We start from the raw sequence: 461,373 nt of genomic DNA, 5'->3' as shown, positions 1-461,373 counted from the left end.
GCTTCGAACGCCTTGCGTTTATCCACGAAGCCTTCATGAAAATCGCCTGCTGCATCATCTGTTGGCGAAAACTGAAGAACTCATTTTTTTAACGCCTGTAAGTGGTTTCGTTCTTGCGCGCACGTATGAAAGTCGAATTCTGTCAGGTATTCTTAATGCCCTCGAATTCATGCGTCTACGTGCCATCCGGCTATACCCCCTTTACCTGCTCGGGCTAATCGCCGGTGCAATCTCCGCATATGTGCTCTGGCGGTACGGCGCGCAGCCCACCGACCATCCTGTGCTGAAGATCGGCGGCGAGTCCCTTGTCGAGCTGCTGATGCTGCCTGTACCTTTTGCACATCAGCTGTATCCAACGAACGGACCTTGTTGGTCCCTGTCTGCCGAACTGGCTGCCAACGCCGCGTATGCATGCTTTCTTCCCCGATTGACGACGCGCGTCTTGACCGTCGTTATTGTCGTTATGTGGTGCGCGGTTCTGGCGATCGTTATGCTCGGGAACTTCGGCGAGGGTTACGCGTGGAAAGGCGCGTACGTTGGCATGGTGCGCGTGATTTTTTCGTTTTCGATCGGCGTTTTGATCCACAGACTCGCACCCAGTACACGCTTCAGAAGCAACGCTGGCGCGCTACTCATCGTTGCACTCGCATTTCTTATGACATTTGTCAACGTACCTGCGCGTTTCGATACGTTTTATGTCCTGGCTTCCGTCACTGTAATAATTCCCGCAATTACGTGGTTCGCAGTGCACTGCGAGCCATCGGTGTCAGTTCGCCGGGCTTGCCTTCTTGCCGGCTCCGTGTCATACGGAATGTATGTACTACATGAGCCAATAGGCACCTTCCTCCAAATCGTTCTTAGCCGTCACTTCCACCTTTCTTCATCGGAAATGATCTTCACGAGCATTCCATTTCTGGCTGGCATGGTTGCTCTGGTCGCAGCTCTGAACCCATATGACGCCAAGTTCCGTCGCATTCTATTGCAGTACGCCACGCCGCGTGATCGGCAACATAGCAACATAAACTTGACCACGACGGATTAGCAAAATCCTTTTAGGGCTCCGAGCGTAGTCGACCACTGAAAACCATGATTTAAAAAGCCAGTTTTCAAGTTTGAAGTGCAACGCCCTGACTCGTTTAAGGTGTTGCCATGGAAAAACGATACCAACAACTCCAGCCCGAAGAGCGACTGGCGATCGCCAGCCTGCGTCTGCAGGGTTCAAGCATACGAGCCATGGTCCGTATGCTTGAGCGTTCGCCTTCAACCGACGCCCCGCCAAGCTCGACCCGCAAGGGGTGACATGGCGTATCGTCCTCACGCTGCTGGACTGGAAATGGCCGCCTCAGCAGATATCGGGTACGCTCAGACGTATGTACCTGAATGATCCTTCCGAGCCGGTCTCGCACGAAACCATCTACACGGCTATCTACACCCCTCCGTATGCGGAACTGCGTCGCCAGCTCATCGCCTGTCTGCGCCAACATAGCAGCGATCGCACCCACGAAGTCGAGGCAAAGACCGACGCGGCCGGATCCCCGACATGCTCAGCATTCGCATGCGCCCGCCCTAGGTGGATGATTGCGTGACGCCGGGGCACTGGGAGGGCGACTTCATCAAGGGCGCCAATAATGCCTCTGCCGTTGGCGTACTGGTCGAACGCACCAGTCGCCTCGTGCTGCTTGCCCGGATGGACGATGCGACGGCTGACTCGGCGCTCGCGGGTTTCTCTGCCAAATTTAATTCCATTGCCGCGCCGCTACGGCAGAGCTTGACGCAGGATCAGGGCAACGAAATGGCGTGTCACGACAAACTCGCCGCTGCGACCGGCGTAAAGGACGCGGTTCTCAGGCGTCAGATGGTAAATACACAATGACTAAACCATCAGTCACGCTTGCCACTCCGCTTTCCCAAGCATATGATCGCGCGGCGATAGATTGAGAGATATTGTTCGCAAACATTCTCGACCCGGAATTCATTTATACCGATGCGACTTCGTTGACGATACGATTCTCGCAGTTCATGGTTATGCAACATCATGCATATCTCATCGGCAAGTGTTTCCGGATTTTTTACTGGCACCAATACACCCGCGCGCCCAAAATCAAGCATCTCGGGATTTCCGTCGACATCCGTAGCAATGATCGCGCAGCCGGCCTCCCGCGCCTCTACCAATGCCAATGCACCTGACTCGTTGTGCGACGCCAGGACAAACACATCCGAATTTCGAAGATAGGAACGTGGATCTGAGATAAACCCAGTGAAGCGAACACGTTCTTCCAGCTTTAAATCGTGCACAAGTGCTTCCATAGCGGGTCTATCCGGTCCGTCACCGACCAAATATAGGTTGCTCTCCGGAAATCGACCATTAACTAATGAAAACGCCAAAATCAGATCACGAATACCTTTGCGCTCATACATCCCGGCAACAGTTACGATGCATGGGCGCTCCAGTGTCTCTGCGGAAGGCAACTCCATCTGCGAACGACGGGGTGAACCGATCGTTCCATTTCTGACGACCTCGATCTTCGATCTTGATATTCCACGATTCCGCATGGACTTTGCAACATCCTTTGTGACACAAACCACGCGATCACCCAACCTCATAAGAGATGCGCTTCTTTGAAAAACATTGTGCACAGTCGCTACTAACACATAGTTGCGCTTTACGGCAGCAAATCGACCGATCAGAATGCCAGTAACCATATGTGCATGCACAACATCAGGTTGACACTCGCGCGCCAATTCTCGAAATGCACGTATCATGGAAAAAATTCGCCATAAGCGAGATGACTGTGGCAACTGAAACGTCCTGACCCCGTGACGATTTAACAATTCATCGAATTCTCCGCCCGATGTAGCAACAATGACCTCATTGCCAGCGTTGGCTTGAGAACAGGCCAAGTCAACCATCATGTTCACAATTCCATTGCCGGAATTTCTGATATGGTTCGCCAGATGTACGATACGCATTACTAATTATCCGATTAAATCGAACCCACTTCCAAACCCGACGTTTCAGTTTGAAAATCGACTGATTAAAGACTGCATTATGCCGCTTATAATTTTATCCTCTCCCATATGTATCCTCGAACCTGACTATGTCATCCTCGCCAAGATAGGAACCTGATTGCACCTCGATCATCTCAAGTTGAATCCTGCCCGGGTTCTCAAGGCGATGAATCACACCCAATGGAATATAGGTCGACTGATTCTCAGAAATCGTGAAGCGTTCTTCGCCACGGGTGATAGATGCCGTACCACGTACCACGATCCAATGTTCCGCGCGATGATGGTGCATCTGCAGCGACAACTGTTCGCCCGGATTCACTACGATTCGCTTCACCTGAAAGCGCTCGCCCTTATCGATCGAGTCGTAATACCCCCAAGGCCGATGAACTTTCCGGTGATTGACCGTCAATTCACGGTGGTTATCGCGTATCCGCTCAACGATCTTTTTCACATCCTGCACTGCGGATCTATCCGCCACAAGGATTGCATCCGGTGTCTCGACAACGACAATATTACTGGTACCCACACATGCGACAAGCCGATCGACGGAGTGCACAAGTGTTGACGACGCACCTTCAAATATGACCGGGCCATTGCCTCTGCTTGCGTTCCCTTGCGAATCTTTGTCCATAACTTTCCATATTGCGTCCCAGGATCCAAGGTCGGACCATCCTGCATCGACGGGAACAACAACGCCTTTGCAGATCGAATCACGACGTCCAAACTTTTCCATCACTGCGTAATCTATCGAGTCCGACGGCGACGATTCGAATGCATCCCGCTCCAACCTGAAAAAATCTCGGTCCGAGCTTCCGTTTTTGTACGCCGAATAGCACGCCGAATATATTTGTGGATGGTAGTGATGAATCGCTCTCAACCACACTGATGCGCGCATGATGAAGATGCCGCTATTCCAACAATAATTCCCTGACTCGAAGTATTCCTGCGCGACTTCGAGTGACGGTTTTTCTACGAATCCGTCCAACCATCGGATCTTCTCGTGACTATCGACTGTCGAACCAAGACGGATATAGCCGTAGCCCAGCTCCGGGCCGTCAGGCATCACCCCCAGCGTTACTACGTCCCCTTTCTCGGCATGTGGAACGCCTGCATCGACCGCTGACTGAAATGAGTGAATGTTGTCGAACGAGTGGTCTGCTGGCATCACAACCATAATGCCATCATCGTGTAGTGCAACGATCGAAAGAGCCGCAACTGTTAAAGCCGGCGCAGTATTTCTGGAGGACGGTTCCAGAATTATCCTGTGATTCCTTCCGCAGACGCGCAACTGCTCCGCAGTTTCGAAGCGATGCTCTTCATTGCATACGACAGTCAACGTCTGATTGACCTGGATACTCGATGGGAGGTTATCGAGCCGTTTCACCGTGGACTGTAGTAACGAATCTTCGCCTACTAATGGAATCAGTTGCTTCGGGAACCGCTGCCGTGATACCGGCCACAGACGTGTGCCCGATCCGCCTGCGAGAACCACCGAATGAATCGTAAGTGGCGTACCTACGCTCTCGCTCTTCCGCGATTCGTCGTCAGCTTTCAGAAGTTCGACAGGCTCTCTCATTTTGGTACTCATTGTTTGTTACTTCTTGATAGTTAAGTAGGCGAAATCAGGGCGATCTACGCTAAGACTTTGGTGAAACGCCCTGTCCCCGCCACGTTCGCCAGAATGCGCTCGACGCCCTCGACGTACGTCTGCGTACCGAACTTGCGCACGGCCGTCTGATAGCCGCGCGCGACGAGCCGATCGCGCAAGGCCTGATCGGAGCGCAACTCGGCAAGCGTATCGGCGAGCGCATGCGCATCGCCCGGCGTGCACATCACGCCGTTCACGCCGTCGTCGATGATCTCCGTCACGCCGCCCGCGCGCGACGCCACCACGGGCCGCTGCGCGAGCATTCCTTCGACGATCACGCGGCCGAACGGTTCGGGCGTGATCGACGTATGCGCGACGACATCGACGGCGCACATGCACGCGGCCACGTCGTCCTGGAAGCCGAGAAAATGCACCCGCTCTTCAAGACGATGCGCCGCGACGAACTCATGCAGCTTCGCTTCGTATGCGTCTTCGCCAAACAGCGGTGCACCCACCAGCACGGCATGCATGTGCGGATTGAGCACCATCGCTTCGAGCAGCACGTGCTGCCCCTTCCATTGCGCGAGCCGGCTGAACGAGCCGACGAGGAAAGCATCCTGCGGCAAATTGAGCCGCGCGCGCAGCACGCTTTGCGGCACATCGCGCAGCGCATTGAACGGCGCGCTGGAAATGCCGTTGAACACGACGTCGATGCGCTTGTCGCCGAACTGCGTCAGATCGGAAAACGCGCGCGCCGATGCGGCCGAATTGGCGATCACATGCGCGAGGCCGAACTTCGCGCACCACTTGATGATCGCCAGCTGCTTGCCGCCGAAATGCTCGGGGCTCACGATATCGCGCAGATGCCAGACGACGGGGCGTCGCGCGAGACGTCCCGCGATCGCGCCGATCACCATCGCTCGCTGCGTGTTCGCGTAGATCACGTCGCTGTCACGCGCACGCGCGACCGTCGCGCGCACCAGCGACGCGACGCCCTTCACCGCTTTCGCCAGCGGCGGCGTGCCGCCCTGCTTGCGCACTTCGCGTATCGCGCCGGGATCGAGGACATCGACGGCGACGCCTTCGCGATGCAGCGCCACGCGAAACGGGCCGTCATCGAACAGCACGACCTGCACGCGCGCCTTGAGCGCCTTCACGATCTCCAGCAGCGACAGTTCGGCGCCACCCATCACGCCGCTCTGATCGATCGCGAGCACGCGCAATGCACTCGTTTCATGCTTCTGTTCTTTGCCGATGACGGGCGGATCGTCGGAAGGCAGCGACGCGCCGCGCAATGCCGGCACCGACTCGCGCACGAAGCCGAAGAAGCGCTCGCGGAAATGGCGGATCGAAAAACGCTCGGCATTTGCGCGGCAGTCGGCGGGCCTGAAACGCGCGGGATCGCTCGCGAAATGCTCGACGGCATCGATGATCGAATCGGTCGTCTGTTCGTTGAAGAAGATGCCCGTCGGATGCGATTCGTACTGGTCGCGCACGGTTTCGAGCGCCCCGCCCTTGCCGTAAGCGATCACGGGTGTGCCGCAGGCCTGTACCTCCACCACCGAAATGCCGAAGTCCTCTTCCGCCGCGAACACGAATGCCTTCGCGCGGCGCATGTGATCGCGCAGCACGTTGAAAGGCTGATAGCCCATGATCTGCACGTTGGGCGTCGCCTTCTCGCGCACCTTCTGCATGTCGGGACCGTCGCCGATCACGACGAGCTTGCGCTCGGGCATCTTCGCAAACGCCTCGACGATCAGATCGATCTTCTTGTACGGCACCATGCGCGACGCCGTCAGATAGAAATCGTCCTTCTGTTCGCAGAGCGAGAACGCCTCGACATCGACGGGCGGAAAGATCACTTCGGATTCGCGCTGATAGACCTTGCGAATGCGGCGTGAAATGAACTCCGAGTTCGCGACGAAGGCATCGACGGAGTTGGACGTGCGGATATCCCAGTTGCGCATGTAGTGCAGGATGAGCCGCGCGAATGCGGACTTCGGTCCGCTCGTCAGCTTCGACTGTTGAAGGTATTGATGCTGCAAATCCCACGCGTAGCGTATGGGCGAATGCACATAGCTGATATGCACCTGGTCCGGTCCCGTCAGCACGCCCTTCGCGACGGCATGGCTGCTCGAGATCACGACGTCGTATGCGGACACGTCGAGCTGCTCGATCGCGAGCGGCATCAATGGCAGATACGAACGGTACTTCGTGCGCGCCATCGGCAGCTTCTGGATGAACGACGTCGTCACCGTTTTACCGCGCAAAAACGTGCGGTCGTCGAGAAAATCGACGAGGCTGAACAGATCGGCATCCGGAAAGCACGCGACGATCTGTTCGAGCACGCGCTCGGCGCCCGCGTAAGTAACGAGCCAGTCGTGAATGATCGCGACGCGCACGGGGCCGACGCTGCGCGCGCCGCGTCGTTTCACGGGCGTCGCAGGTGGCCTGGAAACGGGCGTGGTGGGGATGAGATCGTGGCCTGCATCGCGCGTCACAGGCGTGGGACGCAGCAGGTCTTCTTCAACGATATCGTGGTTCATGCGCTATTCCTCGGATTGAGTCGCAACTTCAGACGCGCAAGCAGCGAACGCGCAAGATCGCGCAATGCAGGGGTCATCGTGAGCGACCAGGCGACGTTCGCGCTCACGACGAGCGCGCCCGCGGCAATGGCCATCGGCAGGCTGGACAGCAAGGTGGCGAGCCACAACGTGCCCACCAGGAAGACGAGATGCGCGCACATGTCGAGCACGATCGGACGCGCGTGAATCGCGGATAGGCGCAACAGCACGACGTAATCGAACAGCCCGCGCGCGGCGACCACGACAGCGGCACCCGTCAGCCCGAAATGCGTGATACCGAACCACAACGCGCCCGCGAAGAACGGCAGTTCGAACAGGCCAAGACGCGCAGCGGAAGCGGGATGCACCTGCGATTGAATGAGGATGCGCGCGAGGTTCGCCTGACCGACGAGCCACACGGAGATGATCAGAATGCGGCCGACAGGCCCTGCCACGTCCGCGATTTCGCTGCCGACCCACGCACGCAGGAACGGTTCGAGCACGATCATCGCGACGAGCGCAACGGGCGTGAATACGCCGTTCAGGAACTCGAGCGACTGCCGCATGATGACGTCGGCATCGTCGCGGCCGACTGCGGAAAGCCGCGGGAATAGCGTGCGTTGCATTGCCGTGGGCACGATGTTCAGACGCGTGACGAGGTTCTGCGGCACCGTGTAGTACGTGACGAAGCGCGCGCCGAGACTCGTGCCGAGCATCACGCGGTCGAGCGATTCGGCGACCACACTCGTGATGCTTGCAATCAGCATCCAGCTGCCAAATTCAAAAAGCTCTCGAGCTACTGCATACCTCGGTCGGTATATGCGCCGGATGCCGAGCACGTCCAATGCCGCGCGCCCGAGCAGGACCGCCAAAAGGAAACGAGTAATCACAGCGGCCGCGAGCACGTTCTGTAACGTCGGGCCCATCATCCATGCGGCCGCGAGCGGCAGCAGCTGAAACAGGAAGGTGCCGAGCGTCTGGTTCGTGTTGTAGATGCCGAAGCGTTCCGCGCCGTTGATCGCACCAGCGAACACCCACGACACGTTGGCCAGCGGTATCGCCACCGCCAGCCAAGGCAGCGCCATATAGACCTCGTGCTGCAGTTCGGGCGACACCTTCGAGAAGTACGCGGTATAGAGCGCCGCGCCGAAGTAGATGACGAGCCCGCCGACGATGCCCGTCGCCAGATTGAGCCACGTCGCGCTCCAGAACACCTGTTCGCAGGCATCGGCGTCGTTCGACGCGCGCGCCTTCGAGATGTGATTCTGCGCGGCCATGCTCATGCCGAGATCGAGGATGCTGAAGTAGCCGATCAGCGTCCAGACGAGGCTGATCACGCCGTAGCGTTCGACGCCCAGCAGCTTGATGTACGACGGCACCGTGACGAGCGACACAAACGTCGGCAACACCAGTCCGATCAGGTTGATCACTACGTTTCTTAGGATGCCCTTGTCCATCAGATTCCTTTTGAGTCAGTCATGCGTTGCCGGTCTTGCACGGACGGCGTTTAGGCGACGATTCGTAGTTGAGAATTTCATCGGGAGCTTGCAAGGCATCCACCCTCGGTAAGTGATGAGAATTCGTTCCTACTACTCCGTTTCCACTTCAGATAATTAAGTATTTCTAATCTAATATTAATCGATCATCTCCTTGATTTAACTGCATCGCGTCGCCTCTCCGTTCGATTCGGCAGCAGACATGCGTGCGAATTTCAAACTCTCCACATACAAGACACTTCAGAGGATGAACACCATGGCGGCTAAATCATTGCATCCTTTTTTCAATCCTTATCGATTGACAAGCACAGCAAGGTGATTTCATTACGGTCAGTAGGCGCCGACAGCCTCTTCGTACACCTTGGCGACCTTCTCCGCGATCACAGTGTTATCGAAATTGACGCGCGCATATCGGCTGCACGCGTCCGCATCCGGCAGCCTCAGCGATCCGTCGAGAACCTGCCCGAGACCATCGGCGATAGCGTCGGCGCCCGTCGACGGCAGCACCAGATCCTGCGACAGCCCCGCCACCGCTTCAGGCAGCCCACCTACGGGCGTCACCAGCACGGGTGTGCCCGACGCCAGCGATTCCACCGTAATCAGGCCGAAGCCTTCGAGCGCCACCGTCGGCACGACGCTGATATCCGCCGCGCGATACAGCGCCGCGAGATACTCGTCGGGCACGAAGCCGAGCAGTTTGACGTTGTCGCCGAGGCCCGCATCGTCGATGCGCTGCTGCAACTCTTCGTGCAAACGGCCCTTGCCCGCGATCAGCAGCAGCACATCCGGATTGCGGCGCTTGACGATCTTCACCGCGTCGATCAGATCTTCGAGGCCCATGCGCCGCACGAGACGCCGCACGGCCAGCACGATCGGACGGCCGAGCGGCAGTTGCAGGCGCAGCCGCGCTTCGTTCTGCATGAGGGGCAGATTGAACTGGTCGACGTTCACGCAGCCCGGCACGACACGCACGCGATCGGCGGGAATGCCGTAGCGCGACGTGAGAATCTTGCCGAACGCATCCGACAGCACGATCAGCCGCGACGAACGCACATACACCGTCCGTTCGAGATACCTTTTTATGCGTCGCCCCAGCGAACCTGGGCCCTCGACGTGACTCTCTTCCGACCAAGGGCCGTGAAAATGGGAGATCTGCGGAATGCCGCGCGTCACGTCGAGACCCGGGAACGTGTACAGCGCGAAGTGCGACGAGATCACGTCGGGGTGCTGCTCGCGAATCTCGCGGCGCAGCGCGCGGCGCGCGGCCATCAGGCGCAGCGGCAGCGATTGCGCCGCCGAACCGAAGCCGTTGATCGCGCCGTTCGTGTCGTGCGCGACGCGCTCCGAGCCCGCGACCACGCCGCGCACTTCGACACCCGCGCCGGGCAGCGCGCCGATCAGCGAGTAATACATGCGGTCGAGACCGCCCGCGCGCTCGGGAAACCAGTGCATGCCGATTTGCAGCGACTTGATGGACCGAGATCGAACCGTGCCCTTTTCCATTGTCTATAAATTCTTCAAACGCAATACGTTACCGCGCGCACCCGCGCGTTTGACCCTGATATTTGCCAAACCAGACCATTCGCTTATTCGCAACCAAATAATTTTCTTTTATAACGCATACAAAATTCTCCTTTCTATTCGAATAGCCAAACGCTTACCGTCATATTCCTCTCCATGACCACGCAGCATGAATAGAGAAAATACTTCCGAAGAAAAGAAGGCCAGCCGTTCCCACGAGGGAGTTCGTGAACAAAAGCATCGAAACGACAGCGATCGCAATCGAGGTATTCGCAGATGCAAAATTATCGGAAACGATCCTTCGCGACTTGGAAACAGCACCTATCAAGACCAGAATGACTCCAGCCATATAAAGCAGAGTGCCGGGCCAACCAAGGACAAATGGAATATTCATCACTCCACTATCAAAGTTGCCATACTGCCCAAGCTGACCACCGTCGCTTGTAAGCTTTGTAGCCGTTCCAGTAGAACCTAGACCCTGACCTGCCACGTCGGTAAAGGCGGTACCTGCAAATTTCGAATAAAAATCGTTACGTACGGTATAGCTATGATCGTCTTGTATATCAAAAATGGTTTGCAATCTCCCCCCCGTGCGTTCTGCAACGGGACCGATCAGCAGCATGGGTGCGGCCAAAATCAAGAAAATAATAAAATTCTTCGTAATGCGTAACCGTTGATTGTTATCTGAATTCCAAAATCGAAATAGAATCGCAACTGCCCAGCCTCCCCAAGCCGATCGAACAAGCGACAGGCAGAACGAAAGAAACCCGAATACACCCGCAATCCAGCGAATTTTATGCCTGACTTCCATGGCATAAATGCTACCTGCCATTATCGTAACTGCGAAGGGACCGGGTGAATTCATAGTGCTAAAAACACGCACACCAAACGGCACTGGATCTCCTATCGAATTCATTTTCGAATATGACATCCAGAACGTATCCCATGGAGGCATTAAGCAATATTGCGCTATTCCGTACACACCCATAATCAACATACCGAGAATTACGGCATGAGTGATAGATTCGCGAATCTCGGAATAGCGATTCGCATACGCCATAATATGAAAACCAATTAGAATCGGATAAACCCAGTTTGCAAGATCGTATAATGCAGCCACGGGTCCGTTCGAAGCGGCTCCCACCAAGAATGCGTAGGCAAGTCCACAAAGCATTAGAAGGACTGGCAAGCCACGCCGTTGCGCGAGAAGGCCGTGGAAGCGGACTAGCGAAAGCGCGCTGATCACAGTGACCGCAACCGGCGCAATTTGAACGACGCTCGTCGACGTGTAGGTACCTTTCAACCAGTCGGCGATTCGCCGAACCTCTGGGCTCAGAATCCAGAGCCACCACACGTAGCCAACGTACTTGGCGGGGCTTCTAAAGTACAGCCACAGGCCAAGCGCGATGGATAGCAACGGGAACGTAAATGTGAGCACCGTTCCTTGCCGTGCGATCATTAGCGCTGCCGTTACAGTCCATAATAGTATCGGAGCGAGCCAGTCCTCACGGTTTCTAGTGACACCGCCAGAGATAGAATTGTTCCTCTTTCGTATCACTAATGACATCGCTCACATTCCTTCATCTATCTCGTTGACTTCCAAGTTCGTCTATCGTCGACCAGCATCTTTACCCGCTCGCGCTTGCAATTGACGTACAACCATAGAGAATGCGCCGGCTGGAAAGAAAGAACACGTCATACATGCGCGCGTGCCAAGTTGGAATTTTCTCGATTTTTCAGAGGTTCGCGGAGTGCCTTCCGAGTACCCGAGCGTATCGCGCGCCAACGTGCGATACGGCTGCGCCGCTGTCTCGACAAGAGGGCGAGCAACACATGAACGACCCCGGGATACGCACGCGTACCGAGAAGTGCATACCACCACCATGCAATGATGCGATGGAGCGGAGATAAATGTTCTCTGAGTGTGAGATGAAGGTTATATGCGGCATTGCACATCGCTGTTAGTGTCGGCGCGTCCCTACGATCTTCGTCGAATCGCTCTGCGGGGAAGTGATCTACTGCTACAAGCGGATCGTAAACAACTTTCCAGCCGGCCCGCTTCACATTCAGGCTAAACGCCATGTCGTTGTGAACTTGCGCGCCGATGCCACGCAACCGCGTATCAAACCGGAGATTTCGAATTGCGTCACGCCTGTAGCTCATGTTAGCTCCCTTTAGCACATCTACCTCGCGAGCTTCTCCGACCCCTAGATGATGATTTCCGATCACCTTTCCGGAAAGCGCAATTTTCCCCACGACCATTCGCTCTCCCTCTATGATCTGTCCGCCCATATGCATCCAGTCGCGTCCACCAAGTGCGCCAAGGCATTGATCGGATTTGAACCTTGCCGCTATGCGCTGGATCCAGTCGGCCCGCGGCGCAGCGTCGTCGTCGGTAATGGCAATAATGTCGCCCGTTGCGATATCGAGCCCCAGATTCAACGCCGCTACCTGTCCGGGCGCGTCACTCAATAAAACGCGGAGAGGAAGTTTACCGCTACTCACTTCCTTGTCCAAGATTGCCAAAGTGGATATGTCGTCAGGACGCGCGACGACTACAAGTTCATCGCAACGGCGAACCTGACCTTGCAAAGCTTGAAGACATTTTTCAAGGTCCGCTGGTCGGCGAAAGGTTGGAACCAGCACCGTCACCTTCATTTTCTCTTTCCTTTAAAGTGCACTTAGATGCTCGTACTTAGATATTGGTGAACAGAACCATATCCGTATCGCCTAAATGACGACACTCCGTTGAGTATCCCGCCATTCAAATTAATCCCGCCGATTTTTAGGCGCTTGATTGCGTCAGCGATCTCCCGTTGACGATGCATGCCGGCTCGCAGAACCAAGAAGGTTGAACCAGCATGTTCAGCAACAAGTGCCGCATCGGTAACTGCAAGAATCGGGGGAGTATCTATAAGAATCACGTCATACTTCGATTCATACTCAGAAAGAATTGTCGAGAACCTTCGTGATGCTAGCAATTCCGCGGGATTTGACGGTCTCTTACCACAAGAAATAAAGTAAAGATTCTGAAAACTTGTCTCTCGAACCGCATCTACGACACGAATTTGACCAGCCAAAAGTTCAGCGAGTCCGTTGATTGCAGATCCGCCGATATAACGCTCAAGGGCTCCTCTGCGCATGTCTGCATCGATCAGCAAGACCTTCTTTCCCGAATTCGCAATAAGGACTGCAAGGTTAACTGCCAAGAAGCTCTTCCCCACCGCCGCGACTGGACCTGTCAGCACGACAATCCGATTACGCGCATCCATCATCGTGAATTGTAGCGACGTTCTAAGACTGCGGAGACTCTCTACACAGATATCCGTTGGGTTGGCGTCGGCTAATACCGCCTGACGTCGATCGCTTTCGCTTCCCTTCGCATCAATTTTCGCATGATGATCACTCAACGGAACAATTCCGCAGATCGGAAGATTGAAAGCACGCTCGATTTCCTCCGCATCTTCAATTCCTTTAAATAATCTCCTTCTGGCAAGAATCATCGATACGCCTAGAATCATTCCAAGCACGATCCCTGCCGATAAGATCAATGTCTTTTTTGGCCTAATCGGTGTCCCCGCTCTCAATGCGAGATCAACGATCTGTGCACTTCCGCCGATTCCTGCTTTCTGCATTGACAGTTCTTGTTCGCGAGTGAGCACGAGTTCGTAGATTGCAGCTGCAACCTTCGCATCGCGCTGCAATTTCACAGCTTGAATCTCGGTTTCCGGTAAGGCTCGGAAGCGAAGATCAAATCGATCGCGCTGCGCTTGCAGCTCTGCCATTTGCTCATGCGCCGCTTTGAGTAGAGGGTGATCGTCTCCAAAGCGTTGCTCAAGTGCCGCGACCTGCAGGCGGACCGCGGAAAGCTGTTGCTCATACTCAATGCTCCCGGCAAGATAGATCTTGGCCTCTTCTCCTGCCGTGATAGAACCAGATCGCCGTTGATATTGCGCCAACGCAATCTCCGCTTTGTCCAACTCCGCTCGCAATCGAGGTTCTTCGCTCTTCAGAAATGACAACATATTTTGAGCGTTTGCCTGCTTGCTCTCGACGTGATGGCGAAGATAGGAGTGAGCCAGATCGTTGGCGACGTCCGAAGCGAATGTTGGATCTTCGCTTTCCATTGAGACGTCAACGAGGCCAGTCAACTTTCCTTGCTCCTGCACCTGCACAGATTTTCTGAATTCATTGATTGCGTCAACATCATTGATTCGAGTGATGAAAAACCGTGTTCCTGGTCGCGCGATAAGACGATGGATTAGTATGGTCACCCCATGACCGCTAGCGGGTTGATCTACGTGACCTCGAATCAGAAGTTCTCCATCCGGACCGGTCAGTTGGTACTGTCCAGCACTTTCAGCCGTGAGAATCAGTTTCTTGGCCTCTAGTTCAAGCGGTACCTGGATGCTTTCGACGTCAACGATCTCGCCCCCCCAAGCAAATGAGGGCAAGCCAAACCAAGCGGGCGACAGCTCACCGGGTGTAGCAAGAAAGCACGCTATCGAACCAAGTATAGGCACCCTATTTGGTTCGATACGAAAATTAAGTTTAAATTTGCTGACAACGGGCGCCATGACATCGCGACTTTGGATGATCGCGATTTCCGCGTCGCTCGGGATTGGCGCCATCACACTTGCGACGCTACTTAGCTGTGTCAACTCTTGAGTGGAGTCGTCGCCTTGTTCGATTTTTATGAGTGCGTCCGCAAGATAGACAGGCTTAGCGAGAAGACAATAGATTCCCGCCAGTGTGAGTGCAACGATGATAAAGCCAACCAGCCACCATATATCCTCTGCGATGACATGAACCAGATCCCCAAGGACGACTTCCTCATCGGGATCGGGTCGGACGCGGGAATTCGAACTCCCGCTTCGTTCTACGTCTGTATTCACAACAACTTTTCCAGAAAAGTGGAGACAGGGATATAAACCTTGCGCGTCGATGCGTTGCACAACGGTTAACTCGTCCTCGTAGTGACGTCCCAATGTCAGTTTTCAAACATGTCCTAGCGGGTAAGCTGCTTCAGATAAAAGAGCGTTTGCAAAGACGGCAGCACTTGCTGCAAGACGCGATTGAAGGTCGTCGACGATGCTGTTCCCACATAAACCACATCCATTGGCTGGAGCTGGAATTGCGTGGATAACATGATTGACTCGGGTTGGGTCATGTCCAGATGAAAGACTTCCGGCGTCGTCGGCTTCTCTTTCATACCTCTCATCACATAGATCTGTCGCGGGTTTGCATCGGTATCCAGAATGCCGCCTGCCTGCGTTAATGCGTCAGCGATAGATAAGCGCCCCTTGTACATTGTCAAAGGAGTTGGAGTCTTCACCTCACCCATCACAAATACCCGGCTATCAACACGATCCGGCACGTTAATCACATCGCCCGGTAAAAGCGATACGTCTTGCGCCATATCTCCCTTATCAAGCATACGATTTAAGTCAAGCAAATAGAGGCGCTTTTTTCGTATGAGACGGACTCGCTGAAGATCTGCGTCGACCGTATTTCCACCCGATCGTGTAATCGCATCAATCAGCGTCAGTGGAACGTCGCTAATCGCCAACGGACCCGGCACCTTCACTTCTCCAGTGACTTGAACCTTCTGACTGCGAAACGACAGCACACGCACATCGATCTGTGGATTGCGGATGAATCGAATAAGGCTAGCGGCGACCTGTTCTCTGATCTGAACGACTGTTTTTCCTGCGACCGAAAGGCGGCCCGCATAAGGAATGAAAATGCTTCCGTCAGCGGCCACGGTCTGACCGTAGGGATCAGACTGTCCCGGCAGTGCTGTTGTGTACGGTTGCTGCAATGCGCCGGCCAACGTTTGAGTTGTGTTACCACCTGCTGAGTACGTGCCTGCGGTTGGCGTAGTCAGTTCGGGATGGTCCCAAACCGTGATTCCAAGGATATCCTGCGGTGCGACGCGATATTCATACCTACCCACGCTTGTCAGCGAGTCGATGTTATTGCTTTGCAGACGCTCGGCCTCCGCTTGGGTTCCGACCTGCTTCGTAATCAGCTCAGCGTCGATCGATTTGACGGGATATACGTCGCTTGATTGGCCAGATGAATGCGTTTCGAGCCTAGACGTATCAAGGTAATTACCGGGTGCGCTAGCACAGCCGGACACGAGCGCCACGACGGCCAGACTTCCAACATATCGCTTCAACATATACGGTCAATCCAACTTTCTGCACATCGCTCGATCAAATTCAATGTCTCGCGATACAACGATTCGGCCTTTCCATAAGGGTCAGCCACATCGATCCCTGCCCACTTGCCCAGCGCGAACACCTTTCCACGAGAGGTGGGTTGCAGAGCTTCAATTTGTTCAATCTGATTTTTTTCGGCGACAAGCACGAGATCTGCGTCGATCACCATTCCTGCCTGGAGGCGCCGCGAGTAATGCTCGCCAGTCGGCCATCCCCGCGCAGCAAGCTCAGACTGCATCACGGGGTCCATTCCCAGCCCATCGAACGCTCGAATTCCGGCCGATCGATAGACCACTCGCCTTGCGGACTTTCTCTCGTGCAGCGCGTTGAAGACCACTTCAGCGGCAGGAGATCGACAGATATTTGCGTAACAGACAATCAAAACATTGGAGAACATGCGCTTCCTCGGAGTACCAGCTCACAGTCGACGTCCGTTTCGTAGCTGCAAGAACAAGCTCTGTTTTCATTCATCCGAGCAAGCAATCCCGTCTTTCGTCTTTACTATCGGCAATTCGGACACCAACAGTCTGGCGACCGACCGAGTGGTACTCGATTCCCGCCTGCCACATGGCAACCGGTTCATACAGATTGCGGCCGTCGAAAATCAACGGCGTTTTGAGCTGCTTCTTCAGATGTCCGAAGTCCGGGCTCTTGAATTCCTTCCATTCCGTGACGATGACGAGCGCGTCGGCGCCTGTGAGCGTCTCGTCCTGTGTGCTCTCGAAATGCAGACGCGCCTGTTGATCAGGTGCATTGGCCAGATCGAGCGCGAACACACGCTTCGCTTCCGTCGTCGCGACGGGATCGTACGCATGCACCGTCGCGCCGCGCGCGAGCAGTTGCGCAATCACGCGACGGCTCGGCGCTTCGCGCATGTCGTCGGTGTTCGGTTTGAACGACAGACCCCACACGGCAAACGTGCGGCCACTGAGGTCTTCACCGAGCGCGCCTGTAATCTTGCGCACGAGCACTTCCTTCTGCTCGTAATTGACGCCTTCGACGGCTTCGAGAATGCGCAGGTTGTGGCCCATTTCCGCGCCTGTGCGAATCAGCGCTTGCACATCCTTCGGAAAACACGAGCCGCCGTAACCGACGCCCGCGTACAGAAAGTGATAACCGATGCGCGGATCCGAACCAATCCCGCGTCGCACAGCCTCGATGTCTGCGCCGACGGTATCGGCCAGGTTCGCCATTTCGTTCATGAAAGAGATACGCGTCGCGAGCATCGCGTTGGCTGCGTACTTCGTGAACTCGGCCGAACGCAAGTCCATGTACAGCGTGCGTTCGTGGTTGCGGTTGAACGGCGCGTACAGACGGCGGATATTCTCGCGCGCCTTGTCACCGTCCTCGTCGTTGTCCACGCCGACGACGATGCGGTCCGGCCGCATGAAGTCATCGACAGCCGCGCCTTCCTTCAGGAACTCGGGGTTCGACACAATCGAAAAGCCGTGCTGCGCGCTGTTCTTGAGTCCGCGCTTCGCGAGTTCCTCGTCGATCACCGCGCGCACCCGCTGCGCGGTGCCAACGGGCACCGTCGATTTGTCGACGACCACCTTGAACTCGTTCATCGTGCGGCCGATGTTGCGGGCCGCTTCGAGCACGTACTGGAGATCGGCGGAACCGTCTTCATCGGGCGGCGTGCCGACGGCGATGAACTGAACCTCGCCATGCGCTACGCTCGCCGCGACATCGGTCGAAAACGTGATGCGTCCTGCCGCGCGCGAACGCGCGATGATTTCCTGCAGGCCCGGCTCGTGAATCGGCATGCCACCGTTGTTGAGAATGTCGATCTTGCGCGGATCGACGTCCAGACAGAAAACATCGTTGCCGACTTCGGCAAGGCATGCGCCCGTGACAAGACCTACGTAACCCGTGCCGATAATGGTGATTTTCATAAGCGCCCTGCGATCCTCACATTCAAAACGACACGGCCGAAAAAGCGGCATATCAAAGCACGACGATGACGGATAACTCTCCGCCCCAACGAGGCGCCAAATATACGAACCCTCACCTTCAATTTCCCGCCAATACCCGAACCGTTTTCGCCACCTCTCCATCTCGTTTTTCAAAGCCGTCAACACCCCCAACACGATCCCGCCAACCACTTCCACACGAAAAACGCAATAAGGATGAACTCTGAGAGATAATATCGGTCAATCCGAGGGTCACGCGTGCGCATCGAGCAACTCGCGCACGGCATGGAGCAGCACCGGCAGCAACCGCACCAAAGCACCCATTCCCCGCTTCCCCGAAACCGCGCTGCGCGTTACCCGCGCACCGTCTCGGAGAGGCGTTTTGCCGAAAAAGCAGAAAACCGCATGCAGATTTCAAAAACCCGACTGATCGAGCTGGACTTCTTCCGAGGGCTGGTTCTTGTATTTATCGTCGTCGACCACATCGGCGGCAGCATCCTGTCGCGCGCGACGCTGCACGCGTACGCACTCTGCGACGCCGCCGAAGTCTTCGTCTTCCTCGGCGGATTCGCGACGGCCACCGCCTACGCTTCGCTCGCCAACCGCCACACGGAAGCCGACGCGCGCAACCGTTTCTTCAAGCGCTCGCTGGAGTTGTATCGGGCGTTTCTGGTCACGGCCGTCCTCATGCTGCTGGTCAGCGCCGTCATGAGCGCCTTCAGCATCGATGCGCCCAACATGGCCACGACCGATCTCGACGACATGATGGACACGCCCACGGCCGTCCTGCGCGATATCCTGCTGTTCCGCCGCCAGCCCTATCTGGCGTCAGTGCTGCCCATGTACGCGTTCTTCGCTTTCGCCGTGCCCGCCATCCTGCCGCTCGCGCGCAGCAAGCCGTGGCTGCTGCTCGCCGGCAGCCTCGCCGTGTGGGGCATCGCGCCGTCCATGCTGCCGCACCTGCCCGTCGCGGAAAATGCGCAATGGGATTTCAATCCGTTCGCGTGGCAGCTGATGTTCGTGCTTGGTGTGATCGCGCAGACGCAGCCTGTCTATCAGCGCGTAAGCGCGCATCGCTATGGCTGGCTGGTGACGGTGCTCGCGTGCGGTGTCGTCGCGGCCGCCGCGTGGTTCAAGCTGGTGGTGGAAGTGGCGCCGCTCGACAGCAGCCTGAAACAGAATCTGTCGTGGTTGCGCGCGGTGAATTTCCTCGCGATCGCATGGCTCGTCGCGAACATGGTGCGTCTCGGCTGGGCCAGGACGATCGCGCAGCGCCTGCCGTGGATCGGCCTCGTCGGCCGCAAGGGCCTGTTGTGCTTCGTCGCCGGCACGGTGATCTCGCTCGTCGTGGACTCGCTGCTGTACACGGCCACCGACGGCTATCTGAACGTGCCGCTCGGCCTCGTCGCCGATGCCGTCGCAATCGGCTCGCTGCTCGCCGTCGCCAAGGCGTCCGTGCCGATCTCGCGCGTATTGAGCGTATTGACGTTGCGCCTGCGAGGCTCGGGCCCCGCCTGATCCTTGCCGATCAGGCCATCATCGACGCGCGGCTCAGCGCTCGATCCACTCGGTCCAGAGCACCATCAGCACCGTCATTAGCGCCGGGCCGACGAACAGGCCCAGCAGGCCGAACGTCTCCGCGCCGCCGAGAATCCCGAACAGCACGAGCAGGAAAGGCAGCCGCGCGGAGCTGCCGATCAGCACAGGTCGCACGAAATGCTCGGCGACGAACGCGACGACGAAACCGAACACGACGAGCCCGATAGCAGGTATCAGCGCACCCTGCTCGACGAAGATCCACAGCGCCGCGCCGCAGAACACGACGGGCGCGCAAAACGGCAGCATCGCCGCAACCGCCGTCACGAAGCCGAGCAATGCGGCATGCGGGACACCCGTCAGCATGTACGCGAGCAGCAGCAACGCGCCCTCGCCGATCCCGACGACCACCAGCCCCGACACCGTCCCGCGCACAGCCGCCGCCATCCGCTCGGCCAGATGCATGCCGTCGTAACCGAACGCGCGCCGCACGCCCTTCATCAGTTCGCCCGACAGCTTCGGCCCCGCCTGAAAGATCACGAACAGCGTGACAAGCATGAAGCCAAACAGCATCAGCGCGTGCGCGGCGCGCGCGCCGAAATGCCGTCCGAACGTGACGACAGCCCCGCCGTGCAAGCCCTTCATCGCGGGCGAATCGCGCAAAGGCTGACTCAGATTCTCCTGCCACCAGTTCACGATCTGCGTCGCGCCGTACGGCAGATGCTGGACGAAATCCGGCACGGGAATGCCGTTCTCCTGGACGCCGTGCGCCCATTCGATCAGGTCATGCGCCTCGGATGCCGCCTGCGCAATGCCGATCCCAAGAGGCAGCAAAAACAGCAGGCCGATCGCGATCGTCAGCACCGTCGCGATCAACGTCGAGCGTCCTTTGAACAGCCTGTGCTCTTCGATCCGGTGAAACGCCGGCCACAACGCAATTGCGATCACGCAAGCCCATGCGATCGCGGGCACGAAGTCGCGGATCACCCAGAGCGCCAGCGCCACCATCACGGCATACAGCGCGGCCGACGCGATTCGCTGCATCTTGCGGCGATTCGGCATGTCGGCTTCGGATGGAACGTCGGGCGGGCGTCGATTCATGTGACCTCGTGAACGGGTTCGATGCGCGTTCAGCAACGGCGCATCGCTATGATGATGCAGGCGGAACGCATCCGCAGATGCGAGCACACGGGATGCCGCGCGCGGCTTCTCCGGCTTCCGGGCCGCCCATCTTATCGGATGCGGCCCACGCCCGGATCAGCCCAAAATCGCTCCCGCCCTTTTCTGCCGTTCATACAACAGTTCGTTGCATTTTTGCGTGTAATCGATTCGACGGCCCGCAAATCCGCTTTTTACCGTTCGCGTACACGCCGGCTATCTCATTATTGCGGAATCGGGAACAGTGTTTCTACGCGGGCACAATGGCTCTCACGCGCGCGCGGGACTAAATTCGGCACACCACAACTACGGAGCCGACCATGACGACCCTGGACTGTTTACCGTTGATCGGCGCCAACGGCTTGCGCATCGAGATTCTCGAGCATTCGGACACGACCCTGGTGATCCGCTGGGTCGAACCCGGCCGCTGCCATTACGGGGAGCAGCGCTGGCGCCGCCGTTCGGCGCATACGTCGGGCACGTGTGCCGTCTCGCGCCGCAAGATCCGTCGCGGCGATGCCGTCTTCAAGCCGGCCGAACGCCCCGCGCCCACGAACGCCTCCGCGATGATCGCGGCCGAAGTGCTCGAACAGGCGTTCGCCGTATAGCCAACGTTTCCCGTAACAATCGACCTCCGACGCAACAGCTGAGCCGCTCAATCCGCCGCGTGTTCGATCAGAAAGCGGCACACTTCGCGATGCATCCATTGAACGCCAGGACTCGTCGCCAGCGCGCGCCACGAGCCGTGCACGAGACCCGTGCCGACAGGCGCGTCGGCACGCCCGCCCGCCGCGCCGATGCGTTCGGCGAACACGCGGGCATCATCGCGCAACGGATCGTGTTCGACGCCGATCGCGAGCGTCGGCGGCAATCCGTCATAACGTGATGCTTCGAGCGGCACGGTCCACGGATACGCGGACCGTCCACCCCAGTACAGCGCGCCGTAGCGCCGCACATCGGCAAGCGTGAGCATCGGCGCGTCGGCCTCTGTATCGCGCGCGGGCGATTGCGGCTCGACGCTCAGCATCGGATAGACCAGCACGATACCGCGCACGCCGGACACGCCTTCGTCGCGCAAACGTAGCGCGACACTCGCTGCCAGCGTCCCTCCCGCGCTGTCGCCCGCCAGTTGCAGCGAGCGCGGCAGCGGACCGAACGGCAATCGGCCATCGAGCGCCGCGCGCGTCACGGCGAGGCAATCGTCGTGCGCAGCGGGCGCGGGATGTTCGGGCGCCAGCCGATAATCGACAGCCACGACGCACAATCCCGTATCGGCGGCAATGCGCGCGGTAATCAGTTCGTGACTCGCGAGCGAGCCGACGACGAACCCTCCGCCATGAAAATACAGCAGCGTGCCCGTCGAGTTCGCGCGGTCGCTTGGCGCGTACAGCCGCAACATGAACGAGTGTCCGCCATCAGGCGAAGTGAACAGCGCGTCCTGAGTGGTCACGCCGTCAGGTAACGGCGGCGTAAACGCTGCCGCTAACCGCTCGTACATCGCGCGCTGTTCGGCTGGTGTCGTTGCAGCGCGATCCGGCGGATAAAGGCGCTTCGTGCGTTCGACGAATGCGACGATCTCGGGTTCGAGCATGGCGCGCTCCGTGTGTCTGTCGTTTACTTCCGCGTCTGGCCCGGCAATCCGATCACACGCCCGGCATAAAGGGCGGCAGGCAGCGCCGCCTGCGCATCGACCAGCGCCCGCACGCGCGTCTCGACATCGGCGTCGAATGCGGCGGAACGCGGGCCGCTCGTATCGACGTGCAGCAGCATCTGCTCGCCCGCCGCAACGGGCTCGTCGCCATCGCCGGAAAACATTTCGAGGTACAGGTGCATGCGCTTGGCGTCATGCGCGAGCACGCGCATTTCGACGCGCACCTTCGCGCCTTCCTTGATTTCGTGCAGATAGTTGATGTGCGCTTCGAGCGTATAGATCGAGCGGCCGCGTGCCTTGCGCACCGTGTCGTCGAGTCCGATCTGGTCGATCAGCGCATCGGTGGCGAAACTGAAGATCAACATGTAGAACGCGTCGCGCAGATGGCCGTTGTAGTCGACCCACTCGGCGCGCACGACGTCGTGATACGCAGGCAATTCCGCATGTCGCGGCATGGCGAATGTCTCCGTCACTTCGATTTGAATTCTGGCGCGTGCGGCACATCTTTATCGATGCCCCGCACGCGCCGATGATACGCGACCTTATTCGTCGGCCCGCAAGCCGTGACGCACTTTGGTTTCCGCGATCGCGGACAGCACGTTCGTGATGCACTCGTCGCGATAGCGTTCGAGTTGCTTGATCGAACGCGGCCCGACCTGCTCCGCGGTTCCATCGACCACGCGATCGATCAGCCGATCCGTCAGCTTCGGCGCAACGAGCTTGGTCCACGGCAATTCGAGCGCGGGCCCGAACTGCTGCATGAAGTGCCGCATGCCCGCGTCGCCGCCCGCGAGCGTGTATGTGAGGAACGTCCCCATGAACGACCAGCGGATGCCCGCGCCAAAACGGATCGCATCGTCGATTTCGCCCGTCGTCGCCACGCCCTCATCGACGAGATGCAGCGCCTCGCGCCACAACGCTTCGAGCAGACGGTCGGCGATAAAGCCGGGCACTTCCTTGCGCACATGCAGCGGCCGCATGCCGAGCGTGCAATAGATCTGCATCGCCGCATCGAGCGTCGACGGCGCGGTCTGTTCGCCGCCCACCACTTCGACGAGCGGCAACAGATACACAGGGTTGAACGGATGCCCGACGATACAGCGCTCGGGATGCAGCGCGCGTGCATAGAAATCGGTCGGCAGCAGGCCCGAAGTCGATGACGCGATGATCGCATCGGGCTTCGCGGCGCGGCTGATCTGATCATGCAGCGCGAGCTTCAATTCCTCGCGCTCGGGTGCGCTTTCCTGAATGAAATCTGCTTCTGCGACACACGCCTCGATTGTCTTCACGAAACGCAAGCGCTCTTGCGATGCGCCCTCTGCCAGTCCCACGCGTTCGAGCGCGGGCCACGCATTGGCGACGTTGTCGCGCAACTGCTTCTCCGCGCCGGGCGCCGGGTCCCACGCGATCACGTCGAGCCCGTGTGCGAGCGCACGCGCCACCCAGCCGCTGCCGATCACGCCCGCGCCGATTGCTGCAAACGTCTTGATGTCGGTAATCACTGCCATTGCCGATGATCCTCTGGAGATGTTCAAAGCCATTCAATGCTCTTCAATGCGTCACGCAAACTGCTCGACGGCACGCCTTTCGAGCAGCCGTTCGCCGAGTGCGGGTAGACCGAGTTTCCTGCGGCCTTCGGCAGGTGTCAGCGCACGGCCGCCGAGCCGCTCGATGATCTCGACAGCGCGCGTGACGAGCGACCCATTGCTCGCAGGCACGCCCTTGTCGAGCCAGATGTTGTCTTCGAGACCGACGCGCACGTGACCGCCGAGCAACATCGCCTGAGCGAGCATCGGCATCTGCATGCGACCGATGCCGAAGCCCGCCCAATGCGCACCGGGTGGCAGGTTGTCGACCATGGCTTTCATCGTTGTCGTATCGGCAGGCGCGCCCCAGGGAATGCCGAGGCACAGCTGAAACAGCGGCGGCGCATCGAGCAGCCCTTCTTTGAGCAATTGCTTTGCGAACCACAAATGCCCTGTATCGAAGATCTCCAGTTCCGGCTTGACGCCGAGTTCCTGAATCCGGTGTGCGCCTGCACGCAATTGCGCGGGCGTCGACACATAGATGTAGTCGCCATCGCCGAAATTGAGCGTGCCGCAATCGAGCGTGCAAATCTCCGGCAAGAGTTCTTCGACATGTGCAAGCCGTGTCAAGCCGCCGACCAGATCGGTATTCGCGCCGAAGCGCATCGGGTCTTCACCCGGGCCGATCTCCAGATCGCCGCCCATGCCCGCAGTCAGATTGATGATGACGTCGGTATCGGCGGAGCGAATACGGTCGACGACTTCGCGATACAGATTCGGATCGCGGCTGCCACGGCCCGTCTTCGGATCGCGCACATGGCAATGCGCAACGGTCGCGCCTGCTTTCGCAGCTTCGATCGCGGCATCGGCGATCTGTTTCGGCGTGACGGGAATGGCGGGATGCTTGCCGACGGTGTCCCCTGCACCCGTGACAGCGCAGGTCACGATCACTTCATGGTTCATGCGTGCAATTCCTCGTGCAATGTCTGCTAACGGTTGGATCTGAAGAGTCGCAATAGAAAAGTACTCTTCGTTTGAATGCCTGACTTCAAAGACCGAGATACGCCTTCACTGCGGGCAAGCCGTCCTTGCCGTCATATGTCTTCACGCCCGCGAGCCATTCGTCGAGTACTTGCGGGTTCTTTTTCAAATAGGCTTTAGCGGCCTCGGCGGGTTTCTCCTTGTTCATCACCGACTGCATCACCACGTTCTCCAGCTGAGTCGTAAAGCGCAGATTGCTCACGAGCTTTCCGGCATTCGGGCAACGCGTCAGAAAGTCTGGCGACGTCAGCGTATAGACGCGCGCTTCGCCGTCATTCGGACCGAACACGCCTTCGCTTCCGCTCAGGTACTTCATATCGATCTGAATGTTCATCGGATGCGGCTGCCAGCCGAGAAAGACCACCCATTTCTTCTCGCGCACCGCACGTTCGACCGTGACGAGCATGCCCGCCTCGCTCGATTCGATCAGCTTGAACCCGCCAAGCCCAAACTGATTGGTCGCGATCATCTTCTGAATGGCGGCATTCGCGCTGCTGCCCGGCTCGATGCCATAGATCTTTCCGTCCAGTTCCGCACGATGCTTGGCGATATCGGCAAAGGTCTTCAGGCCCGCGTCGTATTCATAGCTCGGCACGGCGAAGGTCGCTTTCGCGCCCGTCAGATTCGGCGGCTGCAACACGTTGATCGATTTCGCATCGACGAAAGGCGCGATCGCCTTTTCCTGCACGGGCCACCAGTAGCCAAGCGATACATCCAGCTGCTTGCTCTTCAGCCCGGCAAACGAAATCGGCACGGAGGCCACCGTCGTTACCGGCTGATAGCCCAAGCCTTCGAACACCGTCGACGCGAGCGCCGTCGTCGACGTGATGTCGGTCCAGCCGATATCAGCGAAATGCACGGCGCGGCAGCTCGGCGGATCCTGCGCGAGCGCAGGCAACGACAGTGCCGCCAGAAGGCCGGCAAGACATGCGGAAACAGCCTGGTTGATCCACTTCATGACGATCCCCTTCGACACGGCTCCAGTGTTTTTGAACGCCCGCAACGTGGGCGGCGAGTGACGCGATCTGACAACGACGCGATGTGCATTAAAGGTACAAATCCATAATCCGGCAAAATCGACCGGCAGCGACCCGTTCTTGCTTGCGCGCGACCATGAGGGAAAACCAGCATCGCGCGATTTGTGCACTGCGCCATTCACAGCGCTTATTTTTGGCGCCTTGCTGCTTTGCATGCTGCTTGCTACGCTCGCCGGATTCGACGAATCCGGCCAATCTCATCCCCGACAATCGAGCGATGCCCGAAGACATTTCGTTTCTGCTGCTGCCGGGCTTTTCGGCCATCGGCTTCATGTCCGCCATCGAGCCTTTGCGCGTCGCGAACCGCTTTCGCGAGGATCTGTACCGCTGGCACATCCTGAGTGTCGACGGTCAACCGGTGACCGCAAGCAACGGCATTTCGCTGAATGCAGAAGCCGCGTTTAGCGATATTCATCATGCACAGACGGTCTTCGTCGTGGCGGGCTTCGAACCGCTCGCGTGCTATAGCCGCGCGCTCGGCGACTGGCTCAGGCGGCTGGACCGCGCGCACGCAACGCTCGGCGGCATCGACACGGGCGCATTCATTCTGGCGGAAGCGGGACTGGTGCGTGCGACAGACAGCGTGACCTTGCATTGGGAAGCGCTCTCGGCATTTCGCGAGCATTTCCCGTCCTTGCAGGCGAGTGACGAACTATTCGAAATCGGCGATCGGCGCATTACGTGCGCGGGCGGCACGGCATCGATCGACATGATGCTCGACCTGATCTCGCGCAGTCACGGTGCCGCGCTCGCTTCGTCTATTTCAGAGCAATTCGTCGTGAGCCGCATCCGGCAGCGTTCCGATCATCAGCGCATGGAAATCGCCGCGCGCTACGGCGTGCACAATCGCAAGCTGATTCAGGTGATCGGCGTGATGGAACAGAACATGGAAGAACCGCTTGCGCCTGCCGATCTGGCGCAGGAAATAGGCGTCACACGTAGACAACTCGAACGATTGTTCTGCTCATCGCTGAAAGACACGCCGACGCATTTCTATCTGCAATTACGGCTCGATCGCGCGCGCGAGCTGTTGCGGCAAACGGATATGTCGATCACGGCGATTTGCGTCGCATGCGGATTCGAGTCGCCGTCGCATTTCTCGCGGACGTATCGCGCGCGATTCGGCATGAGTCCACGAAGCGACCGCAGCCCGCCGCATCACGGCGCGGGTAACAGAAAGCATCCGACACACGAGGCGGCTGCGTCTTGATCAGTCGTTCATTCGGTCTGCTTTGCCTATGACAGGCAAAGCAGACCGGCAAAAGTACTCAAAGCCAATCAGAACGAGTGACGCATGCCAATGCGCACGTCGGATTGCGTCGTCGTGGTGGACGGCGTGAAGCTATAGCCGATCACCGCATCCACACCGCTCGACGCCTTCAGATAGTCGCCTGAAATATAGACGTCGGTACGCTTGGAAAGCAGATAATGCGCACCGAGCGAACCCTGGTTCCAGTGATGGCCTTCGAAGTTCGTGTACTGATAGCCGCCGATCACGCTGAACGCGGGCGTTACTTGCCAGCTTGCGCCGCCTTCACCGACTTTCATGTGCGACGTGACGCCGAGACCCTTGATCGTCGTATAGCTGAAGTTGCCCATCAGCGTCACGTTGCCGATCGCGTAGCTCGTGCCGATGCCGAACGTGCCCTGCTTGTCGACGGGGAACGGATTGCTGGAGAAGAGATCGGTTCGCGCGCCTGTTGCTGGATCGACGGTGACCGTCTGCTGGCCAAGGAACGTGTGTACGCCCAGCATCGCGTAAGGATCGAATGCGTAGATGCCGTGTGGATTGTTCAGCTGCGTGTACGCCGTACCCACTGTGAACGGTCCGTTCGCATAGTGCGCGCCGACGCTCCACGCGCTGTCCTGGTGGAAGTCGCCCGCGACATTGCCGAACGAGTACATGCCGCCGAACATGAAGCCCGCGAATTCATTCGAAATGAATTTCACCGAATTGGGCAGACGGTCGCCATTGAAACGGTCGAAGTCGCCCTGGTGAATCGCATAGCCGCTAGCCCATGCCGAGACGTTGTACAGATACACCATCTCTTCCGTCATATCCAGCTGATTACCGAACGACAGCGTGCCCCACTGGTTCTTCAGCCCCACATACGCCTGACGCCCGAACAGCGCGCTGCCGAAGCCCAGTTGTCCATTGCCGAGGTGAAAGCCGCTTTCGAGCACGAACAACGCCTGCAAACCGCCGCCGAGATCTTCCGTGCCTTTGACGCCGAAGCGGTTGCCGTATGAAATACCGTCGTCGAACTTCACGACATGCGAGCCGCCCGTATTGTTGACCCACGTAATGCCCGCGTCGACGATCCCATACAGCGTGACGCTGCTTTGTGCATGACTTGCGCCCGAAACTCCGGCGAGCGCGAGCGCAACGCCTGTCAGTGCTGCGGCATTCAGCTTTTTCATTGTATCGTTCTCTCTTGCCTGGCTATGAGGGGATAGGAATGCGAAGCGCACTCCGCGGCGTGTGCAACTCGCACCACGATGAAGGCACAGTACAAATCCATTTTTCGTTCGACTCGACCAGACACGACACACATTGGTCTGATAGCGACACGTCGAGCGAAAAGAAATACATGCGTCACAATTGAAAAGCGCGCGGCTTGACGGCACCGCGCGCTTTTAAAATGTACTGGGAGTGGCGCTTCAATGAATGCCGAGTTGCGCCTGTACTGCCTGTAGTCCGTCAGCGCCGTTCGCCGTCGTCACGCCCTTGAGCCAGATATTTAACAAAGTGGGATTGCTCTTTAGCGCATTCAGCGCAGCCGTATTGATGTCCACCTTGTTCTGCAACACGTTCGCAATGATCTGGTTTTCCATGTCGACATTGAACGTCATCTGCTGGAACAGCTTCGCGAGATTCGTGCACTGCCCCGCAAAGCCCGGACGCGTGACCGTATTCACCGTCGCGCCGCCATAGTTCGGGCCGAAGTACGCGTCGCCGCCCGACAGATAGGTCAAATGGAATTTCGTGTTCATCAGATGCGGCTCCCACGCGAGGAACACGATCCACTGCTTGTCGCGCACAGCCCGCTCCACTTGCGTCAGCATGCCCGTTTCGCTCGATTCGACTACCTTCCAGTCGCCGAGTCCGAATGCTTTATCCGAAATCATCTTCTTGATGTTCTGATTGGCGGGCGCGCCAGGTTCGATGCCATAGATCTTGCCGTTGAACTGATCTGCGTGTTTGACGAGATCGGCAAACGAATGCACGCCCGCCGCCGCCACATAGTCCGGTACGGCGAGCGTGAATTTCGCATTGGTCAGATTCGCGTGCAGCACGTCGATCGAATGCTCGTCGACGAACGGTTTGACGAGCGGCCCTTGCGCGGGCATCCAGTTACCGAGAAACACGTCGATTTGACCTTTTTTCAGGCCCTGATACGTGATCGGCACCGACAGGTTCGACACGTTCTGCTGATACCCCAACGCCTTCAGCAGCACGCCCGCCACTGCATTCGTCGCGTCGATGTCAGTCCAGCCTGGGTCGGCCATCCGCACCTGCGTGCAGCTTTGCGGCTCGGCGGCCTGCGTCGATCCCGTGAAAGCCATGCCGAATGCAGAAAGCATCAAAGCAGCTTTGACAAGCGAACTTCTCCAGCGTGTGTTCATCGTGAGGCTCCCGTATCGAGTTGTCTTCGTTACCTGTCTGTCAGCGCGCAACGACGCGCGGATAACGCGCCATCGCTTCGAGCGTGTCGAGTTCGATGTGATTGCGCATATAGCGCTGGCTCGCATCGGTGAATGGCTGCCAGTCCCATGAGCGGATCGCGCCTTGCGTCGTCGCTTCGAAGTGAAAACGGCGGCGACGCTGGCTCGCGAGCACGGCTTGATGCAGTGCGGGAATGTCCCAGCGCTGCGCGACTTCATTGCGAAACGCTTCGACGAGCGCGGCGGCCGCCGGATCCTGCGCGAGATTCACACGCTCTTGCGGATCGTCGGCGAGATCGTAAAGCTGATCGGGGTCGACGGGCGTATGAACGAACTTGTACTTGCCGCGACGGATCATCATCATCGGTGCAATCGCGCCTTCCGCAAAGTACTCGACGATCGCTTCGTCATGACCGCCGTCGTTGTGCAGATGCGGAACAAGGCTATGGCCGTCGACGGTATCGGGCCATTCCGTGCGGCGTGTGCCCGTCGCCATTTCGACGAGCGTCGGCAGAAGATCGACATGCGATACCGACGCCGCCACGCGGCGCGCATTGAACTGCTTCGGCGCATGCACGATCAGCGGCACGCGCACGCCGCCTTCGAAGCACGTCATCTTGTACCAGAGCCCGCGTTCGCCGAGCATTTCGCCGTGATCGGACGTGACGATGACGATCGTATCGTCGGAGAGTCCCGTTGCCTTGAGCGTGTCGAGAATCGCGCCGAATTGCGCATCCACGTATGAAAGCGCGCCGTAGTAAGCGTGCCGCGCGTTGCGAACCTGTTGCTCCGTGGGCGGCGTAATGTCCGCTTCGTAGACGTCGCGCAGACGCTTCGAATGTGGATCGCTTTCTTCGCGCGTGAGCGAGACGCGCGGCATGTCGATCTCTTCATCGCGATACATGTCCCAGTACTGCTGCGGTATCGCGTAAGGATCATGCGGATGCGTCAGCGACGCGACGATGCAAAACGGCCTCACGTCGCCGCCCGCCGCGCGTTCGCGCACGATGTCGTAAAGCTTCTGGCGCGTAGTGAACGTCACTTCGTCGTCGAAATCGAGCTGATTCGTGCGCACGCACGGTCCCGCATCCAGTACCGAACTCATGTTGTGATACCAGCTGGGCCGCACGTCGGGGCGATCCCAGTCCGGCACCCAGCCGAAATCGGCGGGATAGATGTCGGTGGTCAACCGCTCTTCGAAGCCGTGCAACTGGTCCGGGCCGCAGAAATGCATCTTGCCGGAGAGGATCGTCCGATAACCCGCCGCACGCAGATAGTGCGCGAACGTCAGCGTTTGCGCGGGCAATTCGGCGGCATTATCGTAAGCACCGATTGCAGCGGGCAGTTTGCCCGCCATCATCGAAAAGCGGGACGGCGCGCATAGCGGGCTCGCGCAATAAGCAGAGTCGAACACGACGCCTTCTTGCGCGAGCGCATCGATGCGCGGCGTCTGCGAGACCTGATTGCCGTATGCACGCAACGCGAATGGCGTCATCTGATCAGCCATCAGGATAAGGATATTCTGCTTTGTATTAAGGCTCATGGGCGGGGCGGATTAGAATCGTACGGTTACGTTCGGTGCGCAGTGCTCGCAGTCGTGCAGCAAGCAACGCATTCACTTCACTATTGCCGCTCATTAATCCGTTGTGAAGGCGGCGTGCGCTTATCGGCCCATAAGGGGATGTTATGCCGGGACCAGATCGTCTTCCGCCGATGCAGGCCTTGTCGGCCTTCGAATCGGCCGCGCGCCTCGCGAGCTTCACGGCCGCCGCGCGCGAACTCGGCTCGACGCAGCCCGCCGTGAGCCAGCGCATCGTGCAGCTCGAAGAAGATCTCGGCGCGCCGCTGTTCGAGCGCGGGCATCGCGGCGTGACGCTGACGCCCGAAGGCGTGTTGCTGTACGAAGCCGTGCGCAGTGGCCTCGACACGATCCGCGAAGCCACCTCCGATATCCGCGCGCGGCGCGCCACGGGTGCATTGACGATCCTCACCGACGCCGGCTTCGCCACGTACTGGCTGATGCCGCGTCTCGCGCGCCTCAAGGCGTCGATGCCCGGCGTCAACGTGAAAATCGTCACGTCGCAACTCGGCTACGATCCGCACCGCGATCATGCGGACATCGCGATCGCTTTCGGCGACGGACACTGGCCGCCCTGCACGTCCACGCGACTGTTCGCCGAAGCCGTCACGGCCGTCTGTTCGCCCGCCTTCCGGCATCTGCACCCACTCGTGCATACAGCCGCCGACCTCGCCGCATTGCCGCTGCTGCACGTTCAGCCGACGCAGCCCGAACGCTGGCTCGCGTGGAATAGCTGGTTCGCGGCGTACGGCCTCGCCGCGCCGGAAGAAAGCCAGGGCATGATGTTCAACAGCTATTCGCTCGTCGTGCAGGCCGCGCTGATGGGCCAGGGCGTCGCGCTCGGCTGGACGCCGCTGACGGACGAACTCGTCGCGACGGGCCAACTCGTGCGCCTGCTGGACACGCCCGTGACGACCGAGCGCGGTTATTACCTCGTCTGCCCGCCCGCGCGCCCGGCGCCCGCCGCCGTGCCGCTGTTCCGGCGCTGGCTTTTCAACGAACTGGTGGACGTGAGCGAGCACGCGCACGCCTGACGTTCCGATACCACGAGCACGGCGCATCGGTTCTATGCGCGCGCAAATTGGGCTGATTTACTTGATCATCCCGCTTGCCGCGCCGCGCTGCGCCGCACGACACTGGTTCGGCCTTGCGGGAATCCCATATCGAAGACAGAGGATCCGCATGCCCGCCACCGATCGCCCCCAGCAGTTCGCGCTGACCATTTCCTGCCCGAGCGCCGCCGGACAGGTTGCCGCCGTCGTCGGCTTTCTCGATCGGCACCACTGCTATATCGACGAACTCACCGTGTTCGACGACGACATCAGCGAGCGCTTTTTCGTGCGCTGCGTGTTTCATGGCGTGGCGAGCGCGCCCGAGGCGGCGCTGCATATCGACGCGCTGCGTCGCGAGTTCCGCCCGATTGCCGCCGACTTCGACATGGCATGGGCGATGCACGACCTCGACACGCGGCCGAAAGTGCTGATCATGGTGTCGAAGCTCGAACATTGCCTCGCGGACCTGCTGTTCCGCTGGCGCATGGGCGAACTGAAGATGGACATTGTGGGCATTGCATCGAATCACCCGGATTTCGAGCCGCTCGCCGTGCAACACGGTCTGCCGTTTCATCACCTTCCTGTGACGCCTGACACCAAGGCGCAACAGGAAGCGCAAATTCTCGATCTATTCGAATCGAGCGGCGCAGAGTTGATGATTCTCGCGCGCTACATGCAGATTTTGTCGGATGAAACGAGCCGCAAGCTCGCGGGCCGCGCGATCAATATCCATCACTCGTTCCTGCCCGGCTTCAAGGGCGCGCGGCCGTATCACCAGGCGCATGCGCGCGGCGTCAAGCTGATCGGCGCAACGGCGCACTTCGTCACCGACGATCTCGACGAAGGCCCGATCATCGAACAGGAAGTGCAGCGCGTCGATCATTCGTATGGTCCGGAGCGCATGCTGGCCGTGGGCCGCGACGTCGAATGCATTACGCTGGCGCGCGCGGTGAAGGCGTTCGTCGAACGCCGTGTGTTCATCAATGGCGATCGAACTGTCGTGCTTTAACGTACTCTCAAATGCCCTGAAAACAAAAGCCGCCGCGCTGCATCGCAGACGCGGCGGCTTGCATTCAGCGCACGCTCACACGAACGGCTTCGCCAGTTGATGCGCGAACCACACCACGAAAACGGCTAGCAGCAACGCGCCGTACGGCAGCAAACCACGCAAACCAGCGGGCCGCGCGCCGCCCTTCCACTCCATGTCCTGCTGCATGCGCGCCGGAAAGCGCCCGCGATCCTGCACGTAATGGCGGAACATGAACACGGGCACGATCAGCAGCATCGCGATCAGACCATTGCGCATCGTTCCCAACCCTTGCATGTCCGCACCCGCGCCGATGAACGCGAGATCCAGATAGCCGCACAGCGCGCCCGCCGCGAGCAGCCACGCCGGGCAACGAAACGGACGATCGGCATCCCCGCGATCCAGCCGATGAATCCAGCCCGATTGCAGATTCAGAAACACGAAGATCATGTAGCAGACGTTCGAGATCGACAGCACCGTCATGTAATCCGACATCAGCAGCAAGATCAGATTGAAGCCGAGATCGGTCCACATCGCGCGCGTCGGCGAGCCGTGTTCGTTGACGTGCGACAGATACTTCGGCAGCCAGCCATCGACGGATGCCTGATACAGCGTGCGCGACGAGCCCATCATCGACGTCATCACGATCAGCAGGATGGTGAGCATCAGCATCACGACGACCACGTCGAACACGATTGCGCCGCCGCCCACCATGTGCGCCATCGCAGCCGCGACGCCCGTGCCGTCGGCGATCTTCGGATCGAGCATGCCCTTCGTGCCGAGTACGCCCTGAAACGCGAGCGGCACGAGCGTCATCACGAGCAGACACGCCATGCCCGACCAGAAGATCGCCTTGACCGTGTCGGTGCGCGGATTGCGGAATTCGCGCGTGTAACAGACGGCCGTCTCGAAGCCATACGCGGCCCAGCCCGCCATGAACATCGCGCCGAACGCCATCGTGATGCCCGCGCCGTTCCACGAGCCGAATACCGATGCCGTCACGTTGCCTTGCGCATCGTGTCCGAGCGGCAGCAGCGGCCACAGATGCGCAGCGGGCACATCGCCCGTCACGAACGGCACGATACCGACGATCAGCAGCGGCGCAAGCGATGCAATGCCCAGAATGCGCTGCGTTTTAGCGGCTTTCGATGCACCGCTATGCTGAAGCTTGAATGTGATCAGCAGAAAAATCGCCGCGATGATGAACGTCGCGTTGATACGCAGCGACAACCCCTGCTTGATGAAACCGAGATCGAGCAGCGTCAGACGCCATGTATTGATCGCGGCATCGGGCGCATAGAGACTCGACAGCGCGTAATTAGCGGCGAGTCCTGTGCCCAACGCGAGCATCGGCGACCATGCGAGCCAGTTGCACCACACGGAAACGGGCGCGATCGTCTTGCTGTAACGCACCCAGGCCATCGCGCCATACACGGACGCGCCGCCCGACTTGTGCGGGAAAAGCCCTGAAATTTCAGCGTAGGTTGCGCTTTGAATGAGGCCCATCAGGATCGCGGCGACCCAGAATGCCCACGCAGGTTGACCGATCGTCGCCGATACGCCGCCGATCGTAAACAGCACGCCGCCGGGCACGCCGCTCGTCACCCAGAATGCATCTTTCCATGTGAGGCCGCGTTGCAGCGAATGGCCTTCATGTGCGGCGCTTTCGCCTGCACCCGTGCTCGATCCTTCGATACTGCGCGAGCGCAGTCTTACCTGATCCATCCAGAGTCTCCCTCTTTAGAAAGAGCCTGCGCGCTGGCTGGAACACAAATAACCGGTGACACTGCGATACCGATGCGCGCGCAGCGCATCGGCATTGCCATAAAAACGCTCGTCAAAACGCGCTAGAGAAGGACGGTCATTGTGCTCCGCCTACCCAGCTGTTCACGCGGTCGCCGTGTGCGGCGATCCACGATCCGGCTGCGTCGGCAGGCTTGGCGCCGTTCTCCGTCGCCAGCATGACGCTGTCGATTTCGCCCGGCTTCCATTGAAATTTCTTCAGAAACGCGACCACTTGCGGAGCCTTCGTATCGAGGCCCGGATTGACGACGCTATCCACGTGCTCGGATTCGCCGTACACCTTCTTCGGGTCTTCGAGGAACTTCAGCTTCCACTTCGCGAACATCCAGTGCGGCACCCATCCCGTGACGATGACAGGTTTATTGGCATTCATCGAGCGCGCAAGTTCCGCGGTCATCGCACTGCCCGAACTCGGCATCAGTTGATAGTCGAGGTTATAGGCCTTGATGGCTTCGCTCGTTTTCTTCATCACGCCTGCGCCGGCATCGATACCGACGATGCGGCCCGAGAAGTCGGCCTTATGCGCCTGCAGATCACTGATGCTTTTCTCGGGGACGTCAGCGGGGACGATCAGGCCGATCTTTGCGTCGGTGTAGTTAGCACCCAGGTCTTGCACCTTGCCTTTGAACTGATCCCAGTAGGCGCCGTGCGTGACGGGGAGCCACGCCGACAGCGTCGCATCGAGATCGCCGCGCGCGACGCCCTGCCACATGATGCCCGCTGCGACGGGAACGAGCTGGACCGGATAGCCGAGACGTTTCTCGATGATCTGAGCGGCGACATTCGAGGTGGCGACGCTGTCGTCCCAGCCTTCGACGTAGCCGATCTTGATGGTGGGTTTCGTGTCAGCGGCTGCCGTTCCGATCGCCGTCATCGATGCAATCAGTGCCCCGCATAACATCAGTTTTTTCAGGTGCTTCATGGTCGATCTCCTTTGGGCCGCATGCGCGGTGTGGTTTTAGAATCGCTAAACAGAAAGTTCATAGTGGTCGGGTTTGCGACGGTTTTTTGTCTGTATGCGACTTGGTTTTTTTATGTCTGCGACGCCAGTCGCCATTCTTTGCCTTTTTGCTTTTTTGCCTTTTGCTGCGCTGGCATCCGCGGTTTCGTATCGGTTTGCTAGCGTCGCCCCTGTGCGGGGCGGCACCTACTTTTCTTTGCAGCGGCAAAGAAAAGTAGGCAAAAGAAAGCCGCTTTTGTACCTCCGGTGCCTGTCAGGATAGCGCTTCGGCATGCTGCAGTTGAGCCATTGCGCAGCAACGTCCCCACTCTGTAGAAAGCCCGTAGTCAACCGCGCACGACGCGAAACCCACACACAGTCTGGAGCACATACCGCCGCAATCGAACCGACGGCGAACACACAAAAAACAAACAAGCCGACCGAATGTGCCCCGGGTGGATGTCATCTTTCGCGCCGCGCGCGCCTGACTGCGGGCTTTCTACGGAGCGTTTGTGTCACTGCGCGACCGCTCAAAGACCGTGTGCCGTGGCGTTATCCTGGCAGGCACCGGAGGTTTGAAGCGGCTTTCTTTTGCCTACTTTTCTTTGCCGCTGCAAAGAAAAGTAGGTGCCGCCCCGCACAGGGGCAACGCTAGCAAACCGACACGTCAACGCGGATGCCACCACAGCAAAAAGCAAAAGGCAAAAAGCAAAGCATGGCGACTAGTGTCGCAGACAAAAAACCCTTACTTATCGACCACAAGATCACTCAACGGCTTGCTACAACACAGCAGCACCATCCCCTGATCGATTTCCCGCTGCCGGATCCCACCGTTATGCTTCATATCGACCTGTCCAGACACAAGCTTCACCTTGCATGTCCCGCACATGCCTTGAGTACATGAAGCCGGCAACCGAACCCCAGCCTGGCGTGCTGCATCAAGCACATGCTGCGTAGACCCACATTCAATCGACCGATTACTCCGCGTAAAGCTGACGGCAAAAGTCTGAGTACCGTTTGCAACCTCAGCCTTATGCTCGGCTTCGAGCACTTCAGCAGCAACAAGTGGCTGAGCCTCACTCAAAGTCTCGAACGAAAAACTCTCCTCGTGATACTGCTTGCGATCGAATCCCGCCTCATCGAGCAGATCACGCACGGCCTTCATATACGGTGCGGGCCCGCACGTAAAAATCTCGCGCTCCATGAAATCAGGCGCAATCAGCTTGAGCAAAGGCAGCGTCAAAAACCCGGTAATCCCCGGCCAACTCGTCCGGGACCCAACCCGCTCACACACAAAAGAAGTTCTGAAATTCGCCTGATTCGAAGCAATCAGATCGAGTTCGCGAGAAAAGATGATGTCATCCGGCGTACGCGCGCTATGCACGAAGACGATATCGCGATCTTCACTCAGTTCATGATGCGCGCGGCTCATCGACATCAACGGCGTAATGCCCGAGCCCGCCGACAGAAACAGGTACTTGCGCGCCGGATGTCGCGCACAGGTAAATTCGCCCGCGGGACCGAGCACGCGGATGCGTGCGCCCGCCTGCAGGTTGTCGTGCAGCCAGTTCGACACCTTACCGCCCGGCACGCGCTTCACCGTGATCGAAATGGTATGAGGCCGCGTCGGCGACGACGAAATCGTGTAGCAGCGATTGATCGTCTCGCCTTCGATTTCGAGTTCGAGCGTAATGAACTGGCCCGGTTCGTACACGAACGCACGGCCTTCCGGCGAGCGGAAGAAAAAGCTCTTCACGTCATGCGTTTCCTGACGAACCTGGCAGCAGACGAGCGTTTCCTCCTCATCGCTCGTCCAGCGCGCCGGCAACGCGCTCCAGAATTCGGGCTTCGTCACGCGGCTTTCGACGGGTTCGAAGGTTGCTCCATCGCGCATCATTGCTTGCTCCATTTGCCGCCAGGCATCCGGTCGGTCTTGTCTGAAGGCGCGTTCAAACGGCCTTGATGTTGAACGTGCGCGGCTCCGAAGCCGAGCTGTCGATATGCGCAGCCACGCGCCGCACATACCAGTCGCTGAACTTCTCGACGAGCCCTTCCGTGAACGGCGAATACGGACCCGGCTCGTACGCGCTGCTGGACGCGCCGCGCTGCGAGAATTCGACGAGCGCGCGGTCCTGGTCGTTGGTCGCGTTCCACACGGCCGTCAGATTCGCGACGTCGTAATCCACGCCTTCTTGCGCGTCCTTGTGCACGAGCCACTTCGTGCGCACCAGCGTTTCGCCTGCCGACAACGGAATCACCGAGAACGTCACGATGTGATCGCTCATGAAGTGATGCCACGAATTAGGCTGCGTCCAGAACGACAGGCCGCCCAGGTCCGCTTGCCGGAATTCGCCAAGCAGCTTCTTCGACGCGACCTTCGCGTCGAGCGTCTGCGATTCGCCGCTGCGATCGAGCGGCAGGCGCTGCGTGCGGAAACCCGTCACATCCGACAGACGATCGATTTCGACGGAAGGCAGGTTCATTTCCTCCCATTCCTTCGTACGCTCGATGCAGGTGCGCTCGAACGCATCCATGCCCTCGGCGTTCGCGGGCGAACGCTGATATCCGAAGCCGTATTCGTAGAGAGAAATGGTCAGTTCCGGATGGTTCGCGACGCAGTGGTAGCACTCGCGGTTGTTCTCCATCGTGAGCTTCCAGTTGCCCTTTTCGATGATGTCGATCTGCGCGGCGATCTTGCAGTTCGGCAGATCGTGGGGCAGCAGATACGGTTCCATCGCGGCGCGCATCACGGCGAAATCGACGGGCGGCGTTTCGGCGAGACACACGAAAATCAGGCCCGCGAGGTTCTCGACGTGCACGCTCTTCAGGCTGTGCTTGCAGCGGTCGAACTGTTCGCCCATGTGCTCGGCGAACATCAGATCGCCCGACAGGTTGTACGTCCAGCTGTGATACGGGCACACGATATTGCCGACGGAGCCTTTATCTTCGTTGCACAGGCGCGCGCCGCGATGGCGGCACACGTTGTGAAATGCGCGCACCTGCATGTCGTCGTCGCGCACGATCAGGATCGAATCGTGGCCCAGCTCGACGGTCACGTAATCGCCCGGTTCGGGAACGTCGGGTTCGACGGCGACCTGAATCCAGTGTTGACGGAAAATCGCATCCATATCGAGCTTGAAGATTTCATCGCTCAGATAGAACGGCGCTTCGAGGCTGTAACCGTTCTTGCGCCGATCGACGAGCGCCTGAATGTCTGCCGATACTTTCATGTGTGCTCCGGGTTTGCGAGGCCGTGTGGGTGCGGCGCAAATCAGTAATCGATGAGTTGATGCTCGCGCAAATAATCGAGTATCACTTGTGCTTTTTCGACCGAAGTCCCTTCAATTACGACGCTTCCGCCGCGGCTTTCCGTGGTCGTCGCGGACAGCATGCGGGCGTGTCCCGAGCGCTTTTCGGCGGCCGCGAGCCGGACCGGTTTGCGCGTGACGGGCGCGACCTTCCATTGCGCCGATTCCGAGTCGCTGACCGCTTCCGTGCGTTGCGGCTGGATCGACCCCGCGCGCAGGCGCGCGTAGGCATAGCGCGGCGTCACGCCGGCGAGCGGATGTACCGCGACGACGGCGGGCAGCGCGACTTCCACGCGACGGCGCACGCCTTTCGGCAAGAATTGCCGCACCGTCGCGCGGCCGCCTGCCACGGTCACATCGACGGCCGTGCCGACGAGGGGAACGGACAACGCATCGGCGAGACGGTAAGGCAGCATGCCGCTGTCGAACGCGCCTTCCGCGCAGGTACCCGTCAACACCAGGTCGTAGCCTTTCAGGCGCGCCGCAAGCAGGCTCACGGCGTCGCCGTCAGCACCGCAGGTCAGCACGTCGACGCGTTCCGCGCCGAGCGCCAGATACTCTTCGAGTGCGGGATTACCCGGATCGCCCGCATGCAGCACATCCAGCCGCGCCGCGTGCTGGCTCGACAGTTGACGGCCGATTTCGAGCGCGGCGGCATCGTTGCGGCTATAGCGCGCGACGCCGCTCACAGGGTGCTTGCCGACCGACACGAGCACCGCGATTTTTTCGAGCTTGCCGTTCATGCCGCGACTCCTTCGACGATCGTATGAGCAAGGGGCGTAGCGGCGGCGCCACGGCCCGAGCGGGCGCGATCGATCTCGTCGATCAGCGACGCGATGGTCGCCTGCGTATCGCCGATGATCGTCAGGTTCGCGCGCTTGACGATGGGCGCGCTGCCGTCCAGGTTCACCGCGATCACATGGCGGCAATCCTTGATGCCCTGCAAGTGCTGCACGGCGCCCGAAATGCCGAACGCGATATAGACGCTCGCTTCGACGGTCTTGCCCGTCGCGCCGATCTGCTTGTCGCGCGTGAACATGCCGTTGTCGACGGCGACGCGGCTCGCGCCGATCGCCGCGCCGAACGTGCTCGCGAGCTTTTCGAACGCCGCGACATCCGTCACGCCGTTGCCCGCCGATACGATGAAGTCGGCTTCTTCCAGCGCCACCTGCGCGGCGTCGATTTCCTCGATGCCGAGATCGCGATAGGCGCCCGTCGATGCCTCGTTCAGTTGCGCGAGCGCCGGCACATCGAGCCGCTCGCCTGCGCCGACGAACGGCAGCCGCGTATCGACTGCGCCCGCCGCCAGCAGGATCACGTCGGGAAGCGCGCGCGTCGCATAGGCCTTCTTCGCCTGCGCATACGTCGACACTTCCTTCCCGTCGATCTGCACGACATGCGTCGCGATGCTGGCGCCCGCGAGCGCGGCGTAGCGACGTCCGAGATCGCCGTCGCCCGTCGCGTTGTCGGGCATGAAAATATGCGCGGGCGCAAGTTGCGCGACACAGGCCGCGACGGCCTGCACTTCGCGTTCCGGCGCGAACGTGCGTCGGTCGAACGAAGGCAGTTCGATCACCTTGTCTGCGCCGAGCGCGGCGGCGTCGTCCTTCAGTTCGCCCAGCACGAGCAATGCGACCTGCGTCGTCGCGTCCGCGATCAGCGCGGCAGCGGCGAGCGCCTGACGCGTGTGATCGTCGAGACCGCCGCGGTCGCTGTGCGCGACGACGAGCAGCGTGTGTTGCGGCGTTTGCGTCGTGCGCAGCGTTTTGGCTGCGGCGTGGCCATGCGCGCCGGCCTGCAGCGCGTGGTCATACGACGCGCCCGCCACATGTTCCGCGCCGAGCGTGATGCGCTTCAGCCCTGCTGCCGTGATGACGAATGGCCGGCGCGGATCGATACGTTTGATGGTCGTATTCATCGTTCACTCCAGCGCCGCGGCGACGAGTTCGGCAACATCGAGCACTTCCGGACGCGGACCGACCACGCCTTCGAGCATCGCCGTGCAGTTCGGGCAACCCACCGCGACCACGTCCGCGCCGATCGAGCGCGCATCGTTGATGCGGATATCGGGAATGCGCTGCTTGCCGGGAATATCCGTCAGCGGCGCACCGCCGCCACCGCCGCAGCAACGTCCACGCTTGCCATTGCGTTCCATCTCGACGACCTTGATGCCGATCGTCTTCAGCAACTGGCGCGGCGCTTCCGTTTCGCCGTTGTAGCGGCCCAGATAGCACGGATCGTGATACGTGATCTTCTTGTCGTTGAACGCGGCGACAGCCTTCGGCGCCAGCTTGCCGCTCGCGACCAGTTCCGCGAGGAACGTCGTGTGATGCAGCACGTCGTAACGACCGCCGAGCGCGCGATATTCGTTGCGCAGGCTGTGCATCACGTGCGGATCGGCGGTGACGATGCGCTTGAAATTCAGCGCGGCCAGCGTGCCCATCATCTGCTTCGCCATACGCTGGAATGTAGCTTCGTCGCCGAGACGGCGCGCGACGTCGCCCGTATCCGTTTCCTGCGCGCCGAGCACCGCGTAGTTGACGCCCGCCTTGTTCAGCACCTTGACGAGCGAGCGCAGCGTGCGCTGATAGCGCATGTCGAACGCGCCTTCGCCGGCGACGAGCAGCACGTCGACGGGCTTGCCAGGCTGCGCGATAGGTGAACTCAGATCGACCGACCAGTCGTAGCGCGCCGCCTTGTCATAGCCGCCCATCGTGCCTGTCTCGCGCAGATTCGCGAGCACTTCGGGGCCCTTGCCCGGCACGGTGCCGTGCACGAGCGTCTGATTGCGGCGCATATCGACGATGGCATCCACATGCTCGATCAGCATCGGGCATTCGTGCACGCAGGCGCGGCACGTCGTGCACGACCACACCGTATCGGCTTCGATCAGGCTGGAAATGATCGGGCGCTGCGGCTCGCCGCCATGCTGGCCGACCTGGATGCCGGGCGTCGGGCTGCCTGCATACGCGCTATCCGTTCCGCCGACCATGCCCGTCACGAGATCCTGAATCAGCTTCTTCGGATTCAGCGGCTGGCCTGCTGCAAACGCGGGGCACGCGGCTTCGCACTTTCCGCACTGCACGCACGCATCGAAGCTCAGCAACTGATTCCAGCGGAATTCGACGGGCTTGCCGACGCCGTATTCATTCTGTTCGAGCGCGGGCGCTTTGAGTGCCGTCGGCGGAACGGCCTGCTCTTTGCGCACGTCGCCTTGCGCCGCGAAACGCTCCTGACGCGGATGAAACGCGAGGTGCAAGAGACCCGCCAACGCATGCTTCATCGGACCGCCGCGCGCTGCGCCGAACGTCATCGCGAACGCGCCCGCTGCGATCAGCACCGCGAAGATGATCGCGAGTCCGCCGGACATCGCCGACGCCGGCAACAGCGTGTACAGCAGCAGACCGAGCGCGAACGAGCCGAGCAGCCACGGCAGCGTATTCCACGGACCACGCGACAGACGTGCGGGCACGTCCTTCGCATGACGGCGGCGCCACACGAACACGGCGCCCACCAGCATGATCAGCGCGGCCAGAAAGATCAGCCGGTCGAGCCACGGCGAATAGATCGCGAGACCGTAGTTGAGGAAGACGAGCGCGAATGCCGCAATCGCGCCGCCCGCCGTCGCGACGTGCGTCTTCGCGATGTACGGATCGCGCGCGACGACATGATGCAGATCCACGAAATAGCGCTTCGGAATGGTCAGCAGGTTGGTCCAGCCGAATGCGCCGGCTGCCGTTGCCCGTCCGAGACGCCAGTAAGCCGACCGCTTTGCGACCGCGAACGCAAGGCCGGCAACCGATACCCACAGCAGCGCGGTGATGAGGAACGCCGGGCTCATCGTCAGAAATCCTTGCAAAGACGCAGCGCGTCGTAGATCGCGCCGTGGATGTTGTGCATCGAAATGCAATCGCCGACACGGAACAGCAGGAAGCGACCGTTGCCGAGTTCTTCCGACAGCGACGGTTGCGGCTCCGCTGCAAAGAGCTTGTGCACGTCGACCTGACCGCGATTCACCGACTCGTTCTTCAGCTTCCAGTACAGCGCGTCGTTCGGCGTGCTGCCGTTTTCGATCACGACCTGATCGACGGCGCGCTCTTCCTGTTCTTCCGTGTACTCGTTGCGGATCACGGCGATTTTCTTGCCGTCTTCCTCATACACGCGATCGAGCCAGTAGTTCGGCGTGTGGATCACGCCTTGCGCATAGAGCCGTCGATAGAAGATCGGGAACGTGGTGCCGCCCACGTCGTCGGCCACTTTCACATCCGGCGTGACGATTTCGACCTTTGCGCCACGGCTCGAAATGAAATCCGCGACGCCCGCGCCTGCATGCGTGCTGACGCCGTCATAGACCAGCACGTTCTGACCCGGTTCGACCTTGCCCGAGAGGATGTCCCACGAACTGACGGCCAGCCCTTCTTCGACGCCCCATGCGGGCACCTGCTGCGTGAAGCTCGAACCGCCTGTGGCGAGCACGATGATGTCGGGCTTCTCGGCCATGATGGTCTGTTCGTCCGCTTCGACACCGAGGCGTCGATCGACACCGAGCCGCTTCGTTTCCATATCGAACCAGCGCACGATGCCCGCCATCTGCTCGCGTTGCGGCGCTTTCGCAGCGAGCATGATCTGCCCGCCGACGGCATCGCTCTTCTCGAACAGCACGACATCGTGACCGCGCGAGCGCGCCACGCGCGCCGCTTCGAGTCCTGCGGGACCCGCGCCGACCACCACCACCTTCCGGCGCGGACCGCGCGTCTTTTCAATCACATGCGGCATCGTCGCTTCGCGCGATGTCGCGGCGTTCTGCACGCACAGCACATCGAGACCGTTGTACTGGCGGTCGATACAGTAGTTCGCGCCCACACATTGCTTGATTTCGTCTTCGCGGCCATCGCGAATCTTGATGACCATATGCGGATCGGCGATCTGCGCGCGCGTCATGCCGACCAGATCGACCATGCCGTTGGCGAGCAGACGTTCCGCTTGCCCTGCGTCGCGAATGCTTTGCGCGTGCATCACGGGCAGCTTGACCACCGACTTGATGCCCGCCGCGAGATGCACGAACGGCTCGGGCGGCAGCGCCATCGGCGGCATGCAGTTGGCGAGCGTGTTGTGCGTGTCCGCGCCCGAGCCGATCACGCCGAGGTAATCGATCAAACCCGTTTCCGACATCGCCTGAGCGATTTCCTTCAGTTGCGCGTGGTCGAGACCGTCTTCATGGAACTCGTCGCCGCACATGCGCAGGCCGACGCAGAAGTCTTTGCCGACGGCTTCGCGCACGGCTTGCAACACTTCGACGCCGAAGCGCAGACGGTTTTGCAGCGAGCCGCCCCATTCGTCGGTGCGGAAGTTGGTGCGCGGGCTCCAGAACTGATCGATCAGGTGCTGGTGCGCCGCTGAAATCTCGATGCCGTCCATGCCGGCATCTTTCACGCGCTTCGCGGCCGTCGCAAAGTCGGCGATGATCCGGCGGATTTCTTCCACCTCGATGATCTTCGCGTTGCCACGGTGCACGGGCTCGCGTACGCCGGACGGCGTCATCAGATGCGGCCAGCTTTCGCCATGCCATGCGGAGCGGCGGCCCATGTGCGTCGCCTGAATCATGATCTTCGCGCCGTGACGATGCATCGCTTCGGCCAGACGCGACAGCGGATCGATGACCTTGTCCGTCGACAGATTCACCGACTTCCACCAGCCTTGCGGGCTGTCGATCGACACGGGGCTCGACCCGCCGCACACGGCGAGGCCGACACCGCCCTTGGCCTTTTCCTCGTAATAGCGGATATAGCGGTCGCCGGGCAGACCGCCCGGTTCGGCGTACACCTCCGCGTGCGCGGTGCTGACGATACGGTTGCGCAGTGTCAGCTGGTTGAGGGTCAAAGGTTTGAACAGATTGGGGTAACGCATTGCAGGCGACCTCGGGCGGTGTTCAGTTCAGGCTCTATCTCTATGCGATCAGCAGCTAGTGAGCGATCGGCGACACTTCGAATACACAGTGATCGTGATGCTCGGCTGCGCATTGCACTTCTTTCGACTGCGCGCGCGGCGCGTTCTTGCCGCCGTCAGTCGTGTCGTTCACCCAGTCCATTGCACCCGCGAACCAGCCGGCAAACATGTAGCAAAGCTTGCCTTCCTTGCCGGGCTGCGCGAGCACGAACGACGAGTGATGCAATTCAATCTTTGCGTGCGCCGTCGACGGATCGGCTTCGACGATCTTGAAGAGACCCCAGCCGCGTTGCGACAGGCGGTTCAGGTAGTGCTCGAACACCGCCATGCCGCTGAGTCCGTGCTGCTTTGCTTCCTTGTCGCACCAGTGATACGCGGACTTGTAGCCGGCCTTGTAGAGAATCTCGGCGTAGACATCGCGGCCCAGCGCTTCTTCTACAGCCGTGTGATTGTTCGTGAAGAAATGGCGCGGCACGTACAGCATCGGCAGCGCGTCGGTCGTCCAGACGCCGGTGTTCGGATCGACATCGATCGGGAGTTGCGGTTGCATCGCGGGTTCCTTGTTGTGTCTTTGCAGGTTGACTTAGACGTTCCAGACTTCGCCGAAGAAGCGCATCCAGTTTTCGCCCATCACCTTCTTGATGCGCGACTCGCTCCAGCCCGCGCGCTGCATCGCGGCCGTCAGGTTCGGAAATTCGCCGATCGTGCGGATGCCTTCGGGATTCACGACCTTGCCGAAATTCGTCAGACGGCGATAACGGCCTTTGTCGTGCGTGATCCAGTCGAAGAATTCGGTGCTATAGCCTTGCGTGAAGTCCGTGCCGATACCGACCTTGTCTTCACCGATCACATTGATCACATAGTCGATGGCTTCGAGATAATCGTCGACGTTCGCGTCCGGGCCTTTCTTCAGGAACGGCGAGAACATCGTCACGCCGACGAAGCCGTTGGCATCGGCGATCTCGCGCAGCTGGTCGTCCGTCTTGTTGCGCGGATGATCCTTGAGGCCCGACGGGCAGCAGTGCGAGTACGTGACGGGCTTCTTCGAACACGCGATCGCATCGGAAGAAGTCTTCGCGCCGACGTGCGAGAGATCGACCAGAATGCCGACGCGGTTCATCTCCTGAATCACTTCCTTGCCGTAACCCGAGAGGCCGCCGTCCGGTTCATAGCAACCCGTTCCGACCAGGTTCTGCGTGTTGTAGCAAAGCTGCACCACGTTCACGCCGAGTTCCTTGAACACTTCGATATAGCCGAGGTTGTCCTCGAACGCATACGAGTTCTGGAAACCGAAAATGATGCCCGTCTTGTTCTCTTTCTTTGCGCGCAGGATGTCGTCCGTCGTGCGCACGAGCGTCAGGATCTCGCTGTACTCGCGGATCTGCTGCTTCATCTCCGCGATGTTGTCGATCGTCTTCTGAAAGTCTTCCCACACGGAGACCGTGCAGTTGACCGCAGTGACGCCGCCCTTTCTCATGTCCTCGAACACCGAGCGCTCGAACTTCGAAATGTTCAGACCGTCGATGATGATGCTGCTGTCGTGCAGGTTGCTCATGGTTGACTCCGTAGCTGTGGGGTTTTTGACGGACGGTTCGCGGCTCAGTAGATCGGGAAGCGTTCGCACAACGCGAAGATTTCGCGGCGCACGCGCTGCTCGGTGGCGGCATCGCCATCGGGATGCGTGCGCAGCGCGTCGAACACTTCGAGAATCATCCGGCCGACATCGCGGAACTCCGCGACGCCGAAGCCGCGCGTCGTGCCTGCCGGCGTGCCGAGTCGAATGCCCGAAGTCACCGTCGGCTTTTCCGTATCGAACGGAATGCCGTTCTTGTTGCACGTGATGCCTGCACGTTCGAGCGCCTGCTCGACCTGCGTGCCCTTCAGACCCTTCGGGCGCAGATCGACGAGCAGCAGATGGTTGTCGGTGCCGCCCGTGACGAGATCGACGCCGCCGTCCTTCAGCACTTCACCGAGTGCCTGCGCATTGGCCAGCACGCTATCGATATAGGTCTTGAAGCTGTCTTCGAGCGCTTCGCCGAACGCGACCGCCTTGCCCGCGATCACGTGCATCAGCGGGCCACCTTGCAGGCCAGGGAAGACAGCCGAGTTGATCTTCTTCGCGATGTCTTCGTCGTTGGTCAGCACGAAGCCGCCACGCGGACCGCGCAACGTCTTGTGCGTGGTCGACGTCACGACGTGCGCGTGCTCGACGGGATTCGCATGACGGCCCGCGGCGATCACGCCTGCGATGTGCGCCATGTCGACCATCAGCTTCGCGCCGACGCTATCGGCGATCGCGCGAAAACGTGCGAAGTCCAGTTCGCGCGGATAGGCCGAGAAGCCGGCGATGATCATCGACGGCTTGTGCTCATGCGCGAGCTTTTCGATCTGGTCGTAGTCGACGCGCATCGTTTCGCGATTCACCCCGTACTGCACGGCGTTGAACCACTTGCCCGACAGCGCGGGCTTCGCGCCGTGCGTCAGGTGGCCGCCCGCATCGAGCGACATGCCGAGAATCGTGTCGCCGGGTTTGGCGAGCGCGAGCATCACGGAGCCGTTCGCCTGTGCGCCCGAGTGCGGCTGCACGTTGGCGAAGCCCGCATTGAAAAGCTTCTTGATGCGTTCGATTGCGAGCGCTTCGACTTCGTCGACGAATTCGCAGCCGCCGTAGTAGCGCTTGCCGGGATAGCCTTCCGCGTACTTGTTCGTCAGCACCGAGCCTTGAGCTTCGAGCACTGCGCGCGACACGATGTTTTCCGACGCGATCAGTTCGACCTGCGACTGCTGGCGTTCGAGTTCCTTGAGGACCGACTTGCGCACGGCTGCGTCGCGCTCGGCGAGGGGCTGCGAGAAGAATGGGTTGGCGTTCGACATGGCTTCCGTTCAGTTGACCGTTGATGACTGAAAAGCGACTGAAAAGCGAAAAGAGAGTGCGGGGCCGCCGTCCCTGATTCCGCTCTATCCCTTGCCTGGACTGGCTTTGCACTACCTCCACCGTTGGCTCTATTCTTGTCTTTCGCCTGACCGGTCAATTTACGATTTCAGACGCGTTCTTTACCTTTTCCGCCATGCAAGTCCGTTTTGGACAAGTGATCGCTCGTGCTAATCGGCGGCGTCAATTAATCGAATTGGAGCGATGAGTTGATGGTGCATTGCAGCGTCCCGTCCACAGCACGCGACAGAACGGGCACCGTTCGGGAGCGGCGCAGGCTCATGGACAGTGCGGACCTTGCACAGCGCAGGTGCGCTGGCGCGAATGCACTGCCGCATGCCGGTTATCCAGCCAGGGTTTAGCCGTATGGCATGCTTGTTGCGCTCGCTCGCAGAATAAGAAAGGCCGTTTCCCCACTCGGCCGTAACAGAACATCGAGCTGAAGGAACGCCCGAACCATGTCGCCCGATCGCACCGCGTCGTTGTCGCACTTCGCGTTCATGCCGCTGCCCAACTTCACGATGATCGCGTTCACGAATGCGATCGAAGTGCTGCGCATGGCCAACTATCTGAGCGGGCAATCGCTCTACCGATGGTCGATCATCAGTCCGGACGGCGGGTCCGTCACGGCGAGCAATGGTCTGTCCGTCGACACGGGCCCGGCCGAATGCATCGGCACGCCGGACATCGTCTTCGTGTGCGGCGGCATCGACGTGCAGCGCGAGACCACGCCTGAGCATCTGTCGACGCTGCGCCGCTTTGCGCGCGCGGGCGTCGCGCTGGGTAGTCTGTGCACGGGCACGTATGCGCTTGCGAAGTCGGGCTTGCTGGCGGGTTATGCGTGTGCGATTCACTGGGAGAACATGTCGGCGCTGAAAGAAGAGTTTCCCGACACGCGATTCCTTAAAGAACTCTTCGTGATCGATCGTGATCGCGTGACATGCACCGGTGGTGTTGCTCCGCTCGACATGATGCTGAACCTGATCGCCGCGCGTGTCGGTACGCCGCGTGTCACGCAGATTGCCGAACAGTTCATCGTCGAGCATGTGCGCGACAACAGCGCGCAGCAGCGTATGCCGTTGGTGGCGCGGCTTGGGTCCGCGAACAAGTCGTTGTTCGAAGTCATTGCGTTGATGGAGAACAATATCGAAGAGCCGCTTTCTCGCGAAGAGTTGGCGCGGCTCGCGAATATGTCGCAGCGGCAGTTGCAGCGGTTGTTCCGTGAGCATTTAGGCATGACGCCTACTCACTACTATCTGACTTTGCGGCTGCGCCGCGCGCGTGAACTCTTGCTGCAGACTGATATGTCGATTATGCATATCACTATGGCTTGTGGGTTTCAGTCTGCCTGTCATTTCTCCAAGAGCTATCGCGATGCTTTTGGGACCGCTCCTACTCGGGAGCGGCGTAAACAAGTTGCTCCGTTGGCGCATCCGGTTATGGATGTGCTTGTTGGGGCGCCGTTGCATGCTTGATGGTTTTTTGTCTGCGACGCTAGTCGCCATGCTGGTCTTTTTTGCTGCGCTGGCGTCCGCGAATTCGTATCTGCGCTTCATGCGTTGCCCCTGTGCGGTCTTTTGATTTTTGCTGCGCTGGCATCCGCGAATTCGTATCTGTGCTTCATGCGTTGCCCCTGTGTGGTCTTTTGATTTTTGCTGCGCTGGCATCCGCGTTTTCGTAGCTGTGCTTCATGCGTTGCCCCTGTGCGGGGCGGCACCTACTTTTCTTTGCAGCGGCAAAGAAAAGTAGGCAAAAGAAAGCCGCTTTTGTACCTCCGGTGCCTGCCCGGATACCGCTTCGGCATGCTGCAGTTGAGCCATTGCGCAGCTACGTCCGCACCCTGTAGAGAGCCCGCAGTCAACCGCGCACGGCGCGAAAAGCCCCCACACAGTCTGGAGCACATACCGCCGCAATCAACTGACGGCAATGCAAAAAAAACGTGCTGACCGAATGTGCCCCAGGTGGATGTCAACTTTCGCGCCGCGCGCGCCTGACTGCGGACTTTCTACGGAGTGTTTGCGTCACTGCGCGACCGCTCAAAGACCGTGTGCCGTAGCGTTATCCTGGCGGGCACCGTAGGTTCAAAAGCGGCTTTCTTTTGCCTACTTTTCTTTGCCGCTGCAAAGAAAAGTAGGTGCCGCCCCGCACAGGGGCAACGCGAGAAGCACCGATACGAAATCGCGGATGCCACCGCAGCAAAAAGCAGAAAACCAAAAAGCGAAAAAAACCGGAATGCCGACTAGCGTCGCAAACAAAAAAACCCAAACCTTGACCCACACCAGGCACAATCCCTGCGCGATTTGCGCGCAACCGCACACTGAGCTAAGGTGAACGCTGCAAGCGCGACGTGCCGCCGTCGCCAGTCACCCCTTAGAGGAATCTCAATGGCTGACACCGACAACGACCTGTCGCAACTGAACTCCACGACAATCGCGCCGCAGCAATTCTCCCTCGACGTCCTTCTGGAAAAGTACGCCAAAGGCGATGAACGCACAGCCGACGACGTCTACCGTCGCGTCGCGCGCGGCGTCGCCATGGCCGAACCAGAAGCACTGCGCCCCGCAATCGAAGCCCGCTTCGTAGAAAACCTTCAGAACGGCGCACTCGGCGCAGGCCGCATCATGAGCGCGGCAGGCGCCGGCATCCAGGCGACACTGATCAACTGCTTCGTGCAGCCAGTGGGCGACAGCATTCAGGGCGTCGACGATCAGGGCCTGCCCGGCATCTACGTCGCGCTGCTGCAAGCGGCCGAAACAATGCGACGTGGCGGCGGCGTCGGCTATAACTTCTCGGCGATCCGCCCGCGCGGCGCGCGTGTGAAAACAACGAGTTCGTCGGCCTCAGGACCGTGCAGCTATATCGACGTGTTCGACGCATCGTGCCGCACCGTCGAAAGCGCAGGATCGCGCCGCGGCGCGCAGATGGCCGTGCTCGATTGCACGCACCCCGACCTGCTCGAATTCATCGAGGCGAAACATTCGAAGGGCCGCTGGAACAACTTCAACGTCTCCGTCGCCGTCACCGACGAATTCATGCAAGCCGTCGAAAGCGACGCGACGTGGCAACTCGTGCATCGCGCGGAACCGACGCCCGCGACGCGCGCAGCCAACGATGTGCGTCAGCGCGACGACGGCATGTGGGTCTACCGCGAGTACCGCGCGAAAGACATCTTCGATCGCATCATGCGCTCGACGTACGACATCGCGGAACCCGGCGTCGTGTTCATCTCGCGGATGAACGACGACAACAATCTGCGCGCCGTCGAAGCGATCCGCGCCACCAACCCGTGCGGCGAACAGCCGTTGCCGCCTTATGGCTGCTGCAATCTCGGTCCGCTCAACCTGACACGCTTCGTGCTCGATCCGTTCGCGCAGCGCCACGGCGGCAAGCCGTCGTTCGACTGGGATGCGCTCGCGCAGCGCACACGCACCCACGTGCGGTTTCTCGACGATGTGCTCGACGTCACGCTCTGGCCGCTCGAACAGCAGTACGACGAATCGCGTGCGAAGCGGCGCATCGGCGTCGGCTTCACCGGACTCGGCGACACGCTCGTGATGATGGGCCTGCGCTACAACTCGCAGGAAGGCCGCGATTTCGCGGTGCGCATCGCGAAGCTAATGCGCGACGAAGCGTATCGCGCGTCCGTCGAACTCGCGCGCGAACGCGGCGCGTTCACGCTCTTCAACGCAAAGCATTATCTGGAAGACGGTACGTTCGCGTCGCGTCTGCCCGACGACATCAAGGACGCAATCCGCAAGCATGGCATCCGTAACAGCCACCTGCTCTCGATCGCGCCGACGGGCACGGTCAGCCTCGCGTTCGCCGACAACGCGTCGAACGGCATCGAGCCCGCGTTTTCGTGGACCTACACGCGTATGAAGGTGATGGCGAACGGCAGCCGCGAGCAGTTCGCCGTCGAGGATCACGCGTACCGTCTGTATCGCGAAATGGGCGGTGACGTCGGTCATCTGCCGGACTATTTCGTCAGCGCGCTCGAAATGTCGGCGCGCGATCATCTGGACATGATGGCCGCCGTGCAGCCGTACATCGACACGTCAATCTCCAAGACCGTCAACGTGCCCGCCGACTATCCGTTCGACGCGTTCGAAAACCTCTATTTCGATGCGTGGAAAGGCGGGCTGAAAGGTCTCGCGACCTATCGTCCGAACGAAACGCTCGGCGCCGTGCTGAGCGTGACGCCCGAACCCGCGCCGACGGCCGACGATGCGCTCGCCGAAGCCGATCTCGATCCGTTGCGCATTGCCATCGATCATCGGCCCAAAGGCGAATTGCCCGCAATCATCGAGAAGGTCGAGTATCTGACGGCGGCGGGCAAGAAATCGCTGTATCTTGCCGTGTCGTTCATCGAGGTGACGGGGCGCGTCGGCGGCGAGGAAGTGACGATCGAGCGCCCTATCGAGTTCTTCATTCCCGCCGGTCAGCGCGACGAATCGCAGCAATGGATCACGGCGACGATGCGCTCGCTGTCGCTGGCTGCGCGGGGCGGTTTTGTCGCGCGCAATCTGCAGGACTTGCGCAAGGTGTCGTGGGATCGCGGACAGGTCAGACTCGGCGACGTGCAGCGGCTGGACGGACATCGTTCGCCGCGCTGGCACGATTCGGAAGTGGCCGCCCTCGCGTATGCGATTCAGCAGATCCTGCACCGGCGCGGCTTTCTCGATGCAGAAGGCAATCAGGTGCCGTCGCGCCTTCTGTCGCGCCTGCCCGGCGACGACGCGAATCGCCATGTATCGGCTGCGGACAACGTGCTTTCCATCGCGGAAGGCTCTGCCGATGAAGCACGCAGCGCGCAGGAACTGCGCACCATGCATGGCCGTAAGTGCGGCAATTGCGGCGCGAATGCGGTGATTCGAAAGGATGGCTGCGATTTTTGCACGGCGTGTGGGGAGATTGGGGCGTGCGGATGAGCCCGCAGGAACGACGAGTCTGACGTTCCTGCATCGTGCCGCGAGCGTCATTCAACTCTTCACATCACTGCAAGTACTTCTTTTTCTCAGCCGCCGTCAACGACGTTCTGTCGATCGCTTCGAGCCGCCGTTGTGTGACGGCGATCAACGCATCGGCGGGCACGCACGCACGGCAGTTGTAGGTTCTGATCGTGCCGTCCTCGCCCGCCGCGATGACCGTGTTCTTGTCGTTGCCGAACGCAACGGCAAAGATGGTCGCCTGATGTCCGTAAAACACCGACACCGCCCGGCCTGTCACGGTATCCCACACTCGCACCGTCTGGTCCTCGCTGCCCGTCGCCAGCCATCTTCCATCCGGACTGAAAGCGAGCGCGGTGAGCGCCGCCGTATGGCCGCCCATTTCCGCCGCCGATATCTGAAGCCCGGTGTGCCGCGCGAAGATGCGCACCTTGTGATTGCTGTCGACGGTGGCGATCACGTCGTCATTGGGACCGAACCAGGCGCCTTCCACCGAGCCGTCGTGCCCCGTCAGGTTCGAGACCAGATTCCAGTGCTGCGTTTCCCACACTCTCGCCGTGTCGTCCGCGCCCACCGAAATCGCATACTTGCTGTCGCGGCTGAAGTACACGTCCTTCACTCCACCGATGTGTCCCGTCAATGATTTCAGCGGCGTCCGCGCCTGCGACGTGAGATCGAACACATCGATGACTGGCGCGTCGTCGTTCTTTCCCGGCCGGCAGGCGGCCAGCCAGTGCGCGTCGGGACTGATTGACGCACACGACGCATCGGCAGGCCCTTCGCGCTCCGAGAGCAGTTTGTTGCCGTCCGCGAGGCTCCACACCTTGAACACTGTCTTGTCGTCGGCCTGCTCGTAGGTCCAGACGTGAGTGCTGTCGGTGAACGCCGCCGCCGTCAGACTCGTGCCGGCAAACGGGCCAAGCACGGCGATCGGCTTGCCCGTGCCCGCGTCCCAGACTCTCGCCGCGTTGTCCGCGCCGGACGTGACGATGCGGTCGCCTTCCGGACTGAAGTAGACGCGGGGCTGCGCCTGACCCTTGCCGCCGAGCCTCGCAATGAACGCGCCCGTCGCACGTGACCAGATGCCCGCAAAGCCCTTGGAATCGACTGCGAGCAAGGTCTTGTCGTCGGGCGAAATGGCCGGCAGAAAGTCTGGATTCGGCGCCCTGACTGCACGCTGGTCCGCACCGCTTGTCGCCATGAGCGTCTCGACACCCACCTCGGGACCATCCCAGATCCGGGCAGCGCCGTCCCGGCTCTTCGTGACGACGAAGTGCGAATCGTCACTGATGCGGGCATCGGTGACAAACCCCGCAGAGAACGTTTCGACGACGACGCCCGCTTCTGCGTCCCACAATCTCGCCGTTCCATACGCTCCGACCGTCACGATCCAGCGACCGTCCTTGCTGAAGTGCGCGACTCTCACTTCGCCGTCGTAGCCATCTTTGCCGGGATTCAATTCACGCCAGCGCTTGCCCTGGAGAGGCAATATCCACGCATTGCTCTTCGTGCTGAAGAGAACCTCGCCACTGTCCGGGCTGAATTCCGCCGATACCAGTTGCAACCCCTCGGGAATTTGCGCCGAGTCTCTTACGCCGGGGTCGTCGGCGGACCAGATATCGACGCTCTTTTTATCCGTGATGGTCAGAAGCCGCTTCGAGTCCGGACTGTAGGCCATCGTGAACACTTGACCGGGATTCGCTATCGTCGAGACATGCTCCCCAGTATCTGTCCGCCAGAGAACGGCCGGGCTGTCCTTGCCGTAGGTGACGATGCGGGTGCCGGCCGGGCTGAAGAGCGCGTATCCGCCGTGCGACGGGCCATCCGCGACGATCGGCAGCGGCGTACCCGTGCGTGCCTCCCATACATGCAGCTGATTGTCGCTGCCCTGCGCGAAAACGTACTTCGAGTCGGGGCTGAACTGGAACCATCGCAGGCTCGGCACGAAATCGAAATTCACGGGCAGACGCTGCAACGGCTGGCGCTGCCAGATCTGCACCTGGTGATCCCGCGTCTCCAGCGCGATGAAGCTGCAGTCCGGGCCCAGCTTCGCATTCACGACGCCTTCCTGCGGTATCGGCGTGATTGTGCCCGTCGCCGTCTCTACGAGCCGCGCGCCGCCTCCAGAAGGAAGGAGTTGCAGGCCGTAACCGCCCGCGCAGGTCCTGAATCCTGCGCCCGTCGCGCCGGCAATCGACACGGGCCGGGAAGACGGATCGGCGGCATGCAATTCGAGCGTCGTGTGCTTCGCGTCATCGGTTCGCGTGAGCTGGACCCGCCCATCCGGCAAGAGCTGCGCTTGCGCGTCCTTGCCGCCCATCTGCATGCGCAGCTTGCTCGTCAGCGACGCCTGCTGCAACGCGCCCTCGGACTGCGGCGTCGATGCCCTGCGTTCTGCCTCGAGCGCGAGCAGAAGCGCAAGCTCGGCATCTCGCCCGGGCTCCGTCTGCTGCAGCGCGTAATCGGCGATTTCACGCGAACGCGCCTGATTGCCCAGTTGCCAGGCCTTCAACGCCAGACCGCCCGCCACGATCACCAGCAAGACCAGACCGACGCTGATCCAGACCATCCGCCGCGACCATATTTCGCGCTGCTGGGCGGCACGCGTCTTTTCCTGCACGAGCTTCTCGTTGGCCTCGCTCTTCGCGAGAAAATCCATCGCCGTCTCGAAGTCCTCGGCGCTTCCATAGCGCGCCGCCCATGCCTTGCTGGGCGCGCGCTGCTGACGCCACTTCAATGCCTCGTCGAGATCGGGGTTCGTCCAGAGCGCGGCGAGCTTGAGCTTCCAGAGTTGCGCCGTCTGCACCAGACGCCGGTACATCGCAGCCGACGACGCCTCCTCCTCGACCCAGCGAGCGAGCGTGCGCCACTGCCGGATCAGGCTTTCATGGCCGATGTCCAGCACGGACGCGGCATCGATCGGCGCGGGAGGCGGCGGCGTCAGAAAGCTCCGGTCCTGCTGACGCAGCGCCTGCGCCACGTCGAGGACCTCTTCCACAGGCACACCGGCGACGGCCGCGATATCGTCGACGCGCGCCGGATGCCGGATGTCCCGCTTGCCGACGCTGCGCTCCGTCAACCGGCTCAGCATGACTCTGGCAATGTCCTGCTGACGCTCGGTGAGGCTGGCGAGCACCTGGTCCGCGTGGCTCGACAACGCGTCCGACAACGCCCCGACGGCCTCGTAGTCCGCCATCGTCATCTCGCAGGTCGCCGTCATGGCCGCCTGCGGATCATCGGGGGTCGACTGCGCATGACGTTCGCCGACCCGTCCCCACATGCGCATCAAAGCGTGCTGCAACAGCGGCAACTGGTCCGGGTCGGGACCGATCTCGTTGAGCAGGTGATTCACCAGCACGGGTTCGACATCGCCGCCGAACACCCGCGCCGGGCCGACGATCGCAGCGCGGATCTGCTCGCGCGTCAGTCGCGGCGTGAGGTACTGGCTTTCGTTGATGGCCTCGGGCAGCCCCATGAACAGCGCGCATTCGCCGAGGAAATCGGAGCGCATCGTGATGACGACGTAGACAGGCACATCGCGCTGCATCGCGCTCGTCAGCAACAGATGGACGAAGGCATCGGCATCATTGGCATTGCCCTGCTCGCGAAAGCGGAATATCTCCTCGAACTGGTCGACGAGCAGCAGCAGATTCGTATCGGGCGGCAGATGCGCTTCGTTGAGTATTTCCGCGAGACCGTACGGTCCGCATCGCAGCATCGTCTGCAGGACGGCCGCCGCACCCGGATCGTCGCCCCACTCCCGCCCGAGCGCGGATGGCGCGAGCAAGGCTTCGGCGAGGCGCTCGATGGGCCGGTCTCCCGGACGCATGTCGGCGATGCGCCAGTCGGTCCCTGCGTCGGCGAGAAAACCCGTTTCCAGCGACGCGAACATGCCGGCTCGCACAAGCGAAGATTTGCCGCATCCCGACGGCCCCACCACCGCAACGAAATGCGAACGCTGCAATCTCTCGAGCAGCGCATCGGTCTGTTCTTCGCGGCCGAAGAAGATCTCGACTTCGTCGTGCCGGAAGGGGCGAAGTCCGGGGTAAGGGCCCGTCGCCAGCATCGCGCCCACTTCGATGACGATGTTCATGGCGCTAGCCTCGCAATGCCGCGATGAACTCGCGCAAGATGTCGGGCCGGATGCCGTTGCGCCAGTCGAGGCTGTGCATGTTCGGCACCTGGAAATCGACGCTGGCTTTCTCGGGCGGCGGCCCATCCACGAGTCCCATCGCGATGAGCGGGCTCTCGCGCTGACTGATGATCTTTCTGCCCTGCGCATACTGGCGCCGGACCCACGCGACGGGCGCGCTGCCGTACACGAGTATCAGTCCGTCGCAGGTACTCAATTGCGTTTCGAGGTCTTCGCGCACGTCGGCAACTTTCGCGCTTTCGTCGGACAGCGGCAACGACGAACCGATGCCTTCGTCGCCGAGCAGCTTGCAGACGGCTCTCGCCAGCTCGAGGTCCGGCGTCGCCGAATTCACGAACACGTGAATGTCAGAAGCATGGCTCTTCTTCTCGGTCGCCTTGCGCGCCGGACGCAGCGCCTCGTCGATCACCGCGCGCTTGAACTCTTCGGTGCCACACATGCGCACGTCGGCGCCCATCAGCAATTCGTAGTGCTCGGGACAGGTCTGCTTCACGCTTTCCAGATCGACCTCGCGGGCCCGCCATTGCAGGATCGGCAAACCTGCCTGGCGCGCGGCGTCGCACTGCACGGCGGGGAGCCGCATCGGCCAGCCGGGCGGCCGCTTGCCCGGCAAGCCGCCCAGCAGTTGCACATAGGCCTTGCTCTGTGCGAGGTCGGCCGTCATCCGGCGTCGGTACTCCGTCATGTCGTCGCGCGGATACCAGGCTTCCGGCAGCACACGCAAACCAGCCTGCTTCGCGTAGGCATCGAGTTCGTCTCTGAGACCGTCGAGATCGTCGGTGACTTCAGCGAGATAAATGGCGGGCGACGCAAGCGGCGAGACGGCGTCGCTCGAATGCAGGGATTTCAGACGCTTGAGCTCGCGGGCAAGATCGACGCGCAGCCTCGTGAGTTCGGAAATATAGTCGTCGCCCCGCGTTGCGTCGCAAACGGGCATGCCGAGCGTGCGCGGGTTTCCGTTTCTGTCTTTAGCCCAGAAACGGCACGGCAGAATGGCGCCGATCTCGGCAGGCAGATCGTCGCGGTTCAGATCGTCGAGATCGACGCGAAACATGCGCGAACCGGAGCGCGCTTTTTCGCGCACGGCGCCATGAAACGCATTGCGCTCGCGCTTGCACCATTCCGAGCCCAGATAGCCTGGCGACGCGACGACCAGCAGCGTCGCGCTGTTGCGCAACGCATCCTCGATGCTGCCCGCGAACGCTTCGTTGCAGGTCAGCTCGCGGTCCATCCAGATCGACACATCCCGGCAGCCCAGTCCCCGGTCGAGATAGTTCTTCAGATCGTCGACGAATGCGGTGACCCAGCCTTTTTCCGTGCCGAACGGCGTGTTGTCGATGTGCGCGTAGCTGATGAAGATGTCGTGTTCGTATCCGGTCACGTAGCCCATGGCGGCTCCGATTCAGAGAACCCTGCATGTCGTGCCGGCTCGCGCGCCGAGGTCCGCTTGCGGGCAACGGTATGCCGACGATATGAGCTTACGAATGCAAAACGAAATCCGCGAAATCTATTTGAATTGTTGTGCGGACAATCCAACAGATCAAGTTGACCTGTTGATGCGGGAGCGCACTGTCGATGCAGCGTTTAAAGGATTCGCCGGACGCTGCACAAGTTTGCTCGAACGAACGTACGTTTGGCTGGTGTCGCTGGAAAGCGCGCGAAGTGTGGTCTATTTTTTCAAGGTCACAACAGGCATTCAAAGAGAGTCCCACATGAGCCGACGTGTCTTTTACTCCTACTCTCATGTCGATGCGGAATTGCGGGCCAATCTCGCGTCCCATCTGGCAACGCTTGTTCAACAAGGGAAGATCGAGGAATGGCACGACCGCAAGATCACCCCCGGAAAAGACTGGGATCAGGAGATAAGCGATGCATTGGAGTCCGCGGATATCATTCTTTTGCTCGTCAGCGCCGACTTCCTTGCATCCGAGTACAGTTTCGGCGTCGAGGTCGACCGGGCGCTTGCCCTCGTGAAAGAAAAAGATATCCACGTTATTCCAGTTCTGCTTCGGCCATGCTTGTGGGAGGAGTCCCGTTTCAGCGCACTGCAGCCTCTGCCGCGAAACCAGCAGCCAGTGACTTCATGGCCCTCGCGCGACGACGCGTTCAAAGAGATTGCACGCGAAATCGGCAACCTCGCTTCCCAGCCTCGGCCACAGAGGACGCCGGTCAATACGGCGGCGGTTCGTGCCGATCAGACCGCACAGAGCCTGGAGCTCATTCGCGAGCAGATCTATGCGTACGCGCGTCTGTATGAAATGACCCGACAGCGGATGTCAGCATCGGCGGAGCGGACCGCGCGTATGGAACAGATATTCCAGAGCATGAAATCGATCGCGGTGAGTTGCTACCCGATGCTTTCCGAGTTATCCAGCAGTCGCGCGCCCGGAGAGCGCCTGGCCGCGATAGCGATACTGCAGACATTCGCTACGGCCCAGGCGCTTCCTTTTCTGGTGAAGATGATTGGATCGGAAAAGCCTTTTGTCGGGTATCAGGCGGCGAAGGCGCTCAAGCTGGCCGTCGAGCGCCTCGATCCGCGTGTACATCCTCAACTGCTGCAATCGATACTAGACGCACAAGCCGCAGACGCTATCGCGATGCTGGGACACGATACCGATCGTGTGAAGCTGCTGCGCGAGGCCGAAAGGGAGTTGAGAGCGCACATGAAGGCACTGTCGACGCCGGGCGAAGGGTGACGCAATCGACGCCGGTTCGCTCCCAACCGAACCGGCGCGCCCAGGTTTAGCATCAACGCATGCCGCAATCGATATCAAGCGTCATCGCATTCAGATAAGCGTTCTCGACGACGTGCCGCACCAGCGCCGCAAACTCCTGCGCCTTGCCCATCCGGCGCGGGAACAGCATCTTGTCGATCAGCCCGTCCGAGACCTTCGCCGGCATGCCCGCCGACATGCCCGATTCGAACAGCCCCGGCGCAATCGACACCACGCGAATGCCGTGCTCGGCGAGGTCGCGTGCGATCGGCAACGTCATCCCCATCACACCCGCCTTGCTGGCGCTGTAGGCGGCCTGCCCCATCTGCCCCGCCCGCGCCGCGCCCGACGACGTGTTGACGATCACGCCCCGCTCGCCCGTTTCGGCCGTGTCGTTGCGTGTCATCGCGAGCGCCGCGTGGCGGATCACATTGAAGGTGCCCGTCAGGTTCACGGCGAGCACACGGTTCCACACATCCATCGGAAACAGCACGCCCTTCGACACCGTCTTGCATGGCCCGAGCACGCCCGCGCAATTCACCGCGACGTGGATACCGCCATGCACGCCCACCACGGTTTCGATCGCCGTCTGCACGCTCGAATCGTCGGAGACGTCGACGGCGATGCCCGTCATATGCGGACCGAGCGCGTCGTCGAGTTGCTGCTGTTTCAGGTCGAATCCCACGACCGTCGCGCCCGCCGCCTTGAGCGCCTTGCACGTCGCGAGTCCGAGACCCGATGCCGCGCCCGTCACCACGGCTACCTTTCCTTGCAGATCCATCGTTTTTCCTCCTGCGCGCTCAGAAGCGATGCGCCATGCCCAGCGCCACGAGTTCCTGCGACGCGTTCGGTCCGCTTGCCACGCTGCCGGGCCAGCTCATCGTCGCGACGCCGTTGTTCTTCATATAGCCGGCGCGCGCATAGAGCGTCGTGCGCTTGGACAACGCGTGATCGGCGCCGACCTGAATGCCGAGCGTGTTTTCATGCACACCGCGCGTCTTGCGCTGGATTCCGGCGATCTCGACCGTATCGGCGGACGTCGCCTGAATGGTCGCGCCCACTTCCGCAATGCTGTACGAGTTCGCCGCGCCAAGCGCCGCCGCCACGGAACCCGCCGGTGCGTCGACGGAACGGTTGTACGTGTAGTTGGCCTGCAGATTCACAATGCCGATGCGATACGCCACGGCGCCCGTGAAACGCTCGGTGTTCAGCAGATTGAGCGACCTCGGCAAGCCCGGCAACGTCTCGCTGCCGCCCAGCTGCTTCTGATACGCCAGCCCGATGAACGCGCTCGCACCCGTGTACGTCAGCGCCAGGTCGTACATATTGCCCGTCGATGTCACCAGCGGCTGGGTCGTGGTCGCCGCGAAACCGTACATCGCGTACAGCTTCATGCCGCCGAGCACAGGCGACTGATACACGATCGAATTGCTGCTGCGACCGGCGGCAGCAATGGTGGCGACCGTGTGCCGGTCGAGCGTGCTGGCCGCCGCCGACAGTGGCGACAAGACCTCGTTGCCGCGGAAGGGATCGGTTGGATAGACGGCCCAGAAAGTCGGCTGATACTGCCGGCCGAACGTGAGCGTGCCGTACCTGTCGTGCGCGAGGCCCACCCATGCCTGACGATAGAACAGCGCCGAACTGTCGACGAACAGACCGCCGTTATTGATGGTATAGCCGTTCTCGAGCTGGAATATGCCCTTCAATCCGCCGCCGAGATCTTCACTTCCCTTGAGTCCGAAGTTCGATCCGCTGCTGCCGCCGCTGCGCTCCGAAAAGGCATGTTTAGCGCCATTCCCCTGATACTGAAGGAACACGTCCGCTACGCCATACAGCGTCACTGAAGACTGCGCCGCCGCCCCTCCTGCTGCGACAAGCAACGAAGCACCGCAAACTCCCTTACCAAACCATCGCATGCATGTCTCCTTCGTTTATTATTCGCATCCCGAAAGGATGCGGATCGTGCGATTCATGCGTGATCGCATGCCGGACTGCAGCGTTGCGATCTGTCCCGCGCTTCGATGGCCGTGCTCGGCCTCCGCGCACGGCAAAGAATAGGCTTTCATTTTTCGGGTATCGCCCCCTCAAGAATAGGGGGCACGGCGCGCACCTCCGCTCCCTATCATTGGCCTGACGCAACGAATCAGGACACCCAATGACATCGAATAAACAAGGCCCGCTTACCGGGCTCAAGGTGCTGGAAATCGCGGGGATTGGACCGGGTCCGTTCTGCGGCATGCTGCTCGCCGACCTGGGCGCGGACGTCGTCGTCGCGGAGCGCGCCGAGACCGCCGTCGATGCACTCGACCTCGGCGATACGCAGATCGCGAATCGCGGCAAACGCTCCGTATCGGTCGATCTGAAAACGCCCGAAGGCGTCGAAACCGTGTTGAGCCTCATCGAGCATTGCGATGCGCTGATCGAAGGCATGCGGCCCGGCGTAATGGAGCGGCTCGGTCTCGGCCCCGATGTCTGCCTGCAACGCAACGGGCGGCTCGTCTATGGCCGCATGACGGGCTGGGGTCAGCACGGTCCGCTCGCGCACGCTGCGGGGCACGACCTGAACTACATCGCGCTGTCGGGCGCGCTCTGGTACGCGGGACAACCGGGCGAAGCGCCCGTGACGCCGCCGAGTCTCGTCGGCGATGTCGGCGGCGGTTCGATGTATCTGGCTGTCGGCTTGCTCGCGGGCATCCTGCACGCGCGCGCGACGGGTATCGGACAGGTCGTCGACGCGGCGATCATCGACGGCAGCGCGCACATGACGTCGTTGCTGCTGGCGTTGCAGGCGTCGGGACAGATGCACGAGCAACGCGGCCAAAGCCTGCTCGACGGCCCGCACTGGTACAACACCTATCGCTGTTCCGATGGCGCGTTCATTTCCGTGGGATCGCTCGAACCGAAGTTCTACCGCGAGTTGCGCGACAAGCTCGGCCTCGCCGCCGATCCTGCGTTCGACAAACCCTACGATCCGCAAGCCTGGCCGCAACTGCGCGAGCGCTTCGCCGCGCTGTTTGCGAGCCGAAGCCGTGACGAATGGTGCAGCCTGCTCGAAGGCAGCGACGCGTGCTTCGCGCCCGTGCTGAGTCCGGAAGAAGCCGCCGATCACCCGCACATGCGCGCACGCGGCGTCTATACACGCGAAGGCGGCGTGCTGCAGCCAAGTCCGGCACCGCGCTTTTCCTCCACGCCCGCCGGCACGCCGGGCCCGATTCCGCGGCGCGGCCAGCACAACGACGCCGTGCTGCGCGACTGGGCGGCCCGTTGATCCGGGCTTCCTCGCAACCGTCACCCAACACACGCAACTCCTGATCGAGGCATAGCTGAAATGACCGACATGTCGAATGGATTCTTCACCGAAGAACAGACGCTGATCCGCGAGACCGCGCGACGCGTCGCGAGCGAGATCGTCGGCCCCACTGCCGCGCAGCGCGATAGCGAATCGGCATGGCCGCGCGATGAACTGAAGGCGCTTGCCGAGCTAGGCTTTCTCGGCATGCTGATCCCCGAGCAATACGGCGGCACGGGCGCGGGCGTGCTCGACTTCTGCCTCGCCCAACACGAAATCTCCAAGGTCGACGCGGGACTCGCGACGATCGTCCACGTGCACAACTTCACCGCGCTGTGCATCGCCGAACACGGCACCGACGAACAGAAGCAGCGCTATCTGCCCGCGATGGCAGCGGGCAAATCGATCGGCGCATTCCTGCTGACCGAGCCGCATGCGGGTTCCGACACCGCTGCCTTGCGCACGAGCGCGCGCCGCGACGGCGACCACTTCGTGCTGAACGGCACCAAGCAGTTCATTTCGAACGGCAGCGAAGCGGGCGTCGGCGTCGTGTTCGCGATCACCGACAAAGCCGCCGGCAAACGCGGCGCAAGCACGTTCCTCATCGACCCGAGCGCGCCTGGCTATCACGTGACGCGCGTCGAGAGCAAACTCGGCCAGCACACCGCGCACACGGCGCAGATCGCGCTTGAAGACTATCGCGTTCCGGCGGCGAATCTGCTGGGCGCGCAAGGCGACGGCTATCGCACGGTGATGGGCGGTCTGTGCGACGGCCGCATCGGCATTGCGTTCATCGCGGCGGGTGTCGCGCAGGCGGCGCTCGATGCAGCCGTCAAGTACGCGCGTGAGCGCGAGGCATACGGCGCGCCGCTTATCGCACTGCAAGGCGTCGCTTTCGATCTCGCCGACATGGCCGCGCAGGTGGATGTCGCGTGGCAATACTGCCTGCACGCGGCGCGTTTGCGCGATGCGGGTGTCGACTGCATCAAGGAAGCGTCGATTGCGAAGCTGTTCGCCAGCGAGATCGCCGAGAAAGTGTGCTCCGACGCGCTGCAGATTCACGGCGGCTACGGCTATCTGACCGACTTCCCTGTGGAGCGCTATCTGCGCGATGTGCGCATCACGAAGATCTACGAAGGCACCAGCCATATCCAGAAGCTGATCATTTCGCGTCACTTGGGCTGACGCAGCCAGAAGCTAAAAGCAAAACCGCCGCATTTCTGCGGCGGCTTTCTGTTCATCCGGCGCTCGCGATCACTACGCGCACACCAGCTTCAGGAACGCTTGCACCTGATGCCCCGATTCATCGTAGGCTCGCGCGGTGCCCCAGTTCGCGATCTGGCCGAAGTGCGCGGCGACACCTTCCGGCGTCACATCCTGATCCGCCAGCAGCACCGGCTCCGTTTCGACGATCGTCGCAGCCGCAAACGCGCCGCCGCCTGCCGCGATGACCGTCTTCGAGGGCGCATCTTCGCTCGCGAGAAACAGCACTGCCGGCGTCACGCGTTCCGGCTGGATACGTTGCAACATGGCTTCCGGCAAGATGTCGGCCGTCATGCGGGTCGCGGCGACGGGCGCGATCGTATTCACGCGAACGTTGCTCTTGCGGCCCTCGGTGGTCAGCGCGTTCATCAGGCCGATCACCCCCATCTTCGCCGCGCCGTAGTTGGCCTGCCCGAAATTTCCGTACATGCCCGAAGATGACGTCGTCATCACGATGCGTCCATAGTCCTGCTCGCGCATGACGTCCCACACCGCCTTCGAGCAGTTGATCGAACCCATCAGGTGCACGTCGAGCACGGCCACGATATCCCTCATCTCCAGCTTGGCGAAACTCTTGTCGCGCAGAATGCCCGCGTTGTTCACCAGAATATCGACGCGCCCGAATTCGGACACCGTGCGCTTGACCATCGCTTGCACCTGCTCATAGTCGGCGACGTTCGCACCGTCGGCGATAGCGATGCCGCCTGCCTTGCGAATTTCTTCGACCACGGCAAGCGCGGCCTCCGACGATCCGCCCGTGCCGTCACGCGCACCGCCGAAGTCGTTGACAACGACATGCGCGCCGCGCGCCGCGAACGCAAGCGCGTGAGCGCGGCCGAGGCCCGCCCCCGCGCCCGTCACGATTGCCACCTTTCCGTCAAAGCGAATACTCATGCTTGTGTCTCCAGACTCGTTGTCGTTGAAAGAATGTCAGGGAAAGAGCCGTGTGATCTGTTCGGCGATGCAGGCGGGCTTTGTCGCGCCTTCGCATTCCACCGTCATCTCCACCTTGATCTGCGCACCGCCGCGGCCGATGTCCGTCCATTCGATCAGTCGGAAATGCGCACGCAAGCGGCTGCCGACAGGAACGGGCGTGATGAAACGGACCTTGTCGAGCCCGTAATTCAGGCCGCTTTTCGTTTCCTTGATCTCGAATGCGGTCGCCAGAAACGCGGGCAACAGGCTCAGCGTGAGAAAGCCATGCGCGATGGTGCCGCCGAACGGCCCTTGTTTCGCGCGCTCGACGTCGACGTGGATCCATTGATGATCGCCCGTCGCGTCCGCGAACCGGTTGACGCGCTGCTGGTCGATCAGCAGCCAGTCGCTGCTGCCGATCGGTTCGCCGACGAGCCGTTGCAGATCGGCAATCTTCTCGAAGCTCTTCATGCGTGATTTCCCTTTTTAAGCAGATCGTTTTGCAGTTGCGCCGCGCAATGCGCGTCGTGCGCATCGCCGTTGCCGAACAGCACCTCCGCGACGACGGCACGCTTGTAGTAGTGACCGACCTGGCATTCCTCCGTCATGCCCATGCCGCCATGCAACTGGATAGCCTGTGCACAGACGAAGCGCGCCGCACGGCCGATCAACGCCTTGGCCTGCGACACCGTTCGCAGCCGCGCCTGTTCGTCGTCGTTTTCGATCGACGCGATCAGCGCATAGAGCATCGAGCGCGCGATCTCCTTTTCAGCGGCCATATCGGCCATCCGGTGTTGCAGCGCCTGGAAGCTGCCGATCGGCACGCCGAATTGCTTGCGCACTTTCAGATAGTCGGCGGTCAGCTCGATTGCGCGTTCCATCCCGCCGATCAGTTCCGCGCACAGCGCGGCCGTCGCGTGCGCGAGGCCATGGCGCAACGCCGTGAGCCCGTGGCCCGGCACACCGAGCACGGCATCGCGCGTGACCTGAACGTGCTCGAACGTCAGGTCGGCGGCAAAGCTGCCGTCGTGCAGCGGCAGCACGCGGCGCGTGAGACCCGGCGCGTCGGCATCGACGAGAAAGAGCGTGATGCCGTCCGCGTCCGGCGTGCGCGCCGACACGATAAAACTGTGCGCGTCCGCGCCACCGGGCACCAGCGTCTTGCCGCCCGTGAGCGCATAGCCGTTCGACACGGTCTGCGCCCGCAATTCGACCGATTCGGGAAGCCCGCGCGACTGCGCTTCGCTATACGCGAGTGCGAACTTGCGCGAGCCATCGGATACGTACGGCAGCCAGCGCTCGCGCTGTGACACCGTGCCGGCCGCGAGCAGCGTCTGGGACGCCAGCACCGCGCAGCCGAGCCATGGCTCCAGCACGAGTCCACGGCCGAGTTCCCCGGCGATCAGTACCGTCTCGATCACCGTGCCGCCGAGGCCGCCGCACGATTCGGGCAACGCCGCCGCCAGCCAGCCGTTCTCGGCGATGGTCTGCCAATGTGCGGCATTGGATTTGGAGCGCGCCTTGATCAGCGAGGCACGCGCTTCGAAGCCATATTCCCTGTCGATAAAGCGGCGCACGCTGTCTTGCAACAGTTGCTGTTCTGCATTGAGTTTGAAGTTCATGATCGGTCCGCTCGCTCAGAGTTGAAAAAGCATCTTCGCGATGATTCCGCGCTGGACCTCGCTTGTGCCGCCATAGATCGTCGACGCGCGGCGGAAGAACATTTCGTTCGCGATGCCCCGCCCCACGTCCTGGAACGGCAACGCATCGCCATCGCAGGTGTCGTGCGGCTCCGGATACGCGACGGCGCCATGATCGCCGAGCGCTTCCACCATGAATTCGCTGATGCGCTGCTGCAACTCTGTGCCCCGTACCTTCAGGATGGAGCCCAACGCGTGCGCCTCGGCGCTGTGGTCCTGCTCCAGTGCCGCGACGCGCTTGACCATCATCGCGACCGCTGTCACCTCTGCTTCGAGGCGAGCGAGCCGCAACGCGAACTCGGGCCGTGCAATCAGCGGTTCGCGGCCGGCCCGTTGCGCAGTCGCGAGTTTGCGTAGCTGGATCAGATAGCGGCGCAGCAGCGGCAACTCGGCGGCGCTCGCGTGCTCGTTGTTCAGCAGAAACTTCGTGATCGTCCAGCCGTCGCCTTCCGAGCCGACACGGTTGGCAACGGGCACGCGCACGTTGTCGAAGAACGTCTCGTTCAGGTGATGACAGTCATCGATGCTGCGGATAGGACGCACCGTGATGCCGGGCGTCTTCATGTCGACCAGCAGAAAACTGATGCCCGCCTGCTTCTTCACCTCGGCGTCGGTGCGCACCAGCAGGAAAATCCAGTCCGACTCATGCGCATAGCTCGTCCAGATTTTCTGGCCGTTGACCACATAGAAGTCGCCGTCGCGCTCGGCACGCGTGCGCAGCGACGCGAGATCCGATCCCGAACCGGGCTCCGAGAAGCCCTGGCACCACAGACGATCGCCGTTCAGAATGTGCGGGATATGAGCCGCTTTCTGTTCGTCGGAAGCAAAGGCGTTCAGCACTGGCCCGAGCAGTTTGTGCGCGAAACCATCCTGCGTCGGCGTGCCGGCCGCCACGCACTCTTCGTCGAATATCAGACGCTGCAACACGGACCAGCCAGTGCCGCCGTCCTGATTCGCCCAGTACGGCGCGGCCCAGCCTTTCGCGTTCAGGATCTTTTGCCAACGCACGAGATCGGCGCGCATCGAACGCACGCTGCCTACCGGCTTGCCAGCGAGATCGGCGGGCAGATTCTCGCGCACGAACGCGCGCACTTCAGCGCGGAATACGTCGAGTCCCGCATCGGGTTGAAAATCCATCGACGTCTCCTCAGTTGCGGTACATCGTGACGACACACGCGCCGCCGATCCCGACGTTGTGCTGCAACGCGATCCGTGCGCCTTCGACCTGACGGTCGCCCGCAGCGCCCCGCAACTGCTGGACGAGTTCCGTGCACTGCGCGAGCCCTGTTGCGCCGAGCGGATGCCCTTTCGACAGCAGCCCGCCCGACGGATTGACGACGTAACGTCCGCCATAGGTGTTGTCGCCGTCGTCGATGAACTTCGCGGCGCCGCCTTCGGGACAGAGGCCGAGCGCTTCATAGGTAATCAGCTCGTTGTGCGCAAAACAGTCATGCAACTCGATCACGTCCAGGTCTTCCGCGCCGATACCCGCCTTCTCATACACCTGGCGCGCCGCATGCGCCGACATGCTGAAACCCGCGACGTCACGCAGATCGTCGCCTTCTAGCGATTCGGGACCATCCGTCGTCAGCGCCTGGCCGGCGATCCACACGCGCGCATCGAGGCCGCGCCAGTTTGCGTACTCTTCGCTGCACAGAACGGCGGCCGCGGCGCCGCAAGTCGGCGGGCAAGCCATCAGACGCGTCATCACGCCCGGCCACATCATCTGATCGGCCATCACGTCCTCCGCCGCCAAGACCTTGCGAAATACCGCAAGCGGATTCTTCGCCGCGTGCTGGCTGGCTTTCGCGCGGATCTTCGCAAAGCTTTCGAGCGGCGTGCCGAAGCGCTTCATATGCTCCATGCCCGCGCCGCCGAAGATGCGCAACGCGGGCGGCACATCGGATGGCACGCCGAGACGGTCGCACTGGCTGAGGAACAGTTCCGAAGGCAAAGGACGGTCGTTGAAGTAGCTGCCGAGCGCGCCCGGATTCATCTGCTCGAAGCCGACCACGAGCGCGATGTCGAGTGCGCCTGCCTCGATTGCCTGGCGCGCGAGGAACAAACCGGTCGAGCCCGTCGAACAGTTGTTGTTGACGTTGATGATCGGCAGACCCGTCATGCCGACGTGATAGAGCGCGCGTTGTCCGGCCGTCGAGTCGCCGTAGACGAAGCACGCATAAGCTTGCTGGATGGACTGATAACTTACGCCGGCATCGGCCAGCGCGAGCCGCGCGGCGTGCGAGCCCATCAGATCGTATGTTTCACTGGCGCCGGGCTTGGTAAACGGAACCATGCCCACGCCCGCGACGACGACTTTGCGCGTCATATGTTCTCCTTCCGTTGTTATGATTGCCATTCCGATGAAACGGCGTGCGTCCATCATAGGCAGACGCACTGCGTGCCGCGCCCCCTCGTTTGAAGGGGGCGGGCACGGCGCATTCGTGGTGCGATAAGTGCCTCTCCGAAGAAAAAAATGGTTCTTCGCCGACAGCGCGAAGAACCACAAAGACCGGACGACAGAGGCAAGTCCGGCCGCACTTCCCCTTCCTAGGCGAAAGCTGAAACGCCCGTCAACGAACGCGCGATGATCAGTTGCTGAATTTCCGTCGTGCCGTCCGGGATCGGAATGATGATCGCCTCGCGCAACAGCCGCTCGACGTTGAACTCTTTCGTGATGCCATTGCCGCCGTGCAGCTGCACGGCGTCGCGGCACACCTGGACGGCGGCCTCCGTCGCGAACGCCTTCGCCATCGACGACTGCATGTCGCAACGCACCCCCGCGTCGATCAAGCCGAAGACACGCTGGCACATCAGGCGCGCCGCGTCGACCATGATCGCCATGTTGGCGATCTTCGCGGCGATCAACTGATGCGCCGCGATCACCTTGCCGAACTGCTTGCGCTCTTTCGCGTACTCAATCGAATCCTCCAGCGCGGCTCGCATGATCCCGACGGACAGCGTGCCGACGTGCGCACGTGCGTTCTCGAACACCTTCATCGTATTGCGCAGGCCGTCGCCTTCGTCGCCGATCAGATTCGTGGCGGGCACGCGCGCGTCCGTGATGAAAATCTGCGCGGTCGACTGCGAGCTGAGCGCGATCTTGTCGATGTTGCGCGACTCATACCCATGCTCTACGCGGTCGATCAGAATATGCGACAGCCCTTTCTCGCCGCGCACCGTGCAGATCAGCACATCCGAATAGACGCCGTTGGTAATCCACGTCTTTTCGCCGTTGATGACGAAGTGATCGCCGTCGCGTACCGCGCGCGTCTTGAGTTCGGCGACATTCGATCCGACATCGGGCTCGCTGATGCCGATCGAGCCGAAGATCCTGCCCGCGAGCACGCCTGGCATGTACTTTTCGCGCACTTCGGGACGCGCCTTCGTCAGCATCATCGCGAGGCCCATGTTCAGCATCACGCACAACGCGACGTCGCACGAGCAGGCCACCAGCTCTTCGAACAACATGCCTTGCATCGTGAACGTCCAGCCCATGCCGCCGTACTCGGTGGGAATCGTGCAGCCGGGCAGGCCGAACTCGGCGATGCGCTGCGTCAGCTCGCGCATCTTCTCTTTTGGAATGAAGCGATCGCGATACGTCTTGACGACAGGCTTGACTTCGGCCTGAAGAAACTTGCGAAAGCTCTCGACGGCCAGGTTCTGCTCTTCGGTTGGCAGTTGATACGGCATGTTGATTTCCTTTTTTGATTCGTTGGGTTCAGGCACGCCCGAAGATGCCGATATGGTCGATGCTTTCCTCGACGCCCCACAGACCGCCGCCATTGCCCTGAATCGCAAAGCGCGCGCCTTCGACCTGGCGCGGGCCGCATTCGCCGCGCAACTGCTGAACGAGTTCGAAGATCTGTCCGAGGCCTGTCGCGCCGATCGGATGGCCCTTCGACTCCAGGCCGCCCGACGGATTGACGGGCAATCGTCCGCCGATCGCGCTTTCGCCCCGCTCCGCCATCACGCCGCTCTCGCCCGGCTTGCACAGTCCGAGGTTCTCGCACAGCGCGATTTCGCCGATCGCCGACGCGTCGTGCAGTTCGGCAACGTTGATATCGTCGGGGCCGATGCCCGCTTCGTCATACGCCAGCTTTGCGGCGTGGACCGTGATGTGATTGGCGAGGTCGTCTCCGGCGCGGTGCGACGCCGAGCGGACGATCGTAGCCAGCACGCGCACCGCGCGATTGCGGTTGAAGCCGTAGCGCTTGAGCGCGGACTCCGTGCATAGAATCGCGGCGGCGGCACCGTCCGAGATCGGCGAACACATCGGCAAGGTCAACGGATACGTAATGGGCGGGGCGGCCATGATCTCGTCGATCGACATCGCCTTGCGATACTGCGAGCGTTCGTTGTGCACCGAGTGGCCATGATTCTTCGACGACACCGCCGCGAACTGCCGCTGCGTAATGCCGTGGCGATCCATCAACTGACGCCCGATGCCCGCATACACATCCATGAACACGCTGTACGGCTTGTCGGACGTCGTGCCGGGCGGCACGGTGACGCCCTTGCCGAGTTCGACCATCTGCGCCGCGTTCGCTTCCGCCGTCTCGACGTCCCACGCGGAATCGAACACGGAGAACATGCGGGTCTTGTCGTGCGAATACATTTTCTCTGCGCCGACGGCCAGCACCACGTCGGCCATGCCCGCGCGCAGTTGCGTCACGGCAAGGTGAAACGCGCTGCTCGCCGACGCACACGCGGACTCGACGTTATGAATCGGAATGCCGCCGAAGCCGAGCGGGATCAACGCGACTTGCCCGCGGATCATGTGCTGGCCCTGCATGTGGCCTTGCGTCGTATTGCCGAAGTAAGCGGCCTCGATCCATTTGCGCTCGCAGCCCGAATCCTTCAATGCGTCTTCGACGGCCCATGCCGTGAGTTGCTTGACCGACTTGTCGAGATGACGGCCGAACGGCGTCATGCCCGCGCCGACGATGTAGATGTTTTCCATGGTTTTAAAGGTATGTTTGTCGTTGATTTCGCGGTTCGTCTCAGCAGCCCTTGAACTGCGGCTCGCGCTTTTCTGCGAACGCCCGCAGTCCTTCCTGGACATCGTATGAACGCTGGTGATTGCGCAGTTCCAGCAACTCGTGGCGCAGAGCATCGGCGATGCTTTTGTCGGCGGCTTCGTTGGCAACCCGCTTCATGCGCGCAAGCATGAGCGGGCTCTTTTTCGCCAGCCGTTCGGCGAGCGCCTGGGCACGCGGTTTCAGTTCGGCGTCGGCGAGCACTTCGTTCACGAGCCCATAGCCCTTCAGTTCTGCCGCGCTCATCGCGTCGCCCGTGAAGAGCAAATAACGCGCGACGTTCGCCGGCACCTTGCGCGGCAAAACGGCAGCGCCGCCCGCGCCGGGAAACACGCCGAAGTTCGAATGCGCGTCGCCGAGACGCGCCGACTCCGCCGCCAGCACCAGGTCGCAAGCCAGCACGACTTCGAGGCCGCCTGCGAGCGCGAGACCGTTGACGGCCGCAATGACCGGCTTAGGAAACGCACGCAACGTGTCGAAGAACTCGACGATCAGCTCCAGGAATTCACGCTTGCCCGGCTGCATCGGCTCGGCCGCTTCGATCAAATCGGCGCCCGCGCAAAACGCGCGACCGTTGCCCGTCAGCACGACGACGCGCACGGCGTCGTCATTGCGCCATGCGTTCAACTGTGCGGTCAGGCCCGTCGCCAGTTCGCGATTCAGGCTGTTCATGGCGGCCGGTCGATCCAGCGTCAACCAGCCAACCGAGCCCATCAATGACTGAACAAAACTCATCTCCCCTCCGGATATAGGCAAACGCCCTTTCTTGACGATGCGCTTGCGATAAGTTAGGTTCAACTATCTTATTTATCACCCCTCGTTCTGAGGGGGACGCGGATATCCGCCGGCCAGCAAGGTCGACAACGACGGCTACATCATCGGCCGTCTGACCGACCGACATCGACTGTTGACGTTTTGATTACGACCTTCGCCAAACATCTCGTATCGACCCGCTTCTCGCCACCACGCATCGGCGCGCGATACGTCGAACGCACTCATTTGCTCGCGCAACTACGCCGCATGCAACAGTGCCGGCTTGCGCTCGTCACGGGCAGCGCCGGTTACGGCAAAACGACGTTGCTTGCGCAATGGCGGCAGGCGAGCCTGAAGGCCGGCGCGGACGTGGCGTGGCTGTCGCTCACGGCCGACGACAAGGGCTACATCGACTTCTGCACCGCGCTCCTTGCGGCTTTGCGTCGATGCGGCCTGAGCGTCGAGATGGACCTGCCGCTCGAAGAAGCGAGCGCGGCGGCAATGGATGCGTCGATCGCAGCCGTCGTCGAGGCCGCCGTCGATCTGCCGAAAGAGCTTTACCTGTTGATCGACGACTACCATCACGTCGAAGCGCCGCTCGCGCACAAGTTCATGCAGAAGCTGCTCGATCACGGGCCGGGCAATCTGCATCTGGTGATCGCGTCGCGCGTTGCGCCGCCGCTCAGTCTGAGCCGGCTGCGCATGATGGATCAGATCGTCGAGGTGGATAGCGCGATGCTGCCGTTCGATCTCGCCGAAACGCGCCGGTTCGTCGACGACAATCTCGGCGCGGGCAAGCTCAACGCGGACGAGCTGACGCTGATCCACGAACTGACGAGCGGCTGGCCGTCGTGCATTCAGCTGACGGTGATCATGCTGAAAAACCGGCCCGAAACGCGCAACATGCTGCGCGATCTCGTATGGCGTTCCAGCGATCTCCAGACCTATCTGAGCGAAGAAGTGATCGCGCATCTGCCGCCCGAGCTAATGCGATTCGCGGAGGCCGTGTCGGTGTTCCGCCGTTTTTGCGCGCCGCTCGCCGAGTTCGTCACGGGTAACGACAACGCCGCCGATCTGCTCAAGCGGATGGAAGATGAGAATCTTCTGATCATCCGAGTCGATTCCGACGATCGCTTGAGCTGGTTCCGATTTCATCCGCTATTCGGCGAGTTTCTTACGACGCGTCTCGAGCGCGACGACGCGACTGTCGTGCGCGAACTACATCGGCGCGCAAGCCGCTGGTTCTCGGAGCATGGCCTGCTGACGGAAGCGGTCCGGCACGCGAGCGCGGGCGAGGACGTCGAGTTCGCGGCGTCCGTCATCGAGCGCGCCGCGCCCGCCACGTGGAGCCTCGAGTACCTGAGCCCCACGCTCCATCTGCTGGAGCATCTGCCGGAAGAGACCTTGTTCACGCATCCCCGGCTGCTGTTCATCGCGTGTCTCACCGTCGCGCTGACCACGCGGCCGACGAAAGCCAGAGCGTGGGTGGCGAAACTGGAGGCGAACGCATCGTCGGCGCCGCCCGAGATCGCGCACAGCATTCCGTTGATCCACGCGGCGATCGCGTTTCAGGACGACGACACGCAGCGCATGATCGATCTTCTGGAACCGCACCGCGACGCGCGCCTCGAAAATCCGTTCCTGCAGTACATGCGGCTCGCCGAACTGAGCGCCGCCTACAGCGCGGCCGGCCGCTACGCCGATGCGATGCGCCTGCTCGCCGCCCATCCGATCCCGCCCGCCGACGAGGACAACGACATGGCGCTCGTCGCGCAAACGACGCGCGCGACGGCGCTGCTGCTCGAAGGCAACGTGCGCGAAGCTGAGCGCGTCGGCTCGGCGCTGCTCGCGCGCTCGGTGCAGGCCGTCGGCCGGTACTCGATCAGCGCGAACATCTGCGCGTGCGTACTCGCCGATGCGTACTACGAACTCGACCGCATCGACGATGCACGCGAAACCATCGCCAACCGGCGCGGGCTGCTGCAGTCTTCGGGACCGGACGTGACGATCCGCGCGTCGCGCTGCCGCGCACGGCTCGATCTGCTGCAGGAAGGTGCCGACACCGCGCTGACCTTCGTGCAACGGCAGATCGCGCATCTGCACAGCATGCATCAGACGCGCTCCGTCGCCCACATGCAGGGCGAACTGGTGCGCGTGCTGCTCGTCAAGGGCGACCGTGTGCGCGCAAAGGAAGTGTCGGCGTCGCTTGACGAACTCGCGCTCGCCTATCCTGCGGAACGCGGCCTGAGAGCGGAGATTCCGGCGCTCGCGGCACTTGCCCGCGCGCGCGTGCTGCGCGACGAGCGTCCCGACGAAGCGTTGCGCGCGCTGCAAGCCGTGCGCAGTCACGCCGACGCGTTCAAACGCGGCCGTCTCGTCGCGCTAACGGATCTGCTGTGCGCGCTCATCCACGCCGGGCAGAAGAACGCCGATGCCGCCCACGCTTGCCTCGTGCGCGCCGTCGAAGCCGCGCAGCGGCTCGGCATGGTGCGTACGATCGTCGATGAAGGCGCGCCCGCTGCGGCGTTGCTCGCGAACATGGTGCGCGAGAAGAAGCTGACGGGCGCGGTTTTGCAATACGCAACGACTTTGCTCGACAAATTTCCCGAAGACGCGGTGCCCGGCTCTCCGGTCGGTACGCGTCGTGGTCAGGGCGCGTCGAAACTGCAACCCGTATTGACGCAGCGCGAAGTGGAAATCCTGACACTCGTCGCGCAAGCCATGTCGAACAAACGCATTGCGCTCGCGCTCAATATCACGCTCGAAACCGTGAAGTGGAATCTGCGCAATATTTTCGCCAAGCTCGGCGTGTCGAGCCGCTATGACGCGATGATGTGGGCGCGCAAGCGGGAACTGATCAAGTAGCGGTGTTCGATAACGCGTCTCACGACGCCTTGACTAGCCCCGGCGGTTTCCACTCATGTCGTGCGGCCCGTTCGTCGGGCCAGTAGTTGCGCAGCATCAGCGAGAACGCCCCGCCCTTTGGCGCGGGCAGCCAGTTGCTCTCCTTGTCCGCACCCGGCGATTCGGCCTGCAAATAGAGTGTCAGCGAACCGTCGCTGTTGTATTTCAACTCCGTGTTACGGGTACCGAGCGAATAGCGGTTTAGTGCATTCGGCACGAAGAAGTGATGCTCGTCGTAGAGCGTCAGCGACCAGAATCCTCGCGTCGGCGGCAGATGGTCTTTTTCGAATGTGATCGTGTACGCGTTGTCGCCAGTCAGACGCACGCCCGATGCGTCCAGATCCTCGTAGTAATACTTCGTCTCGTTCGGCGCATTGACCATGATGTTCGATCGCGCGACGGCTGTGCGCGTGAAGTAGTCCGTGCCGAACTGCGCGCCGTTGCCGATGGTCGTCCAATGATGCGGCAAGGGCACGCCCCAGTTTCGAAACTGAAGCAACGGCGCAATCAGTTCTTGATCCGCCTTCTCTGCCTCGTCGATCATCGCCTGCTTCAGTGCGGGGTCGTTGTGCGCTGCGTCGATCACGGCCAACACTTGCGCATAGCGTGCCTGTTCGCCGGGCAGCGGCGGTGCGTCGGCCAAAACCGTCGGCAACTCGTCGAAGAATGCCTGGGGGCGCACCCAACGCGTTTCGCCTGCACTGGCCTGCGACGGCTGCGGAAACTTGCGCACGGTACGCCAGTCATGATGCTTCATCGTGCCGTCGTAGTCGGCGAGCGGATAGACGTCCACGCCCGAAATCAGCTGCTGGATTGCTGCCTTGTCGGCGGCCGTGTCCGCCTGAAAGATGCGCGGCACGATCATCGCCGTCGATGTATCCGCGCGAAACACCTGAACGATGCCCTTCGGAACGCTGCCCTTCCAGTCGCGGCCGACGACCATGTAGAAGCCGGGCTTGCTGCCATACATCGAGCCGAGCCGCGCGAAATCGTCCGTCCGGAGATCCGCCAGCTGATAGACCCAGAACCGCTTGCCGAAATCGGGCACCTGAATCACGATGGGGCTGACATCGAGCGCAAGAATGCTCGCGCCGTAGACGACGTCCTGGTTCGGGCAAGCGACCCAGCGCTGCGCGGGCTCGATATAGTCGCTCAGCATCGACAGGCGGTTCAGAGGCGCGAGCGGCACGACCCCGCCGAAAAGCCCCGGCTCGGGCGCCTTCTGAAACGCGAGCCGCCGGTTGTAGAGATTGACCATCGGCCATGCCCAGAACCACGCGTCGCGCGCGACGAGCCGGGCGTAAGGTTCGGTGATGCGGACGTTCGCATCGGGACCTGAAGGCGAGGCCACGGATGGCGGCGGCGCAGTTCCACTCGCCGCTGCATCTGCGGCGAGCGGAAGCAGACCGAGCAAGGCCGCAACGCCGAGTGGCCAGACCGGTGAAAACATCCTCGAAACATGGCGCATCTGTCCTCCCCGATCCTTCCGTTCACACGACGGCGCTCAGACCGCCGTCCACCGCGAGAACCTGTCCCGTGATGTGCTTGCCCGCATCGCTTGCGAACAGCAGCGCGGCGCCCTTGAGGTCTTCTTCGTCGCCCAGACGCCGCAGCGGCACGCGCGAGCACATGTACTCGACACGCAGGCGCGCCAGCGAGCCCTCCGTCATCTTCGTCGGAAAGAAGCCGGGTGCGAGCGCATTGACCGTGATTCCATGCTCGCCCCATTCCGCGGCGAGCGTGCGCGTGAAATTGACCACGGCGCCCTTGGACGTGTTGTAGGCAATCGTCTCCATCGTGCCCGGCGCATTGCCGGCCAGCCCGGCGATCGACGCCACGTTGACGATACGGCCCTGCCGGCGCGGAATCATCGAACGCTTGCCGATCGACTGCGTCAGCAGAAAGAGCCCGCGCACGTTGAGATTCATCACCTTGTCCCACGCGTGCAACGGGTAGTCTTCGGCGGGCGCGCCCCATGTCGCGCCCGCGTTGTTGATCAGGATGTCTACGTAGCCGAGCCGGGACAGCGCGTCGTCGGCTAGACGGGCGATGTCTTCGTCGCGAGCGGCGTCGGCGACGATCCAGTCTGCTTCGATGCCGCGCGCCCGAAGACGGGCGGTCGCTGCCTCCAGTTCGTCGCGCTTGCGGGCAGCGAGCAGAAGTTTGGCGCCCTGATCGCCGAGCGCTTCGGCAATCTGCAAACCGAGTCCGCGAGAGCCTCCCGTCACGAGCGCCGTCTTGCCGCGCAGGTCGAATAGCCTTTTTGCTGTGTACATGCTTTGTCTCCTCCGATATGGACCGCGCCAACGAACGCGCGTTGTGCATGGATCGCGGGCGCGCCCTTTTCCTTGATCAGGCGGGCAAGTTAATCACCTTCCGCGGCACTCGCCGTCCCCTCTTTACGAGGGGGCGTGCGCGCTGGCGTGCTTGCTATTCTCGGGAGCACCCGCGGGTCAAGCCATGCGTCCGGGCGAGAAAAAACGCAGGCAGCAACCCCACATCAAGGAACAAGGAGACCCATGCACCGCCTCATCACCACTCTGCTGATCGCGGCCTCCGCGCTGGCAATCTTCGCGCCCCAGACGATCGCCGCGACCGCGACCATCACGGAGCCGACCAGGGTCGAGGGCCTGCCCGGCTACAACCAGCCGAACCAGTACCTGGCCAAACGTCCCGTCAAGCTGGCGGACAACATGGAACCCGTCATCGACAACGCGGACCAGACCAGCGAAGCGCGCCGCAAGCTCGCCGCGCTGCAGGACAAGACGGGGAAGCGGCCGAACATCGTCGTGTTCCTGCTCGATGACGTCGGCTACAGCGACTTCGGCTTCAATGGCGGCGGCGAAGCCGTCGGCAACGCGACACCCGATGTCGACCGGATCGCGAATCAGAGCCTGGTTCTCACGTCGGCGTATTCGCAGCCAAGTTGCTCGCCCACACGCGCAACGATCATGACCGGCCAGAACATGGCCCATCACGGCATTCAGGTGCCGCCGATGTACGGCCAGCCCGGCGGCCTCGCGGGTCTGACCACGTTGCCGCAGTTGCTGTCGCGGCTCGGTTATACGACCCAGGCCGTGGGCAAATGGCACATCGGCGAGAACGAAGGCTCGCAGCCGCAGAACGTCGGCTTCGACGACTTCCGCGGCTTCCTGTCGGTGTCGGACATGTACACCGAATGGCGCGATCCGCAGTACAACCCGGAAGTCGCGCTGAGTCCGGACCGCTATCGCTACATCCTCAATCTGCCGTTCAACAAGAGCGACGTGCATGCGGTGAAAGGCGGCAAGATCGAAAGTCTGTACGAGATCAATACCGACACCATCAAGGATCTCGATCAGAAATGGCTCGGCTACACGGTCGATTTCCTTAACCGGCAGAAGCAGGCCTCCAAGCCCTTCTTTCTGTACTATGCGCCGCGCGCTTGCCACTTCGACAACTATCCGAACAGCTACTACCTGGGCCGTTCGGCGGCTCGCACCAGCTATGGCGACTGCATCGTCGAAGTCAACGACATGTTCCGCAAGCTGATCGATACGCTCGAGGCCAACGGCGAACTGGACAACACCATCGTCTTCTTTGCCTCCGATAACGGCCCCGAAGAAGAAGTCCAGCCCGCCGCGCGGACGATGTTCCGCGGCGGCAAAGGATCGACGTGGGAAGGCGGCGTGCGCTCGCCGTTCTTCGTGTACTGGAAAGGCATGATCGAGCCGCGCCGTTCGGACGGCCTGTTCGACTTCGCGGACATCTTCAACACGTCGCTGTCGCTCGCCGGACAACCCGGCGCGGCGGCGGGCAAGCTGGTTGCGCCCGACGCGTACATCGACGGCATCGATCAGACTTCGTTCCTGCTCGCCGGCAAGGGCGCGTCGAACCGGCGCAGCGTCTTCTACTTCTGGAACGACGAACTGTCTGCCGTCCGGGTCGACGAGTTCAAGTTCATGCAGAAGGTGCAGATCGCCGATTCGGTCACGCATCGTGGATATAACGGCGGCTTTGCCGGCACGCTCGCGCCGACATGGACCGGTCTGGTGTTCAATCTGTACGCCGATCCCAAAGAGCAGGAGTCGATTGCGATCCGCCACATTCCGATCAGCGTGCCGCTCGTCGTCGAGTTGCAGCGCTATCGCGAAGTGTTGAAGAAATATCCGCCGCGCCATCAGATCTCGTTGAAATAACCAGACCGCGCCGCCGTTCGCATGAACGGCGGCGCAATCGCTTTGTCACGTCAAAACATGAAGCCAGAGAATCGACGCAAATGCTGCGTCGGCGCCGCCGTACTCGTTGTTGCGCTGACCGGCTCGGCGATCGCCGCCTATCAGCACCATCGCGCGACGCCTGCTCCACTGACGCTCGGCGACGGCCGCACAGGACCCGCCGACATGGTCTGGATCGCCGGCGGCGCGTTCACGATGGGTAGCGAATACAGCCGCGCGCTGCCGAACGAAAGGCCCGCGCATCAGGTCCGCTTGCATGGCTACTGGATCGATCGTCACGATGTCACCAACGCCGACTTCGCGCGATTCGTCGCCGCGACGGGCTACGTGACCACAGCCGAACGAAAGCCTCGCTGGGAAGATCTGCAGGTGCAGTTGCCGCCCGGCTCGCCACGTCCGCCCGACGACGTGCTAGTGCCCGGCGCGCTGGTCTTCTCGGGAACCGATGCGCCTGTGCCACTGAACGATTACTCGCGCTGGTGGAAGTTCGTGCCGGGCGCGAACTGGCGGCATCCTGCGGGACCGGGCAGCGACATCGCGGGCAACGACAATCATCCTGTCGTTCAGGTCTCGTACGAAGACGCACTGGCGTACGCGCGATGGGCCGGCAAGCGGCTTCCGACCGAAGCCGAATGGGAATACGCGGCGAGAGGCGGACTCAAACAGGCCGACTATGCGTGGGGCAAGGAATTCGCGCCCAACGGCAAGAAAATGGCCAACACATGGGACGATGCCGCGCGCCCTTTTCCGGTGACGAATGCTGTCGCTAACGAGAAAGTCCAGGTCGGTACGTCGCCTGTCGGTCAGTACGCGCCGAACGGCTATGGTCTGTACGACATGGCCGGCAATGTGTGGCAGTGGGTCGCGGACTGGTATCGCGCGGACGCGTTTGGTATCGAAGCAGCAAGATCCCAGACAGCCGACGATCCGCATGGACCGTCAGATAGCTTCGATCCCGACAACGGACCCACCGCTCATGCACCTGCGCGCGTCACGCGCGGCGGATCGTTTCTGTGCAGCGAAACGTATTGCATCAGCTATCGGGTCAGCGCGCGACGCGGCACCGATCCGATGAACAGCATGTCGCACCTCGGCTTTCGCCTCGCGATGGATCAGAGCGATTGGGAAAAGAAGCAGTGAGATCCCGTCTACGTTGATGGACATGCGAATGGGGCGCGCGCCCCATTCGCCGCGCTCACTGTTACGCGTCTTCGAAAATCACCGGTTCGCCGCGTTCGGCCCACTTCGTCGCGAGCGGCATGTAACGCTCCTCGATTACCCGGCGGCGCATTTTCATCGTCGGCGTGAGACAACCGTTCTCGGCGGTCCACGATTCCTTGACGACCACCACGAACGCCAGCTTCTCGTGCTTCTCCAGCTTTGCGTTGGCGGTTTCGAGCAGCGCCGCCATCTCCATCTGCAGCGCTTCGCGGCTGCGCGTATCGAACAGCTCTTCGCGTGCGGCAGCCGATATCAGCAATAGCGCAAACGGCTGCGGGTAGCCCGCGCCCGTCACGCACACCGATTCCACCTTCGGATGACTCAGGAGATTCTCGATCGGCGTCGGAGCGACGTACTTGCCCTTGCTCGTCTTGAAGATTTCCTTGACGCGCCCGGTGATCTTCAATCGGCCCGCTTCGTCCAGTTCGCCGCAATCGCCGGTACGGAAAAAGCCGTCCTCGGTCCTGCTTTGCGCAGTCAGATCGGGTTGACGATAGTAGCCGAGCATCATCGTCGGCGACTTGAGGAGAATCTCGCCGGTGTCGTCGATCCGGCATTCGACGCCCGGCATCGCTTGCCCGGAGTAACCGGGACGCACCTGGCCGGGGCGGCTGTAATGGGAGTAGGAGAAGTTCTCCGTCATACCGTACACATCGAGCAACTCCAGCCCGAGCGCACGATACCAGGCCGTGATCTCCGTCGGCAGAGGCGCCGAACCCGTGAACGCGAGCCGCGCGGCGTCGAGCCCGAGCATCGCGAGAATGTGCTTGCGCAGCGCGTCGCCCGCGGGCGACGTCTCGTGCACCAACGCCTGCTGGCTGACAGACAGCTGCCCCATCACGGCCTGATAGAAGCGCGTCCACAGACGCGGCATCGAAATGAACGCCGTCGGACGGGCGCGCTGCAAGTCCTGCGAGAACGTGGCAAGACTGTCGTTGAAAAACACGCGGAAGCCGTGGCACAGCGAGTTGGACTCGACGAACGAACGCTCCGCCGTATGTGCGAGCGGCAAATAGGACAGCACGCGGTCGCTCGTGCCGAAGTCGCAGAACGCACCGCTTTCGACGGCATACGCGTAGATCGCGCCGAAGCTGTGCATCACGCCTTTCGGCTCACCCGCACTGCCCGACGTATAGATGATCGTGGCGAGTTCGTCCGGCTGCGGCAGGTGCACATCCTGCAATGGTGCGTGCTGCTCGACGATATCCCGCCACTGCGTCGCTTCGGGCAAGGGCGGCGACATCGGCAGCGCGACCAGCGGTGCATGCGATTGCATCGCGTCGCGTACCGCATTCCAGCCCTCGGCTGCGGCATCCAGCTTGCCGACGAAAGTCAGACGCACGTCGCAATGTTCGAGGACGTAACGCGTCGTCGCCGCGCTCGCGCCCGGATAGAGCGGCACCGACACGTGTCCCGCGAGCCAGATCGCAAGATCGGCGATGATCCAGTGCGCGCTGTTCTTGCCCATGATGGCGATCGCGCTCTTCGGCGGCAGCGCCTGGGTACGCAGCCACGCGGCCATGCGCCGCGCCTCGTCGCCGGCTTCCCGCCAGGTGTAATCGGCGATGCGCCCTTCGGGCGTCGACTCGGTCAGGTAGATCGCATCCGGCTGCACGCGCTCCCAGTGCAGAAACCTGTGTACCAGCGTGCTCGAGTATTTGCCGCTCATGACTTGTCTCCACTTCCTGTTCGTCCTTCAGGACGTTTTTTTAGCCATCCGCAATGCATGCGTCCCGGCCGGCTATCTCCCGGCATGACTGCGTATGCAACCATACGCAGTTATCGGATGCATTTCGCCCACCCGTTTCTGGGGGGCTGGCATCGTGTATGCGTCAGCGTGTGCAACCGCCCGGAAGTGAAGGCTGAGGGCACTACAATGTAGGTGAGATTCCGCCGAACCAAGGTGACCGGAAACGTGATTGTCTCCGCTGCACATCAGGTCATGTCTGCGCTGCGCCGCCATTCGTATCTATGGTTGGCGGGCGTCTCGTTTGGTCTGGTCTGCGCGCCGCTGTCCGCGAAGGAACCCGTCAAACGGCATGTCCGCGAACACGTCCACGCGCGCGCCGACAGCCGCCTGCCAGCCGCCCTGTTCTATTCCTATCCACCCGTTCCATCGACCACCTATGCGCCGCGCCACCATGTGCGCCCGTATGCGCTGAACATGCCGTTGCGCATCGATCAGCCGGGTTACGGGCGGCGCGAACGCTACGGCGCCACGCCGGATTACGGGCGCTTCCCATACGGACAGGTAACGGGCGGCGCGCAATTGTCGGGGCCCGGCGGCACGCAGGGCGATCAGGGTTTGCCCGCATATCCGCTGAGCGCCGATCCGGCGGCCGGTGCATCGTCCGTGACCAGCGACGACTGGAGCTTCTCGGCCAGTCCCGTCATCAATCTGAATCATTCGCACGAACGCGGCGCCACCTTTTCGATTCGGCACGACTTTTGACGCGATGGCAAGGGCATCGGCAACGTTCTCGGCACGGACGAAAAAAATGCTGCGTTCCTCGTCAAAGGAAACGCAGCATCGTCCAGCTTGAGGACAGAGGAGACTTCGACCTGCTACCCGCGTCTTGCAAACCAGCCGGTTTGCATCACGCAGCCTTCAGCAAACCATGCGGATCGAGGACGAACTTGCGCGGTGCACCGCCATCGAACTGGCGATAGCCATCGGGCGCGTTATCCAGCGAAATAACCGTCACGTTCACGATATCCGCGATAGGCAGACGGTCCCACAGAATCGCCTGCATCAGATTGCGGTTGTACTTCATCACGGGCGTCTGGCCCGTGTGGAACGAGTGCGACTTCGCCCAGCCGAGGCCGAAGCGGATCGACAGGCTGCCCTTCTTCGCGGCGGCATCGGCGGCGCCCGGATCGTCCGTCACGTAGAGGCCCGGAATGCCGATCGCGCCCGCGGGCTTCGTGATGTCCATCAGCGAATTGAGCACCGTGGCGGGCGCTTCTTCGCGCGCGCCGCTGCTGCCGTGGCCGTGGGCCTCGAAGCCGACGCAATCGACGGCGCAATCCACTTCCGGCTTGCCGAGAATCTGCGCGATCTGCTCGCCGAGCGTCGCATCCTTCGACAGATTAACCGTCTCGAAGCCGACCGCTCGCGCATGCGCGAGCCGCTCTTCGTTCATGTCGCCGACGATCGTGCACGCCGCGCCCAGAATGCGCGCCGACGCAGCCGCCGCCATGCCGACAGGGCCTGCGCCCGCGATATACACCGTCGAACCCGGCTTGACGCCCGCCATTACTGCGCCGTGATAGCCCGTCGGGAGGATGTCCGAGAGACAGGTTAGATCGCGGATTTTTTCCATCGCGCGGTCGCGGTCGGGAAACTTCAGCAGATTGAAGTCGGCATACGGCACCAGCACGTATTCGGCCTGCCCGCCGATCCAGCCGCCCATATCGACGTAACCGTAAGCGCCGCCCGCGCGCGACGGGTTCACGTTCAGGCACACGCCCGTATGCTGTTCCTTGCAAGTCTGGCAGCGGCCGCAAGCCACATTGAACGGCACGGAAACCAGATCGCCGATTCTCAGCGTCTCCACGTCGCGGCCCACTTCGACCACTTCGCCCGTGATTTCGTGCCCTAAAACAAGGCCGATTTCCGCGGTCGTGCGACCGCGCACCATATGCTGGTCCGAGCCGCAGATATTCGTCGACACCACTTTCAGAATCACGCCGTGACCGATGGCGCGTCCGCGCGGATCGACCATCTTCGGATAATCGATCGACTGCACTTCGACCTTGCCCTGCCCCAGATACACGACACCGCGATTGCTGCTCATCGTCTCGTCTCCATGTTCGTCTGAATGCGCAAAAAGGCGCTGAGTCGAGGTTAGTCCCTTTGCCCTGTGGCCCAATGTTCAAAACACGACACGCGCTTTCCTGAAACCGACATCACCGGTTCGGACGGTTTTTGTTGATTGAACGTTCAATAAAAAACAACTAGAGTGACGACTTTCGGAAGCGCTGCGAGTCTCCATGCCCAAAGTCGGAATGCGCGAAGTGCGTCGCGCGCAACTGATCGACGCCACCTTGCTCACAATCGACCAGTCCGGTCTGTCGGGCACGACGCTCGCGTCCGTCGCGCAGCGCGCGAACATTTCGACGGGCATCGTCAGCCACTATTTCGGCGACAAGGACGGTCTGCTCGAAGCGACGATGCGCCATATCCTGCGCGACCTGTGGGCCGCCACGACGCGCCGCCGCATCGCAGCGAAATCACAGCCGCGCGCGCGTTTGCGTGCAATCGTCGCGGCGAATTTCGACGTGTCGCAGGTGAGCGGCCCCGTCATGAAGACGTGGCTCGCGTTCTGGTCCGAAAGCATGCACGAGCCCGCGCTGCGCCGTTTGCAGCATGTGAATACGCGGCGGCTCTATTCGAACCTGTGCGCCGAATTCGCGAAGGAACTGCCGCGCGCGTCGGCGCGTCGCGCCGCGAGCGGCCTTGCCGCGATGATCGACGGCTTGTGGCTGCGCGGCGCGCTGTCCGGCGATCCGTTCGATACAAAAGCGGCGCTGCGCCTCGCGAACGACTATATCGACCTGCTGCTCGCACAAAGCGCCGCGTAACACCGCGCGCTGCGAAAACCACTGCATTTCAAGGAGAAAACAGATGCCCGCATACGGCCTGCAACGTCTCTACATCGGCGGCGAATACGTCGACGCCACGAGCGGTGCCACCTTCGACACCTTCGATCCCGCTACAGGCGAACTGCTCGCCACGGTCCAGCAAGCCAGCGAAGCCGACATCGAACGCGCGGTGCATTCGGCGCGCGAAGGCCAGCGCGCGTGGGCCGCGATGACGGCGATGCAGCGCTCGCGCATTCTGCGCCGCGCCGTCGAATTGCTGCGCGCGCGCAACGACGAACTCGCCGAACTCGAAATGCGCGACACGGGCAAGCCGATTGCCGAAACGCGTGCAGTCGATATCGTCACAGGCGCCGACGTGATCGAGTACTACGCGGGACTTGCGACAGCGATCGAAGGCCAGCAGATCCCGCTGCGCCCCGAATCGTTCGTTTATACGCGGCGCGAGCCGCTGGGCGTGACGGCGGGCATCGGCGCATGGAACTATCCGATCCAGATCGCGTGCTGGAAGTCGGCGCCCGCGCTCGCAGCCGGCAACGCGATGATCTTCAAGCCGAGCGAAGTCACGCCGCTGTCGGCCTCGAAGCTCGCGGAAATCTATCTGGAAGCCGGCGTGCCAGCCGGCGTATTCAACGTCGTGCAAGGCGACGGACGCGTCGGCGCGATGCTGAGCGCGCATCCGGGTATCGCGAAGATTTCGTTCACGGGCGGCGTGGAGACGGGCAAGAAGGTGATGTCGATGGCGGGCGGTTCGTCGCTGAAGGAAGTGACGATGGAACTCGGCGGCAAGTCGCCACTGATCGTGTTCGACGACGCCGATCTCGACCGCGCCGCCGATATCGCCGTGACGGCCAACTTCTTCAGCGCGGGACAGGTGTGCACGAACGGCACGCGCGTGTTCGTGCATCAGTCGGTGCAGCAGGCTTTCGAAGCGCGCGTGATCGAGCGCGTGAAGCGGATTCGCGTCGGCAAGCCGTCCGATCCGTCGACCAATTTCGGGCCGCTCGCGAGCGCGGCGCAACTCGACAAGGTGCTCGGCTACATCGACAGCGGCAAGCGCGAAGGCGCGCGGCTCGTGGCGGGCGGCGCACGCATCGTCGATGGCGAATTCAGCAAAGGTCAGTACGTGCAGCCCACCGTATTCGCCGACTGCCGCGACGACATGAAGATCGTGCGCGAAGAAATCTTCGGCCCGGTGATGAGCATTCTGACTTTCGCCGACGAGGACGAAGCGATCGCGCGCGCGAACGACACGATCTACGGGCTCGCAGCGGGCGTCGTGACGGAGAACCTGTCGCGCGCGCATCGCGCGATTCACCGGCTCGAAGCGGGCATCTGCTGGATCAACACGTGGGGCGAATCGCCCGCCGAAATGCCCGTTGGCGGCTACAAGCAGTCGGGCGTGGGCCGCGAAAACGGCATCACGACACTCGAGCACTACACGCGCATCAAGTCCGTCCAGGTCGAACTGGGCCCCTATCAGCCCGTGTTTTGAGGGAGCGCAGCATGGCAGCCAAAGAGTACGACTACATCATCATCGGCGCGGGATCGGCGGGCAATGTGCTCGCGACGCGTCTGACGGAAGACCGCGACGTGACCGTGCTGCTGCTCGAAGCGGGCGGCCCCGACTACCGCTTCGACTTTCGCACGCAGATGCCTGCTGCGCTCGCCTATCCGTTGCAGGGACGTCGCTATAACTGGGCCTATGAAACGGACCCTGAGCCGTTCATGGACAACCGGCGCATGGAATGCGGACGCGGCAAGGGCCTCGGCGGTTCGTCGCTGATCAACGGCATGTGCTACATCCGCGGCAACGCGCTCGACTACGACGGCTGGGCCGAACGAAAAGGCCTTGAAAACTGGGCTTATCTGGATTGTCTGCCGTATTTCCGCAAGGCCGAAACGCGCGACGTCGGCGCGAACGACTATCACGGCGGCGACGGCCCCGTGCATGTGACGACGAGCAAGCCGGGCGTGAATCCTCTCTTCGAAGCGATGATCGAAGCGGGCGTGCAGGCGGGCTATCCGCGCACCGACGACCTCAACGGCTATCAGCAGGAAGGCTTCGGACCGATGGACCGCACGGTGACGGCGAACGGCCGCCGCGCGAGCACCGCGCGCGGCTATCTGGATCAGGCGAAGCCCCGTTCCAATCTCACGATCGTCACGCACGCCATGACCGACCGCATTCTGTTCAGCGGCAAGCGCGCGCAAGGCGTCGTGTATCTGGATGGACAGGCGCAGATCACGGCGCACGCGCGACGCGAAGTGCTGCTGTGCAGCGGCGCCATCGCGTCGCCGCAGATTCTGCAACGCTCGGGCGTCGGGCCTGGTGCGTGGCTGCGCGAACTCGACATTCCCGTCGTGCTCGATCTGCCCGGCGTCGGACAGAATCTGCAGGATCACCTCGAAATGTACATGCAGTACGAGTGCAAGGAACCCGTGTCGCTGTACCCTGCCCTGCAGCTGCGCAATCAGCCCGCCATCGGTATCGAATGGATGCTGAAGGGCACGGGCATCGGCGCGAGCAATCATTTCGAAGCGGGCGGCTTTATCCGCACGCGCGACGACGACCCGTGGCCGAACATCCAGTATCACTTCCTGCCCGTCGCGATCAACTACAACGGCACGAACGCGATCAAGATGCACGGCTTCCAGGCGCACGTCGGTTCGATGCGCTCGCCGAGCCGTGGCCGCGTGAAGCTGCGTTCACGCGATCCGCGCGAGCATCCGTCGATCCTCTTCAACTACATGGCGGAAGCGCTCGACTGGCGCGAGTTCCGTGACGCGATCCGCATCACGCGCGAGATCATCGCTCAACCTGCGCTCGACCGTTTCCGTGGTCGCGAGCTGAGCCCCGGCCACGCGTTGCAGACCGATGCGCAGATCGACGCGTTCGTGCGTGCGCGCGCGGAGACGGCCTACCATCCGTCGTGCTCGTGTGCGATGGGTTATGACGACATGGCCGTCGTCGATGGCGAAGGACGCGTGCATGGTCTCGAAGGACTGCGCGTGGTCGATGCATCGATCATGCCACGCATCACCACAGGCAACCTGAACGCGCCGACGATCATGCTCGCCGAGAAAATCGCCGATCGCATTCGCGGACGCACGCCGCTCGCGCGCTCGACAGCGCCCTACTACGTGGCGAACGGCGCACCCGCGCGCGGCGCAAAGCAGGTTGCGCGCGCACCGGCACAGAGCATGCCTGCGCATACGCATTGAGCGGGCGCGTGCGTCATCGCAACAACGCGCAACAACGGGCAGCAGAACCCGCGATGACGCACACATACCATCCCAATGCCGAATCTGTTCTATATGACGGATTAATGGCGGCATCTACTGGAACGAACCGGCTTCGCTGATGCAGCCGGCTTCTTCCACCCTCCACCGGGGATGCCATGCCGACCACCGCTTCCGCCAAACGAGCCAGCGCTGCCGCGCGGCTCGAACGTCTGCCGTTTTCGGGCTATCACCGCACCATCTTCATCATCATCGCGATTGCGTTCTTCTTCGACTCCGTCGATCTCGGCACGATGACCTTCGTGCTCGGTTCGATCAAGACGGAGTTCGGACTGTCGAGCGCAACGGCTGGCCTCGTCGCGAGCGCGAGCTTCTTCGGCATGGTGCTCGGCGCCGCCGTTGCGGGCCTGTTCGCCGATCGCTTCGGGCGTCGTCCGGTGTTTCAGTGGAGCATGGTTTTGTGGGGCGCAGCGTCGTATCTGTGCTCGACGGCGCAGAGCGTCGATGCGCTGATCGTGTATCGCGTGCTGCTCGGTATCGGCATGGGCATGGAGTTCCCCATCGCGCAGACGCTGCTGTCGGAATTCGTGCCGACGGCTTCGCGCGGCCGTCTCGTCGCGCTGATGGACGGCTTCTGGCCGCTGGGTTTCATCACGGCGGGCTGTGTGTCGTTCTTCGTGCTGCCGCATTTCGGCTGGCGCACCGTGTTCGCGCTGCTCGCCATTCCTGCCGTGTTCGTGCTGATCGTGCGGCGCATCGTGCCCGAATCGCCGCGCTGGCTCGAACATCGCGGACGTCTCGCACAAGCCGATGCCGTGCTGGGTTCGATCGAAGCGAAGGTGATGAAATCGAAAGGACTGCGTTCGCTGCCCGCGCCGTCGATGCTCGCGGATTCTGCCGAACCATCGAAACACGGCGCATTCCGCGAAATCTGGAGCGCCGCGTATCGCCGGCGCACCGTCATGGTCTGGGCGCTGTGGTTCTTCGCGCTGCTGGGCTTCTACGGGCTCACGTCGTGGCTCGGCGCATTGATGCAGCAGGCGGGCTTCGCCGTGACGAAATCGGTGCTGTACACGGTGCTCATTTCGTTGGGCGGCGTGCCCGGATTTTTGTGCGCTGCGTGGCTTGTCGAACGTTGGGGACGCAAGCCGACGTGTATCGCGTCGCTGTTGGGCGGCGGCGTGATGGCCTATGCGTACGGGCAAACCGCATTGCACGCCGACAGCATTACGCTGCTGATCTGCACAGGTCTCGCGATGCAGTTCTTCCTGTTCGGCATGTGGGCCGTGCTCTACACGTACACGCCTGAACTCTACGGCACGGGCGCGCGGGCCACGGGCTCGGGCTTTGCATCGGCGATCGGCCGCGTCGGTTCGCTGATCGGCCCGTACGCGGTCGGCGTGGTGTTGCCCATCTTCGGACAAGGCGGCGTGTTCACGCTCGGCGCGCTGTCGTTCGGCGTGGCGGCGCTCGCCGTGTGGGTGCTCGGCATCGAAACGAAGGGGCTGTCGCTCGAAACGCTCGTGTCGCATGTCGATGACGATGCGTCAGAGTGGCGCGTCACCGCCGACGACGCGCGTTGATACACGCAGGCGCACACATCCTTTCCACTGGCTGTAACGGGCTTTCCCTCGCGTAAGCCTGTTACAGCATCCTCATCGCGCCGTGACGGCGTCGAAACACGCATGCGTTGCGCACACGGCGCAAACCGCCGCCTTTCGCTACCGTCAGACCTGTAACGACGTAACGTGATGAAACACGTCCGTAGTCAAACTGTCGTGCCATCCGACTAGCATGTGAGCACTGATCGCTCACTTGTCTACGGAGGTGTCCGAATGTTGAGCCCTCACGAACTCGCGACGCTCATGCTGTTGAATAGCCATGAGCGCCGTATCGAATCGCTCGACCCCGATGTATTGGCGTTGCGGCGCTATGAACTCGTCGAAGTGCACGAGCTTCGCGGCGGCGTTGCCGCATTGCAGATCAGCGCGCGTGGACGCGATCTGCTGAAACGTCTTGGGATGGATGCACGCCGACTGAACCGTTAGCGTCGACGCGAACGCGCTGCGGTATTGGCAGCACCCTGCTGCCGCTCGCTCACGATGTTGAACATGCTCATGCGTACCGTGATGTGCATGGTGTTTGCAGTGAACGATGACGGTTGCAGCGCGGGTTTTGCCTCGACGGGTTTTGCTTCAGCGACTTTCGCTTCAGATGCGGGACGCGGCGCGCTGTGCGGGACCTCTGTCGTCGCAGGACGCTCGACGACCGCTTCGCTTGCAGTCGCGGCGTGCTCTGTCATCACGGGCATGTCCGTGTCCACCAGACTTTCCGCCAGTTCGGGCACTTCGGCTCTGACCATGGTGTCGGCGAATACGGGCTCGCCGATGCGCGCGGCACTCGTTTCCATCACAGGCTCGCGCCGGGCTTGCCCGGCGGCATCGACGGATTGACCTGCCGACACATCGACCCATTTAGGCAGATCCGCGAGATCGACGATCGTGAGCTTGCCGCCGTAGACCGCGCCCGTGTCGATGTTGATCACGTTGTCTTTCGCGGTGACGCCCGCCACGGGCGTATGGCCGACGATCACGGCCGTCACGTTGTCGATCCGGCCCGGCGCATGCGACTGCGCACGCACGCTGTGCTTCGCCTTGTCCAGCAGACTGCGCAACGTGTTACGCGACGGCGACGGATGCGGCTGATAAGTTTTCCAGCGCGTGCGCGACCAGATCGCCTTGCGGCGCGTCTTGCCGTCCGCCTTTTCCCGTTCGATTTCGCCGACCAGCCGGTTCCAGTCGGAAACAGGCGAATCGGCGTGCACGATACCGACGAGTCCGTGTTCGGTTTCGATCTCGATCAGATACGGCAGCGAGGCCATATACGCGGCAATCTCGTTGACCCATTCGCGTTCTTCCGCGCGATCGAGTAGCCAGTTTCCGCCATTACCCAACAGCGAAAACGCCTGTTCTTCGCCGGCATGCCAACGCACGATCACATCTTCGTGATTGCCCTTCACCGACCTGATGCCATATCGCTCGACGGCTTCGAGCAGATGCTCCGACTGCGGCCCGCGATCGACGAGATCGCCGACTGCGAACAGCCGGTCGCGTTGCGGATCGAAGTTGCGCGCTTCGAGCTCCGCGCGCAGTTGCGCGAAGCAGCCGTGTATATCTCCCACGACGAAGTCGCGTCCCGAGTCGTTACGCGGATAGCGGTGAACGGCGCGATAGGGCTCTCTCATGGTTCAGAACATACAAATAACGGCATTGAACGGAAGAAAAAAAATCCGCGAAAAAATTCAAATAAAACAGATAAAAAATCGGGGCAGGTACGGTTCGAAGTGCGTGCGCTGCATGGTTGAGGCCAAGCATAGCGCGCAGAAAGTGGAAAAGGTGCTACACAAAAAAGGATTGTGTAACCGTTCGTGAGGCGCGCTGGAGATGCCTGTTTGCGAGGCTCATTTCGCCTCGCAAACAGGCGCTTCGTCAGCCGCTTATGCCGAGTCCATCCGCAGCGCGCCGGGCGTCGCCACGGCCCGCCTGGCATTCGACGCGAGCATGCGCGCCAGCAATACCTTCGAGATATGCAATTCCGTCGCCGCCGCGTCGAGCCGGCCCTGATTTCGTGCGACGGCCAGTTCGACGGCGTCCCATTCGGGAATGTCGTCGGTTTCGTCCGACGCCCGCATCATCGGCATGCTGGAGATATGTTCGAAACCCAGATCCGTCGCACTGATCAGCGGCCCGTTACTGGCCACGATAGCATGACGGATACGGTTGATCATTTCGCGCACGTTGCCGGGCCAGGTGTGCGTATCGAACGCTTCCCACGCGCACACCGAAAAACCCTGCACCTGATGCCGCGAATCGGAACGGAAGCTCTTCAGCAGATGCGCCGCGAGCAGACGGATGTCCGGGCCGCGTTCGCGCAGCGGTGGAATGACAATCGTCGCGGACGACAGCGCCGAAAAAAGACGCGCGTGCAGACGGGCTTCGTCTGCAGCGCGCTGCAGGTCGATATGTGTCGAGCAGATGATGCGCACATTGCACGCACCGTCATCGATCAGATCCGCGAGCCGTTCTTGTGCTGCAAGCGGCAGTTCGCAGATGCCGTCGATATACAGTGAGCCGCCCTCCGCCATGCTCAGGCGAGATCGCTGATTGCCCGTTTCGACTTTAGTCTCCCCTACGCCAAATATTTCCGCTTCCACGCGCTCAGGCGCGTACGCTGCACAATCGATCGAGACGAACGGCCCTTCTCTGCGCGCCGAACCCAGATGAATCGACGATGCTGTCAGCGCCTTGCCACTCCCCGATTCGCCGACGATCGTCACCGCGCGTTCGTGTTCGGATGCAGTCCGTATTGCCGCGCGCACTTCGCCCATCGAAGCGCTCGCGCCGATCATCGCAAGCGCTCCCGTATTGGCCGTATTGCCGCTCTTGTACTCGGTCGAATCAGCGGCCGACATCTCATAGGCGCGATCGAGTTCCTGCGCGATCGTTTCCGCTGCTGCGGGCAGGCGGATATAACTCACGCAACGCGTGCGCACGATGCGCCCGATTTCCGGGTCCTCGAGATGCGCATTGGTGACGACGGCGACCCAGCTGATGGCTGCACTCGAACGCGTGAGTTCGTCGACTTCATTCAGGTCGGCGGGAATGCTCAGAGAAGGAAATTCGATCAAACCTGCGGCACGATCGTTCGCGAGCAACGCGGCACCTTGTCGTTCTCGAATGTCGATGCTGCGGATACGCCATTGCAGCGACGGAAGATTTCCGTCGAGACATGCGCGTTCGGGATTGCAGACGTGATAGAGCCGTTTCAGATTTAGATTCATGGTGTGATCGGTTAGCCCGCCTCGAATGATCGAATAAGTACCGACCACTCACGTCCCCCGTTTTAACGTCAGCGATCGGTGACTAAAAAGTAGCGGAATAGCAGATGCATCAATACGGCCGGTTGTTACCGTTTGAAAACGTCTACATGCAACTTCGCGCTGCGGCATTTACGGGCGGGAAGATGGCGGCGAGCACGTGAGCCGCGCCGATAAAGCGACAGAAGGGAGATAGCGCGAATGCCGCATAACGCATCACGGTTACGCGAGTAACGATCCTTTACATTCGTAAAAATCCACTGTGGCGAACACAACACAGCGGTAATTTGTAGCGTTCCCGGCTCAGAACTTGTTCCCCATTATCCGGCTATACAACGAGGAAAATACTGCACGGCGGGCGTGACGGAAAGAAGGAACCGGTAAATCTGAATCGGTCGATTCGATTAGCGCAGTGCTTACCGGTGACTGCCGAAGACGAGGGCGCACATCATAGCGCGCAAAGCTTAAGAAATGCTGATGAAAAAAACGCAAATTCACACACAACGACGCAGCGTGTCAGCCTTACTACATAGACATAATTGTTTAGCTATCGTGCAACGAATGTTTCTTTATGGGTCGTGCGCTTAAGCAAGCCTTCAGTGTCGCCGCGAGACAATGACAGTCTCTCAGGTTCCGGCAGCATGGCCCTCGGAAAAAACCGGAATCTTTTGTGGCCGACCTTTGATGGTCGGCCTTTTTTTGCGCCACGCCATTCGCGGATCAAAGCTCGCTGAAACTCCAGCTGCCTTCGACATCGATCACCGTCTTCACCGAATTGGCCAGAAAGCAGGAGTCGTGTGCGAGGTGATGCAGATGCGCGAGCGCTTCATTGCTGGGCGCTTTCGATCCCGCGAATGCAACAGCGGGCTTCAACACGACGCGCGTGACCACTTCCTTGCCCGCGTCGTTCTTCGCCATCGTGCCTTCGGCTTCATCGCGATACGACGTGACGACGTAGCCCTGCTCTGCCGCGATCGAAAGAAACCACAGCATGTGGCAGCTCGACAGCGCGGCAACGTAGGCTTCTTCCGGGTCGACAGCGGCGGGATCCGAGAAAGGCACGCGCACGACGTGAGGCGAACTCGATGCAGGTACGATTGCGCCGCCGTCGAACGTCCATTGATGCGCGCGGCTATAGCGGTTGTCGGTGAACTTGCTGCCGTTACTGCTCCATTCGATCAGCGCCGTATGTTTGGCCATGACGTCAAAGATCCTCTGTGTGAACGATCAGATGGGTGTCAACACATCTTCGCCCGCGAAGTGACGCGTGGCGTTGGTGATGAAGTTATCGACGGAAGCGCCGGTCGATTCCGGCGACGTGCCCGCAACATGCGGCGTGAGCACGACATTGGTCAGAGGCAGCAGCGCCTGCGGCGGCTGCGGTTCGCCTTCGTACACATCGAGCCCTGCGCCCGCAATGACGCCGTGGCTCAACGCGTGCGCGAGCGCCGCCGTATCGACGACGCTGCCGCGCGACACGTTCACCAGAAAGCCCTTCGGGCCCAGCGCTTCGAGAACATCGCGGTTGATCAGATGATGCGTCGACGGTCCACCCGGCGTTGCAACGACCAGATAGTCGCTCCAGCGCGCGAGTTCATTTACGTCGGCGAAATAGCGCCACGTGGCGCCCTCGCGCGGCTTGCGGTTGTGATACGCGACTTCGATATCGAAGCCCGCTGCGCGCCGCGCAACCTTCCGCCCGATATTGCCGAGGCCGATCACGCCGAGCCGTTTGCCCGATACGGACGGACGCATCGGAAGCGCGTCGCGCCAGATGCCTTCGCGTGTTGCGCGATCGCGTTGCGGCACGTCGCGGACCACTGCGAGCAGCAAGGCCATTGCGTGATCGGCGACGCAGTCGTCGTTAGTACCTGCGCCGTTCGCGAGCACGATGCCGCGTGCGCGCGCGTGGTCCGTCGCAATGTTTTCGTAGCCTGCGCCGAGCGCGCTGACGAATTCGAGTGCGGGCATGGCGTCGATCTCTGGCGCCGTCAAGCCCGTCGTGCCGTTAGTCAACACAGCGCGGATCTGCGCGCCCTCCGTTGCGATGGCTTCTTTGCGTGCTTCGTGCGTTGGCGCGTAGCTGACTTCGAACGATGCCGCGATGTGGGTGCGACTTTCGTCGCTGAGAGGGATCAGTACCAGCAGGGATGGTTTCATGGCGGTATGGGATTGAACGCTACGCGAAGTGTAGCAACAAGAGTTGTTGCGGCGCAGTGTGGGTTTTTGCTTTTTGCTTTTTGCTTTTTGCTTTTTGCTTTTTGCTTTTTGCTTTTTGCTTTTTGCTTTTTGCTTTTTGCTTTTTGCTTTTTGCTTTTTGCTGCGCTGGCATCCGCGAATTCGTATCGGTGCTTCAGGCGTTGCCCCTGTGCGGGGCAGCACCTACTTTTCTTTGCAGCGGTGTACAGACTGGAGACATGGTTGACACCTGTACGGGGACATCGTTGACACCTGATGGTCAGGGTTTGGGAGCCTTCAGGTCAAGTTTTGCGACCCGCTGATGGGCAAACCATATCTCGATCACCCCGTCTTCCTTCTCGCTCATGCGGGCTGCTACCTGCAGCCCCTTGAGCGCGATCGATAGCTTGAGTTTCTCGCCGCGCAGGCGCACCTCGCCGCTGGCATTGACCCGCAACACTTCATCGCCGCAGCCGTATTCGGGCTCGGGCAGCCGCCCGGGCATCGCGCGCAGGCTGCACGCGTAGCGCGTGATGGGCGTGGCCATCCCCAGTGCCTCGTGCGGACGTTCGACGTTGTACACGTGCCGCCAGCGATCCAGTGCCTGCTGCATGTGCGCATGCGTGCTGAAGGTCTGCCGGTCCAGCACTTCGGCCTTCAGCGTGCGGTGAAACCGTTCGTCCTTGCCATTGGTCTGCGGGTGATACGGCCGGCTGTAGCTCACCTCGATGCCCAGCCGGATCAGCCAGACCGCGAGTTCGGTGAGCTGCCCCGGCGCGCCGGGCGAGCCCCACGGCGCCCCATTGTCGGTGTTGATGCGCGCGGGCAGCCCGTAGCAGCGGAACGCGCGCTCAAGCTCGGCCTGCACGACCTGTGTGGTCGTACGCGAGCAGGCGCTCAGCACGAGGTTGTAGCGCGAGTGATCGTCGATGACCGTCAGCGGCATGCAGCGCCCATCCTTCAGCGTCTGGACGTCGCCCTTGAAGTCCATCTGCCACAGCAGGTTCGGATGCGCGTGCTCGAAGCGCTGCCAGTGCTGGCGCTGCTGCGACGCCTGTTCATCGATGAGCCCGTGGCGCCGCAGGATTTCGGTGATCGTGGCGGGCGCGGGCACCTCTGTCTCACCCAGATCCCTCAGGCGCCGTTCGATCTTGCGTCCGCCCCAGCCATGTTCGCGACGCAGTTCCAGCACCCGCGCTTCGATGTGTTCAGGTGAGCGCAGGGGGCTGTGGTGCGGGCGTCGGGAGCGGTCGGCCAGCCCGCCGGGGCCTTCGGCCTTGTGACGGTCCAGCCACTTGTAGCCGGTCTGGCGGCTGATCCGGTAGCGCCGGCATAGCTCGCTGAATGACAGGGCCTGTGTGGCGGCCAGGCTGACGAATTCTTCGCGGAGATTCATGGTGTTTTTTGCTTCCCAGGGCATGGTTGAATCCGGGCGTTTGATTACCCGAAAGTGTCAACCATGTCCCTGTACACCTGTCAGCTATGTCTCCAGTCTGTACACAGCGGCAAAGAAAAGTAGGCAAAAGAAAGCCGCTTTTGTACCTCCGGTGCCCGCAAGGACAGCGCTTCAGCATGCCGCAGTTGAGCCGTCGCGCAGCGACGTCCGCACTCCGTAGAAAGCCCGCAGTCAACCGCGCACAGCGCGAAAACCCACACACAGTCTGGAGCACATAACGCCGCAATCAACCGAGGGCAAATGCAAAAAAACGTGCTGACCGAACGTGCCCCAAGTGGATGTCATCTTTCGCGCCGCGCGCGCCTGACTGCGGGCTTTCTACGGAGTGTTGGCGTCGCTGCGCGACAGATCAACTGCGGCATGCCGAAGCGCGATTCTGGCAGGCACCGGAGGTTTGAAGCGGCTTTCTTTTGCCTACTTTTCTTTGCCGCTGCAAAGAAAAGTAGGTGCCGCCCCGCACAGGGGCAACGCTAGCAAACCGATACGAATTCGCGGATGCCAGCGAAACCAAAACCAAAAAACCAAAGAATGGCGACTAGCGTCGCAGACAAAAAAACCATCAGTGCGAAGCACCCTTCTCACTATCAAGATGCGCCATCTGCGCAGCAGCATATCGTTCACCGGCCGCCGAGCCCTTTGGCACAGCCTTCTCGATAGCAGCGAGTTCCTCCACATCAAGCGAGACATCAAGCGCCCCGAGCGCTTCCCCCAACCGGTCACGCCGCCGCGCACCAACAAGCGGTACAACATCGTCACCCTGCGCAGCAACCCAGGCAATAGCGATTTGCGCAACAGACACACCTTTGCCATCGGCGATCCCACGCAACGCGTCAACAAGCGCAAGATTGCGCTCAACATTCTCCCCCTGAAACCGCGGGCTCATCGCGCGAAAATCGCCCTTGCCCGCGGCATTTTTCTGCCAATGCCCGCTGATCAGCCCGCGCGACAACACGCCATACGCCGTCACGCCAATGCCCAGTTCACGCAATGTCGGCAGAATCTCGTCCTCGATACCGCGCGAAATCAGCGAGTACTCGATCTGCAGATCGCAAATCGGTGTAACGGACGCGGCCTTGCGGATCGTCGTTGCACCGACTTCGGACAGCCCGACGTGCCGCACATAGCCCGCCTGCACCAGCTCTGCGATCGCGCCGACCGTGTCTTCGATGGGCACGTTCGGATCGAGCCGCGCAGGTCGATAGATGTCGATGTGATCGACGCCCAGCCGCTGCAGCGAATACGCGAGGAAATTCTTCACGGCCGCCGGGCGCGCGTCGTACCCCGTCCAGCCGCCCGCCGGATCGCGCATCGCGCCGAATTTCACGCTGATGAGCGCATTGTCGCGCCGCGACGCTGGCGCGCTCTTCAACGCCTCGCCGAGCAGTATCTCGTTGTGGCCCGAACCGTAGAAATCGCCCGTATCGAACAACGTGATGCCCGCTTCCAGCGCCGCATGGATCGTCGCGATGCTCTCGGCGCGGTCGGACGGTCCATACATACCCGACATGCCCATGCAGCCGAGGCCGATCGCCGAGCTTGCCGGGCCTGCCTTGCCAAGTTGCAGTTGCTTCATGTTCGTTCTCTCCGTGGATTCGTCGAATGCGTCGACAGCACTGCACGACGCCTGAGACGCAGTATCCGTGCAAACCGACCGTGCGATAATCCACCCCAATCCGAATACCCTGTGCGGAATTCCGAACAATGGTCGAACCCGATCTGGCCGATCTGAAAGCCTTCGTCGCCGTCAGCGCCGCGCGCGGCTTTCGCAATGCGGCGTCGACGGGCGGCGTGTCCGCGTCGTCGCTGAGCGAGGCCGTGCGGCGTCTCGAACAGCAACTCGGCGTGCGCCTGCTGAACCGAACGACCCGCAGCGTCACGCCGACGGAAGCCGGCCAGCGCCTGTTCGAACGGCTCGCGCCTGCGTTCGGCGAAATCTCGACCGCGCTCGACGCGATCAACGTGTTCCGCGACAGTCCCACGGGCACGCTGCGCCTGAACGTGCCGTCGATCGTCGCGCGCGAAGTTCTGCCCGCGCTGCTGTCGCGCTTTCTCGCCGGGCATCCCGGCATCACCGTCGAGGTGGCGTCGAACGACACCTTCATCGACATCCTCGCGGCAGGCTTCGACGCGGGCATCCGCTACGACGAACGGCTCGAGCGAGACATGATCGCCGTTCCCATCGGCCCGCCGATGCAGCGCATGGTCGCCGCCGCGTCGCCTGCCTATTTGCAAAAGTACGGCGAGCCGCGTCATCCCGACGAACTGGTGCGGCACGCGTGCATCGGCCATCGCTTCGAAAGCGGCGTGCTGGCCGTGTGGGAATTCGCGCGTGGCAATGAGACCGTGCGGATCGTGCCGAACGGGCCGCTCGTCGCGTCGATCATCGATATCCAGCGGCGCGCGGCCGTCGACGGACTCGGTATCGTCTATTCGTTCGACGAGTTCCTGCGTCCCGCGCTCGACGACGGCACGCTCGTCCCCATCCTGCATGACTGGTGGCAGTCGTTCACGGGGCCGCGTCTGTATTACGCGAGCCGCGAGCACATGCCCGCGCCGCTGCGTGCTTTCGTCGATTTCGTGCTGCGCGACAATCGCAGCCGCGATGCGGTGTGACGCAGACAGGAAAGACTCAGCGCCGCTTCCCGTACTTTTTCCAGTAGCCGAATGTGTCTTCGTGACACTCGATGTCGAGTTCCGACACGCGCGCCATCATGCGCTCCTGCGCGTCCTGCACCGCGAGGTTGTAGATCGCGGGGCCGATTTCCTCGACGAAGAAGCCGAGCAGCGCGCCCGCCTGGATGTTGCCGATCGGCTCGTCCATGTTCTCCGCGAAATAGCGCTGCAGCGAAGCGATCGCTTCGTTGCGCGTGTCTTTGTCCAGTTCGATTGCCATGCGTGTTCATCCCTGTTGCCCGCATCGGACGATGCAGCACTGCGGATGAAACAGCAAAGCGGCGCGTCCCGCAAGAGGCGCGCCGCTTTCGATGGATGCTGCAAGCGTTAGCTGTTGATGAACGCGAGCAGATCCGCGTTGACCTTGTCGGCTTCCGTTACGCACATGCCGTGCGGCGCGCCTTCGTAGATCTTGAACGTCGCGTTCTTGACGATCTTCGCAGACAGCTTGCCCGCTGCATCGATCGGCACGATCTGGTCGTCGTCGCCATGCAGGATCAGCGTCGGCACGTCGATCTTCTTCAGATCTTCCGTGTAATCGACTTCCGAGAATTCGCGGATGCACAGATACTGGCCATGCGCGCCACCTGCCATGCCCTGCGCCCAGAATGCGTCGATCGTGCCCTGCGATACCTTTGCGTTCGGCCGGTTGAAACCGAAGAACGGCATCGCGAGGTCCTTGTAGAACTGCGAGCGGTTATCGGCGACGCCCTTGCGAATGCCGTCGAACACGTCCATCGGCAGACCGCCCGGATTCGCTTCCGTCTTCAGCATGATGGGCGGCACCGCGCCGATCAGCACGGCCTTCGCGACGCGCTTCGTGCCATGTCGGCCGATGTAATGCGCAACTTCGCCGCCGCCCGTCGAATGGCCGACGAGCGTCGCGCCCTGAATATCCAACGCGTCGAGCAACGCAGCGAGATCGTCGGCGTAGGTGTCCATGTCGTTGCCGTTCGACGGCTGGTCCGAACGGCCATGACCGCGGCGATCATGTGCGATCACGCGAAAGCCGTTCTGCAGCAGGAACAGCATCTGCGCGTCCCAGGCGTCCGCATCGAGCGGCCAGCCGTGCGAGAAGACAACGGGACGGCCCGTGCCCCAATCCTTGTAGAAAATCTGCGTGCCGTCTTTCGTGGTGATCGTGCTCATCCGGTTTCACTCCATTGTGTGTGGACACATCGCGCCGCGCTGCGGCGAACAGGTTGATCGCTGGACAACGAAGCGACGGCATGCAGCGCGTCGAGCCGTTCGATTCGATGCGCGCACATACGTCGCGGCCATCCCTTCGATTATCGACGGCCATGTTACAGCGCGATAAAACTTCCTTCAGACGAAGGGCCGTCGATGCAAACCAGCGCTTCGGCAATGACGGCAAGCGCGGCTGCTTGCGCCTCAATGCGCTTCCCGTGGCTGCGCATTCGCGACGGGCACATCGTGCACATCATGCGCATCCTGCGCGGCAACGAGCGTGGGCGTGACATCGGCATCGCCCGTTTCCATGTCGTTGTGATGCGAGACGACAGCCTTGACGCCCGCTTCGGCAGCAGGCGTCGCCACATACGGAACGAAAGCCGAAATAGCGACGACGATCAGATAGGTAAACATGACGCTTCCCCTGCAACCCGCGTTGCCGCATTAGCGACTTCTCATGCAGCACGACGATTGCGATTTCGAGGCACGAAGGGGCGCACCGGCATGCCAGCGCGCTGCAGACTGATCGTCGCCTGCTTCACGGCGAAGCGCGTCGAATCGCTTCGCCGGAAAACACGTCATCCCCGAATTGCGCGTGGCGCTCGCGTGCTGTGCCGCGATGCGCGCACGTGGTCAATACGTGAATTGCGTGTACCCTCCGAACAGCATCCAGTGACTTGTATGAAGCTTTGCACCGATATCACCGACGACCGGTTAATTCGATTCGTAGGGCATGGATTTGCGAAAGTCAACTCAGCGCGTGCACAGCGAGCGGCACGCGCTACGTGATGGCGGATTCGTTCGATGACGGCACATCCTTCACCTGTCGTTCTGTTCGGCGCGTTCGACCGCCACAACTTCGGCGACATGCTGTTCGCGCACGTCGCTGCGCGTTTGCTCGCGGATCGCAGCGTGCGCTTCGCGGGACTCGCAGCGCGCGATCTGCGTGCGCAAGGCGGGCATCGCGTCGAGGTACTTCGGCAGTTGCACGAACGTGCGGTCGATCTGCTGCACGTAGGCGGAGAAATTCTTGCCTGCGATGCGTGGGAAGCGGCCGTGATGCTGCAATCGCCTGACGACGCACAGCCGTTGATCGCGTCGCAACAGCACGATCGCTTTGGATGGGCGCAACGCGTGCTCGGCACACGAGAGCTCGCGCCATATGTGGTGTCGAAGCATGAATTGCCTCATGCCTCGCGTGTTTTGTTCAATGCAGTGGGTGGCGTCTCGCTCGATGTTCGCAACGCAGCCTTGCGCGACGATGTGCTTGCCAAGCTGGCGCGCGCCGACGATATCAGCGTGCGCGATTTGCACACGCAAGCGTTGCTCGCGAAGTCAGGCATCGACGCGCGGCTCGCGCCCGATTGCGCGGTGCTGGTTGCCGAGCTTTTCGGCGACACGATCCGTGAACATGCGAACACTCAGTTCATCGCAGCGATACGCGAGGCCGCGCCCAACGGTTATCTCGCCGTGCAGTTCAGCGCGGATTTCGGCGACGACGCGACGCTCGCGCAGATTGCCGCGCAACTGGACCGTGCGGCCGACGCGCATCGCCTCGGCGTCGTGTTGTTTCGCGCCGGCGCGGCGCCGTGGCACGACGATCTATCGTGCCTGGAGCGCACGGCCGCGCGCATGCACGCGCCCTGCGTGCAGGTCTTGCATTCGCTGAATATCTGGGACATCTGCGCGTTGATCGCACATAGCCGCGGCTATCTCGGCAGCAGTCTGCATGGGAGGATCGTCGCGATGGCGTATGCGCTGCCGCGCATCAATCTGCTGCACGACGAAGACTTCGCGCGGCCATGCAAGCAGACCGCGTTCGCGCAAACATGGGAAGACACTGACGCGCCCATTGCGGTACGCGTGAGCGGGATCGCGAGCGGCATCGATGCCGCGTTGTCCGTCGATCCCGTGAAGCTGGAGCAAACTGCGTCGCGGCTCTCCAGGCTTTGTCGCGTCGCGTTTCAAACGACAGTTTCAATGCTCAGTTTCTGTCTGCGACGCTAGTCGCCATTCTGGGTTTTTTGGTTTTGGTTTTTGCTGCGCTGGCATCCGCGATTTCGTATCGGTGCTTCAGGCGTCGCCCCTGTGCGGGGCAGCACCTACTTTTCTTTGCAGCGGCAAAGAAAAGTAGGCAAAAGAAAGCCGCTTTTGTACCTCCGGTGCCCGCCAGGATAGCGCTTCAGCATGCCGCAGTTGAGCTATCGCGCAGCAACGTCCGCACTCTGTAGAAAGCCCGCAGTCAGGCGCGCGCGGCGTGAAAGATGACATCCACTTGGGGCACATTCGGTCGGCTTGCTTTTGTGTGTTTGCCGTCGGTCTGATTGCGGCGGTATGTGCTCCAGACTGTGTGCGGGGTTTTCGCGCCGTGCGCGGTTGACTGCGGGCTTTCTACAGAGTGCGGACATTGCTGCGCAATCACTCAAAGACCGTGTGCCGTGGCGTTATCCTGGCAGGCACCGGAGGTTTGAAGCGGCTTTCTTTTGCCTACTTTTCTTTGCCGCTGCAAAGAAAAGTAGGTGCCGCCCCGCACAGGGGCGACGCATGAAGGACCGATACGAAATCGCGGATGCCAGCGCAGCAAAAACCAAAACCAAAAAAACTGGAATGGCGACTACGTCGCAGACAAAAACCCGTACGGCAATACGGCGCCGTAGAATACGCGAATATTCGAACCCGGACCCGCCATGGCAAAACCCAGCCCCACTTCCGATGATCAGGAAATGTTCGACCTCGCCCCCGTAGCGCTCTGGCTCGAAGACTTCAGCGGCGTAAAAGCGCTCTTCGAAGACTGGCGCTCCCAAGGCGTAACAGACCTGCGCGCCCACATCGGCAACGATGTAGACCGCGTAGCAGAATGCGCACACCGCATCCGCGTCATCAAGGTCAACCAGAAAACGCTCACACAATTCGAAGCCGCGGATTTCAGCACCCTGACGGACAGCCTGTCGACGGTCTTTCGCGACGACATGCTGAAAACCCACCTCGAAGAGCTGTGCCAGCTATGGGCAGGCCAGGATCACTTCACGAGCCAGACGGTCAACTACACGCTCGGAGGCCGGCGTCTCGACGTGCTGCTCAAAGGCAAGATACTGCCGGGCCACGAAGAACGCTGGGACCGCGTGCTGGTGTCGACGGAAGACATCACGGAACTGGAAGGCGCGCGCCATCGCGTGACGGAGGCCGAACAATACGTGCGCGGGCTGTTCGAATACTCGCCCGTGTCGCTGTGGGTCGAGGATTTCAGCGCCGTCAAACGTCTGCTCGACGAAGCGCGCGCGGCAGGCATCACGGATTTCCGCACCTTCACCGATGTGCATCCCGAGTTCGTCGAGCGCTGCATGGCCGAGATTCATGTGCTCGACGTCAACCAGCACACGCTCGATATGTTCGCCGCGCCCGACAAGAAAACGCTGCTCGCGCGCCTGCCCGACGTGTTCCGCGACGACATGCGCCCGCATTTCCGCGAGCAGCTGATCGATCTGTGGGACGGCAAGCTGTTCCAGCAGCGCGAAGTACTCAACTATTCGCTCGAAGCCAACGAGGTCCACGTTCACCTGCAGTTCTCCGTGCTGCCCGGCCACGAGCGCACGTGGGACCTCGTACTCGTCGCGCTCACCGACATCACCGCGCGCAAGAAGGCAGAAGCGTATCTGGAGTTTCTCGGCAAGCACGACGTGCTCACCAAGCTGCGCAACCGCTCGTTCTACGTCGACGAATTGAACCGGCTGGAGCGTAAGGGTCCGTTCCCGGTGACGGTCCTCATGGCCGATCTCAATGGCCTCAAGCGCGTCAACGATCAGCTCGGTCACGCGGCGGGCGATGCGCTGCTGCGCCGCGCCGGCGAAGTGCTCGCGAAGGCGATGGAGACGCCGTTCAACGCGGCGCGCATCGGCGGCGACGAGTTCGCAATCCTGCTGCCCGGCACCGATGAACGCGGCGGCGCAGCGATGATCGAGACGATCCGCCAGCTCGTCGATCTGAACAATCAGTTCTATCCGGGCTCGCCGATCAGCTTCTCGATGGGCATGGCGACGGTGCAGCGCGGCGAGCGGATCGAAGCGGGCGTACAACGCGCGGACCTGCTGATGTACGAAGAAAAGCGCGCGCACTATACGTCGCAGGAAGCGTCGAGCCCGCAAAAGTAAGCACTTTTCTTTGCGTGGCTCGCGGCATGCTTAGTTCTTCACGGGCACGCCGTACGTGCTGACGATGCGCCGGTCCTGCTCGGCCGCAGAAAACAGCTCCCATTCGAGGCCGTTCACATCGATGTTGCTCGAATAGCCTTCGACGTCGTCGTCCTCGAAACCGACATGCCGCAATTGCCCTGCTTTTTCGGGCTTTTCGTTGATCGAGAAGTTGAGCAGGTCCGTGCGCCACATCGCGTACTGACCCGGCACGACAGCCGAGGGCGGCTGTCCGAGACGGCGGCTATAGTCGTCGATCGATTCGTCGAGATTCGCAACGGCCAGTGCGATGTGAAAGCGCTTCATGAGCGGGCTCCGTGACAGGTTAGAGATGATGCAGCGCGATCATCGTAGCCACGGCGCGCACGCCTAGCCAGATCAGCAATCATGCTGGTATCGGTGTTACCCGCCTTCCAGATTCGCTCAAGAAAAGGAGCCGCATTCGATGCTTTCCCACGTGTTCATCGGCGTCAACGATTTCGAGCGGGCGTTTGATTTCTATTCGACCGTCTTGGCCGAGCTAGGGCTCGCACTGAAATTCCGCGAGGACGAGCGGCCGTGGGCGGGCTGGATGAAGCCCGGCGTCGCGCGACCGCTGTTTCTCGTCGGCAAGCCGTTCGATGGCGAGTCTGCCGTCGCGGGCAACGGGCATATGGTCGCGCTGCTGGCGCCTGACCGTCTCACCGTCGATCGCGTGCACGCGACGGCGCTCGCGCATGGCGCCGCTTGCGAAGGCCCGCCCGGGCTGCGCCCCGAATACCACGCGAACTATTACGGCGCGTACTTTCGCGATCCCGACGGCAACAAGCTCTGCGTGTGCTGTCACGACCCCGTGTGACAGCACGGCATAACGCGCCCGCTCAATTGGTCGTCACGTACTTGCGCGCGGCCACGACGGGACGTTGAGGCGGCACGACGGGATCGAGCGTGCCGCGCATGCGCTTCACTTCATCGACGGGACTCAGGCCGAACAGGCGCTTGAATTCGCGGCTGAACTGCGACGCGCTTTCGTAACCCACGCGCGCCGCCGCCGCGCTCGCGTTCAATCCGTCCTGCACCATCAGAAGCCGCGCGTGATGCAGGCGCGTCGTCTTCACGTACTGCATCGGCGATGTGGACGTGACGGTCTTGAACTGCGCATGAAACACGGCGAGGCTCATGCCCGATTCGCGCGCGAGCGTCTCGACGTCGAGATCGCCGTCGTACTCGGTGTGAATGCGCCGCAGCGCCTTCGCAATGCGCCCGAAATGGTGCTGATGCGTGAGCGCCGCGCGGATCGCGTCGCCCTGCACGCCCGTCAGCACGCGATAACAGATCTCGCGCACGATCGTCGGCGCGAGAATGCGCGCATCGAATGGCGACACGAGCGCTTCGAGCAGACGCAAGACGGCATCGCCGAGCGGCTGGTCGAGCGGCGTCGAGTAGATGCCGCGCGGCTCGCTGTCGACGTGACCGTGCGTCTCGTTGAGCAGCATCAGCAACTCGGCGACCATCGTCAGATCGACGCGAATCGAAATGCCGAGGAACGGCTCTTCGACGCTCGCTTCCGTTTCGCATTCGAACGGCAGCGGCACGGACAGCACGAGATATTGCTGCGCATCATAGATGTACGCGTGATCGCCCAGATAGCCGCGCTTGCGCCCCTGACACACGATGACGATGCTCGGCTCGTACATCACCGGGCGGCGCGGCATCGGATGATTGGCGCGCAAGAACTTGACGCCTTCGAGCGGCGCATCCGTCATGCCCTCGGCGGGCGCGAGCGTGCGCAGCAATTCGACCATGCGCTGTTGCGGGTTGCGCTCCGCGAGCGGCGCGCCATGTGAATGTTTTGTGTCGGACATGATGAAATCCAGTCGGCGAAACCATGTGGCGTCAGAGAATATGGCTTGAAATCTAGCATTAAATGTCCTATCGCGTACGCCGCCAGGAGAATTAGGCAAACCTTCAAGACGTTCAGGTATTCCCTGGGCCACGCGCGATCCCTAACATGGGAACCCTGTCGCAAAGCCCGCTTCCTGTCCGCGACCCCGTCCACCGCCTCACATGAGTCATTCGCGCGGCGCTTCATCTGCGCTTCGCGCCCGCCGGACGGATCACGCAACGGACACTCCGCGCGCCACGGCGCACGACAGATTCATCCGCCGCGCTTTGAGGCCATCAGCAGGCCATCACCAGGCCGCTTACGGGCCGCGCGGCGCCTCGCGCAATTGCATCAACGAGCTGGAGCCTACATGACCACGACCTACGCCTTCGCCGCAACCGACGCGCAATCGAAACTCGCGCCGTTCGAATTTCAGCGTCGCGATCTGCGCGAACACGATGTACAGATGGAAGTCCTGTTTTGCGGTGTCTGTCATTCGGACCTGCATCAGGCACGCAATGAATGGAAGAACACGATTTACCCCGTCGTTCCGGGCCATGAGATCGTCGGCCGTGTGACGAACGTCGGGTCGCAGGTGACGAAATACAAGGTCGGGCAGCTGGTCGGCGTCGGCTGTCTCGTCGATTCGTGCCGCACGTGTCCGAGCTGCCAGGAAGGTCTCGAGCAGTATTGCGAGAACGGCTTCGTCGGCACGTATAACGGCAACGACCGTCAGACGGGCGCAGTGACGTACGGCGGTTATTCGACGCAACTCGTCGTCGATGAAGACTTCGTGCTGCGCGTGCCGGAGAACCTCGATCCCGCGGGCGTCGCGCCGCTGCTGTGCGCGGGTATCACGCTGTATTCGCCGCTGCGCACGTGGGGCGCCGGCCCTGGCAAGAAGGTCGGCATCGTCGGTCTGGGCGGCCTCGGTCACATGGGCGTGAAGCTCGCGCACGCGATGGGCGCGCATGTCGTGCTGTTCACGACGTCGGCTTCGAAGATCGAGGATGCGAAGCGTCTTGGCGCAGATGAGGTGGTGATCTCGAAGAACCCGCAGGAGATGGAAGCGCATGTGAACAGCTTCGATCTGATCGTGAACACGGTCGCGGCGCAGCACGATCTGAATCCGTTCATCAACCTGCTGAAGCGTGACGGCACGCTGACGCTGGTGGGTGCGCCGGAGCACGATCATCCGTCGCCGCAGGTGTTCAACCTGATCATGAAGCGTCGACGTCTCGCGGGATCGCTGATCGGCGGCATTGCCGAGACGCAGGAAATGCTGGATTTCTGCGGCAAGCACGGCATCACCTCGGACATCGAGATGATCCAGATGCAGCAGATCAATGAAGCATACGAGCGCATGTTGAAGAGCGATGTAAAGTACCGCTTCGTCATCGATCTCGACTCGCTCCGCAAGTAACGGGCAGCAGGACCCAACAGGACCGGATTCGCGCTTCACCTCTTCCTTCCAGGCCGCGCAGGACGGCGGCCTGTCCCTGCTTCCCGCCTCGCATCAGTCATTGCGTTTGCAGTACCGGCGCGCCGTCCTCATGGGACGGGGCCGCCGCGGTGTTTTCCGCTGGTTTGCTTTCGACAGGAGAGTTCCGTGATCGACCGTATTCAGGCGATGCGCACGTTCATGCGTATCGTCGATACCAACAGCTTTACCCGCGCGGCGGAGTCGCTGGAAATTCCGCGCGCGACGGCAACCACGATTGTGCAGAACCTGGAATCGCTGCTCGGCACGACGCTGCTCGTTCGCACGACGCGACGCATTAGCCTCACGCCGGAGGGCGCTGCGTATTACGAGCGCTGCGCGCAGATTCTCGAGGATATCGACGAGATGGAAGCGACGTTGCGGCAGACGCTCGATAATCCGAGCGGACGTTTGCGGGTTGAAATGCCGGGTGCGGTGGCGACTTCGATCGTGCTGCCTGCGCTCGATGATTTTCATGAGCGTTATCCGTCGATCGATCTCGCGATCGGCGTGAGTCATCGTAATGTGGATCTCGTCGGCGAGGCCGTGGATTGCAGTATTCAGCTTGGCGAGTTGCCTGATTCTCAGCTTGCGGCAAAGCGGCTTGGCACGCTGGAGCATGTGACGTGTGCCAGTCCGGCTTATCTGGAGCGCTATGGCATGCCTGAGAGTCTCGATGATCTGTCGGGGCATGTTGCTGTTAACTGCATGTCGGCGCTGACCGGGCGTGCTGTCGATTTTGATTTCGATGTGGGTGGGAGTTCGTTGACCGTGAAGGTCGATGGGTTCATCAAGGTCAGCGATGAGCATGCTTACTTGACCTGCGGGTTGCAGGGGCTTGGGTTGATTCAGCCTGCCAGGATTGCTGCTCAGCCTTTGCTTGAAAAGGGTTTACTGCGCGAGGTTTTGCCGCAGTGGAAGCCTGTTGCCATGCCCGTTTCTGTGGCCTATGTGAAGGGGCGGCGCGTGTCGCCGCGGGTCAGGGCTTTTGTTGATTGGCTCGCTGAGCTTTTTGAACACCAAGGGCATGTCGAGGCGGATTTGTCGCGGGTGAGGATGTTGATGATGAGGGGCGGCTTGCATGCCGCTTGATGCTTTTTTTTGTCTGCGACGCTAGTCGCCATTTTGGGTTTTCTGCTTTTTGCTGCGCTGGCATCCGCGTTGTCGTTTCGGTTTGCCAGCGTCGCCCCTTTTGCCTTTTGGCTGGCATCCGCGAATTCGTATCCGTACTTCATGCGTTGCCCCTGTGCGGGGCGGCACCTACTTTTCTTTGCAGCGGCAAAGAAAAGTAGGCAAAAGAAAGCCGCTTCAAACCTCCGGTGCCTACCAGGATAACGCTACGGCGCACGTTCTTTGAGCTGTCGCGCAGCAACGCGAACACTCCGTAGAAAGCCCGCAGTGAGCTGCGCGCGGCGTGAAAGATTACGTCCAGTTGGGGCACATTCGGTCGGCTTGTTTTTTGTGCGTTTGCGTCCGTTTGATTGCGGCGGTATGTGCTCCAGACCGTGTGCGGGGTTTTCGCGCCGTGCGCGGTTGACCGTGGGCTCTCTACAGGGTGCGGACGTTGTTGCGCAATGGCTCAACTGCAGCATGCCGAAGCGCTATCCTGGCGGGCACCGGAGGTTCAAAAGCGGCTTTCTTTTGCCTACTTTTCTTTGCCGCTGCAAAGAAAAGTAGGTGCCGCCCCGCACAGGGGCAACGCGAGAAGCACCGATACGAAATCGCGGATGCCAGCCAAAAGCAAAAAACAAAAACAAAAACAAAAAACCTACGACCCACTCCGCCCAGCGCGAACTCTAGCCTCTCCAACAATTCTGGCAAGAGCATCAGGACTCATCCGCGCGGCAACACCGCGCACATACTCATGATGCCGCGCATCGAGTGGCGCATCGAGATGCTGCGCCTGCAAATACCGAATCAGAGCAATCTTCCGATGCCCAAGCGCGATACTAAGATCGAGCAAAGCCACAGCAGCATGCACATCGCCGCCCGCATACGCACGCTTGAGCAACTCGGAAGTTTGCGATCGCGACATAAGATCAACCGCGTTCAGCGCAAAACAGAACCCACACGCTGAGCATCGAAATCACCCCGCGTCCAGTCCAGTTCAACACCAATCCTCCGGGTACCTTCACGAATCTTCGGCTTATACAAAGAAAGCGTCATCGCATCGAGCGCAGGAAATTCGTCGAACGACAACATCGCAATCTCGACAGCCAGCGTCTCCAGCAACCGTGTATGCGGCTTCATAGAAAGAAACTCACTCACGCGATTGCAATAGCGCTCGTAATCGATCATCGCATGCGATTCCGAAGGCTCGCAGCGATACGCAAGACTCGCGTCGATCACAACCGGCTGCGGCGCAAGATGCTCGTGCGCATGAATACCGATGCGCGTCTCCACGACAAGCTCATCGATAAACACACGCCAACCCTTGCCCCGCAGCGGCAGCGTCGACTGCACGAAAGCCGCTAACGGCTCCTCGAACGGCTTCACGACATCAGCGGCTCAGCCGCGTCGAGCATGATGCGCACGAAGTAATCGGCGAAGCTGCGGCGCACGACGATCTCGTACGTATCGTCGGCGACAGGCACCAGCACGATCGATGCCTTGAAATAATGGCTCTGCGCACACTGGCCCGGCGCAAACATGCGCGGATGCAGATCGAGCGGACAGCCGCGCGCGATCACGTCACGCACCTTCTCGCCGCTCACTTCGAGCACCGTCCAGCCACTGCCGATATCGACAGCCGATGCAAACTGCCCTTGCAGCGCCTCGACCAGCTTGTCTTCGGCAACGGCCGCCTGCGCCTGCTGCGAACGCACGAGCCATTCGTCAGGACCGAGCCACAGCACGTCATAACCATTGCCGCGCGTCACCGTGTTCGGCTTCGCAGGCGGCTCGCAGCCCGTCACGCTCTGCACGGCACTGACAAAGGCTGCGTCGCGCACGTCGCCGCGCAGACTGACGAGATCGCAAAACGCCTTCTCGCGCAGATGAAATTTCTTCGACGGCGCCGCCGTATGCTTCTTCACCAGTTCGCCGACACCTGCAAGCGGCGACTCCTGCCACGGTTGACCCGCCACTCGCTGCGCGACAGCCGAGGTTGCGCCCGGTGCATTGTTCCTTGCTTCATTCCACATGTTGACGCACTCCTTCGGTGTCGTAGAAAACGGGGCTGGCGATCTTCGCGGCGATCTGCTTGCCGCTCGACAGCGGAATCGTCACGCTTTGCCCCATCTTGTTCAGGCCGCCCTTGACCACGGCGAGCGCGATCGAACGATTCAGAATCGGGCTGTAGTAGCTCGACGTCACGTGCCCGAGCATCGGCGCGGTATCGCCCTGGAACGGACCGGCGACGATCTGGCTGCCTTCGGGAATCACGAACTGCGGATCGTCGGGAAGCAGACCGACGAACTGCTTGCGCCCTTCCTTCGCGGTATCCGAACGCGTCAGCGAACGGCGTCCGAGGAAGTCCTTCGTCTTCGCGACGAGTCCGCCCATGCCGAGATCGTGCGGCGTCACGGAACCATCCGTATCCTGGCCGACGATGATGTAGCCCTTCTCCGCGCGCAGCACGTGCATCGTTTCCGTGCCGTACGGCGTGATGTCGAACTCGGCGCCCGCGGCCATCAGCGCTTCCCATACCGCGCGGCCCATGTTCGCGGGCACGTTCACTTCATACGCCAGTTCGCCCGAGAAGCTGATCCGCATCACGCGCGCCTTCACGCCCGCCACCGTGCCGTTGCGATACGACATGAACGGGAACGCTTCGTTGGCGAAGTCGATGTCGCTGCACACCTTCTGCAAGACCTTGCGGCTCTTCGGACCAACTACGGCGAACGTCGCCCAGTGGTCCGTCACCGATGCGAGGCGCACCTTCATGTCCGGCCATTCCGTCTGCAGCCAGCGCTCCATCCACGTCAGCACGCGCGCTGCGCCGCCCGTCGTGGTCGTCATCATGAAGTGCTGGTCGGCGAGGCGCACCGTCACGCCGTCGTCGAACACCATGCCGTTTTCGTCGAGCATCAGGCCATAACGGCACTTGCCGACTTCGAGCTTGCTCCACGGATTCGTGTACATCCAGTTCAGCAGCTTCGCGGCATCCGGGCCCTGAATGTCGATCTTGCCGAGCGTCGATGCATCGAGAATGCCGACGCTGTTGCGCACCGCGAGACATTCGCGCTTCACGGCCGCGTGCAGGTCCTCGCCTTTCAGCGGGAAGTACCACGGACGCTTCCAGTTGCCCACGTCCTCGAACATCGCGCCGTTCTCGACGTGCCATTCATGCACGGCCGTCTTGCGGATCGGGTCGAGCAGATCGCCGAGTTCGCGGCCCGCGAACGTGCCGAAGGTCACAGGCGTGTAGTTCGGACGGAACGTCGTCGTGCCCGTTTCGGGGATCGTCTTGCCGAGCGCATCGGCGAGAATCGCCATGCCGTTGATGTTGCCGAGCTTGCCCTGATCGGTGCCGAAGCCCATCGCCGTATAGCGCTTAACGTGCTCGACGGATTCGAAGCCTTCGCGCGCCGCGAGCAGAATGTCGGCCGCCGACACGTCGTTCTGGAAATCGACGAACTGCTTCGGACCGCGCGCCGCTTCCGCACGGCTGCCGACGAGCCACAGCGGCTGCATCGGCGACTCGACGGCTTCCGACACCTGCGGCACTTGCGGACGCGTCACTGCATAACCGATCGACTTGACGGCTTCGATACCCGCATCGACTGCGAGACGCAGGCCGCGCGCGAGGCTGAATTCGCCCGCTGCCGCGCCGATGCTCGTTTCCGGCTGCATGCCTTTACCCGGCACGAAGCACGCCTTCGTATCGTTCCAGTGGGCCTTGCCGCCCGACTGCGCGAACAGGTGCAACACGGGGCTGAAACCGCCCGACATCGCGACGAGATCGCACTGCAGATCGGCCTGCTTCGCACCCGTCTTGCCGTTCGCATACGCGACCACTTCGACGGAGGTCACGCGTTGCTTGCCATGCGCCGTCATCACGGCGGCGTTGTTCATGATCTTCACGCCATGACGACGCGCCGCCGCCTGCAATGCGCCGCTGCCCTGTGCACGCGGATCGACGACCGTGACGCTCGCGCCACATGCCTTCATGTCGAGCGCGCACTGATAGCCGGCGTCGTTGTTCGTGAACACGACGGCATTGCGGCCCGGCAGCACGCCGAAGCGATGCACATACGTCGACACTGCGCCTGCCAGCATCACGCCGGGCAGATCGTTGTTGCCGAACACGATGGGACGTTCGTGCGCGCCCGTCGCGAGAATCACGCGTTTCGCGCGGATTTTCCACAGCAGTTCGCGCGTGCCCTTGCGCATCGACACGGGCAGATGCTCCGTCAGGCGCTGCGTCACGGTGACGAGATTGTGGTCCTGATAGCCGAACGCCGTGCTGCGCGACAGGATCTTCACATCGGGCATGCGCGAGAGTTCTGCTTCGATCTTCTCGACCCAGCTCATCGCCGAGTGTCCGTCGATCTCCGACTTGCACGACAGCAGACTGCCGCCGAGTTCGCGCTGATCGTCGACGAGAATCACGCGTGCGCCGCTGACGGCCGCCGCGTGCGCTGCCGCGAGACCCGTCGGCCCGCCGCCGACGACGAGCACGTCGCAATGCGCGTAGCACTTGTCGTAGCGGTCGGCGTCGCGTACTTCAGGCGACTTGCCGAGACCCGCTGCTTCGCGAATCTTCTCTTCGTACTTCGGCCACCATTTCGCCGGCCACATGAAGGTCTTGTAGTAGAAGCCAGCGGGCATGAAGCGCGCGAACTTCTGGTTGATCGCCATGTGATCGTGTTCGAGATTCGGCTCGGCGTTCACGCTCGACGCGACGAGCCCTTGATACAGCTCGATTTCCGTCGCGCGCGCATTCGGCACCGTGTAGGCGCCGCGTTCGAGTTGCACGACGGCATTCGGTTCGGCCACATCCGCCGTGACAATGCCGCGCGGGCGGTGATACTTGAAGCTGCGCGCCACGAAGTGCACGCCGTTCGCGAGCAGCGCGGACGCGAGCGTGTCGCCCTGAAAGCCCTGATACGTGCGTCCGTTGAACGTGAAGGTCAGCGGGATCGCGCGGTTGATGCGCCCACCGGCGCCGAGGCGGTTATTCTGGCTCATTGCTTGTTGCCCTCTTGAGCGTCAGTGGACGAGTTACCCGTTTTGAACGTGTCGTAGCCCTGGATGTTGTACGAGACGGTGTCGCGCGTCGCCATGAACCAGCGGCGGCAGCCCTGCGTGTGCATCCATTGCTCGCGATGCACGCCGCGCGGGTTCTTGCGCATGAACAGGTACTCGCCCCATTCGCGGTCGGTGAGCTTGTCGGTGTCGAGCGGACGGGCGATATCGGCTTCGCCGCCGCAGCTAAATTCGGATTCGGCGCGCGGCCCGCACCACGGGCATTCGATCATCAGCATCTTTCTATCTCCTGTCGACCAGAGTTGGCGCTTTAGCGCCTTACTCTGGTCCCATGCAACGTAGTTGCGCAGTGTGCGATTAGTGGGCCACGGCAGCAGCGCCGTGTTCGTCGATCAGATGGCCGCTGTAGAAGCGGTCCAGCGAGAACGCTGCATTCAACGGATGCGGTTCGTCGTTCGCGATCGTGTGCGCGAACACCCAGCCCGAGCCCGGCGTCGCCTTGAAGCCGCCCGTGCCCCATCCGCAGTTGAAGTACAGGCCCTTCACGTCCGTCTTGCTGATGATCGGGCATGCGTCGGGCGAAACATCGACGATGCCGCCCCACTGACGGTTCATCCGCACACGCGAGAACACCGGGAACATTTCGACGATCGCCTGCAACGTGCCTTCGATGATGTGGAAGCTGCCGCGCTGCCCGAAGCCCGTGTACTGATCGACACCCGCGCCGATCACGAGATCGCCCTTGTCGGACTGGCTGATGTACGCGTGCACCGCGTTCGACATGATCACCGAGTTGACGACGGGCTTGATCGGCTCCGACACCAGCGCCTGCAACGGATGGCTTTCGATGGGGAGACGGATGCCCGCCATATCGGCGAGCGTGGTCGTGTTGCCGGCTGCGACCACGGCAACCTTCTTCGCCTTGATGAAGCCCTTCACCGTGTCGACGCCCGTCACGCGGCCGCCGTCGCGGCGAATGCCCGTGACCTGGCAGTTCTGGATGATGTCCACGCCCGCCTGGTCCGCGCCGCGCGCGAAGCCCCATGCGACGGCGTCGTGACGCGCAACGCCCGCACGGCGCTGAATCGAAGCGCCCAGCACGGGATAACGGCTGTTCAGATTGATGGTCGGCTCGATTTCCTTGATCTGCTCGGGCGTGAGGAACTCGGCATCGACGCCGTTCAGACGGTTCGCGTTCACGCGACGCTCGGTGTCGCGCACGTCCTGCAGCGTGTGCGCGAGGTTCATCACGCCGCGCTGCGAAAACATCACGTTGTAGTTCAGGTCTTGCGACAGACCTTCCCACAGCTTCATCGCCTTTTCATAGAGCGCAGCCGACTCGTCCCACAGATAGTTCGAACGCACGATGGTCGTGTTACGCGCCGTGTTGCCGCCGCCGATCCAGCCCTTCTCCAGAATCGCGACGTTCTTCACGCCGTGTTCTTTCGCGAGGTAGTAAGCGGTCGCGAGACCATGCCCGCCGCCGCCGACGATCACCACGTCGTATTCCTTCTTCGGTTCCGGGCTTCTCCACTGCCGCTCCCAGTTCTCGTGATACGACAACCCATTGCGGAACAGACTGAATATCGAATAGCGGCTCATCGTGCAGACCCCTTCGTCGTTGCCTTGCTGGTTTCCATTAGCATTCGATGACGTTCACGGCGAGACCACCGCGCGACGTCTCCTTGTATTTCGTTTTCATATCCGCGCCCGTTTCGCGCATCGTCTTGATGACGTTGTCGAGCGTGACGTAATGCTGGCCGTCGCCCTTCAGCGCCATGCGCGATGCGTTCAGTGCCTTGATCGCGCCCATCGCGTTGCGCTCGATGCAGGGAATCTGCACGAGGCCGCCGACGGGATCGCAGGTCATGCCGAGGTTGTGTTCCATGCCGATTTCGGCGGCGTTTTCGACTTGCGTCGGCGTGCCGTTCATCACAGCCGCGAGCGCCGCCGCCGCCATCGAACACGCGACGCCCACTTCGCCCTGGCAACCCACTTCAGCGCCCGAGATCGACGCCGTTTCCTTGTAGATGATGCCGATGGCGGCTGCCGTCAGCAGGAAATCGACGATGCCGTTTTCGTTCGAGCCCGGCACGAACTTCACGTAGTAGTGCAGCACGGCGGGAATCACGCCCGCTGCGCCGTTGGTCGGTGCCGTCACGACGCGGCCGCCCGCGGCGTTCTCTTCGTTGACGGCCATTGCGTAGAGGTTGACCCAGTCGAGCATCGACAGCGGATCGCGCAGCGACTCTTCCGTACGCGAACGCAGTTGCACGGTGAGATCGGCGGCGCGGCGCTTGACCTTCATCGGGCCGGGCAGCTCGCCATGCATCTTGCAGCCGCGCTCGACGCAGGCAGCCATCGTGCGCCAGATGGCCAGCAGACCTTCGCGCACTTCTTCCGGCGAGCGCGACGCGCATTCGTTGGCGAACGTCACCTGTGCGACCGAAAGACCGCTTTCGCGGCACACGCGCATCAGGTCGTCGCCGGTACGGAACGGATACGGCACTTCGCCGCCCGCGCGCACGCCGTTCACGCGGTCGCCGTCGCGGTTCACGACGAAGCCGCCGCCGACCGAGTAATACTCTTTCTCGACGAGCAGTTGACCGTTCTCGTCGAATGCCTGGAAGCGCATGCCGTTCGGATGCACGATGCTGCCCGTGCCGCTCATCAGACGGCGGAAGAACGCGATGTGCTCTTTTTCTTCGAAGGCGATATCGTGCTTGCCGAGCAGCGACAGCTGCTTGCCCTTGCGGATCTGGGCGAGGCGCGGCTCGATCAGATCGGGATCGATGGTGTCGGGCAGATGGCCTTCGAGGCCGAGCAGCACCGCCTTGTCGGTGCCGTGGCCCTTGCCCGTTGCGCCCAGCGAGCCGTACAGCTCGACTTTCACGCGACGCACGAAGGCGAGCAGATTCGCGTCCTCGATATGCGAAGCGAAGCGGCACGCGGCGATCATCGGACCGACGGTATGCGAACTCGATGGTCCGATGCCGATCTTGAACAGGTCGAAAACGCTGACGTTCATGGAAACCTTGCTCAGTTGGGTGGGCGGAATGTCGTCGAATCGGCGAGGCTTCCGCAATGACGCCAGTACACCAAAGCGTAAAATCGGCCGATAGAACAAAAACGGCATCGACGTGGGATGGCCACGCCAGAGCGTGCTTCGGGCGCCTGGCGGCTGCGTTTTCCGGCAACTCGCTGACGGAAAAACGCAAGTCGGAGTGGATCGCGGTTCGCGGAATTGCAGGCCGGACAGGGGCGCACGCGCTTCGTATCTGCGAAAATCGGTGTCGGAAAAGGACAAGAGGCGCACGGCCGGATCGGCGACGCCAGGGTTATCCCGCGTAGTTATCCCGCGTAGTTATCCCGCGTAGTTATCCCGCGTAGTTATCCCGCGTAGTTATCCCGCGCGTGTGCGCTTTTTATTTGCTGCTTATTCGTCGTCAGCTACCGCAGGCCTACATGACACCCGTTGATTCGCTACCGCTGACATCCATCGACGCGCAGCCGAAAGAGCGCATCCGCTTCGGCATCATCCTGCTGCCGAACTTCACGCTGACGGCGTTCTCGGGCTTCGTCGACATGCTGCGTCTGTCCGCCGACGAAGGCGACTACAGCAAGCCCGTGCGCTGCTCGTGGAGCGTGATCGGCGACACGCTCGCGCCCGTGCGCGCGAGTTGCGGCATCCAGATCACGCCATGGGAAACCTTCGCCGATGCCGAGCCGTTCGACTATGTGGTCGTCGTCGGCGGGCTGCTGCATTCGGGGCCGCAGGCGAGCGACGAGACGCTGCACTTCATCCGCGACGCCGCGCGCAAGAACGCGACGCTGGTCGGCATCTGCACGGGCGTGTTCGCGCTGATGCGCGCGGGCGTGCTCGACGCGCATCGCATTTGCGTGAGCTGGTTTCACTACTGGGATTTCGTCGAGCGCTTTCCTGCCGTCAATTCGGATTCGCTCGTCGCGGACCGGCTGTTCGTGATCGATCGGCGGCGTATTACGTGTTCGGGCGGGCGGGCGTCGATCGATGTGGCGGCGGCGATTTTATTGCGGCACTTCGAGACGGCGACGGTGCAGAAGGCGCTGCGGATTCTGCTTGTTGGCGAAATGCAGAAAGGCAATGCGCCGCAGCCGCATCCGCCGGGACTGGAGCCGGCGACGCATCCGAAGGTCAAGCGCGCGATCCTGCTGATGGAGCAGCACGTCGGGCGCACGTTGCCTTTGGAAGAGCTGGCTTGCAAGCTGGATTTGTCGCCGCGTCAGCTGGAGCGGTTGTTCAAGGCGGAAACCGGGAAGAGTCCGCAGGCGTTTGCCAAGCAGGTTCGGTTGAGGACGGCGGCGTGGTTGCTGACGAGTTCGGATCGGACGGTCGCGGATATTGCTTCGAGTTGTGGGTTTTCTGATGCGTCACATCTTGGACGGGAGTTTAGGAAGGAGTTTGGGATGCCGCCTGTGATGTTTAGGGAACAGCGTGGGGGGACGCCGGTTGAGGGGGATGCTTCCCTTGCTTATGAGGAGACGTTTCCGGGAAGGGTGGATGTGTTTTGAGGATCAACCGCGAATATTGTTCTAGCTTACCCAATTTGGTGGACAGGCAGAGCGCTGAAGGGTATTGGTGATCGTTAGATAAGCAGACTCGTTATATCCATTCATCGATACACCAATGATGAACCCGACATGCCGTCTAGCTATAAGTGGTTTCTCAATGCGATCGCGGCGCTCTGCCTGACGCTTTGTCTCATCCCGCTGGCGGGCCGCATCGTATTTTCGAATTCTTTGAGCGATGCCGTTTTCACTATAGCGGCATCAGTACGCATCTATGGCGACGAAGACGTGGACTCGTTCTCCATCGAACTTTCTGTTGCCATTTCATCTGTGCTCGCGCTAATTTCCGTGCGAGCGATCAATCTGATCATCAAAAAGCCTTCTTGAAATAGAGCGCGCAGCTCTTTAATTGCAGGAACGCCTCTCGACTTGCAACAATAGATCCTGCGTGCAGTCGCCATCGCTCCCAAGTTCCGGGGGGCGAATCCACCCTTTACCCTTTTTCACAACTGCACGATTCCGCGCTGGAACAATCCTCTGCGTCGTACCGCGACTTCGAGTGATCGCGTCCATTCGCGATCGCGCCAATACCGATTCAAGTCAAGGGAGGAGAGATTGCCTGTTGCGTGCACGTTTCTACTTAACCGTAAGACGATGTCCATACTGCATTGTGAAAACATAGGTGACTTCGCAGCATTTTCAGGTAACGACGGATGGGCGAAAAACAATCCTGATGCCGCGGCGGTTCCGAAGGTTGGCCCGCTACCTCCCGGCCGCTACTACATTGTGGATCGAGGTTCGGGCGGCATTTTCACGCACATAAAGGATTCCATAATGGATTTCTGGAGCGACACGGAAAGAGCTAAATGGTTTGCTCTGTATCGTGATGACGATGAGATAGATGACTGGACCTTTGTGGATGGTGTCAGACGCGGAAACTTTCGACTCCATCCGCACGGTAGACAGAATCTGAGTGAGGGCTGCGTCACACTGGCCGACCCGGTAGGATTCTACAGGCTGAGAGACCGGCTAATTCATTCGTCTCGCATGGCAATTCCGGGCGGAAAGGGTTTTGCATACGGAACAGTGGTTGTCCGATGAGCATCAAGAAAATTTCTGCAAATGCTGTAGCCGTGGCAATCGTGTTCTTTGTGCTTTCTTTCCCCATCAGCCGAATCGTCTTTACGGACGAATTCAATTCATTTTTGAACAACGCATTGCTCAGGCTCGGCATTACCTACGAAACCGAACCCGGAGATTCAATAGTCGACGCATTTCTAATTTTGTCCCTTCTTTCATCAGTGACGACCGTCTGGTTAGGCAATTCCCTAATCAAGCTCTTACGCAGGAAACGCTCAAATGTCGAATGACACCTTCATAAAGATCGATGGAATTTCAGGCGAATCAGAAGATGCTACCCATCCCGACGAAATCCAGATAACGAACTGGGGATGGAAAATGTCGCAGCAGTCATCCATGATGTCCGGCTCCGGAGGCGGGGCGGCCAAGGCTACCGTCGAAGACCTCGTATTTTTCCACGAAGTTGACCGGGCAAGTCCAAACCTAATGTCATATTGCCTGACCGGAAAACATATTCCCAAGGTCGTACTGACCATGCGTAAGGCAGGTGGCGTTCCGCTTGATTTTCTGCGAATCACCATGAATGACGTTGTCATCACCGGTGTAGAAATGTCCGCGAGCTACGAACAAGTTCGCTTGTCATTTGCAAGCGTCAGGCAGGAGTATCTGTTGCAGAATGCCCAAGGCGGAAGCAGGGGCGTAATAACAGGGACATTCGATATCAAGCAAAACGCACCCGGCCGTTAGTGTCGCTGTTACGCGCAGCAACTATCTCGCAGAGGAGAACGCACGCGGCTGAAAGTCTTAATCGTTGCGAGCGTCAGCCGCGTCTCCTTGCCCTTGAAACCCAGCCTGTCGCCGGCTTCAAGGGCTCTATCGAGCTTCTCTTACGACTCCTCGGACCAAACCATATTCTCCCTCGCCATCATCGCAGTCGAAGCCCCAGGCCCAAACGTCCCTGCGGTGTATCCACGCGGCTTATCCCCATTCCGCTTCCACGCCTCGATAATCGGATCGACCCAAGTCCAGGCCGCTTCCAGTTCATCGCGACGCATGAAGTGCGTAAGCCTGCCGCGCACGACATCGATCAACAGCCGCTCATAAGCTTCCGCGCGACGACTCGTGAACGCCTGCTCCAGATCGAGATTCAGATTCACAGGCAGCGTGCGCATTCCACTACCCGGCTCTTTCGCCAGCATCTGCAACTGAATCGATTCGTTAGGCTGCAACTGGATCACCAACCGATTACCGCAATTACGCGGCCCACAAGGACTATTCGGCATGATCGAAAACGGCAGATCCGCGAATTCGATCACGATCTCCGACAGCTTCTTCGCCATCCGCTTGCCCGTGCGCAGATAGAACGGCACATTCGCCCAGCGCCAGTTGTTGATATGCGCGCGCAGCGCGACGAACGTTTCCGCGCGGCTATCGGGCGGCACGTTCGCCTCTTCCAGATAACCCTTCACCGGCTCGCCGCCGACAGCACCCGCCGTGTACTGCCCGCGCACCGTATCGCGCGAAATGTCTTCCGCCGTCATCGGACGCAGCGAACGCAGCACCTTCAGCTTTTCGTCGCGCACGGCATCGGCATCGAGCGATACAGGCGGCTCCATCGCGACGATGCACAACAGCTGCAACAAGTGGTTCTGCACCATGTCGCGCATCGCGCCCGTGTGATCGTAGAAGCCCGCGCGCGTGCCCACGCCCACCGACTCCGCCACCGTGATCTGCACGCTGCGAATATACGGCGCCTGCCACAGCGGCCCGAAAATCGCATTGCCGAAGCGCAGCACCATCAGGTTCTGCACCGTCTCCTTGCCGAGGTAATGGTCGATACGATAAATCTGATGCTCGGAGAAATGCTTGCCGACGGAATCGTTGATCGCTTGCGCCGATTGCAGATCGTGACCGAGCGGCTTCTCCAGCACGACGCGCGAAAATTCGTCGAGCAGACCATGCGACGAGAGGTTGTCGCAGATCGTCGTGAACAGTTCCGGCGACGTCGACAGATAGAACACACGCAGCGCATTCTGACGCGATGCTTCGGCAAGACGCTCATAGTCGCCGGCCTGGTCGACATCGACGCGCACGTATTCGAACAGCGACAGAAAGCGGTCCCATGCGGCCGAATCGAACGCATTCGTTTCGATAAACGGACGGCTCTGCTCTTCCATCCATTTCAGATAATCGTCACGCTGCCATTCGCGGCGGCCAATGGCGAGAATACGCGTCTCGGCGGGCAGGTTGCCGTGCGTGTGCGCCATGTACAGCGCGGGCAGCAGCTTGCGGGCTGACAGGTCGCCGGCGCCGCCGAAAATGATCATGTCGAGCGGGCGTTCCGGCGAAGCGGGAGCAGTGGAAGTCGTCATAGCGCGGTCGCAAAAATGAACTGCTGGGAGAAACACAAGCCGGCTCAGGCCACCCTTTCAGGCAGCGCTTACATCGTCCGGTTTGCGCGAGACGACTATGTTGCAACGTTTTCCGTTTGTTTGCACGCTTGCTGACGTGACACGGCACGGACGTTCGTTTCGATTCTTCCCTCGCAATGCGAGCGGCCTGCAGGACGACAACGGGATGAAAGCTCAGCCCACGCCCAACGCCGCGCGCGCGACGCGCCCCGCCGCCAGATCCCACGCCGCGCAGCCGACCGTCTTGAAGACGATGGGTTGATCGACAGCCGGCTTGTCCGCGAGCGCATCCTTGATGCCCGTCACCGTCGACCAGTCGATGCCCGCCTGAATGAAATCGCCCGCCTCATGCTTCGCGCCCGCCAGATCGTCGACATACAGCGCGCTGCCCGCGAGCGTGCGCACGCCGATCTCGCACATCTGCGGCGTGAATGCACCGACGCCGATCACGAGCCGATCCGCGCGCGGCGCTTCGTCGTAGACGGCCTGGCGGCTCGTCGTCAGCGTGATGACGGTATCGACGGAATCGGGAATCGTCGTGTCATTTAAAGGCTCTAGCGAGCGCACGTTGCCGCGATGCGCGTCGCAGAAAGCCTGTGTGCGCGCCGCCGATCTACCCTGCACACGAACACGCGCATCCGGATACAGCTCGCCGATTGCCTGCACATGGCTCGCCGCCTGCGTGCCCGCGCCGATCAGCAGAATGTCCTGCGGCACCGCGCGCGACAGCGTCTCGATGCCGAGCATCGTCATTGCGGCCGTGCGGCGTCCCGTGACGGTCGGGCCATCGAGAATGAACAGCGTCTTGCCCGTGTCGGGATCGAAGGCCATCACCTGGCCGTGGATCGTCGGCAGCGCGCGCTCGCCGTTGCGCGGACACACGTTGACAAGCTTGTGGATCGCGAGATCTTTGGCGGCGGCGGGCATCGACAGCATGATGCCGTTGTCGTTCAGCGGCACGACGAGCCGCTCGGGGCTCGCGACGTGACCGGCGGCGTAATCGGCGGCCGCTGTCTTCAGTGCATCGACGAGCGGGCGAAACGGAATCAGTTGCGCCGTGCCCGCGGCGTCGAAAATCGGCGTGCTGCTCATCTTGAGGCTTCTCCCTTGCGCGTTCAGCGCACCAGAAAACCGTAGGTCAGCGGATCGCGTTCATCGACGATCCAGTTCGCGAAACCGCAAATATGCGCGTCGCCTTCGATCTCGGGAATCACGGCATCGAAGCGGTCGAGCTTCGTCTCGGACAGCACGCGTCCGCGAAACACCGTGCCGATGATCGATTCGTTGACGAGCGTCTCGTCCTTGCCCAACTGGCCGCGCAGATAGAGTTGCGCGACGCGCCCGGCCGTGCCGGAACCTGTCGGCGAGCGGTCGACTTCGCGATCGGCGAACACGCAGCAGTTGGCTTGCGTCGAGCCGGCGTGGCGTGGCGCGTTATCGATGATCGTGCCGTAGATGTGGTTGATCTCGGGAATGTGCGGGTGCTGGACCTTGAACGCTTCGTTCGCGGCGCGCTTCACTTCGGCGCCGAACTGGATCAGGCGATCGACATGCGACTCGCGCACGTCGAGTCCGAACGGTTCGCCCGACGTGTAGAAATAGAACGCGCCGCCGAACGCGATATCGCCGCGCACGGTGCCGAAGCTCGGCGTTTCGACGCTCACGTCGCGCTGCCAGATGAACGACGGCACGTTGACGAAGCGCACGCTGCCCGCGTGATCGCCGTCCCATTTGACGAACGCTTCGATGAAGCCGCACGGCGCATCGATGCCGACGCGCGTTTCAGGCTCCGTGCGCTCGACCCAGCCGAGCGCGACGGCCGTCGTCGCGAGCGCGATCACGCCGTGGCCGCAGTGGTCGCTATAGCCTTCGTTGTGGACGAAGATGATGCCGAAGTCCGCGCCTTCCGAGACGGGATCGGTCAGATAGCCGCCGTACATGTCGGCGTGACCGCGCGGCTCCAGCATCAGCGCGCGGCGCAGATGATCGGCGTGTTCCTTGAGCCATGCACGCCGCTCGACGATGGACTTGCCCGGAATTTTCGGCAGCCCGCTCGTGACGATACGGAACGGCTCGCCGCCCGTGTGCACTTCTACCGTACTGATCACGCGGTTCAGCTTCATGATGCGTTCGCTCCTCGCGCGGATTGGGATCGCGGTTGCGCCTGTCGCAGTTCGGCCATGTTGTCTCGCTCCATCGTCTTTGTTCTATACTGGACAGAAATGTAGACCAGCTTTGGTTTGCAGGCAACCAGATCAAAAATTTTCTGTGTCGACTGGTTCGAATCCGGCTCACATCACGCACTTGCCCATCGCTATGGCCTCGACTTCATTTGCACTGGAACGCGCGTTTCGCCCGAAGCAGATTTACGAGCAGGTTGCCGAGCGCATGCGTGGCGATATCCGCAGCGGGCAGTTCGCGCCCGAAGCGCGGCTGCCGTCGGAACGCGAGCTGGCGGCACGCTTCGGCGTCGGGCGGCCGGCTGTGCGCGAGGCGTTGGGCGCATTGCAGAACGAAGGCCTCGTCGTTACGCGGCGCAATTCCGGCACGTACGTGTGCGCGGATGCGTTGCAGCGCTTGTCGGCGGTGTCTGCCGATGCGCATCTGCCGGACTGTGATGCGGACATCAGTCCCACTTCGGCGCTCGATGTGCGTCTGATCCTGGAACCCGCGATCGCGCGGCGCGCGGCTATGCATGCGCAGCGCGATGAGCTCGCGGAGCATTACCTCGCGCAGATGGATTCGATCGATGATGTTTCGGATGCCGGGCAGCGCGCGCTATGGAATGACAGCGACCGGCTGTTTCATCGGCAGCTTGCTGTGATGACGGGGGATGCGCTGCTCGTGAAGATCGCCGATGAAGTCGCTAAAGCGATGGATCAGCCTCTGTGGAAGCGGCTCAAGGATGATGGGATTCATGATCCTGGGCGGATCAGGCTTTATGTTTCTGAACATCGCCTGATTTATGAGGCTATCGTTGAGGGTGATGCTGACGCGGCTGCTTTTTATGTTCAGCAGCACATCATGAGGGTGCGGCGGGATATTGCGCCTAAGTAGGTTTTTTTGTCTGCGACGCTAGTCGCCATGCTTTGCTTTTTTTGTTTTTGGCTTTTGGCTTTTGGCTTTTGGCTTTTGGCTTTTGGCTTTTGGCTTTTGCCTTTTGGCTGGCATCCGCGAATTCGTATCCGTACTTCAGGCGTTGCCCCTGTGCGGGGCGGCACCTACTTTTCTTTGCAGCGGCAAAGAAAAGTAGGCAAAAGAAAGCCGCTTTTGTACCTCCGGTGCCCGCCAGGTTCGCGCTTCAGCATGCCGCAGTTGAGCCGTCGCGCAGCGACGTCCGCACTCCGTAGAAAGCCCGCAGTCCAGCGCGCACGGCGCGAAAAGCCCACACAGTCTGGAGCACATACCGCCGCAATCAGACCGAGGGCAAGTGCAAAAAACGTGCTGACCGAATGTGCCCCAGGTGGATGTCATCTTTCGCGCCGCGCGCGCCTGACTGCGGGCTTTCTACGGCGTGTTTGCGTCGCTGCGCGACAGCTCAAACACCGTGTGCCGTGGCGTTATCCTGGCGGGCACCGGAGGTTTGAAGCGGCTTTCTTTTGCCTACTTTTCTTTGCCGCTGCAAAGAAAAGTAGGTGCCGCCCCGCACAGGGGCAACGCATGAAGCACCGATACGAAATCGCGGATGCCAACCAAAAGATAAAAGGCAAAAGCCAAAAACAAAAACCAAAAGCGAAAAGACCAGAATGGCGACTAGCGTCGCAGACAAAAAAACCACTTACAACATACTCCGCGGCCTCTGCATAGTCCCATCAAAAAACCGCTGCAGCCGAAAGGCAGAAAGCTCGAGAGAAGGCCCACCATCATCGATCCACTCGGCCATAAGCCGCCCAACGACTGGCCCCATGGCAAACCCATGCCCACAAAACCCGGTAGCGATTAGCAGACCAGGAATCTGAGAAGGCGCATCAAGCACAGGAATCCCATCGGGCAGCACATCAATCAACCCAGCCCAAGACTCAACAATCCGCGCGTCCTTAAGCGCAGGAAACAACGCATGCAACTTCTGCAAAGCACGCGGCGCATGCCCGCGATTGGGCTGCGGATTCGGATCCCGAGGATGCAAAACACGCTCGCCAGCAGGCACGACACCCGGCAACCGGTCCCGCAGATCGCGAAACATCGCTCCGTTCAGATGGAAGCTGAACTTCTCGCGCTGCGTCCACAGCTCAGGCAAAAACCACTTCAACGCACGGAAGTGCCCCAACGTCATATCGACATCGACCTGCATATCATCGGCGAGATTGATCGCGCCATTCGCCCGCTGACGAATGCCGAGCCCATGCCCCCAGAACGTCGAAGCAGTAACAGCCGGCAAAGGATTCGTCCGCATGCACGTGCCGCGCACCGCCTGCTGCGGCAACGCAATGCCGAGCGTGTCGAGCAGCCGCCAGCTGGTCGCGCCCGCCGCGACGATCACCCGCTGCGTGCGGATCGTGCCGCGCTCGGTGACGACGCCCGTCACCGCACCCGCCGCCCGCTCGATGCCCACCACGCCGCAGCCCTCGAAGAATCGCGCGCCCCCTTCCACGGCGCGCGCCGCGAACGCGGCCGCCGCGCGGCGCGGTTCGGCCTGGCCGTCGCTCGGCGTGTACAGGCCGCCCAGCGCCTTGCCTTGCATGCCCCGCACATGCTGGTCGATCTGCGACCGATCGAGCGTGCGCGTGTCCAATCCGTACTGTTTCGCAACGTCCAGCCATTGCTGGAACGATGCCCAGTCCTCGTCGTTGTCCGCGACGTACAGACAGCCGCCCTGCCGCCACTCGAGATCGAAATTCAGCTCGCTTTCCAGCTGCTCCCAGATACGCATGCCCGCCATCATCAGCGGCACCTCGGCGGCTTCGCGGCCTTGCTGCCGCACGAAACCCCACGCGCGCGTCGACTGCTGGCCCGCGATACGCGACTTGTCGAGCACCACCGCCTTCACGCCGCGGCGCGCGAGGTAATACGCCGCCGCGCAACCCATGATGCCCGCGCCCGCGATGACGACGTCGGCTTGATCGGGAAACGGCGTGTCGGCCGGACTCAGATTGGCGTGCAGCGGATAAGTGGTCGTCATCGGAAGCGAAAAATGGCGCAACGAGGCAGGTAGCAAGGGACTGCATCTTCTCAAGCCCATCCGCGCGCCGCAATCCCGGCCAAAAAACGTCCGGGCGTCGCATTTGCTCATCCCTGCACCGTTGCGCAGCATCAGTCGGCCAGTCGTTCCACAGCCGAAATCGCGCGTTTACTCTCTTGCGTCATTCGTTTTGCATACATTTCGCCGTTAAAATAGAAAGGTTACGCATGAATCGGACATGCCCTCGTTCGCAACGGGCGATCGAACTCATTAAAATCGGCAGATTCGTCGAACGCACTCGATCATGCGGACACGGCGCGACACCAGGCGCGCCTGAAGTCTTGCGGTACAGTTGCTGACCCGCGAGGACAGCGTCCTTCCGGCGTGCCGCGTGGCAACGCGCTGCGGCCACGAGGTCTCGTCATATACAACTACTTACATCGACACACACTTCGCGCATGTCCAACGAAGCCACCTCAACCGATTCGCTAGCCGTCGCCGAACGCGTGCGCGAGTTGATGAGCCGTCACGGCATCGGCAAGCGTCAGCAGACCAGCGAGCTTTGCCGGATCCTCGATTTGAGTTTTTCGCAAGGCCACCGGAAGCTGCGCGGCAACAGTCCGTGGACGCTCTCGCAGATCAAGAAAGTCGCCGAGGTGTTCGGCGAACCGGCCGCGCAGCTGTTCGGCGCGCAATCGCTCGACCCCGGCATGGTGGGCGCCACCGCGCAGGAGGCCGTGTTCGCGGTCGGCTCGATCGAACTGGCGTGCACCGCGTGGATCGGCGCGCCGATCGAGGCGGGCAGCCGGCCTGAGTTCATCGCGTGGTCGAAGCTCGATCAGTGGCGCGTCGTGCGTCACGACGGCGCGCTCTATCAGAACGCGCACGAAGTCCACAAGATCGAGATTTATCCGCGCCGCGCCGAAACCGACAAGCCGCTGATCGCCGTCGTCGACGACGACCAGTCGTCCGCCGACAACCTGCGCGACTATCTGGAACGCAGCGGCTTCGCGGCCGTCGCGATCTACGGGCTCGCCGCGTTCGCGGAAACGTTGCAGACGCAGGTGTTCGACGGCGTCGTGATCGACTGGCTGTTCGGGCCGCAGACGTCGGCGGAAGCGATTCGCGCGGTACGCGCGTCGGAGAACCCGGACGCGCCCATTTTCGTGCTGACGGGCGAACTGCTGACGGGCAAGGCGAGCGAGTCGGAGATCAGCGACATCGTGCGCAACTACGACGTCGCGTGCTACGAAAAACCGGCGCGCATGGCGATTCTCGTCGCCGAACTGTCGAAGCGTTTGAGCCGCGCGTAAGCGCTGGCGGGCCTCCGTCGATAAACGCCGGTCAGCCCGCCACCGACGCCCCGTGCCGCGCCGCCAGCGCGCGCTGCACGGCAACGCGCAGCACTTCGTAGTGGACGGGCTTCGTCAGGCTGTCGAAGAACAGATCGGCTTCGGCGCGCTGCGTGCCGTCCGGCGCATAAGCGCTCACGGCGATCACGGGCGTGCGCGTGTCGGCGGGTTGCCCTTCCGTCTTCTCGTTGTATTCGGCCATGAACGCATAGCCGTCCTTGTCCGGCATATGCAGGTCGAGCAGCACCAGATCGCAGCGCCGCGCTGCGAGCCAGGCGTGCGCGTCGTCGGCCTTGGCGACGGCGGCGGCATCGCAGCCCATGTGCGCGAGCATTTCGCACAGCGACTCGCGGATCAGCTGGTTGTCGTCGACGATCAGCACCTGCGGGCGTCCTTCGCCGCGCGTCGCTTGCGGCGCGGCGGCAGCCCCGGCGGGCGCGGCGACGGATGTCACAGGAATCGTCACCGCGAAGCGCGTGCCCTTGCCTACCTCGCTGTCGACATCGATCGTCCCGCCGAACAGATCGACCAGACCCTGCACGATCGCGAGCCCCATCCCCGCGCCCTCGAAGCGCCGCGATCGCGACGAGTCGAGTTGCGTGAATTCCTTGAAGATCAGCGGAATCTGCTTGTTGGGCACGCCCGCACCCGTGTCGGTGACGACCACCGTCAGCGCGTCGTCGCGCTGTTCGAAATGCAGCGTGACCCTGCCGCGCTCCGTATAGCGGATGCCATTGGTCACGAGGTTGTTGACGATCTGACGGACGCGATGCGGATCGGAATCGACGAGGCCGATGCGCCCGCTCGCGCTGCCTTCGAAGGCAAGACCCTTCGCGCGCGCCGCCGGTTCGTTTTCGTCGACGATCGACACCAGAAGCTCGCGCGGATCGAAATGCTCGTTGCGCAATTCGAGCTTGCCCGCGCCGAGACGCGCGTAGTCGGTCAGATCCTTCATCTGCGCTTCGAGGTGGCGCGCGGCCGTTTCCAGCCGCTGGATCACCTTGCGGTCCGCGTCGGAATGGAAGTTGAAGCCGAGCAGTTCGATCGACGAAACGATCGCGTGCAGCGGCGTGCGCAGCTCGTGGCTGATCATGCCGAGGAACGCGTCCTTTGCGAGACTCGCCTCGCGCGCGGCGCGGCTCGCCTGATGCTCGGCGTCGAGCGCGGCGTGCTGCTGGAGAATCAGCTTTGTGCGGCGCCGGCCGTTCATCACCAGCAGCGCGGTCGCCGCCGCCGACAGCAACAGCAGCACCAGCCCGCCCGCGAACAGCATCCGCCGCTTCGCGATGAAGTCGGTGTTCATCGCCTCGCGATCCTGCAGATCGACGTTGCGACGGCTCTGGGCGAGGTCGTTGACTTCCTTCCAGTGCTTGCGCAGTTCCTCGACCATCTGCGAGGCGAGCGCGGGCGTCGTCGGCAGAGCGTCGAGCGACGGCTGCAATGCAACCAGCATCGCCGACAGTCCCGCGAGTTCCTCCTGCTGGCGTTGCACCGATTCCGCCTGCGCGGCAAGACGTTGCGTCGAGCCCGCCATCACGCGCAGCTTCGATTGCAGCACCTGGAAATGCAGCGTGAGCCGCGGATAGTCGCTATCGACGCCCGTCTGGTACAGCAAAAGCTGGCTTTCGAGCCGCGCATAGGCGATCTGCAACTGCGCGGCGTCCCAGTAGAAGCCGTCGTAGGTGCCCGTCACCTGCTGGGTCGCGCGGGGATTGAGGAGCGTCGAGTAGAGCAGATAGCTGATCGCCGTAATCGGCGCCGCGAGCGCGGCGATCCAGATGACGACGAGTACGACGCGGCGCAGCGGGCGCCGTCCTATTTGACGATGAGAGCCTTGATCTGCCATACGAATTTCGCGTCCGCCGACGCCCCCGCCAGTTCGCCGGGAAACTGGTCGCGCGGATAGATGAGAAACAGCGGCCCGAAGTCGCTGACCTGCAGGCGCTTGCCGTTCATGCTGTACGCGACGATCACGCCATAGCGGCCCGAGTCCGACACGGGAACGGTGTACGTGTAGTCGTCCAGCGTATGGATTTCGATCTGATCGCCGTACGCGCCCACGGTCTTGAGGATATCCGCGAGCAGCGGCCCCGTGAAGGTCGATTTGGCCGTCCAGGTCGTCGACGTCGAAATGTTATGAGCGGGCAGCGCGAGCAGATCTGCCTCGGAAAAATGAAAGACGGTGTGATCGGCGTCGTTGGTCTTCGAAATCTTGCCCTTCACGTCGAGCGCGAGCGTCGTCGCGAACGGCGCGGCGGCCGCTTCGAACGAAGCGAAAGCCAGCGCCAGCACGGACATCAGCGCCAGCACGCGCAACCATCCGTTCTTCTTGTGGTGCACTTTCAGGTCCCTCTTCTTGTGGTCTTGTTGTCAATGGTGCCGGCATTGTGCCTGACAACGCCGTCAGACAATAACGACAGCGCACCGGGACATGCCCCGACACAGAATCTTTACATGGCGTGCATAATATCGGCTCCATCTCAAAAAAAGCCGTTTCGCCGACGCGCGTCCATCCGGCACATCACACTGCGCAACATCCGTCCGTCATGAAAAAGCCGGTTCTACCGTTGACCTACGAACAGCTCGACCACTGGATCGACTCGTTGCAGCCCGCGCTGCTCGAAGAGCGCTTCGCCGCCGCCGTCGGCATTCTACGGGGCGGCGCGCCGCTCGCGTTGATGGCGTCGCACGCGATCGGCGTCCCCGTCGCGTTTCTCAGCTACGACCGTCGGGCGCGCCATGTCACGTGGGATTCGGCGCAACCGCTGCCGTCGCCGGGCTCGAAAGTGCTGTTGTGCGAAGACATCGCGGGGCGCGGTTTCACGCTGGTCGACTGCATCGCGTTTCTCGAACAGCACGGCCTGATCGTCAAGACGCTGACGGGCGCCTACGACGAAATCAGCCGCATCCGCCCCGACTACGCAAACGACGCCTCGGGCTTTTTCGCGCTGTTTCCGTGGGAGCGGCAAGCCTACACGGACGACTATCGCGAGGACTGGCTGAAAGTCGAGGCCGGTTCCACCGAGAAAATGGCGGATGACCACGAATACGCGACGTACGCGATCGATCTGGACGGCATCCTGCTGCCCGACGTGCCGCTGTCACGGTATGACGAAGATCTCGCCGCCGCTTTGAACGAGCGCGACGCGCTGCTGCCGTACGAAGTGCTGCCCGACGTCGATCTGCAGAAGGTGCGCGCGGTGATCACGGGCCGGCCTCACGCCGATCTCCAGCGCACGCGCGCGTGGCTGGAACGTCACGGCTTCGGCCATCTGGAACTGGTGATGCGCACGCCCGACACGCACGACGAAACGCCCGAAGGCGCCGCCGCGCACAAGGCGGCCGCGGCACTGCGCTGCGGCGTCACGCACTTCATCGAAAGCGATCCCGTGCAGGCGCTCTATATCGCGAAGCTCGCGCCGCTGCTGCGCGTGATCTGGTGGGACGCGCTCAAGCACAAGGGCACGCTCCTCAGCGCGTCGGCCTGGCACTGAGGCTTCACGACGCTTTACGACGCTTTTGCGGCGGCGCGCTACGCCGCCTGTTCCTTCCCTTCGCCCAGTTGCAGATGCCGCGCGGCGCGCTGCGAAGCGACCACGATCAGCTTCATCGTCGCGCGCGTCGCACCGACGAACAGCTTGCGCGCGTTGCGCTCGTCGAACGCGTCGAAATCCACTTCGCTCAGGATCACGCACGGCGCCGACTGCCCCTTGAAGCGGTAGATCGAATCGAGCAGCACGTCGCCTTCCCGATACGCGGGATTGCCGAACAGATCGTATTTGCCCGTGAAGCTGCGCAGCCGGTGCGGGCCAAGATGATCGAGCGGCCACAGCACCGAGCCTTCGCGTCCGCGAAACGACAGCACCGCGATGTCCTGCTTCCGAAAACCAAGCGCGAGCGCGTGGGTGATCGCGCGCTTGGTCGCGTCGATACAGCTGTCGGGCGTCTGGGTTTCGTCGTAGGTCGACAGCGAAATATCGGAGCCGTCGAACGGACCGCCCGCCGACAGACTGCCCGCCAGCGGCACCGTCGCGCCGACCACGTTGCGCAGGTAGTCGAGGATGTCGCGCGGACTGCGATAGTTGGTCGATTCGCGCAGCACCGTCCAGCCCGGCAGCGCGACGGGTTCGCGCATGTACAGGTTCTGCAGCGGGTCTTCGAGCCACCACCACGCGCCGCCCGGCTTCAGCAGCCGTTCGAGCGAAGCCACCCAAGGCTGCTGGAAATCCTGCCCTTCGTCGACGATCAGCACGTCGTACTGCCAGCGCTCGTCGATCGGCGTCGCGGCGAACGCGCTTTCGAGCTGCGCAAACACGTCGTTGCTCTGAAAGTCCGGCGCGCTGCCGCTTTCGCGCACGATCCAGTCGCATAGCTGGTGATAGTTCGCGATCTTCGCTTCCGGCGGCGCGACGCGCGCGATGTGATCGGCGAGCGGCCGGTTGAAGCACACGTACAGCGGCCGCTCGCCGCGCGCGACGGCGTCTTTCATCACCTGCACGGCCAGCTGCGTCTTGCCGGAACCTGCCGTTCCGATCACGCGCAGCCGGAACGGCGAGAATTCGAGCCGGCGCGCCCACGTCGCCAGCCCGCCCGCGAGCCGCGTGACGAGCGTGCCCGCCTGACCGACGAGCGCGCTCGTGTCGGGCGCGAGCGCGAGTTCGTCAGCGAGAAAATGGTGGATCTTCGACGCGCACGCGAGACGCGGCTCGTCGGCGGGCAGCGCTTCGCGGATGATGTCGATCATCTGGTCCTTGCGTTTTGCATCGACGATGCGCGCCGGGTTCACGCCCGCAATCGCCGTGTCCCGAACGACATGATCCGGGCAATACAGCAACTCTTCGATGAAATACGTGCCCGCGCCGAACTCCGCCGTGAAGCGCCGGTGCAGCCCTTCGATCGTGCGCGCCAAAGCAATCGCGACGTTGCGCTCGGTCTGCATGTAGACCTTGACGAGCCCTTTCGGCGTTTCGCGCAGGAAGCCGGTTTTCTGCTCGACGATCATCACGCGCCCCGACGGACTCACGATGACGAAGTCGGCCTCGCCGAACACCGAAAACCCTTCGTGCAGCCGCGTCCAGTGCACGCCGTGATAGACGGTGTAGTCGCGCGGCAGCGCCTCTTCGAACAGCGCCAGCGTTTCGCGCTCGCGCGCGGCGGCGCCCGTGGTGGCGAGACTCTTCCAGTCGTCGGGGACAATGCGGGCCATGCGCGCCTCGTCAAATTGGGGTGCGCCCATTGTACGCAACGCCCGTAGGGGCTTTTGCCGCTAAAGGAAAGAAAAACCCGCTTCGTGTATCGTGGGTGGTTGAACGCCGCGCGAGGCGCGGCTTGCCAACGTAGTGAGAAGAGGAAGAGGATTACCGGATGATTACAGTTTGGGGACGCGCAAACTCGGTCAACGTGCAGAAAGTCCTGTGGGTATGCGACGAACTGGTCCTACCCTACAACCGCATCGACGCCGGCCTGCAGTTCGGCCGCAACGACGAGCCCGAATATCTCGAGATGAACCCGACAGGCAAGGTGCCGACGCTCGTCGACGGCGACTACGTGCTGTGGGAATCGAACTCGATCCTGCGCTATCTGGCGATGCAGTACGGCGCATCCAGCCTGCTCTACCCTGAGGAACCGAAGGCGCGCGCCAGCATCGACCGCTGGCTCGACTGGTCGCTGACCACGCTGCAGCCCGCCGAGCGCCCCGTGTTCTGGGCCATCGTGCGCACGCCGGCGGAGCAGCGCGATAACGTGAAGCTCGCCGCCGACATCGAGAACGTCGCAATGCTGTGGAAGATGCTCGACGCACAGCTGCAAGGGCGCTTCTTTATCGAAGGCGAGAAGTTCACGCTCGCCGATGTCGTGCTCGGCGCGTATGCGAAGCGCTGGTTCGGGCTGCCGGGCGTCGATCGTCCGTCACTGCCCAATCTGGAACGCTGGTATCTGCGGCTCGCCACCCGCTCGGGCTTCAAGCAATACATCGACTTCGATCTGACCTGACATCATGACCATCTCGCTTTACGCATGGGGCACGCCGAACGGTCGCAAGATCAGCGTCGCGCTCGAGGAAATGGAACTGCCGTACGTCGTGCGGCCGATCAACATCACGAAGGACGAGCAGTTCGATCCCGACTTCCTCGCGATCAGCCCGAACAACAAGATTCCCGCGATCGTCGATCCCGCCGGGCCGGACGGCCAGCCGATCAGCGTGTTCGAATCGGGCGCGATCCTGCTGTATCTCGGCGAGAAAACGGGCAAATTTCTGCCGAAGAGCCTGCGTGACCGCGTGCCTGTGCTCGAATGGCTGATGTGGCAGATGGGCGGTTTCGGACCGATGCCGGGCCAGGTGCATCACTTCGCGGCGCTCGCATCCGAGGACGACAAACGCTACGGCCTGAAGCGCTTTTCGACGGAAACGCGGCGGCTGTATTCGGTGCTCGATGCGCGGCTCGGCAAGACGGAGTACGTGGCGGGTGAGCTGTCGATTGCAGACTTCGCGATTCTCGGCTGGGCGTGGCGGCACGAGCGCCATAAGGTCGATCTCGCCGAGTATCCGAACGTGAAGCGCTGGTACGAGACGCTGTTCGAACGTCCCGGCGTGAAGCGCGGCTTCGACGCGAAGCTCGACTGACGCGCCTCGCTTGCCGGCGGGCTATCCAGGCGGGATGAACCGTATAATCAGCGGATGAAAAACGCCAAGCCAACTGCTGCCGCCGCCTCCGCTGCACGGGAAGATGCGCATCACGCGCATGCCGCGGGTCATGACCATTCGCATGAGCACGACCCGCATCATGACAATGCACACGGCACGCCCGCTTCCCCCGAAGCGGCGCTCGCGCTGGCCGAAGAATATTGCCGCGAACGCGGCGAAAAACTCACGCCGATCCGCCGCAAGGTGCTGGAGCTTCTGCTGACGTCGGGCCGCGCCACCAAGGCGTATTCGCTGCTCGACGACATGCGCCAGATTCACCCCGGCTCCGCGCCGCCCACCGTGTATCGCGCGCTCGACTTTCTGCTGTCGGCGGGACTCGTGCACAAGATCGAGTCGATCAACGCGTTCGCCGTCTGCCACGATCTGACGCAATGCCAGCACGGCATTCTCGTCGTGTGCCAGCAATGCGGGAACGTCACCGAACTGCATCAGCCGGCGCTGCGCGAGGCGCTCGTCGCGCAAATCGAAAACGCGGGATACCGGCTCGCCGGCGACGGAATCGAGCTGAAAGGACTGTGTTCCGCGTGCCAGGCGGCGCAAGCCGCCGGCAGCTGAATTGCCCGCAAAGAACCGACAAAAGCGCCGCGCTTCGAGCGTCAGGTCAAACCGGCGGCGCGCGCGCCTATCGCATCGTGCAACAGCGTCACCAGCGCCTCGGGCGGCGCCGGCTTCGTCATGAAATGCTGGAATCCTTCGCCGATGCTGCGCAGCCGGTAGGCTTCATCGGTATGGCCCGTGAGGGCCACTGCGACCGAAGGGGAATGATCGCCGCGAATCTCGTGATCCCGCACGCGTTGAATCAGATAAAAGCCGTCCATCGCGGGCAGATCGAGATCGCAGACGACGGCGTCGGGCAACGCCCGCACAGCCGCTTCGACACCCTCTTCCGCATCCGCCACGGCGATGACGTTCGCCCCTTCCGATTCGAGCAGAATCTTCAACGATTCCCTGTTTTGCGGGTCGTCTTCAACGAGCACGATCGTGGCCTGATCGAGCCTCAATACTCCGTTCATCTTGATGTTATTGCTTGAAAATCTGGTTATGCATTCTGACGTGGTCATGATTTAACGCTTGATGTACCGCGCCAGCACCGGCAGCGGAAAACAGTTCAACGTTTCTACTCTCGTATGCACGTTCTTACCAACGGATGACGGACGCGCTGTTCGTCCACCCATCTACCCTGTTTCGCGAATTCGTCACTGCGCGCGCGGTTGCGCGGCGCATGTCCACAACTCGGAGCGCGGCGCATGTCCACAACTCGGACTCGATTTTACCCGTCGAGTTGCACGTCACTGTGCGCTTGTCCGCTTCGGCATACACGTTGACGCCCAATGGCACCGCGCCATCTTGACGATGGCGCAAGGCGCTTGCGTGACCGTCCGAAGGCAGACTTGCGAAACGCATAGCATGAAGCACAATGCGTGCCGCCTGGACGAGATTTTGCCGGAGGTAGCCTCAGGTGCGTGCGACGCCATGCGTCAGCAGCGCAACGGCATGACGCGCGATATCGGCGGCTGTGAGCTTGCGGCGTGCCGGATCGTTGCGCCACATCGACGACGTGGCGAGCGGCAGAATCGTCAGACCGATCACCGACAGAAACACCAGCGACGGCTCCAGTGCCGCGTTGATCTTGCCGTCCTTCTGCCATTGCTCGATGTACGCGATGCCGCTCTTCTGGTTCGCGTCGCCGAAACGTTCGTGCATGCGCTGCTTGAGCAGGCCGCCTTCGCTGATCACTTCGCGGATCCACAGCGACGGGAACCACGGATAGTCGCCCGCCACCTCGACGAGCCGTTCAGCGAGCAGCGTGATGGCCGCGACGGGATCGTCGGGATGCGCCTGAAACGAACCGCTGAGCCGCGCGCGCAACGGCAGAAAACGCTCGTCGATCAGCACGTCGAGCAGCTGGTCGCGCGTCTTGAAGTAGTAATGCATCATCGCGGGCGTGAAACCGGCCTCGCGCGCGACCTGCCCGAGCGTCGTATCGACGATGCCCTGCCGCGCGAACAGCGCGAGCGCCGCGTCCAGCAAACGGGCGCGCTGTTCCGGGCCGCGCCCGCTGCCGGACGGCCGGCCTGGCCTGCGGGCGACGGATGCCACGGGCGGCTCTACCGCTGCGTCACCGTCGCCAGTCTGCGACACACGCTCCATCTGACCCGAATCCCCTGCTGCTTTCCTTGCCATGACCTGTATTTGACGAACACTGGAATAAGGCATATATTAATCTGCGTGTTAATTAATTTCAAGGCAACTTGAAAGCAACGGAATCCAACATGGACAGCCCCACTCTCACCGTCGACGCCGCGCCCGCAACCAGCGATCGCCCGTCCTTGCGCGTGCTGTTTCCCGCGCTGCTGCTGGTGATGCTGCTCGCCGCGCTCGACCAGACCATCGTGTCGACCGCGCTGCCGACCATCGTCGGCGAACTCGGCGGTCTCGACAGCCTGTCGTGGGTCGTGACGGCCTATCTGCTGACGTCGACGATCGTCGTGCCGTTGTACGGCAAGTTCGGCGACCTGTTCGGCCGCAAGATCGTATTGCAGACGGCGATCGTGCTGTTCCTGATCGGCTCCGCGCTCTGCGGCGTCGCGCAGAACATGACACAGCTGATCCTGCTGCGCGCGCTGCAAGGACTCGGCGGCGGCGGATTGCTCGTCATCACAATGGCCGCGATCGGTGACGTGATTCCGCCTGCGGAACGCGGCCGCTATCAAGGCGTATTCGGCGGCGTGTTCGGTCTTGCCACGGTGATCGGTCCGATGATGGGCGGCTTTCTCGTCGACCATCTGTCGTGGCGCTGGATTTTTTACATCAACGTGCCGCTCGGCATTGCTGCGCTGCTCGTGATCGGCGCCGTGTTCAAGCCGCGTGTGGCGCAGGTGAAGCACACCATCGACTACATGGGCGCGGCCTTTCTCGCGGGTGCCCTCACCTGCGTGATCCTGTTCACGAGCCAGGGCGGCACGGTGTTGCCGTGGACGTCGCCGCAACTGTGGGGCACGCTGCTGCTTGCGTTCATCTGCATCGGCGGATTCATCTATGAAGAGCGTCTCGCCGTCGAACCGATCATGCCGCTCGAACTGTTCCGCGACCGCACCTTCCTGCTGTCGAGCGCGATCGGTTTTATCGTTGGCGTATCGCTGTTCGGATCGGTGACGTTTTTGCCGATGTATCTGCAAGTGGTGAAGAATTCCACGCCGTCGCAAGCGGGCATGCAAATGCTGCCGATGATGGGCGGCGTGCTGCTGATGTCGATCGTCACGGGACGCATCATCAGCCGTATCGGCAAGTACCGGATCTTCCCGATCATGGGCACGTTCCTCGTCGGCGTGGCGATGGTGCTGCTCACTACGCTCAAACTCACGACGCCCGTTCACGTGATGTACGCGTACATGGCCGTGCTCGGTTGCGGACTCGGCATGGTGATGCAGGTGCTGATTCTCGCCGTGCAAAACGCAGTGCCGTTCAAGCATCTCGGCACGGCGACGTCGGGCGCTACGCTGTTTCGTTCGATTGGTGGATCGGTCGGCGTCGCGGCATTCGGCGCAGTGTTTTCGAATGGACTGAGCGCGCGTCTGCAAGCGCTGATTCCCGCCGACACCGAATTGCCGCATGCACTCGGACCCACTGCCATTCACCACTTGCCGGAAGTACTTCGCAACGATTATCTGCAAGCATTCGCAGGCGCTTTGCATACGGTGTACATCGTTGCGGCATGCGTCGTGGTGCTCGCGTTCGCGCTTGCATGGCTACTGAGAGATCATCCGCTGCGCCAGCACTAAAGCCCGTCGAAAACGGACAAACGCTAGCAAACGCACACGCGTCGTTGCATGCACGAAAGGCGTGCAATCTATTATCGACGTACTCCACACATTGACAGGCCGGCCTTGATAAGCGCCGGCCTTTTGTTTGAGGACGGCGTTTCCTATGATTAATTCATGCGCTGCTGCGTTGTATTCGCGTCTATGCAAAAACCCTGATGCGCCATCGTTTTCCCCCTGAAATTGCGGCGCATTTGTGTGCGATAGGTAACAACGTCGATTGACGCGACGAACGAAAGAAACCATATTGGCACACACAGCGGCCCCGTAATGAAACGACTGGGCCGGCCGCTACCCAGCGCATGTGGATCGCGAGTTCCGCCAACTGCGAGTTTGCTTCAACTTCGATCCTGAGCATGCCGAAATGGCATCGCATCCAACTGGTTGGGGTTAAGCATGTCTGCTGAAACGTCACCTGCCCAGGGTTTTCCAACGCCGTGTACACGTTGCGGCGGCGTGCTGTACCAGCATGTCGATTTCTGTCCGTACTGCGGCGCCGACCATCCACTCGAGCCTGTTCAGCGCAAGCGCGCCGGCACGCAACTGCGCGCTGTCGAGACGCAATCGTCCGCGCCTGTCGGCCTTGCCGCCGACCTCGCCGCAGAGGGCGGCGCAGGCCTCGCGCCGCTCGTTTCGCCCGACATACCGATTCCACCCCTCGACGTCCCGCATCCGCTCTGGCAAACGGCCGGCCGCTGGATCTTCACGAAAGGCGTCGTGCTGATGCTGTTCATCGTCGCGCTCGGTTATGCGGGCTATCTGCTGCTGGGCGACAACCATCGACAGGACACAGGCAGCGACGAGCCGACGAATAGCGCGAGCACGGTGGGCGGATCTATTTCACCGTATACACCGCCGCCGACGGCACGCAATCTGCCGACTGCCAACGTAACGAACGTGCCCGTCTCGAAGACGCCTGCTGCATCCGTTGCAGTCATCGCGCCTGTCGTACCCATCGCGCCGCCGAAGCCGCGCGCGGTACAGCACTATCGCGATGTGCCCGATGCATTGCGCGCGGCGCGTGCAGGTCTCATGCACAACAGTCTCGCGGACGCGAAGACCGCGCTATCCGATGCGCTTTCCATCGAGCCGAACAACTCGGAAGCACTGCAGATGCAAAGCGATCTGAAGGATCGCGAGAACAAACGCGATGCTGCGTTAGGCGTTGCGAACACCTGTGCCAAAGACAAGCTATGGAGCTGCGTACGCGACCGTGCATCGCAGGCACTCGCCATCGATGTCACCAGCGTCGATGCGCAAGCGTTGCTCGAACGCGTGATTCTGTCGACGGGATGGAAGCCGTTGACCAGCGCAGCCACTTCTTCGCAACGCGCTGCCACGACGACGAAGGCGAACACAACGCCCGCCGTGCCCGTCAACAACACCACAGCGGCGAATGCGACAGCAAATACGGCAGCAACGAATACGGTCGCCGGCAACGGGGCGAGCGCCGTCAGCGGCATCGACGCGCAGATGCGCGCGATCCGCGAATCGGGCTGGAAGCAGCAGCCTGCGTCAGCGAACAAACAGTAGAGCACGTCACGCAATCGAGAAAACGAAGCTACTCAACGTATTGCAATGCCTGATGTAACGGAACATGCGCGTCAGCCGTTGGCGCATGCTGTTCAACACACCATAAGGTAGGTCGACCATGCTCAAAACAATACTGACGGGATTGACGGCACTGTTGAGCTTATTGATCGCGTCGCTGGTCGTGGCTGCTACGCCCGCAACCAGCGCGCACTACAAGATCGTCACGGGACAGGAGCGCGGCACCTATATCCAGATCGGCGCGGACCTCGCGAAATATGTCGCGCAGCCGGCCGGAATCGACCTCGAAGTGATGCCGTCGAAGGGTTCCGCAGAGAACGTGCAGCGCATGCGTTTCGAGCCGGGCGTCAAGCTCGCGCTCGTGCAATCGGATGTGTATCAGGCTTATCTCGACATGGCGAATTCGGGCAACGCCGACGCGGGCACGACGATCCGTCCGCTGCGCCTCATCATGCCGCTCTATAACGAAGAGATCTACTTCGTCGTGCGCAACGACTCGCCGATGAAGACGATCAACGAGATCAAGGACAAAGTCATCAGCATCGGCCCGATCGGTAGCGGCACCGCGCAATCGGCGACCACGCTCTACCATTTGATGTTCAACCAGGCCATTCCCGAACAGAACGTGCAGAGCCTTTCGAACGAAGACGCGATTGCCGCGCTCGTCGTGAAGAAGATCGACGTGGCCGTGATCGTCGCGGGACAGCCGGCCAAACTCTTCACCGACATGAATCCCGATCTGCTTTCGCAGATCCGCATTCTGCGTCTCGATCCGAACGTGTCCGAAACGACGCGCGCGAAGGAAACCTATTTTCCCGCGACGATCCGCCAGAGCAGCTATCCGAACTGGCTGAAAGACGACGTGCCGACGCTGACCGTGAAGGCCTTTCTCGTCACCTACGACTACGGCCTGCGCGACACGGTGAGCAATCTGAACCGTTTCGCCGATTCGCTGTGCGAGAACTTCGACACGCTTCAGGAAAAGGGCCATCCGAAGTGGAAGCAGGTGAAGCTCGAGTTGCCGCCGCTCACGAAAGGCTGGCAATACTATCCGCCCATCGAACGGCACTTGCGTTCGTGCATTGCGCGGCGTGCGTCAATGTCGACGGGCAACACGTCGGCGTCCGTGCAGCAGCAACAGCAGCCGTCCGCGCCGAAAGCGAACAAACGTCCGTGCTCCGATCAGGAACGTCTGCTTTTGCTGTGCGGCAAGTGACAATGCGCTAGCGCAACGGCCATAAAAAACGCCACGACGCTGAATACGTCGTGGCGTTTTTCATTGCGATGCGTTCAGCGCGGCTATTGCGCCGACACCATGCCTTCCCATCCGAGCCCAAGGCTCTTCTGCAACGCCACGTAGTCCTTGATCAGCTGCGCGCCGCTCTGGATGCGATTCTGTTCCGCCGAATAGCGCGTGCGCTCGGTATCGAGCCAGTCGAGCGCCGTCGCCGTGCCCGCGCGATAACGCTGTTCGGTCAAGGTCGCCGCACGCGTCGCGGACGATTCGACCGTGCGCAGACTGACGACGTTCTCGCGCTCATGGCCGTATCGCGAGAGCGCAACGTCGGCATCGCGCAGCGCGCCGAGCACGGTGCTTTCGTACTTCGCCTGCGCTTCGTCGAACGCGGCACGCGACTGATCGACGCGCGCCTTCGTGCGGCCGAAATCGAATGCGTTCCATTGCAGATACGGCACCGTGAGCCACGTGAAGTTGTTCTTGCGCACCAGATGCCCCGGGTCCGCAGCACTGAAACTCAAACTGCCGAACAGCGTCACCTTCGGAAACCAGTCCGCTTCGCGCTCGCCGATCTGCGCACTCTGCGACGCGAGCCGCCGCTCGGCCGCACGCACGTCGGGACGACGACGCAGCAATTGCGCCGGATCGCCGACGGCGATCGTCTGCGGCAACACGGGCAGCGGCGCGGACGCGTTCAGCATGTCGTCGAGTGCGCCGGGCTCGCGGCCCGTGAGCACGGCGAGTTCGTCGAGCGATTCGGCAATCTGCGCATCGAGCGGAATGAGCGCATTGCGCGTGTTCTCGACCTGCGTGCGCACGCGTTCCACATCCAGTTGCGAGGCGACGCCGCGCTCGCGCCGCTGCTCGGTCAGCGTCAGCACGCGCTCTTCGAGTTCCGCCGACTTGCGCACGATCGCCATGCGCTGCTGCTGATCGCGCAAGCCGACATACGCGCTGCCGATTTCGGCGGCGAGTTGCACATGTGCGTCGGCGAGATCCGCTTCCGATGCGTCCGCTTCCGCCGACGCCGCTTCGACCGCGCGGCGCGTGCCGCCGAACAGATCGAGTTCCCAGCTTGCATCGAAACCCGCCAGATACAGCGCAACGGGACCGCGTCCGCCCGACGAGCCGGAACTGCTGCCGCTCAGCGACGACAGATCGGGTTCGCGCGTGCGCAGATAGGCCGCACTCGCGCCGACCTTCGGCAGCTCGTTGCTCTTTTGCTGCGAGAGGCCCGCACGCGCCTGGCGCACGCGCGCCTGCGCGGCGCGCAGATCCGGGCTGTTGGCGATGCCCGCGTCGATCAATGCGGTCAGTTGCGGATCGCCGAGTGCGATCCACCATGCCGCGACGCTGGGCGCAGTCGATACGGCGCCGTCCGGCGCGCGCTTGAAGCTGGTCGCGTGCGTCGTGGACGGCGCGCCGTTGTAGTCGGGACCGACCGTGCAGCCCGCGAGCAGCACCGTCAACGCAGCCGCAAACGGCGACAGCATCGATCCGACGCGGGAAACATGAGAAAACCGGCGGCGCGTCACGGTATCGGCGCGCGCTGCGGCGGCGAAATCAAATAGCTTCATCACAGATATCAATGTCCGGCCGACGGCGTACCCGGTGCCGGCTTCTTGAGAAGAAAAGCGAGAGGAATGCACAGCAGCAGCGCGACCGCGAGCACGTAGAAGGTCTCGGAGAACGTGATCACGCTCGCCTGCAGCTGCATCTGCCCGGCAAGCTGGCCGAGCGCCTGCATCTTCGCGTAGGCCATGTCGCCGTGCTCGGCAAAAAAGCCCGCTGCGCTCTGCGCAATATGCTCCTGACCGACGAGCGAATTCGCCGTCACCGATTCGCGGATCATGTCGTCATGAAACGTATTGCGCCGGTCGATGAACGTGCCGAGCAGCGCGAGTCCCACCGAGCCGCCCAGATTGCGCGCCATGTTGTAGAGGCCCGCTGCATCGCCCGCCTGTTCGCGCGGCACGGCTGCCATCGACGCCTGGTTCAGCGGCATCATCGCGAGCACCTGGCCGACGCCGCGCAGCAGTTGCGACCACGTGAAGTCGTCGCCCGCGCTTTGTGCCGTCAACGAAATGTCGAGCAGACAGCTGCCTGCGAAACACGCGAGTCCGCCCATCACGAGCAGACGCGTATCGACACGTCCCATCAGACGCGGCAACACGGGCATCATCAGAAACGCGGGCAAGCCCGACATCAGCATCACCGCGCCCGATTGCTGCGCGTTGTAGCCCGCTACGCTGCTCAAGAATTGCGGCAACAGATACGACACGCAATACAAGCCCGCACCGACCGTGAAGACGATGAAGATCACGCTCGAATAACGCGCGTTGGTCAGCAGCTTCAGCCGCACGATGGGATGCTTCGACACGAATTGCGCGGCGATCAGCAGCGCGATACCGACGGCGGCGACCACACTCAGCCATACGATCATCGGCGATTCGAACCAGCGCTCGCGCTGCCCTTCTTCGAGCACCACCGTCAGCGAACTCAGACCCGCTGCCATACCGACGATACCGAGCCAGTCCGCGCGCACGAACTGCTGCCAGTTGGTGCGTGCCGTGTCCAGCCCTGCGACGAGCAGCACGACGAGCGCGACGCCCACGGGCAGATTCAAAAAGAAGCACCAGCTCCAGTCGATGTTCTCCGCGAGCCAGCCGCCGACCACCGGCCCCAGCAATGGCCCGAGCAGCACGATCAGGCCGAACATCGTCATGCCGATCGGCATTTGATGACGCGGCAGCCGCGTCGCAACGATGGTCTGCGCCGTCGGAATCATCGCGCCGCCCGCGAAGCCCTGGCCGATCCGCCCGACGATCATCTGCGGCAGGCTATGCGACATCCCGCACATGATCGAGAACAGCGTGAAGAGCGTCGCGTTGCCGAGCAGAAAATTGCGCAGCCCGAACACGCGCGTGAGCCACGCGGCGAGCGGAATCATCACGATCTCGGACATCAGATAGCCCGTCGAAATCCACGTGCCTTCCGTGCCCGTCGCGCCGATCTGCCCTTGAATCTGCGGCAGCGCGGAGTTCGTGATCGAGATATCGAGCGTCGCCATCAGCGCGCCGAGCGCGCCCGCGGCGACGGCTGTCCAGTCGGCGGCGCTCGCGTTGGCAGGCTTCGCCGCAGCTTGAGGGTGCGTCTGCGATTGCGATTGCACGGCGGCGTGCTCAGCCACGGTTGTTCTCGTGCGCGACGTGCGCTTCGTTTTCGCGTTCGTTTTCGCGTTCGATACTCGCTTCGTTATTGCGCGCATCGCGCGTATCGACGTCGACGTTCACCGACAGCCCCGGCAACAGCACCTTGCGCGTTTCCGGCCCGATATCGAGCTTGATACGCACAGGCACGCGTTGCACGATCTTCGTGAAATTGCCCGTCGCGTTCTGCGCGGGCAGCAGCGCGAACTGCGAGCCCGTGCCCGGCGAGAAGCTGTCGATCGTGCCGTGCAGTTTCGCCCCCGGCAACGCGTCGACGCGCAGCGTGACGGGCTGGCCCTTGCGCATCATGCCGATCTGCGTTTCCTTGAAGTTCGCGACGAGATACACGTCCTGCACGGGCACGATCGTCATGAAACGCGTGCCCGGCTGCGCGTATTGACCGACGCGCACACTGCGGTCGCCGACGCGTCCGTCGATCGGGCTCTTGACCATCGTGTCCTGCGCGTCGAGTTGTGCCTGGCGCGCGCTGGCCTCGGCGGCGGCCAGTTGCGCGCGCGCCTGTTCGATCGCGGCGTGCGTCGTCGGGATCTGGCGTTCGGCGCTTTGCAGCGCGGCGGCGTCGGCCGCGCGCGTCGCGCTGGCCTGGCGCTGCGTATTGCGCAGATCGGCGACGCGCTCGTTCGTCTCCGCGCCCGTCGCGGCGAGCGGCTCGTAACGCTTGACCTGATCGGCGGCGTGCGCTTCGTTCGCGATCGCGCCGTCGAGTTGCGCACGCGCCTGCGCAATGGCCGCCTGCTGCTGCGCGATTTCCGCTTCGCCGCGCAGGATGTCGGCGTGGCGCGCGGCGATCGTTGCGTTCGCCTGTTCGAGCACGGCGTCGTACTGACGGCTGTCGAGCCGCACGAGCGGCTGGCCGCGCGTGACGCGCTGGTTGTCGCCGACGAGCACTTCGGCCACATAGCCCGACACCTTCGGCGCGACCGTCATGCCGTCGGCTTGCAGGTAAGCGTCGTCCGTACTTTCGATGAAGCGCCCCACGGTCCACCAGTGCGCGCCCCACGCAATGGCGCCCAACACGGCGACGCCGCCGATAACGAGAAAAACGCCCTTCTTTCTGGACCGTTGCGCACCCGCGGCGCGCCCCGATTCCTCAACGGGCAATGTGGCTGACATGTCGACTCCAGAATTATACCGATCGTTATAATTATTCCAGTTGGTACAATTTAGTCAACAATATTGTTTTCCCGTTCCTTACCTTTTACTGTTCTGTTGTTTTTGTACTCATCCTTCAATCGACGGGACGACTCGTGATTACACGCACACCGAGACACCGCCCCGCAGCGGAAGGCGGCTATCAGCGCGGCGAAGAGACCCGCGCAAAGATCATCGAGGCCGCCCTCGGCCTGTTCGGCGAACGCGGCTTCGAAGGCGCGTCGACGCGCGACATCGCCGAGCATGCGGGCGTCAACGCACCCGCGCTCGTGTATTACTTCGACAACAAGGAAGGCGTCTACCAGGCGTGCGTCGACTACATCATGACGAGCGTCTCGGCGTATTTCGCTGATGCCGTCAACGCGGCGCAGCAGGTTCTCGACGGCAATCCGTCCGACGACGAACTGATCGACGCGTTTCGCGTGATCCAGGCGCGCGTCGCCAGCTATCTGTTCACGACGGAAACGCCCGCTACGTGGCGTCTGTTCATGGCGCGCGAACAGGCGGGCCTCGGTCCTGCGTTCAGCGCCGAGCGTCTGAACGAGCGCATGCGCAAGCCGCTGCTGACGGTGAGTTCGGAAATCGTCGGGCGGCTGCTCGGGCGCCCCGCCGACGATCCCGAAACCATCATCCGTCTGCTCGCGATCAACGGGCAGCTCGTGTCGTTCCATCTCACGCGCTGCACGGCGCTGTCCGCGCTGCAATGGAAGTCGATCGACGGCGAGCGCCTGCAGCAGTTGTGCGCGTTGATCGACGAACAGAGCGTCGTGCTGTTGCGCGCGATGATCGACATGCGCGATGCGAACAAACAGCGTCGCAAGAAGAAATGAAGCAGAAGTGAAGCGTGGCGATTCGCCGACGTATGCCTTAACGTCCCTTACAAAGACAGACAGAACGTGACAGGCTCCGGCTTTCGCAGCGCACGCGTCAAGCCATGTCCGGCGCGGCTTCGCGCGATCTTTCGCGAGCCGGAACGCGTGCGCGAACGCGCAGGTTCTGTCGATTCTGTAACACGGCTGTTAAACGCGACTTGCGTTCGATGGGTAAGGTGCGGGCTTCGCACGTCGCCGTGCAAAAACGGCGCACGCGAAATGCACAACTCATTGAAGGAGCAATCGATGCGCAAGCTCGCGATTCTGGCCGTCATGGCCGCACTGACCGCCACACTGTCCGGATGCTGGTGGGGACCGCCTCCCGGCTGGGGCGGTGGCGGCGGCCCCGGCGGCGGTGGACCTGGCGGTGGCGGTCCCGGCGGCGGACCGCACGGCGCGGTAGCCGTGCCGCATGCAACGGCACAAGCCTGATCGTTGCGCGACGCGCGCCCGGCGTTCTGCGTGCGGGCGTCGCGTGCCGCTCAATGCCGCGCGGACATCTCGCGCGGCGCGGCGGGCGGCGTCATCCCGCCTTCCGCCGCGCTCCACTGTTCGACCCACTCGGGCATCTCGGGCGAAGCGTGCGTTACGTTCGCCAGCGCGAGGAGTTCATGCGTCGGCACGGTGCCGCCGCTGCGCTTCAGAAACCGCGCCCGCACGACACCCAGCGCAACCTGCACGCCATCGCGGACAAAGCCCTGTTCGATGAACACATGCCTGTCGTCCCAACCGATCACACGCGTCGCCACGTCGTAACGATCCCAGAGTTCGAGCGAACGATGAAAGCGCATCGTCTCCAGCGTGACGACGGGATACCAGCCGCGCTTCTTGATCAGCGGCCACATGCGCGAGCGCACCATCAGGTCGATGCGCGCGAGGTCGAGAATCGTGAAATAGCGGCCGTTCGTCATGTGACGCAGCACGTCGAGATCGTTCGGCAACACGCGAAACGGCGTGACGCAGGTGTCGAGCACATGCAGTTGCCCGCGACGCGGACTCAGCATGAGTGTGAGGAACAGACGAAACAACAGGTTCATGACGACGCTCGCAGTGACGACGCCGGCGCGACGCGCTGCCGGCCCAGGAGCCCGCATGTTAATCGACCATGCGATGCCGCGACGCCCATTCGTCTAGAGCATCTCTTCGCATGATGCCGTCAGATTTGCTTCACGCCGCCGTCGGCTGCCCCCGCTGCCAGATGCTCGGTGTGCATGTCGCTCAGACGGCAAAGCAGAATCCCGTAGCCCGCCAGATGACCGAGATAGACGCTCGTGAACACGCCGGGCGCGGGCAGCGTATCGACGATCTCGCGCAACGCATCCAGTTGCAACGGCTTCACTTCCAGCGGCGCGCGCTCGACACGCAGATCGGCCACGAGCGCAAGCTTCCCGTGCGCATCCACCAGCTTCGCGAGCCCCGCAAGAAACGCTTCGCGCCATTGAGGATCGAGCGCGGCGAACTGCTCGTGAAAGGTATCGACTGTCTCCAGAAAATTGACGAGCGAGTCGAACAGTTCGTGATAGCACCAGAAAAGCGGCAAACGCACGCGATTGCGCTGCAGATGCGGCGACAGCCACGCCTGCTGCAGATCGAGCTTGAGCAGGCCGTGTGCTTCCTTGAGATCGGTGCTCGACTTTCTCAGCCGGTCGGTCATCGCCTTCAGTTCCGCGCGATCGGGTTGACCCGACGCGAGTTGCGCGAGCGCTTCCGACGCCTGTTCGTTGCCGTCGTTCACGAGCCGGTTCGCCCAGAAACCGTGATCGGGCGGAAACGCGACCTGCTGAAGAATGAAGCCGAGCAGCATGCCCAGCACCACGCCGATCAGACGTTGCTCCAGCAGCGGAAGATGCTCGCCCGTATAGAGCACGAGCGTCATCGGGATCGTGATGCTCGTCATCTGGAACAGCGACGGCCTCAGACGCACGATCGTGAAGATCACGAGCGGCAGCAGCAGCGTGCCGAGCCACAGATGCGGCGCGGTGACCCAGATCACCAGCGTCGCGATCGGCATCGCGACGACGTTCGACATCACGCGTCGATAGAAATAGCCGCGCGCGGCCGAAATCGAACTGCCGAGCGCGAGCGTCAGCATCGTCGAACTCGCGAGCGCAACGGCCGCTTCGGGATAACCGAGGTTGTAGGGAATCGAAAAGCCGATCCACAGCCCGAGCGTGAGCTTGACGTACTTGGCGTTTTCCGAAAGCGAGAAGCGCGCGAGCGCGCGGCGAAACGGCGTCAGCGGCTTGTGAACGAACGAAACGGTCGACATGATGGCTCCTGCAAGGGAGTGGGCGCTGCCTGACTTGTGCTGGTTAGTGCTAGTTCTTGCTGGGTTGCGCTTGCACCGGATTGTACCGATCCATTGCTGAAACCCGATGTCAGCGGACAGCGTTTTAGTCTCCTGGATTTCCTCACCTCCTGGATTTCCTCACCCTCCTGGATCGGCTCACCCCGGCGGCGTGCCGCGGCCATTTTTGAAGCGCTTCATTTCCTTGCGTCGCGCAGGCATAGTGAGAGGTTTCCAGCTTCGGCACACGCAATCGACACAATGAGCGAGACCTCCCCCGTCGCCGCGCCCGTCATCCGCGACGCCACCGACGCAGACTTTCACGCTATCCAGTCCATCTACGCGCATCACGTGCTGACGGGCGTCGCGTCGTTCGAAGAGACGCCGCCATCCGTCGAGGACTTGCAGCAGCGCCGCGCCGCCGTGCTCTCGCATGGCTTGCCGTACATCGTGGCCGTCGTCGACGGCAAGGTGGCGGGCTATGCGTATGCGACGCTTTATCGGCCGCGCGTCGCGTATCGCTACACGATCGAAGACTCGATCTATATGGACGAAGCTTTCCGTGGCCGCGGCGTCGGTCGCGCGCTGCTCGCGGCGCTGATCGAGCGTTGCGAACAGGGGCCGTGGCGCCAGATGATCGCGGTGATCGCAGACGGCGGACGCGGCGGCTCGTTGTCGCTGCACACGAACGCCGGCTTCGAACTGGTCGGCACGTTGAAAGCGGTCGGCTTCAAGCACGGCCGCTGGCTCGATTCGACGGTCATGCAACGCGCGCTCGGGGACGGCAGCGAAGCATTGCCCGGGGACTAAAGCGGTCACGTGGCGTTCGAAGCGATTTGCCGCGCTAGAATCACCGCATGCCCAGAACGCCCAAACCCGCGCCGACGCCTGCGACGCCGCCCGCCGCGCAGCCCAACGAATACACCGTCGACGAACTCGCGCGCGTCGCCGAATCGACCGTGCGCAACATTCGCGCGTATCAGGACCGTGACCTGCTCGCGCCGCCGGAAAAGCGCGGCCGCGTGGGCGTGTATGACGACACGCACGTGTCGCGGCTCAAGCTGATCAATCACCTGCTCGCGCGCGGCTATACGCTCGCGAACATCCAGGACCTTATCAAGGCCATCGACGAAGGCCACGATCTGCGCTCGATTCTCGGTCTGGAGAACGCGATCGGCAGCCGCTGGTCGCACGAGCGCCCCCGCAAATACTCGCTCGTCGAGCTAGCGAAAATGTTCGGCGTCAAGGGCACGCCTGCATCGTTGACGAAGACGGTATCGAAAGCGATCGAACTCGGTCTGCTCGAACGCGACGGACTATCGTTCGTTGCACGCAGCCCGGCGACGTTGAACGCCGGCGCAACGATGGCGCAAGCGGGCATTCCGCTCGCCGATCTGCTCGACGCCGTGCACGCGTCGCGCGCTCACTTCAACGCGATCGCGAAGTCGCTGGTCGATCTCGTCGTGCGGCAACTGGACCATTACGAAGCCGACGCACTGCCGCCGCCCGCCGATGTCCCCGCGCTCGTCGATGCAATCTGGCGCGTGCGGCCGCTCGGCATGGTGCTGGTCGAGAGCGAAATGAACCGTGCGCTCGAAGAAGCATCGGGCGATTATCTCGGCAACCGCGTTGCGGCGATCATGAGCAAAAAGCTCGAACGGAAGCAGGCGCGCAGCGAAACACCCGTTCCAGCGCGTATCAGCAAAAAGAAAAAATAAACGGCATGCGGCACGAATCGACGTTCGTGCCGCGCCCGCTGCGTTTGAATGCTCCGCGCGCATGCCCTTCATGCCGTCGACTGCGCCTGACCCGCGTGTTTCAACTCGACGTTCAGCGTCGCAACATCCCGCATCCATAGAGTCCGCCGTCTAAACGCGCGCCTTGCGCGCTGCCGGTTCACACCCTATCGTTACATCACTCAATGTAACAGTAACCAGTGAACACAACAGGCAAAAACAGGGAGACGGACCCGATGAATGCACGCACGATGCCACCTGTCACACCCGACAACCCGACGCTCATCGAGACGGACATCGCCATCATCGGCTCGGGCTTCGCGGGTCTCGGCATGGCGATCCGTCTGCGGCAGTCGGGCATCACGGACTTCGTGGTTGCCGAGAAAGCGGAGTCCGTCGGCGGCACGTGGCGCGACAATCACTATCCGGGTTGTGCGTGCGACGTGCAATCGCATGTCTATTCGTTCTCGTTCGCACCGAACCCGCGCTGGTCGCGCATGTTCGCGCGTCAGCCGGAAATCCGCGCGTATCTAGAAGCGTGCGTGCAGCGCTTCGGCATCGCATCGCATCTGCGCCTGAGTCATAAACTCGTCAGCGCGACCTACGATGAAGCGCGGCATCGCTGGCAGCTGCGTTTCGCGAACGGTCAGCAGTGGTCGGCGCGCGTGCTCGTGTCGGGCATGGGCGGTTTGTCGCGTGCGGCGTTGCCGGAAATCGAAGGCCTCGATACATTCGAAGGCAAGATGTTCCACTCGCAGCAGTGGGACCACGCGTATTCACTCGACGGCAAGCGCGTCGCGGTGATCGGCACGGGCGCAAGTGCGATCCAGTTCGTGCCGCAGATCGCGCCGCGCGTCGCGCATCTCGATCTGTTCCAGCGCACGCCGCCGTGGATCATGCCGAAGGCCGACCGTGCCGTGCGTCCCGTCGAGCAATGGCTGTTCCGTCATCTGCCCTTCACGCAGAAGCTGATGCGTGCGGGCCTGTTCAGCCTGCTCGAATCGCGCGCGTTTGGGTTTGCAGTGCATCCGTCGCTGATGAAGACCGCGCAGAGAATCGCCGTGCGTCATCTTCACAGACAGGTCAGCGATCCGCAGTTGCGCAAGACGCTCACGCCCGATTACACGATGGGCTGCAAGCGCATCCTCATTTCCAACGACTACTTTCCCGCGGTTGCGCGCGCCAACGTGTCGGTGAAAACGGCGGGCATCGCGCGCATCGAGCCGCATGCGATCGTCACGACAGACGGCGTGCGTCATCCCGCCGACTGCATCATCTTCGGCACCGGGTTTCAGGTCGCCGATCCGTTTCCGCCGGGTGTCGTGAAGGGACGCGGCGGCATCGATATCGTCGACACATGGCGTAACGGCGCGCATGCGTATCTCGGCACGGCACTGCCCGGCTATCCGAACTTCTTCATGATCGTCGGCCCGAACACGGGGCTCGGACACAACTCGATGGTGTTCATGATCGAGTCACAGGTCGCGTACATCCTGCGCGCGCTCGAAACGATGCAGCGCGAAAACGCTGCCGCGATTGAAGTGCGTCCGCATGTCGAGCGTGAATACAACGAGCAGATCCAGCAGAAGCTCGGACGCGCGATCTGGTCCGTCGGCGGTTGCAAGAGCTGGTATCTCGATCCGCGCAACGGCAAGAACACGACGCTATGGCCGGGCTTTGCTTATCGCTTTCGCCAGGCCACGCGCACGTTTCGTATCGACGATTACTTCGCGTATGGGCCTGCCGTTCATGATGCGGAAGTAGCACATGTAGCGAGCGCGACAGCCGAAGCAACGTGACGACAAAGGCACAAGCTCAGGGAGACAACCATGAAAAACTTCAACGACCGCGTCGCCGCGATCACGGGCGCCGCTTCGGGCATGGGCCGCTCGCTTGCGATCCAGCTCGCGCGCGAAGGCTGCCATCTCGCGCTCGCCGATCGCAACGCAGCGAGTCTCGCCGAAACAGCGCAGCTTGCGCAGGCCGCCGCGCCGCCACGCATCGGCGCGCCGATGCGCATCACGACCTGCGTGCTCGATGTCGCCGATCGCAACGCCATGTACGACTGGGCCGCCGACACCGCGCGTCAGCACGGCCGCGCGAATCTCGTCTTCAACAATGCAGGCGTCGCGCTGTCGAGCACGATCGACGGCATGGATTACGCCGATCTCGAATGGATCGTCGGCGTTAACTTCTGGGGCGTCGTGCATGGGACGAAAGCGTTCCTGCCGTTGTTGAAGTCAGCCGGCGAAGGTCATATCGTCAACACGTCGAGCGTTTTTGGCCTCTTCGCGCAGCCGGGCATGAGCGGCTACAACGCCACCAAGTTCGCCGTGCGCGGTTTCACGGAGGCGCTGCGCCAGGAACTCGACCTGATGAAATGCGGCGTTTCCGCGACCTGTGTGCATCCCGGCGGCATCCGCACGGCGATTGCGCAATCGAGCCGCATCGCGCCGAACATGGTCGGCTTCATGATCGAAAACGAGCAGCAAGGCAAGGACGACTTCGAGAAGTTCTTCATCACCACAGCCGATGAAGCCGCACGCACGATACTCGACGGCGTGCGCCGCAACAAACGACGCGTGCTGATCGGCCGCGATGCGCGCGCCGCCGACTGGCTCGCGCGCACGCTGCCCGCTGCGTATCAGGCGCTCGTCGTGCTGCAGACGCGCCGCATGAAGCGGCTCGCGCAAAAACGCGCACGACGTTCGACGGATGTCGAAGGCCGGCGCGTATAACGATGCTCAAGGAGAACACGCCATGATGCCCATTCGCCGCGACCTCCGTTTCGCCCTGCCCGCCGATCGCGCCTGCGACTGGCATCGGCTCGGCCCACACGTCACGCATTTCTTCAATGCACTCTCGCTGCTGTTCCCCGCGGGCGAGCGATTTTTCATGGACAGCGTGCGCCACTATCGCGATCAGATCGACGATCCCGAGCTGAAGAAGCAGGTACTCGGCTTCATCGGTCAGGAAGCGATGCATACGCGCGAGCACATCGAATACAACGATCTGCTCGAACGCGCGGGGTTGCCTGCGCATCGGCTCGATAAACGCCTGACGTGGTTCCTCAATCTGAATCGCAAGTTGCTGCCGCATTCGCATCAACTCGCGATGACCGTCGCGCTCGAGCACTACACGGCCATGCTCGCGGGTCTGTTGCTCGATGACGGTTCGCGTATCGAAGGTTCCGTGGAAGGTTATGCGCAGATGTGGACGTGGCACGCACTCGAAGAAACGGAACACAAGTCGGTTTCGTACGATGTGTGGAATACGGTGATGAAACCCGGCCTCGCGCGCTATCTGATCCGTACGGGCACGATGCTCGCCGTCACCGTGTTCTTCTGGCTGATCGTGTTCGATTTCCACGTCCGGCTGCTGATTCACGATCGCAAACGCGGCCACAATCTGCGCGGTTTGGGGAGCGTCGTGAAGTTTCTGTATGGACCGAAGCACGGCGTGTTTCCGGGTATCGCGCTCGAATGGCTGCGCTTTTTCAAGCCTGGATTTCATCCGTGGGATCACGATAATCGCGCGCATCTTGAGCGCATCGACGGACTGATCGCCGCCGTCGACGCCGCCAACGCTGAGAACCCCGGCGCGCTGAAAGCATCGCGGCGCGGCGTACGGGCCGCGGCATGATCCGCGATGTGCAGACCGTCGATGCAGACGGCGTTCAACTTGCAGTCTATGTCAGCGGGCCACGCGACGCACCGCCTGTCGTGCTCGTGCATGGCTATCCGGATTCGGCCGCAGTATGGGAGCCGATCCGCGCGCTGCTGGAGCCGCGTTATCGCGTGATTGCGTACGACGTGCGCGGCGCAGGCGCGTCGGATGCGCCGCGCGAGCGCGCGTCATACCGGCTTGAACGCCTCGCCGCCGATCTGAACTCCGTCGCCGATGCGACCTGTGGCGCGCGACCGTTTCATCTCGTCGGTCACGACTGGGGTTCGATTCAATGCTGGGAAGCCGTGACGAACGACGCACTGCAAGGCCGCATCGCGTCGTTCACGTCGATCTCCGGCCCCTGTCTCGATCATGCGTCGCTCGGACTGCGCGGCGATCGTGCGCAACGATCCGCGCGTCCGTTCGGCGCGGGCGTTCGACAGATGCTGAAGTCCTGGTACATCGTTTTCTTTCATCTGCCGATCCTGCCCGAACTCGTCTGGCCGCTCGGCGGTGCATATGGCTGGCCGCTGTGGCTGCGTGCGACGGAGCGCGTGCGCGCACCGCGTGACCCGGCTCAACTGCGCAACGCGTTGAACGGGCTGCAACTGTATCGCGCGAATTTCATCGAAAAGCTGCTGCGACCGCGCGCCCGTCGCGCACATGCGCCTGTCCATTTCATCGTCCCGCTGCGCGACCGCTATGTCGGATCCGCATTGACGCTTGGGCTCGACGCGTGGATCGGCCCGCATTCGCGCGATGAAATCGATGCGGGCCATTGGGTCGTGCTGCGCGACCCTAAGCGCGTCGCGGCCAGTATCGAGCGCTTCGTCGACACATGCGAAGCGTCGCTTCAGACGATCGGCAGCGTGCGCGTGAACATCGTCGGATAGTCGATGACGAGTCCGTCTTCGTCCACTTTCAGTTCCGCCGCGAAGCCCGTATCGATGCCTTCATAACGGTATTCGACGTCCGGCTCGATGCACGTATACGCCTGTTCGACTCGCAAGACCTGCAAATCAGGCACCGAAATGAACGCGACGGCGATCGGCTCGCGCGCGCCCTTCGCCAGTTGCAGGCGACGGATGGGCAGCGTGTTCGTGAACGGCGTGGCCGCGATGTCGATATCGATGCAGCCCGCGAGCGACGGCAGCATGAGACCGTGCGCGTCATGCCAGCTGCCTTCACCGTCGCCATGCAACTCGAGTTCCGCGCCACCGACCACCTTTAACCACGCATGCAGCGTGCGCCAGTGCAGATCGCATTTCACGCGATACATGAGGCCGTACGCGCGCCCGTCGCGCTCGCCGACCAGCACGCTTTCGGTGTAGAAGCCGTCGGCGCGTGCGTCGAACGCGAGATGCTCGACGCCTTCGTTCTCTTGCGAGGTCCATCGCACTTCACGCATGAATCCGTCTCCTGTGTCTGATGGGTTGGTGGTGACATCGTAGCGCGCCCAAATAGCCGCTATCAACGCACGCGCATGCCATTGGTGTATCGCGTGCCCTATGCTCGCATATCGTCTGTTTCGAACACCATTGGCCGCGCGAGTTCCGTCTCGCGCGGCTTTGTCACGTCCTCGTCTCGCTAGCTGAACCGATATGTCCGCCGCGCCTCAAGAAGAATCGCCCGATGCATTGCGCACGCTCCTGCGCAGTTTCGGCCAGATCGTCCTGCAACGGAATGCGGCGACGGGCGCGTGCATACTCGCGGCATGGCTCGTCAGCGATGCACGGCTGGCGTGCGCGGCGTTGACGGGCGCGATCGCGGCGAACGTGGGCGCTGTATTGCGCGGCTACGATTGCAACGATACGCGCGACGGATTGCACGGCTTCAACGGCGCGCTGGCGGCGCTCGCTGCGTTCACGTTCATCTCCGACGACGCCACCGCGATGGCCGTCGCGATACTCGCCGCAACCGCCGCCGCGTGGCTGCTCGGACCGTGGGAGCAGCTGTTACGCTCGCGCGGACTGGGTGTCTATTCGAGCCCGTGTCTGCTCGTCACGTGGGCATGGCTGCCGTTCGTGCATCCCGCGTTGACACATGCCGCCGCAAGCGGAACCGTTACATGGTTCGATCCGCTGCGTGGCCTGCTGACGGGCATTGCGCAGACATCGTTCGCATGCAGTGCGCTGGCGGGTGCGCTGATACTCGGCGGCATTGCGCTTTCGTCGATGCGTGCGGCGTGTTTCGCACTCCTGGGCGCAGCGCTCGCCACATCGTTGCAGTGGCTGGCGGGCGCCAATAGCGCTTCGTTCGATGCAGGCCTGTTAGGATTCAACGGTGCGCTCGTGGCGCTTGCCGTCGCCGATTGCGGCGTGCTGGCGGCGCTGGCGGGCGTGGGCGTGTCGGTCGCGCTGCAACAGGTGGCCGTGTTTTATGGCGCACCGGCATTGACGGCACCGTTCGTCGTCGCGACCTGGACGACGCGCCGCCTCATGCGCGATACTCGCCGCACACGCACGAACAGCCCGGACCGCGCGCCGGAAGACGACGCGGTGGTTGTGCATCGAAAACGGACAAGCCGCGCCGCTTTGCCGGAGCGCTGAAGCAAACCTCACAGGAGACGTCATGTCGTCGTTCGCTCACACGCCTGCGGGCCGCATTGCGCAGTCGAAGCTCATGTCGGAGGAGGAACGGCGCACGCGCGTCGACCTCGCGGCCGCGTACCGGCTCGCGGCGCTGAACGGCTGGGACGATCTCGTCTACACGCATATTTCCGCGAGCGTGCCCGACGAGCCCGGCCACTTCCTGATCAATCCGTTCGGCCTGTCATTCGATGAAGTGTGCGCGTCGAATCTCGTGAAGATCGATATTGCGGGCAACATCGTCGGCGAGAGCGAGCATCCCGTGAACGCGACGGGTTTTGCGCTGCATGCTGCCGTTCATGCCGCACGCACCGACGCGTTCTGCGTGATGCATCTGCATAACACGGCGGGCGTCGCGGTATCGCTGCAGAAGAACGGCCTGTTGCCGGGCTCGCAGCATGCACTGCGTTTTCATGGCTATCTCGCGTATCACGACTACGAAGGTCTTGCGTTCACGCCGGCCGAAGGCGAGCGCCTCGTCGCCGATCTCGCCGACAAGCCCGCGATGCTGTTGCGCAATCACGGCACTTTGACCACGGGCCGTACTGTCGCGGAAGCGTATGTGTTGATGGCGACGCTCATCAAGGCATGTGAGATTCAATTGCTTGCGCAGGCGGGGGGTGGTGAGCTGGTTCTGCCTTCTGAGGCTGTGTCCGCTCGTACCGCGGAGCAGCTTTATGATGGTGGCTCTGTTGAAGGGGCTGTCGAGTGGCCTGCTTTGCTCAGGAAGCTCGATCGGGTTGATGCTTCGTTTCGCGACTGAATTTTCTAACTTACCGCAAAGGTCATAAGCCATGCCTACTTTTCGTGTCGAACTTTTTGAAGGCCGTACCGTTGAGCAGAAGCGCCAATTCGTCGAGGCGATTACTAAAGCTACTTGCGAGTCGCTGAATGTTGAGCCTGGCTCGGTTGATATTGTTCTTGTTGATGTAAAAAAGGAGAATTGGGCGACTGGGGGGCGGCTTTGGTCTGATGTTGAGTGAGGTTTTTTTGTCCGCGACGCTAGTCGCCATGCCTTGTCTTTGATTTTTCGCTTTTTGCTTTTTTGCTTTTTTGCTTTTTGCTGCGCTGGCATCCGTGAATTCGTATCGGTGCTTCATGCGTTGCCCCTGTGCGGGGCGGCACCTACTTTTCTTTGCCGCGGCAAAGAAAAGTAGGCAAAAGAAAGCCGCTTCAAACCTCCGGTGCCCGCCAGAATAACGCCACGGCAGACGGTCTTTGAGCTGTCGCGCAGTGACGCAAACACTCCGTAGAAAGCCCGCAGTCAGGCGCGCGCGGCGCGAAAGATGACATCCACCTGGGGCACGTTCGGTCAGCACGTTTTTTTGCATTTGCCCTCGGTTGATTGCGGCGGTATGTGCTCCAGACTGTGTGGGGTTTTCGCGCTGTGCGCGGTTGACTGCGGGCTTTCTACAGAGTGCGGACGTCGCTGCGCGATAGCTCAACTACGGCATGCCGAAGCGCTGTCCTTGCGGGCACTGGAGGTTCAAAAGCGGCTTTCTTTTGCCTACTTTTCTTTGCCGCTGCAAAGAAAAGTAGGTGCCGCCCCGCACAGGGGCGACGCGTGAAGCACCAATACGAAATCGCGGATGCCAGCGCAGCAAAAAGACCAGAATCAGCGACTAGCGTCGCAGACCAACAAAAAACCACGCTGCGACGCGGTGGATTGCCGCAGATCAACAGAGCCCACCAAAAACAAACCCACCTCAAGGCAAACAAAAAACCTGACCAATATCAATGATTTACCCAAATAAGCAGCGCTAAAAAAAGCGAAACCCTGCGCCATATCGCCACATCCCGCGCCGCAGCAAAACAAACCCCAATCCCCTACGCTAGCGGTCATGCATCCACCGGATTCGGACCCATGACCACCGCAATCTCCGCCTTCGACCTCGCACGCATGCAGTTCGCGTTCACGGTCTCGTTTCACATCATCTTTCCCGCGCTCAGCATCGGGCTCGCCAGTTTCATCGCCGTCCTCGAATGGCGCTGGCTGAAAACCGGTAAGGCCTACTACAAAGATCTTTGCCTGTTCTGGTCGAAGATCTTCGCCGTGGCCTTCGGCATGGGCGTCGTGTCGGGCGTCGTCATGAGCTATGAGTTCGGCACCAACTGGGCAGGCTTCTCGTCGTTCGCCGGTCCCGTCACCGGCCCGCTTCTGATGTACGAAGTGATGACGGCCTTCTTCCTCGAAGCAGGCTTCCTCGGCATCATGCTGTTCGGCTGGCAACGCGTCAGCCCGCGCGCGCACTTCGGCGCGACGCTCATGGTCGCAATCGGCACGCTGATCTCCACCTTCTGGATCCTCGCGTCCAACAGCTGGATGCAGACGCCGCAAGGCTTCGATATCGTCGATAACCACGTCGTCCCCGTCGACTGGTTCAAGATCATCTTCAATCCGTCGTTCCCGTATCGCCTCGCGCATATGGCTATCGCCGCGTTCATCGTCACGGCGCTCGTCGTCGCGGCCGTCGGCGCCTGGCATCTGCTCAAGGGTCGGCGCGATAACGCCGTGAAGAAGATGTTCTCGATGGCGCTGTGGATGCTGCTGGTTCTCGCGCCCGTGCAAGCGTTCGTCGGCGATGCGCATGGTCTTAACACGCGCGAATATCAACCCGCCAAGATCGCAGCGATCGAAGGTCTGTGGGACACCGAAAAAGGCGGCACCGCGCTGAACCTGTTCGGCATCCCCGACATGCAGGCGGAAACGACGAAGTACGCGGTGTCGATTCCGCACCTCGGCAGCCTGATCCTCACGCATAGCTGGGACGGCGAAATCCGCGGATTGAAGAGCTTCCCGAAAGAAGATCGTCCGAATTCGACGGTCGTGTTCTGGAGCTTCCGCGTGATGGCGGGGCTCGGCGTCGCGATGATCGCTTTTGCGCTCGCCGCGTGGGCGCTGCGCCGGCGCGGCAAGCTGTACGACGCGAAGTGGTTCCAGCGCATCGCGATCGTCATGGGTCCGACGGGCTTCCTGTCGCTGCTCGCGGGCTGGGTCACGACGGAAGTCGGCCGTCAGCCGTGGGTCGTGTACGGCGTGAAGCGCACCGTCGAAGCCGTGTCGCCGCTTTCCGCGCAACAGGTCGGCATTTCGCTGATGGCGTTCGTCGTCATCTACTTCCTCGTGTTCGGCACGGGCATCTACTACATGTTCAAGCTGATGCGCACGGGCCCCGCGCTGCCGGGTCATACGCCGGAAGGCGTACCGCAAGGCCCCGAGCGTACCGCGCGCCGTCCGTTGTCTGCGGTTGATGCCTGATCCAACCCTTCCCTTCGAAAAACCCGCGAGTTAAACATGGACGTAACCGTAGTCTGGGCCGCGATCATCGCACTGGGCCTCTTCATATACGTGGTGCTGGACGGCTTCGATCTCGGCATCGGCATCGTGTTTCCGTTCTTCCCCGACGAGAAAGAACGCGACCTGATGATGAACACCGTCGCGCCCGTCTGGGACGGCAACGAAACCTGGCTCGTGCTCGGCGGCGCGGGACTGTTCGCGGCGTTCCCGGTCGTCTATTCGACGGTGCTGTCGGCGCTCTATCTGCCGCTCGTGTTCATGCTCGCGTGCCTGATCTTCCGCGGCGTGTCGTTCGAAATCCGCGCGAAAGCGAATCGCACGAAGCATCTGTGGGATCTGGCGTTCATCGGCGGTTCGACGGGCGCGGCCTTCTTCCAGGGCATCGCGCTCGGCGCGTTTCTGCAAGGCATTCCCGTCGTCGACGGCAGCTACGCGGGCGGTGCGTTCGACTGGCTCACGCCGTTCTCGCTGCTGACGGGCCTCGGTCTCGTCGTCACCTATGCGCTGCTCGGCTGCTGCTGGCTCGTCGCGAAGACGGAAGGCGATTTGCAGCGCCGCCTGCACCGCGTCGTGTGGCCGCTGACGATCGTGCTGCTCGGCTTCATCGTCGTCGTGAGTCTGTGGACGCCGCTGCAGGAACCGGGCATCGCGCAACGCTGGTTCGATGCCGGCATCTTCTGGCGTCTGCTGCCCGTGCCGTTCCTCGTCGCGATCTGCACGTTCTTCATGCGCCGCGCGGTGCGCGACCGGCATCACAACACGCCGTTCATGATGGCGCTCGGGCTCGTGCTGCTCGGCTATGTCGGACTGCTGGTGAGCCTGTGGCCGTACGCGATTCCGTCGAGCCTCACGCTCTGGGAAGCGGCCGCCCCGCGTTCGAGCCAGATGTTCACGCTGGTCGGCGCGGCCGTCATCATCCCCATCATCATCGGTTACACGACGATGGGCTACTGGGTCTTCCGCGGCAAGGTGCGTCATGGCGACGTCCACTATCACTAAGCCCGCCACCAAGCCCGCCGCCCGCTCGCGCCTGCCCGGCTGGGTATGGTTCATCGCGCTCTGGTGCGGCGGCGTGGGCGGCGCGATGACAGTCGGCTATGCGTTCAAGGCGCTGATGAACGCGACGCTGTTCGCGATCACGTAAATATCGGACGCGCGACCTGCACACCGCGCGGCCCGCACACATTCACCTTGCATAACCCGACGGGCGACCTTTCGAGGCCGCCCGTCCGCCTTCAAAATCCTTCCGCGAAGCTCGTCTACGTAGCAGGCCGCGAGAGCAACGCAAGCAACAAGCCCGCGGCTACCGATGCAGTGCCGGACAAACCAGGGAAAACCACACGCACGGACCGCGACAGCCATACCGTCACGGCTGTGCGAGCGAGACCAGAGCACATCGATAAAGTCACGCCGACGCCGTTGCATTCCGGACGGCCGGCGCGAACAATGAAGCGCAAATAACGAAGCGGACGCGCGCACCCGCCGCAAGGCAAGTGCGATGCAGCCGCGCGAAGTATCCCCCATCCGACGATCAGGCATATGATCGCGGCTTGGGAAGCACAACAAGCTGTTGCTGCATGGACGGCCCACCGCTGGTCGGGCCGCAGGGAGTGCAGCGGGTTGCGATGCGCGGCGGCGAGAGCCCGGCGCGGCGCAGCCTTGCGGACGGATTGCGCGCAACGGGGAGCGCGCGGTCCGCCCGCGTCCCGACCGACAACATGGGCACAACACCGGCAGGGCAAAAGCGGAGACATCATGAAGTTTCTTGTAGCCGACGATCATGAACTGATCCGCCAGGGCGTCAAGGGTCTGCTACGCGGACTCGATCCCGACGCCACATTCGACGAAGCCGATACCTGGGAAACGCTCGCGGCCGCCGCAAGGCCCGACGCGAACCACGATCTGGCCATCGTCGATCTTCATATGCCCGGCATGACGGGCGCTTCTTCGCTGCAAATCCTGCTGAAAGAGAATCCGGCGCTGCCCGTGGTGGTGCTGTCGGCGGAAGAGTCGCCCGACGAAATGCGCGCCGTGCTCGCGGCGGGCGCGCTGGGCTTCGTGCCGAAGCGCCAGCCGGCGAGCGTGATGCTCAAGGCGATTGAACTGGTGCTGTCCGGCGGCGCGTATGTGCCGATGGAAGCGCTCAGCCTGCTCGGTTCGCGCGATGCCGCTGCGGCGACGGCATCGGCGGAAGCGGCGTCGACGTCAAACGCCACCGCCCTCGCCGCGCAGACGACGGCCGCGCCGCCCGATGCGGCGCCCATCGTTCGCGTCGAGGCGCTGCAGCCGCATCAGCAGCATCTGCTGGAGAATTTGTCGCCACGTCAGCAGGAAATCATGCGGCTCGTGCATCGCGGCTGGACCAACAAGATGATCGCGCGCGATCTCGGCGTCGCGGAAGGCACGATCAAGGTCCATCTGTCCGTGATTTTTCGCGCGCTCGGCGTGCACAACCGCGCGACGGCGATCGCCGTGATCAACGGCTGGCTCGAAGCCGGCAAGACGCTGTAGAGAAGGGAAAAAAGAAGGCGACAGAACGTCGCCTTCGGCAGGACGCGGCTGACGCAGCCGCGTTCGATACACGCGTCAGAGCATTTCCGTCGCGAGCGTAACGCCCAGCGCCACACCGCCGATCACGCCAATCACGCGGCCCAGCAGCAGCGCGTTCAGATCCTCGTCGAGGAGGAACTGGCTGCGGCGCTCGCGCAACACCGTGCGATGCAGCACAGGCATCGGAAACAGCAACGCGCACGACAGCGCCACGGGCAGCCCCAGACGCATCGCCATGTTCGCGTGATGCTCGGCGGGAATGCCGAGGTACAGCATGCCGACCACGAACACGGTCGTCAGCAGTGCGCCCACCAGCACGCCAGCGACGAGCCTGTCGGAAGGATGTCCATCCACTTCTACACCTCATTGATTCGATTGCCGCGCCGGTCGATGTGCCGCGCGCGTGGGTTGCCGGAAGCATTCGCGGCGGCGTCACGACGCCGCCGTTATCGCGAATGGGCTTATTTCAGCAGCCAGGCATGGCGCCCGTCGATCAGACGCTTCTCAAAAAAGCGCGTGGACGGGCGTGGGAAGAGATGAGGACGACGAATACGGTGGATGAAAAACGAACACACGAGCGGCGCGGCGAGGCGCGCCTGATACCGGTTGGCAAGATCAGCCGCGCGTCGTCGCGGGCTGCTCCAAGGTCGGCGGTAAAGCCACGTCCGCGACGGCGCCCGGCTGCTGCCACAGCATTTCGAGCGTGCGGCGCAGCCGCGCGGGCGTGACCGGCTTGTGCAGCACGGGAATGCCTTGCAGCGCCAGCGCCTCCAGTTCCACCGACGCCATATCGCCCGTAATCAGCAGCGTCACGACGCGCTCGCGGCCGCGTCGCCGCAGCGCGTCGCGCACGGCACCGAGCGCCTGCGCGCCCGTCCGGTGGTTGGCGAGCTGGTAGTCGCACAGCACGGCGTCGGGCATGAAGCCTTCGTCGATGGCCTGCAGCGCGTGACGCTCGTCGGGCACGCCGCGCACCACGCAGCCCCAGCGCCCGAGCAGACTCTGAATGCCTTCGAGAATCGCCGGCTCGTCGTCGATGCACAGCACGTGGCGCCCGAGCGCCGCCGCACCGCTCGCGGCCGAATCGTTGAGCCCCGCGACGATCCTCAGCGGATCGCCCGCGCGCACCGGAAAGCGGAATACCGAGCCGCGCCCCGGCGTCGAGCGCAACTGCAGCTGTCCGCCAAGCATCTCGACGAGCCGCTTGACGGTCGGCAGTCCGAGGCCGTGTCCCTGGCGCGCGTCGCGCTGCGGATTGGCGACCTGATAGAACTCCTCGAAGATGCGCTCCTGCTCGGCCTTCGGAATGCCGATGCCTGAATCGCGCACTTCGATATAGCCGCCCTCGCGCTGCCCTGCGCGCCGGAAGCCCATCCAGATCGCGCCGCCTTCCGTGTAGCGCACCGCGTTCGACAGCAGGTTGCTCAGAATCCGCTCCAGCAGCACGGGGTCGTCGTGAATCACGGCGTCCGTCGGCGCGATGCGCAGCGCGAGCCCTTTCGCCGCCGCCTGCGGCCAGTACTGGTTGCCGACGCGGTCGAACAGTTCCGAGAGCCGGAAATGCAGCCGGATGACCTGCGTGACGCCGCTTTCGAGCCGCGCCAGATCGAGCACCTGGTTGAACAGCTGGTTCAGCGCCTCGACGTTGTTGGCGATGTTGCTCGCGGTTTTCGTGTGCTGCACGGGCGTCGCCGTCGAATCGTTCAGCGACGCCGCGAGCAGCCCGATCGCATGCAGCGGCTGGCGCAGATCGTGGCTCGCGGCGGCGAAGAAGCGCGTCTTCGCGAGGCTGGCTTCTTCGGCGACGAGCTTCTGTGCGGCGAGCGACTCGGCGAGCGCCTGCTGGTCGACGCGCGCCTGCACGACGCGCTGGAACAGCTTGCGGTAGCTCAACGCGTAAACGTTGATCGCGCAGAAGAAGAACGCGAGGACGATCGCGAGAATCGTGCGGTCGAACGTGTGCGTGCCGAAGTGCAGCACGATCGCGGGCAGTAGCAGGAACGGAATCGCCGTCACGAAGTTGGCGACGTCGAAACCGTTCGACATGAACACGCCCGCCGCCAGCGTGACGAGCATCACCGTGTGGAGGATGGGGAGATCGGTGTGCGGGCTCTGGAACGCGAACCAGATGGCGAGCCCCGGCGCGCTGTAGAGCAGCGCGCCGCGCGCCGCGTGCAGGTTGATCCACGTGCGTGGCGACACGGCTTCGGGCCAGCGCCGGTTGCACATCCACAGCGCGAGGCTCGCGCAATTGGCGAAGCCGTAGAAGATGAAGCAGGCCGCGAAAAGATGCGGATGCGGGATGTTATTCCAGTAGATCGCCACCAGCACGGCGATCGAAAACCAGTGCGTGAAGAAGGCAATCGGGTCTTGCGCGTACAGCACGCGCACGAGGTCTTCGTCGATGGCGCGCTGGATGGGATCGGCCCGCATCGTGCGGTCTCCTTGTGTTGTCAAAACCGCTGCCGATTGCACCGGCCCGGGAATAAAACCCGTTCGCCGTCCGTCATACACCGGCACCGGTACAGTCTAAAGATAGTTTACCCGTCCTGCCGGCGGTTTACCCTTCAGCTATGACTTAATCCATATAGGCGGCGCCGCGTGCAAAAAGCATACTGGTTTCAACGATTCAACGATCAAGCGCGGCCGACAGCCTCTGAAGGTTCAGCTTCAAGACTTCATTTACGCCTGTTTGTCGAGGCTCCACCGGCGGATTCCCCCGCCCCAACCGCGCGCCTTGCCCCTTACCGATGGAGGCCTTCATGGGCGCAGTTCCGAGCCAGGTTTTCGCACGCACTCTCGACGATGCCGTCCTTCCCGAGTTGTGGCGCCGCCGCACGCAGCTCACGGATGACGAAATGATGTCGATGTACGACCTCGTGAAGCGCGCGCTGCGCACCTATCACCCGCTCGAATTGCACGCGCTCGGCGAAGACAAGGAAGAGCTCGTGCATCAGTTCATCTATACGAAGGTGCTGCGTCTTGCGCCCGGACACGTCGAATCGAAAGCCACGCCGGAAAGCGCCCCGTCCAACAGCTACGCGATCTGCGCTTACTTCCGCCGTTATCTGATCGACTGCCTGCGCAGCGCGAGCCATCAGCGCAATGTGTCGATGGAACATGAAGGCATGATGCAGGAAATCGATCTGCGGGCGCAGGCGCTCGAAGATCCCATCGAAAGCGTGCTGCTGCAATACGGCCTGAACGAGCAGTACGTGCGTGAAGCCGCGCGCGACTTCATCGCTTCGCTCGATTCGCCCGAGCGCATCGTGCTCGCGGGCAGCCTCGGCTGGTGCTCGGAAGCGAAAGGCGGTCTGTCGGCGGTGGCCGCGCAGCATCGGGTGCCCTCCTATCACTATCGCGCCGTCAAACTCGGTGTCACCATGAAGAAGACGGACGACGCCGCGCAGTTTTCGAACACGAAGATCGGTCAATGGCTGCGCGACGACCTCGGCATTGAAATCGACGCTGAAAACCGCGATGCCATCCTCGTCATCTTCAATCTGCTCGCGGCAGAAGCGACGGAAGCGGCGACCGCGCCCGATAACGACGAGATGATCGAAGCGGCTGCCTGAGACCTCTATTTGACATTTGACGTTTGACAATCCGGCAGGCTCGTTCAGCGTATCGAACGGGCCTGCCGCATTTCATTCCGCACGACACTCACATCACCGCACTTTTTGAATCACGCGGATAAACGCGCGTTTTCCCTTTGCATTTCGCTGCGCGGCGTCCAGGATAAAGAAGCTGCACGCAGCGAGCCGTCTCGATCGCCAGGACTCCCCCCCGTCTGGCGCACATTCCCTATAAGAGAGGTGGTCGAATGAACCGCTTGTCCAGCGCCCTCGCGGCGATGAAGGACCATTACGAGGTGGTGGTCGTGGGTTCCGGTTATGGCGGCGCGATTGCCGCGAGCCGCATGGCGCGCGCGAAACGCAGCGTGTGCCTGCTCGAACGCGGCCGCGAATTCATGGCGGGCGACTTCCCCGCCACGCAACTCGAAGGCGTCGCGCAGGTGCAGTACAACACGGGCGTCGCGCAGATCGGCTCGCCGCTCGCGCTGCTCGAAGTGCACGTGAATCCGGACGTGAACGTGGTGGTCGGCTGCGGGCTTGGCGGCACGTCGCTGATCAATGCGAACGTCGCGCTCAAACCCGACGAGCGTCTGTGGGACGACCCGCGCTGGCCCGCCGCCGTGCGCGCGGACAAGGCGAATCTCGACAAGTGCTACGCGCGTGCCACGACGATGCTCGGCGCGACGCCCGTCCCCGACGACTACCCGGATCTGCCGAAACTCGATGCGCTCGCGCTGTCGGCGAAACGGCTCGACATGAGCAAGCGTTTCTATCGTCCGCCCATCACCGTGACATTCAAGGATGGCAAGAACGCGGCGGGCGTCGACCAGAACCGCTGCACCGGATGCGGCGATTGCAATTCGGGCTGCAATCACGGCGCGAAAAACTCGACGCACATGAACTATCTGCCCGACGCCGTCTCGCACGGCGCGCAGATTTTCACGGGCGCGGCCGTGCACTCCGTAGTGCGCGATGAGGAACGGGGCCTCTGGCGCGTCCGCTATCAGCCGGCCGATCTGAAGCGTGAGTTGTACGACGCGCCGGAAATGTTCGTCACAGCCGATATCGTCATTCTCTCGGCGGGCACGCTCGGTTCGACGGCGATTCTGCTGCGCTCGAAGGAGTCCGGCTTGCCCGTCTCGAAGCAACTCGGCGAGCACTTCACGGGCAATGGCGACGTGCTCGCTTTTGCGTTCAACACCGACAAGACGATCAACGGCGTCGGCTGGGGCACGCATCCCGCCGGCGACATTCCGCCCGTCGGACCGTGCATCGCGGGCATCATCGATCATCGCGACACGCCGAACGTGAAAGACGGCTTCGTGATCGAAGAAGGCACGATTGCTGCGCCGATCGGCCTCGGCCTGATGGGCGTGCTCGGCGTTTCGGCGCCTGCAGAAGGCGTCGAAATGCCCGACCCGGACGGTGATCCGCCGCTTGCAGACGAAGCGCGTATCGCCGAGAGCATTCTGCGCGGCCCGTATCACGGCGCGATGCGCAACACGCAGACGTGGCTCGTGATGGCACACGATGACGAAAGCGGCCAGATCACCGTCGAAAGCGGCCGTCCGCGTGTGAGCTGGCCGAACACGGGCAAGCAGGCGATCTACGAGACCGTCGAAAAGACGCTGATTGATGCGACCAGTGCACTCGGTGGCGTGTATGTGCGCAATCCGATTTCCAGCGACATGTTCCAGAACCGCACCGTCACCGTGCATCCGCTGGGCGGCTGCGGGATGGCGGAAGATGCCGCGCATGGTGTCGTCGATCAGGCGGGCCGCGTGTTTTCCGGTGTGGACGGCAACGCGGTGCACGAAGGGCTGTACGTGATGGACGGCGCAGTGGTGCCGCTGTCGCTCGGCGTGAATCCGCTGCTGACCATATCCGCGCTCGCCGAGCGCAACTGCGCGCAGCTTGCGCAGTCGCACGGCTGGCAGATCGACTACGATTCGGCGGGCAACACGGCCCCGCCGCCCGCACCGAAGATCGGCCTGCGCTTCACCGAGACGATGATCGGCACGTACTACGCAGGCGACGTCAAGCCCGAAGGCCAGCAGGACGACCGCGCGCAAGGCACGCCGATCAGCTTCACCGTGACGGTCGTGTCCGACGATCTCGACGACATGCTCGCGAATCGCCAGCATCAGGCGCATATGATCGGCACGCTGACCTGCACTGCGCTGTCGCCGCAGCCGATGACCGTCAGCGATGGCATGTTCAATCTGTTCGTCGTCGACGAAACGAATGTCGACCGGCGCAACATGAACTACCGGATGACGCTCGATACCGTCGACGGCAAGCAGTTCTATCTGACAGGTCAGAAGATCATCACGCACACGTCGCTGACGGAATTGTGGACGCAGACCAATACGCTCTACGCAAAAGTGCGCGAATCCGCTGATGAGAACGCCCCCGTGACCGGTCACGCGACGCTCATCATCACGCCGGAGAATTTCCTCAAGCAGCAGCGCACGATCGAAGTGACGAATGCACCCGATCTGGAAACGCGTCTCGCGTATACGCTGAAATTCGGCCGCTTTTTTGCGGGTGTGCTGTACACGGAATACGGCGGCGTCGCGGCGCCGCTGCAATACTTCGATCCCGATGCGCCGCCGCGCGTGCGCCGCACGCTGCGCGCGCCCGCGCCGCAGATCACCTACTTCAATACGGAAGACGGCAAGACGTTGCGGCTCGCGCGGTATCACGGCGGCGACAAAGGACCGTTACTGCTGATTCATGGCTCGGGCGTATCGAGCCGCATCTTTTCGACGGACCTGATTGGCACGAATCTCGTCGAGTTTCTGTGCGCCGCACACTACGACGTGTGGCTCGTCGATCTGCGCGTGAGCATCGAATTGCCGAGCGCGACCGAACGCACGACAGCCGACGAAATCGCGCGCTACGACATTCCCGCCGCCGTCGCGAAGGTGCGCAAATTGACGGGCGCCGATCAGATCCAGGTGTTCGGCCATTGCCTGGGCGCGCTGGCGTTCAGCATGTCGCTGATGTCGGGGCTCAAGGGCGTGCGCTCCGCCGTGCTGTCGCAGGTCTCCGCGCATCCTGTACCGGGACTCTTGCAGCGGATCAAGGCAGGTCTACATACGCCGCAGATTCTCCAGCATCTCGGCATCAAGGACATGACCGCTTATACGCAGCACGCGAAGTGGCCGCACAATCTGCTCGACGAAGCGCTGAAGTTCTTCCCCGTCGAACATGACGAAACGTGCAGCAGCCCGGTGTGTCATCGCGCGACGTTTCTCTACGGGCTGCTCTACGAGCACGCGCAACTCGACGAACAGTTGCACGCAAATCTGCAGGAGCTATTCGGCATTCATGATGTCGAGCTGTTCAACCAGCTTGCGGCGATGGTACGCGCGGGGCATGTGGTCGATGCGAATGGCGACGACGTGTATATGCCGAACATCGACGGCATGAAGCTGCCCATCGCGTTCATTCACGGCACGGAAAATCTCTGCTATCTGCCGACCAGCACCGAGATGACCTACGACCTGCTCGTCGAGCGCTTCGGTGCCGACAACTACGAGCGGCATCTGATCGAAGGCTATGGACACATCGATTGCGTGTTCGGCAAGCGCGCGGCGCTCGATGTGTTTCCGACCATCGTCAGGCATCTGGACGCGCATTGAATGTCGTGACAGTTCGTCATGAATGCCACGGCATTCATGACGAACGCACCAACGCTAGAACAGTTTCCCCGGATTCAGGATGCCGTTCGGATCGAGCGCATGCTTGATCGCCTTCATCACGGCGAGTTCTTCCGGCGAGCGCGATACGGGCAGAAACTCGCGCTTGAGCGACCCGATGCCATGCTCCGCCGATACCGATCCGCGCAGCGGCGCGAGCATTTCATAGACGAGTGCATATACGTCGTGATGATCGACGCCGGGCACGGAATGTCCGTCGACGGTCACATGCAAATTCGAATCGCCGATATGGCCGAAGAAGTACGATTCGTTGCCCGGCCATGTGCGATCAAGCGCCACGCGGCAACGATCGACGAACGCGCCGATCTCGCCGATCGGCAAGCTCACGTCGAAGTTGATCGGATCGAGCTTCACGGGGAATTCCGCCGTGCATTCGCGGATCGCCCACAGCGCGCGCGTATCGGCAACGGATTGTGCGATCACGGCATCGCGGATCGCGGTTTCGTCGAGTGCGTCATTGAGCACGTTGGCGAAGCGCGAACCGTCGTCATCGGCATCGAAGCTCGCGTGTTCGATCAGCGCGTACAACGGATGCGCTTCGTTGAAAGGCGAACGCGCGCCCGTCAGCTTCACGCCGAAATCGAAGAAATCAGGCCACATGATTTCGAACGCGCCGATGTCGTTGCCGAAGCGCGTCGAGAGTCGACGCAGCAGATTCACCGCCTGCTCGTAGTCATTCAATGCAACAAGCGCCGTGTGGCGCGACGCACGCTGCGGCTGCAATTTCAGCACCGCGCGCGTGATCACGCCGAGCGTGCCTTCCGAACCAATGAACCAGTGCTTCAGGTCATAGCCCGTATTGTTCTTCACCATCTTGTTCAGCGAACTCAACACCGCGCCGTTCGCGAGCACGACTTCGAGGCCGAGCACCTGATCGCGCGCTGTGCCCGATTGAATCACACGATTACCGCCCGCGTTCGTCGCGAGATTGCCGCCGATCTGGCACGAGCCGCGCGCGCCGAGATCGAGCGCGAGTTCGAAGCCCGCTTGCGCCGCAGCTTCCTGCGCGGTTTGCAGCGTGGTGCCTGCACGCACCGTAATGGTCGCCGCCGCGCTGTCGATTTCCTCGACGCCCGCAAGCCGATCCAGCGACAACGCGATATCGGATGCACGCGCAATCGCGCCGCCTGCGAGCCCTGTCATGCCGCCTTGCGGCACCACACTCTGGCGCGCGTCATTGCAGATCATCAGAGCGCGTGCGACCTGTTCCGTCGTGCGCGGCAGCAGCAATGCAGCGGGACGTGTCGGTTCGTGACGCGTCCAGTCCGTCATCGAACGCTCGCCGATTTCATCGCCGACACGCACGGCGTCGTCGCCCAATGCTTCGCGCAACGCGGCCAAGGTGGATGCAAGCGTTGCGCCTTCGTTCAATGTCATGCGGTTCCTTATGTCGTTCCTTGCGCTGTCGCCAGCTTCTTCCGGTAGCCCATAGAACTGTTGATGCGACCCAGAATATAGTCGCCCGCCGCGACGGGTTCGTACTTGCTGTCGCCATCCGCCGTGCCCAGATCGCGCGGATCGACGGTCGACGTGTACGTCGGATCGTAGAACGTCGCGATCGAATAGCGCTCCCGGCCCGATGCGTTGATCACGCGATGCAGCGTCGAACGGAAGCGATCGTTCGTCCAGCGCGCCAGCAGATCGCCGACATTCACGACGAAGCTGCCCTCGATGGGCGGCGCCTCGATCCACGTATCGTTCGCGATCTCGCGCACCTGCAGGCCGCCCACGCGATCCTGCCACAACAGCGTGATGCAGCCGTAGTCGGTATGCGGCGCGACGCCGAACTGCTCTTCATCCGATTGCGGCGGCTGCGGCGGATAGTAGACCATCTGCGTGCGCTGCATGCGCTTCGTGTAGCGCGACGCAAAAAAATCTTCGCTCACGCCGAGACCCGTCGCCACCGCGCGCAACAGATCCGCGCCGCACGCGCCCACTTCCTCGTAATAGCCGTACAACGCGGGCTGCAACTCGGGCATGAAATCCGGCCAGTTGTTCGGCCCACGCAGCGCCTGTCCTGCGAGCACATCGGGATCGTCCTCGGGCAACTCGAGACCGATGCTGTAGAACTCCTTGTAGTCAGGACGCTTCGCCTGATACATCGTCGCATCGCCGAGCGCATTGAAGCCGCGATGCCGGTGATTCACGGCCGCGCGCCGCTTCGTTTCGACGGGATACGCAAAGAACTTGCGCGCCGCCTGTTCCGCGCGATCGATGGCCGCTTGCGGCACGCCATGATTGACGATGTAGAAGAAGCCGATCGTCGTGCACGCATCGCGTATTTCGCGGCCCGCGCGTGCGAGCGCATCTCGGTCGCCGCTGCGCACGCCGGCCAGATCGATGATGGGAATGCGCGTCGTGGCCGCCGTAGTAGATGCGCTCGTTGCCGGCATCGCGAGACTCCTTCATATGAGAACGATTGACCTGACGATTCGATGCACACGCACTTCTTCATCGCACGCGGATCGTCGAGAGTTTCACGTTGTATATACCGCCAAAAGCGCAATCGCAAGTTGCGTTGCACCCGCATTCATTCTTCTGCACAGAGAGTGCCCGCAACATTAGGGTTTGACAGCATGCGATTATTTTTTTCGCGCAAAACCAGCGGTATATACTGCCTCGCATGACTCGCGCCCCTGCCATGTCGAGCGCGGCACCGCTTTGCCAACGGGAGAATCTCAATGGGTATCTTTGCAGGCTGGAAGTGTCGTCTCGCGATGGTGGCGTTCTGCGCCGCCGCATCCGTTGCCAGCGTCAGCGCACACGCGGAAGACCAACTCGCGAAGGTCAAGAAAGCGGGCGAGCTTGTCGTCGGCACGGAAATGCAGTTCGCGCCGTTCGACTTTCTCGAGAACGGCCAGCAGGCAGGCTTCAACAAGGACCTGTTCGCCGAAGTCGGCAAAGAACTCGGCGTGAAGGTGCGCTTCATCGATCTGCCCTGGCCGAGCGTGCTGCCCGGCCTCGAAGCGGGCAAGTTCGATATGGTCGGCGGCCCGCTCACCGTGACGAAGGCGCGCATGGAACGCTACACGTACACGCTGCCCGTCGCCGATGCCACCGACGCGTTCCTCAAGCGTGCGAACGATACGTCCATCAAGCAATCGTCGGATGTCGTCGGCAAAACGGTCGGTGCGGGTAAAGGTTCGGCACAGCTCGATCAGCTGAAGGCCTACATCGCCACGCTGCCGAAGCAGCCCGAAGTGCGCGAATACGTCGACAACAACCAGGCATATGCGGACCTCGCAGCGGGCCGCATCGCCGCCGTCGCCAACTCGATGACGAACATCGCGTACGTCGCGAAGCAGCGTCCCGAGACATTCGCCGTCGTCACGCCGCCGTTCGGCGCGAAGGTGTACTTCGCGTACTGCCTGCGCAAAGACGCGGACAGCAAACCGCTCGCCGATGCGTTCAACGCCGCGATCGTGAAGATGCACAACGACGGCCGTCTCGCGTCCTTGCAGAAGAAGTGGTTCGGCGTCGCGATGGACGCGCCCACTACGATGCCCACGCCCAACTACTGATGCCCTGATTCGCGCGGCGGCTGCGCAAGTCCATTTGCGCAGCGCGCCGTCTGCATGTCCTCTCCTGCAGGCAACAGGCCATGTTCAGCGCCCACGTTTTCGCTCAAGGTTTTCCGCTGCTGCTCCAAGCCGCGCTCGCGACCATCGGCATTTCGCTGACGGGACTCGTGATCGGCTTCTTCGTCGGGATCGGCGTGTGCTCGGCGCGGCTGTCGTCGAATGGGTTTGCGCAACGCTTCGGCGGCGCATACGTGTTCTTCTTTCGCGGCGTGCCGATGCTCGTGCAACTGCTGCTCGTCTATTACCTGCTGCCGTTTGTCGGCATCAACGTGTCGCCCATCGTTGCCGCGATCAGCACGGTGTCGCTGTGTTCCGCTTCGTATATCGCGGAAATTCTGCGCGGCGGCTTCATGAACATTCCGCCCGGACAGATGGAAGCCGCGCGCATGCTGGGTCTTTCCCCCATCGACATGCTGCGTCGCATTCAGGTGCCGCAAGCGTTCCGCATGACGCTGCCATCGCTCGTCAACGAAATGGTGCTATTGATCAAGGCGTCGTCGCTGATTTCGGTAGTCGGCGTGGCCGAGATTACGCGCACTGCGCAGAACATCGCGGCCAGCACCTACCGGCCGCTCGAAGCGTATCTCGCGGCGGGCCTCATCTACTTCGTGATCTGCGGCGCGCTGGCACTCGTTGCGCACGCCGCCGAACATCGGCTGATGCACACCTGAGGACGGCACGATGCAGCAATTCGATCCCACCGTCATTACGCACAATCTGCAGCCGATCGCAGCCGGTCTCGCGACGACGCTCGGCACGTGGATCGTCGGCGTCGTGATCGGCCTGCTGATCGGCTTCCTGATCGCCGTGCTGCAGCTCTTTTGCGGACGCTGGGCGCGCGGCATTCTGCGCGTGTATATCGAGCTGTTTCGCGGCACGCCGTTTCTCGTGCAGCTCTTTCTGCTCTACTACGGCGGACCGTCCATCGGCCTCACGCTCGAACCGTTGACCGCCGGTGTGCTCGGTCTCGGCCTGTATGGCAGCGCCTATTTCGCGGAAGCGTTCCGCTCCGGTTTTCAATCGATCCCGCGCGGTCATCTCGAAGCCGCGTCGTGTCTTGGGCTCACACGCTGGCAAGCCGTGCTGCGCATTCAGGTGCCGCAGATGCTCGTGCTGATCGTGCCCGCACTCACTAACCTGATCATCGTGCTCAGCAAGGAAACAGCCGTGCTGTCGATCGTCACCGTGCCCGAACTCACGTTCGTGCTGACGGGCATCGGCTCGGCCACCTTCGCGTTCGTCGAAACGCTGCTTGTTTTGTGCGTGTGCTATCTCGCGCTCGTCGAGCTCACGTCGCGCGCCGGCATGTGGGCGGAAGCGCGCATCGCCCGCTTCATGGCCTGAGGCGCGAACGTCAACCGCAAGCGTGACCGGAAATCATCATGAATGCACCCGTCGACATGCCCGCTTCTTCCACTCTCGCGTCGATGCAAACCAGCCGGGCACCGCTGATCGAAGTACGCGATCTGCGCAAGCGCTTCGGCGACAACGAAGTGCTGCGCGGCGTCGATCTCGACATCAACCGCTCGGAAGTGGTCTGCATCATCGGACCGTCGGGCTCGGGCAAGAGCACGCTGCTGCGCTGCCTCGCCGCTTTGGAAACGTACGATCAGGGCGACGTGCGTATCGAAGGCGAGCTGCTCGGCTATACGGAGCGCAACGGCAAACGCGTGCGTTCGTCGCAGGGCGAGATTAACCGCGTGCGCCGCAACGTCGGCATGGTGTTTCAGCAGTTCAATCTGTGGCCGCATATGACGGCGCTCGGCAACGTGATGGAAGCGCTGCTCCGCGTGCGCAATCTGTCGCGCGACGAGGCGAAGCAACGCGCCAATGCGATGCTCGAAACCGTGGGTCTTGCGCACAAGGGCGATGCGTATCCGGCGAAACTCTCGGGCGGTCAGCAGCAGCGCGTGGCGATTGCACGCGCGCTCGCGATGGAACCGCACATCATGCTCTTCGACGAGCCCACTTCCGCGCTCGATCCGGAACTCGTCGGCGAAGTGCTGCAGGTGATGAAGCAGCTTGCGCGCGACGGCATGACAATGGCCGTCGTCACGCATGAAATGGGTTTCGCCGCGCAGGTCGCCGATAAAGTCGTGTTCATCGATCAGGGACGTATCGCTGTGCAAGGCAAGCCGCAGGATGTCTTTCACGATGCGAACCAGCCGCGTCTACGGCAGTTCCTGCAAAACTACTTCGACCGCAACGCGTTCTGGTCACGCGGCGCGGACAGCGCGGACCCGGTATGAGCGCCCGCCTCCACTGACGCAGCGCACCGATGCCCGCTCCCGTCATCCGCGACAAGCTACGCACGCGAGCGCTTGCGGAAACACGCAAGCCGCGCAAGCCACGCGGGCCGAGTGTGCGTGACATGACGGCGGACACAGCAGACGGAGCGCAACCCGCCGCGCGCTACGAACAGGTCAAGCAGTACATCCGCAACACGATCGAATCAGGCGAACGCCGCGCCGGCGATCGCATTCCATCGGAACTCGATCTCGTCGAATCGCTTGGCGTGTCGAGAATGACGGTGAACCGCGCGTTGCGCGAACTCACGCATGAAGGACTGTTGACGCGCGTGTCGGGTGTCGGCACGTTCGTCGCTGAAACCAAGCCGCAATCCACGCTGCTGATGATCGCGCATATCGGCGACGAGATCCGCTCGCGCGGCCACGAATACAGCTATCAGACCGTGCTGTCGCAACGCGAAGTGGCGCCCGTCAATGTGTCGAATGCGTTAGGGCTACCGCCGGGGGCGTCGGTGTTCCATGTGATCTGCGTGCATCGCGAGAATGGCTTGCCCGTGCAACTCGAAGACCGTTACGTGAATCCCGCCATCGCGCCGGATTTCATCGAACAGGATTTTTCGACGATACGCCCTTCGGAATATCTGTTCAGCGTCGTGCCCGCACACGATGTCGAGCATGTCGTCGATGCCGGTCTGCCGAGTCGCGCGGAAGCCGAACTGTTGCAGATCGCACCCGAAGAACCGTGCCTCACGCTGATGCGCCGCACGTGGACGAGCGGTGTCGCGGTGACGTTCGCGCGCTTCGTGCATCCGGGCACGAGGTACCGGCTGGGATGCCGGTTCGTGCCGGATACATCGCAGCGGCAGGGATAAATAACGCTAGACGTTCCCGGCCAGATGAAACCGTGACGCCGGATGCCACAGCTGTACCGACGTCGCGACATGTTCGCCGACCCACGTCCGACGCTGCAGCATCAGGCAAGGTTCGCCGATCTCCATCATCAAGTGACGGCGCACGTGTGCGTTCGGCTTCTGCGCGTAGATGCGAAACTCGGCGCGCTGGATCGGCGCGAGACGCACCATGTAGTGATTCGGCGTTTCGATCGTGAAGTCCTGATTCAGATAATCAGGAAACACGCGCGGATTCACATAACGGTCTTCATACTGGATCGGCTCGCTCTCTTCGTTGTGCACGATGCGCGAGTGGAACACAGGACCTTTGGTGAGCACCAGCGCATCGAGTGCGAGCGGATCGTCGCTTGATTCGAGTGTCAGCACGCGCGCCGAATGCCGATGACCGCGCGCGGCGATTTCATCGGCGATGTTGCGGATTTCGAGCACCGTCGATTCATACCGTTGCGGCGCGACATACGTGCCCGAGCCTTGCACGCGCGTGAGCACGCGTTCCGTCGTCAATTCACGCAGCGCACGCGACACTGTCATGCGCGCGACGCCGAATTCCTTAACCAGTTCCGCTTCCGAAGGAATCAGTCCGCCCGGTTTCCACACGCCCTCTTCAATCTGCGCGATCACATAGCGCTTGATCTGCTCGTACGCGGGCATCGCCTTGCCCGGCGTCGTGCGTGCGCCGGCGGAATGATGTTCGGTAGTCTCCATGTGCCCGTTTATCGTCATGTTTGCGTCGGCCTCGTGGGTTGCACACATTCCTTATGCAGCCGATTGCGGCGCTTGCTGTGCAGCGCCTGTCGGATCGTTCGCGGCATGCGCGGCGAAGCCCGCATGATCGCCGTGCGTGGTCGCTGACGGCACGTTGCCCGACGCAGGCGGCAACGGTGGCGCGGCTTCGCCGATCATGCGGAACGCAGCGGCCATGTCGTCGGCGAGCGGACGATCGTCGCGATACGTCGGCACGATCGCGCGCACGCGACGCCACAACCCGTCCGTATGCGGCGCGCGCGGCGCATCGACGGGTTGCAGGTCGTACGCCTGCGCGGCGGCCAGCAGTTCGATCGCGACGATGCGGCCCGTGTTGTCGACGATCTCCAGCGCCTTCAGCGCGGCGGGCGTCGCGTGACACAGATGATCTTCCTGCAAGCCCGACGTGATGCCGCCATCCAGACTCGCGGGCGCGGCGAGGCGCCGGTTCTGCGCGACGAGCGATGCCGCCGTGTACTGCGCGATCATGAAGCCGGAACACGTGCCGCCCGGCTCCGCGAGAAACGCGGGCAAGCCGCTCACAAGCGGATTGACGAGCCGGTCGAGACGCCGTTCGGCCATCGCTGCGACCTGCGCGATGGCTGTCGCGAGACTGTCCATCGCGAGTGCGATCGAGGCGCCCACTGCATGCGCTTGCGAATACACACGCGGCGCATCCGGCGTGCCCGCGACGATCGGGTTGTCGGTGATCGACGCGAGTTCGCGATTCACAACTTCGGCGGTTGCATCGAGCACGTCGCGCGCCGCGCCGTGCACGTGCGGAATCGTGCGCATCGACAGCGGGTCCTGCGTGCGCTGCCCGACCACCGATGCAAGAATCCCGCTCTCGGCAAGCGCGTTACGCATGCGTTCACCGACGAGATTCAACCCTGGTGACACGCGCAATGCGAGTGAATCGGGATCGAATGCAGCGAGTTGGCCGCGCAGATTTTCGAAGCTCATCGCGGCAATTGCATCGGTCCAGTCGAGCACGCGTTCGGCGCGCGCCAACGCGAGCGCTGCAAGTCCCGTCACGCACGGCGTACCGTTGATGAGGCTCAGACCTTCCTTCGCTTCGAGCACGAGCGGTTCACGTCCGAGCTGTCTCAGTGCATCGCGTCCGCTGATCCGTTCGCTGCCGTGGCGCACATGACCTTCGCCGATGCACACCAGCGCGATATGCGCCATATGGCTCAGATAACCCACAGAACCGAACGCGGGCACTTCGGGGATATAACCTGCATCGAGCAACGCGACGAGCTGATCTACGATCTCGAGCCGCACGCCCGAATGTCCATGCGCGAAGTTGTTGACGGCGGCCGCCATGATCGCGCGCGTTTCCGCGACGCCGAGCGCCGCGCCGACACCGACCGCATGGCTCATCAGAATGTTGCGCGACAGCGCGCGCTGCTCCGACGGCGACACGATCACATCGCACAGCGCGCCGACACCCGTATTCACGCCATACGCGCGAATGCCGCGCTCGACGATCTGCTCGACCAGCACGCGCGCCGCCGTGACACGTGCGCGCGCGGCTTCGGACAAGACGAGCGGCTCGCCGGCCGCAACCGCGGCCAGTTCGCGCCAGTTCAGGGGACGCTCGGTTCGGATGACAGCCATGATGTTGCCTTTCTCGTGACGTGTGCTGCTTGGCTCGGTTGCTTCAGTTGTTTCGGTTGCGTCAGTTCGTCGTGCGCGAATGATGGCTCGACACGAACTGCCTGAATCGGTCGGACTTGAGTTCGCCGAACACTTCGTCGGGCGTGCCGTCGCATTCCGTCTGCCCTTGATGCAGGAACATCACGCGATTCGACACATGCCGTGCAAAGCCCATTTCGTGCGTGACGACCAGCATCGTGCGTCCTTCTTCGGCAAGCGAGCGCATCACGCGCAGCACTTCGCCGACGAGTTCGGGATCGAGCGCGGAAGTCGGCTCGTCGAACAGCATCACTTTCGGATGCATCGCGAGCGCACGCGCAATCGCAACGCGCTGCTGCTGGCCACCCGACAGATGCGCCGGATAATGCCCGCGCTTTTCAGCGAGACCCACTTTCGCGAGCAGTGCTTCCGCTTCTTCGACGGCTTCGGCGCGGCTGCGCTTTTGCACGCGCATCGGACCTTCGATCAGGTTCTCGAGCACCGTCATGTGCGACCACAGATTGAAGTTCTGAAACACCATGCCGAGTTGCGAGCGGATGCGATCGACCTGCTTGCGATCGTCCGGTTGCAGCTTGCCGTCCTTGCGGCGCTTCATCTTCAACGTCTCGCCCGCGAGCGCGACGCTGCCGTCGTCCGGCGTTTCGAGCAGATTCAGACAGCGCAGGAACGTGCTCTTGCCCGAGCCGCTTGCGCCGAGAATCGAAATGACGTCGCCTTCGTGCGCGTCGAGCGAAATGCCCTTCAGCACGTGATGGTCGCCGAACGACTTGTGGATGTTATGGACCGACAGTGCAACGGGTGCCGTAGCGTTCATGAGATTCTCCGGAATGGGCCGTCAGGGTGCGGCACGACGTGCTTCGGTGGCGGACGGAATCGCGCGCGGCGCGGCGTTCACAGGCATCGCGCGGAGATGCTGCGACAGACGCCGTTCGAGCAAACCAAGCAGACGCACGATGACAAAGTTCAGGAACAGATAGATCAGCGCGGCGCAGATGAACACTTCCGTCGTGCGATACGTCTGCTGGATGATCTGCTGCGCGACGCCCGTCACTTCCCACACGGTGACGAGACTCGCGAGTGCCGTCGACTTGACGAGCAACACCGCTTCCGTCGAATACGCGGGCAAACACTGACGCAATGCAATCGGACCGATGATGCGGCGCAGAAGCGAGAAACCCGACAGGCCGATCGAATAGCCCGCTTCGATCTGACCGACGGGCACGGCCATCAGACCGCCGCGAATGATTTCCGCCGTATAGCCCGCAGTACAAAGGGCCAGCGACAGCACCGCGCACACATACGGCTCGCGCAGCACGGGCCACAGAAAGCTCTCGCGGATCACGCCGAACTGGCCGAGCCCGTAGTAGACGAGAAACATCTGGATCAGCAGCGGCGAGCCGCGAAACACGAGAATGTACGCACGCGCAAAGCGATTGGGCAGCCAGTGCGGCGACACGCGCATCGTAACGATCACGAGCGACAGCAGGCCGCCCAGCACCAGCGAAGAAAAGAACAGGCCCAACGTGGTCGGCACAGCCCCGAGCAACTGGCGCAGCGTGTCGAACAGAAAGTCGAAATCGAAAGACATGGTGGCGCTCCGTCGTCAGTTGCGCGCGAAGTTGCGCCGGAAGGATCGGGCCACGCGTGCTTCAGCGTGGTTGAAGACGCGGTTCGAGAAGACCGTCATCACCAGATACAACGCGCCGCCAACAACGAAGAACAGGAAGTACTGATGCGTCGAACCTGCTGCGATCTGGCTTGCGCGCAGCAGTTCCGCGAGACCCGTCACCGAGATCAGCGCGGAGTCTTTGAGGCTCAGCTGCCACACGTTGCCGATGCCGGGCAGCGCGAAACGCAGCACTTGCGGAATAAGAATGCGGCGGGCCATCGTCATGGTCGGCATGCCGATGGAACGCGCCGCTTCGAGTTCACCCTTCGATACCGCGAGCACCGCCGAGCGATACACCTCGGCCTGATACGCGCCCGAGATCATGCCGACCGCCAGCGCGCCGATCACGAACGGCGGCACGCCGACGAAGCCTTCGGCGCCGAACCATTGGCCGACCGTCGTCACGAGCGTCGAACCGCCGAAGTAAAACAGATAGATGACGAGCAGTTCCGGCACACCGCGAAACACCGTCGTGTACAGATCGCCGAGCACGCGCGCCGTGCGAAAGCGCGACAGCTTCGCCGCCGCGATGATCGCGCCGAACACGGCGCCGACTGCGAGCGCCGCGAGCGTCAACGCGATGGTCATCAATGCCGCGAGCAGCAACACGCCGCCCCAGCCTTCCTGCCCGAAGCCGAGCGTCTCGATCAGAGCCATGGCTTACTCCTCATCCCTGCTTTCGCGGGTCGTTCAAAACAAGTCAGGCGCGCGCGATTTTCCGCGCGCGCATACGGCGGTCGATCAAGGCGTGACGTCGGTCTTGAACCACTTGTCGGAGAGCTTCTTAACGGTGCCGTCTTTCAGTGCATCGGCGATGGCCGTGTCGAACTTCGCCTTCAGGTCCGCGTCCTGCTTGCGGAACGCGAGGCCTTCGCCCGGACCCCAGATCGGGCCGCCGATCTTCGGTCCTGCCATCGAGATCTGCGCCGATTCCTTCTTGTCAGCATTGGCTGCGTAGTAGGTCACGTCGTCGAACGATGCGTCGATGCGACCATTCGCCAGATCGAGATCACGTTCCGGCGAGGTCTTGTAGACGCGGATCGTCGCGATGTCCTTGAAGCCGTCGTTGATGAATTTCGTGTAGACCGTGCCCGACTGGATGCCGATCGTCTTGCCCTTCAGCTGCTTGCGCAGTCCGTCGACGGTCGGCTGGTCCGTCTTCGCGTCGCCCGTCAGCTTGACGACGGGTGCACCCGCCGCGGCCTTCGGCAGGATCTTCGTGTCGGAGACGGCAAACGTCGCGGGCGTCGCAGCGTACGGGCGCGAGAACGCGATGATCTTCTCGCGTTCCGGCGTGATGGAGATCGCGTCCATCAACACGTCGAACTTGCCAGCCTGCAGGCCGGGGATCATGCCGTCCCAGTCTTGTGCAACCAGGTTGCACTGCAGCTTGATGCGCTGGCACAGGTTCGCAACCAGCTCGGGCTCGAAGCCGCCCAGCTTGCCGCCCGGCAACGTGAGATTCCACGGCGCGTAGCCGCCTTCCAGCGCGATCGTCACGCTCTTCCATTCCTTCGCCTGAGCGGGCGCGCCGGCGAGCGCCGTGGCCGTCAGGACCACGCCCATCATTACCTTCGACAACATAGTGCGGTCTGCCTTCTTCACCTTCACGTCGAATCTCCTTTTCGTCTGAACGGGTCCCTTCGCTCGTAGCGCGCCGGACATGTATAGACAAGTCTGCATGAGGTCAAAAATGATCGCAACTGAAATTCCCGAAAATAATTGAATTGTTCGGGTATGCCCTTACGCCAAGGGGCTTTCAACGCCCTTCTGGCCCGCACGAGCGGTCGTTAAAGCTGCGCCAGGACGGTGCAGCTGACTAGACAGGTTGGCGAATTGCGTGCCAATCGTGCACCGGATTGGGATGAAGCAGCTCGGAGCCGTCCATGCTTGCAGCGATGAAAGCCAGCTTTCATGAGACTTCCGGTTCATACGTTGGTATGGGCCGCGAGAACCTTCGGCGTGATCGGCTCATCTGCGCAGCGGCATCGCGTCAGACGGCGGAATGAACGCGTGGCGCTCGCGTCATCCGAAGGTTCTGATGATTCAACGATAGTAGGTCATCGCTCGTGCGGATGTACGGCTGGAGCGCGAGACGCCGCCGCACTACATTACGTGCATTGGCTGGCCGATCTGATGAAGAACATTCGGCGGGCCGATCTGAAGGCCCAGATTCACGCAAGAAAAAAAGTTTGGCTAGCCGGGAATGAAGTTCGACGTCGCTGTGTTTGCCTCAATGTAGCAAGCGAAAACGAAACAGATTCACAAGCAGGGCAAGACCAGACAGCTTTACGACAGCAGTTCATGCAGCAGCTTTAACGACGTTTTTTAGCTAACCCGCCCGTTCAGATTGAACGCGGTTTATTCAGGATGCCGAACCTTATTCGGCTCCATGTTCGAGCGGATCGGAAGTCTGAACACACACATCTGGAGTTACATCATGAAGAAGATCTTTGTTTGCCTCGCAGTTGCCGCTGGTGCACTCGCCGCCCCCGCTCTGAGCTTCGCGCAATCGAATGCTCCCGTCACGCGGGCCGAAGTCCGCGCCGATCTGGTTCGCCTCGAGAAGGCGGGGTATCAGCCGGCCGTTGGCGAAGACGTCAACTACCCCGCCGACATCCAGGCAGCGGAAGCGAAGGTCGCCGCGCAAGACGGTAACAAGCTGACGAACGATGCAGTCGGCGGTGTCGCGCAAACGTCCATGTCGTCGGGCAAGCCGGCTCGCAGCGCGATGAGCCACGACACGTGCGTCGGCCCCGTCAGCTACTGCAACATTTTCTTCGGCAGCTAATGGCGCGCAACTGACCCTGCGCCGCCGCTGTCACGCGCAGGGTCGTGCCCGCATCGCATTCTGGTCTGTTTCCTGTATCTGATTTACGGAGTCTCTTGTGAAAAGTTCGCTGTACATCGCCGCGGCCCTTGCCTTGTCGACCGGTCTTCTCGCTTCTTCCGGTGCGATGGCGCAAGACACCCAGGCGGCGCACGCGCCCGTCAGGAACATCGTTCTCGTGCATGGCGCATGGGTCGACGGTTCGGGCTGGAAGCCCGTCTACGACATCCTCACCAAAGATGGTTATCACGTCAGCGTCGTGCAGGAACCGCTGACATCACTCGACGACGACGTCGCTGCGACGAAACGCGTGCTCGATCTGCAGGACGGCCCGGCCATTCTCGTCGGTCACAGCTACGGCGGCTCCGTGATCACGGAAGCCGGCGTCGATTCGCACGTAGTTGGTCTCGTGTATGTCGCCGCGCACGCACCGAATGTCGGCGAAGACGAAGCTGCACTCGGCAAAGGCAAACCGAGCTATACGTCGAAGCAGCCGGGCGCGGTCGAAAAGACGGGCGACGGTTACACGTATCTGAATCCGTCCGTATTCCCGAAAGATTTCGCCGCCGATCTGCCGCTGAAACAGGCGCAATTCGAAGCGCGTTCGCAGATGCTGACGGCCGCGAAGGTGTTCTCGCAACCGCTGACGGCCGCCGCATGGACGACCAAGCCGAGCTGGGGCATCGTCGCGGGCGCCGACCAGATCATCAATCCCGATCTGGAGCGCTGGTACTACGAGCGCGCGCATAGCCACACTACCGTGATTCCGGGTGCGAGCCACTCGGTCTACGAATCGCGTCCGCAGCAGGTGGCGGCCGTGATCGAAGACGCTGCGAAGCACGCGCAGCAGCAGTAAGTAATACGCATGCAGCAAAAACGACGCGGCGCGCCCACGAGGCGCGCCGTTTTTCATGTTGCAGCCGATCTGCTCAGTTGCCGAAATAGATGTTGCACTGCGGCCCTGTCGAGCAATTGCGCGAGTGCTGCATCGGCAAGCCCGATGAGCTGCGCGTATCCGTCGCGCCGCCATACGACATATCCGTCGTGGCCTGCGCCGATGCGTTGGCATTGTTCTGCATCATGGCCTTCGAAGGCTCATTGCTCTGCGCCATATCGTCTGCCCATGTCGCGGCAGGGATGGCCATCAGCAATGCGCCCGCCAGGGGTAACGCCGTCAGGATCTTCATGTCGAACTCCTTCCATGCAGACGAATCGCCACGCCTGGCATTGCGATTCGCCGGACGCCCATCAGCGCCTGCGTCATCTGCATCGTTTCGACCGATATCCGCAAGCGCGACATCGCGCGCCGCAGCCACCCACGCTGCAGCGTGCCCTTATTGTGCATGCGATTGATTGGCTCAAGCGCCCGAGTCTGTCGGGCGGCGCAGCGCGGCGCGAAAAACGCCGGTTTTTGATGGTTTGACTATCGGCCGCGCAAAGAAGGTCCGCACTGCTGCTTCTGTTATAGACCTTTGGAACGAGACTGCAATGGCTGTTGCCGCATTGCAATGCGGCGCGCATCGACTGGCGAAGCGCGCCGCATGGTCGTTTAGCGCAAATTGGTTTTCACCAGCTCGACGATTTCATCGCCGCGTCCGTTGAGAATCGCGCGCAACATGTAGAGGCTGAAGCCCTTGGCCTGCGACAGCTCGATGGTCGGCGGCATCGCGAGTTCGTGCTTCGAGGTGACGACATCGACGAGCGCCGACCCCTGATGCGCGAACGCTTCCTTCAATGCACCGGGCAGTTCTTCCGAATCCTCGACGCGAATCGAAAAAATGCCCGCACCTTTCGCGATCTGCGCAAAATCGGTCTTGCTCAGATCGACGTTGGTGTCGAGATAGCCGCCCGCCTTCAGTTCCATCGACACGAACCCGAGCAGGCTGTTGTTGAACACGACGACCTTGATGGGCAGATCCAGCTGACGCGCGGTGAGCAGATCGCCGAGCAGCATCGACAGGCCGCCGTCGCCCGACAGCGACACCACTTGCCGCCCCGGATGCGCCGCCTGCGCGCCGAGCGCCTGCGGCATCGCGTTGGCCATCGATCCATGATTGAACGAGCCGTGCAACTGCCGCTTGCCGTTCATTGTCAGATAGCGCGCGGCCCATAGCGTCGGCGTGCCGACGTCGGCGGTGAAGATCGCATCCTCAGTCGCGGATTCGTCGATGATTCGCGTCAGGTATTGCGGATGAATCGGCGCACCGGGATCGGACGGCGTTGCGAGTTCGTCGAGATCGCGGCGCGCTTCTTCGTAGTGCGCCGTGGCCATATCGACGAACGTACGATCGTCCTTGCGCTTGAGCTTCGGCAGTAGCGCCGCGACGGTCTCCTTCACGGTGCCGACGAGGCCCATTGCGAGCGGCGCGCGCTTGCCGAGTTGCGAGCCTTTCCAGTCGATCTGCACGACCTTCGCTTCGGGCGGATAGAACGGCCGGTACGGAAAATCGCAGCCGAGCAATAGCAGCACGTCGCACGACATCATCGCGTGATAGCCGGAGCTGAAGCCGATCAGGCCCGTCATACCGACGTCGAACGGATTGTCGTACTCGATGAACTGCTTGCCGCGCAGCGCGTGGACGACGGGCGCGCCGAGCGTATCGGCGAGTTTCACGACTTCGTCGTGCGCGCCTGCGACGCCGCTGCCGCACATGATCGTGACCGCTTCGCAGTCGTTGAGCATGGTCGCGAGTTTCGCGAGTTCGCTATCGGGCGGCAGGATCGCGGACGGCGCCGTGGGATTCCACACGGGCGGTTGCGACGGCCCTTCGCTGAGCGCGATATCGCCGGGCAGCACGATCACCGCGACGCCGCGCTGCTCGATGGCTGTGCGCATCGCGCGTTCGAGCACGCGCGGAAACTGCGACGCGTTGACGACCAGTTCCGCGAAATGGCTGCATTCCTTGAAGACTTCTGTTGGATGCGTTTCCTGGAAGTAGCCGAGGCCGATTTCCGTCGACGGAATGTGTGCTGCGATTGCCAGCACGGGTTGCTGGTTGCGGTGACAGTCGTAAAGACCGTTGATCAGGTGCAGGTTGCCAGGGCCGCAGCTGCCCGCGCAGACCGCGAGCTGGCCGCTCGAGGCAGCGTCGGCGCCTGCTGCGAAGGCGGCTGCCTCTTCGTGGCGTGTGTGCATCCAGCGGATCGAACCGACCTGGTCGAGGCTGAATGCCAGGCCGTTCAGGCTGTCGCCTGTAACGCCCCAGATTCGTTTGACGCCTGCGGCGGCCAGGGTTTTTGCAAGGTAGTCCGCGATTGTGTTCTTTGCCATGTGCTTTCCATGAAAAAGGGGTTTTGTCTGCGACGCTAGTTGCTATTCTGGGTTTCTCGGTGTTGGTGTCTTTTTTTGCTGGCATCCGTGATTTCGTATCTGCACTTCAGGCGTTGCTCCTGTGTGGCATCCGCGAATTCTTTTTGGTGCTTCGTGCGTTGCCCCCTGTGTGGCATCCGCGAATTCGTAGCGGTGCTTCTTGCGTTGCCCCTGTGCGGGGCGGCACCTACTTTTCTTTGCCGCTGCAAAGAAAAGTAGGTGCCGCCCCGCACAGGGGCAACGCATGCAAACCGATACGAATTCGCGGATGCCACCCAAAAGCAAAAACCAGAACAGCGACTAGCGTCGCAGACAAAACGAAAAAATCACCACAAATAAGGCACAAACCGATACTTCACCCGCGCAGCATACTCAGCGTACCCTTCAAGCCGCTCGCAGAGCATGCGCTCTTCAAGCACAGCGCGATAACCAAGCCCAGCAACCAAAACCGGCACGCAAAAAAAACCAACCCACGATCCAAGCACCAACGGCGTGCCCAAAAGAAAAAGAATGGCCCACGCATACATCGGATGCCGCACATAAGCATACGGACCGCTGTCACTCACCTTATGCCCGCGTTCGGCCTGAATCTTCACGACAGGCGCGGCATAGCTGTTCGCGCGAAAAACCGCACGCATCGCAACCATGCTGACGAGAATAGCAAGCACGCCGACAACTTGCAGTGATGGGGATATCGACGTCCAATGAAAGCGCACGGCATCGAGTCCCATAAGAACCAGCCATGCACACCAGGCGACTGCAACGCACGCCATAAAGAACTTGTCCCACGCGCTCTGTTCGCGCTGGACAAAAGAACCGAGCCGCTCGGCAAGCAGCGCAGGATCGTAGCGCGCGAGCCACACGCCGATCCACAGACCCAGCAAGCCCATTTCGCACAGGTACCACCACGCGCCTGGCCACGCGAGCGTGCCCGCCGCGCCGAACAGCACGGCGCCCATGCCCGCGAGCCACAACACCGTCTGGATGATGAGCCGCGCGATCATGGTTGACCTATGACACCGAGCCTTCCGTCGACACGCGCCGGTAAATGTCCGCGACGTCGATATCGCCAAGCTCGATCAGGAACGTGTCGCGTAGACAGGTTTCGAGTTCGTGCGCGCTTTCGATACGACGCTCGATCGCTTCGCCATCCTTCGAACGCGCAGTCAGCCTGTCGTTGAACATCGCGAGCCGCCCTTCCGGCGTCACGCGGCACAAAACAAGGCTCGTCGTGAAGAACGACGTCGGATGCGCCGACGTGAACCAGTTCGACACTTCGAAATCGACCCATTCGGCGCGTTGCAGATCGAAGCGATAGGTCTTGAGCCACGTCTCGCCCGATTGCACTTCGAGATCGAACGCACCGTCGGGCGCATCGACGAGACGGAACGGCTCGTGCGTCGTCTGTTGCACGACGCCTGCCTGCAGGCGCAGCGGCGACGTCAGCGTGACGGCGCCGAAGCCGACGTCGGCGATCCACGGCTGATCGTCGACGGTCACCCGCAGCAGCATGTGCGTGCGCGGCGTGATCGCGTCGGGCTCGCGGCCCCACAGCACGCGCGCGATCATCGGCGTCACGTCGAAGCCGAGCTGCATCAGCACATGCGCGAACAGCCCGTTCTGCTCGAAGCAGTAGCCACCGCGCCGCCGCTCGATCAGCTTGTCGACGACGGCGGGCAGATCGAGATGAACGCGGCGGCCCGTCAGCGGATCGAGATTTTCGAACGGGATGGAGAGCGGATGCAGGCGTTGCAAATCGCGCAGCACATCGAGGGTCGCGGCTTGCGGCCCCGTGTAGCCGATACGCCTGAAATAACGATCGAGATCGAGAGTGCTGGACATCCGGTGCTCCTGTGGTCGCGGGTCGTGTTGCCCGCTGGTCATGTGGTTGTATGGGCAATGCAGGGTTCGCAGCGACAGCGTACCGTCAACGGCATGCGTCGTGCGCGATGCCCTCATGCGCGCAAGCCCATTTACAAGCGGCGAAATGGGCGCGCGCGATCATCGCATCGCGCGTTGCGGCGCACGATGGATTGCAAGGCGCGGCAATGGAGCGCGCGGTTCAGAAACCTTTGAGCGCCGACGTCGCAATAGACGGCACGCTGATGCCATGACTCGTCGCGAACTGCACGGCCGCGCTCAACGTCGACGCCAGCGATTGCAACTGCCCCGGCGCGGACTGCGCGATATACGACGCGGCCTGCGCCGACTGCGGATTCATGCCCGATTGCAGCAGCGACGACGGACTCATCTGCCCGATGCTGCCGAGGCTCGATTGCAGGCTCGAATACTGGCTCACACCCTGTCCGAGCGACGTGAGACCGCTGGTAAAGGCCTGCTTGTCGACGGGCGTCGACGAATCGGAGCCGCGGCTCGCGAACGCCTGCGTCAAGGTCTGCGACAACGACTGCTGCGTGTTGCCCACCTGCGACAACTGGCTCACGGAAGGCGTGCCGCCGCTCAACAGTCCCGACGCCTGCTGCGCCTGGCTCGCGGCGCTCGACAGACCCATCGCCGACGCGAGGCTCGACTGGCCGCTCAACACCTGCTGATTCGCGCCGACGTAGTTTTGCAGCAGTTGCCCGATTCCGCCCGAGGAAGCTGCATTGCCAGCATTACCCGACGAGTTGTTGCCGCCGATGCCGAACTGTTGCAGGTTCAGTTGCGCGAAGCTCGCGCTGCTCACGATGAAACCCGTGGCGAGTAGCGCGGCGGAAAGAATGCGTGTTTTCATGGCTGCCCTCCTGTCATGTGTCCGATGCGTGATGATCATCGCGACATGTCCGGAACGCGTCGCGTCCGGACACGTTCGGTTTGTGTCGCTTCGACACGCGCATGCGGCGTGCGTTCGCGCTTTCATCAGACGCGATCTCGCCCGGCAAAACGCGGGCCTGCTCCACTCGCGTTATGACGTAAGCGCCGCATGCGATCGTTCAGGCCCTGACGCGGGCCTCGCGCGGCTCGCGTGTAGCAGCGCGTATCGACAGATCCTGCACCATTTGTGCGGCGAGATAGTCGCAGGTCGCGCGATCCGATTTCGCACTGCGCGCGACGACGATATCGAGCGGTTCGATCACGGGCAATCCATGCTCGGCCCCGAGAATCGCGAGCCGCGACGGCACGCTGCAACGCGTGAGCGCGATCACGGAGAGGCCGGCATCGACGGTCGCAACCAGCCCGCTCAGACTCGCGCTGCTGTACGCGGCGCGATAGCGGATGCGCGCGCGATCGAGCGCGGCGAGCGTGTTCGTGCGCGCGACGCAGCCCGGCTCGTACAAGCCGACAGGCAACGGCGACACGTTGAGCACGGGCGTATCGACGGAAGCGCCCGCCCACACCATCGGCTCGCTGCGCACGAATTCGCCGCGCAGCTTGCGATCGCGCGTGACGAACGCGAGGTCGATCTTGTTGTCGGCGAGCATCGGTGCGAGCGCCGTGCTCTGCGCGCAGACGATCTCGATCTCGACATGCGGATACAGATTCGAAAAGCGCCTCAAAACAGGCGACAGCAGCGACGACACGTAATCGTCCGGCGCGCCGAGCACGACGCGCCCTGTCACTTCGGGCCGCACGATCGCGGACCACGCTTCTTCGTGCAGATCGATCACGCGCCGCGCATATTCGAGCAGCGTGTTGCCAGGCCGCGTCAGCGACAGATTGCGCGTATCGCGAGCAAAAAGCGTCGTGCCGAGCATTCGCTCGAGCCGCTTGACCTGCATGCTGACGGCCGCCTGCGAGCGATGCACGGTGACGGCGGCCTTCGTGAAGCTGCCCGTCTCGACGACGGCGACGAAGGTGCGCAGCAAATCGACATCGAACTCGGGATGCATGATTCATCAATCCAGCTTATGGAATTTCTCAATTTTATTCGTTTGTGACGCGAAGGCAACGCACGGATACTCGGATGTATTCAACGCCATCGAGGAAGTGCTGTCATGTCTTTGTCGTCTCTGTCGCTCAGCCGAAGCCAGCAAGGCGCGCTCACGCTCGCGAGCGGCGGCCTGCTGATGGGCACGATCGGCGTGTTTGTCGAGGAGGCGCGGCTGGGTGCGCTGACGCTGGTGTTTTTCCGCTGCCTGTTCGGCTTTCTGTCGCTGGCCGCGTATTGCGCGTGGAAGGGTTATTTCGCGCGCCGCTATTTCACGCGTCGCACGGTGATGCTGGCGGCGATTTCGGGCGTGCTGATGGTCACGCAGTGGGTCGGTTTCTTCGATGCGATCCATCGCACGAGCATCGCGGTGGCGACGGTTGTGTTTCATGTGCAGCCGTTCTGGGTCGTGTTGATCGGCGCGGCGCTGTTCAACGAGCGGCTGGGTGTGGACCGGCTTGGCTGGATCGCGACGGCGTTCGTGGGACTCGTGCTGGCGTCAGGGGTTGCGGCAGCGGGTTCGCTGCAGGGGCACACGAGCTATCTGATCGGAATTGGAGAGGCGCTTGCTGGCTCTGTTTTGTATGCGAGCGTTACGCTCATTGCCAAAAGTCTCGGCGATTTGCGGCCGCATTTGTTGACTCTTGCGCAATGTGCTGTTGGGGTTGTGTGTTTGCCTTTTATTGCGCCTCTCGGCGCGGAGCATATTGCGGCTTCGCAGTGGTTCTGGCTGATCGGTATGGGCGTGTTGCACACCGGGCTTTCTTATGTGCTCATCTATGGCGCACTGCCTAAGCTCACTACGCCTGTTATCGCTGTGCTGCTTTTTGTTTATCCGCTAACGGCGATTGCCGTCGATGCCATCGTGTATGGGCGCGCTCTTTCTGTTGCTCAAATGGCTGGGATGGTGCTTATTGTTGTCGCTAGTCTTGGGGTTAATCTCGGGTGGCCCCTGGTTTCTGTGTTTAGGGTTCTTGCCCTACGGCGTTAAAGGTTTTTTGTTTTGTCCGCGACGCTAGTCGCTATTCTGGCTTTTTCGCTTTTCGTCTTTTGCTTTTATTTTTCGCTGGCATCCGCGATTTCGTATCTGTGCTTCATGCGTTGCCCCTGTGCGGGGCGGCACCTACTTTTCTTTGCAGCGGCAAAGAAAAGTAGGCAAAAGAAAGCCGCTTTTGTACCTCCGGTGCCTGCCCGGATACCGCTCCGGCATGCTGCAGTTGAGCCATTGCGCAGCTACGTCCGCACCCTGTAGAGAGCCCGCAGTCAACCGCGCACGGCGCGAAAAGCCCCCACACAGTCTGGAGCACATACCGCCGCAATCAACTGACGGCAATGCAAAAAAAACGTGCTGACCGAATGTGCCCCAGGTGGATGTCAACTTTCGCGCCGCGCGCGCCTGACTGCGGGCTTTCTACGGAGTGTTTGCGTCACTGCGCGACCGCTCAAAGACCGTGTGCCGTAGCGTTATCCTGGCGGGCACCGTAGGTTCAAAAGCGGCTTTCTTTTGCCTACTTTTCTTTGCCGCGGCAAAGAAAAGTAGGTGCCGCCCCGCACAGGGGCAACGCTGGCAAACCGAAACGACAACGCGGATGCCAGCGCAGCAAAAAAAACTTACTGCGGCAAAACCTCCCCTTTAGTCTCCTTAGCAAACGGAATAACAAACAACCCAGCAACAAAAGCGATCGCGGTGAGCGCGACAGGCACCCCAAGCGTATGCATACTCAACACAGCCGCACCGAGCAGAAAATTAACCCCTGCCCCGACAAACCGCCCAAACGAAGTACAAAAAGCAAAAGCAGTCGCCCGCACACGGGTTTCGAACAACTCAGGCAACCACAAACTAAACAGCGCAAAATTGCCACCAAAGAACCCAAGCACAAACAACCAGGCAATAAAAGGAGCCAGCCCATTGGGCAAATAAAACGCCCAACCAAAGCTACCAACAATCGCCACAGCCATCCCGCCAAAATAAATAGCAAGCGTCTTCTTCCGCCCAATCCGCTCAGCAAGCGGCGGCAACGCAAGACATCCGAGTATCGTGCCGATCGACAGCAGCCCCGTCGCCATCGATGCCATCTTCGTCGCTTCAGGCTTCGCCATACCCGCGCGCGTCGCAAGCTGGATCACCGCCGACGGCTCATACACCGCGCCCGCCCACAAACCGATAATCGCAATCGTCAGCAGCGCGCACATCACCCACGTGCGACGACGATACGTCGGCCCGAAAATCTCGCGCATCGGCTTCACATGCACCACGTCGCGCGCTTCCGCCTTCTGCCATTTCTCCGATTCCTTCACGCGCGTCAAAATCAGAATCGCGATCACCACGGGTACCGCGCCCGTCAGGAACATCGCGCGCCAGCCGAAGTGAACGCCGATCGTGAAGTTGAGCGCCGCCGCCAGAAAGAAGCCCGCGTAGTAGCCCGTCTGCAGATAGCCCGCGCCCATCTTCCGGCGATCCTCCGGCCACGCTTCCGCGACGTACGTGCCCGCCAGCGCCCACTCGCCGCCGATACCCACGCCCGCAATGAAGCGATAGATCCCTAGCTCCCACACGTTGTGCGCCGTCGCCGACAGCCCCGTGAAGATCGCGAACGTGAAAATGGTGCCCGCCAGCACGCGCGTGCGGCCAAAGCGGTCCGCCAGCGGCCCCCAGATGAACGACAGCCCCCATCCCACGAGGAACAGCGCAAACAGGATCGAACCGGCCAGGCCGACGTTCGCGGGCGTCGCCGCATAACCCGAGCGCGGCAGCAATTCGGTGAGCGCCGGCGTCAACACCAGCGCGTAAATGAACGAGTCCATGCCGTCCAGCGTCCACCCCGCCCATGCACCCCAGAAGCCCGCTATCTGCGAGCGGTTCAGCGGCGTCTTGCGCCGCGCGATACCCGCACTGTCCGAAATCGATGAATTCATCATGCTCCTGCTCCTCCAAGTGCTACGGTTGGATGGGTGAACGTCGGACACAGCCGCTCCCCTGGCATGCGGGCTGCCGCATGTGTGAGAGAGGAAGCGCAATAGCGCCGTGCCTTTACGAAAGCCCCGGGTTTGTCCCGCTAGAAATTGTTCGTTTTTATATATAATATTTGATGTCATGAACAACGCAACCGATGGTTTTCCCCTGGCCGGCGCCTCGCAGGCGTCCTCGCCCCTGCTGCCCACGGCGCACGAGCCGCGGCCCAGCACGTCGCGTGTGATCGCGGAGGCGCTGCGTTCGGCGATCGTCGAAGGGACGCTGGAGCCCGGCGCGCCGCTGCGCCAGGACGCGATCGCGCGGCACTTTTCGGTCAGCGCGATTCCCGTGCGCGAGGCGTTGCGGCAGCTGGAAAGCGAAGGCTGGGTGAAGGTCGAGCTGAACAAGGGCGCGAGCGTCGCGCGGCTCACCCCCGCCGAAGCGCGCGAGATCTACGAGATCCGTTCGGCGCTCGAAAGCCTCGCGATCTCGCTGGCGATTCCGAATCACACGCCCGAGTCGCTGCGCGAAGCAGCCGCGTTGTGCAAAGCCGCCGAGAGCGAGCCGGACCCTGCCCTCTACGTGGCGCGCAACGAGGCGTTCCACACGTGTCTGTACGCGCCCGCCAACCGTCCGCAACTCGCCGAAATGATCGCGGCGCTGCACCGGCGCGGCGAGCGCTACCTCAGATTGAAATTCGGCTTGCCCGCGTACAAAGGCGAGTCCGACGCAGAACACCTGGCGATCCTGGCCGCCGTCGAGCGCAAGGACATCGCCACCGCGCAGTCGCTCATCTCGGCTCACCTGCTGGGCACGGGCGAACTGGTCTATCGTTTCTTGACGGAACGCGCGCAGGCGGAAGCCGCCGCGGCCGCGCCGCGCAGAAAGCGCGGACGGCCGGCGCGCACTCCAACCACTATCGGGAGTTGAAGCACCGATGAATCAGCGAGTCGAGTCAGCCAGACTGGAATTGGCACAGTCGATGGGAGCGCAGGCAAACCCCTCTGCGCAACGCTCCTGGACCACAAAACGCGACGAGAAACGCCGCAGGCTCGCCGCCATCGAGCCGTGGCTCGAAGACGGCATCCTGCCGACGAACCGCATCATCGATGCGCTCGAAACGCTGATTCGCCCCGGCGATCGCGTCGCGCTCGAAGGCGACAACCAGAAGCAGGCGGACTTCCTCTCGCGCTCGTTCGCGAAAGTCGATCCGCAGAAAGTGCACGACGTGCATCTGCTGATTTCGAGCATCAGCCGCCCTGAGCATCTGACGCTCTTCGAAAAGAACATCGCGCACAAGGTCGATTTTGCGTTCGCCGGTCCGCAGAGTCTGCGCGTCGCGCAGCTGCTCGAAGACGGCCAGCTGGAGATCGGCGCCATTTATACGTACGTCGAACTGTATGCGCGCATGTTCGTCGACCTCACGCCGAACGTCGCGCTGCTGTGTGCGGAAAAAGCCGACCGTCACGGCAATCTCTACACCGGTCCGAACACGGAAGACACGCCGACCATCGCCGAAGCCGCCGCGTTCCGGCACGGCATCGTGATCGTCCAGGTGAACGAGATCGTCGATGAACTACCGCGTGTGGATATTCCCGCGTCGTGGGTCGATGTCGTCGTGCAGGCCGACCGCCCGTTCGCCGTCGAGCCGCTGTTCACGCGCGATCCGCGTCACATCGGCGATTTGCAGGTGCTGACCGCGATGATGGTCATCAAGGGCATCTACGAGCCGTATGGCGTGACGTCGCTGAATCACGGCATCGGGTTCGACACGGCCGCGATCGAACTGCTGCTGCCCACGTACGGTGAATCGCTCGGACTCAAGGGCAAGATCTGCCGCAACTGGACGCTCAATCCGCATCCCACGCTGATTCCCGCGATCGAATCGGGCTGGGTCGACAGCGTGCATTGCTTCGGCAGCGAAGTCGGCATGGAAGCGTATATCGAGGCGCGTCCCGATGTGTTCTTCACGGGCAATGACGGCACGCTGCGCTCGAATCGCGTGCTGTGTCAGTTGGCCGGGCAATACGGCGTCGATCTGTTCATTGGCTCGACGCTGCAGATCGACGGCGACGCCAATTCGTCGACGGTGACGCGCGGGCGGCTCGCTGGCTTCGGCGGTGCGCCGAACATGGGCCACGATCCGCGCGGCCGTCGTCATTCGAGCGAAGCCTGGCTCAAGCTGCTGAAGGATCAGGGCGCCGTGTCGCGCGGCAAGAAGCTGGTCGTGCAGCTGGCCGAAACGTACAAGAAAGGCGGCGAGCCGACTTTCGTCGATGAGCTCGATGCCGTCGCCGTCGGCGCGAAGAGCGGCATGCCCATCGCGCCCGTGATGATCTACGGCGACGACGTCAGCCATGTCGTGACTGAAGAAGGCATCGCGCATCTGCACAAGGCGGAAGGTATCGACGAACGGCGCGCCGCGATTGCCGCCGTCGCGGGCGTGACGCCGATCGGCTTGCGCGCGAAGCCAGAAAAGACGGCGGAGTTGCGTCGGCGCGGCATCGTCGCGTATCCGGAAGACCTCGGCATCCGGCGCGGCGAAGCGAAGCGCTCGCTGCTTGCGGCGCGCAGCATCGACGATCTCGTCACGTGGTCGGGCGGACTGTATGCGCCGCCGGCACGCTTCCGCAGCTGGTGATGCGATGGCCCTTCCCTATGCCATCCCGCGCGACGCGGGCACGTTCGAGCATGCGCATGTGCGCGGCTTCACGCGTCTGTCGGACGCCGCGCTTGCCCGCTTCGCCGTCGACTCGCTGATCGAAGAAGCGCAACTCACGCCGAAGCCCGCGCTCGTCGACGGGCGCGGGAGCGGTGCGCATCGCGATCTCGACTTGCCGTTGATGCTGCGTTCGGCGCGCGCGCTCGAACCGACGTTCGCGGCGCTTGCTCGCGCGTCTCGAGGACGCACGCCGTCGATGACGCTGCGCACGGAACTCGCGCAAATCGGCCGAGCGGGCGAACAGGACATGATGCGCGCGACAGACGGCAGCAATGCGCATCGCGGCGCGATCTGGATCGTCGGCCTGCTGGTCGCGGGCGCGTCGATCGTGTCGAACACAGCGCCTGAACTGCATTCGCAAGCGCAATCCGATGTCGCGCGCGTCTGCAAACTGGCCGCGCAGATCGCCTGCTTTCCCGACCGCTTCGCCGCGCCCGCCGACAGCCACGGCGAGCGCGTGCGTCAGCGGTTCAATGTGGGCGGTGCGCGTCAGGAAGCGCAGGACGGCTTTCCGCATGTGATCGGCGTCGGGCTGCCCGCGCTGCATGCGGCGCGCGCAAAAGGTATCGGCGAAAACGCCGCGCGCGTCGACACGCTGCTCGCGATCATGGCGTCGCTCGACGACACCTGCCTGCTGCATCGCGCGGGTCTCGACGGACTGCGCGCGGGTCAACGCGGCGCGCGCGCCGTGCTCGCGGCGGGCGGCATGTCGACGGCAGCGGGACGCGTTGCATTCGACGCGCTGGAAAGCGCCCTGCTCACGCTCAACGCTTCTCCCGGCGGCGCAGCCGATCTGCTCGCCGCCACTCTCTTCATCGACAAGCTGGCGCATCACGCGGCCAGCGGGAGCTGAAACTGATGGAACAGATGACATTCGACTATCCGGCGCAACGCGCGATCACGACGCGCGCGCATGTGGGCGTCGTCGGATCCGGCGACCTCGAAGTGCTTCTCGCGCCCGCCGATGCGATGAAAGCGACCGTGACTGTGCGCACCAGCGTCGACGGCTACGGACATATCTGGAAGAGCGTCCTCGACCGCTTTTTCACGCGCTTCGACGGCGCGGCGCAGATCGAGATCAACGACTTCGGCGCGACGCCCGGCGTCGTGGCGCTGCGGCTCGCGGAAGCCGTCGAAGCGGCGGATCAGGGAGCAGGCTCATGAGCACGGCAACACTTCAGCACGCGCCCACACTGCGCGACAGCTTTATCGAACTGACGGCGCGCGAGCGCGCCCGCGCGCTGCTCGACGAAGGCACGTTCCGCGAACTGCTCGGTCCGTTCGACCGCATCGAGTCGCCGTGGCTGCCGCTGCAGGGCATCGTCTGCCAGGCAGACGACGGCGCGGTGATCGCGCGCGGCACGATCGACGGCCAGCCGGCCGTGATCGCCGCGATCGAATCGGCGTTCCAGGGCGGCAGTATCGGCGAGGTGTCGGGCAGCAAGATCGCGGCGGCGCTCGAACTCGCGCTGCGCGACTGCGAGCGCGGCAAGATCGTGCGGCCCGTCGTGCTGTTCGAAACAGGCGGCGTGCGTCTGCAGGAAGCGAATCTCGGGCTCGCCGTGATCGCCGAGATGCAGGCGGCCATCGTCGCGTTGCGGCGCTACGTGCCCGTGGTCGGCGTGGTCGCGGGGATGGTCGGCTGCTTCGGCGGGATGTCGCTCGCGGCGGGACTGTGCTCGTATCTGATCGCGACGAAACAGGGACGCCTCGGCATGAACGGCCCCGAAGTGATCGAACAGGAAGCGGGTATCGAAGAACTCGATTCGAGCGACCGCCGCCGCGTGTGGCAGATGATCGGCGGCGAACAGCGCGTGGCGACAGGACTCGCCGATGCGCTCGTCGACGACGACGCGCATGCCGTGCGCGACGCGATTCGCGCGGCGTTCGCGCACGGCGTATCGACGCCTCGCACGGAACAGGTGAGCGCGTATCTGGAGCGGCTCGCGCGTATCGATCCCGCCGACGTCACGCCGCAAACGATACGCGACGTCTTCAAGGCAACGAGCAAGGAGCAATCATGAGCGGCACGGCAGACACGCGCGGCATGCGCTGGTTCGAGGCGTTGGCAGGCGAGACGTCGACGGATGCGCCTGTGTGGTCCGGCGAGGCATCGCTGGGCGGCGAAACGGCGAGTTTCTTTTCGGTCGTGCCCGACGCGGACAATCGATTCCCACGCGCGCGCGACAACGTCGTCGGACTCGAACAGGGATGGAAGCTCGCCGAAGCCGTGCGCGCGGCGGTGGCAAAGGATGCGTCGTCGGAACACAAGCGCCCTGTCGTCGCGATCGTCGATGTGAAGAGTCAGGCGTATGGCTATCGCGAAGAGACGCTCGGTATTCATCTGGCGTGCGCAGCGGCCGTCGATGCGTATGCGAGTGCTCGCGACGCTGGGCATCCTGTCGTGGCGCTGATCGTCGGACCGGCGATGTCGGGCGCGTTCCTCGCGCACGGCTATCAGGCGAACCGGATCGTCGCGCTCGACGCGCCCGGCACGATGGTGCACGCGATGGGCAAGGAAGCCGCCGCGCGCGTCACGCGCCGCACAGTCGAAGATCTCGACAAGCTCGGCGAAACGATCACACCGATGTCGTACTCGATGGCGTCGTTCGCGAAGCTCGGCTTGCTCGACACGCTGATCGAAGGCGTCGATGCCGATGCGCCGACGGACGCGCAGATCGAACGCGTGCGCGGTGTGCTCGCCGAGGCCGTGCGTGGCGCGCGCTCGGATACGACGCGCGGACTGTCGCGGCGGCTCGAATCGGAGACGGCGAAGAAGTCGCGTGCGGCGTCGATCGAAGTGCGGCGGCGGCTCGCCGAACAGTGGGACGCTGCGTGATGCGAGTGTGCGCTGCCGCGCCGTTTGCGTCCCCGGACGTGCTCTTAGGCTGCGATACACGCTGGCACGCGCATGACATTTTGCGCGTGCGACGGCTCGAAACGTTTGACAACGAACCGGCGTGGGTCCGCGATGCATTCGCGCGCGCGCCGTTCGTCGTCGTGCGGCGGGCGCAGGCGGCGGCGGGATTTTTGGCGATTGGCGTGCGCGGCGCGGCGCGCAACGAGCGGTATGGGACGTGGGCGCGCAGCGAAGATATCGAGGCTGTTTTCAGGCCTGAAGCGTTGTTGTCGAGGGCTTCTGAGCTTGCGAAAGAGCGTGCCGCGTTGCCAGTCTTCGTCGCGTTGGATGCTCTGCGTCGCGATGCCTCGTGCTTCGATTCATTCACCTGGGGTCCGACTGGAAGCAGCGGTTTCGAACTTGCAACGGGCACGCCGACTGTCACCACAACCAGCGATCTCGATCTGTTGATACGGATGCCGAATCATTTGACTCTCGACGATGCCTCACGAATCCAGACCGCGCTCGATCAGCATGCAGCACGCACAGGCGTGCGCATCGATGCACAACTCGAAACGCCCGCGGGCGGCGTGGCGCTTACCGAATATGCGTTACGCAAAGCTCGCGTGATGGCGCGGCATGCGAACGGCCCGCAACTCGTTGCGGATCCGTGGGCGATGTCTTCTGCGCAAACGTGTCTGTAATGCTCGCTTATCTTTTCCCCGGTCAGGGCGCGCAATCCGAGGGCTTTTTGCATCGACTCGGCACGCATTCCGCCATTCAATCGACACTCGAAGAAGCGTCCGACGTGCTCGGCATTGACGTGCTCACGCTCGATACGCACGCAGCGCTCGAATCGACGGTCGCCGTGCAGACGGGGCTGCTGATCGCAGGTGTCGCTATGCAGCGTGCGCTTGCGGCAGAAGGCCTCCCGCCTGAACTGAGCGCGGGACTGTCCGTGGGCGCTTACGCAGCAGCCGTAAGTTGCGGCGCGATCGCATTCGCCGACGCGCTGCGCATGGTACGCAAGCGCGCCGAACTGATGGAGACCGCGTATCCGCATGGCTACGGCCTGTCCGCGATTGCTGGACTCACCGAACACGAAATCGAACAGCTCGCCGATGCGCAAGCGCATGAATCGCATGAACGCGTCTACGTCGGCAATGTGAACGCGCCGCGTCAGATTGTCGTCGCAGGCTCGGATAGCGCGCTCGATGCGTTCAACGCACGCGCGCTCGCATCTGGTGCGCGCAAGGCGACGCGGCTCGCCGTCAGCGTGCCGTCGCATTGCGAACTGCTCGCCGCAGCCGCCGACGCGCTGATCGACTACGCGCGCAGCGTGCCGTTTCGCGCGCCGTCGAGCGGCTACATCGGCAATCGCGGCGGCCGTGCGCTCTACACAGCGGAGGCCGTGCGTGACGATCTCGCCACCAACATGCGCTACACGGTCCGCTGGTTCGACGCGTTGACCGTGATGGTCGAAATGGGCGCAAAGGTGTTCGTCGAAGCGCCGCCCGGCCAAGTGCTGACGGATATCGTCCGCGAGCAGTATCCGGAGATGGCGGCGATCGCGGCGAGCACTTTGCCCTTCGAACGGCTCGCGCCGACTATCCAGCGACGCCTCGAATCGGTTGGCTGAAACCGATTCCTTATGCGCATAAATTTCTTAAATTTTTAATGCGCGCGTAGCAAACCGGCCTGTGAATCGCGTGAATCAACGCGGCGTCACGAAGCGGAACGTCAGGTTCACGCGTTCGCCCTGCACTTTCGGCTCTTTGGGCACGCGATGCCGCCATTCGGCCTGCGTGCGTCCCCGCATCACGAGCAGGCTGCCGCCCTTCAACTGATACGACTGCACGACGCGTGTCTTGTTGTGCTGCAGATCGAAGCGGCGCGCCGAGCCGAGGCTCACCGACGCGATCACCGGTTCGTTGCCGAGTTCGGGCTCGCGGTCCGCGTGCCAGCCCATGCTGTCGGCGCCGCTGCGATAGCGGTTGAGCAGCACGCTGTTGAACGGCGCGTTGCACGTCGCTTCGACGGCGGCTCTCAGTTCGGCGACCGCGGGCGTCCACGCCGACGGCACGTTGCGGATGCCCGAGTACACATACACGGCATCGGGCTCGCCTTGCCATGCAGTGAGCCGCGGCAACGGCACTTTTCCAGCCGGCGTGAACATCGAATCCTGCTGCCAGGCGACTTCCGCGACGATGCGCGCCAGCAGTTGCGCAGCGGCATCGGCGGAAAGCCAGTCGGGGAACCACGCCACATCGGGCGTCGGCAAATCGTCGAACAGATCGGCGGACATCGCCTTGCGATCGCGAGCGGAGCCACTCGCGACACTCTCTTTCACAGGGACCAGCGCTTATTATCCGACGCGCCGTGCTTGCGCGTCACTCGCGCGGATTGCTGTTTCATTCTCATCGCGGGCGCGGCGATCCGTGCTTTTCGTTCGACGACGCAACCTCAGCCCGTCATCATCGCAACGTAAAACACGATCGCGCCGATCAACGCGCCGACGAAGCAAAAACCCTCTTCCGCCTCGTCGCCGCGCGAGCGCAGCCACGCGGCGACCACGCCGAACAGTCCCGCTACGCCGAGCGCGACGAACACCATCACCACGTAGAAAAGCGCCGTGCGCCCGAGTTCGGAAAAGTCGATGTACCGCACGCCGTAGTAGACGCCGAGCGCCATCAGCGACAGCACGACCATAGGCAACATCACATGACTGCCTTCGTGGCCGATGTGATGCTCGCGATGTGTGAATCTTGTCGTTTTCATCGTTCGTCTCCCCCTGACCGCTAGCCGGGTTGGCTATCAAGCGCGCTTGCCGGGAGTGTCCCGCGACCCGGCAGAGCGGAAACGGGACGCGAGGCCTGCGTCCGGCAGTCACGCTCAACTTCAGAATAGTCCGTTCGGATGCCCAATTCAATAGCCATTTAATAGACATTTAATCGGCATGACGAAGAACTTCTGATGCTTTATCTGCTGCACCGCAACGTGTCCGATACAGGCCGCGCAGCGCCTTGCCCGACCGCTTCAGGCAAGCGCGCGGAAGTACTTGTAGAATGACTGGCCGCCGCTCTTCTACCGGCGTGCGCTTTCCGCGACTCACCTTCCGCGCGCCATCGGCGCCCCGCTCCCATCTATGCGCCGCCTATCGTTCTTCATCCGGATCATCATCATCGGCATCCTGCTGCACGTGTATGTCGGCATCCGGATCATTCCCGAGCTGCCTGTCGACGCCGCCGTGAAAGCGCTGTGCGCGCTGTGGCTCGTGCTGTCGGTGTTGCTGATTCCCGTCGGCATGATTGCGCGTTCGATTGAGCGGCAGCCGCTCGGCGACCGGCTCGCGTGGGCCGGGCTAATCGCCCTGGGTCTGTTTTCGTCGCTGCTCGTGCTGACCTTCGTGCGCGAGCTTGTGCTACTCGCCGTGCTCATCGTTCATGCGATCACGCCGCAAGCCGTGGACCCGGCGCGCTGGGTCATCGACAGTGCGATCGCGGTCCCGCTGCTCGCGCTGCTGTCGACGGCCATCGGCTTTTTCAATGCGCGGCGGCGTGCGCGTGTCGTGTCGATCGACGTGCCGATCGACGATCTGCCGCGCGAACTGAACGGCTTCACGATCGTGCAGATCAGCGATATTCACGTCGGCCCGACCATCAAGCGCGGTTATGTCGATGCCATCGTCGATGCGGTGAATCGGCTGGAACCCGATCTGATCGCGGTCACAGGCGATGTAGTGGACGGCAGCGTCGAGCATCTCGCCGATCACACGCGGCCGTTATCTCGGCTGAGCGCGCGGCACGGCGCGTATCTGGTGACGGGGAATCACGAATACTATTCGGGCGCCGATGCGTGGATCGCCGAGTTTCAGCGGCTCGGCCTGCATGTGCTGCTCAACGAGCATGTCGTCGTCGAGCACGATGGCGCGCAGGCGGTCATTGCGGGCGTCACCGATTATTCGGCAGGTCATTTCGATCCCGCGCACGAGAGCGACCCTGCGGCGGCGCTCGAAGGCGCGCCCGGCGATGTGCTGATCAAGGTGCTGCTCGCGCATCAGCCGCGCTCGGCGGAAGCCGCCGCCGATGCGGGTTTCACGCTGCAGCTGTCCGGCCACACGCATGGCGGCCAGTTCTTTCCGTGGAATTTTGCGGTGCGTCTGCAGCAGCCGTTCGTGGCCGGGCTCGCGCGGCTCGATAACCTGTGGGTTTATACGAGCCGCGGCACCGGATATTGGGGACCACCCAAGCGTCTGGGCGCGCCGTCGGAAATCACGCGTTTGCGTCTGGTCGGCAGCGGCGCCTGATACACGACCGCGCGTCATTTCATTGCATCACGCCGTGAGCTTTTGCTCGGGCAGCATCGATCCCGTTTCCTGAAAGCGCGCGTGCCAGGCGAACGCTTCGCGCAGCACGTGCGGCGTCTGGCCGCCGAAGCGCAGCGCATCGCGATAGTAGTCGCGCAGCAGATCGCGATAGAGCGGATGCACGCACCGGTCGATAATCAGCGACGCCCGTTCGCGCGGCGCCAGTCCGCGCAGATCGGCAAGACCGATTTCCGTCACGACGATATCGACGTCGTGTTCGTTATGGTCGACGTGCGGCACCATCGGCACGACGCTCGAAATCGCGCCGTCCTTCGCGATCGATTTCGTCGCGAAGATCGCGCACGACGCATTGCGCGCGAAATCGCCCGATCCGCCGATGCCGTTCATCATGTGCGTGCCGCCCACATGCGTCGAGTTCACGTTGCCGTAGATGTCGAATTCGAGCGCCGTGTTCAGCGCGATCAGACCGAGACGCCGGATCACTTCCGGGTGATTGCTGACTTCCTGCGGACGCAGCACGAGACGGTCGCGGTAACGCGCGAGACCGCCGAACACCTGCGCCTGGCGCTTCTCCGTCAACGTGATCGACGCGCCCGACGCGAACGTGACCTTGCCGGCGTCCATCAGATCGAAGGTCGAATCCTGCAGCACTTCCGAATAGATCGAAAACGGTTCGAACGGCGAGTCGGCGAAACCGGCCAGCACCGCGTTCGCAATCGTACCGATGCCCGCCTGCAACGGAGGCAGCGGCGACGGCATGCGTCCGCGCGTGACTTCGTGCTGCAAGAACTCGATCAGATGGCCAGCGATCAATGCCGTGTCTTCGTCGGCGGGCAGCGCAGTCGACGGGCTGTCAGGCTTGTCCGTGATGACGATCGCGGCGATCTTCTCCGGAGGAATCTCGATCGCGGTCGTGCCGACGCGGTCGCTCGGACGCACGACGGGCAGCGGATCGCGATGCGGACGGCGGCCGGGAATCCAGATGTCGTGCAACCCTTCGAGCGCGAGCGGCTGCGCCAGATTGATTTCGACGATCACCTTGTCGGCGAGAATCGCGAAGCTCGCCGAATTGCCGACGGATGTGGTCGGCACGATGCCGCCCGTCTCCGTGATCGCAACCGCCTCGATGATCGCGACGTCGAGCTTGCCGAGTTGACCGGCGCGCAGCATTTCGACCGTCTCCGACAGATGCTGGTCAACGAACATCACGTCGCCGCGATTGATCGCCTTGCGCAACGTGCTGTCGACCTGAAACGGCAGACGGCGCGCGAGCACGCCCGCGTCCGTCAACAGACTGTCGACGCCATGGCCGAGCGAAGCGCCCGTCATCAGCGTGATCCGCAGCGGCTTGCCTTCGGCGCGCGCGCGCTCGGCGAGCGCGACGGGCACCGCTTTCGCATCGCCCGCACGCGTGAAGCCGCTCGCGCCGACGCGCATGCCGTCGTTAATGAGCAGCGCTGCCTGCGCCGCCGAGGTGATCTTGCCGCGCAACGCGGCACAACGAATCCGGTCTTCGTACATGAATGAAAGTCTCTCCGATGTCTCGCTGGCGGCAGCCGAAGCGCACGTCTTGTTGTCGGTGTGCGTCGTGCGGCTGTCGCCCGATTCCGCTTTATCCCTTGATGCCACTCAGGATGACCGCGCGATGTCGCTCTGATCAGCTACCGAAATACATCACGCAGTAGCTCACGGGACCGACACACTCATTGGCCTTCTTCGCCGGTTTCGCGGCGGGACGCTGCGCTTCGGGTTGAGCGACGCGAGCCGCGTTCGCCTGGGCAACCAGCTGCGCGCTTTCGTCCGCCGGCGCCGTCTGCGCGTGCGCAAGGGCCGCGGCGGACAACGAACAGGCAATCAGGACCAACTTCAGCGCTTTCATTTCAATCTCTCCGGTGGTTTCAAAGACTGCGTAAGCAGTGATTCGACTATAGGACTGGGATCGGCGCGGATTAAGAGGGGCGGCTGGAAGTGATTCTTCCTGGTTGCAGCAAGATCAGCGCGCGTCGAACGGCGCGTCTTTGTCGAGTAACGCCGTGCGGATGAAATGCAGGCAACTCAGGATGCGTTGCTGGTCGTGCCGTCTGTCGCGATCCGTGTGTACGGTTTCAAGCACTTGCTGCACCACGCGCATCGCCGCGCGCACCGAGATCTGCGTACGGTCCGCATGCGCCTTGTCGGGACGCTCGAAAAGTTCGGCGAGATCGCGCGTGACGCGATCGAGCGATGGCTTCCAGCGGGAATGCAGATCGCCTGCATAGGTTGCGCGCTCGATTTCGCTGCGCAGGTCGATCGTTGCATGGCCGACTTCGAGTGTGACCAGCATCCATCGGAGCGCCCGACGATGCCGTCGCGAGCGCTTGGGCAACAGCATGCGCAGTTGATGCATCAGATCGTGCGTGCTCGACTGGAAGCGCTGCGCGAGGCCCGTCAACGGCGCCGTGCAGGCGAGCGTGATCTGGCTGCGCAGGTCGCCTTCGATCCGCGCGGTCAGCCACGGCATCTGTACAGGGAAAACGATCGCCGAACCGACGGCCGTGACGAGCATCGCGACGACGATCGCGACGCCGTTGTTGACCAGCAGATCGGGCGCGTAGACGACGACGTTGTCGGGTGCGGCGAGCAGACAGAAAAACACGGTGAAGCCCACGCCGTAGCCGGCCGTTTTCGTCCGCGACGCGAAGAAGGTGCCCGCCGCGAGCAAGGGCGCGAGCATCGCGCAAAGCAGCGGAAAGCCGTCGATGGCGGGGTACAGATAACACGTGACGAGATAGCCGGCGACCGTCGCGCACGCCGCGCCCACGGCCATCTGCAACGCGAGCTTCACAGGATTCGGCGCCGACGATGTCAGCGCGCACGTAAGCGCCGCGCCGATCACGGCCATGCCGCCGCTCGGCCAGTTCGTCGCGATCCAGAACGCGCTCACAGTTCCAACGACAGCCGCCGTGCGCGCGAACGTGCCCGCCACTACGAAGCCGTTCGTGCGGCTGACGTAGCGCACGGCGGGACGCTCACGCGCCGGATTGTGATTGGTCTCCAGCGACGCGTAGTTGTCGATATACCGAATGAACTCGACGATGAAGCGGTACAGCAATTCGCCCGCCGTATCGAAATCGGGCAGACATTGCGGCTCGGCAGATTCCAGCGGACGTCGCGTGGCGCGCATTCTCGCGGGCAACGTCGCCTGGAAGCTCTTGAGTCTGATTGCGACGCGCGCGGCATCGGAGGAATCGAAGCGACGCTCTTTGTGCGCACCGAGCAATTGCGAAAGCTCGTGAAAATACGGCGACGTGGCCTGTTCGACTTGAGTCGCGGCGTTGCCTCGCAAGCGCTTTCTCAATTGATGCAGCGCATGCAGGCGCGCACAGACATCCATGAATTCGTGGTTCAGCCTTGCAAGCACCTGACTTCGCGAGCGCATGCCGGGATCTTCGAACGCGGCGAATGCGCGCGTCGCCTCGAAGCCGACCACTTCGTCGACGAGATCCGCGAAATAGCGCTCCGAAGCGCCGCGCTCGACGGCCCCGTCCAGCACTTTCACGGCGAACGCACTAAAATTGAGATGCCTCGATTGCAGCGCGTTTTGCAGCGCGAGGCTGGAGCGGCGCGGCACGATCAACGCGCTGACGGCAGCCGAACAGACGATGCCGATGGCCACTTCGGCAGCACGCGTCAACGCAGCGAGAAACAGGCCATTCGGTTCCATCACGGTCGGAATGCCGATCAGCGCCGCCGTGTAGCCAGCCAGCACGAAGCCGTACCACCGAAAATGCCGATACCGGACCGCCGCCGCCACGCAAGCCCCCATCCACACCGTGATGCCGAGCATGTACAGCTCGGGCTGCTGCGCGAACAGCGCGCCCAGCAACAGCGCGGCCAGCATGCCGACGAACGTCCCGACGATCCGATAGAAACTCTTCGCGAGCACCATGCCGCTGAACGGCTGCATCAAGACGAACACGGTCGTCATCGCGGTGCGCGGTTGCTGCAGTTCGAACAGCATCGCGATTCCCAGCGCGAGCAACGCGGCCGTCACGGTCTTGAAGAGATGAAGCCAGATGAGGCCGTCGGTCGTTGCCCAGTCCTTGCCGGCATCGACGATCGCGCGCGGAATGCTAGTGCTCCATCCGAAAGTATCGGAAGACGCTTGCTTGATCGCATGCTGGCGTTTCATGGACTAATACCCCGCGGGGTTGTTGTCGGAGGAATGCGGGGGCCGAACTCACACATGCCTATCCTGAAGGCGCCGATTGTAGGAGCCGCCGATGCGGGAATTAATGGGAGGCGTCGGGAACGTCCCTTCCATATCGCTCAACAATGGCGGCCCCCGACAGGCGGACAATAACGGTTTGATGCCGATCAAGAAGGATCGATGGATACGTTACAAAATATGAGGGTGTTCGTGCGCGTCGTCGAAGCGGGCAGCTTCACGGGCGCGGCGCAATCGCTCAATACGACGACGGGCGCGATGTCGCGTGCGGTTTCAGAACTCGAGGCCCATTTGCGGACGCGTCTGCTGAATCGCTCGACGCGGCGCTTAGCACTGACGACAGCTGGTGAGAGATATCTGAAGCGATGTCAGCTGATTCTTGCTGATATCGATAATGCGGAGGAAGAAGCGAGTGGCGCGCATGAGCGTCCAGCGGGCGTGCTGCGCATGCATAGTTTTGCGAGCATTGGGCAGCATTACGTGTTGCCGGCGATTTCGCGATATCGCGCGCTGTATCCCGAAGTGGCCGTCGAGCTGACGCTCTCGCAGCAGTTGCCGGATCTGTTTGAGGGCAGCGCGGATGTGGCTGTCGTGGGTGCGTCGACGTTGCCGAACTCTGATCTCGTGTCGCTTCTTCTTGGGACAACGTTCAGCATTCTGTGCGCATCGCCTGCGTACATCCATGCTCACGATGCGCCCAAAACCCCTGCCGACCTGCTTCATCACGATTGTCTGCTGCTGAAGACGCCCGCGTTTCCCACCAGCGAGTGGACGCTCGAAGGCCCTAACGGCAACGAAGTGCTGAATGTGAATGGGCCGGTGCAGGTGAATATCGCCGAATCGCTGATCGTGGCGATACGTGAAGGTATGGGAATTGGTATGTTGCCGCTGTACGCGGCCATCGATGGATTGCGGACGGGATCACTCGTGCGCGTGCTGCCAGAGTACACGCTGCAGAAGATGAATGTTTATGCGCTGTATCCGTCGCGTAAGTTCATCGATGCGAAGACGAGGACTTGGGTCGAGTTTTTGCGGACGCATTTGCCGCAGGTTATTGCTCGGGATGTCGCGCTGTTAGGCGAAGTCGGACGGGAGGATGCGATCAGCGATGCGCTACATGCTAGTGAAGTGGGGATTGCTGGGCAGCAAGTGAAGGATTGACTTGGGAACGTGCGGCCGGTGGTTCGTGGTTTTTGTGTTGAGGCGCCAGCCGCGCTTTTTGCGAGAACGAGCGTGTGTCGCTGCATCAACGGATGCCGTTTGCGATGTGCAGTGTCTGATGGGGAAGACTGAGGTTGGACTTAATGCGAAAAGTTCGCGACCGATGCTGGAGAGCGTGGCGCTAAATTGGCGTGTACAAACGCCAAGACCCCGCTTTTGAGGGCGGGGTCTTGTCTGGGTAAGGAGCCTGACGATTACCTACTTTCACACGGGCAATCCGCACTATCATCGGCGTGGAGTCGTTTCACGGTCCTGTTCGGGATGGGAAGGGGTGGTACCGACTCGCTATGGTCATCAGGCATGACGGGTTGCTGCGTCGCGCGGGTTGGAGTCAACCTGGCGCCACAGCCAATCTGGAAGAAGCGTAAAGAGTGTGGGATGTGTTGTTTATGTTGGCACAACATCGATCTCAAACCTGAGTGTGCTTCCGAGACCCTGCGCGCAGCGCAGGGTGGGGCATCCATAAGTGCTGAAGCACTAACGGCTGCCGACACACACCTGTTATAGGATCAAGCCTTACGGGCAATTAGTATCAGTTAGCTTAACGCATTACTGCGCTTCCACACCTGACCTATCAACGTCCTGGTCTTGAACGACCCTTCAAGGGGCTCGAAGCCCCGGGGATATCTCATCTTAAGGCGAGTTTCCCGCTTAGATGCTTTCAGCGGTTATCTCTTCCGAACATAGCTACCCGGCGATGCCACTGGCGTGACAACCGGTACACCAGAGGTTCGTCCACTCCGGTCCTCTCGTACTAGGAGCAGCCCCCTTCAAATATCCAGCGCCCACGGCAGATAGGGACCAAACTGTCTCACGACGTTTTAAACCCAGCTCACGTACCTCTTTAAATGGCGAACAGCCATACCCTTGGGACCGGCTACAGCCCCAGGATGAGATGAGCCGACATCGAGGTGCCAAACACCGCCGTCGATATGAACTCTTGGGCGGTATCAGCCTGTTATCCCCAGAGTACCTTTTATCCGTTGAGCGATGGCCCTTCCATACAGAACCACCGGATCACTATGACCTGCTTTCGCACCTGCTCGACTTGTCGGTCTCGCAGTTAAGCACGCTTATGCCATTGCACTATCAGCACGATTTCCGACCGTACCTAGCGTACCTTCGTACTCCTCCGTTACACTTTGGGAGGAGACCGCCCCAGTCAAACTGCCCACCATGCACTGTCCCCGACCCGGATCACGGGCCAAGGTTAGAACCTCAAACAAACCAGGGTGGTATTTCAAGGACGGCTCCACGGAAACTGGCGTTCCCGCTTCATAGCCTCCCACCTATCCTACACAGATCGGTTCAAAGTCCAATGCAAAGCTACAGTAAAGGTTCATGGGGTCTTTCCGTCTAGCCGCGGGGAGATTGCATCATCACAAACACTTCAACTTCGCTGAGTCTCGGGAGGAGACAGTGTGGCCATCGTTACGCCATTCGTGCAGGTCGGAACTTACCCGACAAGGAATTTCGCTACCTTAGGACCGTTATAGTTACGGCCGCCGTTTACCGGGACTTCAATCAAGAGCTTGCACCCCATCATTTAATCTTCCGGCACCGGGCAGGCGTCACACCCTATACGTCCACTTTCGTGTTTGCAGAGTGCTGTGTTTTTATTAAACAGTCGCAGCCACCAGTTTATTGCAACCCCTTCACCCTTCGCCCGCAGGGGCGTCAAGCTACAGGGGCGTACCTTATCCCGAAGTTACGGTACCAATTTGCCGAGTTCCTTCTCCCGAGTTCTCTCAAGCGCCTTAGAATACTCATCTCGCCCACCTGTGTCGGTTTGCGGTACGGTCAATGTGAAACTGAAGCTTAGAGGCTTTTCCTGGAACCCCTTCCGATTGCTTCGCTCCCGAAGGAGCTCGCGCCACGCCCTTGAATCCCGTGCCCGGATTTGCCAGAGCACCTTCTCCAACGCAGCGACCGGGACTTCCAACACCCGGACAACCTTCCGCGATCCGTCCCCCCATCGCATTTCACACTGGTGCAGGAATATTGACCTGCTTCCCATCAGCTACGCATTTCTGCCTCGCCTTAGGGGCCGACTCACCCTACGCCGATGAACGTTGCGTAGGAAACCTTGGGCTTACGGCGAGGGGGCCTTTCACCCCCTTTATCGCTACTCATGTCAGCATTCGCACTTCCGATACCTCCAGCACGCTTTTCAACGCACCTTCGCAGGCTTACGGAACGCTCTCCTACCATGCACATAAATGTGCATCCGCAGCTTCGGTATATGGCTTAGCCCCGTTACATCTTCCGCGCAGGACGACTCGATCAGTGAGCTATTACGCTTTCTTTAAAGGGTGGCTGCTTCTAAGCCAACCTCCTGACTGTTTTAGCCTTCCCACTTCGTTTCCCACTTAGCCATATTTGGGGACCTTAGCTGGCGGTCTGGGTTGTTTCCCTCTTGACACCGGACGTTAGCACCCGATGTCTGTCTCCCGTGATTGCACTCTTCGGTATTCGGAGTTTGCTATGGCGACGTAATCCGCAATGGACCCATCAACCATGACAGTGCTCTACCCCCGAAGGTGATACACGAGGCACTACCTAAATAGTTTTCGGAGAGAACCAGCTATTTCCAGGTTTGTTTAGCCTTTCACCCCTATCCACAGCTCATCCCCTAACTTTTCAACGTTAGTGGGTTCGGACCTCCAGTACGTGTTACCGCACCTTCATCCTGGCCATGGATAGATCACCTGGTTTCGGGTCTACACCCAGCGACTGAATCGCCCTGTTCGGACTCGCTTTCGCTACGCCTGCCCTAATCGGTTAAGCTCGCCACTGAATGTAAGTCGCTGACCCATTATACAAAAGGTACGCCGTCACCCCTTGCGAGGCTCCGACTGTTTGTATGCATGCGGTTTCAGGATCTGTTTCACTCCCCTCCCGGGGTTCTTTTCGCCTTTCCCTCACGGTACTGGTTCACTATCGGTCGATCACGAGTATTTAGCCTTGGAGGATGGTCCCCCCATCTTCAGACAGGATTTCACGTGTCCCGCCCTACTTGTCGTACACCTAGTTCTTCCTCGCTGTTTTCGCCTACGGGGCTATCACCCACTATGGCCGCACTTTCCAGAGCGTTTGGCTAACAACGAAGATAAAGAGTACAGGCTGGTCCCATTTCGCTCGCCACTACTTTGGGAATCTCGGTTGATTTCTTTTCCTGCGGTTACTTAGATGTTTCAGTTCACCGCGTTCGCTCCACACAGCCTATGTATTCAGCTGCGGGTGACCCATTCGGGCCGGGTTTCCCCATTCGGATATCGGAGGATCAAAGCTCGTTTGCCAGCTCCCCTCCGCTTTTCGCAGGCTACCGCGTCCTTCATCGCCTGTGATCGCCAAGGCATCCACCACATGCACTTGTTCGCTTGACCCTATAACGGGTGTGTCTCCCAATGATTGCTCACTGCAAGATCATCCGCTACAGGTTGAGTTTTCGCGTTGTGCCGTATTCCAGGTTCGTCTTTCGATGAACTCAAAAATACTTTCGATACAATCACAACCCTGATTCACCTACTCATGCACCCATCTCTAAGTACACTTTCGTGAATCTCTTTACTACTTCTTCCTGATTGTTAAAGAACGACAGCCGATATCCGCTACTGCCAGATACCGCTCTGACTGGCTCAATTGCCAATGCGAAGTCTTCTGCTTCAGCAGAACACTGTGCATTGGGAATTGGTGGAGGATGACGGGATCGAACCGACGACCCCCTGCTTGCAAAGCAGGTGCTCTCCCAGCTGAGCTAATCCCCCAGTCATACAGCGCACAGAGGAATGTCAGCGGGTTATCATCACCACACCAGACAAGGCGTTGGTGGGTCTGGATGGATTCGAACCATCGACCCCCGCCTTATCAAGACGGTGCTCTAACCGACTGAGCTACAGACCCCTGAGCCTGTCTTCAAACAACAGCCGACAAGTGTGAGCGCTCAACTTTGAAACGCTAGCTCTGGAAAGGAGGTGATCCAGCCGCACCTTCCGATACGGCTACCTTGTTACGACTTCACCCCAGTCATGAATCCTACCGTGGTGACCGTCCTCCTTGCGGTTAGACTAGCCACTTCTGGTAAAACCCACTCCCATGGTGTGACGGGCGGTGTGTACAAGACCCGGGAACGTATTCACCGCGGCATGCTGATCCGCGATTACTAGCGATTCCAGCTTCACGCAGTCGAGTTGCAGACTGCGATCCGGACTACGATCGGTTTTCTGGGATTGGCTCCACCTCGCGGCTTGGCAACCCTCTGTTCCGACCATTGTATGACGTGTGAAGCCCTACCCATAAGGGCCATGAGGACTTGACGTCATCCCCACCTTCCTCCGGTTTGTCACCGGCAGTCTCCCTAGAGTGCTCTTGCGTAGCAACTAGGGACAAGGGTTGCGCTCGTTGCGGGACTTAACCCAACATCTCACGACACGAGCTGACGACAGCCATGCAGCACCTGTGTTACGGCTCCCTTTCGGGCACTCCCACCTCTCAGCAGGATTCCGTACATGTCAAGGGTAGGTAAGGTTTTTCGCGTTGCATCGAATTAATCCACATCATCCACCGCTTGTGCGGGTCCCCGTCAATTCCTTTGAGTTTTAATCTTGCGACCGTACTCCCCAGGCGGTCAACTTCACGCGTTAGCTACGTTACCAAGTCAATGAAGACCCGACAACTAGTTGACATCGTTTAGGGCGTGGACTACCAGGGTATCTAATCCTGTTTGCTCCCCACGCTTTCGTGCATGAGCGTCAGTATTGGCCCAGGGGGCTGCCTTCGCCATCGGTATTCCTCCACATCTCTACGCATTTCACTGCTACACGTGGAATTCTACCCCCCTCTGCCATACTCTAGCCCGCCAGTCACCAATGCAGTTCCCAGGTTAAGCCCGGGGATTTCACATCGGTCTTAGCGAACCGCCTGCGCACGCTTTACGCCCAGTAATTCCGATTAACGCTCGCACCCTACGTATTACCGCGGCTGCTGGCACGTAGTTAGCCGGTGCTTATTCTTCCGGTACCGTCATCCTCCACCCGTATTAGGGACGAAGTTTTCTTTCCGGACAAAAGTGCTTTACAACCCGAAGGCCTTCTTCACACACGCGGCATTGCTGGATCAGGGTTGCCCCCATTGTCCAAAATTCCCCACTGCTGCCTCCCGTAGGAGTCTGGGCCGTGTCTCAGTCCCAGTGTGGCTGGTCGTCCTCTCAGACCAGCTACAGATCGTCGCCTTGGTAGGCCTTTACCCCACCAACTAGCTAATCTGCCATCGGCCGCCCCTTGAGCGCGAGGTCCGAAGATCCCCCGCTTTCCTCTCCCGAGCGTATGCGGTATTAATCCGGCTTTCGCCGGGCTATCCCCCACTCCAGGACACGTTCCGATGTATTACTCACCCGTTCGCCACTCGCCGCCAGGGTTGCCCCCGCGCTGCCGTCCGACTTGCATGTGTAAGGCATGCCGCCAGCGTTCAATCTGAGCCAGGATCAAACTCTTCAGTTCAAACCTGTTACTGTTTTTCGGGCTCTTTCGAACCCGGTCGCTCACTCAAAATCACTGACAGATGATTCGATCAAGTCTTTCGACTCCATCAAACCTTCCTCAATTTCTTCCGTGTGAGACTCGATTACTTTCGCTATTCAGCGACCCGAAGATCACCGCGCGCCGCCATCGAGCACCCACACTTATCGGCTGTTAGTTTTTAAAGAACATTCGCTAAAAAGCTGCTGTTTCCTGCTGCTTTCTTGCGTCTCCGTCGTTTGGAGAGGCCGAATTATGCGGAACCCCAAGGGGGCCGTCAAGCACTTTTTTCGCGTGCCCTAAGAAAAATTTGCGTTGCTACTTTAATAGGCAGGAATCAAAGCGCACGCGATTGCACTCCGCGCCCTCTTAGAACAATGCTTTGCCACGAATTGCGGCAAAGATCTCTACACCCGGAGAGCAACACACGAATCGCAAAGAGACGTTCGAAATAAAAAGCGCGCGGAACATCCGCGCGCTTTTCACAAGTACTCGCAGCACGACAGGTAGCCTGAAGGCCACCGCCCGCTTCAACAACCACAACGCTTAAGAACCGACGTACCCAGGCGGCGGATTGACATTGCTCTTCGCCACGTCCGCATTCTTCGACACGACGTAGATCGGCGCTTCCGTCAGATTCAGCTTCAGCGTGCCGTCCGTGTAGTGCAGCGTCATTGGATTGCCCATCATGTCGAGCACCTTGACCGTGCCGCTCGTGCCCGGTGAATCGACCGTGAGGTTGTACGCCACGCTATACGTCGAGCTGAAACCCGAGTTCGCGCTCCACGCGTTGTTACTGTGCGTCCACAAGGCCGTAATTACCGAGCCGTTGTTGAGCTGCTGGAACGAGTATGCATAGACACCCGACGGCGTGCTCTTCACAGGGCCCAGCGTATTCGTGCCGTCCAGAATGCGCGACATCGCACTGACCACCATCGCCGCCGGCTTCGGGCTGATGTTGCTCGCGCCGTACGAACCTTGTGCATTCGACAGATCGAAGAACGTGCCGTACCCCACTTCATCGGGATAGTCCGCACCGTAGAACACGTACGAAACGTCCGCACCTTCGCCGAGCAGAATGATGTGCGTGCGCGCGACAACAGCGCCTTGCGCGAACAGCACATTACCCGTCGGATAGTTCGGACCGTACGAGGAGCCGATGTCGTAACTGATGCCCACTTCCGTCTGATACAGCTTCATGCCCGCGCGATACTGGTTCAGCATCGTCGTACGCAGTGTGCGCATCGAGTTGTTCAGCGCATTCGCAGCAGTTGCGGCGTCAGGGTCCGTGGCGAGACGCTCCGGCGGATGCGACGGCGATGTGCCTGCGTCGTAATAGCCGTGCGTCGCGACGCCGTCGATGTATTTGCCATACCCCAGCGAAGCAATACGCGCGAGCCGTTTGTTCGTGAGACTCGGGAACGCGTCCGCGGGCCCCATCACGACAGCACTCTGATCGGTCGAGTGAATGCCCTGATAAACCGACTGGTACAGCGACACGAAATTGGCATCCGTATCCGTCCAGAACTGATTAGGCTCCCACGTCACCTGATAGAAGTTCGCCGACTGCTTAGGGAAGTACTTGAGGCGGACCGCGTTCGATTCGGTGCCGACACGGCTCATATAGTCCTGCAGATACGACGTGTCTTTCGGCAAGGTCGTGAAATCCTCGAAGCCGCCCGACTTCGACGCCCAGCCCGGCACGCCATCCAGACGGATCAGGCGCATCACATTGCCCGACGTATAGAACGAATCGAGCTTGTCGGCCGACGGGCTGAACGTGTTCGCGCCATTCGGCTCCATTACCGACATCTGCCGATCGTCGATCGTCTGCGAGATGCCGAGGCCCGCAAGCACCGCCGCATTATCGTTGGCGCCCTGCATGCCGAAGCGGTGCTGCTCCTGCTTCGCGTAAGTGACGGCGGGCACGACGTCGCTCAGGTTCGGAATCACGCCGAACGTCGCGATGCCCGTGGGACGCGTCCCCGCTTGCGGCAGCGAGCCGCCGCCCGCCTTAAGGCTGCCCGACGCTGCGAAGTAGCCCGCGAGCGTCGACGTGCAGGTCAACTTCGTCTTCGCAGCGCCGCGCGGCACCGGGAAGCTGCCGTTCGCCGCGACGCGGCCCGTCGTGTCGGTGACAGACCAGCCCAGCGTATCGGCGTTACTCGAGTTCGTCGTGAATTCGAGCGAAAAGCTCGTGCCCGACGCGAACATGCGCGTGCCGTCGCTGCTCGGCGTATCGGCGGAGATCAGTGCGCCGCCTCCCGACGTGCTCGCAGTCGACGGCGATGCGCAGCTGAGACTGCCCGTGGTGTTGCCATTGGCCGTCCCATTTGCAGCGGACGGAGCGGATGTTTGAGCGGCGCTATTGGACGACGTACCGACGCCGCCCGAGTCGCCACCGCCACCGCCACAGCCCGCAAGAAGGACCGCTATCGATGACGAAACGAGAAGTGAATTGACTTTCATGGGGAATACGAATGGGCGATCGAAATCCGTCCGAAAACGCCAGGCAAAAATGCCCGAAAACGTCTTTGGGATTTCAAGGTTGGCTGTCTTGCACGCGGAGTCGTTCTTACTGCGTCGACTGCCGGTGCGGCGGCGGTGCCGGTAATTTGGAGCAGCGCATTTCCTGCATGCTCGCGGCATATATCCGCGCGAGTGAGGCCGTGCCCAACCGATTGCAACCAGATGTAACTGAAAAAGTAATTCCAGTCACTACTGATAATTCGTCCGATATAAGCATATATCAGGCCGAATCGATTCAGGAGCCTTGTGGAACGGCGTTTGCAACCGTCACACGAATAATCCCGAATATGTGCTTCTCTCTACAAGGGCGAATGCTACAGAACGAATAGTCTTACGTCTGCGGAAACCGAGTAACACTTTGTAACGTATGATGATTAAGCGGGTTTGATTTATGCTCCTGCACCATGAAGGTGATAAAGCGCGTATTAACCCTACCTGCCTCGCCGATATAGCAGTCGCATTTACCCATACTTTCAATGACCTATAAATGGGGATACATGATTGGCGCAAAATGACTAAGCATTTCTCCATGATTTATTTTTTATTTTCTGAAATCACCTCAATCCGCTTTCATTCTTTCGAATTGGACATCTCGCAAAATGACGAATGAGCGCCGATTTCCCACATCGATACACTGCATAGCGGCCTGTTTGTCGTAATTCGAATACATGCAAACCCGATTTTTTCAATTAATTAGCGGAGTTTCATTGACCTATTGCAGAAGCTGACTCATATTGCATAAAGCCCGTTGCGATCATGCGCGACCCGCAGTCGCGACACGCTCACGTCCTGCGCAAGATGGTTGCCAACGAGAAGAATGTGCGAAGCCGTCATTCGTGCCGGCATGGGAGTCCGCTGATGGACACGATTCGCAAGCGTCCTGAGCCGCCGCACGATTCACGCAAGACGGCGCCGGAGACGAAAGACGTGGCAAAGCATGAGGTATCTGCGCAGCCACTCGACCTGCTATTTCCGCTCGACGCATCGTTACCGCAAGTGAGTGAGAATGCATCGACGGATGAAGCGCGCGATTCATTACCGACTTATCCGCCGCTTTTCAGGCGCATTCGGGCACGGCCGCGTCGTATCGCTGCGCCGGCGTCCGTGAGTGCACCCGACTGGAAGCTCAGCACAGGCGCTGCCGTCATATTGCTTGGCTTTGCGATCGTGTTCGGCACTTACATCACGCTGACGGAACGCGACGCGATGCAGAGCCGCTTGCGACGCATCATCGGCCAGAACGAATTACGCACGGCACCGCGTAACGATCACGCGAGCATCGCCGATCGCACACAGGAACTCGCGCGGACGCTGCGAGAACAGATCGAAACGCTGCGCAGTCGCGATGCGACGGATGCCGCCGTCATGGCGGCCGCTGCGACCCACACGCCTGCCAACGCGCACAGCAGCACGCTGGCAAGCAGCTCTCCGGGTTTGCCGCCGACACCGCCCGCTGCATCGCCTACTCAGCAGCCAGCCAGGACGCCCGCGAAACAACTGCCGGCGAAACAGCTGTCGGCGAAGCCCCTCGCACCGCCATTACCGCAGCCTGCACCACGCGCGCGCCAGGTTGCGAGCGCCGCTCCTGCGCGTCCACACAGCGCGACGACGGCTGCGCAGCAGGAACATCGGACCGCTACGAAGCAACCGGGTGCCGCGTGCGGAGCACGCACGCCTTGCGCGCAAGCGAGTACACAGAATGCGCGCAAGCCGGTGAAGGTCGCGAGCAAGACGGCACCGTCCAAGGCCGGCACGAAGACCCTCGCTGCGAGAAGCGCCGCGACGAAAGCACCGGCAAAACCTGCACCACACAACATTCCCCCGACCGTACAGGCGTGGTCGCCGCCGGAAGAGTCCCCGTCGTTACCTGCCAGCGACGATACGGAAATCTATCGACAGCACTGACGCATACGAACGCTGTCACTGGCTCGCTTAAAAAGAAATGCAAGCGTCTGGCGGAAAGAGACGATGCGATGTCGGTTCATCCCGCGCACGCGTTCATACCATGACAGGATCGGCTCGCGCCGCATAGAACAGCGAAACGCGCGATGCCACCGTGCGAGGGCGCCCATTCGGGCGTGGGGAGAGACACGCATGCATCGACCGCCGTCAGCATCCCTTGCGTCCGCGACGGGCCATGTGCCTCGCTCGCTTGCACGCGTCAGCAAAGCCACCGTCGCCCTCACGCTCGCGCTCTTCTGCACAGCATGCGGCAACGGTTCATCGAGCAACGCAAGCACAAGCAGCTCAGGCACAAGCGGCAGCTCAGGTTCAGGCTCTGGCTCAGGCACAACAGGTTCAGGCAGCAGTTCGCCATCGACTTCCACGGGCGCTTTCGCCACTGACGTCCTGATGCATCACAACGATCTCGCGCGCACGGGGCAAATGCTCGCCGAGACGACGCTCACGCCGTCCAATGTGAATTCGGCTTCGTTCGGCAAGGTCGCGTTTCTTTCCGCCGACGGCAAGGTGGACGGTCAACCGCTATCTGTGACCAGTCTTTCTATCGGCGGCACGACGCACAACGTGATCTACGTCGTCACCGAGCACAACAGCGTGTATGCATACGACGCCGACAATTACGCGCAACTGTGGCAGGTGTCGCTGAACGGTGCGAACGAAACGCCCAGCGACAACCGGGGATGCACCGATATCACGCCTGAAATCGGCATTACGTCGACGCCCGTCATCGATCGCAGCCGCGGATCGAACGGCGTGCTCTACGCCGTCGCGATGACGAAGGACGCGAGCAGCGGCATTCATCATCGTCTGCATGCACTCGATCTCGCGAGCGGCGCCGAACTTTTCGGCGGCCCGAGCGAAATCTCGGCCACGTACCCGGGTTCGGGCGGCAACAGCGTCAACGGCGTGCTCACGTTCGATCCTTCGCTGCACACGGAACGCGTCGCGTTGACGCTCGTGAACGGCAATATCTTCATGGGATGGACGGCGCATTGCATGGGAGGCGCGTACACCGGCTGGATCATGAGCTACAGCGCCGACACACTGAAGCAGACAGGCGTCGTCAACGTCGCCCCGAACGGGCATCAAGGCTCCGTGTGGATGGCGGGTTCGGGCATGGCATCGGACGGCACGTCCATTTATGTAGTGGACGGCAACGGCACGTTCGGCACCACGCTCGACGCAAACGGCTTCCCTGTGGATAGCGACTTCGGCAACTCGTTCATGAAGCTCTCGGCGAGTCCGCTCAAGGTCACCGATTACTTCGCATCGTTCGACGTCGTGCAACTCGCGAACGTCGATGGCGATTTCGGCTCGGGTGGCGCGATGCTGTTACCCGACCAGAGGACCGCGGACGGCACCGTCAAGCATCTCGCCGTCGCGGCGGGCAAGGACAACAAGATCTATGTGGTCGATCGCGACGCGATGGGCAAATTCAGCCCGACGTCGAACAACAACTGGCAGGTGTTGACGGGCACGCTGGCAGGCGGCATCTGGGGCTCTCCGGCCTATTTCAATGGCACCGTCTACTACGGCGCGCTGAACGATAACATCAAGGCGCTGCCCGTCACGAACGCGCTGCTCGCGACCACGGCCGCGTCGAAGAGCCCGACGACGTTCGCTTATCCCGGCGCCGTTCCCGCGATCTCCGCGAACGGTACATCGAACGCGATACTGTGGGCCGCCGAAAACGGCACGACGGGTGCGCTGCACGCGTACGACGCGACGAATCTCGGGCGCGAACTGTACAACAGCAATCAGGCCGGGACGCGCGATCAGTGGGGCGCGGGCAACAAGTTCATTACACCAATGATCTCGCGCGGCAAGGTCTACGTGGGCGCGACCAACGGCGTCGCCGTGTTCGGCCTGCTGCATTGAGCATTGAGCATTGAGCAGCTGGCGCCACGCATTCATGCATATCGCGTTGCAGCACGGAAATTGGCGACGAATGGCGTGCTTCTGGCGTGCTGCGCCGCTGCGACGCGATATCCTGAGATAGCTTTCCTTCGGCCTTCGATGGCCTGACCGGCTGCATCGGTCATATTTGTACATCATGGCTACATGCGTACCTCGCGACGCGCATTTGCGCCGACAAGACCAAAGACTTCGCCAGGGAGTCCGCTCGCCTATGAGACGCTTCGCCCATGCTGCAATCGCGCTGTTCATCGTCAGCGGCGCATCCGTTGCGCAGCAGCCGCTGACTTATCCGGGCCGTAGTCAAGGCCCCGCACAACAGGCCGTGGATACGGCCGCGTGTTACGCAGACGCCAACAAGACGACGCACGTCAACATGGCGCACGAGTCGCAACGTCCGCCGCCGCCCAGCAAGGTGGCGGATGCCGCGCCACGCCCTATCATCGCGCCTGTGCCGCTCAATCCGCCCTTGCCCTCCGCGGCGGGCGCGTCCGGTGCATCCGCGGCGACGGCAGCGTCCGCGCCCGCCGGCGCGAGCGGAACCGCGACCGCGCAGGCAGCCAGCGGTGCAAGCGGCGTGGCGACCCCCACTACGGCCGCTGCGGCATCGGGTGCTTCGGCGACGCTTGCGGCGTCGGGAGCAGCACCTGCCTCGGGTGCGCTCGCGGCCTCGGGCGCCAGCATGCCGGTGGACGGATCGGCATCGCTCGCGGCCATGCCGCCACCGCCTCCGCCCGAGCCGCCGATGGTCCGCTACTGGGCCGCGTACTCGAAATGTATGCAGCAGCGGGGCTACTACACTCGCTGACGGCCGCTCCCCATTCGTTCGACAAAAGGCAAACGGCACGCACACGCGTGCCGTTTGCGTATACGCGCGTTTCAGGCGCCGGCAGCAACGACCCGAAGAATTGTTGAACGCTGCAAGACGCGCCACGCTGTCCGCATTCGCCTAGACTCCTAGACTGATATGCAACGCTCACGGGCGAACGCAATGGACGACTCAACAGACGACTCAACGGACGGGACCATGAAAGGGATCTTGATCGAGAAGCAGGACAACGGCAGCCACGCATCTATCCGCGATATCGACGAAGCGCAATTGCCCGCTGGCGACGTGACCGTGCGCATCGAATGGTCGACGCTCAATTACAAGGACGCGCTTGCGATCACGGGCCGCTCGCCCGTCGTGCGCAGCTTCCCGATGGTGCCGGGCATCGACTTCGCGGGTGTCGTCGAGTCGAGCGAACATCCGCACTGGAAAGCGGGTGACCCTGTGATCCTGAACGGCTATGGCGTCGGTGAAAAGCATTGGGGTGGGCTCGCGCAACGCGCGCGCGTGAGCGGCGACTGGCTCGTGCCCATGCCCTCGCCGCTCACGTCGCGCGATGCGATGGCTGTCGGCACCGCGGGCTACACGGCGATGCTGTGCGTGCTCGCGCTCGAGCGCCATGGCGTCACACCCGCGCAAGGCAAGATCCTCGTGACGGGCGCGGCGGGCGGCGTCGGCAGTGTCGCGATCATGCTGCTCGCGCGGCGCGGCTATCAGGTGATCGCGTCGACAGGACGCCCCAGCGAATCGGGCTATCTGCACGAACTGGGCGCACAGGAGATCATCGATCGCGCCGAGCTGTCCGGTCCCGGCAAGCCGCTCGCGAAAGAGCGCTGGGTCGCCGCCGTCGATGCCGTCGGCAGTCACACGCTCGCGAACGCATGCGCGGGCACCGCGTATGGCGGCATCGTCGCGGCATGCGGACTCGCGCAAGGCATGGACTTGCCCGCCACCGTCGCGCCGTTCATTCTGCGCGGCGTGACGCTCGCGGGCATCGACAGCGTGATGGCTCCGCATGCGCGCCGCGTCGAGGCGTGGCAACGTATCGCCGAAGACCTCAGCACCGAACGGCTCGCATCGATGGTGAAGGAAGTCAGCCTTGCCGAAGCACTCGCGGCCGCAACCGACGTGCTCGACGGCAAAGTGCGCGGACGCCTCGTGGTCGACGTGAACCGGTAACGCGTCCACGCAACCGATTATCAAACCGGCTTATGTAGCGAACCATTTTTAATCGATTTGCCTGATCCGGATGCGAACCTTAAGCTGAATGTGACTCCGCCTGACAGCCACAAGCGGGCACACACAGCCACAGACTGGATCGCATCATGCAAGCTCATTCGTTCAAGGTTCGCGTCGACGCCGTGCGCGACGAAGCACACGGCGTCCGTTCATTCGTCGTTTCGCGCCTCGATGGCCAGCCGTTCGACACGTACGAACCCGGCGCGCACATCGACGTCACGAGTCCCGCTGGCGTGACGCGCCAGTACTCGTTGTGCGGCGACCCCGACTGCCGCGAGTCGCATCTGTTCGCCGTCAAGAAGGAAGCGCAATCGCGCGGCGGCTCGCGTTCGCTGCACGACGATGTGCAGATCGGCACCGAACTGTCGATCGGCGCGCCGCGCAATCTGTTTCGCCTTGTCGAAGAAGCCAGCACGCATGTGTTGATCGGCGCGGGCATCGGCATTACGCCTTTGCTTTCGATGGCGCATCGTCTCGTCAAGATGAGCGCGCCCTTCGAACTGCACTATTTCGCGCGCAGTGAAGAGCATGCCGCGTTTCTTCCTCTGCTGTCGCGCGCGCCGTTCGATGCGCATGTGAAACTGCACTTCGGCATCGAACCGGATGCGCTCGACGCCGAACTCGCTGCGTGTCTTGAAGATGCACCGCAAGGCGCGCATGTCTACACATGTGGCCCGGTGCCGTTCATGGATCGCGTCGTCGCCGCGGGCGAAGCACGCTTGCCCGCCGATGCGATTCATCTCGAACGCTTTACGGCCGATCCGCAACCCGTTGCCAGCGATTCGCTCGACAGCTTCGACGTGCAGCTTGCGAGCACAGGGCAAACCGTGCGCATCGACAGCAAGACGTCGATCGTCGATGCCCTTGCCGCAATCGGCATCGAAGTAGACACGTCATGCGGCGAAGGCGTATGCGGCACCTGCATGGTCGACGTGGTGAGCGGCGAGCCCGAACATCGCGACCATTGCCTGAGCAAAGCCGAACGCGCGAGCAACAGCGTGATCTGCTGTTGCGTGTCGCGCTCGCGCTCGCCCGTACTCGTCCTCGATCTCTGAGCTTATTTCTCGTCGAAGCGCTTCACCATCTCGGCCATCAGATCGCGCATCCACGCGATGCCTTCGTCTTCGTGAAAGTGCTCGTGCCAGTGCATCGTCACGGTGGCCTGCGGAATCGACACGGGCAGCGTGTAGATGCGAAACACGTCGCTGCGATTGAGGATGCCTGCCAGCCTTCGCGGCAGCGTCGCAAACAGATCGGTGACGGCCAGCACGGACGGCAACGCAACGAAATGCGGCAATTGCAGCACGATATTGCGGCCCACGCCCTGCGCCCGCAACGCATCGTCTAGCGCATGATGGCTGTGCTCGACGGAGCGCACCTGCACGTGCGACGCCTGCAGAAAATGATCGAGGCTCAACGCCGGGCCTGCGGGCAAACCGCGACGCTTGCGCGTCATGCACACATACGTCTCTTCGAATAGCAACTGATGGCGCGTGCGCGCCATCAGCAGCGGCAAATTGCCGATTGCGAAATCGAGCCTGCTAGAACGCAGCGCGTCTTCCATCTCTTCCACAGGCAACGGCTCGACCGAGAGCTTCACGCGCGGCGCGCGCTCGTGCAATGCCTCGCAGATCGCGGGCAGATAGGCCATTTCCCCTGCATCGGAGAGCGACAGGCGGAACGTGCGCGTGCTCGTTTCGGGATCGAAACTCTCCGCATAACGCAGCGCCTCGCGCACGGTATCGAGTGCGCGGCCCACGATGCCCGCGAGTTCCAGCGCAATCGGCGTGGGCTGCATGCCCGAACGCGTACGGATGAACAACGGATCGTCGAACAACGTGCGCAAACGCGCCAGCGAATAGCTGATGGCCGGCTGCGAAAGTGCGAGACGTTCCCCCGCTTTCGTGAGGCTGCGTTCGTCGACGATCGCCTGAAACACACGCAACAGATTGAGGTCGACGTGATCGAGTGAGGTCATGATGAACTTCCGACTATTTGCCGGACTTATTGACCGGCTGATTTTTAATCGATTTGACGCATGATCGGTGCAAAGCGAGACTGGTGTCAACGCGAAACAAACACGACATGTGTCCACTTTCGTTCGATTTCCACTTCCGACAATCACGTCCCGACATACACACCGATGAGCGACACTACCTGGCAGACCATCGACACGAGTGCGCTGAGCGGCCGCGTTCAGTCCGATCGCATCGCGCCCTCGCTGTACTACGACCCGAACCTGTTCGAAGCCGAACTCGAGCGGATTTTCTACAAAACCTGGGTGTGGGTGGCTCACGAAAGCGAACTGCCGAACCCCGGCGACTTCCGCACGACGACGATCGGCAAACAACCCGTGATCGTCGTACGCGACAAGACGGGCACCGTGAACGTGCTGCAGAACCGCTGCCGGCATCGCGGCGCGACCGTGTGCGAAGAGCACAAGGGCAATGCGAAAGGCTTCACGTGTCCGTATCACAGCTGGTCGTATGCGCTCGACGGCACGCTGCGCGCGCTGCCCTATGGCGACGGCTATGAAGGCGTTTGCGAGAAAGGCGACCTGCCGCTCGCGAAGCTGCGCGTCGGTATTTATCAAGGGCTGATCTTCGCGAGCTTCAACGACGAGATCGAACCGCTCGAAGATTTTCTCGGCGGTGCGAAGCCGTGGATCGACCTGTTCATGAAGCAAGGCGCAGGCTATCCGATCAAGGCGAACGGCGAGCACAAGTTCAAGTTCAAGGGCAACTGGAAAATCCAGCTGGAAAACACGACGGATCTGTATCACTTCCCGGTCGTGCACAAATCGTGGATGAAATCGATCGACGACGAAACGGCTGCCGCGATCACCAGCTTCATGACGAGCGAAGACGCGTTCTGCCGTTCGCTCGGCAACGGCCATAGTCTTGCCGTGCTGGTGCCCGAAATCGTCGATCTCGACAAGGACGACGGCGCGCCGCTGCCCGAGCGCTTCAACGAACTCGCCGCGACACTCGCGGAGCGTCACTCGCCGGAAGAAGTGCGGCGCATCGTGCGCTCGCTGATGGGCGTCGGCTTCAATCTGAACCTGTTCCCGAACCTCGCGCTGTCGATGGCCTTTTTCCGCGTGCTGCGGCCCATTTCCGCGGAAGAAACGGAGATTCGCCACGTTGCGCTCGCGATGGACGGCGGCCCCGACGAAGCGAACCGCGTGCGCCTGCGCATCCACGAACACTTCCAGGGTCCGTTCGGTTTCGGCAGTCCCGATGACGCGGAAGCCTGGGAACGCGTGCAGCGCGGTTCGTATGCGGGCCCCGATGTGCCCATTCTCGTCAACCGCGGCCTGAATCGCGAAACGACGGCTGCGAACGGCGAAAAGACAGCACACGCAACAGATGAAACGGGCATGCGCGAAGCGTATCGCCAATGGCGCGCAATGATGGAGCAGGCATGATGGACGACCGTAACGCACTCTTCTCGCAACAGACCTTCGCGCGCGCGATCGAATTCATCTGGCGCGAAGCCGAATTGCTCGACCGTCGCGACTATCGCGCGTGGCTCGAATTGTGGGAGCCGTCGAGCTTCTATGTCGTGCCCATCGATCCGCAGACGACCGACTACGCCGCGACGCTGAACTATGCGTACGACGATCACGACATGCGCGAGAAGCGTGTGCAACGGATGACGTCCGGCTATTCAGCATCGGCGACCGATGCGGCGCGCACGGTGCGAACCGTGTCGCGCTTCACGTTGACGAGCGACGTCGCCGACGTGGTCGAAGTCAAATCGGCGCAGGTGATTGTTGCGTACAAGCGCGGCACGCCGACGATTTTCGCCGCCGATCTCACGCACAAGATCAGCTTCACGACGGGCGAACCGCGTCTCGTCGAAAAGGTGATTCGCCTGATCGATTCGACGGAAGCACTGAGCGCGATCGGTTTCCTGCTGTGAGTTTTTCATGCGCACAGCGGCGGCGTTTCAATGCAAAAGCCGAACCGCTGTGCGCAAGGAGCGATGGTTAATGCCTACACTCGAAGTCTATCTGCCGCATGGGCACGACGAAGCGCGCAAGGCGTCGCTGATCCAGGGCCTGACGCAGGCCACCGTCAGCGCGATCAACGCGCCCGCCGAATCGGTGCGCATCCTGCTCAGCGAATTGCCCGGCACGCATATCGGTCTGGGCGGTAAGACGGCTGCCAACGGTGCGCCGCCTTCGCTGCCCGTGATCGTCGCGATCCTGATTGCGGGCCGCACCGATGCGCAAAAGCAGTCGCTGATCGCGGCGTTATCCGAAACGGCTGCGGCCGTGCTCGACGCACCGCTTCAGGCGACGCGCGTGATGATCAAGGACATCCCCAACACCGACTTCGGCATTGGCGGTCAGACGGCCCGCGCGCTTGGACGTTGACGCCAATCTAGATGGCCGCGTCGGCGGCGGGCGCAAGCGGCAACGCGAAGCGGCAGTCGAGGCCGCCTTCATGCGCAGGCTGTGCCCAGATACGTCCGCCATGTCGCGCGACGATGTTCTTGCACAGCGAGAGCCCGATGCCATTACCGCCCGCCTTCGACGACGAGAAGCCGTCGAACAGCCGTTCATGCGCATCGGCAGGCACGCCGGGACCGTTGTCGATCACGCGCAATTCGGCACGTTCGCCCGCCAATGCGGTCGCGAGTGTCACGATGCCCGTCGCGGCCTTCGTCTCCGTCAAAGCTTCAACCGCGTTGAACGCGAGGTTCAGGATCACCTGCCCGATCAGCACGCGCTCGCAAAATACGGGCAAGGCTTCTTGCGCCTGTTCGATCCGCACGCACACGCCCTCTTCTTTCGCGCGCAATTCGATGAAGTACGCGACGTCGTTGAGGATATCGCGCAGATCGGCGTGCGTTTCCGTCGGCTCGCGCTTGACGACATATTCGCGCACGCTCTTGATGATGAGCGCCGCATGCTCGGCCTGACGGTCCGCGCTGCGCAGGCCCCAAATGGCGGAATCGATACTGCCCTGGTTCAACCGTTGAATCGCGCCTTCGATGAAATTGCGCACGGCTGCAAGCGGCTGGCTCAACTCGTGGGCAACGGCAGTCGCCATCTCGCCCATCGCGTTGTAGCGGCCCGCGTATTCGAGCATGCGCGCTTCCGTGCGCCGCGCTTCCTCGGTCGCGACCTCATCGCTGATGTCGCGAAAGTGGATCAGCAAGCCGTTCAGATCGTTCTCGATCGACACTCTTCGGCACGTGATACGCAACCAGCGCGTCGCGCCGTCGCGCCGCGTGATGCGATAACGCTGCGCATGCGTGGGCTGTTCGCTCGTCGCGTGACGCAGTTGCGTGACGAGCCGGTTCCGATCCGCGAGCGTGCAGTAATCGAGCACGCCGCCAAGTGGCTCGCCAGGCATCACGCCCAGCACGCGACGCCCCGATTCGCTGATGAATTCGAGTTTGCCGCGTGGCGTCAGCACGGCTACGCCTTCGCCGAGATCCTGCATGAATTCGCGCAGACGCGTTTCGTAGCGGCGCAACTTCTGCCGCACCGCTTCTTCCGCGCTGATGTCGCGAAACTGCACCATGACCACGGCACGCTCGTGCAGCGGCACATACGTCGCGATCGCCTCCGACAGCATGTCGACACCCTCACGCGACCGGTAGCACCACTCGTACACCTGCGGCCCTTGCGTGATCGCGCGATCCATCGCAGCCACGCCGACTTCGCGCCGGTACTTCGGTTCGGGACGCGTCATGTCGGACGCTTTCAGCGGCAGCAGTTCTTCAAGCGTAAAACCGAGCGCGACGCACGCGGCGTGATTGGCCCACACGATCGCCTTCGTCTGCGCGTCGTGCAGCAGCACGCACAGCGTCAACGCATCGAGCAGGCGGTGAAAATCTTCTTCGGCGGGAAAGTTCATGATGCGCGTTCGACGGACCTTGATGGCACGCGTAACCATAACACCCGCCTCACCTGTCACGGCGCTAAAGATTTCTTTAGACGGGCAGGCGTCGATACCAGGAAACGGGGATCGGCGCCCCAATTGATGGCGCTTTTTTGCATTTCTAGACTGGCCTGAACGTCAACAACGCGTCAACAACGTCAAACGCATTCAGGAGGATTCGACATGTCAGCCACCGCCGCAGCCCTCGCTTCATGTGATGAACGCAGCATCGAGCCGTTGCAACGCGAAGCGCCTAACGCGCTTTCCCTCGACGACGTGATCGCTGAAATCGCCACACGTCGCGACGAATTCGATCGCATCTCGCACGTGCCGCGCGATGTGATCGCAAAGCTCAAGCGCGCCGGCATCTATCGCGCTGGCACGCCCCGGCGCTTCAGTGGCGACGCGCGCGCTCCGGGCGAATTCCTCGCGATGATCGAACGTATCGCCGTTGCCGACGGCTCGGCGGCATGGGTCGCGAGCTTCGGATCGGCGAACGTGTATCTCGCGGCGCTGCCGCTTGCGACACAGGCAGCCATCTATGCGGCCGGTCCCGATCAGGTGTTCGCGGGTGGCCTGTTTCCCGTGCAGCCCGCGCAACCGGCACCCGGCGGCTGGCGCGTGAACGGCACATGGAAGTTCGCGAGCGGCTGCAAGGGCGCGGACTGGCTGGGCGTAGGGATCAGCACGGGCAGCAGGGACGGTGCTGCGCCCGGCAAGCCGCGTACCGCCGTGTTCCCGGCAGAGCAGGTCGAAATCGTCGAGAACTGGGACGTGGTCGGCATGCAGGGCACGGGCAGTCACGATTTGCGCGTGACCGACCAGCTCGTCGCCGACGACTGGACCTTCGTGCGCGGCGGCACGCCGACCGTCGACGAACCGCTGTATCGCTATCCGACCATTGCCTACGCTGCACAGGTACTCGCCGTCGTAAACCTCGGGCTCGCCCGCGCCGCGCTCGATGTCGCGAACCAGATGGCGGGCGGCCGCAAGACGACGACGGGCGCCCCGCAACTCGCGGACCGCGCGTACTACCGCATCGAACTCGCGAAGGCTGAAGCGCAATTGCGCTCGGCGCGCGCGTTCTTCTATGAATCGACGGATAGCGTGTGGCAGTCGATTCTCGCCGGCAACGACGTGACGCCGGATCAAGTGAGCCTGCTGCGTCTCGCCGCGACGCAGATTGCGCGTGAAGGCGCCGATGTCGTGAGCCGCGCGTACCGGCTGGGCGGCACGATGGCGATCTATCGCTCGCATCCGTTGCAGCGCCTGATGCGCGATGCGATGGTCGTCACACAGCACGCTTTTCTCGGCGAAGGCAATTACGACGGCGCGGGTGCCGTCTTCGTCGGCGTGCCGCCTATTCCCGGCTATCTGTAACCGATCAAGCTACTTTTTCTACACCTGTATTCAAGGGAGTTTCGTTTCATGACTGACAATCGTTCGTTGCCATTGCGCGTACTGTTCTGCTGCGGCGTCACGCAGAATTTCTTCGACTTGCCGCGCGAGCAGATCGGCGAGGTATGGCAGGCGTACGGCAAGATGCTGGCCGCCGTCGAAGCAATGGAGAACGTGCGTGTGCTCGGCGTGATGGATGACGACCGGCTTGTGGTCGGACAGTCGGATGGTGCGCCGTGGACCTTCTACATCATGGCCGACGTCGCCGATTTCGACACGGCCGTCGCCGTGTGCAACCTGTATCGCACGACACCCGTCGGCGAATACAACCTGTGGCGCTATGGCAAGATCGAGGCGCGCGTCGGCCGTGCGTTGACGGTGCCGCCCGCTGCGGCAAACGCGGCAGCGCAGAATGCGTCCTGAATCATGAGCGATATCACGTTGCCCATTGCCGCGTTCGAGGCATTGAAAGTCCGCATCGCCGCACTCGAAGCCGAAAACGCGGTGCGTAAAACGATCGCGCGCTATATGGCTTTGTGCGATGTGCCCTCGGGCGCACTCGACGGCGAATCGCTCGCCGCGCTCTTTACGGAAGACGCGATCTGGGAAGGCATCGGTCCGCAATACACGCAAAAATTCGGCCACTTGCAAGGACATGACGCGATTCTCGCGATGCTGCAGCGTTATCTGCCGCCCGTTCCGCACTTTGCGACCAATGTGCACTTCCTTACCTCGGAGACAATCGAAGTGGATGGCGCGCACGCAAAAGGCCGCTGGATCATGCTGCAGGCGTCGGGCTATGTCGATGCGCGCGCCGAACTGATCGCCGCTCGGCTCGAGATCGATTTCGTGCCCGCTACGAAGGGACATACGTGGCTGATCCAGCACTTTCGCACCGAGCGTCTGTTCGATGCGCCCTGGCAAGTCAACGCTCGCAAGGACATGACATCATGACTGCATTCATCAGCGAATTCACGTTGAGCGCGGATGCCGCCGCGCAAGGCCCGACCATCGCAATCAAGGATTCGATCGACATCGCTGGCTATCCGACGACGGGCGCAAGCCGCGCGCTCGCCGACGCGCCGCCCGCCTCCGCGCATGCCGAAGTCGTGCAGCGTTTGCTCGATGCGGGCTGGCGTATTACGGGCAAAGCGAACATGCACGAACTTGCATTCGGCATGACGGGCATCAACGATTACACGGGCACGCCCGTCAATCCGCAGGACGCCGCGCGCATTCCGGGCGGTTCGTCGAGCGGCTCGGCATCGGCTGTCGGATTGAAGCTCGTCGACGCCGCGCTCGGCACGGATACGGGTGGCTCGATTCGCGGACCAGCAGCCTGTTGCGGCGTGATCGGACTCAAGCCGACCTTCGGGCGTGTGTCGCGGCATGGCGTCGCGCCGCGTGAATCGACGCTCGATTGCGTCGGTCCGTTCACGCGCGATATCGCAACGCTCATCGCCGCGATGGCCGCGATCACGCCTGCATTCGATGCGGCTACTGCAAAGCGTTCGAACGCAAACGCCAACGTCGCGATCGTTTCCGTCGATGCCGACGCCGCTATCGGGCGAGGCGTAGCGCGTGCCGTGCGCGTCGCAGAGTTCGCATCGCGCGTCATCGAACTCGAACACATGAAAGACGCCTTCGACGCGGGCCTCGCCGTGATCAACGTCGAAACGTCGCGTGCATTCGGTCATCTCGTCGACACGGGCAAGCTCGGTGCGGATCTCGACGCGCGTCTGCGCGCCGCAGCGCAAACCACACAGACGCAACTCGATGCCGCCGAACGCGTGCGACGTGCGTTCACGAACGCCGTCGATCACGCGCTCGACAGCGCCGATGTGCTCGTGATGCCGACGTTGCCCGCGCTGCCCATCACCATCGAAGCGGCGCGCAACGGCACCTCCGTCATCGCGATGTCGTCGCTGATCCGCCCGTTCAATCTGAGCGGCCACCCCGCGTTGAGCCTGCCAATTCCGATCGAAGGCTCGACACTAAAGGCCGGCTTGCAGATCATCGGACGCAAGGGCGCGGACGAACAGGTATGCGCCGTCGCCGCGCACTTCGAAGCGGCGCTCGCCGCGTCTTGATGTCAACAGCGTGCGTTCGTATGAATGCACGCAGCGAAGGAACCATTACTCATGTCGAACAGGGTTGTCATCGTAACGGGCGCGGCACGTGGTCTCGGTGCCGTCGTCGCGCAGCAGTTTCATCGCGCGGGCTACAGCGTCGCACTCGCCGATATCGCATTCGATGCCGCGCAAACGCTGGCCGCCGAATTGAGCGCTGACCATCAGACGGCATGCGCAATTCGCCTCGACGTCACGCGCAAGGAAGATTTCGAAGCAGCGCGCGATGCATTGATCGCCCGATGGGGACAGGTCGATGTACTCGTGAACAACGCGGGCGCGTCGAAAGTCGTGCCCGTGATGGAGATCACCGCCGAGCAATTCGATCAGGTCATCGATATCAATCTGCGCAGCGTGCTATTCGGCTGCCAGGTGTTCGGCCAGTATTTCGCGGAGCGCGGCGTGGGACGTATCGTCAATATCGCTTCGCTCGCGGGACAAAACGGCGGCTCGGCGACGGGCGCGCACTATGCCGCTGCGAAAGGCGGTGCGATCACGTTGACCAAGGTGTTCGCACGCGATCTCGCTGCGCATGGCGTGACCGTCAATGCCATCTCGCCGGGACCACTCGATTTGCCGATCGTTCATGAAAGCGTGCCCGCCGACAAGCTCGACAAGGTGGTGTCGAGCATTCCCGTCGGGCGTCTCGGTTCGGCGGATTACGTGGCGCAGGTTGCGTTGCTGCTCGCATCGGGCGATGCCTACTTTGCAAACGGCGCGTGCTGGGACGTGAACGGCGGCCTTTACATGCGATAGAACACACGAAGTGTATGGCAATGCCATGCACTTCGACACTATTCGCGTCCGCCCTCGCCCGTATTCCACACGGCCATCACATCGCGCACCAGCGTGGCGATCGACGACGCGCCGAGCTTGTCCTTGATGCTCGCGCGATGCACGTCGACTGTCTTCACGCTGATCGACAGATCCGATGCGATGCGCTTGCTGCCTTTGCCGTCCAGCACGCCGCGCAGCACTTCCTTTTCACGCGCCGTCAGCGACTCGATCCGCTGACGCAGCTCGCGATGCTTCTGGTCCGCTGCATGCCGTTGCGTCGCGAGTTTCATCGCGCGCTGAATGCGTTCGAGCATCTGCTGCGAGTTGTACGGTTTCTCGACGAAATCGATCGCGCCGTTCTGCAACGCGCGCACCGACATCGGAATGTCGCCGTGCCCGCTCACGAAGATGATCGGCAGCGTCGCGCCGCGTGCGTTGAGTTCCGCCTGCACATCGAAGCCGCTCGTCTCGGGCATCCGCACATCGAGCACGAGGCATGCGGGCACGTTCGCATCGAACGCCTGCAGAAAATCGGCGGCGTTCGCGAATCCTTCCGACTTCACGCCAACCGACTCCAGCAGCCACGCCAGTGATGTGCGCATGCCGTTGTCGTCATCGACGATGTACACGACGGGCGCGGGCGAACCGGTGGATGGCGCCTTGCTCGCTGAACTCATGTCTTGAACCTTCTCGAACCATCGGCAATGCGCGCCGTTCGACGTCCGGCTGTCTCCACGCGTTACCTGTCAATTATTGTGGAAGCCCATCATAACCAGCCGAAATACGCATGAAAAGCCTTCTGTGCAGGCTTTTTCCGTTTCCGGCGCGTACTCGCGCTCAATGCTCGAATGCGCGTGAAATGCAACCTGGTAAAACCTTTAGCCGGCTCGGGAAGCGTGCTAACGCATGTGCCGCTCGCGCGGATTTTATTCGTGCGATGCGTGCCGTACGCTTGCGTCATGGGATCGTCGCGCGCGCAATCGTCGCAAGCGAGATCGACCGGCAGCGACTCAACGTACAGGAAGGCATGCACATGTCCCAACCGTCCGCTCTTCACGCGACCACGCTCTCACCCGACGACGCGCGCAAACAGTTTCGCCAGGCGATGGCGCATCTGGGCGCAGCCGTCAACGTCATCACGACGTCCGGTCCGTCCGGGCGCTGTGGCATCACGGCGAGCGCTGTCTGCTCGGTGACGGATGCGCCGCCCACGCTGCTCGTCTGCATGAACCGGTCGAGCGCAATGCATGCCGTGTTCGAACGCAACCGCAACGTCTGCATCAATGTGTTGCCGGGTCATCATGAACTGCTCGCGCGGCACTTCGCGGGACTCACGCAACTGCCGATGGATGCGCGCTTCGGGTTGCCGATCTGGGACGAAGGTCTGCACGGCGTGCCCGTGCTGCGCGATGCACTCGCGAGCCTGCAAGGGACCATCGTCGAATTGAAGGAAGTGGGCTCGCATTCCGTGATGTTCGTCGAGGCCGTACAGATCCGCGTATGCGCCGATGGCGACAGCCTCATCTACTTCGACCGTCAGTTTCATCGTGTGCCGAGGCTGTGCGCTGCGTAAGTGTCTATAAGCGTGCACAAGCGCGGCTTCGTTCGTGATGCACATCGCGCTGTAACCCCACGTTACTTTTCTCGCATCGCTGTAGCACCTGTGTCCCGCATGCGCCCCTAGACTGAAGCCGTCAATCAGTGACGCGCAACCATGCGCAGGGAGCAAAAATGAAGAAGATGATGCTTGGTGCAGCTATCGGTGTGGCAATGCTGGCGGCTTCGGCGGCGGCTTCCGCGCACGTCGATGTAGCCGTGGGTCTGGGCGTGCCGGGCGTGGTCGTGCCTGCGCAGCCCGTGTATGCTGCGCCCGCCCCCGTTGCCGTCGGCTATGCCGATGACTGGCGCGCACGCCGCGACTGGCGTGAGCATGAGTGGCGCGAACACGAATGGCGACGTCACGAAGCCTGGCGTGAACATATGTGGCGCGAGCGTCAACGCGAACGCTGGGGCTATTGATTGGCTCGTTTGAACACGCGTATTGATACGCGTGACCTCTGATCGCCTCGCGGCAGCCGGAGCGCAACCGGTGACGCGAGGCGATTGCATTTCGTCACACGCCCGGCTTCCACGGCCATGCCGGATACAAGCCTCCATTGCTTTCGACGTTTTCGCGCGGTCGATCGCCGGGTTCTTCGGCACGCTCGATATCGGTGCTGTCGTTCGTGAGCGGCTCCGCTTCATCCGATGCCTGCGCGTAGGCGGCAGTATCGACGGCATCGGCGGAAGGCAACGCTTCGCCGAACCATTCGACCTCGCTCCTGATCGCATCGACATAGCGGCGCCAGCCCGCGGGATCGTCCGCGAACAGATGGTCACGCACCGTCAATGCGAGGCGTGTGTAGTCGACCTGCTCTTCCAGCAGCAACGCAGGCCATGCGGCAAACGCGGCGCTCATGCGCTTCGCGAAGTCGGATGCCTTCATATCGGGCGATACGGCTGCGAGCCACGTCCGTGCGGCCAGATCCGTCTGCGCGTTCAACAGATCCTGCAAGGTGTGGCGAGGTGTGTCAGCGGCGAGCGCCGCGTCGATGGCCTGCAGCGCGTCGCCGAGATGCAGCAGCAGCGCGCGTCGTTCAAAAGCGTCTTTCATCGAAACATGTCCATGCGTAAGTCCGTCGCGCGCATGCAAATGGCGCGCGACGTGGAGCGAAAATGTGGTGTCGGCAAGTGCGATAGGCGCGCTACGAACGAACGCCGAAGAAGCCCTGCCACAGCGAATCGAACAGACCCGCCGCGCGCGCATCGTGTGAAGGCTTGTCCTGCTTCGCCGCTGTCGTTTGGGATTGCGCAGGCGACGCTTGATCGGCGGCTTCGGACGATGCGGCAACATCGACATCAGCCGCTTCACCCGGCTCGCTCGCCTGCGACGCGCGCCGTGCCTGCTGCAAGGCCCACACGCTATCGGCGATGCGCTGCGCCATGTCGGCGTCGCATTCGCGCCCGAGCAGCACGCCGAACAGCACGTCGCGGTTGTGGCCTTCGTCTGCGTAGCGCATCGCGACGCCCACCATCTGCGTGTACTTCGCCTCCGCTTCGGCCTTCGCCTTGCGTGTGCGCGCCGCCTCCACTTCCTGCTGACGCTTCCGTAGCGCTTCCCAGCGGCGCATTTCCTGCGCGTAGACGGCGTCGTACACCTTGCGCTGATTCTCGTCGGAGAGAATCGCGTACGCGTCCTTGATCTCCTGGAAGGCGGCACGCGCGGCGTCTTCCTGTCCGACGTTGCGGTCCGGGTGCCACTTCATCGCGGCCTTCCGGTACGCCCGTTTGATCTCTTCCCAGGTGGCGTCTTGAGACACGCCAAGCTTCGCGTAAAGGGTTGCCATGTCGCGTCGGGTTTCGGTTTGCGGGGTTCGCGTTCATCGTAGCACGGCGCTAACGGTTCATCTAAACAGCCTGGTCCGACGAAAAGCGACGACATGTCCGCCTGAATGCACTCGATTTGCACTCGATTCCGGGCATCGTTTTTGCAAAACGCTACGCGATGCGCCTGTGAACCGCGCATGAGCGAGCGCCACCATGACGAAAGACACTACCCATCGGGAACAGCAACGCGATTCGACCGATCGTGCCGCTTCCGATGATCGCCCGGAAAAAGCAGGCGCGGAATCGCCGCACCTCGACGAAGGCGAAAAGGACCAGGCGGCACAACACACGGCGCCGCACGCGTTGATGCTGCACGAGATCGTGCGCGAGGAAGGCGAAGCCGCGCTCGAACGTACGGTGATTGCGCTCGTGTGGTCGTCGCTCGCAGCGGGACTGTCGATGGGATTTTCGTTTCTCACGACGGCCGTGCTGCAGGCCGGTCTTCCCGATACGTCATGGCGGCATCTCGTGTCGAGCTTCGGCTACACGACGGGCTTCGTGCTCGTCATCATGGGACGGCAGCAGCTCTTCAGCGAAAGCACGTTGACGGTGGTGCTTCCCGTTTTGACCCGGCGCGAACTGGACTGTTTTCTGAAGGCACTGCGTTTATGGATCGTCGTGCTCGTCTGCAACGTGATCAGTTCGTGGCTGTTCGCGGCGATGCTGCGCCTGCCGGGCGTGTTCGAAGCGGACGTGGTCGATGCACTCGACGAAACCGCGCGCGGCGCGATCGGTCCCGTCGAAACGTTCCCCACTTTCATGCGCGCAGTATTCGGCGGATGGCTGATCGCGCTGATGGTGTGGCTGCTGCCGAGCGCGCGCTCCGCGCGGCTTTTGACCGTCGTGCTGATCACATGGGTGGTCGCCGTCGCGAAGCTGTCGCACATCATCGCGGGATCGACGGAAGTCGCCTACGCGGTGCTGGCAGGCGACGCGTCGCTCGCCGACTACTTCAACCGCTTCCTGCTGCCGACGCTCGCGGGCAACGTGGTGGGCGGCATGTCGCTCGTCGCGCTGCTGAATCATGCAGCCATCGCGCCTGAAATCGGCGGGCGGAACTGAGCGTGCAGTCATAACGCGCGATGCCGTTCATGCGGCATCGATATGAGTGCGCGTGCATCGATGACGTCCGCTCATCTGAATGTGCGATTGCGCACACATGGCACGGTTCGAAAGCGCTCCGTCACACTTCCGACATACACGTCACGGAATATCGGTGCCCGGAAATAAAAAGTAAGAAACCCAGTAAGAAACCCTGCGTCCGGTCGCTTGCCGCTTTCCTGCTTCTGCCGTGCGCGCCCGGCGCCGCCCTCATCGCGTTGCTCCTTTCAAGGACCACTTCCGTGCTGCGCTCATCGCTTTTCACCCGCACCATGCTCGGTGCCGTCGCCTCGCTTGCGGCACTCGCCGCGGCTCCCGCCGCCCACGCCACTGTCGAACTGATCGCGATCGGCAAGCTCGACGGCAATCTGCTCGACAAGTCGAAAGAAACGGCGGCCCCGCTCGAAAACGGTGCGCCCGGCAATCTGCTCGGCGGCCTCGGTTCGGGTATCGGCTATGCGGGCTGCCATACGTTCCTCGCCGTGCCCGACCGTGGCCCGAATGCGATTTCGTACAACAAGTCGATCGACGATACGGCTTCGTACATCAACCGCTTCCAGACGCTGCGTCTGCATCTGAAGGATGCGCCGAAAGGCTCGGCGCTGCCGTTCACGCTAGCGCCGAAGCTGATCGATACGACGCTGCTGCATACGTCCGATCGCCTCGTGTACGGCGCGGGCTCCGCGTATAACGTGCCCAACGGCGCGCCGAAGCTCAACCGCGAGAATCACACGAATTACTTCACGGGCCGCTCGGACAATTTCGATCCGACGCATCTGTCGACCTATCCGCTCGACGCCCGCTTCGATCCCGAAAGCATCCGCATCGCGAACGACGGCGACAGCGTGTTCATCTCCGACGAATACGGCCCGTACGTGTACCGCTTCGACCGCAAGAGCGGCCGCCGCATCGCGACGTACAAGCTGCCCGACACGTTCGCCGTCTCGACGCTCGCGCCCGTTGGCGACACCGAGATCAGCGTGAACACGTCGGGCCGCGTCGCGAACAAGGGCATGGAAGGCCTCGCGATTTCGCCCGACGGCACGACGCTGTTCGGCGCGATGCAAAGCCCGCTGATCCAGGACGGCGGCACGAACGCGCAGTACACGCGCATCGTTAAGATCGACATTCGCACGGGCCGTACGACGCAATACGCGTATCCGCTGACGAACATCGGATCGGCATCGAAGCCGAAGTACCCGACGATCAGCGACGTGCTCGCCATCAACGATCACGAACTGCTTGTCGACGAGCGCGACGGCAAGGGGCTCGGCGACGATTCGACGGCAGTGTTCAAGCAGATCAACCGCATCGACCTGACGGGTGCGCAGGACGTGAGCCAGGCAAGCGGCGAAAAAGGTCTCGCACCGTATGCTGTGAAGAAGACGCTGTTCCTCGATATCGTCGCTGCATTGACGGGCGCCGGCTACAACGCGAACGACATCCCCGCGAAGATCGAAGGCATCGCGTTCGGTCCGGACGTCACCGTGCACGGCGTGAAGAAGCACACGCTGTATGTCGCGAACGACAACGACTTCATCGGGACTGTCACCGACACGAACCATCCCGCGGGCATCGCCAATCCGAACCAGTTCTTCGTGTTCGCGATCGACGCCGCCGATCTGCCCGACTATGTCGCGCAGCGTCTGCCGGGCGTGTCGAAGAACGGCCGCGATCACGATCACGACGACGTCTGCGGCCGCGACGATGACGACGATCATGGTCACGACCACGACGGTCACGGCCACTGATCGCGCGCACTAAGTTCCTGCGTCCCTGACGGACGTTGTAACGGGCCGGCCCGGCCATCTGCGGGCCGGCTTCTTTTTTGGTGCAGACGCGATGCCTGGGCAGCGCCTGCACGCAGTGCTTCACGCGTATAGAATCGATGCATGAAGAAGCCTGCTTCCTCCGCCGCGTCGCGCGCTGTGTCACCTGGCTCGTCACCGCTTACAGCCATCGAGCCCGAATTGCCGCTGCGCACGCCGAGCATCGCATCCGTCGCGCTGGCCATATCGATTGCGCTGATTGCGTGGCTCGCATTCGCCGCGCAGACGGACGTCACCGTGCACCGGATGCTGTCGCGCGGCTACGGTGTGATCGACGGCATCGAGCGGCTCACGAGCTACCTGACCAATCTGACCATCTTTACGTGCGCGCTGTGCTTCACGTGCGTCGGTTTCTTCGGGCGCAGCACTACGCCCTTCGTGCGCTTCTTCCGGCAACCGACTGTCGTCACGGCCGTGACGTGCTACATCGTGTTCGTCGGCTTCGCGTACAACCTGCTGCTGCGGCATCTGTGGACGCCGTCGGGCTGGCGCATGCTGCTCAACGAAAGCCTGCATACGCTCGTCCCGCTGCTCGTCGCGCTGTACTGGCTGCTGTTCGTGCCGCGCTTTCACCTGAGGTTGCGCCATCTGTTGTGGTGGCTCGCTTATCCGCTGGGTTATCTCGCGCTGACGATGATGCGCGGCGCCATGTCGGACTTCTATCCCTATCCTTTCATCGACGTAGGCGAACTCGGCTACACGCGTGTGCTGATCAACGCGAGTCTGCTCGTGCTCGCGTTCGTGCTGCTGATGGCTGTGTTCGTCGCGATCAATCACAGACGGCCGATACCGTCCGTCACCTCAGTTGCCCCCTCAATGACCCCACCTCGCCCGCAAGAGACCAATCATGACAACAACACGGCGTGAGTTCATCGTAGCGGGGCTCGGCTCCGCCGTCGGAATGTGCACAGTGCTCATCGCCAGCGATGCGCGCGCCGACGAGAAGCTCAGCGAAAGCGACCCGGCCGCGCAGGCCGTCGGCTATGTGAGCGTCGCGGCGAAAGTCGACAAGGCGCGCTTTCCCAACTACGCCGCCGGGCAAACCTGCAACAACTGCTCGCTCTTTCAGGGCAATCCGACGGATGCCTGGGGTGGCTGCACGCTGTTCGGTACGAAACAGGTAGCGGGCGGCGGATGGTGCAGTTCTTACACGAACATGTAGCACGCAGGTGGTCGAACGCGCGCTGCGCACCGGGGATGTTCGGTTAGTATTCGCTGTTGTCTTCACGGGCATGGTCGCGAACGGCGCTATGCCCCGCTGTGCCCTTTCCATTTCACTGCCCTTGCCTGCCCGATGCCAACGTCGATCGCGTTTTGCCGGCTGTGCTTCCTGTCCTTTCATCGCGCTCCGCAGCGGCGCGCGGCTTGGTCCCTTCTGCTCGCATTGGCCTTTGCACCCGGCGTTGCACCGCCCGCTTTCGCGCAAGGCTCGGTCACGCTCTATGGATTGATCGACACCAGCATCGAAGTGACGAATCCCGGCAGCGGCTATGTCGCGCGCATGGACTCGGGCGCCTATCGCGGCACGCGCTTCGGCCTGCATGGCAGCGAGCCGCTCGGCGACGGCAACAGTCTCGTCTTCACGCTCGAAAACGGCTTCGATTCGGCGACCGGCGAGTTCTCGGTGCCGGGCAGTATCTTCAACCGGCAGGCGTGGATCGGCGCACATGGCGCGTGGGGCGAATTGCGCGTCGGCCGGCAGTACTCGCCCATCTACATTCCGTTCAAAGGGCAACTCGATGCATTCGGCGCGGGCACAATCGCCTCGGGCCTGAACAACCTGTCGAAGATCACGCCCTATACGGACAACGCGTTTGCGTATCTGTCGCCGACCATCGCCGGCTTGACGGTAACGGGCATGTACGCGCTGCGCGATCCCGGCGATGGCAACGGCATCGGCGGCTACTACGTGACGGCCGTGTGGGCGCTCGGCGGCATGAAGCTGCTGTACGCGCATCAGCAGACACACGGCGACGGCGCGTTGCGCGCGAACTTCGCGGGCGCTTCGTATCAATGGGGCGCGCTCACGGGCTTCGTCGCGTACTTCAATGGCGACGGCGGGACGCCGCGTTATCACGACGACGGGCTCTCGGTGTCCGCGCTGTGGCAGATCACGCCGCAGGCGAGCGCGTCCGTCGGCTACGCGCATGCGCGCGACCGCAGCGGCGGCGACAACAACGCGGATCAGTTCAGCATCGCGTTCGACTACCAGGTATCGAAGGCGCTGTTGCTCTATCTCAGCGCCGCTGACCTCGAAAACCGCGGACAGGCCACCTTCACGCTGCGCGGCGTGAACGTAACGGGGCTTCCCGTCGCGTATCCCGGCGCGCCCGTGCGCGGCGTGCAGGTCGGGATGATCGAACGATTCTAGGTCGACGCAGTTTCTTGCACGCTGAAGCACCGTGCATATTGATGCCGCCGAGCGATGGCACATGCATTGCGGGATTCCATCGATGTGTCGAACTGCACTCGAGAGATCCACACGATGAACCAGACTGCGTTTCCTGTTCTTCCCTTCCCGCCGTTTCGCATCGGGCCGCGCCTGCACACGCCGACGCCGCCCGAGGTCGATCCCGATCCCGCGCCGAGTCCGGACGATCCGGACCCGGGCCCCGATTCGCCTCCCGTTCCCGAGCGTGAACCGGATTCGTTACCCGATCAGGAGCCACCCGCCGGCGATCCGCCCGAGCGTGCGCCACCCATGCACATGTCGCGTTCCATGCAATGATTCAACGGGCGTCATGTCGGCGCCCTTGCACCTTCCCGTTAAAGCTGCGGATCGAGCAGCGCAACCGCGCGATCGATCAGCTTCGCTGTCCATGGGCGTGCATTCCAGTCTTCGAGCGTCACGCGCTTCGACTTCGCGAGGTCGTCGGCAAAAATCTGCGTCTGACGGCGCGCGAACGCCGCGTCGTAGATATTGAGGTTCGCTTCGTCGTTGAGCTTGAACGAGCGCATGTCGAAATTCGTCGAGCCGACCGACACGAGATATTCGTCGACGACGAGCAGCTTGACGTGAAACATCGTCGGCTGATACTCGAACATCTGCACGCCCGCCTCGAGCAAGCTTCCCCAGCATGCACGCGATGCCTCGCGCACGGTATGCGTGTCGATGTGCCGTCCGGGCGTCAGTATCTTCACGTCGACGCCGCGCTTCGCTGCTTCGACGATCGCATTGATCGTCAGCCTGTCCGGCACGAAATAGGCACTGGCGAGATGGATCGAACGCGTCGCCGCAGTGATCGCCATCAGATACATCAACTGCATGTCGTCGCTGCCGCCGGAGGGTGAACTGCTGAACATGTGCGCGAGGCCGTCGCCTGCTTCATCGGATTCAGGAAAGTAGTCGGGACCATGCAATACATTGCCGGTTGCCTTGATCCAGTTGTCCATGAAGACCGCTTGCATATGCCCGACCACAGGGCCCGTCACACGAAAATGCGTGTCGCGCCAGTGCTTGTCGTCCTGTGCATGACCCGTCCACTCCTGCGCAATACCGACGCCGCCCGTAAAGCCGATGCGTCCGTCGATCACGAGCAGCTTGCGGTGCGTGCGGTCGTTCATGCGGCCGAGACCTGTCCAGTGCGGCTTGTGGTACTGGATGACTTCGGCGCCTGCATTTTTGAGCATGTCCAGATAGCGCCGGTCCATCTTCTGCGAACCGACCCAGTCGAGCAGCACATGCACTGAAATGCCTGCTTGCGCTTTCTCCGTCAGCGCGTGGGCGATCTGCTCGCCGATCGCGCCCGACCAGTAGATGAACGTTTCGAACGTAATGGTTTTACGCGCGCTCGCGATGCCTTCAAGCATCGACGGAAAAATCTCGTCGCCGTTGACGAGCACTTCGAAGCAGTTGCCGGACGAGACGGGGGGCCCGAGCAGCAGCCCCATCGAGCGAATGAATTGCGGATCGTCGCTGCCGTACAGTCGCTCGATCTTGTGCTCGATCTTCTTCTCGCCCGTCGACAGATTGGCGATCACAAGCACGACGACGAGCGTGACGACGGCGGTGAGCAGGATCGTCAGCATGCGCCGCGTTCAGCGGTGGGAATGAGGGAATCGCGCGCGGTGTGCCTCGTGGGCCCTCGTAGGCATGAGGTCGCGCGCGCGGCCGCGATGCGTCACCAGTCCGGGTTGTTCACTTCCTGACGGTAACCGTAGACGTTGTTCACGAGGCGATGCGGGCGCCCGCCTGCCTGCATGACTTCGCGCCAGCCGCTCAGCGTGGCGAGCGAATCGGTGTGCAAGACCGCGTACGGTTTGCCCGCCAATCCGCTGCTGGCTGCCGCGCCGGGAAAGAGTTCGATCGCCGCGTCGTCGATAGCGATGAGCATGCGCATGTCCGTCTGCAGAATCTGCATTTCGTAAAGGGTAGCGGGTGTCATGGTGCGGCTCCTCAGTGCATGCGTCGGAATTGTTCTAGACCGTGGAGGCCGACCATGGATGATCGACGGGCTGGCGACGACGGTTTTCGAATGAACCGGACTTCATGTCGTAACGACGGACGAAGTCCAGCCGCTCACAGTAAGCAAGCGGCATTCCAAATGCATGTTCGAGACGGGACGAGGCTTACGCGGGATGGCCGGCCGGCGCTTTGAAAAAAACGCCGACGGAAGGAGTGAAAATTACGCGACGCTGCGCGCTGGCCTGCGCTTCGAGGCGCGCCAGCGTCTTGTGGTCTTCTGCTTCGAGGAGTCAGTCGATCGGCAGCTGGTCGCAGGCGTTGGTCGCCGTCGACGCGCAGATGAACGAGTAGTCGCCGCTCCAGCGCACGGCGGCGGCACTGGCGTGCACGGCGTCCTGGAAATCGGGCGACGTTTCCCACGCAATGTAGCCGGAGCACATCACGGCAGACATCACGACCAGCGAAAAGGCAATTTTTTCAAAAATCTGAAAACGGGGCAACATGGCAATCTCTTCCGGTAAGCCCGTATTCTATCTCAATACTAGGGTTTTTACCTACGACAATTGCCGCTTTGCAACATGCCGGTGCGGAAATGCACGGTCGCGAGCGCGTGGGAGGAATCGAAACGAGGCCGTGGGTGAACCGTGGTGCGTGAACTCCAGTGCAATGCACTGCAACGCATGAACTGGAACTCAGTCCAGTGCACATGCGCGATCCGGCATTGCATCGCGGAAAAACCGTCAGGCGTGCTGTGTCACCGACGTGCGCTCCGCCGTCCCCGCACGCGGCGCTTCCGCCGTTTTGCAGCCGGCTTCTTCGAGGACGGTTCGCGCGTGTTCACGCATGTCATCGGCGGCGAGCTGCGCGTCCGCTCCGCTCACCCAGACCGCGAGCCGTACCGCTGCACCGCCGCCGCGCTGATAATCGGCGGCTGTGACCACGGGCGCGAGCGTATTGCCGCCAAGCACGCGCGGATCGCCGGCGACCATCTTCTTCAGCGCATCGATCGCGCATGCGACGTCCTGGCGCTGCTGGATCGCGACTTCCACTTCCACGCGCTGCGTGCCGCCGCTGCTGTAGTTGATCACGGGATTGCTCCAGATCTGGCTGTTCGGCACGAAGACGGCATTGCCGTCGCTGCGTTCGATACGCGTCGTGAAGAGCCCCACTTCGCGCACGATACCCGCCGTCGCACCCGAGCCTTCGATCACGTCGCCTGCACGAAACGGCCGCAGCATCAGCAACATAATGCCGGCGGCAATATTCTGCAGCGTGCCTTGCAGTGCAAGACCAATCGCGAGACCGGCCGCGCCGAGCACGGCCAGCACGCTCGCCGTTGCGACGCCGACCTCGCTGAGCGCGGCGAACAGCACGAGCACGCGTATTGTCCAGGTCCCGATTGCGTTGATCATCGGCGCGAGCGTCGGATCCGCACGCGTGCGCGACATTGCTTTCGACAGCAAGGCACCGATCCGGTTGGAGAGCCACCAGCCGACGACCAGTATCAGGATCGCCACGCCCGCATGCATCACGTCATGCGTGAGCGACACGATCAGCGAAGGTTGCAGGTGAAATAGGCGAGCGATCAGATCATCCATGGTTTGTATCGATTGAAGAAAGCGACTTGCCGGCCAGTCCGCGTAACACCGCGTAACGGGCTGCCGTCTGATGCCGTCGCAGGCAGACCGGCAAGCGCGCGCCACTTGCTCTACACTGGCGGCCCGAACGAAGCGTCGACAGAACACGCGTTCCGCCGCGCTTTTCCCGCCAATGCGTTTGCAAATGCGGTGCCTGAATAAAGGCATACCGCGCGAAGGCAGTCGGCCCGTTATATGGGACGACGATCCATCTATCGATGAACACACCGCCCGCCGACTCCAGCAACCAGCCCACCGATTCCGCCGACACGTTCTCCACCCTCGTCGACGACGCCGACCGCGAACCCGAAATCAGTCTCCCGCGACAGAAGCCGTTCCAGCGTTTCTGGTGTACGCGCGTGCTGTCGTCGCTGTCGTTCCAGATGCTGGCCGTCGCGATGGGCTGGCACATCTATGCGCTCACGCATAGTGCATTTGCGCTCGGTCTCGTCGGCCTCGCGCAGTTCCTGCCGATGTTCGTGCTGACACTCGTCGTCGGTCAGGTCGCGGACCGTTACGACCGCAGGCGTATCGCGGCCATTTGCCAGGGACTCGAATGCCTCGCGGCCGCACTCTTCGCATGGGGCACATTCGGCGGCTGGATCAGCGCGCCCGTGATCTATGTGCTCGCGGCATGCGTGGGCGCGGCGCGCGCGTTCGAGTCGCCTGCCGTCGCGTCGCTGCTGCCGGGCGTCGTGCCGCGCGCGCAGCTGTCGCAGGCAACGGCCTGGGCGACCTCCGCGAACCAGGCCGCGCAGATCGGCGGCCCTGCGCTCGGCGGCCTGCTCTACGGCATCGGTCCCGGCGCGGCGTATCTTGCGTGCACGCTGTCGTTCGCGCTCGCATCGGCTGCCGTCAGCACCATTCCGCTGCGCACGAAGCCCGTGCCGCGCGCGCCTGTGACGCTCGATTCGGTGTTTTCGGGTGTGCGCTTCATCCGCAGCCAGCCCGTGATTCTCGGCGCCCTCTCGCTCGATCTGTTCGCGGTGCTGTTCGGCGGCGCGACGGCCCTGCTGCCGATCTTCGCTCGCGACGTGCTGCACGCGGGTCCGCTCGGCCTGGGCCTGCTGCGCTCCGCGTCGGCTGTCGGCGCGCTCGGCGGCACGATCTGGCTCGCGCATTTCCCGCTGCGCAACCGGCCAGGCGCGGCGATGTTCGGCGGCGTGATCGCATTCGGCATCGCGACGCTCGTGTTCGGCCTGTCGCACTCGTTCATCGTGTCGCTGTTCGCGCTGATGGCGCTCGGCGCATCGGATGTGATCAGCGTCGTCGTGCGGCTGTCGCTCGTGCAGTTGCGCACGCCCGACGACATGCTCGGCCGCGTCAGCGCCGTCAATTCGCTGTTCATCGGCACGTCGAACCAGCTTGGCGAGTTCGAATCGGGACTCACGGCCGGCTGGTGGGGCGCGCAACCTGCCGTGCTCGTCGGCGGTTGCGCGACGATCGCAATCGCGCTGCTCTGGATGAAGCTGTTTCCGGAATTGCGCCGCACGCGTACGCTCGAACGCGAAGAGCATGGCGGCGGCGCAGCGGCATAAGCCGCTGAAACAGGATCAGGCGCGTTCATTGCACACTGGCTCGGCAGATCGGCGGCGCACGAACGCTGCGCCGCCATCCAGGCCAAGGAGATGCACATGCAACGGATCCAGCGCGCCCACTTCATTCACTCGTTACGCGGAATCGTCCCGCTCGCCGCGCTCGCAGCAGCTACGCTGACACCGCTCACAGCCAGCGCCGACGATGCCCCGAACCCCTGCGCCGCACTCAAGCGCATCGTCGCTGCGGCGCCTACGGGCTTTTCTCAGCTCACGCCCGACGACGGCAAAGGCGTCGCGCAGCCCTATGGCAGCGACGCGCAATGCGGCGCGACGCAAGGCAGTTACACGTGTTCATGGACGCCGAGCGGCGGCGCGGGTTCGAGCACGACGGCCTTGCAGGCGGTAGCGGCCGACATCGCCTCCTGTTTGCCCGACGCGACGCACGACGTGAATTCGCCCGCGCGGCAGCATTTCTATATCGGCCCGCGCGACTCGCGTACGCAGATCACAGCGATGCCCGCCGGCGCGAGCAAACTGAAACTGGTCGTGTCGGGCAAGGGCAAATAAAGGCAGCGCGCACGCTATTCGATCCGATACCACACGCGAATGCCCGAATACCAGTGACTCACGCTCGTATCGTCGCCAGAACCGAAGGTCGACAGACTCTCTACGTTGATCACGTCGACCTTGTGCTCGGCGATCCATGCATTCGCGCGATCGACGAGCGCCGCGGCATTCTCGTACACATGTCCGCGGATCATGTGACGTTGCAACACTTGCCGTTCGAAATCCTGGAACGCGATTTTGCTCATTGGGTTGTCTCCGTCAGGCTGTTTTGTGATGTAGGTGCCTGGCGACGAGTCTATCAACGGCGCGACGGGACCGGCAATTGCTGGATCAAGGCGAACATTGTTCCAAGGAGCATCCCATGAGCAGCCAGAAGCAGGATACGGCCGGCACGGCCAGCCCCGGCGGCGATCTCGAACATCCGAAGCCTCCCGTTCACAGCGACAACGAAAAGAGCAAGATGCCCGAACGCGACGACGAACACCGCAAGCAGTCGCCTGCCGACCGCCCCGGCAGAAAAACCGGCGAAGGCGAACCTTCCGTCGGTTGATGCATTCGCGCGCGAGCGCGACCATTCGCAGCAAGAAATACGGCGGCCTGCATTTTTTGCAGCGCCGCCGTATTTTTTTCACGGCAAATCCCGCACAGTCTGCAGCCGGAATTCACGGAAACAGCATTATTTACTGAATTTTTTCTGGTTATTTTTCCGCGCCCTTCATCTACCTTGCGGCGAGCAGCGGAAGATTTCGTAACGAGTCCGCTGCTTCTGGTCAATGGAGCGAGCGGAAAACAATGACGACATCCTGCAAGGTTTCCATTTGCGTCCCGACATACAACCGGCCCGAGTTGCTCGTCGAATGTCTGGATTCGTGTCTGGCACAGACGCACACGAACATCGAAGTACTGATCGGCGATGATTCGAGCGATACGCGCACGCAACAGCTGATCGCCACGCGCTACGCGCACGACGCGCGTATTCGCTACGTGAAGAACGAGCCGTCGCTGGGTCAGGCGCGCAACGTCGCGAGTCTGTTCGCGCGCGCAACGGGCGACAAGATCGCGCTGATTCACGACGACGATTACTTCACGCACGATGGCATCGAAATTTTGCTGGCGCTGTGGCAACAGCATCCGCAACTCGAAGTCGCGTTCGCGGATCAGTACGAAGTCGACGCGCAAGGCAACTTCGATACGGCGCAAAGTGCGACCGTCAACGAGGCCTTCCATCGCAACGCAGCCGCGCAAGGTCTGCAGAAGCAGCCAGGGCGCACGGGTCTCGTGCAGATGTTCCCGAACAACGGCTGGATGGCGAATGCCGCGCTCGTCAAACGGATCAGCTATCGCGATGACGTCGGGACGTGCTGCGATTACGTGTTCGGTTCCGAGTTGTGTCTCGCTGCATCGCAGGTGTTTTACCTGCATCGTTATGTGTCGTACTACCGCAAGACGGACGCGTCCGTTTCGGGCCGCTCGCGCGGCTCGGCCGCTTCCGCTTCGTTCACGGCATTCGAATTCGTGTCGAAGCTGACGCTCGATGCGTCGCTTGAACCTGCGCGCCGGCTCGCGTTGCGCAGGCTCGCGCCGATCGTCGTGTCGCTGTATGCGAAGAACGACGCGCCCTTTGCAGCGTTGCGCGTGGCGTTCGAGCATCTCTACGCGTATTCGTACGGCTTCGATGTGCGGCTCTACTATCATCTGTCGCTGATCGTGCGCGCCTTCATTCCGACGAAGTCGCGCGGACTGCCGCCATCGGCACCGCGCTTTCCCTGACTTTCCCCGACCTTTCCGAGTAACGGCACATAAAAAAAGCGGCTCTAACAAGAGCCGCTTTTTGCACATCGTGATCGCGCTTCAGGCGCAAAGCATCACGGTTCGTTACGCAGGTAGCCTTCCTTCGAAGGATCGCGCATGCGGAACGACACGAGGCCCGCGATCGCGCAGAGCACCGTCACGTACCAGTAGAACATCGATTCGCTGCCTGCCTGCTTGAGCCACAACGCGACGTATTCGGCCGAGCCACCGAAGATCGCGTTCGCCACTGCATACGACAGACCGACGCCGAGCGCGCGCACTTCAGGCGGGAACATCTCGGCCTTGATGAGGCCGCTGATCGACGTATAGAAGCTGACGATAGCCAGTGCGATCACGACCAGCACGAAGGCCATTACCGGGCTCGTCACGTCCTTCAATGCGTGCAGCAGCGGCACCGTGCCGATCGTCGCGAAGAAGCCGAACAGCAGCATCGACTGACGGCGACCGATGCGATCCGACAGCGCGCCGAACACGGGCTGCATGATCATGTAGACGAAGAGCGCTGCCGTCATCACGTTGCTCGCCGTTTTAGTGTTCATGCCCGCCGTGTTGACGAGGTACTTCTGCATGTACGTCGTGAACGTGTAGAAAATCAGCGAGCCGCCAGCCGTGAAGCCGAGCACCGTGAAGAATGCGCCCTTGTGCTTCCACATGCCGCGCAGCGTGCCCGCTTCCTTGCGTTGACGCGTTTCGGCCGTCGTCGTTTCGTCGAGCGAGCGGCGCAGATACAGCGCGACGAGGGCCGCCAGTGCGCCGACCACGAACGGAACGCGCCAGCCCCACGCCTTCAGCTCTTCCGTCGTCAGCACCTGTTGCAGGATCACGAGCACGAGCAGCGCAAAGAGTTGACCGCCGATCAGCGTCACGTACTGGAACGACGCGAAGAAACCGCGACGGCCCTTCAACGCAACCTCACTCATATAGGTTGCGCTGGTGCCGTACTCGCCGCCCACCGACAGGCCCTGAAACAGGCGCGCGACCAGCAGCAGCGCAGGCGCAAGCGCGCCGATCTGTGCATAGGTCGGCAAGGCAGCGATCACCAGCGAGCCGCCGCACATCATGAACACCGACACCATCATCGCGAAGCGCCGGCCGCGTTTGTCAGCGAGACGGCCGAAGAACCAGCCGCCGATCGGGCGCATCAGGAAGCCCGCAGCGAACACGCCAGCCGTATTCAACAGCTGCGCGGTCGTATCGCCCTTCGGGAAGAACGCGGGCGCGAAGTACAGTGCGCAAAACGAGTAGACGTAGAAATCGAACCACTCGACGAGATTGCCCGACGAAGCGCCGACGATCGCGAAGATGCGTCGCCGGGTATCGGAGGGCGTGAAGACTGTCGTATCGGTCATGCTGGTGTCGGTCCCTTCTTGAAGTTTCAGCGGTCGAACGCCGCCTTTGTTTTGCGCTCCACCCGGTTTCAACCAGGTTTCGGTCTCGTTGCAACCGGGTTGCAGCGCGCGTGCGAGATTGTATCTATATGTAAGCTTTGGCGCGTCGGTATCTTAACGGATATCCCAGGATAACGGCGTGTGCGCGGGCATCTGTAGGGTTGCGCTTCCTTTCGGGCACTCAGCCGCCGCTTGCTAGAAACGCTGCGCAAAAGAAAAGAGCCAGCCCGAAGGCTGGCTCTGGTGACGATCAGTTAGGGACTCAAACGCGAACGGCAGGCGCCTGGTAGCGGCACTCGTAACGCTTCCTGACCGTGCCGTTTTCGTCGACACTTTCCAGATACACGTCGAATTGCCACAAGCGCGCCATGTGCTTGAGCACTTCGTCGCTGTCGCCCGACAGATGCCGGTTGTCGCTCATGAAGTGGCGCAGCGTGAGACTGCGGTCGCCGCGCGTATTCACCGAATACACCTGAATGTTCGGCTCGCGATGATGCATGTCGTACTGGCGCGAGAGCGCCTGACGCACGTATTGATAGCCGCTGTCGTCGTGGATCGCGGAGACTTCGAGCGCATCGCGCATGTCGTCGTCGAGCACCGAAAAGAGCCGCATTTCACGGATCAGATGCGGCGACAGATACTGCGCAACGAAGCTCTCGTCCTTGAAGTTGCGCATCGCGTAGTGCAGCGCCTGCAGCCACGGACTGCCCGCGAGTTCGGGGAACCACTTGCGGTCCTCTTCCGTCGGGTGTTCGCAGATGCGGCGGATGTCGCTCATCATCGAGAAGCCGAGCGCATACGGATTGATGCCGCTGTAATACGGCTTCGTCACGGGCGGCTGATAGACGACGTTGCTGTGCGAATGGAGAAACTCCATCATGAAGCCGTCTTCGAGCTTGCCCTCGTTGTACATCGTGTTCAGCAGCGTGTAATGCCAGAACGTCGCCCAGCCTTCGTTCATCACCTGCGTTTGCCGCTGCGGATAGAAGTACTGGCCGATCTTGCGCACGATGCGGATGACTTCGCGTTCCCACGGTTCGAGCAGCGGCGCATTTTTCTCCGCGAAATACAGCAGGTTTTCCTGCGGCTCGGGCGGATAGCGGTCTTCCACTTCTTCGGGCAACGGCGTGTGACGCGTTGGCAGCGTGCGCCACAATTCGTTGACCTGCGACTGCAGATACGCTTCGCGTTCGCGGCGCGCTGCGAACTCCTTCTGCAACGACAGCTTCTGCGGACGCTTGTAGCGGTCCACGCCGTAGTTCATCAGCGCGTGGCACGAGTCGAGCAGTTCTTCGACGCGATCGAGCCCGAAGCGCTCTTCGCACTCCGCGATGTAGTTCTTCGCGTAGACGAGGTAATCGATGATGGCATGCGCATCCGTCCACAAGCGGAACAGGTAATTCCCCTTGAAGAACGAGTTGTGCCCGTAGGCCGCATGCGCAATGACGAGCGCCTGCATCGTCATCGTGTTCTCTTCCATCAGATACGCGATGCAGGGATTGGAGTTGATGACGATCTCGTACGCGAGGCCCATTTGCCCGCGACGGTAACTCTTTTCGGTAGCAAGAAAGTGTTTGCCGAACGACCAGTGCCGGTAATTGACCGGCATGCCGACGGACGCGTACGCGTCCATCATCTGTTCAGCGCTGATGAGTTCGAGCTGGATCGGATAGACATCGAGTTCATATTGCTCTGCAACATGCGCAATATGAGTGTCGTACTCTTCGATCAGTTCGAAGGTCCAGTCGGACGGACACGGCAACGGCCTTCTATCGGCAACGTTCATACGGACTTCCCTTTGCCCTTCGGTGGGCGCCCCGGTGGGTCCACGTGCTGCAGCTGCGTCAGGCGCTACGCCTGCTCCGGCATCGGGCGCACGCGGATTCTGCACGTGCGCAGTATTCGCCTCGGCATGCCCGGCCTCACGCTGCTTCGGCACGCCTTGTCGACGCTCCGGCTGATAGCCGCGCGCCTCGTTGTGCAGGTGGCGTGTCGTCATGCGGCTTCCACCTGCTTTTCGAACAGCTCGCGGAACACCGGATAGATATCCGCAGCCGTTTCGACCTTCTTCATCGCCATATGCGGCTGCGACAGTGCGAGTTGCGCATATTCCAGCCACAGGTTCTGCTCTTCGGGCGTCACCTGAATGTACGCAAAATACCGCACCTTCTCGAGAATGTCATCTGCGAGGATCTTGCGGCATTTCGGCGAATCGTCGGTCCAGTTGTCGCCGTCCGAAGCCTGCGCGCCGTAAATGTTCCATTCAGTAGGCGAGTAGCGTTCGTCGAGTATCTTCTGCATCAGTTCCAGCGCGCTCGACACCACCGTGCCGCCGCTTTCCGTCGAATGGAAGAACGTGTCTTCGTCGACTTCTTCGGCGCGCGTATGGTGACGGATGAAGACCACCTCGATCTTCTCGTAGTTACGCTTGAGGAACAGGTACAGCAGGATGAAGAAGCGCTTGGCGAGATCCTTGCGCTGCTCGTCCATCGAACCCGACACATCCATCAGACAAAACATCACGGCCTGGCTCGACGGCTGCGGCTGCTTCACGCGGTTCACGTAACGCAGATCGAACGGATCGATAAACGGAATGCGCCAGATGCGGCCGCGCAGATGATGGATTTCCTCTTCGAGCAGCTTGATCTCTTCGCGACGGTCGGCGGGGTCCGCCTTCATCGCTTCGAGTTGCTGTTCGAGTTCGTGCAGTTCGTTGACGAGCGGCGCGCCGAGCGCGATACGCCGGCCCAATGCGCTGCGCAGCGAACGCACCACGTCGATGTTGTTCGGCGTGCCTTCGGCAGCCCAGCCCGCGCGGATACTCTTCCACGTCGGCACGGCGAGCAGATGGGTTTTGACGAGACGCGGCAGTTCGAGATCGTCGAAGAAGTACTGCATGAATTCTTCGCGGCTGAGTTCGAAGACGAAGTCGTCCTGCCCTTCGCCCTCGTTGCTGGCGTTGCCACCGCCACCGCTACCACCGCCTCCTTGCGGACGCGGGATCTTGTCGCCGCGAATGTAGTCGGCGTTACCCGGGTGCACCATTTCGCGCTTGCCGCCCGGACCATGCCGGAACGAAGGCTCCGCAATGTCCTTGCGCGGAATCGTGATGCTCTGGGTGTTCTGGATATCCTTGATGCTGCGGTCGCGCACCGCTTCCGATACTGCGCGCCGAATATAGCCCTTTACACGACGCAAAAAGCGTTCGCGGTTTGCAATGCTCTTGTTCTTGCCTGCCAGCCTGCGGTCGATGATTTGATGAAGCACATCCGGTCTCCCGCTCCGATTTGGAATACGCGGGGCGCAAGTTGCGCATGCAATCTTATGTCCATGCGGCTTGCGCCTCGCAGGAGGCCCGCGCGTACCGGGTGAAGCGAACCCGTTGGCGCGGGCGTTGCGCTACGCGTGTCATGACGACTTGCGCACACGCAGATACCAGTCGCACAAGAGCCGCACCTGCTTCGGCGTATAGCCCTTGGTGACCATCCGGTTGACGAAGTCTTCGTGCTTGCGCTGCTCCTCCGCCGATCCTTTGGCATTGAACGAGATGACGGGCAGAAGTTCTTCCGTATTCGAGAACATTTTCTTTTCGATCACGACGCGCAGCTTTTCATAGCTGATCCACGCGGGATTCTTGCCCCCGTTCGCGGCACGCGCACGCAGCACGAAATTCACGATCTCGTTGCGGAAGTCCTTCGGATTGCTGATGCCGGCAGGCTTCTCGATCTTCTCCAGTTCGGCGTTGAGCGCCGCGCGGTCGAAGCTCTCGCCTGTGTCGTGATCGCGGAACTCCTGGTCCTGAATCCAGAAGTCGGCGTACGTCACATAGCGATCGAAAATGTTCTGCCCATACTCGGAATACGACTCCAGATACGCAGTCTGAATCTCCTTGCCGATGAATTCAGCATAACGCGACGCGAGCACGTCCTTGATGAACGACAGATATTTCTGCTCGGTTTCCGGCGGGAACTGTTCGCGCTCGATCTGTTGTTCGAGCACGTACATCAGGTGCACCGGGTTCGCCGCCACTTCCGTCGTGTCGAAGTTGAACACGCGCGACAGGATCTTGAACGCGAAGCGTGTGGACACACCCGTCATGCCCTCGTCGACGCCCGCGAAGTCGCGATACTCCTGATACGACTTCGCCTTCGGATCGGTGTCTTTCAGGTTCTCGCCGTCGTACACCTGCATCTTCGAAAAGAGGCTGGAATTCTCGGGCTCCTGCAAACGCGTGAGCACCGACATCTGCGCCATCATCTTCAGCGTGCCGGGCGCGCAGACCGCGTTCGACAGCGACGAATTGCGCAGCAGCTTCTCGTAGATCTTCATCTCTTCCGAGTAGCGCAGGCAGTACGGCACCTTCACGACGAAGATACGGTCGAGCAGTGCTTCGTTGTTGCGGTTGTTGCGGAACGCCTTCCATTCCGACTCGTTCGAGTGCGCGAGGATGATGCCGTCGAACGGAATCGCGCCGAAGCCTTCCGTGCCCTTGAAGTTGCCTTCCTGGGTTGCCGTCAGCAACGGGTGCAGCACCTTGATCGGCGCCTTGAACATTTCGACGAATTCGAGCAGGCCCTGATTGGCGAGGCAAAGACCGCCCGAGTAGCTGTATGCGTCTGCATCGTCCTGGGCGTACTGTTCGAGCTTGCGGATATCGACCTTGCCCACGAGCGACGAAATATCCTGATTGTTTTCGTCGCCAGGCTCGGTCTTCGCAATGCCGATCTGCCGGAGGATGGACGGATAGCGGCGCACCACGCGGAACTTGCGGATATCGCCGTTGTATTCATGCAGGCGCTTGACGGCCCACGGGCTCAAAATGCTCTTCAGGTAGCGGCGCGGAATGCCATATTGCTCTTCGAGGATGGGACCGTCCTCGTCGTAATCGAACAGCCCGAGGGGCGACTCGTTGACGGGCGAACCCTTGATCGAATAGAACGGCACGCGTTCCATCAGTTGCTTGAGCCGTTCGGCGATCGACGACTTGCCGCCGCCCACCGGGCCCAACAGATAGAGAATCTGCTTCTTTTCTTCGAGCCCCTGGGCAGCGTGCCTGAAGTAGGCCACCACCTGCTCGATCACGTCCTCCATTCCGTAGAACTCACGGAACGCGGGGTATACCTTGATCACCTTGTTCGCGAAGATACGCGAGGTACGCGGATCGTTGCGCGTGTCGATCTGTTCCGGTTCCCCGATTGCCGTCAACATGCGTTCGCCAGCGGTGGCGTACGCGGCGGGATTTTCTTTGCAGAGCGCGAGATACTCCTCGAGCGAAAGTTCCTCCTCTCGCGTTTTCTCGAAGCGGGTCGCGAAACTGCTGTAGATATCCATGCTACCTCCTCGCCGAAGTCTGGGACGATGTCGTGCGCGGCGCGCTATCAGGAAACGACATCGCTCGAATTCATCCTAAACCCTTTTAAATTTTTTTTCACGAACTACGTTGTGAAAATCGCGCCACAGCCAGCACTCGCCAACCCCTGCTTGATGACGAAAATACGGTCACTTACAATCGTTGCCCACAGCCTGCGAAACACGACCGACGTGCTGCATTGCATCTCGCGTTCCTTCCCTGCGTTTCATGCGTCGCATGACATCCGATACATGTGGCATCGCGCGGTTCCCTGCACTTTTCCGCACCTTCGCAAACAAGCCTGTAGCACGCTGTCTGCCTGACCACACTCCGACCACACATTACTTCTTTCAGCCTGTGCGTGCAGTGCATGTGACGCCATGCATTCCGTCGCCATGACTCCACGTTGACGCAGATACGCACGGCCTTTTCCGCCATAACGCACACACCCGCGCTTGCGACGACAGTCTGCTCGCTGTGTTACATGTTTTGCATGTGCGGTAGGGCGCATGTCCTGCTGTTCGTCCGTGCGTACGTCAATTCGTTCAACCAAAACTGCATGCGTACGTGTGCATGTTCAACGCGTCACATGCACTCGATGTCGTCTGAAATCCCTGTTAAGTGCAGGGTCGTGTGCAGAGTCGACATGCACGCTCGTTCATGTCTGTATGACGACGAGTGCAGCACGCGTCTGAATAGGTAGATGTAGCCAGGTGATTGCCCTTCATTACCTGCGATGGCCGCAAGGACGAATTAGTGCAGGCAGTGCAGGCGGGCGTGAGTGCATGCGCATGCACCGGCACGTATTCGAGTGCCGGTGCCGCGTGGAAGAGATGGGTGTCGGAAGCTTAGTGGTTTACGTCAATTCGACTTCGACTTCGCCGAGTCCGTCGATATGGCCATATACGGTGCCCGGTCCATCGACGCGATGCGCGCCCACATACGAGCCCGTGGTGATGGTCCATTCCGGATCGATCGTGATACCCATAGCCGCGCAATGGTTGACGAACCACACCAGCAGTTCGCGCGGATCGCCGGCGGGGTTGCCCGGCGATTCGGGCACGAGCGATTTGCCTTCGAACGTCAGTTCCAGTTCGGGCGACACGAAATCGAATGAGCGCGCGATCGACGCATACGGCACGGCATGCCCCGTCACCAGCGCGCCGTTGTTCTGCGCATCGGCGAGTTGCGCGAGCGGCGCGACGTTCGGCCATTCGGCAAAGCGGCTATCGACGATTTCGATGGTCGGCAGCACCGAACCGACGCGTGCGAGCACTTCGTCGCGCGCATAGGCCTGACCATGCGGCTCGATCGGTTCGGCAAAGCGGAACGCCACTTCCAGCTCCAGCAGCACGCGAAAAAACGAACCATGTTCGAGGCGCGCAGGCGAAGCGACCGTCAGCGCAGCCGGAATCGGCGCGCCCGATGCCGGACCGCCCGGAGCTTTGGCACCGATTTTCCAGGCGCCCGTTGCACCGCCCAGGCCGGTGATCACCGACTGCTGGATGGCATAAGCCGTGGCGGCATCGGGCGGGAGGGAGTCGAGCGGCAGCGTGTCGATAGCGCGGTGCTGGCGGCGCGCATGCACGAGGCGTTGCGCGAGGTCGTGATCCGTCATGTCGTATCCCTTGTTGGCTGTTTTGAGGCGGTGCATAGCGCGCGCGGCGTGGCGGCGAGGCCATGACGAGGGACGCGCGGCATCTCGCGTGAAACGCCCTCACTTCATACGGTTCGCGCACGCCGTCATGCGGCGTGGGTACGTGCCCGATGTCCTGATGACACCCGTCAACATGTTCGCAACCGCGTTCGTCAATGTACCGGAACAATGCCGCGGCGGGTCAGTTCGGGTGCGCTCGAAAAACAAAAAGACGGCTGCCCTGGCGAGGACAGCCGTCTTCGGATGCTGCGTCGGTCCGCGGCATATCGCGCGAACGGACGAAGCGGATGGTCACGCGCAGCGGAGCGATGCGGCCGCGCGAGCCCAATTTTGGTGCGTCAGAACGTTTCCCAATCGGCATCCGACGTCGCTGCCGCTTTCTGCGGCGCGGCGGCGCGAGCCGGCGCAGGTGCCGCGGCGGGCGCTGCCGCTGCCGGCGCTGCGGCCGGCATCGACGGCGCTACCTTGCGCGGTGCGGACACGGGTGCGTGGCGCACGGGACGCTTTGCCGGCGTCGCCGAAAAGCTGCTGGCCGATTCGTCGACCTGGAACACGGAAACCGTCGTACGCAGCTTGGCTGCCTGCTCTTCCAGCGAGGACGCCGCCGCTGCCGCTTCTTCGACCAGCGCCGCATTCTGGGTCGTCACTTCGTCCATCTGCGTGACGGCGCGCGCAACCTGATCGATGCCGCTGCTCTGCTCTTCCGACGCCGCCGCGATCTCGCCCATGATGTCCGTCACGCGCTGCACCGCACCGATGATTTCCGTCATCGTGCGACCCGCTTCGTCCACGAGCGCCGAGCCCGCCTGAACGCGCTCGACCGACGTGTCGATCAGTTCCTTGATTTCCTTCGCCGCTGCCGACGAACGCTGCGCGAGGCTGCGCACTTCGCCCGCGACGACCGCGAAGCCGCGGCCTTCTTCGCCTGCGCGCGCCGCTTCGACGGCTGCGTTCAGCGCCAGAATGTTGGTCTGGAACGCGATGCCTTCGATGATCGCGATGATGTCTGCGATCTTCGCCGAACTCTGGTTGATGTCGCCCATCGTGCCGACCACCTGGCCAACCACCGAGCTGCCCTTGTTGGCAATCTCCGACGCGTTCGCCGCGAGCGCGCTCGCCTGGCGGGCATTGTCGGCGTTCTGCTTCACCGTGCCCGTCAGTTCTTCCATGCTCGACGCCGTCTGCTGCAGCGCGGACGCCTGCTCTTCCGTACGCGATGACAGATCGATATTGCCCGCCGCGATCTGGCGCGTAGCCGTCGCGATCGATTCGCTGCCCGAGCGCACCGTGCGGACCGTTTCCGTCAGGCTGCGCTGCATCTTGCCGATACCGTCGATCAGCTGGCCCATTTCATCGCGCGACGTCGCCACGACGGGACGGCGCAGGTCGCCGGCGGCGATTGCGTCGAAGTGTTCGAGCGCGTCCGACAGCGGCCGGGCGATCGCGCCGCGCAGCGTCACATAGGAGAAGAACGCGGCGATTACGCCCGCCAGCAGCGCGACGATGCTGATCACGCGGAACGTCGAGAAGGTCGACTGCGCGTTATCGAAGCTCTGCTTGGCCAGTTCGAACTGGAGCTTGCGCAGCGCGTCGTCGGCGCCGGACAGCTCGTTGTAGGTCGCCTGGAGACGCTTCGCGCCGTCAATCACCTTCGATTGATCGTTTGCGCTAACGATTGCGTAGAAAGCCTCCATGGTTTGATGAAGCGTGTCGCGTTTGGCCGTCACGTCTTGCGCCAGGCGATCTTCCTCGGCGCCGCGCGGCGTCGACAGATATCGCTTCCACCAGTCGTCCGAGATCGCGCGCATCGAGCGGGCGCGCTCCAGCGTCGCGGCAACTTCGGGCGTGCCGAGCATGAACGCGGCGCGGTCGAGGGCGAGACGTTCACGTGCGGCGTACAGCTCGGCATTGCCGATATCGACGGCGCTCGGCATCTGGTTCGTGAACACGTCGCGCAGCGAGTCGTTGGAGCGGCTCAGGCCAAACAGCCCGAGCAGCGCGATGGCGACCAGCAATGCGGCGAGAAAAGCCATCGTCAGGCCAATTCGTGCCTTGATGGTGATGCCCTTGTTCATGCTTCTTCCTGTGAGATAACTGTGAGAGGCGCGTTGTCGCTGCAACGCATGTCGTACGCGGTGGTCTTGCACGGCGCCGTTTGCTATGGAACGTGGCGCTCTGACTGCGTTTACGGCATTCGAGTGGAAGACTTGAAGCTTCTATATGGTCTGAGGAATATGGCTGGAAGGCGCTGTAATTATTACAAGCGCTCGACGTGTGTCGGGCCGACGGCTGCCGGCCCGACACACGGAGGAAGGGAGATCAGGCGCCGATGACTTCGGCGCGGGTGGGAATGGACGGCTGCGCGCCGGCGCGCGTCACCGAAATCGACGCGGCGCGTTGTGCGAAACGGATGGCGTCGGCGACTTCGGCGCCGTGCGCGAGCTGCGCCGCCAGGCCACCGATGAAGGTGTCACCCGCTGCCGTCGTATCGACGGCCTTCACGCGCGGCGCATCGAAATGCTGCGGCTCGGCGTCGCCGAGCGCCGCGACGACGCCTTGCGCGCCGAGCGTCACGATCACGTTGCGCGCGCCCGCACGGCGCAGCGCGCGGGCGGCTGCCTGCGCTTCCTGCGGCGACGTCACGGGCAGGCCCGTCAGCGTCGCGGCTTCGAGTTCGTTGGGAATCAGATAGTCGATCAGCGGCAGCCAGTTTTCCGGCAGCGGGCCCGTAGCGGGCGCTGGATTCAGGATCACGGTCTTGCCGAGGCGGCGCGCGGCGGCGAGCGCGGCGTGCACGGCGGCGGGCGGCGTCTCCAGCTGGCAGATCACGACTTGTGCCGCCGCGAGCGCCGCTTCGTGGCGCGCAATGGTCTCGGGCGTCACTTCACCGTTGCTGCCCGCGATGATGACGATGGCGTTCTGGCTGCCGTCGTCGACGATGATCAGCGCGACGCCTGTCGGCGCGGCCGGGCTCGTTTCCAGCGCGGCGCAATCGATGCCTTCCGCTTCGAGGCCCGCGCGCAGCTGCGCGCCGTTCGGATCGGCGCCGACGCAGCCGAGCATCGTCACCTGCGCGCCCAGGCGGGCCGCGGCGACGGCCTGATTGCCGCCCTTGCCGCCCGCGACCTGCGCGAACGCATGGCCCGCCAGCGTTTCGCCCGGCTGCGGCAGGCGCGGCGCGCGTGCGACGAGATCCATGTTCAGACTGCCGACCACCGTCACGTGTCCGCGCGCTTCATTCGTTGCCACTGCGTTCTCCTGTCTGGACGGAAGCGCCTCCCGTCCCTTGCATGATGCTGCTGCCTGCGTTGCGCACACTCGTCGCGCGCGCTCGTTGCGCCCGCATGCATCGCCCGATAGAGCGAGTTTAGGCCGCCTGCGCCGAACGGCGCGCGCCCGCGAACGCGGCCGTCGATTCGCGCAGGATCAGGCGCGGCGCGATCACACGGCGCCGGAACAACGCGCCCGTCGACGCGCCGCTGATCCGCTCGATCAGCGTCTGCGCGGCCATTTCGCCGAGCGCACGCACCGACTGGCCGACCGTCGACAGCGCCGGATACGTGAAGCGTCCCAGTTCGATGTCGTCGAAACCGATCACCGAGCAGTCCTGCGGCACGCGCAGGCCGCGCTCGGCGGCAGCGCGCAGCGCGCCGATGCCCATCATGTCGTTGCCCGCGAAAATCGCCGTCGGCTGCACGGTGTCGAACAGCTGCGCCGCCGCGCGGTAGCCGCCGCTGCCGGAGAAGTCGCTCTCGACAATCCCGTTCGACGCGATCTCGATGCCGCGCTCGGCCATCGCGCGAATGAAGCCGTGCACGCGCATCGCGCTGACGGCCGTTTCGATCGGACCCGTGATGCAGCCGATCTTCGAATGCCCGAGTTGCAGCAGATGCCGCGTCGCCAGATAGGCGCCCTTTTCGTGGTCGATCTGCACCAGATCGGCCGACACCCCTTCGATGTTCCGGTCGACGATCACGAGCGGCTCGCGCGAATCGGCGAGCGTCTGCGCGAGCGTCGCGTCGTCGCCAGCGGAGGCCACGATGAGCCCGTCGATACGCTTTTCCTGCAGCACGCGCAGATAGTTGCGCTGCTTCGCGGGATCGTCGTCCGAGTTGCAGAAGAACACGCAGTAGCCATTGCGCGCGCAACCGTCTTCGATGCCGCGCGCCAGTTCCGCGAAATACGGGTTCGTGCTGTTGGGCACGACGAGCCCGATCGTCGCCGTCGAACGCGCCTTCAGCGACCGCGCGACAGCGGACGGCACGTAGTTGAGCTGGCGGATCGCCAGCTCGACCTTCGAGCGCACATCCGCCGACACCGGACGCGTATTGTTCACGACATGCGACACGGTCGTGAACGACACGCCGGCTATCGCCGCCACATCCTTGATCGTCGCCATAAGCTGATACTCCCCTGCCTGTTTTTTACTGCTGGCCAATGCAGCTCATGCTGCATCCGCGGTGCTCTCGTTAAGTTATATCCAGATGGACCGCCGTCCCGCGCCACGGCGGCCCACCCTTTGTTCAAATGCGTTCAACTGCGCTTGCGCCTGCTGCGGTACGTGTCCAGCACGACCGCGACCACGATCACGGCGCCCGTGATGATGCGTTTGGTGGGCTCGTTCGCGCCGATCTGCGCGAGGCCCGCCGCCAGCACCGAAATGATCAACACGCCAAAGAACGTGCTGATGACGGAACCGCGTCCGCCCATCAGGCTCGTGCCACCAATCACGACAGCGGCGATCACCTGCAGTTCCAGGCCGACGCCCGCATTCGGGTCGGCCGCTTCCAGGCGCGAGATCTGGAACAGCGCCGCAAGCCCCGACAGCGCACCCATCAGCGCAAACACGATCACCTTGTACGGCTTCGGATTCACACCCGCGAGCCGCACCGCTTCCTCGTTCGTACCGATGCCGACCAGATAGCGGCCGAACACCGTGCGCGTCAGCACCAGTTGCGCGACGATCATCACGGCCACCGCGATCAGGAACGCCGGCGAAATGCCAAGCGCGATCGGGTTGGACAGGAAGTCGAACGCATCGCCGATATACGCCGTGCGCGAATTCGTCATCTGGTACGCGAGGCCGCGCGCCGCTTCGAGCACGCCGAGCGACACGATGAACGACGGAATCCGCCAGCCCACCGTCACCGCGCCCGTCACCGTGCCCGTCAGCGCCGCCGCGACAAGACCCAGCGCTGCCGCCGCGAGCGGCCCGAGCTGCCACTTCAGCGCAGCAACGCTCACGACGGACGCGCCCAGCGCCAGCACCGAGCCCACCGACAGGTCGATGCCCGCGATGATCAGCACGAACGTCATCCCCACCGACATCACAACGAGATCGGGAATCTGGTTCGCGATCGTGATGAACGTGTCGTATGTCAGGAAGTGCGAACTCAGCACCGAAAACAGCGCGATCATCGCGACCAGCGCGCCCGCGAGGCCGAGATAGTTCGAAAAGCCCAGACGCGTGCCCGCCGGCTTGCCGCTCGCGAGCGGCGCCGACGGATCGGCCGTGCTGGCCGTGGCCGCGCCCGTGGGTGCAGCCGTCGAGTCCTTGCCCGTGACCCTTTGATCGTTCATGACAGCGTCTCTCCTTCGTGGTCGTCGTGGGTATGCAGCAGCGCCTCGCGATTGCGATAGCCGGCGAATGCCGCGGCGAGCAGCGCGTCCTGCGTCCACTCGTCCCGTTTGAACACACCCGTCATGCGTCCCGCCGACATCACGCCGATCCGGTCGCAGATCAGCATCAGTTCGCGCAGGTCGCTCGACACGACCACCAGCGCTCGCCCTTCACGGGCCAGCGCGCCCATCAATCCATAAATATCGAACTTCGCGCCCACATCGATACCGCGCGTCGGTTCGTCGAACAGCAGCACCTTGCAGTCGCGCGCCAGCCACCGGCCGATCACGACCTTCTGCTGGTTGCCGCCCGACAGCTCGCCGACCGGTTGCGCCGGTCCCGACGTGCGGATGCGCATGGCGTCGATCTGCTTTTTCGCCAGCGCATTCTCGCGCCTTGCATCGACGACGCCATGCCGCGCGACGCTGCGCAGATTGCCCAGCGACACGTTCGCGGCGATCGGCTGCGGCAGCAGCAGTCCTTCGCCTTTGCGGTCTTCCGTGATCAGCGCGATGCCGTGCCGCACGGCGTCGACGGGCGTCGCGATCTGTACGGCCGAAGGCGCCGCGCCCGGCGTCGCCGCCAGCGACACCGTGCCGCCGTCCTTCTGATCCGCACCGTAAATGAGCCGCATCAGTTCCGTGCGGCCCGCGCCGATCAGCCCGCTCACGCCGAAAATCTCGCCCGCCTTCACCTCGAACGACACGTCGTGCACCACGGGCGCGCGGCTCATGTGCTCGACCTTCAGCAGCGTCGTGCCGATGTTGCGCACGCCCAGATCGATCCGCTCGCCGATCTCGCGCCCGACCATCAGCGTGACGATCTGATCGCTCGTCAGGTTCGACATCAAGTCGACGCGCACCAGCTTGCCGTCGCGCAGCACGGCGATCCGCTCGGCCACGCGCGCCAGTTCTTCGAGCCGGTGCGAGATGTACACCAGCGCGACGCCGCGCGACTTCAGCGCGTCGATCTGCTCGAACAGCAGGTCGACTTCGCGCGCCGTCAGCATTGCCGTCGGTTCGTCGAGAATCAGCACGCGGCAATCGCCGATCAGATTGCGCGCGATCTCGACCATCTGCTGATGCCCGATGCCCAGTTCACCGACGAGCGTATCCGGGTCGATCGCTTCGAGCCCGACTTGCGCCATCGCCTCGCGCGCGTCCTCGCGCAGCTTCCTGCGGTCGATCCAGCCGAAACCGTTGCGCGGGAGCCGGTTCAGGAACAGGTTCTCCGCGACCGACAGCGTCGGCAGCAGGTTCAGTTCCTGCATCACCATCCGGATGCCGAGCGCTTCCGCTTCCGTGCGGCTCGCGGGCGCGTACGGCTTGCCTTCGAGCTGCATCGTGCCCGTCGTCGGATCGACCAGCCCGCCGATGATCTTCGACAGCGTGCTCTTGCCCGCGCCGTTCTCGCCCGTCAGCGCGAGCGCCTCCCCGGCGTGCAACGCCAGCGAGACGTCCGCGAGCACAGGCTCGACGTAGGTCTTGCCGATGCCCGTGACGGACAGCACGGCAGGCAATGCCTGTCGGGCCGCTTCCTGGTCCGCTTCCTGATCGATTAATGCCATCGTGATCCAGATCTCGTAGCCGCCGCGTGGCGTTTGCGTGGATTCCGGACATGCCGGCAATCCGTCACGCAACGCCGCCCGACGGCCGCGCAAGTCATGCCGGCAGCGGACGCAAGGTCCTGCGCATCCCGAAGCAAAGCTGTTCGGGCTATGCGGTGCGCTTCCCGCTGTGCCTCATTTCCTCGCGCGGCTCGCCGACCGTCATGACGCTTACCTCTGGCATAACGGCGGCGCGGCGGATTTCTTGAGCGTTTGCTGAACGTCAAATTAACATTCGCGGGGCGGGCGGGAAGCGCCGCTTTCGCGACGCCGCCCGCCGCCGTGCGGCCGTTACTTCGTGACGAGATCGACAGGCGTTTCGACGACGCCCGACAGGTCTGCCTGCTTCTTGTGCTCGGAGATGCCCTTGAGCGCCACGTCGATGCCGAACACGGCCTGCTTGGCCGCGTACTGGTCAGCCGTGGCGAGCACGCGGCCGTCCTTCAGCATCGGCTTGATCGCGTTGATGTTGTCGTAGCCGACGACGTAGACCTTGCCCTGCTTGCCCGCCGCGCGCACCGCCGACACCGCGCCGATCGCCATGTTGTCGTTGCCGCACAGAAGCGCCTTGATGTTCGGATATGCATTGAGCATCGACGACGCAATCGCATTGCCCTTGTCGATTTCCCATTCGCCCGACTGGACCGTGTCGATCTTCGCGCCGACCTTCTGCATCGCAGCCTTGAAGCCGGCCGTGCGCTGCTGCGCGTTGGTCGTGGTCGACACGCCTTCGATGATCCCGACTTCATCGCCCGACTTCAGCTTCTTCGCGAGATAGTCGCCGACCTTCTCCGCGCCCTTCGCGTTGTCCGGGCCGACGAACGGCACGTTCAGGTCCTTCGACTTCAGCACGTCGGGGTCGAGTCGGTTGTCGATGTTCACGACGATGATGCCGGCATCCACGGCCTTCTTGACGACGGGTACGAGCGCCTTCGAATCCGCCGGCGCGAGCACGATGGCGTCGACCTTCGACACGATCATCTGTTCGACGATACGGATCTGGTTCGCCGTGTCGGTTTCATCCTTGATGCCGTTGGTGATCAGGTCGAACTGGTTGGCGTTGTGCTTCTGGTAGTCCTTCGCGCCCGTTTCCATCGTGAGGAAGAACTCGTTGGCAAGCGACTTCATCACGAGCGCGACCTTGGGTTTCTTCGCGCCCTGAGCCCAGGCCGACGAAAACGGCATCGCGGCGGCGGCCGTGAGGACGACGGCAGCGCTCAATACCCGGCGGCGAATGCGTTGGTTCATGCAGTATCTCCAGTTGTTGGACTCGGACGAGCCCGTTTTTTGATTATGCGCAAACGTTTGCGAGCGCTATTCTCGGCGGCGCCGGTTCGCAATGTCAACGACTGGCGGTGCTGCGCTGCACAGCACGCCGCGGCCCGCGCCCCGTGGCTGGATCCGCGTGTTGCCGTGCTGCTCCCGCGATACGGCGAATGACGTCGTGACAAGAATGGCTCGCTTGTTCTGCATTGGTCTGCCGATACGAACGACGTGGTGCCTGCGGGTTCACGTTTTCGTTCTTCACGGCGGTCGTGATGCCCGGCGATACGACGCGCCGGCATTGCCTTCCTGCTGCTTCCCATCTTCCCGCGAGCCGCAAGTTATGTGGCACGCAGGTCGCATATGCTGGCCTGTTATTGCGCACGCTGCAAGGGAAAAACGGATTCCGTCACAATCTGCGCAACAGATGGGACGTAGTTGTTGTGGTGTCGATGGAGTGATTGCGTGCGCCCGCAGCGAGCCGTGCGGTGCGCGGTGACCAGACCTTGAGATGCACACGGCGGATCGCCCTACCGCCGCCACACACACGCGCGTTACAGCCAGTTCGCTTTCTTGAAGCCCCGGTACAGCACGAGGTCGATCAGCAGCATCGCCAGCAGACAGATCGGATATCCGTATTTGAAGTGCAGCTCGGGAATCTCTTGGAAGTTCATCCCGTAGATGCCGGCGATCATCGTCGGCACGGCGAACAGCGCCGCGAACGAGCCGAGCCGCTTGGTCACTTCGTTCTCGGCGAGCGAGATCATGCCGAGATTCACCTGCACAGCCGTGACGATGATTTCGCGCCGGCCCTCGATGGTACGCACGATGCGGTCGAGGTGATCGTAGACGTCGCGGAAGTACGCCTGCATGCCGACGCAGATGGCGGGAATGCGTCCGCCCACCAGCTTGCTGATGCCTTCGAGCAGCGGCTCGATGTGATGTTGCAGCGTCACGAGACGGCGCTTCAGCGAGTAAAGGTCTTCGATGATCGCGCGCGACGCGGCGAGATCGTGCTTGTCGAAAATGCGGTCTTCGATCTCCTCGATCTCGGTGCCCATTGCTTCGAGAATCGGAAAGTAGCGGTCGACGACGTTGTCGGCCAGCGCATACAGCACGAACGCGGCGCCTTCCTTCAACAGCTGCGGCTCGCGCTCGCAGCGCGCGCGCACTTCCTGAAACCCGTGACGCGTGCCGCGCCGCACGGACAGCACATAGTTCGAACCGACGAACACGTCCACTTCGCCGATCACGAATTCGCCGTCGTCGTCTGTTTCGATGGTGTGCATCACTGCGAAGATCGAGTCGCCGTACTCTTCGATCTTCGGACGTTGATGACCGTGACGCACGTCTTCGACAGCCAGTTCGTGCAGACCGAACTCGTGCTTCATCACTTCGAGTTCGCCCGGACCGGGATCTTTGAGCGCGACCCAGACGAAGCATTCGGGCTTCGCGACATACACGCTGATGTCGTCGATTTCGATGTCGGCCAGTTTGCGGCCATCCTGGTACGCGGCGCAGTTGATCAGCATGGTTGAATACCTTGAATTCGAATCGGCTTTGCGGATTACAGATCGTTAGTTTGGATGGGCGGTCTTACGTCTCCTGTAAGACCGCCTGCAAAGCCGCGCGGCGCGCGGTGTCAAGCCACGATGTTACGTGGACTTGCGCGAGTACGCTGTGTCGAATTGTCAATGACGCACTGACGACGGCCGCTAATTGGCGACGCGCCGCAGCATGATGCGGTGATCGTCGTTGAACGAGACGCTCGCGCGGTTCGAGTAGCGCGGGTCGGCCGTGACGATGAAGTTGATCTCGACAACGGGATCGAACTGCGTCGACACGCCGATGCGATGCGTGCCCGGTGCGAGCCAGAACACGATGTGCTCGCCGTTCATGATGTCCGCGACGCGCTCGCCGTCGATGTACACCAGCGCATCGCGGAAACGCACGATGACGTTGTCGGTCCGCTCGCGGCGCAGGTCGACGGCGACCTTGCCTTCGCCGGGCTGCGTATAAACAGGCTGGACGATGCGCTCGGCGGGCACGTCCTTGAACGGGACTTTATCCGCGGGCGTGGATGCGCAACCGGCGACGAGCATGCCGCTAACGAGCGCAACGGTGATAGCCGATACAACCGCCCGCGTCACAGGCCTTTGGGTACGTGTCATGCGTTCTCTCCCCGTCGCCTTAGGCGTCCCGTTCATTGTTCCGGCGCGCTTGCACGCGCCGCGTTGTTATGCGGTTGCTGCCCTGGACGTCATGCGTCCAGCGTCTGGAACGGGTTCAACACCCGCGCGCCCGTTCCTTCGAAGTCTGCCACGTTGCGGGTCACGACGGTCAGGTTGTAGATCAGCGCGGTCGCCGCGATCAGCTTGTCCAGCGCGTGCCCGGCATCGGGCACGCGCAGATGGCCCCACGTCTGCGCGACGTCGGCGCCGACATTCAGAATGTGGCTGCTGAACGACTCCATGATCGTGTCGAGCCACCCTTCCAGCCGCAACGCCTGGAACCGGTCGCCGCGATGCCGGATCTGGTCGACGCCGCGCCGCAACTCTCCCACCGTCACCACGGATAGATAAAGGCGATGTCCCTCATCCCTCGCCGCCCCGAAAAAAGCCTGCACGCCTGGATTGGCGCGGCTGCTCTTGCGCATTTCGCTGATTACATTGGTATCAATCAAATACACCCGGTCCCTCGCTTACGTCAGTTGCGTCATTGCGGCGCTCGAAGTCGGCGTCTTCGCCGACGTCGGGCATGCTCATCAGCCACTCCGTGAAACTGAGTTTTTTGGGCTGAAAGAGCGCCTGCGCCAGGATTTCCCGATGCTCTGCTTCGACGCTGCGCCCGTGAGCCGCGGCCTGCTCGCGCAGACTCTGCACCAACGCATCGTCCAGACCTCGGACCAAAAGATTTGCCATGACAATTCCCCGGTACACGTGTGATAGCAATGATATCACCAGCATTCGCGCCGTCAATCTGGCCGGATGGCATAGGGCTTGCGGCAGCTCGCCATCCCGTTCAAGATCGGCGCAGGCGCAACTTTCAACACAGCGGGGATTCATCGACGTGACGCATCTGGTTTTTATCTGTGGCCATGCGGGCACCGGCAAGACGACGCTCGCCAAACGGCTGATCGGCCCGCTGATGAAGGCAACGGGCGAGGCCTTCTGCCTGCTCGACAAGGACACGCTGTACGGCGTCTATAGTGCGGCCGCGATCGGCGCGCTGACGGGCGATCCGAACGATCGCGACAGCCCGCTCTTTCTGCAGCACTTTCGCGACCCCGAATATCGCGGGCTGTTCGATACGGCCGAGGAAAATCTGCGCCTGGGCATCGGCGTGATCGCCGTCGGTCCGCTGTCGCGCGAAGTGCGCGAGCGCAAGCTCTTCGATCACGCATGGCTCGGCGTGCCAAAGGATGTGCAGATCAGCGTGGTGTGGGTATCGACAGCGGAAGAGACGGCGCGTGAGAGGATTGCCGCGCGCGGCAATCCGAACGACGCGTACAAGCTCGCGCATTGGGACGACTACCGGCAGCGCCGCTTCGTGCCGTCCGGCGACGAGTGCGACGGGCTGTTCATGTTCGACAACACATCGCCCACGCCTGCCGATCACGACACGCTGCTCGCGCAGATCGTGCGGACACCGCAATCGTCCGGCGTCATGTTGCCGCCGATGCCTGTTTAAGCGCACGTCGGCAAATACAAAACGGGCGTCCCGCAGCAAAGCGGGACGCCCGTTTCCCATACGACTCACGACTCACAAAAGCTCTCTACGGAGCCTCGATCATCTCAGTTGACCCTCGGAATGGCCGGCATTCGTCGAGGAATCAGACGGTCGCCGTCGCCTCCATCGCGCGGCCTTCGTACAGCTGGCCAAAGCGGTTCGCGAGGAAATCGCGCAGCGACACCTGCTCCTGACGCACGAAGCCGCTTTGCGGCAGCTTCTTCTCGCGGAACAGGTCGAGCACCGCGCACATCGCGCCCGCCGTCGTGATCTGGATCGCGCTCATCGGCACGCCGCAGACGGTCTTCGCGAAGATCTTGCGCGTGAACACTTCCTGCACCAGCTGGCCGTCGCGCATGCCCGTCACGGTGATGAAGACGAGCACGACGTCCTGAGCCGTCGACGGCACCGAGCGGCGCATGATCGTTTTCAGCGTGTCGCGGTCGGTGGCGAGACGCAGGTCTTCGAGCAGGAACTGCATCAGTTCGCGATGCCCCGGATAACGCACCGACTTGTAGTCGAGTGTTTCGACGCGGCCCGACAGCGTTTCGCACAGCGTACCCAGACCGCCCGACGTATTGAACGCCTCGTACTCGATACCGTCGAGCGAAAAATGTTCGAGGCCTTCGAGCGGCTGCACCCATTGCGTACGGCTGTCGCGGATCGCTTCGCAGGGCTGGCAGTATTCGTTGATCAGACCGTCGACGCTCCACGTCAGGTTGTACTTCAATGCATTCGTCGGGAACTCGGGCAGCGCACCGACACGCATCTTCACGTCGCGGATTTCGGTGAAGCGGTTGGCCAGTTCGTGCGCGGCAATGCCGATGAAGCCCGGCGCGAGGCCGCACTGCGGCATGAACGCGTGCTCGGCGCTGTCCGCGATCGCGCGAATCGCGTGGGTGGCGCGCACGTCTTCCGTCAGATCGAAATAATGCACGCCCGCGCCCTTCGCCGCCGATGCAACGCTCACGGCCAGGTAGTACGGCAGCGCATTGACGAGGGCATCGAAGCCCTGGATTTCGGCGCGCAGTGCAGCGGCATCGGCGGAATCGACGCGGCGGGTCGGGATGCCTTGCGCGGCCAGCTTGTCGAGCGCGTGCTGGTCGCGATCCATCGCGACCACTTCGTAGTCGCCCGTCTCCCGCAACATATGCGCAATGGTGTGTCCGATCAGACCTGCGCCAACGATGGCAACTTTCATGCGCTTCTCCTTTGTTCTCTGTCTGGTGAATGTCGGCCGCCGCAGCGAACCTCTACCAAAGAGTTTAGGGAGAAGGCGAGTCGGTTTATAGGCGCAAAGTGCTGCGCTATGACCATGATTTTCGTCGAAATGACGAAGCACTCTGACGATTCGACGAAAACGCGTCAAAAACGCGTAAACGCGCCCTCGTTCGTCAGGTCATCCCGCGATCGATCTTGCGCGACAGAATGATCGACGTCGTCGTGCGTTCGACGCCCGCCAGTCCGCCGATCTGATCGAGCAGATCGTTCAGGCGCTCGGGCGAATCGGCGCGCAGCCACGCGACGTAATCGAATTCGCCGCTCACTGCGCACAGCAGTTGCACTTCGGGCATCCGGTTGAGCTTCTTCAGCACGTCGGACCCGAACTTCGGCGCGATGATGATGCCGACGTACGCGTGCATGCTCGCATCGAGCACGTCCTGCCCGAGCCGCACGCTATAGCCCGCGATCACGTTGGTCTTTTCGAGCCTCGCAATCCGCGCGATCACGGTGGTGCGCGCGACGCCGAGTTGCCGCGCGAGATTCGCGACGTTTTCGCGCGCGTTGGCCTGCAGCAGCGCGACAAGGTTGCGGTCGAGTTCGTCGAGTTGATCGAGGCGCGGTGGTCTCATCGATTCAAGGTCAAGTGTGAGAGTGAGAGCCCGCCATTTGCGACGAGCCGATGACGCCGATTATGCGCCCTGCACGCGCTCACGCGAATACATGCGGACTGCACATATTGCGCTTTGCTCGTGACGATCACATACCGTAGCGCTCGATCACGAAGTCGATGAACGTGGTGAGCTTCGGCGTCGGCTGGCGATCGCGCGGATAGATCAGATGCACGGGCGCGCCGTCGGGCAGATAGTCTTCGAGCACTGAGACAAGCTCGCCGCGCTCGATCTCACCCGCGAGCAGCGCTTCCGGCTGCAGCACGAGGCCGAAGCCGCGCAGCGCCGCCATCTTCAGCGCCTGACCGTTGTTCGCGCGAAAACGTCCGGGACGCAACTGGCAATCTGTCTCGGCATCGCCGTCGAGCCGCCACAATCCTTCGCGTCCCCAATGCAGAAAGCCGAGGCATTCGTGATGAATGAGATCGGCGGGCGTCTTCGGCGTGCCCATGCGTTGCAGATAAGCAGGCGACGCACATGCGCGCATCCGATACGGTTTCAATGGCCGCGCGACGAGACTCGAATCCGGCAGCCGCCCGATGCGCACCGCTGCGTCGAAGCCTTCGTCGACCAGATCGAAGATGCGGTTCGACAGATCGAGTTCGAGACTGACTTCAGGGTACAGATTCAGATAATCGGTCATCGCGGGCGAGAACACTTCGACGCCGTATGTCAGCGGCACCGTGACCTTTAACGTGCCGCGCGGCGCGGATGTCATGGCCTCCGCGAGCGATTCCGCAGCCTTCACGTCGGCGAGTATGCGCCGGCACTGCTCGTAATACTGACGCCCGATTTCCGTCAGGCTCTGACGCCGCGTGGTGCGCGTGAGAAGCCGCGTCGCGAGCTGCGATTCGAGCGAGCGGATATGCTTGCCGACCATCGCGGACGACAGATCGAAACGTTCCGCGGCCGCCGTGAGGCTGCCCGCTTCGACGACGGCAACGAAGACTTCCATGCTGACGAATTTATCCACCGGCTATTTCCGATCGTTTCGGTTGTAAGCAGTTGTCGCAATAGAGACGCAATGAAGCGATATCGTGATACTAATAGCGCACGGCATGATGCAAGTCGATCACGACGCATCATCCAGCTTTAAGCCTTATACGAGCAGACAACAGGAGTCTCAATGAAAAAAACCCTCGCCACACTCGTTACCGCCGCAGCCGCGCTGACCGCTAGCGCTGCATTCGCACAGACGGCCGCGCCCGCAGGCGCATCCGCACCGGCGATGTCGGCTGCATCGCAGGCGTCGGGCAAGGCGCGTCACGAACAGCGCGTCGAAGACCGCATCAAGTATCTGCACACGCAACTCAAGATCACGTCGGCGCAGGAATCGCAGTGGAACACGTTCGCCGACGTCATGCGCAACAACAGCGAGACGATGGGCAAGCTGTTCGAACAGCGCCGCGCCAACGGCAACATCTCCGCGCTCGACGACATGAAGCAGTACGCCGAGATCACGCAGGCACACGCCGACGGCACGAAGAAGCTCGTCGATGCGTTCGACCCGCTGTACAACAGTTTCTCGCCGGAGCAGAAGAAGCTGGCCGACGATACCTTCCGCCGCCAGCCCGCCGAAGGCCGTCCGCATCATCGCCGTCAGGGCAAGCCCGCAGCGCCCGCTTCCGATGCAACCGTGAAGCCGTAAAACGCATCGCTTCATACGCTGCAAACGCAACGCCTGCCCTCACCGGCAGGCGTTTTTTCTTGAGCGGCGCGAGAATCTGTCATGATGCGCGCGTGCGCCTCGCGCGCCTTTCCTTTCGTCAATCTCTGCTTTTTTTCGCCTTATGATCGAACTCAAGAACATCGACCTGCTCACCGACCCGGCCGCGCAACGCGTCGTCAAGGACGAAACCGTCGCCGTGCAATTTGCCGAAGGCGACGGCGAACTGATGAGCCTCGAAGGACCGAACCTCTATGCACGCGGCGACGCGTTGATCACGGGCTCGACGGGCGACCGCTGGGTCGTGTCGCGCGAACGTTTCGACGCGAAGTATCTGCCCGCCGACGCCGCGCTCGCGCATGGCGAACCTGGCGCGTATCGCAACCGCCCTGCTGTCGTGCTCGCGAAGCGAATGGACGAAGCGTTCTCGCTCGCGCGCTCCGCACAGGGCGGCGACGTGCTCAAAGGCACGGCGGGCGACTGGATCATGCAGTACGCACCCGGCGACTACGGCGTCGTGCAGGCCGCGCGGTTCGCCAAGGTCTATCGACTCGCGGACTGACGCACCCGGCACGTTACCCGAGCTTCATGCGAACTCGTCGCCCAGTTCGACCGTGACTTCGCGCGGCACGGTCTTGCCGGCCGCGTGTTCCTCTTCCATCGATTCCAGCGTCGCTTCCACATACGCGCGTAGCACGGCGAAGCTGCGGCCCCGCACACGCGGCGGCATCGCGCGATAACGCGCAAGCGCAGCAGGCGCGATGGCGACCGTCAATTCCATCCGACGCGCCGTCGCGCCAAAACGCATCGCGACCCAATGCACCACGATCTGCGGCACGCCGTTCTCATCGGGACGCTCGATGAACTGCGTCTGCTCGGGAAAGAGATCGCTGATCACGCGCGCGAGTTCTTCCATCTCCGCGTTCGCGCATTCGTACTGATAGGCTTCCATGTCGATTGGCCTCTGGCCTGTTGAGTCGGTTTAGCGGTGTATGTTCGTCGATGATCACGCCGCGCGTCTGTGCACGCGGATCAGCAGTGCCGCAACTGCAAGGGCCGCGACGGCATAGATCACGTCGACGGTCACGAGGGGCAGCATGCCCGCCTGCGACATCGCCGCCGGGACGTCGATCAGTGCATGCGCCGCGATCGCGATGGGCAGTATGGCACGTGATCCGGCGCGCACGCCGCGCCACATCAGCACCGACAGCCCGATCTGGAACACCAGCGCCGCCACCCGTTCGAGCACGAACACGCCCGCCATTTCCGGCGACAGGCTCGCGAGCAGCAAGTGAATGCGCATCAGCGGACCGGCGGGCAGATTGCCAAGGTAGGTATCGAGTTGCCCGCGATTTTCGAGCACGCCGAACGCGATCCATTGAGCCTGCACCATCACGCCGACAAACCACGCTTCTGCGCCGCCGTGACCCAGACCGTAAGCAAACGCGGTGCCGTCGTCGCGCGCGTCGTTCGTCTTGCGCCGCGCGAGCCAGCGCATTGCAATGAAGCGCCCCACTTCCTCGCAGATGCCAGCGGCGAGCGCGCCATACACGACGAACGCGAGCGGATCCGACAGCCACTCGCTGGTGGCTGGGTTCTGTCGCAGCAGATAGTCGTTGAGCGCGCGCTCGACCAGCATCGCCGATAACGCGAACACGGCGATGCCCGCGATCGCGTCGCGCCGGTTCAACGCGAACGGCGCGCGCCAGCGGCGATACAGAAAGATGGGAAGCAGCGCGACGAAGATCGTCGCGGCGGCGAGCACGGCGAGCGTGACGGGAGAAACAGGTAGACCGGACATGTGCGTTAGCAAGGCGAAAGTCGGAACTCGCCGCGCATTGTAAGCGCATGCCGTGATGAAGGTCGATCAGCGCGCCGTCGACGCCCGCTCGATCAGTTCGCCCGGCAGCAGACAATCGCGCGCGCTGGACTGTTCGCCGTCGATGCGCTGGTGCAGAAATTCCACGGCCCGATAGCCGATGTCGTAAGTCGGCTGACGGATCGTCGTGATGCCCGCCAGCTCGGCCCATTCGGGATCGTCGATCGACAGCAGCGCGACGCGCTTCTGCCAGTTCGGCCCGTGCCGCTGATTCAGGTGACGAGCGAGCGCCAGTGCGACAGGACCATTCGCCGCGAACAACGCGACGCGCGGCGCGCCTTCGTTTTGTGCTTGCGTGTCGATCGCCGCATCGAGTTCGGCGTCGAGCGCGTTCAAGGTTTGCGCGAGTTCATCCGCATCGTCGAGTTCGAGCACGACGGTCCGCCCGCTCACCTGCGGATACTGTTCGAGTGCCTGATGGAACGCCGCTTCGCGCTGACGCCGCGAACTGATGTGCTCGAACGGCTGCACGACGAACCACAGACGGTCGAAGCCGCGCTCGACGAGGTGCCGCGTCGCGAGCATCGTCGCGCCTTCGTTGTCGAGGCCGACCATATCGGTCACGAGTCCGTCGACGCTGCGGTCCACCAGCACGGCAGGAATCCCGCCGTCGCCGACAGGCCGCAAGGTCTCTTCACTGACGCCGAGCGCATTCACGATCACGCCTTCCACGCGATACGTCGTCAGCAGTTGCAGGAAGCGCCGCTCCATGTCGACTTCGTTCGCCGCGTGGCAGATGAGCGGCATGTAGCCGAGCGCGTGACACGCGGCCTCGACGCCTTGCAGCACTTCGACGGAATAAGGATTCGTCAGGTCGGCGACCAGCATGCCGATCAGCCGGTTACGACCGCGCTTGAGGCCGCGCGCCATCTGGTTCGGCTGATAGTCGAGCCGCTCGATGGCGGCTTCGATGCGCGCGCGCAGTTGCGGCGACAGCACGCTCAACTCGCCGTTCAGATAGCGCGAGATGCTCGTCTTGCCCGTGCCCGCCTCACGCGCGACGTCGCTGATGGTGGCGCGGCGCGGTGCGCCTGACGTCGGCGTGTTCATTGCGAAAGCACGTCGCGGTTGACGATGTTGATCTTCAGCGTGCCGTCGAGCGCGCCGACGAGATTCTCCGCCGCGCAACGCGCCATCGCGTGACGCGTCTCGTGTGTCGCCGAGCCGATGTGCGGCAGCGCGACCACGTTGTTCATCTTCAGCAGCGGCGAGTTCGGATCGAGCGGTTCCTTGTCGAACACGTCGAGGCCCGCGCCGTGGATCGTGCCCGACTGCAACGCTTCGATCAGCGCGTATTCGTCCACAGTCTGGCCGCGCGACGCGTTGATCAGGATTGCGCTCTTCTTCATCTTGCGCAGTTCGTTCGCGCCGATCATGTGACGCGTGTCCGGCGTCAGCGGCACTTGCAGGCAGACGAAATCGGACGTCGCGAGCAGTTCGTCGAGATCGACGCGGCGCGCGCCATAGCGCTCTTCTGCTTCCGCGTTCGCGCTGCGGTTCGTGTAGAGCACCTTCATGTTGAAGCCGAGCGCCGCACGCCGCGCAACCGCGCCGCCGATCCGCCCGAGACCGACGATACCGAGCGTCTTGCCCTGCACATCGACGCCGTACAGTTCAGGTCCGATGCTCGCCTTCCATTCGCCCGCCTTCACGAAGTTGGCGAGTTCGACGACGCGTCGCGCGCTCGCCAGAATCAGCGAGAACACGGTATCTGCCGTCGATTCCGTCAGCACGTCGGGCGTATGCGCGAGCACGATGCCGCGCTTCGTCAGATCGGCGACGTCGAAGTTGTCGTAGCCGACCGAGATCGTCGAGAGCGCTTTCAGCTTTGTCGCGCCGTCGAGCATCGCGGGCGTGATCTTCACGCTCGCCCCGATCGCGCCGTCGGCGTCGTTCAGCGCGGCAACGAACGCGTCGTGCTGCGCGGCGTCCGCCTGCACGACTTCGGCATGCTGCTGGAGATACGCAAGCACATCATCCGGCAGCGGCTTGTACGCGACGATCTTTCGCTTCATCGATTCACTTTCCTTGCAACGAGAGTTGGCTTACGCATAGCGCTTCAGACATGCACGGATTCGCGCTTCGAAGTCTGCATCGGCTGCGGCTTGACGGCAAGCGTCAGCACCACGGCAGCGACGAGCGCAACGCTCATGAACGCGTACGAGGCAGCGGGCGAACCCGTCGCGCCGTTCAGATAGCCGACCACGTACGAGCCGACGAACGAGCCGAGCGCGCCCATGCTGTTGATCAGCGCCATCGCGCCGCCCGCAACGTTCTTCGGCAGCAGTTCCGGGACGATTGCGAAGAACGGGCCGTACGGCGCGTACATCGCGGCGCCCGCGATCACGAGCAGCGCATACGACATCCAGAAGTGCGTCGAGCCGATCGCATACGAAGCGGCGAAAGCCAGCGCGCCGATCAGCAGGAACGGCCACACGAACGCGCGGCGGTTGTTGAGTTTATCCGACGCCCATGACGCGCCGAGCATCGCAATCGTCGCAGCGAGATACGGCAGCGCCGACAGCCAGCCCGTTTCGACCATGCCGAGCGTCGAGCCGTTCTTCAGAATGGACGGCAGCCACAGCACGAAGCCGTACACGCCGATGCTCCAGCAGAAGTACTGCGCGCACAGCTTGACCACGGCCGACGAACGGAATGCTTCGCCGTAGTTGCGCACCGGCTTGATGGCGGCCTGTTCGGCGCGCAGCGTATCGGCGAGCTGTTTCTTGTCCGCGTCCGACAGCCACGTCACCTGCTCGGGCTTGTCCTTCACGATGAACCACCAGCAGACGGCCCAGATGATCGCCGGCACGCCTTCCGCGATAAACATATGGCGCCAGCCGAACGAATGCACCAGATAGCCCGACACGACCGACATCCACAGCACCGTCACCGGGTTGCCGAGAATCAGGAACGTGTTGGCGCGCGAGCGTTCGCGCTTCGTGAACCAGTTCGCGATGAAAATCAGCATCGCGGGCATCACGGCCGCCTCGACGACGCCGAGCACGAAACGGATCACCATCAGCGACGGAATGTTGCTGACGACGCCCGTCAGCGCCGCGCAGCCGCCCCACAGCACCAGGCTCCAGAACACGAGCTTCTTGACGCTCTTGCGTTCGGCGTAGATCGCGCCGGGAATCTGGAAGAAAAAGTAGCCGAGAAAGAACAGCGCACCGATCAGCGACGACAGCCCTTTGCTGATGCCGAGATCCTGATTGATGCCGGCCGCCGCCGCGAAGCCGTAGTTCGCGCGGTCGAGATAGGCGAGGCTGTAGGTGATGAAGACGATCGGCATGATCGTCCACCAACGGCGAATCGCGAGCGATGAGGACATACTTGTCTCCTGTACTTGGCTTAAGCGGTCGGTCGGTGCGCCGTTGAGCCGCGATTTTTCGTGCGGCTGGGCATCTTGTTGTTGTCGTCTTGTGTTGCTGATGTGTTGCTGAATCTCTGATGCGCCGTCTTGTCAGGCGGCCAGTGCGGCGGCGCTTTCGAGCGCGTCGAGTTCGGCGCGTGTCGGCAGGCCTTCTGAATCGCCGATCACCTGAATCGCCAGCGCGCCGATGCGATTGCCGCGCGCCACCGCTTGCGGCAGCGTGCGCCCTTCGAGCAGCGCGCTCACCACGCCCACTGCAAAGCCATCGCCCGCGCCGACGGTATCGACGACTTTCTCGACGCGCCGCGCTTCGACGACGCCCGAATCCGTCGCCGTGCGGTAGTACGCGCCCTGCGCGCCGAGCTTCACGACGACGCCCTTCGCACCGCGATCCAGGTAAAACTGCGCGATGTCTTCGGCCTTCGTGTAGCCCGTCAGAATCTCGCCTTCGCCGATGCCGGGCAGCACCCAGTCGGCGTACGTCGCGAGTTCGTTGAGCGCGGCCGCCATGGCTTCACGCGAGGGCCAGAGCGTCGGACGCAGGTTCGGATCGAACGAAATCGTCTTGCCTGCCTGTCGCATTTCGCGCGCCAGATGGAACGCGAGTTCGCGCGAGCTTGCCGAAATGGCGGGCGCGACGCCCGTCAGATGCAGATGGCGCGCGGGCAGCACGTAGTCCGGCACGTAGTCGTCGAGCGACAGATGGCTTGCTGCCGAGCCCTTGCGGAAATACTCGACGGCGGGGTCGCTGCCGTCGTCGTTCTTCGACTTGAGCTGGAAGCCCGTCGGAAAGCGCGCATCCGTCGTCACGCAGCCCTGATCGATGCCTTCCTTCGCGAGCGTGTCGCGCACGTACTGGCCGAACGAATCGGCGCCGACGCGGCTCATCCAGCCTACCTTGAAGCCGAGCCTCGACAGGCCGATCGCGACGTTGAGGTCGGCGCCCGCGATACGCTTCGTGAACTGGCCGACGCCCGCGAGCGCGCCCGTTTCGGCGGCGACGAACATCGCCATCGCTTCGCCGTAGGTGATGACATCGAGTGTCGGATGCATGTGTTTCTCCAGTTCAGTCAGCGTCTGCTCGTCGCCGCATTCACGCGGACGCGAGCCATGCGGCGTAGTGCGACGCGTCGGCGGCGATGCGCGTCGCGTCGAACGGAAATTCGATGCCGCGCGGCACGTCGCGCGGCAGCAGCGGCAGCACGGCGGCGAAAACGGGATCGTCGGCGGCAGGCGCGACGGCAAAGCGGCGCGCACCCTCACCCGTCACCGCCTTGCAATGGATGTATTCGACGTGATCCGCGAGTTTCTTCGCCGCTTCGACGGGATCGACGCCAGGCCATTGCCAGTTGCCGATGTCGAACGTCATGCCAATCAGCTTGTGACGGCCTTCCTTGGCCAGCGCATTGAACAGGCCGTCGAACTGCGCGAGCGAGCCGCCGCGCTCCATCTGTCCGTTCTCGACGACGAGCCGCGCCGCGACGCCCTTCGTGCATGCCGCGATCGCGTCGGCATAGGCGCGTCCCGCGAAACCGCCCAGTTGCAGCTTGACGAAGCGCGCGCCGAGCGCCGTCGCTTCGATCAGCGCCTGACGCAAACTCGCTTCGTCGAGCGCGCCGTCGGCCGCGTACAGTTCGGCGGGCGTCGAATACACCGACCACAAGCCTTTCGCTGCGATTGACTTGCCCAGCGCCGACAGCGCTTCCGACGACGCCTCCGCTTCCAGCGCGAACAGCTCCCGGCGCACTTCAAACCCGGCCGCGCCCGCTTGCGCTGCCGTCTTCAGCCACGCGTGATGACCGTCCTTGCGGATCGCTTCGGCTCCAAACGCACTCGCGACGATGACAACTTCCGACATGCCCAAGACCCTGTTCTGTTACTCAAAACAGCCTTTGGAATCGGTTCCAAAGACAGATATCAAAAAAGCGCGACTGCGCTTGAGGCGAATACTGCCGCGCGACGCACATCGCGCCAATAGTGGTAATCCCTTAACGGCCGGACTCGCCCGGCAGAGGCCGCGCGTCGCCATTCAGGCACAGTTCGAGAAAGCGTCCGACGAGCCGTGACGGCGCGCTCGCATGCGGCACGAGAATCGAAAAACGTCGCGTGAGCGGCTCGGGGCCGAGCGGCAGACGGCACAGCGATTCGTTCTCGTGGCGCATCGACATCGCCGACACGAAACCGACGCCCATGCCCGCGCGCACGGCTTCCTTCACGCCCTCGACGCCCGCGATCGCGAGCGCCACGCGCATCGGCGCGCCCGCGCGGGCGAACGCGCGCTCGATCAGTTGCCGCACGCCGGAGCCTTCCTCGCGCAACACGAGCGCATGCGTGCTCAGATCGGTCAACGTCACGGCCCGCAAACCGGCCTCGGCGAGCGGATGCGAGCGCGGCATGATCGCGACGATCTCGTCCTCGTGCCACGGATGCACGACCGTATCGGGCGGCAGATCGCCGCCGACCTGCCCTTCGACCAGCGCGATATCGAACGAAGACAGCGCGCCGACGATATCGGCCGTATTGCCGTCGTCCGTATGGATCGTGACGTCGGGGTGAAGGCGCTGGAATTCGGCAATCAGATACGGCAGCAGATAGCTGGCGGGCGTCGTGCTCGCGCCGATCCGCAGCGTGCCCTGCTCCATGCCGCGCAGCGCGTCGCGATACGCGTACGCCTGGCGGAACGTGTCGCGCAGCCGCGACGCATAACTGGCAAGCTGCTCACCGGCGGGCGTGAGCCGCACGCCGCGGCCGTCGCGCAGATAGAGCGGCTCGCCGAATTCATCCTGCAACTGGCGCAACTGCCCGGACACGGCAGGCTGCGATAGATGCAGCGCCAGCGCGGCCCGGCTGATGTTCCGATGCTCGGCGACGGCGGCGAACGTTATAAGCTGGTCAGGGGTCATGGCGACAAAGTATCAGATTTCCCGATACATGACATTCTAAATCACGATTTTTCATATCGATATACGTAAATTAGGATAAGGCCATCGAGTCAAGCAGCCTTCACGAAGAGGTTGAAGCCATGTCCACCGCCCACACCCACGCCGTTCCCGCCGCCGCGCCGTCATCGACGCGCGGCCAGATCAACGGCATTCTTTTCGTCGCCCTGTTCGCAGCGGCCGTCACACGAATCGCCGCCATCCCGTCGATCGCCAACCTGGGCATCAGCCCGCTGATCGTCGGCATCGTCGGCGGGATGATCTACGGCAACGCGCTCAAAGACGGCATGCCCGATAGCTGGGCCGCCGGCGTCAATTTCTCGGCGCGCAAACTGCTGCGCATCGCCGTCGCGTTTTTCGGCCTGCGCGTCAGCATTCAGGAAATTGCGCAAGTCGGTTTGCCGGGTCTTACCGAATCATTACTGATCGTGGTCAGCACGCTCGTGATCGGCACCTGGGCCGGCATGAAACTGATGAAGCTCGATCGCGACAGCGCGCTGCTCACGGCAGCGGGCAGCGCGATCTGCGGCGCGGCCGCCGTGCTCGCCTTCGAATCGACGCTGCAATCGAAGCCGCACAAGAGCGCGATGGCCGTCGGTAGCGTGGTGCTGTTCGGCACGCTGTCGATGTTCCTTTACCCCGCTCTGCTGCGCGCCGGCATCATCCATCTCGATACGACGGGCGTTGGCCTGTTCTTCGGCGGCACGATTCACGAAGTCGCGCAGGTGGTCGGCGCGGCAAGCAACGTGAGCCCGGAAGCGACGCATATCGCCACCATCGTCAAGATGACCCGCGTGATGCTGCTGGTGCCCGTGCTGCTGATCGTCGGCTTCTGGGTGAACCGCTCGGCGCGTCAGGCGATGGCAAAGGGCACGCACGATGCAACGCATGCACCGCGCAAGCTCGCCGTACCCTGGTTCGCACTTGGCTTCCTTGCCTGTGTCGCCGTGAACTCGCTGCACATCCTGCCCGAAGCAGCAACGAACACGGTCAACATGCTCGACACGTTCGCACTAACGATGGCCATGACGGCGCTCGGCATCGAAACGCGCCTCTCGCAGATCCGCGACGCCGGTCCGCGTGCACTGACGACAGGTCTGATCCTCTACGTGTGGCTCTTCGCAGGCGGTCTGGGCATCACATGGCTCGTCCAGCACCTGTTCGGCTAAGCCGCCACCTCTCTCAAACAAGCCCCGCCGCGTGCGGGGCTTTTGTGCTTTTTGCCTATACCTTCCGGAACACGCAAAGTTCGCATGTCGCGCGGCATACTTCTAGCTCCCTTCCGTGTGCAAGCGCGGCGCGACCCGCGCCGCTGACAACCGAATGAGGACTGACCGATGACTTACAAACTCTACTATTGGGATGGCTTGCAGGGCCGCGGCGAATTCGTGCGGCTCGCGCTGGAAGAGGCACGCGCGGACTATGTGGAAGTGGCGCGCGGCGATGAACAGGACGGACTCGGCACGGGCGCGATGATCGACGTGCTGAACGATAAAGATGAAGCGTGTCTGCCGTATGCGCCGCCGTTTCTGCAGGACGGCGATCTGATCATTTCGCAGTCGGCGAACATCCTGTTCTATCTCGGGCCGAAGCTGAATCTCGCGCCGAAAATCGACAGTCTGCGCTACGTGGCAAACGGACTGCAGCTGACCATCGCCGATATGGTCACGGAAGCGCACGACACGCATCATCCCCTCGCATCGGGCATGTATTACGAGGAACAGAAAGAGGCCGCGAAAATCCGCTCGACGGATTTCATCGACCATCGCATTCCGAAGTTCATGGGCTATTTCGAGCGCGTGCTGAAGCAGAACCCCGCAGGCGATACGCATATGGTCGGCGACACGCTCACCTACGTCGACCTGTCGATGTTCCAGCTGATCGACGCCCTGCACTATGCGTTTCCGCGTGCGATGAAACATTTCGGCGAGCGTCATCCGCGTCTTGCCGCACTGCACGACGCGGTGCTCAAGCGGCCGAACATCGCGGCCTATCTCGACTCGGAACGGCGCCTGCCGTACAACGAAACCTGTGTCTTCCGGCACTATCCCGAACTCGACAAGGATGTGAACTGACACTGCACTTTCATCCGTCGCGGCGCGTATCCAGACGAGCGCGCCGTCCTTCAAAATGCCGTCGCGCAAGGCCGATAACATGCAGACCATGCGCGTCAATCAACCTTAAACGCCCGCTCCTTCCGTGCTTTCATTCCTGCTGAGACTGCGCACCCGCGCCGCCCATCTCTTCCGCCTGTCCGATGCGCACACGATGCTGGTGTGGTCGGTGATCGTCGGCATCGCGGGCGCCTTTGCGACGATCGCGTTCCGTGAAGGCATCTCGCTGCTGCAGCGGGTGTTCACCGGGCAAGACGGCAGTCTCGTCGAAATGGCGCGGCGTCTGCCGCTCGCGATGCGCATCGGCTTGCCCGCGTTCGGCGGCCTGATCGCGGGTCTGCTGCTGCTCGTCGCGCAGCGCGGCGTCGACAGGAAGCTACATACGGATTACATGGAAGCCGTCGTGATCGGCGACGGCGTCGTGCCGGTGCGCGTGAGTCTGTGGCGCAGCGTGTCGTCGCTGTTCACGATTTCGAGCGGTGGCTCGATCGGCCGCGAAGGTCCGATGGTGCAGCTCGCTGCGCTGGGCGCGTCGCTGATCGGGCGCGTCGTGCATTTCGATCCGCCGCGTCTGAGGCTGCTCGTCGCGTGCGGCGCGGCGGCAGGTATCACGTCCGCGTACAGCGCGCCCATCGCGGGCGCCTTCTTCGTCACCGAGATCGTGCTTGGTTCGATCGCGATGGAAAGTTTCGGGCCCGTCGTGGTGTCGTCGGTGGTGGCGAACATCGTGATGCGCGAATTCGCCGGCTACAAGCCGCCTTACGAAATGCCCGTGTTTCCGCCCGTCGCGGGACTCGAAGTGCTGCTCTTCGTCGCGCTCGGCTTGCTGTGCGGCACGGCGGCACCGCAGTTCCTGCGGCTCATCGATACGAGCAAATCTGCGTTCGGCCGGTTGCGCGTGCCGTTGCCACTCAGGCTTGCACTGGGCGGGTTGATCGTCGGCATTCTGTCGATCTGGACGCCCGAGGTGTGGGGCAACGGCTATAGCGTCGTCAACTCGATCCTGCATTCGCCGTGGACATGGACGGCGCTCGTCGTCGTGCTCGTCTTCAAGCTGATCGCGACGGCGGCCACCGTAGGTTCGGGCGCAGTCGGCGGCGTGTTTACGCCGACGCTCTTCGTCGGCGCGGTGATCGGCTCGCTGTTCGGCATCGGCATGAATGCGCTGTGGCCGCATGCGACCTCCGCGCCGTTCGCCTACGCGATGGTCGGCATGGGCGCGTTTCTCGCGGGCGCGACGCAGGCGCCGCTGATGGCGATCCTGATGATCTTCGAAATGACGCTGAGCTATCAGGTCGTGCTGCCGCTGATGCTGTCATGTGTGGTCGCGTACTTCGCGGCGCGCGCGATCGGCAAGACATCGATGTACGACATCACGCTGCATCGCAACCGCGAGGAAAAAGAACGCATGCGGCTGCGCTCGACGCAGATGCGCGAACTGATTCGCCCGCCGCAAACCGTCGTGCAACCGAACGCGACCGTGCACGACATGACGCGCGTGTTCCTCGAGTACCCCGTCAAGTATCTGTACGTGACGGATGAAAGCGGCTCTTTTCTCGGCGTTGTCGCGCTCAAGGACATCACGTCCGATCTGCTCGACAAGCGCGACACGTCGACGAAGACGGCCGCGGATTATCTGCAGCCTCATTTCGACGTGCTGACGCCGGACATGCCGCTCGGCGTCGCGCTACAGCATTTCATGGCGTTCCAGGGCGAACGTCTGCCTGTCGTCGAAAGCACGGCGCGGCCCACGCTCGCGGGCGTCGTCTACAAGACTTCGCTGCTCGACGCGTATTTCCGGATGAACCCGGCGCGGTAAATACGCAAGCCTCTCTGCAGCCACCGTTCGGCACATGGCAAAGCGCGGCAAGTTCCCTACAATGAATTGACCACGAACGAGCCGAAAGCCGCATCCCGCGAATCACGGCGCTGAGCAACGCCGGCGGCGATGCCGCGCTATCCGAACGAGCGGGAGCGAAGATGAGCAAACCGTCCATCGATGCCGTGCGCCGCGATCATGCCGGCTGGATCTTCGTGCATGTCGAAGGCGAGCCGTACGACCGCGGCGAGCAGCACGGCCAGTTGCTCGCCGCCGAAATCCAGAACGCGATCCGCACGGCCCGCTATCTCGCGAAATGGGACACGGGCGAAGAGTTCGACACGTTCATCAATGCCGCCGTCGAGCAATTCGCGCCTCGCATCGACAGCGAATACGCCGACGAAATCCAGGGCATCGCCGACGGCGCAAAACTGACATTCGCCGAAGTGCTCGCGTGGAACGGCTACATGGATCTGCTGCAAAGCTGGTGGCCGCAGAACGCGGCGCTGCAGAAGCCGCAACTCGGTTTGAAGCCGTGGCGCGGGCGGCGAGGGCATCATTGCAGCGCGTTCATCGCAACAGGCAGCGCAACGCGCGACGGCCGCATCGTGATGGCGCACAACTCGTGGGATCGATACGCCGCGGGCGACGCGTTCAACGTCGTGTTCGACATCGTCCCCGAATCGGGCAACCGCATCCTGATGCAAGGATTGCCCGGCTGCATTTCGAGCCTGACCGATTTCTGGGTGACGTCGGCGGGCCTGATGGTGACGGAAACGACTATTTCGAACTTCGCGGGCTACAACGCATCGGGCGCGCCGGAGTTCTACCGCTCGCGACACGCGACGCAATACGCGAACAGCATCGGCGAATGGTGCGAGATGTTCGCGATGGCCAACAACGGCGGCTACGCGAACAGCTGGCTGATCGGCGATACAAAGACAGGCGAGATCGCCCGCTACGAACTCGGCCTGCACTACTCCGGTTTCGAGAGCACGAAGGACGGCTTCTACAGCGGCTACAACGCGGCGACCGACCTGAAAATCCGCAATCAGGAATGTACGGGCGAAGGCGAGGATTACACCGACGTGCGTCGCAACGGCGCGCGGCGCTTGCGCTTCATGCAGCTCGAGGAAATTCATCGAGGAAAGATCGATGTCGAACTGGCGAAGGCGATGATCGCCGATCATCACGACGTCTATCTCGATCGCCCGGACAACCCGTGCTCGCGAACAATCTGCGGTCATCTCGAACTCGACGACCAGCGCTTCGGCGGCTCGGATCACGGGCCGTTCAATCCGTGGGGCGCGAACGACGGCAAGGTCGTCGATAGCGACATGGCGCGCGAGATGGCGTTCTTCGCGCGCTGGGGTCATCCGTGCGGCCGTCCGTTCGACGCGCAGGCGTTCATGAAACGCCATCCGCAATGGAACTGGCTGAACGGCTATATGCGCGACCGGCCATCGTGGCCGTGGACCCGTTTCGACGTGCTGCGCTGACCGCTCGCTCGCACCGCCACGCAGGTGTCCGGATATGCCGGGTTAACGCCACCCGCTTTCTACATACGGGATGCCGTGCGCATCGCACGCAGCCTTTGAATCGCTCGCGACGCGCCGCCCGCCCGACATGAAACCGCCTCAAACCTCCGTCAACGGCGCGCCATATCCTTGCTTCCTTGCGCCTCTTCAGCGCTTGTAAAAATAACTGGCGTAATATGAGGGTGAGACGCGGTGCTCGCAGACGGCAACCGCGTGGAGCGGCCGCCCCGACGTGTTTATCGAAATGGCATACCGCTTGCATGCAGTTCCTGCGCTGCCTGGCAAAAGGAGGTCGAGCGATGAAAACCTCGACGCTGTTGATCATGGTGACGTTGTCGGCTTCGTGTTTCGCCGCGCCGGTGCATACGGCGACGGACGGCACGATCGACACGGCCGCCGCCCGCGCCAATGCCGCCCCCGTCGCGCCTGCCGCGCCGGACGTCGCGGCCCAGACCGACATCCGGCCAGAGCGATGGGAGCACATTGCACTACCGAAGTCGCGGCATCTGGAGCGCGGCTTCATCGCACAGGACGAGCATCTGCAGACATGACGGCGCGACTGATTGCGCAACGCTGCGCGATTCGACGGGCAGATCGTCCCGCTCGCGTCGATAACTTTCAGAACAATGGAGCGCGAGCATGACGGAATCGGCTATTCCGGGTGAATCGATTGACCTGCAGATTGCAGATGTGCTGAGCGGCGTCACCTACCCGCTCAACAAGGACGCGCTCGTCGATGCCGCGCGCGATGCCGGCGCGAGCAACGAAGTGCTGTCGATGCTCGACGGCCTGCCCGAGCAGGATTACGCGGACATCCAGTCGGTGACGAAGCTGATCGGCAGCAATTTTGGGCCGGGTCTCGGCATCTGAATCGGCATCTGACCGTTCGATCATGCAGGCACGCAATACAACTGACGCGACCGACGCAACGTCCGAACCAGCCTCGACCGCGCCTCAAGCCACGAATCCAGACACGAAAACGCGCGACTGGATCCGGCGCGCGCCCGCACAGGACGGCGTCGAGCGGATCGAGGCCTTTTTCCAGCACAACGGCTACGCGCTGCATCGGCATGACACGTACGCGATCGGACGCACGCTCGCGGGCGTGCAGAGTTTTCATTACCGGTGCAGCGTGCGCAACAGCCTGCCCGGCGGCACGATGGTGCTTCATCCCGATGAGATGCACGACGGTCAGGCGGGGACCGACGAAGGTTTCCGCTACCGGATGATTTACGTCGAGCCCGCCGTCTTCCAGGCGGCGCTGGGCGGCAAGCCGTTGCCGTTCATCGAAGGCGGGCTGTCGGACGATCCGCGTCTGGCCGCCGCGACGGAAACGCTGCTGCAAGGCATAGACCGTCCGCTCGATCCGCTCGAACAGGACGACGCGCTGTTCGATCTCGCGCACGCGCTCGATGCCGCGTCGGGCGCACGTTCCATTCAACCGCTGCGCGCTTCCGCCGATTTCCGCGCGGCGCAGGTCGCACGCGATTATCTGCACGCCGCACTCGACCGTCCCGTCACGCTCGACGAACTGGCCGCCGCGAGCGGCCGCGACCGCTGGAGTCTGTCGCGCGATTTCCGCACGTTTTACGGCACGAGTCCGCATCGCTATCTGACGATGCGCCGGCTCGACGCCGCACGGCTATCGATGCTGCGCGGCATGGCGCTCGTCGATGCCGCCGCTGCCGCGGGCTTCGCGGACCAAAGCCACATGACACGGCATTTCGTGGCCGCCTACGGCGTGACGCCGTCGCGCTGGCTTCGGATGCTCACCACACAAACCCGCTGACGCCGCGCCGCGTTTGCACGAACGTTCAAGACTTCCGTGCGGACGCGTCACTACACTCGCTGGCATTGACTTTCAACGAAAGGAAACGCCATGTCCGCCACACCCTATCAAGCCATCAATTTCACCGACAAGCTGAGCCGTATCCACGACCAGTGGCAGCCGCGCGTAGTCGCCGAAATGAACGACTATCAGTTCAAGGTCGTGAAGATCGAAGGCGATTTCATCTGGCACGATCATGCCGATACCGACGAAACCTTCATCGTGCTGGAAGGCAAACTGCGTCTCGATTTCCGCGATGGCGCGGTGACGCTGTCGGCGGGAGAAATGTTCGTCGTGCCGAAGGGCAAGGAGCACAAGCCCTACGCAGAAAAAGAAGTGAAACTGCTGCTGATCGAGCCGCGCGGCGTGAAAAACACGGGCAACGAAACGAGCGAACGCACGGCGCTCAACGACGTCTGGATCTGAGCGGCGCAACTGGCGCCGCCTGCATCAGTCCATCGACCGGCCGAACACGACGCGCGCGAAGAAACTGCCGAGCACTTCTTCCGCGCGCTCGCCTGAAAAACGTTGAGGGTCGACGGTAAAGAAGAACTGCATGCCGTCGCACAAGCCCATCAGACCGACCGCCAGCGTTTCGGCCGGCAACGGCAACGGCGTGCCGACGCGCACCGAAAACTCCGCGATATACGCCGTCAGCTGCTCTAGCTTCTCATGCATGAATGCATTGAAGCGCACGCGGAACCGCGCATCGCGCGCGGCGAGCAGCTTCGCCTCCACCCACAAGATGAAGCACTTGTTCTCGCTCGGCATGCGGCTGTAGTAGCGCAGCACGCTCGCTTCCATTTCCTCACGCGTCGCGTTCTCTTCGAAGATGCTTTGCAGATCCGCCTGCATCGACTCGTGATCGCGCCGCAGCAATTCCAGGAACAGTTCAGGCTTGCTGCGGAAGTTCGAGTAGAACGCGCCGCGCGTGTAGCCCGCCGCCTCGGCGATGTCCTCGACGCTCGCCGCGGCGAACCCCTTCTTCATGAAAATGGCCTGCGCAGCATCGAGCAGACGCAAGCGCGTCTGGTCTTTGCTCTGTTCGCGGGTGAGTCGTATGCGTTTCATATTTAACAGTCTAGCATCGATCCGTCACCAGATTCGGCTTTGCATTCAGATACATGTGTGTATTAGAATGCACTTCAACATCCGAAGCAATCAGTGCAGCACCTGGTGAAGCGACATGTTCATTGATGCGATCCGCATCGAAATGCACGTGTTAACGGTTCACCGTACGCCGTCGGTAGCCTCTGGCCTGCCGTATCCGTTTGCATTTCAGCCTGGGGGCATCGTGAATCGTTCCCGTCGTGGCGCGCCAGTCATTGCGCGCAAGCTGTCTCGCCTGTCTGCATCATCTCCATCGCTTCGTCGTACCGCGTTTACCGCACTCGTTCTCGCGAGCGCGCTGACGCTCGCCGCCTGTCACAACAAGGAAGCCGCCGCGCCCGCGCCGCGGCCTGTCGTGGCCGTCGCCGTGCATGCCGATGGCCAGCCGCTCGCAGCCTCGCTGCCGGGCGAAGTGCAGGCGCGTTACTCGACACCGCTGTCGTTCCGTATCGCCGGCAAGATCATCGAGCGGCGCGTGCGTCTCGGTGACGTCGTGCAGAACGGTCAGATCGTCGCGCGACTCGATCCCGCCGATGCGCAGAAGAATGCCGCCAGCGCCGCCGCACAACTCGATGCCGCGCAGCATCGGCTCGTCTATGCAAAGCAGCAACTCGACCGCGACCGCGCGCAGGCTCGCGAGAACCTGATCGCGCAAACGCAGCTGGAACAGACGGAAGACGCGTACGCATCGGCGGCCGCGCAGCGCGATCAGGCGCAACAACAGGCCGCGCTCGCGAAAGACCAACTGCAATACACGACGCTCACCGCCGACCACGCGGGCGTCATCACGGCGGAACAGGCGGATACGGGGCAAAACGTGTCGTCGGGCCAGGCCGTCTACAACCTCGCATGGTCGGGCGATGTCGACGTCGTGTGCGACGTGCCCGAAGGCGCGCTCGCTTCGCTGCGTGTGGGCACGAACGCCACCGTCAAGCTCGGCGCGCTGCCGGGCCGCACGTTCAATGCGCGCGTGCGCGAACTGTCGCCCGCCGCCGATCCGCAAAGCCGCACGTGGCGCGCAAAGCTCACGCTCGATCATCCGGGCACCGACGTGCGTCTCGGCATGACAGCCGACATCGACTTCGCGCACGACTCCACCGCTGCGCACGCCAGCCTCTACACGCTGCCCGCGACGGCCCTCTTCCACGACGGCACGCAGCCCGCCGTCTGGGTCGTGAAAAGCGGCAACGATCAGCTCGAACTGCGCCGCGTGCAGGTTTCGCACTACGCCGAACGGACCATCGCGATTTCTCAGGGTTTGAACGAAGGCGAACGCGTCGTGTGGCAAGGCGTGCATACCGTGACGGCGGGCGAAAAGGTCCGCGTCGTCGCACCGCTGCATCCCGAGGATTTCGCGTCATGAGCGGCATGCACGACGAAGAAGGACGCTTCAACCTGTCCGCGTGGGCGCTGCGGCATCAGGCGCTGGTGGTGTTTCTGATCGCGCTCTCGACCGCGTTCGGCATTCTTGCGTACACGAAGCTCGCGCAATCGGAAGATCCGCCGTTCACGTTCCGCGTGATGGTGATCCGCACGTTCTGGCCCGGCGCGACGGCGCGTCAGGTGCAGGAAGAAGTCACCGACCGCATCGGCCGCAAGCTGCAGGAAACGCCCGCAATCGATTTTCTGCGCAGCTATTCGCGTCCCGGCGAATCGCTGATTTTCTTCACGATGAAGGACTCCGCGCCCGTGAAGAACGTGCCGGAAACCTGGTATCAGGTGCGCAAGAAAGTCGGCGATATCGCGCAGACTCTTCCGCAGGGCATTCAAGGCCCGTTCTTCAACGACGAGTTCGGCGACGTCTACACGAACATCTACACGCTCGAAGGCGACGGTTTTTCGTCGGCACAACTGCACGACTATGCAGATGAACTGCGCACCGTGCTGCTGCGCGTGCCGGGCGTCGGCAAGGTCGATTATTTCGGCGATCCTGACCAGCACATCTATGTCGAGATCACGAACACGCAGCTGACGCGCCTCGGCATTTCGCCGAACCAGCTCGCGCAGGCGATCAACTCGCAGAACAGCGTGTCGCCGTCCGGCACGCTGACGACTCATGACGACCGCGTGTTCGTGCGTCCCACGGGGCAATTCAAAGACCTGAACGCACTCGCCGATACGCTGATCCGCATCAACGGCCGTTCATTCCGGCTCGGCGATATCGCGACGATCAAGCGCGGCTACGACGATCCCGTCGTCACGCAGATGCGCTTCGCGGGCAAGCCTGTGCTCGGCATCGGCGTAACGATGCAGACGGGCGGCGACGTGATCCATCTTGGCAAGGCGCTCGACGCGAAGATGACGGATTTGCAGGCGCATCTGCCTGCGGGCCTGAAGCTCGTCGAAGTGTCGAGCATGCCGCACGCGGTCGCGCATTCCGTCGACGACTTCCTCGAAGCCGTCGCCGAAGCGGTTGCGATCGTGCTGGTCGTGAGTCTGGTGTCGCTGGGCGTGCGCACGGGAATGGTCGTCGTGATCTCGATTCCCGTCGTGCTCGCCGTGACGGCGCTGTGCATGTATCTGTTCGATATCGGCTTGCACAAGGTGTCGCTCGGGACGCTGGTGCTCGCGCTCGGCCTGCTCGTCGACGACGCGATCATCGCCGTCGAAATGATGGCCGTGAAACTCGAACAGGGCTGGAATCGCACGCGTGCCGCCGCGTTCGCGTACACGAGCACGGCGTTTCCGATGCTGACGGGCACGCTCGTCACGGTGTCCGGCTTTCTCCCCATCGCGCTCGCGAAGTCGAGCACGGGCGAATACACACGCTCGATCTTCGAAGTGTCGGCGATTGCGCTGATCGCGTCGTGGCTCGCAGCCGTCGTGCTGATTCCGATGCTCGGCTATCACCTGCTGCCCGAGCGCAAACGCCAGGCGCACGAACCGGAAGATCACGAGCACGACATCTACGAAACGCGCTTCTATCGACGGCTGACGGGCTGGATCACGTGGTGCATCGAGCGGCGCTTCATCGTGCTCGCGATTACGGTGATCCTGTTCATCGTGTCGCTGGCGGGCTTTACGCTCGTGCCGCAACAGTTCTTCCCGAGTTCGGACCGCCCGGAACTGCTCGTCGACGTGCGACTGCCCGAAGGCGCATCGTTCGAAGCGACGTTGCGCCAGGCGCAGCGCATCGAAAAAGCGCTCGAAGGACGGCCCGAAATCGATCATTCGGTCGACTTCGTCGGCTCGGGCGCACCGCGCTTCTATCTGCCGCTCGATCAACAGTTGCAGCAGCCGAACTTCGCGCAGTTCGTGATCACGGCGAAGTCGGTCGAGGAGCGCGAGAAGCTCGCACGCTGGCTCGAACCGAAGTTGCGCAACGACTTCCCCGCGATCCGCACGCGCCTGTCGCGCCTCGAAAACGGCCCGCCCGTCGGTTATCCCGTGCAGTTCCGCGTGAGCGGCGACGACATCGCGACCGTACGCTCGATCGCCGAGAAAGTCGCCGCGACGATGCGCGCGAACGCCGGCACGGCGAACGTGCAGTTCGACTGGGACGAACCCGCCGAGCGCTCGGTGCGCTTCGAAGTCGATCAAAAGAAGGCGCGCGAACTGGGCGTGACGTCGGCGGACGTGTCGAGCTTTCTCGCGATGACGCTGTCCGGCTACACGGTCACGCAGTACCGCGAGCGCGACAAGCTGATCAGCGTCGATCTGCGCGCGCCGAAGAACGAGCGCGTCGACCCGTCGCAACTGCTGACGCTCGCGATGCCGACGCCGAACGGCGCGGTGCCGCTCGGTACGCTTGGCCATATGCGCGACGACCTCGAATACGGTGTGATCTGGGAACGCGACCGACAACCGACGATCACCGTGCAATCCGACGTGCGCGGCAACGCGCAAGGCATCGACGTCACACATGCCGTCGACAAGCAGCTCGCGAACATTCGCTCGACGCTGCCCGTCGGTTATCGGATCGAGATCGGCGGATCGGTCGAGGAAAGCGCGAAGGGTCAGACGTCGATCAACGCGCAGATGCCCATCATGATCATCGCCGTGCTGACGCTGCTGATGATCCAGCTGCAGAGCTTCGCGCGCGTGCTGATGGTCGTGCTGACGGCACCGCTCGGCCTGATCGGTGTAGTCGCGACGCTGCTGCTGTTCGGCAAGCCGTTTGGCTTCGTCGCGATGCTCGGCGTGATCGCGATGTTCGGCATCATCATGCGTAACTCGGTGATTCTCGTCGATCAGATCGAGCAGGACATCGCGCAAGGTCACAAGCGTTTCGATGCGATCGTCGGCGCGACGGTGCGGCGATTCCGGCCGATCACGCTGACGGCGGCAGCTGCCGTGCTCGCGCTGATTCCGCTCTTGCGTTCCAACTTCTTCGGACCGATGGCGACGGCGCTGATGGGCGGCATCACGAGCGCGACGGTGCTCACGCTGTTCTATCTGCCCGCGCTGTATGCCGCGTGGTTCCGCGTGCGCGGCAACGAGCGCGATCCGCGGCCCGAGCCGTCCGAACATTCGGGGAATTGATCATGAGCTTTCTTTCGATGACCCGCACGTCTTGCGCTGTCGCCGTAGCTTCCGTGTTCGCGGCGGCCTGCTCGTTCGGGCCCAACGGCAACCCGCCCGCGATGCCCGCGCCCGCGCACTACGGCGCCGATGAACAACCGACGCAGACGGTGCCCGCACAAGGCGTCACGCAGCAGTTCGTCGTCGGCGCGAAGGCCGTGCCGGAATGGTGGCGCACGTTTCAATCGGATGAACTGAATGCGCTCGTCGACGAAGGCTTGCGCAATAGCCCGACGCTCGATGCCGCCGACAAGAGTTTGAAGGCAGCGCGCGAGCAGTTGCGCGCGCAGGTCGGCAGCAACATGCTGCCGACCATCGATGCCGGCGGCCAGGCCGCGCGACAACGCGCACTCGCGATTCCCGAAGCGGGGCCGAATACGTTTCTGTACAACACGTTCGTCGGCCAGCTGCAGGCGCAGTACACGTTCGATATTTTCGGCGCGGCGCGGCTGGCGAATGCGGCGCTCGCGTCGCGCGTGACCGTGCAGGCTTTCCAGTTCGACGCGGCGCGCCGCGCGCTGGCCGCGAATATCGTGACGGCGGCGATTTCGGCAGCGATGCTCGATGCCGAGGTGCAGACAGCGGAGCGTCTCGTCACGCTCGCCAACGAGCAGGCACGCGACACGCAGCGCCGCTACGATCTCGGCGCGGTCTCCCATAGCGATCTGCTGAATGCGCAGCAAAGCGCGGCGTCGCTGGCCGCGAGTTTGCCCGCTGCGCGCCAGCAGTTGCTGACGACGCGTCACGCGCTCGCCGTGCTGCTCGGCCGCACGCCGGACCAGGCGCCTCCGCCGCTCGATCTGGCGTCGCTGCATGTGCCCGAACAGGTGCCCGTGTCGGTGCCGTCCGATCTGCTGAAAGCGCGCCCCGACATCGAGGCCGCCGACGCGACGCTTAAAGCGGCCGCCGCCGATGTCGGCGTCGCGACGGCGCAGATGTTTCCGAGCATCACGTTGAATGCGTCGATGGGACAAGGCGGTTTCAGCTGGCCCGTCGCGCTGTCGGGCGCGGGCGCGATCTGGAGCATCGGCGCATCGATCACGCAGCCGATCTTCCATGGCGGCGCTTTATTTGCGCAGCGGCGCGCGGCGGTGGCTTCGTATGAAGCCGCGACGTCGCAATACAAGCAGACGGTGCTCGCGGCGTTTCAGAACGTGGCCGATACGCTTGCCTTGCTGGAACACGATGCGCAATCGCTCGATGCTTCGAACGTGGCCGCGCGCGCGGCTCAGCATGCATTTGACGAGACGTCGGCGCGGTATCGGCTGGGTGCCGTGCCCGTGTCGGCATCGCGGGCCAGCGAGCAGCAGTATCGCAATGCAAGGCTCGACGAGATTCGCTATACGGGCGCCCGGTTGAACGATACGGCGGCGTTGTTTCAGGCGATGGGGAATCCGCCTGCTGAGGAAGCGCATGCCGCCGCTACACAGTGATTGCGCCGTGTGAAGTTATCCCCAGTTTCTGGGGATGATCTTGTTGAGATCGTCGGGACAAGCGGGGTAAGTCGTTGAGCAAGCAATGAAATTTTCTGGCGATGCAGATTGCGCTGCGCGTGCCTTAAAAACGGACGATCATCGTTCGCGGCATGTTATCAACAGATTCTGTTGGCAGGGCTGTTGATAACGCCTGGACAAACGCCCTAACCTGTTGAGCGCGCAATGGAATCATCCGCTGATGCACGCTCCTCAAGCACAAAAAAACGCGCCCGTGATTTCCACCACGGGCGCGTTTTTCTTTCCAGCCAATCAAACGGGCATCAAGGCTTGTTCGACTCGAACAGATCCATGATCTGCTTCTTCTCCGTCGACGTGACATTCGGCGGCGGCGCAGGCGGCGTCATCCCCGCCGGCCCGACCGTACCAACCGCATCGCCGCCGCTGGCCAGCGGATTCGCCGAATCCATGCCGATACTCGCGACAAATCCCGCACCCGGCGTCATGTCCGCGTAGAACAGTTCGCCATCGACGGTCGTGACGCCCGGCGGCACTTCCGGCTCCGTTTGCGGCACACCGCGCAGCGCGCGCTGCATGTACTCGACCCAGATGGGGAGCGCGAGTTGCGCGCCGAATTCGCGGCTGCCGAGCGACTTCGGCTGGTCGTAACCCATCCACGCGACGGCCACGAGCGATTGCTGATAGCCGGCGAACCAGCCGTCCTTCGCGTCGTTCGTCGTACCCGTCTTGCCTTGCAGGTCGTTGCGCTTGAGCACGTTGGTGCCCGCGCCCGTACCCGCCGTCGCCACCGAATGCAGCAGGCTGTTCATGATGTACGCGTTGCGCGGCTCGAGCGTGCGCGGTGCATCCTTGCCCGCCGTCAGCGGCTGCGCGCGTGACAATGGCTGACCGTGCGCATCGTCGACTTCGCCGATCAGATACGGATTGATCCGGTAGCCGCCGTTCGCGAACACGCTATACGCACCCGCCGATTGCAGCGGCGTGACGAGGCCCGCACCGAGCGCCATGGGGAGATACGGCGGCGTCTTGTCGGCGTCGAAGCCGAAACGCTGCGTGACGAAGTCCTGCGCGTACTTCGTGCCGATGTACGACAGAATGCGGATCGACACGAGGTTCTTCGACTTCTGCAACGCGAGACGCAGCGGCATCGGACCATCGGGCTGATCGTCGTCCTTCGGCTCCCATGCATCGCCGCCCGGCGCGCTCGGCGGGAAGTACAGCGGCGCGTCGTTGATGATCGTCGCCGGTCCGAGGCCCTTGTCGAGCGCCGCCGAGTAGATGAACGGCTTGAAGCTCGAACCCGGCTGGCGCCATGCCTGCGTAATGTGATTGAACTTGTTCTTGTTGAAGTCGAAGCCACCGACGAGCGCGCGGATCGCGCCGTCCTGCGGCGTCATCGACACCAGCGCGCCTTCCACCTGCGGCAGTTGCGTGATCTGCCACTTGCCGTTCGCATCGGCGATCAGACGCACGATCGAACCCGGGCGGATTTTCTGTGCCTGCGCCGCGCGCGCCGACAGCGAGCCCGCCGCGAACTTCAGCCCGTCGCCCGTCACGCTCGCCTGCGTGCCGTCGAGCAGTTGCGCCTTCACTTCCTTCGCGCCCACCGACGTCACGACAGCCGCCACGATCTCGCCGTTGTCGGGATGATCGTTGAGCGCATCTTCGATAGCCTCGTCGCGCTCGTCGCCCGATGCAGGCAGTTCGACGAAACCTTCCGGCCCGCGATAGCCGTGACGGCGCTCGTAGTCCATCACGCCCTTGCGCACCGCGCGATACGCGGCTTCCTGATCGGCGGAATCGATCGTCGTCGTGACGTTGAGGCCGCGCGTGTACGTTTCGTCCTTGTACTGCGCGTACATCATCTGGCGCACCATTTCCGCGATGTACTCGGCGTGCACGCTGTACTCGTTGCCTGCCGTCTTCGTGCGGATCTCTTCCTTGATCGCCTGGTTGTACTGGTCCTGCGTGATGTAGTTCAGGTCGAGCATCCGCTTCAGGATGTATTCCTGACGGATCTTCGCGCGCTTCGGATTGACGACCGGGTTGTACGCGGACGGCGCCTTCGGCAGACCCGCGAGCATCGCCGCTTCGGCGAGTGTGATGTCCTTCAGATCCTTGCCGAAGTACACGCGTGCCGCGGCCGCGAAGCCGTAAGCGCGCTCGCCCAGATAGATCTGGTTCATGTACAGCTCGAGAATCTGGTCTTTCGTCAGCGCGCGCTCGATCTTGTACGCGAGCAGCATTTCATAGATCTTGCGCGTGTAGGTCTTTTCGCTGGAGAGGAAGAAGTTGCGCGCGACCTGCATCGTGATCGTACTCGCGCCCTGCGACGAGCCGCCGTGCATGATGTCCGCGAAACCCGCGCGCAAAATGCCGATGAAGTCGACGCCGCCGTGTTCGTAGAAGCGGTAATCCTCGATGGCGAGCACCGCTTTTTTCTGCACGTCAGGGATGTCCTGGAAGCGCACGAGGCTGCGGCGCTCTTCGCCGAACTCGCCGATCAGCACGTGATCCGCCGTGTAGATGCGCAGCGGCACTTTCGGGCGATAGTCCGTCAACGCGTCGAGCGACGGCAGTTGCGGGCCCATCACGACGAGCCCGTAACCGATGATCAGCGCGCCGACGACGGCGAGCGTCGCGAACAGCCCGGCGAACCAGATCGCGATCGTGCCGCCGATGGAACGCCCGCCACTCCCGCTTGCATCGCTTTCGTCTTCTTCACGCTGCGCGTAGCGATAGTCGCGGCTCGGGTTGTCGTTGCTGCCGAAAGATGGCTCGCGGCCTGGATGCCCTGAGGAACTGGAAGAATTCGGTCGTTTGATGATTGGCATGACTGGAATGATGGGCGCCTTCTACGCGCCGGTATGCACGCGTGATGCGCTTGAATCGTGATCGTGGCGTCGCTCGCGCGCGTGATGCGCAGCCGCGGCACCGTTGCACGCCAGATCGACGCCTTCCGGCGCCCTCTCGACGGCAGCGGCAGCAGGCTCGCGTGCCGCGCGGCACGGGTTTCCGCCCTGGCGACTGCCGCCGCGCGGCACCGATTGTTCTACCCCGTCCCGGCCGGCCGCACGGCGCGCCCAGGCAGTGTCTGGCGCAACGTAACAGCGCATTTTAAAGAAATCAAGCGGCGCAGAACGTGATTTTTTTGTAAGAATTCCCTCATGATTGTGCCCCGACGTACGTAAATACACCGTGCCGCACCGTTCGGGACGGCTCGCGCCGACGCTTTCGCAGTTATCAACAGAAACCGTGGAAAGCCCTGTGGACAAGCCTCCCGCAAGTACGGCAAGCCGTTGATGTGACAGTCATTTTACCGGTCGCCCGATTTCGATCCGCGTGCAACCGCCCGTCACGATTTAGTCTTATGATGGATCGACGCGCGCCAAGCAGGATTCGCCGCCTGCCCGGATTCCACCGCAGTTCGACACCAACAAAGAACGCGAGCCGATCTATGAACAAGCCCAGCGAACGCATCGTCGTCTTCGTGACGCCCGCCCAGAAACGCGCCATCTCCGCGACGGCCGACAACCTCGGCATCAGCGTCAGCGAACTCATGCGCCGCGCGGTGCTGAGCTTCGGCGCGACCAGCGAACAGGTGAAGGCGGCGAGCATCGTCGACCGGCTGCGCGCGCCGCGCCAGCCCGACGCGCTGAACGAAGCACTGCAACGCGTCGCGCGGGCCAGCAAACATGTCCGGCAAGCGACGCCGGCGGCGCTCAAGTCACCCGCTCCGCGCGACAAAGCCACGTCGACTGAAAACGATCCCGCATTCGCCGCCGACGATACCTCGCACGAAGCGCTTGCACCCATCGATCTCGCGCGCCCAGCCGATCTTGCTGCCGAATCTGCGGTTACCCTCTCTGCGCTCGACGAAAGCACGGATGAAGATGCCGCCGCTCAGGCGGCCGCGCGCGTCGCAGCCGCAAAAGCCGCCGCGCTCGCGTCCGACGATGCAGCGGACACTCACGCAAGCGCCGACACGCGCTCGCCATCGAGAGCCCCCACACTGCTCACGTCAAAACGCAACGCTGCGGGCAAGCGTCATCAGGAGCAGGAGGACGACGAATCCGGCATCGATCCCGCCGAAGGCAACGGCCGCTTCGCGTGAACTTGCAGCGACGTGTCGCGTCGTATCGTCGGCTATCCGAAAGAATACGTTCATACGCGTCGGCACGTTTCGACACGCTTTGACAAATGCGCATGCTGATTCGTTCATGTCGATGCGCGCACTCGCACACGCGGCAAAAGATTGCAAAAATAGCGGCCAAATCACGCAGAAAATCGCGCTTTAAGGCGGTTTTAAGAGTACACGTGGTGTAATATCCGCGAGCTGTTGAATACCCGGTCATGCATCGCTTTCGAAGCGGTAACGAAGCATGAACGTGTGTGCGAATGAAGGTTAAATTTGCGTACCGCTATTGCAATCTGCACGCGTGCCCCGATGTCAGGACCGGCTGCTTCGTCATCCTGCGACATGTGTGAACGGACACTGTCGGATGACATGCAGCATGACCCGCAGTGTCGCGGATCGCAGCGTAAACTACGTGTAGTCGACGTCGTCACGTACGCCGTTCCACGCGCCGGGTATTCAGCGTCGATTTCAATCAATGGAGGGTTTCATGTCGCTTTTTGACAGCATCACGCGGACAGTCAAAGGTCTCTTGAACGACGCAGCCGATTCCGTGCAGGACCCGTCGCGTGATGCGCGCCAGATCGTGCGCGAACTCGACGAGAGCATCGCGAAAGCGGAGAACTCGCTGATCGAGATTCAGGCGCAGGTCGCGACGCAGCAAAGCAAGCGCGACGTGGCGGCCGACAAGGCGAAGAAGTATGAAGACGGCGCGAAGCGCGCGCTGCAGTCAGGTGACGAAGCGCTCGCTCGCGAAGCACTCGGCGCGCAGGCGACGGCCGAAGCCGAACGCGACGCGCTCGCCAAGGAACTGACCACGCTCGAGCCTTCCGTCGAACAGTTGAAGACGCAGATCGACGACATGCGTCAGCGCCGCAACGACCTGAACGCGCGCTCGAACATCCTGCAGGCCAAGCAGCAGATCGCGCAGGCCAAAGATACGGCGGCGACCGCGCTGGGCGGAATCGGCGGCAAGAATCTTGCTGAAGATTTTCAGAAGCTGGAAGACAAGGTGGCGCTGTCGAATGCACGTTCCGACGCGCGCCTGAATTCCGCTGACACGAAGAGCGGCAAGGCGCTCGACGACAAGCTCGCCGACCTGAACCGCGGTCCGTCCGTCGACGACCGTCTCGCCGCATTGAAGAAGCAGCTGGACACGCCTGCGCAGTAAGCGCGACAGGCGATGTGCCGCGCGGTATGCGTGGTTAGCAACGAACCGCGCGGCACGGTAACTCGATAGTCATGGAGACGGGCGTCAATGCGCCCGGCCCGCATCATGAAAAAACTTCTCGCAGCAGCCGGTGTTTCCCTGACGCTCTCGTTGATGCTCGTCTCGGGCGCGGCGTTCGCGGTGCCGACGGCGACGCAGATCGAAACGACGATCCAGCAGGGCAACTGGCCGAAGGCCGACGCGCAGTTGAGTGAAGTGCTGAAGGCGCATCCCGACAGCGCTCGCGCGCACTATCTGTACGCCCAGGTGCTCGACCGCGAAGGCCGCCCCGCCGACGCGCTCGCGCAGCTGCAACAGGCCAAGACGCTCGATCCGCAAGTCCGCTTCACGGACCCGGGCCGATTCGCGGAAACGGAAGCGCGGCTGCGCTCGGACGCAGCGCGTGTAAGCGGCGGTACCTCGCATCGCACGGGCAATCCGTTCGCGCAGCAGGAATCCGCGCCCGCTACACAGGCCGCCACGCAGTCTGCAATCCAGCAGGCGCCCGCGCGGCACGGTCCGTCGATGGGCATGTGGATCGGCATCGTGGTGCTGATCGGCGCGATCGCGCTGATCTTGCGCTGGACGCTGCGCCGCGCGCGCTCGCAGGACGATACGCGCGCCAACGACGATCGCCGCGTGCAGCTCAAGCGCGCGACCGACCTGCTCAACGATGTGCGTTCGCTGAAGCTCGACGTGAAGCTGTCGACGGCGCCCGGCCACGAAGCGCTCGAACGCGAAGTGGAAGGCGCCGAGACGCAGTTGCGGCAACTCGTCGAATCGCTGTCGAACAGCAAGAACCCGGTGCCGCCGTATCAGCTCGAAGATCTTGAGCGACAGGTGGCGAGCCTCAAGGCGCGTGCCGAAGGCCGGCCCGATCCGAACGCGGCGGCTGCGTCGACAGCTGCAGGCGAGTCGCCTTATGCACGCGAAGCGAACGAAGCGTTCGGCCGCGGCCAGCAGACGGGCTATCCGCCGAACTACCCGCCGCAAGCGCCCTATCCGTATCCTCCGCAACAACAGCAGCCGCCCGTTATCGTGCAGCAAGGCGGCGGCTTCGGTGGCGGTATGGGCGGGCTGCTCACGGGCGTTCTGCTGGGCGAAGCGCTCAACTCCGGCCGCGATCGCGTGGTCGAGCGCGATGTGATCGTCGACGACGAATCGCGCAAACGCGGCGGCAACGACGCGGGTTCGATCGACTTCGGCCAGGGCTCCAACGACTGGAGCGATGGCGGCGGAGACGGCAGCGTCGACATGGGCAGCAACGACGACTCGGGCGGCTGGAACGATACCTGACCTTTAACGGCGAGTGTTTTCGTATCAAGCGCCAAGCGCCAAACGCAAAGGGCTCCTTACGGAGCCCTTTTTCATTGCTCTTCGTATCGCGGTACGACCGCTCGTGTCAGCCGTGTGCCTCGTGCTGCGCGAGCACGACGGCACCCGCGAACAGCCTGACGATGAAGCGCTCCGCGTAGTCGATCAGCGACTCGCGTTGCGCAGCATTGCCGATAAATTCGTGCGACAGATGGAACAACTGCAGCACGATCTGCGTGCAGATTTCTTCGACGGTTTCGCGCGGCAGCGAAGGCATCAGATTCAACTGGACGACGTCCTCGGCCATCTCCGTCGACACTTCGTTCAGGTTGACGCGCACCGCTTCGCGCAGCACGGGCGACGTGCCGTGATATTCGGCGAGCGCGCTCAGAAACGCCTCGCGATTTTCCAGCGCAAACGCAAAGAAGGCCGCGCATGCGCGGCGCGGCACGCTATGCGGTTCGTCGTGCGCAGCGAGCCAGCGTTCACGCCGCAGCATCGGCCGCAGACGGCGGCTGACCCATTCGACGGCTTCGCGCGCGAGGTCGTCGAGCGTGTCGAAGTGCCGGTAGAAAGTGTTCGGATTGAGTTCGGCCTCCCGCGCGAGTTCGCGCAGGCCAAGACTCGCGAAGCTGCGCCCACTGGCCGTGAGCCGTAACGCCGCCTCGATCAGTTTGCGCTTGCCGGGCGCGAGTTCCAGTTCAGATGCGGGTTGCATGAGCGTCCGTTAACGATGCAATGCGGCCGATCCGATGTCTCGACCTTCGAGCGAGCACTGTACAACGATCTTGACGCGATGTGTACAGTTGTCTACCCTGCGCTTTAACCGTCGTAGACGGATGTAGACAAAACTATTTTCATCCTAATCGCCATCGCGAGTTTTCGGACTCGAACGATGCGCCGGAGCGCCTGACCCATGCCCTCTCCCCGTCCTGCCGAGATGCGAATCGCGATTATTGGAAGCGGCTTCTCGGGCATCGGCATGGCCATCCGGCTCAAGCGGCTCGGCTATGCATCGGTCTCGATCTATGAAGCGGCGGGTGAGTTGGGTGGCACCTGGCGCGACAACAGCTATCCGGGCGCTGCATGCGATGTGCCGTCGCACCTGTATTCGTTTTCATTCGAAGCGAATCCGGCGTGGTCGCGGGCGTTCAGTCATCAACACGAGATACTCGCGTATCTGAAGCATTGTGCACGCAAGTATCAGGTAGACAGTGCAATCCAGTTCAATGCTCGCGTGACGGCTGCGCGTTTCGATGAAGCACGCCTCGTGTGGTTACTCGACATCGCACGCAATGGCGTGCATGAAACCGTCGAAGCGGAAGTCGTGATCGCGGCGAGCGGCCCGTTGTCTCGTCCCGCGATGCCGCGCATCGACGGAATCGATACGTTCGGCGGCAAGATCTTTCATTCGGCATGCTGGGATCATGCTTATCCGCTCGAAGGCAAGCGCGTCGCTGTCATTGGCACGGGCGCGAGTGCAATCCAGTTCGTGCCGCAGATTCAACCGCGTGTCGCGGAGTTGCTGCTGTTCCAGCGCACCGCACCGTGGATCATGCCCAAGCCCGACAAGCCGATCAGCGATCGCGCGCGCTGGCTCTTCAGGCATTTGCCGTTCACGCAGCGCTTCGTACGCAACGCGATCTACTGGCAGATGGAGTCGCGCGGTATTGGCTTCTTTGTGAGTCCCAGGCTTGCGAATCCGGCGATGAAATTTGCGCGCAGCTACCTCGAACGGCGCGTGAAGGATCCTGCACTGCGCGCGAAAGTCACGCCCGACTACCGGCTCGGATGCAAACGCGTATTGCTGTCGAGCGACTACTATCCTGCAGTCCGCCAGCCGAACGTGAATGTCGTGACGACGCCGATTCGCACTATCGTGCACGACGGCATTGTGACGACCGATGGTGTGCATCACGCCGTCGATGCGATCATCTGCGGCACTGGATTTCAGGTCAACGACGTCGGTGCACCGTTCGATGTATCGGGCATCGGCGGCGCCGACCTCGGCGCGCTGTGGCTGCGCGATGGTCCGCAAGCGTACCTCGGCACGAGCATCGCGGATTTTCCGAACTTCTTCATGATGGCGGGCCCGAACACCGGCCTTGGCCACAACTCGATGATCTACATGATCGAGTCTCAGGTGCAATACATTGCCGACTGTCTGCGCGAACTGCAGCGCCGCGGCGCGCGCACGATGAATCTTCGTGCAGATGTGCAACGCGCATTCAATGAGCGCCTGCAACTCGACATGCAGCAGACAGTCTGGACGAGCGGCTGCCACAGTTGGTACCAGACGAAGAGCGGCAAGGTTACCGCAATCTGGCCGGGCTTCACGTTCACCTTCCGCCGCCGCACGCGTCGCGTGCGCGGCGGCGAATACATCTATTCACGTTAGGAGTCTGCACCGAAGACAGGTGATTTCATACCGTACCCAACAGGGAGACGAAAAAATGAAAAAAGTCGAAACCAACCGGAAAGTGCATGCGACGCTGCCGGCCCGCTCGTTCGCAGCGCGCCTCGGCCTCACCAGCGTTCCGCGCGATGAACTAAAACGCCGTTACACCCAAGCCGGTTCACGATTCGTGCAGATCATGGGCACCGATGTGCACTACATCGACGAAGGCACGGGTGACAGTACGATTGTGATGATCCACGGCTTCGCGTCATCGCTGCATACCTGGAACGATGTTGCATCTGCGATGGCACGCGACTATCGCGTGATCCGGCTCGATCTCCCGCCGTTTGGCGTAACAGGTCCGCTGCGCAATGCGGCGGGCGTCATCGAAACAACGGATCTGCCCACCTATCGGCGCTTCATCGACACGTTCATGCAGGCGCTCGGCATCGCGCGTGCAACGCTGATCGGCAATTCGCTGGGCGGTCTGCTCGCGTGGGATTACGCGGTGCGCCACCGCGATGCCGTCGGGCGGCTCGTGCTGATCGATGCCGCAGGCTTTCCAATGAAGCTGCCCATCTATATCGGTCTGTTCAATCATGCGCCGGTGCGACTGAGCGCGCCGTGGTGCCTGCCGGAAGCGATCATCACGAGCGCCGTGCGCAATGTCTATGGCGACGCGCGCAAGATCGCGCCGGACGTATTGCGCCGCTACGTCGAGTTCTTTCATGGCGAAGGCACGCGCGAAGCGATCGGCAAGATGGTGCCGACGCTCGATTTCGCCGATCTCGATACCAACGTGCTGGATGCACTCGATGTGCCGACGCTGATACTGTGGGGTGCAAAAGATCGCTGGATTCCGCCTGCACATGCAGCGGAATTCGCCCGCCGTATTCCAGGTGCACGATCGATCATGTACGACGGACTCGGACATATCCCGATGGAAGAAGCGCCGCAACGGGTACTGCAGGACTTGCATGCATTTCTCGGCACAACCGACACAGCACGTATTCCATTGCAGGTCTAGCGCCCGTTCTGCGGATATCCGACATACACGAGCGTCTCATAGACGAAGTCGACCGTGCCGTCCTGTGCGGTACGGTCGAACAGTTCACGCAACGCAGCGAGCATCGGTTCATGATTCGGATGCCCGGCTTTCGGCGCGTAGGACGACGACATCAACCGGCCCTTCAGCCCGTCGAAGTCGAGCCGCTGAGCGTTCGGCATACGCGCCATATGGGCGAGACGGTCGCCGAACCAGACGGCCATCGACGCGTCATCGCCATAACGCTCGGACACGGACTGATAGTCATCGCTGAAACGGCGTAACAACGCTTCGTAACCGGCAAGAAAAGGCGTGCCGTCGAGCAGCCGGCTATTCCACATCAACGCGATCAGACCGTGTGGCCTCAGAATGCGCGCGAATTCCTGTCGCGCGGCAATGGGATCGAACCAGTGGAACGCCTGCGCCGCGATGACGAGATCGACGCTCGCGCTGTCCAGTGACGTCGCTTCGCCGGTGCCGGCTACGCTGGTATAGCCCGCGTAATCTTTGAGCCACTCATCGGCGGCGGCTCGCATCGCCTGATTGGGTTCGACGGCAACGACGGGATGCCCCGCGTCCAGAAACAGGCGCGCCGAAATGCCCGTGCCCGCGCCGATGTCGGCAACCTGGGCGTCGTCCGCCAGTCCGCAGGTCGAATGCAGGAACGTGACGATTTCGCGTGGATAGCCCGGCCGGTATTTGACGTAGTCGGACACACGGTCGGTGAAGCGCTGGGTGGAATCATTGTGCATGTTCGGCCATCACTCACAATGCGAAGGATGTCAGCTTACTGCAGTTCATCCTGCACTGCGTGACAGTGCATGGCATTGCGCTTCCTGTTCAGCCGCCGCCCAGCAGGCGTAACAGCCCCCACAGGAACTTGCAGACCATCACGATCAGTTCCCATAGATACACCAGCTGTTCCCAGCCCGATACGCGCGCAAAGGTTTCAATCATCGGTCATTGGTTGGGGATTCGACAGACATGCGGTATGGCGTGCGCACGAACCGCGATCGTACCCGATCCGACTGCGGGATAGTCCCTATCAAGCACTCGCGTAAGGGGCCGTAGAGAAACCGTAAACGTGTGACACGCGTGCAATTCATGTACCGCACTTCATCCGCGGGGTGTCGATCGATGAACTCGCTCGGCTGCGACATGCACTGACACGCATATCAGAAAGACATCGAGACAGCACGCGACCGCGTCGCGCGGTTCAGGAGACTTGGAACATGACGGGCTTTTTCAATCGCCGCTCGCGCCGCAATGGCGGCACTTCTTCCGTTGTCGGCGAGATCGCCGCGCAGGCGGGCAAGCTCGGCATCGAGATCTGCGACGTGTCCGGTCATATCGAAGAAGTCGCCGCGCGCGTCGAGCGACAAGCTGACGTGTGCCACACGCTGCGCCAGTCGGCGGCGGCAACGCTCGCGGGCAACCATCGCATCGCCGCTGCGGCCCGCGAAATGAGCACGGTGACAGCGCAAGCCGCGGGCGATGTCGAAAGCTCGCAGCAGACACTCGACGGATCGCTGTCCGATATACACGGGCTGGTCGAAGGCGTGACGGTGATCGAGAGCCAGATCGGCGCGTTGCGCGCGGCACTCTCGCACGTGAGCCGTGTGTCGGAAGAAATTTCGCTGATCGCCCGGCAAACGCACCTGCTCGCCCTGAACGCAGCGATCGAAGCCGCCCGCGCCGGCGATTTCGGCAAAAGCTTCGCCGTCGTCGCGGCCGAGGTAAAGACGTTGTCCGCGAAGACAGCACAGGCGACGGGTCAGATCGAAACGACGCTCGCCCAGCTCACCGAACAGACGGAGCGTCTGATCACCGAAGGCGCCGAAAACACCGCACGCGCGCAACGCGTACGCGAAGGCACGCGAATGATCGGCGACGTCGTGCATACGACCGGCCACGCCATCATGCAATTGAATGCAGAGGCAAACCAGATCGCGACGCTGTCCGGTGAAATTGAAGAGCAATGTAATGCATTCGAATCGCAGGTGCTGGAGATTGCGACGGACGTCGAGCATTCCGGCGAGAATTTCGTGCAGGCGAAGAACCGGCTCGGCAGTCTGCTCGGCGTATCGGAGAGTCTGATCGAACTGACGGCGGCCACGGGCGCTGCAACGGCCGACACGCCCTTCATCGACGCCGTCGAACGGGCGGCAGCGAAAGTCGGCAAACTGTTCGAAGCGGCCATCGCACGCGGCGAACTGACGATGAGCGACCTGTTCGACGATCGCTACGTGTCCGTGCCCGGCACGAACCCGCCGCAGTTCGTCACACGTTTCACCGAAGCGACCGACCGGATCCTGCCGCTCGTCCAGGAGCCGATGCTCGAACTGGATCCTCGCGTGGCCTTCTGCGCAGCCGTCGACGTGCGCGGCTACCTCCCCACTCACAACCTCAAGTTCTCGCAGCCGCAGCGTGATGACCCCGTCTGGAACGCCGCAAACTGCCGCAATCGACGGATCTTCAACGACCGGACGGGCCTGACTGCCGGCACCAGTACGAAGCGATTTCTGTTGCAGACGTACCGGCGCGACATGGGCGGCGGCGAGTATGCGCTGATGAAGGATGCGTCGGCGCCGATCTTCGTCAATGGCCGGCATTGGGGCGGTCTGCGGATCGGCTACCGGATCTGAGCCTGCACTTTGGTGCCTTCGCATGAAAAATGGCCGGCACCCTCACGGGCGCCGGCCATCTGCATTGAAGTGCTGGCAGCAGCCTGAATCAGATTGCCATCGCCAGACGCCGCTTCTCGGCACGCTGCATGAAGTGATTGGCGATCACCACGCCCACCGTGACGACGGCGATGAACAGCGTCGCGAGCGCGTTCATTTCCGGATTCAGCCCCAGACGCACGCGCGAGAACACCACCAGCGGCAGCGTCGTCGATCCCGGACCAGACAGGAACGCGGACAGCACCAGATCGTCGATGGACAGCGTGAACGACAGCAGCCAGCCCGCGACGAGCGCCTGCGAGATCAGCGGCAACGTGATGAAGAAAAATACACGCAGCGGCGTTGCACCAAGGTCGAGTGCAGCTTCCTCAAGCGACGGATGCAGGTCGCGCACGCGCGACTGCACAATAATCGCAACGTAGGAAATACACAGCATCACGTGACCGATCCAGATCGTGAAAATGCCGCGTCCTGCCGGCCAGCCGAGCCACTTGCCCATTTCGATGAACAGCAGGAGCAGCGAAATGCCCTGGATCACCTCAGGAATCACCAGCGGCGCGTTGATCATGCCGGTGTACAGCGTGAAGCCGCGGAACCGTCCCATGCGCGCGAGCACGAACCCCGCCCACGTGCCGATGATCACCGACGCGAACGCGGTCAGCAACGCCACTCGCAGCGACAGCCATGCGGCGTTGATCAGTTCTTCGTCCTGCAGCAAGGCCGAGTACCAGCGCGTCGAAAAGCGCGTCCATACCGTCACGAGCTGCGACTCGTTGAACGAATACACGACGAGGCTGACAATCGGCACGTAGAGAAACGCGAAGCCGATCGCGAGCGCGATGAACTGCAATACACGATTGGGCTTCATCAGCGCTTCTCCTCCAGTTCCTTCGCCTGCGCGTACTGGAACAGCGCCATCGGCACGAGCAGCAGCAGCACCATTGCGCAGGTGACGGCGGAAGCCATCGGCCAGTCGGCGTTGTCGAAGAACTCATTCCACATCACGCGGCCAATCATCAACGTGTTCGCACCGCCGAGCAGTTCAGGAATCACGTACTCGCCCACCGCGGGGATGAACACGAGCAGACAGCCCGCGATGATGCCGTTCTTCGACAACGGCAGCGTGATCCGCCAGAAGGCCGTCCACGGCTTCGCGCCGAGGTCGTAGGCGGCTTCGAGCAGCGTCATGTCCATCTTCACCAGATGCGCGTAGAGCGGCATCACGAGGAACGGCAGGTACGAATACACCATGCCGATGTAGACGGCCGTGTTCGTGTGATACAGCTCGATAGGCGAATGAATCAGCCCGATCGACATCAGGAAGTTGTTCAGCAACCCGTTGTTCTTCAGGATGCCGATCCACGCATACACGCGGATCAGGAACGACGTCCAGAACGGCAGCATCACGGCCATCATCAGCAGGTTGCGCGTAGCCGGGTTCGAACGCGCGATGTAGTACGCCATCGGATAACCGAGCAGCAGACACAGCAACGTCGAGATCGCGGCGACGACCACCGAGTTCACATACGTCGCGAAGTACAGGCTGTCCGTCAGCAGAAACGCGTAGTGCGACAGGTCGAGCGCGATGTGAACGACGCCGTCCGTGAACGTCGTCAGTTCCGTGTACGGCGGAATGCCGAGTTGAAGATCGGCGAAGCTGATCTTCACGACCAGCAGGAACGGCGCGAGAAAAAACAGCAGCAGCCAGATGAACGGCCCCGCGACGACGGCCGTGCGCCCCGTCAGATGGAAGCGGCGCACGGGCCACATCATGAAGGAATGCAACGCGCTTTTCATGACGTCAGCACCACGCCCGCCGATGCGCTCCAGCGCACGTACACTTCGTCGCCCCAGGTCGGCGTTTCGATCTCGGACAGCGCGAGGCTCGATACGTTGGCGATCACCGTTTTGCCCGCATCGAGCTTCACGTGATATAGCGAGTAGCCGCCCATGTACGCGATGTTCGTGACGGTGCCCTTGCCCCAGTTGAATGCGCCTTCGGGCGGCTTGCGAGTGAGCGCGATACGCTCGGGGCGCACCGAGATCGTCACGGGCATGCCGAGCGGTCCCGTGATGCCGTGGCTCACATACAAACGCACGGGCAGATCCGGCGTTTCGATGTACACGTGATCGGGCTCGTCCTCGACGACGTTGCCGTCGAACAGATTCGTCGAACCGATGAATTCCGCCGAGAAGCGGCTGTTCGGATACTCGTACACTTCGTTCGGCGTGCCGAGTTGCACGATCTCACCTTCGCTCATCACGGCGAGTCGGCCCGCCATCGTCATCGCCTCTTCCTGATCGTGCGTGACCATGATGCAGGTGACGCCGACCTTGTCGAGAATATTGACGAGTTCGATCTGCGTACGCTGGCGAATCTGCTTGTCGAGCGCGGACATCGGCTCGTCAAGCAGCAGCAGCTTCGGACGTTTCACCAAAGAACGTGCAAGCGCCACGCGCTGCTGCTGTCCGCCCGACAGCTGATGCGGCTTGCGTTTCGCAAAGCGCCCCATCTGCACGAGTTCCAGCGCGGACTGCACGCGCTCCTTCAGTTCGGCCTTCGCCACGCCTTCCTGCTTGAGACCGAACGCGACGTTCGCTTCGACCGTCATGTGCGGAAAAAGCGCATACGACTGGAACATCATGTTGACGGGACGGCGATACGGCGGCATCTGCGCGAGGTCTTCGCCGTCGATCAGGATCTTGCCCGACGTGACCGTTTCCAGGCCCGCGAGCATGCGTAGAAGCGTCGACTTGCCGCAACCGGAACTGCCGAGCAGCGCGAACAGCTCGCCCTTCTTGACGGACAGATTGACGCCCTTGACCGCGACCGTCTCGCCGAATTTCTTCACGACGTCGACGATCTGCACGAAGTTTTCCGCTGCATTCTGCGCAGCGGCGGAATTGCCCGAGGACGACACGCCGGCCCCTGCCAGCACGTTCGACTGGTCACTCATGATCTGCTGCTTCTCTCCCTGCATTTGACGAACAAAGCCCCCGGCTGGATACCGAGGGCTTCATGATGATGCTTTCCTGCGCAACCTTGATCCGCGACGCTTAGCGGCCGGACTTGAACTCGGTCCACAGCCGCGTCTGCAGACGCTGGATTTCAGGCGGCAGCGGCTTGAGCAGGAACAGCGTCTTGACGACGTCCGCCGGCGGATAGACGGCCGGATCGTTCGCGACATCCTTGTCCACGTACTTGCGCGCTTCCGCGTTCGCGCTCGGGTAGTACACGGCATTCGTGATGGCTGCGTGGACCTGCGGCGTTTCGATGTAGTTGATCCACTCCGCGGCCGCTTCCTTGTTCTTCGCGTCCTTCGGAATCGCCATCACGTCGAACCACACGGGCGCGCCGCCCTTCGGAATGTAATAGTCGATCTTGAACGGCTTCTTCGCTTCCGCCGCGCGATGCTTCGCGATCACGACGTCGCCCGACCAGCCGTACGCGAAGCAGACATCGCCGCCGACCATATCGTTGATATAGCCCGACGAGTTGAACTGCGTGATGTACGGACGGATCTTCTTCATCATCGCGAGCGCTTCGCGATAGTCGGCGGGATTCGTGCTCATCGGATCTTTGCCGATGTAGTGCAGCGCGGCCGCGAACATCTGGTCCGGCGCGTCGAGCACGGACACACCGCATGCCTTCAGCTTCGAAATGTTTTCCGGCTTGAAGAGAACGTCCCAGCTGTCGAGGGCCACGCCCTTGCCGAGAATCTGCTGCGCCTTCGTCACGTTGTAGCCGAGGCCCGTCGTGCCGTACGCCCAGGGTACCGTGAACTTGTTGCCGGGATCGGCGCCTGCGACGAGCGCCATCAGCGCGGGATCGAGGTACTTGAGGTTCGGGATCTTCGACTTGTCGAGCGGCGCGAAGATGCCCGCTGCGATCTGCTTGCCCGCGTAGTTGCTGGTCGGCACGACGATGTCGTAGCCCGAATTGCCCGTCAGGAGCTTGGCCTGCAGCGTGTCGTCGCTATCGTAGTTGTCGTACTTGACCTGGACGCCCGTCTGCTTGGTGAAGTTCGGAATCGTGTCCTTGGCGATGTAGTCCGACCAGTTGTACACATTCAGTTGTGTATCTTTTGCCGCCGCCGACATGAAAGGCGTCGCGCACAGTACCAGCGCAGCCAGTTGGCCCACCACCCGTTTCTTCATTCCGTTCTCCGTTCTGACCGGCGCGAAACCGGTCGACTACCCCGCCTCAAGCCGCTGCGTGCCGCTGGCGGCTCCCCTTGAAAAACCCGAAAACTACCATCAATCGATGCCCGATTCAAAAAAAACCGCCAGATGTCGCGCAAAGGGTACAGCGCGCGGCTTTCCGAGGGTCCGGCTCAACTGGCAAACCGGTTCTGGTATCGAATGAATCGGGCACCGCCGCGTCCCGTCAGACCTGCACCGGTCTGCATGCGGTCACGCCGCGGCAAAATTTGGCCGCAATTTTATCGGGTTATCGCGTCCTGTCCACCCGAAAAAAACCCCCTTTCCTGCATCGGAGCGTCACGTGTAGGGCAGGCTCGCTGAAGCGGACTGCATCCCGGCTGAAACGCGTCTTTCTCCATCACTATAGACTGTCAAATAAGCCCAGATAGTGGCGCCACGCGATGTACCGGACTGCATGGCATAAGGCTTGCCCGCGTGGAAAGCGTCTTCCGCCGTCAGAGAGCGATGAACACGAACCCGTTCATATCGAGTGCCTCCCGCCGCCGGCGCCGCCGCGGCACAGGTTCGCCGCGTCCGCAGAACTGGATTTCATTCGTCGGCGCGGGCGCGCTCGTCGCGGTCGGCTACATGGATCCCGGCAACTGGGCGACGGCGCTCGCAGGCGGCGCGAGCTACGGCTACACGCTGCTGAGCGTGGTGGTCGCGTCGAGCCTGATGGCGATGCTGCTGCAATGGGTGTCGTCGCGGCTGGGCGTCGTGACGGGGCGCGACCTCGCGCAGCACTGTCGCGAACGCACGAGCCGGCGCATGACGCTGTTTCTGTGGGTGACCAGCGAGATCGCGATCATCGCCTGCGATGTCGCCGAAGTGGTCGGCAGCGCCGTCGCGCTGCAACTGCTGTTCGGCGTATCGCTAACGGCGGGCGTGCTGATGTCGGCCTTCGGCACCTTCGCGATGCTCGCGTTGCAGCGACACGGCCGCCGCACGCTGGAGACGGTCGTCGTCGCGCTGATCCTGTTCGTCGGCTTGTGCTTCGTGATCGAACTCGCGCTCGCGCGACCGGACTGGCGCGCGGCGCTGACGGGTGCGGCACCCAGCGCCGAACTCCTCCGCAACGCAGGAATGGTGTGGCTGGCGGCCGGCATTCTGGGCGCGACCGTCATGCCGCATAACCTCTATCTGCATTCGGCACTCGTCAAAACCCACGCGCACTCGGACAGCGCCGCCGATATCGGCGACGCCCTGCGCGGCGTCAACTTCGGCACCTTCAGCGCGCTTTCATTGGCTTTCGTCATCAATGCAGCGCTGCTGATCGTGTCGGCTGCCGTGTTCCACGCGAGCGGCCACCGCAACGTGACGGATCTCGCCGATGCGCACCGGTTAATCGCGCCCATCGTCGGCTCGCACTGGGCCGCCATCCTGTTTGCGGCCGCGCTGCTCGCATGCGGGCTGAGCGCGACCGTGACGGGGACGCTGGCGGGTCAGGTGGTGATGGAAGGCTTCCTGCAGATCCGGCTGCCGCGCTGGCAACGCGCGTTGCTCACGCGCTCGCTCGCTATCGGGCCGGCGCTCGTGGCAGTCGGACTGTTCGGCCCGAATGGCTCGGCACAGTTGCTGGTCGCAAGCCAGGTCGTGCTGAGCCTTCAGTTGCCGCTCGCCGTCGTTCCGCTGATCCGCTTCGCATCGGATGCGCGGCTGATGCATGACTGGCGCGTGCGCGGCGTGCCGCTCGTGCTCGCGTGGGCATGCGCGGCGGGCATCATTGCACTGAACGGCGCACTGATCTGGGAAACGGCGACGGGTTGAATGGCGATCCATCGCCGTCGCAACGAAATGCATTGCAAGCGGATGCAGCGAAGTGCAATGCATCGTAATGCATTGAAAGCTCAGTGCAGCCTGCACCGTCGTGGATGCATGCTGCGCGCAAACGTGCAATGCAACTTGGCCCAAACGGAAATCAGGCGCCGAAAGCCGGTTTCGCTTTTGGTTTACCATAGCGGACCGCACGCATTTCCCGCCCAAGGTATCTCGATGTCATCGAATCTGCACGACCTCCCCGACAGCCCATGCATCGGCGTCTGTTCGACGCTCTTCGACGAAGTCTGCAAAGGCTGTGGCCGTACGGCGGCGGAAGTGTCGAACTGGGTGTTTCTCACCGACGACGAGAAACGCGCCGTCTGGACGCGCATCGAGCGCGACGGCACGGCAATGCGTTTCAAATACGACAAGCTGTGAAGCCAACTGCACGGATGAAACTCCGCGCATGCACTGACCCGAACAGCAAAAACGCCGGCTCGTAAGAGGCCGGCGTTTTTCATTGCATGTTCGTTAGACGAAGGATGCTCAGAACTTCATCCCGACGCCCACGCCGACAATCAACGGATCGATATGCAGCGTGCCGAGCGATGCGCCATTGAGCGATGCATCCGTTTTCATCCAGATTTTCTTCACATCGACGTTGGCGAATACCGATTTCGTCAGTTGCACATCGACGCCCATCTGCAACGCCGGACCGAAGCTGCTGCGCTTGACCGAAATCTGCTGGTCGCCCGCATGCAGTCCGTTGTTGTAGAAGTACGTATAGTTCACGCCCGCGCCGACATAGGGCCGGACCTGTCCCTGATGATTGAAGTGATACTGAAGCAACAGCGTGGGCGGCAACACGTTGACACCTCCGAGCCCGCCGAGGCTCGACGTCAACTGGTGCCGCGACGTGGCGAGAATCAGCTCCACGCCGATGTTGTCGCGGATCATGTAGGTGAAATCGAGTTCAGGCACGGTCGCATTGTTGACGTCGACGTTCAGCGTCGACAACGTGTCGCTGGTGCGTGTCTGCGGGACGATGGAAATGGCGCGCAGACGCACGAGCACGTCGCCGGCATGGATGCCTGAGGTCGGGTCGCTGTCGGCGGCGAATGCGTGCGCGGAGGTCAGCGCCAGCCCTGCCATACACAGTGCAGCCGCGATCGATCGAATTGTTGTGTTCATAAGCTACCCTGATTTTTTTGTGTGGTTGCGCGAGTAGCGAAGCGTCGCGCGAGAGCATTGTCGAAGCTCCCTGCGCAGCGCTCCTTGACTCCCGTCAACCCAGGGAAAACGCAAGGCGTCCTGCGACAGCCGGTCGCGCCACACCTGTCAGCAGCAGTTCGAGCAGATCGCGCACGCTGCGAATTGCATTGCCGAACGGCAATGCTTCGCGCCCCCGAAAGAACAGTCCGTTGTTCACGTCTCCGCGCAATGCAGCTGCGAGCCGCGTGTCAATGCAGAAGTGACCGAACTTTTCGATACCGTCGCGCAGACCACATGCACTCAGGCATTCGAGTGCAGTCGGACAGGCGCGCTTGAGTGCACCGATCTTCGTGCGAATGCGCGTTTCGTTACGCAGGTAGCGCTCGAGCCATGGCGTCTTCACGGCACGCGCCGGCAAGCCCGTCACACTGACGAACTCCACGATGTCGTCTGGCGTCGCATCGGCCAGCACGCGCTTGAAGCGGGGATGCGCATCGCCTTCTTCGGTGACCGCGAACGGGGTGCCGACCTGTACGCCGTTCGCACCGGCGTCGAGACATGCACGGACCGCTTCATGACTGTTGATGCCGCCTGCAACGATCACCGGCACTTGAGTTCTGCTGATCTGCAGTGAAGTGAAGAGCGCGTCGATTTCGTGCAGGACGCGTGTGAACTCGAAACGCGCGTCGTGCATGTCGTCGAGATTCGTCACGCCGAGATGACCGCCGGCATGCGCCGGATGCTCGATCACAATGGCATCGGGCAAGCGGCCCTTCTTCATCCACTTCTTCAGCACCACGCCGACGCCGCGGCTGTCGGAGAGAATCGGAATTAACGCGATATCGTGCCCTTGCGTGAGATCGGGCAAATCAAGCGGCAGGCCGGCTCCCATCACGATCGCGTCCGCGCCTTCTTCGCAGGCGATACGCACGTAGTCCGCATGCGCGTTGACGGCCTTCATCACGTTGACGGCGATCATGCCGCGCCCTTCGCTCAGCTTTCGCGCAGCCTGGATTTCGCGCATGAGCGCGGTGCGGTTCGTGTCTTCGAGCGTCGCGCGATCGGGCATCGCGCGGCAGCGTTCGAGCAGGTCCGCGTGATGATGGCGCAGATCGATACTGGCGATCGTGCCGAGCGCACCTTCGCGCGCCACGCTGCCGGCAAGCCGATGCGCGGACACGCCGACGCCCATGCCGCCCTGCACGACAGGCAAGAGCGAGCGCCCACGAATCACAAGCGGATCGAACGGATGAGAAGGAAACATGAGAGGCCTCCGTCGTCGACGGGATTCGACGAAAAGCCTCGATGGTCGCAACTGGAGGATGCAGTATGTTGCGTGAAGTCAAACAAAAAGCGCGTGCCGATTATCGACACGCGCTTTCGTTGCGCTTCGTCAGTCGTCGTGCGCGCCGCGTCAACGTGAAACGGCTTGCGACGCGCATGCAGGTTTATGCAGGCTTGCTGACCTTCAACTGCATTGACTTGTACTCGAGATACTCTTCGAGTCCGTATGTGCCGTTCTCGCGGCCATGGCCCGACTGCTTGAAACCGCCGAACGGCGCGACCATATTCCATGCACCGCCATTGATATCGACCTGCCCGGTGCGCATGCGCCGCGCGACGCCCATCGCGCGCTCGTCGCTACCGGCCCACACTGCACCGCCGAGTCCGTACACCGAATCGTTGGCGATGCGCACTGCTTCCTCTTCGTCCTTGTACGTGAGGATGGTCAGCACGGGCCCGAAGATTTCCTCCTGTGCGATCGTCGCCTTCGGATGCACTCGGCCGAACACCGTCGGCTTCACGAAGAAGCCCTTCGAGATGCCATCCGGCATTCCGGTGCCGCCTGTGATGAGTTCCGCACCCTCTTCGATGCCACTCGAAATATATTGCTGCACGCGAGTCTGCTGTGCAGCCGAAGCAAGCGGACCGAGACGCGTCGTCTCGACACGCGGATCGCCCGCGACGAATGCCTCAGCCGCTTTCCTGGCAAGTTCGCGCGCTTCGTCGTAGCGCGACTCCGGCACGATCATGCGTGTGTGCGCCGAACACGTTTGCCCCGAGTTCAGGAAGCATGCACTGACGGTGCCCTTGATTGCAGCCGCAAAATCGGCGTCGTCGAGAATCACCGATGCCGACTTGCCGCCCAGTTCCAGTGCAACCCGCTTCACCGTCGCGGCTGCCAGTTCCGAGACACGCTTGCCTGCACGCGTCGAACCCGTGAACGACACCATATCGACGGACGGATGACTGGCGAGCACTTCTCCGACCACCGGGCCATAACCGCTAACGAGGTTGAACACGCCTGCGGGCAACCCTGCTTCATGAATCGCTTCCGCCAGCACGAAGGCATTGAGCGGCGCTACTTCCGAAGGCTTGAGCACGATAGTGCAGCCAGCCGCAAGCGCGGCGGCCACCTTCAGCGTGATCTGGTTCAGCGGATAGTTCCACGGCGTGATCGCGGCCACCACGCCAACGGGTTCACGCACGACAAGTGAATTGCCGACCTGCTCCTCGAACTGGAATTCACTCGCGAGCTTTGCATAGGCATTCCAGTTGTACACGGGACCGCCGACCTGGATCGCCCGCGCCAGCTTGATCGGCATACCGACTTCACCGCAGATGAAACCTGCCAGTTCATCCGTGCGTGCCTTGAGGTTGTCTGCAATCTTTTGCAGGTAAGCGCCGCGCTCTTTGGGCGATGTTGCGGCCCAACTGTCGAAGGCTGCGCGCGCGGCAACAATCACGGCTTCAGCATCGGCTTCGATCCCTTCGGGGATACGGCCCATCACTTCTTCCGTGCCCGAATCGATCACGTCGATTGTCCCCGTGCCGCAGGGCTTGATCCATTTGCCGTCGATGTAGAAGTGCTCGAAGGTCTTCATTGTCGTGCGTCCTGTCTCCTGGATAGTCTGCTCATTTTACTCGCGGACCACAGACGCGATCGGACACGTGCAACATCCGTCCGTACGTGACAGCGAACGAATTGGCGACGGCAAATAAAAAACCCGCTTCGTCGGAAGCGGGTTTTGAGGATGTTGCTAGTACGTTGCTTACTGCAAGCCCTGGCTCGACAGGAAGTCTTCGTAATTGCCGCCGAAGTCGTTCAGCGTGCCATCCGTCTTCACTTCGATGATCCGGTGAGCCAGTCCGCTCACGAACTCACGGTCGTGCGAGACGAAGATCAGCGTGCCGTCGTACTTGTCGAGCGCGATCTGCAGCGATTCGATCGATTCCATGTCCATGTGGTTCGTCGGCTCGTCCATCAGCAGCACGTTGTGGCGGCCGAGCATCAGCTTGCCCCAGATCATGCGGCCCTTCTCGCCGCCCGACAGCACCTTCACGGACTTCCTGATGTCGTCTGCATTAAAGAGCAGGCGGCCGAGCGTGCCACGCACCATCTGCTCATCGTCGCCTTCCTTGCGGTACTGGTCGATCCAGTCCATCAGCGTGACGTCGCCCGGGAACTCTTCGTACGTGTCCTGCGGCATGTAGCCGACATTCGCGTTCTCGGCCCATTTCACCGAACCGTGCTCCAGCGCCAGGTTGCCGAGCAGCGAGCGCAGCAGCGTCGTCTTGCCCGCGCCGTTCTCGCCGATAATCGCGATGCGCTCGCCCGGTTGCACGCTGAGGTTGAAGTTGTTGAAGATCGTTCGGTCGTACTTCTTCGTGATGCTGTCCGCGACCACTGCAATATTGTGCAGCTTCTTCTCATACTCGAAGCGGATGAACGGGTTCTGACGCGATGACGGCTTGAATTCCTCGATCTTGATCTTGTCGATCATCTTCAGACGGCTGGTCGCCTGACGTGCTTTCGACTTGTTCGCCGAGAAGCGGCGCACGAAGTCCTGCAGGTCGGCGACACGTTCCTTCGCCTTCGCGTTCGCAGCCTGCTGACGCTCGCGCGCCTGCGTGCTGGCGAGCATGTAGTCGTCGTAGTTGCCCGGATAAACCTTGAGCGTGCCGTAGTCCATGTCCGCCATGTGCGTGCAGACCTGGTTCAGAAAGTGACGATCGTGCGAAATGATGATCATCGTCGAGTCGTACTCGTTCAGCACGTCTTCGAGCCAACGGATGGAGTTGATGTCCAGGTTGTTGGTCGGTTCGTCGAGCAGCAGCACGTCGGGCTTCGAGAACAGCGCCTGCGCGAGCAGCACGCGCAGCTTCCAGCCGGGCGCGACGTTGCTCATCGGACCATTGTGCAGGTCTATCGAGATACCGATGCCGAGCAGCAGTTCGCCCGCACGCGCTTCGGCCGTGTAGCCGTCGTATTCGGCGAACTTTGCTTCCAGTTCGGCCGCGTGCATGTAGTCGTCGTCGGTCGCTTCCGGGTTCGCGTAGATCGCGTCGCGCTCGGTCATGGCCGCCCACATTTCCGTGTGGCCCATCATCACGACGTCGAGCACGCGCACGTCTTCGTACGCGAACTGGTCCTGACGCAGCTTGCCGAGACGGACGTTCGGCTCGAGCATCACGTTGCCCGAACTTTGTTCCAGGTCGCCGCCCAGGATTTTCATGAACGTCGACTTGCCGCAACCGTTCGCACCGATCAGGCCGTAGCGGTTGCCTTCGCCGAATTTGACCGAGATGTTCTCGAACAGGGGCTTCGGCCCGAATTGCATGGTGATGTTGGCAGTAGACAGCACGGCGCGTCCCTTTGAATGATAGATCGGCGAAAAACCAAATATTTTAGCAGGTTATCGCGTCACGCGCGCCGCGCTCCGGGCGGCTGCGATGAGCCCGCTACCCATTTTTACGTGGCGTCTGCAACACGTCGATGAAACCGGACAGATCTGCATCCGCGAGTCCCATCGCTGCACCCAGACGCAACAGTTGCTGCACTGTCCCCGAAACCGGCATTGGAGTGCCTGTTTCATATGCAGCCGCTGCAATCGTGTCGACATCCTTCTGGAACGTGCTCAATGCACCGATGGGCGGCTGGCCAGATTGCGTCATGCGCGGCACGAAGGTCTGCAGCAGCACCGAGTCGGCCCAGCCGCCCGCGAGGGCCTGCGTCAGCCGCGCAGCATCAATGCCGCTGCGCTGCGCAAGGCTGACAGCCTCGGCGATGGCCGCCACTGTCGACGTCACGATTGCCTGATTGCACAGCTTGGTGGTCTGTCCAGCACCCGCCGCGCCCATATGCGTGACGCGCGCCGCATAGGCCCCGATGACGGGCGTCACGGCGGCGACGTCGGCCGCCTCGCCGCCCGCCATTACGGCGAGCGTTCCCGCCATCGCGCCCGACACGCCACCCGACACGGGTGCGTCGATCCAGCCTATGCCCGCTTCGGCGGCACGCCGGGCAAAAGCGCGGGTCGCGGACGGCGGGATGCTGCCGTGATCGACGATCCAGCGCACGGCGCTGTCGCCGTTCTGCTGCAGCACGGCGGGCACGATTCCGTTTGCGCCGAACACCACTTCCTCCACGGCCGCCGCATCGAGTACACACAGGAAAACCGCTTCAGCCCGGCCGACGAGTTCGGCAGGCGTCGACGCAACCGTTGCACCATCCGGCACGAGCGCTTCCGCCTTCGCGCGCGTGCGGTTCCAGACCTGCACTGCATGACCTGCACCCAGAAGATGACGAATCATCGGCGCACCCATCAGTCCCGGCCCGCAAAAACCAATCTCCACTTTTTTCTCCTTCATTCGATGCACAGCATGCATCGGATTGCGTCCGCCGTGCATCGGCGGCATTCGAACCGTTCATGATACCGGCCGCATCGCGTCGCAGCATGTCGGGCACGCGACGTGCAATCTGGTTCGTTCACGCGAAACACATTGCCTATACTTTTTCGACCACCAGGAGGTGCATCATGAGCGACCACGTGTACAAGCACATCGAATTGACGGGTTCGTCCACGAAATCCAGCGACGACGCGATTCGCTGCGCGATCGAAAAGGCGAGCAAAACACTGCGCAATATGCACTGGTTCGAAGTCGTGGAGACGCGCGGTCACATCGAGGACGACAAGGTCCTGCACTGGCAGGTCACACTGAAGGTCGGCTTGCGCATCGAGGATTGAGGCGGCGTCGATTTGCGAGCAACGCGCAACGCGCATTGGAATGCGCGCTGAGCGCTGGCAAGTCCAAGGGCCCATGAAAAAAGCTGCATCCGGTATGACGCCGGATGCAGCTTTTAGCGTGCGCGCATGAAGCGCGAGTCGACACACTACAGTTCGACCGATGCGCCCAGCAAACCTTCGTGCCGCACGCATTTCATTTCGGCACTTTACTTCGGCAGCGAACCGTCCACGCCCTCGACGTACCAGTTCAGGCGCTGCAGTTCGGGATCGGCGAGCGTCTTGCCGGCAGGCACCTTTACAGCGCCCGTTTGATCCTTGATCGGTCCCGTGAACACGTCCCACTTGCCGCTCGCCAGTTGCGTCCGCTTCGCATCGACATCCTTCATTGCATTGGCCGGAATCGCCGACGTATTCAGGTCTTCGAGATTGACGGCCTTCTGCGGAATGCCCCACCACACCGGATCGTTCTTCCACTTGCCGTCCAGCACCTGCTGAATGACAGCCGTGTAGTACACGCCCCAGTGCGCGACGACTGAACCAAGATGCGCGTCGGGACCGAACTTCTTCATGTCCGAATCCCAGCCGAATGCATGCACATGCTTCTCGGAGGCCGTGGCGAGCGTCGCGCTGGAATCGGTGTTCTGCAGCAGCACGTCGGCACCCTGACCGATCAGCGTTTCGGCCGCCTGCTTCTCCTTGCCCGGATCGAACCAGCTGTTGATCCAGATAACCTTGGTATGCACCTTCGGATTCACCGAACGCGCGCCGAGCGTATATGCATTGATGTTGCGCACCACTTCAGGAATCGGTACCGACGCCACGAAGCCGAGTGTATTCGTCTTCGTCACGTAGCCTGCTGCCACGCCCGCAAGATACGCACCCTGATACATGCGGACGTCGTAGGTGCCGAAGTTCGCTGCCTTCTTGTAGCCCGTCGCATGCAGGAAAGTTGTGTCGGGGAAATCCTTTGCCACTTTCAGTTCGAAATCCTGAAACCCAAAGCTCGAACCGAAGATGATCTTGTTGCCCTTGTTCGCCAGGTCGCGGAACACGCGCTCCGAGTCGGCGGATTCCGGCACGTTCTCGACACGCGTGATCTTGATCTTGTTGCCGAACTTCGCTTCCACTTCTTTCGAGCCCTGGTCGTGCGCGTAGGTCCAGCCCGCATCACCCGGGTTGCCGATATACACGAACGCGACGCCGGGCACATCGGCGGCCTGGGCCGTCGACGTCAGCGCGCCGCCCGTGGCGAGCGATGCGGCAGCAATCGCCAGCGCGCTCAGCATGGTTCTCTTTTTCATGTTTTTCTCCTGTCGTTGAATTAGATGTTTTGCTGGATGAACTGGCATGCACTATCCGATATGCACTCAGCAATATGCACTCAGCCCGCCGCGAAGAACGGCTTGCCCAGCGATGCAGGTGCGTTCAGGCGGATCGTGTTCGGATTGCGTGAAATCAGCACGAGCACAACGACCGTCGCGACATACGGGAGCATCGCGAGGAATTGCGTCGGCACTGGAACCCCGATCGCTTGTGCATAAAACTGCAGACCCGTCACTGCACCGAACAATAGTGCACCGATAAGCAGACGCCCCGGACGCCACGTCGCGAACACCACGAGTGCAAGCGCGATCCAGCCGCGACCTGAAGTCAATTGCTCCTGCCACAAATGCAGATTGACGATCGAGTAGTAGCCGCCCGCGAGTCCTGCCATCGCGCCGCCGAAAAGCGTCGCGCCATACCGGACACCGACCACGGGAAAACCGACCGAATGCGCGACTTGCGGCGACTCACCAACCGAGCGCAGCACGAGCCCGGCGCGCGTGCGGTACAGGAACCAGCCGACGACGCCGAACATGATGAACGCGAGATAGTCGAGCGGTGTCAGGCTGAAGAGCGCCGGGCCGAGCACGGGAATCTTCGACAGACCGGGGATGACCCACGCGCCGATCGTCTCGCGCACCGCCGCCGACGTATACGGCTTGCCGACATACGCAGACAGGCCGATGCCGAAGATCGTCAGCGACAGGCCCGTGGCCACCTGGTTGGCGAGCATCGACAGCACGAGGAATGCGAACAGCAGCGACATCGCGATGCCCGCACCGATCGCCGCAAGCACACCGAGCCACGGATTGCCCGTGATCGACGTAACCGCGTAGCCCGTGACGGCGCCCATCAGCATCATGCCTTCGACGCCGAGGTTGAGTACGCCTGACTTCTCGGTGACGAGTTCGCCGACACCTGCGAACATCAGAGGAATCGCGGCAACGACCGCGCTCGACGTGAGCGCGCTGGCTTGTTGAATATCCATATTGACCTGATTTGATCCGCGTTCAGACGGCTTTAAGAGGCCGCGATACCGCGACGGCGCACGCGATAATTGACGAACAGATCTGCGCCCAGCAAACAGAACAGCAGCAGTCCCTGGAACACGCCCGACAACGCCTGCGGCAACTGCATCGACGTCTGGACGGCTTCGCCGCCGAGGTAAAGCAGCGCCATCAACAGACTCGCGAGCACGATGCCGACGGGATGCAGCCGCCCGACGAACACGACGATGATCGCGGTGAACCCGTAGCCCGGCGACCATGTCGCCTGCAATTGCCCGATCGGCCCGGCGATCTCGCCCATCCCGGCCAGACCCGCCAGGCCACCGCTGATTAGCAGCGACGTCCAGATCGTCTTCTTGTCCGAGAAGCCCGCGTAGCGCGCAGCCAGCGGCGCGAGGCCGCCGACGTTCATCCGGAAGCCCGCAAAGCTTTTGCGCATAAAGAGCCACACGAGCGGAATCGCGACAATCGTCACGAGAATCGATGCGTTCAGACGCGTGCCCTTCAGAAATTTCCAATGCCAGTCGCCGTAGAACGTCGGGTACAGCGCGTCGCCTGAGAACATTTCAGAGAGCGGGAAGTTCATGCCCTGCGGATCACGCCATGGGCCGCTCACCAGATAGATCAGCAGTTGCGTCGCGACGTACGTGAGCATCAGGCTCGTGAGAATCTCGTTGGTGTTGAAGCGGCTCTTGAGTAGCGCGGGAATCGCGGCCCACGCCATGCCGCCGAGCACGCCCGCGACCATCATCGTCGGCAGGATCCACCAGCCCGTCGCCTGATCGAAGTAGATCGCCACGCCGCTCGCCGCGATGCCGCCCAGCAGCATCTGGCCTTCGGCGCCGATGTTCCAGACGTTCGCGCGGTAGCCGATGGCAAGACCGAGACCGATCAGACACAGCGGCGACGCCTTGAGCAGCAACTCCGTCCAGCCGTTGACGCTCGACAGCGGCTCGATGAAGAACGCGAACATCGCCTGCGCGGGGTCGCGCCCGACGAGGCTGAAAATCAGAAAGCCGATGGCCAGCGTAAGGAGCGCGGCAATCAGCGGCACGGCGAGCTGCATCGAACGCGATGGCGTCGTGCGAGCTTCGAGTCGATACGGAAGAATCATTGTGCGTTTTTTCGGTGTGGTCTCTGCAGTTGCATTCAGTGCACTTCAATTCATGCGTGCGCAGTTCATGCTGCGGTTATGCATGAGCCGGCTGCTCCGACGACGGCGGCGCGCCCTCACGCTCACCGAACAGCCCCGCTATCCAGCGGCCGATTTCCTCCGCATTCGTATCGCCCGTCTTGCGTGTCGGCGACATGCGCCCACGCGCGATCACGGCGATGCGGTCGCAGATGTCGAACAGCTCTTCGAGTTCTTCCGAGATCACCAGAATCGCGACGCCGCACGCCGACAGGTCGAGCAATTGCTGCCGGATGAATGCGGCCGCGCCGACATCGACGCCCCACGTCGGCTGAGCGACGACCAGCACCTTCGGCGCCTGGAGAATCTCGCGCCCGACGATGAACTTCTGCAGGTTGCCGCCCGACAGGCTCTGTGCAAGCGCGCCTTCGCCGCCGCAGCGCACATCGAACGATTCGATGCAGCGTTTCGCGAACGCACGCATCGCGGCCGCGTTGATCCAGCCCGAGCGCACCATCTGCTGACGGTGCGCTGTCAGCAGCGCATTCTCTGCCAGCGACATCGCCGGCACTGCGCCGCGTCCGAGCCGCTCTTCCGGCACGAACGCAAAACCCAGCCTGCGGCGCGCCGCTGCACTGAGCTTGCCCGCAGGCTTGCCGCAGATCATGACGGCATCGGCGCGATGGCCCTTGTGTTCACCCGACAGCGCCGCCAGCAGTTCCGCCTGGCCATTGCCCGACACGCCTGCGATGCCGAATATTTCACCTGCATGCACGCTGAACGACACGTCGTCGAGTGAAGTGCCGAACGGATCGTCGCTCGCAGATGAAAGATTTTTCACGTCGAGTAGTACGTCGCCAGGCGTATGCACTCGACGTTCGTAATCCGGAAGTGAATGACCGACCATCAGTTGCGCGAGCGATGCATGCGTCTCGTCTCGCGGTTTCACATGACCCGTCACCTTGCCCCCGCGCATCACGGTGGCCGTGTCGCAGAGTTCCTGAATCTCGTCGAGCTTGTGGCTGATGTAGAGAATGCTGCAGCCTTCCGACGCGAGGCGGCGCAGCGTCGCAAACAGCTTGCGCACGGCTTGCGGCGTGAGCACCGACGTCGGCTCGTCCATGATGAGCAGCCGCGGATTCTGCAACAGGCAGCGCACGATCTCGACGCGCTGCCGCTCGCCGACTGTCAGGCTGTGCACGTGACGCTGCGGATCGATGTCCAGACCGTACTCGGCCGACACGTCGCGAATGCGCTTGCCCAGCGCCTTCAGATCGAACGGCTCGTCGAGTGCGAGCGCGATGTTCTCGCCGACTGTCAGCGTTTCGAACAGCGAGAAATGCTGAAACACCATGCCGATGCCGAGCTTGCGCGCGGCCGCCGGATTCGCGATGTCGACGGGCTGACCCTCCCAACGGATTTCACCTGCATCCGGGTGCACTGCGCCGTAGATGATCTTCATCAGCGTGCTCTTGCCCGCGCCGTTTTCGCCGAGCACTGCATGTATTTCGCCGGGAGCGACGATCAGCGTGACGTCGTCGTTCGCGCGAACTGCAGGATATTGCTTGCTGATGCCTGTGAGTGCGAGGCGCGGTGTGGCGTCGCCGCGACGGTTCGCGCCGTTTGCGTGTGGGGTGCCGCCCGTCGGGCTGCCTGTCGATGTGTCGCTCATGTTGTTCCGTGTTACGCGTGTGGCCGGCCGCACGCTACGCCCGGCGTGCTTCCCGCTTGAATATCCGTCGATTTCCGGGCGCACTTCGCTCGAACTCCGATCGGCACGCGCGTGTCGTGCTATTGCAGCCGATCGACAATACCGAAATCACCCTTCTCAGTCGAGCCGCCAAAATTCCCGCAAAGCCGCGCCGCTACGTGGTTTGCGGGTATCCCTCCCTTGACGGCTTTCTATCTCTATATTAAAACGCATATACCCCCAAGCCCGATCGATCAGCCAGAACATATATTTCGGAGAAGTCATGAGTCAGCAACGCGAGGCGATCGACACTTACCTACTGCGCGTCTTGCACACCCTTCTGATGGAGCGCAGCGTCACGCGCGCCGCCGTCAAACTGAACCAGTCCCAACCCGCAATCAGCGCTGCATTGCGTCGACTGCGCGACATCACCGGCGATCCGCTTCTGGTACGCGGCAAGTCCGGCATGGTGCCGACCGAGTACGGACTGCGTCTGCTCGAACCGGTGCAAAATGCACTGCGCGAAATCGAACGCATTAAATTTCAGCAGCACAATTTCGATCCTGCGACTTCGATCCGTTGCTACCGCATCGGCTGTCCGGACTACCTGAACGTGCTGTTCGTGCCAACTGTCGTCGAGCGCTTCCGTCAGGCTGCACCGAACGCGACACTCGAATTCCACTCGCTCGGACCTGCATTCGACTACGAACTGGCGCTCGAAGACGGCAAGCTCGATATCGTGGTCGGCAACTGGCCGGAACCGCCCGAGCAGTTGCATCTGTCCAATCTGTTTGTCGACCAGATCGTGTGCCTGATGAGCAACACGCATCCGTTCGCCAAGCGCGGCGGACTAACGCTCGACCAGTACCTGAACGCGCCGCATCTCGCGCCGACACCTTATTCCGTCGGCCAGCGCGGCGCGATCGACGTGCATCTCGCGCGCGAGCGCCTGAAGCGGCATGTCGTCGTCACGCTGCCCTACTTCAATCTCGCGCCGTACGTCCTGATCAAGTCCGACCTCATCTTCACGACGACGCGCCTGTTCGCCGACTACTACGCGAAGTTCCTGCCGCTGACCGTCGTGCCCGCACCGCTGGACTTCCCGCCGATGCAGTACTACCAGTTGTGGCATGAACGCGTGCACTACTCCGATGAAGTGCGCTGGCTGCGCAGTCTCGTCGCCGAAGCGACCAAGACGCTGATCGACAAGTAACGCACTCGCACTATCTTGCAGGCGGCGGTTTCGAACCGCCGCTTTGCGTTTTAGTGCATCACTCAAGCTGCAGTTTGGTACAGCGTCTTTGCGAGACTGTTGTGCCGCTCGATCACCGGCCCAAGATCGACGGTGGCCAAAACACCGTCTTTCACCACAACCTTCCCGTCGATCACACTCGTCGAGACCTGCGAAGGCGCGCAGAACACCAGCGCCGCGACGGGATCATGCAGCGCGCCGGCAAAGAACGGCTGACGCAAATCGAACGATACGAAATCCGCCGCCATGCCGGGCGCCAGCGCGCCGATATCGTCGCGGTTCAGCACTTTTGCGCCGCCGAGCGTCGCAATTTCGAGCGCCTCGCGCGCGGTCATCGCGTCCGGGCCGAAACCAACCCGCTGCAACAGCAGCGCCTGACGCACCTCGGCAATCATCTGCGCGCCATCGTTCGACGCCGATCCGTCGACGCCCAATCCGACGGGCACGCCCGCCAGCCGCATCTTTTTCACGGGCGCGATGCCCGACGCGAGCCGCATGTTCGAACACGGACAATGCGCGACGCCCGTTCCCGTGCGGGCGAACAGCTGGATGCCGGCGTCGTCGAGCTGCACACAGTGCGCATGCCACACGTCACGTCCGACCCAGCCGAGATCCTCTGCATACTCTGCCGGCGTCATCCCGAACTTCTCGCGGCTGTATGCAATATCGTTCACGTTCTCCGCGAGATGGGTATGCAGCGACACCCCGTAGTGGCGCGCCAGTGCAGCCGACTCTCGCATCAGATCGCGGCTCACCGAAAACGGCGAGCACGGTGCAACGACGACGCGCAGCATCGCGTAGCGGCCATCGTCGTGATACGTCTCGATCAGGCGCTGCGTGTCCTTCAGGATGTCCGCTTCCTGTTCGACGACTGAATCCGGCGGCAGACCGCCGTCTTTCTGTCCGACGCTCATGCTCCCGCGGCTCGCATGAAATCGCATGCCGATACGGCGCGCGGCCGCGATGCTGTCGTCGAGCCGGCTGCCGTTCGGATAGATGTACAGGTGATCGCTCGACGTCGTGCAGCCCGACAGCAGCAGTTCAGCCATCGCCGTCAGCGTCGACACCTCGATCATGTCCGGCGTGAGATTCGCCCACACCTTGTACAGGTTCGTCAGCCAGCCGAACAGCTCCGCGTCCTGCGCAGCGGGAATGGCGCGCGTCAGGCTCTGATACATGTGGTGGTGCGTGTTGACCAGGCCGGGAATCACGAGGTGACCCGTCATGTCGAGGATCTCGTCGGCGGTATCAGGCAATGCGTCCGTGTGATCGACGGCAACGATCCGGTTGCCTTCGATATAGAGGCCGCCGTCGCGTAACTCGCGCCGTTCGCCGTCCATCGTGACCAGTACATCCGCATGCCGGACCAGCATCGTCCTGCCGCGCTGGTCATCTGTTCGGGTCAAACCGGTTGCATTGGTTTGCATCGTCATTCGTTTCTCCAGTGCTGCCCTGTGCCGCCGCCGATCAGGCCGATGAGGCCGATGCACGATGCTGCTCCCCGGACCACTTCTGCTGCATGTGGCCACCAAAGCTGCATCGTTGTGCCGTCGCCGCAGCGCGCGGATTCCGGGCAAGAAGCAAAAGTCGTTCGAACGCGATGTCGCCGGCACGCTACCGTGCCGCCGCGTCCGTTCGAACGCAGTTGGCCCGGTTACCCAGCGTGTTCCGCCGTCTTCGGGATGCACGGCTGAGCCGCGCATGGACGTAACCTTCGGGCGACAAAATTGCGCTGGCAACTCACGGGATTGCGATACCGGAGTTCACGCCGCGCATATAGTCGGCATTTTTGGCGCCGGTACGATCGGAATCGCGGGCACCGCCGCCCGTCGTGCATGCAGTGGACTGCCTGTTCAGCGGCTCCCGGCGGGGCGTCATGCGTCAGCGATTATCTTTCCTATCGCTCGCTCGCGAAGGTGAACAATGTTTCTACAATGGATGTCACGGCGCTCGTTTCAATCCGCCGACGGGTATGTAGCCACTGACGTGGAGCCTCGATCCGCCGCAATGTGTCATGGATCGGGCCGCCGCTGAAACCTCGCATCTACACAAGGACAATCGCGAATGGGCAAGCTCACTACCCACGTGCTCGACACGGCAAACGGCCGTCCCGGCGCAGATATCAAGGTCGAACTCTTTGCGCTTTCCGGCGACACGCGCCGAGCGCTCAAAACTACCACCACCAATCACGACGGCCGCTGCAACGAGCCGCTGCTCGAAGGCGAGACGCTTACCGTCGGCGAATATGAACTCGTGTTCCATGCGGGCGACTATTTCGCGTCGATCGGCACCAAAGTGCCGGAACCGCGCTTCGTCGACCGCGTCGTGCTTCGCTTCGGCGTTGCCGATGCAGGTGCGCACTATCACGTGCCGCTGCTGGTATCGCCGTGGTCGTACAGCACTTACCGCGGCAGCTGACGCGAAAAGCGAACCGGTGTCGTATGCATGATCGTGCGCGTGGGTGCATTTCGCAGATGACTTGGAGACATACGCGAAGCGCAAGCCAGTCAAACGCGGCCGATCGGCATCCGATTTCACCCGACTGCCGTTGCATGCATTGATCCGCTGACGGACATGCACCGGCGCAATAACCCCGCATGCCGCGCAACACTCGAGATGCTGCGCGAACAACGAATCAGGAGTGGAGGAGTTTCATGGAAGGCTTCGTTACCGACTGGCTGAATCTTGCGATTCGCTGGTTTCACGTTATCGCCGCGATCGCATGGATCGGCGAGTCGTTCTATTTCGTCGCACTCGACAACAGCCTGAAACCGCCGACCGATCCGAACCAGCGCCGTCGAGGCGTATTCGGCGAGCTGTGGCACGTGCACGGCGGCGGCTTCTACAACATGCAGAAATACACCGTCGCGCCGCCTGAAATGCCCGACGACCTGCACTGGTCGAAGTGGCCGTCGTACACGACGTGGCTGTCCGGCTTCGGTCTCTTCACGGTGCTGTACCTGTTCGCGCCGAACACGTATCTGATCGACAAGAACGTGCTCGACATGGGTCCCGTCGTCGCGATTTTCTCGGCGCTCGGGTTCCTTGCGGCGGGCTGGATCGTGTATGACTCGCTGTGCCGGCTGCTCGGCAACAAGGACAAGGTTCTCGGCATCTGCGTGGGCATCTATGTGCTGATCGCGGCGTTCCTCGCGTGTCACATCTTCGCGGGCCGCGCGGCGTATCTGATCATGGGCGCGATGCTCGCGACGATCATGTCGGCGAACGTGTTCTTCGTGATCATTCCCGGCCAGCGCAAGATGGTCGATGCGATGCTCAAGGGCGACACGCCGAACCCGATTTACGGCAAGCGCGGCAAGCAACGCTCGGTGCATAACACGTATTTCACGCTGCCCGTGGTGTTCGCGATGCTGTCGAACCACTACGCGATGACGTACACGCATCCGTACAACTGGGCGGTGCTGGTCGTCATCATGCTGGCGGGTGCGCTCATCCGTCAGTTCTTCGTGATGCGTCATCGCGGCCAGGTGTTGTGGTATCTGCCGCTGGGCGGCGTCGCGCTGATGTTCGGTGCGCTGTTCTGGACGATGCCGCGGCCTGTCGTGCCTGTTGCCGAGGCCGCGAATGCGCCTGTCGTGAAGGTCGCCGATATCGTTCCTGTGCTGCAGCAACGTTGCGTTGCGTGTCACTCGGCGCATCCGTCGATGATGGGTAGTGCGCCTGCCGGTGTGCTGCTCGATACGCCTGAAGAGATTTCGACGAACGCTCAGCGGATTTATCAGCAGGCTGTGACTTTGAAGGCGATGCCGCTGGGGAATGTCACGCATATGACTGACGACGAGCGTCAGAAGATCGCTGCCTGGTTTCAGGGCGGTGCGCACTGAGGTGTCACGGGCGTGAGCCCGTTTTTCCCCAAGGTTCACGGGCTGTTCGTTTTGCACGACGGCCCGTTTTTTTATCTGCGACCTAGTCGCCATTGTTTGTTTTCTGGTTTTTGCTTTCGGCTGGCATCCGCGATTTCGTATCGGTTTGCTAGCGTTGCCCCTGTGCGAGGCAGCACCTACTTTTCTTTGCAGCGGCAAAGAAAAACAGGCAAAAGAAAACCGCTCACATCTCCAGCGCATGTCTCAACCCACGGGTCCTCAACGTCCCCATCCTTCACGCGACAGCGCACCTCACCGTATGTTCCTTGCAAGCGTCCTCACCGGATGCCTCACCCACTTCGAGCGCGTTTTCAGTGGTCTGCGTCGCTGTTCAGCTCCCACCCATTTGCGAAAAACCACGTGCAGGCTTCCGCGCCACAAAACACTGCGTTTCCCATAGGCCGCTTTCATTCATCCGAGGGCTGTTGAGCACGGGCCAGTAGATCGCCGATCTGCGCGCGCTTTAACGTTTCTGACGATGTCCGAAACCCTTCCATTTTGGACAAACTCTCCGACTCGACGTTGAGCTATGCTGCTTCGACACGGTGTATCTCGGGGAGGGTGCGATGGGCGATCCCAAAATCGACCCAAGCGATTGTCTTGTGCTGGCGAGGGTGCTTCGCAGACGGACGGTAGAGAGTCTGTCTACGACGCTCGGGGGGGGGGGGGATAGAAGTGCCCTGCTTTCTGAAATCACGCAACTCGTCGAATTGATCAAACCTGTCGTCTCGCACGATAAGTATTTTCACACCCATACCGAGCTGGCTCTCATCATGGTCTCGGCCGACGATCCCATGTCCGCTCTAGATCACATTGTCGCGTTGCTTGCCAGGTGCGGTGCCGTTCGAACACAACGGCCACCCCTGTAGTCCCTCTTGTCGGTTTCGACCTGGAACAAAAACTCCCTTTGTACCTTGAGACTGCAACGCCTGAAGCACCGATACGAAATCGTGGATGCCAGCGAAATCAGCAAAACAATCACATCGCCAACAGCAAAAACCAGAAAGCCCACCGCAGATCCAATCCGCAATGGGCTTTCCAGAAACAAAAAACCAAAAACGCCGCAGGCAATCAAACCACAACAGAACTCAAAGCCTCTTCAGTCAACCACAGCGATTCCCGCAAATCGAGCTCATGGAGATTAAGCCCCTCGCCACCACGATCGACGACGATGAAATCGCTCACCTCCCCCAACGAAAGCAGCGGATGATGCCACACGCCCTTCGCATAATTCACGCCTTGCCATCCACTCGTGACAAAAGCACGAATCTCCGACTCGACCAGTTCACCACGAGGCGCAACCACCACAAGATAAGGCTTGTCGTTCAGCGGAATGAAGGCCTGTGAGCCGAGCGGATGCCGCTCCATCATCTTCACTTCGAACGGCAGCACACGCGGTTGTCCGCGAAACAGATTGACGAGCGTGCGGCCGCCCTCATCCGTGACATCGACATGCGCGAGATCGTGAAACCGGATCGTCGTGCCGAGATTGATCGGGATCTGCTTCGCGCCGTCCAGTTCGATCACATCGCCGAACGGCGCGAACGCCTCGCGTGTCAGCGGTTCGATGGCGAGTGTCTTCATGATGCGAGTGTGCCCCACAGACGCAGACGCGACACGCCACCGTCCGGAATGATGTTGAAGCGGATATGCGTCACGGGACCGAGCGCAGCGATTTCGCTTTCATAGAAATGCTGCTTGTCCATCTGCAATTTCTGTTCGCCGAGCAGCACGGGCCAGAACATCGCCTGCGTGATCAGCGAACTGTCGGTGCCGCCCGTCACGAACGCAGCCTGAATCGAGCAGCGATCCGGATAGTTGCCCTTGAAGTGAGCGGTATCGACTTCGATCTTCTTGATGACGCCCGGTTGGGCAAGCGCGACGATCGCCCAGTCGTTGCCCGGCTCGCGGCGACGGCGCGTTTCCCAGCCATCGCCCATGTTGACGCCGCGGCCCGGCATCAGCAGCGTCGACGCAGCGCCGAAGTGCTGGTTGTTCGCAGCGACCAGATACGCGCCGTTTTCCATCGCGGCGAGATCGAACAGATCGGTGCGGCTCGCGCCCGCCCAGTTCACCTGCGGCTGACCGTACACACGCAGACGCGCGATGCCGCCGTCCGGATAGATGTTCACGCGCAAATGCGTGTATGCGTTCGCATCGCTCACGTCGAGGTAGTGATGGCTGTTGCCCTGCAGCGTCGTCGACGGCACGATTTCGGTCCATTGCGTCGACTGGTTCGGCGCGCCATCGACAACACGCGCCGCTTCCACCGATGCCGCCGGCGGGAAGTTACCCGTGAAGTGGCTCGTATCGATATCGAGGCCCTTGATCACGCCCGGACGCGCGAGCTTGACGACACACCAGTCATAGCCCGTCGTGCGCTTGCGGCGCGTTTCCCAGCCGTCCATCCACTTGCCGTGCTCATCGTACTTGCCCGGAATGAAAACGGCCGGCTCCGGATTCAGCATGCGGTCTTTCGGCGCGAAGAAATCGTCGCTGGATTCGAGCGCCTGCGCGCCGAGACGCGGGTCCGCGAGATTCACGAAACGGCGTGTGAATTCGGGAGCGTTGGGATCGAGAATCGGGAGTGCCATCGTTGTCTTCCTTGCTGTCTGGTTGTTGCTTTGTGTGTGCGCGTGTCGGCGTCGCTTGCCTGGCGATCAGCCCACGATCATGCGTGAATCAGATCGTCGAGCCGGAAACGCGCGATGCGATAAATCTGGTCGAGGCTCGCACGCAGTTCATCGGCGCGGCTGTTGTTCACGCGCGCCTCGAAGTTCGCGATGATGCCGTGCCGGTCATAGCCGCGCACCGCAAGAATGAACGGGAAGCCGAATTTCTCGCGATACGCAGCATTCAGGCTCAACAGCTTGTCGAACTCTTGCTGCGTGCATTGATCGAGTCCGGCGCCGCTCTGCTCGCGCGTCGATTCGGCCGTCAGTTCACCGCGCACAGCCGCCTTGCCCGCGAGTTCCGGGTGAGCATTGATCAGCGCGAGTTGCTTTGCCTCGCCCGCTGTTTCGACGGCATGCGACATCGTCTTGTGCAACGCGTCGATGCTCGCATACGGACGCTGCGCCGCCGCGACTTCGGCGACCCACGGCGAATGTTCGAAGATGCCCGACAGCGCTGCGACGAACGCGTCGGTCGAAATGCTGTTCAGTTGGTCCAGTGTGTATTGCATCGCCTTCATGCGGCCGCCCCGCGGTTGTCCTGTTGCTGGTAAGGATGATGTTCGCGCCAGTGCCGCGCGATATCGACGCGGCGCGTGACCCACACGCGCTCGTGCTTTTCGATGTGATCGAGAAAACGCTGCAGCGCGCGGAAGCGCCCAGGGCGCCCGAGCAGCCGGCAGTGCATGCCGATCGACAGCATCTTCGGCGCTTCGTCGCCCTCTTCGTAGAGCACGTCGAATGCATCGCGCAGATACGTGAAGAAGTGGTCCGCCGTGTTGAAGCCTTGCGGCGTGGCGAATCGCATGTCGTTGGTATCGAGCGTGTACGGCACGATCAGATGCGGCACTGTCGCGCCGCCCGTCACGTCGACGTTCATCCAGAACGGCAGGTCGTCGCCGTAGTTATCGGAGTCGTACAGGAAGCCGCCGTATTCGGCGACGAGCCGATGCGTATTGGGACTGTCGCGACCCGTGTACCAGCCGAGCGGACGCTGGCCCGTCACGCGCTCGATCGCTTCCATGCCGAGGCGCATATGCTCGGCCTCGCGTTCCGGCGACATGTCCTGATAGTGAATCCAGCGATACCCGTGGCACGCGATCTCATGCCCCAGTTCGACGAACGCACGCGCGACCTCAGGATGCCGCTCGATCGCCATGCCGACGCCGAACACCGTCAGCGGCAAGCCGCGCTTTTCGAACTCGCGCAGGATGCGCCACACGCCCGCGCGCGAGCCGTATTCGTAGATCGACTCCATGCTCATGTGACGCGACGGATAGGAGGCCGCACCGACGATCTCCGACAGGAACTGCTCCGAGCCCGGATCGCCGTGCAGCACGCAGTTCTCGCCGCCCTCTTCGTAGTTGAGAACGAACTGGACTGCGACGCGTGCGCGTCCCGGCCAGTTCGCCTGCACAGGGTGGCGGCCGTAGCCGATCAGATCGCGCGGGTAGTTCGGGTCGAGTGACATGATGTAAATGGCGCAGCGGTTGACGAGCAGATGATCTGCAAATGCGCCGGCGGACGTCGTGCAAGCGGGAAACGCGCTACGGCAAGGCCGGCAGGGTTGAACCAGTGTAGCGAAAACACCCGGGTGCGCCCATACACCCGGGCAGATAGTGCGTGTCAGACTGAGTGTATGTGCGGTGCAATATCGGCGGCAGGGTCGGCGCGCAATGCGCTCGCGTTAACCCGAAGCAGCGCGTCGCTGGCCGGGTGCTGCGCGGGAGCAGCTGCGGGCTGCTCGCCTGTCGGGCTGAAGCGCGCGAACTCGCCGTCATAGCGCTTGCGCAGCGGCCTCGCGTAATCGCCGCGCTTGGCGGTTGCCAGCCGCAGCGCAACAAGCGCCTCGATCCACTTCACGGCGGCCGTCACCCCTTCGACCACAGGCGCGCCCAACGCGTCCTCGATTTCCCGGCACAACTCGGCCATCCCCGCACAGCCGAGCACGATCGCATCCGACCCATCCTCGTCGAGTGCACGGCGGCACTCGTCGAGAATGATGCGGCGCGCAGCGGAGCCGGGTTGATCGAGTTCGAGCACGGCGACATCCGTTGCCCGCACGTTTCGGCAGAAACGCTTCATGCCGTAGCGCTCGGCCAGATGCCAGGCCATGCCGCAGGTGCGCGACAGCGTCGTCACTACCGAGAAGCCCGGCGCCAGCACGCTCGCCGCATGCATCGCCGCCTCCGCGATACCGATCACCGGGCCGCGCGCCAGTTCGCGCGCCGCATACAGGCCGGGATCGCCGAAACATGCAATCACATAGCCATCGAAGCCTTCGCGCTCGCCCGCTTCGATTTCCGCGAGCAGCCCCGGCGTGGCGAGCGCCTCGTCGTAATAGCCTTCGATCGACGGCGGGCCCATCGTCGGGCTCACTGCCACCAGCTCCGTGCCCGGCGCCACGACGTCGCGCGCACAACGGCCCATCGCTTCCGTCATCCGTTGCGTCGTGTTCGGGTTGATCAGTTTGATACGCATGTCGACTCCCGTTACTGCATTTGATGAACTGTCATGCACGCTTCATGCACCGCGCGGCAGGTTGCGTGCGAGCACGCTGTAGAACACTGCACCGAGGCCTGCGCCGATGAACCAGGAGAAGTTCGCGAGACCATTCAGCGACGGCACCATCACGCAGATCACTGCAATCACTGCAGCCGGCAGCAGTGCTGCAACTGCACGATAGTTCACGCCATTGTGATACCAGTACGAGCCTTTTTCCGACACCGTGTACAGATCGTCCAGCACGATCTTCTGACGCTTCACGAGGAAGAAATCGACGATCAGGATGCCGTACAAAGGTCCAATGAAGCTGCCGAGCACGTCGAGCGTGTAGTGGATCACAGCCGGGTTATTGAACAGGTTCCACGGCGTGATGAAAATCGATGCCACTGCAGCCAGCATGCCGCCTGCGCGCCAGCTGATGAGCTTCGGTGCAACGTTCGAGAAATCGAATGCAGGCGACACGAAGTTGGCGACGATGTTGATGCCGATGGTCGCGATCGTGAACGTCAGCGCGCCGAGAATCACGGCCGTCGGGTAGTCGATACGGCCGACTGTTTCGACGGGATCGGTGATCAGTTCACCGAACACAGGCAGCGTCGCTGCCGTCGTGACGACCGTCACCAGCGAGAACGCGAGAAAGTTGACGGGCAGGCCCCAGAAATTGCCGCGCTTGACGCTGCGGAAGCTCTTGCCGTAGCGCGAGAAGTCACCGAAGTTCAGCATCGGGCCCGAGAAGTACGACACCACCAGCGAGATCGCCGTGATCATCACGGGGATGACTTCCATGCCGTGATACTTCACGCCGCCAAGGTTGATGCCGATGTTCTGCCAGCCTGCACGCCAGATCATGTAGCCGGCGAGAATGAACATCACCACGTACACGGCAGGACCGGCGAAGTCGATGAACTTCTTGATCGTCTCCATGCCGTTCCAGAACACGAGTGCCTGCAGCACCCACAGCAGCATGAAGCCGGTCCAGCCAACCGTCGACAGGCCCATGAAACCGTGACGATGCACGTCTGCATAAGGTAGCAGTTGCGGGAAGAACTTGAGCACGACGATCACCAGCGCGCTCGATGCAAGATAAGTCTGGATGCCGTACCACGCGACGGCAATCAGGCCGCGAATCACGGCAGGTACGTTCGCGCCCAGCACGCCGAACGTCGCGCGGCACGCGACGGGATACGGCACGCCGTTCTGCTGGCTCGGCTTCGCGATCATGTTGCACAGCATGTTGACGATCGTGATGCCGACCAGCAGCGCGATCAGCACTTGCCAGCTCGTGAGACCGAGCGCGAAGAGGCTGCCTGCGAACACGTAGCCGCCGACGCTATGCACGTCCGACATCCAGAACGCGAAGATGTTGTAGGCGCCCCACGTCTGATGCTTGAGCGGCGCGAGGTCTTCGTTGTACAGGCGTTCGCTGTAGCCTGCGGGCAGCGCATGACCGCCTTGCGCGCCGCTCTCGTAATCGGGGATTGCCGAACTATCCGGTGCTGCACTGAACTGAGCCATGAATTCCTCCTGGGGATGGGTACGTCGAGGTCGATCGACGGGCACTGCATCGTGTATGCCAGGCGCACGGCAAGCCCACTATGTGGCATGTGCCGATGCGTATCGCGTACAGGTTGCCGCGGATGTCTCCGTACTTACGTACTTGTTTTGATGGCCCGGCAGGCATTCCGCGCCTACCTGCAAGGCTTTGCCGCGTGAGCGTGGCCGCCGGATGAGCGTCCATCGCCTTACGGTCTTTCGGTCTCGACGCGAGCGGGTGTGGCTCGCGTCCGGTCAGATCGCAATCGTCCTGTGGATCGACAGGCCGACTTTCTGGTCAATCACCGTTCACTTCGGTGCGGCGCGCACCGCCCGCGGGCGCGGGCAGGCGTCGGCTCGCACGTCGACAATCGTCAGCCGGCAGCGCCTTTGGGCGCGCGCATGCCGAATACTTCGTGCAGATCGGTCCCACCGCTCGCCGGCCGATCCAGCATCTTCAACTCCACGCTCTGCAGATGGCGCGACATCAGCGCACCTGCCGTTTTGGCGTCGCCTGCATCAAGCGCTGCGAGAATCGCTTCGTGGTCTTCGAATGAACACGGGCTGCGGCCCAGCGATTCGTACAGCGCCGAGATCAGCGTCGAGCGCGCCACCAGCCCGCCGAGGCAATCGCACAGCACCGTGTTGCCCGTCAGCGTCGCGAGTTCCGTGTGGAACTCGCCCGACAACCGGATCCACGCTGGAAAGTCTCGCGATTCGAACGCCTTGCGTTCCCGCGCGATCATTCCGCCGATGCTCTTCAACCGCCGCGAGCCCTGGCTCGCGCAAATTTTCTCGACTACCGCCAGTTCGATGATCCGGCGCATTTCGAACACTTCATGCACTTCCTGTAGCGACGGACTTGCGACAAATGCACCGCGGTTCGGCTCCAGATCGACGAGGCGGTCGGTGGCCAACTGGGCCAGCGCCTGGCGGATCGGTCCGCGCTTGACGCCGAACACTTCGCACAACTGCGCTTCCGTCAATTTCGCGCCAGGCGCGAGCCGATGCTCGAGGATCGCGGCGCGAATGCGCTCGGCGATCGCTTCGGGTTTCGTGCTGCTCGAGGCTGCGGTGAGTGTCTCGGACATGATGAGCGTCGTGTTATGTGGTCCATCTTAGGATGGACATAAAAATTGTCAACAATTTAGGCTGCCGATTTTCGACAATTTTGGTTTGGACTGACGAGCCCAAAAGTTGTCGAAATCGTCGGAAAGCCTTTCCCCATGGGCGTTGCGCGTGCATAGACTGCTCGATCGCCGTCGACCCTGCAAGCTATTTTGTCAACAAAATCTGGTTCGGGCGATGGGCGTTTGTTTTTGGGGATCATGAAAAACAAGACCGTTAGTTGCATTCGTAGCTCAAAAATAAAGGCGAGCCGAACTCGCCTTCAATGCCGCGCGACCGAGACGCTTCGGTCAATCGAGCACCGGATGCCCCGATACCGCCAGCTTGAACCCATGCGCCCCCGCGACGAGATGCGCTTCGGCGCCGACGGGCAGCGTCACCATATCGGGAATGTGGCCGAACTGCAGACCTGTCACGATGGGAATGCCGATCACCGACCTCACCTGCTCGACCATCGCACGGAGGTCGTAGCCATTGTCGTAGTCGAAAGGCTTGCCGCCCGAGAAATCGCCGAGCACGAGCGCCTGCTGCCGTTCGAGAATGCCCGCCAGATGCAGCTGATAAATCAGCCGCTCGATCCGGAACGGCTGCTCGTTCACGTCTTCGACGAACAGGATCCCGCCTTCCACGGGCGGCATATACGGCGAGCCGACCAGCGACGCGAGCACGGCCAGATTGCCGCCCCACAGCGTGCCCGTGACATCGACGGTCTGCGCCTGCGGCGTCGTGCTGGAAACGGTGAAACTCTCCGACGTCAGCGCGTGCCAGAAGTTTTTCATCGTGAAGTCGCTGACGTTTTCCGCGCCGAAATCCACGGCGAGCATCGGGCCGCCGAAGGTCGTCACGCCAGCCTGCGACAACAGCGCCAGTTGCAGCGCCGTGAAATCGCTGTGTCCGCAAAACGCGATCGGCTGATCGCGCAGGCGGCGCTGCAGGCCCCGATAGTCGAGCCCGTGCAAGATACGCACCGCGCCGTAACCGCCGCGCACGGCGAGCACGATATCGGGCAGTTCCCGCGACGGATCGACCAGCCGATTCACTTCCGCCGCCCGCTCGGCATCCGTACCGGCAAAACGCTGAAACCGCCGCTGCGTCGCGGTGACATTCTCGACGTGATGCCCTTGCGCGCGCAGACGCTTCAGCGCGAGGTGGATGGCATTGGGATCGTGCGGATAGCCCGAAGGCGCAATCAGTTCGATGGTGCGATGCCGGGCCATGTTTGGTGAGCGGTCAGTTGATCGGGTTGCTGCCTTGGAGCGCATCGGCGGCGCCGGGTTCATTTTTCAGCGCGGCGCGTGCTTCCCGCGCGGCGCGTCGGCGGTCGGCGAAAAATGAGCGCAGCGCAGCGCCACACTCCTCTTCGAGCACGCCGCCGATCACCGTGGTGTGATGGTTCAGTTGCGGATTGGCGAAGGCATCGACGACGCTGCCGCACGCGCCCGTCTTCGGATCGCGTGCGCCGAACACGACGCGGGCGATCCGCGCGTGCATGATCGCGCCCGCGCACATCAGGCACGGCTCGAGCGTCACGTAGAGTTCGCAGCCCGGCAGCCGGTAGTTTTCGAGTGTCTGCGAGGCGGCGCGCAACGCTGCCATTTCGGCATGTGCGGAAGGATCGTGACCGCCGATGGGATGGTTAAAGCCCTTCGCGATCACTTCGTCGCCGCGGACCAGCACTGCGCCGACGGGCACTTCGCCGGCGGCGCGCGCCTCTTCGGCGGCGGCCTGCGCGAGCGCCATGAAGCGGCGATCGCGTTCGGAAACGGCGACGGGTTGTGGTGCGGCGCCGCTCTCAGTCGAGTCGGCTTCAGCGCGCGCGGCATCCAGCAGATCGTCGGAAGAAACGGGAACAGCGGACGGCAACCCGGCCGGATCGACGCCAATGCTCACGCCGGCCCCGCGTCGGCGGCCGGTTCTTCGGCGACACGCTCCGACAGGCGCTCGGCGATCCGCCGGCAGTACTCGCGCGGCATCGTGAGCGGACCGCCGCGCAGCGATTCCAGTGCCATATCGAGCGCCAGCATCTTCGCCTGCAGACGGCACCGCGTGCTGCGGTCGCTGACGGCATCCAGTTCATTCTGCAGGTCGCGCAGCGCCCGCAGCTGCTCGACGGCAGGCGGCACAAAACCCGCATTCTTCAGAATGCGGTTCGCTACTCGAACTTCCTCGGGCACCAGTGCGTCGTCATCGAAAACCTGCGGCGCGCCCGCTCCCGGCAAATCATCGAACTCGCCACGCGCGGCGGCAGCGGCAATCCGTTGTTCGACAAGTGCATCAAGCAATTTCATTTGCAATCCACTACGTTGCGGCTCGGCCATTTTATCAGGGTGTCGCGAAATGAATTTGTCAGACGCCTAGAGGACACACCCAGGTTTAGGATTTGTCGTATGGGATAGCTTTCTCGGCCCAGATATGGTTGTCGGTTTTGCCCGCACTCGGCCCCATCATGTCTCATCACAAACTCTCACCCGCCATCGTCTCGATTCAGCCAAAACGGAGCGCGCGGCGGCATCTGCGCGGCGGATTTTCGAGCGCAGGCACTTTGCGAAAGTGCGTCATGCTCATCGCCGGCGTCGCGTTATCGATAGCGCTGTCCGGTTGCGGCGTGTTCTGCGGCATTGCGGGCGGCTTCGGTGGATTCAGCGGCTTCGGCGGCAATTGCGGCATCGGCTTTCACTTCTGATTTCCTCGCTTTCCCTCCTTACGCGCGATCGTTTCGCAAACCGTTTTTATCGGACGCGCAATTTACACACTGTTACGCGGGCCGCCCATCAATAGCGATGCGCGTTTCCCTATACTCGTCGCCGTCCACAGCTGGTGGCGCCACGACAAACACGTAACATGACCCACACCCGTTTTGCTCGCCCTCTCGTCCGAACGACGCTGCTCGCGCTCTGCGTCACGCTTCCGCTCGCAGGTTGCGTCGTGCCCGGCAACTCGCCCTATGGCTCGACTTATGGATCCCAGTACGGCTCATCGTACGGTTCGGGCTACGCGACGCAGCCTGCGTACGCGCAACCGGCGCCACCCGTTTACGCGCAGCCGCAGCAATATCAGCAGCCGTATGCACAGCAGCCGCAGTATCAACAGCCGCAGTACCAGCAACCCGGCTACGACGATCAGTCCGACTGGCAAAACAACCAGACCTATCAACAGCAGCCGCAACCGCAACAGGGCTATGGTTATGGCGAGCAATACGGCGTGGTCTCGTCGATCCAGCCGCTCGCGAATCCGGCTGCCGTGACGACGGGCGGCGTCGCGGGCACGGTGATCGGCGCAGTCGTGGGCGGCGTGATCGGCAATCAGTTCGGACGCGGCCATGGGCGCGATGCGGCAACGGCGATCGGCGTGCTGGGCGGCGCGGTCGCGGGCAATCAGCTGGGGCAGCAGGCAGGCGCATCGTCGCCGGGCGGCTACCGGATCTCGGTGCAGTTGAACGACGGCTCGACACGCGCATTCGATGTCGGCTCGCCGGGCGACCTGCATCCCGGCGATCGCGTGCGTATCGCGGGCAACCGGCTTGACCGCTATTAAGCTTTAAAGTCCTGGAACGCGCGTTGCGCTCATCCGCCGAGCGCAGCGCGCGTCAACGACACGAATGGCCTCACTCCGGCTCAACCGTTCTCCCCGGCTCATAAAACATCGCGAATAGTTCGGACTGCGATCCGACGCCGAGCTTCGCGTAAATATGCTTCTTGTGCGCGCGCACGGTTTCGAACGAGATCGACAGCTTCTCCGCAATCGCGCGCGACGAAAACCCACTCAGCGACAGCATCGCCACTTCGATTTCGCGCGCCGTCAACGCGCCGCGCCCGCTCTTGCCTGTCAGCATACCGAAGCGCGCATGCAGATCGGGCTCTTCGCTCTCCGCAGCACGCGGCACTTCTTCGACGACGAACTTCTCGAAGCGCAAGCGCTGCTGCATCAACGAGAGCACCCACGGCGAGTACAGCGTGAGCAACGCGATTTCGCGCTCGTCGTAACGGCTCGTCTTGCCAAGCGAAAAGCCCATTGTGTGATCGCGATCGATCACGACATTGAAGTGCACCTCGTCGCCGACGATGTTCTTCCTGAAGTACCGCTGATAGTACTCGGTCATGCGGAAGTTGTCGGGCGCGACGTCGGCGAGCGTGTAGAAACCTGAAGCCTGCGTTTCGAACGCAGCGAGATAGAACGGATCGAGCTGATAGAGCGCGGCCAGATAATCCTGAAACATCAGATCGACCTTGCCGTCGGGCATCGCCTGCTCGGCGAGCACGAGGGGCGCGGCATCGCGTTGAAAGCGCAACGCGACCCAGCTGTCAAAACCGACATGCCGTTCGAGCACGCGCGTGAGACGCGCCCAGAAATGCGGACCATCGAGGGCATCGATGGCCGAACCGATCTCCCGATGAAAAGCGAGATCTCGCCATTCGAAGTCCATCGTGTCCTCCGGCGAGGGTAACCCTCGTGGGTAATTTGCGGACAAAAATAATACCCCGATAATCGATCGCAATACGACAGACCGGCGCACACGCACTATTCTTCGTTGCACAAAAATGCCGCAGCGACATGCAGCCAACTGCATCGCATCAAAGTGCATACGACGCGTGAAACGCGCCACTGAAAGGCATCTGGAAGGAGGCAACATCATGCAGGTAGAACTGGCGCAACTCGCGCTGATCGACAGCGACGTCGCGCACAACACCCGCAAGGTCATCGAGACGATCGAACGCGTCGACACGACGGTCGGCACGAAGCTGATCGTGTTTCCCGAGACCACGCTGTCAGGCTTTCCGACGCGCGACAACATCGCCGATGTCGCACAGACACTCGACGGCCCGGCGCTCACCGCCGTGCGCAACGCAGCCCGCGAGAAAGGCGTCGCGGTTGCCGTAGGCCTCGCCGAACGCGACGGCTCGCAGTTCTACAACACGACCGTGCTCGTCGACGAACGCGGCGAGATTGCGCTGCGCTACCGCAAGACGCATCTGTGGGCATCGGATGTCGGCGTATTCACGCCCGGCGACCGGTTCGAAACCTGCATGTGGAACGGCCTCACGGTCGGCCTGCTGATCTGCTACGACATCGAATTCCCCGAGTCGGCGCGCGCCGTCGCCGCGCTCGACGCCGATCTGCTGATCGTCACGAACGGCAACATGGACCCGTTCGGCCCCGTGCATCGCCGCGCGATCCAGGCGCGCGCGATGGAGAACCAGATGTTCGCGCTGATGGTGAACCGCTGCGGTTCCGGCGACGACAACCTCACGTTCCCAGGCCTGTCCGCGCTCGTCGACCCGTTCGGCGAAACCGTGCTCGAACTGGGCGGCGACGAAACGGTAACGAAGGCCGATATCGACCTGAAGCGTCTCGAAGCGAGCCGCGAGCACTACAACTATCTGCACGATGCGCGCGTGCCGCTCGGTCTCGTGCCTGTCGAGCAATCGAATGGCCAACGCGCGCTGATGATCGAAGCGCGCCGCCGGCGCAACGACTAAACGCATTCAGCACTTTCGTGCAGGAAGCAACGCGTGGAGCTTGCGCTTCACGCGTGCGGGCTCACGTCCGCTGCACTAACGTTCATGCCCGTCAGAAATGCCCGTCATAAGGCATCCAAACGACATCCATATCGGCCTTCGCAGGCTCAGGAGAAATCATGCAAGCGTCGTCTTCCCATGAACCGTCGCACCTGAAGCGCACGCTCGGCTTGCCGTCCGTGCTGCTGTTCGGTCTCGCCTACATGGCGCCGCTGATCGTCTACGGCACCTACGGCGTGCTCGCCAAGGCCAGCGACGACACGGCCGCCCTAGCCTACCTGCTCGCGCTGATCGCGATCGCGTTCACAGCGCTCAGCTACGGCAAGCTCGCGCGGCTCTTTCCCGTCGCCGGTTCGGCCTACACGTATACGCGCAAGACCTTCAACGCGCATCTCGGTTTCCTGATCGGCTGGGCGACGCTGCTCGACTATTTCTTCCTGCCGATGGTGATCTGGCTGATCGGCGCCGCGTATCTGAACGCGGCGTTTCCGCACGTGCCGTCGTGGATCTGGATCGTCGCGTTCATCGTGCTGACGAGCGGTTTGAACATCGTCGGCATCGAGCTTGCGGCGCGCTTCAACATCGTGCTGATGATCGTGCAGCTCGCGATCGTCGCGATATTCGTCGCGCTGTGCTGGCACTATGCGTCGGCGGCGGCAGCGCCCGGCGGCATCGCGATGGCCGAGCCGTTCTTCAAGCCGCACGTGCCACTCGGCGCGACGATGGCGGGCGCCGCGATTGCCGCGTATTCGTACCTCGGCTTCGACGCCGTATCGACGCTGACGGAAGAAACCATCGATCCGAAAAAGAACATGCCGCGCGCGATCTTGCTGATCGCGCTGATCGGCGGCGCAATCTTCGTGATCGCGGCGTACACGATGCAGCTCGCGCATCCCGGCGTCGACTTCAAGGACACGGACTCGGCCGCGTTCGAAGTCGCGAAAATGATCGGCGGCGATATCTTCGTGACGGTGTTTCTCGCGGGTCTGATCCTCGCGCAGTTCGCGTCGGGCATCTCGGCACAGGCGAGCGTCGGGCGGCTGCTCTACGCGATGGGCCGCGACGAAATCCTGCCGAAACGCATCTTCGGTTTCATCCATCCGCGCTTCAAGACGCCCGCGATCAACATCGCGATTGCGGGCATCGTCGGGCTGATCGCGCTGAAGCTGGATGTGGCCACGTCGACGTCGTTCATCAACTTCGGCGCGTTCCTCGCGTTCACGGCCGTCAATCTGTGCGTGATCCGCGTGTATCTGTCGGGCGATCACGGCGACCGCAAGATCGGCGTGTTCGGCGGGCTGGTGTTTCCGTTGATCGGCGCTGTGTCGGATATCTGGCTGCTCGCGAGCCTCGAGAAAACCGCTCTCGTGCTCGGCGCGGTGTGGTTCGTGCTGGGTATCGCGTATCTGTGCTGGATCACGCGGCTGTTCCGCCAGGCGCCGCCTGAAGTGGCGATCTGATCCAACTTCCAGACGGGCGCTTCGCAGTGGCGAAGCGCGTCCGACGCATCTGTTTTATTGCGCTCGCGCGGGGAATTCCGCTTCGAGCGCTTCGATCAAGGTCGACAGCACGTCGACCCAGTTTCCGCGCTGCGACTGGTTGAAGATACGCATGCCCGGATACCACGGGCTATCCTTGCGCTCGCGAAGCCAGCGCCAGCAGCCGGCGTAGCGGTTCAGCAGCCACACGCGCTTGCCCATCGCGGCAGCGAGATGCGCGACCGATGTATCGACGGCAACCACCAGATCGAGCGCATCGACGAGTGCCGCCGTATCGGCGAAATCCGCGATCTCGCTCATCCAGTCGGTCATGTTCGTACGATGCGCGGCCGTCAGTGTTTTCGATTCATCGTCCGCTTTCTGCAAGCTGATCCACTGCGCACGCGGCCACGCGAGCAGACGCTCGATCTGCGCGGGCGCGATGCTGCGCATCCGATCCATATGCGCGTTGATCTTGCCGCCCGCCCAGACGATGCCGATGCGCGGCACGCCCTCCGGCGCAACCTGCGCCAGCCGTGCTCGCCAGTACGAGGCGCGTTGCGGATCGACGCGCAGATACCGATGCAGCGCCCTGTCGAGATTCTGCAAGCCGATGCCGAGCGCCATCGGCAGCGAGAGCATCGGCGAATGGCAGTCCCATTGGCTCCAGTCAGCCGGCAAGTCGTCGAACAGTTGCAAGCGCGGATAGCGCTCGCCAAACGAATCCTCGAACAGCCGCCGCAGCGACTTCGGACAGTTGAAGCCGACGGTCCCGAAGTGATCGAGCGCAAGCGGAAAGAAGCGGCTGAACTGCAACGCGTCGCCGAGTCCCTGCTCGTACACGATGAAGAGCCGCGCGTCCTGCTTCGTCGCCGGCTCGCCCAGCCATTGCGGCACGGGCAATTCGGCGGGCCGCACGCCGCGTTCGCCGCGATTGTTGCCCAGCGCGGCCCACCGATACTCGAAATGCGGCCACGCTTCTTCGTACCGTCCCACCGCGAGCATCATGTGGCCGATGTTGCTGCGCGCTTCGAGGTTCGCGGGATCGAGATCGTACGCGCGCCGATGATGCACGATCGCCGCCTCGACGTCGCCGAGCGCATTCAGCACGAGGCCGAGATTATTGTGCGCGCCGGAATGGACCGGGTTTGCCGCGAGCACGTCGCGATAGACCTGCTCGGCCGCTTCCATATCGTCGTTCAGTTGCAGCGCCACGCCGAGATTGAAGGCGAGAATCGACGTATCGATCGACATGAACGGCTCGCTGCGCGCAAGTTCGATTCCTTGCCGCGCGCTGCGTGCCCCTTCGACAAACTCGCCCGCGCGGATCTGCACGACGCTCAGGCTGTTGTAGAAAATCGGATCGGGCCGCACGCGCAGCGCGCGTTTGATCCAGTGCGCCGCGCCGCCCGGCTCTTTTGCTTCGAGCGCAACGAGGCCGCGCAGATGCAGCGCGCCCGCGTGTTCGGGCCGCGCTTGAAGGAGCGCATCGAGTTGCGTGCGCGCGCTGTCGTGCCGGTTCGAGAAAAAAGCCTGCAACGCTGCCGTGAACTGCCCGTCGATGTCTGCTTGATCTGTCATTCGATGATGTCCGTCGCCGTCGCGAAGCTGTTGCGCTGAACCGTCGGACGCTACACGACGGGCGGTCGGCCATGATCCCATCGCGTCGCCTGGCGGCTGTTAAGTTGTGTCAAGTAAGTTGTGTCAAGTCCGACCGTCGCGTCCGACCCGCTTGAAAAATAGGACAAATCCGGAACACCCGCAGCGCGGACCACGATACGCACGTTGTCAGCATCGGTGGACGGCGTAGAATACTGTACATATATACAGTGTCGCTACCTGTCATGGAACTGCTCAAAAAGCTCGAAATTCTCGCCGACGCAGCCAAGTACGACGCTTCGTGCGCGAGCGGCGGCGCGCCGCAGCGCAGTTCGCGCGGCACAGACGGGCTCGGCGCGAGCACGGGTTCGGGTATCTGCCACAGTTTCACGCCCGATGGCCGCTGCGTGTCGCTGCTGAAAATCCTGCTGACCAACTTCTGCCTGTACGACTGCCAGTATTGCGTGAACCGGCGCACGAGCAACGTACCGCGCGCACGTTTCACGCCCGAGGAGGTCGTCAGCCTCACGCTCGATTTTTACCGGCGCAATTACATCGACGGCCTGTTTCTTAGTTCGGGCGTGATCCAGTCGTCGAACTACACGATGGAGCAACTGGTGCGCGTCGCGCAGTCGCTGCGCGACGAACATCAGTTCCGCGGCTACATCCATCTGAAGACGATTCCCGACGCCGATCCCGTGCTGATCGCACAAGCGGGACGTTACGCGGACCGGTTGAGCGTCAATATCGAACTGCCGACGGAAATCGGCCTCGAACGGCTCGCACCCGAAAAGAGCGCGCGCACGATCCGCCTTGCGATGGGGTCGATCCGCCTCGCGCACGACGAGGCCGAGAGCGACGCGAAAGCGCCGCGCTTCTCGCCCGCCGGGCAAAGCACGCAGATGATCGTCGGCGCGGACGAGGCAACCGACAGCACGATCCTGCAAACGGCCGAAACGCTGTACGGCTCGTACCGGCTCAAGCGCGTCTACTACTCCGCGTTCAGCCCGATTCCCGACAGCCCGACCGCGCTGCCCGCCAAGGCGCCACCGCTGCTGCGCGAGCATCGGCTGTATCAGGCGGATTTTCTGCTGCGCGGCTATGGATTTCGCGTCGACGAACTGTTTGCGCAACCGGGCAATCTCGCGCTCGATATCGATCCGAAGCTCGCGTGGGCGCTCAATCATCGCGACAGTTTTCCCGTCGATCTGAATCGTGCTCACGCGCGCATGATCGCGCGCGTGCCGGGCATCGGCATGCGCAACGCGAAGCGGCTGGTGGAGTTGCGGCGCTCGCGGCGCATCCGCTATCAGGATCTTGTGCAGTTACGCTGTTCGATGGACAAGACGAAGCCTTTCGTCGTGACGGCCGACTATCGTCCGGCGCAAGGCGACGTGTCGACGGAACGCTTGCGCCACGCGTTGACGCCGCCGCCGACGCAGTTGTCGCTGCTTTGACGTCGGGCGTTCGCGTATGCACATCGTCGTCGCGATCGAAGACACGTTTGCCTCGTGGCGCGAAACAGCGCTCAAGGCATTGGCACAACATGTCGCGCCCGAGGTGATCGACTGGCGCATTGCGGGCGGCGAAAACAATCATGTTGACAGTCATACGCTGTTCGACGGTGATGCCGTTGCGTCGTTTGCATCGACTGCGCCCGCCGAAGTGCGCATTTCTCGCGATCTCGCAGAACTGCTGAAAGATGCCGCGCTCTATCGCGATACGACCCGCTGGGCGTTTCTGTATCGCGTGCTCTGGCGTTGGCATGGCGGCGACCGCGCCGTCGCATCGCCCGCCGATGCGGACGGCGCGCGGCTCTACAAGATGGCCAAGGCCGTGCGGCGCGCGAAACACGACATGATCGCGTACGTGCGCTTCCGGCTGCGCGATGCGAGCGACGCCGAGCCCGCGCCTGATCTGCCCGAATACGTCGCGTGGTACGAGCCGGAGCACGATGTGCTCGCGTGGTCGGCCGAACATTTCGCGCGGCGCATGGGACGCTCGACGTGGCTCATCTCGACGCCGGACGGCGCGGCATGGTGGGACGGCAACGCACTGCGACTCGAACGCCGCTCGACGCGATCGACACGATCCGGCGATCACGTCAGCCCCACCGCCGACGAAGCCGAAGCGCTCTGGCTCGCCTACTATCGCAGCACGTTCAACCCGGCGCGCCTGAACGAAACCGCGCTCGAACAACACATGCCCGTACGCTTCTGGAAAGGCTTGCCTGAAGGCCGGCTGATTCCGTCGATGATCAGCGAAGCAAAAAGCGGCGCGCAGCGTGTCGCGCAGGCAAGCGGCGTCGGCGTGCTTGGCGGCAAGAGCGTGCCCGTCGATGCACAGAGCGCGCAACCCGCGCGCCAGCAACCTTCGACGCTCGATGCGTGCCGGCGCTGCGAACTATGGCGGCACGCGACGCAGGCCGTCGACGGCATCGGTCCCGCCGATGCGCGCATCATGCTGATCGGCGAACAACCCGGCGATCAGGAGGATCTCGCGGGCAAGCCGTTCGTCGGACCCGCGGGCCGGCTGCTCGATATCGCGATCGAGCGCGCGGGTCTGTCGCGCGACGATCTCTATCTGACCAACGCCGTCAAGCATTTCAAATGGATGCTGCGCGGCAAGCGGCGTCTGCACAAGACGGCGGCGCAGCAGGAAATCGACGCGTGCGGCTATTGGCTCGAACGCGAACTCGATCGCGTAAAACCGGCTGTCGTCGTCACGCTGGGCGCGACGGCGTTGGGCGCGTTGCTGCACGAGAAAATCAGCCTGAGCGACTGCATCGACCGGACACTCGATGTAGACGGCATGCAGGTGATTGCGACCTGGCACCCGTCGTATGCGCTGCGGCAGCAACACGACGATGCGCGCGAGCGCGTGCTGGCGGCGATCACTGCGGCGCTGACGCGGGCGCGCGAACTGGCAGATGCGCTGCGGAAACGGCAGCACGCGTCGCACTAGAGTTTCGTCGGCGAATGCGCGAGCATGGACTCACGCCACGGACGAAATGCCATGCGGACTCTGCTCGAAACCCTGCGGCTGCGCCTCGAACCGTTCGACGAAACGCATTTCGCCGGGCTGCTCGCGCTCAATTCCGATCCTGTCGTCATGCAGTTTCTCGGCGACGGTTCGCCCGCGACTGCAGTGGAAGTCCAGGCGAGCATTGCGTCGGCAAAAGAGCGCTGGGAGCGGTTCGGTTTTTCGTGGTGGTCGATCATCAGGCAGGACAGCGACGAGATCATCGGCGCGGGCTGCGTTCAGCACATCGAAAACGAGCCGGGTAATCCCGTCGAAATCGGCTGGCGCCTGAAGCGCGATCATTGGGGCCACGGCTACGCGACGGAAGCCGCGCGCGCGATGATCGCGTTCGCTTTCGATGTTCTCGGTGTTGCAGCGATTCACGCGACGACGCATCCGTCGAATGAACGATCGATCAATGTGATGAAGCGACTGGGGATGCGGAGTCTTGGGTTGCAGCCTTATTACGGGAGGTTGGTGGCGGTGTATGTGCTGGAGCGGTGAACGCGCTTTGGACAGCGGGGAATCGCGATAAAAAAGGGCGCCGCAGCGCCCTTTTCTTTATTCCCACTCGATTGTCAACCTAATGGCCGGACCCTTGTGGGGACGGGATTCCCACCGGCTCTGCTGACGTCGATACCGTCAGCGATACCGGAAATTGTGCCCGGCAGTTGACGGTTGTGGTCGGAACGCACCGGAGGATCAACGCCCACTTTGTTTGAAAATCGCGGACACTCACCGTCTCTTCACGATTCGTAGGCGCGATACCGTCGCTGATACCGTCAGCCTCTTTCGAACGCGCTCCTCGATACCATCACACTACAGCAGACGAGGGGATGAAGTCAGGAAAGATGGCTGGACAGACGACCGATCGCATACGCCCACGCAAGCGAAGCGCGCAGACCCGGATCGGGAAGCCGGGCTGCACGCATCAGGGATGAACCCAAAGGGCCGCGACTTGGCACGAGGCGCAGGATGCAGCCCACAAGCGCGACGGCGGTACACCGGGACGCACGAATTCAGAATTTTCGGGAAAGACGACGTTCGACGTATAGTGACCGTTGTCGGCTGGCTGTCGGGTTACTGTCGTGTTGCCCTTTTCTCTCGCTGCTCATACTCGCCACATCAACCAACCGATGGAGGCACGCATGAACACTACCGAACAGTCCCAGCAAGCTCGCCTGTTGACTCCCAACGAACTGGCGCTCCTGATCAAGGTATTTCGGGAGATGCGTCAGTGGTCACAAGAGCAATTGGCCGCCATCTCGGGGCTCAATGTCCGCACGATCCAGCGAGCCGAAAAAGGTGGGCCCGCCAGTCTCGATACGCGCCGTGCGCTCGCCCGTGCCTTTGAATTTGAGGACATCGACGCCCTGAGTAAACCGTTCACGATTCCGACGGAAGATGAGCTCAAGGCAGCCAAGGAAAAATTCGATCGAGAGAACATCACACTGACGGCGACCCCACTGACCACAGGGAAACAACTGGCCAAACTCGCCGAGTCCTGCACGATGGATTTGTCCGAGCCAGCGTTCGCGCTGACACGCGAAGCGGATGAAGCGTTCGCAACGCTCGTCGATTATTTTCGTGACTATCGGGATTGTGCCGACGCCTACATGGAAATGCAGAAGTTCGAGGTGTACGACGAGATGCAATCCGGCATCGACACGCTGCGAGCACTTGGTGTCTCGTTGTGCTACGCCATCCGGAAGGTGCAGGTGAAATGGGGCATGGGCTCAGACACCAAGCCGATGCCTGCCACCGTACTCTATGTGGTGGCCTTTCCTCTCGGCAAAGAACCTGAGCAGTTCGCAACACCCAAATCCGGCGGCATCAGGTTATAGCCTACGGTTGGCCAAGGAAGGCGATTTTTCACTGCGCAGTAAATATTGCAATTTCAGGAAATATTCAGTATCATACGCATCTTTACTGAACAGTAAAGAACGTCCTTGCCATGCTTGAGTCTCCTCTGAGCGAAAGACAGCTCATCACCCGGTTCGTGGACACGCTACAGGAGCTTCCGGAAGTGGAAGCCACCCTCGAACACTGGGAGCCCGTGGCCAAGCTCGGCGACCGCGGATATGACGCGCAGGTCGATCTGTGCGTCGCGGGCAAGTCCTTCGTCTTGCTGATCGAGGCCAAGAAAGCCGTCTTTCCCCGAGATGTCCGTCAAGTAATCTGGCAGCTCCGAGAAGCGAGTCACAGACGACCTGCCGAGCAAGGACAACCGCCCGTGCCGCTCCTCGTCGCCGAGTCTCTCTCCCCCGGCGCGAAGGAACTGCTGAAAAGCGAGCGGGTCGGCTACTACGACAGTGGTGGTAGTCTGTACCTGCCTGCGCCCGGGGCGTACCTCTACATCGACAAACCGCCCCCCAAGTCCCTCACGAAGTCCGTGCGCACGCTGTTTACCGGACGGCGCGCTCAAGTGCTTCACGCCTTGTTGGTAAAGCTTCAGGACTGGTTTGGAGTCACGGAACTGGCATTGCAGGCGATGGTGTCGCCCGCCACCGCCTCGCAAGTGCTGACCGAACTGGAGCGCTTCGACTGGCTGGTGGCACGCGGGCAAGGCCCGAGCAAAGAACGCCATCTTCGCGAGCCGACGGCCTTGCTGAACGCCTGGGCCAAGCAGCTCGCAACCGCCCGTCCGCCGGCCCTGCGTCGGTACTACGTGCCTGGCACGAAAGCAGACACGCTGGCGGCGCGGATCGGTCAGGTCTTCGACGCGCACGACGTCCAGTACGAGGTCAGCTACGAAGCCGCCGCGCAGCGCTATGCGCCATTCCTTTCCAACATCTCCCAGGTGCGCGTGCGCGTGCTGATCGACGCGAACGCCGATGCCGCTATCGGTGACCTGGGCGCGCGCGTCGTCAATGAAGGCGCCAACTTGGGCATCATTGATGCCAAGTCGCCGGGCGAACTGTTGTTTCGCGACAGGGTCGATGGCCTGTGGCTGGCCAGCCCCATCCAGATCTATCTCGACCTGTTGCGCGGCGAAGGCCGCTCCAAAGAAATGGCCGAGCACTTCCGCAAAGAAAGGATCGGCTTCTGATGGCCAAGCCCGCAACGCTCGATGGTTACAGCGACCAGTACACGGTGGACTGCGAACGTGTCCTCGTGACGCTGCTGCGTGGTCTCGGGCCGTGGAAGGATTCGGTCTACCTGGTCGGCGGACTCACACCGCGGTATCTCGTCGCCGCGCGGCCGCCTGTGGTTCCGGCGCACGCAGGTACGCTGGATGTGGACGTCGTGATCGATCTGCAAATCCTGGCGGACACCGAGGCATATCACACGCTGGAGGACAACCTCAAGAAGATGGGATTCGAGCGCGCCGAGAACGAAGCTGGGAAGAAACTCTCGTGGCGCTGGCAGACCCGCACCGAACACGGCGCGCTGATGATCCTGGAACTACTGGCGGACGCGCCGGATCTCGCCGGCGGCAAGGTACAGCCCTTGCCGACCGAGGGAACGATCTCGGCCCTGAATATCCCACACTCGTCGATCGTCTTCGATCTGCATCAGGTCACCGAAATCCAGGCGGAACTGCTGGGCGACAACGGCGTCGCCACCGAGAAGATCAAGCATGCCAATCTCGTCAGCTTCACCTGCCTGAAGTCCTTCGCGTTCGACCAGCGATTCGAGCGCAAAGACGCGCACGACCTGATCTACTGCATCGAGCACGCGCCCGAAGGCATGGACGCTGTGGCCGAAACATTCCGCAAAGAGCGATCTGGCAAGCACGGCGCTGTCATCGAGGCCTCGCTGGCGATTCTGCGTAACCGCTTCACCAACGACGAGAAGACGGAGGGCTATCGCAAAGACGGCCCCGTTTCGGTTGCCAAGTTCGAGCTGGGCGAAGGCGATGACCCTGAACAACGCGAAGCGCGGGCATTGCGGCAGCGTCAAACCAGCGACGTGATCGAACAACTCCTTGCACGAATCGGATAAGGGGACATGCATGGCGATCAAAGCGATCTTAGTAGGCATCAACAAGCATCTCGATAGCTCCATACCCGAATTGAGCGGAGCGCGCCGTGACGCGACAGCGTTGTGGGCGTTGTTCACCGATACGATAGAAGGCCTGAGTGCACGTCTGCTGGTAGACGAAGCCGCGACGCACACGGAAGTATCAAGCGCCATGCTCGGAACCTTGGCTGCCGCGAGCGCGGACGACGTGGTGGTCATCGCGTTCGCCGGGCATGGCTCTCCAGACGGCAACCTGGTGCTGTTCGACACGAACGCGAGTGACCTCGCGGGAACGGCTCTATCGATGGCCGGTTTGGCGGATGCATTCAAGGCAACGAAGGCTCGTGCCGTCCTGTGTATTCTCGACTGCTGCTTTAGCGGTCAAGCGCCGGCGCGCGTGCTGGAAACGGCAGCGCGCCCTCGCAGTGCGTTCGCGCTCACCGGCATTTACGGTGAGGGACGCATCCTGCTGGCCGCCTGCGCAACCAACGAATCCGCATGGGAGCAACCGGGAACCGGGCACGGGCTACTTACACATGCGGTGATCGAGGCCTTGACCGGCGATGCCGGCGAATCGGTCAGCTTCCCCGAGATCGCGGGCGAGATCATCCGATTGGCACGGGTGGAGGCCGAACGCATCAGCGTCACGCAAACGCCCGTGTTCCTGGGCAATGTTCAGGGCGGCCTGACGTTCCCGGTTCTCAAGCGCGGTGACAACTATGCCGCGGCCTTTCCCGCCAGAGCCGTGCAGCAGATGTCCGGATCGTTCGCGGAGTTTTCTGCGCACGGCTTTCCGCCCGAGATCGTCGAGCGATGGTCAGCAGACTTTCCGAAGGGCCTCAACACGCTGCAGCTCAAGGCCGTCAACGAGTTCGGCGTGCTCAGCGGCAATTCCTTGTTGGTCGTTGCGCCGACGAGTTCAGGCAAGACCTTGGTCGGCGAGGTGGCGGCGATTCAGGCGGTCACCGCCGGCAAGAAGGCGGCGTTCCTATTGCCCTATCGCGCCCTGGTCAACGAAAAGTTCGAGGAGTTCACCGAGCGCTATGCGGCAGCAGGACTGCGCGTAGTCCGTTGCAGCGGCGATGCCACGGACGGCATTGGGCCCGTGCTGGCCGGGCGCTATGACCTGGGCTTCTTCACCTACGAGACCTTTCTTAACCTCGCCCTCGGCTCGCCACGGCTTCTGACGCAGCTCGGCCTGGTGGTACTAGACGAGGGGCAGTTCATCACCGACCCGCAGCGCGGCATCACGGTCGAACTGATCTTCTCGCTGCTCTTGCGGGCACGCCAGCGGAGTATCGAGCCACAGCTGGTGATCCTGTCGGCGGTCATCGGCAATCTGAACAGCTTCGACCGCTGGCTCGACATTCCGCTCCTACTGTCACGCGAGCGGCCCGTGCCGTTGATCGAAGGCGTGCTCGACCGCCGCGGAACATTCCAGTACGTCGATACCGATGGAAGCACGAAAACCGAGGCTTTGCTGCCTTCGCACCGCATCGTGCAGCGCCGGGACAAACCCAGTTCCCAGGATGTGATCGTGCCTCTGGCCCAGAAACTGGTGGGACAGGGCGAGAAGCTGCTGATCTTTCGCAACATGCGTGGCCCAGCCCAAGGTTGCGCGAAGTATCTCGCCAAGGAACTGGGTCTGCCACCGGCAACCGCCGTCCTCGACGTTCTGCCGACCCAGGATCTGACTGGCGCCTCACAGGACTTGCGGGAATGCCTAAGCGGAGGCACCGCGTTTCACAACACCAACTTGCTGCGGGCGGAGCGAGAGGCCGTTGAGAGAGGGTATCGTAGCGCCACGGGTGGCATTCACGCGCTGGTCGCCACAACGACTCTGGCGGCCGGCATCAACACGCCGGCATCGACGGTCGTGCTCGCGGAAAACGAGTTCGTCGGTGAAGACGGCCGGCAATTTACCGTGGCCGAGTACAAGAATATGGCGGGTCGTGCCGGACGGCTGGGCTTCAACGAAATTGGCAAGGCAATCATCCTGGCGGAAACGCCAATGGAACGTGCGCAGCTTTTTCAGCGCTACGTGCTGGGGGTGCCTGAGGACGTGAAGTCCTCCTTCCAGCAGCGCGACCTGCCGACATGGACGTTGCGCCTGCTTAGCCAGGTGCGCGGCGTTCGCGCCAATGAGATTCCGGGGTTGCTGGTCAACACGTTCGGAGGATATTCGGCGTCGCGCGCGAATCCGCAGTGGGTCGCGATGGTGGAGCGGGACATAAACACGCTGGTTGATCGCCTCCTGCAGGCGGGACTGGCCGAGCGCGAAGGCGATCTCATTCACCTGACGCTGCTCGGGCGCGCCTGCGGCTCCTCGTCCTTGTCATTCGAGTCGAGCTTGCGCCTGGTCGAGTTGATGGGACACCTGAACGTAGCGCAGACGCCGCCCGGCCACATCCTCGCGATGGTGCAGGTATTGGATGAACTGGACGCCATCTACACGCCAGTCATGAAGAGGGGGCAATCGGAGAGCGTGCGCGCTGGCGAGGCAGCGCAGCGCTTCGGGCATGAGATGCCTCAAATGCTGCAGCGGTATTGTCGCGACCAGATCGAGTTCTGGGCTCGCTGCAAGCGCGCGGCGCTGCTTCATGACTGGATCGAGGGGACGCCCGTTGACGTGCTGGAGAAGCGCTACTCCACCACGCCATTTGCCGGGGCCATCGGCTACGGAAACATCATCGGCATTGCCGATGCGACGCGCTTTCACTTGCGCTCCGCACATCAGATTCTCGCAACGCTCTTTCCAGATCAACCTGATTTCCTGAAGAGCCTGGACGAGATTCTTCAGCGGCTCGAATTCGGGTTGCCCTCCGCCGCCCTACCCCTTACGAAGGTTTCGATGCGGCTGACACGCGGCCAATGCCTGGAGTTGCTGTCTATCGGTGTTCGCAACGAGGATGACCTGAAAAATCTGGACGAAGACCGACTTCGCTGCTGCGTGGGAACAGGCACAGCCACACTATTGCGTCCGAGGAGTGATGCGACCGGCGTTGGCGCATGAACGGTGACTGCGCCACGTATTCAATGGCCGCGGAGTATCTCAAGATCGCTTTCCGGCGCAGCTACCCGTTGTTCGACAAGATTGCTTGCTTCGTCAACGCGCACTGGTCCATCGGATTGCCCGAAAGGGCCGTAAATTTCCGACGCCTTTCGTTCGACGTGGACGACGGAAAAGCAAAGTCATCGCTCAACGTGCGCGCACGGTTCGACGCCTCCCGAAACGGGCGCAGCGCGGTCCGTTCTCGCTATCCAGAGATCTGTCTGCGCCGGATCTTCAAGTCGTTGCGCAACCCGATGCGGAGGAGCTTGCCGACATCCGTAACCATCTTGAACACAAGCATCTCAAACTTGTCGAGATGCTTGTGTCCGACGATGGACGGCGGACTCTATGCGGATCATCTCACTCACATCGCCGAACTGAAGGAGTTCGAGGCGATGACGTTCCGCATTGTGTGGCTCGCAAGATCGGCTCTCATCCACCTTGGCCGGGCTATGCTTATCGAAGAGCGGCACCAGGCCAAAGATGGCGATAGATACTTTCCAATTGAAACAACGTTGATACCCGATGAATTGAAATGGTGAGCATCGGAGTTCGACGTTCCGCTTGATGACATCGTAGAATGATTCCTGCTGTGCGACATGCCTCATCTGGTCTTCGGACAAAATTTTTTCGATTACTTACGAAGCTCGTGAACGTCTTTCGAGGTGGGCCGAAAATCTCAGCTCGACATCCAACTGAAATGTATCTCTTTACGGCGATTGACGGCTCTCCTATTTCCGTCGGCAACGATATCGACCAGTTGAAGGTCGAACATATCCTGCAACGCGACCGCGACGTTTGGGTCGTAAAACCAGAACACCCATTCCTTGCCATCAACGCGCAACTTCTGCGGGAGCGGGCGGCGCGACTGACACGCTTCCCCGTATTTTCCAGTGGCCACCTATTCCAAAACCTCAAGCACGGCGATATCGCAGCCCGCATAATTGCCGGGTTAGCAGGCGGAGGAGTGAACGCCGGGTTGGAGCCCGCCAGCAGAGTCATCGTTGCTGGCAGGGCGAACGCGAACGCACGGACACTGTTCAACTTCAACGAACCGCTGGTACTTGGGACAACACCCTGGTGTGCAGAGGGCACTCATCTCATCTACGTTGACGGCAACGACCTCTTCCAGCACGAATTTGCGGACCTTGTCACCGTTCGTACGCTCAGTCGCCCGAACTCAGTACACTTCGACTTCACGGCTTTGGCCGATCTGCGCGACCGCTACAATGCCGAGTACCTCAACCATCCCAAAGACGTTGAACCGAACCTAGACGCTCTGCGCCACCTGCTTGACAAAACCTTTGCTCAGAACGCATTGAGCCTTGCCGCTGCTGAAGCATTTCATGCGTTAGTCTCCCCGGGTATGGGTTCCATTGATTACCATGCGCCGGTGCTAACAAAGTACGACCGCCTGACACACGACACAGCTGGTCAACCCAAAATTGAAGTGTCCTTTGCCCTCCTGCACTATGAGACGGCGATCACCGAATTCGATGCGGTGAAGCGCCATCGCGCGTCTAAAAACTTGGACGACGCGCTCCGACATGGCGTGTCCTGCCTCGTCGCAGTTGCAGCCTGCATCGAGGCAATCGCTAACCGGTTGGTCTTTTTACAGACCGGCGCACATCCCACATATAAAGACAGGCGCCAGCCGCTGGATAAGCTCAACGACGCGGCAGTCGCGTTGGTCGCGGCCCGAGGAGGCACCTATGTTCCATTGGCAGCCGGAGATCCTACATACGATACACTTGACAGCATCCGCGTCATTCGCAACAACTTCATGCATGCCAAGGAGCTGGAGACCGACATCGACGTGTCGACCTCGGCGTCGGTCACACTGACGAGCGTTGACGAATCTCATTGCCGGAGCTATCTCAGACAACTGAGGTTAGCGGTCGATCATGTGTTCTCACAGCTGCCGCACCTTGTTCCGCCCATCGTGACGAGAGCGAATGTGGTCTGGATGGGCAACCTCGAGGTACCCTGAAACTGGAAAATAAACCCTCCATTGAAAACAACGGAACCGCAGAGACGTCGTCGCGGCCGACGATGACTATCTCAAAACGGTGAATGGCAATAAGCCAGTGAACCACCTGGATAACCTGCCCGAGTTCTACCCATCGGCCGACCTTACCCCCGATACCGCCCCGTAACAGCCGATGACGCGAAGAAAACTGCCCCAATGTTCCAGATTCGGATGCTATGAAAGTCCGTACGCTGGCAACCTATGCAAAGAGCATTACGAGGAAGACCTCGCAAAACGACGCCTGCGCGAAGAAGCCCTTGATCTGCTGCATAGATTCAAGGTGGACGGCACCGCGTTGACGAAGCCAGAGATCCGAGAAGAATATTCGCGCCTAGAACGCTGGTGGGATCGGGCATGCCGAGCCGTAAACTTCAATCGCGTCGATGACGTGCTGCAAGACGAGGCCGAATATGCTGTCGAATGGTGCATCGCTATTGCAACGAGTTTGGTAGAAGAGGAACGCCTGTTCAGGCAAGGTATTTCGCATGATCCGATGCAAAAGGTATATCGAGACGATGTCTGGGCGAGGTTCAGTAATCTTGAAGCTGGGTTGATGAGCAACGGTGTCGCGCGACGAGTATGAGCGGCATGAACAAGAAAAAGCTCAAGCGCTTTCTAGGGGAATGGTGTCGCTTCGCAGTTCGGGACGCTACGGGGCAGACCTTCGGCTGGCCGACTGTCGTTAGTGCGGTATTACTAGGCTATATCCTTAAACGCACAGGCATCGGCACGATACCCAATCAGATTGAAAACGGCCTGGCGGTTGCGATAGTCAGTTGGCTAGTAGCTTTGGTAGCAGCCATCCTGTTGACCGGCATTAGGGCTTACAGGATGGTAAAACCGCTCGGCGTGACCATCACGGACGAGCTTCGCTCACCGAACTTTACCTTCAATGAAGATGTTAAGGGCTATAGCGTAACGGCTATCGTAAAAAATCGATCGAGCGCGCATTTGAAGGACTGCGTGGCTTACGTTATAAATGCACCGCACGTAGACGGATCAATTCAGCCGCGCTATGTGGAACAGTTTGATCTCCCACCGGAGTCCAAGAAATACGTCCACTTCGGTTATTGGTTTTCTCGCCAGCCACCCCACCCAGATGATCCCGATATCAATCTGAGCGGCCCCACAAGTGCTGGATTCGGCGGGAACCGATGCAAGGTTCCAAGCCCATCACGCCTACACATTCGGGTTGTGGCGCAAGATGTAGACAGCAAAGACGTTTACTGCGACGTCTGGATCGACACGAATGCTCGTCGTCTCCAAGCTGCAGAGGTCCCTGCGCCAGATGTCGCCATCACTCAGACACCGCACAGAGAGACGGCAACCTGACCGTTAATGTGCATCCAGCATCAGGTCTCGCGCACTCGAAATTTCATAGTTAGGCAGCGCTACCGATAAGCTGGGAAACGGACTGACGCTTGATTTTGATTCCGTGCTGGCGCAGGTAGTCCCTCCAGTAGTTCATGACTCCATGAGTGAATTCGTGGAGTGGTAATGTTGTCCCGTCTGATAGCTTGACACTTATATCTTGCCCCTCGGCGGCTATTGCCTCGAATTTCCCTGCCCCATCGGAATAGATCTCGATAAATTTCGATCTCCGATGACGGACGCCCATTGTGGATGCCGCTTTGCGTTCGCCAGATACCCGGTCACGAAGCTGGAAGTGCTTTGAGGAATTAGCAATGTCCTTTATGGCAACAAGCAAAGGTTCGGTGTTCCACTCCGCGTGAAACGGATCTTTGTCCCGCTTATGAATCTTGCCCAGATGCTCAAGAAAATAGTCGCGCATAGCATGGGCGGTAACGCAGAAGTTGAAGAAATGGTCCGCTTTGTGAACACGGCTACGGGAATGGTAGGTTCTATACGACTCGCGTTCAAGTTTGCGAAACAGCGCCGCAGGCGAGGCCAGGGAAGGTGCGAGCGTCACTGCCCAATTCCTCCAAAATCAATCAGCCTGCATGTGAGATATTGAAAATGTGCGGTTACCCGACATTCAGTTTTTCCGCCAATTCCGACAACGTCACAAACACGACACCGTAAACCGACGATAACCAGGCACGATTTTCGAGATTCATTATCGTCGGCCCACCCGCGTTGTGCCCAAAGTCGTCAGAGCAGTATAGGTCGATTCCGTAGCCGACATGCGAAGCGATGCCATCACCATCGGACCACTCGGCAATCGCTTTCGCGACGGTCTTTCGCTGTGCCTTGGTTTTCGCATGGCCAAGGCCCTCAAGCCAAAGCTTAGGATTGGCCGGTGTCACACCAACCGAAGCGTTGTATTGATTGCCTAGCTCCAACGCGATCGCACGCCCAACGCCGCGCATTTCAATGGCAGCGGCAACCTTATTCACGTTCTCGCGGTGGGCAACCATCTCCTGGATCGTCTCGACGACGTAAAAAGACTGGTCAGGATCCTTCACCGTCAAACCGTCAACCCAGCGCGCGGGGCCGCGAAGAGCTCGCAGACCGAGGCTCAGCGCTTCCTCCACGGCAGCCTGATATTTTTCATCTAGCGGGGGGCGATAGTGACGGACTTCGATAGTGATGTTCGCGGTCTGATTGTCCGGCGATGTGGAACGGCGTACGACGTTCGTCTTTGCCAGCGCCTCCGCTCGGTCATTCTTCTGGATCCCTTCCAAACTTCGATATGTTTGAGAAAAATAGCCCTTGATGCGCCCATCGCCTAAAGCCGAAACGACACCGGCATGCTCATTGATCCTTGCGAGTGCATTCGCATCGAAGGTAACCGTCGTGACCACTCTGACGTTTCTCCCAATACCAGACTATCAACCTAGTACAGCCAGCATCGCACGGTGCTTGACGGAATCATGGTTGACTTCCACATGCTCGATGGGGCTCGGCCACCGAACACCCTGCCATACCGCTATGGAGTATATTCACGTGCATGACGTGCATATCACACGCCTCCACAATACACTCGCCGCCTTGTCTGCAGGTGCCTATGCATCAGAAAATATGCACCATCTGACCGCCCGCTGCTGTCCAGACTGAACGCAGGATCCGCGCTTCCAGCAACCGCGCGGCGCCGTCATCAGGCCTGCTTGAAGACGGCCGCTCGTTCGAGCAGCTCGCGACGGCGCCGATCTGTTTCCTCGTTCAACTTCTTCCGGTCCGCAAAAAACTTCCTTGCGATTTCGATGTCCTCCCGCAGCTCGTCGGTCGTCGGCGTGGCCGTGTTGGCGTCCGCCGAGGTGTCATGCGCTGCGAAATACGAACAGCGCGACATCGCCGCGTTGAGCTTCAAGAAATCTTCGTCGTCAAGCACCACCGCCCGGAGTCTCTGGGTTGAGACGCCAGGCCGGAAACGAACCACTGTCTCGTTGAAGATTGATTCTTCCACGCCGCGCTCCCAGGTCTCCCGCAGGCGCCCGTATCCGACACGAACGATGTTTTCGCAGCGCTCGATTTCTCCATCGCGAAGCAGTTGATCAGCCTCTGCCGCCATTTTCTTGATGCGCTCCAGGCGCTCGCTAACCCTCACGCCGGCGAAGGGGAGCTCGGGGAAAACAAGCCCGGCGCGCTGCCTGACACGCCGCACGCTCATAGCGCTGGCCTCGACTTTCTGGGCGCTGGCCTCGTCGGCCAAATGATTGGCGAAGGCCAGGTCGTGAGTGAACACGATCACCTGACGGTTCGACGCCTCCTGAACGAGCCGGCGCGCGACCTTTTCCCGATGTGCATGGTCGAGCGATGACATCGGGTCGTCGAAGATGATCGCGCCATGACCTTCCACCAACGACACTTCCGCCATGAAGGTGGCAAGCGCGAGCGCGCGCTGCTCGCCCTCGCTGAGGACTTCGCCGACTTTTTCAGCGCCAGAAGTGTCCAGCTTCACCTGCTGCTTGGCCTTTCCTCTCTCCATTCGCGTGGTGCTGCGGATCGGCACATGGCCAACGCCCAGCGCGGCGCATTCACGGGCGAACGCCGCCTCCGCGTCGGCGGACAGCGCCTCGGCGTGAAGTGCGCTCATTTTTCTCGAAACGGAAGTCGAATCCGCGGCGCGATGGGCGGCTTGCAGCTTCTTCTTCAAAGTCAAGTTGTCCGCAATCTGGATGATCTGCGCGAGCCGCCCCGACAGAGCTTGCCGCGACTTCAGGTCTGCAAGGGCTTGCTCGCTCTTCTTGCGCCCCTCCGCCGCCGCAAGCTTGTCGAAACGCGCGGCCTCTTCCTCGATGGCGCGCGACAGTTCGCGGAGCGCCACGGCCTGAGAAACAATGGCCGGCGTCGCGACGTCAAAGCGCTTGGCCGCCCAGGCGTCGGCGAGTCCGGTCTGTCTGCGCGACAAGTCGTCGCCGGCTTGTCGCAGAGATTCGCGCAACCCAGGCTTGGCCTGCTCGATCTCGTTCAAAAGCACATGGTCGGCCAGCAGGGCGGCCGGATCAACCGAGGCAATGGCGGAAAAAGCGGCGCTGGCTTTGAGCCTAGCGGCTTCCGCGAGTTTTTGCGCCTCCTGCTCCACGAAAGTCTCGAAGTGCCGCATGCGCTCAGCCGCAGCGGCGGCAAGATCCTGCTGGCACAGCACACAGCGGCCGCCATCAACGTGCGGAAAATGATGTCCCGGGTAAGCCAATGTCGTTGAAAACTCCTTGGCCGCGCTCAACAACGCCCGCCAGGGATCCGAGCCAGTACCAGGCAACAGGCCACCCTCGGCAGCGAACGCCTCTGCGGCAAGTTGAACGGCCGTTTCGGCGGCGACAACCGCCGATCCAAGCTCAATCGCGGCCCCTACCTTTTCAACGGAAAGCGCGGCCTCGCATCGCTCCCATCGGATCACCAGCCCATCAATGCGCGCCTTCTTGCCGCGAAGATCGGCAGCGCGCGCGGCGGGATTGGTCTCGGCGAGCTCCGCCGTCAATCGCTGAATTTCCGCAAGATCCTCATCGGACAGCGTGGCTAGCGTCGTCAGCTCCTTGCGATATGCCGGCAGGTGGGAGCGCTTGTCGAACGTCCCGAGCGCGCGGCCTGCCGCGTGCTCGCCGAGAAGGTCGGCGAACGAAGTGGCCGACGCTTGAATGCCATTGATTTCCAGTTCCAGTCGGGCACGAAGCGTCCCACACAGCGCCGCGAGCTTCGCGAGAACGTCGAGGCCGCGCGGCGTATATGCGACCTCTCCCTCCGCGTCTGTGAACGCGTGCGCGCAGTAGCTGTCGAACACCGCGATCGTTGCCAGCTCCGTGGGAGCCGGCGAGCCTTGTTGCCAGACCAGCGCGTCGGGAGCGGCGTCGCCCTCTTTCTGGACAAGAATCTCCGCGCTCGGACTCGCTCCCGCCTCGGCGGCAAAAACGTCGCCCAGGATGAGGCCACCCGTGGCTCGTGCGCGGCACGCTTTGCGCAATACGCGCGAGTATCCCGATTTCCCCGCCCCGTTGTTTCCGTAGATGACCGTCAACCCGGTCGGCGAAAACGGAATCGACTGGTCCGGGGCGATGGTATTGACGCCGCGCAGGTTGCGCAGCGCCAGGAGGGTGATCGATTTTGCAGCCTCGCCGCCGACCGGGAGCATGTCGCGAGTAAGGGGCTGCGCGACGTTCGCCGCTGCGCCTTCAACGCCGGCGTGCGCTTTTGCCAACGCAAGAATTGTGTCTATCTCGTCGTCCCCTATGCGTCCATTGACGACCAGGCGGCGGGCGGCATCGGAAAGCCAAGGCTGCTGTGTCTCAATCCAGTCGGCGATGCGTGTGAAAATCATGGACCGGCGCTCTCGCATTATTTATTGCGGCGAGTATAAGCTTTTTGCAGCCGACGCAATTCGCAAATTCGCGCGTCCCTTCAGAGGGTTCACGACGCGCGATCAAGCCTGTTAAGCGCCGGCCCGGCCGCTAGCAATCCGTCTTGCATAAATGGGTGGGGTTCCGCCAAACGATTCTTGTGCTTCGTCGTCTTCGGGAGGGCTACTTTCTTAACGCCGGAATGCAATCAAGGTGCCTGGCACGTTGGCTTCTGCTACTGAAATACACCCACCGCTCCGCATTGCGGATCAGCCGACGGTTGAAGTTCTCGACCTCGATGCCGCTAATGTCGCCTCGACATTCCCACTTAAAACCCAATCCGATGCATTCGATCTCCATCAGCACGTGCGGGCTCAATGGCATCCAGCCTTCCATCTCTTCCAGCCGGCGCAGTACACCGCTCCTAAGGACGGCAGGAGCATCACTGTTGACGAACTTTCCCGCATGCCTTGCGTAACGCAACCGTATCCTGCAGCCCTTGCCCAGGATGTCCACGGCCATCGCCAACCCTGAGATGAAAAGGTGCATCTTGATATACTCGGCCTTCTGCTGCGCTTCCAGCTGCTCATTCGCATAATAGACCGAAACCATTTCATCAGAAAGCAGCCGGCGAATTTTTGGCGTACGGAACAACTGGAGACAGAAGAAAAATACAAGACTATCGAAAGCTTCCTGAGTCTCGTTTAGAATCAATTGTTTGCCATCTTCCACCAGCTTAAGAGCTTTACCGATTCTGGTTTCAAACTCCCCATAGAAGTCTTCCAGCAGATTGTCCGATTTGTGCTGGTAATCAAAATCCTTCATGAAATCGATGAATCCGAGCATCAATCGATAAACTCCGCCCGACTCATCACGATGCGCTCGCTCCGCGAACGTGTAGCGAAGCAGATCGCCCACTGTCTGATCGAAACTGAAGACGTTGAACTTCCCCTCCCCGCCTACGTCACGTCCGGTCTTGTCAAATGACTTTCTCTCGCGAAGGTCATACACATAAATGGTGGTCGGCATCCGCCACGCCTTCAGATAGCCATCGTGTAGAAAATGATGGAACTTTTTCCGGTTCATCGTTTGAGCCAAGCCTGCTCCCTATGCAACGCCATCAAGATATCAATCGTCGGATAAAACAGACACGTTGGACGCCCCGTGCACTTTCATCCAGAATCGTTCAATCCCACAGTGTCATGCTCTCCATAACGTGGGCCGTTCCTTATCGGCTGGCACCCTATGTTCGCTTCGGCCGATGCAGAAGCGAACTGGTCACTATGAGGCATGGCCTCCGGCACGCCTCAGGCAAATCACCTCGCCCCACGGACCGGACTAGGGCTCACGGGGTTTCTCGATGTCAATTGACGCTTCACTGCGTAGCGCCGATTCCAATGCGACATTTATCTGAAGCCGCCATCGCAAAACCACCTGCTTTGTCCGAAAGCTTCGAAACTAACGGCGCGCCAACCGTTAAGACGGATCAAGCGTGAGCTCTCGGCACGCTCTCCCAGTTCGGCGCGCACCATAGCCGCCCCGCCAGCAGCGTGGATAGTTTCAAGCTGATGCCGGATGTTGAGTAGCTCGTCCGCCGCTTCTGCGGAATACAGTTTTGCAAGTCCCAACGTACGGAAATGCAGGTCAACCCGGGCAGCGAGCACTGCGCTCCAATGCGCGGGAGCGCTGACAAAGAAGCGCAAGGCAGCCGGGTCAACCTCTACCACTTCAGCGTACAGCCAACGGTCTCCCGTGATATCGTCAAAATAGGGATGCAGGGTCTCTTCGCTCGCGGTCGCAGGCAGGCTCGCCAGCTTCGCCTTATTACAGTCGCCGCACGCCGGTATCAGATTAAGAGGTGTGACCGCCAGGGCCGGATAATGCGCCTTGGGAAGATGATGATCGAGCGTGGAGACAGTTCGGTGTCCACACAGAGGGCATTTTCCCTGTGGGGCTGATGTAAAAAGCGCGTCATATGCATCCCTGCCTGGTGCACCCTTCTTTGCCATTCTATTCGTATAGACCGCTTCCATTTCGGCTCGGGTAACCAGGCCACCAACCATGGCATCCCGGGCGATCTGGTGAAGGCGATTGTGCGTAGCAGCCTGATCAAACTCCTCGGACGCATCCACAATGTCATTGATGACATCCACCATGCGCTGCTTCAGACCTTCGTCTCGGATCCGGCTGATACATGCGGAAAATACTTCCTCGGCATCGAGAACCGGACGATTCAGCTTGATCATTCCTCTTCTCCTCGCCGGGTGCGGTTAGCGAGAATTGCCCTGACAAGAGCGCGGGCCTCGCCGCCCAGCTCACTGTCGAATTTGCTCAGTACCGTGCGGAAATCATCGTCATCTTCGACAGAGGCTCGAAGCAACTGATGAAATCCGGCATCCGTAACTTCCAGCCCAAAGACCTCCCGCGTAAGCACACCAACGTTCTCACCGAAGGTTTCGACCTCGGGCCGCTCTGCCTCTACACTGCGGCCGCTACGCTGTATTTTCCAGGCGCAACTCTTCGGCACCTCCTGAAGCACAACCGGCGAGTGGGTTGCGATAATAGCTACGCCATTGCGATTGACCAACAGATCCGACAACGCCCGAACAAATGCTGAGAGCAAGGGGGGATGAAGATGCGCCTCCGGCTCATCGAGCAGTACGAGAGTGCGCTCCTCCACGGTTTCAACAAGCTTCGTGATAGTCAGCAAAACAATCTTATGGCCAGAGCTTAGTCCGGCAAACAGTTTCTTCGATTTGGCTTTAAGCTCATCGTCTTCCAGTCCCTCATCTGCCAGGCCCGCAACGTCCGCAGAACGAAATATCGGGTCGGCTTCGAGTGTCTCTAACGCCCGACGCCAACGCACCAGACGCGCCCCCCGACTGCAAATCAGAACACTGCTACCAAACTCGGCCGACAGTCGCTCCGGTGATTTTGGAGCGAGAGGTTTACCGTCCTGGGTCGTTCCCGTTCGCTTGAGTCCGATATATGCGCATGGCAATCCCTCCGACTTGTCGCGGCGATTTGGCAATGGCTCAAAAGGATCAAATGCACTGAACGTGACAGAAACCAGATTGGCGAACAGCTCTTCCTCACTCCCCCACTCATCATCCTCTTCACCAGCAGCATTGAAAGACCCAACCTCTGATTTGTCAGCTCGCTTGTCTACCAAAGAGCGCGACATGTGGTTCAGTAAATGCGTCTTGCCCACACCATTTCGACCGATTAAAACGTGGATGTTTGTCGGCGGCATGGACTCAGGCTCTACCACGAAGGACAATGTTACCGGCTCGGCCTTGGACCTTGCCGCTTTTGGTGCTGTATAGGAAAACTCATAACGGGAGAGACGCGCACCACCTCGCGCGAGTCGTGAATATTGCGTCTCGACCGTCCGTCTGGGAACTGACCTGAGCAACGAGATTCCGGTAACTTTCTCCTCCAGCGCTCGTCCAAAGCGCTCTGGATCAATCGCCACATCGCACAAAGCGCGCAAAATCTGATCGCGAAGTTCTGCCCCCAACTCGTTGAGCTTTTCGTAATAGCTATCATCCTGTCCCAGTGAAAAGAACTCCTCGCCCAGCTCATCGAACTCATCAGGGATGCTTGGGCGACGCTGGCCCTCGCTCATCTGAAACTGACCAATCTTCACGCTGCCAGCGTGGAATTCCTTTCCGTCAGCATCGTAGACGATGAGCGAGTACATCGTGTTGTACGTGAACCAGTCATCCCAGTTGTCGACCGCCAAGAATGCTCTGGAACGTTCCCCATGTCACTGACCGGCATATTCGAGCCATTCCGGGATCGGCGTAATCGAGCCACCGGATGATCGCCGCAATCGAGCCAGTGCATGATCGGCGCAATCGGGCCACTCGATGATCGGCGTATTAGAGCCACCGCAGGATCGGCGTAATCGAGCCACGTAGCGGGCTCAGTGTTCTGTCGGGCGGCAGCCCGAAACGCATTTCGAATTTCCACAACCCGGTACCTTCAGGCTTTTTGCCCGGAGGGCCGATGAGTCGAAGGAGGTTCGAAGTGTTTGAGTATCGACAGGTTCTGGCGCGCATGCGTCAGGGCGATTCCGACCGTGACATTGCCAGCGCACGCCTGATGGGGCGTGGGAAGCTGAAGACCGTCAGGCAGGTCGCGCTCGCTCGGGGCTGGCTCGATCCCGGTCGGCCCTTGCCGGACGACGCCGAACTGGCAGCGATCTTCGGACGCAATCCGAAGCTGCCGCGTAGCTGCGTCTCCACGATTGAACCGTTTCGCGATCTGGTGCGCGGCTGGTATGACGCCGACGTGCAGGGCACGACGATCTTCAACGCGCTTCAGCGCAACCACGGCTATACGGGCAGCTATTCGGCAGTGCGGCGCTTCCTGCTGCACCTGAAGGCCGAGCGCGGCGCGAGAGCGACGACGATCCTGGAGTTCGCACCGGCCGAGGCCGCACAGGTCGACTTCGGCGCCGGTCCGGTGCTCACGCATGAGTCCGGGGTTCTGCTCAAGACATGGTTCTTCGTGATGACGCTGTGCTGGTCGCGTCATCAATACGCCGAGGTCGTGCTGGATCAGACGGTCGAGACGTGGCTGGCCTGTCACCGGCGCGCCTTCGAATGGTTCGGTGGCCGCGTCGAACGCGTGATCATCGACAACGCCAAGTGCGCGATCACAAAGGCGTGCATGTACGACCCCGAGGTACAGCGCTCGTACGCCGCGCTGGCCGAGGGGTACGGCTTCCGGATCGATGCATGCCCTCCACACGATCCTGCGAAGAAGGGCGTCGTTGAGGCCGGAGTCAAATACATCAAACGATCCTTCGTGCCGCTGCGCGAATTCCGCGATCTCGCCGACGCCAACCGTCAATTGCGCGACTGGGTGATGCAGCAGGCCGGCACGCGCGAGCACGGCACGACGCGCGAGCAGCCGCTTGCACGTTTCGCCATCGAGAAGCCACTGCTCGCCAGACTGCCCGATGTGCCGCCAGTGCTGGCCGTATGGTGCGAGGTCAAGGTCCATACCGACGGGCACGTCGTCTACAAGAAGGCACTGTATTCGGTGCCGTTCACGCTCGTTGGCAAGCAGCTGTGGCTGAAGGCGACCGACACGGTCGTGCAGGTGTTCCACCGCCATGAGCTCGTCGCGACCCATCCGCGCCTGCGCAAGCCCGGCGATCGCCACACGGTGCGTGACCACCAGCCGCCTGAAGCGCAAGCGTGGCTCGAGCACGATCCACAGTGGTGCCTGGCGCGGGCAAAGGATATCGGGCCAGCCTGCCACGCGCTCGTTCTCGCGATGTTCAACGACAAGGTGCTCGTCAACCTGCGCGGCGCGCAGGGCGTCTTGAGGCTTCGCGAGAAGGTCGGCGATCAACGGCTGGAGGCTGCGTGCGAGCGTGCGCTCGTGTTCGCCAGCCCCAAGTACCGCACTGTCAAGGCGATCCTCGACAAGGGGCTGGACAGCCAGCCCACCGCAGCACCAGCGCCGACGCCGGCGCCTGCCGACACCTATCTGAACGGCGGCCGCTTCGGCCGTGACCTCCATTCCCTTCTGATCCATTGAACGCCTATGCATCCCAGTCCAGAACTGAACACGATCCTCAAGCAGTTGCGCCTCTCGGGCATCCTCGACTCGCTCGAGCAACGCAACCGTCAAGCCATCGACGGGCAACTTGCCTACACGGAGTTCCTCGCCACGCTTCTGCACGACGAGGTCGCGCGGCGAGAGCAGAAGAAGCTCGGCGTGCGGCTCGCCCGCGCTGGCTTCTCCCTAGGCAAGACGCTCGAGAACTTCGACTTCGACCGCGTGCCCAAACTCAACCGCGCTCACATCTATGATCTCGCCGCCGGCCGCTATATCGACGAGAAGGTCTGCGTGCTGATGGTCGGCCAAACCGGCGTCGGCAAGTCGCATCTCGCGCAGGCCCTGGGCCACTGCGCCGCACGCCAGGGCCGCGATGTCCTGTTCATCACGCAAACCGAATTGCTCAAGAAGCTGCATGCAGCACGGGCGACTGAGCTCTATGAACGCAAGTTGCAGCAGTTCGTGCGCGTTCCGGTGCTGATCGTCGATGACTTTGCACTCAAACCCCTGCGTGCGCCCCACGACGAAGACTTCCACGACCTGATCGCCGCCAGGTATGAGCGCGCGGCAACTATCCTGACGTCGAATCTCGACTTCAGCGAATGGGGCGACGCATTCCCCGACAACCGCATCCTCGGTGCTGCCACGCTCGATCGGCTACGGCACGGCGCCTACCGTGTCGTCATTGAGGGTGAGAGCTTCCGCAAGCCGAAACCGATGCCCGAAAACGGCGAAAACGTGGTTGCAAAATCAGGCAAAAAAACGCATTCTTGAGTCCCTTCGAAATCGCGTTTCGGGGCCATTCCAGGTGGCCTCATTACGCCGATCATCCCCGGCTCGATTACGCCGATCCGTGACACCCCAGCAGGCACCCGTCTACCATTCTGTATAACAGTAAAAAACATCGGCATCCTTCTTCCTCGTTCCCATCAAGTTCTCGCTCGCGCCTATGCCTTTCAATTCATCATCGCGTCGGAACCTGGCCGGCAGACTCGAGCGCACCAATGCGCGCGGGTGTACATGAAAGTCTCTTCTTTCACGCCAATAACTTCACGATGACCTTGGAATCAGCGCGAGCGGAAAGCACAAGGGGGCAAGATCGCGATTCACCGTAAAATTTAAGCGGAGCACAATCTCTGCGCCATGCTTCTGCTCGCCCTGAGGTTCTCCATTGTTTCCCCGATACCGCAGAGATAAAAAACTGTAACGGTCAAGTGACTTGAGAGCGTCGTCCAGGTATCCCGACGAGCGCGGTATTGCCGCCTTGCGGTAGGCTCATTGCGTCCGCGCGAACGGCATGGGGCGTGTACCTGCGCCCAGGCACCTTGACAATGACGACATACCGTGGCGCGTCCTCTCCCGCTCGCAACACAGAGCGACACTCGACAAGAGAGCGCATATGCGGTGTGCCCGCCCGCTTCGCTTCGGTCAGGTCAAGGACCAGTAGAAATCCGAGCCGGATACTGACGTTCTGATAGTCACTGGTTTGGCCCGCATAGCTCTTCGTCAAAGCATCGAACGAGGCATCCTGCAATTCGCGCTTGACCTCGATGACAATCCGTTCGCCAGTCGTCTTAAGCGCGACATCGGCTCGACCGCTCCCCAGATTCGTGGCCTCGATTTCACCAGCCGCCGTCTGCGTGGCGAGCCAGCGAAAATAGTCATCCTGCAGGGCGCTTTCGAGCGGCAGCGTCCCGTCCGCACTCTCGAAAAGATAGGCAACGGTGGCATCGTCCTTTTTGGTCATCTCAAGCCGGTTTTTCAAAAACCGGACTGTCCAGAGCAGGACGGTATCGAATAGCTTCGCACCACGCACGTTGTTGCGATGGTCTGGATGTTTCTCAACCGCAGATCGACAGTGATCAAAAATATCGATCTCGGTGCCACTCAGGTTTTCCAGGCTGGACGTAAATGCATTGGCGATCAACTCCTTGACCCTGTGCTCCGTTTCCAGACTACAACGGGCTTGCGAAAGTACGGCAGCAACCGGCGCCCAAACGGTTCCTGCCTCAAAAGGGTGACGCGGTACCTCGACAGCAGGCGACATCGCGCGTTCGATGCCCGTCAATAAGGCATGCGCCTCTGGTATCAATGCATGTTGCTGATTTTGCAGAGCCCAGCGCCTCACCAGATAGGCGTGTCCTTCACGGCCCCCAATCGATGCCTCAATCCTCGGGCGCAGCAACGTCTCGAGATATCCCTCACGATTTCGCTTCAGGACCGTGCGCCCAGCACTATATGCAGCCAGCACCTGGCTTTCGATGACCACCGCCGGTTCCCACCAGCTGACCTCATCAAGACTGTCCACCAGAGAAATCAACACGCTGGCTAGGCTGTTCCAGCACGACGCCTGAAGGTGACGGGCGCCCAGCCATGCGGGTGAGGAATCGTCCGTATGCCAAGCCAGCAGCTCGAAGGCCGCTTGATGAATCGACCGGCTTCTCGCCGCCAACTCCGGCTTCGTCCCGTGCCCTTCGAAGTCAGTGAGAAGCGTGAGACTCTCGACGTAAAGTAACGCTTCAGGTGCGTGCTCTCGCAATACCTGAGCCTTCCTGAACCAGCGTAAGGCTTCGCCGAACAAGCGAGCAGCGGTCTCCCTGCGCGGCTCATCAAGCGCAGAGGTCAACGCTGCCATTCCGAGTTCAAACGTCGCTTCGTAGGCAGCCTCCTCGCAATCGACGAGGCCTGTCAACACGTTGACCAACTCGTCCTCGCGCCAATAGGAATGCGCGACACCGAGAATCTTTGCCGCATACGGGAGATACTCAGGCCCATCGGCCAGTGTTATGCTCAACAGCGCGTCGAGCAAGCGGAATTGTCTGCGCCTGTTTGATAGCGCAAACCGGAACGCTCCCTCCAGCGCAACCGCGCGCGCATAACCAGATATCTCCCCTGACATGCTTGTGGCCTTCTGCAGCAAGGCCATGAATATCTCCTCGGCCACGATCTCCGGAAGGCTTTCGCAAGCGTGCGCCGCATCGATCATCTCGACCAGAACGGTATCGGTCACCGCACCCCGGACAAGATTACCTACGGCAGTTCTCCATTGCAGCGCGTCATCCCCACTCGCATGACCGGGCTCACGTAGCACTGCCGCCAGAACTTCGCCCGCCAGCGGTGACGTCGCGACGGTCGAAGACCCCTCAACGATCGCGCCCAAGCCGCCGAGATCAGCGACGCCTACCACCCTTCCTTCGCCCAACAGCCCATACAACGCTCGCTCCAACGGGTGGCTCGGGGGGGCTGTGGCATCCGTTACCACAGGTACCCTCCGTTTATCGCTTCCTTACGACGGTTTCCTGGAATGAATTCGTGCATCGCAGGTGAGGTGATACCCGCAACAAATATTTGAAGATGAGGGAGCTCTTCTCGCACACCCTCCAGGCCTGAAAGCAGTCCTTTTAGATCTTCTGGTGCGACTTCTTGCGCGGCCGGTGAATCAATCATGATCAGCCCCGGATGTCTCCCTATGCCGCGCCGTTCGCCAACCTGAATCATCGCGAGCACCGTGGCAACCTTCAGACGGAGACGCTCCCCCTTCGTCACCTTGCTGAAGGAGGTATCCGCGCCGCCTTTGACAAGGAACAGGTTTGCATTGCCTCGAAGTTCAGCCTTCGACAGGCTGTGCATCCCGAAGCTCTGCGCGTATCGCAGCAAACTCGTCGAGACCTCTTCGAGAAACTCGTCGCGCACCGCCTTCAGGCGCGACTCGGTTTCAACGACGATTGCTTTCAGGACCGCCGGTTCATCATCCACAACATCACTGACACCGGGGTCGAATCGCGCCTCTTCGAGACGCCCTTCGAGAATCGCAATCTCGTTTGCCAGCAACCTTCGAGCTTCAAATGTGCCGAGCTGACTGGTTAGCTCATCGCGTCTGGCTTCGATACGATCCACGTCTTCATGTAACGCAACCAGGTCATCGCCAGCCTGCTTTTTGGCCTTCTGAACCTTGTCGAACGCCGCCTTCGAGGCTTTGACACTGGCCTCCAGTTCCTCTCGGATCACGTCGGCATCTTCAGAGCCAGAGATGCCTTCACCACACACCGCACATGCATGGCTGATGGCCTCCTTTTTTTTCTTTTCCTTGTCGATCTCATGATCACACCGGGGGCAGCAGGTCGGATCAAGCAAACGAAAGATCGCCCCAGCCGCGGTGGAGTCCTTGTGGGCCTGCAAGTCTCTGCGATCCTGCAGATAAGCCGCACTTGCCTGGTCCTCGGCAACGGTCTCGCGATCCAGGCGCTCCTGCATCGCCTTCTCTCGTCGCCTGGACTCGGCATACCTTCTGCTTAGCTGTGACAATTCGGCCTGAATCGACTCGTCGGACGGCAGCGCACTGAGGCTCGCGCGCTTCTCCTCAAGCTGCACTTCGATTTCTGCCACCCGTGCCTGTCGAGACCGAGCTGCCTGACTCCGGCGCCGGTTATCCAGCTCATTGCCGGAGTCGACCAGCTTCCGGGCAGCAGTTGCAGACGCCAGCGTCGACACCCAGGGGACCCCCAGATACATCTGCATCAGCCGCGCTTGCGTTCCGGTGGTTGCGGGCAGGTCTCCCAGAACAACGTCGTAATTGGTGCCGATGAACATGGCGCCGGACAATGCGGGCCAACCATGTACCACCGTTTGCCCACTCTTGTCCTCTGATTCACTGTCTCGCCAGGTCGCCAGGCTTTCCATCGAGAACGCACGCAGAAAGAAGTCCGACATGACCGCCTCAAACTGCTTGTCACTGCTGAATGACGCGACTACCGTTGCAGCGCCCGCCGTCGATGTTCGCCGGCTCATTGATCCGCGCGCCCCTTCCCGACAGTCAACCTGAATCTCATGCTCGACACCGTCAAGTTCGAATCGCACCGACGCGTTTTGTATCCACGCCCTCACGTCATCCTGAAGATTTGTCGACGGCTTGCCACGCAGCATCCAGCGAACGACTTCCATGATTGACGATTTACCGCGAAGGTTGCGGTCCGTCATCATGCCCCACAGTCCTTCACCGAGGTCGGGCCATTCAAAGGTATACGCGCCCTTGTCCTCGACCTCCAGCTTCACTCCTCCGAAGGTGATGCTCAATAGCTTCATCCTCCGCGGAGCCGGCAATACAGGCGTCGGTACGATATGCCGCGCCGTAAGTACCTCCTCCACACGGGTCAGGGACACGTTGGCCCTGTGCGCAATGGCGTCCAGCCATTCCATGTTTGCCTTTGCCATGGTCTCCTTCCTCAGGCGGCTCGTTTCAGGCTGGCAAGCCTCTGACGCACATCAACGCCGATCGGCGGGATGACTCCGCCCAGTTGCGTCTCTGCGTAGGTGGCCTGCTCGTATTGTTTTTCTTTCAGCGCCCCGCCTCCGCGGCTGCCAGCGACGTCTGCGATCAAGGCGGCGCGATCTGCGTACCATTCCAGAATGGGCTCTTTGATGATCGCATTCTCGCAGACCACCACTGCCTTGCTCGTCAGGACGAAATCCGTCTCGTGAACCTTCGTCTTGGTTTTGACACCCGTGATCCGCACCAGGTCGCGCGACCGAAGCAAAGACAAGGCATCGTCAAGCCGCTCGAATGCACCGAACAAATAGCGGATCATCGGAATCCGCCTCAAATCCGGCTCGTCACTGTCGAAAATTGCTTCAGCCGCCGTGAGGTGTCGCACATTACCGGTTGCTTCAAAGGAGTCAAGAAGCTCGCTTGCCAGATAGTCGGGATTGCGCATCCAGAAATCGAATGCGTGCAAGCGTGCTTCACCCTTGAAGATTCTTGCGACGGCCGCGTCGCTCTGATCCACCCATTGCACGCTTCCCGCGTTCAGGAGAAACAGTATTCGGATTGCATCCCGATGAGGCGTACGAGCGTTCACGCGTTATCCTTTTTTCTTCAGCATCAACTGGATCATTGCGAACAAGCGGTGAAAGAGATAGTCAACGTGATCTACGTCTATGACTGGCCGCTGGCCGATCTCCGAGTGCCGGATCAGATGACTATTTCCAATGCTGTTCAACTCCAACGCCTCAGCCTCAAGTCGGGCTCGAAGCGATGGCTCCGTGGCAACTGCATCCAGAATGATCTTCACAGACCGCTTCTTGTCAGGGTCCGCAAGCGACTTCAGCCTCTCCCAGGCATCCCATAGTCGCTCCAGCGCCTCACGGCGCACCAGCGGATTCGGGTCAGAAAACTTCGCCCGACATTCATCCAGCATATTGTCCAGCGTGCGATCACCGGTATTGAAGCTCGTGCGCCTCAGCTCTTCGCCCAACACTGGGGGAAGCACGCGTGCCATGCGCCCCGTTGGCGACATTTCGTATGCCACACCGTTGCGGGCAAGCAGACTGTTGACGTTCGATCTAAACTCATCCCGCCCGTCCTGCTGGTCAAATCTCAGATGATGGTGCTTGAAATAGCTGTGGTACTCGCCGAGAACCGGTTTTGCGATCGAATCGTGGACAAACTCGACGAAGTCCAGAATCACCAGCGTGTCCGGCGCGAACGGCTCGCGTTCAGAATAATAGTTGTCGTCTTTAGCGCGTGCGGTTTCGAGCGGCCACAACAGCCCCGGCATCTCGGCCCGCACTGCCGCCGCCAGAGAATCGGAATCACAACCGCAAATCACCTGCCCGTCAGAACACCGCTCCGGAAAACGGAATCCAAACGAGCCGCTATTGAGCAGTCCTTGAACCACCGCAACGATCCCGGCCCACACGGTTGGTGAAATCGTCTGTATGGTCCGCGCCCGCGGACCGTTCTCACGATCACTGAAATAGTCGCCCATCGAATTGCCCAATCTTCCAAAGTAGTTGCCCGACCATGTCACCGGCATCTCGCTGTCGCACCGCCTTCGCCTCGCGCAGCTCGGGCGCCTCGCTTTCGCAAACCTCGAACCTGCCGATCGATACGAGGCCGTCCTTACAGCACCCCGCTGATACAAACTGAACCTGCATCCGTGAAGGTGGCGCGGCGCAGTTGCGCGGCGCCACCTCATGCGCCCGAATGGCCGCCTCATCCGATCCAGGGACTCAGACTCGTCAGCAACACGATGGCATTCGTCAGTTACACGTCCGTTCGGACCACCTGGCGCCGGAATTTCGGCGCAAGCATCAACTTGTGCGTCACGTACGTGACGACCTTGGACGGATTGCGCGGGTCCTTGCCCTGCTTCTCCACCCTGTCCTGCACCCGCCAGAGACCAAACATGACAATATCGGCACCCACTGGAAAGCTCAAAAGCCAGTTCGCGTCCTCATGGGCAATGCTGACTTCGAACGTCTCGACACGGTCTGGAGCAGCGGTTTTCCGGTAGAGCGCGTCACAGTTCAGAAAAGCATTCTTGAACTTCTCTCCCGGTGATGGGACGTAGTGCGAGCGCACGGTCGCCGCCAGCGCGATCGGGAAGGCGTTCGTCCCGCCCTGCCTCACCAGCTCCCACGCTTCGTCGTACCGCTCACGCTCGAAAAAGAAGTCCTTCCATGCGATGCGTCGCGTACCGAAACGCAGAATCAGTTCCGACGCCAAGAACGCATCCGATTCGCATAACGCGCGAAGGGCGACGAGGTCGGCCGTCGTTCGCACGTAACCCGAGAGCTTCTTCTCTGACTGGACAACATCGATGGTCGCATTCCCGCCCGGCGTCCCGGTACCCGTGCCGGGAGGGACGGGCGTCGTGCCGGAAAGCCCCTTGCCGCGCAGCCCATTGTGAAGCACGAGCAGTCGCAGTTCGCGTTTGCCGGTGTCGAGTGCCTTCACGAAATCCGGATCGGACTGCGCGACAATCGCCGTCAACCGTCCCGGCGCGTCATAGCGGCATCCGGCGACATGCTCGGAATCACTGGTCAGGCCGATGTAGGCGGGCACATCGATTGGCTCGATCCGGTTGGAGCGGTTCTGCTGGTAACGATGTACGAAACGCACCGCACACCCGCACGGCGGATGATCGCAGACGAGATCCGGTATCTCCCGCTGCCCGTCATGAAGCGCCTGCAACGCCTCGACGGTCCACGCCTTTCCCCGTCGGTCCAGTGCGGACCGCATCCTGATTCCTTTTCCCATCGTTCTAAATCTTTTACTGTCAGGAATGGGTATGTTATCCCATCAAGACGCCGATGTGCGCGTAACAGCAACGTTGAAATAACGACCTGTGGCGAAGGTACCGCGCGGACCCGTGAGCCTGGCCAGCGACAGCGCCGGTGGTAAATCGCGCCGGGCGCGACCCACGCAAACGTCCCTGAAAGACGGATGCGACATCCATCGGCATGACCGGCTTGCGCGCCGGATTTGTGCAATGACACCGACTGTTTGCGGAAAAGCGGATCCGCGAGCCGGACAGCCTCCGCGCCGCTGGAGCAGGGCTCGCCTTAGACCGTCTCCGCGCTTGTTCATCCTGCACGCGAAGGCACCGCGGCGGATGCCGCACGGGCGCAATCTGGCTGCAACAGCTATCCGCGATCCGCCTCCGGTTCGTTGCGCACCAAGACGTGACAGCCGGACCGTCCATACCGATGAATGGCCCCCGGATAAGCCCGGATGACCACCTCCCGGACCCAGTGCACCCGCATTGGCTGCGCGCCGCGATCTCGTCGCGTACGCATGCGGCCAGATACCCGCACCGTACCGCGCGACAGACACGGAAACCGGGCGTTGACCCCCGCCTTGCTTCAGACCTGCGGCGCGGTCCGCTGGCAATAGATCGTAATTGGCGCCTGTGCTCGCCACGCCACCCGTGTCAACGTCGGGCGCCCCCCGCCGCTTACGCATCGTGACCGGGCTTTCGCGCTGCGCGTCGAGCCCCGTTCCGCGTCTCGCCCCTGACGGGCATCAATCCCTGGCGCAGCAGTGAGCCCCGTCGCCTTCGAGGAAGATGCCGCATCCGCGGCATCGCCGCCCGGTCCACCCGGGACGCGGCATGCATCCGGCTCCCTGGTTACCGCCCTTGACCCGCGACCGTAGCCGATAGCGGGCAGGCATCAAGGGGCGAGGGACCGTGTTGCCCGCACCCCTCCCTCGCCTTTTTCCTTGACGCCTGCCCGCTATCGGCTCCTTCAGTCGCACGGGCGGAAACCCGGGAGCCTGGCGGCAGCAAGGCCAACCCCGAGTTCCACCGGAAGGTGTCCAGCCGCAACGGCACGGCGCATTCCTCCGCCCGGTTTCAGACCTCAACCTTGACTGTGGAGACTGCCATGCAACTCGCATCCTCTTTCCGTTCCGGCGCCCCGATGCTGCGCGCCGATTCCCCGCTCTCGGACGACCAGATGCGCCGCGTCGCGCCATCGATTTTCGCGGACGGCAAGCACGAAAGCCGCTCCGAGCGATACACCTACATCCCCACCATCGATGTGCTGCGTGGCCTGCGTAACGAGGGCTTCCAGCCCTTCATGGTGTGCCAGACCCGCGTGCGCGCTCAGGACAAGCGCGAATTCACCAAGCATCTGATCCGCATGCGCCCTGCGAGCGAGATTACCGGCGAGGACGTCAACGAAATCATCCTCCTCAACTCGCACGATGGAAGCAGCGGGTTCCAGTTACTCGGTGGCGTCTATCGCTTCGTCTGCCAGAACGGTATGGTTGCGGGCGAAACCGTGGGCGAGGTCCGCGTCCCCCACAGGGGCAACATCGTGCAGAACGTCGTCAACGGCGCGTTCGACGTGCTCGACGGCTTTGACCTGATCCGCGAACAGAAGGACGGCATGCGCGCCGTGACACTCACCCGTGACGAACAGCACGCGTTCGCCCGCTCGGCCCTCGCCCTGCGCTACGACCCGACCGACACGGAAGCGCCCGCCCCGATCACAGAAAGCCAGCTGCTCAACGTGCGCCGCTTCGAGGACCGCCGCGACGATCTCTGGACGGTTTTTAACCGCATTCAAGAATCTTTAACAAAAGGCGGATTGCACGGGCGCTCGCGCAGCGGACGCTCCATGTCCACCCGCCCCGTCACCGGCATCGACCAGAACGTGAAACTGAACCGCGCGCTGTGGATGCTCGCGGACGCGATGCGTCAGATGAAGGCGTAAGCACGGCACGGGCAGCGGCCCATCGCTGCCCGACTCCGGCCCATACCATCAGGATTCCTATTCGGGTCATTCCTGATGGCAAGCCGCAGCACCGTGACCCGAAACCTTCCTTTCTCTATCTGGAGCAAATCATGCAAGCCGAAGTCAACACGCAAATGAACGACACCGCAAACGCCGCCACAGCCGACACCGTCACAGACTCGACGGCCAATGCTGCGCCGCTGCTCGAAACCAGTTTCGGCAACGAGCAGCCAGTCGTGTCCGTACCGTATTCCGCCCTGCGGCGCTCGCCGCTCAATGCCCGTACAAAACCGCTGTCGGGCATTGACTCGCTCGCCACGAACATCAGGGCAAAAGGGCTGTTGCAGAACTTGATTGTTCACGAAGTGAAGGGCTCGCGCGGCAAACATCGCAAGCTTGGCGTCTGTGCCGGTCAACGCCGACAGGCCGCGCTCGATCTGCTGTTCGAGCAGGGCCACATTACCGCCGAATATCCGGTACCGGTGCGCATCGTCAGCGAGGGCGAAGCCCTTGCCATTTCGCTGATCGAGAACAGCGAACGCGAAGGACTCGACCCGTTCGACGTGCTGCGCGCCTACCGGATGCTGGCCGAGGAAGGTCGCAGCGTCGATTACGTGGCCGCGCTTTTCTCCGCCGCGCCAATCACGATTAAACGGCGCATGAAGCTCGCCAGCGCCTCCCCAAAGCTGCTTGCCCTGCTGCGCGAGGACGCCATCACGCTCGACCAGCTTTCGGCGCTCGCTCTCACCGAAGATCACGAGACGCAAGAGGGTATCTGGTTCGAAGCAAACGAGTGGCAACGTCAGCCCAACTATCTGCGGCAGGCGATCACACGCACCGAGATCGACGCGAGCCGCAGCCGTCTGGTGCGCTTCGTGGGGCTGGACGCCTATGAAGCAGCGGGAGGCTACGTGAGACGTGATCTCTTCAGTGACGACGAAAACGCGGGTTACATTGCCGACCCCGAACTGTTGCAACGCCTCGCCGCCGCGAAGCTCGACGCCGCCGCCGAAGAAGTCCGCATCGAAGGGTGGGGCTGGACCGAACAGCGTATCGAGCGCGACGTGTTCGAACTGAACCGCTACGGCAGATTGCAACCTGTGCAGCGCCCCTTCACCGACGACGAACGGCGAGACATGGACACGCTCACCGCGCAGCAGGATGAACTGGCCGAAAAGTTCGAAGCACTGTCGGAGGACAACGAGAACGCCTACGAGGAAGGCGAACGCCTCGAAGCCGAAATCGACAGGGTGAACGCGGCTATTTTCGCGCTCGAAAGCCGCGCGGAAACATGGGACGCGCAGCAGATGGCCGAAGCGGGTGCATTCGTGATGGTCGGCCCGCAGGGCGAACTGATCATCGCGCGGGGTCTGGTGCGCCGTGAAAACAGCGCTGCACTGGAGGCGGTGGGCGCGACCGTGACCGGCACGCCGGAAACTGAACGCGCATCCGGCGAGAAAGAGAAACCCGAAGCGACCGAGAAGCCTGTTCACAGCGCGAAGCTGTGCCAGCGCCTCACTGCGCATCGCACCGCCGCTGTTCACGCGGAACTGATCGCTCGGCCAACCGTCGCCCTCGCCGCCGTCCTGCAACGCCTGATTCCGGAAGTCTTTCCGGAGGGATATGGGACGCGTTTCGCACCGCAGGCGCTGAAACTGTCCTGCACGAGCAACCGCGACGGTCTACTCGGCGCGGCGGACGATCTGCCCACGAGCACTGCGTGGAGTCTCATTGAGGCACAGCGCGAGCGGTGGGGACGTGAACTCCCTGCGCGGCGAGCGGACCTGCTGCCTTGGCTGATTGAACAGGATCCCGGCACGACCCTGCTCGACCTGCTCGCCTTCTGCACCGGCGCGCTGCTTGACGGTATCGCGAGTGACGAGAAGCCTCATGCCATCAATGCGCTCGCGAGTGCCCTGGACCTCGACATGACGCGGTACTGGACGCCCACGCGCGCCTCGTATTTCGATCACGTCAGCAAGGCGCGCATCGCGGAGGTCGTCGCGAGCGCCGTGTCCCCGAAGGTGGCCGCCGACCTCGGCAAGATGAAGAAGGCCGACGCGGCAGCCGCCGCTGAACTGCGGCTTGTGAAAGCCGCATGGGTCCCGGAAATCCTCACCGATCGCGACGAGGATGAGGACGACAGCGACGATACCGATACCGGGAACGGAGGGAACGAAACGCCGGAAGGTGAGGACGGCCACCCGAAACCGGATGCCGGGACCGGCACGGAACACATCAACAACACACCTGCCGACGCAGAAGCCGCTCCCGTCGCGAGCAGACCGCTGACGCCGTGGCCCTTCCCCACTGCGGATGGCATGAACGGCACGCAATCCGGCCCGCGCGCGGCCTGACCCCTACCCCTCGCCCCGGCAACGGGGCGAGGGGTAGGGGTCAGGTCCGTACCCGCTGCCTGCTTGTCTGGCGTAGAAAACCATCATGACCACCCGCATCCGAATGACCGTGCTCGCCACCAATGCGGAGGGCTCACCCGACCTCTATCTGACGTCCGTCGAGGCGACCGACCTGCAATACAGTGAAGGGCAGCACTTCGACATGGCGCTCGCCCGCGCCGAAGATGAAGGCTACCGGGCACCGATGATTGCCTTCGACCAGAACGACGCGGCAGCAGACGTGCTCTGCCATGCCGCCGCGTTCATGGAAGGCGAGACCGATGAGGTGTAGGCTGTGCGGGCGGACGGAGAACCGCCTGCCTGCACAGAATGGCTGCTCGCCCACCAACCTGCCAGCCCGCCAACGCCCGCCGCCAGCATCATCACAACCAGGCCGCCGATTGCCAGCCCGTAACACACCCTCGCGAACCGCCGTGCAGTAACCCGTTCATACGATTCCACTGCTGCATCGAGCCGTTGCCGCTGATCGCGTGCCGCGATAGCTATCGCACCCACAAGCCGGTTCCCTGCTGCATGAGCAATCCGGTTCGCGGCCCGTCCCGACAGCAACGTCAATGCCTCGCTGTTCAATTCCGCGAGCGCGGCCCGATAGCGCGTTTCGTGCTCGCGGATCATCTGTTCGGCCAGTTCGATCGTCGCCTTGCAGCGCGCGAGCGCATCGCGATGCTGCCCCATCAGCGCATCCACCGCCATGCCCGTCTCGGCCCGTACCGCATCGAGACTGCGTGCGCTCGCCTGCCGGATGCGTTCCGGCATCGCCTCATAGAGCCGCCCATAGTATTCGAGCATGACCAGCACAGACCACAGCGCATCGTTATCGCGCAGGTTCAGCGCCCCCGACACCCGCCGCATCCGCAACATACTGGCGTCGTCGGGTAATTCGCCCGTGACGTCGAGAAACAGGCGGGCAAGTTCATCCGGCGGCCTGCCTCGCCTGTTACCCATCGACCGTCACCCTGTCAAACATCGTTCCGCACAGCGCGCGCCATCGCAGCAACTCCGCCCGTTCGCCGATATGCATCGTCTCGACAGCCTTGCGTATCGACAGACGCTGACCACGCAGTTCGTCGGCAACCCGATCCGCGAGTTCGGGAAAATCAAGCGACTTGCCCTTCTTCTCAATGGTTTTGCGAAGCTCCGAGGTCTGATACAGAGTGAACTTGTCCGGCGTGCCGAAGTACCCGTTGCGTACAACGTGTGATAGCGCATCGGGGAAGGTCCGGCTGAAACCATGCAGCAGTTCGAGACTGTCGCGCTGCCGGTTAATCACCCACAGGACGACTAGTCGGCGCTGAAGCTCGCCCAACGTACCGGCCAGCATCGCACCAAATCGCGCAACACCTGCCTGATTACGCGCCGCCGTATTGACGATTACTGCCGCGTCCCGGTGTCCGTCGCAGAAATTGACGAGGCCAATCCAGCCGTCTGCATCATCCAGACTATAGGCAACGCAATGCATCTCGTCCTGAACCGCCTTCATGACGTCCGGATTTGAGGTGTCGGTTTCAACCAGCGCGGCATGGATATCCTGACACTGGAGATAATCGGCCAGCGCAAGCGATACAAAGCTCTTGCCCACACCGCCCTTGCTGCCGCCAACCAGATAAATGGGGGAAATCGTCGTGTCCATTTGAGCCCTCTACAAGTTTTCAACATCGGGCGTGATCTCGAACGAGAACGCGTCCCGAATCACCATTGATCCCTGCTGACTGACTGCCCTTCCCCCATCCTGCGTTTTCCCGGCAGGCTTGCTGCCGGCATCTGATAACCGTTCCCGACCACCCTTCTTCGCGCGTGTTGGCGTCGTCGCCCTCTGCACTGCGGCCGCTTCCGCCTGCACAGGTCGACTCTCTTTCGCCGCGCGCTGCATCGCGTATCTCAACGTGCTTGCGCTGATTTCGACGCCATCCTGCGCAAGCTGCTGCACGATTTCCTCCAGCGTGTACCCCTTCTTCTGGGCGCTGCTGATCTGGGCCTGCATAGACCTGATTGCATCCCGGACATTGACGCGATGCTCATGCGCAGGCTTTGCTTGCAGCGTATCGAGACGGCGCGAGGCGGCATCCCATTGCGCCTGGGTAAAGCTCTTCACCATCGGCATGACTCGCTCCGGTGTACGGCCTGAATGCCATCTTGCAAACGGTTGCCGGTGATCGTCAATACCCTAAATCCAGGCTGAATCAGGGCACGGGAACACAATGGAATGAAGAGGAACTGGCTGGAACAGTAAATTTTTTTCGCGATTGTGCGGGGACAAACACAAAGGATTCGCACGAGAAATGGCACGACCACACGGGCTACCAGTGGAGCCATCAACGATTTCGTTTCGGCAGCGGTTCCGATGGTAGAAACATTGCGCGCTGTGGGAAACCTCAGTCCTGCATGTTGCGCCGGGCAATCGCGGGATTCGAATTGATCGCCCTGCTGAACAGCGTTTTTCCTGCGCTGCTCGGCAATACCTCACACGCTCAAGCTGCGGAAGCGACAGGCGACTAGTGTCGAAAGCCAACACTTCGTTTGAATTTGTCTGCGCGACGCACGTAGTCCCGCTTTCTACATATTGCGCCAGCACTCATGGCTTCACGTTTTCAATTGATTGGCCGATTTGCGCGCGCAGAGAGATCTACCCGCACGGTGTTGCCCATATCCCCCAACGAGCGGTTCATTTTCCTGCGTCGATGGATCGTCTTTCTTGCGCCGTGCAATCGCTTTTTTGCGCAGCAGCAGGCTACCCTGCACATGGGATTTTGCGGACGACAAACTGAACAACACAAAAACAAGGGATGGCAGGATTGGCTTGCGCCGGTTTTGGTCGCCGTGTGCGGACTACCAAAGGGGTGGGCTACGGTTCGTGCGACACGGAATTCAAAAGGTGTGAGGGGCATGCGATGTCGCCTCGACTGGATGCCCGGTGGAACGACCATCCGTCGATGTACTGTCGAGCATGTCTTCGGCACGTTCAAGCACTGGATGGAGCCAGCACACTTCCTAACCCGGACGCGTGGGCAGGTGAGTACGCAGATGAGCCTTCAGGTGATGGCCTACAACATCAAGCGAGTCATGAACAAACTTGCTACTGCGTGGATGACGAAGGCCATGAAGGTGACTGGAAGCTGGAGCCTTGAGGGGCTTTCTTATGCGGCGATGTTCGATTCGCACAGCCTCGATATGTCAAACCTGACCGAGCGGACCGGCAATCTCGCCCTCAGTAGCGAAATCGGCGTCTCCACACGACCTCGCCCCCGAGCGATCGATCAGCGTCCGAATTGAAGGTCCGCTAGCGATGACGATGAAATTTTGCCGTTTAACACTATGCCGCTGAACGTTGCCTTTTGGTCGATCCCCGGACGATGCATGAACTGCATACCGGCCCAGTCCGAAACAAGCTGCCGTGCCTCGAAACGGACGCATGATGTACCTTTCGCGCAAAGGTGATTTCGATGTCCGGCACTTCTGGCGCCACGGTGCCTCGTCTAGAGTCAGGTCAGCCTTTGGATGCGGATACTCACTCCACGAACGGACCCGCACCAAGCTCTCTGAAAACCCAAAAGGAGCAAACTATGCTGACCATGATGTCGCCCACGCTTGCCGGCGAATCCGATATCGCGACCGAGGACGCGCAATACTTCGAATACACCTCGTCGGCGAATCCGATTGGTGCGAAGCTCATCTCGCGCGTTCCATTCCGGAGCTTCCCGCCTTCGTTATATGCAGACGGCGCGACCCGAGTCGTGCCGCTCGATCTGTCCGCGGAGCTAGGCTGCGCGGGTCCCGCGACCGGTCCCGGCTTGAGCGCCAGCTTCCTGCGCATCAATGCGGGCGAAGCGTTGACAGTCGAGCCGAATGCGACCTCGCAGGTCTGCTACGTTATCAGCGGTGCGGGTACTGTGGAACAGGGCAGAACGAGTTTCCCGTTTGCGATGGGCGATTTCTTCACGCTCCCGGGCGGCGCTGCCGCTGTGCTGTCCGCCGAAGTGACGGCCACGCTCTATTACGTCAACGACGCTCCTCTGCTCGCTTATCTTGGCACGACCGGGGTCCACCCACGATTTGCGCCAACACGCTATCCGGCCGCCAAGGCGCAGGCAGCATTGCGCGATGTCGCGGAACAACCCAACGCGGATCGTCGCAACCGCATCAGCGTGCTGATGGGCAACGCCAACTTTCCGCAGACGCGCACGGTCACGCATGTGTTGTGGGCGATGTTCGGCATCGTTCCGCCCAACTCCGTGCAGAAGCCGCATCGGCACCAGTCGATCGCGCTCGACTTCATCGCTGGCGGCAACCCGGGTGTCTATACGCTGGTTGGAAACGAACTGGACAGCGACGGCAATATCGTGAATCCGACCCGCGTCGATTGGGAAACGGGAATGGCGTTCGTTACTCCGCCGGGATACTGGCATGCGCATTTCAATGAAACGAACGAAAACGCCTACGTGATTCCAATCCAGGACGCCGGCTTGCAGACTTATCTGCGCACGCTAGACATCCGCTTTGCCGTTTAAGGTCGACGCGCCAGTGTGAGACCATCGTCCCAGTACGGTGGCTCGCCAAACGCTTCGGCATAGAAGTCCACGAAGGCGCGCACCTTCGACGAGACGATCTTCTTCGGTGGGTAGGCCGCCCAGACCGCAGGTTCGGCTCGTCCGGTGCGCGCTTCCCATTCCGGCAATACGTGCTGCAAGCGTCCTTCGCGCAGGGCCGTGAACGCGAGCCATGTTGGCAGGAGCGCCACGCCGCAGCCGGCCACGGCGAGCGCGAGCACGGCTTCCGAATCGTCGGCACGCAAACGCCCCTGCAACTCCACCACCTGTTCCTGTTCTTGCGACGCTTGCGCACCGGCGGCGGCACGCGTGAAAGACCATTTGTCGTCCGGCACCAGGGGCAGGCGAAGTGCATCGTGTGCGGCCAGATCGACAGGGACACGGGGCGTGCCGCGACGCTCGAAATACGCCGGACTGCCACAGACGATACGACGATGCGGCGCAAGGCGCCTCGCCATCAATGAAGAATCGAGCAACACGCCAGTACGGATCGCCACGTCAATGCCCGCGTCGATCATGTTGAGCGTTTGCTCCGTCGAGACGATGTCCAGGTCGATGTCAGGGTAGCGCGCCATGAAAGCCGGCAGATGAGGCACGATGTGCAGGCGCCCAAACGCTGGCGGCATCGTCACGCGCAGCGCGCCTTGCGGCGTGCGATTCAGCGACGACGTCACTTCGCGCGCGTCATCGAGTGCCTGCAACGCTATCAACGCGTGTTCACGAAACAGCCGGCCGCCCTCTGTCAGGACGAGACCGCGCGTCGACCGGTTGAATAGAGCGATGCCCAGATCATGTTCCAGTTCGCTCACGTAGCGCGATACGGTCGATGTTTTGACGGCCAGTTCATTGGCCGTCTTGCTGAAGCTCTTCAGCTCCGCTGCGCGAACGAAGGCCCGTACTGCGGCGAAGTAGTCCATTGAATGTTTGACGCGGATCGGGTGATCGGGCTTTGGCTCAGGCTGGTAGTGTACTGCCACGGCGCAGCCGTAGTGTAGAGGCGCGAGTGGCGGGGTCAAGATTCTCGCGTTTGAATGCAATGTCCGCTTTGGGAGAACGCAATCGTTTCGTTGCAGATGTGCGAGTGTCGCTTGCTGGCCAAACCTCGTCTAGTGGCCAAGCGACGTATGCCTCGCTCGCGGTCGTCCGATACAAAATAGCGAATAGGCCGACCAGACGCATACCAATAACGACGCACAAAACTGCTTTCGTTAAACTATACGTCTTTGGATGCGGGGGCAATCGCACGTTACGACCCGGCCTCGAAGGTCTTTGCATGCGACAAAAGCTCGGCTCGCTTTCGTTTCGGAAGCCTGCCAAAAACCAAGATAAGTTGGGCAAGTTCAGCGTCTTCAGCATACAGAAAGGCCACCGGCACCTTGAGCACGGCGGCGAGACGAATTGCGAATGTGTAGTCGACCTTATGGACACCCAGTTCATAACGGTTAACTCGGGTGCTCGCGACGAATGGATCCAGGCCAGCCTCGATTCCGAGTTGCTTCTGCGATAGCCCGGCCTCCAGGCGAGCCTCCTTCAGTCGCGTTCCAAAAATCGAAGATGACGCCGCAGACATTCACTGGTAGCTCGTAATATACGAAGCTACGAATATCGTTGCAAAGCGCCCACTTAGATACTACGATTATCGTAGCATCCGAACGCAGCTTGAAGATGCTTGAGGCTGCCCGGCCGTGACAGCCTTCGATCATGCCGCTCAGGAGGGTTGCTGCACGACCACGGCGCGGCTCGCTACGCGCTCGACGCCCGGAAACGCAGGAAGTGAAAAATGCAGGACAAGAGAGTGCCGACCGACCTCGGCATTGACCTCAACGAACAGGATTGCAGCCGCCTGCGCCTGCTCAACGACGAGTTGGCGCGCGCAGAACAGTGGATCAGTCGCCGCAGTAGCGAAATGGTCGCGGCGTACGGCCTGGCTACCGCGCAAAGTCGTCACACTGACCAGTTGGACGAAGACGTAGAGCTGATCGCTACTGTCCTCTTCCTGCTTCCGAAGGATCATCCCGATTTCGACCTCGGGCGCCACGGCCTCGTGGCGCGACTCGATATTCCGATCCTGCCTGCAACCCCTCGTGAAGATAATGTCCGCTGCAACAACGCGCGACCGGCATGGCCGTTCCGGGATCGTCGCGAAAACTGGTGTCCATTGTTTCTGGATCTCTACGAACGCGCACTGCAAAAGGACACCGCGAAAATGCTGAGCATAGGCACGCTGTCCATCGACATCGCACTGATACAACAACAACTGCGCTCGTGGTAGACGATCGACACGCTAACCACCGGTCAGCATTTCTAACCCTTCACGGCGTCTGCCAGGGCAGCGTCTATAGTTGCACAAATGGGAGGATTGGGGCTGTGTGTATCACTCGAATCCTGCGCAGCCACGTTCCGTGGGAGGACGTCGTATGGATTTTCTGAAACTTGCCATCGTAGTCGGCCTTCTTCTCGGCACTGCGCGGGCAATCCAGCTATGTGGTCGCCACTGCCGGAATCGTTTCGGCCACAGCTTTTTCGCTGCGCGCGGATTCTTGCTCGCCGCCATCGCGATCAATTTCATCTGGTGGGGATTCTATGCGTGGGCGACGGCCGCACTGCATCACGCGCAGCCGTCAGGAGGACTTGCCCTCATGGCTCTCGGTATTGCTGCAGCAGGCTGGCTGACCTACGAAAACGTCCACGCGACAAACGCCCTCTACGGCGTCGTCGGCTCGTCTCTCCAGTTCGTGCTGTTTTTTCCGGTGGCACTCTACGGCCTGCCGCTCGTCGCGGTCGCCCTGATTTTCCTGCTCTTCGCGACGTACAAGGGCGCACCCGCGTGGCTCATCGGTCTATGAGCCGCCTGCAGTCGATAACAGCAGCGCCTACGTGCTCCGTGTGGACGCGGTGCGTCTCACACCAGCCCCCCTCATACCGAGCGCAATTTCAACGTCGTCTTCGCAGACTCACGATGACGGACAAGCAATGAAGGCCGACGCGGTGCGCGGATGAGGACACCAGACCGCGCGTCGCTTACTTCGCCCATCGGAACGGGAGCACCCTCTCGGCCGCGCTAGAGTTCGATGTGCGGATCGGGGACGTCAGGCCGACCATCGCGCTCTGGTGCCGTCCGATGCTTGCGCATTGGCGCCGGATCCCGTCTCATGTCTGGGACAACGGCGTCCCGCTGGACCGGCATCGCGCGCACGAACTCCACAATGCCCACAGCCATCGCGCGGTCCGCACCGGCTGGGGACGCGGCCATTGTCCGCGCCACCTCCCGCCACACTGCAAATGCCTTGTCGTGAGCCTGCCACCCGGCGCGTCGCTGCGTTTCGTTCGCAACGGCACGCCAGTACTTCGGTTTCTCACCACGCTCCACCATATGCCTGACGCCCTGTGCCGGATATCGTCGGGTCTCGCCACGCACCCGTCGGGGCGTTGCGTTGGCATCCACACCGTTCGCGCGTAGCTGCTCTGCGAACCGCTCGCGCCAACGCCGCAGATCCTGCTTTCGCGGATTCAGACGCCGGCCATCCGGTCCACGGACCTGCACGCTGAGGTGAACATGCGGGTGTGCCTCGTCGTCATGCGCAGCAAACACATAGGCACGCCCATCTCCAAATTCAACGGCCGCAAAATCCCGGGCGGCGTCCCGCACGGCCTGACGGTTCGTACCCGGCGGCATCGACAGCAGGATGTTGAACACCTCGCGACGAACACTCGCTTCCGGTATACCCCATCCGCCAAATTGCCAGGTCTGCACGAGATCTCGTACCGCCTCGGGTCCGGCGATGCGATCGCCATTCTGGTCTTCCAGTTCCACCCGCCCGTTCCGGGAGATATATCGAAGGTGCCGGCGCACCGCGCCGATGCCCTGCGCGCCCGATGCCTTGTTCGTGATCTTGATCATCACTTCCGGCGTGCGCCTGAGCGTACGCGCGAGCTGCTCGCGCATTCTCGCGGCCTCGTCTCGCAGGCTCGCCTGCGAGAGTCGCCGTGCCCTCGCGTGCCTGAACGGATCCTGAAACAGCCGGTCACCCCAGTTCAGAAGCATCGCATCAATGTAGACCTTCGGATAAGGCATCTCACCGGCTCCATCGATCGAGGTTTGCCCGCATCACATCTGCCACGACGCGCAGGTGCGCATCGATCGCCCCACGAATGGCCTCGACGGCGCCGTTCACATCCTGTCCGCCATGTCGTATGTGGCCGCCGCGGGCAAGTTGTGCAAGCCATCTCCCGATCGAAGCAAGCTGCAGATTCGAATCCGACAGCAGCCGCATCTCGCGCGCGCCAAGCTGGGGTTCGTGCGTCAACTGCGCACGGATCAGCGCAACGATCCAGCGGTTAGCTGTCAGGCCCGCCCCCTCCGCGCGCAACTCAACAGCCTCGAGTTCGGCAGCCGTCAACCTGAGTTCGATCCGGATGCGAGGATCGCCGACAACGCTCCAACGAACCTCCGCGTCGATTTCCGGATCATCATTGCCACCGTCCGCACGCAACGCGGCGGCCACCAGTTGCCGCGCGCCCTCACCAACGGTCAGGCCCCGGCGCACGCACCAGCGATCCCAATCCCGTCTCATGCCACCAAGCTCGATACATAAGCGATCACGTACACGCATAACAGCTCCTAGCGCCCAGGCGAGGGTTCGACGGGCGTGTGCACCAGTTCAAGCTCGATATCCCGCCCAGGCGCACGTCCGACCGCTGTGCGTGTCCGACGATCCCGTTCCGACGGCGCTTTCGGATCAAAGACCTTCGGCCGCGGCACGGGAATGCCCTCGCGACCAAACGCATCGAGCAGCGCTTCCGCGCGCCTTTGCACACGCCCGATCGAGCGCGCACTGAATCCCTGCTCCCGCATCGCGCCGGTGAGCACGGCCAGGTGCAGCACCTTGTCCTCATCGGAGACGCCCGGGCGCCGCAGCCCCTGGCCGCTTTCGCGCGCATTCGTGCCTGTAGGTGTCGCGTCTGCTCCCGCTACGCGTTGGGCTTCTGACACAGATTGCGCCGCCGTACGCTCCCGTCCCATCACATCTACCTGCCAGGTGTTCCGGTGCACATCGCGCTCATCCTCACCAATCACCACACCGTGCTCATCCAGGATCGGTACCTTGACCGTGACGAGCCGTCGCCCCAGGTTTTCAAGTGCGACCTGCTGCCCGGGCTGCGCGCCCGATTCGCGCACCGCGCGTTCGAGATCTACACCCCAGACGACGTGATCCGCGCCTGTCGCATCGCGGAACACGACGTAGTACGACTCGCTGCGCGCAGGATTATTCTGGTACGGCGCACCACCGTGCTCGCGCAGCTCGCCGGTATATCGCCTCGGGGTGTCGACATCGTCGCCTGCTGCCGGCGGTCGCTTCGCGTCAAGCGGCTCACCCCGCTGAGCGTCACGTCGAAGGGCCGCAGATGCGGCGCCATCCGCCACATCCCGCGGCCCGGCGGCTGGGGCGGGGGTAGACGTTGCACGACTGGGCTCTGCTACGTCTATCGTCGAACCGGCTGAACGCAACGACGCATCCGCTTCGATGCGGTTGTTCAGACGCGCCTGCCGCGCATCGGCCAGGCGCGCCAGATCGGCGGCTTTTGGCTCATACCCGCTGACCTCGATGCCCAGCAACGACCCCTGCAACCACACTTCGCCGCGGAACGCCTCGTGACCGGACGCGCGAATACGACGCCACGATTTCGCCGCCGCCATGTCGACCATCGATTCCACCACGTCCGGCCGGTTGTGTTCTGTGACGAGGTACGGTCCGATATCCTCGAACGCGAGCTGATACGGCGCGTCCTTCAGGAAATACTGATTCCCGGCCCGCAGGTAGCGTTTGCGTACGCGCTCCGGCGGCTGGTCAAGCGGCGCGCGAACAGCAGCGTGATCTTCGCGTTCGATTGGCGCGTCGCCGGTTGGGCGGTGAGCAGACTGAGGTGCCACACGAGCATCGTCCCGGATGGCCTGATCGCGCAGACGCGCCCGTGCCGCGTCAAACTCACGCCGGCGCCGGGCCGACACAGCATCAAGGGCCGCCGCATCGAGGCGACTGGTATCTCCATCACCTTTGGTGTGTTCAATCGATGCCGAATGTCCGGGAACATCCGGCTCGATCACATTGATGAGTGGCTCGGCAGGCGGCAAGGTTTCAGACATGGTGGGCTCCTTTCTGATCGGTCATGCTTCCAGGCGATACATCCTTTGGTCTAGCGATCCGGCCCAGGCGGATCCTGCGGTGCGGACCGCTCCTTCGACTGCTCGAGCGCCGCTGTACGTGCTTCGCGTATCCGGGCCCATGAACGCGCCTGCAACTGGTCGAGCATGCCCTCGAGGTTCGGACTAAAATTCAGTTCACGGGCGGACTTCTTGAGCGAGCCGACCGTGCGGTCGAGCAGGTCACGCGCGCGATCCCACGGATAGACCCTGGGCCGATCACCTTCGTAGCCGACCTGCAGTTCCGATCCGTTCAGCCGTGCGTTCTCATCCATCCATCGCAGCCGCTCCGAGACGAATTCCATCTGCGTCTTCGGATGGAAAACGACGCTGCGCGTCGCCACCTCCTGAATCAGATAGTGCTCCGTATTAAACACCTCGCCGCGGTAGGGTCCGCCGTTCTCGCGCGGCGTCCCCATGCGTAGTGGCGAACCGAACCGATGTTCGGCCAGTGCCCTGACTTCACTGGGCACATCCGCTACAGCGAACAATGATTCACCAACCGGCGGACGCGTCGGCGCGAAGCGCCTCGGCTCAGCAGCCGGGGTATCACCCACAGGGACAGCCGTAGACCGGTCCCCCGTCGGTTGTGCCTCCGCCGATGTCATCACCGGTTCAGGAGCTACCGACGGAGTGGTCGGTTTCGGTGCGCCGCGCTTCGACGTGCGACGACGCAGTGTGTCGTCCCCGGCATTGACGAGTTTTTCCTTCACGTTGCCCATCATGTCCTCCATCGGTTCGTCCGGCTCCCTGCCGTTTGACCTGCCGTTTGCCATGCCCGCTGGCAATCCGGCACGCTCAACGACCGGCATGACATCGCGGCCCACGATTTCGCTTAGGTGCTCGCCCACCCGGGCAGATCCGGACAGAACCGCCATGTCGTTGAAATCGGTTGGCGCCTTGTCGTCAATTCGCGCGTCGACGGCGAATACGGGTAAGACCATGCGCGCACGGGATGCGTCCGCAGCCTGTCTGGCCTTGGCCTCACCCGGCCCCAGCTCGCCCAGCACGACGATGTCCGCGTCCGGGAATTGCTCGCGCATGGATTCCGCGACGGGCGGCAGATTCCCACTGGCGAGTGACGCGAGTGCCACCCATCCCGTTGCGCGGTGCGCCGAGAGCATCGTGGCCATGCCCTCGCCGATCAGGATCGGCGTCGTCTGGCCGCCGGCAACGGGCGCAGGTCCGGCCATCCAGTACCCGCCTTTCTTGACGCCCCCGGCCAGCGACGACTTGTTGCCCGCTTCGTCGATCAGCTCGAGCGTCGAGATGGCACGACCGATCCAGACCGGCACGACCAGCACGCGCCCGGAAAGCGGTCGCTCTTCGCTCGCCGGGGCATAGCCAAGCAACGCACGCAGTTCAGGCGCTTCCAGTTCGCGCAGCGCCGGCACTGAATCGAGACCCTTGCGCACGAGATAAGGATGTTCAGGCCCAACAGGCCGCGCCCATTGCCAGATTTCCTGCGCCTCGCGGGCAGCAGCGGCATGTCGCGCCTGCTGGCGTGCCGCTTCCCGATTGCGACGTTCGAGCACGTCGGGAGCCGGCACGAACTCGGTTGCCAACCGGTCCGGGTAGTGACCACGCCTCAGGTCAAAGCCATTCTGTCGCGCGAGCCAGAAGAGCGAGGCGAGTGTCTTGCCGCCCGACTCCTTCACCGAGCGCCAGGTCGTGCGGGCCGCCCGCTCGTCATAGTTGCCGGCAGTGCGACTCCATTCGTCCCAGATCTCGAAGCCCGCGTCACCCAGACCGTGCTTCAGTGCAAACGCCATGTCGACCCACGTGCCGTAGTCCTCCGCCGGAATTACAGCAAGGGCGGCCCGTACACGGGCGGTTTCGTCCGTCTGCGGCATACTCATCGCCATGCTCCCTCAATCGATGCCGTGTTCGTTCCGGCACGTGTCACCGGACCGCGCCTCTCACGTGCTGACGTTGGCGGCACCAGCTCCGCGACGTCGAGGTCTGCGATGGACAGCCGACGTGTCGCCTGTCCGATATGCCTGGCCGGAACGCCCAGCAGCATGAAGTGCCGGTCAACGTAGGCCGTGACCTCGTCCTCACTGAGGTCGGCAAGGCGCGGTGGAAGATCGCGCGGGTCCCAAGCCTGCAGCACCTCCAGATACTCGGGCGACAGATGAAGGAGACCCGCGCCTTCCGGATCGATCTCGTCGGACTCGACCGCGCGCACACGACGTTCGATCTGTGCCGTGAAGCGGGCCAGATCCATGGCCGGCACCGACGGTGCAATCAAGACCCGCGAAGCAAACACCGGATCGCGCCAGTAGCAGATCCGGTCAGCGAGAATCGGCTTCGTGTTCTCCAGCACGATGATTTCCTTGTCACGCCCCAGTTCCTTGAGTTCCTGCGGCAGCAGCAGCGGGCGACGTTGCTCGGACATGCTCTCGCTCGATCCGCCCCGGCCGCCGAACATCGTGTTCGGGCGGCTGACACTGCGCGACTGGTCGGTGAAGGTGCCGAGCATCTCCGAGTAGTCGTTCGCATCCTTCTGCTCACGCGGCGCATACAGGATCTGCATCGCGTGGTTCGTGAGGAAGGTACGTGCGTCGGCGCGGCCGTAGACCGACTCGAGCTGCGCAATCGACTGCACGACGGAGAGCAGACGCAGGTTGTAGCCCGCCATGTAGGCCACGGCGCGCGCGATGATATGGATCTTGCCGATTGCCGTCATCTCGTCGAGTAGCAGCAGGCACTGGAACCGCAGGGTTGGATCCGTCTCCGGCAACTGTTTCGTGTTCAGATTGACGAGCTGCGAGAACACAAGATTCACGAGTAGTGCCGCTTCGGACAGGTGATCGGGCGTGATTCCGATATAGATCGACATGCGACGGCGACGCACGTCGCGCAGATCAAAATCGTTAGCGCTCGTTGCCGCATCGACGATGGGGTTCGCCCAGATCGTAAGCGGCGCGTGGAATGTCGCAAGAATGCTCGCCAGCACCTTGTCGTCGTTGGAAAGGAAACGGTTCAGCGCATCGACGCATGCGCCGCTAAGCAGAGCGCGATGCTGGACGAGTGCGCGCTGCAGGTACGCCTTGACCGGCATGCCGTGGCCCGACGACTGCCGCAACACCTCGCCCATCGTGACGGGGTAGTCAGGGATGGATTCGCCCCTCCCCGTGCGCCGCGCGTCACGCCACTCACTGAGCAGCAGGACGATACCGAGAAACAGGTTACGTGCCTGGTCCTTCCAGAAGTCATCGTGGCCACCTGGCGGATAGAGGGCGTAGCCGATCGCCAGAATGTCGCCGACGCGGAACAGGCCATCGGAAATCGCCGACAGCGGGTTGAACCGGTGCGTGCGTCCATCTTCCGCAAACGGGTCGAAGAGATAGACCTCCTGCCCCTGTGCACGCCGGAAGCCTGCCGTGATCGCGTAGTTCTCGCGCTTGATGTCGAGGACCACGACCGAATCCGGGTAACTCAACAGGTTCGGGATCACGATGCTGACGCCCTTGCCCGAGCGCGCGGGTGCGGCGAGCAGCACGAACTGCTGCCCGGAAAAGCGCAGATAGCGCCCCCGCCATATCCCGACGACGATGGGCGACGCATCGATCAGTGTGCGCGCATTCATAGCAACCCCGCCGCGCGGATTTCCGCTTCGCTGGCGAACCGGGCACTGCCGTAGAGACGCCGCCGCCCGGATCGATCCCACAGCGAATACAGTCCCATCGCGGGGCAACCTACCGCGACGAGAACACCCAGCAGCGCCGCGCCGGCGAGATGCCGGCCCCCGTGCGGCATTAGGCCGTCATGCCAGGCCAGCAGCGCATCGGGCCAGCCCCATACTCCCGCATGGAACGGGTTCAGCCGCAGGCACGCGTAAAGGAAAAACGATGCAACCCACAGCGAGGCCAGCAGAGCCCCCGTGACTGTCGCCAGAACTGCGACCGTGACCAGGGCGACACGCACATGATGGGCTACCGGATTAGCGGTGTCGGAAGGAGTTGAGGCTCGGAGGTTCGTATCCATGCAGGCCTCACGGAAACGTCGTGCGCGCTTTGCGCATCGGATCGAACCAGACTTCCGTCATGCCCCAGCGCTTGCCGATCCGATCGCCCGCCCCGTCGTAAAGCGGATATGCCTCCATGTGGGCGACCACGTCGATCGTCAGGGCGAGCAGGCATTTCAGTGCGGCATCGTCGTAGGCGGCAGCTTCGGGATGCTCTTTCGCCATCAGCGCAAAGCGCTCGATTGCAACGGTCGCGCTTGATGCGTGATAGCTTGTGATCGAGCCCGCGTGGCCGGTCGTCAGCAGTTTCAGGAAGTCATAGGCTTCGGCGCCGCGCAGTTCGGCAAGCAGCACGCGGTCGGGCCGCATGCGCATCGTGCTTGCGATCAGATCGGCCGGCGTCACACGCGCCTGTCCGTGACCACCCTTGCTGTACAGCAGGTGCACACAGTTTTCGATATGCCGGATGAAGAGTTCGCGGACATCCTCGATCGTCACGATTCGCTCGGTCGGCGGAATCGAGCGGCAGAGGGTCTTCATGAAACTCGTCTTGCCCGACCCGGTATTGCCGACGATCACGATGTTCAGGCGGCCGGTCACGGCCCGCTCGAAGAAGGCGCACCAGTCCCGCTCTTCGAGGCACCGCAGGAGTTTCCGGTCTGTCGGGCGCAGCGCCGGCAACGCGGCGTCGAGTCCATCGGGGCGGTGCCACACGGTGTCATCGAACAGCCCTTCTTCGCGATACGCCTCGAGAGTCTTTTCGCGGGCAGAAGGCCGGCGTATCGTCACGGAAACCGTACGCGGCGGCACGACCGGGGGCACCACGATCTGGATGCGCGCGTCTCCGGGCAGCAAGGCGGAGAGCACTGGATGCTGCGCTGATACCTCCTGGTTCGTCAACGTCGCAACCGCCACAGCGAAGGACATCAGGCGCTCAAAATCGAGATCAGCGTAGTCGTGCCCGTGCCAGCCAAGATGTGTCTCGGTCAGCACGCGCTGCGGCCGGTTGATGACGAGTTCAGTCACATCGCCATCGTCAAGCAGCGGCGCGAACGGCCGCATCAACTCGCGAACCGACGCGTCGTCGGGAAGCCGCGCAAGCACGGTGTCGACAGATCGATCCTGCATGTCGGGGCGGACAATCATGGCGCGCCCTCCGGCTGCAGTGCATAGACCGTTCCGAAATCCAGGTCGCGCGCGACGACGATCGTGAATTCGGCGCCCTGGTTCTGGGTCAGCGTCGGCAGAATATTGATCGTGCTGTCGAGCACCCGCGTCGCCATGTCGTTGCCCTGCTGCTGCGTGTTCTCGTAGACGACGGACCCGTTGCTGTTACCGCCTCGCGTAGCCAGATACCCGATCGCGTCCTGGGTGATGCCGAGCAGCATCGCGGCGCCAATTCGCTGCCGCCAGTGGTTGTCGACATAGCCGTCAATGCCCATGCGGCCGAGCGCGTCCGCTGCCGGCGAATCGATCTCGACGGTCACGCCGTGGGGCGTCTCGATGCGGGCCGCGAGGATGAACGTCCGCTTCTGTCCGGGGGACAGGTTTGAACGATACTGGCTGTTGATCTGCGATCCACGCTCGATCAGCACGACCCGCCCGTCATCGGAATAGACGTTCTTCGTCACCGTGCAGGTCGACATCCCCGCTTCCGTCGAATCGAACGCGGTGTCTCCTGCGCAATCGATCTTGGCACCCTGCGCGAGAACCAGGCTGCGATCGCCAAGTACACCCGCATGCGCCCGCGGCGTGGCGGTCGGGGTCAACGCCTGGTCAAATGCCCCGATCCCGCCCTGGCCCGGTGTCGCCAACGGTCGGCCGGATACCGATGCCGCGACCGAAGAAGCTGCGGCGACGACGTTGCCTTGTACGCCCCCGGCAGCAAGCCCGTCCGCCAGGCCTTCTCTCTGGCCACTGGCGCCAGGCGTGCTACCGACCGCAAGTAACGGCGCATCGTAGTAACTCCGGGCCAACGCCGGGTGCTGGACTGCGACAGGCGGACGGGCGACAACCGGGCCCGAGACAGCGGCAGGCGCAATTGCCGCGACTGGCGCGGACGCCGCGCTCGCGGCCACCGGCGCGTCCCTGAAAACGCGTCCCTGCGTCGCGGTATCCTGCACCGTGTCCCGGTGCGCTTTCGCCTCCGCGTCGTGACGTGCGAGGAACGTGTGAATCGTCCATACCGCACCAGCGCCGGCCACGAGAACAACCACCAGCGGTGTCAGCCACCAGGCGCGCGGGCGCGTGCCCCGGTACTGCCCGAGTGCAGGCATGCCGCGATCAAGCGGCTCCGCGGACCCGTTGATGCCATTCGGGCTAGCGCCATCCGGACGACGGTCGGACGGATCATCCGGTTCGATCGTGTTGCGGATGTCGTCACTCATGATCCTGACTCCGCAAAACACGCCTCACACCATCGACCGTCGTGCCGTCACTGGGCGGCACGCCGTCCATGTCGTATGCGTCATTCCAGATGCCGACAACTTCATCGCCGAGCCGCAATACGAAGCGCTTCGCCACTTCATGTACGACGATCGTGTCGTTCTCCATATGTTTATCGACCACGCTTTCCATGCCGTCATCCGCCACCCGGAAGATCGCCGGAAGGCGCCGGTTGGCCGGAATGCGGATCCAGGTGAACCGCCCGTCATCCCACGCCGCGACCGGCGCGATATCGTCCGAATGCGGCATGACCTGCATCGAATACCGGGTGTTGCGCACCACGGACGGCTGGGCAAGACGGTGCGCCACCAGCGCCGCATCGGCCTTAGCGTGCGCCTGGGTGTCGAGCTCATCCGGGTAGATGAACGTCACCCGGTACATCTCTTCGTCGTTGCCGAACTTCGCCTTCAGGGGCAACACCACCAGGTCGAAGCTGTAGCTGCGTTTATCCGTACGGATCTCCAGATTCGAGTCGTGCGCGGCCAGTTGCGGTTTGAGATACACGTCGTGGTCGCCTCTGTTCGCCACCACCTGCCAGCCATCGCGATCGCCGGGTGCGACTACCTGGATCTGCTCGTGCGGGTCGAGGGCGATATGGGTGGCGAAACCTCGCTGCGCATCGATGCGCACGACGGCGTCAGACGCATAAACGATCTGCCGCACCCGTGGGTCATCGGACCAGCCTGGCACCGTCCAGGCGCGTGCGACCGGACTCAGCACCAGCAGGCTCACAAGGCAGAGCACCGGAACACAAAGCGTTCTCATGGCGCACCTCCGGCGCTCGACGATGATGCCGGCGGCGTATATTCAGGATCGCGGCTGTAAGCCGTCACCTTGAAGCCGAACGGATTTGTAACGGCCACGCTTTCGCGTGTGAAAACCGGCGGCCGGTAGGCATAAGCCAGCGTGATCACGAATCGCTGCGTCGGCTCGGCGTTCGCCTGACCGTTTTTGAACGTCGTGCGCTCGATATGCACTACCGCGTGCCCGGGTTCATCGGGAGGCAGCGTCGTCGAGAGAATCCGCACGCGCCGCTCCGTGTTCGGGCCGAGCTGCCGATCCAGCGCATCGGGGCCGCTGTAAATGCCCCGGTAGTCGCGCGCGACGACGTCATCGCTCATGGCGAGCACACTGTCGTAGTCCATCTGCAGCAGCCCCCAGTCATAGCGTTCTCGCTCGCGCACGTATGCTTCAACCCAGTGCTTGTCCTGGATCTCCCTCGTATGCACGTGACGCGCATCGAGCACATCGATCACCTGCGATTCGCCCGTCAGGCGATCGACCTCGATCGGCAACGGCACCACCCGGTAGAAAGGCACCATGACGGCAAGCGCCATCACACTGAGCACGGCCACACCAACCGCCCCGTATGCCACGTGCCACGCGCGTCGCTCGGATTGCTCCCGCAGGTGTGTCAGTGAAGCCTCAATGTCGAGCACGCGTCCATAGTCGTCGTCCGTGCTCATGATCCGGCTCCCACTGCCGACGCGGCGGACGGCACCGGCGGAACGGGAAGCTCGCGGTTGACCGGCACGCGATGCAAACCATCCGGCAAGACAGGTTCTGGTCCATCCGAAGAGCATCCACTGATAAGGATAACGAAATTCATGAGAAGCGATGCAACCACAAAGCCTTTCATGATCGCCCCCTCAGTTACCGAACGATGCCGGCACCATCTGGTCCTGCAGCCGGACGGTATTACCCGCACGGCTCAGCACCAGTTCGCTTTGCTGCTCGGCGACGAGCCGGTCTTCGGTATCCGCAAGCATCCGGAAGAGCTGCAGCTTGGTCATCTCGTCGCCGACCGCCGTGGTCTCGGTCTGGATGCGCGCCTGCAGTTCCGCAATACCTTTCGGATCCTGCGTGGCATCGATCTGCTGCATCAGGCTCTGGATCTGGTTCAGTTCCTGCAGTTCGGTCTGGTAGGCCTGCTGGCCGAACGCCTTGTCCTGGAACGGCTTGTTCAGCGCCCGCTGGCAAACCTGCTGGTCGATGCCGGCCTGATCTTCGCAGTTATAGATCTCGCTGGCCGAACGCAGCGCCTGAGCGCTGCCAGACAGACCCGCGTAGCCGCCGTTCTGGACCGCCGTATAGACACCCTGCCAGTTCGACGGCAGCGAATTTGCCACCACCGGATTGGTCAGCAACGCACCGAAGCCCCGTGTGCCAACCGTCGACTGGTAGATCTGGATCTCCTGCTGTACCTCCTGCTCAAGCTGCGCGACCGTCGCAATGGCCTGGGCCACGTTCTGCGCGTCGAATACCGGAATGCCCTGGGCGTAGCCCGCCGGAGAAAATGCCACCGAGACGAGCGCGGCAGTGGCTACCTTGAATCGTGCTTTCATGATGTCCACCTCTCTCAACTGCCCTGTCCAAGGTTGGCGTGCGCGGCGCGCTGGTAAGCCGGCGCAACACCGCCCGATGAATTTCCCGATCCGCCTCCAGAGCCTGTCCGGTCACGGATCGTGCCGCCAGGACGCGGACCATTGCCGCTGCGGGTGAGCATCTGACCGATCACGGTGGCGAGGCGCCGTGATGCCACGCCAGCTATGAACGCACCAAAGCCAGACACGGTCGCGCCCCCTGACAGGCCGGACGCCACAGATGGCAATTGCCAGCCAACCATCGCCAGAAAAATCGCCGTCGCAAACATGCCGAGCGCCGCACCCCACGCCGACGCAGCTTCGAGCGCAGCCTGACTGGCCGCCACAAGCGCCGCCGCGTTGGTACCTGGCGCTGACGTCGTCACCTGGAAAGGCGCGAGCTCGGTCGAGAAGGCCGTCAGTGCCATCCCCAGGAAAGCGGCCACCAGTACCTGCAGCAACGCGTAGTTCGCGACTTTCGCCGTCCACGCTTCGAAGAAACGGGCCGTCGGCGCAATGGCTGCACAGGCGATGAAAATTGGACCGATCCCGAGCACCAGGTCGAGCAGCATGCGACCCATCACGACCTCGAACGCCAGCACGATCAGGAAGATCGAGCCGCCGACCGCCGCGATGAATCCGCACACGATGTCACCGATGGCAGCAGCGAGGCCGCTTGGGCTGAGTCCTTCATGGGTCGCCTTCTCGGAATAGGCATCGAGAACCAGATCGATCTGCTGGTCATAGCAGTCGAGCGTCTGGTAGATGCCGGTTGCGCCCGTTGATGTCACGCTGCTGCCGCTCACCGATCCACAACCCGGATTGCCGCCGCCCGTGGTGTTGGCGGCGTTCTGGATCGTCTGGGCCAGACCCGAGGTGGCACCGCTGACGGCCATCACGACCTGCTGCTGGTAGATCCCGCTGCCGAGCGCAAAGGCGAGGATGGCGGCCACCTTCAATCCCCGCCACGCGAACGCGGGCACGGCTTCGTGTGCCTCACCGCGCACGATTGCAAGACCATAGGCGATGACCCAGATCGTCACAGCCGTCGTCACGACGGGAACAAGCGCGGCCGACAGTGCCGACGAGACGTTCGTGACATAGGTTGACATGCCGTTCTCGAGCGTGCCGCCGATCGCGGTGAAGAGGCCGCTCATTGCGCACCTCCTGCACGGGGTGCCTGGGTCGCCCGGGTTGCCAGGGTTGCCACGGTCGCCCGACGCTTCGCCAGTTGCGCGTGGAAACGCGGCAACCAAACGTCGGGGTCGTCCCCCACCTCGGCGCGGGTCGTGTCGAGGAGTTCGACGTTGTCGGTTGTGCCCGAGAGGACATCAAGCACGTCGCCGAGCCCCGCGAGATCGAGCTTTCCGATCGCCGACCGATGCCCCTGCTTGACCAGAAACATGCGGCTGTTCTCGCCGAGATTGCGCACGACGTTGAATTCGGCGTCCGTCAGCTTGAAGCCATGCACGTAGTCGTCGTAGTCGGCCCGCGGATTCGGCAGGAAGAAGAATGTCGCGCTCTGCTCGATCAGCGCCCGGGCAATGTCACTGCGCAGTACATCCGCCGGAGACTGGGTATCGAAAATGCCCAGCCCGTTCTGCTTGCGGATCGTCTTCTGCTTGTTCTTCGCAAAGTCCGTGAAGACGGGGTCCCCCAGCCGCTTCCAGAATTCCGTCATTACATAGATGAAGCGCCGGCCATCGATCAGGCTTTCCGTCAGGTGCAGCAGGTACATCGTGACGGGCGTCGAAACTTCCGCGTCATCGAGCAGTTCGGTATCGTCGAAGCCGAAGAGTTTCGCGCGTGCGAGGTCCACGGTGTCCGTCGGGTTGTCGAGGACCCAGCCCAGTCGGCCGCCTGCACACCATTTCGCGATACGGGCGTGCAGACTGTTCTCGCCTACATTCGGCAGCAGTTGCCGAACTATCGACAGGCGCCGCAGCGGCTTTTCCATGCGGGCGACTTGACGCACCGCACGTGAGATGTCGAATTCGTCTTTGGCGGACAACGGCAAACCCGTATCGACGAGCTTGCGCACCAGCCGCTCCCAGAAGTCGAGCACGGACTCGTCCGGCGTCATCTGGAACGGATTGAGCCCCGTCGGCTCGCCTCGGCGGAACACCGTATAGATGCCGCCCATCGCACGGATCGCGATCTCGGTGCCGCGATCCTTGTCGTACAGCACCGCGGTCAGCCCGAACTTCGTCGCCATCGCCAGCAGAAACAGTTCGAGGACCGTCTTGCCCGCACCGGCCTGACCGATGATCTGTGTATTGGCAAGCGCCTTCTCGTCGGCCGAATCCTGCTTCTCCGGCGTGACATGGAAATTCAGGTATAGCGGCTGGCCGCTCGGCGTCTTGACAATCGTGATCGCCTCACCCCACGGATTGCCATCGCGTTTGCCGGTTGCGAAGTTGTGCAGACTCGCAAGACCACAGAAATTGCGGGACGTCAGCTTCGCTTCGCGTGGGCGGTAGCGCCAGTTGCCCGGCAACTGCGCGAACCATGCAGCGTCCGCCACGAGATCGATAAGGGCGGTCTGGAAACCGGCATCGGCAAGCTGCGTGCGGGCCCTCGCAACGTGCTTCGAGACTGCTGCGGGCGTATCGGCCAGCACCGCGAGCGAATAGTGATATTCGCCCAGTACGAAATCACCGTTGATCAGGTCGTTGAGCGCACGATCCATCGCCTCGACCTGGGAGACGGCCACGTCCTCGCCGGCGATCAGCTGGTTACGCTGGCGCTCAAGCGCTTCCTTCGCACCGGGTTTGTCGAGGATCGTGAAGCTCTGTGTCTCGATATACTCGAAGTCGCCATACAGCAGGCCATTGAGCATGCCCGGCTCGGTTTCCTCGGGATAGTCCTTCAGGTCGAGCAGCGCGGCGTAACGGGTCGCGGATGGCATGCGGATCTCGACCTTCTCCACGCCCACGAACAGGCGCGAGGTCGGCAGTGCCTCACGGATCGTCCCGGAAGGAACCGGCTCCGGCTCCCAGACTGCGTTGACGAGATAGCCGAGCAGTTCCAGCGCAGACGAATACCGGCGCGGCCGCTTCGTGAAGGGACTCGGCCTGTGATAGACCCCAAGCGCCACCGGATCGTAGGGCTTCAGCCCCGACTCGACCTGGGCGCCGAGTTCGTCCATCACTTTCAGCGCTTCCTGTTCGTCGTGCCTGATGTCCTCGCGTGTGCGGCGCGCCGCGCGGCTAAAGGCACGCCCGAGCTTCGTGCGGTTGGGACGATAGACGAGTGTCAGATACAGTTCGTTCGCCATCATCCGGTAGCCCGCGAAACTCGCGTAGTAGCGCGTGGCCAGTTCCTGGCAGAAGCGGTTGCCATAAGGCGAGTCAAAGTGGTCTGACACACGCCGGCGCAGACGGTGTGACCAGAGTGCGGCGTGCCCACCGGGCAGCGCACGCACGAGCTGGTTGAACCCATCGTGACGAACGAGGACGTCCACCGGATCGGCAGCCTCGAATGCGATACCAGCAACCTTCCAGATCCGCAGGTAATCGCCCTCGCGCGTCCTGATCACCTGATCGGTAACATGCGCCGAGTAGGGGATGTAGTCGGCAAGCGCCACTTCGCGACTGGCAACGGCGCCGAAGTTTGCACCCTGTCTTGGATCAGCCAGCATGTCGGCCCCTCCTCTTCAGGCGAATCGGCGTGTAGGCGCGCGCGCTCCAGAAGCGGCGATTGCCCTGCCGAAGCACCATGCGCAGGCGCAGCGCGTACTGGGCGAGACGCTGGTCGTCGCGGCGTGTGACCACGCGCATGGCGACGAACACGGGGATCATCAGGAACAGAAGCCCCACACCGAGCGGTGGGCTCGCAAGCAACGCCCAGATGGCGGGGATCAGCATGCCGCCACCGATCATGAGGAATGGCACGAGCGGCACACCCCAGAGCATCGCGGGCCGCGTGCATCCCTTGAAAACCGGGTCGCTGAGCCGTTTGATTGACGAAGTCGTGATCGGGTTCATGGTGCTCGCCCAAGATCAGGTCGTCGGGATCAGCATGCCGGCGATCACCGTCGCGCAGCCGACGAAAAGGCCGCCGATAAACACGTTCGCGATGTCGCCGAATCGCGCATGCTGGAACATCATCCGGAAGCCCGCCCAGATGATCGAAATCGAGCAGATCACACCGCCGACACCCAGCAGGGTCGTCTGGATCGTGCTCAGCAACGTATTGACCTGCGACAGCTGCGCCCACGCGGGCGACGCCGCGAGCAGCGCTGTTGTGATGGCAGCAACCCACCGCGCCATCCGACGGTCAGAAAGCGTGATGGGCACGCGTCCCGTTTTCCTCTTTCCGATTCGAATTCCTAACTTCATGACAAGCTCCTTTCCACGTGCACTGGATTTGCTATCGAAGGGAGACGGGCTAGAACACCACCGCACTACCGCGCGGGTCATCGGCATTCGTGCCCGATGCGGTATCCAGCGGATCCGGATCCGGCAGCCGGTGCATCGCTGGTTGTGAGGAGGTCCGGGTAGCGGGCATGGCCCGCTCATCAAGACCAGCCGGTCCAGTCGGAACAACCGGAATGGCTTCAATCGCCGGCACGACGGTATGTGAGGGAATCGACGCCGGCAGGCGGGCGTTATTGACCACGCGCTGCACATACCCGGTGCGATAGCCCGCCGAGAAATTGCCGCTCGCGTAACACGACAGGCCTGCGCGCAGCGCGGCCTGTGGATCGCGCCGACCATCGGTCCGCGCAGCCCGCGCTGCGGTAAAGCAGCCCTCGAGGATCGCTGCTCCCGCAGCCAGGTTGCGGCACGGATCGAAGGCGCGCTGCTCGTTCAGGCCATACGCCGCCCAGTTCGTGCGGTTGACCTGCGCGAGACCGACGCTGAAGTTCCATCCGCCAGTTGCAAGCGCGCGAGCGGTGGCCTCGGCTTCAGTCTGGTTCGCCGGCTGACGCACCAGTCGACCGTGCACGACACCGATCGCATACGGATTGAATCCGGACTCCGTCCGCACGATCGCGGCCATCGTGACCGGCGAGACCTGGGGGGCGCACTGCTGCACGAGCGTGGCAAAATCGAGCGGCAGCATCAGTGCCCCCTGCCGGCAGCGCTGTTCTGCTGTTCATTCTGCTGCAGGAAGAGCGCAGCAGACCGCGATGGGTCGTATGGCACCGCGGAGGGCACCTGAGACGGCACCTGTGCACGGCCTGTGCCGTAGTACTCGGTGACGGTCGACCCCGCACCCGCGACATCCCACCAGACGCGGGTATAGAGCTGGTTGTCGATCTCGACATTGATCGCGCCCGTGGCACGGCACATCAGTTCGCTCTGTTCCGGGCCGCCCCAGTAGAGGAGGTCTTCCCGGCAATAGCCCCCGCTCGCGAACGTATTGGTAGCGAACGTTCGCTGCGACCCACCCGCGCCGATGTCACAGGCCGGGAACGGATCGCCATGCAGCAGCGCACTCCATAGTCGCTCGATCGGTGGCACGCACGCACCGTACTGCTCCGGGCCGCCCGGGTTGGACAGGCAAAGCAGCACCTGACAGCCCCAGTCATCCGCGTGCGCCACGCCTGGCGCGATAACGCACGTGCCAGCGAACACTGTCAGGGCAAGCGCGCACCGATGCACGATGCGGCGAATCCCGTTCAGCCGCCATCCGTCAGTTTTCAACCGAGGCATATTCATGATCCGCTTCCTTCCCATCGATGCAACGCCGACGTGTCAAACCGGATGGGGAAAAAGGAACCCGCGGCGCCGGGGAGGCAAACCGCGGGCTCAAGGGGGATCAGTCGTTACGATCAGGCAAGTAACAGAAGGACCTGCGAACGCAGATCCCGGATCGGAAAACGACCACCATGCTCACACGCATCCGTTGATACATCGGGGCCGCTAATGCGTACTCGGCCGTGCATGTCGCACATAGGCCGGAACAGGTTGTCGAATTACTTCCAGAGCATTACTGACGAAGCGCGAAATCGTTTCGCAACGATCAGCCGCACTTTTTTCAACATCGAGCCCGACACTTCAGGTCACGACTTCTTTGCAAGCAGGCTCGCCAGTGCCCGCTTTGCGGACGACAGCTCACGCTCGTACCCGTGCCAGGGATGTCGCGGAATTCCCAACCGCCGACATATCACCTCGCGACCGGCACGCCACAGATACGCCATGCGCAGCAGTTCACGTTGACGTACGGCGAGACGCTGCCACGCATGCTCGACGCACTGGGCATCGATCGGATCATACGAGCCGCGACTGGCGCTCGCCCAGTTATCCAGACGCGCATCGATAGAGCGCTGCTTGTCGCTTTCAGGCATCGCGGCGCTCATCAGCAGGCGGCGGAACGCGATATCCCGCCGGGTCCTCAAGGAAGCGCTCGATGTCCGATGCGCGCCACCCAACCGCGCGCTCGCCAAGACGGATCGGCCGCGGGAATGTCCCTTCCTGCATCCGCTGATAGATCGTCGAACGCTTCAGGCCAACTTCCCGTTCAACCTGCCCGCGCCGTAGTATTGCGCCTGTTCCCCTTAACTGGACCGACATGGCCAACCTCCCGCTGTCCTGTTCGAAAGAGTTGCTGCATGGGTCTCATTCAATCAGGTGAGAGGCCTGACGGGCAATTCCGTCATATCGGCGGACCTACCCGTCGGAAGGCCGATTCAACGATGACGTCCATCTGACTCATTGACAGAGTCCGGCCTAAGTGCGGCGGCAAAGGTTTGAGCACTACGCGACGCCTCGCCGTTGGCCTGCCCTTTGAGCCCGAGTCGTTCATCGATTGCGCGCGCAACGGTTGACGATTTCGGCGGGCGATCCGGCTCCCACTCTGACCAGTACTCCTGCATGACCTCAAAGAGCACCTCGAGCGTTCGCGTCAGATGAGGAAGGTGTACTGTCACGCCGCGCTCTTGCGCGGCTTTCACGGACGGTGTCTCGTCCCCGACAGTGGTAAGCGCGAAAGGCAGGCGCTCGAGCCGGCGTTCAAGATGTGACGCCCAGACGTGATGCATCACGACGGTCCGGGAGATAGCAAGCTCCAGACGGGCAATACGGCGCTCGCGCCCCCTCAGACGCGCTGTCAGGCGCGCAATTAGCGCCTGCGCTTCTTCACTACGCTGGTGCCAGTATTCAAGCTCGGGCGTCGAGCCCTGATCCTTTGGTCCTCGCGCCACACGGTCATTATCCGATTCGAACATCCTCCCTCCTCTCCAGCGCGGCACGGGAACGTTCGATATCCACATCGATGCCCCAATCACGGCTTGATCAGGCCTCATGTCCCCCGTTGCAGGGGCCGCACCCTTCCCCTGATCTCCCATTAATCTATTGATTGCGTAGCCGCGCAGCAAGCCAGAGCCTGCTCGGGAAACGAAAATTGCCCGTTGTACAGAAAAAATAACGAGCCGGATCTCAAAGCCTTTACATCCGGCCAGGTGCGCGTCAACCAGACGAAGCGGCGATTTCGAGCAGGAGCGTCATCGCTTCTTCAGCTTTCTCGGTGGGCACCAGGATGTGATCATGGTAGTAGCCCGCAATCACATTACATGAGATGCCCGCCCCGGCGAGCTTGCGGCTAATCACGGCGATAAGTCCCACCGCCTCCAGACTGGAGTGGACTGACAGGGTGATGAGACGGGCGTCGTAGGTATAGGCGAGTCCGCGCCGGAGCGCTTCATCACGCTCGATGATCGCTGTCAGGCCTTCGCGCTCGCGGACGATGCAGAAGGCCAGTAACCCGGCCGGCAAGTTGAAGTCCGGAAACGAACAATAGACATAGGTCGCCTCCGCCATGGCAGGACTGAGCGTCGCACACAGCTTTGCAAGGTCCTTTTCGCTCAACTTTCCACCCTTTCCTGATAGTGACGTCATGCCGCCGTGAGTGGCACACGCGTCATGAGTTTAAAAATGCTGCACACCGGGCAGCATTTTTAACTACCGCCACCCAGACAGGATCGACCGCCTAAGATCAGATCAATGCCTTTACTAAACAGATACGCGTTCAACGATCAGAAAACGCCGGGGACTTCACATAACAAGGAGCCTGCCATGAGATCGCCTGCATCATCATCCGTTATTGCCGATCAGGCGACCATGCACGCCGCACTAGACTCAACAGGAATGGACTGGAAAACTCCGCGCGCCAGAACTTGGCGATCCCTCTCGGACATCGCCACGGACTGGGTAATCATATGCCTTACCGTGTGGCTTGCCTATCGCATTGGGGTCTGGGCAAGTATCGCTGCGATCTTCGTCATCGGCAACCGCCAGCGGGCGTTGGGTAATCTCCTGCACGAGGGTGGACACCAGAACCTGAGTAACAACCGCGATGCGAATGACCGGATCGCCTGTGTCCTGCTTGCGTCGCCGCTGTTCAACGACCTAAGCCTCTACCGGCTCCAGCATGCCTGGCATCACGGTTCACTCGGCGACCCGGCTCGCGATCCGGACTATCTCATCAGCGTCACGCACGCGGGTGACCACTGGTTCAGCGTCTATCTGCGCGTGCTGATCACGCCGTCCATGTGGGCTGGCTCGGTCCTCGGGCATTTCATCGACAGTCGTCTCACTCGGCGTCAGATGCTTGCTATCGTCCTCTGGTGGACCGTATGCGAAGCACTTCTAAAGGTCACCATCGGAACGCATTTCGCGGTGCTGTTTTTTGTTCTATGGATGGCCGCGCGCGCGACGGCATTCCATGCCATCACAACGTTTCGCGAAATGACCGATCACTACGGACTCGAACCGGGCGGCATATTCTCCTACACCCGCGATATACCGGATCATGGCCTCAGCTCGGTCTTCCTGCATCCGCATCACAACGGCTATCACCTGACTCACCATCTGTTTCCACATGTCCCCTACTTCGACCTGCCCGAGTTTCACAGTCGCCTGAAGATGATTTCTGCATTCAATGAACGCGCGATCATTTGCGATTCCTACGTGAAAGGCGGTCGAACCAGCGCAACAAATTGGGGGGCGGCTCATGTCTGAACGGAAGCTCAATACGGTTCAAATTGCAAGCCTGCTGGTTTCCACAAGCTGCGGTACTGGCTTTCTCCTTGGCACAGGCGAACTCGCGATCAGCGGGGGAATGGCAGGCTGTCTCTATGCGATCGCCAGTGCGTTAGGCCTGGTTGCACTCGCCGGTTGCGCACGTGGCCTTTCGATAACGGGGCAGTCCCTCTGGATCAGGTTTGACCGAATCTATGGCGCCTCAGTGGGTCGCGCAGTGGCCTTGCTGTCCGTTGTATGGATGACCGGCGTGCTTGCCGCCCAGATTCGGGGAGGAATAGCGATACTGACACTGGCAGGTATCGACCAGACTTCCGCTCTTCTGATTGTTGATGGGCTGTTAGTCTGCCTTTCGACCTTGCGACTGTCGTGGCTTGCTGCTGGGTTCGCGATCTGCATGCTCGCATGCAACGTCGTGCTCGTGCGTGCGCTGTTCCTAACCAACGGACTCGACGTGTGGCTGCATGCGCCCCTCCAGTTTATTGACGGACTTCGGGGATCGACGCTTGACCATACAGGGTCCACAGTCGCGTCGGTCGTGCTTATGGTAGTCTTTGGTGCAGACTATCAGCAGTTCTTGCTCGCGGCCCGCACGCCGACGATGGCGCGAAACGGAAGTCTCCTCGCAGCAGTATCCGTTTTCCTGATTGGCTTTCTGCCAGCTTCTGCGGTCATCGCAGCCTCGCCGGTCTGGCATCTTCAACACCTCGTCGACGCCGTTCAGGCCATTCCGGCCGTGCTTATTCACACCCTCTCCGGACATTCGGGGACCATGGCGCGGACTCTCGTCATCGTCATGTTGCTCACAACTGCTCTCGGGGCAGGCTGCTCGGTTCTGAGAGCAATGGCCGACGCCACCGCGGCTGTAGGCCCGCGTTCTGTGGGCCGGCCTATCTGGTCGCGTGTCCTGCCGATCGCGGTTGGCACGATAGTCGCCATTCATGGCCAGAGTCTGGTCGACATGATGGTCGATCTGAACATGGTCTACATTACTGCCGTTGGTCCGCTGTTGGGACTTACTTTGCTAAATCGTCGAATTTCCGACAGGCGTGCCAACGCAACACTGGCGATCGGCGGCACCATAGCTATTGCGCTTTACTTCGTGAGGTGGACAGGACTAAAGGCCACCGCGGAGACCTATCCGTTGGCTGCATCCTTTCTTCCCGTGCTCCTGATTGCCGCACTGCTATGGCGTCGTTCAACAACGTGTCAAGAAAACGAGCCACTCGGAAAGTTTTAGCAAACCATCACAGCAAACCTCGCCGGTAGGCTGCGCGTCCCTCCGAAAACTACCACACCGAGCTGGCCCATGCGCACGCGGACCCGCTCGGTCTTAAGCACTCCGCTGCTTGCCACACGCACTAAAGGTCGCGACTGCTACGTACGTCAAATTCGATCGCAAACCTCCCGAATGACGGCTAACTGAACCGCCCCGGAAATGTAGGAGACTTCGGATCTTGGCTGTAACGGGAGATTTGAAGCATGGAAAGCGAAGGCAAGACAAGGAAGCCCACCGGGACGCGATATTCGGATGAGGTCCGTGAGCGAGCGATCCGGATGGTGTTTGAGCACCAACACGAGTATCAAACGCAGGGGGCGGCGATCCGCTCGATCGCCTCGAAGATGGGGATGTCGCGCGAGACGCTTCGCAACTGGATCATTCAGGCTGAGCGCGACCGTGGCCAACGAGCGGGCGCGACAACTTCGGAGCTGGCGCGTCTGAAGGAACTGGAGCGCGAGAATCGTGAGCTGCGGACGGCCAACGAGATCCTGCGCAAGGCCTCCGCATATTTCGCGCAGGCGGAGCTCGACCGCCGATCGAAGCCATGATCGCGTTCATCGATGAGCATCGCGACGTCTACGGTATCGAGCCGATCTGCCGCCTGCTGCCGATCGCGCCGTCGACGTATTACCGGCACGCCGGGCGGCGCAGCGATCCGGAGCAATGGCCAGCACGAGCGCGTCGCGACGCTGAACTGAAGGCCCTCATCCGGGCGATCTGGGAGGAGAACTTCGGCGTGTATGGTGTGCGCAAGGTCTGGCGCCAGTTGTTGCGCGATGGCGTAAAGGTCGCGCGCTGCACGGTTGCGCGCCTGATGAAGGTGATGGGCCTCGAAGGTGTGCGGCGTGGGCGCCGGATCAAGACGACGCAGCGCGACGATGCGGTGCCGTGCCCGCTGGACCGGGTCAAACGTCAGTTTCGGGCCGAGCGGCCGAACGCGCTGTGGGTTGCGGATTTTACGTATTGCTGGACATGGTCGGGCTTCGTCTATGTGGCCTTCGTGACCGATGTGTTTGCGCGCCGTATCGTCGGCTGGCGAGTGTCGGCATCGATGAAGACTGACTTCGTGCTGGATGCGCTGAACCAGGCGTTACACGATCGCCAGCCACCGCCCGGGCTCATTCATCATAGCGATCACGGGTCGCAATATCTCAGCATTCGGTACACCGAACGTTTGGTGGATGTTGGCGTTGAGCCATCAGTCGGAACCGTCGGCGACTCGTACGACAACGCTCTGGCCGAAACGATCAACGGCTTGTACAAGGCCGAAGTTGTGCATCGGCGTTCATGGCGTACGCTCCAAGACGTCGAGCTCGCCACGCTCGAATGGGTTCACTGGTATAACCACCATCGGTTGCTCGGCCCGCTCGGGTACGTATCGCCTGCGGAAGCAGAGGAAGTCTACAATCGGAATCTGGTGCGCTCCGCTCGAGCGGCGTAGCGCCAAACTCGGCGGTCTCCGACAAAGTCGGGGCGGTTCAAACATCGAAACTCTTAACGACCGGAGAGCTCGACCGACGCTCGTCAAGATGAGCGGCCGAGCTCGCCTCCGTTAATTGCGTGAAACTAACTGTTCCCTGAATCGTTCTGTCCGTCGACAGAGCCGATTGCCGCCCATCGACCTCCCTTTACAGAATAGTGCGGTGATTCAGCCGTCAGTTGAGTCAGTACCTCGCGGGCGTGATGCATTATCAGTTCACTGATCTGGCGCGCGTTGGGCGGCGCCGCCTTCCAGTGATGCCAATACAAGCTCACCGCGATCTTACGCTGTGGCGCAATCGAGATCACATCTCCCGAGTCAATTAAGGACTGAATCTGCAGGGATGGCACAAGTCCATATCCGACGCCCGCCCTGATTGCTGACAGTAACGCTATTGGAGACGGGAAAAAGTGCGTCGCGTATCCGTGTACGGGAAACCCAATAAGGCGCTCCAGGAAGATGGAATGCAACCCGTCTTTGCGATTAAAAAGCACTGCGGGTGCGGCAAGAATATTGTGCAAGGTGACGCCATCAGCGAAGTGTGTCTTAGCAAATTCGGGAGTCGCTACACATTCATACTCCATCTCGCCAATCGGTTCCGCCACGAAACCTGTTGGCGCGCTGCTCGCAGTCGACACACATCCCATCGCCTCGCCACGCGTCAGCACCGACAGGGTATAGTCTTGGTCATCTACGATCAATTCGAGCGCAAGATTCTCCTTGGCTATAGCACACGCGACCGCCTCAAACCAGGTAGCGAGCGAATCAGCATTTACCGCGATTGCAATCTTTGTCCTCCCCTTTTCCGCCGGCTTGATCCGCTGCAGAGTATCCGCTTCAAGAAGCTGCAGCGCCTGGACATGGAGCAACATGATTTCCCCCGCAGGGGTCAGCATCATCCCGTCGCGTACCAGCAGAGGAGTGCCGACAGCCTCTTCTAATGCAATCATTCGCTGCGAAACAGCACCTCGGGTCACATTCAACGCGTGCGCTGCTCGACCAAAGTGTCGTGTTTCCACGACTACGGCGAACGTCTCGAGTTGTTGCCTGTCAAAATTCATCTTACTCGGCGATGTTGGGCAAGCCGCTAGACTAACGTTCGCTGCGCTCCCCATCTCGAAAACAAGAGTCTATCAACGCAAGAGCATTCTGCTGCGTGGAAGCGCCATCCGAACACATCATTCCGGGTGACGTTCTCTCGGCCCTAAGGGAGAGAACGTCAAGATCCCTCGAACGAACTGATCTCCGCAAGTGTTACCGATCTCAGCAGTGGTCGCACGCGCCGGAAGCCAATGCCGTCGAGGGACCGGCGTTGCGCAAACACAAGTCACTTCGTGACGTTTTAGCATTGGCGCGCGGAGCACGGCCGAATTCCTGCACGCATGAATGTCTTTGGCTGATCGCACTTCGGCTGCCGTAGCCTCAACTCAGCGACAGACCACTACCTCTTCCGATAGAGTCGAAGCTAATCGCCTGATTGCCCATCACTTTCCGGCTCGACTTGCAATCCAGGCAGCTTTCGCCGCCCGGATCGCGCATTCGAAATCGTGTCTGGTTGACAAGCGCCGACGCGAAACGATCACGAGCCAGCCGCCATCGACCCGGTGCCAACGTATGAGCGAATCGTCGATGAGCATAGTTAGCCATCGCCACAGTGACGCATCCTCCGTGTCTGATCGTGCGCCAGCTTCCACGAGTTTCAGGTCCATGTTCTCGCATGAAGCTTTCGCGGCGCGCATTGAACCATCAAAATCAGATCCTCTAGACACGCACGTGTAGTCGACCGCAACGAGCCAGCAATTCCCCGTATCTCTCCATCGAATCCTCGAATTTTCCATGAGCGATGCGAACCATCTCCATAGCGACGCATCGTCCGCGTCGGCGCGGAGTCTGCCAGCTCGCCGGAGTGCTCCCCGCGTACCCGAGAGGCTCCCGCTGTAAAGATTGTCAGGCATCGAGCGCGCTAACAAGCTCTGGCACGATCGTGAACAGATCGCCCACGAGGCCGTAATCGGCGACGCTGAAAATTGGCGCTTCTTCGTCCTTGTTGATCGCGACGATCACCTTCGAGTCCTTCATGCCGGCCAAGTGCTGGATCGCACCCGAGATGCCCACCGCGATGTACAGTTGCGGCGCGACGATCTTGCCGGTCTGGCCAACCTGGTAGTCGTTCGGCACGTAGCCCGCATCAACGGCCGCGCGCGAGGCGCCGAGCGCCGCGTTGAGCTTGTCGGCGAGCGGCTCGAGCAGTCTCGTGTAATTCTCACCGCTGCCGAGGCCGCGGCCACCGGAGACGATAATCGGTGCGCTCGTCAGTTCTGGGCGATTGAGCTTCGTCACTTTCCGGCTCACGAACTGCGACAGTCCACTGTCCGCTGCTGCGTCGATTTTCTCGATCGATGCGCTGCCACCTTCGGCTGCCACGGCATCGAACGCGGTCGTGCGGACCGTGACGACCTTGATGCGATCGGACGATTGAACCGTCGCGATTGCGTTGCCTGCGTAGATTGGGCGCTCGAACGTGTCTGCGCTGTCGACGGAGGTGATGTCGCTGATCTGCGCGACGTCGAGCCTCGCGGCGATGCGCGGCGCGACGTTCTTGCCCGCGGCCGTGGTGGGTACAAGGATGTGCGAGTAATTCTTCGCGATCGCGAGAACCGTCGCCTCGACATTCTCAGCTAGACCGAATTCAAGTTGCGGCGCATCGGCAAGCAGCACCTTCGATACACCGGCAATTTGCGCCGCTGCATCGGCAGCATTCTGTGCCTCGTGGCCGGCGACCAGGACGTGAATTTCGTCGTCGAGAACCGTGGCAACCATCGCCGCGGCGGCCACCGTATTCAACGTTGCGGCCTTTATGGATACATTGTCGTGTTCTGCAATAACCAGAATCGTCATTTTCTCGGCTTCCTTTACAGCACCTTGGCTTCGGTCTTCAACTTATCGACAAGCGTCTTCACGTCTGGCACCTTCACGCCCGCGTTACGCTTCGGCGGTTCGGCCACCTTCAGCGTCTTCAGACGCGGTGTGACGTCCACACCAAGACTCTCGGGTTTCACCGTCTCCAGCGGCTTTTTCTTCGCTTTCATGATGTTCGGCAGCGTCACGTAGCGCGGCTCGTTCAGGCGCAGGTCAGTTGTCACCACGGCGGGAAGCTTCAGCGAGAGCGTTTCCGTACCGCCGTCGATTTCACGCGACACCGTGGCCTTGCCGTCGGCCACGACGACACTCGACGCGAAGGTAGCCTGCGGCAGGGCTGCCAGCGCAGCAAGCATCTGGCCAGTCTGGTTCGAGTCATCGTCGATCGCCTGCTTTCCGAGAATCACAAGTTGCGGCTGCTCCTTGTCCACAAGCGCCTTCAGCAGCTTGGCGATCGCCAGTGGCTGCAAATCTTCGTTGGATTCGACAAGAATCGCGCGATCCGCGCCGATCGCGAGCGCCGTGCGCAGCGTTTCCTGCGACTGCGCCGCTCCCGCTGACACTGCGATTACTTCCGTCGCGACACCCGCCTCTTTCAGGCGCACCGCTTCTTCCACGGCGATCTCATCGAAGGGGTTCATCGACATCTTCACATTGGCGATATCGACGCCCGTACCATCCGACTTCACACGAACCTTCACGTTGTAGTCCACCACCCGCTTGACTGCGACAAGTACTTTCATGCGTAATCTCCGCTTAGGAAGTGGCCAGCTCACGGGCGATGATGAGTCGCTGCACCTCGCTCGTTCCCTCAACGATCTGGAGGACCTTTGCCTCGCCGAGCAACCCCGAGACCTCGTAGTCCTCGAACACGCCGTATCCGCCATGCACCTGCAGTGCGATGTCTGCCGCCTCCGATGCGAGCTCCGTTGCAAACAGTTTCGCCATCGACGTCTCAGTGCGAAAGCTCCGGCCCGCGTCCGTAAGTGTCGCGGCATTGCGGATCATCAGTTCCGCAGCGTGCGCCTTGGTCATGACTGTCGCAAGCGGAAACGTCAGACCTTGATGCTCGAAGATCTGTACGCCGCCGACGCGACGACCGTTTCCGTATGAACGAGCCAGGTCGAGACATTTTTTCGTAAGGCCGAGGCCCGCAGCGCCAACCAGGATTCGCCCGACGCTCAGGGTCGTGAGAATCTGCTTGAGGCCGTCCCCGCGATTGCCGACCATATACTCCTTCGGGATACGGCAATTGTCGAAATACAGTTCGACTGACTGCGCGATTCGCCAGCCGACCTTGTGAGCGGCCTTGCCGACCGAGAAGCCGGGCGTGCCGACTGGGACAACGAACGTCGATAGGCCCTTGGGCCCTTTCTCGGGATCCGTTACTGCGATGACCGTCGACAGACCATGCAGTGGCGTACCAGCGTTCGTCGAAAAAATCTTGGCGCCGTTGATGACAAAATGATCGCCATCTTCCTCAGCTCTCGTTTTGATGCTGGCCACGTCGGAACCGCCCGCCGGTTCGGTCACGCCAAACGATGCAAGTGTCCGGCCTTCGCAAAGCGGTTTGAGCCAACGCTCCTTGAGCGCCGGTGAGCCATAGCGGGAAATGACAGTCATCGGTGCACTGTTGCACAGATAGATCGCCGCAAAGCCCGGTTCGACACGGGCCAGAGTTTCGGTTACGAGCGCCGAGCCACGCACACCAAGACCACCACCACCGTATTCCGGATCGTATGCAGTGCCCATAAAGCCGAGTTCGGCAAACTGGCGCACCAGTTCGGTCGGAAATTCGTGACGCTCGACGAATGGCCGCACGGCCGGGCGTAGCGCACGCTCCGCGAAATCGGTCACACCGTCCAGCAACAGCTTCTCGTCTGAATCCAGGTCCATCAACATGTTCTTACCTCTGTCTATGTGTTAATCGCGGAACAGCCCGTCATCCATCGTCTTCAGATCATGGACGATGGCCTTCGGAGCGAATTCCATCTGCCCTAGAATGTCCCGCTGAACGTCGATGCCTGGCGCCACTTCCTGAAGCACAAGGCCATCGCGCTCCACACGGAAAACCGCCCGCTCAGTAATGAGAAGCGCGGACTGGCCGCGATCCCGCACACCTTGAATGAGCGGATACGTGATCTGCTCGACCCTGCGGACAAATTTACGCGACTTGCCCTCACGCTCGATAGCGAGCTTGCCGCCTTCGGTTGCGACCTTCAGGCCGCCGGTGGTGAACGTCCCAGTGAAGACAAGGCGTCGCGTGTTCGTGGCGATGTCAATAAAGCCACCCGCGCCGGGATTGAACGACGCAAACTTGCTGACGTTGACGTGACCTGCCTCGTCGAACTGCGCAAAGGCGAGCGCGGCGAAATCGCAGTTGCCGCCATCGATGAAATCGAACTGGTACGCGCCGTCGAGCAACGCCTGCGGAAACATGTTCGCGGAAAACTGCCAGCCGCTCATCACCACGCCACCGAAGACGCCGTGTTCAGTGATATGCGGATATCGCCAGATGCCCTCGTCGTCGAACAGCCCAGCTTCGGCCATCACAAGCGGAATGTCGGAGGAAGCCCCAAAGCCGAAGATCGTGACCTCCCCCTCACGCACTTCGCGCGCCGCGCGTCGCGCGATGATGCGGTCAGCGCCACTGGGACTGGGCGGCAGCGCGTCGGCTGCGAACTTCCCCCCGAGATAACGCTCATCGAAGCAAACGTCGGTCGTCATCATCGCTTCGGCGTCGACGGTGACACGATCCACGAGCGCGCCGGGAATCCGCATCTGATGTGCAGACAGTTCGCCGCGCTGGACGATCTTCCTCACCTGTGCGATTACCGTACCGCCGCATGCCTTCGTCGCCAGGGCTAGCGCAATCGCAGATGACTGCAGCGGTTCGTCATCGAAAGACAGATTGCCGTACTCGTCTGCGGCGCTGGCCCTGATCAGGGCGACATTGATGTCCCACGTGGGATAGAAGAGATACTCCTGCCCGTCGAACTCCCGCACCTGCACGAGCTGCTCGCGGGTTGCGCCATTAAGCCGGCCACCCTCCTGTCTCGGATCGATATAGGTGCCCAGGCCGACCTTGGTCAGATAACCGGGACTGCGACGTGCCACCTCGCGCAACCAGTGCATCGACGCGCCGATCGGCCATGCGTATGCCTCAACCTCGTTGCTCTGAATGAGCCGCATCAGGGCGGGGCGTTGTCCTGTCACCGGATTGACGGGGTTGATGTAATTGCCACACACGATGCGCTTCATCAACCCCGGTCTTGCGACGTGGTCCATGCCCGGGATGGCTAGCGCGTCGCCGGTTCCGACGGGAAAATAGAATGTGAGATCGCTGGCTCCCGCACCAACTGTGAAAGCATGCGCAATCTCTCTGAGCAGCGCGTCCGGCGTGAGCCACCCGATCACACCCGTGCTGGCAACGACGTCTCCGTCGCGAATACAGCGGACTGCTTCAGCAGCGGTGCAGACCTTACTCATGGGCCACCCCCTTGCGCTTGCGCTCCAGCGTCTGTCTCGCGGCGGGTTCCCGGCAGTTTTCCACGAACAGCCGGTTCGCTTCGAAGTCGATCGCCTCGGCATCCTTAAGCATCAAGCCCGCGAAAAGTCGCTTTGTCGCAGCGACGGCGGGTGCCGGCAGCGCCGCAAGCTTCGCGGCAACCTGCAGTGCGAACGCCTCTACCTCGTCGTCGTTCACTGCGTAGTCCACAAGGCCGATCGCCTGCGCCTGCTTGCCATCAAGCTGCTCAAGGCAGTAGCAGAGTCGACGGGCCTGCGCTGTGCCAACCCTTTCAATCAGGGGTTTCAATCCCCACGGCGTAAGCCAGCCCAGCGGCACCTCGGGCATGCTCCAGCGGGATTCGCGACCGGCTACGACGATGTCGCAACAGGCAGCAAGGGTAAATCCCCCTCCAATGGCAAAGCCGGCCACTGCAGCAACAACAGGCTTGGACACAAAACCGATCAGCCGCCCGATGTCGCCGCACTCCTGCTCGAACCGTCCCATGTCCTCCAGGGACAGCGTCGAGATGAAGCCAAGATCGCTTCCCGCGCAAAAAACACCGGACTTGCCTTGCAGCACGATCGCCTTCACTTCGGAATCCCGATCAGCGCGCCACAACATCTCCCGCAGTGCGTTCACGAGTGTCTGGTCCATCGAATTGCGCCGCGCGAACCGGTCAATGGCGAGCACGAGCACGCCGTTTTCAATGTGTGCATCCAGCACACGAGCCTCTTCTGTTGACATGACTGTCTACTTCTCCTGTTTGAACTGCCCGAAGTCCAGGCTGCCTGAACTGTAATATATTACTAGTATCCGATATGAGCATCAGTGTTTACCCGTTTCGGTGTAATGGCGCGCGCAAAATAGGACGGGCTTGGCTACAGCGCAAAGTCGTGTAATATATTTCAAATATCCAATGGAGACAGCCATGACATCTGACCGTTACTTTCGCGGATGGGAAACCATCCACAACTCGCCGGCCTTTACGGACGTACCTCTGCTCGCAGAGGTCGACGTTTGTGTCGTAGGGGGAGGCGCGGCCGGTGTGGCCGCTGCGACGATAGCCGCCGAAGCGGGTCGGAGCGTGATACTCGTGGAGCGTTATGGTTTCTGCGGGGGGGCCGCAGTGGCTGGTATGTCCGGCACGATCTGCGGCATGTTTCTGGCAAGCGACAGGACGCGAACACCTGAACAGGTTGTGTTCGGATTCACGGAGCGATTCAGGAAACGGCTGAGTGAGCGGGGAGGCCTGACCGCACCCCAGATCTACGGCAAGACTTGGACGGTGACTCACGATCCACTGGTCTGGAGCGAGACGGCAGACCAGTTTCTCAATGACGCGGGTGTGCGGCTTCTCTACCACACCGTGGTAACAGGAGTGCTGATCGAAGACGGCACCTACCGGGGGCTACTGCTCGAATCCTCAGCCGGCCGCAGCACGGTCAGGGCGAAGGTCATCATCGATGCGTCCGGCGACGCATCCGTCGTGGCTCGCGCGGGGGGACGCTATACCTTCGGAGATAACGGAAAAATCCAGAACCCAACAATGTTCTTCCGACTAGGCAACGTCGACTGCGACCGCTTCCTCGATGCGTGGGGCTCCGATACGATCTGCCCGCCCTGGGTCACTGAACGCATCCGGCTGGCGAACGCCGAACATCGGTACACCCTGCCGCGCGAGAAGATCTGGGTGTTTCCGACACCACGCGACCATGAATTGCTGGTCAACGCCACGCGCCTCCAGGCGAAGGATGGCCGCATGCTCAACGTCATTGATCCCGAGGACTTCACACAGGCAGAAGTGTTGGGTCGCGAGCAGGTTCGCGAGTACGCGCGTTTCTTCGCGGAAAACGTCGCCGGTTGCGAACGAAGCTTCGTCATCGATACGGGCGTTGAAGCCGGTATCCGACAGACCCGTTCGATCGTCGGTGTCGACACCCTCCGGAACCAGGACGTGCTCGAGTGCCGCAAGCGTCCGGACGGAATCTGTCGTGTACCATGGCCCATCGAACTCCATGCTGGCGAACGACCGAAACTGCACTGGCTACTGGACGATTACTACGAGGTACCCTACAACGCCATGATCCCGGAGAACGGCGAAAATATCATCGTGGCCGGCCGCTGCCTCAGCGCGGAGCATGAAGCGCTCGCATCCGCGCGCGTAACGGCCCAGTGCTTCGAATACGGTCAAGCCGCCGGCCTTGCCGCGTCATATGCGCTCGCTAACAATGTGACCGTCCGCGCCCTACAGGGTGAAACGATTCGCGCCCTGATGAAAGCACACGGCAGCGCGCTTTAGGGTGAGCTGCGCCCCGCCTCGCGCATGAATATCTTGCGGGTGAAATCCTCGATTCGCTTCATCAGCTCGACCGCAGCCTGTTCTGCGATGGCGGCGTCACCCATGGCGACCGCCCGCCCCCGCTCGGAGTGCAGCCGCGATACCTCCGAGAGATTTGCCAGTTCTTCGTGGTAGACGTAGTAGAAGCGTCTCGATAATCCGAAGAGCGGTGCGATGGCAGCCGACGCGAAGGGATTGCGCGCACATTGGGCAATGTACTGGTTGGCAACGAAGACCGCCCTAAGGTAGGCGTGAATATCGTCACGCTTTGCCGCCTCCTCAAATTCCGTTGCCATCTCCAGCAATTGCTTGCGCTCGGCAGGCATCGCCCTTATCGCAGCCCATGACGAGATCAGGCGCTCCAGGTCTGCACGTAACTCAATGACCTGGAGCTGCTCATAGAGATCGATTCGCGAGACGCGCACCCCATGCCGCGGCACTGTCTCAAGAAGTCGACCGGCCTCGAGACGTTTGACGGCTTCCCGAACAGGCGTCCGACCGATCCCCACGAGATCGCTCAGCGCGAACTCGCTGTAGGTCGAACCCGGCGGTAGCTCGAGCGTGACGATCAATTCTTCCAGTTTGCGATGCGCCTGGTCAGCGAGCGACGGATTTGATTTCGGTACCTGTAGCATGTTGCTCCCCCGATAGCCTAGTGCCCGTTTCACATACTACAGATATATCACACGTCCTGCTACTTCCCGGTGTTAGTGCTCATCACTTTGATACGGGTAATCCATCATGCGCAGGAATTTCAGCCTGTAATATATTACTGATGTTCCATGAAAATTCGCATTTGCCGGCGCCATGCCGACCGCGACCGATAGCCAGCGGCGCTCATGGCCGGGCCATAACCAAGGAGACACATCCAGATGAAAGCTGAAAATCTCGCCGGCGCCGTGAACGCTGCCGGTCGACTGGAACGGCTACCGTTGACCAGATACCAGCGCGGCATCTTTCTGATCATCGCCACCGCGTGGCTGTTTGATTCCATGGACCTCGCCGCGATGACGTTTGTCTTAGGTTCGATCAAGACCGAATTTGGATTAAGCACCGCAGCCGCAGGCTTTGTCGCCAGTTCCAGCCTTTTCGGTATGTTTATCGGCGCGGCGCTGGCAGGTATCCTGTCGGACCGTTTCGGCCGTAAACCCGTTTTCCAGTTCAGCATGGTTATCTGGGGCGTGGGAAGTCTGCTCTGCGGGCTGTGTGCAAACGCATCCCAACTCGTCGGCGCTCGAGTGCTGCTTGGTGTGGGTATGGGCATGGAATTGCCCATCGCGCTCACCCTGGTCTCAGAGTTTCTTCCGACCCGAGTTCGAGGCAAGTACAGCGCCATTCTCGAAGGGTTTCTTCCGGTGGGCTTTGTGGCAGCAGGCATACTGATTTATTTCCTGATGCCTGTGACCGGCTGGCGTGGCGTGTTCATCGCACTCGCCGCGCCTTCCCTCCTTCTGCTGGTGATCCGCCGCGCCGTCCCGGAGTCTCCCCGATGGCTTGAAACCGTGGGGCGCAACGCGGATGCTGAGCGCACTGTCTCCGCGATTGAGGAGAAGGTCCGCCGCCGTTCGGGAATGATGACGCTGCCACCGATCGCAAAAATTCCGGAGGCGCTCGGGGTCGGCAGACACAGCACGCTCGAAATTCTCGCGGAACTGTGGCGTGCGCCTTACGCCAAGCGCACGCTGATGCTCTGGGTGGTGTGGTTCTTCACGCTACTCGGATACTATGGCCTGACATCATGGCTCGGTGCGCTGCTGCAGGCGGCGGGCTACCAGGCGACGAAATCCGTTTTTTACACCATCATCATTTCAACCGCCGGTATCCCGGGCTTCTTCTTCGCCGCATGGCTGCTTGAGGCGTGGGGGCGCAAGAAGGCAGCGATCTCGATGCTCCTCGGCAGCGCGCTAACGGCCTATATCTATGGTCAATGCGCGGCCCTGAAAATGCCGATCGGTGCAGTCGTTGCAGCTGGCCTCGCCATGCAGTTTTTCTTCTTTGGCATGTGGTGCGTGATCTACGCCTATACGCCGGAACTCTATCCGACTCGTGCGCGAGCGACCGGCGCAGGTATGGCGTCGTCGATCGGGCGGTTGGGATCGATTATCGGCCCGTATGCAATCGGCGTCGCACTTCCGGTAACCGGGCAAGGGGGCATATTCGCAATGGGTGCAGTGTGTTTTCTGATCTCGGCCATCACCATTGCCGTGCTTGGACAGGAAACAAGGGGAATCTCGCTGGAGGAGGTATCAAGGTAGCCCCGTTCAGCACCGCCGCGACGATGGGTACCAGAAGGAGCCAAATCACGAGATGGCCAGCATTCGAGCGCTTTACGCGAGATAGATAGCCGCGAAGTGTCACTCGACCGCTGAGCTGCTCTGTGACAGGTGCCACACCCCACCCTCCGAAGGTACCCAACTGCTCCTAACGGTCCCGCCAAGGGCGCAGAAACCTCCACTAAACGAGCTGGTGAGAAACCGTTTCAAATCAGCGCCATGACGTTAAGTTAGATGGAGAAGTTCAATGGAAAGAATAGGACGGTCGTTGAAAGCAATGGTCGAGAACTGGTTGTCGCCCAATCCTGAGCGAGGGTTCAGAGTCAGCCACTACGGACGATCCAGGATTGGGCGTTACGTTTGCGTTGTCGCTGAGAATGGAACAGGATCGAAGGCAATGTTCTTTTATCGTCACTCCGATGGAAACTGGTGCATCTTTCCACCGGCACCCGAGCGGCCGGCTATGCAGATTCCGGACTGTTGCTAGATAGTTTAACAAGATCGGCGGGAGATCCGTGCCGCTTAGCACGCCTTCCTGGTAGATGGCCGAGCACTGGTCACGCGAAATCGGTCGCGCTATAAGCGGCACTTTTCATCGTCTATGTTTCGATCAAAAGAGCATGACGCAATCCGTACTGAAATTGGATCAAACATCAAGGAACGGTTTCCGCTACGTATCTCCAGCGAACGCAACGATCGAACTATTACCAACTTTCGAAAGAATCCCTTGTCAGAAAGTTACTGTTCTCAAAAAGCGTGCGCTCGTACAATTTCCTCACCTGTAAATACCGAGTTCTTCCGGTTACCAATTACTCCGCTCTGTGATGCCAGGTTGAGCTTATCGAGCCAATTCAACCCTTAACCGGACACTTGTATCCGGGCGTCGCATTCCGGCGGCTGCACTAAAGAATCGGGCGGCATAGCCGAACACGTTTGAATGAGCCCGCTCTCGCGACCGGTATCTAGTTCGACAATGGTCTTGCTCAAAAGTATGCGGGCCGCAAGGCGAATTACCTTGATGTAAACAATACCTTAGCCGCAAGATCTGCGCCTTCTCGAAATCAAAATGGAGGTTACGTTCGACTCGGATCGGTCTCCTCCTCCCGTGGCTCGGCAGGGAACGGAAAACCAGCAGTTACATGGTTATATGAGCATGCCAGCAACGTGGCGTTGACCAAAGAGCGGGAATAAGATGGATACAGTCAGTCAGATGCGCGTCTTTGTACGCATCGTGGAATGCGGGGCGTTTACACGCGCGGCAGAGACCTTCAACACAAGTCCAGGAGCCATGTCAAGGGCGATAACAGAACTTGAGGGACGGTTGCGCACTAGGTTGCTGAATCGTTCTACTCGAAAACTTGCGCTTACACCGGCGGGTGAAATCTACCTTGAGCGATGCAAACAAATTCTTGCGGACATCGAGAGAGCTGAGGAGGAAGCCAGCGACGCTCAGCAGCGGCCTACAGGAAAATTGCACATTCACAGCTTCGCAGGATTTGGGCTGCGCTATATTCTGCCTGCAATTAAGGCGTATCGGACGTCTTACCCCGAAGTCGTTGCTGACCTCACCCTATCTCAACGCGTTCCAGAACTCTATGAAGAGGGCATTGATATTGCCATCGTATCAACCTCGTCCGTCCTCCCCGACTCCGACCTTGTCTCGCACTTGTTGGGTTCCTCATTCAGCGTTCTCTGCGCGTCGCCTACATACGTGCTGGAACGAGGTATGCCAGGTAATCTGAATGAACTCGCTCAGCATGAGTGTCTTATTCTCCACACGCCCGCGTTTCCCGCGTACGAGTGGTTGCTTGAAAGCGACAAGGGAAGCGAAGCAGTCAAAATTTCAGGTTCAGTAGAATTGAACACAGGTGAAGCAGTTGCACTAGCGGTGCGCTCAAGCATGGGTATAGGCACGGTACCAGTGTACCTGGCGCTTGATGGCCTATTGGACGGAAGCCTCGTTCGCGTTCTATCGCAATATGTACTGCAGAAGATGAACATCTACGCGCTTCATCCTTCACGAAAGTACATCGATGCGAGAATACGAACGTGGATTGAGTTCTTGCGCCAGTACTTACCGACCGTAACCGCGCGCGATGCTCATTTGCTTGACGAATATGCGGCCTCGACGGTGAACGCAGCGGAATGTCCTCAGGCATAAATCGCTTGCACGTAGCAACGCTTGATTGACGGTGGATCGCAAACCCACACCTCCACCAAGTGCTCCGTGATGAGTGCGTTTTTTTCCAATTCCGCATAAAGATTTGTCAGACGTCGAGTACCATATTTCGATGAAAGATTTTCTTCAGAATGAAGTAATAGACGATACCGAAACCGCACCATGCCACGCCCAATTCCCATGTGGCCATGCCCATCGAGTAGAGCACGTAGGCGAGAATCACAAAACCTATCGCCGGGGACAAAAGATGTTTGAGGAATGACCGCGAGCGTTTCCGGAAAATATAGTGTGAAATAACCGCGACATGCAACATCATGAAGCCACTGAGTGCGCCGAAATTCACGAAGTTCGTTAGAGTATCCAGGTGATCGAGAAATCCCAGCGACAATCCCAGTGAAACAATCGAGACCGACACCAGGCTGACATGAGGCGTCTTGAACGCCGAATGGACTCTAGCCAATACGAGCGGCAACTTTCGATCACGCGCCATGGAATAAAGCAGGCGAGCAATAGCTGTCTGGGAAGCGATAGAACAAGAGACCCCGAAGGTCAGCGCCGTGGACCAAGCAGTGAGCAAAGACAACGGCTTGCCTCCTGCTACCTCGGCGATTTCATAGAACGCAGTATCCAAAGACTTGAATTTGAGCCCGGCGGCCAGGTCTGCTGCGATCCATGTCTGCAGTACAAACAACACGCCCACACATAGCAGGGACACGACCGTCGCATTTCCAACGGTCTTTGTACTGTTGCCTCGGACCTCTTCAGCGAGCATGGAAATGCCGTCAAATCCAAGGAAAGACAAGGCGCACACGGACACTGCCGAGAAAATCATGATCGGCTTGAAAGACGCAGGCTGAAACAGCGGATTCAGCGTGAGGCGCCCTGCACCCTCGCCGTGATACAGCGAGTACAGTCCACATACGCAAAAGATGATCAATACGAGGATCTGGGCAATTAGGAACAGCCTGTTGGCCGCCGCTGTCACCTGCACGCCAACATAGTTGGTGACGGTGCCAATGAGTAAGAAAGCAACAATCCAGAGCCACTTGGGTAAAAGCGGAAACAGCGACGAAAGCGCGGAAGCTGCGACCACATATGTCAGCGCGGGAATCAGTAGATAGTCCAGGATGAGCATCCACCCGGTGAAGAAACCCGCTGTCTCGCCTATGCCTCGTTGCGCGTATGCATAAGCTGACCCCGCAATCGGGAAATCCTCGGACAGGACTTTGTAGCTCAGCGCAGTGAACAACATGGCGACCATCCCAATCACATACGCCAAGGCAACCATCCGGCCTGCTGCATCCGCAACGTAGCCGTAGATCGCAAACGGTGCGATCGGTATCATGAAGATCACACCGTAGATAACGAGGTCGACAAACCCAAGCGTGCGTTTCAGTTCCTGCTTATAGCCAAATGATTCCGTTGACATAGCTTGATCCCGAAGAGGTGTTGTATGGCAACGTGTGAATCTCGGCGTCTCCGCCCAAACTTCGCGTTGCGTCAGGATCGATTTTCGTTAGCCTTAATCATTGGAAAAGATCCAAAGCATAAGCTTTTCGGTGCACTTTTGGATGATCGGAATTCGCCCGGGATATCTACTGCCGTACGACAGTGTATGGATCGATCACCGAAAAGACATCATGACCAAACGGTCGAACATGGCATCCGAAAGCAGCCATCGTAGAAATAAAATCGGGCCAGCCATTGCACCCGCGTGATAGCGCGCTCTCGGACGCGATGCCTTCAATGCCTTGAGCGTCAGTTTAGCGATCGCCTCTGGCGACGAGCCCTCCGATTGGCGCTGGACTTCGACGTATTGTCTAAGGAGCTTGATATATGGGCCCGTGCCCGAGAGACGCTGCGCTTCCGCGATAGCGATATCGCCCCACCCTGTTGCAATGATCCCGGGCTCGATCACGATGACGTCGATGCCGAAAGGCCTGGTTTCCAGCCTCAACACATCGCTGTACCCTTCCAGGGCAAATTTCGAGGCGTGATACCAGCCCCCCATCGGCGTATAGATCTTTCCGCCGACCGACGTTACGTTAACGATCTTGCCGGCCGCCTGCTCCCTCATCTTTGGCAACACCTTCTGGATCAACCGGGCCGTACCGAATACATTCACGTCGAATTGCCGATGGGCGTCGTCCATCGGTATGTCTTCGAGCGCGCCATATTGGCCATATCCTGCGGCATTGATCAACACGTCGATGCGGGGTTGCTCGTTTAGTACCTGCGCCACCCCGGCATCGACCGCGGCTTTATCCGTGATGTCCATGTAGAGAACACGACCGCCTGCGGCCTGGATCGGAGCCAACTGATCAGCACGTCGTGCCGCACCGTAGACGATGTAACCTTCTTTCAGAAGCGCCAAGGCAATGCTTTTACCAATACCGGAAGAAGCCCCAGTGACCAGAGCAACAGGGGGATGCGCGCAGATAGCCATGTTTGCCTTTTCGTTGAATGAACGGTAGTCGTTATTTATAAACTGTGGGGAAACCCCACAGTCAAGTAGTCGTTTGGCTCACGAAAGAAAGGAGGATGATCCCGTGCTGATCAGCGAGCTGGCAAAGCTATCCGGCCTGTCCAAGGACGGCATCCGTCATTACGAGGAAGTGGGTCTGATCCGATCGACCGCGCGGCAGGCGGGAAGCCGCACCTATCGGGAATATGGCGCCGATGCACTGGATGTGATCATCAAGGTCCGCAACGCACAGCGTCTCGGATTCGCCCTCAAGGACATTGGTCCGCTGATGCAGGCCTATGAGGCCAACACCTTCTCGCTCGAAGAAACGATAGGTATTCTGGAGGAGCGACTGCAGGAAGTCAGAGGCAAGATCGACGAACTACGCCAAAGCGAAGCCTACATCGTCGAGAAAATTGCCCTGTACCAGAAAACACGAGACATGGAAGCACTGGTAAGCGTACGCACCGCCCGTCCGAAGCGATCGCTGAAGGGGCGGCGCGGCCGATAAGAACGCGCCGATAGAGGGCAACGTATTACGGTTACGGCACAATCGCAAAAACACGCGCCGGAAATCCGGAACCACGCTTCGGCTTTGGCCAAGTCGCGACGATAAGCGCCCCCGCTTCGGGCATCGCATCGAGATTGGCCAGCAACTCGATCTGCCAACGATCCTGGTCGAGCACATAGCGTTCGAGCGAGCCATCACCGCGACTGATCGCGAGACCGCCGTCGGTGTCCAGCGTCTCATGCCCGCAAGCCGTCGCACCACGTTCCTCGAAGATGCAACGCAGCGCTTCGAGCGTCCAGCCGGGGAAATGTGCCACACCTTCAGGGTCGCGATTCGACATTTTCTCGCGATCCGGCCAGCGAGACGCCCAGCCGCTATGCTTGGCGACAAACGCGCCGCGTGGTATCGGACCATTGCGCGCTTCCCAACGCAGTATGTCGTCGGTCGACAAACGATAGTCCGCATTGGCGATTACCTGCTCGCGGATGTCGATGACGACCAGTGGCAGGATCATCTCGCTCACCGGTATCTCGTCGAGAAACCGGCGGCCCGCCACGAAGTGCGCGCCCGGATCGACATGCGTGCCCCACTGGCCGACAAAGCTGTAGCGATGCGCAAGAAACCCCTGCCCCATCGAACCACGCGCCGGCGCGTGGTCGTACAGGACCGTACGCGTCTCAGGCTCGAAGAACGGCGAGTGCGGAATCGACGCGTCGAACGCGTGGGTCAGGTCCACGAACCTGCACTCATGCAACTGCCCCAGGAGTGCCCAGAGGTCGAGCGCCATCCGCTTCAGATCCGCTCGAGGTTCGTGCGCGTGCGCTCGTTGACGACATTGCCGGTATTGACCGTCGTCTTCGGCTCGAGCAACAGGCAATGCACTTCGTCCGTCACGGCTTCCGGGCAGTGCTCGGTACCCTTCGGCACGATCAGGTATTCACCCTCTTCGATCAGAATATCGCCGCCATTTTCCGCATGCAGCTTCATGCGCAGCGTGCCCTTTACCACGAAGAACAGCTCGTCCTCGTGATCGTGATGATGCCAGTTGAACGTCCCGCTGAATTTCGCGAACTTAATCTGTGAATCATTGATGTCGCCACCGATCCTGGGCGACCAGTATTCGCTGAAAGCCGAGAATGCTGCCGTAACATTAACCTTGTTGAGCTTCATGCCGTCACTCCTTCGATCTGGAAAATGGTGTCGATCTGCGCCGGCAGGAGGCGCTTGACGAACGTACCCTGAAACAATGCGCTGCCGACAGTGAAACCCCAGGTCCTCGCGTCAATCATAGCCTTGACGCGCACTTCGCCGTCGATGCTGCCAGCCGCGATGACGGGGACCGGCACGGCTTCGGTGACGCGCCGTGTCAGTTCGGCCGGATCGCCTTCACCCGCGAAGCGGTATGCGAGTAGATCGAGACCGTGCACACCAGGCATGGCCGCGATGCGGCGAGCATCCTCGACGATCTCGTCCATCGTACCCTCGAGTACCGTCGGGTGTCCGACCGTGCGGCCGGCAAACGGGAAATACTGGATCGACGAACCTTTGAGCATGGTGAGCGCGTCTTCGACGTGGCGTCCACCTAGCAGATAGTCAACGCCGATGTCGAGCGCAGCCTGGATCGATTCGAGTTCGCTTTGACGGCTCGTCGCGACGACTTCGAGCATCACCTTGCGACCGTCGGCCCGGATGCGTTGAGCCAGTTGCTTGAGCGACGCGACCGGCAGACCGATATCCTTGAAGCCGACAAAGTGAACAAGGCTGTCACGCAGGCTGTCGTAGACTGCCAGTGCATCGGGGACGGTAGCATCGTTCTCCGTCAGCATCAGAATGAAATGGGAGGACACGTTAGACTCCTTGAAAATATAAATGGCTCACACCCGGGAACGGGCGAATTGATGGGCTGTTTGCAATGCGACCTGCAAACTGGCCGGGTCGGCAATACCTTTGCCAGCGATATCGAACGCCGTGCCGTGGTCCGGGCTCGTTCGCACGAAAGGCAGGCCGACAGTGATGTTCACGCCGTCCTCGACGCCGGCCAGCTTGACCGGAATGAGCCCCTGGTCGTGGTACTGCGCCACCACGATGTCGAAGCGGCCGCGGCGCGCGTTCATGAACACCGTGTCGCCTGGCCACGGGCCGCTTGCATCGATGCCTTCCGCCTGGGCGCGCTGGATGGCCGGCGCGACGATGTCGAGGTCCTCCCGACCAAACAGACCACCCTCGCCGGCATGAGGATTCAGGCCCGCCACGGCAACACGCGGGTTCTCGATGCCGAGTTCCGTCATCGCACGATGCGCGAGTCGGATGATGCGCAATTCGGTCTCGACGGACAGCTTTGAAATCGCGTCGCGCATTGAGCAGTGAACTGTCACAAGAATCGTGCGTAACGTAGGGTTCACGAGCATCATCGCGTAGTCTCGCGTGCCGGAAAGATCCGCGAGCATCTCCGTGTGACCCGGATAAGGAACGGAGGCAGCAGCAAGCGCCTCCTTGTGAATCGGTGCGGTGCAGATGCCTGCTATCTCGCGCTTCATCGCTAGATCAATCGCCGTGCGGATAGCACCAAATGCCGCTTCGCCGGCCAGTGCATTGATTACACCCAGCGGCAGGTCGGCAGGCAACGGCTCGGCACCCGGCACGCGCAGCACGTCGAGCGTCCCCGGGCGCAGCGCGATGCCCGAAACCGAATCCGTCTCGCGGACTTTGAGTGGCAAACCGAGCGCGGCCGCCGCGCGCCGCAGCACTCCGGCATCGCCGACGGCGAATGACGGATAGTCGGCGATAAACGCGGCGTTCGAGAATGTCTTGACGACGATTTCGGGCCCAATGCCGGCCGCGTCGCCCGTCGTCACGGCGATCAGTTTCTGTTTCATACTCTTGCTCCAGTCAATGCGTCGAGGCAGATGAGCAGCGCGTCGTCGCCGCCAAAACCACCGGCCTTCGTAATCATCGGGAAGCTGCCTTTCGAGCTGCGAACCTCGACAAGCGGCACGCCTGGCAGGATTTCGCGATGTACGCGCAGCGATACGGCGGGCAGTGAGTCGACGATGCGTCTGGCTGTTTCACCACCCGTTACGACAAGGCCGTCGCATGCTCCGCTGGCTATGAGGTTGGTGACCTGCGTCACCAGGTCGCGCAGTGCCGCTTCGGCTAAAGCAGCGCCGGGCAGGCGATCACTCCCGGTAGCCAGCACGTTGATCCGGCGGCTCTCGCGTGCCACGTTCAGTTGGCGACGCGAACTCGGATTGAGGCTGCCGACAACCAGCCAAGGCGCATCGCAGGACAAGGCCGCAAGTTGAGGAATCGGTTCGGGCTGCGACAGCGCGCGGGCGAGCGCGCGCAGCAATCCCGTGGAACCGGCGAGCAGCAAGTCTCGTGAGCCGGCGAACAAGCCGACCAATGCATCGAGATCATCCTCGGCACGCGTATCCATCACAACGGCGTCGTGCTCTTCGAGCAGGACTTTCGCTTGCGCTGCGTCTCGTGCGATGACAACCGGCAAACCCTGCGCGAGAAACAACGCAGGCACGCTGGACTCCAGAACCGGCAAGGTCGGGTCTCGCCCGAATGCGGTTTTATGTACGGGAACGCCGTCGACAAGTACACGGCCAGCCTCCGTCGTCCGTCCGGCCGACGGGAAAGCCGGCGCGATCAGCAACTTGCGGCGGCCAGATGCGGCGCGGGCGCTCACACAGTCTTTGGCGACGTGCCCACGCAACGTCGAGTCGAACTGCAGCACGAGCACATCAGCATGGCACCAGGCACGCGCGGCATCTGCTACCGGGTCGCCAGCAGCGACGCGTTCGCGCGTGTCCGTGTCTAGGCTGACGACTGCGGTCGCCGTAACATTTTCTGTATCTTCCGGCCGCAGTAGCGCAGCCGTATTCCAACCGCGCTCGGCAAAACAGGCAGTGCCGTCGAGGGCACTCGTGAAGTCGTCAGTGATGATGCGAATACGCATGGAAGTTCCGCGCTGTTTTTGGTTCTTGAATTTTGACGTTTTTCATGTATTTTTTAAGAACCAAAAAAATGGAATTTCACGGTGTCTATGGTCCGCTCAGCCGTATCGAAACAATCCCATCCTGCTTTAGTCGACCTTGAGATCGACCGGTATGCAAGCGGACCGGTGTTCCGTCAAATCATCAGACAATTACGGGAACGGATCGACAACGCGGTCCTGCCATGCGGAACTCGCCTGCCACCGACACGCGACCTAGCGCAGCAACTGGGTATCGCGCGTAATTGCGTAGTAGAGGCTTATGACGAATTGATTGCCGATGGCGTCCTGGAAGGACGCGGCCGAAGTGGGACCTTCGTGGCCGCGAGCAGAGGTTTTACCGCTCCCCGTCGAGAGGAAGTCATCGGGCAATCGTCTGTTTTGCGACGTATCGATAATGAGAACAACGATGCGCCGCCGCAACCGGTCGCCGCATTCGACTGGCGTCTTGGACAGGTCAATGTGCGGGCACTGCCGTTGGAGGCATGGCGCAACGCGTGCCGCGAAGCCGGGCGGCATCTTCCACCGGCAGGATATGGCGACCCACGCGGAGAACCAGGATTACGCCATACCATTGCGCACTGGCTGCATGAACATCGTTCGGTGTCGGTCGATCCCAATCAGATTGTCGTTACCCACGGAACTGGGCAAGCACTACATCTCGTATCGCGCACATTCTTGCGCGATGGCGACATGTGTGCGGTCGAAGACCCTGGATATCTAGGGGCCAACTGGGCATTCGCGCGCTCAGGAGCGACGCTGCACCACGTGCCCGTCGATGACGAAGGAATGTTGGTTGAACGGATCATTGAGTCGCCGACAACTCCAGCGTTGGTACACGTAACGCCAGCGCACCAATACCCGCTTGGCGGTCGTCTGTCCGGACCTCGGCGTCGTTCGCTCATTGACCTAGCTCGCACACACGGGACAATGATTGTCGAGAACGAGTACGACTGCGAATTCCATTACGCAGGCACGCGTTATCCGCCGTTGTTTGCGAGCGCACCAGAAAATACGCTACTCCTGAGCACGTTTGCGAAAGCAGTCAGCCCCTCCCTGCGGCTCGGCTTTATCGCAGCGCCAAAGGCTGCAGCAACCGCCCTGGCCGCACACATCGAACGCGAACGTGTCCATGTCTCCTGGCCGGTCCAGAAAATTATCGAGACCCTCTTGGTCTCAGGAGAGCTCGACAAGCATCTGCGCAGAGTACGACGCCACTATGGCGCGATGCGCGACTTGGTCCGCGGACGCTTGGCCGAATACGTCAGCGAAATCGAATTGAGAGGCGATGAAGGGGGGTTGCACGTTGTTGTGGCCGGCCGTGAGCGGGCATTCGATCTCGAATTGCGAAAGGCCTTGAATTTACGCGGCATCGTCTTCAACGAAGTGCGGGAATTTGCAAGTTCAGCTATGGAAGAGTCGAATGGTTTTTTGCTTGGATACGCCCATATGGATCTGAGCGATCTGTCGGCTGCGCTGGATGAATTGACCACTTGCATCCAGCAATGTTATTCACATTAGGCCGCACAGCATGTGCGAATTAGCTTGTTCGAGTGAAAAATTCCTCCGCTGGTCCCGCGAGTGCCATCCGTCGTATTGGGAAAACGTGGGAGCAAAGTCCATCCCAATCGGCAGAGGGGGTATGTGTCGAGATGCGCTGAAGACCACAAAGCAAATCAAAAATTCTCGATTAGTATTGTCGCTCCAAGCTCCCGTTTTGGAGCGCTTTTGGTAGGGATACCTTAGCGGCGCTATCAGTTTCGGGGTTCTTCGCTATCCACCCCTCAAGCATATCAGCCCAAGTCTGTAGCATCGTCCTTCGCTGCTCGGCATATTCAGCCTTGTTGTACACCGCGCGTACCCCACGCTGTTCGTGCGCCAGACATTTCTCTATCCAGTCGCTGTTGAACCCGGCCTCATGCAGTTGCGTGCTCGCCGTTCTTCGCAGGTCATGCACCGAGAAGGATTCGAAGTCTGGCTCCCCGCTCTCACGGACCAGTTTGACCGTACTGTCGATCACACGATTTAGGGTGGCGGCACTTATCGGTAATTCAGTCTCATATCGGCCGGGATGCAAAAACGCACTCGCGCCAAAGCAAGTCTTGAAGGTGACCAGTATGTCCAGAGCTTGCTGGCTCAGATAGACGTTGTGCGCACGCCCTGCCTTCATGCGGTCTTTCGGGATAGTCCAGACCGCTGTATTAAAATCTACCTCGCTCCAGTTGGCGAGAATAAATTCTGACTTGCGCACCATTGTCAGCAACATGAACTTGATGGCCAGACGCAACGTTGGCAAGGTGGCTGTCCGCTCCAACCCTTTGAAAAACACGTGGATTTCCCCGGGTGTCAGTGCCCGGTCTCGCGGTTTGAAAGTAGCGATGGCAGAGGGCCGTATGTCTTCTGCAGGATTGGCTACCTTCAGCCCTCTTGCCTGCACAAAACGATAGACCTGGAGGACGATGTCGCGTGCCTGAACGGCAGGTGCAGCCGCGCCCCGCTCCTTGATCTTCTCACACCTCATCAGGAGTCTTGAAGGTGTGATCTCTTCGAGCTTCAGCCGCCCGAACTCCGTTGCAAGATTCCGGTCGTAGACGGACTTCCTCATCGCGCGGGTCGACGCCGCGAGCGTGGCTTCCGCGAAGTATTTCTCGGCCCACTTCCCGAACGTCATCGCTTCGGCCGCTTCCACACGCTTTTCAACCTTGCTTCTCGACGGACTGATGCCCTGTTCAACTTCCCGACGCGCTCGTTCAAGGAGCAGCCTCGCTTCCGCAAGACGCATCGACATGCCAAAGGAAAGTTCGTCGGCAGCGCGTGCGCCGCGTGCTGGCAGCCCGGGATCGTAGCGGCCAATGACCAGGGTCTCCCGGCGACCATTCAGACGATAGTCGAAGCGGAAACTCACCGCTCCGGACGAGGTAACAGCCACGTACAGGCCGCGCTGGTCAGCGACCTTGTATATCCTGCCAGTTGGCTTGAGCGCCCGCAATTCGAGGTCCGTAAGCATGCAATACTCCGTGAACTGATACCGTGTTTGATACCGTCACGCGCCGTGACGGTATCAAAATGGATCGTCTGCAGAGAAAGATGCTATACCGTCGCTCATGCCGTCGGCGACGTAACGCTGCCGACGGACGGCAGCGGACCAAAATAGTCGATAAACCCTTGATCTTGTATGGGAAATCGGGGAATCGACGGACCTCTGCAGACCACTGCAGAGGATCCTAAATTACTCCCACTCAATCGTCGCAGGCGGCTTGCCCGAGATGTCATACACCACGCGATTGATCCCGCGCACCTCATTAATAATCCGGTTCGACACATGGCCGAGCAGATCGTGCGGCAGATGCGCCCAGTGCGCCGTCATGAAGTCGAGCGTCTGCACAGCGCGCAGCGCGACGACGTATTCATACGTGCGGCCATCGCCCATCACACCGACGCTCTTCACCGGCAGGAACACCGCGAACGCCTGGCTCGTCAGGTCGTACCACGACTTGCCCGTTTCCTTGTCGATGAACGTGCGCAGCGATTCGATAAAGATGGCATCCGCGCGGCGCAGCAGATCGGCGTATTCGCGCTTCACTTCGCCGAGAATCCGCACGCCGAGGCCCGGGCCCGGGAACGGATGGCGATACACCATCGAAGGCGGCAGGCCCAGCTTCACGCCCAGTTCGCGCACTTCGTCCTTGAAGAGTTCGCGCAGCGGTTCGAGCAGCTTCAAGTTCAGCGTTTCCGGCAGACCGCCGACGTTGTGATGGCTCTTGATCGTGTGCGCGGCCTTCTTGCCCTTGCCCGCCGATTCGATCACGTCCGGATAGATCGTGCCTTGCGCGAGCCACTTCGCGTCCGTCAGCTTGCCCGCTTCCGTCTGGAACACTTCGACGAACTCCGCGCCGATGATCTTGCGCTTCGCTTCGGGATCCGTCACGCCCTTGAGCTTCGACATGAACGCTTCGCTCGCGTCGACGTGGATCACCTTGACGCCGAGGTTGTCGGCGAACATCGACATCACCTGCTCGGCTTCGTTCAGACGCAGCAGACCGTGATCGACGAACACGCAGGTCAGCTGGTCGCCGATCGCGCGATGCAGCAGCGCCGCCGCCACCGACGAATCCACGCCGCCCGACAGGCCGAGAATCACGTGCTCGTCGCCGACCTGCTTGCGAATGTTTTCGACGGCTTCGTCGATGTAGTTGCCCATTTCCCAGTCGGGCTTCGCGCCGCAGATTTTCAGCACGAAGCGTTCGAGCATCGCGCGGCCCTGCACCGTGTGCGTGACTTCCGGGTGCCATTGCAGGCCGTAGAAGTGACGCGCTTCGTCGGCCATCGCGGCGATCGGGCACGATTCCGTCGATGCCATCAGCTGGAAGCCCGCCGGCATTTCGAGCACCTTGTCGCCGTGGCTCATCCAGACCTTCAGCATGCCGTGACCTTCGGGCGTCGCGAAGTCCTGAATGCCGTCGAGGAAGCTCGTGTGATTGCGCGCGCGCACTTCCGCGTAGCCGAATTCGCGCAGATGGCCGCTGTCGACCTTGCCGCCGAGCTGCTCGGCCATCGTCTGCATGCCGTAGCAGATGCCGAGCACGGGCACGCCCGCTTCGAACACCGCTTGCGGCGCGCGCGGCGTGTCCGTCTCGGTCACGGAATTCGGGCCGCCCGACAGGATGATGCCCGTCGGCTTGAATTCGCGGATGAATTCGTCGCTGACGTCGTGCGGATGGATTTCCGACAGCACGTGCGCTTCGCGGATGCGTCGTGCGATCAGTTGGGTGACTTGCGAACCGAAGTCGAGGATCAGGATCTTGTCATGCATGGCAGCGGACGGAATCTAAAAAGAACGGATAGGGGAAGCCGCGCTTGTCGCATCGCGACAGGACGGCGTTGTATTCAAAACGGACCGGCTGATGCTGAATCGACGGTCTGAAGGACGCGTCGCAGCGTGCCGCGATCGACAAAACGCTCGATGAAAGATCTGCGGGCAGACGGATTCCAGTTGTGTCGGCAGTGGGCGTGAAGGCGCGCGAGTCAGCCATGAAACGGCGGCCGGGGCGTGCCGGACGGCGCGCCCGATTTCGTCTCCGCTGCGCGGGCGTCGGCTTCGCTACGCTCGGCCGCGGCACGTTCGCGCGCGGCGGCGTCTTCGTGGGCGTCGGCCCGGCGCTCATGCGCCAGCGCGTCTTCGCGTGCGGCAGCGGCCGCCTCGGGCATCATCGTGCGGGGCGCCGCGGCCGTCAGGCCCGGCTCGACGGGATGGCCCGTCGCAGGGCTAACAGGCGCTGCGCCACTCATCGTCGGCGTGACGCCGAGCGAGGGCTCGACGTGCGTCCCTGCTGCCGGATAAACGACGCCAGGACGCGCCGCGTTACGCTCGCGCTCGGCCTTGCGTGCTTCGTTCTCGGCATCGCGCGTCGCGACGCGGTCAGCACGTTCGGCAGCAGCCGTTCCCGCCAGCCGCTCGCGCCGCTTCACGGCGCTCGCAAGCCTCACGCCACCCAGACCGATCACGAGCAGCACCACACCCGTCAGCACCGCCACCAGTTGACCGAAACCCGTCAACTGCGGCGTATGCAGGCCAACGAGCCAGACCAGCATCAGCACGCCCGTCAGCCAGTTCACATGGCCGACGACCTTGGCCGTCGTCGCTGTCAACGCGCCGTCGATCGACGCATGCAGCGCCAGCCACGCGAGGCCGATCAGCGCGATGCCGAAGCCCTGGCCAACCAGCACAGGCTCCGTCTGCACCAGCTGCAGCGCGTCGTACAGCGATTTCCACGGCGTGAGCAGGAACAGCAGCCCGAACGCCAGCAACAACAAGGCATCGATGATCAGTACGGCACGCAGCAGCGGCTTCATCGGCGATTAGTCCACGTGATAGTTGGGCGCTTCCTTCGTGATCTGCACATCGTGCACGTGCGATTCGCGCATGCCCGCTGCCGTGATTTCGACGAACGCGGCCTTCTCGTGCATTTCGTCGATCGTACGGCAGCCGCAGTAGCCCATCGACGCGCGCACGCCGCCGATCAGCTGGAACAGGATCGCGCCAACCGAACCCTTGTATGCGACGCGGCCTTCGATGCCTTCCGGCACGAGCTTGTCGATGTTCGCGGAGTTGTCCTGGAAGTAGCGGTCAGCCGCGCCGTCCTTCATCGCGCCGACGGAACCCATGCCGCGGTACGACTTGTACTGGCGGCCCTGATACAGGAACACGTCGCCCGGTGCTTCTTCCGTGCCGGCGAACATGCTGCCCATCATCACGGCGTTCGCGCCCGCGGCCAGTGCCTTGCTGACGTCGCCCGAGAAGCGCACGCCGCCGTCCGCGATGACGGGAACGCCCGTGCCTTTGAGCGCCGCCGACACGTTAGCGATCGCCGAGATTTGCGGCACGCCCACGCCCGCGACGATACGCGTCGTGCAGATCGAACCGGGGCCGATACCGACCTTCACGCCATCCGCGCCGTACTCGACGAGCGCCTTGGCTGCGTCGGCCGTCGCGATATTGCCGCCGATCACCTCGACGTGCGGGAAGTTCTTCTTGACCCACTGGACGCGCTCCAGCACGCCCTTGCTGTGGCCGTGCGCCGTATCGACGACGATCACGTCGACGCCCGCCTGCACCAGCAGCGACACGCGCTCTTCGTTGTCCGCGCCGACGCCGACGGCCGCACCTGCGCGCAGCTTGCCGTGTTCGTCCTTACAGGCGTCCGGGTGTTCCGTCTGCTTCGTGATGTCCTTTACCGTCATCAGGCCGCGCAGTTCGAACGCGTCGTTGACGACCAGCACGCGCTCGAGGCGGTGGCTGTGCATCAGCGCCTTCGCTTCGGCGAGCGGCGTGCCTTCCTTGACGGTGACGAGGCGCTCGCGCGGCGTCATGATCGTGCGAACCGGCTCGTCCAGACGCGTTTCGAAACGCAGGTCGCGGTTCGTGACGATGCCGATCAGCTGTGCGCCTTCGACGACCGGGAAGCCCGAAATGCCATGCTGGCGCGACAGGGCGATCACGTCGCTCACCTTCATTTGCGGCGGGACGGTAATCGGATCGCGCACGACGCCCGATTCAAAGCGCTTGACCTTCGCAACTTCGCGAGCCTGTTCGGCCGGCGTCAGATTCTTGTGGATGATGCCCACGCCGCCCATCTGCGCCATCGCGATAGCGAGGCGAGCTTCGGTGACGGTGTCCATGGCGGCGGACACGAGCGGCATATTGAGGGAGATGTTGCGGGTCAGCCGGGTTTTGAGGCTGGTGTCGCGCGGCAGAACGTCGGAGAAGGCCGGGACGAGGAGCACGTCATCGAACGTGAGTGCTTTTTGGATCAGACGCATGGCAAATCCTATAGGCGCAAAAGCGAATTATACGCGATACCTCCCCGGTTTTCACTGCGCGAACAGTCAGTTAGCGAAATTCTTCAATGTTTTTTCACGTCGAACGATCGTCCGATTTCGCTTCTGCGTTCGGCTCGGGTTCGAACCGGTTTCGTTTGGCCGTTCGAACATTTGCGTGTCCAGGGAACGCTTTCCAGCATAGAACGAAGCGAGCCGAAGTGCAGAATCGAACAAGACGCGCATGTGTCCGCCGGGCTATGCTTCGCGCACTTTCAGTTTTCGATCGGGGCAAGGCAATGCAGCGCGGCGTGGTGTACGGGATGTTGGCGGGAGCGTTATGGGGCATGGTGTTTCTGGTGCCACGGCTGTTGCCCGATTTTTCGCCCGTGCTGCTGAGCGCCGGCCGCTATGTGATGTACGGCGTCGTGTCGATTGTCGCCGCGCTGCCCTCGGCGCGCTCGCTGCTTCGGCGACTCACCCGCGAAGACCTGAATGCGCTCGTCAAGCTCGCGCTCGCGGGCAACCTGCTCTATTACCTGCTGCTGACGGGCGCCGTGCATCTGGTCGGCATCGCGCCGTCGTCGTTGATTGTCGGCGTGCTGCCCGTCACGGTGACGCTGCTCGGGCGGCGCGATCACGGCGCCGTGCCGCTCGCGCGGCTCGTGTGGCCGCTCGCGCTCGTCATCGCGGGCATCGCGTGCATCAATGTCGACGTGTTCGGCACGGCGGGCGAAGCGTCCGGCACGATCGCGACCAAATTGATGGGACTCGCCTGCGCCGTTGGCGCGCTCGCCTGCTGGACGTGGTTCGCCGTCGAAAACGCCCGCTATCTGCAGCGTCACACGCATTTCAGCGGCAATGAGTGGTCGGTGCTGTGGGGCGTCGTGACGGGGCTGCTCGGTGCGCTGCTGTGGCTCGCGGTTGCCGTGCTGCCGTCGTCGGCCGTCGACACGTCGCATGTCGATACTCGCTGGCATCTGTTCTGGATGCTGAACCTGGGGCTCGCGATCGGCGCGTCGTGGCTCGGCAACGGCTTGTGGAACGCGGCATCGAAGCGCCTGCCGCTGACGCTGTCGGGCCAGTTGATCGTCTTCGAGACGCTGTTCGCGCTGCTCTACGCGTTCATCTACGATCACCGGATGCCGCGTCCGCTCGAACTGGCGGCGATCGTACTGCTGGTGGCGGGCGTCAGCTGGTCGGTGCGTCAGCACGCCGACGACGATTCCGACCGCTCGACGCTCGAAGAAAAGGCGCAGGCGGCCGTGCACTGAGCCTTCGCTGCGGCAATTCGTGTGGCAAAAGAAAACGGCGCACCGCGTGATACGGTGCGCCGTTTGTCGTTCGATACTGCGCTTCGGCGTGACGTCAGCGCGAATCCTTGGGCAACCACTTGCGCCCTTCGACCGATCCTTCCTGACGCGACTTTTCGACGCGTCGCTGCCGCGCGAGCTTCGGATCGACGATCAGCGGCCGGTGGATTTCGACGCGATCGCGGTCGGCGAGCACCGTATCGAGCGGCTTCAACTTGCCGAACACGCCCGTTTTCTGCTTCGTCAGATCAATCTCGGGATGTCGCGCGAGCACGCCGCTCGCGTCGATGGCCTCGCGCAGCGTCGCCCCTTGCGGCAGTTGCAGCTCGATCAGCGTCTGTTCGCGCGGCAGCGCGTAGCAGACTTCGATGGTCAGATTGCCGCTCATGCCTTGCCGTAGCGCTGGTCGGCGCGCTTCACGAAGGATTCGACGAAGGTGTTCGCGATGTGGCTGAACACCGGCCCGATAATCTTCTCGATCAGGATGTTCGAGAACTCGTAGTGCAGCGCGAACTCGATCTTGCACGCGTCCGCGCGCAGCGGCGTGAAGCGCCAGTAGCCGGTGAATTTCTTGAACGGACCGTCGGCGAAGTTCATGTCGATGCGCGTCGGCCGTTCCTGCGTGTTGTGGGTCGCGAAGTGCTGCTTGATGCCCTTGAAGTTGATGTCGATCTTCGCTTCCATCAGGTTTTCCTCCTGGCGACGGATCTCGACGCCGCCGCACCACGGAAGAAAATTGGGGTAGTCGGCGACATCGGTGACGAGGTCGAACATCTGTTCCGCCGAATGGCGTATCAACACGGTTTTCTGGACATCTGCCATAAATTGAACAGCGCGTGGCAACGGTGATTAGGAAATAGCGAACGCGTGACACCTGAATGACATCGCGGCGGGTTTTCGGCGGCCCGCTTTGCTAAAATCGTGATTTTAAACGAGTTGGCCGGTTTCCATTCATGAGCATCATCGACAACAGAAAAGCGTTCTTCGATTATTCGGTCGAGGAGCGTTACGAGGCGGGGCTCGTGCTGGAGGGCTGGGAAGTCAAGGCGCTTCGTGCCGGCCGCGGGCAGATCAAGGAAGGCTACGTCGTGATCAAGAACGCGGAGCTGTTTTTGATCGGCACGCATATCAGTCCGCTGCCCGAGGCATCGAAGTTCGCCAATCTGGACCCTGTGCGCACGCGCAAGCTGCTTTTGCACGCTGAAGAGATCAGCAAGCTGATCGGTAAGGTCGAGCAGCGTGGGTACACGCTCGTGCCGCTGAATTTCCATTACAAGAATGGGCGCGTGAAGTGTGAGATTGGGCTTGCCAAGGGGAAAAAGCTGCACGACAAGCGCGAGACTGAGAAGAAGCGGGATTGGGAGAGGGAGAAGGCGCGGCTGATGAGGACGCCGACGTAAGGTTTTTGGTTTTGTCTGCGACGCTAGTCGCGATTTTGCTTTTTGCTTTTTGCTTTTTGCTTTTTGATTTTTGATTTTTGCTTTTGGCTGGCATCCGCGGTTTCGTGTCGGTTTGCTAGCGTCGCCCCTGTGCGGGGCGGCACCTACTTTTCTTTGCCGCGGCAAAGAAAAGTAGGCAAAAGAAAGCCGCTTCAAACCTCCGGTGCCCGCCAGAATAACGCTACAGCACACGTTCTTTGAGCTGTCGCGCAGCGACGCCAACACTCCGTAGAAAGCCCGCAGTCAACCGCGCGCGGCGCGAAAAATGACATCCACTTGGAGCACATTCGGTCAGCACGTTTTTTTGCATTTGCCGTCAGTTGATTGCGGCGGTATGTGCTCCAGACTGTGCGCGGGGTTTTCGCGCCGGGCGCGATTGACTGCGGGCTTTCTACAGCGTGCGGACGTTGCTGCGCGATAGCTCAACTACGGCATGCCGCGGCGCTGCCCTGGCGGGCACCGGAGGTTCAAAAGCGGCTTTCTTTTGCCTACTTTTCTTTGCCGCTGCAAAGAAAAGTAGGTGCCGCCCCGCACAGGGGCGACGCCTGAAGTACAGGTACGAATTCGCGGATGCCAACAAAAGCAAAACAAACGGTTAAACCGAAGCCTTACCGCCAGACTTAACAATAGCCAGCGCAGCAGAAATCATGGAACTCATGTCGGCCATATTTCCGGGCACGATCAACGTATTCCCCTGCTTCGCCAGATTCGCAAACGCGCCGACATATTGTTCGGCAACCTTAAGATTCACAGCCTCCATCCCACCCGTAGACTGAATCGCGGCAGCGATCTTCTGAATCGCCTGAGAATTCGCCTCTGCAACAGCAAGAATCGCAGCCGCCTGCCCTTGCGCCTGATTGATCGCGGCCTGCCGTTCGCCCTCTGACTTCTGGATCGCCGCCTCGCGTCCGCCCGACGCGATATTGATCTGCTCCTGCTTGCGTCCTTCCGACGCCGCGATCAGCGCGCGCTTCTCGCGCTCGGCCGTAATCTGCGCCTGCATCGCGTGAAGAATCTCCTTCGGCGGCGTCAGATCCTTGATCTCGTAGCGCAACACCTTCACACCCCAGTTCGACGCCGCTTCGTCGAGCGCCGACACGATCGAGTGGTTGATGAAGTCGCGCTCCTCGAAAGTCTTGTCGAGTTCGAGTTTGCCGATCACCGAACGCAGCGTCGTCTGCGACAACTGCGTGATCGCAAACACGAAATTGCTCGAACCGTAGGAAGCCTTCATCGGATCGGTGACCTGAAAGTACAGCACGCCGTCCACCTGCAATTGCGTGTTGTCGCGCGTGATGCAAACCTGGCTCGGCACGTCGAGCGGAATCTCCTTGAGCACATGCTTGTAAGCGATCCGATCGATAAACGGCAGCACGAAATTCAGACCCGGCGTGAGCGTCGCGTGATAGCGCCCGAGCCGCTCCATCACCCACGCATGCTGCTGCGGCACGATCTTGATCGTCTGCGCGGCCACCACGATCACGACGATCAATAAGACGAGTCCAACGATGCTCGACGATTCCATTCCTGCACCCCCAATCTGTTTTTGAATTGTTGTGCGCGTTCAGATGCGCTCAGATCGCGTCCTGGCGACGCGTGAATACGTTCAGACCACTCAGGCTCTCGCCGGCGCATGGCGGCTGGCGACGACCACAAGACAATTGCCGCGCAGCGCGGTGATTTCGTAGAGATGCGCGTCCTCCGGCTCGCCGGGCGCGAGTTCGACCTCCCACGACGCGCCGCGATAGTTCGTGCGCGCGTGCCCGTCGCGCCACGCGGACACGGTCAGCGTCGAACCGATATCGATGTTCACGTCGGGATTATGTGCGGCCTCGGCACGTGTCCGGGTCTTGCGCCCGAAGCGAGACTTGCGCAACAGCAGTATCGCCGCGAGCGCGACGGCGGCCGCGATGCCGAGTTGCAGCGAGAGATCGAGGCCGGCCAGATTCGCGAGCGCCGCCGCGATGAAGCCGAGGGCCACCATCAGCAGATAGAACGTGCCATGCATCAGTTCGAGCACGACCAGCACGCCCGCGCCGATCCACCAGAACAGTCCACTTTGCAACACTTGCGCCTCCACAAAGCAAAACACCCCGGAGCTACCGGGGTGTTTATAGCATGAAGCGTCAGCGTTTTATCGTTCGATGAGGCACGTTTTACGTACCTCTACAGATCGATGAGCAAAACGATGCGCAATGCTTACTTCGCCGTGACCTTGGCGAGCGCCTGCCACGTATCGATGATCGTGTCGGGGTTCAGCGAGATCGACGCGATGCCTTCCTTCGTCAGCCACTCGGCGAAGTCGGGGTGATCCGACGGGCCCTGGCCGCAGATACCGACGTACTTGTTCAGGCGCAGGCACGTTTCGATCGCGCGCTTGAGCATGAACTGAACGGCGGGATCGCGCTCGTCGAAGTCGACGGCGAGCAGTTCCATGCCCGAGTCGCGGTCGAGGCCCAGCGTCAGCTGCGTCAGATCGTTCGAACCGATCGAGAAGCCGTCGAAGAATTGCAGGAACTCTTCCGCGAGGATCGCGTTCGACGGAATCTCGCACATCATGATCAGGCGCAGGCCGTTTTCGCCACGCTTCAGGCCGTACTTTGCCAGCAGGCCGACCACGCGCTCCGCCTGCTTCAGCGTACGCACGAACGGCACCATGATCTCGACGTTGTCGAGGCCCATCTCTTCGCGCACGCGCTTGAGCGCGATGCACTCCATTTCGAACGCCTGCGCGAAATCTTCAGCGATGTAACGCGACGCGCCGCGGAAGCCCAGCATCGGGTTTTCCTCGTCCGGCTCGTAGCGCGAACCGCCGATCAGCTTCTTGTACTCGTTCGACTTGAAGTCCGACAGACGCACGATCACGGGCTTCGGATAGAACGCCGCGCCGATCGTGGCGATGCCTTCCGTCAGCTTGTCGACGTAGAACGCACGCGGCGACGCGTGACCGCGCGCGACGCTTTCCACCGCCTTCTTCAGGTCCTGATCGACGTTCGGGTACTCGAGAATCGCCTTCGGGTGCACGCCGATGTTGTTGTTGATGATGAATTCCAGACGCGCAAGACCCACGCCCTTGTTCGGCAGTTGCGCGAAGTCGAAGGCGAGTTGCGGATTGCCGACGTTCATCATGATCTTGACGGGAATCTCCGGCAGTTCGCCGCGCTGAACTTCCGTCACTTCCGTTTCGAGCAGACCGTCGTAGATCTTGCCTTCGTCGCCTTCCGCGCACGACACGGTGACGAGCGCGCCGTCCTTCAGCACGTCCGTCGCGTCGCCGCAGCCCACGACTGCCGGCACGCCCAGTTCACGCGCGATGATCGCCGCGTGGCACGTACGGCCGCCACGGTTCGTGACGATGGCCGCTGCACGCTTCATCACCGGTTCCCAGTTCGGGTCGGTCATGTCCGCGACCAGCACGTCACCCGGCTGCACACGCTCCATTTCCGACGGATCGTGAATCACGCGCACGGGGCCCGCGCCGATCTTCTGGCCGATTGCGCGGCCCGTCGCCAGCACCTGCGACTGGCCCTTCAGCTTGAAGCGCTGCTCGGCCTTGTTGCCGCCCTGGCTCTTCACCGTTTCGGGGCGAGCCTGCAGGATGAAGATCTTGCCGTCGCGGCCGTCCTTGCCCCACTCGATGTCCATCGGACGCTGGTAGTGCTTTTCGATGATAACGGCGTACTTCGCGAGCTCGATCACGTCTTCGTCGGTGATCGAGAAGCGGTTGCGCTGCTCGTGCGGCACGTCGACGGTCTTCACGCGGCCTTCTTCGCCCGCCTTCGTGAATTCCATCTTGATGAGCTTCGAGCCGATCGAGCGACGGATGATCGGGTATTTGTTCTGCGCGAGCGTCGTCTTGAAGACGTAGAACTCGTCCGGATTCACCGCGCCTTGCACGACGGTTTCACCGAGGCCATAGCTCGACGTGATGAAGACGGCGTCCTTGAAGCCCGATTCCGTGTCGAGCGTGAACATCACGCCCGCTGCGCCGACGTCCGAGCGCACCATGCGCTGAACGCCCGCCGACAACGCGACTTCAGCATGCGTGAAGCCCTTGTGGACGCGATAGGAAATGGCGCGGTCGTTGTACAGCGACGCGAACACGTGCTTCATGCGATCGAGCACATCTTCGATGCCGACGACGTTCAGATAGCTTTCCTGCTGACCGGCGAACGATGCGTCGGGCAGGTCTTCCGCCGTGGCCGACGAACGGACGGCGAACGACAGCTCTTCAGGCGAGCTCTTCGAGAGGGTTTCGAATGCAGCGCGGATTTCCTGCTCGAGACGCGACTGCATCGGGGCGTCGACGATCCATTGACGGATTTCCTTGCCTGCAGCGGCGAGCGCCTTCACGTCGTCGACGTCGAGCGTCTCGAGGCGTTGGGCGATGCGTTCGGTCAGGTTGTTGTGATGCAGGAAGTCGCGGAATGCGAGCGCCGTCGTGGCAAAACCCGTCGGCACGCGCACGCCGGCTTCGGCGAGCTGACTGATCATCTCGCCGAGCGACGCATTCTTGCCGCCGACGATTTCCACGTCGGTCATTCGCAACTGCTCGAATGGAACTACATACGCCTGATCCTTAGCAACGTTAACTGCATTAGTCATACAAGCCCCTAAGTGTGAAAAAAATGCTCGATTGCGCAAGTGGGCTTGAACACGGGGCGCTCATTGGGAGCGTGAACCCGTGCCTTACGCAACCTGTTGGAAAAGCAATCGCGGCAGGCTTCGCGTTCCACACGAAGCCCGACGAAGCTGGAGATTGAACGAATTTGCAGCGATGCCGTGCAAGATACGAACAAATCGCGACGCAATCCAGCAGCGATAACAGATAGTTACACGCGTTTTGGCTGCAATTGCTTATCCAACAGGTTGCCGCTATTCTACCGTGCCGACTCTCAAAATGTGACGTCGACCGAGAAATGCGCACCGACTGGCGCGCGCGGCTTGCCGCAATGTCTGATTCGAGCGGATTTTGACGCTCATGTTCCCTGCTCACTGATGCCGCCCACCGTATTCATCGTCTCCGACGGTACCGGGATTACTGCCGAAACCTTCGCGCACTCAATCCTTTCCCAGTTCGACCAGAAATTCCGTCTGGTCCGCGTGCCGTTCGTCGATTCGACGGAAAAGGCCTACGCCACGCTCGAAAAGATCAACGAAGCCGCCCATCACGAAGGCCGTCGCCCGATCGTCTTCACGACGCTCGTGAACAGCGCGTCGAACCAGATCGTGAAGGACTCGAATGCGCTCGTGCTGGACATGTTCCAGACCTTCGTCGAGCCGCTCGAACAGGAACTGGAACTGAAGTCGAGCCACGCGATGGGCCGCGGTCACCAGAACGCGGACACCGAGGAATACAAGAACCGGATCGAAGCGATCAACTTCTCGCTCGCGCATGACGACGGCCAGTCGAATCGCAATCTGGAAGAAGCGGATGTGATCCTCGTCGGCGTGTCGCGCAGCGGCAAGACGCCGACCAGCCTCTATCTCGCGATGCAGTACGGCGTGAAGGCAGCGAACTATCCGCTGATTCCCGAAGACTTCGAGCGCGGCAAGCTGCCGACGGCGCTCTATGCGCATCGCGCGAAGATGTTCGGTTTGTCGATCGATCCGCAGCGGCTGTCGGAGATCCGCAACGAGCGGCGTCCGGGCAGCAAATATGCAGCGCTCGAAAACTGTCGCTACGAGATCAACGAAGCCGAAACGATGATGCGGCGTGAGGGGATCAAGTGGCTCTCGTCGACGCACAAGTCGATCGAGGAAATCGCGACGACCATCCTGCAGGAAATCAGGCTCGACCGGTCGTCGTATTGAGGCGCTAATGATATAAAAACGCCGCTGGTTTCAGCGGCGTTTTTGCATCTGACGAGGCGTCAACGCCCGCGCTGCTGCCGGCATTGCTCGAAAAGACACACGGCGGCGGCCGCCGCCACATTCAGCGACTCCATCCCGCCCGGCTGCGGAATCGTCACGCGATACGTGACGGCATCGCGCCACGGCTGCGACACGCCCGCCCCTTCGTTGCCGAACACCCACGCGACGGGCCCCGACAGATCGGTATCGTAAATCGCCTCGGCGCCATGCGAATCCGTGATCGCGACGGGCACATCGAGCCGTTCGATCAGCGTATCCGGCTCGACATCTTCGTGAATCTGCAGCAGGAAATGCGCGCCCATCGCCGAACGCAGCACCTTCGACGACCACGCGTACGCCGTCCCCGGCGCACAGAAAACATGTCCGATGCCGGCCGCCGCCGCGCTGCGCAGAATCGAACCCACGTTGCCCGCATCCTGCACGCCGTCGAGCACGACGCAGCCGTGCGTCACGCGCTCCGGAAGCGGCAGATCGAGCTTCTCGACGAGCAGCAGCATGCCGACGCCATTGACCACATTCGACAGCTGCCCGAACAGCGCATCCGGCAGCGTGACGATGCGTCGCTCTTCGATCCGCGCGACGATCGCCTGCGCCTCGTCGTGCCGCAGCGCGCCTTCCGTGACGATGCAGGTTTCCGGCTGGCCGGCGACATCGAGGTAAGCGCTCGCGAGGTGAAACCCCTCGAGCAGCGCATGGCCGCTCTTGCGCTGTTGATGCGTCGACCCGGCCAATGCCTTCAGACGCTTGTAGAGCGGATTGTCCCGCGAGGTGATGGCTTTCACAGGCAGCGAGCGAGAGAAAAAGCGGTGAAAAGAAAAGCGCCCGCAGGCGCTTCGTGTCTGACTGCCGACTTAGAACGGCGCGCTGTCGTCGGCGAGAAAGGCGTCGTCGGGCGCAACGGGCGGCACGATCACGACGCCCGCAGGCAGATCGATCACATTGCCGAGCCGCAGATGCGCCTCGCGCACGGGCGCGAACGAGCGCCGGTGATGCTCGCACGGACCATGCTCGCGCAACGCCGTCAGATGCTGCGGCGTGCCGTAGCCCGAGTGCGCGTCGAAACCGTACATCGGGAACGTCTGATGCAGTTCGAGCAGCATCCGGTCGCGCGTAACCTTCGCGAGAATCGACGCAGCCGAAATGCACGGCACGAGCAGATCGCCGCTGACGATCGCCTCGCTGCGAATGCTCAGCGTCGGGCAACGGTTGCCGTCGATCTTCGCGAGCGTCGGCGCAAGATGCAGACCTTCGACGGCGCGTTTCATCGCGAGCATCGTCGCGTGCAGGATGTTCAGCGAGTCGATCTCTTCGACGGACGCCGACGCAATGCAATACGCGAGCGAACGCTCGACGATCTTCTCGTACAGTTCTTCGCGCTTTTTCGCCGTCAGCGCCTTCGAGTCGGTCAGGCCGCGCATGCGCGGCTTCGACGGATCGAGAATCACGGCAGCCGCGACCACGGGGCCGGCCAGCGGACCGCGGCCCGCTTCGTCGACGCCGCAGATGATATCGTCGGGCGACGAGAAATCGAGGCCGACCTGCGCGGTGGTCGCTTTCGATGCCGTCTTGCTGCCCGTCGCCCGGGTCATGGACGCCCCCGGCGCGCTTCGATCACGCCGACAACGGCTTCCGCGGCCCGCTGCGCTGTGTTCTGCTTGAGCACGTGATGCATCTCGGTGAAGATTTCCGTCAGCGTGCGCCGGTTTGCTTCGTCGCGCAACTGGGTCAGCGTGGCGTCGGCCAGCGCTTCCGGGGTCGCGAAATGCTGCAGGATTTCCGGCACGACGAAGCGCCCGGCCAGAATGTTCGGCAGGCCGACATAAGGCAAATAACCCTGCCGACGCATGATCTGACCCGTCAGCCAGGGCACCTTGTACGAGATCACCATCGGCTTTTTCAGCAGCGCCGCTTCGAGCGTGACGGTGCCGCTTTTCACGAGGATCGCGTCGGCGGCTGTCATCGCGCGCTGCGCGTTGCCGTCGGTCAATGTCAGCGGCAGCTTCGGGTGTGCTTCAACGAGCGGCTTCAGCAACTCGCGCAGCGCCGGCGTCGCGGCGGGCATCACGAAACGCACGCCCGGCTCGCGCTGCAACATCAGTTCCATTGCTTCGAAGAACGTCGGGCCGATCAGCGAGATTTCCGAACGCCGGCTGCCCGGCAGCACGGCAATCACCGGCCCGCTTTCGGGCAGACCGAGTTCACGGCGCGCGCCAGTCGTGTCCGGTTCGAGCGGAATTTCGTCAGCGAGCGGATGCCCGACATACGTCGATGCCACGCCCGACTTTTCGAGCAGCGCCTTTTCGAACGGGAACACGCACAGCATGTGATCGACGGCCTTGACGATCTTCTTGATGCGGCCGCCGCGCCATGCCCAGATCGACGGACAGACGAAATGGATGGTCGGAATGCCCGCGTCGCGCAGTGGATGCTCGAGGCCGAAGTTGAAATCGGGCGCATCGACGCCGATGAACGCCGTCGGCGGCTCAGCCAGCAACTGGCGCTTCAGCTCGTTGCGGATACCGAGGATTTCGGGGATGTGCTTCAGCGCTTCGACATAGCCGCGCACCGACAGCTTTTCCATCGGGAAATGCGCGTCGAAGCCCTTCGCGATCATGCGCGGGCCGCCGATGCCGAAGTACTGCGTCGAGTCAGGCAGACGGGCCGCGAGCCCGTCCAGCAGCGAAGCCGCCAGCAGGTCGCCCGACGGCTCGCCGGCCACCATTGCGAGCCGTAGCGGACTGGTAGGCAACGGCATCGGTTAGCGGATGATGCCGCGCTGCGACTGCTCGACGAACTCGACGAGCGCGCGCACGGGCTCGTCGCCGTCACCGCCGGCCGTCGCGAGTTCGCGCAACTGCACCTTCGCTTCTTCGAGCGACAGGCCGTTCTTGTACAGCAGACGATAGGCCGAACGCAGCGCCGAGATGGCATCCGGCGAGAAGCCGCGGCGACGCAGCCCTTCGACGTTGATGCCGTGCGGCTCCGCCTTGTTGCCCGCCGCGATCACGAACGGCGGAATGTCCTGCACGAGCGCCGACGCGCCGCCCAGCATCGAATGCGCGCCGATGCGCACGAACTGGTGCACGCCCGACATGCCGCCGACGATCGCATGATCGCCGATCAGCACGTGGCCCGCCATCTGCGCGTTGCTCGACAGAATGACGTTGCTGCCGATCTGACAGTCATGGCCGATATGCACGTAGGCCATGATCCAGTTGTCGTCGCCGAGCGTGGTGATGCCCTTGTCCTGCACGGTGCCCGTGTGGATCGTCGTGAATTCGCGGATCGTGTTGCGATTGCCGACGACGAGCTTCGTCGGCTCGTCGCGGTACTTCATGTCCTGCGGACGACCGCCGACCGACGCGTAATGGCCGATGCGGTTGTCTTCGCCGATCGTCGTGTGGCCTTCGATCACGCTATGCGAACCGACCGTCGTGCGCGCCCCGATGGTGACGTTCGCGCCGACGATGGCGTACGGTCCGATTTCGACCGATTCGTCGAGCTGCGCGCCCGACTCGATGATCGCAGTGGGATGAATCCTGCTCATGCGCCCTCGCTTGAATTGCGTTGCTTGCGCGGACGACGCTGTCGCATCATCCGGCGCGCCGGCGCGTTCACCTGTGAAGCGTCGGGTGAACGCCCGATGTTTCGATTGTCTGTCTTCGCTGCAGCGAGCTCTCCGACAAGCCCGGCATTTTTACCGATGCAGCGCCTAAGTCGCGCTCAGTCTCGCGCTTATTCGCTGTCCGTCTGGCGCACGGCGCACATCAGGTCGGCTTCGGCTGCAACCTGGCCGTCCACTTCGGCGCGCGCCTTGAACTTCCAGATGCCGCGCATGTGGCGCTCGAACGTGACGTTCAGGATCAGCTGGTCGCCCGGTTCGACGACGCGCTTGAAACGTGCATTGTCGATGCCGACGAACAGGTACAGCGTGTTGTCGGGGTCGTGCGGCTCTTCCGCGAACGTCAGCAGCGCAGCCGTCTGTGCGAGCGCTTCCAGAATCAGCACGCCCGGCATGACGGGGCGCTTCGGGAAGTGACCCATGAAGTACGGTTCGTTGATCGACACATTCTTCAGCGCTTTGATGCTCTTGTGCGGCTCGAGTTCGAGCACCCGATCGACGAGCAGGATCGGGTAGCGATGCGGCAACAGCGTGAGAATCTTGTGAATGTCGAGGTTGATTTTTTCGGTGCTCATGGTGTTTCTGCTCACGCAGGGGTTGCGCGATGATGACTGCGAATGCTGGGTGCAAGGATCGAATTGATGACGACGCGCCCTGCCGCCCGTTCCTGTGCCGGCTGCACACCGCCTGTCGGCCGTGCGCGCCAGCGTCTTTTTACCGTCGTGCCTATGGTGCCCGAGGTGCTTACGCCTTGTCTCCGGAGGCGCTGGCGACTGCCGCTTCGAGCGCCTTGATGCGATCTCGCAACTTGTCGAGATTGCGCATCAACGCCGCGCTCTTGTTCCAGTCGGCATGGTCCACGGCCGGGAATGCGCTCGTGTAGATGCCGGGTTTCAACAGCGATTTCGATACGCCCGACTTCGCCGTGATGATCACGTAGTCGGCCAGCGTTACGTGGCCGGCAATGCCGACCGCGCCGCCGATCATGCAGTGGCGGCCGATCGTCGTGCTGCCCGCGATGCCCGCGCAACCTGCGATCACCGTGTAGGCGCCGATCTTGCAGTTGTGGCCGATCTGCACGAGGTTATCGATCTTCACGCATTCTTCGATGACAGTATCGGCCATCGCGCCGCGGTCGATCGTGGTATTTGCGCCGATTTCGACGTCAGGTCCGATCGACACGCCGCCGACTTGCGGAATCTTCACCCAGCTGCCCGTGCGCGAATCGCCTTCGCCGACGAAGTCAGGCGCAAAGCCGAAGCCGTCCGAGCCGATCACCGCGCCCGCGTGGACGATCACACGTTCGCCGATCTTGCAGCCGTGATACACAGCGACGTTCGGGTACAGATGCACGCCTGCCGCGATCGTCGTGCCGCGCCCGACGAACACATTCGCGTCGAGCCGCACGTTGTCGCCGATCGATACGCCCGCTTCGACCGTCGCGTTCGGGCCGATCACGGCCGTTGCAGCAACCTTCGCGGACGGATCGACGGTCGCGCTGGGATGCACGCCCGGCTTCGCCTTCGGCGTGGCCATATCGATGAAAGCCTGCGCGAGGCGCGCGAAGTACGCGTAGGGATTCGGCGTGACGATGAAATTACGGCCGGCGGGCGACGCGAGCTTCGCGAGATCGGCTGCATTGATCAGCACAGCGCCCGCGCGCGTCGTTTCGACTTGCGCCAGGTACTTCGGGTTGGCGAGAAACGCCAGTTGATCGGGGCCAGCCTGATCGAGCGGCGCCAGATTACCCACGCGGTGCGCGCGATCACCGACGATCTCTCCGCCGAACCGCTGGACGATCTCCTCGAGCGTGAATGCCATGCGTGTACTGCTCCTGCTGTTCAGTTACCTAACTTGCGCGGGTTACGCGCGCCGGAGGTGCTGCGCAGGACGGCGTGCCGTCCTGCCCGGCTTCAATTGCCGCTCGATGCCAACGCCTTCAGCACCTGATCGGTGATGTCGATGCGCGGGCTGACGTAGACCGCTTCCTGCACGATCAGATCGTAGTGCTGCTGCTCGGCGATCTGCTTGATCACCTTGTTCGCGCGATCAAGCACGGACGCCAGTTCTTCGTTACGGCGCTGGTTCAGGTCTTCGCGGAATTCGCGCTGCTTGCGCTGAAAGTCGGTGTCGAGCTGCGACAGATCGCGCTGCTTCTGCGCGCGGTCGGCGGGCGCGAGCGACGCGCCGTTCTTGTCGAGCGAGTCGGACATCGACTTCAGACGCTGCGCCATATCCTGCAGGTCCTTGTCGCGCTTCGCGAACTCCGCTTCGAGCTTGGTCTGCGCCGCTTTCGCCAGCGACGACTCACGCAGGATGCGATCCGAATTCACCGCGGCGATTCGCGCTTCCTGCGCCTGCGCCGCGTTTGCGGCGCCCACGCCGAGCGTCATGGCCAGAGCCATTGCACACGCCACACGTTTCGAAAACATACCAGTTAGCAAAGTCATCCTCTCGATGCTGTAAGGGGTTCCAGTTCCGGCGCGCGCGATCAGAACGCGGTACCGATCTGGAACTGGAACTTCTGATACTGGTCGCCCGTATGTTTCTGGAGCGGGAAGCCCAGCGACAGCTTGAGCGGCCCGATCGGCGAAATCCACGCGAGACCCACACCGTAACCGTAGCGCAGGCCGTTCGAACCGACCGTCGTGTCACCGCCCTGACGCGAATCGCCCCAGACGTTACCGGCGTCGAGGAACGTGAACACACGCAGCGTGCGGTCATAACCGGTGCCCGGCAGCGGGAACGTCAGTTCGACGTTCGTCACGAACATCTTGTTGCCGCCGATCGGGTCGTTGGTGACCTTGTCGCGCGGACCCAGCGAGCTCGGTTCATAGCCGCGAACCGAGCCGATACCGCCCGCGTAGTAGTTCTTGAAGATCGGGTACGCGTTGCCGATGCCGTTGCCGTAGCCGCCCTGCACGTTGAAGCCGAGCACGAAGCCGCGCGAGAACGAGTAATAGTACTGCGCCTGCAAGTCGGCCTTGTAATACTCGGTGCCGCCGATCGGCGTGCCGTATTCGGCATTCGCCTGCGTGAAGTAGCCACGGCTCGGCACCAGCGCGCTGTCACGCGCATCGCGCGACCAGCCCACCGTCAGCGGCACGTTGTTCGACACGCGGCCGAAGTCCTGCACGTAGTTCTTGTAGGCCTGCGGCGTGTTCGCGTCGACGTCGAGCGTGTTCTGCTCGAAGCCCGCGCCGAAGTACACCGTATCGACTTCCGAGAACGGGATGCCGAACTTCAGGTCGCCACCCATCGTGACGATACGGAAGCTCGAATCCGTCGAGTAGTACAGCGGTTCGTACGTACGGTAGTAGACGTCGGTAATACGCTTGATGCCGTCGACCGTGAAGTACGGGTCGACCTGCGTGACCGTCAGCGTGCGGTACGTCTTCGCGGTGTTCACGTTCACCGACAGACTCGTACCCGAACCGAACACG

At 61.7% G+C, this 461,373-nt stretch carries 403 protein-coding genes, 2 tRNA genes, 3 rRNA genes, 1 pseudogene and 1 other annotated feature (2 of these 410 running past the window's edge); of the genes and pseudogenes, 166 read left to right on the top strand and 243 right to left on the bottom strand.

Going from position 1 to position 461,373, the window contains the following annotated elements; genetic code table 11:
* The 3 genes and pseudogenes from QEN71_RS08500 to QEN71_RS08490 all read left to right on the top strand — a co-directional run.
* Positions 1-92 (top strand): IS5 family transposase gene (locus tag QEN71_RS08500; protein WP_233471987.1); it begins 720 nt to the left of the window's first position. Within the gene, positions 1-92 belong to an annotated coding region that runs on past the window's edge; the region does not span the whole gene.
* Positions 62-1,042, top strand: coding sequence for an acyltransferase family protein (locus QEN71_RS08495; RefSeq protein ID WP_201654781.1), 981 nt, complete (start codon positions 62-64; stop codon positions 1,040-1,042). Before QEN71_RS08500 ends, QEN71_RS08495 begins: the two co-directional genes overlap by 31 nt.
* Positions 1,043-1,149: 107 nt before the next feature.
* A pseudogene (locus tag QEN71_RS08490) lies at positions 1,150-1,834 on the top strand (IS30 family transposase); the annotation flags it as partial.
* Positions 1,835-1,881: 47 nt separating this feature from the next.
* Here the strand turns inward: QEN71_RS08490 and QEN71_RS08485 are convergent.
* The 11 genes from QEN71_RS08485 to QEN71_RS08435 form a co-directional block, all read right to left on the bottom strand.
* Complete coding sequence (locus tag QEN71_RS08485; protein ID WP_201654784.1) at positions 1,882-2,970, bottom strand: glycosyltransferase family 4 protein; 1,089 nt, start codon at positions 2,968-2,970, stop codon at positions 1,882-1,884.
* Between the two features lie 94 nt (positions 2,971-3,064).
* Entirely contained in the window at positions 3,065-4,585 is a 1,521-nt protein-coding gene (locus QEN71_RS08480) for a mannose-1-phosphate guanylyltransferase/mannose-6-phosphate isomerase (protein ID WP_201654813.1), read from the bottom strand.
* Between the two features lie 56 nt (positions 4,586-4,641).
* Positions 4,642-7,143: a glycosyltransferase family 4 protein gene (locus tag QEN71_RS08475; protein WP_290468238.1), complete on the bottom strand. Its 2,502-nt coding sequence runs from the start codon at positions 7,141-7,143 to the stop codon at positions 4,642-4,644.
* Complete coding sequence (locus QEN71_RS08470; RefSeq protein WP_290468237.1) at positions 7,140-8,618, bottom strand: flippase; 1,479 nt, start codon at positions 8,616-8,618, stop codon at positions 7,140-7,142. The genes QEN71_RS08475 and QEN71_RS08470 overlap by 4 nt, the downstream gene beginning before the upstream one ends.
* Before the next feature lie 369 nt (positions 8,619-8,987).
* Positions 8,988-10,160, bottom strand: a complete 1,173-nt coding sequence (locus QEN71_RS08465) for a glycosyltransferase family 4 protein (RefSeq protein WP_201659433.1) — start codon at positions 10,158-10,160, stop codon at positions 8,988-8,990.
* A 160-nt stretch (positions 10,161-10,320) separates the two neighbouring features.
* Positions 10,321-11,745 (bottom strand): O-antigen ligase family protein, encoded by a 1,425-nt coding sequence (locus QEN71_RS08460; protein WP_201659436.1) that lies wholly within the window; start codon positions 11,743-11,745, stop codon positions 10,321-10,323.
* A gap of 128 nt (positions 11,746-11,873) precedes the next feature.
* Positions 11,874-12,836, bottom strand: a complete 963-nt coding sequence (locus QEN71_RS08455) for a glycosyltransferase family 2 protein (RefSeq protein ID WP_201659440.1) — start codon at positions 12,834-12,836, stop codon at positions 11,874-11,876.
* 23 nt (positions 12,837-12,859) lie between these two features.
* On the bottom strand, positions 12,860-15,073 hold the full coding sequence (locus QEN71_RS08450) for a polysaccharide biosynthesis tyrosine autokinase (protein ID WP_201659615.1): 2,214 nt from the start codon (positions 15,071-15,073) through the stop codon (positions 12,860-12,862).
* A 113-nt stretch (positions 15,074-15,186) separates the two neighbouring features.
* Entirely contained in the window at positions 15,187-16,362 is a 1,176-nt protein-coding gene (locus QEN71_RS08445) for a polysaccharide biosynthesis/export family protein (protein WP_201659443.1), read from the bottom strand.
* Positions 16,356-16,799 (bottom strand): low molecular weight protein-tyrosine-phosphatase, encoded by a 444-nt coding sequence (locus tag QEN71_RS08440; RefSeq protein ID WP_201659445.1) that lies wholly within the window; start codon positions 16,797-16,799, stop codon positions 16,356-16,358. The genes QEN71_RS08445 and QEN71_RS08440 overlap by 7 nt, the downstream gene beginning before the upstream one ends.
* A 70-nt stretch (positions 16,800-16,869) precedes the next feature.
* Complete coding sequence (locus QEN71_RS08435; protein ID WP_201659447.1) at positions 16,870-18,297, bottom strand: UDP-glucose dehydrogenase family protein; 1,428 nt, start codon at positions 18,295-18,297, stop codon at positions 16,870-16,872.
* Positions 18,298-18,720: 423 nt separating this feature from the next.
* Here QEN71_RS08435 and QEN71_RS08430 point away from each other — a divergent pair, with 423 nt between their 5' ends.
* Positions 18,721-19,833 (top strand): OpgC domain-containing protein, encoded by a 1,113-nt coding sequence (locus QEN71_RS08430; RefSeq protein WP_201659449.1) that lies wholly within the window; start codon positions 18,721-18,723, stop codon positions 19,831-19,833.
* A gap of 33 nt (positions 19,834-19,866) precedes the next feature.
* Here the strand turns inward: QEN71_RS08430 and QEN71_RS08425 are convergent, their stop codons facing one another.
* Positions 19,867-20,952: an AI-2E family transporter gene (locus QEN71_RS08425; RefSeq protein ID WP_201659451.1), complete on the bottom strand. Its 1,086-nt coding sequence runs from the start codon at positions 20,950-20,952 to the stop codon at positions 19,867-19,869.
* 377 nt (positions 20,953-21,329) lie between these two features.
* On the opposite strand from QEN71_RS08425, the gene QEN71_RS08420 reads away from it, so the two are divergent.
* The gene (locus QEN71_RS08420) at positions 21,330-21,617 is read left to right on the top strand and encodes a DUF3331 domain-containing protein (protein ID WP_201659453.1); all 288 of its coding nucleotides are present in this window, start codon (positions 21,330-21,332) and stop codon (positions 21,615-21,617) included.
* Positions 21,618-21,664: 47 nt separating this feature from the next.
* Here the strand turns inward: QEN71_RS08420 and QEN71_RS08415 are convergent, their stop codons facing one another.
* The 5 genes from QEN71_RS08415 to QEN71_RS08395 all read right to left on the bottom strand — a co-directional run bounded on the left by QEN71_RS08415 (position 21,665) and on the right by QEN71_RS08395 (position 26,185).
* Positions 21,665-22,600, bottom strand: coding sequence for an alpha/beta hydrolase (locus QEN71_RS08415; RefSeq protein ID WP_201659455.1), 936 nt, complete (start codon positions 22,598-22,600; stop codon positions 21,665-21,667).
* A 23-nt stretch (positions 22,601-22,623) separates the two neighbouring features.
* A complete protein-coding gene (locus QEN71_RS08410) occupies positions 22,624-23,115 on the bottom strand; it encodes a thioesterase family protein (protein WP_201659457.1) in 492 nt (163 codons plus the stop codon).
* Between the two features lie 87 nt (positions 23,116-23,202).
* Complete coding sequence (locus tag QEN71_RS08405) at positions 23,203-24,168, bottom strand: L-carnitine dehydrogenase (protein WP_201659460.1); 966 nt, start codon at positions 24,166-24,168, stop codon at positions 23,203-23,205.
* Between the two features lie 51 nt (positions 24,169-24,219).
* Positions 24,220-25,149: a BKACE family enzyme gene (locus QEN71_RS08400; RefSeq protein WP_201659462.1), complete on the bottom strand. Its 930-nt coding sequence runs from the start codon at positions 25,147-25,149 to the stop codon at positions 24,220-24,222.
* Positions 25,150-25,234: 85 nt separating this feature from the next.
* Positions 25,235-26,185 carry a choline ABC transporter substrate-binding protein gene (locus tag QEN71_RS08395; protein WP_201659464.1) on the bottom strand — a complete coding sequence of 317 codons (951 nt, stop codon included), beginning with the start codon at positions 26,183-26,185 and terminating at the stop codon, positions 25,235-25,237.
* A 296-nt stretch (positions 26,186-26,481) separates the two neighbouring features.
* Between QEN71_RS08395 and QEN71_RS08390 the strand changes: the two genes are divergently transcribed.
* Positions 26,482-27,474 (top strand): GlxA family transcriptional regulator, encoded by a 993-nt coding sequence (locus QEN71_RS08390; protein ID WP_201659466.1) that lies wholly within the window; start codon positions 26,482-26,484, stop codon positions 27,472-27,474.
* A gap of 68 nt (positions 27,475-27,542) precedes the next feature.
* On the opposite strand, the gene QEN71_RS08385 is transcribed toward QEN71_RS08390, so the two are convergent.
* The 3 genes from QEN71_RS08385 to betC all read right to left on the bottom strand — a co-directional run bounded on the left by QEN71_RS08385 (position 27,543) and on the right by betC (position 31,473).
* A complete protein-coding gene (locus tag QEN71_RS08385) occupies positions 27,543-28,685 on the bottom strand; it encodes a porin (RefSeq protein ID WP_201659468.1) in 1,143 nt (380 codons plus the stop codon).
* Positions 28,686-28,925: 240 nt separating this feature from the next.
* Positions 28,926-29,849 (bottom strand): choline ABC transporter substrate-binding protein, encoded by a 924-nt coding sequence (locus QEN71_RS08380; RefSeq protein ID WP_233472112.1) that lies wholly within the window; start codon positions 29,847-29,849, stop codon positions 28,926-28,928.
* Positions 29,850-29,931: 82 nt separating this feature from the next.
* Positions 29,932-31,473: a choline-sulfatase gene (betC, locus tag QEN71_RS08375; protein ID WP_201659472.1), complete on the bottom strand. Its 1,542-nt coding sequence runs from the start codon at positions 31,471-31,473 to the stop codon at positions 29,932-29,934.
* Between the two features lie 143 nt (positions 31,474-31,616).
* Here betC and QEN71_RS08370 point away from each other — a divergent pair, with 143 nt between their 5' ends.
* A complete protein-coding gene (locus tag QEN71_RS08370) occupies positions 31,617-32,543 on the top strand; it encodes a choline sulfate utilization transcriptional regulator (protein ID WP_201659474.1) in 927 nt (308 codons plus the stop codon).
* A 148-nt stretch (positions 32,544-32,691) separates the two neighbouring features.
* Complete coding sequence (gene purU, locus QEN71_RS08365) at positions 32,692-33,570, top strand: formyltetrahydrofolate deformylase (protein ID WP_201659477.1); 879 nt, start codon at positions 32,692-32,694, stop codon at positions 33,568-33,570.
* A gap of 75 nt (positions 33,571-33,645) precedes the next feature.
* Here the strand turns inward: purU and QEN71_RS08360 are convergent, their stop codons facing one another.
* The 11 genes from QEN71_RS08360 to QEN71_RS08310 all read right to left on the bottom strand — a co-directional run bounded on the left by QEN71_RS08360 (position 33,646) and on the right by QEN71_RS08310 (position 48,459).
* Positions 33,646-35,313: an APC family permease gene (locus QEN71_RS08360; protein ID WP_201659480.1), complete on the bottom strand. Its 1,668-nt coding sequence runs from the start codon at positions 35,311-35,313 to the stop codon at positions 33,646-33,648.
* 136 nt (positions 35,314-35,449) lie between these two features.
* Positions 35,450-36,313, bottom strand: a complete 864-nt coding sequence (locus QEN71_RS08355) for a glycine betaine ABC transporter substrate-binding protein (protein ID WP_201659482.1) — start codon at positions 36,311-36,313, stop codon at positions 35,450-35,452.
* Positions 36,314-37,076: 763 nt separating this feature from the next.
* The gene (locus QEN71_RS08350) at positions 37,077-38,228 is read right to left on the bottom strand and encodes a hybrid-cluster NAD(P)-dependent oxidoreductase (protein ID WP_201659485.1); all 1,152 of its coding nucleotides are present in this window, start codon (positions 38,226-38,228) and stop codon (positions 37,077-37,079) included.
* Between the two features lie 52 nt (positions 38,229-38,280).
* Positions 38,281-39,561, bottom strand: a complete 1,281-nt coding sequence (locus QEN71_RS08345; RefSeq protein WP_201659488.1) for an aromatic ring-hydroxylating oxygenase subunit alpha — start codon at positions 39,559-39,561, stop codon at positions 38,281-38,283.
* A gap of 41 nt (positions 39,562-39,602) precedes the next feature.
* Entirely contained in the window at positions 39,603-40,382 is a 780-nt protein-coding gene (locus tag QEN71_RS08340) for an electron transfer flavoprotein subunit beta/FixA family protein (protein WP_201659491.1), read from the bottom strand.
* Positions 40,379-41,557 carry an electron transfer flavoprotein subunit alpha/FixB family protein gene (locus QEN71_RS08335; RefSeq protein ID WP_201659494.1) on the bottom strand — a complete coding sequence of 393 codons (1,179 nt, stop codon included), beginning with the start codon at positions 41,555-41,557 and terminating at the stop codon, positions 40,379-40,381. Before QEN71_RS08335 ends, QEN71_RS08340 begins: the two co-directional genes overlap by 4 nt.
* Before the next feature lie 3 nt (positions 41,558-41,560).
* Entirely contained in the window at positions 41,561-43,480 is a 1,920-nt protein-coding gene (locus QEN71_RS08330; RefSeq protein WP_201659497.1) for a (Fe-S)-binding protein, read from the bottom strand.
* A gap of 2 nt (positions 43,481-43,482) precedes the next feature.
* Positions 43,483-45,546 carry an NADH:flavin oxidoreductase gene (locus tag QEN71_RS08325; protein ID WP_201659500.1) on the bottom strand — a complete coding sequence of 688 codons (2,064 nt, stop codon included), beginning with the start codon at positions 45,544-45,546 and terminating at the stop codon, positions 43,483-43,485.
* A 55-nt stretch (positions 45,547-45,601) separates the two neighbouring features.
* A complete protein-coding gene (locus QEN71_RS08320; protein WP_201659503.1) occupies positions 45,602-46,135 on the bottom strand; it encodes a DUF5943 domain-containing protein in 534 nt (177 codons plus the stop codon).
* Between the two features lie 33 nt (positions 46,136-46,168).
* Positions 46,169-47,140 carry a dipeptidase gene (locus QEN71_RS08315; protein ID WP_201659506.1) on the bottom strand — a complete coding sequence of 324 codons (972 nt, stop codon included), beginning with the start codon at positions 47,138-47,140 and terminating at the stop codon, positions 46,169-46,171.
* Between the two features lie 44 nt (positions 47,141-47,184).
* The gene (locus tag QEN71_RS08310; protein ID WP_201659509.1) at positions 47,185-48,459 is read right to left on the bottom strand and encodes a serine hydroxymethyltransferase; all 1,275 of its coding nucleotides are present in this window, start codon (positions 48,457-48,459) and stop codon (positions 47,185-47,187) included.
* Positions 48,460-48,975: 516 nt separating this feature from the next.
* Between QEN71_RS08310 and QEN71_RS08305 the strand changes: the two genes are divergently transcribed.
* Complete coding sequence (locus QEN71_RS08305) at positions 48,976-49,992, top strand: GlxA family transcriptional regulator (RefSeq protein ID WP_201659512.1); 1,017 nt, start codon at positions 48,976-48,978, stop codon at positions 49,990-49,992.
* Positions 49,993-50,901: 909 nt separating this feature from the next.
* Positions 50,902-53,445: an adenosylcobalamin-dependent ribonucleoside-diphosphate reductase gene (locus QEN71_RS08300; protein WP_201659515.1), complete on the top strand. Its 2,544-nt coding sequence runs from the start codon at positions 50,902-50,904 to the stop codon at positions 53,443-53,445.
* A gap of 64 nt (positions 53,446-53,509) precedes the next feature.
* On the opposite strand, the gene QEN71_RS08295 is transcribed toward QEN71_RS08300, so the two are convergent.
* Entirely contained in the window at positions 53,510-57,556 is a 4,047-nt protein-coding gene (locus tag QEN71_RS08295; RefSeq protein WP_201659518.1) for an NACHT and WD repeat domain-containing protein, read from the bottom strand.
* A 4-nt stretch (positions 57,557-57,560) separates the two neighbouring features.
* Positions 57,561-59,006: a toll/interleukin-1 receptor domain-containing protein gene (locus QEN71_RS08290; protein WP_201659521.1), complete on the bottom strand. Its 1,446-nt coding sequence runs from the start codon at positions 59,004-59,006 to the stop codon at positions 57,561-57,563.
* 94 nt (positions 59,007-59,100) lie between these two features.
* Between QEN71_RS08290 and QEN71_RS08285 the strand changes: the two genes are divergently transcribed.
* Positions 59,101-60,312 carry a toll/interleukin-1 receptor domain-containing protein gene (locus QEN71_RS08285; protein WP_201659524.1) on the top strand — a complete coding sequence of 404 codons (1,212 nt, stop codon included), beginning with the start codon at positions 59,101-59,103 and terminating at the stop codon, positions 60,310-60,312.
* Between the two features lie 52 nt (positions 60,313-60,364).
* Here QEN71_RS08285 and QEN71_RS08280 read toward each other — a convergent pair whose 3' ends face one another.
* Positions 60,365-61,111 (bottom strand): SDR family NAD(P)-dependent oxidoreductase, encoded by a 747-nt coding sequence (locus QEN71_RS08280; protein WP_201659526.1) that lies wholly within the window; start codon positions 61,109-61,111, stop codon positions 60,365-60,367.
* A 19-nt stretch (positions 61,112-61,130) separates the two neighbouring features.
* Positions 61,131-62,246: a porin gene (locus tag QEN71_RS08275; RefSeq protein ID WP_201659529.1), complete on the bottom strand. Its 1,116-nt coding sequence runs from the start codon at positions 62,244-62,246 to the stop codon at positions 61,131-61,133.
* 239 nt (positions 62,247-62,485) lie between these two features.
* On the opposite strand from QEN71_RS08275, the gene QEN71_RS08270 reads away from it, so the two are divergent.
* The gene (locus QEN71_RS08270) at positions 62,486-63,598 is read left to right on the top strand and encodes a CaiB/BaiF CoA transferase family protein (RefSeq protein ID WP_201659532.1); all 1,113 of its coding nucleotides are present in this window, start codon (positions 62,486-62,488) and stop codon (positions 63,596-63,598) included.
* Positions 63,599-63,658: 60 nt separating this feature from the next.
* Entirely contained in the window at positions 63,659-64,804 is a 1,146-nt protein-coding gene (locus QEN71_RS08265) for an acyl-CoA dehydrogenase family protein (RefSeq protein WP_201659535.1), read from the top strand.
* Positions 64,805-64,876: 72 nt separating this feature from the next.
* Here QEN71_RS08265 and QEN71_RS08260 read toward each other — a convergent pair whose 3' ends face one another.
* The 8 genes from QEN71_RS08260 to QEN71_RS08225 form a co-directional block, all read right to left on the bottom strand.
* Positions 64,877-65,776, bottom strand: a complete 900-nt coding sequence (locus tag QEN71_RS08260; RefSeq protein ID WP_201659538.1) for an SDR family NAD(P)-dependent oxidoreductase — start codon at positions 65,774-65,776, stop codon at positions 64,877-64,879.
* A gap of 36 nt (positions 65,777-65,812) precedes the next feature.
* Positions 65,813-66,268 carry a MaoC family dehydratase gene (locus tag QEN71_RS08255; RefSeq protein WP_201659541.1) on the bottom strand — a complete coding sequence of 152 codons (456 nt, stop codon included), beginning with the start codon at positions 66,266-66,268 and terminating at the stop codon, positions 65,813-65,815.
* On the bottom strand, positions 66,265-67,419 hold the full coding sequence (locus QEN71_RS08250; protein WP_201659544.1) for an acyl-CoA dehydrogenase family protein: 1,155 nt from the start codon (positions 67,417-67,419) through the stop codon (positions 66,265-66,267). Before QEN71_RS08250 ends, QEN71_RS08255 begins: the two co-directional genes overlap by 4 nt.
* A 15-nt stretch (positions 67,420-67,434) precedes the next feature.
* Positions 67,435-68,634 (bottom strand): acyl-CoA dehydrogenase family protein, encoded by a 1,200-nt coding sequence (locus QEN71_RS08245; protein ID WP_201659547.1) that lies wholly within the window; start codon positions 68,632-68,634, stop codon positions 67,435-67,437.
* Positions 68,635-68,644: 10 nt separating this feature from the next.
* Positions 68,645-69,826, bottom strand: a complete 1,182-nt coding sequence (locus tag QEN71_RS08240; protein WP_201659551.1) for a lipid-transfer protein — start codon at positions 69,824-69,826, stop codon at positions 68,645-68,647.
* Positions 69,827-70,047: 221 nt separating this feature from the next.
* Positions 70,048-71,190 (bottom strand): acyl-CoA dehydrogenase family protein, encoded by a 1,143-nt coding sequence (locus tag QEN71_RS08235; protein ID WP_201659554.1) that lies wholly within the window; start codon positions 71,188-71,190, stop codon positions 70,048-70,050.
* Between the two features lie 28 nt (positions 71,191-71,218).
* Complete coding sequence (locus QEN71_RS08230; protein WP_201659557.1) at positions 71,219-72,460, bottom strand: thiolase family protein; 1,242 nt, start codon at positions 72,458-72,460, stop codon at positions 71,219-71,221.
* A 40-nt stretch (positions 72,461-72,500) separates the two neighbouring features.
* Positions 72,501-73,271, bottom strand: coding sequence for an enoyl-CoA hydratase/isomerase family protein (locus QEN71_RS08225; protein WP_201659561.1), 771 nt, complete (start codon positions 73,269-73,271; stop codon positions 72,501-72,503).
* 180 nt (positions 73,272-73,451) lie between these two features.
* Here QEN71_RS08225 and QEN71_RS08220 point away from each other — a divergent pair, with 180 nt between their 5' ends.
* Positions 73,452-76,154: a LuxR C-terminal-related transcriptional regulator gene (locus tag QEN71_RS08220; protein ID WP_201659564.1), complete on the top strand. Its 2,703-nt coding sequence runs from the start codon at positions 73,452-73,454 to the stop codon at positions 76,152-76,154.
* A gap of 19 nt (positions 76,155-76,173) precedes the next feature.
* Here QEN71_RS08220 and QEN71_RS08215 read toward each other — a convergent pair whose 3' ends face one another.
* Complete coding sequence (locus tag QEN71_RS08215; protein ID WP_201659567.1) at positions 76,174-77,643, bottom strand: DUF1254 domain-containing protein; 1,470 nt, start codon at positions 77,641-77,643, stop codon at positions 76,174-76,176.
* A 40-nt stretch (positions 77,644-77,683) separates the two neighbouring features.
* Positions 77,684-78,469 (bottom strand): SDR family oxidoreductase, encoded by a 786-nt coding sequence (locus QEN71_RS08210; protein ID WP_201659569.1) that lies wholly within the window; start codon positions 78,467-78,469, stop codon positions 77,684-77,686.
* Positions 78,470-78,712: 243 nt separating this feature from the next.
* Between QEN71_RS08210 and QEN71_RS08205 the strand changes: the two genes are divergently transcribed.
* Both QEN71_RS08205 and QEN71_RS08200 read left to right on the top strand, forming a co-directional pair.
* Positions 78,713-80,371 carry a sulfatase-like hydrolase/transferase gene (locus QEN71_RS08205; protein ID WP_201659572.1) on the top strand — a complete coding sequence of 553 codons (1,659 nt, stop codon included), beginning with the start codon at positions 78,713-78,715 and terminating at the stop codon, positions 80,369-80,371.
* Between the two features lie 57 nt (positions 80,372-80,428).
* On the top strand, positions 80,429-81,550 hold the full coding sequence (locus tag QEN71_RS08200) for a formylglycine-generating enzyme family protein (protein ID WP_201659575.1): 1,122 nt from the start codon (positions 80,429-80,431) through the stop codon (positions 81,548-81,550).
* Between the two features lie 61 nt (positions 81,551-81,611).
* Here QEN71_RS08200 and QEN71_RS08195 read toward each other — a convergent pair whose 3' ends face one another.
* Positions 81,612-83,300 carry an AMP-binding protein gene (locus QEN71_RS08195; RefSeq protein ID WP_201659578.1) on the bottom strand — a complete coding sequence of 563 codons (1,689 nt, stop codon included), beginning with the start codon at positions 83,298-83,300 and terminating at the stop codon, positions 81,612-81,614.
* A gap of 246 nt (positions 83,301-83,546) precedes the next feature.
* On the opposite strand from QEN71_RS08195, the gene QEN71_RS08190 reads away from it, so the two are divergent.
* Positions 83,547-84,083 (top strand): hypothetical protein, encoded by a 537-nt coding sequence (locus tag QEN71_RS08190; protein ID WP_201659581.1) that lies wholly within the window; start codon positions 83,547-83,549, stop codon positions 84,081-84,083.
* A 145-nt stretch (positions 84,084-84,228) separates the two neighbouring features.
* On the opposite strand, the gene fdhA is transcribed toward QEN71_RS08190, so the two are convergent.
* The gene (gene fdhA / locus QEN71_RS08185; protein WP_201659584.1) at positions 84,229-85,428 is read right to left on the bottom strand and encodes a formaldehyde dehydrogenase, glutathione-independent; all 1,200 of its coding nucleotides are present in this window, start codon (positions 85,426-85,428) and stop codon (positions 84,229-84,231) included.
* A 196-nt stretch (positions 85,429-85,624) separates the two neighbouring features.
* Here fdhA and betI point away from each other — a divergent pair, with 196 nt between their 5' ends.
* From betI to QEN71_RS08160, 5 genes are all read left to right on the top strand, one after another.
* Positions 85,625-86,215 carry a transcriptional regulator BetI gene (gene betI, locus QEN71_RS08180; RefSeq protein WP_201659586.1) on the top strand — a complete coding sequence of 197 codons (591 nt, stop codon included), beginning with the start codon at positions 85,625-85,627 and terminating at the stop codon, positions 86,213-86,215.
* 43 nt (positions 86,216-86,258) lie between these two features.
* Complete coding sequence (gene betB, locus QEN71_RS08175; RefSeq protein ID WP_201659589.1) at positions 86,259-87,728, top strand: betaine-aldehyde dehydrogenase; 1,470 nt, start codon at positions 86,259-86,261, stop codon at positions 87,726-87,728.
* A gap of 11 nt (positions 87,729-87,739) precedes the next feature.
* Positions 87,740-89,458: a choline dehydrogenase gene (gene betA / locus QEN71_RS08170; RefSeq protein ID WP_201659592.1), complete on the top strand. Its 1,719-nt coding sequence runs from the start codon at positions 87,740-87,742 to the stop codon at positions 89,456-89,458.
* Between the two features lie 176 nt (positions 89,459-89,634).
* Complete coding sequence (locus QEN71_RS08165; RefSeq protein ID WP_201659595.1) at positions 89,635-91,059, top strand: MFS transporter; 1,425 nt, start codon at positions 89,635-89,637, stop codon at positions 91,057-91,059.
* Between the two features lie 252 nt (positions 91,060-91,311).
* Complete coding sequence (locus tag QEN71_RS08160; protein WP_201659598.1) at positions 91,312-91,524, top strand: hypothetical protein; 213 nt, start codon at positions 91,312-91,314, stop codon at positions 91,522-91,524.
* Here the strand turns inward: QEN71_RS08160 and QEN71_RS08155 are convergent.
* The 7 genes from QEN71_RS08155 to QEN71_RS08125 form a co-directional block, all read right to left on the bottom strand.
* The gene (locus QEN71_RS08155; RefSeq protein ID WP_201659601.1) at positions 91,521-92,720 is read right to left on the bottom strand and encodes a metallophosphoesterase; all 1,200 of its coding nucleotides are present in this window, start codon (positions 92,718-92,720) and stop codon (positions 91,521-91,523) included. The genes QEN71_RS08160 and QEN71_RS08155 overlap by 4 nt on opposite strands.
* Before the next feature lie 252 nt (positions 92,721-92,972).
* Complete coding sequence (locus QEN71_RS08150) at positions 92,973-94,316, bottom strand: sigma-54-dependent transcriptional regulator (protein WP_201659604.1); 1,344 nt, start codon at positions 94,314-94,316, stop codon at positions 92,973-92,975.
* Positions 94,317-95,072: 756 nt separating this feature from the next.
* Entirely contained in the window at positions 95,073-95,552 is a 480-nt protein-coding gene (locus QEN71_RS08145; RefSeq protein WP_201659606.1) for an OsmC family protein, read from the bottom strand.
* 27 nt (positions 95,553-95,579) lie between these two features.
* The gene (locus QEN71_RS08140) at positions 95,580-96,512 is read right to left on the bottom strand and encodes a 2-hydroxyacid dehydrogenase (protein ID WP_201659609.1); all 933 of its coding nucleotides are present in this window, start codon (positions 96,510-96,512) and stop codon (positions 95,580-95,582) included.
* Positions 96,513-96,531: 19 nt separating this feature from the next.
* Positions 96,532-96,684: a hypothetical protein gene (locus tag QEN71_RS08135; RefSeq protein WP_201659612.1), complete on the bottom strand. Its 153-nt coding sequence runs from the start codon at positions 96,682-96,684 to the stop codon at positions 96,532-96,534.
* Positions 96,685-96,810: 126 nt separating this feature from the next.
* Entirely contained in the window at positions 96,811-97,950 is a 1,140-nt protein-coding gene (locus QEN71_RS08130; RefSeq protein ID WP_290468220.1) for an IS481 family transposase, read from the bottom strand.
* 595 nt (positions 97,951-98,545) lie between these two features.
* Positions 98,546-99,559, bottom strand: coding sequence for an aldo/keto reductase (locus QEN71_RS08125; RefSeq protein WP_201658455.1), 1,014 nt, complete (start codon positions 99,557-99,559; stop codon positions 98,546-98,548).
* Positions 99,560-99,687: 128 nt separating this feature from the next.
* On the opposite strand from QEN71_RS08125, the gene QEN71_RS08120 reads away from it, so the two are divergent.
* Positions 99,688-100,599, top strand: a complete 912-nt coding sequence (locus QEN71_RS08120) for a LysR family transcriptional regulator (protein ID WP_201658457.1) — start codon at positions 99,688-99,690, stop codon at positions 100,597-100,599.
* A gap of 16 nt (positions 100,600-100,615) precedes the next feature.
* Here QEN71_RS08120 and QEN71_RS08115 read toward each other — a convergent pair whose 3' ends face one another.
* From QEN71_RS08115 to QEN71_RS08105, 3 genes are all read right to left on the bottom strand, one after another.
* Positions 100,616-100,879, bottom strand: a complete 264-nt coding sequence (locus QEN71_RS08115) for a DUF2164 domain-containing protein (RefSeq protein ID WP_201658459.1) — start codon at positions 100,877-100,879, stop codon at positions 100,616-100,618.
* 107 nt (positions 100,880-100,986) lie between these two features.
* Entirely contained in the window at positions 100,987-101,808 is an 822-nt protein-coding gene (locus QEN71_RS08110) for an alpha/beta fold hydrolase (RefSeq protein WP_201658461.1), read from the bottom strand.
* A 243-nt stretch (positions 101,809-102,051) separates the two neighbouring features.
* Positions 102,052-102,264: a hypothetical protein gene (locus QEN71_RS08105; protein WP_201658463.1), complete on the bottom strand. Its 213-nt coding sequence runs from the start codon at positions 102,262-102,264 to the stop codon at positions 102,052-102,054.
* A 390-nt stretch (positions 102,265-102,654) separates the two neighbouring features.
* On the opposite strand from QEN71_RS08105, the gene QEN71_RS08100 reads away from it, so the two are divergent.
* Together QEN71_RS08100 and QEN71_RS08095 are read left to right on the top strand one after the other, a co-directional pair.
* Positions 102,655-103,857 (top strand): polysaccharide pyruvyl transferase family protein, encoded by a 1,203-nt coding sequence (locus tag QEN71_RS08100; RefSeq protein WP_201658466.1) that lies wholly within the window; start codon positions 102,655-102,657, stop codon positions 103,855-103,857.
* 680 nt (positions 103,858-104,537) lie between these two features.
* On the top strand, positions 104,538-105,998 hold the full coding sequence (locus QEN71_RS08095) for a sensor domain-containing diguanylate cyclase (RefSeq protein ID WP_201658469.1): 1,461 nt from the start codon (positions 104,538-104,540) through the stop codon (positions 105,996-105,998).
* 30 nt (positions 105,999-106,028) lie between these two features.
* On the opposite strand, the gene QEN71_RS08090 is transcribed toward QEN71_RS08095, so the two are convergent.
* Entirely contained in the window at positions 106,029-106,343 is a 315-nt protein-coding gene (locus tag QEN71_RS08090; protein WP_201658472.1) for a VOC family protein, read from the bottom strand.
* Positions 106,344-106,482: 139 nt separating this feature from the next.
* Here QEN71_RS08090 and QEN71_RS08085 point away from each other — a divergent pair, with 139 nt between their 5' ends.
* Positions 106,483-106,875: a VOC family protein gene (locus QEN71_RS08085; protein ID WP_201658475.1), complete on the top strand. Its 393-nt coding sequence runs from the start codon at positions 106,483-106,485 to the stop codon at positions 106,873-106,875.
* A 22-nt stretch (positions 106,876-106,897) separates the two neighbouring features.
* On the opposite strand, the gene QEN71_RS08080 is transcribed toward QEN71_RS08085, so the two are convergent.
* Positions 106,898-107,881 (bottom strand): AraC family transcriptional regulator, encoded by a 984-nt coding sequence (locus tag QEN71_RS08080; protein ID WP_201658478.1) that lies wholly within the window; start codon positions 107,879-107,881, stop codon positions 106,898-106,900.
* Positions 107,882-108,271: 390 nt separating this feature from the next.
* On the opposite strand from QEN71_RS08080, the gene QEN71_RS08075 reads away from it, so the two are divergent.
* Both QEN71_RS08075 and QEN71_RS08070 read left to right on the top strand, forming a co-directional pair.
* On the top strand, positions 108,272-109,324 hold the full coding sequence (locus QEN71_RS08075; RefSeq protein ID WP_201658481.1) for an NAD(P)-dependent alcohol dehydrogenase: 1,053 nt from the start codon (positions 108,272-108,274) through the stop codon (positions 109,322-109,324).
* A 186-nt stretch (positions 109,325-109,510) separates the two neighbouring features.
* Complete coding sequence (locus QEN71_RS08070) at positions 109,511-110,473, top strand: LysR family transcriptional regulator (protein ID WP_201658484.1); 963 nt, start codon at positions 109,511-109,513, stop codon at positions 110,471-110,473.
* Positions 110,474-111,149: 676 nt separating this feature from the next.
* Here QEN71_RS08070 and QEN71_RS08065 read toward each other — a convergent pair.
* From QEN71_RS08065 to QEN71_RS08035, 7 genes are all read right to left on the bottom strand, one after another.
* Entirely contained in the window at positions 111,150-111,416 is a 267-nt protein-coding gene (locus tag QEN71_RS08065; RefSeq protein ID WP_233472074.1) for a hypothetical protein, read from the bottom strand.
* 14 nt (positions 111,417-111,430) lie between these two features.
* On the bottom strand, positions 111,431-111,877 hold the full coding sequence (locus tag QEN71_RS08060; protein WP_201658490.1) for a dihydroneopterin aldolase: 447 nt from the start codon (positions 111,875-111,877) through the stop codon (positions 111,431-111,433).
* Positions 111,874-112,524 (bottom strand): sarcosine oxidase subunit gamma, encoded by a 651-nt coding sequence (locus QEN71_RS08055; protein ID WP_201658493.1) that lies wholly within the window; start codon positions 112,522-112,524, stop codon positions 111,874-111,876. Before QEN71_RS08055 ends, QEN71_RS08060 begins: the two co-directional genes overlap by 4 nt.
* Entirely contained in the window at positions 112,514-115,513 is a 3,000-nt protein-coding gene (locus QEN71_RS08050) for a sarcosine oxidase subunit alpha family protein (protein ID WP_201658496.1), read from the bottom strand. Before QEN71_RS08050 ends, QEN71_RS08055 begins: the two co-directional genes overlap by 11 nt.
* Positions 115,510-115,809 carry a sarcosine oxidase subunit delta gene (locus QEN71_RS08045; protein WP_201658499.1) on the bottom strand — a complete coding sequence of 100 codons (300 nt, stop codon included), beginning with the start codon at positions 115,807-115,809 and terminating at the stop codon, positions 115,510-115,512. The genes QEN71_RS08050 and QEN71_RS08045 overlap by 4 nt, the downstream gene beginning before the upstream one ends.
* 79 nt (positions 115,810-115,888) lie before the next feature.
* The gene (locus QEN71_RS08040) at positions 115,889-117,133 is read right to left on the bottom strand and encodes a sarcosine oxidase subunit beta family protein (RefSeq protein WP_201658502.1); all 1,245 of its coding nucleotides are present in this window, start codon (positions 117,131-117,133) and stop codon (positions 115,889-115,891) included.
* Between the two features lie 37 nt (positions 117,134-117,170).
* The gene (locus tag QEN71_RS08035) at positions 117,171-118,559 is read right to left on the bottom strand and encodes an L-serine ammonia-lyase (RefSeq protein WP_201658505.1); all 1,389 of its coding nucleotides are present in this window, start codon (positions 118,557-118,559) and stop codon (positions 117,171-117,173) included.
* Between the two features lie 437 nt (positions 118,560-118,996).
* On the opposite strand from QEN71_RS08035, the gene QEN71_RS08030 reads away from it, so the two are divergent.
* The 5 genes from QEN71_RS08030 to QEN71_RS08010 all read left to right on the top strand — a co-directional run bounded on the left by QEN71_RS08030 (position 118,997) and on the right by QEN71_RS08010 (position 121,906).
* Positions 118,997-120,082 (top strand): GlxA family transcriptional regulator, encoded by a 1,086-nt coding sequence (locus tag QEN71_RS08030; protein WP_201658508.1) that lies wholly within the window; start codon positions 118,997-118,999, stop codon positions 120,080-120,082.
* A gap of 129 nt (positions 120,083-120,211) precedes the next feature.
* On the top strand, positions 120,212-120,466 hold the full coding sequence (locus QEN71_RS08025) for a hypothetical protein (protein WP_201658511.1): 255 nt from the start codon (positions 120,212-120,214) through the stop codon (positions 120,464-120,466).
* Positions 120,467-120,733: 267 nt separating this feature from the next.
* Entirely contained in the window at positions 120,734-121,180 is a 447-nt protein-coding gene (locus QEN71_RS08020; protein WP_201658514.1) for a DUF2778 domain-containing protein, read from the top strand.
* Positions 121,177-121,449, top strand: a complete 273-nt coding sequence (locus tag QEN71_RS08015; protein WP_201658517.1) for a hypothetical protein — start codon at positions 121,177-121,179, stop codon at positions 121,447-121,449. Before QEN71_RS08020 ends, QEN71_RS08015 begins: the two co-directional genes overlap by 4 nt.
* On the top strand, positions 121,439-121,906 hold the full coding sequence (locus QEN71_RS08010; RefSeq protein ID WP_201658520.1) for an Hcp family type VI secretion system effector: 468 nt from the start codon (positions 121,439-121,441) through the stop codon (positions 121,904-121,906). The genes QEN71_RS08015 and QEN71_RS08010 overlap by 11 nt, the downstream gene beginning before the upstream one ends.
* A gap of 140 nt (positions 121,907-122,046) precedes the next feature.
* On the opposite strand, the gene zwf is transcribed toward QEN71_RS08010, so the two are convergent.
* From zwf to lhpH, 3 genes are all read right to left on the bottom strand, one after another.
* Positions 122,047-123,531 (bottom strand): glucose-6-phosphate dehydrogenase, encoded by a 1,485-nt coding sequence (zwf, locus tag QEN71_RS08005; RefSeq protein WP_201658523.1) that lies wholly within the window; start codon positions 123,529-123,531, stop codon positions 122,047-122,049.
* Between the two features lie 213 nt (positions 123,532-123,744).
* Positions 123,745-124,662, bottom strand: coding sequence for a bifunctional Delta(1)-pyrroline-2-carboxylate/Delta(1)-piperideine-2-carboxylate reductase (lhpI, locus tag QEN71_RS08000; RefSeq protein WP_201658526.1), 918 nt, complete (start codon positions 124,660-124,662; stop codon positions 123,745-123,747).
* A 23-nt stretch (positions 124,663-124,685) separates the two neighbouring features.
* Positions 124,686-125,693 carry a trans-3-hydroxy-L-proline dehydratase gene (lhpH, locus tag QEN71_RS07995; protein ID WP_201658529.1) on the bottom strand — a complete coding sequence of 336 codons (1,008 nt, stop codon included), beginning with the start codon at positions 125,691-125,693 and terminating at the stop codon, positions 124,686-124,688.
* Between the two features lie 193 nt (positions 125,694-125,886).
* On the opposite strand from lhpH, the gene QEN71_RS07990 reads away from it, so the two are divergent.
* Positions 125,887-126,627 carry a FadR/GntR family transcriptional regulator gene (locus QEN71_RS07990; protein WP_201658728.1) on the top strand — a complete coding sequence of 247 codons (741 nt, stop codon included), beginning with the start codon at positions 125,887-125,889 and terminating at the stop codon, positions 126,625-126,627.
* A gap of 721 nt (positions 126,628-127,348) precedes the next feature.
* Here QEN71_RS07990 and QEN71_RS07985 read toward each other — a convergent pair.
* Positions 127,349-128,689, bottom strand: coding sequence for an NAD(P)/FAD-dependent oxidoreductase (locus QEN71_RS07985; protein WP_201658532.1), 1,341 nt, complete (start codon positions 128,687-128,689; stop codon positions 127,349-127,351).
* A 458-nt stretch (positions 128,690-129,147) separates the two neighbouring features.
* Between QEN71_RS07985 and QEN71_RS07980 the strand changes: the two genes are divergently transcribed.
* A complete protein-coding gene (locus QEN71_RS07980; protein ID WP_201658535.1) occupies positions 129,148-130,002 on the top strand; it encodes a helix-turn-helix domain-containing protein in 855 nt (284 codons plus the stop codon).
* Positions 130,003-130,033: 31 nt separating this feature from the next.
* On the opposite strand, the gene QEN71_RS07975 is transcribed toward QEN71_RS07980, so the two are convergent.
* Entirely contained in the window at positions 130,034-131,887 is a 1,854-nt protein-coding gene (locus QEN71_RS07975) for an ATP-binding response regulator (protein ID WP_201658538.1), read from the bottom strand.
* Positions 131,857-132,381, bottom strand: a complete 525-nt coding sequence (locus QEN71_RS07970) for a molybdopterin-dependent oxidoreductase (protein ID WP_201658541.1) — start codon at positions 132,379-132,381, stop codon at positions 131,857-131,859. The genes QEN71_RS07975 and QEN71_RS07970 overlap by 31 nt, the downstream gene beginning before the upstream one ends.
* A 206-nt stretch (positions 132,382-132,587) precedes the next feature.
* On the opposite strand from QEN71_RS07970, the gene QEN71_RS07965 reads away from it, so the two are divergent.
* The gene (locus tag QEN71_RS07965; protein WP_201658544.1) at positions 132,588-133,535 is read left to right on the top strand and encodes a phosphoribosyltransferase; all 948 of its coding nucleotides are present in this window, start codon (positions 132,588-132,590) and stop codon (positions 133,533-133,535) included.
* Between the two features lie 38 nt (positions 133,536-133,573).
* Here QEN71_RS07965 and QEN71_RS07960 read toward each other — a convergent pair whose 3' ends face one another.
* Positions 133,574-135,247: an ATP-binding domain-containing protein gene (locus tag QEN71_RS07960; protein ID WP_201658547.1), complete on the bottom strand. Its 1,674-nt coding sequence runs from the start codon at positions 135,245-135,247 to the stop codon at positions 133,574-133,576.
* Positions 135,248-135,405: 158 nt separating this feature from the next.
* Here QEN71_RS07960 and QEN71_RS07955 point away from each other — a divergent pair, with 158 nt between their 5' ends.
* From QEN71_RS07955 to QEN71_RS07945, 3 genes are read left to right on the top strand one after another with little or no spacing between them, the layout of a single operon-like run.
* Positions 135,406-136,032 (top strand): glutathione S-transferase family protein, encoded by a 627-nt coding sequence (locus tag QEN71_RS07955; RefSeq protein WP_201658550.1) that lies wholly within the window; start codon positions 135,406-135,408, stop codon positions 136,030-136,032.
* Between the two features lie 4 nt (positions 136,033-136,036).
* Positions 136,037-136,663, top strand: a complete 627-nt coding sequence (locus tag QEN71_RS07950) for a glutathione binding-like protein (protein ID WP_201658553.1) — start codon at positions 136,037-136,039, stop codon at positions 136,661-136,663.
* Positions 136,664-136,717: 54 nt separating this feature from the next.
* Entirely contained in the window at positions 136,718-137,299 is a 582-nt protein-coding gene (locus QEN71_RS07945; RefSeq protein WP_201658556.1) for a Fur family transcriptional regulator, read from the top strand.
* Positions 137,300-137,340: 41 nt separating this feature from the next.
* On the opposite strand, the gene QEN71_RS07940 is transcribed toward QEN71_RS07945, so the two are convergent.
* Positions 137,341-137,805 (bottom strand): response regulator, encoded by a 465-nt coding sequence (locus tag QEN71_RS07940; RefSeq protein WP_201658559.1) that lies wholly within the window; start codon positions 137,803-137,805, stop codon positions 137,341-137,343.
* Between the two features lie 394 nt (positions 137,806-138,199).
* Positions 138,200-138,928 (bottom strand): TetR/AcrR family transcriptional regulator, encoded by a 729-nt coding sequence (locus tag QEN71_RS07935; RefSeq protein ID WP_233472075.1) that lies wholly within the window; start codon positions 138,926-138,928, stop codon positions 138,200-138,202.
* Between the two features lie 89 nt (positions 138,929-139,017).
* Here QEN71_RS07935 and QEN71_RS07930 point away from each other — a divergent pair, with 89 nt between their 5' ends.
* The 3 genes from QEN71_RS07930 to QEN71_RS07920 all read left to right on the top strand — a co-directional run bounded on the left by QEN71_RS07930 (position 139,018) and on the right by QEN71_RS07920 (position 143,332).
* Entirely contained in the window at positions 139,018-140,526 is a 1,509-nt protein-coding gene (locus tag QEN71_RS07930; RefSeq protein WP_201658565.1) for an MDR family MFS transporter, read from the top strand.
* Positions 140,527-140,961: 435 nt separating this feature from the next.
* A complete protein-coding gene (locus tag QEN71_RS07925) occupies positions 140,962-142,098 on the top strand; it encodes a zinc ribbon domain-containing protein (RefSeq protein WP_201658568.1) in 1,137 nt (378 codons plus the stop codon).
* A gap of 118 nt (positions 142,099-142,216) precedes the next feature.
* The gene (locus tag QEN71_RS07920; RefSeq protein ID WP_201658571.1) at positions 142,217-143,332 is read left to right on the top strand and encodes a TAXI family TRAP transporter solute-binding subunit; all 1,116 of its coding nucleotides are present in this window, start codon (positions 142,217-142,219) and stop codon (positions 143,330-143,332) included.
* An 83-nt stretch (positions 143,333-143,415) separates the two neighbouring features.
* Here the strand turns inward: QEN71_RS07920 and QEN71_RS07915 are convergent, their stop codons facing one another.
* Genes QEN71_RS07915 through QEN71_RS07905 form a run of 3 tightly spaced genes read right to left on the bottom strand, consistent with a single transcriptional unit; the run spans position 143,416 to position 147,696 of the window.
* Positions 143,416-144,930, bottom strand: a complete 1,515-nt coding sequence (locus QEN71_RS07915; RefSeq protein WP_233472076.1) for an efflux transporter outer membrane subunit — start codon at positions 144,928-144,930, stop codon at positions 143,416-143,418.
* An 8-nt stretch (positions 144,931-144,938) separates the two neighbouring features.
* Positions 144,939-146,543 (bottom strand): MDR family MFS transporter, encoded by a 1,605-nt coding sequence (locus tag QEN71_RS07910; RefSeq protein WP_223959663.1) that lies wholly within the window; start codon positions 146,541-146,543, stop codon positions 144,939-144,941.
* Complete coding sequence (locus QEN71_RS07905) at positions 146,536-147,696, bottom strand: HlyD family secretion protein (RefSeq protein ID WP_201658573.1); 1,161 nt, start codon at positions 147,694-147,696, stop codon at positions 146,536-146,538. The genes QEN71_RS07910 and QEN71_RS07905 overlap by 8 nt, the downstream gene beginning before the upstream one ends.
* A gap of 134 nt (positions 147,697-147,830) precedes the next feature.
* Here QEN71_RS07905 and QEN71_RS07900 point away from each other — a divergent pair, with 134 nt between their 5' ends.
* Positions 147,831-148,565, top strand: a complete 735-nt coding sequence (locus QEN71_RS07900) for a CerR family C-terminal domain-containing protein (RefSeq protein ID WP_201658575.1) — start codon at positions 147,831-147,833, stop codon at positions 148,563-148,565.
* A gap of 261 nt (positions 148,566-148,826) precedes the next feature.
* Complete coding sequence (locus QEN71_RS07895) at positions 148,827-149,039, top strand: hypothetical protein (RefSeq protein ID WP_223959666.1); 213 nt, start codon at positions 148,827-148,829, stop codon at positions 149,037-149,039.
* A 50-nt stretch (positions 149,040-149,089) separates the two neighbouring features.
* On the opposite strand, the gene QEN71_RS07890 is transcribed toward QEN71_RS07895, so the two are convergent.
* Both QEN71_RS07890 and QEN71_RS07885 read right to left on the bottom strand, forming a co-directional pair.
* Entirely contained in the window at positions 149,090-149,644 is a 555-nt protein-coding gene (locus QEN71_RS07890) for a thioesterase family protein (RefSeq protein WP_201658577.1), read from the bottom strand.
* 119 nt (positions 149,645-149,763) lie between these two features.
* The gene (locus QEN71_RS07885) at positions 149,764-150,876 is read right to left on the bottom strand and encodes an aromatic acid exporter family protein (RefSeq protein ID WP_201658579.1); all 1,113 of its coding nucleotides are present in this window, start codon (positions 150,874-150,876) and stop codon (positions 149,764-149,766) included.
* A gap of 279 nt (positions 150,877-151,155) precedes the next feature.
* Between QEN71_RS07885 and QEN71_RS07880 the strand changes: the two genes are divergently transcribed.
* The 6 genes from QEN71_RS07880 (at position 151,156) to QEN71_RS07855 (ending at position 157,189) form a co-directional block, all read left to right on the top strand.
* Positions 151,156-151,704, top strand: coding sequence for a GNAT family N-acetyltransferase (locus tag QEN71_RS07880; protein WP_201658581.1), 549 nt, complete (start codon positions 151,156-151,158; stop codon positions 151,702-151,704).
* Between the two features lie 47 nt (positions 151,705-151,751).
* Positions 151,752-152,612: a MerR family transcriptional regulator gene (locus QEN71_RS07875; RefSeq protein ID WP_201658583.1), complete on the top strand. Its 861-nt coding sequence runs from the start codon at positions 151,752-151,754 to the stop codon at positions 152,610-152,612.
* 254 nt (positions 152,613-152,866) lie between these two features.
* Positions 152,867-154,429, top strand: a complete 1,563-nt coding sequence (locus QEN71_RS07870) for a flavin-containing monooxygenase (protein ID WP_201658585.1) — start codon at positions 152,867-152,869, stop codon at positions 154,427-154,429.
* Between the two features lie 30 nt (positions 154,430-154,459).
* A complete protein-coding gene (locus QEN71_RS07865; RefSeq protein ID WP_201658587.1) occupies positions 154,460-155,368 on the top strand; it encodes an SDR family NAD(P)-dependent oxidoreductase in 909 nt (302 codons plus the stop codon).
* A 22-nt stretch (positions 155,369-155,390) separates the two neighbouring features.
* Complete coding sequence (locus QEN71_RS07860; RefSeq protein WP_201658589.1) at positions 155,391-156,272, top strand: metal-dependent hydrolase; 882 nt, start codon at positions 155,391-155,393, stop codon at positions 156,270-156,272.
* On the top strand, positions 156,269-157,189 hold the full coding sequence (locus QEN71_RS07855) for an alpha/beta fold hydrolase (protein ID WP_201658592.1): 921 nt from the start codon (positions 156,269-156,271) through the stop codon (positions 157,187-157,189). Before QEN71_RS07860 ends, QEN71_RS07855 begins: the two co-directional genes overlap by 4 nt.
* Here the strand turns inward: QEN71_RS07855 and QEN71_RS07850 are convergent.
* The gene (locus tag QEN71_RS07850) at positions 157,150-157,704 is read right to left on the bottom strand and encodes a putative glycolipid-binding domain-containing protein (protein WP_201658595.1); all 555 of its coding nucleotides are present in this window, start codon (positions 157,702-157,704) and stop codon (positions 157,150-157,152) included. The genes QEN71_RS07855 and QEN71_RS07850 overlap by 40 nt on opposite strands.
* Positions 157,705-157,897: 193 nt before the next feature.
* Between QEN71_RS07850 and QEN71_RS07845 the strand changes: the two genes are divergently transcribed.
* The 8 genes from QEN71_RS07845 to QEN71_RS07810 all read left to right on the top strand — a co-directional run bounded on the left by QEN71_RS07845 (position 157,898) and on the right by QEN71_RS07810 (position 164,693).
* Positions 157,898-158,845 (top strand): urea transporter, encoded by a 948-nt coding sequence (locus QEN71_RS07845; protein ID WP_201658598.1) that lies wholly within the window; start codon positions 157,898-157,900, stop codon positions 158,843-158,845.
* A 22-nt stretch (positions 158,846-158,867) separates the two neighbouring features.
* Positions 158,868-159,647 carry a class II aldolase/adducin family protein gene (locus tag QEN71_RS07840; protein ID WP_201658601.1) on the top strand — a complete coding sequence of 260 codons (780 nt, stop codon included), beginning with the start codon at positions 158,868-158,870 and terminating at the stop codon, positions 159,645-159,647.
* 31 nt (positions 159,648-159,678) lie between these two features.
* On the top strand, positions 159,679-159,867 hold the full coding sequence (locus QEN71_RS07835; protein WP_201658604.1) for a 4-oxalocrotonate tautomerase: 189 nt from the start codon (positions 159,679-159,681) through the stop codon (positions 159,865-159,867).
* A gap of 581 nt (positions 159,868-160,448) precedes the next feature.
* Positions 160,449-160,625, top strand: coding sequence for a hypothetical protein (locus QEN71_RS07830; RefSeq protein WP_201658607.1), 177 nt, complete (start codon positions 160,449-160,451; stop codon positions 160,623-160,625).
* A 123-nt stretch (positions 160,626-160,748) separates the two neighbouring features.
* On the top strand, positions 160,749-162,143 hold the full coding sequence (locus tag QEN71_RS07825) for a cytochrome ubiquinol oxidase subunit I (protein ID WP_201658610.1): 1,395 nt from the start codon (positions 160,749-160,751) through the stop codon (positions 162,141-162,143).
* Between the two features lie 36 nt (positions 162,144-162,179).
* Positions 162,180-163,181 (top strand): cytochrome d ubiquinol oxidase subunit II, encoded by a 1,002-nt coding sequence (gene cydB, locus QEN71_RS07820; protein ID WP_201658613.1) that lies wholly within the window; start codon positions 162,180-162,182, stop codon positions 163,179-163,181.
* Entirely contained in the window at positions 163,159-163,326 is a 168-nt protein-coding gene (locus tag QEN71_RS07815; protein WP_201658616.1) for a hypothetical protein, read from the top strand. The genes cydB and QEN71_RS07815 overlap by 23 nt, the downstream gene beginning before the upstream one ends.
* A gap of 611 nt (positions 163,327-163,937) precedes the next feature.
* Positions 163,938-164,693: a response regulator transcription factor gene (locus tag QEN71_RS07810; RefSeq protein ID WP_201658619.1), complete on the top strand. Its 756-nt coding sequence runs from the start codon at positions 163,938-163,940 to the stop codon at positions 164,691-164,693.
* A 75-nt stretch (positions 164,694-164,768) separates the two neighbouring features.
* Here the strand turns inward: QEN71_RS07810 and QEN71_RS07805 are convergent, their stop codons facing one another.
* Entirely contained in the window at positions 164,769-165,086 is a 318-nt protein-coding gene (locus QEN71_RS07805; RefSeq protein ID WP_201658622.1) for a hypothetical protein, read from the bottom strand.
* A gap of 261 nt (positions 165,087-165,347) precedes the next feature.
* Positions 165,348-167,165 carry an ATP-binding response regulator gene (locus QEN71_RS07800; protein ID WP_201658625.1) on the bottom strand — a complete coding sequence of 606 codons (1,818 nt, stop codon included), beginning with the start codon at positions 167,163-167,165 and terminating at the stop codon, positions 165,348-165,350.
* A 329-nt stretch (positions 167,166-167,494) separates the two neighbouring features.
* Between QEN71_RS07800 and QEN71_RS07795 the strand changes: the two genes are divergently transcribed.
* Positions 167,495-168,307, top strand: a complete 813-nt coding sequence (locus tag QEN71_RS07795; protein WP_201658628.1) for a hypothetical protein — start codon at positions 167,495-167,497, stop codon at positions 168,305-168,307.
* A gap of 248 nt (positions 168,308-168,555) precedes the next feature.
* On the top strand, positions 168,556-171,954 hold the full coding sequence (locus QEN71_RS07790; RefSeq protein WP_201658631.1) for an alpha/beta fold hydrolase: 3,399 nt from the start codon (positions 168,556-168,558) through the stop codon (positions 171,952-171,954).
* 54 nt (positions 171,955-172,008) lie between these two features.
* On the opposite strand, the gene QEN71_RS07785 is transcribed toward QEN71_RS07790, so the two are convergent.
* Complete coding sequence (locus QEN71_RS07785; RefSeq protein ID WP_201658633.1) at positions 172,009-173,409, bottom strand: FAD-binding oxidoreductase; 1,401 nt, start codon at positions 173,407-173,409, stop codon at positions 172,009-172,011.
* A gap of 8 nt (positions 173,410-173,417) precedes the next feature.
* Positions 173,418-174,425, bottom strand: coding sequence for an isopenicillin N synthase family dioxygenase (locus QEN71_RS07780; protein WP_201658638.1), 1,008 nt, complete (start codon positions 174,423-174,425; stop codon positions 173,418-173,420).
* Positions 174,426-174,713: 288 nt separating this feature from the next.
* Here QEN71_RS07780 and QEN71_RS07775 point away from each other — a divergent pair, with 288 nt between their 5' ends.
* The 5 genes from QEN71_RS07775 (at position 174,714) to hutC (QEN71_RS07755) (ending at position 178,734) form a co-directional block, all read left to right on the top strand.
* Positions 174,714-175,553 (top strand): transporter substrate-binding domain-containing protein, encoded by an 840-nt coding sequence (locus QEN71_RS07775; protein ID WP_201658640.1) that lies wholly within the window; start codon positions 174,714-174,716, stop codon positions 175,551-175,553.
* 80 nt (positions 175,554-175,633) lie between these two features.
* Positions 175,634-176,284, top strand: coding sequence for an amino acid ABC transporter permease (locus QEN71_RS07770; protein ID WP_201658643.1), 651 nt, complete (start codon positions 175,634-175,636; stop codon positions 176,282-176,284).
* 10 nt (positions 176,285-176,294) lie between these two features.
* Positions 176,295-176,957: an amino acid ABC transporter permease gene (locus QEN71_RS07765; protein ID WP_201658646.1), complete on the top strand. Its 663-nt coding sequence runs from the start codon at positions 176,295-176,297 to the stop codon at positions 176,955-176,957.
* A gap of 38 nt (positions 176,958-176,995) precedes the next feature.
* On the top strand, positions 176,996-177,862 hold the full coding sequence (locus QEN71_RS07760) for an amino acid ABC transporter ATP-binding protein (protein ID WP_290370865.1): 867 nt from the start codon (positions 176,996-176,998) through the stop codon (positions 177,860-177,862).
* Positions 177,863-177,984: 122 nt separating this feature from the next.
* Complete coding sequence (gene hutC / locus QEN71_RS07755) at positions 177,985-178,734, top strand: histidine utilization repressor (RefSeq protein WP_223962714.1); 750 nt, start codon at positions 177,985-177,987, stop codon at positions 178,732-178,734.
* A gap of 6 nt (positions 178,735-178,740) precedes the next feature.
* On the opposite strand, the gene hutC (QEN71_RS07750) is transcribed toward hutC (QEN71_RS07755), so the two are convergent.
* The 6 genes from hutC (QEN71_RS07750) to QEN71_RS07725 form a co-directional block, all read right to left on the bottom strand.
* Positions 178,741-179,496, bottom strand: a complete 756-nt coding sequence (hutC, locus tag QEN71_RS07750; RefSeq protein WP_201658649.1) for a histidine utilization repressor — start codon at positions 179,494-179,496, stop codon at positions 178,741-178,743.
* 33 nt (positions 179,497-179,529) lie between these two features.
* A complete protein-coding gene (locus QEN71_RS07745) occupies positions 179,530-181,137 on the bottom strand; it encodes an HAL/PAL/TAL family ammonia-lyase (protein WP_201658652.1) in 1,608 nt (535 codons plus the stop codon).
* A 61-nt stretch (positions 181,138-181,198) separates the two neighbouring features.
* Positions 181,199-181,990 carry an ABC transporter ATP-binding protein gene (locus QEN71_RS07740; protein WP_201658656.1) on the bottom strand — a complete coding sequence of 264 codons (792 nt, stop codon included), beginning with the start codon at positions 181,988-181,990 and terminating at the stop codon, positions 181,199-181,201.
* A gap of 21 nt (positions 181,991-182,011) precedes the next feature.
* Positions 182,012-182,764 carry an ABC transporter permease gene (locus QEN71_RS07735; RefSeq protein ID WP_201658659.1) on the bottom strand — a complete coding sequence of 251 codons (753 nt, stop codon included), beginning with the start codon at positions 182,762-182,764 and terminating at the stop codon, positions 182,012-182,014.
* A gap of 15 nt (positions 182,765-182,779) precedes the next feature.
* Positions 182,780-183,502 (bottom strand): ABC transporter permease, encoded by a 723-nt coding sequence (locus QEN71_RS07730; protein WP_201658662.1) that lies wholly within the window; start codon positions 183,500-183,502, stop codon positions 182,780-182,782.
* An 84-nt stretch (positions 183,503-183,586) separates the two neighbouring features.
* Positions 183,587-184,429: a transporter substrate-binding domain-containing protein gene (locus QEN71_RS07725; protein ID WP_201658744.1), complete on the bottom strand. Its 843-nt coding sequence runs from the start codon at positions 184,427-184,429 to the stop codon at positions 183,587-183,589.
* 856 nt (positions 184,430-185,285) lie between these two features.
* Between QEN71_RS07725 and QEN71_RS07720 the strand changes: the two genes are divergently transcribed.
* Together QEN71_RS07720 and QEN71_RS07715 are read left to right on the top strand one after the other, a co-directional pair.
* Positions 185,286-185,636 (top strand): DUF4148 domain-containing protein, encoded by a 351-nt coding sequence (locus QEN71_RS07720; protein WP_201658665.1) that lies wholly within the window; start codon positions 185,286-185,288, stop codon positions 185,634-185,636.
* A 97-nt stretch (positions 185,637-185,733) separates the two neighbouring features.
* Positions 185,734-186,531 carry an alpha/beta hydrolase gene (locus tag QEN71_RS07715; RefSeq protein ID WP_201658668.1) on the top strand — a complete coding sequence of 266 codons (798 nt, stop codon included), beginning with the start codon at positions 185,734-185,736 and terminating at the stop codon, positions 186,529-186,531.
* A gap of 73 nt (positions 186,532-186,604) precedes the next feature.
* Here QEN71_RS07715 and QEN71_RS07710 read toward each other — a convergent pair whose 3' ends face one another.
* From QEN71_RS07710 to QEN71_RS07685, 6 genes are all read right to left on the bottom strand, one after another.
* Positions 186,605-186,862 carry a hypothetical protein gene (locus QEN71_RS07710; protein ID WP_201658672.1) on the bottom strand — a complete coding sequence of 86 codons (258 nt, stop codon included), beginning with the start codon at positions 186,860-186,862 and terminating at the stop codon, positions 186,605-186,607.
* Positions 186,863-187,224: 362 nt separating this feature from the next.
* Complete coding sequence (gene poxB / locus QEN71_RS07705; protein ID WP_201658675.1) at positions 187,225-188,946, bottom strand: ubiquinone-dependent pyruvate dehydrogenase; 1,722 nt, start codon at positions 188,944-188,946, stop codon at positions 187,225-187,227.
* Positions 188,947-189,311: 365 nt separating this feature from the next.
* Positions 189,312-189,989 (bottom strand): methyltransferase family protein, encoded by a 678-nt coding sequence (locus QEN71_RS07700; protein WP_201658678.1) that lies wholly within the window; start codon positions 189,987-189,989, stop codon positions 189,312-189,314.
* 7 nt (positions 189,990-189,996) lie between these two features.
* Positions 189,997-190,827 carry an arylamine N-acetyltransferase family protein gene (locus QEN71_RS07695; protein ID WP_201658681.1) on the bottom strand — a complete coding sequence of 277 codons (831 nt, stop codon included), beginning with the start codon at positions 190,825-190,827 and terminating at the stop codon, positions 189,997-189,999.
* Positions 190,828-191,047: 220 nt separating this feature from the next.
* Positions 191,048-191,719 (bottom strand): hypothetical protein, encoded by a 672-nt coding sequence (locus QEN71_RS07690; protein WP_201658684.1) that lies wholly within the window; start codon positions 191,717-191,719, stop codon positions 191,048-191,050.
* Between the two features lie 199 nt (positions 191,720-191,918).
* Positions 191,919-192,815, bottom strand: coding sequence for a LysR family transcriptional regulator (locus QEN71_RS07685; RefSeq protein WP_201658687.1), 897 nt, complete (start codon positions 192,813-192,815; stop codon positions 191,919-191,921).
* A 120-nt stretch (positions 192,816-192,935) separates the two neighbouring features.
* On the opposite strand from QEN71_RS07685, the gene QEN71_RS07680 reads away from it, so the two are divergent.
* The gene (locus tag QEN71_RS07680; protein WP_201658747.1) at positions 192,936-193,844 is read left to right on the top strand and encodes a DMT family transporter; all 909 of its coding nucleotides are present in this window, start codon (positions 192,936-192,938) and stop codon (positions 193,842-193,844) included.
* 620 nt (positions 193,845-194,464) lie between these two features.
* Here QEN71_RS07680 and QEN71_RS07675 read toward each other — a convergent pair.
* Positions 194,465-195,772: an MFS transporter gene (locus tag QEN71_RS07675; RefSeq protein ID WP_377791711.1), complete on the bottom strand. Its 1,308-nt coding sequence runs from the start codon at positions 195,770-195,772 to the stop codon at positions 194,465-194,467.
* A 175-nt stretch (positions 195,773-195,947) separates the two neighbouring features.
* On the opposite strand from QEN71_RS07675, the gene QEN71_RS07670 reads away from it, so the two are divergent.
* From QEN71_RS07670 to mdcH, 8 genes are read left to right on the top strand one after another with little or no spacing between them, the layout of a single operon-like run.
* Positions 195,948-196,736: a GntR family transcriptional regulator gene (locus QEN71_RS07670; protein ID WP_201658690.1), complete on the top strand. Its 789-nt coding sequence runs from the start codon at positions 195,948-195,950 to the stop codon at positions 196,734-196,736.
* Positions 196,737-196,788: 52 nt separating this feature from the next.
* The gene (gene mdcA, locus QEN71_RS07665; RefSeq protein WP_201658693.1) at positions 196,789-198,447 is read left to right on the top strand and encodes a malonate decarboxylase subunit alpha; all 1,659 of its coding nucleotides are present in this window, start codon (positions 196,789-196,791) and stop codon (positions 198,445-198,447) included.
* A gap of 4 nt (positions 198,448-198,451) precedes the next feature.
* Positions 198,452-199,381: a triphosphoribosyl-dephospho-CoA synthase gene (locus QEN71_RS07660; RefSeq protein WP_201658696.1), complete on the top strand. Its 930-nt coding sequence runs from the start codon at positions 198,452-198,454 to the stop codon at positions 199,379-199,381.
* Between the two features lie 5 nt (positions 199,382-199,386).
* A complete protein-coding gene (locus QEN71_RS07655; protein ID WP_201658699.1) occupies positions 199,387-199,692 on the top strand; it encodes a malonate decarboxylase subunit delta in 306 nt (101 codons plus the stop codon).
* Complete coding sequence (locus tag QEN71_RS07650; RefSeq protein ID WP_201658702.1) at positions 199,689-200,552, top strand: biotin-independent malonate decarboxylase subunit beta; 864 nt, start codon at positions 199,689-199,691, stop codon at positions 200,550-200,552. Before QEN71_RS07655 ends, QEN71_RS07650 begins: the two co-directional genes overlap by 4 nt.
* Complete coding sequence (gene mdcE, locus QEN71_RS07645) at positions 200,549-201,367, top strand: biotin-independent malonate decarboxylase subunit gamma (RefSeq protein WP_201658704.1); 819 nt, start codon at positions 200,549-200,551, stop codon at positions 201,365-201,367. The genes QEN71_RS07650 and mdcE overlap by 4 nt, the downstream gene beginning before the upstream one ends.
* Positions 201,367-202,071 (top strand): malonate decarboxylase holo-ACP synthase, encoded by a 705-nt coding sequence (locus QEN71_RS07640; protein WP_201658707.1) that lies wholly within the window; start codon positions 201,367-201,369, stop codon positions 202,069-202,071. The genes mdcE and QEN71_RS07640 overlap by 1 nt, the downstream gene beginning before the upstream one ends.
* A complete protein-coding gene (gene mdcH / locus QEN71_RS07635) occupies positions 202,071-203,006 on the top strand; it encodes a malonate decarboxylase subunit epsilon (RefSeq protein ID WP_201658710.1) in 936 nt (311 codons plus the stop codon). The genes QEN71_RS07640 and mdcH overlap by 1 nt, the downstream gene beginning before the upstream one ends.
* Before the next feature lie 75 nt (positions 203,007-203,081).
* On the opposite strand, the gene QEN71_RS07630 is transcribed toward mdcH, so the two are convergent.
* Complete coding sequence (locus QEN71_RS07630; protein WP_201658753.1) at positions 203,082-203,672, bottom strand: alpha-ketoglutarate-dependent dioxygenase AlkB family protein; 591 nt, start codon at positions 203,670-203,672, stop codon at positions 203,082-203,084.
* A 158-nt stretch (positions 203,673-203,830) separates the two neighbouring features.
* Entirely contained in the window at positions 203,831-204,145 is a 315-nt protein-coding gene (locus QEN71_RS07625) for a hypothetical protein (protein WP_201658713.1), read from the bottom strand.
* Between the two features lie 367 nt (positions 204,146-204,512).
* Between QEN71_RS07625 and QEN71_RS07620 the strand changes: the two genes are divergently transcribed.
* A complete protein-coding gene (locus tag QEN71_RS07620; RefSeq protein WP_201658716.1) occupies positions 204,513-205,673 on the top strand; it encodes a metallophosphoesterase in 1,161 nt (386 codons plus the stop codon).
* 27 nt (positions 205,674-205,700) lie between these two features.
* Here the strand turns inward: QEN71_RS07620 and QEN71_RS07615 are convergent, their stop codons facing one another.
* The 3 genes from QEN71_RS07615 to QEN71_RS07605 all read right to left on the bottom strand — a co-directional run bounded on the left by QEN71_RS07615 (position 205,701) and on the right by QEN71_RS07605 (position 209,865).
* A complete protein-coding gene (locus QEN71_RS07615) occupies positions 205,701-207,215 on the bottom strand; it encodes an acetyl-CoA hydrolase/transferase family protein (protein ID WP_201658756.1) in 1,515 nt (504 codons plus the stop codon).
* A gap of 136 nt (positions 207,216-207,351) precedes the next feature.
* On the bottom strand, positions 207,352-207,573 hold the full coding sequence (locus QEN71_RS07610; protein WP_201658719.1) for a hypothetical protein: 222 nt from the start codon (positions 207,571-207,573) through the stop codon (positions 207,352-207,354).
* A gap of 114 nt (positions 207,574-207,687) precedes the next feature.
* Positions 207,688-209,865 (bottom strand): FUSC family protein, encoded by a 2,178-nt coding sequence (locus QEN71_RS07605; RefSeq protein WP_201658722.1) that lies wholly within the window; start codon positions 209,863-209,865, stop codon positions 207,688-207,690.
* A gap of 198 nt (positions 209,866-210,063) precedes the next feature.
* Here QEN71_RS07605 and QEN71_RS07600 point away from each other — a divergent pair, with 198 nt between their 5' ends.
* The gene (locus tag QEN71_RS07600; RefSeq protein ID WP_201658725.1) at positions 210,064-211,062 is read left to right on the top strand and encodes a LysR family transcriptional regulator; all 999 of its coding nucleotides are present in this window, start codon (positions 210,064-210,066) and stop codon (positions 211,060-211,062) included.
* A gap of 245 nt (positions 211,063-211,307) precedes the next feature.
* Here the strand turns inward: QEN71_RS07600 and rrf are convergent.
* The 6 genes from rrf to QEN71_RS07570 form a co-directional block, all read right to left on the bottom strand.
* A 5S ribosomal RNA gene (gene rrf, locus QEN71_RS07595) occupies positions 211,308-211,421 on the bottom strand.
* A 206-nt stretch (positions 211,422-211,627) separates the two neighbouring features.
* A 23S ribosomal RNA gene (locus tag QEN71_RS07590) occupies positions 211,628-214,508 on the bottom strand.
* A 305-nt stretch (positions 214,509-214,813) separates the two neighbouring features.
* Positions 214,814-214,889, bottom strand: a tRNA-Ala gene (locus QEN71_RS07585).
* Between the two features lie 59 nt (positions 214,890-214,948).
* Positions 214,949-215,025: transfer RNA gene (locus tag QEN71_RS07580), tRNA-Ile, on the bottom strand.
* Positions 215,026-215,089: 64 nt separating this feature from the next.
* Positions 215,090-216,620, bottom strand: a 16S ribosomal RNA gene (locus QEN71_RS07575).
* Together the 16S, 23S and 5S rRNA genes with 2 tRNA genes alongside form the textbook arrangement of a ribosomal RNA operon.
* 564 nt (positions 216,621-217,184) lie before the next feature.
* Positions 217,185-219,107: a hypothetical protein gene (locus QEN71_RS07570; protein ID WP_201656444.1), complete on the bottom strand. Its 1,923-nt coding sequence runs from the start codon at positions 219,105-219,107 to the stop codon at positions 217,185-217,187.
* 918 nt (positions 219,108-220,025) lie between these two features.
* Between QEN71_RS07570 and QEN71_RS07565 the strand changes: the two genes are divergently transcribed.
* The 5 genes from QEN71_RS07565 to QEN71_RS07545 all read left to right on the top strand — a co-directional run bounded on the left by QEN71_RS07565 (position 220,026) and on the right by QEN71_RS07545 (position 226,166).
* On the top strand, positions 220,026-221,072 hold the full coding sequence (locus QEN71_RS07565) for a hypothetical protein (RefSeq protein WP_201656441.1): 1,047 nt from the start codon (positions 220,026-220,028) through the stop codon (positions 221,070-221,072).
* A 189-nt stretch (positions 221,073-221,261) separates the two neighbouring features.
* Positions 221,262-223,007, top strand: coding sequence for a PQQ-binding-like beta-propeller repeat protein (locus tag QEN71_RS07560; protein ID WP_201656438.1), 1,746 nt, complete (start codon positions 221,262-221,264; stop codon positions 223,005-223,007).
* Between the two features lie 250 nt (positions 223,008-223,257).
* Positions 223,258-223,851 carry a hypothetical protein gene (locus QEN71_RS07555; RefSeq protein ID WP_201656435.1) on the top strand — a complete coding sequence of 198 codons (594 nt, stop codon included), beginning with the start codon at positions 223,258-223,260 and terminating at the stop codon, positions 223,849-223,851.
* Between the two features lie 219 nt (positions 223,852-224,070).
* Positions 224,071-225,051: an acrylyl-CoA reductase (NADPH) gene (acuI, locus tag QEN71_RS07550; RefSeq protein WP_201656432.1), complete on the top strand. Its 981-nt coding sequence runs from the start codon at positions 224,071-224,073 to the stop codon at positions 225,049-225,051.
* Positions 225,052-225,197: 146 nt separating this feature from the next.
* Entirely contained in the window at positions 225,198-226,166 is a 969-nt protein-coding gene (locus tag QEN71_RS07545) for a PDR/VanB family oxidoreductase (RefSeq protein WP_201656430.1), read from the top strand.
* 2 nt (positions 226,167-226,168) lie between these two features.
* Here QEN71_RS07545 and QEN71_RS07540 read toward each other — a convergent pair whose 3' ends face one another.
* Complete coding sequence (locus tag QEN71_RS07540; protein WP_201656427.1) at positions 226,169-227,089, bottom strand: LysR family transcriptional regulator; 921 nt, start codon at positions 227,087-227,089, stop codon at positions 226,169-226,171.
* Positions 227,090-227,254: 165 nt separating this feature from the next.
* Between QEN71_RS07540 and QEN71_RS07535 the strand changes: the two genes are divergently transcribed.
* From QEN71_RS07535 to QEN71_RS07525, 3 genes are all read left to right on the top strand, one after another.
* Positions 227,255-228,538, top strand: a complete 1,284-nt coding sequence (locus tag QEN71_RS07535) for an aromatic ring-hydroxylating oxygenase subunit alpha (RefSeq protein WP_201656424.1) — start codon at positions 227,255-227,257, stop codon at positions 228,536-228,538.
* Complete coding sequence (locus tag QEN71_RS07530) at positions 228,535-229,035, top strand: aromatic-ring-hydroxylating dioxygenase subunit beta (RefSeq protein WP_201656420.1); 501 nt, start codon at positions 228,535-228,537, stop codon at positions 229,033-229,035. Before QEN71_RS07535 ends, QEN71_RS07530 begins: the two co-directional genes overlap by 4 nt.
* A 70-nt stretch (positions 229,036-229,105) precedes the next feature.
* Positions 229,106-229,492, top strand: coding sequence for a tautomerase family protein (locus QEN71_RS07525; protein WP_028368198.1), 387 nt, complete (start codon positions 229,106-229,108; stop codon positions 229,490-229,492).
* A gap of 7 nt (positions 229,493-229,499) precedes the next feature.
* Here QEN71_RS07525 and QEN71_RS07520 read toward each other — a convergent pair whose 3' ends face one another.
* Complete coding sequence (locus QEN71_RS07520; RefSeq protein WP_201656417.1) at positions 229,500-230,984, bottom strand: ATP-binding protein; 1,485 nt, start codon at positions 230,982-230,984, stop codon at positions 229,500-229,502.
* Between the two features lie 207 nt (positions 230,985-231,191).
* Between QEN71_RS07520 and QEN71_RS07515 the strand changes: the two genes are divergently transcribed.
* The 5 genes from QEN71_RS07515 to QEN71_RS07495 are packed head-to-tail and all read left to right on the top strand — an operon-like array spanning position 231,192 to position 235,291.
* On the top strand, positions 231,192-232,388 hold the full coding sequence (locus QEN71_RS07515) for an acyl-CoA dehydrogenase family protein (protein ID WP_201656414.1): 1,197 nt from the start codon (positions 231,192-231,194) through the stop codon (positions 232,386-232,388).
* Between the two features lie 48 nt (positions 232,389-232,436).
* Entirely contained in the window at positions 232,437-232,829 is a 393-nt protein-coding gene (locus QEN71_RS07510; RefSeq protein WP_201656411.1) for a hypothetical protein, read from the top strand.
* Positions 232,830-232,832: 3 nt separating this feature from the next.
* Complete coding sequence (locus QEN71_RS07505; RefSeq protein ID WP_201656408.1) at positions 232,833-233,360, top strand: nuclear transport factor 2 family protein; 528 nt, start codon at positions 232,833-232,835, stop codon at positions 233,358-233,360.
* A complete protein-coding gene (locus tag QEN71_RS07500) occupies positions 233,357-234,496 on the top strand; it encodes an amidase (RefSeq protein WP_201656405.1) in 1,140 nt (379 codons plus the stop codon). Before QEN71_RS07505 ends, QEN71_RS07500 begins: the two co-directional genes overlap by 4 nt.
* Positions 234,497-234,547: 51 nt before the next feature.
* The gene (locus QEN71_RS07495; RefSeq protein ID WP_201656402.1) at positions 234,548-235,291 is read left to right on the top strand and encodes an SDR family NAD(P)-dependent oxidoreductase; all 744 of its coding nucleotides are present in this window, start codon (positions 234,548-234,550) and stop codon (positions 235,289-235,291) included.
* A 38-nt stretch (positions 235,292-235,329) separates the two neighbouring features.
* Here the strand turns inward: QEN71_RS07495 and QEN71_RS07490 are convergent, their stop codons facing one another.
* Complete coding sequence (locus tag QEN71_RS07490) at positions 235,330-235,989, bottom strand: response regulator transcription factor (RefSeq protein WP_201656399.1); 660 nt, start codon at positions 235,987-235,989, stop codon at positions 235,330-235,332.
* A gap of 356 nt (positions 235,990-236,345) precedes the next feature.
* Here QEN71_RS07490 and hpaC point away from each other — a divergent pair, with 356 nt between their 5' ends.
* Together hpaC and QEN71_RS07480 are read left to right on the top strand one after the other, a co-directional pair.
* Positions 236,346-236,885 (top strand): 4-hydroxyphenylacetate 3-monooxygenase, reductase component, encoded by a 540-nt coding sequence (gene hpaC / locus QEN71_RS07485; protein ID WP_201656396.1) that lies wholly within the window; start codon positions 236,346-236,348, stop codon positions 236,883-236,885.
* Positions 236,886-237,043: 158 nt separating this feature from the next.
* Complete coding sequence (locus QEN71_RS07480; RefSeq protein WP_147233436.1) at positions 237,044-237,331, top strand: hypothetical protein; 288 nt, start codon at positions 237,044-237,046, stop codon at positions 237,329-237,331.
* 94 nt (positions 237,332-237,425) lie between these two features.
* On the opposite strand, the gene QEN71_RS07475 is transcribed toward QEN71_RS07480, so the two are convergent.
* Together QEN71_RS07475 and QEN71_RS07470 are read right to left on the bottom strand one after the other, a co-directional pair.
* The gene (locus tag QEN71_RS07475) at positions 237,426-237,965 is read right to left on the bottom strand and encodes a hypothetical protein (protein WP_201656393.1); all 540 of its coding nucleotides are present in this window, start codon (positions 237,963-237,965) and stop codon (positions 237,426-237,428) included.
* A gap of 91 nt (positions 237,966-238,056) precedes the next feature.
* Entirely contained in the window at positions 238,057-238,698 is a 642-nt protein-coding gene (locus QEN71_RS07470) for a J domain-containing protein (protein WP_201656390.1), read from the bottom strand.
* Positions 238,699-238,891: 193 nt separating this feature from the next.
* On the opposite strand from QEN71_RS07470, the gene QEN71_RS07465 reads away from it, so the two are divergent.
* The 6 genes from QEN71_RS07465 (at position 238,892) to QEN71_RS07440 (ending at position 244,396) form a co-directional block, all read left to right on the top strand.
* Entirely contained in the window at positions 238,892-239,800 is a 909-nt protein-coding gene (locus QEN71_RS07465; RefSeq protein ID WP_201656387.1) for a formate/nitrite transporter family protein, read from the top strand.
* A gap of 311 nt (positions 239,801-240,111) precedes the next feature.
* Positions 240,112-241,590, top strand: coding sequence for an esterase-like activity of phytase family protein (locus tag QEN71_RS07460; RefSeq protein WP_201656463.1), 1,479 nt, complete (start codon positions 240,112-240,114; stop codon positions 241,588-241,590).
* A 141-nt stretch (positions 241,591-241,731) separates the two neighbouring features.
* On the top strand, positions 241,732-242,535 hold the full coding sequence (locus QEN71_RS07455; protein ID WP_201656384.1) for a Pr6Pr family membrane protein: 804 nt from the start codon (positions 241,732-241,734) through the stop codon (positions 242,533-242,535).
* Positions 242,516-242,830 (top strand): high-potential iron-sulfur protein, encoded by a 315-nt coding sequence (locus tag QEN71_RS07450; protein WP_201656381.1) that lies wholly within the window; start codon positions 242,516-242,518, stop codon positions 242,828-242,830. The genes QEN71_RS07455 and QEN71_RS07450 overlap by 20 nt, the downstream gene beginning before the upstream one ends.
* A 132-nt stretch (positions 242,831-242,962) precedes the next feature.
* On the top strand, positions 242,963-244,039 hold the full coding sequence (locus QEN71_RS07445) for a porin (protein WP_233472014.1): 1,077 nt from the start codon (positions 242,963-242,965) through the stop codon (positions 244,037-244,039).
* 114 nt (positions 244,040-244,153) lie between these two features.
* Positions 244,154-244,396, top strand: a complete 243-nt coding sequence (locus QEN71_RS07440) for a hypothetical protein (protein WP_201656378.1) — start codon at positions 244,154-244,156, stop codon at positions 244,394-244,396.
* A gap of 38 nt (positions 244,397-244,434) precedes the next feature.
* Here QEN71_RS07440 and cls read toward each other — a convergent pair whose 3' ends face one another.
* The 4 genes from cls to QEN71_RS07420 all read right to left on the bottom strand — a co-directional run bounded on the left by cls (position 244,435) and on the right by QEN71_RS07420 (position 247,671).
* Positions 244,435-245,697: a cardiolipin synthase gene (cls, locus tag QEN71_RS07435; protein WP_201656375.1), complete on the bottom strand. Its 1,263-nt coding sequence runs from the start codon at positions 245,695-245,697 to the stop codon at positions 244,435-244,437.
* A gap of 92 nt (positions 245,698-245,789) precedes the next feature.
* Positions 245,790-246,053 (bottom strand): hypothetical protein, encoded by a 264-nt coding sequence (locus QEN71_RS07430; protein WP_201656372.1) that lies wholly within the window; start codon positions 246,051-246,053, stop codon positions 245,790-245,792.
* A gap of 310 nt (positions 246,054-246,363) precedes the next feature.
* Positions 246,364-246,576, bottom strand: coding sequence for a hypothetical protein (locus QEN71_RS07425; protein WP_201656369.1), 213 nt, complete (start codon positions 246,574-246,576; stop codon positions 246,364-246,366).
* Between the two features lie 237 nt (positions 246,577-246,813).
* Complete coding sequence (locus tag QEN71_RS07420; protein ID WP_201656366.1) at positions 246,814-247,671, bottom strand: mechanosensitive ion channel family protein; 858 nt, start codon at positions 247,669-247,671, stop codon at positions 246,814-246,816.
* Between the two features lie 257 nt (positions 247,672-247,928).
* Here QEN71_RS07420 and QEN71_RS07415 point away from each other — a divergent pair, with 257 nt between their 5' ends.
* Positions 247,929-249,248: an MFS transporter gene (locus tag QEN71_RS07415; protein WP_233472013.1), complete on the top strand. Its 1,320-nt coding sequence runs from the start codon at positions 247,929-247,931 to the stop codon at positions 249,246-249,248.
* A gap of 96 nt (positions 249,249-249,344) precedes the next feature.
* Positions 249,345-249,815 carry a hypothetical protein gene (locus tag QEN71_RS07410; protein WP_377791530.1) on the top strand — a complete coding sequence of 157 codons (471 nt, stop codon included), beginning with the start codon at positions 249,345-249,347 and terminating at the stop codon, positions 249,813-249,815.
* Positions 249,816-249,829: 14 nt separating this feature from the next.
* On the opposite strand, the gene QEN71_RS07405 is transcribed toward QEN71_RS07410, so the two are convergent.
* Positions 249,830-250,060, bottom strand: coding sequence for a hypothetical protein (locus tag QEN71_RS07405; protein WP_028368219.1), 231 nt, complete (start codon positions 250,058-250,060; stop codon positions 249,830-249,832).
* Between the two features lie 116 nt (positions 250,061-250,176).
* On the opposite strand from QEN71_RS07405, the gene QEN71_RS07400 reads away from it, so the two are divergent.
* Positions 250,177-250,365: a hypothetical protein gene (locus tag QEN71_RS07400; protein ID WP_201656360.1), complete on the top strand. Its 189-nt coding sequence runs from the start codon at positions 250,177-250,179 to the stop codon at positions 250,363-250,365.
* Positions 250,366-250,607: 242 nt separating this feature from the next.
* Complete coding sequence (locus tag QEN71_RS07395) at positions 250,608-251,585, top strand: glycosyltransferase family 2 protein (RefSeq protein ID WP_201656357.1); 978 nt, start codon at positions 250,608-250,610, stop codon at positions 251,583-251,585.
* Between the two features lie 95 nt (positions 251,586-251,680).
* On the opposite strand, the gene QEN71_RS07390 is transcribed toward QEN71_RS07395, so the two are convergent.
* The 10 genes from QEN71_RS07390 to QEN71_RS07345 form a co-directional block, all read right to left on the bottom strand.
* Complete coding sequence (locus tag QEN71_RS07390; RefSeq protein ID WP_201656354.1) at positions 251,681-252,976, bottom strand: MFS family transporter; 1,296 nt, start codon at positions 252,974-252,976, stop codon at positions 251,681-251,683.
* A 301-nt stretch (positions 252,977-253,277) separates the two neighbouring features.
* Complete coding sequence (locus tag QEN71_RS07385; RefSeq protein ID WP_201656351.1) at positions 253,278-255,014, bottom strand: SpoVR family protein; 1,737 nt, start codon at positions 255,012-255,014, stop codon at positions 253,278-253,280.
* A complete protein-coding gene (locus tag QEN71_RS07380) occupies positions 255,011-256,282 on the bottom strand; it encodes a YeaH/YhbH family protein (protein ID WP_201656348.1) in 1,272 nt (423 codons plus the stop codon). Before QEN71_RS07380 ends, QEN71_RS07385 begins: the two co-directional genes overlap by 4 nt.
* A 141-nt stretch (positions 256,283-256,423) precedes the next feature.
* Positions 256,424-258,346, bottom strand: a complete 1,923-nt coding sequence (locus tag QEN71_RS07375; RefSeq protein WP_201656345.1) for a PrkA family serine protein kinase — start codon at positions 258,344-258,346, stop codon at positions 256,424-256,426.
* An 875-nt stretch (positions 258,347-259,221) separates the two neighbouring features.
* Positions 259,222-259,983, bottom strand: coding sequence for a hydratase (locus tag QEN71_RS07370; protein ID WP_201656342.1), 762 nt, complete (start codon positions 259,981-259,983; stop codon positions 259,222-259,224).
* Positions 259,984-260,360: 377 nt separating this feature from the next.
* Complete coding sequence (locus tag QEN71_RS07365) at positions 260,361-262,097, bottom strand: methyl-accepting chemotaxis protein (RefSeq protein WP_201656336.1); 1,737 nt, start codon at positions 262,095-262,097, stop codon at positions 260,361-260,363.
* 244 nt (positions 262,098-262,341) lie between these two features.
* Positions 262,342-263,271, bottom strand: coding sequence for a ribokinase (gene rbsK / locus QEN71_RS07360; RefSeq protein ID WP_201656333.1), 930 nt, complete (start codon positions 263,269-263,271; stop codon positions 262,342-262,344).
* Positions 263,272-263,389: 118 nt separating this feature from the next.
* Positions 263,390-264,421 (bottom strand): LacI family DNA-binding transcriptional regulator, encoded by a 1,032-nt coding sequence (locus QEN71_RS07355; protein WP_201656330.1) that lies wholly within the window; start codon positions 264,419-264,421, stop codon positions 263,390-263,392.
* 134 nt (positions 264,422-264,555) lie between these two features.
* The gene (locus QEN71_RS07350) at positions 264,556-265,602 is read right to left on the bottom strand and encodes an ABC transporter permease (protein ID WP_201656327.1); all 1,047 of its coding nucleotides are present in this window, start codon (positions 265,600-265,602) and stop codon (positions 264,556-264,558) included.
* Complete coding sequence (locus QEN71_RS07345; protein ID WP_201656324.1) at positions 265,599-267,209, bottom strand: sugar ABC transporter ATP-binding protein; 1,611 nt, start codon at positions 267,207-267,209, stop codon at positions 265,599-265,601. The genes QEN71_RS07350 and QEN71_RS07345 overlap by 4 nt, the downstream gene beginning before the upstream one ends.
* Before the next feature lie 50 nt (positions 267,210-267,259).
* Between QEN71_RS07345 and QEN71_RS07340 the strand changes: the two genes are divergently transcribed.
* On the top strand, positions 267,260-267,457 hold the full coding sequence (locus QEN71_RS07340; protein WP_201656321.1) for a hypothetical protein: 198 nt from the start codon (positions 267,260-267,262) through the stop codon (positions 267,455-267,457).
* Between the two features lie 82 nt (positions 267,458-267,539).
* On the opposite strand, the gene QEN71_RS07335 is transcribed toward QEN71_RS07340, so the two are convergent.
* The 5 genes from QEN71_RS07335 to QEN71_RS07315 all read right to left on the bottom strand — a co-directional run bounded on the left by QEN71_RS07335 (position 267,540) and on the right by QEN71_RS07315 (position 271,432).
* Positions 267,540-268,496 carry a sugar ABC transporter substrate-binding protein gene (locus QEN71_RS07335; protein WP_201656318.1) on the bottom strand — a complete coding sequence of 319 codons (957 nt, stop codon included), beginning with the start codon at positions 268,494-268,496 and terminating at the stop codon, positions 267,540-267,542.
* Positions 268,497-269,065: 569 nt separating this feature from the next.
* Positions 269,066-270,043, bottom strand: a complete 978-nt coding sequence (gene corA, locus QEN71_RS07330) for a magnesium/cobalt transporter CorA (protein ID WP_201656315.1) — start codon at positions 270,041-270,043, stop codon at positions 269,066-269,068.
* A gap of 183 nt (positions 270,044-270,226) precedes the next feature.
* Complete coding sequence (locus QEN71_RS07325) at positions 270,227-270,682, bottom strand: hypothetical protein (protein ID WP_201656312.1); 456 nt, start codon at positions 270,680-270,682, stop codon at positions 270,227-270,229.
* Positions 270,683-270,771: 89 nt separating this feature from the next.
* Positions 270,772-271,167 carry a type II toxin-antitoxin system VapC family toxin gene (locus QEN71_RS07320; protein WP_233472012.1) on the bottom strand — a complete coding sequence of 132 codons (396 nt, stop codon included), beginning with the start codon at positions 271,165-271,167 and terminating at the stop codon, positions 270,772-270,774.
* Positions 271,168-271,186: 19 nt separating this feature from the next.
* Complete coding sequence (locus QEN71_RS07315; RefSeq protein ID WP_201656306.1) at positions 271,187-271,432, bottom strand: FitA-like ribbon-helix-helix domain-containing protein; 246 nt, start codon at positions 271,430-271,432, stop codon at positions 271,187-271,189.
* A 148-nt stretch (positions 271,433-271,580) separates the two neighbouring features.
* Between QEN71_RS07315 and QEN71_RS07310 the strand changes: the two genes are divergently transcribed.
* Positions 271,581-272,201, top strand: coding sequence for an ATP-binding protein (locus QEN71_RS07310; protein ID WP_201656303.1), 621 nt, complete (start codon positions 271,581-271,583; stop codon positions 272,199-272,201).
* 142 nt (positions 272,202-272,343) lie between these two features.
* Here the strand turns inward: QEN71_RS07310 and QEN71_RS07305 are convergent, their stop codons facing one another.
* The 3 genes from QEN71_RS07305 to QEN71_RS07295 all read right to left on the bottom strand — a co-directional run bounded on the left by QEN71_RS07305 (position 272,344) and on the right by QEN71_RS07295 (position 275,105).
* Entirely contained in the window at positions 272,344-273,441 is a 1,098-nt protein-coding gene (locus tag QEN71_RS07305) for a saccharopine dehydrogenase family protein (RefSeq protein ID WP_201656300.1), read from the bottom strand.
* A 193-nt stretch (positions 273,442-273,634) separates the two neighbouring features.
* Entirely contained in the window at positions 273,635-274,093 is a 459-nt protein-coding gene (locus QEN71_RS07300; RefSeq protein WP_201656297.1) for an Lrp/AsnC family transcriptional regulator, read from the bottom strand.
* Between the two features lie 127 nt (positions 274,094-274,220).
* Positions 274,221-275,105, bottom strand: a complete 885-nt coding sequence (locus tag QEN71_RS07295; protein WP_201656294.1) for a LysR substrate-binding domain-containing protein — start codon at positions 275,103-275,105, stop codon at positions 274,221-274,223.
* A gap of 153 nt (positions 275,106-275,258) precedes the next feature.
* Between QEN71_RS07295 and QEN71_RS07290 the strand changes: the two genes are divergently transcribed.
* Both QEN71_RS07290 and QEN71_RS07285 read left to right on the top strand, forming a co-directional pair.
* Entirely contained in the window at positions 275,259-275,780 is a 522-nt protein-coding gene (locus QEN71_RS07290; protein ID WP_201656292.1) for a Spy/CpxP family protein refolding chaperone, read from the top strand.
* Between the two features lie 142 nt (positions 275,781-275,922).
* Complete coding sequence (locus QEN71_RS07285; RefSeq protein WP_201656289.1) at positions 275,923-276,360, top strand: PGDYG domain-containing protein; 438 nt, start codon at positions 275,923-275,925, stop codon at positions 276,358-276,360.
* Positions 276,361-276,384: 24 nt separating this feature from the next.
* Here the strand turns inward: QEN71_RS07285 and QEN71_RS07280 are convergent, their stop codons facing one another.
* The 8 genes from QEN71_RS07280 to QEN71_RS07245 all read right to left on the bottom strand — a co-directional run bounded on the left by QEN71_RS07280 (position 276,385) and on the right by QEN71_RS07245 (position 283,956).
* A complete protein-coding gene (locus QEN71_RS07280) occupies positions 276,385-276,750 on the bottom strand; it encodes a DUF3022 domain-containing protein (protein WP_201656286.1) in 366 nt (121 codons plus the stop codon).
* Between the two features lie 54 nt (positions 276,751-276,804).
* Positions 276,805-277,599: a YhfC family intramembrane metalloprotease gene (locus QEN71_RS07275; RefSeq protein WP_201656282.1), complete on the bottom strand. Its 795-nt coding sequence runs from the start codon at positions 277,597-277,599 to the stop codon at positions 276,805-276,807.
* 66 nt (positions 277,600-277,665) lie between these two features.
* Positions 277,666-278,727: a LacI family DNA-binding transcriptional regulator gene (locus QEN71_RS07270; RefSeq protein WP_201656279.1), complete on the bottom strand. Its 1,062-nt coding sequence runs from the start codon at positions 278,725-278,727 to the stop codon at positions 277,666-277,668.
* Positions 278,724-279,692, bottom strand: a complete 969-nt coding sequence (locus QEN71_RS07265; protein WP_201656276.1) for a 2-hydroxyacid dehydrogenase — start codon at positions 279,690-279,692, stop codon at positions 278,724-278,726. Before QEN71_RS07265 ends, QEN71_RS07270 begins: the two co-directional genes overlap by 4 nt.
* A gap of 44 nt (positions 279,693-279,736) precedes the next feature.
* Entirely contained in the window at positions 279,737-281,011 is a 1,275-nt protein-coding gene (locus QEN71_RS07260; protein WP_201656273.1) for an MFS transporter, read from the bottom strand.
* Between the two features lie 132 nt (positions 281,012-281,143).
* The gene (locus QEN71_RS07255; RefSeq protein WP_201656270.1) at positions 281,144-282,106 is read right to left on the bottom strand and encodes a sugar kinase; all 963 of its coding nucleotides are present in this window, start codon (positions 282,104-282,106) and stop codon (positions 281,144-281,146) included.
* Positions 282,107-282,146: 40 nt separating this feature from the next.
* Complete coding sequence (locus tag QEN71_RS07250; protein WP_201656267.1) at positions 282,147-282,911, bottom strand: sugar phosphate isomerase/epimerase family protein; 765 nt, start codon at positions 282,909-282,911, stop codon at positions 282,147-282,149.
* 130 nt (positions 282,912-283,041) lie between these two features.
* On the bottom strand, positions 283,042-283,956 hold the full coding sequence (locus QEN71_RS07245; RefSeq protein ID WP_201656264.1) for a LysR family transcriptional regulator: 915 nt from the start codon (positions 283,954-283,956) through the stop codon (positions 283,042-283,044).
* Between the two features lie 119 nt (positions 283,957-284,075).
* Here QEN71_RS07245 and QEN71_RS07240 point away from each other — a divergent pair, with 119 nt between their 5' ends.
* From QEN71_RS07240 to QEN71_RS07205, 8 genes are all read left to right on the top strand, one after another.
* Complete coding sequence (locus QEN71_RS07240; RefSeq protein WP_201656261.1) at positions 284,076-285,161, top strand: YeiH family protein; 1,086 nt, start codon at positions 284,076-284,078, stop codon at positions 285,159-285,161.
* Positions 285,162-285,329: 168 nt separating this feature from the next.
* Positions 285,330-286,067 (top strand): glutathione S-transferase, encoded by a 738-nt coding sequence (locus QEN71_RS07235; RefSeq protein ID WP_201656258.1) that lies wholly within the window; start codon positions 285,330-285,332, stop codon positions 286,065-286,067.
* 124 nt (positions 286,068-286,191) lie between these two features.
* Positions 286,192-287,925 carry a ClcB-like voltage-gated chloride channel protein gene (locus QEN71_RS07230; RefSeq protein ID WP_201656255.1) on the top strand — a complete coding sequence of 578 codons (1,734 nt, stop codon included), beginning with the start codon at positions 286,192-286,194 and terminating at the stop codon, positions 287,923-287,925.
* A 161-nt stretch (positions 287,926-288,086) separates the two neighbouring features.
* The gene (locus QEN71_RS07225) at positions 288,087-289,424 is read left to right on the top strand and encodes a C45 family autoproteolytic acyltransferase/hydolase (protein WP_201656252.1); all 1,338 of its coding nucleotides are present in this window, start codon (positions 288,087-288,089) and stop codon (positions 289,422-289,424) included.
* Between the two features lie 338 nt (positions 289,425-289,762).
* Positions 289,763-290,014, top strand: a complete 252-nt coding sequence (locus tag QEN71_RS07220; RefSeq protein ID WP_201656250.1) for a hypothetical protein — start codon at positions 289,763-289,765, stop codon at positions 290,012-290,014.
* Between the two features lie 88 nt (positions 290,015-290,102).
* A complete protein-coding gene (locus QEN71_RS07215) occupies positions 290,103-290,333 on the top strand; it encodes a DUF2795 domain-containing protein (protein ID WP_201656248.1) in 231 nt (76 codons plus the stop codon).
* A 22-nt stretch (positions 290,334-290,355) separates the two neighbouring features.
* Positions 290,356-291,252 (top strand): AraC family transcriptional regulator, encoded by an 897-nt coding sequence (locus QEN71_RS07210; RefSeq protein WP_233472011.1) that lies wholly within the window; start codon positions 290,356-290,358, stop codon positions 291,250-291,252.
* Positions 291,253-291,342: 90 nt separating this feature from the next.
* Positions 291,343-291,717 carry a cupin domain-containing protein gene (locus tag QEN71_RS07205; protein ID WP_201656246.1) on the top strand — a complete coding sequence of 125 codons (375 nt, stop codon included), beginning with the start codon at positions 291,343-291,345 and terminating at the stop codon, positions 291,715-291,717.
* A gap of 24 nt (positions 291,718-291,741) precedes the next feature.
* On the opposite strand, the gene QEN71_RS07200 is transcribed toward QEN71_RS07205, so the two are convergent.
* Positions 291,742-292,362 (bottom strand): TetR/AcrR family transcriptional regulator, encoded by a 621-nt coding sequence (locus tag QEN71_RS07200; RefSeq protein WP_201656244.1) that lies wholly within the window; start codon positions 292,360-292,362, stop codon positions 291,742-291,744.
* 265 nt (positions 292,363-292,627) lie between these two features.
* Here QEN71_RS07200 and QEN71_RS07195 point away from each other — a divergent pair, with 265 nt between their 5' ends.
* The 3 genes from QEN71_RS07195 to QEN71_RS07185 are packed head-to-tail and all read left to right on the top strand — an operon-like array spanning position 292,628 to position 298,355.
* Positions 292,628-293,764 carry an efflux RND transporter periplasmic adaptor subunit gene (locus QEN71_RS07195; RefSeq protein ID WP_201656451.1) on the top strand — a complete coding sequence of 379 codons (1,137 nt, stop codon included), beginning with the start codon at positions 292,628-292,630 and terminating at the stop codon, positions 293,762-293,764.
* Entirely contained in the window at positions 293,761-296,883 is a 3,123-nt protein-coding gene (locus tag QEN71_RS07190; protein ID WP_201656242.1) for an efflux RND transporter permease subunit, read from the top strand. Before QEN71_RS07195 ends, QEN71_RS07190 begins: the two co-directional genes overlap by 4 nt.
* A 2-nt stretch (positions 296,884-296,885) precedes the next feature.
* Positions 296,886-298,355: an efflux transporter outer membrane subunit gene (locus QEN71_RS07185; RefSeq protein ID WP_201656240.1), complete on the top strand. Its 1,470-nt coding sequence runs from the start codon at positions 296,886-296,888 to the stop codon at positions 298,353-298,355.
* 323 nt (positions 298,356-298,678) lie between these two features.
* Here QEN71_RS07185 and QEN71_RS07180 read toward each other — a convergent pair whose 3' ends face one another.
* Positions 298,679-301,210 carry a penicillin-binding protein 1A gene (locus QEN71_RS07180; RefSeq protein WP_201656238.1) on the bottom strand — a complete coding sequence of 844 codons (2,532 nt, stop codon included), beginning with the start codon at positions 301,208-301,210 and terminating at the stop codon, positions 298,679-298,681.
* Positions 301,211-301,833: 623 nt separating this feature from the next.
* Here QEN71_RS07180 and QEN71_RS07175 point away from each other — a divergent pair.
* The 3 genes from QEN71_RS07175 to QEN71_RS07165 all read left to right on the top strand — a co-directional run bounded on the left by QEN71_RS07175 (position 301,834) and on the right by QEN71_RS07165 (position 305,017).
* The gene (locus QEN71_RS07175) at positions 301,834-302,490 is read left to right on the top strand and encodes a plasmid mobilization protein (protein WP_201656236.1); all 657 of its coding nucleotides are present in this window, start codon (positions 301,834-301,836) and stop codon (positions 302,488-302,490) included.
* A gap of 511 nt (positions 302,491-303,001) precedes the next feature.
* Positions 303,002-303,682: a PspA/IM30 family protein gene (locus tag QEN71_RS07170; RefSeq protein ID WP_201656234.1), complete on the top strand. Its 681-nt coding sequence runs from the start codon at positions 303,002-303,004 to the stop codon at positions 303,680-303,682.
* 105 nt (positions 303,683-303,787) lie between these two features.
* Positions 303,788-305,017: a tetratricopeptide repeat protein gene (locus QEN71_RS07165; RefSeq protein WP_201656231.1), complete on the top strand. Its 1,230-nt coding sequence runs from the start codon at positions 303,788-303,790 to the stop codon at positions 305,015-305,017.
* A gap of 106 nt (positions 305,018-305,123) precedes the next feature.
* Here QEN71_RS07165 and QEN71_RS07160 read toward each other — a convergent pair whose 3' ends face one another.
* Positions 305,124-305,753, bottom strand: a complete 630-nt coding sequence (locus tag QEN71_RS07160; protein ID WP_201656229.1) for a TetR family transcriptional regulator — start codon at positions 305,751-305,753, stop codon at positions 305,124-305,126.
* 198 nt (positions 305,754-305,951) lie between these two features.
* Here QEN71_RS07160 and QEN71_RS07155 point away from each other — a divergent pair, with 198 nt between their 5' ends.
* Positions 305,952-307,433, top strand: coding sequence for a flavin-containing monooxygenase (locus QEN71_RS07155; RefSeq protein WP_201656226.1), 1,482 nt, complete (start codon positions 305,952-305,954; stop codon positions 307,431-307,433).
* Positions 307,434-307,488: 55 nt separating this feature from the next.
* The gene (locus QEN71_RS07150) at positions 307,489-308,460 is read left to right on the top strand and encodes an alpha/beta fold hydrolase (RefSeq protein ID WP_201656223.1); all 972 of its coding nucleotides are present in this window, start codon (positions 307,489-307,491) and stop codon (positions 308,458-308,460) included.
* Here the strand turns inward: QEN71_RS07150 and QEN71_RS07145 are convergent.
* Positions 308,457-309,230, bottom strand: coding sequence for a class I SAM-dependent methyltransferase (locus QEN71_RS07145; RefSeq protein WP_201656220.1), 774 nt, complete (start codon positions 309,228-309,230; stop codon positions 308,457-308,459). The genes QEN71_RS07150 and QEN71_RS07145 overlap by 4 nt on opposite strands.
* Positions 309,231-309,710: 480 nt before the next feature.
* On the opposite strand from QEN71_RS07145, the gene QEN71_RS07140 reads away from it, so the two are divergent.
* Positions 309,711-311,123 carry a methyl-accepting chemotaxis protein gene (locus tag QEN71_RS07140; RefSeq protein ID WP_201656217.1) on the top strand — a complete coding sequence of 471 codons (1,413 nt, stop codon included), beginning with the start codon at positions 309,711-309,713 and terminating at the stop codon, positions 311,121-311,123.
* A gap of 88 nt (positions 311,124-311,211) precedes the next feature.
* On the opposite strand, the gene QEN71_RS07135 is transcribed toward QEN71_RS07140, so the two are convergent.
* The 4 genes from QEN71_RS07135 to QEN71_RS07120 all read right to left on the bottom strand — a co-directional run bounded on the left by QEN71_RS07135 (position 311,212) and on the right by QEN71_RS07120 (position 315,320).
* Complete coding sequence (locus QEN71_RS07135; protein WP_201656214.1) at positions 311,212-312,030, bottom strand: ABC transporter permease subunit; 819 nt, start codon at positions 312,028-312,030, stop codon at positions 311,212-311,214.
* Complete coding sequence (locus QEN71_RS07130; protein ID WP_201656211.1) at positions 312,030-312,959, bottom strand: ABC transporter permease subunit; 930 nt, start codon at positions 312,957-312,959, stop codon at positions 312,030-312,032. Before QEN71_RS07130 ends, QEN71_RS07135 begins: the two co-directional genes overlap by 1 nt.
* Entirely contained in the window at positions 312,956-314,119 is a 1,164-nt protein-coding gene (locus QEN71_RS07125; RefSeq protein WP_201656208.1) for an ABC transporter ATP-binding protein, read from the bottom strand. The genes QEN71_RS07130 and QEN71_RS07125 overlap by 4 nt, the downstream gene beginning before the upstream one ends.
* 100 nt (positions 314,120-314,219) lie before the next feature.
* Positions 314,220-315,320, bottom strand: coding sequence for a polyamine ABC transporter substrate-binding protein (locus QEN71_RS07120; protein WP_201656205.1), 1,101 nt, complete (start codon positions 315,318-315,320; stop codon positions 314,220-314,222).
* A gap of 510 nt (positions 315,321-315,830) precedes the next feature.
* Between QEN71_RS07120 and QEN71_RS07115 the strand changes: the two genes are divergently transcribed.
* Together QEN71_RS07115 and QEN71_RS07110 are read left to right on the top strand one after the other, a co-directional pair.
* On the top strand, positions 315,831-317,132 hold the full coding sequence (locus QEN71_RS07115) for an Nramp family divalent metal transporter (RefSeq protein ID WP_201656202.1): 1,302 nt from the start codon (positions 315,831-315,833) through the stop codon (positions 317,130-317,132).
* A 225-nt stretch (positions 317,133-317,357) separates the two neighbouring features.
* Positions 317,358-317,561, top strand: a complete 204-nt coding sequence (locus QEN71_RS07110; RefSeq protein WP_201656197.1) for a DUF1289 domain-containing protein — start codon at positions 317,358-317,360, stop codon at positions 317,559-317,561.
* 108 nt (positions 317,562-317,669) lie between these two features.
* Here QEN71_RS07110 and QEN71_RS07105 read toward each other — a convergent pair whose 3' ends face one another.
* From QEN71_RS07105 to QEN71_RS07085, 5 genes are all read right to left on the bottom strand, one after another.
* Positions 317,670-318,314, bottom strand: a complete 645-nt coding sequence (locus tag QEN71_RS07105) for an OmpW/AlkL family protein (RefSeq protein ID WP_201656194.1) — start codon at positions 318,312-318,314, stop codon at positions 317,670-317,672.
* A 94-nt stretch (positions 318,315-318,408) separates the two neighbouring features.
* Entirely contained in the window at positions 318,409-319,599 is a 1,191-nt protein-coding gene (locus QEN71_RS07100; RefSeq protein ID WP_201656191.1) for an NAD(P)H-dependent flavin oxidoreductase, read from the bottom strand.
* A 184-nt stretch (positions 319,600-319,783) separates the two neighbouring features.
* Positions 319,784-321,220 carry an aldehyde dehydrogenase family protein gene (locus QEN71_RS07095; protein ID WP_201656188.1) on the bottom strand — a complete coding sequence of 479 codons (1,437 nt, stop codon included), beginning with the start codon at positions 321,218-321,220 and terminating at the stop codon, positions 319,784-319,786.
* Between the two features lie 168 nt (positions 321,221-321,388).
* Positions 321,389-322,981: an ABC-F family ATPase gene (locus tag QEN71_RS07090; RefSeq protein WP_201656185.1), complete on the bottom strand. Its 1,593-nt coding sequence runs from the start codon at positions 322,979-322,981 to the stop codon at positions 321,389-321,391.
* 97 nt (positions 322,982-323,078) lie between these two features.
* Positions 323,079-324,026 carry an NAD(P)-dependent oxidoreductase gene (locus QEN71_RS07085; RefSeq protein WP_201656448.1) on the bottom strand — a complete coding sequence of 316 codons (948 nt, stop codon included), beginning with the start codon at positions 324,024-324,026 and terminating at the stop codon, positions 323,079-323,081.
* Positions 324,027-324,154: 128 nt separating this feature from the next.
* On the opposite strand from QEN71_RS07085, the gene QEN71_RS07080 reads away from it, so the two are divergent.
* Positions 324,155-324,364, top strand: a complete 210-nt coding sequence (locus QEN71_RS07080) for a dodecin (protein WP_201656182.1) — start codon at positions 324,155-324,157, stop codon at positions 324,362-324,364.
* Between the two features lie 206 nt (positions 324,365-324,570).
* On the opposite strand, the gene QEN71_RS07075 is transcribed toward QEN71_RS07080, so the two are convergent.
* From QEN71_RS07075 to QEN71_RS07060, 4 genes are all read right to left on the bottom strand, one after another.
* Positions 324,571-325,665, bottom strand: a complete 1,095-nt coding sequence (locus QEN71_RS07075) for a BMP family ABC transporter substrate-binding protein (protein WP_201656179.1) — start codon at positions 325,663-325,665, stop codon at positions 324,571-324,573.
* A gap of 80 nt (positions 325,666-325,745) precedes the next feature.
* Complete coding sequence (locus QEN71_RS07070) at positions 325,746-326,675, bottom strand: ABC transporter permease (RefSeq protein ID WP_201656176.1); 930 nt, start codon at positions 326,673-326,675, stop codon at positions 325,746-325,748.
* Between the two features lie 32 nt (positions 326,676-326,707).
* The gene (locus QEN71_RS07065; protein ID WP_201656173.1) at positions 326,708-327,808 is read right to left on the bottom strand and encodes an ABC transporter permease; all 1,101 of its coding nucleotides are present in this window, start codon (positions 327,806-327,808) and stop codon (positions 326,708-326,710) included.
* 76 nt (positions 327,809-327,884) lie between these two features.
* Positions 327,885-329,498: an ABC transporter ATP-binding protein gene (locus QEN71_RS07060; protein WP_201656170.1), complete on the bottom strand. Its 1,614-nt coding sequence runs from the start codon at positions 329,496-329,498 to the stop codon at positions 327,885-327,887.
* 301 nt (positions 329,499-329,799) lie between these two features.
* Here QEN71_RS07060 and QEN71_RS07055 point away from each other — a divergent pair, with 301 nt between their 5' ends.
* Entirely contained in the window at positions 329,800-330,729 is a 930-nt protein-coding gene (locus QEN71_RS07055) for a LysR substrate-binding domain-containing protein (RefSeq protein WP_028370402.1), read from the top strand.
* A 62-nt stretch (positions 330,730-330,791) separates the two neighbouring features.
* Here the strand turns inward: QEN71_RS07055 and QEN71_RS07050 are convergent, their stop codons facing one another.
* Positions 330,792-332,201 (bottom strand): 8-oxoguanine deaminase, encoded by a 1,410-nt coding sequence (locus QEN71_RS07050; protein WP_201656167.1) that lies wholly within the window; start codon positions 332,199-332,201, stop codon positions 330,792-330,794.
* 631 nt (positions 332,202-332,832) lie between these two features.
* Here QEN71_RS07050 and uraH point away from each other — a divergent pair.
* Complete coding sequence (gene uraH / locus QEN71_RS07045; RefSeq protein ID WP_201656164.1) at positions 332,833-333,186, top strand: hydroxyisourate hydrolase; 354 nt, start codon at positions 332,833-332,835, stop codon at positions 333,184-333,186.
* A 236-nt stretch (positions 333,187-333,422) separates the two neighbouring features.
* Positions 333,423-334,613: a urate hydroxylase PuuD gene (locus tag QEN71_RS07040; RefSeq protein WP_201656161.1), complete on the top strand. Its 1,191-nt coding sequence runs from the start codon at positions 333,423-333,425 to the stop codon at positions 334,611-334,613.
* Positions 334,614-335,723: 1,110 nt separating this feature from the next.
* On the opposite strand, the gene QEN71_RS07035 is transcribed toward QEN71_RS07040, so the two are convergent.
* From QEN71_RS07035 to QEN71_RS06990, 10 genes are all read right to left on the bottom strand, one after another.
* Positions 335,724-336,236 (bottom strand): ureidoglycolate lyase, encoded by a 513-nt coding sequence (locus tag QEN71_RS07035; protein ID WP_201656158.1) that lies wholly within the window; start codon positions 336,234-336,236, stop codon positions 335,724-335,726.
* On the bottom strand, positions 336,233-337,246 hold the full coding sequence (alc, locus tag QEN71_RS07030) for an allantoicase (RefSeq protein ID WP_201656155.1): 1,014 nt from the start codon (positions 337,244-337,246) through the stop codon (positions 336,233-336,235). The genes QEN71_RS07035 and alc overlap by 4 nt, the downstream gene beginning before the upstream one ends.
* A 77-nt stretch (positions 337,247-337,323) precedes the next feature.
* The gene (gene uraD, locus QEN71_RS07025) at positions 337,324-337,845 is read right to left on the bottom strand and encodes a 2-oxo-4-hydroxy-4-carboxy-5-ureidoimidazoline decarboxylase (protein WP_201656152.1); all 522 of its coding nucleotides are present in this window, start codon (positions 337,843-337,845) and stop codon (positions 337,324-337,326) included.
* Positions 337,842-338,795: an allantoinase PuuE gene (puuE, locus tag QEN71_RS07020; protein ID WP_201656149.1), complete on the bottom strand. Its 954-nt coding sequence runs from the start codon at positions 338,793-338,795 to the stop codon at positions 337,842-337,844. The genes uraD and puuE overlap by 4 nt, the downstream gene beginning before the upstream one ends.
* A gap of 155 nt (positions 338,796-338,950) precedes the next feature.
* Positions 338,951-339,805: an aspartate/glutamate racemase family protein gene (locus tag QEN71_RS07015; RefSeq protein WP_201656146.1), complete on the bottom strand. Its 855-nt coding sequence runs from the start codon at positions 339,803-339,805 to the stop codon at positions 338,951-338,953.
* 42 nt (positions 339,806-339,847) lie between these two features.
* Positions 339,848-341,344 (bottom strand): NCS1 family nucleobase:cation symporter-1, encoded by a 1,497-nt coding sequence (locus QEN71_RS07010; protein WP_201656143.1) that lies wholly within the window; start codon positions 341,342-341,344, stop codon positions 339,848-339,850.
* A gap of 392 nt (positions 341,345-341,736) precedes the next feature.
* A complete protein-coding gene (locus QEN71_RS07005) occupies positions 341,737-342,453 on the bottom strand; it encodes a GntR family transcriptional regulator (RefSeq protein ID WP_201656140.1) in 717 nt (238 codons plus the stop codon).
* A gap of 327 nt (positions 342,454-342,780) precedes the next feature.
* Entirely contained in the window at positions 342,781-343,707 is a 927-nt protein-coding gene (ldcA, locus tag QEN71_RS07000) for a muramoyltetrapeptide carboxypeptidase (RefSeq protein ID WP_201656137.1), read from the bottom strand.
* Positions 343,708-343,720: 13 nt separating this feature from the next.
* Positions 343,721-344,380, bottom strand: coding sequence for a tRNA adenosine(34) deaminase TadA (gene tadA, locus QEN71_RS06995; RefSeq protein ID WP_201656134.1), 660 nt, complete (start codon positions 344,378-344,380; stop codon positions 343,721-343,723).
* The gene (locus QEN71_RS06990) at positions 344,377-344,778 is read right to left on the bottom strand and encodes a DnaJ family domain-containing protein (protein ID WP_201656131.1); all 402 of its coding nucleotides are present in this window, start codon (positions 344,776-344,778) and stop codon (positions 344,377-344,379) included. Before QEN71_RS06990 ends, tadA begins: the two co-directional genes overlap by 4 nt.
* A gap of 269 nt (positions 344,779-345,047) precedes the next feature.
* Here QEN71_RS06990 and QEN71_RS06985 point away from each other — a divergent pair, with 269 nt between their 5' ends.
* Complete coding sequence (locus QEN71_RS06985) at positions 345,048-345,173, top strand: hypothetical protein (protein ID WP_267909733.1); 126 nt, start codon at positions 345,048-345,050, stop codon at positions 345,171-345,173.
* Positions 345,174-345,331: 158 nt separating this feature from the next.
* The gene (locus tag QEN71_RS06980) at positions 345,332-346,024 is read left to right on the top strand and encodes an outer membrane lipoprotein (RefSeq protein ID WP_201656128.1); all 693 of its coding nucleotides are present in this window, start codon (positions 345,332-345,334) and stop codon (positions 346,022-346,024) included.
* A 70-nt stretch (positions 346,025-346,094) separates the two neighbouring features.
* Here the strand turns inward: QEN71_RS06980 and QEN71_RS06975 are convergent, their stop codons facing one another.
* Positions 346,095-346,913 carry a response regulator transcription factor gene (locus QEN71_RS06975; RefSeq protein ID WP_201656125.1) on the bottom strand — a complete coding sequence of 273 codons (819 nt, stop codon included), beginning with the start codon at positions 346,911-346,913 and terminating at the stop codon, positions 346,095-346,097.
* 208 nt (positions 346,914-347,121) lie between these two features.
* On the opposite strand from QEN71_RS06975, the gene QEN71_RS06970 reads away from it, so the two are divergent.
* Both QEN71_RS06970 and QEN71_RS06965 read left to right on the top strand, forming a co-directional pair.
* The gene (locus tag QEN71_RS06970) at positions 347,122-347,967 is read left to right on the top strand and encodes a carbon-nitrogen hydrolase family protein (protein ID WP_201656122.1); all 846 of its coding nucleotides are present in this window, start codon (positions 347,122-347,124) and stop codon (positions 347,965-347,967) included.
* A 158-nt stretch (positions 347,968-348,125) separates the two neighbouring features.
* Entirely contained in the window at positions 348,126-349,466 is a 1,341-nt protein-coding gene (locus QEN71_RS06965) for an APC family permease (RefSeq protein ID WP_201656119.1), read from the top strand.
* A 54-nt stretch (positions 349,467-349,520) separates the two neighbouring features.
* Here QEN71_RS06965 and QEN71_RS06960 read toward each other — a convergent pair whose 3' ends face one another.
* A complete protein-coding gene (locus QEN71_RS06960) occupies positions 349,521-351,065 on the bottom strand; it encodes a tetratricopeptide repeat protein (RefSeq protein ID WP_201656116.1) in 1,545 nt (514 codons plus the stop codon).
* A 263-nt stretch (positions 351,066-351,328) separates the two neighbouring features.
* On the opposite strand from QEN71_RS06960, the gene QEN71_RS06955 reads away from it, so the two are divergent.
* The 11 genes from QEN71_RS06955 (at position 351,329) to QEN71_RS06905 (ending at position 364,480) form a co-directional block, all read left to right on the top strand.
* On the top strand, positions 351,329-352,540 hold the full coding sequence (locus tag QEN71_RS06955; protein WP_201656113.1) for a putative DNA modification/repair radical SAM protein: 1,212 nt from the start codon (positions 351,329-351,331) through the stop codon (positions 352,538-352,540).
* 16 nt (positions 352,541-352,556) lie between these two features.
* Positions 352,557-354,047, top strand: coding sequence for a UdgX family uracil-DNA binding protein (locus QEN71_RS06950; protein ID WP_201656110.1), 1,491 nt, complete (start codon positions 352,557-352,559; stop codon positions 354,045-354,047).
* Positions 354,048-354,098: 51 nt separating this feature from the next.
* Complete coding sequence (locus QEN71_RS06945; RefSeq protein ID WP_201656107.1) at positions 354,099-354,608, top strand: GNAT family N-acetyltransferase; 510 nt, start codon at positions 354,099-354,101, stop codon at positions 354,606-354,608.
* 644 nt (positions 354,609-355,252) lie between these two features.
* The gene (locus QEN71_RS06940; protein ID WP_201656104.1) at positions 355,253-355,948 is read left to right on the top strand and encodes a helix-turn-helix transcriptional regulator; all 696 of its coding nucleotides are present in this window, start codon (positions 355,253-355,255) and stop codon (positions 355,946-355,948) included.
* A 182-nt stretch (positions 355,949-356,130) separates the two neighbouring features.
* On the top strand, positions 356,131-357,153 hold the full coding sequence (locus QEN71_RS06935; RefSeq protein ID WP_307792575.1) for a hypothetical protein: 1,023 nt from the start codon (positions 356,131-356,133) through the stop codon (positions 357,151-357,153).
* Positions 357,153-358,049, top strand: coding sequence for an antitoxin (locus tag QEN71_RS06930; protein WP_201656098.1), 897 nt, complete (start codon positions 357,153-357,155; stop codon positions 358,047-358,049). The genes QEN71_RS06935 and QEN71_RS06930 overlap by 1 nt, the downstream gene beginning before the upstream one ends.
* 10 nt (positions 358,050-358,059) lie before the next feature.
* Positions 358,060-361,080, top strand: a complete 3,021-nt coding sequence (locus QEN71_RS06925; RefSeq protein WP_201656095.1) for a DEAD/DEAH box helicase — start codon at positions 358,060-358,062, stop codon at positions 361,078-361,080.
* Positions 361,077-361,661, top strand: coding sequence for an LA2681 family HEPN domain-containing protein (locus tag QEN71_RS06920; protein WP_201656092.1), 585 nt, complete (start codon positions 361,077-361,079; stop codon positions 361,659-361,661). Before QEN71_RS06925 ends, QEN71_RS06920 begins: the two co-directional genes overlap by 4 nt.
* 107 nt (positions 361,662-361,768) lie before the next feature.
* The gene (locus tag QEN71_RS06915) at positions 361,769-363,109 is read left to right on the top strand and encodes a hypothetical protein (protein ID WP_201656090.1); all 1,341 of its coding nucleotides are present in this window, start codon (positions 361,769-361,771) and stop codon (positions 363,107-363,109) included.
* 172 nt (positions 363,110-363,281) lie between these two features.
* Positions 363,282-363,731, top strand: a complete 450-nt coding sequence (locus tag QEN71_RS06910) for a hypothetical protein (RefSeq protein WP_201656087.1) — start codon at positions 363,282-363,284, stop codon at positions 363,729-363,731.
* Positions 363,732-363,736: 5 nt separating this feature from the next.
* Complete coding sequence (locus QEN71_RS06905; protein ID WP_201656084.1) at positions 363,737-364,480, top strand: hypothetical protein; 744 nt, start codon at positions 363,737-363,739, stop codon at positions 364,478-364,480.
* Positions 364,481-364,529: 49 nt separating this feature from the next.
* Here QEN71_RS06905 and QEN71_RS06900 read toward each other — a convergent pair whose 3' ends face one another.
* From QEN71_RS06900 to QEN71_RS06875, 6 genes are all read right to left on the bottom strand, one after another.
* Positions 364,530-365,078, bottom strand: a complete 549-nt coding sequence (locus tag QEN71_RS06900) for a hypothetical protein (RefSeq protein ID WP_201656081.1) — start codon at positions 365,076-365,078, stop codon at positions 364,530-364,532.
* Between the two features lie 55 nt (positions 365,079-365,133).
* Positions 365,134-365,913: a hypothetical protein gene (locus QEN71_RS06895; protein ID WP_201656078.1), complete on the bottom strand. Its 780-nt coding sequence runs from the start codon at positions 365,911-365,913 to the stop codon at positions 365,134-365,136.
* Positions 365,914-366,206: 293 nt separating this feature from the next.
* A complete protein-coding gene (locus QEN71_RS06890; RefSeq protein ID WP_201656075.1) occupies positions 366,207-368,864 on the bottom strand; it encodes an AAA family ATPase in 2,658 nt (885 codons plus the stop codon).
* Between the two features lie 202 nt (positions 368,865-369,066).
* Positions 369,067-369,981 carry a DUF4238 domain-containing protein gene (locus tag QEN71_RS06885; RefSeq protein WP_201656072.1) on the bottom strand — a complete coding sequence of 305 codons (915 nt, stop codon included), beginning with the start codon at positions 369,979-369,981 and terminating at the stop codon, positions 369,067-369,069.
* A gap of 308 nt (positions 369,982-370,289) precedes the next feature.
* Positions 370,290-371,129, bottom strand: a complete 840-nt coding sequence (locus QEN71_RS06880) for an HNH endonuclease (protein ID WP_201656069.1) — start codon at positions 371,127-371,129, stop codon at positions 370,290-370,292.
* Positions 371,126-372,628 (bottom strand): AAA family ATPase, encoded by a 1,503-nt coding sequence (locus QEN71_RS06875; protein ID WP_201656066.1) that lies wholly within the window; start codon positions 372,626-372,628, stop codon positions 371,126-371,128. Before QEN71_RS06875 ends, QEN71_RS06880 begins: the two co-directional genes overlap by 4 nt.
* Positions 372,629-372,915: 287 nt before the next feature.
* Between QEN71_RS06875 and istA the strand changes: the two genes are divergently transcribed.
* Complete coding sequence (gene istA / locus QEN71_RS06870; RefSeq protein ID WP_201662938.1) at positions 372,916-374,439, top strand: IS21 family transposase; 1,524 nt, start codon at positions 372,916-372,918, stop codon at positions 374,437-374,439.
* Between the two features lie 6 nt (positions 374,440-374,445).
* Entirely contained in the window at positions 374,446-375,234 is a 789-nt protein-coding gene (gene istB / locus QEN71_RS06865; RefSeq protein WP_201662941.1) for an IS21-like element helper ATPase IstB, read from the top strand.
* Between the two features lie 436 nt (positions 375,235-375,670).
* On the opposite strand, the gene QEN71_RS06860 is transcribed toward istB, so the two are convergent.
* The 5 genes from QEN71_RS06860 to QEN71_RS06840 form a co-directional block, all read right to left on the bottom strand.
* Complete coding sequence (locus tag QEN71_RS06860) at positions 375,671-377,674, bottom strand: hypothetical protein (RefSeq protein WP_201661426.1); 2,004 nt, start codon at positions 377,672-377,674, stop codon at positions 375,671-375,673.
* Positions 377,675-377,715: 41 nt separating this feature from the next.
* Complete coding sequence (locus QEN71_RS06855) at positions 377,716-379,671, bottom strand: coiled-coil domain-containing protein (RefSeq protein WP_201661424.1); 1,956 nt, start codon at positions 379,669-379,671, stop codon at positions 377,716-377,718.
* Between the two features lie 11 nt (positions 379,672-379,682).
* Complete coding sequence (locus QEN71_RS06850) at positions 379,683-380,315, bottom strand: hypothetical protein (RefSeq protein WP_201661422.1); 633 nt, start codon at positions 380,313-380,315, stop codon at positions 379,683-379,685.
* A 3-nt stretch (positions 380,316-380,318) separates the two neighbouring features.
* Positions 380,319-381,224 carry an AbiJ-NTD4 domain-containing protein gene (locus QEN71_RS06845; RefSeq protein WP_201661420.1) on the bottom strand — a complete coding sequence of 302 codons (906 nt, stop codon included), beginning with the start codon at positions 381,222-381,224 and terminating at the stop codon, positions 380,319-380,321.
* Between the two features lie 278 nt (positions 381,225-381,502).
* Entirely contained in the window at positions 381,503-382,480 is a 978-nt protein-coding gene (locus QEN71_RS06840; RefSeq protein ID WP_233472157.1) for a hypothetical protein, read from the bottom strand.
* 1,145 nt (positions 382,481-383,625) lie between these two features.
* On the opposite strand from QEN71_RS06840, the gene QEN71_RS06835 reads away from it, so the two are divergent.
* The 3 genes from QEN71_RS06835 (at position 383,626) to QEN71_RS06825 (ending at position 387,168) form a co-directional block, all read left to right on the top strand.
* Positions 383,626-384,459, top strand: a complete 834-nt coding sequence (locus tag QEN71_RS06835) for a DUF932 domain-containing protein (RefSeq protein ID WP_201661415.1) — start codon at positions 383,626-383,628, stop codon at positions 384,457-384,459.
* Between the two features lie 131 nt (positions 384,460-384,590).
* On the top strand, positions 384,591-386,837 hold the full coding sequence (locus tag QEN71_RS06830; protein WP_201661413.1) for a ParB/RepB/Spo0J family partition protein: 2,247 nt from the start codon (positions 384,591-384,593) through the stop codon (positions 386,835-386,837).
* An 85-nt stretch (positions 386,838-386,922) separates the two neighbouring features.
* Complete coding sequence (locus QEN71_RS06825) at positions 386,923-387,168, top strand: hypothetical protein (RefSeq protein ID WP_201661410.1); 246 nt, start codon at positions 386,923-386,925, stop codon at positions 387,166-387,168.
* Here the strand turns inward: QEN71_RS06825 and QEN71_RS06820 are convergent.
* The 3 genes from QEN71_RS06820 to QEN71_RS06810 are packed head-to-tail and all read right to left on the bottom strand — an operon-like array spanning position 387,069 to position 388,998.
* On the bottom strand, positions 387,069-387,842 hold the full coding sequence (locus tag QEN71_RS06820) for a hypothetical protein (RefSeq protein ID WP_201661407.1): 774 nt from the start codon (positions 387,840-387,842) through the stop codon (positions 387,069-387,071). The genes QEN71_RS06825 and QEN71_RS06820 overlap by 100 nt on opposite strands.
* Positions 387,835-388,527, bottom strand: a complete 693-nt coding sequence (locus QEN71_RS06815) for a nucleotide-binding protein (RefSeq protein WP_201661404.1) — start codon at positions 388,525-388,527, stop codon at positions 387,835-387,837. The genes QEN71_RS06820 and QEN71_RS06815 overlap by 8 nt, the downstream gene beginning before the upstream one ends.
* 9 nt (positions 388,528-388,536) lie before the next feature.
* Positions 388,537-388,998, bottom strand: coding sequence for a hypothetical protein (locus tag QEN71_RS06810; protein ID WP_201661402.1), 462 nt, complete (start codon positions 388,996-388,998; stop codon positions 388,537-388,539).
* A gap of 11 nt (positions 388,999-389,009) precedes the next feature.
* Here QEN71_RS06810 and QEN71_RS06805 point away from each other — a divergent pair, with 11 nt between their 5' ends.
* The 3 genes from QEN71_RS06805 to QEN71_RS06795 all read left to right on the top strand — a co-directional run bounded on the left by QEN71_RS06805 (position 389,010) and on the right by QEN71_RS06795 (position 391,402).
* Positions 389,010-389,393 carry a hypothetical protein gene (locus QEN71_RS06805; protein WP_201661399.1) on the top strand — a complete coding sequence of 128 codons (384 nt, stop codon included), beginning with the start codon at positions 389,010-389,012 and terminating at the stop codon, positions 389,391-389,393.
* 78 nt (positions 389,394-389,471) lie between these two features.
* Complete coding sequence (locus QEN71_RS44765; RefSeq protein ID WP_377791973.1) at positions 389,472-390,167, top strand: hypothetical protein; 696 nt, start codon at positions 389,472-389,474, stop codon at positions 390,165-390,167.
* A 290-nt stretch (positions 390,168-390,457) separates the two neighbouring features.
* Positions 390,458-391,402, top strand: a complete 945-nt coding sequence (locus QEN71_RS06795) for a cupin domain-containing protein (protein ID WP_201661430.1) — start codon at positions 390,458-390,460, stop codon at positions 391,400-391,402.
* On the opposite strand, the gene QEN71_RS06790 is transcribed toward QEN71_RS06795, so the two are convergent.
* On the bottom strand, positions 391,399-392,358 hold the full coding sequence (locus tag QEN71_RS06790; protein ID WP_201661396.1) for a LysR family transcriptional regulator: 960 nt from the start codon (positions 392,356-392,358) through the stop codon (positions 391,399-391,401). The genes QEN71_RS06795 and QEN71_RS06790 overlap by 4 nt on opposite strands.
* 329 nt (positions 392,359-392,687) lie before the next feature.
* Entirely contained in the window at positions 392,688-393,011 is a 324-nt protein-coding gene (locus QEN71_RS06785) for a helix-turn-helix domain-containing protein (RefSeq protein WP_201661394.1), read from the bottom strand.
* Between the two features lie 210 nt (positions 393,012-393,221).
* On the opposite strand from QEN71_RS06785, the gene QEN71_RS06780 reads away from it, so the two are divergent.
* Entirely contained in the window at positions 393,222-393,713 is a 492-nt protein-coding gene (locus QEN71_RS06780) for a hypothetical protein (RefSeq protein ID WP_201661391.1), read from the top strand.
* A gap of 145 nt (positions 393,714-393,858) precedes the next feature.
* Entirely contained in the window at positions 393,859-394,287 is a 429-nt protein-coding gene (locus QEN71_RS06775; protein WP_201661389.1) for a hypothetical protein, read from the top strand.
* Between the two features lie 215 nt (positions 394,288-394,502).
* Here QEN71_RS06775 and QEN71_RS06770 read toward each other — a convergent pair whose 3' ends face one another.
* From QEN71_RS06770 to QEN71_RS06670, 21 genes are all read right to left on the bottom strand, one after another.
* Positions 394,503-395,516 carry a relaxase/mobilization nuclease domain-containing protein gene (locus tag QEN71_RS06770; protein WP_201661387.1) on the bottom strand — a complete coding sequence of 338 codons (1,014 nt, stop codon included), beginning with the start codon at positions 395,514-395,516 and terminating at the stop codon, positions 394,503-394,505.
* Position 395,517: 1 nt separating this feature from the next.
* Positions 395,518-396,054: a plasmid stabilization protein gene (locus tag QEN71_RS06765; RefSeq protein ID WP_201661385.1), complete on the bottom strand. Its 537-nt coding sequence runs from the start codon at positions 396,052-396,054 to the stop codon at positions 395,518-395,520.
* 8 nt (positions 396,055-396,062) lie between these two features.
* Positions 396,063-397,586: an LPD7 domain-containing protein gene (locus tag QEN71_RS06760; RefSeq protein ID WP_201661384.1), complete on the bottom strand. Its 1,524-nt coding sequence runs from the start codon at positions 397,584-397,586 to the stop codon at positions 396,063-396,065.
* A 50-nt stretch (positions 397,587-397,636) separates the two neighbouring features.
* Positions 397,637-399,502: a PriCT-2 domain-containing protein gene (locus QEN71_RS06755; RefSeq protein WP_201661381.1), complete on the bottom strand. Its 1,866-nt coding sequence runs from the start codon at positions 399,500-399,502 to the stop codon at positions 397,637-397,639.
* Positions 399,499-401,235, bottom strand: coding sequence for a type IV secretory system conjugative DNA transfer family protein (locus QEN71_RS06750; protein WP_201661428.1), 1,737 nt, complete (start codon positions 401,233-401,235; stop codon positions 399,499-399,501). The genes QEN71_RS06755 and QEN71_RS06750 overlap by 4 nt, the downstream gene beginning before the upstream one ends.
* The gene (locus QEN71_RS06745) at positions 401,232-401,633 is read right to left on the bottom strand and encodes a hypothetical protein (protein ID WP_201661380.1); all 402 of its coding nucleotides are present in this window, start codon (positions 401,631-401,633) and stop codon (positions 401,232-401,234) included. Before QEN71_RS06745 ends, QEN71_RS06750 begins: the two co-directional genes overlap by 4 nt.
* Before the next feature lie 7 nt (positions 401,634-401,640).
* Complete coding sequence (virB11, locus tag QEN71_RS06740; protein WP_201661377.1) at positions 401,641-402,759, bottom strand: P-type DNA transfer ATPase VirB11; 1,119 nt, start codon at positions 402,757-402,759, stop codon at positions 401,641-401,643.
* On the bottom strand, positions 402,756-404,000 hold the full coding sequence (gene virB10 / locus QEN71_RS06735; protein ID WP_201661374.1) for a type IV secretion system protein VirB10: 1,245 nt from the start codon (positions 403,998-404,000) through the stop codon (positions 402,756-402,758). The genes virB11 and virB10 overlap by 4 nt, the downstream gene beginning before the upstream one ends.
* Complete coding sequence (locus QEN71_RS06730; protein WP_201661371.1) at positions 403,993-404,823, bottom strand: TrbG/VirB9 family P-type conjugative transfer protein; 831 nt, start codon at positions 404,821-404,823, stop codon at positions 403,993-403,995. Before QEN71_RS06730 ends, virB10 begins: the two co-directional genes overlap by 8 nt.
* Positions 404,820-405,524 carry a virB8 family protein gene (locus QEN71_RS06725; RefSeq protein WP_201661368.1) on the bottom strand — a complete coding sequence of 235 codons (705 nt, stop codon included), beginning with the start codon at positions 405,522-405,524 and terminating at the stop codon, positions 404,820-404,822. Before QEN71_RS06725 ends, QEN71_RS06730 begins: the two co-directional genes overlap by 4 nt.
* 183 nt (positions 405,525-405,707) lie before the next feature.
* A complete protein-coding gene (virB5, locus tag QEN71_RS06720; RefSeq protein WP_201661365.1) occupies positions 405,708-406,403 on the bottom strand; it encodes a P-type DNA transfer protein VirB5 in 696 nt (231 codons plus the stop codon).
* A gap of 14 nt (positions 406,404-406,417) precedes the next feature.
* Positions 406,418-407,578: a type IV secretion system protein gene (locus QEN71_RS06715; protein WP_201661362.1), complete on the bottom strand. Its 1,161-nt coding sequence runs from the start codon at positions 407,576-407,578 to the stop codon at positions 406,418-406,420.
* Complete coding sequence (locus QEN71_RS06710; RefSeq protein WP_201661359.1) at positions 407,575-410,061, bottom strand: VirB4 family type IV secretion/conjugal transfer ATPase; 2,487 nt, start codon at positions 410,059-410,061, stop codon at positions 407,575-407,577. Before QEN71_RS06710 ends, QEN71_RS06715 begins: the two co-directional genes overlap by 4 nt.
* Positions 410,051-410,407, bottom strand: coding sequence for a type IV secretion system protein VirB3 (locus QEN71_RS06705; protein WP_201661356.1), 357 nt, complete (start codon positions 410,405-410,407; stop codon positions 410,051-410,053). The genes QEN71_RS06710 and QEN71_RS06705 overlap by 11 nt, the downstream gene beginning before the upstream one ends.
* Positions 410,408-410,422: 15 nt before the next feature.
* Entirely contained in the window at positions 410,423-410,761 is a 339-nt protein-coding gene (locus tag QEN71_RS06700; RefSeq protein WP_201661353.1) for a TrbC/VirB2 family protein, read from the bottom strand.
* 49 nt (positions 410,762-410,810) lie between these two features.
* Positions 410,811-411,488, bottom strand: coding sequence for a lytic transglycosylase domain-containing protein (locus QEN71_RS06695; protein WP_201661350.1), 678 nt, complete (start codon positions 411,486-411,488; stop codon positions 410,811-410,813).
* Positions 411,488-412,087: a hypothetical protein gene (locus QEN71_RS06690; RefSeq protein WP_201661347.1), complete on the bottom strand. Its 600-nt coding sequence runs from the start codon at positions 412,085-412,087 to the stop codon at positions 411,488-411,490. Before QEN71_RS06690 ends, QEN71_RS06695 begins: the two co-directional genes overlap by 1 nt.
* A 344-nt stretch (positions 412,088-412,431) precedes the next feature.
* A complete protein-coding gene (locus QEN71_RS06685) occupies positions 412,432-412,728 on the bottom strand; it encodes a hypothetical protein (protein WP_290468236.1) in 297 nt (98 codons plus the stop codon).
* Entirely contained in the window at positions 412,709-412,942 is a 234-nt protein-coding gene (locus QEN71_RS06680) for a helix-turn-helix transcriptional regulator (protein ID WP_201661341.1), read from the bottom strand. The genes QEN71_RS06685 and QEN71_RS06680 overlap by 20 nt, the downstream gene beginning before the upstream one ends.
* A 116-nt stretch (positions 412,943-413,058) precedes the next feature.
* Positions 413,059-413,595 carry a hypothetical protein gene (locus QEN71_RS06675; protein ID WP_201661338.1) on the bottom strand — a complete coding sequence of 179 codons (537 nt, stop codon included), beginning with the start codon at positions 413,593-413,595 and terminating at the stop codon, positions 413,059-413,061.
* Between the two features lie 241 nt (positions 413,596-413,836).
* On the bottom strand, positions 413,837-414,235 hold the full coding sequence (locus tag QEN71_RS06670; protein WP_201661335.1) for an ACT domain-containing protein: 399 nt from the start codon (positions 414,233-414,235) through the stop codon (positions 413,837-413,839).
* 207 nt (positions 414,236-414,442) lie between these two features.
* Between QEN71_RS06670 and QEN71_RS06665 the strand changes: the two genes are divergently transcribed.
* From QEN71_RS06665 to QEN71_RS06655, 3 genes are all read left to right on the top strand, one after another.
* Entirely contained in the window at positions 414,443-415,387 is a 945-nt protein-coding gene (locus QEN71_RS06665) for a fatty acid desaturase family protein (RefSeq protein WP_201661332.1), read from the top strand.
* Positions 415,380-416,648 carry an SLC5/6 family protein gene (locus QEN71_RS06660; protein WP_201661329.1) on the top strand — a complete coding sequence of 423 codons (1,269 nt, stop codon included), beginning with the start codon at positions 415,380-415,382 and terminating at the stop codon, positions 416,646-416,648. Before QEN71_RS06665 ends, QEN71_RS06660 begins: the two co-directional genes overlap by 8 nt.
* A 242-nt stretch (positions 416,649-416,890) precedes the next feature.
* A protein-coding gene (locus QEN71_RS06655; protein ID WP_201663010.1) for an IS3 family transposase occupies positions 416,891-418,131 on the top strand; the annotation gives its coding sequence in 2 pieces (ribosomal slippage) (positions 416,891-417,197 and positions 417,197-418,131; 1,242 coding nt in all).
* Positions 417,193-417,309: a sequence feature (AL1L pseudoknot), on the top strand. Its footprint overlaps the gene before it by 117 nt.
* A gap of 125 nt (positions 418,132-418,256) precedes the next feature.
* Here QEN71_RS06655 and QEN71_RS06650 read toward each other — a convergent pair.
* From QEN71_RS06650 to QEN71_RS06625, 6 genes are all read right to left on the bottom strand, one after another.
* The gene (locus QEN71_RS06650) at positions 418,257-419,231 is read right to left on the bottom strand and encodes an HTH-type transcriptional regulator ArgP (RefSeq protein ID WP_201650255.1); all 975 of its coding nucleotides are present in this window, start codon (positions 419,229-419,231) and stop codon (positions 418,257-418,259) included.
* Between the two features lie 886 nt (positions 419,232-420,117).
* Entirely contained in the window at positions 420,118-421,068 is a 951-nt protein-coding gene (locus tag QEN71_RS06645) for an electron transfer flavoprotein subunit alpha/FixB family protein (RefSeq protein WP_201650254.1), read from the bottom strand.
* Positions 421,069-421,082: 14 nt separating this feature from the next.
* Complete coding sequence (locus QEN71_RS06640; RefSeq protein WP_201650253.1) at positions 421,083-421,832, bottom strand: electron transfer flavoprotein subunit beta/FixA family protein; 750 nt, start codon at positions 421,830-421,832, stop codon at positions 421,083-421,085.
* Between the two features lie 13 nt (positions 421,833-421,845).
* Positions 421,846-422,991 (bottom strand): acyl-CoA dehydrogenase family protein, encoded by a 1,146-nt coding sequence (locus QEN71_RS06635; RefSeq protein WP_201650252.1) that lies wholly within the window; start codon positions 422,989-422,991, stop codon positions 421,846-421,848.
* A gap of 21 nt (positions 422,992-423,012) precedes the next feature.
* Entirely contained in the window at positions 423,013-424,578 is a 1,566-nt protein-coding gene (locus QEN71_RS06630; protein ID WP_201650251.1) for an acyl CoA:acetate/3-ketoacid CoA transferase, read from the bottom strand.
* On the bottom strand, positions 424,571-425,344 hold the full coding sequence (locus QEN71_RS06625; RefSeq protein ID WP_201650250.1) for an enoyl-CoA hydratase/isomerase family protein: 774 nt from the start codon (positions 425,342-425,344) through the stop codon (positions 424,571-424,573). Before QEN71_RS06625 ends, QEN71_RS06630 begins: the two co-directional genes overlap by 8 nt.
* Positions 425,345-425,528: 184 nt before the next feature.
* On the opposite strand from QEN71_RS06625, the gene QEN71_RS06620 reads away from it, so the two are divergent.
* Positions 425,529-426,899: an FAD-dependent oxidoreductase gene (locus QEN71_RS06620; protein ID WP_201650249.1), complete on the top strand. Its 1,371-nt coding sequence runs from the start codon at positions 425,529-425,531 to the stop codon at positions 426,897-426,899.
* Here the strand turns inward: QEN71_RS06620 and QEN71_RS06615 are convergent.
* Positions 426,896-427,573: a GntR family transcriptional regulator gene (locus QEN71_RS06615; protein WP_201650248.1), complete on the bottom strand. Its 678-nt coding sequence runs from the start codon at positions 427,571-427,573 to the stop codon at positions 426,896-426,898. The genes QEN71_RS06620 and QEN71_RS06615 overlap by 4 nt on opposite strands.
* 237 nt (positions 427,574-427,810) lie before the next feature.
* Here QEN71_RS06615 and QEN71_RS06610 point away from each other — a divergent pair, with 237 nt between their 5' ends.
* Complete coding sequence (locus QEN71_RS06610; RefSeq protein WP_201650247.1) at positions 427,811-429,193, top strand: MFS transporter; 1,383 nt, start codon at positions 427,811-427,813, stop codon at positions 429,191-429,193.
* Between the two features lie 1,210 nt (positions 429,194-430,403).
* Positions 430,404-431,372 carry a LysR family transcriptional regulator gene (locus QEN71_RS06605; RefSeq protein ID WP_201650246.1) on the top strand — a complete coding sequence of 323 codons (969 nt, stop codon included), beginning with the start codon at positions 430,404-430,406 and terminating at the stop codon, positions 431,370-431,372.
* A gap of 106 nt (positions 431,373-431,478) precedes the next feature.
* On the opposite strand, the gene QEN71_RS06600 is transcribed toward QEN71_RS06605, so the two are convergent.
* Both QEN71_RS06600 and QEN71_RS06595 read right to left on the bottom strand, forming a co-directional pair.
* Positions 431,479-432,819 carry an APC family permease gene (locus QEN71_RS06600; protein ID WP_201650245.1) on the bottom strand — a complete coding sequence of 447 codons (1,341 nt, stop codon included), beginning with the start codon at positions 432,817-432,819 and terminating at the stop codon, positions 431,479-431,481.
* A gap of 195 nt (positions 432,820-433,014) precedes the next feature.
* On the bottom strand, positions 433,015-433,836 hold the full coding sequence (locus QEN71_RS06595) for an oxidoreductase (protein WP_201650244.1): 822 nt from the start codon (positions 433,834-433,836) through the stop codon (positions 433,015-433,017).
* A 103-nt stretch (positions 433,837-433,939) separates the two neighbouring features.
* Between QEN71_RS06595 and QEN71_RS06590 the strand changes: the two genes are divergently transcribed.
* Positions 433,940-434,365, top strand: coding sequence for a MerR family transcriptional regulator (locus QEN71_RS06590; RefSeq protein WP_201650243.1), 426 nt, complete (start codon positions 433,940-433,942; stop codon positions 434,363-434,365).
* 31 nt (positions 434,366-434,396) lie between these two features.
* Here the strand turns inward: QEN71_RS06590 and QEN71_RS06585 are convergent, their stop codons facing one another.
* Genes QEN71_RS06585 through QEN71_RS06565 form a run of 5 tightly spaced genes read right to left on the bottom strand, consistent with a single transcriptional unit; the run spans position 434,397 to position 438,329 of the window.
* Positions 434,397-435,101 carry a cyclase family protein gene (locus QEN71_RS06585; protein ID WP_201650242.1) on the bottom strand — a complete coding sequence of 235 codons (705 nt, stop codon included), beginning with the start codon at positions 435,099-435,101 and terminating at the stop codon, positions 434,397-434,399.
* Positions 435,102-435,157: 56 nt separating this feature from the next.
* The gene (locus QEN71_RS06580) at positions 435,158-435,535 is read right to left on the bottom strand and encodes a cupin domain-containing protein (protein ID WP_201650241.1); all 378 of its coding nucleotides are present in this window, start codon (positions 435,533-435,535) and stop codon (positions 435,158-435,160) included.
* Positions 435,532-436,212, bottom strand: coding sequence for a 4-hydroxythreonine-4-phosphate dehydrogenase (locus tag QEN71_RS06575; protein ID WP_233471785.1), 681 nt, complete (start codon positions 436,210-436,212; stop codon positions 435,532-435,534). The genes QEN71_RS06580 and QEN71_RS06575 overlap by 4 nt, the downstream gene beginning before the upstream one ends.
* A 27-nt stretch (positions 436,213-436,239) precedes the next feature.
* Positions 436,240-437,241 (bottom strand): 4-hydroxythreonine-4-phosphate dehydrogenase PdxA, encoded by a 1,002-nt coding sequence (pdxA, locus tag QEN71_RS06570; protein ID WP_201650240.1) that lies wholly within the window; start codon positions 437,239-437,241, stop codon positions 436,240-436,242.
* Positions 437,238-438,329 (bottom strand): four-carbon acid sugar kinase family protein, encoded by a 1,092-nt coding sequence (locus QEN71_RS06565; protein WP_201650239.1) that lies wholly within the window; start codon positions 438,327-438,329, stop codon positions 437,238-437,240. Before QEN71_RS06565 ends, pdxA begins: the two co-directional genes overlap by 4 nt.
* Before the next feature lie 87 nt (positions 438,330-438,416).
* On the opposite strand from QEN71_RS06565, the gene pdxR reads away from it, so the two are divergent.
* Complete coding sequence (pdxR, locus tag QEN71_RS06560) at positions 438,417-439,886, top strand: MocR-like pyridoxine biosynthesis transcription factor PdxR (RefSeq protein ID WP_233471787.1); 1,470 nt, start codon at positions 438,417-438,419, stop codon at positions 439,884-439,886.
* 169 nt (positions 439,887-440,055) lie between these two features.
* On the opposite strand, the gene QEN71_RS06555 is transcribed toward pdxR, so the two are convergent.
* From QEN71_RS06555 to guaB, 4 genes are all read right to left on the bottom strand, one after another.
* A complete protein-coding gene (locus tag QEN71_RS06555) occupies positions 440,056-441,372 on the bottom strand; it encodes a tyrosine-type recombinase/integrase (protein ID WP_201650237.1) in 1,317 nt (438 codons plus the stop codon).
* 222 nt (positions 441,373-441,594) lie between these two features.
* Positions 441,595-443,178 carry a glutamine-hydrolyzing GMP synthase gene (guaA, locus tag QEN71_RS06550; RefSeq protein WP_201650236.1) on the bottom strand — a complete coding sequence of 528 codons (1,584 nt, stop codon included), beginning with the start codon at positions 443,176-443,178 and terminating at the stop codon, positions 441,595-441,597.
* Between the two features lie 212 nt (positions 443,179-443,390).
* Positions 443,391-444,218, bottom strand: coding sequence for a hypothetical protein (locus QEN71_RS06545; RefSeq protein ID WP_201650235.1), 828 nt, complete (start codon positions 444,216-444,218; stop codon positions 443,391-443,393).
* A gap of 6 nt (positions 444,219-444,224) precedes the next feature.
* On the bottom strand, positions 444,225-445,685 hold the full coding sequence (guaB, locus tag QEN71_RS06540) for an IMP dehydrogenase (protein ID WP_201650234.1): 1,461 nt from the start codon (positions 445,683-445,685) through the stop codon (positions 444,225-444,227).
* 296 nt (positions 445,686-445,981) lie between these two features.
* Here guaB and QEN71_RS06535 point away from each other — a divergent pair, with 296 nt between their 5' ends.
* Positions 445,982-446,956, top strand: coding sequence for a DMT family transporter (locus QEN71_RS06535; protein ID WP_201650233.1), 975 nt, complete (start codon positions 445,982-445,984; stop codon positions 446,954-446,956).
* A gap of 94 nt (positions 446,957-447,050) precedes the next feature.
* Here QEN71_RS06535 and QEN71_RS06530 read toward each other — a convergent pair whose 3' ends face one another.
* Both QEN71_RS06530 and QEN71_RS06525 read right to left on the bottom strand, forming a co-directional pair.
* Entirely contained in the window at positions 447,051-447,383 is a 333-nt protein-coding gene (locus tag QEN71_RS06530; RefSeq protein WP_201650232.1) for an RnfH family protein, read from the bottom strand.
* Positions 447,380-447,817 (bottom strand): type II toxin-antitoxin system RatA family toxin, encoded by a 438-nt coding sequence (locus tag QEN71_RS06525; protein WP_201650231.1) that lies wholly within the window; start codon positions 447,815-447,817, stop codon positions 447,380-447,382. The genes QEN71_RS06530 and QEN71_RS06525 overlap by 4 nt, the downstream gene beginning before the upstream one ends.
* Positions 447,818-447,948: 131 nt before the next feature.
* Between QEN71_RS06525 and smpB the strand changes: the two genes are divergently transcribed.
* Complete coding sequence (gene smpB, locus QEN71_RS06520) at positions 447,949-448,395, top strand: SsrA-binding protein SmpB (RefSeq protein WP_201650230.1); 447 nt, start codon at positions 447,949-447,951, stop codon at positions 448,393-448,395.
* Between the two features lie 634 nt (positions 448,396-449,029).
* Here the strand turns inward: smpB and QEN71_RS06515 are convergent.
* From QEN71_RS06515 to ppsA, 3 genes are all read right to left on the bottom strand, one after another.
* Positions 449,030-449,959, bottom strand: a complete 930-nt coding sequence (locus tag QEN71_RS06515; RefSeq protein ID WP_201650229.1) for an SPFH domain-containing protein — start codon at positions 449,957-449,959, stop codon at positions 449,030-449,032.
* A 90-nt stretch (positions 449,960-450,049) separates the two neighbouring features.
* Complete coding sequence (locus tag QEN71_RS06510) at positions 450,050-450,502, bottom strand: NfeD family protein (RefSeq protein WP_201650228.1); 453 nt, start codon at positions 450,500-450,502, stop codon at positions 450,050-450,052.
* Between the two features lie 131 nt (positions 450,503-450,633).
* Positions 450,634-453,039, bottom strand: coding sequence for a phosphoenolpyruvate synthase (ppsA, locus tag QEN71_RS06505; RefSeq protein ID WP_201650227.1), 2,406 nt, complete (start codon positions 453,037-453,039; stop codon positions 450,634-450,636).
* Between the two features lie 393 nt (positions 453,040-453,432).
* Between ppsA and ppsR the strand changes: the two genes are divergently transcribed.
* Positions 453,433-454,248, top strand: coding sequence for a posphoenolpyruvate synthetase regulatory kinase/phosphorylase PpsR (gene ppsR / locus QEN71_RS06500; protein WP_201650226.1), 816 nt, complete (start codon positions 453,433-453,435; stop codon positions 454,246-454,248).
* 59 nt (positions 454,249-454,307) lie between these two features.
* Here the strand turns inward: ppsR and QEN71_RS06495 are convergent, their stop codons facing one another.
* The 8 genes from QEN71_RS06495 to bamA all read right to left on the bottom strand — a co-directional run.
* Positions 454,308-455,090 (bottom strand): TrmH family RNA methyltransferase, encoded by a 783-nt coding sequence (locus QEN71_RS06495; RefSeq protein ID WP_201650225.1) that lies wholly within the window; start codon positions 455,088-455,090, stop codon positions 454,308-454,310.
* A gap of 69 nt (positions 455,091-455,159) precedes the next feature.
* Positions 455,160-455,897, bottom strand: coding sequence for a ribonuclease HII (rnhB, locus tag QEN71_RS06490; protein WP_201650224.1), 738 nt, complete (start codon positions 455,895-455,897; stop codon positions 455,160-455,162).
* Positions 455,894-457,063, bottom strand: coding sequence for a lipid-A-disaccharide synthase (lpxB, locus tag QEN71_RS06485; RefSeq protein WP_201650223.1), 1,170 nt, complete (start codon positions 457,061-457,063; stop codon positions 455,894-455,896). The genes rnhB and lpxB overlap by 4 nt, the downstream gene beginning before the upstream one ends.
* Before the next feature lie 3 nt (positions 457,064-457,066).
* Positions 457,067-457,855 (bottom strand): acyl-ACP--UDP-N-acetylglucosamine O-acyltransferase, encoded by a 789-nt coding sequence (gene lpxA / locus QEN71_RS06480; protein ID WP_201650222.1) that lies wholly within the window; start codon positions 457,853-457,855, stop codon positions 457,067-457,069.
* 188 nt (positions 457,856-458,043) lie between these two features.
* Positions 458,044-458,505, bottom strand: coding sequence for a 3-hydroxyacyl-ACP dehydratase FabZ (gene fabZ, locus QEN71_RS06475; RefSeq protein WP_035990836.1), 462 nt, complete (start codon positions 458,503-458,505; stop codon positions 458,044-458,046).
* A gap of 169 nt (positions 458,506-458,674) precedes the next feature.
* Positions 458,675-459,751, bottom strand: a complete 1,077-nt coding sequence (gene lpxD, locus QEN71_RS06470; RefSeq protein WP_201650221.1) for a UDP-3-O-(3-hydroxymyristoyl)glucosamine N-acyltransferase — start codon at positions 459,749-459,751, stop codon at positions 458,675-458,677.
* Positions 459,752-459,843: 92 nt separating this feature from the next.
* Positions 459,844-460,335: an OmpH family outer membrane protein gene (locus QEN71_RS06465; RefSeq protein WP_223961616.1), complete on the bottom strand. Its 492-nt coding sequence runs from the start codon at positions 460,333-460,335 to the stop codon at positions 459,844-459,846.
* An 86-nt stretch (positions 460,336-460,421) separates the two neighbouring features.
* Positions 460,422-461,373 carry the 3' end of an outer membrane protein assembly factor BamA gene (gene bamA, locus QEN71_RS06460; protein ID WP_201650219.1) on the bottom strand. It continues 1,361 nt past the right edge of the window, so 952 of the gene's 2,313 nt are visible here — the last part of the coding sequence; its start codon lies beyond the right edge, outside the window — the gene reads right to left on this strand; its stop codon occupies positions 460,422-460,424.

The sequence above is a fragment of the Paraburkholderia sabiae genome (genome assembly GCF_030412785.1).
Taxonomy (GTDB): domain Bacteria; phylum Pseudomonadota; class Gammaproteobacteria; order Burkholderiales; family Burkholderiaceae; genus Paraburkholderia; species Paraburkholderia sabiae.
This window is presented reverse-complemented; position numbering and strand designations above follow the sequence as displayed.

Coding starts and splice junctions, on each gene's coding strand:
- QEN71_RS08315 (WP_201659506.1), bottom strand. CDS start 47,140: ATGAGCAACCTGCACGACAGCAGCATCATCATCGACGGTCTGAACATT.
- QEN71_RS08270 (WP_201659532.1), top strand. CDS start 62,486: ATGACATCGAATAAACAAGGCCCGCTTACCGGGCTCAAGGTGCTGGAA.
- QEN71_RS07725 (WP_201658744.1), bottom strand. CDS start 184,429: ATGTTGTCGAAGGTAATGATGGGCGTGGTCCTGACGGCCACGGCGCTC.
- QEN71_RS07570 (WP_201656444.1), bottom strand. CDS start 219,107: ATGAAAGTCAATTCACTTCTCGTTTCGTCATCGATAGCGGTCCTTCTT.
- QEN71_RS07105 (WP_201656194.1), bottom strand. CDS start 318,314: ATGAACACAACAATTCGATCGATCGCGGCTGCACTGTGTATGGCAGGG.
- QEN71_RS08160 (WP_201659598.1), top strand. CDS start 91,312: ATGTTGAGCCCTCACGAACTCGCGACGCTCATGCTGTTGAATAGCCAT.
- QEN71_RS08405 (WP_201659460.1), bottom strand. CDS start 24,168: ATGGCAGTGATTACCGACATCAAGACGTTTGCAGCAATCGGCGCGGGC.
- mdcA (WP_201658693.1), top strand. CDS start 196,789: ATGGGAGCGCAGGCAAACCCCTCTGCGCAACGCTCCTGGACCACAAAA.
- QEN71_RS07980 (WP_201658535.1), top strand. CDS start 129,148: ATGTCCAACGAAGCCACCTCAACCGATTCGCTAGCCGTCGCCGAACGC.
- QEN71_RS07905 (WP_201658573.1), bottom strand. CDS start 147,696: ATGTCAGCCACATTGCCCGTTGAGGAATCGGGGCGCGCCGCGGGTGCG.
- QEN71_RS06680 (WP_201661341.1), bottom strand. CDS start 412,942: ATGTCGGTCCAGTTAAGGGGAACAGGCGCAATACTACGGCGCGGGCAG.
- QEN71_RS08055 (WP_201658493.1), bottom strand. CDS start 112,524: ATGTGGAATGAAGCAAGGAACAATGCACCGGGCGCAACCTCGGCTGTC.
- QEN71_RS07240 (WP_201656261.1), top strand. CDS start 284,076: ATGTCCACCGCCCACACCCACGCCGTTCCCGCCGCCGCGCCGTCATCG.
- uraD (WP_201656152.1), bottom strand. CDS start 337,845: ATGAAGGCGATGCAATACACACTGGACCAACTGAACAGCATTTCGACC.
- QEN71_RS06960 (WP_201656116.1), bottom strand. CDS start 351,065: ATGACAGATCAAGCAGACATCGACGGGCAGTTCACGGCAGCGTTGCAG.
- QEN71_RS06840 (WP_233472157.1), bottom strand. CDS start 382,480: ATGCGGTCCGCACTGGACCGACGGGGAAAGGCGTGGACCGTCGAGGCG.
- QEN71_RS07515 (WP_201656414.1), top strand. CDS start 231,192: ATGTCAGCCACCGCCGCAGCCCTCGCTTCATGTGATGAACGCAGCATC.
- QEN71_RS07215 (WP_201656248.1), top strand. CDS start 290,103: ATGACGGAATCGGCTATTCCGGGTGAATCGATTGACCTGCAGATTGCA.
- QEN71_RS07605 (WP_201658722.1), bottom strand. CDS start 209,865: ATGAAACGCCAGCATGCGATCAAGCAAGCGTCTTCCGATACTTTCGGA.
- QEN71_RS08460 (WP_201659436.1), bottom strand. CDS start 11,745: ATGTCATTAGTGATACGAAAGAGGAACAATTCTATCTCTGGCGGTGTC.
- QEN71_RS06730 (WP_201661371.1), bottom strand. CDS start 404,823: ATGAGAACGCTTTGTGTTCCGGTGCTCTGCCTTGTGAGCCTGCTGGTG.
- QEN71_RS07085 (WP_201656448.1), bottom strand. CDS start 324,026: ATGCACGGCGGACGCAATCCGATGCATGCTGTGCATCGAATGAAGGAG.
- QEN71_RS08480 (WP_201654813.1), bottom strand. CDS start 4,585: ATGAGAGAGCCTGTCGAACTTCTGAAAGCTGACGACGAATCGCGGAAG.
- QEN71_RS07300 (WP_201656297.1), bottom strand. CDS start 274,093: ATGAGACCACCGCGCCTCGATCAACTCGACGAACTCGACCGCAACCTT.
- QEN71_RS06665 (WP_201661332.1), top strand. CDS start 414,443: ATGAGATCGCCTGCATCATCATCCGTTATTGCCGATCAGGCGACCATG.
- QEN71_RS08350 (WP_201659485.1), bottom strand. CDS start 38,228: ATGATGCGCGATGGAGCAACCTTCGAACCCGTCGAAAGCCGCGTGACG.
- QEN71_RS07780 (WP_201658638.1), bottom strand. CDS start 174,425: ATGCCGGCAACGAGCGCATCTACTACGGCGGCCACGACGCGCATTCCC.
- QEN71_RS06685 (WP_290468236.1), bottom strand. CDS start 412,728: ATGAGCGCCGCGATGCCTGAAAGCGACAAGCAGCGCTCTATCGATGCG.
- QEN71_RS07630 (WP_201658753.1), bottom strand. CDS start 203,672: ATGTCCGCCGATCTGTTCGACGATTTGCCGACGCCCGATGTGGCGTGG.
- QEN71_RS07740 (WP_201658656.1), bottom strand. CDS start 181,990: ATGAACGCTACGGCACCCGTTGCACTGTCGGTCCATAACATCCACAAG.
- QEN71_RS08145 (WP_201659606.1), bottom strand. CDS start 95,552: ATGGCCAAACATACGGCGCTGATCGAATGGAGCAGTAACGGCAGCAAG.
- QEN71_RS08420 (WP_201659453.1), top strand. CDS start 21,330: ATGACGACCCTGGACTGTTTACCGTTGATCGGCGCCAACGGCTTGCGC.
- QEN71_RS07005 (WP_201656140.1), bottom strand. CDS start 342,453: ATGTCCGAGACACTCACCGCAGCCTCGAGCAGCACGAAACCCGAAGCG.
- QEN71_RS06905 (WP_201656084.1), top strand. CDS start 363,737: ATGAACAAGAAAAAGCTCAAGCGCTTTCTAGGGGAATGGTGTCGCTTC.
- QEN71_RS08465 (WP_201659433.1), bottom strand. CDS start 10,160: ATGGAAAAGGGCACGGTTCGATCTCGGTCCATCAAGTCGCTGCAAATC.
- QEN71_RS08410 (WP_201659457.1), bottom strand. CDS start 23,115: ATGCCGCGACATGCGGAATTGCCTGCGTATCACGACGTCGTGCGCGCC.
- QEN71_RS07560 (WP_201656438.1), top strand. CDS start 221,262: ATGCATCGACCGCCGTCAGCATCCCTTGCGTCCGCGACGGGCCATGTG.
- QEN71_RS07675 (WP_377791711.1), bottom strand. CDS start 195,772: ATGATGAATTCATCGATTTCGGACAGTGCGGGTATCGCGCGGCGCAAG.
- QEN71_RS08015 (WP_201658517.1), top strand. CDS start 121,177: ATGAGCATCAAGAAAATTTCTGCAAATGCTGTAGCCGTGGCAATCGTG.
- pdxA (WP_201650240.1), bottom strand. CDS start 437,241: ATGAAACAGAAACTGATCGCCGTGACGACGGGCGACGCGGCCGGCATT.
- QEN71_RS08195 (WP_201659578.1), bottom strand. CDS start 83,300: ATGAGCGGCAAATACTCGAGCACGCTGGTACACAGGTTTCTGCACTGG.
- QEN71_RS07775 (WP_201658640.1), top strand. CDS start 174,714: ATGGGTATCTTTGCAGGCTGGAAGTGTCGTCTCGCGATGGTGGCGTTC.
- QEN71_RS07175 (WP_201656236.1), top strand. CDS start 301,834: ATGAACAAGCCCAGCGAACGCATCGTCGTCTTCGTGACGCCCGCCCAG.
- QEN71_RS08080 (WP_201658478.1), bottom strand. CDS start 107,881: ATGTCCGACACAAAACATTCACATGGCGCGCCGCTCGCGGAGCGCAAC.
- QEN71_RS07040 (WP_201656161.1), top strand. CDS start 333,423: ATGGAAGGCTTCGTTACCGACTGGCTGAATCTTGCGATTCGCTGGTTT.
- QEN71_RS06950 (WP_201656110.1), top strand. CDS start 352,557: ATGCACATCGTCGTCGCGATCGAAGACACGTTTGCCTCGTGGCGCGAA.
- ppsR (WP_201650226.1), top strand. CDS start 453,433: ATGCCGCCCACCGTATTCATCGTCTCCGACGGTACCGGGATTACTGCC.
- QEN71_RS07865 (WP_201658587.1), top strand. CDS start 154,460: ATGAAAAACTTCAACGACCGCGTCGCCGCGATCACGGGCGCCGCTTCG.
- QEN71_RS07270 (WP_201656279.1), bottom strand. CDS start 278,727: ATGAACACGCCGACGTCAGGCGCACCGCGCCGCGCCACCATCAGCGAC.
- QEN71_RS08065 (WP_233472074.1), bottom strand. CDS start 111,416: ATGTCGCGATCGCAAACTTCCGAGTTGCTCAAGCGTGCGTATGCGGGC.
- QEN71_RS06775 (WP_201661389.1), top strand. CDS start 393,859: ATGGATTTTCTGAAACTTGCCATCGTAGTCGGCCTTCTTCTCGGCACT.
- QEN71_RS07200 (WP_201656244.1), bottom strand. CDS start 292,362: ATGAAACGCATACGACTCACCCGCGAACAGAGCAAAGACCAGACGCGC.
- QEN71_RS07165 (WP_201656231.1), top strand. CDS start 303,788: ATGAAAAAACTTCTCGCAGCAGCCGGTGTTTCCCTGACGCTCTCGTTG.
- QEN71_RS07395 (WP_201656357.1), top strand. CDS start 250,608: ATGACGACATCCTGCAAGGTTTCCATTTGCGTCCCGACATACAACCGG.
- QEN71_RS07765 (WP_201658646.1), top strand. CDS start 176,295: ATGCAGCAATTCGATCCCACCGTCATTACGCACAATCTGCAGCCGATC.
- QEN71_RS07965 (WP_201658544.1), top strand. CDS start 132,588: ATGAAAAAGCCGGTTCTACCGTTGACCTACGAACAGCTCGACCACTGG.
- QEN71_RS06620 (WP_201650249.1), top strand. CDS start 425,529: ATGACATCTGACCGTTACTTTCGCGGATGGGAAACCATCCACAACTCG.
- hpaC (WP_201656396.1), top strand. CDS start 236,346: ATGTCCCAACCGTCCGCTCTTCACGCGACCACGCTCTCACCCGACGAC.
- QEN71_RS08245 (WP_201659547.1), bottom strand. CDS start 68,634: ATGGATTTTCAACCCGATGCGGGACTCGACGTATTCCGCGCTGAAGTG.
- virB5 (WP_201661365.1), bottom strand. CDS start 406,403: ATGAAAGCACGATTCAAGGTAGCCACTGCCGCGCTCGTCTCGGTGGCA.
- QEN71_RS06530 (WP_201650232.1), bottom strand. CDS start 447,383: ATGAGCGGCAATCTGACCATCGAAGTCTGCTACGCGCTGCCGCGCGAA.
- QEN71_RS07800 (WP_201658625.1), bottom strand. CDS start 167,165: ATGCGGGCCGATCCCATCCAGCGCGCCATCGACGAAGACCTCGTGCGC.
- QEN71_RS07770 (WP_201658643.1), top strand. CDS start 175,634: ATGTTCAGCGCCCACGTTTTCGCTCAAGGTTTTCCGCTGCTGCTCCAA.
- QEN71_RS07010 (WP_201656143.1), bottom strand. CDS start 341,344: ATGGCTCAGTTCAGTGCAGCACCGGATAGTTCGGCAATCCCCGATTAC.
- QEN71_RS06785 (WP_201661394.1), bottom strand. CDS start 393,011: ATGTCTGCGGCGTCATCTTCGATTTTTGGAACGCGACTGAAGGAGGCT.
- QEN71_RS07420 (WP_201656366.1), bottom strand. CDS start 247,671: ATGGATGATCTGATCGCTCGCCTATTTCACCTGCAACCTTCGCTGATC.
- QEN71_RS08295 (WP_201659518.1), bottom strand. CDS start 57,556: ATGAACATCGTCATCGAAGTGGGCGCGATGCTGGCGACGGGCCCTTAC.
- QEN71_RS06675 (WP_201661338.1), bottom strand. CDS start 413,595: ATGTTCGAATCGGATAATGACCGTGTGGCGCGAGGACCAAAGGATCAG.
- QEN71_RS07190 (WP_201656242.1), top strand. CDS start 293,761: ATGAGCGGCATGCACGACGAAGAAGGACGCTTCAACCTGTCCGCGTGG.
- QEN71_RS08380 (WP_233472112.1), bottom strand. CDS start 29,849: ATGCTTTCTGCATTCGGCATGGCTTTCACGGGATCGACGCAGGCCGCC.
- QEN71_RS07075 (WP_201656179.1), bottom strand. CDS start 325,665: ATGAAAAAGAGAACCATGCTGAGCGCGCTGGCGATTGCTGCCGCATCG.
- QEN71_RS07370 (WP_201656342.1), bottom strand. CDS start 259,983: ATGACGGATCACGACCTCGCGCAACGCCTCGTGCATGCGCGCCGCCAG.
- QEN71_RS06690 (WP_201661347.1), bottom strand. CDS start 412,087: ATGAATATGCCTCGGTTGAAAACTGACGGATGGCGGCTGAACGGGATT.
- QEN71_RS07130 (WP_201656211.1), bottom strand. CDS start 312,959: ATGAAAAGCGCGTTGCATTCCTTCATGATGTGGCCCGTGCGCCGCTTC.
- rnhB (WP_201650224.1), bottom strand. CDS start 455,897: ATGACCCGGGCGACGGGCAGCAAGACGGCATCGAAAGCGACCACCGCG.
- QEN71_RS07355 (WP_201656330.1), bottom strand. CDS start 264,421: ATGGCGACGATCAAGGATGTGGCGGCGATAGCCGGCGTGTCGTTCACG.
- puuE (WP_201656149.1), bottom strand. CDS start 338,795: ATGTCACTCGACCCGAACTACCCGCGCGATCTGATCGGCTACGGCCGC.
- QEN71_RS06815 (WP_201661404.1), bottom strand. CDS start 388,527: ATGGACACGACGATTTCCCCCATTTATCTGGTTGGCGGCAGCAAGGGC.
- QEN71_RS06770 (WP_201661387.1), bottom strand. CDS start 395,516: ATGCCTTATCCGAAGGTCTACATTGATGCGATGCTTCTGAACTGGGGT.
- QEN71_RS08345 (WP_201659488.1), bottom strand. CDS start 39,561: ATGAAAGTATCGGCAGACATTCAGGCGCTCGTCGATCGGCGCAAGAAC.
- uraH (WP_201656164.1), top strand. CDS start 332,833: ATGGGCAAGCTCACTACCCACGTGCTCGACACGGCAAACGGCCGTCCC.
- QEN71_RS07925 (WP_201658568.1), top strand. CDS start 140,962: ATGTCTGCTGAAACGTCACCTGCCCAGGGTTTTCCAACGCCGTGTACA.
- QEN71_RS06755 (WP_201661381.1), bottom strand. CDS start 399,502: ATGAGTATGCCGCAGACGGACGAAACCGCCCGTGTACGGGCCGCCCTT.
- QEN71_RS07155 (WP_201656226.1), top strand. CDS start 305,952: ATGCCCTCTCCCCGTCCTGCCGAGATGCGAATCGCGATTATTGGAAGC.
- QEN71_RS07125 (WP_201656208.1), bottom strand. CDS start 314,119: ATGAGTGACCAGTCGAACGTGCTGGCAGGGGCCGGCGTGTCGTCCTCG.
- QEN71_RS06985 (WP_267909733.1), top strand. CDS start 345,048: ATGCTCATCGCCGGCGTCGCGTTATCGATAGCGCTGTCCGGTTGCGGC.
- QEN71_RS08200 (WP_201659575.1), top strand. CDS start 80,429: ATGAAGCCAGAGAATCGACGCAAATGCTGCGTCGGCGCCGCCGTACTC.
- QEN71_RS07670 (WP_201658690.1), top strand. CDS start 195,948: ATGAACAACGCAACCGATGGTTTTCCCCTGGCCGGCGCCTCGCAGGCG.
- QEN71_RS07945 (WP_201658556.1), top strand. CDS start 136,718: ATGAAAAACGCCAAGCCAACTGCTGCCGCCGCCTCCGCTGCACGGGAA.
- QEN71_RS07950 (WP_201658553.1), top strand. CDS start 136,037: ATGACCATCTCGCTTTACGCATGGGGCACGCCGAACGGTCGCAAGATC.
- QEN71_RS07445 (WP_233472014.1), top strand. CDS start 242,963: ATGCCAACGTCGATCGCGTTTTGCCGGCTGTGCTTCCTGTCCTTTCAT.
- QEN71_RS08010 (WP_201658520.1), top strand. CDS start 121,439: ATGTCGAATGACACCTTCATAAAGATCGATGGAATTTCAGGCGAATCA.
- QEN71_RS08390 (WP_201659466.1), top strand. CDS start 26,482: ATGCCCGAAGACATTTCGTTTCTGCTGCTGCCGGGCTTTTCGGCCATC.
- QEN71_RS07760 (WP_290370865.1), top strand. CDS start 176,996: ATGAATGCACCCGTCGACATGCCCGCTTCTTCCACTCTCGCGTCGATG.
- QEN71_RS06940 (WP_201656104.1), top strand. CDS start 355,253: ATGAACACTACCGAACAGTCCCAGCAAGCTCGCCTGTTGACTCCCAAC.
- zwf (WP_201658523.1), bottom strand. CDS start 123,531: ATGACGACTTCCACTGCTCCCGCTTCGCCGGAACGCCCGCTCGACATG.
- betC (WP_201659472.1), bottom strand. CDS start 31,473: ATGAGCCTTAATACAAAGCAGAATATCCTTATCCTGATGGCTGATCAG.
- QEN71_RS07425 (WP_201656369.1), bottom strand. CDS start 246,576: ATGTTGCCCCGTTTTCAGATTTTTGAAAAAATTGCCTTTTCGCTGGTC.
- mdcH (WP_201658710.1), top strand. CDS start 202,071: ATGCTCGCTTATCTTTTCCCCGGTCAGGGCGCGCAATCCGAGGGCTTT.
- QEN71_RS06610 (WP_201650247.1), top strand. CDS start 427,811: ATGAAAGCTGAAAATCTCGCCGGCGCCGTGAACGCTGCCGGTCGACTG.
- guaA (WP_201650236.1), bottom strand. CDS start 443,178: ATGCATGACAAGATCCTGATCCTCGACTTCGGTTCGCAAGTCACCCAA.
- QEN71_RS07280 (WP_201656286.1), bottom strand. CDS start 276,750: ATGGAAGCCTATCAGTACGAATGCGCGAACGCGGAGATGGAAGAACTC.
- QEN71_RS07700 (WP_201658678.1), bottom strand. CDS start 189,989: ATGATCGCGCGGCTCATCATCCAGACGGTGTTGTGGCTCGCGGGCATG.
- alc (WP_201656155.1), bottom strand. CDS start 337,246: ATGGCACTCCCGATTCTCGATCCCAACGCTCCCGAATTCACACGCCGT.
- QEN71_RS08310 (WP_201659509.1), bottom strand. CDS start 48,459: ATGTCGAACGCCAACCCATTCTTCTCGCAGCCCCTCGCCGAGCGCGAC.
- QEN71_RS06660 (WP_201661329.1), top strand. CDS start 415,380: ATGTCTGAACGGAAGCTCAATACGGTTCAAATTGCAAGCCTGCTGGTT.
- QEN71_RS07035 (WP_201656158.1), bottom strand. CDS start 336,236: ATGAAGACACTCGCCATCGAACCGCTGACACGCGAGGCGTTCGCGCCG.
- QEN71_RS08125 (WP_201658455.1), bottom strand. CDS start 99,559: ATGAAGCAACTGCAACTTGGCAAGGCAGGCCCGGCAAGCTCGGCGATC.
- QEN71_RS08075 (WP_201658481.1), top strand. CDS start 108,272: ATGACCACGACCTACGCCTTCGCCGCAACCGACGCGCAATCGAAACTC.
- QEN71_RS07990 (WP_201658728.1), top strand. CDS start 125,887: ATGGCCTCGACTTCATTTGCACTGGAACGCGCGTTTCGCCCGAAGCAG.
- QEN71_RS08445 (WP_201659443.1), bottom strand. CDS start 16,362: ATGTTGAAGCGATATGTTGGAAGTCTGGCCGTCGTGGCGCTCGTGTCC.
- QEN71_RS08215 (WP_201659567.1), bottom strand. CDS start 77,643: ATGTTTTCACCGGTCTGGCCACTCGGCGTTGCGGCCTTGCTCGGTCTG.
- QEN71_RS08135 (WP_201659612.1), bottom strand. CDS start 96,684: ATGCCAGCGCAGCAAAAAGCAAAAAGCAAAAAGCAAAAAGCAAAAAGC.
- QEN71_RS07260 (WP_201656273.1), bottom strand. CDS start 281,011: ATGTCCTCATCGCTCGCGATTCGCCGTTGGTGGACGATCATGCCGATC.
- corA (WP_201656315.1), bottom strand. CDS start 270,043: ATGCTGATCAACTGCGCCGCGTACCAGGATGGCCGCAAACTGGCCGAC.
- QEN71_RS08165 (WP_201659595.1), top strand. CDS start 89,635: ATGCCGACCACCGCTTCCGCCAAACGAGCCAGCGCTGCCGCGCGGCTC.
- QEN71_RS06925 (WP_201656095.1), top strand. CDS start 358,060: ATGGCGATCAAAGCGATCTTAGTAGGCATCAACAAGCATCTCGATAGC.
- QEN71_RS07205 (WP_201656246.1), top strand. CDS start 291,343: ATGTCCGCCACACCCTATCAAGCCATCAATTTCACCGACAAGCTGAGC.
- QEN71_RS07850 (WP_201658595.1), bottom strand. CDS start 157,704: ATGCGTGAAGTGCGATGGACCTCGCAAGAGAACGAAGGCGTCGAGCAT.
- QEN71_RS07100 (WP_201656191.1), bottom strand. CDS start 319,599: ATGTTTCCTTCTCATCCGTTCGATCCGCTTGTGATTCGTGGGCGCTCG.
- QEN71_RS07480 (WP_147233436.1), top strand. CDS start 237,044: ATGAAGAAGATGATGCTTGGTGCAGCTATCGGTGTGGCAATGCTGGCG.
- QEN71_RS07465 (WP_201656387.1), top strand. CDS start 238,892: ATGACGAAAGACACTACCCATCGGGAACAGCAACGCGATTCGACCGAT.
- QEN71_RS07825 (WP_201658610.1), top strand. CDS start 160,749: ATGACCACCGCAATCTCCGCCTTCGACCTCGCACGCATGCAGTTCGCG.
- QEN71_RS08085 (WP_201658475.1), top strand. CDS start 106,483: ATGCTTTCCCACGTGTTCATCGGCGTCAACGATTTCGAGCGGGCGTTT.
- QEN71_RS08340 (WP_201659491.1), bottom strand. CDS start 40,382: ATGAACGGCAAGCTCGAAAAAATCGCGGTGCTCGTGTCGGTCGGCAAG.
- QEN71_RS07500 (WP_201656405.1), top strand. CDS start 233,357: ATGACTGCATTCATCAGCGAATTCACGTTGAGCGCGGATGCCGCCGCG.
- QEN71_RS06645 (WP_201650254.1), bottom strand. CDS start 421,068: ATGACGATTCTGGTTATTGCAGAACACGACAATGTATCCATAAAGGCC.
- QEN71_RS07745 (WP_201658652.1), bottom strand. CDS start 181,137: ATGGCTGTCATCCGAACCGAGCGTCCCCTGAACTGGCGCGAACTGGCC.
- QEN71_RS08105 (WP_201658463.1), bottom strand. CDS start 102,264: ATGTTTACCTATCTGATCGTCGTCGCTATTTCGGCTTTCGTTCCGTAT.
- QEN71_RS07695 (WP_201658681.1), bottom strand. CDS start 190,827: ATGTCCAGCACTCTCGATCTCGATCGTTATTTCAGGCGTATCGGCTAC.
- QEN71_RS06930 (WP_201656098.1), top strand. CDS start 357,153: ATGGCCAAGCCCGCAACGCTCGATGGTTACAGCGACCAGTACACGGTG.
- QEN71_RS07255 (WP_201656270.1), bottom strand. CDS start 282,106: ATGCATCCGACACTCGATGTCATCACCTACGGCGAAGCGATGGCGATG.
- QEN71_RS06810 (WP_201661402.1), bottom strand. CDS start 388,998: ATGCCGATGGTGAAGAGCTTTACCCAGGCGCAATGGGATGCCGCCTCG.
- QEN71_RS06975 (WP_201656125.1), bottom strand. CDS start 346,913: ATGGACTTCGAATGGCGAGATCTCGCTTTTCATCGGGAGATCGGTTCG.
- lpxA (WP_201650222.1), bottom strand. CDS start 457,855: ATGAGCAGGATTCATCCCACTGCGATCATCGAGTCGGGCGCGCAGCTC.
- QEN71_RS06990 (WP_201656131.1), bottom strand. CDS start 344,778: ATGAAATTGCTTGATGCACTTGTCGAACAACGGATTGCCGCTGCCGCC.
- QEN71_RS08115 (WP_201658459.1), bottom strand. CDS start 100,879: ATGGCAATCGAACTGGACAAAGACACGCGCAACGAAGCGATCGCTTCG.
- QEN71_RS06515 (WP_201650229.1), bottom strand. CDS start 449,959: ATGGAATCGTCGAGCATCGTTGGACTCGTCTTATTGATCGTCGTGATC.
- QEN71_RS08035 (WP_201658505.1), bottom strand. CDS start 118,559: ATGAACGTCAGCGTTTTCGACCTGTTCAAGATCGGCATCGGACCATCG.
- QEN71_RS07115 (WP_201656202.1), top strand. CDS start 315,831: ATGAACACGAACCCGTTCATATCGAGTGCCTCCCGCCGCCGGCGCCGC.
- QEN71_RS06790 (WP_201661396.1), bottom strand. CDS start 392,358: ATGGACTACTTCGCCGCAGTACGGGCCTTCGTTCGCGCAGCGGAGCTG.
- QEN71_RS06765 (WP_201661385.1), bottom strand. CDS start 396,054: ATGCGTGTACGTGATCGCTTATGTATCGAGCTTGGTGGCATGAGACGG.
- QEN71_RS07975 (WP_201658538.1), bottom strand. CDS start 131,887: ATGGCAGATCAAGGCTCTCATCGTCAAATAGGACGGCGCCCGCTGCGC.
- QEN71_RS07615 (WP_201658756.1), bottom strand. CDS start 207,215: ATGTACGAAGACCGGATTCGTTGTGCCGCGTTGCGCGGCAAGATCACC.
- QEN71_RS08030 (WP_201658508.1), top strand. CDS start 118,997: ATGACACCCGTTGATTCGCTACCGCTGACATCCATCGACGCGCAGCCG.
- QEN71_RS07890 (WP_201658577.1), bottom strand. CDS start 149,644: ATGAACCTGTTGTTTCGTCTGTTCCTCACACTCATGCTGAGTCCGCGT.
- QEN71_RS08330 (WP_201659497.1), bottom strand. CDS start 43,480: ATGAGCCCGGCGTTCCTCATCACCGCGCTGCTGTGGGTATCGGTTGCC.
- QEN71_RS06695 (WP_201661350.1), bottom strand. CDS start 411,488: ATGCTGCCGCTCGATTTTGCCACGCTCGTGCAGCAGTGCGCCCCCCAG.
- QEN71_RS08100 (WP_201658466.1), top strand. CDS start 102,655: ATGACGGCACATCCTTCACCTGTCGTTCTGTTCGGCGCGTTCGACCGC.
- QEN71_RS08430 (WP_201659449.1), top strand. CDS start 18,721: ATGCAGATTTCAAAAACCCGACTGATCGAGCTGGACTTCTTCCGAGGG.
- QEN71_RS07860 (WP_201658589.1), top strand. CDS start 155,391: ATGATGCCCATTCGCCGCGACCTCCGTTTCGCCCTGCCCGCCGATCGC.
- QEN71_RS07730 (WP_201658662.1), bottom strand. CDS start 183,502: ATGGCTCTGATCGAGACGCTCGGCTTCGGGCAGGAAGGCTGGGGCGGC.
- QEN71_RS07225 (WP_201656252.1), top strand. CDS start 288,087: ATGAGCAAACCGTCCATCGATGCCGTGCGCCGCGATCATGCCGGCTGG.
- QEN71_RS06580 (WP_201650241.1), bottom strand. CDS start 435,535: ATGAAGCTCAACAAGGTTAATGTTACGGCAGCATTCTCGGCTTTCAGC.
- QEN71_RS08300 (WP_201659515.1), top strand. CDS start 50,902: ATGGCTGACACCGACAACGACCTGTCGCAACTGAACTCCACGACAATC.
- QEN71_RS08360 (WP_201659480.1), bottom strand. CDS start 35,313: ATGGATCAGGTAAGACTGCGCTCGCGCAGTATCGAAGGATCGAGCACG.
- QEN71_RS08020 (WP_201658514.1), top strand. CDS start 120,734: ATGTCCATACTGCATTGTGAAAACATAGGTGACTTCGCAGCATTTTCA.
- QEN71_RS07120 (WP_201656205.1), bottom strand. CDS start 315,320: ATGAAGAAACGGGTGGTGGGCCAACTGGCTGCGCTGGTACTGTGCGCG.
- QEN71_RS07390 (WP_201656354.1), bottom strand. CDS start 252,976: ATGACCGATACGACAGTCTTCACGCCCTCCGATACCCGGCGACGCATC.
- QEN71_RS07060 (WP_201656170.1), bottom strand. CDS start 329,498: ATGAGCGACACATCGACAGGCAGCCCGACGGGCGGCACCCCACACGCA.
- QEN71_RS07520 (WP_201656417.1), bottom strand. CDS start 230,984: ATGAACTTTCCCGCCGAAGAAGATTTTCACCGCCTGCTCGATGCGTTG.
- QEN71_RS08305 (WP_201659512.1), top strand. CDS start 48,976: ATGTCGCCCGATCGCACCGCGTCGTTGTCGCACTTCGCGTTCATGCCG.
- QEN71_RS07815 (WP_201658616.1), top strand. CDS start 163,159: ATGGCGACGTCCACTATCACTAAGCCCGCCACCAAGCCCGCCGCCCGC.
- QEN71_RS07955 (WP_201658550.1), top strand. CDS start 135,406: ATGATTACAGTTTGGGGACGCGCAAACTCGGTCAACGTGCAGAAAGTC.
- QEN71_RS07795 (WP_201658628.1), top strand. CDS start 167,495: ATGGGCGCAGTTCCGAGCCAGGTTTTCGCACGCACTCTCGACGATGCC.
- fabZ (WP_035990836.1), bottom strand. CDS start 458,505: ATGAGCACCGAAAAAATCAACCTCGACATTCACAAGATTCTCACGCTG.
- QEN71_RS08240 (WP_201659551.1), bottom strand. CDS start 69,826: ATGACGCGCAAAGTCGTCGTCGCGGGCGTGGGCATGGTTCCGTTTACC.
- QEN71_RS07265 (WP_201656276.1), bottom strand. CDS start 279,692: ATGAAGCGAAAGATCGTCGCGTACAAGCCGCTGCCGGATGATGTGCTT.
- QEN71_RS07250 (WP_201656267.1), bottom strand. CDS start 282,911: ATGTCGGAAGTTGTCATCGTCGCGAGTGCGTTTGGAGCCGAAGCGATC.
- QEN71_RS07935 (WP_233472075.1), bottom strand. CDS start 138,928: ATGGCAAGGAAAGCAGCAGGGGATTCGGGTCAGATGGAGCGTGTGTCG.
- QEN71_RS07880 (WP_201658581.1), top strand. CDS start 151,156: ATGAGCGAGACCTCCCCCGTCGCCGCGCCCGTCATCCGCGACGCCACC.
- QEN71_RS06710 (WP_201661359.1), bottom strand. CDS start 410,061: ATGCTGGCTGATCCAAGACAGGGTGCAAACTTCGGCGCCGTTGCCAGT.
- QEN71_RS07455 (WP_201656384.1), top strand. CDS start 241,732: ATGAAGAAGCCTGCTTCCTCCGCCGCGTCGCGCGCTGTGTCACCTGGC.
- QEN71_RS06825 (WP_201661410.1), top strand. CDS start 386,923: ATGACCACCCGCATCCGAATGACCGTGCTCGCCACCAATGCGGAGGGC.
- QEN71_RS07220 (WP_201656250.1), top strand. CDS start 289,763: ATGAAAACCTCGACGCTGTTGATCATGGTGACGTTGTCGGCTTCGTGT.
- QEN71_RS07285 (WP_201656289.1), top strand. CDS start 275,923: ATGATCGAACTCAAGAACATCGACCTGCTCACCGACCCGGCCGCGCAA.
- QEN71_RS07275 (WP_201656282.1), bottom strand. CDS start 277,599: ATGTCCGGTCTACCTGTTTCTCCCGTCACGCTCGCCGTGCTCGCCGCC.
- QEN71_RS07440 (WP_201656378.1), top strand. CDS start 244,154: ATGAACCAGACTGCGTTTCCTGTTCTTCCCTTCCCGCCGTTTCGCATC.
- lpxD (WP_201650221.1), bottom strand. CDS start 459,751: ATGGCATTCACGCTCGAGGAGATCGTCCAGCGGTTCGGCGGAGAGATC.
- QEN71_RS07415 (WP_233472013.1), top strand. CDS start 247,929: ATGAACACACCGCCCGCCGACTCCAGCAACCAGCCCACCGATTCCGCC.
- QEN71_RS07345 (WP_201656324.1), bottom strand. CDS start 267,209: ATGGCATTAATCGATCAGGAAGCGGACCAGGAAGCGGCCCGACAGGCA.
- QEN71_RS06910 (WP_201656087.1), top strand. CDS start 363,282: ATGACGCGAAGAAAACTGCCCCAATGTTCCAGATTCGGATGCTATGAA.
- betB (WP_201659589.1), top strand. CDS start 86,259: ATGCCCGCATACGGCCTGCAACGTCTCTACATCGGCGGCGAATACGTC.
- QEN71_RS06750 (WP_201661428.1), bottom strand. CDS start 401,235: ATGAATGCGCGCACACTGATCGATGCGTCGCCCATCGTCGTCGGGATA.
- QEN71_RS07875 (WP_201658583.1), top strand. CDS start 151,752: ATGCCCAGAACGCCCAAACCCGCGCCGACGCCTGCGACGCCGCCCGCC.
- QEN71_RS07785 (WP_201658633.1), bottom strand. CDS start 173,409: ATGACATTGAACGAAGGCGCAACGCTTGCATCCACCTTGGCCGCGTTG.
- QEN71_RS06605 (WP_201650246.1), top strand. CDS start 430,404: ATGGATACAGTCAGTCAGATGCGCGTCTTTGTACGCATCGTGGAATGC.
- virB10 (WP_201661374.1), bottom strand. CDS start 404,000: ATGAGTGACGACATCCGCAACACGATCGAACCGGATGATCCGTCCGAC.
- QEN71_RS08090 (WP_201658472.1), bottom strand. CDS start 106,343: ATGAAGCGCTTTCACATCGCACTGGCCGTTGCGAATCTCGACGAATCG.
- QEN71_RS07410 (WP_377791530.1), top strand. CDS start 249,345: ATGCAACGGATCCAGCGCGCCCACTTCATTCACTCGTTACGCGGAATC.
- virB11 (WP_201661377.1), bottom strand. CDS start 402,759: ATGATTGTCCGCCCCGACATGCAGGATCGATCTGTCGACACCGTGCTT.
- QEN71_RS07490 (WP_201656399.1), bottom strand. CDS start 235,989: ATGAGTTCAGCGAGCAAGGCGCCATCCACCGGTTCGCCCGCGCCCGTC.
- QEN71_RS08335 (WP_201659494.1), bottom strand. CDS start 41,557: ATGAATACGACCATCAAACGTATCGATCCGCGCCGGCCATTCGTCATC.
- QEN71_RS08415 (WP_201659455.1), bottom strand. CDS start 22,600: ATGCTCGAACCCGAGATCGTCGCATTCGTCGAACGCACGAAGCGCCTT.
- QEN71_RS07720 (WP_201658665.1), top strand. CDS start 185,286: ATGAAGAAGATCTTTGTTTGCCTCGCAGTTGCCGCTGGTGCACTCGCC.
- QEN71_RS07885 (WP_201658579.1), bottom strand. CDS start 150,876: ATGTCGACCGTTTCGTTCGTTCACAAGCCGCTGACGCCGTTTCGCCGC.
- QEN71_RS07235 (WP_201656258.1), top strand. CDS start 285,330: ATGACTTACAAACTCTACTATTGGGATGGCTTGCAGGGCCGCGGCGAA.
- QEN71_RS07245 (WP_201656264.1), bottom strand. CDS start 283,956: ATGACCCCTGACCAGCTTATAACGTTCGCCGCCGTCGCCGAGCATCGG.
- QEN71_RS07735 (WP_201658659.1), bottom strand. CDS start 182,764: ATGTCTTTCGATTTCGACTTTCTGTTCGACACGCTGCGCCAGTTGCTC.
- QEN71_RS07430 (WP_201656372.1), bottom strand. CDS start 246,053: ATGACACCCGCTACCCTTTACGAAATGCAGATTCTGCAGACGGACATG.
- QEN71_RS08225 (WP_201659561.1), bottom strand. CDS start 73,271: ATGAGTTTTGTTCAGTCATTGATGGGCTCGGTTGGCTGGTTGACGCTG.
- QEN71_RS06595 (WP_201650244.1), bottom strand. CDS start 433,836: ATGGCTATCTGCGCGCATCCCCCTGTTGCTCTGGTCACTGGGGCTTCT.
- ppsA (WP_201650227.1), bottom strand. CDS start 453,039: ATGACTAATGCAGTTAACGTTGCTAAGGATCAGGCGTATGTAGTTCCA.
- QEN71_RS07790 (WP_201658631.1), top strand. CDS start 168,556: ATGAACCGCTTGTCCAGCGCCCTCGCGGCGATGAAGGACCATTACGAG.
- QEN71_RS08210 (WP_201659569.1), bottom strand. CDS start 78,469: ATGTACACAGCAAAAAGGCTATTCGACCTGCGCGGCAAGACGGCGCTC.
- QEN71_RS06640 (WP_201650253.1), bottom strand. CDS start 421,832: ATGAAAGTACTTGTCGCAGTCAAGCGGGTGGTGGACTACAACGTGAAG.
- QEN71_RS08290 (WP_201659521.1), bottom strand. CDS start 59,006: ATGGGCTACGTGACCGGATACGAACACGACATCTTCATCAGCTACGCG.
- QEN71_RS07305 (WP_201656300.1), bottom strand. CDS start 273,441: ATGAAAGTTGCCATCGTTGGCGCAGGTCTGATCGGACACACCATTGCG.
- QEN71_RS08425 (WP_201659451.1), bottom strand. CDS start 20,952: ATGAATCGACGCCCGCCCGACGTTCCATCCGAAGCCGACATGCCGAAT.
- QEN71_RS06565 (WP_201650239.1), bottom strand. CDS start 438,329: ATGCGTATTCGCATCATCACTGACGACTTCACGAGTGCCCTCGACGGC.
- QEN71_RS08485 (WP_201654784.1), bottom strand. CDS start 2,970: ATGCGTATCGTACATCTGGCGAACCATATCAGAAATTCCGGCAATGGA.
- QEN71_RS06760 (WP_201661384.1), bottom strand. CDS start 397,586: ATGTCTGAAACCTTGCCGCCTGCCGAGCCACTCATCAATGTGATCGAG.
- QEN71_RS07685 (WP_201658687.1), bottom strand. CDS start 192,815: ATGCATCCCGAGTTCGATGTCGATTTGCTGCGCACCTTCGTCGCCGTC.
- QEN71_RS06715 (WP_201661362.1), bottom strand. CDS start 407,578: ATGAGCGGCCTCTTCACCGCGATCGGCGGCACGCTCGAGAACGGCATG.
- QEN71_RS08205 (WP_201659572.1), top strand. CDS start 78,713: ATGCACCGCCTCATCACCACTCTGCTGATCGCGGCCTCCGCGCTGGCA.
- QEN71_RS07290 (WP_201656292.1), top strand. CDS start 275,259: ATGAAAAAAACCCTCGCCACACTCGTTACCGCCGCAGCCGCGCTGACC.
- QEN71_RS07960 (WP_201658547.1), bottom strand. CDS start 135,247: ATGGCCCGCATTGTCCCCGACGACTGGAAGAGTCTCGCCACCACGGGC.
- QEN71_RS06705 (WP_201661356.1), bottom strand. CDS start 410,407: ATGAACCCGATCACGACTTCGTCAATCAAACGGCTCAGCGACCCGGTT.
- QEN71_RS07055 (WP_028370402.1), top strand. CDS start 329,800: ATGAGTCAGCAACGCGAGGCGATCGACACTTACCTACTGCGCGTCTTG.
- QEN71_RS07545 (WP_201656430.1), top strand. CDS start 225,198: ATGCAAGCTCATTCGTTCAAGGTTCGCGTCGACGCCGTGCGCGACGAA.
- QEN71_RS07185 (WP_201656240.1), top strand. CDS start 296,886: ATGAGCTTTCTTTCGATGACCCGCACGTCTTGCGCTGTCGCCGTAGCT.
- QEN71_RS08110 (WP_201658461.1), bottom strand. CDS start 101,808: ATGAGCACGATCACCACGAAAGACGGCACGCAGATTTTCTACAAGGAT.
- QEN71_RS07460 (WP_201656463.1), top strand. CDS start 240,112: ATGCTCGGTGCCGTCGCCTCGCTTGCGGCACTCGCCGCGGCTCCCGCC.
- QEN71_RS07690 (WP_201658684.1), bottom strand. CDS start 191,719: ATGAAAACACGCATTCTTTCCGCCGCGCTACTCGCCACGGGTTTCATC.
- QEN71_RS06890 (WP_201656075.1), bottom strand. CDS start 368,864: ATGATTTTCACACGCATCGCCGACTGGATTGAGACACAGCAGCCTTGG.
- QEN71_RS06945 (WP_201656107.1), top strand. CDS start 354,099: ATGCGGACTCTGCTCGAAACCCTGCGGCTGCGCCTCGAACCGTTCGAC.
- QEN71_RS08120 (WP_201658457.1), top strand. CDS start 99,688: ATGGTCGAACCCGATCTGGCCGATCTGAAAGCCTTCGTCGCCGTCAGC.
- QEN71_RS07810 (WP_201658619.1), top strand. CDS start 163,938: ATGAAGTTTCTTGTAGCCGACGATCATGAACTGATCCGCCAGGGCGTC.
- istB (WP_201662941.1), top strand. CDS start 374,446: ATGCATCCCAGTCCAGAACTGAACACGATCCTCAAGCAGTTGCGCCTC.
- QEN71_RS08025 (WP_201658511.1), top strand. CDS start 120,212: ATGCCGTCTAGCTATAAGTGGTTTCTCAATGCGATCGCGGCGCTCTGC.
- QEN71_RS07845 (WP_201658598.1), top strand. CDS start 157,898: ATGTCCGCCGCGCCTCAAGAAGAATCGCCCGATGCATTGCGCACGCTC.
- QEN71_RS08140 (WP_201659609.1), bottom strand. CDS start 96,512: ATGAAACCATCCCTGCTGGTACTGATCCCTCTCAGCGACGAAAGTCGC.
- QEN71_RS07565 (WP_201656441.1), top strand. CDS start 220,026: ATGGACACGATTCGCAAGCGTCCTGAGCCGCCGCACGATTCACGCAAG.
- QEN71_RS44765 (WP_377791973.1), top strand. CDS start 389,472: ATGGCTTCACGTTTTCAATTGATTGGCCGATTTGCGCGCGCAGAGAGA.
- hutC (WP_223962714.1), top strand. CDS start 177,985: ATGACGGCGGACACAGCAGACGGAGCGCAACCCGCCGCGCGCTACGAA.
- QEN71_RS06600 (WP_201650245.1), bottom strand. CDS start 432,819: ATGTCAACGGAATCATTTGGCTATAAGCAGGAACTGAAACGCACGCTT.
- QEN71_RS07350 (WP_201656327.1), bottom strand. CDS start 265,602: ATGAACGATCAAAGGGTCACGGGCAAGGACTCGACGGCTGCACCCACG.
- QEN71_RS07375 (WP_201656345.1), bottom strand. CDS start 258,346: ATGGATATCTACAGCAGTTTCGCGACCCGCTTCGAGAAAACGCGAGAG.
- QEN71_RS07320 (WP_233472012.1), bottom strand. CDS start 271,167: ATGCGCAAGAGCAGCCGCGCCAATCCAGGCGTGCAGGCTTTTTTCGGG.
- QEN71_RS07470 (WP_201656390.1), bottom strand. CDS start 238,698: ATGGCAACCCTTTACGCGAAGCTTGGCGTGTCTCAAGACGCCACCTGG.
- QEN71_RS07325 (WP_201656312.1), bottom strand. CDS start 270,682: ATGACACGTACCCAAAGGCCTGTGACGCGGGCGGTTGTATCGGCTATC.
- mdcE (WP_201658704.1), top strand. CDS start 200,549: ATGAGCGGCACGGCAGACACGCGCGGCATGCGCTGGTTCGAGGCGTTG.
- QEN71_RS07620 (WP_201658716.1), top strand. CDS start 204,513: ATGCGCCGCCTATCGTTCTTCATCCGGATCATCATCATCGGCATCCTG.
- QEN71_RS07080 (WP_201656182.1), top strand. CDS start 324,155: ATGAGCGACCACGTGTACAAGCACATCGAATTGACGGGTTCGTCCACG.
- QEN71_RS07140 (WP_201656217.1), top strand. CDS start 309,711: ATGACGGGCTTTTTCAATCGCCGCTCGCGCCGCAATGGCGGCACTTCT.
- QEN71_RS07150 (WP_201656223.1), top strand. CDS start 307,489: ATGAAAAAAGTCGAAACCAACCGGAAAGTGCATGCGACGCTGCCGGCC.
- QEN71_RS07385 (WP_201656351.1), bottom strand. CDS start 255,014: ATGACGACACGCCACCTGCACAACGAGGCGCGCGGCTATCAGCCGGAG.
- QEN71_RS07475 (WP_201656393.1), bottom strand. CDS start 237,965: ATGAAAGACGCTTTTGAACGACGCGCGCTGCTGCTGCATCTCGGCGAC.
- QEN71_RS08130 (WP_290468220.1), bottom strand. CDS start 97,950: ATGCCCTGGGAAGCAAAAAACACCATGAATCTCCGCGAAGAATTCGTC.
- QEN71_RS08050 (WP_201658496.1), bottom strand. CDS start 115,513: ATGAGCCAGAATAACCGCCTCGGCGCCGGTGGGCGCATCAACCGCGCG.
- QEN71_RS07525 (WP_028368198.1), top strand. CDS start 229,106: ATGCCTACACTCGAAGTCTATCTGCCGCATGGGCACGACGAAGCGCGC.
- smpB (WP_201650230.1), top strand. CDS start 447,949: ATGAGCATCATCGACAACAGAAAAGCGTTCTTCGATTATTCGGTCGAG.
- QEN71_RS06635 (WP_201650252.1), bottom strand. CDS start 422,991: ATGTTGATGGACCTGGATTCAGACGAGAAGCTGTTGCTGGACGGTGTG.
- QEN71_RS07940 (WP_201658559.1), bottom strand. CDS start 137,805: ATGACCACGTCAGAATGCATAACCAGATTTTCAAGCAATAACATCAAG.
- QEN71_RS08325 (WP_201659500.1), bottom strand. CDS start 45,546: ATGCGTTACCCCAATCTGTTCAAACCTTTGACCCTCAACCAGCTGACA.
- purU (WP_201659477.1), top strand. CDS start 32,692: ATGCCCGCCACCGATCGCCCCCAGCAGTTCGCGCTGACCATTTCCTGC.
- QEN71_RS07450 (WP_201656381.1), top strand. CDS start 242,516: ATGACAACAACACGGCGTGAGTTCATCGTAGCGGGGCTCGGCTCCGCC.
- QEN71_RS08250 (WP_201659544.1), bottom strand. CDS start 67,419: ATGAACTTCAAACTCAATGCAGAACAGCAACTGTTGCAAGACAGCGTG.
- cls (WP_201656375.1), bottom strand. CDS start 245,697: ATGCTGACGATCCTGCTCACCGCCGTCGTCACGCTCGTCGTCGTGCTT.
- QEN71_RS07095 (WP_201656188.1), bottom strand. CDS start 321,220: ATGAAGACCTTCGAGCACTTCTACATCGACGGCAAATGGATCAAGCCC.
- QEN71_RS07495 (WP_201656402.1), top strand. CDS start 234,548: ATGTCGAACAGGGTTGTCATCGTAACGGGCGCGGCACGTGGTCTCGGT.
- QEN71_RS06830 (WP_201661413.1), top strand. CDS start 384,591: ATGCAAGCCGAAGTCAACACGCAAATGAACGACACCGCAAACGCCGCC.
- QEN71_RS07530 (WP_201656420.1), top strand. CDS start 228,535: ATGATGGACGACCGTAACGCACTCTTCTCGCAACAGACCTTCGCGCGC.
- QEN71_RS07610 (WP_201658719.1), bottom strand. CDS start 207,573: ATGAAAGCGCTGAAGTTGGTCCTGATTGCCTGTTCGTTGTCCGCCGCG.
- QEN71_RS06545 (WP_201650235.1), bottom strand. CDS start 444,218: ATGAAGCCGCTGCTGCGTGCCGTACTGATCATCGATGCCTTGTTGTTG.
- QEN71_RS08230 (WP_201659557.1), bottom strand. CDS start 72,460: ATGGAAAACATCTACATCGTCGGCGCGGGCATGACGCCGTTCGGCCGT.
- QEN71_RS08320 (WP_201659503.1), bottom strand. CDS start 46,135: ATGCAACCGCAACTCCCGATCGATGTCGATCCGAACACCGGCGTCTGG.
- acuI (WP_201656432.1), top strand. CDS start 224,071: ATGAAAGGGATCTTGATCGAGAAGCAGGACAACGGCAGCCACGCATCT.
- QEN71_RS07660 (WP_201658696.1), top strand. CDS start 198,452: ATGGCCCTTCCCTATGCCATCCCGCGCGACGCGGGCACGTTCGAGCAT.
- QEN71_RS08260 (WP_201659538.1), bottom strand. CDS start 65,776: ATGAGTATTCGCTTTGACGGAAAGGTGGCAATCGTGACGGGCGCGGGG.
- QEN71_RS06555 (WP_201650237.1), bottom strand. CDS start 441,372: ATGCTTACGGACCTCGAATTGCGGGCGCTCAAGCCAACTGGCAGGATA.
- QEN71_RS08235 (WP_201659554.1), bottom strand. CDS start 71,190: ATGCCGTATCAACTGCCAACCGAAGAGCAGAACCTGGCCGTCGAGAGC.
- QEN71_RS07625 (WP_201658713.1), bottom strand. CDS start 204,145: ATGAAAACGACAAGATTCACACATCGCGAGCATCACATCGGCCACGAA.
- QEN71_RS06965 (WP_201656119.1), top strand. CDS start 348,126: ATGCAAGCGTCGTCTTCCCATGAACCGTCGCACCTGAAGCGCACGCTC.
- QEN71_RS06650 (WP_201650255.1), bottom strand. CDS start 419,231: ATGAATTTTGACAGGCAACAACTCGAGACGTTCGCCGTAGTCGTGGAA.
- ldcA (WP_201656137.1), bottom strand. CDS start 343,707: ATGGCCCGGCATCGCACCATCGAACTGATTGCGCCTTCGGGCTATCCG.
- QEN71_RS07160 (WP_201656229.1), bottom strand. CDS start 305,753: ATGCAACCCGCATCTGAACTGGAACTCGCGCCCGGCAAGCGCAAACTG.
- QEN71_RS06980 (WP_201656128.1), top strand. CDS start 345,332: ATGACCCACACCCGTTTTGCTCGCCCTCTCGTCCGAACGACGCTGCTC.
- QEN71_RS07015 (WP_201656146.1), bottom strand. CDS start 339,805: ATGCGTATCAAACTGATCAACCCGAACACGACGCAACGGATGACGGAA.
- QEN71_RS08355 (WP_201659482.1), bottom strand. CDS start 36,313: ATGAAGCACCTGAAAAAACTGATGTTATGCGGGGCACTGATTGCATCG.
- QEN71_RS06795 (WP_201661430.1), top strand. CDS start 390,458: ATGCTGACCATGATGTCGCCCACGCTTGCCGGCGAATCCGATATCGCG.
- hutC (WP_201658649.1), bottom strand. CDS start 179,496: ATGACGATAAACGGGCACATGGAGACTACCGAACATCATTCCGCCGGC.
- QEN71_RS07340 (WP_201656321.1), top strand. CDS start 267,260: ATGCCGGCAATCCGTCACGCAACGCCGCCCGACGGCCGCGCAAGTCAT.
- QEN71_RS08435 (WP_201659447.1), bottom strand. CDS start 18,297: ATGAAAATCACCATTATCGGCACGGGTTACGTAGGTCTTGTCACGGGC.
- QEN71_RS08150 (WP_201659604.1), bottom strand. CDS start 94,316: ATGAATCTAAATCTGAAACGGCTCTATCACGTCTGCAATCCCGAACGC.
- QEN71_RS06525 (WP_201650231.1), bottom strand. CDS start 447,817: ATGGCAGATGTCCAGAAAACCGTGTTGATACGCCATTCGGCGGAACAG.
- lhpI (WP_201658526.1), bottom strand. CDS start 124,662: ATGAGCAGCACGCCGATTTTCGACGCCGCGGGCACGGCGCAACTGATT.
- lpxB (WP_201650223.1), bottom strand. CDS start 457,063: ATGCCGTTGCCTACCAGTCCGCTACGGCTCGCAATGGTGGCCGGCGAG.
- QEN71_RS07600 (WP_201658725.1), top strand. CDS start 210,064: ATGGATACGTTACAAAATATGAGGGTGTTCGTGCGCGTCGTCGAAGCG.
- QEN71_RS07210 (WP_233472011.1), top strand. CDS start 290,356: ATGCAGGCACGCAATACAACTGACGCGACCGACGCAACGTCCGAACCA.
- QEN71_RS07985 (WP_201658532.1), bottom strand. CDS start 128,689: ATGACGACCACTTATCCGCTGCACGCCAATCTGAGTCCGGCCGACACG.
- QEN71_RS08285 (WP_201659524.1), top strand. CDS start 59,101: ATGCAAAACGAAATCCGCGAAATCTATTTGAATTGTTGTGCGGACAAT.
- QEN71_RS07180 (WP_201656238.1), bottom strand. CDS start 301,210: ATGCCAATCATCAAACGACCGAATTCTTCCAGTTCCTCAGGGCATCCA.
- betI (WP_201659586.1), top strand. CDS start 85,625: ATGCCCAAAGTCGGAATGCGCGAAGTGCGTCGCGCGCAACTGATCGAC.
- QEN71_RS06835 (WP_201661415.1), top strand. CDS start 383,626: ATGCAACTCGCATCCTCTTTCCGTTCCGGCGCCCCGATGCTGCGCGCC.
- QEN71_RS07870 (WP_201658585.1), top strand. CDS start 152,867: ATGAATGCACGCACGATGCCACCTGTCACACCCGACAACCCGACGCTC.
- QEN71_RS06615 (WP_201650248.1), bottom strand. CDS start 427,573: ATGCTACAGGTACCGAAATCAAATCCGTCGCTCGCTGACCAGGCGCAT.
- QEN71_RS07505 (WP_201656408.1), top strand. CDS start 232,833: ATGAGCGATATCACGTTGCCCATTGCCGCGTTCGAGGCATTGAAAGTC.
- QEN71_RS08040 (WP_201658502.1), bottom strand. CDS start 117,133: ATGAGCCGCTATTCGATATTCAGTCTGTTCCGCAATGGGTTGTCGTAT.
- guaB (WP_201650234.1), bottom strand. CDS start 445,685: ATGCGTCTGATCCAAAAAGCACTCACGTTCGATGACGTGCTCCTCGTC.
- QEN71_RS08470 (WP_290468237.1), bottom strand. CDS start 8,618: ATGGACAAGGGCATCCTAAGAAACGTAGTGATCAACCTGATCGGACTG.
- QEN71_RS08440 (WP_201659445.1), bottom strand. CDS start 16,799: ATGTTCTCCAATGTTTTGATTGTCTGTTACGCAAATATCTGTCGATCT.
- QEN71_RS06855 (WP_201661424.1), bottom strand. CDS start 379,671: ATGGCAAAGGCAAACATGGAATGGCTGGACGCCATTGCGCACAGGGCC.
- QEN71_RS07335 (WP_201656318.1), bottom strand. CDS start 268,496: ATGAACCAACGCATTCGCCGCCGGGTATTGAGCGCTGCCGTCGTCCTC.
- QEN71_RS07400 (WP_201656360.1), top strand. CDS start 250,177: ATGAGCAGCCAGAAGCAGGATACGGCCGGCACGGCCAGCCCCGGCGGC.
- QEN71_RS06880 (WP_201656069.1), bottom strand. CDS start 371,129: ATGATCAAGCTGAATCGTCCGGTTCTCGATGCCGAGGAAGTATTTTCC.
- QEN71_RS07070 (WP_201656176.1), bottom strand. CDS start 326,675: ATGGATATTCAACAAGCCAGCGCGCTCACGTCGAGCGCGGTCGTTGCC.
- QEN71_RS07710 (WP_201658672.1), bottom strand. CDS start 186,862: ATGAAGATCCTGACGGCGTTACCCCTGGCGGGCGCATTGCTGATGGCC.
- QEN71_RS06970 (WP_201656122.1), top strand. CDS start 347,122: ATGCAGGTAGAACTGGCGCAACTCGCGCTGATCGACAGCGACGTCGCG.
- QEN71_RS07050 (WP_201656167.1), bottom strand. CDS start 332,201: ATGACGATGCAAACCAATGCAACCGGTTTGACCCGAACAGATGACCAG.
- QEN71_RS07145 (WP_201656220.1), bottom strand. CDS start 309,230: ATGCACAATGATTCCACCCAGCGCTTCACCGACCGTGTGTCCGACTAC.
- QEN71_RS08255 (WP_201659541.1), bottom strand. CDS start 66,268: ATGAAGAGCTTCGAGAAGATTGCCGATCTGCAACGGCTCGTCGGCGAA.
- lhpH (WP_201658529.1), bottom strand. CDS start 125,693: ATGAAGCTGAACCGCGTGATCAGTACGGTAGAAGTGCACACGGGCGGC.
- QEN71_RS08280 (WP_201659526.1), bottom strand. CDS start 61,111: ATGGATCTGCAAGGAAAGGTAGCCGTGGTGACGGGCGCGGCATCGGGT.
- QEN71_RS07650 (WP_201658702.1), top strand. CDS start 199,689: ATGAGCACGGCAACACTTCAGCACGCGCCCACACTGCGCGACAGCTTT.
- QEN71_RS06465 (WP_223961616.1), bottom strand. CDS start 460,335: ATGGCTCTGGCCATGACGCTCGGCGTGGGCGCCGCAAACGCGGCGCAG.
- QEN71_RS06745 (WP_201661380.1), bottom strand. CDS start 401,633: ATGGATACGAACCTCCGAGCCTCAACTCCTTCCGACACCGCTAATCCG.
- QEN71_RS07315 (WP_201656306.1), bottom strand. CDS start 271,432: ATGGCAAATCTTTTGGTCCGAGGTCTGGACGATGCGTTGGTGCAGAGT.
- QEN71_RS06820 (WP_201661407.1), bottom strand. CDS start 387,842: ATGGGTAACAGGCGAGGCAGGCCGCCGGATGAACTTGCCCGCCTGTTT.
- cydB (WP_201658613.1), top strand. CDS start 162,180: ATGGACGTAACCGTAGTCTGGGCCGCGATCATCGCACTGGGCCTCTTC.
- QEN71_RS08370 (WP_201659474.1), top strand. CDS start 31,617: ATGCCGGGACCAGATCGTCTTCCGCCGATGCAGGCCTTGTCGGCCTTC.
- QEN71_RS08045 (WP_201658499.1), bottom strand. CDS start 115,809: ATGCTGATGATCGAATGCCCGTGGTGCGGGCCGCGCGCCGAATCCGAA.
- QEN71_RS06625 (WP_201650250.1), bottom strand. CDS start 425,344: ATGTCAACAGAAGAGGCTCGTGTGCTGGATGCACACATTGAAAACGGC.
- QEN71_RS07920 (WP_201658571.1), top strand. CDS start 142,217: ATGCTCAAAACAATACTGACGGGATTGACGGCACTGTTGAGCTTATTG.
- betA (WP_201659592.1), top strand. CDS start 87,740: ATGGCAGCCAAAGAGTACGACTACATCATCATCGGCGCGGGATCGGCG.
- QEN71_RS06955 (WP_201656113.1), top strand. CDS start 351,329: ATGGAACTGCTCAAAAAGCTCGAAATTCTCGCCGACGCAGCCAAGTAC.
- QEN71_RS08475 (WP_290468238.1), bottom strand. CDS start 7,143: ATGAACCACGATATCGTTGAAGAAGACCTGCTGCGTCCCACGCCTGTG.
- QEN71_RS08400 (WP_201659462.1), bottom strand. CDS start 25,149: ATGAACCATGAAGTGATCGTGACCTGCGCTGTCACGGGTGCAGGGGAC.
- QEN71_RS07365 (WP_201656336.1), bottom strand. CDS start 262,097: ATGAACAAGGGCATCACCATCAAGGCACGAATTGGCCTGACGATGGCT.
- QEN71_RS07835 (WP_201658604.1), top strand. CDS start 159,679: ATGCCTACTTTTCGTGTCGAACTTTTTGAAGGCCGTACCGTTGAGCAG.
- QEN71_RS07895 (WP_223959666.1), top strand. CDS start 148,827: ATGCACAACTCATTGAAGGAGCAATCGATGCGCAAGCTCGCGATTCTG.
- QEN71_RS08395 (WP_201659464.1), bottom strand. CDS start 26,185: ATGAAGTGGATCAACCAGGCTGTTTCCGCATGTCTTGCCGGCCTTCTG.
- QEN71_RS08275 (WP_201659529.1), bottom strand. CDS start 62,246: ATGCGATGGTTTGGTAAGGGAGTTTGCGGTGCTTCGTTGCTTGTCGCA.
- QEN71_RS07555 (WP_201656435.1), top strand. CDS start 223,258: ATGAGACGCTTCGCCCATGCTGCAATCGCGCTGTTCATCGTCAGCGGC.
- QEN71_RS08265 (WP_201659535.1), top strand. CDS start 63,659: ATGACCGACATGTCGAATGGATTCTTCACCGAAGAACAGACGCTGATC.
- QEN71_RS06725 (WP_201661368.1), bottom strand. CDS start 405,524: ATGAGCACGGACGACGACTATGGACGCGTGCTCGACATTGAGGCTTCA.
- pdxR (WP_233471787.1), top strand. CDS start 438,417: ATGGTCCGCTCAGCCGTATCGAAACAATCCCATCCTGCTTTAGTCGAC.
- QEN71_RS06535 (WP_201650233.1), top strand. CDS start 445,982: ATGCAGCGCGGCGTGGTGTACGGGATGTTGGCGGGAGCGTTATGGGGC.
- QEN71_RS08155 (WP_201659601.1), bottom strand. CDS start 92,720: ATGAGAGAGCCCTATCGCGCCGTTCACCGCTATCCGCGTAACGACTCG.
- poxB (WP_201658675.1), bottom strand. CDS start 188,946: ATGGCAAAGAACACAATCGCGGACTACCTTGCAAAAACCCTGGCCGCC.
- QEN71_RS08385 (WP_201659468.1), bottom strand. CDS start 28,685: ATGAAAAAGCTGAATGCCGCAGCACTGACAGGCGTTGCGCTCGCGCTC.
- fdhA (WP_201659584.1), bottom strand. CDS start 85,428: ATGAGCAGCAATCGCGGTGTCGTGTATCTGGGGCAGGGCAAGGTCGAA.
- QEN71_RS07640 (WP_201658707.1), top strand. CDS start 201,367: ATGCGAGTGTGCGCTGCCGCGCCGTTTGCGTCCCCGGACGTGCTCTTA.
- QEN71_RS07510 (WP_201656411.1), top strand. CDS start 232,437: ATGACTGACAATCGTTCGTTGCCATTGCGCGTACTGTTCTGCTGCGGC.
- QEN71_RS06700 (WP_201661353.1), bottom strand. CDS start 410,761: ATGAAGTTAGGAATTCGAATCGGAAAGAGGAAAACGGGACGCGTGCCC.
- QEN71_RS07135 (WP_201656214.1), bottom strand. CDS start 312,030: ATGAAGCCCAATCGTGTATTGCAGTTCATCGCGCTCGCGATCGGCTTC.
- QEN71_RS06845 (WP_201661420.1), bottom strand. CDS start 381,224: ATGGGCGACTATTTCAGTGATCGTGAGAACGGTCCGCGGGCGCGGACC.
- QEN71_RS07655 (WP_201658699.1), top strand. CDS start 199,387: ATGGAACAGATGACATTCGACTATCCGGCGCAACGCGCGATCACGACG.
- QEN71_RS07065 (WP_201656173.1), bottom strand. CDS start 327,808: ATGATTCTTCCGTATCGACTCGAAGCTCGCACGACGCCATCGCGTTCG.
- QEN71_RS07855 (WP_201658592.1), top strand. CDS start 156,269: ATGATCCGCGATGTGCAGACCGTCGATGCAGACGGCGTTCAACTTGCA.
- QEN71_RS07915 (WP_233472076.1), bottom strand. CDS start 144,930: ATGAAGCTATTTGATTTCGCCGCCGCAGCGCGCGCCGATACCGTGACG.
- QEN71_RS06780 (WP_201661391.1), top strand. CDS start 393,222: ATGCAGGACAAGAGAGTGCCGACCGACCTCGGCATTGACCTCAACGAA.
- QEN71_RS08455 (WP_201659440.1), bottom strand. CDS start 12,836: ATGAAGGTGACGGTGCTGGTTCCAACCTTTCGCCGACCAGCGGACCTT.
- QEN71_RS07840 (WP_201658601.1), top strand. CDS start 158,868: ATGTCGTCGTTCGCTCACACGCCTGCGGGCCGCATTGCGCAGTCGAAG.
- QEN71_RS07930 (WP_201658565.1), top strand. CDS start 139,018: ATGGACAGCCCCACTCTCACCGTCGACGCCGCGCCCGCAACCAGCGAT.
- QEN71_RS07110 (WP_201656197.1), top strand. CDS start 317,358: ATGTCATCGAATCTGCACGACCTCCCCGACAGCCCATGCATCGGCGTC.
- QEN71_RS06630 (WP_201650251.1), bottom strand. CDS start 424,578: ATGAGTAAGGTCTGCACCGCTGCTGAAGCAGTCCGCTGTATTCGCGAC.
- QEN71_RS08095 (WP_201658469.1), top strand. CDS start 104,538: ATGGCAAAACCCAGCCCCACTTCCGATGATCAGGAAATGTTCGACCTC.
- QEN71_RS07535 (WP_201656424.1), top strand. CDS start 227,255: ATGAGCGACACTACCTGGCAGACCATCGACACGAGTGCGCTGAGCGGC.
- QEN71_RS07405 (WP_028368219.1), bottom strand. CDS start 250,060: ATGAGCAAAATCGCGTTCCAGGATTTCGAACGGCAAGTGTTGCAACGT.
- QEN71_RS07170 (WP_201656234.1), top strand. CDS start 303,002: ATGTCGCTTTTTGACAGCATCACGCGGACAGTCAAAGGTCTCTTGAAC.
- QEN71_RS06920 (WP_201656092.1), top strand. CDS start 361,077: ATGAACGGTGACTGCGCCACGTATTCAATGGCCGCGGAGTATCTCAAG.
- QEN71_RS07540 (WP_201656427.1), bottom strand. CDS start 227,089: ATGACCTCACTCGATCACGTCGACCTCAATCTGTTGCGTGTGTTTCAG.